The organism is Shewanella pealeana ATCC 700345 (assembly GCF_000018285.1).
Taxonomy (GTDB): domain Bacteria; phylum Pseudomonadota; class Gammaproteobacteria; order Enterobacterales; family Shewanellaceae; genus Shewanella; species Shewanella pealeana.
On sequence record NC_009901.1, the window covers coordinates 3,010,907 to 3,472,279 of the forward strand.

Genomic DNA, 461,373 nt, shown 5'->3' on the forward strand with positions numbered 1-461,373 from the left:
CTGCCATTTCGGCTTTGGTAAGTGCCATACTTTTAGTCCCTCAACGATGCGTTGAACTCGTCTTTCAGAGCAGAAACCACGACGTCTACCATCTCAGCGATTTCTTTTTCTTCCAGTGTACGAGCGTTGTCTTGTAATAAGAGTGCTATTGCAAGGCTCTTTTTGCCTTCCTCTACACCTTTACCTCGGTATACATCGAACAAGTTTATGCCAACCAACTGATTTTCGCCAACTTTTCTTATCATTTTTACAACATCATTCGCTGCAATAGCGTCATCAACTACGATGGCGATATCACGGCGGTTAGCTGGAAACTTAGATACAGTCTGGGCTAGCGGCAAATTAGCGTGCAATAAAGCGTCTAATTCTAGCTCGAAAATAATTGTTTTTCCGTTTAGGCCAAATGGCTTCTCTAGGCTTGGGTGAACCGTACCTATGATACCAATAACGCGATCATCTCTTAAGATTTCAGCACATTGCCCCGGATGTAACGCTGGATGAGTTGCTGGTCTGAAACTAAATTCAGCATCAGCAACAGTCAAACCGATGACTGCTTCTAAGTCACCTTTTAGGTCAAAGAAGTCAACGGTTTTTGACTCCATTGTCCAATGCTCGTCATTTTGGTTACCGGCAATAACAGCAGCAAGCATAGGTTGTTGTGACACACCAGACTCTGCTGTTTCATTTGGTACAAAACGTAGACCTGTTTCGAACAGTCTGACACGGTTTTGCTGACGGCTTTGGTTATAACCAACTGCAGTCAAAAGACCGGTGAACATAGACAGACGCATAGCAGACATTTCAACCGAAATTGGATTCGGTAGAATCATCGCCTCTGCACCTGGGTGAATCAACTCTTGCTGCTTCGGATCCACAAAGCTATAAGTCACAGCTTCTTGGAAACCTCGAGCAACCAGCATGCTACGAACACGCTTAATGTTGATGTTCGACTCTTTATGGTCAGACATGCTTAAATGAGCAATAGGCGCGATATTTGGAATGTTGTTGTAACCGTAAATACGGGCAACTTCTTCAATCAAGTCTTCTTCTATTGCCATATCGAAGCGGTAAGTTGCCGTGGTTACATTCCACAGCCCTTCACTCACTACGACGATGAAACCTAAACGCTCTAGAATTTCTTTAACTTCAGCATCATCAATATGATGACCCAAAGTCTTATCTAGCTTGCTACGGCGCAATACGATCTGTACAGGCTTAGGTAGATTCTCTTCAGACTTTGCTTCAACAACTGGGCCAGCTTCACCACCACAGATCTCTAGCACTAAACGACTAGCACGATCCATAACCTTCTGTTGTAGCTCTGGGTCAACACCACGTTCGAAACGGTGTGATGCATCAGTATGCAGACCAATCTTACGTGCCTTGCCTAAGATAGCTAGCGGTGCAAAGTAAGCGCACTCAAGTACGATATCAGTGGTTTCTGTGGTCACACCGCTGTGCTCACCACCAAATACACCCGCTAGAGCCAATGGCTTAGCGTGGTCAGCAATGATCAACATACCTTCAGGAATAGTGATTTCATTGCCATCAAGTAGAGTCAGTTTCTCTTCGCCGTTGGGCTTACGAACCACAATACCGCCATCTAACTTAGCTAAGTCAAATGCGTGCATTGGTTGACCAAACTCAATCAATACATAGTTAGTAATATCGACGATAGGATCGATAGAGCGGATACCGCTACGACGCAATTTCTCTTGCATCCATAGTGGTGATTCAGCCTTAACGTTAACATTCTTGATAACGCGGCCTAAGTAACGACCACACTCTTGAGGTTCTTGAATATCAACGGTAACTGCATCAGCAATTGTCGCTTCAACCGCATCCCAAGTCGGTTCAGTAACCGATTGACGGTTTAACACGCCTACTTCACGAGCAAGACCTGCCATACCTAGACAATCTGCACGGTTAGCCGTTAAATCGACATCAATAATGGCATCGTTTAGATCTAAGAATTCACGTACGTCTTGGCCAACAGGTGCGTCAAGTGGCAATTCAATAATGCCGTCACTTTCAATATCTACACCAAGCTCGCCAAATGAGCACAACATACCAAATGATGGCTGTCCACGTAGTTTGGCTTTTTTGATTTTGAAATCACCTGGTAGCACAGCGCCAACCATAGCGACTGCAACCTTAAGACCTAGACGACAGTTTGACGCACCACATACGATGTCGATTAGCTCTTCGCCGCCGACATTGATTTTAGTTACGCGTAATTTGTCTGCATCTGGATGCTGGCCACACTCAACGACTTCACCGACAACTACACCGCTAAACTCGGCAGCTACTGGCTCAATGCCGTCAACTTCAAGACCGGCCATAGTAATTTGGTGTGCTAACTCTTCACGATTAACGCTTGGGTTAACCCACTCACGAAGCCAAGATTCACTAAATTTCATGCTATTACAGCTCCGTTTATTTAAATTGCTTCAGGAAGCGTAGATCGTTTTCGAAGAATGAACGTAAGTCGTTAACGCCATAACGCAACATTGAAAGACGCTCAACGCCCATACCGAATGCAAAGCCAGAGTACTTCTCAGGATCGATGCCAACGCTACGCAGTACGTTTGGATGTACCATGCCGCAACCCAATACTTCTAACCACTTACCGTTTTTCCCCATTACGTCAACTTCGGCTGAAGGCTCAGTAAACGGAAAGTAAGATGGACGGAAACGCACTTCTAAATCTTCTTCAAAGAAATTAAGTAGGAAGTCGTGCAAGATGCCTTTAAGCTCAGCAAAGTTTACGTTTTCAGCAACCAGTAAACCTTCCACCTGATGGAACATTGGCGTATGAGTTTGGTCGTAATCGTTACGATATACACGGCCTGGAGAGATAATACGTAATGGTGGCTTCTCGTGCTCCATGGTACGGATCTGCACACCAGAGGTTTGCGTACGTAACATCACTTTAGGATTAAAGTAGAAAGTATCATGATCGGCACGAGCTGGATGATGCTCAGAGATGTTTAACGCGTCAAAGTTATGAAAATCATCTTCGATTTCAGGTCCGTCTTTAACGACAAAACCAAGCTCACCGAAGAAAGCTTCAATACGTTCAATAGTACGAGTAACTGGGTGTAAACCACCGTTCTCGATACGACGACCAGGAAGACTCACATCGATGCTTTCTGCTTTTAGCTGGGCTTCTAACTCAGCAGCTTTCAGACCTTCAATGCGAATAGAAAGCTGCTGCTGAACCGCTTGCTTAGCTTGGTTCACGGCTTGACCAAAAGCAGGTTTCTCTTCTGGAGGAAGTTTCCCCATCATTTTCATCATGTCGGTGATTTGACCTTTCTTACCAAGGTAATCGACACGGAGGTCATCGAGAGCTTTTAAATCTGCAGCTCCTTCGATGGCGGCTAAAGCCTGTTCTACGATCTCTGTTAACTGTGACATCATCTCTTCCAGTGCAAGTAAGTCCTAGACCTACGACTTTTGGGCTAACGTATTTTCTTTGTGAAAATAGAAAAAGACTAAAATTTTACGTTAGACAGGGGCGTTTGACTAGGGCTAATTCACTTTTTTCCGTGCTAACTGCCTATTTTGCTTAGTCCTTATACAAGCTTTCGCTAAATCAGCTTCGCATTATCCATTATGTGTACTTTTAACCTCTCACCCACAGAGCCCGCCTCAGCTAACTAAGACTTCAACCAAGCTCTCCCCGTCCAATGATTGCTGAAATCACTTGGTGAAAATCTTGACCACTCTTAATCAATAACTTACCCCTAACATCGAGTGAAAAGTCAACAAACTGGCCTTTATTGTAAAAAAATAATTAAGGAAACAGCCAAGCATTCCGATAAGTAACTAAGTCGTCGCGATTATAATAAAGAGAATATGATGAAAGAAGTTAAGTTCCGCTGGGTGGATAAATACCTTATCCACATGACACTTAAAACAAAGTTTGCATTATTAGCTATAATCCCCATCATCACCCTCTTAGGTTTATCAGCGTTGCTAAACAGCGAGTACAGACAAAACCTACTCGATAGCCAAGTCACTCAAACCCATGAATTCAACCAGACGTTCAATGAAGCACTCAACGTTGCCTATCAATATATTCCCGAAGAAAACAAGCAGGCATTCTTGGGTGCCATACAAGGCAAACTGTCTATCTATCAACAGCAAAATGCGCCCCATCAATTAACGGCTATCGCCGCTAAAGGCGGTGAAGCTAATATCACAGGGGATAAGATCGAAAGTGTCAGCTCTAGTGGCTCACAAGGCATCATTACCGTGTTAAGCACAGAGCAAAATACTAGCAGTCATAATGAATATCTGGCCTATGTTGCAACCAGCCTATTGATCTTGATTATCCTTATAGTCAGTTACTATATTTCAAGTTTTGTTGGCGGCGCACTTTACACCAATGTCATGGCACTAAAGAGAGCTGCTGAGGGTGATTTAACCGGTCGGCTTAACTTTTTTGAAGTAAAAGATGAATTCAGTATCCTTGCAATAAGCATAGATACCTTGGTCGAGCGTCAACATAAACTCGTTAGCGAAGTCACTAACGCCAGCTTACAAATTCGCAATGTAGTTCAAGCCTTTAGAAATACTGCAGAGGAAGGACAATCTTTAGCAATGAATCAGCGCCAGCATATCGACTCATTAGCAACGGCTATGGAACAGATGACAGCCGCGGTATCAGAAGTCGCTCGTAATGCTGAGTTGTCTTCCACTGAAACCCAAGAAGCCAATATCCAGGTCGATGCAGGCTCTCGAGATATCGCCATTACAGTTGAAGCGATTGGTGGATTAGCGATGGAAATTGGCGATGCCTCTGAAGCGGTAAACCAGCTCAATGAAAATGCCGCAAAAATTGATGAAGTGGTCTCCACAATTAATGCTATTTCTGAGCAGACTAACTTATTAGCCTTGAATGCAGCCATTGAGGCGGCGCGAGCGGGTGAACAAGGCCGTGGATTTGCAGTAGTCGCCGATGAGGTTAGAACCCTTGCAGGTCGAACTCAAGCTGCAACTGTTGAGATAAAAACCATGATTGAAGCACTACAATCCGGGGCCCGTAACCTCAAGCAAGTCATGCATCGCACCGTAGAAAAAGCCGAAGAAGGTAAGAAGCATGTACTCGATACGGGAAAAGACTTGGAAGGCATTGCTCACCATAGCGCCAAAGTCTTCGAAATGAGTGAGTTGATTGCCACATCAGCCGAAGAGCAGTCCTCTGTCGCAAACGAGATAGCCACCAATCTTATGGGTATTCGCAATCAATCTCACGATGTAGAACAATCTGCAAATCAGTCGGTATCAAGCTGTAATGAACTGCATGCAACTGCCGAACAGCTGGATAAACTGCTTATTGGCTTAAAGGTCTAGTTAATAGCAATATTAAAAGCAGCCACTTGGCTGCTTTTTTGATTCTAAATAAATTTCACGCACTAAAACACCTTGTTTATTTTACAAAAAAACAACAAGACTTATATAATTAGCTCTACAAGCCCCATATCTTATTTAGTACGGATGCCAATGGAGGGGGAAATTGATTATTTGAGCAGATAACTATACATGGCTAAACCCAATAGACAATATTCAAAATTAACCGACTGGCGCTCAAATTTACCGATGCAGTTTATGTTGGTTCAACTGCTCGTCGCCGCTGTTATCATCATCACCAGCGTATGGTTTCTCAAAACCATTGAAACAGAACGTTTAATTGATAACCAAGAGTTTTTGAGTATCAATCAGGGCAAAACCATCGTTGCTAAACTGCAGCAAAAAACCAATAAAATTGAAAACCTAGCCGTATCAATTGGTGCATTGGGCGAACTGTACCAACATAGCCCTCAAGAGTTAAAAACTGCAATACCAGCGCTATTAGATCAGCCTGGGCAACAAGAAGTCATACTCGGCGGTGGAGTATGGCCCGAGCCGTTTTTATTTGCTCCTAACAATCAAAAAGACAGTTTCTTTTGGGCACGAAATTTTGCCGATGAGCTGATTGCAGTCAACGACTATAACGCAGAAGGTATATCGCCCTACTACCAAGAAGATTGGTACGTTCCCGCAAAGTTCTACCCAACGGATACGACCTACTGGTCTAAGTCCTATATTGACCCTTTTACCCAAAAAGCAATGCTGACAGCATCAGTCCCTATGTGGCAGGAACATGAATTTATCGGAGTGTCCACGGTAGATGTCGCACTATCGAGTCTAGATAACTTTTTTAACACCGCAATATCGAGCCAAGGAGGCTATGTATTCGCGCTTGACCAACAAAACCGATTATTATCCTATCCAGATCTGGACAATAACGGCACTGTCGATAGGCAGGCGCTGTTTCAACCGTTTGCCACATTTGCCCAAAAGCATCCCTCTTTCAAGCCACTTCAACAAACCATCAAACAGGTTGATACCGATTTTATTCAACGGGCTAATCTCAATAAAGCCTATGAAGAGACACAACTCGCAAATGTTATTGAAAATGTCCCTGAGCATGAACGCGCTAAGCTTGTGGCATTGATAAATCAAAATGCTAATAACAAACTCCAACAGGTAGAGCTTGTAGCAAGCCTTAAACTTGATAGCGATCCAAGACTTAAGGAGCCCGTGATTGTCACCGTATTCTTAATGCCGGGAACCTACTGGAAGATTGTCTTAGTCACCCCCATCTCGAGTATCGCCTATAACAGCGAGTCATTAGCAAGCTCTGTTGGCATCTACTTAGTTAGCATACAAATATTTGCGCTTATACTCCTTTTCATCGTGCAAAATAAACTGTTTATCACGCCGATTAGTCGTATGGTTCGTGCTTTAAATGATTCAAACCCAGCCAAAATTGAACTTGAAGCGACAACACGCAATGACGAAATTGGTATGCTCGCCAAGGCCTTTAGTTCTCGGACTCGGCAGTTAGAAATAGCCCTAGCTAGCTTAGACGCCACTAACCTAGCATTAGAGCAACAATTAGATGTTCAACAGCAGTCTAAAACTGAATTAGAAGAGAAAAAAGAGCAGCTGAACTCAGTACTAAACTCAGCGCACAACTTGATATTTATCAAGAATAAAAAAGGCGAATTTACCTTAGTCAACGACCAGTTCTGCAGTGTGCTATCACTTAAGCGAGAGAAGATACTAGGAGCTAAAGACCACCTGATAATGCCTAAAGATATAGCCAAGGTAAATCAGGAAAAAGATCAGATTGTATTCAATGAAAAGCTTGAATTAAGTTACGAGCAAAGCTTCCCGCTCGATGGTAATCAACATATCTACCTTGTCACTAAGTTTCCTATTTTCAATGAGAAAAAAGAGCTAACCTCTGTTGGTACAATCGCATTTGATATCAGTGCTAGTAAAGAGGTTGAGCTTAAGAAGCGAGCACAGTTTGAGATCCTTAGGCAGGAAACCTCAGACAATATTCGTGTCATTGAAAAACTAGAGCTGACGAATAAACGACTACAGAGTGAGAGTCAACAAGCCAAGTTTGAGAATAACCGCCAAAACAACTTTGAGAGAGTAAAGCGTGAGAATCAAACACTTTACCCTTCTCTTGTCTCAGCTATTGTAAAACCCATATTCAGAAAACAAGACGATTTAGCAGCCAGTGCTTACAGGCTTGCAAATGACGAAATCAATGTGACTGACTTTAACACCAAACTTGCCGATCAAACTGAGCGACTAAGACATCTTGAGTACCTGTTCTCCGCACAGGATTATATAGCCAAACCTATCGACTTAGTCTCACTGCTTGAACATATTGTCGCGCTGTTACAACCCAAATTAGCCACAAGAAATATTGTTTTAGAAATAGATAGCGATAACAGGCTGATTGTCGAAGGAGTCCATTGGCATTTTCTACTCATTTTCTATCGAGCTATCAGTAATACCATTACCGATGCTTTTTATCAGCAAGGCAAGACTCAAAATATGAAGATCGGCTTAAGCAAAGCGAATCAGCAGATAGTGATGACAATATATGATAATGGAAGAGGCTTCGATGAGACTCAATTAGCAGAGCTTCAAATGACACTTGATAAAGCAGAGGTAAAAGGAACCCTATCGGCACTCTCTGTATGGTTAAAGAGTGAGTTTAACGGGCAACTGAGTATAACGCCCTTACCAGCAAAATCTGAATTTAATACTTTGGTAAGCTACAACTTATCTACGTAAGGAAACGGAAAAGACACCTTAAACATAAAGCTAAGTGTGCGGGTGTCTTTTCTAACAGTGCTATTTATTGACGTAATAAACGAACCTAAAGCGACACATCTACAATGTAGTGCCCCTGAAGCCAATTGCGACCAATCAATAATTTGTAAGACATCTTACTTCTGTCTCTTAGGTTCACCTTTACTTTATATTCTTGCCCTGGCTCACCAATATTAAGCTCGACCATATAACGGATTTCACTTCCTTGTGCGTTTCTGATCAATGAGGTTTCCACGATGCGAGACTTAACCACATGAGACTCTCCCTTTTCATTCTCAGTGGTAAAATGAATCACCTTACCGACATTTTTTTCCATGTCAGGATCTTCATTTTCAATTTTTAAGTCAAAGGCGTGTAATGAGTTCTCTACCGCCCCCGTATCAATACGGGTTTTAAAGATTAACCCAGATTCAACAATACTAATCGGTGCCGTCGGGCCAATTAACTTCTTCTCCGACACATCAACAACATAGCGATCTTTGAGCCAATTACGACCGATTAGCAGCTTATAGTCCATATGACGACGGTCTCTAAGGTTAACCCGAACCTTTCTCTCTTTGCCCTTAAAGCCAACATCTAAGTCGACCATATAGCGGGTCTCTGTACCTTGAGAGTTACTGACTCTCGAGGTCTTAACTATCTTGGCCTTTAAGCGCTTCTTTTCACCAGCATTGTTCTCAGTTGTAAAGGAGACCATCTTGCCAATGTTATCTTTCATCTTCTTAGCGCTACCACCTTCAACTTCAATATCATAGGCATGCAATGAAGTATTAACCGCTCCGGTGTCGATGCGCGCAGCATAAGAAAGGCCTGCATGGGCCACCGACATCTTGGCGGTAGAACCAATAACTGCTTTCTCACTCGCAGCTACCGACAAAGACGACGTCAGTAGTAATAAACACAATCCTACTTTTTTAAGCATCGTGATTCCTTAATATGATTAATGATTAACATAGACTTACTTGGCTTTATGATAGCAAGAAATAAAGTAGAATGAAGAGGTGGGTAGTATTACACAGCAAAGCTGTATGAATACTGGCACTTTAGCAAAAGAAACAATTACTTTTCGCTAACATTAAGCGCTAAACTGTTGCATTTAATAAATAAACTGAAATACAAACAAAGCAAATAGTGTTGAAGTGCAGGTACAGTGACATACATGCCATTTACGATGAAAGCTGGTATTAAACAGCCTTAAATGCCGATAAAACTGCACAGCTAGCCAGACTAAGACAAAGGGCACAAATGGCAAAGACACTACTAAAGGAAAAAAGCCCCAACCAAGATCAAGCGCATTTTCGCTAAACAATCTCAGAAAAAACCAAAATATCAGTAAACAAGCATATACAAACATATGCTGTTTATTCAGAGATGTTCTTATATTACTCAGCATAGTACTCTCCCACATCGATACTGCAACATTAGGCCTTTAGGTTAAGGGCAACAAGCAGATAGCGAGAGAGAACTGTAACTAAATATAAAACTTCAGACATCATTCAGCAGTTAATCTAGCAATTTCTTGGTCGAACAGATTCTTAATTAAACAGGAGAACTCACAAATAAACCGAGTTTGCTCGGCGGTAGCCTTATGACTAGCGACTCGAGCTAAGATCTCCTCAAGATCATACACAATGGCATCGACTTCTCGGATCACCAGATTTCTCTGAGAGAAAGTCAATGAAGGGTTTTGGCCACAAACCATGATAATTTGTGCGGCGAGTTGCTCTTCAAACAGCTCCATCACAGTCTCTTCAATGGCGCTGTGTTGCTGTGAGTTTTCAAATATCCCTAAATGCTCAGTCAAATACTGGATCAGGTGTACATATCCGTCTTTATCGGTAACCATACTCAACTCAAAATACACAAATCTATACACACGGAGAGTTCTCTCTATAGCGTAAGATGCGTAACAATTTTATTATTTATCTTCTAAGACAAGATACTATCTGAGTTTCTTGCTAATTGAAATCATCTCAATTTAAGCCGTGTCAATTTTGCAATTCAGCACGTAACACTTACCGCAAAATTAAGTCCCCTAACCACAAAACCAAATCCACCAAGCTTCAGTTGAGTGCTAAGTACTAATTGCTAAATACCAAGTACTTATATTGGCTGGACACAAAGCGTTAGGCAACAAGCACAAAAAAAGGCTGAATCACTCATTAAAATAACTATACAGCCCTCAATTTACTCAGCTTAGACGTGTTTTATTGCTATTGCTTTAGGTTCAGCATAAAAGAGACTGGTACCGCTTTACTGATTGCCGATAAACCAGCGACTTCACGCAGCTTCTCTACGCCTGCAGTCATACCGAAACTATCAGCATTCACTATGATAGGTGCCACGCTTGCAACAAGCATGTGAGAGTCAGATAGCTTTGCGATACTTACCGTAAAAGCCATTTTTTGCTTCTTGCCATGTAAGGCTACTTCGGCATCAACAGTTGCTACCGTCACCGAACCTATCGCTAAGTTTGCAAGTAACTTAGGGTCGACCTTAGCCTTTAGAGTCAGTTTCGGATACTTATCCACTTCAAATAGCAGAGAGTCCATACGCTCATCACGAATGTCGATATTTGTTGCCACACTTGCCAAGGCGATTGAAAAATCAAACTGCCCTTTATCATTCAAGGTTCCTGCAACAGAGTTAAAATGATGAACCTCAGCAATATCTCCCTTTTTAATGGATATAAAGCTTACATTGGAGCTGTCATTTTCTACAGTCCAGGTCCCTGCTGAAGCTACCAGCGACAAAGGCAGCAATAATAGGCCTATGATTATACTTTTCATTTTCACTTCCTCTCGAAATTTAGTTTTCCACCTTGATAGTTAAGCTTAATCTAATTCAACAATTTTCTATTCACAAGTGCTAATTTTTAAACCACTAGCTCCGTAATTGTTAGACCAATAACTCACAATACATTCATTTATATTAGAAGGGATCGCCAAAAACACAAAAGCCGCAAACAATGCGGCTTTTTAAATAACGGTAGTTATGGAGCTAAACGAGTGTGCTCCCAGCTCTCTTCTTTCTTGGTATAGATGAATCGGTCGTGTAAACGATGTTCCCCACCTTGCCAAAACTCAATACTTTTTGGCCTAACAAGATAACCGCCCCAAAATTTTGGCAGCGGTACATCACCTTGAGAGAACTTGGCTTTCATTTCGGCAAACTTACTCTCGAGTGCTTTTCTTGCGCTAATAGGGCTCGACTGTTTAGACACCCAAGAGGCTATTTGGCTCTCCTTAGGCCGGCTCATAAAGTACTTAAGCACCTCTGTTTTAGATAAGGGTTCAGCAATACCGGTAACGGCTACTTGCTTATCTAAACTGTGCCAAGGGAATAGAATGCTAACCTGCGCATTATTAGCGATGTGCTGAGCCTTACGGCTCTCAAGATTAGTAAAAAATACAAAACCATGGTTATCAAATCGCTTGAGCAATACAATTCTTTGGAAAGGTTGGCCATTCTCATCGACTGTCGCTACCGACATAGCCGTTGGATCTTTGATGTCAGAGTCACGAATGACTTCCAACCACGCGTTAAATAGGTCCATAGGATCACTAGGCACCTCTTCATTATGTAATTCACCTAATGTGTATTCGCGTCTGATACCACTGATCTCTGACATGTTAAAATCCTTTCAAAGCACATAAAAAAAGAAGCGCTCATTGAGCGCTTCTTTAATCATAACAATCTTAGCCGTTAGACGGGAGCCTTTTAATACACTCCCTAACTAGATATTTTCATCTAACATGCTAGCTATGATGACTTATTTGATCTTGCCGTTAGACTCAGCCCAAACGTGCAACATCTCTAGGCCCAAAGTAGCACCCGCTAAAGCAGTGATCTCTGCGCTGTCGTAGGCTGGTGCCACTTCAACCACGTCCATACCCACAATCTTCATGCCTTTTAAACCACGAATGATTTTCATCGCCTTGTCACTGGTCAAACCGCCACATACTGGCGTACCTGTGCCAGGAGCGAAAGCTGGGTCTAAACAGTCAATATCGAAAGTCACGTATAGCGGCATATCGCCAACACGTTCACGAATTTGTGCAACGATCTCATCAGCAGTCATTTCATTAGCTGCCGCCGCATCGATAACTTTGAAAAGATGATTGGAAGTATCGTATTCAGTACGGATACCGACTTGAATTGAGTTCTCTGCAGCAATGATCCCTTCGTTTGGCGCATGATAAAACATGGTGCCGTGATCATACTTACTACCTTGGCTATAAGTGTCGGTATGTGCATCAAAGTGCAATAGCGCCATCTTACCGTGCTTCTTATAGTGAGCACGTAGCAGGGGCAAAGTCACAAAGTGATCGCCACCAAAACTTAGCATAGCCTTATCAGCTTCTAAGATCTTAGTTGCGAAATCTTCAACACGCTGTGTGAAGTCTGCAGAATCACCACAGTTATAAACGAGATCGCCTGCATCGACGATTTTAACATGCTCGCTTAGTTTAAACTGATAAGGCCAGCGAGTTTCTTCCCAAGCCAGGTTTACTGAAGCATTACGAATTGCACCTGGGCCCATACGTCCACCAGAGCGACCCGTAGTAGCCATATCAAAAGGTAAGCCTAACACTACAACATCCGCATCGCCTTCTAATGGTTTGAAGTCTAGCGGCTGTCTTAAGTAACCAAATGCATTTGAATAAAGCGAATAATCAGGCTTATCTGCAATAGTGGTCATAAATACTCCATAAAGTGTCTAGAGTCACAATACTTCTGCACACAGGATTTCACTGTCCGCTTGAATATAGTGATTGTAATTAAATTCATTAAGTTGATTTAACTGTAGATTACAACTCGCTAGCCTTCGATGAGAAGGGAAGTCTTGATTGTTAATCTGCGTATTCATCCCAATGATGTCCCAACTGCTGGGGCTCAATATTTTCAACAACTCGGAGAAAATATTGAACGGATATTGCGAAAAATTCAAGTTTGTTTCAATACTCACGTAAGAGCTTCGCTCTTGAGGTGTGATATGTATGGTTATAAACCTATCTTCAAACATGCCATTGACTGAATAACCACATGGTTTAAATAGGTAATCATCAAACTGAAACTGAGGTAATAACCGCTCTAATTGCAATAAACAGCGGATCTGTTCGCTTGATTGTTTATCGCTGCGTAAATACTCAGCTACTTCACCTTTGATGTGATACATCAACAAACTCGCACCACTATTCCTATCTTGGGTCGGTTGACTACAAAATAGGTAATGGTGGTGGTTATCTAAATGCCCTACTCGATATGCAATGCCCGGTATGTGGCCCTTAAGTTGCTCTATATCATCCTCGAAGCGGCTTGCTTGGAGATAAGACAAAAATTCACTCTTACGTTGATAGCTTAAGCTTGAGATAAACTTTGTACCAAGCTGTGTAATCATATAAGTGGCAGCATCGACTAAGCGGGTGTTTCCACATGTGATTAATAGCAGTTTACGTTCCCAGACGAATAAACTCGATTCACTCAGCACATAGGCATCACAGTGTTGATTTGAAAGCACCGATAAGATCTCGGCTCCGGCCTCTGCAAGTGCTTGCTGCCAAAAGTCTTTAGGCAAAGATCGTAATGAAACAGCACTACGACTCATGTGTAGCTCTATTTTCTTCTCCGACCCTTCAAAAAACATCTTATCGTAATTCCTTCAAATATCAGCCAGCTAATGAAAGCTCTCATCTAACGTAAGTTGTTTGAACGCAAAACCACCATTAAAGTTCCTATACAAGCTTAGATGAAATCTAAGTCATAAGATCCTGATGATATTGTCTTGGCTATGTCAGGCTTAAAAACAAAACCAGCTTCAAGCGAGCTTAAAGCTGGTTATGTAGCTCGAGAGCAGTTGCTAGCCTTTATAAAAATACTTCGGCTGCTAACCCCACTCGACTATCCATACAATTACGAGAAGTCTTCTAGGTAAGTGTAACCTTTAAGACCTAACTGTAGTTCTTCAAGAATATTAGCACGCTCGTCTTCAGCAATATGCTTGTTCACTAACTCTTCATAGGTTCTCATAAATGAAACCGCATCCAAGTTCACATATCTAAGCACGTCGGCAACCGTATCACCGGCCAATACCGACTCAACGTTAGTGCGCGCATCGTCGTCCAAACGAACAACGGCTGAGTTAGTGTCACCAAACAAGTTATGCATATCACCTAAAATCTCTTGATATGCACCGACTAAGAAGAAACCGATTAAATATGGGCTCTCTTGTGTCCAAGCAGGTACTGGTAACGTTGTTTCAATACCTTGACCTTCTACGTACTGATCCACTGTACCGTCTGAGTCACAGGTGATGTCTAACATTACCGCCCTGCTCTCTGGCGCCTTATCAAGTCCTGATAGTGGCATTACAGGGAATACCTGATCGATACCCCAAGCGTCAGGAAGTGACTGGAACAATGAGAAGTTAACGAAGAACTTGTCTGCTAGTTTTTCGTTTAGCTCATCAATAACCGGTCTGTGGAAACGGTACTTAGCGCTCATGCTACCTTGTAGTTCGTAACATACGCGTAAGTTTACCTGCTCCGCCCATGCACGCTCAGCTAAACCTAACTGACCAACGGCAAACAGCGAGTGCACTTCAGTTAAGTCGCTCTGGCAATCATGATAAATCTCAATCAAGGCGCGCTGATCGGCTTTACCACTGACTTCGATCCAAGACTGCCACATGTTGTGCAGTAACTGAGGTGCGTCTTCTGCAGGAGGCTGAATATCTTCAGGCTTATACGCTTCAGTACCAATCACGTCAGTTAGTAATACCGCATGATGTGCAGTCAAGTAACGGCCCGATTCTGAGATAATTCTCGGCATCGGCTGCTCATACTCTTTACACATATCAGTGAGAACACTCACGATATTGTTAGCATACTCGGTTAAGCCATAGTTCATTGAATGGCTGCTTTGGCTACGCGTACCATCGTAATCAACAGCTAAGCCGCCACCCACGTCGAAACACTTAACACTGGCGCCAAGTTTCATCAACTCACAATAGAAACGGCCAGCCTCGCTAACACCTTGTCGAATATCGCGAATATTGGCGATTTGCGAACCTAAGTGGAAGTGCAACAACTCTAATGACTCAAGCATGTTTTCCTGCTTAAGTGAGTTGATCACTTGCAACACCTGAGCAGCACTCAATCCAAACTTTGACTTCTCGCCACCACTAGCCTGCCACTTACCTTTACCTTGGAATGCCAAACGGACACGTAAACCAAGACGCGGCGTAACGCCGAGCTCTTTAGCTTGCTCAAGCACGACTTTAAGCTCTGACATCTTCTCAAGGACGATATACACCTTGTGACCTAGCTTTTCACCGATTAAGGCAAGACGGATATATTCTTTATCTTTATAGCCGTTACAAATGATCACCGAACTGGCTTTTTGAGCCATCGCCAGTACTGCCATTAGCTCCGGCTTACTGCCCGCTTCTAAACCTAGCTGTGGTACTTCTTTTGCTACCTGGCTGGCAAGGATCTCTTCAACAACAGTTTGCTGTTGGTTCACTTTAATCGGGTAAACCAGTAAGTAATCATTTTCATATTGATACTTATTAATTGCCTGATTAAATGCCTGACAAACACTATTTACTCTATGATGTAAAATTTGTGGGAAACGCACCAAAACGGGTAAAGCCACACCTGACTTAACCATATCTTTTGCCATTTCATTCAAACCAATCTTACAATCTGGGCGGCTTGGATCTGGTGAAACAGTCACCTCTCCATCATCGCTAATGCCGTATAGTCCTTGGCTCCAGTGATTTACGTTATAACTTGCGCGTGCATCATCAATAGACCAATTGCTCATATTTGTCCTAACCTGTCTATTTAACTCAAATAAGTTGATCGATTCTTTGTCGTTTCAATCAACTTGCGATTATTTGAATCAGTAACATCCCGATTCATCTACAAAGTACAAATTGTCTGGATTAACACTCAGTAACATCGCAAGCGCTACCCTCAATAAGTATTAACTATACCCAGTAAAATCGCCTGTTTAAATCAGGGGATTCACTACTTTTACGGTTACTAATGAATGTATGCTCTTAAAGCTAGCATGTAAAACCTAATCCATAAAAAACTATTTGTGACTTTCAATATTACCTAACCGCGGTTCGGTATTTTTTATTCAAAAAATGAGAGCACGAACGACGCACTTTTCTCACAGAATTTTTGCGGCGCAATTAAACCTTGAGAACAGTGATAATGCAAGACTCATATGCGCATTTAGTGCTAATTTATTATCACCTTATAATAGCGCGATAACATAACGTACCATTTATGACCTTATTCGTGATAAATGCCCTATTTTAATTACAGAACGCCAGCTCTTTAGGGCATTAGTTTCAACAGGCTAAAGCATATTGGAACGTTTTCCACTATAATCCCAGCTGAATTTAATCGTTACTGTTTTTAAAGTAGAGAACATCATGATCCAGATAGGCAAAACCTGTAAGTTAGAAGTCGTCAAACAAGTTGATTTTGGTGTCTATTTAGACGCTAAAGAGATGGGCCAGGTACTTCTTCCTCGCAAAGCTGTACCAAAGGATTGCCATGTTGGAGATATGGTCAATGTGTTTCTCTATTTAGACTCAGAAGATATGATCATTGCAACGACTAAGCGTCCTTATGCACAAGTCGGTCAATTTGCTTATCTAGAAGCAAAAGAAAATGGCCCATATGGCGCCTTTTTGGATTGGGGCTTAGAAAAAGACCTGTTATTACCTTTTGGTGAGCAACACAGAGAAATCGAGGTGGGTAAGTCCTACTTGGTTTACATCTATACCAGCCATGTCGACGACCGTATCGTTGCATCTGCTAAAGTCGATAAATTCCTCGACTTATCTGAACCTAAATTCCGCAATGATGAAGAAGTTAATCTAATCATTGGTGGCTCAACCGATCTTGGTTATAAAGCCATCATAAACAATACCCACTGGGGCGTATTGTACAAAAATGAAGTTTATACGCGTTTAAGTTTTGGCCAAAAGCTGAAAGGCTTTATTAAGCGTATGAGAAGCGACGGTAAAATCGATCTGATTTTACAAAAAGGCGCGAAAGAGGAGCTTGATAAGCACTCTGTCACTATCATGATTAAACTAAATCAAGCTGGCGGTTTCCTACCACTCAATGATAAGACCGATGCTGATGTGATCTATTCACAACTGTCTATGAGTAAGAAAGCCTTTAAAAAGAGTATCGGTGGCCTTTATAAGAGTAAGCAGATCACTATTTCACCAGATGGGATCCGTCTAGCAGACTAATCTATAGGCAGAAGTTGCTTACAAACCCAGCAACTGAAGAGTTTAGATAGTTAAGCGCACTAAACCACCTTTGCATTAAAGCATGGCTCTGTTATAACAAAGCCATGCTTTTTTATTAAGAGGTTAATATGGAACTGACTCCACATGAAGCGCGTGTTATCGGGGTTTTACTCGAAAAAGAGATCACTACCCCAGAGCAATATCCCCTCTCCCTCAACAGCTTAACCTCAGGCTGCAATCAAAAAACCAGCAGAGAACCCGTGCTCAATCTTAGTGAGTCAGAGGTACAAAATACCTTAGATGCACTGACTAAGAAGCGATTGATCTCAGAGCAATCAGGCTTTGGCAGCCGAGTGGTGAAATACAAGCACCGTTTCTGCAATACCGAATTTAGCGATTTACAGCTGAAATCTTCCGAACTGGCCGTTATCTGTCTTCTACTCCTTCGCGGACCGCAAACACCTGGAGAACTCAGGACTCGCAGTAACCGCCTACATGATTTTCATGATGTAAGCGAAGTCGAGGCTACTTTAAACGAGCTACACAGACGAGAAGCGCCTCTTGTTATGCTTTTAGCTAAAGAACCGGGTAAACGTGAAGCACGCTATCGCCAACTATTTAGCGAAGTCGATGCAAATCTAGTGCAAGCATTATCATCTAGCTTAGGAGCTGAAACCGCAAGCCCACAAGAAAAGAGTGCCTTAGAAGCGAGAGTCTGCACGCTTGAGCAAGAAGTCACTGAGCTTAAAGCTCAATTGCAAAGCTTACTTAATAATTAAGCTGCAATAACATCCTCTTACAAGGTTAAGATTAACGCCTAGCAAAAATAGGTGTTAATCTGACTTTAATGACAACATCTAACAATTAAGGGATTAGTTTGCAAAACAGCTCCCAAAAAAATAGCATGCTTAAAAATACGCTATTACTCGCTCAGTTTGAGCTTAAAAAAATGCTTTTTAACCCAAGAGGCTTAATTGCACTCGTCGCATTTTCGCTCGTTTGGCTACTCATTTTGCTCTACCCTATTAGTGGTGCATCAAGCTTCTTACTCAACCCAGATTTTAGAGGCTTAATCGAAGGGATCTTCGGCCCACAAGCGGTAAACAAACTGTTTAAATGGCCAGTGGCGGAAATGGCTGTCTATTGGATTGCAGCGCTTTATATCTTCCCACTATTTAGCATCTTTGTATCCGCAGACCAATTCGCAACCGATAAGTCACGAGGCACCTTCCGCTTCTACACTCTGAGAACAGGGCGAGACAGCCTGTTTTTTGGTCGTTACCTAGGTCATATGGCATTACAGAGTCTGTTACTAGTATTGACCGTCATTGCCACAATTGTGCTTGCCGTTAGCCGAGATGCAACACTGTTAATGCCGGCTCTATTCTCAGGCCTTATCGTTACAGTTAACCTCATCATAGTATTATTACCTTATACCGCGTTGATGGCGCTATTATCGCTTTATGCCAATTCGGCTCGCCAAGCTACTATCTACGCAATCTTAGTTTGGGCCCTGATGTCGGTGAGCATCGCTATCATCAACAACTATTTACCCATTATCAGCGAATTGAAGTGGATCCTTCCAGGCTCTCAAATCTCCTTGATGATAAATACCCAAGGTTTAGGCAGCTTTATCTACGCTCCGGTACCATTATTACAAGCCATTGCGTTGCTGTTATTAGGCAAAATATATATCAATAGGAGCGCATTATGAGCTTAGTGAGTTGCAAGGGCTTATCTAAGTCCTACGGTGGTAAACAAGCCTTAAGTCAAGTGAGCATTACCCTAGAAGCTGGCAGCCCTATAGCATTAGTTGGGCCTAATGGCGCAGGTAAAACCACTTTATTTAGCCTGCTGTGCGGATTTATCACACCATCCTCAGGAGAAGTGTCTTTACTAGGAGAAAAACCTGGCAGCGCTGCATTGCTAGGTAGAGTCGCCTCTCTTCCTCAAGATGCTGCGCTCGATCCAAATCTTGATATCATCACTCAGCTAACGCTGTTTGCAAGTCTACAGGGGTTTTCGGCTAAGGCGGCTAAAGCCGAAGGACTAAGAGTTCTGACATTGGTCGACTTGGTCGACAGTGCACAGCAAAAGCCGAAATCATTAAGCCATGGTATGTCGAAGCGTGTTTCAATCGCTCAAGCTCTTATCGGCTCGCCTGAGTTAGTACTTCTCGATGAACCAACAGCAGGCTTAGATCCTGCAAATGCTAAGAAGATCAGAGAATTAGTTAAGAAACTTTCCAATACAACGACCTTCATCATCAGCTCACATAATTTGGACGAACTAGAAAAACTATGTGATCAAGTACTCTATCTTGAGCAAGGCCAACTAAGCCAATCGGTATCAATGAAAGAGTCACTACATGAAGATTACTTGACACTTACCATGCAACAATGTGATGCAAGTGCCTTGATCTCGGCGGTAATGGAGCTTGCCGACATTAGCTCTATCGATGAGCGTCAAGCCAACCAGTTTTTAATTAAGCATAATAGCGAAGAAACTTATGCTATCGAAATGGCTTTACTCAGCTTATTTAAACAACACAATTGGCAATATAAGGCTATCTTGAAAGGACGCACCCTAGAGGAAAAGCTGTTTTCTCAGCCTTGATTTTCAAGCATGTAGAATGAAATGGCGCCGCTCGGCGCCTTTTTTATTTTCCCAATCAGCCATATGACCGAGTAGATTTCAGGCCTGAATGCAAACTGAGAATGCGTAACAGTGAAATGTGGAAGCACTGAAGTATGTGTGTGAGAACTTGCAGGTCTAAACAAGCATTCGACTGCAATGATTCAAAACAGACTAGATTCAAACGTTAAAGATTGATATCGCCAAACGAGAGAAAAACGGCGCAAAAATCAATTAGAGCAAAGGAGGAGTGAAAAGACTTTTAAGGGAGATGATAAATTGTCTGTGACTATTGCTAGTGACTTGAAACGAAAAAAGAGCCGTGGTAAACCACGGCTCTTCAAAATTCTTTGTGATTAGCTAGTGCTAATCAAGCTGGTAACTTAAACTACAGTTACGTTCTCAGCTTGTGGGCCTTTTTGACCTTGAGTAACAGTAAACTGAACTTTTTGACCTTCGTCAAGAGTCTTGAAACCGTCAGAGTTGATAGCGCGGAAGTGAACGAATACGTCTGGACCAGACTCTTGCTCGATAAATCCGAAACCTTTATCAGAGTTGAACCACTTAACAACGCCAGTAACTTGAGACATAATATTGAATCCTGTAAATATAAATTAAAGCCTTAACGGCAGTAGAGCTGGAAAATGCCGGTTTACTTAATGTTAACAGGACGAACATGTCGTATTGAACACATAAAAATAAGCCTAACCTTCAAGCTGCAACCACTATAAACCATTCTCATCATAAGTCAACACTCATTCGTATCGTTATTTAAGGTGTTTTTACTTATATTTCTGCAGCTTGCTAAAAAGATCAAAAAATAATTTCTATCCGTTCAAACTTAAACCACAACAACCGCTTAAAAAACAACCACCAAGCTGCAACCTTTGATTTATAAGGCTCTAAAGACTTCCACTTTAAAATCTAACTCACAACTCAAGCCAGAATTAGCCAATGCTAATTTTTGTTCTTCTGTTAATTTCCAGTTATAAGGTGTCATTTTTAAGAAATGGCCGATGTCGTCAGAATCGCTAAGTGTTAACAACTGCTCAATCCGCTCCTGATGAACTAGCTCAAAGCCCTCTATGTGTGAAGCTTCTTGAGTGTGCTCTTTTGGGTTGTCATAAATTAACTCTTTAAGAGCAAAATGATGCCTAGGCCCAGCGCAAACCGTAATTAACATCCCGCCCGGTTTAATCACCCGTTTAAGCTCTACATCTAGAGACGGCGCATAAATACGCAACATAAAGTCGAAACTATTATCAGGGAATGGCATATCAAAGGCACTGGCGACACTAAAAGCGATCTTTGGATAACGCTTTGCTGCATACTTAAGAGCTGATTTACTGATATCGACACCATAAAGAACAAAATCTGGTGATAAGCTCTCAACCAAGCGATTTGAATAATAGCCTTCCCCGCAGCCAATATCTAAGCCAGAGCGCGCACCATCTAAATACTCGTTAGCTAAAAGATTGACCTTGTCACTAAGGACCTGGTAATAACCTTTATTGAGAAACTCGCGCCTAGCGAACATCATCTCTTTATTGTCACCGGGATCGCTCGATTTCTTCTTCTGTACAGGTAGTAGATTCACATACCCTTCTTTTGCACAATCAAATCTATGGTTTGCTGGGCAGCACCAGGTCTTATCTTGTTTTGATAAAGCCTGTTCACATAATGGGCAGCGGTAAATCATTTTTCAATCTCCAAAAAAGACCATGCTTTTAGAAGTAAAGCTTAGGCTCATACTTCTACCTCGCATGAAAAATGTAACACTTTAAATTCAGCCTTAAACTGGCTAACGATCGTCTCATACTCAGCTAGGAGAGTACTTTGATTGCTCCAGAGTATTAACGAGTAATAAGGCTATGATGACTTCAATCGTCGCTTTTTCTCGACCTTCATAAACAGGCACTACAAACCTTGATAAACCTATTATTAAAGCTTTAGCAACCATATTAGGTATGTGATTGGTTTAATCATTGGTGTGAATGATACTTGGCAGACGCAAACATCATCAAAGCATAAAAACGGAGCGCTATTCTACTTCGCTTACCTATTTCGATCCAGTCAGTAAACAGGCATAAACTCAAGCAAATAGCCTAATCAAAGCGAACGAACTAAGACATTCAAATCACTCAAGTGCTATGATAGGCGTAATTATTATTTGTGATAGCCACTCAATATATGTCTACCAATAACCAACCCACCCTCTTCTGGCACGATTATGAAACCTTCGGCGCCAATCCAGCGAAAGACAGGCCTTCTCAATTTGCTGGTGTGCGCACAGATATGGACCTTAATATCATTGGTGAGCCAGAAACCTTTTATTGTAAGCTCGCGAATGATTATTTACCGTCGCCTGAAGCTATTCTGATCACAGGTATTACTCCGCAACTTGCTAACTTAAAAGGTATGCCTGAAGCCGAGTTCATGGACAAGATTAATAGCCTCTTTAGTCAGCCTAAGACTTGTGTGGTTGGTTACAACTCATTGCGCTTTGATGATGAAGTGTCGCGCTACGGTTTTTATCGTAACTTTATCGACCCTTATGCCCGTGAGTGGCAAAACGGCAACAGCCGCTGGGATATTATCGATCTAGTGCGTGCCTGCTACGCCTTTAGACCTGAAGGCATAAACTGGCCAGAGAAAGAAGATGGCTCGCCAAGCTTTAAGCTTGAGCAGCTTACCGTGGCCAATGGCTTAAGCCATGAAAAAGCCCATGATGCGATGTCTGATGTATATGCCACTATTGATATGGCAAAGCTAATTAAATCAGTACAGCCAAAACTGTTTGATTATTACTTTAGCCTTAGACTAAAACAGCAAGTCTCTAAACTTATCGATGTGCTAGAGATGAAGCCACTCGTTCATGTCAGCTCTAAAATTAGTGCGCTTAATGGTTGCACTACAATCATTGCGCCTGTGGCCTATCACTCCACCAATAAAAATGCCGTTATTTGCGTTAATCTTGCCATGGATGTCACACCGCTGATTGAGTTAAGTGTCGAAGAGATCCGTGAGCGTATGTATACCCGTCGCAGTGATTTAGCGCCTGATGAGTTGCCTATTGGGTTAAAGCAAATCCATATCAATAAGAGTCCATTTATTGCAGCGGCTAATACGTTAACTGACGAAAATGCAGCAAGACTCGATTTTGATAAGGCCTTTGCCAGAGCACAGTACAAAAAGCTTAAGCAGCACCCTGAATTACGCGAAAAATTGGTTGCGGTATTTGATGTAGAGCATGAAGGCAAAACGGTTGACCCCGATCAGGCCCTATATAGTGGTGGCTTCTTTAGCAGTGCCGACAAGGCAAAGATTGAGATCATTCGTCATACACAACCCCGTAATCTCGCAGCGTTAGAACTTGATTTTGATGACCAGCGACTTTCTGAAATGTTATTTAGATATCGCGCACGTAATTATCCAGAAACGCTCGATGATAGTGAGCAGTATCGCTGGCGTGAGTTTTGTCAAACTAGACTTAATGACCCTGATTACATCATTCGTTTAGAAAACTTGCTTGAAGAGACCGAGCAAGACGAATCTAAGCAAAAATTATTACAGGCTTTATGTCATTATCTTAGAAACCTATAAGCTTTATAGGTGGCAACTGAGATCTTCGTCTCGTTCTAGGTGTAACAAGGTTACTAGAATGATACTTCATTAGTGTTAATAAAAGGAAATAGCATATGCAGGACCGGTTCTTAAAAAGCATAGCTAAGTTACCAGAGCCACTAGCAACCGCTATCGTACCATTGCTCGATAAAGACTTTGCTGGCCATATCGATGCTCAGCAGTTAGCAGAGCTACAAGCAGCAAGCAAGATGGAGCTAAACGAACTACTTTTAGCCCTGCTTCCCATTGCAGCCGCTTTAGCCAGACCGCCGATTAGTCAGTTTCATGTAGGGGCTATCGCTAAAGGTAAAAGCGGTGATATCTATATGGGCGCGAATATTGAATTGCCAGGTGAAGCGCTTTTTCATTCCGTACATGCTGAGCAGAGCGCCATTAGCCACGCATGGTTAAGCGGCGAAAGCATTATTGAAGACATCATAGTCAATGCCTCACCTTGCGGCCATTGTCGTCAATTTATCAATGAGCTCGTTGACGGTGGTAAAGTTAACATTCACTTACCTGACCAAGCCACTGCGCCGCTTTCTCACTACTTGCCTTATGCATTCGGCCCAAGCGATCTTGATGTCACTGAGCCTTTGCTTTCAAAACAGCAGCAGACGCTGACATTAGATTCTAACGACCCGATGATCATCGAAGGGTTAGATCATGCAGGACTAAGCTATGCGCCTTACACTAAAGCCTATGCTTCTGTCGTTTTAGAGACTAAAGATGGTGCGACATACTGTGGACGCTACGCCGAGAACGCTGCGTTTAACCCATCAATGCAACCCATGCAAATGGCGTTATCGACCATGGCGCGTCATAACCGCGATTTCAGCGAAATTAATCGCGCGGTGTTGATTGAGTCTTCTAAAGGGGTGATATCGTTGGTAGGCGCGGCTATGGACGCCCTGCACAGTGTTGCAGCTGTTGAGCTTGAACATATTGTGGTTGAGCCAGAGTAAAAGCTGACTATTTTTAGAAATAGTCTAGACGAAAAAGGACCACTAATGTGGTCCTTTTTGTTGGGTTAAACTAAAAGCCTAACCACGATTCTTTTCCAGTTTTGCTAAAAGACTCGATGTATCCCAACGAGAACCACCAAGACCCTGCACTTCTGAATAAAATTGATCGACTAAAGCCGTTAACGGCAAGTGAGAGCCGTTGCGGCGCGCTTCAGTGAGCGCAATTCCTAAGTCTTTACGCATCCAATCAACTGCAAAACCAAGGTTATACTCGCCCTGCCACATGGTTTGATAACGGTTTTCCATCTGCCAGGATTGTGCCGCTCCTTTACTGATCACTTCGACGACCTTTTCACCATCTAAGCCTGCGCTTCGAGCAAAATGCAGGCCTTCAGCTAGACCTTGGACCACACCAGCGATACAAATTTGGTTAACCATCTTAGTCAGTTGTCCAGCTCCAACCTCACCTAGCAACTCTACGCAGCGAGCATAACTGTCAATGACAGGCTTTGCCGTATCGAATGTTGATTGTTCGCCGCCAGCCATCACAGTCAAGACACCGTTTTCAGCGCCAGCTTGTCCGCCTGATACAGGAGCGTCCATAAAACCAATATCTAATGACAGCGCTACCGCGTTAATTTCTCGGGCAACATCGGCAGAAGCTGTAGTGTGATCAACTAAAATACTTTCAGAGTCCATACCAGCCAAAGCACCGGTATCGCCTAAGGTTACCTGACGTAAATCGTCATCATTTCCGACACATACAAAAACAATCTCTTGTCCTTCGGCCGCCGCTCTTGGAGTGAGTTGATATTCGCCGCCATGCTCTTTTGCCCAAGCTTGAGCTTTCGCCTCTGTGCGGTTATAAACCGTGACTTGATGCCCATGTTTAACAAGATGCCCGGCCATGGGGTAACCCATCACGCCCAAACCAATAAATGCAACTTTAGCCATTTTACTTCCTACTTGTAGAGTGAGGTAATTAGAATTTTTACTCATTCTAAAGGCTAGTCCATAAATAAAACAGAAAAAACAGGCAATAAAAAAGCCAGCCCAAAGGCTAGCTTTCATTAATGATTTTACAACTCACATTAGGAATCTTGCAAAGACGGTTGCAGATCCACATGCGCCTGCATCTCTGCGCCAATCTTTTTGCGCATATCCATCAGGCGAATAGCTGATTCTCTAAGCTCAATATCGGCTGGTAGTACAGGCTTCCAATCAGGGACTTCCGTGGGTTGACCATCATCATCAACAGCAACCATCACTAACACACAATGGGTAGTTAGATGCCGATCTTGAAACTTAGGGTCGCCCGCTTTCACATCAACACCTAAATGCATCGAAGTTCTGCCTGTGTAAATGACTTTAGCCGTAACCTCAACGATATTGCCTACATGAATTGGTTTAACAAAACGAATGCCGCCTGCATAAGCAGTAATACAATACTTGCCACTCCAGCCCGCAGCGCAAGCATAACCCGCAAGGTCAATCCATTTCATCACGGCGCCGCCGTGTACTTTACCGCCAAAGTTTACATCTGCAGGTTCTGCTAAGAACCTCAGTGTTAACTGTCTTTCTAAACCGGCCATATTGGACCTCAATGCATTTACTGACTATTGAGTATCTTACGCCAAATTCTTTACATCAGCACCTTTTAGCCAAACTGACCGACTAAAAAGCTACCACTTAGAACAACAGGTAAAGCTAATCGATAAACCCACAGTTGTGTTGTCGCGCCAAAGTACTTACCACCATTAAACAGGGTGTATGCTGCAATACCCGCTAAAAATAGTCCCATGACCTCAATACCTGCGATAACACTATTGGCATTGCTAACATCAATTGCTGTTATCAAGAGTGCAAACCAAACAATACTAAAAGCAGCTACCGCCATATTAAATGTTTTTACACCTAACTGCAGTTGAGGTAAACGTGCAGCTGATTCACCGCGAATAAGCTCATTAATATTAGCAGTAATGATGCCTAGAACAGGCATGATAGGAATAACAATTGGATTAAGCACTTTCGTGTCCCTTAGGTAAGATCTGTATTGAGCTCATCGCTTGAGCTAATGTCAGCAGTATCTGCCTAAAAACAAGTATATTCTAGTGCCTTATCAGCAGATTAACTAAGGTTAATCTTACCGATACCCACTGTTAATATAACCTCAAAATTATGTGAAACACTTCAAATATCGAGTCTTTGCTGCCACAAAAAAAGCGCCCTTAGGCGCTTTTAAATTAACTCGGCGTACTAACTAATTACACTTTCTTAAACAGTAGCGAACCGTTGGTGCCACCAAAGCCAAACGAATTACATAGACCGTAATCGAACTTATAATCGCGAGCAGTGTGAGCAACAAAATCTAAATCACAGCCTTCATCAGGATTATCCAAGTTAAGCGTAGGTGGAATAACCTGATCTTTTAGTGCCAATATCGTGATAATGGCTTCGACTGAACCTGCAGCGCCAAGCAAATGACCTGTCATTGATTTTGTTGAGCTCACAAGTAAGTCATAGGCATGGTCGCCAAATACTGACTTAACGGCAGCGGCTTCCGCCTTGTCACCAGCAGGAGTAGAAGTGCCATGAGCATTGATATAACCAATCTCTTCACGGCCAATTTTAGCATCGTTAATGGCATTAACCATAGCAGCAGCCGCGCCAGCACCATCACTAGGTGGTGATGTCATATGAAACGCATCGCCGCTCATGCCGAAACCGACTAACTCAGCATAGATCGTTGCGCCACGAGCTTTAGCGTGCTCGTACTCTTCAACAACCATCACACCTGCGCCGTCACCAATAACAAAACCATCACGGTCTTTATCCCAAGGGCGACTTGCCGCTTGTGGGTCATCGTTACGTGTTGAAAGTGCCTTTGCAGAACCAAAGCCTGCTACGGCTAATGGGCAAGTAACATCTTCTGCGCCGCCCGCAACCATTACGTCTGCATCGCCATAAGCAATGGTACGCGCCGCAAAACCGATATTGTGTACACCAGTAGTACAAGCGGTCGTCACAGCAAAGTTCGGGCCTGTCATGCCGTATTTAATTGAAAGGTGTCCAGCTATCATATTGATAATCGTGCTTGGAACAAAGAACGGCGATACCTTGCGAGGGCCACCCTTTAATAGAGCTGCATGATTTTGTTCGATAAGCGGCATACCGCCCATACCCGCACCAATGGCTGTTCCTACACGTGCAGGATCAAGCTTATCCATCTCAAGACCTGAGTCTTCGACAGCTTGGATACCGGCAGCCATGCCGTACTGAATAAACAGGTCCATCTTACGTGCGTCTTTACGAGACATGTACTGCTCGACATCAAAGTCTTTAACAGAACCACTAAAACGCGTTGTGAACTCACTTGCATCAAATTTGGTTATTGGTGCAATACCACTCTTACCTGAAACAAGTGCTTTCCAAGAAGAGTCAACTGTATTTCCCACAGGGCTAACTAAGCCTAAGCCCGTTATGACTACTCGACGTTTAGACACGCGGTCACCTTTTTACTTTAAAAATGAATAATGATGATAGCTACAAAGAGGTTGAACTACCAATACCTATACCCTGTTTTTGAAAATACGGTTTCAAAGGGCATGTGCCAGTTCTGGTTGGAATAATACTTATCTAGGTCAATAAGTATTTAGGGTAAATCGAATAATTCAAAAGCAAAAAATGTACTTCAACCAGCGGCAGCTAGAAACAAAAACAGGCGGCAAAAATGCCGCCTGTTTTCAAGAATTCTAGATTACTGATTCTTAGAAACGTAATCGATCGCTGCTTGAACAGTAGTGATCTTCTCAGCTTCTTCATCAGGGATCTCGGTGTCAAACTCTTCTTCTAGAGCCATAACCAACTCAACAGTGTCTAGAGAATCTGCACCTAAATCGTCAACGAAAGATGCTGCTGATTTAACGTCTTCTTCTTTAACACCTAGTTGCTCGATGATGATTTTCTTTACACGTTCTTCGATGTTGCTCATTAGTTTTCTTTCCTATTCAAATTACGCACTTGCGCAAGATTGCGAGTAGTTTATTGAATTTGGCAGACATTGCAAGCTCAAATTTCGTGGTCTAACCACAATCAAGCCTGCAGTTGATGCAGATCACCCTAGGGCGATAACAGTCTGCCGTTCCCTTTAAACCATGTACATGCCACCATTAACGTGGAGAGTTTCTCCCGTAATGTAAGCAGCAGAGTCCGACGCTAAAAAGAGGACTGCGTGAGCAATTTCCTGCGCCTGACCAAGTCTTTCCATTGGTACCTGAGACATAATAGCTTGTTGCTGGTCTTCCGTCAGCTCATCCGTCATATCTGTCTGGATAAATCCAGGGGCAATAGCATTAACTGTAATCTGACGAGATGCAACCTCTCTTGCAAGAGATTTTGTAAATCCAATCAGACCCGCTTTAGCTGCAGAGTAGTTTGTCTGCCCTGCATTACCCATTGTACCTACAACTGAGCCAATATTGATAATACGTCCATGACGCTTTTTCATCATTGGTCTCATCACCGCTTTTGAGGTGCGGAAGATAGATGTTAGGTTAGTATCTAGGATATCATTCCATTCGTCATCTTTCATTCGCATTAACAAATTATCACGTGTGATACCTGCGTTGTTGACTAAAATATCAACATCACCAGCTCTTTGTTTGATCGTTTCAAACAATGCTTTTACAGAGTCTGCGTCTGTTACGTTTAAAACTAGACCGTGGCCCTTATCACCTAAATAGGCTTGAATCGCTTCTGCCCCACGCTCACTGGTCGCGGTACCGATGACGACTGCGCCAGCTGAAACTAATGTTTCAGCAACTGCGCGTCCAATACCACGGCTAGCGCCTGTAACTAAGGCTACTTTACCAGTCAAATCAAAACTTATACTCATCAGATTTCCTTATTCGGTCAACGCCGTTAATGAAGCCACATCGTTTACAGCTTGTGCCGAAAGCGAGCGATTAATACGTTTTGTTAGACCCGTTAAAACTTTACCAGGTCCCATTTCAAACAGATTCGTGATCCCATCGATAGCCATCAACTCGACAGTCTCAGACCAACGAACCGGACAATATAGTTGACGAACCAAAGCATCTTTAATATCAGCAGCAGAATTAGGGCTAGCCACATCAACATTGTTGATAACGGTAACCGCTGGCTCATTAAATTCTATCGCTTCAAGTGCTACGGCAAGTTTATCGGCAGCAGGCTTCATCAATTGGCAATGCGACGGCACGCTTACAGGCAGTGAAACCGCCATTTTAGCACCGTTGGCTTTACAAAGTGCTGCAGCGCGTTCAACAGCCGCTTTTTCACCTGCAATAACCACTTGGCCAGGGCTGTTGTAGTTAACAGGGCTAACGACTGCGCCTTCTGACGCTTCTTCACAAGCTTTTGCGATAGCATCATTATCTAAACCGATAATTGCAAACATAGCACCAGTGCCTGCAGGCACGGCTTGTTGCATTAGTTGACCACGTAGCTCAACCAATTTAATTGCCGCTTCAAAATCAATAACGCCTGCGCAAACCAATGCTGAGTATTCACCTAAGCTATGACCTGCCATAAGCTTTGGCAAACCTTTACCCGATGCCAAATAAGCACGGTAAATAGCCACACTCGCAGCTAATAGTGCAGGCTGTGTCTTATCTGTTTCATTTAGAGTTTCAACAGGGCCTTGCTGAATCAAAGCCCATAAATCGTACCCAAGAACACTGGTTGCTTGAGCGAAAGTCTCACCGACTACGCTATGCGCTTCGGCCAACTCGGCTAGCATTCCTAATGCTTGAGAACCTTGTCCTGGGAATACAAAAGCAGTATTTTCCATATTATCCTACCCTTTAAATCGACGTCTTTTGACTGTTATCAATAAGACCTTATCTAAGACTATATCTAAGACAATAATTAAAAACGAACTAAAGCACTTCCCCAGGCAAACCCTGCACCGAAGGCTTCAAGCAATAATAATTGACCACGCTGAATACGACCGTCTCTAACCGCTTCATCTAGTGCGATAGGCACTGAGGCTGCTGACGTATTACCGTGTTTAGCCAGCGTTAAGACGACTTTATCTAGGCTCATATCGAGCTTCTTGGCGGTTGCTTTAATAATTCTAAAATTCGCCTGATGTGGCACAAGCCAGTCAATTTCAGACTTGTCTACATTATTATGTCGCAAGGTCTCTGTCACAACATGAGATAGCTGAGTCACGGCAACTTTAAATACATCATTGCCCTTCATCGTCATATAACCCACAGCTTCAGAGGTTTCCCCTTTACGCGGCGGAATAGAACACTTGAGCAGATCCCCTTGACGGCCATCTGCAAAGATATGAGTTGAAATAATACCTGGCTCGTCAGAACGACCGATGACAGCAGCACCTGCGCCGTCACCAAATAGAATAATCGTCGAGCGGTCTTCTGGCTCACACAAACGTGAAAGCACATCGGCACCAATTACGAGTACATTTTTAGCTGCACCAGTTTTCACAAACTGGTCCGCAACAGATAATGCATACACGAAACCAGAACAAGCCGCCGCGATATCAAATGCAGGAACAGTATGAATGCCTAACATGGCCTGAATTTCACATGCTGCTGCCGGAAATGCGTTGCTCGCACTAGTCGTACCGCAAATGATCATGTCGATTTCAGAAGCTTCGATACCAGCCATCTCAATGGCTTTTAACCCAGCTTGATACCCCATGGTCGCAACGGTCTCATCCGCTGCCGCGATTCTACGTTCTGAAATACCCGTGCGCTCCACAATCCATTGATCTGTGGTTTCGACCATTTTTTCTAGATCGAGATTACTGCGCACCTGCACCGGTAGATAACTACCAGTGCCAAGAATTTTTGTATGCATAAGGAATTTATCAGCTATTAATGTCTAAAAGAATCGACTCTAGACGATCTTCGATCATCTGTGGGAGTCGACGTTGCGCTTCGGTTACTGCCAAAGTAATTGCTTGTAAAAAAGCAGCTTCATCTGCGCACCCATGACTTTTTACTACAATTCCGCGCAATCCTATCAGACTTGCGCCATTATAGTGGTCGGGGTTCATCTGATTTAACAAAGAACGAATACGTGGAGCGATGATTTTAGCGAGGATCTTGACAAAAAAACCGTCACTTAGGCTCTTTTTAAGTTGATGGATCAACAAGCGTGCAATGCCCTCTGAGGTTTTCAGAGTGATATTACCCACAAAGCCATCACAAACAATCACGTCTACATTACCAGAGTAAATCTCATCACCCTCAATAAAACCGGTATAGTTTATTTGAGGAATTTGTTGCAGTAACTGACCAGCCTGTTGAACCTGATCATTACCTTTAATTTCTTCAATGCCCACATTGAGTAATGCAACTTTAGGTGACACCGTCTTATCGACTGTTTCACAGAGTACCGATCCCATCACCGCAAATTGAAATAACGTTTCAGAGTCACAGGAAATATTGGCACCTAAATCAAGCAAATAAACAGGCGTGTTGTTAACTGCGGGTAAACAGCTTACAAGTGCTGGGCGGTCGATCCCGGGCAAGGTCTTTAGTAGCACTTTAGACATCGCCATCAATGCACCAGTATTACCTGCGCTCAGGCATGCTTGTGCTTTACCGTCACGCACTAATTCAATCGCTAAACGCATCGAACTTTGCTTACGGTTTCTTAAGGCATGGACGGGCCGATCGGACATAGCGACCACTTCGGTCGTATGTTTAATCTCAATGCGACGTTTTATCGCTGGTTCGGCAGATGCTATATATTCGTCTATCTGGGTTTTGTCGCCCACTAGTACGATTTTTAGGAGGGGGTTTAAGCGAAGTGCCTGCAAAGATGCAGGCACTGTGATGCGGGGACCAAAGTCGCCCCCCATCGCATCTAACGCAAGCGTCAGATTTGTCATCAGGGTCTCAACAAATTACTTGTTGATAACCTTTTGACCACGGTAAAAACCGTCCGCAGTCACGTTGTGACGACGGTGAAGTTCACCACTCGTTGCGTCCACTGATAATTGAGCTGTGCTCAAAGCATCGTGTGAACGGCGCATACCGCGCTTAGAACGAGATTTTTTATTCTGTTGTACAGCCATTGGCCCTGTCTCCTAGATTACTTGCTCTTCAGTTTTTCTAACACTGCAAACGGATTTGGACGCTCCTCTTGAGCGGGTTCGATCTCGCCTACTACTATATCTTGCTTACCAAGATGACAATTTTCATTCTCATGCATGGCAATCAAAGGCATAGCGACTATCAATTCATCTTCGATCAATTGATGCAGACGAATTTCGCCAATTTCATTGCACTCAATAGGCTCATACGCATCCGGGAGCTCATCGATTTCAGCTTCAGTCTTACAAAGTCCAAAACTAAACTCGACCGTAACCTCAGTGGTAAATAGTGTCATACAACGTTGACAATCCAGAGTGAGCTCCGTCACAGCCTTCCCGTTAAGGTAGACTATCCCCTGTAAATCTACGCCGCATTCAAGCGACACTACCACGTCAGAACAGTCGCCGGCACATAATTCATTTAATCGCTTTAACTGCTTACCAGGCACCAAGCCTTCATAAGACATCTGGCTACTGGCAGCGCGAACGGGATCAATTGAAACCGGTATCTTTACTGTTTGCATAAGGCGCGCATTTTAGGTGAATTTTAGCAGAAGTCAATACTCTTGTACGTTCAAGATGCATAACCCCTGTTTGATTCAGCTAAGTGAGTTGTTAGGTAACCACATTGTACAAGAAACAAAGCCGCCAATACATTATATTTCGCCACTAAATGTGTTTAAGTGTTCGTAATTCCATCGGCCGATTCTATTTTTGTGATGCTGTTAATAAAGTGGCTCTATAAATTACGCTAGCTAGCTCTGCTTTAACTCTAAATAAGTCACTTTATTACAACACCAGCGTCTTTAACTTAAGCTGTTGAATATTTGAAATTTCACTTCAACTTATCTAATAAGATGGTAGTCACGCTAGATTTAAACCTGTCGGTGCTCGGCATGTGGCTAGAGAGTCAGCTTCACACTACAAACTATAAGGCTAATTTTCGCCCTTATTGACATGATTCGAGCCAGAGGCCCAGTGAACGACAACATGGTCAAGCCGCGCAATGCCCTCACGTGCGAGTGCTCCTAATACCATTGCAAATAGAATGGTCGGATAAAATGGACGGCTCACATCGCCACTTAAGTGAACGACTACAGACAACATAATTAAAATCGCAAGCCATAATTTAAACATAACCTTGTTCCTCATAGTCTAAGTTCCAACACAGAATACGGTTTAAGGCCTGTACGCAAGCTGAATGCAGTTGGCTCATATCAATCAAGCTACAAGTTTCTTGTAAGCTCAGGTATTCAATCACATGGCAAAGAGTTATTCCGATGCGAAAAGGGCTGAAATTATCTCGATAAGACTTGCTACACTGCGGGAACTTTAGTGACAATACACTATTTGTTACTAGCGAATTTAACTGGCGTTTTAGTAGTTCGCGCATATTACAAGGCCTCATTATGTCCGCACCTATCGTTTTAGCTTCAACTTCGACTTTTAGACAGCAACTCCTTAAAAAACTTGAATTGGAGTTTTGCTGCTGCTCACCAGATGTAGATGAGACACCAGTTGATAATGAGTCCCCTATCGAACTGGTTTTACGATTAGCGAAACTTAAGGCTGAGGCAGGAACAAAGCTCCACCCTAACGCGATTGTTATTGGTTCAGATCAAGTCGCTGTAATAAACAACCAGATCATTGGTAAACCACTCAACCGTGAAACAGCCATCGCACAGTTAACTGCGGCCAGTGGTCAAGCTATTACCTTTTACACAGGCCTTGCCGTTCATAATGCCAAGACAGGCTCTGTTGATGCTATTGTAGAGCCCTTTACCGTCCACTTTCGCTCATTAACTTCAAAGCAAATCAGTAATTATGTCGACATCGAGCAGCCTTTTTACTGCGCAGGCAGCTTTAAGAGCGAAGGCCTTGGTATCGCCTTATTTGAAAGGTTAGAAGGTAAAGATCCAAACACACTGATCGGCCTGCCGCTGATTTCTCTCATCGATCTGCTAGCAGATCAAGGCATCCATGTTCTGTAAAACCAACCACGTTGATTCAGAGTAAATAAAAAGCAAATTTAGCCCTGCTCTACTAAAATTAGTGCTAGTAAATTAATCTTGCTCGTTAGCAAGCTTAATTAAGTGAATAATAACATTAACATCAATTGAATTAGCTCTGATTTATGGATTAACTGACTGTATATGCATCTGGGACAGGGATATGACCAACATAGAACAAGCGCTCGCCCTACTCGCTGCACCTTATACAGATGAACACTTCTTTGCTCGCGCCCTAAAGGCGTTAACCTTAGTGACCGGTTGCCGCTGGGCAGGATTTGGCCGCCCTTCCGCTCAGGAGGGATACGGTGAAATAATTGCTTTTTTCGATGGTAATGAAAATTTACCTAGTTTTGAATTTGAACTAAAAGGTTCCCCTTGCGAGCAGGTTTACCAGAACAATCAATGCCACTTGATCTTTAACAGCGACCTTCAGAAGCTCTTTCCCAATTTTGATTTGATAAAAACACTTGGCGCAGACAGTTATCAAGCAGAGCAAATATTAAACGAAAAGGGAGGAATGATCGGCCATATCTTCGTACTTGATCCGAAACCGCAAAAAGAAGACTGTAAATCAAATGAGTTTTTCAGACTCGTTGCCCAGCGAATTGGGGTTGAATATCAGCGGCATATCATTACTCAAGAACTTGAGCAGCGACAGAAGATGATCGCTTTATCAGAGCAGTATATGTCATTTGTCGATACCGACTATATTTACCGTGTTGTATCGAAAGGCTATGAGTCACTATTTAACTTAACTCAAGAGCAGATCATCGGAAAGAGTGTTTTCGAACTACATGGCAGAAACGTATTTGAAAATCAAATAAAACCGCTACTCGATCGTTGCTTTCGAGGAGAACAGATAAAAACTCAAATTTGGGTCCACCCACCTAACCATAAAAGGCCGATTTTCTTAGATGTTCACCATAATCCTTACTTCGATGCCTACGGTCAAATACAGGGTTCTATCGTTTCGGCTCATAATATTACTGAGCTTGAACAAGCTAAGAGCAGAATAGAGTATATAGCAAATCACGATAGCCTAACGGGGCTAGCCAACAGGCGCTCGTTATTTTACCAATTCGAGAAGTTACTTAAAGTGGAAGAAAATGCTAGCCCAACTGTCGCCATCGCCTATTTAGATATTGACCATTTTAAATCAATTAACGACAACTATGGCCACCAAATTGGCGACCTAGTGCTCATCGAAGTGGCTGAAATATTAACTCGTGCGAGCTTACAAGGTGATACTGTTGCCCGAATTGGTGGGGACGAATTTATTTTAATCAAAACTTTTGAGCAACAGCTCGCCACATTAAATGGACAAGTCTTGCTCGATAATCTGCGAATACAACTGCAACATGCATTGTGTACTCAGGTTTCAATTGGTGGTCACAAGATAAAAATTAGCGCAAGTATCGGACTTCACTTAGTCGATGACACATCTGCGGAATTAGCTTCACTCATAAATCAGGCCGATAATGAAATGTTTAAATACAAACAAGGCGCACCCGGTCGCTAATAATACCAAGTTTTCTTATGCATTCGTTTGTAGCATCTCGCCATCAGATTTCGATATGCAGGGCACTTGACACTAACGCCTACATACCAATGCTTAACCGAATACTAAGCGCTAAAGGTGGTAAAGATTCTGTTACTCGCTCCAACGCACATCACATAGCCAGCTAACAATTAATGGTGTTTAAGCGATAAAACAGCGGTTCTAGGCTAATACGTTAAGTAACTCTAATGGTCTATGGATAATAGCCTTTGGCTTAGCTAACAATAGCTTTGACTCACTATGAGCCCCATAACTCACGCCAACTGAATCAACCCCTGCATTATTTGCCATATTGAGATCATGAAGAGAGTCTCCAACCATAAGCGCACGTTCAGGCTTAACCTTAAGCTCTTCTAATAAGTCATAGAGCATATCTGGATTTGGTTTACTCTTTGACTCATCGGCGCATCGACTCGATTCAAAATGCCTTGCTAATCCAGTTTCACTTAGCACGCGATTCAAACCGTTGCGCCCTTTACCCGTAGCAACAGCTAAACGATAATCACGTGTACTCAGCTCATTCAGTAGCATTTCACTACCGTCAAACAATGGGCTTGGTGTGGTATTAAGCGTCAAGTAATGCTCTTTATACGAATTAATCATGGGGTCGAAATCAATTGTAGGCAAAGCTGGATATAAGGTTTTTAACGCCTCTTCCATCGATAGTCCAATCACATCCCGTACCGCCAACTCTGATGGGCAAACAAGAGATAGCGAGTGAGCCATCTGCTGCATACAAGTAACAATTTTACTGATGGAATCCATTAAGGTTCCATCCCAATCAAAGATGACTAATTCGTAAGGCTTCATACTTTCTTTAACTTCTTTAAGGTTGATTCGAGTATTGTGTCTAATGGTGCTTTAACTTGCATCACCTCTTCCGTCTCAGGATGGGTGAATTTCAGCTGCGCTGCGTGCAAAAACAGGCGATTTAAACCCTGTGCTCGCATAGAGTCATCAAACTTTTGTTCGCTGTATTTTTCATCACACGCTATTGGGTGCCCAGCAAATTGACAATGAACACGAATTTGGTGAGTACGGCCTGTGACAGGGCTCGCCTGCACTAAGGTTGAATCCTCATAACGCTGTAGGATCTTAAAGCGAGTTTCAGACTCTTTACCCTCTTTATTAACGCGAACTATTCGCTCACCAGACTTCAGTGTTAACTTAAGCAACGGTGCTTTAATCACTTTGTCGTGACTCTGCCACTCGCCTCTTACCAGCGCGACATAGTCCTTTTGCATCTTCTTATATCTAAGTTGATCATGTAGATGTCTTAGTGCACTACGCTTCTTGGCGATAAGTAACACTCCCGATGTTTCTTTATCGAGCCTGTGAACTAACTCCAAAAACTTTTGCTGAGTGCGTAAAGAGCGCATAGCCTCAATCACGCCAAATTCAACACCACTGCCACCATGAACAGCAATTCCTGATGGCTTATTTAATACGATAAGATATTTATCTTCAAAAAGGATCCGCTCTTCAAGCTGAGACACTTTCGTCAACTTAGCAGAAGGACCTGGACGCCCTTCGCTTTCAGACACTCTAACAGGCGGAATTCGTACGATGTCCCCATCGGCTAGCTTATACTCAGGTTTAATGCGCTTTTTATTGACTCGAACTTCACCTTTACGCACGATCCGATAGATCATACTTTTAGGTACGCCCTTGAGTTTTGTCAGAAGAAAATTATCGATTCGTTGTCCAACGTGGTCTTCATCAATGGTGACCAATTGAACTTGTGCTTTTTGAGATGGAGTATTCATGCTGCGCCGTTATGTATTTCGTTGCCACGCATTGTACAACAACTCAAAAGAATTGTGCCTTTCCATTTGCTGATTTTATCTAATATTGCTATATTTCCCTCGCTAACGCCGATAGTAAGTGAATAAAGTGTTCACAAATCAGCGTTATATTACGTTCCAGAATGAGACTAAAAATGTTTTAGGTTTGATAGTAAATCATTGATTTACAGGTCGTTGTATCAATAAAAAAGCCAGTACATGCGCTTTCACGATTAAATCAAAACGAAAACCCAACTTACAACTGGTTTCTCTTCTGTAAACGCCCCAATTTCGAAGAATAATTTTAACTCGTCGTCAGACGCTACCATTTCGAATTGGCATTACTGGAAAGTATTTTAGAATTTATGGGGTTGGTTGACATTTAACAACGAATTCCTTGTTTTTTATAAACATAAAAAAATAAGCCATAAATAGGATGCGACACGCAGCGAATGCGTCTAACAGCAATGCGCACCTTGCCTAGAGACCGACCGAGAGGTCCCGTTTAGTGATCCTAGGCCCGTAATGCAGTGAAATTTGTATCGTTTGATGACCTTTATATAGAAGAATTAAGTCATCATGAAACGGATGTTAATCAATGCGACTCAATCTGAAGAGTTGCGCGTAGCCCTTGTTGATGGGCAACAACTTTATGATCTGGATATCGAAAGCCCAGGCCATGAACAAAAGAAAGCCAACATTTACAAAGGCACAATTACACGAGTAGAACCGTCTCTTGAAGCGGCTTTCGTTGATTATGGTGCTGAGCGTCACGGCTTCCTACCACTTAAAGAAATCGCTCGAGAATACTTCCCTAAAGGTTACTCTTTCCAAGGCCGTCCTAACATTAAGGAAGTGGTTAAAGAAGGCCAAGAAGTTATTATCCAGATTGATAAAGAGGAACGTGGCAACAAAGGTGCTGCACTAACTACTTTTATTAGTCTTGCAGGTTCTTACCTAGTTCTAATGCCAAATAACCCTCGTGCAGGTGGTATTTCACGTCGTATCGAAGGTGATGAGCGTACAGAGCTTAAAGCCGCTCTTGCCGAGCTTGAAGTGCCACAGGGTATGGGTCTAATTGTTCGCACCGCTGGTGTGGGTAAGGATCCAGCCGAATTGAAGTGGGACTTAAAGGTACTTCAACACCACTGGGCTGCAATTAAAGAAGCAGCAGAAGGTGCACCAGCTCCTTTCCTAATTCATCAAGAAAGTAACGTAATTGTTCGTGCTATTCGTGACTATTTACGTCGCGACGTTGGTGAGATATTAATTGACCACCCACGCATTTATGAACAAGCAAAAGAGCACGTTTCTCTTGTTCGTCCAGACTTTGTTGAACGTATTAAGCGCTATGACGCTGAAGTACCACTATTTACACATTACCAGATCGAAACACAAATCGAATCTGCGTTCCAACGTGAAGTGCGCCTTCCTTCTGGTGGTTCAATCGTAATCGACCCGACAGAAGCCCTAACCTCTATCGATATTAACTCTGCCCGTGCAACTAAAGGCGGCGATATCGAAGAGACAGCACTGAATACAAACCTTGAAGCGGCAGACGAAATTGCTCGTCAATTGCGTCTTCGTGACTTAGGCGGTTTGGTTGTTATCGACTTTATCGATATGACGCCTGTGCGCCATCAACGTGAAGTTGAAAAACGTATGCAAGACGCCGTTCATCATGACCGCGCTCGCGTACAATTAGGTCGTATTTCACGCTTTGGCTTGATGGAAATGTCGCGTCAGCGCCTACGTCCTTCGCTAGAAGAGTCTGCTGCGCACCTATGCCCTCGCTGTCATGGACAAGGTACTATTCGTGGTACAGAGTCTCTAGCACTATCTATTCTTCGTCTAATGGAAGAAGAAGCAATTAAAGAGAACACATCGCAAATTGAAGCGGTTGTTCCTGTTGATGTTGCCGCTTTCCTACTTAACGAAAAGCGTAAAGCGATTCGCATCACTGAAAAGCGTCATAACGTTGAAGTGTATGTCATTCCAGATCCAAATATGACAACACCAGATTACCGTGTTGTTCGTCATCGTAAAGATGATGAGATCAGTGAATCTAGCTACAAGTTACTTGAGAAAGAAGAGTCTAAGCTATACGAACCACGTAAGCTTGAAAGAGCTGCCGCTCCACAGCCAGCACTAAAAGGTTTCTCTACGCCAAAGAAAGCGCCAGTAGTTGAAACTAAACCTGCTGCACCAAAGAAAGAAGAGCCAGGTTTCTTCGCTAAAATTGCTGCAGCAATTAGCTCACTATTTGGCTCAAAAGAAGAACCAAAAGCTGAAACTAAGAAGCAAGATAAAGACAGTCGCGGTAATCAAGGCCGCACAAATAACCGTCGTAATAGCAATCGTCGCAATGACCCTCGCCGTAATCGCAACGAAAATCGCAGCGATAACCGAAACGATAGCCGCAATGACAGCGAACAAGCTAAAGACAAGCGTAGCAAGAACAGTCGCAGCGATAAAAGCGATGACCGTTCACAGGCTCAGGAAGACACGAGTAAGCGTCAACCGCGTGCCGATAAGCCACGCTCTCGTCAAGAGGCTAGCAACGAGAACGAGCAACCAAAGCAAGAAGCTGCACGTGAGCGTCGCCAGCGTCGTAACATGCGCCGTAAAGTGCGTGTGACTAACGAGACTGAAGAAACCAAAGCGGTAGCCGCTAAAGTTGATACTCCGGTACCAACTAGTGTGACTAACGAAGACAAACCTGCACGTCCAAAGCGTCAACCTCGTAAGCCTAAGGCTAAAGTTGAAGCGGTTGAAGCTGCAGAACAAACTGAAGTAGTGAGTCAGGTTGAAGCCATTGTAGAAACACCTGTTGAAGTGCCTACGCCAGTTGTTGAAACGCCGAAGCCTGTTGTTGAAACTACAGCAGATGCTGTGACAGAAGAAAATGTAGCTTCAACTGAAGAAACTACTTCCGAAGATAATACTCGTGAGCCACGTGAAGGCCAACGTAGAAGCCGTCGTAGTCCTCGCCACTTACGTGCAGCGGGCCAACGCCGTCGTCGTGATGGAGACGCTGCTCAGCAAAATGAAGATAACCAAGCATTTGTTGCGATAGATCCTGTCACAACTGTTGTTGAAAGCACTTCTGACGTTGTCGTTGTTGCACCAACTGAGGCTAATGTTGAAGTTAAAACTGATACAATAGCTGATGTTCAAGTCGTAGCTAAAGCCGAGTCGACCAGCGAAGCTCAGTCTCCTGTTGTTGCCCCGACTGAGGCGATTGCTGTTGAAGCCACACCTGTTAAAGCTGAGATCGCTGCAGAAGCCCCAGTAGCTAAGCCTGAAGTTGAAGCTAAACCTGTAGTTGAGCCGATAGTTGAAGCTAAGCCAGTGGTTGAGCCGATAGTTGAAGCTAAGCCAGTGGTTGAACCAACAGTTGAAGCTAAGCCTGCGGTTGAGCCGACAGTCGAAGCTAAGCCTGTGGTTGAGCCGACAGTTGAAGTCAAGGCTAAGCCGAGCGAACCTAAAGCACAAAAAGTTGAATCAGCGTCAAAAACAGCTTCTGCTCCAATGGCAAAACCTGCAGCAATCACGCCTAATGTCGAGAAATCGGTAGAAGTGCCAGCTCAAGTTGTTGAAGCGAAGGTTACAGAGCCTAAGCTTGCTGAAGTCGCTGTCGAAGCCAAGCCTGTTGCTGCCAAACCTGCTAGTCGCTTTGGCTCGATGGTAATGTCAGATACGACCAAGCCAACAGTTGAAAACAGAGAGAATATTGCTACACCTATGGGTCGCCAATATTCAGCCTCAGAGTCAGCTGAAGCAACTAAGCCTAGAACGGCAAACAGTGCTAATTCAGAAACAGTTCGTACTTAAATTAAGTTAACTGTTTTGTCTAAAAGCCATGCATTTATGCATGGCTTTTTTATGTTCAAACAGCCGTGATTTTGTTAGTATTCGCGGCAAATAATTATTACCACACAAACAAATATTTAACAGAGGCTAAATGTTCGATCTTATTCGTCACAAAACAGCCAGCCATAGAGCTGACTTACTTTCTGGTATTACCGTAGCCTTAGCTTTAGTTCCTGAAGCTGTTGCATTTGCATTCGTTGCGGGTGTTGAGCCTATGGTTGGCTTATACGCAGCATTCATTATGGGCCTTATTACGGCGCTGATTGGTGGCCGACCAGGCATGATCTCTGGTGCAACAGGTGCTATGGCCGTTGTTATGGTGGCCCTTGTTGCAGAGCATGGTGTGCAATACCTTTTTGCAGCTGTGGTGCTTGCGGGCCTAATTCAAGTCTCAGCAGGCGTCTTTAAACTGGGGAAATTTATCCGAATCGTTCCCTACCCTGTAATGATAGGTTTTGTGAATGGTTTGGCGATTGTTATTTTCCTTGCTCAGTTAGGTCAATTCCAAACCCCAGACGCTAATGGAGTGATGACTTGGTTACCTCAAAATCAACTAATCCTCATGTTAGGACTTGTTGCTTTAACAATGGCAATCATTCAGTTTTTACCAAAATTGACAACTGCAATCCCGTCATCACTAGCCGCAATTTTAACGGTTACATTGCTGGTTACTTTCTTTAATCTTGATACTCGTACCGTACTCGACTTCCTCAAGTCTATGAGTGGTAATGACAATGCAACGATTGCTGGTAGCTTACCGACCTTCTCTATCCCTGCTGTTGAATTCAGCTTAGATACGCTTTATATCATTCTTCCATACTCGCTAATCCTGGCAGCTGTTGGCTTGATTGAATCACTATTAACGCTAACAGTAATTGATGAGATGACAGGAACTCGTGGCCGTGGCAACAAAGAATGTATCGGTCAAGGCGTGGGTAACATCACCAGCGGTTTCTTTGGCGCCATGGGTGGTTGCGCTATGATTGGTCAATCGATGATCAACATCAACTCAGGTGGCCGCGGACGTTTATCGGGTATTACTGCAGCACTTGCTCTGCTCGCATTCATCTTGTTCGGTTCGACATTTATCGAAATGATCCCACTCGCAGCTCTTGTTGGTGTGATGTTTATGGTAGTACTGGGAACATTCGAGTGGGCCAGCTTTAAAGTGATGCGCAAAGTACCTAAGCACGATGCATTCGTTATCGTCCTAGTAACTATTGTGACCGTATTTACCGATCTTGCATTCGCTGTATTCGTTGGTGTTATCGTTTCTGCTTTGGTTTTCGCTTGGGAACATGCAAAACACATCAACGTAGAAATCAGCGAAGATCAAAACGGCTGGAAAGTGTACAAGCTAAACGGTCCACTCTTCTTTGGTTCAGTTGCTGAATTTTTAGAGCTATTTGATGCTAAGAGCGATCCGCAAGATGTGATTGTCGATTTTCAAAACTCGCGAGTGTGTGACCACTCGGCTCTTGATGCTATCGATACGCTAGCAGAACGTTATGTAGGCAGCGGAAAGCGCCTGCATTTACGTCACCTTAGCAACGACTGTAAAGAACTTCTCGCTAAAGCGGGTGACTTGGTTGAGGTTAACTTAATTGAAGATCCTCACTATAAAGTTGCTGACGATAAGCTAGACTCGTAAATAGCATTAAGCTTAACAATAAAAAAGACAGGCTATGCCTGTCTTTTTTATTATGTGTAAACTCGAGTCAGTCGCTCATTTCAATTTATCCGCAAACAGCGCCTTAACTTTGTCGACCTTAGGTTTCACTACCATCTGACAATAGGGTTGCTCACCGTTTAGCTCATAGTAATCATTATGATAATCTTCAGCAGCAAAGAAGCCATCATAAGCAATCACTTGAGTCACTATCGGGTCCGGCCATGCCGCTATTCTTGTTAAGTCATCTATCATATTATTCGCGATCAAGGCTTGTTGCTCATTATGAATAAAGATCACCGAGCGATACTGCGGGCCCACATCATTGCCTTGGCGGTTTAGTGTGGTTGGATTGTGGCTTTGCCAAAAGACCTCCAGCAAGCTTTCAAAGCTGACTTCTCTTGGATTAAATTCAATCTGCACCACTTCAGCATGGTTGGTATTGCCACTGCATACAGCTTTGTAATTCGCATCATGGCTATCTCCACCAGCATAACCGGAAGTCACTTTTGTTACGCCTTTAATCGCTGAAAAAATGGCTTCGATACACCAAAAACAGCCGCCACCAAAGGTTGCCAACTCGAGCTTAGTCTCATTTGTCTCTTGCTCTATAGGCCTAAAGGTCATAGATACTGAATTAACACAGTGTCTAAGGTTTTTGGGCGTTAAGAGCTCGCCCTCAAAAACATGGCCTAAATGACCGTCGCACTTAGCGCAGACAATTTCAACTCGCATGCCATCAGCATCAATATTTCGTTTCACAGCGCCTGCAATCTCATCATCAAATGCCGGCCAACCACAGTGGGCATTAAACTTACTCTCCGAGCGATATAAGGGGGCATCACACTTCTTGCAACAATATACACCTTGAGCATCGTGTTGATTATATTCGCCACTAAAAGGCCTTTCAGTGCCTTTATCTTCAATCACATGCTTCTCATATTCGGTTAGTTCTCGCATATCACCCTCTCTGAACTCGTTACAACTGTCTTCTTAAAATTAATCAATTCTGAAGCTGATCACCCGCTGCTTAGCAAGCCGTTCACGACTAGCACTGCACAATAGACCCGATACGTTAACAAAAGCTTTCTAGATTTGCTTAATCTTACTCTTTACCGACTCAATTAACCCGTGTGAGGCCACTCTAAATCAAAGCAAAAAGTAATAACTTAATAGTAGAGGTAATAAAAACCTTAGCCTACCGAGCAAAAAGAGACATTTTTAGATAAATTCTTTCAAACTAATGTTGCCTACTAAGTAGCTCATTATTAGTCAGTTATCCCCTTAAAAAGTAGGACTATTCATTTGTATAAACAATCAGAAGCGTGATCTAGCTCACTCACGTTTGATTCAGCAGTTTCAGCTCGTTAAACTTACCGCGGGTTTCATAATAAGAAGAATCAAGATGACATTAGAAACAATCGATTATCGAGCCACGGATGCCGCTGAGAAATTTGTAGCTTCACTGCGTGAAACAGGCTTTGGCGTATTAACTAACCATCCTATTGACCAGAAATTGGTTGAGACCATTTATCAAGAGTGGCACGCGTTTTTTAATACCGAAGAAAAACGTGCATTCCTGTTTAAGCCTGAAACACAAGATGGCTTCTTCCCTGCTGAAATCTCAGAAACAGCAAAAGGGCATAGCGTTAAAGACATCAAAGAATACTTTCACGTTTATCCTTGGGGACGTATTCCAGAATCTTTAAAAGACAATATTTTAAAGTATTACAATAATGCTAACTCATTAGCCTCTGAGTTATTGCAATGGGTTGAAGAGCATTCTCCAGCTGAAGTAAAACAGAAGTTTTCAATCGAACTACCAAAAATGATTCAAGATAGTCAGCGCACTTTGCTTCGTGTACTGCATTATCCACCAATGTCCGGCGATGAAGAGTTAGGCGCGATTCGAGCCGCAGCTCATGAAGATATCAACCTATTAACCGTACTTCCCGCTGCAAACGAGCCCGGACTTCAAGTACAGTTACAGGACGGAAACTGGATAGATGTCCCTAGCGACTTTGGCAATTTGATCATCAATATTGGTGATATGTTGCAAGAGGCCTCTGGCGGTTACTTTCCATCGACGAGTCACCGTGTCATTAACCCTAAAGGCATGGACAAGACAAAGTCTCGCCTGTCGTTACCACTTTTCTTACACCCAAACCCTGAAGTCAAATTGTCAGATAAATACACTGCCGACAGCTACCTGATGGAACGATTAAGAGAATTAGGGGTAATTTAGCCTCATTCACACTCAATAAGAGCTCAATAAGCGCCTTAGGGCGCTTTTTGTTTGTTAAACTTAAGCAGAACAAGGTAAAATCCCCTTAATTTAGTAATTTGATAGTAGAGCGCACACATGGCAATTCAGTGGTATCCAGGACACATGCACAAAGCACGAAAAGAGATCGAAGAGGTAATGCCTCAAGTCGATTTAGTGATCGAAGTGCTTGATGCAAGGATCCCTTACAGTAGTGAAAACCCTATGGTGCAAACACTACGTGGTGATAAACCATGTATTAAACTACTGAATAAATCAGACTTAGCCGATCCAGAAACAACGCAAAGATGGATTGAATACCTCGAGCGCGAGCAAGGCGTAAAGGCGATGGCAATTACTACATTACAAGCTGGACAGGTTAAAAAAATCCCTGATTTATGTCGTAAGTTCGTACCAAGCCGCGACAAGATCGAAAAAGATATTCGTACTATGATTATGGGGATCCCGAACGTGGGTAAATCTACCATTATCAATACTCTAGCCGGTAGAATGATTGCGAAAACGGGTAACGAGCCTGCGGTAACTAAAACCCAACAACGCATCAACTTACGTAACGGTATCGTACTTTCTGACACCCCAGGTATTTTGTGGCCAAAAGTCGATAATGAAAAGAGCAGCTACCGCCTAGCAGTCACTGGCGCGATTAAAGATACTGCGATGGAGTATGAAGATGTTGCCATGTTTGCAGCCGAGTATTTCCTTACGGCCTATCCAGAAGCGATTGCTGAGCGTTACAAAATCAAGCAGATGCCTGACACAGACATTGAGCTACTAGAAGCGATTGGCCGTAACCGCGGCGCCCTGCGCCCAGGTGGAAGAATCGATCTACATAAGGCATCAGAAGTGTTACTACATGATTTTCGCGCAGGAAGAATTGGCCAGTTGTCGCTTGAGACGCCTGAAATGGCTGAAATCGAAAAAGCTGAAGTGGCTAAACTATTAGCAGAGAAAGAAGCAAAAGAGGAAGCTAAACGTGAACAAGAGCGTTTAAAGCGTTCCGGTAAGCGTTTAAGCTAAACTCAGTTTCAATAACTAAAAGGCGCTATAACGGCGCCTTTTTAATATCTAATCCTCTTCCTTTTACTGAGTAAAGCTTAATAGCAACAAACACTGCTTATTTAGCTCCTCGCCTCTCTATACCCACTCACCAGTTACAAACGGCCTCTTTGGATGCGTCTTACAAGCTGATCACAGCTGTTTTCAAGTAAATCCAGAACTAACTCAAAACCGTCGCCTGCACCATAGAATGGATCAGGTACTTCAGTATAGGCTTTCTGGTGATAGTCAAAATCACAGAAATCTAAAATTAACGCCAATTTAGCTTGGTACTCTGTGGGACATATTCGCTTCAAGTCCTCAAGATTTTGTTTATCCGCAGCAAGAATCAAATCAAAATCGGCAAAGTCAGTTTGCTCAACCTGCCTAGCTCTCATGCCATCAAAATTTAAACCTCGCTTAATACCTGCTGCAATCGATCGTTTATCCGGAGAATTCCCTTGATGAAAAGCAATCGTTCCCGCTGAATCGATTTTAATATCTAAACTAGCTGCTAGAGATTTTGATCTGAACATGGCTTCTGCAGAGGGAGAGCGACATATGTTGCCCATACATACAAATAGAACCGAGGAAATTTGTTTCATACTAAAACCTTAATCATGGCTAAATATCAGCCGATATGAGCCATCTTCGCATACATCTGTGAAAGTAACATTTATCTTGTCCCTCCACTTCAGATAGCTATCAAAATAAACATAGCTACTGTCTAGTTTCATTATCAATAAAAACTTGATAATCATTCAACTAAAACACTGTATTTCGAAGATGCTGTTCGATGTAGGATAGCCACAACTTAATTTTGCTTCACCTTTGTTCACTAGGATACATATATGACTCACCCTATTATTGCTGATCTTCAAAGCCGTTATACAACAAAGCGCTATGATGCGTCTAAGCGTATTCCTCAAGCTGATCTTGATGTGATCTACCAAGCAATGAACCTTTCGGCCTCTTCTATCAATTCACAACCTTGGAAGTTCATTGTAATTGAGAGCGACGAAGCTAAGCAGCGCATGCATGATACCTTTGCCAACAAGTTTCAATTTAATCAGCCGCATATTAAATCTGCATCACATATCGTACTCTTCGCTCACAACCCTAAATACACGCGTGAAGATTACGCAAAAGTTATCGATAAAGGTATTGCCGATGGCCGTATGGGAGTTGAAGACAGAGAGCAAGCATTTGGCGCTTTTGCTTTCGTCGAGTTAAATACCGATGAATCGGGTAACAACGCTGCTTGGACTAAGTCTCAGGCCTATTTAGCCTTAGGCAATACACTGCATACCCTTGCTCGTTTAGGTATCGACTCCACGACAATGGAAGGAGTTGATAACGAGTTAATTGGTGAGATCTTTAAAGAAGAGCTTGGTGGTTACCAATGTGATGTCGCTTTAGCAATGGGCTACCATGATTCTGAGGAAGACTATAATGCACCTCTACCTAAGTCACGCCTTGCCATGAAGGATGTTGTTCGAGTCCTTTAGGTCTGTTGAGTAGATAACAACGGATAACTAAAGCACAATTAAAGTATAACTAGGCTGATATGTAGTAGCTTAGCAGATAAAGGTTCGAGGCTTTTTCCTCGAACCTGACTTCTCATTTCAATATTCACTATTTAGCATGTCTCACCCTTAAAAAGCTCGCAAATCTTGGTGTACCTTTTTGTGTCAGCCCGTAATACTTATATGTCACTAAGCTGCCAATCTGTGGTGGACTCTGCCTTTGTTCTTTACTGAACCCTGTTCCTAAGTTGAATGTGATCCCCTGCTGATTTTTAACCACCAAGGCTCCCATCATGCCACTAAAACGCCCCTTACCAGACGTATAACCTATGACTCTTGCTTCAGCATCATAAAAAGGTTTTAGTTTAACTATGTCTTTGCTACGACCTGATTTATAAAAAGCATGTTTCTTATGAAGCATGAGTCCTTCACCGTTTTTCGCAATGACCTTCTGTAACTCTGCCTCTAACGCCTGAAAACTATCGAACTGATTTTGACCAATCACCTTTAAGTATGGACTGATACCAGCCAATTCTTTTACAGCCTTTCGGTAGCGCAATTCAAAAACACTGGACTCGGCGGGTAAGTCAAAAATCATAAATTTAACTCTGGCCCACTCTTCATCACTCACCTTGGAGCTTCTAACCATTGCCGATACTTGCTCAAACATCCCTCGTTTAATCCATAACTCACCATCTAAAGGGTAGCTAGGAAAGCCCGCTACAAACCAATCGGGTAATGCAATTTGGCGGCCGGAACGGCTGTACATCACTTTGCCATCCCAGTAGCCCCTAACACCATCGAGTTTTTCGCTCACCAAGTATTGCGTTATATCCGAAATTGACTCGTCGAATGCAGATGCAAGTTGAATAGCAGGTTTATTTGGAGTTCGAATGTCTGTGTTATTGGCGTAGCTATAATTGACAGTGATGAGGCTGATTAAACAAAGCCTGAGAAATGAATTGATAAACCGAATTGATAACATAATGCCGCTCCTTGCGTTAATCTGCACATCCTGTGCTACACGTATTGTGCCTTACTTGATATAACTTAAGACTAGCCTGACTTATCTTATCTCGCCAAACTCTATATCCATATAACTTTTAATTTTGCTCGGTTTAACACTGCCCCTTTAATGAGCCTTTTTCGATTAACTCAAAAATGGAACATGCTATACTGCGTAAAAATTTTTAGTCATCAGCCACAAGAACAAGTATTCAAGAGGCTTTCCCACATGATGGAACACTATGAAACCTGCTAACAACCATGGCATCAAACGCGTGATCAGAGCAACGGGCTTTTCAATTCAAGGTCTTAAATTGGCTTGGCAACATGAGGCAGCGTTTAGGCAAGAGTTAATCTTAGCGGCCATCATGCTCCCTATTGCATTGTTAGTCGATATAACGACGGTTGAGCGAGTTTTACTTATTTTGGGGCTATTTGTGGTGCTGATTGTCGAGCTGCTTAATTCAGCGATTGAAGCCGTTGTCGATAGAATTAGCGATGAGCATCATCCCCTTAGTGGTCAAGCAAAAGATATCGCTTCTGCTGCGGTTTTCATGAGTCTTGCTTTTTGTGGCTTAACTTGGGCTCTCATTCTCCTGCCAAAGTTGCTTTAACAGATTACCCATCCTAATAAAACCAAAAGCGCTAATCTATTTTTAGCGCTTAGCCGTTCATTTAATCATTGCAAACAGCTACGTTAAAAATTCAAACGAGCACTGAATTGAACCTATCGTTCACTAGACCTATTTTCATTTAAAAAATGTCGACTGCATATCCGCCTTACACAAGTATTCAAACAAAACCTCCACTCGCGCTTACTCCCTCTAGTTTAATCGTCATCTGCTTGTAGGAATTTCCTACCGCCCAATTAATTACACCTATGTTGCATTGAATCAAAAAACATACACTTTTTGAAACAATTTATTCACATTTATAGGAATCCTGCTATGCTAGAAACCAAATAATAAAAGCACTATTCATTTAGTTCTAATAAGAATAAAAAAGCGGAGTCACTTTTAATGGTTAAAAGTTTCATCATTCGTTGCGCCACCATAATGGCCTTAGTCGCGAGTCCGGTCACTTTTGCGGATAACAGCACTGTTATCCGAGTCGGTGGTTTTTATGCCAACACTGACTCGACCATAGATGTTAACGATCCCATTTTAGGCAATGACTTCACTCTCGATTTTGAGGCAGATCTTAAGTTAGAAGAATCTCAGTTTTTACCTTTCTTCGAGTTTTCCCATCATTTTAACGACCGCCACATCTTATACGTCGATTGGAAACAACTACACCGCAATGCTCTAGTTCAGTCGGTTGAAAAGCCGTTTCAGTTCACTTGGGATGAAACAACATACGATATCAAGTCTGGGGTTTCGTTAGATACCACTCTCAATATCGATATCATGCGCATTGGCTATGGTTACGATATCTGGCAAGGCCATAACTATGACATTGGTGTTTCAGTCGGCTTACATGCCATGTTCATCAAGACATCTTTCAAAGGCAATATAGGGATCTGTGAGATAGATACGGAAACTCGCTGTCCTGACACAATTGAAATCCCGAAAGTTGTAGATGAAAAGCTCACCGCTCCCCTACCCGATATTGGTGTTTACGGCTCCTATGAGTTCTACCCAGGATTCAAACTCAATGCTCATGCGCAATATTTCTATATCAAGCTAGACGACCTCAAAGGTGGTTTAGTTGATGTGAGGATGGGCGTTGAAGCAGCGATTAGTGAAAACTGGCATATGACGGCAGCCTTCAATTACTACGAAGTTGACGTTGAATATGAATCGACTATTACTTCAGCGGATATCAAAATTGCCGATTACAACATCTATTACAGCTTCATCGGCCCTATGCTATCGGTAAGTTATCAGTTTTAAGAGGGTTTCTTTACACGCTTTGAAAACACTTTTTATTTTAGGCGGTGAGGTTTCTCAAGACTTATCTTTCAATTGCAAATTCAGTCTATAAATCATCTAGCTACAACATCACTTGGAGAGAGAATATCGATTCTCTCTGCCTTACCTACAGAATCGCCACTTAATACCAATCAGTATAAAGATTTGGTCGCTCAGCGAGAGTTTAGCGGCACTGAGACAAGGTCATTAAATGCTCCTGCATTAATGACATTCACCACATCCATGTGGTTTGCAACGAGTGAAGAGCATAGTGAAACTAGGTTTAAGCTCCCTTTTGTTCCTTAAGAGTCACAGTATCAGAGCCGCTAAAACTCGCCATTATGGAGCGTTTTTGGCTGCCTACTTCTGCGTTGAACAACTTCACAAGGGAGCAACCATTCTTTCAGTTATTCGCCTTGAATTAGTTTGCCAAAAACGCTCTGAGTAGATCAACTTCTTATACTGATTGGTATAACATCTAGCATAGCTCTGATTTCTATAACCTATTTTATTGTAGAATCTTAAATTTCCAAGTTCTGTCCCGAGCAAAAACATATTAGAATGGATAAAAAAGTGCACAATGATGCCCTAATGCATTGCATGCAAATAACAATATAAAAATTCTTAGGCGATAAGGCACCATCATGGCTAACCCACTGCTAAGGGAATCGGCAACAAAGTTAAAAAAAGCCATTCCTTTGATGCTAAAACATCAGATCCCGACAACGCCAACCAACTATGCGCTTTGGTATGCTTACGTCGGTGAAAAAAGCCCAAATCTTAACCAGCGCTTAGACGAAATTGTCAGCCAATATAGCACCTGTCCACCAAGCCATAGCGAGCGGCTATATCAAGAGTATCTAGCCGATCCAGCTGCGCTAAATGTGGTCGATATGCGACTTAATCTCGATGCTATGGTGACAGAGCTTTCGCAATCATTGAAAGATACCAACCTTGATGCCAGCCAGTTCCATAACAAGATAAGTAGCAACTACAACAAGCTTAACAAAATTGAGAATGACGGCTTTACCATTGAAGAAGTGCTAACTGTTGTCAAAAGTCTAGTTCAGGACTCCAATGACATTCGCATGAGCGCACAGCATTTCTCTGCTCAGCTGGCTAAAGCGCAATCAGAAATTGATGCCCTAAAGCAACAGTTAAAGCAGTCAGAGCATGAGATGCATTATGATGCACTAACCAGCTCGCTTAATCGCCGTGCATTCGATAATGATCTAAAAGGCATTTTGCAACAGCATCCACAAGGTCTCTGTCTGATAATTGCCGATATCGATCACTTTAAAGTCTTTAACGATACCTACGGCCACCAGCTCGGCGACCAAGTACTTAAAGCCGTGACTAAACGCCTTACGGAAGCCTGTAAAGACGGCACTAAACTATATCGCTTTGGCGGCGAAGAATTTGCTCTTATCGTGCCTAAGAGCGAATTACGACGCGCTCGCCAACTGGCAGAGTCAATGCGCCGTAGCTTGGAAAAGCTCACCTTAAAAGATAAACGTAAAGGCGAGACGATTAACAACATCAGCGCTTCTTTTGGGGTCGCCGAATATCAAACAGATGATACCAATATCGCATTAATTGATCGCGCCGACAGCCAGCTGTATCAGGCTAAGAACCTTGGCCGCAACCGAGTCATGCCGATAATACGTTAGCCTCGAAGCGGATTAACCTTAAAGCAAGTCATAGTCAAACCTTTAGGCCATGACACCATTACCTAGCTATCTCCTCACTGTTTTCACAAAAGTACCGAGCTGTTTTATATCAAAATAACTCGGTACTCTAAATTGGCTCAGCTTTAACCACAAACCGTAGTGGTCCACCTGCAAAGCTTGCACCAAATGGGTAGCAGGTCACTAAGGTTAACAGCTTATCATGGCTGTCTTGAGTCACACTCATATCAGACTCATGGGTCACTAGGGTTGCGAACACTCGATACAGACGGCGCTTACCTGAAGCACTTTGAACCTTTATCAACTGCCCCACTTTAACCCCATTTAATCGAGCAAAATGCGTGTCTCTATGACCTGCGATAACCGTATTACCTTGCTCATCAAATTCTGAACTCGATAGCATCAGTGCCGGCCCAAAGGCCAGATTTCGACCCGATGCCCCTGATAGCACGTAAAGGCTATCACCTTGGCCACTATCATGTGTATCTAGAGTATTTTGGCTTTCAATATGGTCTTGAACCTCTGCGCTTGGCAAAAACTCCAATTTGGCAACGGGATGAGTATCTGCCCATGACCAAGGTTTATGGGGTTTGCGATCTTCGAGTGTTCTTTGCCAAGCCTGCTGAATAAGAAACTGGGCAAAATGTGCTTTCACTTGCATATATCCACCTTGAATAATTAACGCTATCCCCGTAGCAACTAATAGCCATGGAAAATACCGATTAAAGTCTCTGCAGAGCTTTTTAGAACCCTCTGCATCTTTATTTGATTTAACGACCTGCTCTGTTTGATTTGCCATCACTCTAGTTCCCTGAAAGCACCTAGACTAATTCCCACTCGACTAATTCCCAGTCGACTAAAAGACAGACGGTAAAGAATCGCTAAGAGCAATAACACTGATCCAAAAACAATGAATACATAACTGTTCGTCCCCGTTTGCGGCAAGATGGACGACTGAGATGTAGACAGAGCTTGCCAACCACTCGGCAGATGCAGCATCACCTTGGCAGGTTTTACCTCAATACTTTCTGGCTTTGATGGCGTTAAGTCCACCGCCACTAAGCTGGTATAGGCACTCATAATATGAAAGTTCATTGCTATTGCTGTGATCTGCTTTTCGATTCGTTCTCGATTAGCTGCCTGCTTACTTAGCTCTAAAGCGGCTATCTGCTTGCGCGCCCAAACAAGATCTAACCCTTTGGCTTGCTCTGTAGCACTCACCGATAATCGGCGTTGCCAAAACTGACCCGCTAACAGGCCTTGAACTAACAGGTCGCTACTGGCATAGCTTGGCAGTTTCACCGCAACCAGTAACGGCTCATGAGCATAAAGGTCTGGAATGCGGACTGGCCAATAATCGGGTACGCTGCCATCGCTAAAACGAAGGTCGACATCTGTCACTTGAGGCTTTTCTATCTTCTTGAGTAAGCTCACCACCTTCTGATTTACTTCATCTAGCTTGCCGATATAGGTATAGGTGCCTCGCCCAAGCTGCGCAGCCCTTTGCATAAAGTGAGCATTGGGCGCCGAGCCAATTCCTATAGTAAATAAACGGCTATCGCCTAACTGTGCTTCTATCAGCTCAAACAACATAGACTCATTCGAGACTGCGCCATCGGTAATAAACAGCACCTGCCGCAATAAATTTGAACCTAGGTCGTTATTATCAAGTTCAGTCCCAGTCTCCTTATCTGTCACAGTCTCAATATTTAGCGCCGCATTAATCGCTATCGACATCTCAGTGCCACCATTGGCCTCTAGGCGATTGATATAGTTTTGTGCCTGAGCAAGATTGTATGGCGTTGCAGACATGGCCATTCCAGACCATTTATCGACATCTGAGTTAAACTGCACAATGTTGAACTTGTCTGTAGGTCTAAGCCCGGCTAAGGCATATTTAAGTGCTGTCTTAGCCTGAATGATGGCGTCTCCCGACATAGATCCTGAAGTATCTATGACTAAGATCAGCTCCCGATGAATAGACGAAGGTTGTTGTTCTGCGCCTTGAGGCGGCATTAACATCACCAATCCATATTTCTCACTCGCAGTTTGCGGCTCTGTTGACGCTTCTGATGAGCTAGCTTGTGAGGTATGAGTTTTGCCTATTTGTGAAAAGACCGCCGCCGTAGGCTCATTGCCTTGAATCGGTTTCCAGGTCAATACAAAGTCTTTATTGGCGATAGCATCACGATTTAAACTGACGATTGCCCCGCCACTCTCAGCCATATCCACATTAATTTGATGATAGGGGCTACGAATATGCTCAATTGGCATCTCACTATCAAATGCCACTTTTAATGCCACTCGGTTATTATGCTGCTCTGCCATTGGTGCCTCATCAAATATGCGTTCCGGAGCTGAAACTTGGTCGTGAATATCAAATGAACTTAGCTGTTTTTTGGCATAATACTGTGCATATTCAGCAGGCTTAACACTGCTATCAATCTCATCACTGAGGGCTTTTGCACTATCTTTTAAGTAGACGCTTTCTTTTAGATGGGCACTTTCTTTCTGGCGAGGATAGGCAGCCTGCCTAGGCGCATATCTTGGCGCGACAACCATAGGAAATCGCAAGCTAAATTCACCATCTCGATAATCTAAGGTTTCTTGATAGGTCAACTCCACCACCAGCATCTCATTAGGGGCTAGATTGGCAACCTTAGCGCTAAAGATGTTAGGCCTTTTCTGCTCCAGCAAACTGGCCCTCTTCCCCTGAGATTTAGCCTGTTCAAATATCGCCTTTGCCTTAGCCTTAGGCTGAATTTGTCCCTCTATAATCCTGTCACCGATATGAAGTCTGAGCTGATCAACGGCCGCCTCATTAGGTAGGGGAAATAGATACTGACCATTAACCCACTCTGTACTGGTATTTTTGAATTCATGGCGAACCGACACTCGGTTAATCCAGCCAGATACCTGCATACTGACGTCGGTTTTCATCGGTAGTGCCAACGCTATCTCACCTTGGGGATTTTCAAACACTAGGCTCCCCTGCTTAACTGCATCAATGCTAAAGGGTTCTGTCGTTTGCATTGCTATAGCGTTCATTGGCAACAGTAAGCAACACATCGACACCATTGCCAGTTTCAAATTAGTTTTAGCTGCCATTAAAGCCCCCAAACGGGGGCCTCCTTGGCGATGACTGAATCTAGAAAAATACCTAGTCATCTGTTACTCCTCTTTTGTCCTTACTTTTGTTCATACTCTCGGCGGGCTTAACCACTCGTCAGTTGGCTTAACTCGTTCGCTTTACGGGTTAGTCGCGTTAGCAGCCAGTGAACTGTTTTGGTTTTGCAGCTTCAGTGTCACTCGGCGATCAAAGAAGTCATTTTCAAAGTTTTGCTCCGCCATCAATGGCGAAGAGTCGCCAAAGGCTTGATTATGTAAACGCTCTTCTTCAACGCCCTGCTCTGTAAGGTAATTTTTAACTTCTGCAACACGCTGCTCAGACAAAGCTTGGTTGTAATCACTATCTCCTCGGCGATCGGCGTAGCCGGTGAGATCAAGCGTTAGCTCAGGCGATAACGACATGGCGTAGGCAATATCATTAAGCTGTTGTTGAAAGTGCGGCTCGATAACCGATGAACCCGTTTTAAATTGCACATTGAGCCCCAGTGCCAATTCAGTTAGTTTCTGCTCCTGCGCCATCTTTAGAGTCGTCAGTTGCTGCTGCGCCTGCTCATATTGATCTGAGAGTTCAACTAGCGAGGTATTTTCCTGATTTAACGCGACGACTTGCTGCTCTTGCTCGGATAACATGGTTTGCTGGGTGTGCAAGGCGTCATCGTCACCCACAGACTTACCCAGTAAGGTTCCAGTAAATGCACCAATAATCGCTCCGACCGGTCCGCCAACGACCGCGCCGATAACAATGCCCGAGCTCAGGCCGATTAATTCTTCGTTATGACTGCGCTCGGTCTCAGCGGTTTGCTCTGCAGAGGCCGGATTAGAAAGCATTAAGGCGCCGATAACTAGAGTAGAGATAAGTTGCTTTTTCATAGGTAGTTCCCTTTTATGTCGCTATTTCATTGGCGGGATTAATCGCCATAATTTGGTTTAAGAAGTTGTATCTATTCGATGAAGCTATTAAACCCGAGTGAAATGGCTTTTAAGGGGAGCAAAAGTGGCGATTTGAATATCAATTGTGGCAACAAAATGGCAATCGCTGCTTGGCGCTTTAAACGCGATTAAATTCCTGTATAGTCAAAATCAATTAGACAGTTACAGCCAATTACAAGAAGTCATGAAACGAATTGCCATAGTAGAAGATGAAGCTGCGATCAGAGAGAACTACAAAGAGGTTTTGCAGCAACAAGGTTATTGTGTACAGGCCTACGCCAACCGCCCCGAAGCCATGTTGGCGTTTAACACTCGCCTGCCAGATCTGGCGATTATTGATATCGGTCTTGAAAATGAAATCGATGGTGGCTTTACCCTATGCCAATCCCTAAGAGCCATGTCGAGCACTTTGCCGATTATTTTCTTAACTGCTCGCGATAGCGATTTCGACACAGTTTGTGGTCTACGCCTCGGTGCAGATGATTATTTGAGTAAAGATGTCAGTTTCCCTCACCTTATCGCAAGGCTTGCCGCGCTATTTAGACGCTCCGATCTTAAAAATGTCGACAGCGATAACAATCAGATTATTGAGCACGGACTACTCACCATAGATGTTAATCGTATGCGGGTGTGCTGGAACGCGGTACAAATTGAGCTAACCGTCACCGAGTTTTGGATGGTACACGCACTGGCTAAACGCCCTGGGCACGTACGCCAGCGCCAGGAGTTGATGCAAGAAGCTAAAATATTCGTCGATGATTCGACGATTACTTCCCATGTAAAACGTATTCGAAAGAAGTTTATCGCCCAAGATGCGAACTTTAACTGTATCGATACCGTCTATGGCATGGGTTATCGTTGGGATTCCCACAGTTAGTTCCCTGTTACTTAATTTGTCCATTTGATTTACGCAATTTTAATTACAGAGTTTTAGTCACTTCAATTAAGTTATTAGTTAGGTAAGCATTCATCCATGTTCAATTTGCCCATAGGTCTTCGCGCTAAAGTCGCGGTTTTATCATTGTTTTTGCTCTGCCTTCCTTGGCTGGGATATCAGTACGTGTGGGAGATGGAAAAATACCTGCGTCACGGCCAAGAAAAAACCTTGGAGGGCACAACACAAGCGTTAGCAACCGCCCTGCACGAGAGACCAAAACTATTCGACAGCCAAGCCAGCTTCTTAACTCAGGTCGAGAAAGGCCGCGATCTTTATGCATATCCGCTTTCGGGCCCCATTCAACTCGATGGCAAGCTGGCAGACTGGAGCAGCTATCGCCACCGCGCTCTAAACTACGGCAGCGACTATCAGATCTATAAACGCGATGAGAGCCAGCCACTGCAGCTCAGCTTTACTCATATGGTGGGCAAATACGCCGGTTACTTATATGCGTTTTTCGAGGTTAACGATCCCCAAGTGGTCTACCGTGGTAAAAATAGCCTTAGCATAGATAGAAACGATCATATCGCTATTGCCACACTCGCCCCCGATGGCATGTTCCGACGTTATATTATTGCAACGACCCAAGATGGCTGGATCAGTGCCTTTGAACTCCCTGAAGATCCAAGCCTAAGCAAACCTGTGACCCCCGAAGTCAAGATCCAAGGTAAATGGACCAAGAGTAAACAGGGCTACAATGTCGAGCTGCGGATCCCGCTCGACATGGTGGGCAGTAAACTTGGTTTTGTGGTTTATGACGTCAATGACAAGCATAGCCGCGCCCTCGATGCTGCCGTAGGCACATCCGCTATTGATGATGTCAGCAAGCTAGGAACGGTACTGGTGCCTTCACCTGAGATAGAGAGCATCATTAAAGGCATGAGCCATAATAGCTCACGTATTTGGGTGGTGGATAAACATGGTCGCGTACTGGCAAAGTCTGGCGATATTCGCTCTGACAACAGCGTGTGGTCACGATCTGCCATAGAAAAAGAGGGTAACTCCACCTGGGAGAAGTTTAAGCGTGACTACCTGCACCCGCTTTATTACAAAATTCTTACCACTCCGGCGAAAGACTTTATCGACTCTTTGCAAGACTCAACCGTACTGCAAGGCAGTCATATCTCTAAGGCGCTCAATGGCGAGCAAGGCTCAACCTGGCGATTAACTCCCGACAACAAAGCCGTGGTGCTCGCTGCTGCAAGCCCTATCTGGATCGATGACAAGGTGATGGGCGTCGTGATCGCCGAAGAGACCACTCATGGCATTCGCACTTTGAGAAATAAGGCCTTAGAAAAACTATTCAATGTGATTTTAACCATCATGAGTATGGGCACCTTGGCATTATTTTTCTTCGCCTCAAACATCTCTAGCCGAATTCGAAAACTGCGCGATGAAGCCGAACAAGCCATCGATAGTCAAGGCCGGATTAAAAATGAAATTCAAGGCTCTAAGGTGCGTGATGAAATTGGCGATCTGTCGCGCAGTTTCGCCAGTATTGTCAGCCGCTTGAGTCAATATACTCATTACTTAGAGAATATGTCATCGCGCTTATCTCACGAGCTGCGAACTCCTGTTGCCGTAGTACGTTCATCGTTAGAACACCTTGGCCTACAAGAGCTAAACCCCGATACTCGCAAATATGTTGACCGGGCACAGGAAGGGGTTAACCGCCTTAACATGATCCTCAATAATATGAGCGAAGCAACCCGCTTAGAAGAGAGCCTTTCCCATGCTGAGAAAACCGTTTTTCCATTAGAAAAAGTTGTCAGCGGTTGCATGCAGGGTTACCAGATGACCTATCCAGATCAAACCTTCAGCCTTGAGATCATTAACGAAGAAACTCCCATTCTTGGAGTGCCTGAATATATCGCCCAACTAATGGATAAACTTGTTGCCAATGCATTAGAGTTTAGCCATCCGCACACCCCGATTGACGTTTCACTCAAGCTTAAGAATAAGTTTGCCGAGCTTAGGATCAGTAACCAGGGTCCTGCTCTGCCTGAAAATATGGCTGAGCAAATTTTCGAGTCTATGGTCTCAGTGCGTATGCAAAAGGCACAAGACAAACCTCATCTGGGACTCGGTCTGTATATCGCACGGCTTATCAGTCAGTTCCACCAAGGTCAGATCAATGCCCGTAACTTACAAGATAAGTCGGGTGAGATCAGCGGTGTTGAGATAAAAATCAGACTACCTTTGAGTAAAGAAACTCTGCCATAAACCCAGCCTAATAAAATTCTAACAGTTTGATATTTAGTGCTAAATCAGCTCGTATAATAAGGATGGAAACGCCGATTACAAACAATTGAGATAGCAAATTCAGACAGTCAACTGAATTGATCTTGAAAAGATAAACACTTGTTGTGATAGACACTTCATTTTAGCCGTTTAGATGTTAAGATGGCTAAAAATTAAAACTGATGGAATTCGCCCTATGAAGAAAGAAACCCAAATAGTCAGTCTTGGCCGCGATAAGAAATGGACCCAAGGGGTGATTAACCCGCCCGTTTACCGAGCTTCCACCATGGTATTCGATACCATTGAAGATATGCGCTTTGCCGCAAAAAACAAGGCAAATGGCGAGATGTTCTATGGCCGCCGTGGCGGACCAACACACTTTGCCTTTCAAGCAGCCATCGCCGAATTAGAAGGCGGTGTGGGTACGGCACTATATCCATCGGGTAGCGCCGCTATCAGCAACAGTTTGCTCTCTTTCTTAAAATCAGGTGACCACCTATTAATGGTCGACAGTGCCTACGAACCAACTCGTGACTTATGCGATAAGTTACTGGCTGGCTACGGTATTGAGACGACCTATTACGACCCAATGATAGGTGATGACATCGAGGCGTTAATCCAACCTAACACTAAGGTGTTATTTTTGGAGTCTCCAGGCTCTATCACCATGGAAGTACAAGATGTACCTACCCTGAGTCGTATCGCCCACCAGCACGATATCGTGGTCATGCTCGACAATACTTGGGCGTCACCGATTAACTCTCGCCCATTTGAAATGGGCGTAGATATCTCTATCCAAGCGGCGACAAAGTATATTGTCGGCCACTCAGATGTGATGATGGGCACCGCCACCGCCAATGAAAAGCATTGGGAACAACTTAGAGAACATAGCTACCTGCTTGGCCAGTGCACCTCTCCCGATGATGTTTATCTTGCCAGTCGCGGCCTGAGAACCTTAGGTATTCGCTTAGCTCAGCATGAACAGAACGCACTTAAAATAGCCAATTGGCTAAATAGCCGCCCAGAAGTCGATCATCTGCGTCACCCCGCTTTTGAGTCTTGCCCCGGCCATGAATTCTTTAAACGCGACTTTAGTGCTTCAAACGGTTTGTTCTCATTTGTGTTAAAGCAAGGCGATGTTAGATCGGTTACCGCGTTCGTTGAAAATATGAAGCACTTTAAAATGGGCTTCTCATGGGGTGGATATGAGAGCCTTATCTTAGGCGTTTTTGGCATCGACAAGCTGCGCACTGCAACTCAGTGGGACAGCAGTAAGCCTCTCATACGATTGCATATTGGTCTTGAAAATGTGGATGACTTAATCGCCGATCTCGATGCAGCGTTTGAGCGTTATAATCAAGTCTTGAACCGTTAAGAACTATGCATTGTTAATGCTATAACAACCTGTAATGTTAAGCATGTTAATCCCAAAAGCCGGCTTCGTTGTCGGCTTGTTTTATTGATGCCGATAAGAATCTTTTATTTCAGCAATTAGTCTATATGCTCTATTATTGAAACGTCCCTTTATAATCTAGAGAATGTTTTCAATGCAACGCCCCACAGCCTCCAAAGGCTTTACCTTAATCGAACTCGTCATAGTGATCATTGTGCTTGGCATACTCGCCGTCATCGCCGCGGCTAAATATGTCGACTTAAAACGTGATGCCGAGATTGCACGAGTTAAAGGAGTTGCGGCGGCATTTGAGCAATCTTTGACATTTTCTCATACCAAATGGCAACTTGTCGCAGGCAGCGGCGCGCTTAACGATCTTCCCGATTTTGCTGGCGGCAAGCTCGACATGAATAGCCATGGCTACCCCTTAGGCATAGATAAAAACAATCCGATGGGGCAACCTAAGAATATCGGTAAAGGTGAGCAAGGCTGTGTTGATCTTTGGAACACACTGCAACAGGATCCTCCATCGGTATCTTTGTCGAAAGTCAATAACAATAGTGACTTTCAAGCCTACCGCCATCAGGCCGAGGTTAATCCTGATGGCCAGACGCAATGCAGTTATGTACTGCGTACTCTCGGCGATACTAAAGGCTATCAGCAAGCCGATATTAAAATTGTTTATGACTCAGTTGCAGGCAGTGCTACAGCAGTTATTCGTGAATAACGATTAGCGAAGCAGAAAAACACACAGCAAAAAGGGCGGATATAATCCGCCCTTTGGTTTTTAAACGTGCTGTCCTCCATTAAAAACTAGAGGTTAGCTAACAATAAGCTTAGTGGCTATTAACAGCGCCACCTTCTACCCATGCCTGTGTGCCATAGAGTGGCACAGTCGAGAGCGCATGTTTATGGCTACCATTGGTCTCTTTAGTCGAATAAGACAGATACAATAGCGTTTGATTATCGGCATCGTAAATTCGGCGCACCTTGAGAGACTTAAACAGAATACTTAAGGACTCCTTAAATACCACTTCACCATTTTTACTCTTATCGATGTTAGCAATTTCAGCCGCCGTAATAGGCCCGGTTTGACGACAAGAGATACTCATATCTGATGGGTCAGCAAGGCTTAGATCCGCTTCAATACGGCTAATATGACACGTCACGCCCGGGATCTTAGGATCGTGCTTAGCATCTATAATCACATCCTTTGTGGTAAATAAGCCTAAGCTCACCTTACCCACGTCATCGCCACAAGCACTAAGGCCTAGCGCGAGAAATATAGATAACCCAACGCCTGAAACCCACTTTTTAGCTAAGCTTGTCATATCCATTTCCTTAAGAGTTTGAGCCAATAATAAGATAAATTTATTAAATCGAAATTATTTAAATCACAATTACTTAAATTACAAAGCGTTAAGCAAACACTCTTTGCGCCCAACGAGTTAAGCCTGCGGTCACACTACCGAAGTGATCGCCGACAACGATTGGGATCTCAGGGAACAAACCAGAAATGCGTTTATAGATAGCCGGACTTCTCGCCGTACCACCCGTCACATAGATCCTGTCTGGCATCACACCCGCTTGCTCAAGGGCTTCTCGCATCAAGGCTTCGACTTTTGATAGCGGTATCGTGATAGCACTTTCGAAATCATCTTCGCTCACCCTAGCATGTAATCCCGCGTGAATATATTCCAGCGGTGTATCAACACATGCGTCGCTAGAAAGGGCAATCTTACTCTGCTCGGCGCTACGAACCAATTTATACCCTAGCTGTTCTTTTTGAACTTTAAGCAGACGCTGAACAAGCTCCGGCTTTTGGGCATCTTTGATTAAGTCTTCGATTAACTTCTTCGAGGCCAAGGCACTAAAGTCTCGCTGCGCACTGATATCGTTGACTGCAACCGCGTTCCAAAACGGCTTGCTTGGCACTGGCAATTGGTTAACCATCAAGCTACCAAGACCAAGATGTGGCATAAATGAAGCCATAGACAAGGCGATATCTAAGTCATTACCACCGATACGCTGACCACTGTGGCCTAAAAAATCGGCACTACGGTCGCGGTTATCGATATGATTTGGGCCCATTTTTACCATAGAGCAGTCTGTGGTACCGCCGCCAACATCCACCACCAGCACAGTAACGTTTTCATCTAGTGAGGCCTCATAGTCCATACCAGCCGCGAGAGGCTCAAATAAGAAATCGACTTCGGTAAAACCAGCACGACTAGCCGCAAGTGATAAAATGGCCTCGGCCTGCTGATTGCTCTGCTCACCACCTATGCCCTGAAAGTTTACTGGGCGGCCAATAACCGCATGGGTGATTTTCTGCGCCGGTGAAAAGTTGCTTTCAGCCTGTTGCTTAATATGCATCATCATTAAGGTGACGATATCTTCAAATAGCGCGATTTGGCTCTCTCTTAGCCCTGTAGCGCCAAGGAAAGATTTCGGCGAGCGTACATAAAACCCTTCGTCAGGCATATCTAAATAGGCTTCAATAGCTTGCTCGCCCACAAATACCGCCTGCTCATTAGGCAGCAAATCAAGATCGCGACGCGCTGCGTGCGCTCGACTTAACTGAGCGGCGCGCGCTCGGGCGTACTCCACTTTTTGCTCTTGGGGTAACTGATTTAATACCGCCTCGGCAATTAACTCTCTATCCATCGCATACAGCGTTGAACTTAAATAGTTAGAGTCACCAGATAAGGGTACCAAGCGTACATCACCGCCTTCCACCACACCAATAGCGCAGTTTGCACTACCGTAGTCAAAACCTACAAACATTCCCTTATCCTTTAAAGCGTAAAAAAGCCGTGCAAAATAGCACAGTCAGACGCGAGTAAAAAGTGCCTTTTACAAATAAAAAAAGCAGCCTTAGGCTGCTTTTAATGATGTTAATCGTCGGCTAGTTAAGCCATCGTCTGGGTTGGCTAATCCAAAATCTTATGCACTCTTGTCGTGCTGCGCCTTTTTAAGCCGGTCTTTCTTGGCTCGGCGTGTCTGTATCACTTGGCTCACATCACTACCGATATGTGCTTCCCCACGCAGCTTAGACAGCTGTACTTGACGCTCACGCTCTATAAAGCGTTGACGCTGTTTCTCGCTGATATTATCGATACAATGGAGGCAACTAACCCCTTGTACAAAGCTATCCAGCGCCATTTCATCAGCGGTGATCGGCATACGGCAAGCATTACACTGAGCGTACTGGCCCTTTTCCAAGTTATGGTCGACGGCGACACGGTTATCAAATACAAAACACTCACCCTGCCATAAACTTTCTTCAAGCTTGACCTCTTCTAGATACTTTAAGATCCCGCCTTCAAGGTGAAAAACCTCATCAAAGCCCTGCTCTTTTAAATAAGCGGTTGATTTTTCACAGCGAATGCCACCGGTGCAAAACATAGCGACTTTCTTATGTTTCGCAGGATCTAGGTTTTGCTTTACGTAGTCAGGAAACTCCCGAAATGTCTTTGTCTTTGGGTCTAGCGCATCTTTGAAGGTACCAATTTGCACTTCATAGTCGTTACGGGTATCAACAAGCAGTACTTCTGGATCGGAAATCAGTTGATTCCAATCTTTTGGTTTTACATAGGTACCAACCACCTTTTTAGGATCGATGCCTTCGACTCCCATGGTGACAATTTCTTTCTTCAGCTTGACCTTGGTGCGGTAAAAAGGCATCACATCATCAAACGAAAGTTTATAAACAATGTTATCGAGTCCAGGCTGAGTGGCCAACCAAGCCAATAAGTTATCGATAGCAGATTGTGAGCCCGCGACGGTACCGTTAATGCCCTCTTGCGCTAATAGTAGTGAGCCTTTTACACCCGAGGTTTCCATTACCTTTTGTAACGGACTTTGTAATTTTTCAAATTCGGCTAAAGTCACAAACTTATACATGGCGCAGACAACGACTTTTGACATATTCTTCCCTTTTTCGGCTAGCTGAAGCTCAATCTTCAGTGCGATTAATGCTGATAAACTTAACGCTGGCAGGCAAAACCTGCCCAAGCATACAAAATGCAGCGCAAAGTCTACATGGATCACACAAATACAAACAGGGACAAAAAGTAGGGTTACTCAAATGCCAGCGATTAGTTTGCTTATAAAAAAACGCAAACCGCCCTCAAATAATTAACATCAGCGATTGTTATTTAACGGTTAAACATTGAAAATAGCGACATAATACAGCGAGAAAAGATCACAACATGTCTCTGCCTACACTCTATTCTTTCAGACGTTGTCCCTATGCCATGCGCGCAAGACTCGGCATTTTATTATCTGGGCAAAGCGTTAACTTAAGAGAGATAGTCCTTAAACATAAGCCAGAGGCCATGCTCACTGCCTCACCAAAAGGCACAGTACCGGTGCTTATTTTACAAGATGGCAGTGTGATTGAAGAGAGCATAGAGATCATGTGTTGGGCGCTGATTAACGATGATCCTCACAATCTGTTACTTAGTGAAAATCCACGGCAACAAGAAAACGCTCAGGCACTTATTCACGCCAACGATAATCAATTCAAACCTTGGTTAGATAAGTATAAATACGCCGATAGACACCCAGACAATAGTGAGCAGTATTATCGTCAACAAGGAGAGATATTTATCGGCCAGATTGAGAGCTTATTGGCTAAGCAGACAGTAAAACTATCGCAAGCACAGACACCCGAGCTAATATCGGAACAAGCCTATTCAGCAACATCAAAGTCCCCACAACTGCTTGGCTTTGAGCCAAGTATTGCCGACTACGCCATCTATCCGTTTATTCGGCAATTTGCCTCTGTAGATAGAGCTTGGTTTGATAATAGTGGCTACACGAATGTGCAGCGCTGGCTAAAGGCTCATATCGAAAGTCATGAATTCGCCTCGATAATGAAAAAGTACCCAACGTGGCTTGAGAGCGGTGAAAGTTTTCAGCTTGGGCTGGATTAGCTAAATTAAAAAGTCATACTAGATTCGAAACAGCTGCAATTAAATGTTTGGACGCTTTAGTGAATTATCATTGGAATGGTGACTAACAATAGACCGCCCATACTCCAGTTAAAACCTTTACGCCGAGCAGGAGTATTGAGCTTATTACTAATTCTCGCGCCTAAAATCACCCAGGTAAATGATGCAGGGAAACCAACAATATTAAATACCAACACGCCCATCATTGCACTAAGCCAATAACTGTCACCCGAGACGGTAAAAGCGGTACAGAGCGTAATGGTAGCAAGCCATGATTTGGGATTGATCCACTGAAACAGTGCCGACTCTCTCATTGTCATCGGCTGCCCCTCAATGAGTGTTAGTCCGTCATCCACTGGCGTGGTAATGACTCGATAAGCGAGAAATAACAGATAGGCTATAGAGGTAACCCTCAATACCTGATGCATAGCAGGCCAAGCCTCAAACATGCTACCTAATCCAAGAAGTATTGCTATATGCAGCAGTGTCTGACCAACACGGATCCCGATAATATGAGGCAAGGTGCGCCTAACACCAAAGTTCGCGCCCGAGGTCGTCAGCAGTATATTGTTTGGCCCTGGAGTCATCGTCATGGTTGCGCAGAATATTGCCGCTGAGATCATCATTGCCCATATCCCATCCATTGTTTACCCCCACTTTACCTAAAACTGATACACACGTTTTTTACTTTTGTCTTTTAATATTGGGTCTTAACCCACACAGAATTGTATGAGTACAATACTTGACACAAAACAGCTGTAATCCGCATAATAATCGATACAAAGTCGAATACAATGGTTTTATTGTTATGGGTACAATTTGGAGTCCCAACTTAGACAGCTATACCGGGGCTAAGTATTCCCGTCTCGCGCAAGCGGTGGAAGATGGCATAAAAAACGGTGAGCTTATGCCAAACAGTAAGCTCCCACCTCAAAGGTTGCTTGCTGACAAATTGGGCGTCACTGTCGGTACAGTCACCCGAGCTTATGCTCTGCTCGAACAACGAGGATATGTGCAGGCTAAGGTCGGCGCAGGAACCTACGTAAAAGCCAGCGATTATCAAGCTGCTAATAAAGGGGCTGATTTTGCGACCTGCCAACAGCCATTTACCAATCAAGCTGCCATTTTAAGTGATGCGCTCAACCAACTGGCAAAAACGCCACTTCGTCTGAGCCAATTGATGCAATACCACGCCGAGCCACTACGTGAGCATCAGCTTACATTCAGCCAATGGCTACACAGACGTAATATCCCACAGTCTAGCGAGCAAATAGTATTTACCCATGGTGCACAACAAGGTATTTTTTCAATCCTCAACGGTTTGATGCAGGCAGGTGAAATGCTACTTTGTGAGTCCAGCTGCTATCCAGGCATTCATGTTGCGGCAGAGCAACTTGGGCTCAAGACGATGCCAGTATCATTGACAAATGAAGGTTTAGACTTAGCTGAGTTAGCTGACAAACTCACTCAGTACCAACCAAAAGTACTGTACTTGACACCAAACAATCAAAACCCAACCTGTATTCAATACAGCGATACACAGCGTAAGAGCATTATTGATTTAGCTAGAAAACATCGAGTAGTGATCATCGAAGATGATGTCAATTACAGCCTTCCCTCTGAATGGCACACACCTATGTGGTCGCTTGATCAGCAAAGCGCTGATAACGAGCAACAGCAGTGTGTCATCTACCTGTCTAGCTTATCTAAAATGTTCTGTGGGGGTTTAAGGCAAGGCTTCTTGCTTATCCCCAGCAGACTTATTGGCCCAGTGAAACAAGCCATATACAGCCAGTGCTGGATGGTCTCACCGTTAAATACCGAGCTTGCTTGCTCGATAATCGACAATAACGATTTTATGGGACAACGAGAGCAGCTTATAGCTGAAAGACAGAAGTTAGGTATTGCCATGGGGCTGCGACTCAAGCTTACACAGAACTGGCGAGGGCTAAATGGCTGGTTGCAGCTCAAAGCGCCACTAAAGTCTCACCATGTGGTTACAGCTTTAGCACAAAAAGGCATCCTTATCCGAAATGGCGATGACTTTAATAACCATGATAATTGCATCCGCATCAGTATCGGCGATACCCACGACGACAAACATTTTATAGAGCAACTGAGCATCATCGAGGCTAGCATACGAGAACTGAGTCAATCGGCCTACTCTGTTGTATAAAAAGAGTTTACAGCCACAAGCTGACATTTGTAATCGACTAAAACCAAGACACAAAAAAGCCGCTATTTTAGCGGCTTTAAGCAGTCTAAAAAAGCGTACCTACATCTGACGATCGACCCTGACAAACCCTTGTAAGTAGACAACCCTGACCTCATCGTTGACATTGAATATCATTCCGGGATCCAAATCTTGAATCACCATCACCTGCTCGCCAGTGTCTAAGGCTATCATCATCTCCACTAGCTTTAACTCTTGGTAATAGGAGCTGTCACCATAAGTGTTCCCGACTCTAGCCCCTAGTAAGGCCCCTAAAACCGTGGCCACATCTTGACCTGAACCGCCACCAAATTGATGACCAATAACGCCACCAATCAGTGCACCACCAAAAGTTTTCCAGCCTGTGTTGCGATCTTCGACAAGCTGCTTTTGGGTAATGTTACGCACCGAGACCACTTGACCGAACTCCACTTTCTCGACTGGCACGGCCTGATTACGATCATAAGGCGCTGCAAAAACGCTCTGCGTACCAAAAAATAAACAGATAACCGTGAAAACAATAAGATGATGTTTCAACATAAGACTTTTTCCGCTAACTTTAAGGATAAGTATATTTATTAATCTTACTCAATTGTGAACTCACTGTCCTATTTAAATCACGCGCAGCAAGCTTTTCCGCCTCCAGAGCAAGCCTTAATAGAGCCTAATGGCTTGTTGGCCGTTGGCGGAGATCTTCATCCTGAACGCCTACTAAATGCTTATTACAACGGTATTTTCCCTTGGTTTAACCTCGATGATCCTATCCTGTGGTGGTCGCCGGACCCCCGAGCCGTTTTTGTGCCCGGCAATATGAAAATCAGCCGCAGTTTAGTCAAGTATCTTAAGAAACAGAATTGGACTTATACCATTAACCATGCATTCGAAGCAGTCACAGCCGGCTGCGCAGAGCCTAGAGCTGGACAAGATGGCACTTGGATTTCAAGTGAAATCCAACAAGCCTATCTGTCTTTGCATCATCAAGGCCACGCTCACTCCCTTGAAGTTTGGCAAAATAATGAATTAATCGGTGGCCTTTACGGTTTAGCTATTGGGCAAGTTTTTTGCGGTGAATCTATGTTTCATCGCACAACGAACGCCTCTAAAGCTGCTATGATCGTATTACAGCAACATTTACAGCGCTGTGGTTTTAAGCTGATAGACGCTCAAGTGGTCAATCCCCACTTAGACAGTCTTGGTGCTAAATCCATTAAGCGTGATGATTTTCTCAGGCTATTAGCTCATCTCAGGGATGGTACAGTGAGTTTAGATAGCTGGCGCAAGTCCGAGGTAACCATTGAACTCTAAATCTAGACCCGTCACAGTAGGCAGAACCAAGACCTTTCCTTGTAGTTATTTAGAAGCTCAACAAGAACAATTGATGGTTCTACAAGAAGAGGTTATCGATATCGGCTTATTCGAGCAGCTACTGGCACTTGGGTTTCGTCGTAGCGGCAGTATGATCTACAAGCCACAATGCCCACAGTGTAATGCCTGCCTCCCTATCAGGCTGGATGTGGATGAATTTAAGCTCTCCAAAAGGCAGAAAAGAACATTAAAGAAGAATCAGGATCTAAGCTGGAAAATCGTTGACCATAAAACGCAGCAGCAATATGAGCTCTACGAGCGTTACGTCAACAACCGTCATCATGACGGTCCCATGTACCCTGCAACTCCAGAGCAATACGACAGCTTTGCCACGGCTAGCTGGTTGCAACCTCTGTTTATTGAGCTAAGACAGGGAGAAGAGCTAGTGGGCGTTGCCGTTACCGATGTGCTCCCTCATAGCCTATCGGCAATCTATAGTTATTTTGCACCAGAGCAAGAAAAGCGTTCGTTAGGCAGTTTACTTATTTTGCTGCAAACCCAGATCACTAAAATGATGAAGAAACGATATCTATACCTCGGTTATCAGATTGATGAATCGAGAAAAATGAACTATAAACGAGACTATCGTCCCCACCAAATTTTGACACAATCGGGTTGGGTTTCTCAAATTGCGATTAAAAACATAGCAAATTGAGTTACAACAGGGCTATAGCGAGGTTGATAAAGATAACTTTGCTTTACAGCAGCGTGATTTTGCGGCATGATACGCCCGTTTTTATTATTTGAAGGCTAACAGGATAACTGATTAATGGCGAAAGAAGACAACATTGAAATGCAAGGCACAATCCTTGAAACCTTGCCAAATACAATGTTTCGTGTAGAACTTGAAAATGGGCACGTTGTAACTGCACATATTTCAGGAAAAATGCGTAAAAACTACATCCGTATTTTAACGGGTGACAAGGTAACGGTTCAGCTGACACCTTACGATTTGAGCAAAGGACGCATCGTCTTCCGTTCACGCTAAGTTATTAGCCCATATAACGTATATAAAAAAGCCGGCTATGCCGGCTTTTTGTTGTCTGTAATTCTATCGACCAAATGATTATTTAGCAGGTATGGACCAACAAACACATGCTTGCTGATCCATACACTCAAGTTAATGAGTGACTTTTTCTAGCGATTCTGTGGTGATCACAATCTCATCGCCTTTAGCGTCGACTCGGGCGATACCGCCCTTCTCTAACTCGCCGAATAAGATCTCATCGGCTAGAGGTCGCTTGATAAGCTCGGTAACCACACGAGCCATCGGACGTGCCCCCATCGACTTATCGTAACCTTTCTCTGCAAGTAAGGTTCTCGCTTCGTCGCTGACATCGAGCGTCACAGACTTATCATCAAGCTGTGCTTGTAGTTCAACTAAGAACTTATCAACCACTTTCGCGATTACCGTCATATCCAGATGGTTGAACCAGATAATCGAGTCGAGTCGGTTACGGAACTCAGGCGAAAACACCTTATTGATTTCCGACAAGGCATCCTGAGTATGGTCTTGCTGCTTAAAGCCTATCGACTTTCGAATGGTTTCCTGTACACCGGCGTTAGTCGTCATCACGAGGGTGACATGCCTAAAGTCAGCTTTACGGCCATTATTATCGGTCAAAGTACCGTGATCCATCACCTGCAGTAGCAAGTTATACACATCAGGATGCGCCTTCTCAATCTCATCGAGCAGCACCACACAATGTGGATTCTTAATCACAGCGTCGGTTAATAGCCCACCTTGGTCATAGCCGACATAACCAGGAGGCGCGCCAATCAGACGTGACACGGTATGGCTTTCCATGTATTCCGACATATCGAATCGAACCAGCTTCAGACTTAAACATTTAGCAAGCTGACTGGTGACCTCTGTTTTACCGACACCGGTAGGACCAGCAAACAGGAAGCTACCTACAGGCTTGTGCTCACCACCTAGACCACTTCGAGACAAGCGAATTGCCGAACTAAGCCCCTCAATCGCCTGATCTTGGCCAAACACCACCATCTTAAGGTTACGCTCAAGGTTTTTAAGCATATCCTTGTCAGAGCTCGATACGGACTTCTCAGGAATACGCGCCATCTTAGCGATAATCGACTCGATCTCCGCTTGACCAATCGTCTTTTTACGTTTGCTCGCTGGCTGCATCGCCATGCGTGCACCCGCTTCGTCAATCACATCGATGGCTTTATCTGGCAGATGTCTATCGTTGATATGCTTATCTGATAACCTTGCTGCCACGCTCAATGCTGCCATGGTATAGCGCACATTGTGGTGCTCTTCGTACTTTGACTTAAGACCTTGTAAAATCTTTGTAGTCTCAGCAACCGATGGTTCGTTAATGTCCACCTTCTGGAAGCGACGGGCTAGCGCTCGGTCCTTCTCAAAAATACTTTGGTACTCTTGAAACGTGGTCGAGCCCATACAGCGTAGTTTACCACCCGATAACAGCGGTTTAAGCAAGTTAGAGGCATCCATGACACCACCTGAAGCCGAGCCTGCACCAATAATGGTATGGATCTCATCGATAAATAAGATCGCATGCTCGTCATTCGCTAACTCTTTGAGTAAGCCTTTAAAACGCTTCTCAAAATCACCACGGTACTTGGTACCGGCAAGCAATGCACCTAAGTCGAGGGAGTATACGGTCGCTTCACTCATCACCTCAGGCACTTCTTCTTTAACGATGCGATAAGCTAAGCCTTCAGCAATGGCGGTTTTACCCACCCCAGCCTCACCCACGAGCAGTGGGTTATTCTTACGGCGACGGCAAAGAATTTGAATCGAGCGCTCAATCTCATCGGTACGGCCAATCAGCGGGTCAATACTGCCGTTTTTAGCTAACTCATTCAGGTTAGCGGTAAACTGAGACAAGATACTGCGCTCTTCTTCGTTCTCGGTTTGATCTTCGATACGGCTTTGCTCTGGGCCGGTATCGATATCGTTTTTCGAAAAGCCATGGGAAATAAAATTGACCACATCTAAACGGGTCACATCGCCAGTTCGAAGCAGGTAAACCGCTTGAGACTCTTGTTCACTGAAAATAGCGACTAAGACGTTAGCACCGTTGACCTCATTGCGGCCTGATGACTGCACGTGAAATACGGCTCTTTGCAGAACGCGTTGAAAGCCCAGTGTCGGTTGAGTCTCTTTCTCGTCTTCGGGATCGGAGATAATTGGCGTGGTCTGTTGAATGAAACTAGAGACTTCATCTCTTAATTTCTCTAAATTTGCTCCGCAAGCAACTAACGCCTCTTGTGCGGCTGGGTTATCGATTAATGCCAACAATAGATGCTCAACAGTCATGTACTCATGACGGGCATCTCTGGCTTGTTGAAAAGCCAGATTTAAGGTGACTTCAAGATCTTTATTTAACATAAGCACCCCCTAAAAAAATACTACAGATTCGGCCAAATTTAGGCTTCCTCTAATGAACACAGTAACGGATGTTGGTTTTGTCTTGCAAATTGATTTACTTGGGCAACCTTAGTTTCTGCTATGCCAAACGGATAAATTCCGCAGATCCCTTTGCCCTTATGATGGATTGCCAGCATGATTTCCGTCGCTTGCTGCTCATCTTTCTTAAAAAACAATTGTAAAATCTCAATGACGAAGTCCATCGGTGTGTAATCATCATTGTTTAAAATCACTTTATACATGGAAGGCTGTTTAAGCTCTGATTCAACACTTTCTTCTACATGTTCAATATTTTCTGTTCTGCTCATATTTCAATATTAGCCTCTAGTTTTGGCTTGTACCAATCGATTATGTAACTCTGTCTGTTTATTCAACAAATCATATCAAATTACATTCAGGTACGACTTGTTACTATTTGTTGCTTTTTTGTTAATTTTACCTTGACAACCACTTATTCAGCTTTCATTCTGTTCATTAAGCGGGGAGTTTCCTCGCTGATAAGTTTTACTATCTTACTGGGAAGTAGACAACAGAAGGAAGTGGAAGTATGGCAAGCGGAACTGTTAAATGGTTCAACAACGCCAAAGGATTCGGGTTTATATGCCCTGATGCTGGCGGTGAAGACGTTTTTGCACACTATTCTACCATTGAAATGGAAGGCTATCGAACTCTAAAAGCAGGCCAACCAGTCAGTTTTGAAGTAGAAGCAGGTCCAAAAGGGATGCACGCGTCAGCAATATCGCCAACAAACTGATACCAATCTAGCTAAGTAAGTGTCTAGAAATAATTAAACAATACTTGTTTAGCTTGGTATAGGTTGCGATAAAAGATAAAAAAAGCAGAGTAGTTAATCTACTCTGCTTTTTTATTGCAGTTATTCCACAAGGCCTGCAATCTTGCAGGCCTTAATAACCGGCTAAATTAGCCTACAATACTATTTAATGTTGTGCTTGGACGCATTGCGCTAGAGGCTTTAGCTGCATCTAAACGGTAATAACCACCTAAATCAACAACAGGGCCTTGCACGCCATTCAGCTCGCCAATAATCTTCGCTTCGTTGCTAGTTAATGACTCTGCTAATGCGCTGAACTCTGCTTGTAACGCAGCATCTTTGGTTTGTGCAACAAGCGCTTGTGCCCAATACATTGCAAGGTAGAAGTGGCTGCCACGGTTATCAAGCTCACCTACACGACGCGAAGGCGACTTATTGCTATCGAGGAACTGGCCGATAGCAATATCGAGCGTATCGGCAAGTACCTGAGCCTTGGCGTTACCTGTGGTCTGGCTTAAATGCTCTAAAGATGCGCCTAGAGCAAGGAATTCACCTAGGGAATCCCAACGTAAATGTCCCTCTTTCTCTACTTGCTGAACATGCTTAGGTGCACTACCACCCGCGCCTGTTTCAAACAAGCCACCGCCATTCATTAGCGGTACAATCGACAACATTTTAGCACTGGTGCCAAGTTCAAGAATTGGGAAAAGATCCGTTAGATAGTCACGTAAAACGTTACCGGTTACCGAGATAGTATCTTTACCCGCTTTCACGCGGTCCAGAGTAAAACGTGTTGCATCAACTGGCGACATTATGTGAAGTTCAAGACCGTTTGTATCGTGATCTTTTAGGTAAAGCTCTACTTTGCTAATGATTTCAGTGTCATGTGCACGAGCCGAATCTAACCAGAATACCGCTGGTGTAGCTGAAAGACGTGAACGATTTACCGCAAGTTTAACCCAGTCACGGATAGGCGCATCTTTCACCTGACACATTCTGAAGATATCTCCCGCTTCCACATTGTGCGACATAAGCACCTTGCCAGCTTGGTCAACGACATTAACCGTGCCCGCAGCAGCGATTTCAAACGTCTTATCGTGGCTACCGTATTCTTCAGCTTTCTGAGCCATTAGGCCCACGTTTGGTACGCTGCCCATGGTACTTGGATCAAATGCACCATTGTTGATACAGAAATCGATAGTTTCTTGATAAACACCCGCATAACAACGATCTGGAATCATCGCCTTCATATCTTTTAATTGACCATCAGGGCCCCACATCTGACCAGATGTACGAATAGCTGCAGGCATTGATGCATCAATGATCACGTCACTTGGTACGTGTAAATTGGTAATGCCACGATCTGAATCAACCATTGCAAGCTCGGCGCGCTCGCTATAAACCGCTGCTAAATCAGCCTCGATTACGGCTTTTTGATCGCTTGGTAATGTCGCGATCTTAGCGTAGACATCACCCACACCGTTGTTTACATCAACACCTAGCTCTTCAAATAGCTGGCCATGTTTAGCGAAAACATCTTTGTAATAAACTTTAACTGCGTGACCGAATAAAATAGGGTCTGACACTTTCATCATGGTGGCTTTTAAGTGCAATGAAAGTAAAACATTCTGTTCTTTAGCCAGATTGGTTTCACGCTCATAAAACTCAACCAGTGCTTTTTTGCTCATCACAGCCGAGTCAATAACTTCACCCGCTTGCAAAGCAATCGCACTACGTAGAACTTGCTCTGAACCATCCGCCTTATTCAGGACAATTGATACACTACCGGCATCGGCAAGGGTTACTGATTTTTCACTCGCGTAAAAATCGCCTTCATTCATATGCGCTACGTGGGACTTTGAATCAGACGTCCACTTACCCATTGAATGAGGATTTTTCTGAGCAAACTTCTTCACCGAACCTGGCGCACGGCGATCTGAGTTACCTTCACGCAGTACTGGATTTACCGCACTACCTTTAATTTTATCGTAACGAGATTGGATCTCTTTCTCAGCTTCGTTCGCTGGCTCATCAGGATAGTTTGGAATGTCGTAACCTTTATTCTGCAGCTCTTGAATACAGGCTTTAAGCTGCGGGATTGATGCACTGATGTTAGGCAGCTTGATAATGTTAGCTTCAGGCTTCTTAGCAAGCTCACCCAGTTCTGCAAGTGCATCGTTAATGCGTTGCTCTGCAGTTAAGTTTTCAGGGAAGTTAGCAATGACACGGCCAGATAAAGAGATGTCACGAGTTTCAACGTCAACGCCTGCGGTTTGAGTAAACTTTTGGATAATAGGTAACAAAGAAAGTGTCGCTAATGCCGGCGCTTCGTCAGTTTCGGTATAGATGATCGTTGATGTTTTATCGTTCATTTTGTGTCCTACATTGATTTAAATTTAAGATTTTTATAATAATTATTTTCTATTTTTACGATTAAAAAACTGTAACGGTCTTAAGTTATCACCTTGAATTGCTAGTGATAATTTATGCGATCTTGTGTGCAATAAGCCAGCGACATTATTCGCCCACATCTCACAAATTGAAATAGTTAGCTGCAGATCACACTTTTAATTTTGCCGACATCATAAAACATTCCGCGCAAGATTCAAATTCCACTAAAAGCCAATGCACAGTACAATAGGTATAAATCACTCAAAGATTAAAAGTATTACAGCGTGACACAGCCATTTTCAAAAAACAGAACCAGCAACAAATCGCCCAGTAAAAGCAATAAGCCGGGCGGCTTCGGCAACGCTGCCAGCAAACAAGCTGGAAACGCTAAAGTCCAAGCAAGAAGCGGACAGCCTCATAATAGAGTCAATAGCAAGACTAAGCCGAAAGCAAAATCAGTTACCAACCCAATAATCGTGCTATTCAATAAACCTTTCGATGTACTATGTCAGTTCACCGATGAGCAAGGGCGGCAAACCCTTAAAGACTTTATCCCGATACCCGGCGTTTATGCCGCGGGTCGTTTAGATAGAGACAGTGAGGGCCTGCTTCTGTTGACCAACGACGGTAAATTACAATCACAAATTACCGAGCCTAAGAAGAAAACCTATAAAACCTATTGGGCTCAAGTTGAAGGCGCACCTAACGAGGATGACCTTGAAAAACTACGTCAAGGTGTTGAATTAAAAGATGGTATGAGTTTACCAGCCAAAATCAGCATTATGAATAACCCAGACATTTGGCCAAGAACGCCGCCTATTCGTGAGCGTGCGAACATTCCTACTACCTGGTTAGAAATTAAGATCTGTGAAGGCAGAAACCGTCAAGTGAGACGCATGACGGCGCATATCGGTTTCCCTACATTAAGATTGATCCGCTATAAAATAGGTCAATGGAGTCTAGATGACCTAAAAAATGGTGAATATCGTCAACTTGAAATGAATAATAAGTCGGTGTGAGTAACAAGCAATGACTGAGCGCTATAAACCCAACACCACTGTCGCCTGCATGATTGAGGCGCAAGGGAAGTATCTTTTAGTCGAAGAACTCATTGAAGGTGAGACTCAATACAATCAACCCGCTGGCCATATTGAAGCTAATGAATCGATTATTAATGCCTGTATACGTGAAGTAAAAGAGGAGACTGGGCTGAGCATCGAACCACAAGGTCTAGTGGGGATCTATCAGTTTAGTGCCAGTGAAACTCTCGCTTTTGTTCGTTACACTTTTTATCTCAAGCTAGATAAGCAATTAGCGTCTCAACCTGAGGACCCAGCGATACAGGCGCTAAAATGGCTCACATTAGATGACATTGTCGCCTTATCCCCTCAACTGAGAAGTCCTTTAGTGCTCAAGTCGATTGCTGATTATTTAGCAGGAAATCGTTACCCTTTAAGTATTCTCAATGATGAGTATTTGTAAACGTAAGCTGATTTAAAATATTCATTCTTAATATAAATTAGCCACTCTGATCATGCAGCATGTGTGAATATTCAACTCTGATGCTAATTCTGATGTGAATAAAGCCAAAAGATAAATACTCGCTAGATAGCCCAGCCCCATAATGCATGATAGAATATGCACCCGCAGAAAGCCGCGGCTTGAACTATGTATCTCGATTGTAAATCCCATTCGTCGAGATACCGATTCGCAGCAATATTCAGTAAACACAAGGTTTTTTTAGGATTTATGACGTCAATCGAACCCACTCATCTTGGTAAAAAAGTCATCGTCGGCATGTCCGGTGGTGTTGATTCATCAGTTTCAGCCTACCTGTTAATGAAACAGGGTTACCAGGTTGAAGGCCTGTTCATGAAGAACTGGGAAGAAGATGACACGGATGAATATTGCGCGGCAGCTGACGATCTTAAAGATGCGCAAGCTGTATGCGACAAGCTAGGCATTAAATTGCACACGGTTAACTTTGCTTCAGAATACTGGGACAACGTGTTCGAATATTTCCTAGCCGAATACAAAGCTGGCCGCACGCCAAACCCAGATATCATGTGTAATAAAGAGATTAAGTTTAAAGCTTTCCTCGAATTTGCAGATGAGATCTTAGATGCTGACTATATCGCCATGGGCCACTATGTACGCCGCCGTGATATCGATGGTACCAGTCAAATGCTACGTGGCGTCGACGGTAACAAAGATCAAAGCTACTTCTTATATACCTTAGGCTACGAGCAAGTCGCTCGCTCATTGTTCCCTGTTGGCGAACTAGACAAGAGCGAAGTGCGTGAAATAGCTAAAGAGATGGGACTAATCACCCACGATAAGAAAGACAGTACTGGTATTTGCTTTATTGGTGAGCGTAAGTTTACCGACTTCTTACAGACTTTCTTACCCGCTCAGCCAGGTAATATCGAAACTAGCGAAGGTGAAGTGATTGGTACTCACCAAGGCTTAATGTATCACACACTAGGGCAACGTAAGGGTCTTGGCATTGGCGGCTTGAAGAATAGCAACGATGACCCTTGGTATGTTGTTGAAAAAGACTTAGTCCGTAACGTCTTGATTGTTGGGCAAGGTGGTAACCACCCTCGCCTAATGTCAAATGGCTTAGTGGCTAATCAGCTTCATTGGGTTGACCGTAAAGGACCAGCAAACGGTTCAAAGATCACCGTTAAGACTCGTTACCGCCAACAAGATGTACCATGTAGCGTAACTTACGACAGCGATGATGTACTACGGGTTATTTTCGATGAGCCAGTGGCTGCTGTAACACCGGGACAATCGGCTGTTTTTTATGATGGTGAAATCTGCCTAGGTGGCGGCATTATTGACGCACTAATAAGAGATTAATTAATGAGTGATCAGCTGTTTGAACGCACTATGGCCTTTGCTGGTATTTTACAAGCAGTGGCCCAAGTTCAGTATATTGCAAGACACGGTGACTCAGATAAAGAAGCCCTAGCTGCAAGTTTACAATCTGTCTTAGTAACGAACCCTGAATCGACCAGCGATGTCTATGCTGATAAGTTCGCCTTAAGAAAAGGTTATGAACTAATTGTCAGCCAACTTGGCGACGCCAAACAAAAAGATGTTGAGGTAACTCGCTATTTAGTCGGCATCTTAGCATTAGAGCGCAAATTAACTCGCTCATCTAATGCCATGGGCATGCTAAGCGAACGCATCAACCAAATTCACCGTCAGCTCAGCCACTTTGAGATCACAGACGAGCAAGTGATTGCTAATTTTGCCGGTATTTATAGCGACATCATTAGTGAATTAGGTCCTAAATTACAGATCTCAGGTAATCCAGAATTCCTTAAGCGTACCCAAACACAACAAAAAATTCGCGCCTTATTACTGTCTGCCATGCGCAGCGCAGTGCTATGGCGCCAATTAGGGGGCAAGCGTAGGCACCTTGTCTTCTCAAGAAAAACAATAGTAGATACAGCTATGAAAAGCCTCACCCTATAATATTTAAGTCAAGTTCATCAAGGAGCTTCTAATGGAACTTTCCGCACTAACTGCTATCTCTCCGGTAGACGGTCGTTATGGTAGTAAAACCGCCTCATTAAGAGGGATTTTCAGCGAGTACGGCCTGACCAAATACCGTGTTCAAGTCGAAATTAACTGGCTAAAGCTACTTTCTAGCTGCCCAGAAATTGAAGAAGTTCCACCTTTTAGCGAAGCTGCATTGGCTTTGCTTGACCAAATTAAAGATAACTTTAGCGAAGCAGACGCACTACGCGTTAAAGATATTGAAGCCACCACCAACCATGATGTTAAAGCGGTTGAATACTTCATCAAAGAACGTATCGCTGATAATGCTGAGCTAGTGGCTATCGATGAGTTTGTACACTTTGCTTGTACCTCTGAAGACATTAATAACCTATCTCACGCATTAATGCTGACTGAAGCGCGCGACCAAGTACTTGTGCCGTATTGCCAGAAAGTTGTTGATGCAGTTAAAGCATTAGCACACGAGCATAAGTCTGTACCGTTAATGTCTCGTACACACGGTCAACCCGCTTCACCGTCTACATTAGGTAAAGAGATGGCAAACGTGGCTGTGCGTTTAGAGCGTCAGCTATCTCAAGTGTCTAAAGTTGAAATCATGGGCAAGATCAATGGTGCTGTTGGTAACTACAACGCTCACCTATCTGCTTATCCTGAAGTTGATTGGCACGCTCTGTCACAGCGTTTCGTGACAAGCCTTGGCATTAACTGGAACCCATACACGACTCAAATTGAGCCACACGATTACATCGCTGAATTGTTTGATGCGCTAGCGCGCTTCAACACAATCCTTATCGATTTCGACCGTGATATTTGGGGTTACATCGCGCTTGGTCACTTTAAGCAAAAGACCATTGCTGGTGAAATTGGCTCTTCAACCATGCCACATAAAGTCAACCCAATCGACTTCGAAAACTCTGAAGGTAACTTAGGTATTGCTAACGCGTTAATGCAGCACCTTGCAGCCAAGCTTCCTGTTTCACGCTGGCAGCGTGACCTTACAGACTCTACAGTGCTACGTAACTTAGGTGTGGGTATGGCTCACTCTCTAATCGCTTACCAATCAACATTGAAAGGGATCAGTAAGCTAGAAGTTAACGAAGAGCAGCTTCGTAAAGAGCTTGATGGTAACTGGGAAGTACTAGCTGAGCCAGTACAAACCGTAATGCGTCGTTATGGCATCGAGAAACCATATGAAAAGCTTAAAGAGTTGACTCGCGGTAAACGTATCGATGGTGCTCAACTTGCAACATTCATCGACGGTCTTGAGCTACCAGAAGACGTTAAAATCGAACTTAAGAAGATGACGCCTGCCAACTATATTGGCCGTGCAGAAGCGTTTGTTGACGAGCTAAACTAATAGCAGACTCAACACTTTAGATAGCTCTTCGGCTATTAAAGGTTCGAATAAGGCGTTAAGCTTAGGCTTAACGCCTTTATTTTATCCATTTTCCGTCGAGCGTTTTTATAGAACTTTTTTCATCAAAGTTTTTCTATCAAACTATTTCTATCAATAAAGAGCAGCTAACTCACTATGTTTAGTCTTAATTTCGATCCTACTGAATTTCTTAGCCAATACTGGCAAAAAAAGCCCATTTTAATTAAGAATGCTTTCCCGAATTTTGAAGATCTCATTAGCGCAGATGAACTTGCTGGCCTTGCCTGTGAAGACGCTGTCGCATCAAGAGTGGTAGTGACTAAACCTAATGACTGGCAGATAATCGAAGGACCTTTTGAAGACTACGATCAGTTTGGCGATCAAAACTGGCAATTATTGGTACAAGCCCTAAACCATTGGCATCCAGATTCAAGCGAACTCATTAATGCCTTTCGCTTTATTCCCGACTGGCGTTTCGATGACTTAATGGTGTCTTTTGCCACTCCCGGTGGCGGCGTTGGCGCACACATCGATAACTATGATGTATTTATCATTCAAGGTGAAGGACAGCGTCACTGGACTGTGGGCGATAAAGGCCAATATGCGCCAAAAAATAATGATCCTACCACCCCATTAATCGAGGGATTCGAGCCTATAATTGATGTGGTACTCGAAAAAGGTGATCTACTTTATATTCCACCTGGCTTTCCACACCAAGGCCAAACAATTACCAACGCAATGAGTTACTCGATGGGTTTTCGCGCGCCAAGCCAGCAAGAGCTTTTCAGCGAAATAGCCGATGCACTTATTGACAATAACACAGGGCTTAAACGTTTCACTTCGAGTAACGAGCCAGAGCAAGCCAGCCTAGTCAGTACAACGCATCAGCAAGAGATGATGGCGCTAATTGCCGAGCTTTCAAATGACCCAACTTCTTACCAAATTGTGCTTGGAAAAATGCTAAGCCAAAACCGCTTTGAATTAGATATTTGTGAACCTGATGAAGCCTACACCGCAGAAGATATCAGTGACTATATTGCACAGGGTGCGCAATTATACCGTATAGGTGGCTTGAAATTACTTAAGCTCGAAGGCGATAGCATATCTCGCATATTTGTTAATGGTGAACCGATAGAATACCCAGATGCTATTGAAGCTGATGTTCAGCAATTATGTGAGCGTTTCAGTTTTAACAATGAGCAGGCAGAGGCACTAATTCAGGCTCCAGGCACTCAAAACTTATTATTAGACTTACTAAACCGCGGGTATTTCTATTTCGGTGAGTAATAGCTATAAAATTATTGCTATTCATCTCAATCAAAAAAGGCATCCTAGTGATGCCTTTTTAGTACCGTAAATGCTTGCCGCTAAATGAACTTAAGCGCTTGGGCCCCAGATAGAATCATCCGCTTGCATCTTATAAAGGCTCTCGGCACGTGACACCAGAAGCTGAGCAAATTTTGCTTGAGCCGGATCTTTAGTTAAGCCTGAGCGCTGAATATTTTCAGCCTTCATCTGCCACATCATCGAAAAATGACGCACTGCATCACGCGCTGTTGCGGCTACACTAATATCAACATAATCTGATGGCAAATCACCAGACATAACCCAATAAGTCTTTTTAGTTGGCTTTTTAGAGTCAATTTTCCAAATAGCCACAAACGGTGCTAAATAGCGGCTTTCGTCAGGATGAACTTTATCGGGCATAACGCCTTTTTCAGCCAAAAACTTATTCGCCTTTTGGAACTGTGTTCTAATCCATTCTTGTCTAAGTTGTTCTTGGTCTACTGCTTGTTCAGCCATTTAAAATTCCTTTCTTATTGTTATTTTTGCTTCTGCCTCGATGCTCCACAAAACCATTCACAGCCAATTAGCTTAAATCAAACCATTACTTTACGTTAACGTAAAGTGGAAAGCAAAATTGCCAGACAAATCACAAATAATCCACATCTTTGCTTTGTTGAGAGTATCCCTAAATGCTATCGTTCTGCAATAAATATAACAAGCAGACCGCTCTGTATTCGTACAGTTGCGGTAATTCGATGCTCAAAGCGGAGATCAACAAGTGGCAGTTTTTAATCATATCTCTTTCGACGACCATGAACAGGTCGTTTTTTGTCATGATAAAGAAAGCGGCTTAAAAGCCATTATCGCTATCCACAACACTAATTTAGGCCCTGCAGTTGGCGGTTGTAGAATGTGGAACTATGAGTCTGATGATGAGGCCATTACCGATGTATTGCGTCTATCTCGTGGCATGACCTATAAAAACGCGCTAGCGGGTTTAGCTATGGGGGGGGGGAAGTCAGTAATTATCGCCGATCCAAAAGTACAAGATAGAGAAGCACTTTTTAGAGCATTCGGCCGTTGTATCCACACCTTAGGCGGCAAGTATTACTCAGCTGAAGATGTTGGAGTTTCGACTTCCGACATCATGATTGCCCATCAAGAAACCCCATATATGGCAGGTTTAGAGGGTAAAAGCGGCGATCCATCACCATTTACAGCACTAGGTACCTATCTAGGCATTAAAGCCGCTGTTAAGCATCAGCGTGGGCTCGATAGCCTCAAGGGACTAAAGATCTCAGTTCAAGGTGTTGGCCATGTAGGTTACTATCTATGTCGCCATCTTCATGCCGAAGGTGCAGAGCTAATTGTGACAGACATTCATCAAGCATCACTAGACAGAGTCGCAGAAGAATTTGGTGCAACAGTTGTCTCCCCTCAAGATATTTATCATCAGGATGTGGATGTCTACGCTCCTTGTGCGTTAGGCGCAACCATTAATGACATAACCATCCCACTGCTAAAAGCGACAATTGTGGCAGGCTGTGCGAACAACCAACTTGGCGAAGTTCGTCACGGTGAGATGCTAAAAGACTTGGGTATTTTGTACGCACCCGATTATGTTATTAACGCAGGCGGGATCATCAACGTATCTTTCGAGAAAGATTACGATGCAACAGCTGCTACTGCAAAAGTTGAAGAGATCTACAATACCTTACTGACGATTTTCGCCCAGTCTGATGAGCAAGACCGCACCACTGGTGATGTAGCGGATGAAATGGCACGAGCGATTATTCACGCTGCTAAATAAACAGACAATACATTAAAAATACCCAGCTTTTTTTAAGCTGGGTATTTTTTTGCTTGCAATGCCTAAGTTCAACAAATAGATAAGGGATTATCCCACCTCAATTGGCAGTTCACACTGGCGAAGATGCCTTTCCTCTGCTTAAGTTAAGGGCTCAATTATTAGAAATAGGTCACACTATGGTGACATTCAAGTACGATCTTAACCAAGATAACATCGAGCTACAGGCGAGTAACTGGTCTGGTTTAGAGCAGATGTACATCAATGGTACGCATGTCTCTAGCAAGCTTAATTTCGGCCAACACAGTGAGCATAACCTAGTACTGAATGATGGCAAGCAAGCAAAATTGCATCTGTTTTTCGACCCACTGACGGAGCAGCTTATCTGTCGTATTTACAAACAAAACAACTTGGTCGCCAGCCTAAAACAAGGTAAGGAGGAGCTATACCGTAGTCGAAAACTCACTCAACTGGGAATATTAGCAATGGGGATAATTATCGTGTTGCTACTCACTTTAAGTTAACGGTGAACGCTAACCTAAAGTACTTTAAACTTTATAACTGAAAGCTATAAAACCAAAACTGCAGCTAGCATAGTGAAATACTGTCACCTTGGATGCAAACCAACTGACTCGCCTGATAATTTCCACTCCCCGCCGTCACCATCGTTATCGACAACTTTTGCTTATCACTGCCATTTTCAATTAAGACTGCTTTTAAGATTGTGCCATCTCGCACAAAATTCACGGCACCGGCAAAGTCGCCAACATTCAAATCACGGTAGAGCTTAACTGTCACGCTACCAATCGAGCGAGGCTCCAAGCGCCCCTCTTCAATCACTAAGCTTGCGCCACTCGCTAACTCGATAGCTTCAATAAAGCCGGCACCATCAACTCGTTCCGTAGAGGCTGCAGACTGCAATTGAGGTTTTGGCTTATGAATATTCACCGAGCAGGCGCTCAATAACGGTATAACAAATAATGCGACCAGTAGAACTCTCATAGTGACTCCACTAAATTATCAAGATAACAAGAGCCTAACGGATTGAGCTATCTATGCCAAGAGCATAGCTTGATGACACAAATAATGAGGAGAAAACTAATAACGATTGATTTTATTCAACAAACTTAAGAAGCTTTTTCGCTCTTCAATCGCTAAATTATCTAAAAAGGCTTCATTCACCCGTTCGGCTTCACGAACGAGATCTTGCTCGAGTGCTTTTCCACTATCGGTAAGATATATCTGGAAGGCGCGGCGATTCTCCGCATCCTGATGACGAGCTATCAAGCCCTGTTGCTGTAACTGATCGAGCAATCGAGTCATGGTGTAGTTTGCGACATCACAACGCTTAGAGAGCGTGGTTTGAGTTACACCTTCCTCTTGCCAGAGTGAAAACAACACTGGCCAAAGTTTAATATCTAGTTGGTACCGCTTAAGACGTTGATCTAGCGCATTTTGTAGATCTACATTTAAATGAGACACCAAGTAACCAAGACTCTCAAATCGATTCAATCAACACCTCCAAGGCTCTTTCGGGCTTGAGTTAATCTTATCACTTACACCGAAAGAAACTAGCTTTAGGGCGTGTTTATTGCTCACATTCAATCAAACAGGTTATAAATCATAACCTTGAAAGTAAACTATCTAACTAGTTCACTCAGTCAGATTTTAAGCAATAAATTCATCTATAAAACGATAAAAACAGGCACGGTTTAATCTCGCCTCCACCTCTCTTTCTAGGGTCAAGGTGATGCTATCTTCAGCGATAATAAACTGCTCAAACGATGAAACTAAATGCTCAGTATTAATACTCGATTTAAGAGTGAAGTTACCACCCGCTTCACTATGATAATCAACAATCATTAGGGCCTGGTGTTCAACGCTAACCCGCAATTTTTCAACCGGAGTGATGAGGAAATACTCTTCACCAATTCGATTTAAAATACTGGCAAAAAGCTTACTGAATTTGAGTGGGAGTTTTCCGCCGAGATAAAACCAGTCACCGTTGGCGTTAATTTTAAATATCACCTCCTCGGTACATAAAGGTGTGTCGTGAGTTAACGAAGATATTGCATCTGTCACTTTGGTTAACTGCGCTTTTTTCGACGTCATCGATACCTCTTCAATTTCAGTATTTGAGTCATTTTGTTATAGCGTTATTACGTAAAAACTAGCCAGAGGCTAGTTTTTACGTAATTAGAATTAGAGCATGTCCAGTAAAGCTTCTAATGGGTGCTTAGGCTTAAATCCACTAAAGCGTTTAACCTGACTTCGACATGAATAGCCAGAGATCAATACTTGCGGCTTTGGTAACTTGGTAAGCGTTTGCTCCCATGACATAGTATAGAGCGCCTTAGAACGCTCAAGGTTTTCAGCCTCATGGCCATAGGTGCCCGCCATACCACAACAACCAAGATTAACAGTGTTTAGCTTGGCACCGAAGTGCTCAAAAATAGCTTGCCACTCATTCGCAGTGTTTGGCTTAGCCGTTGACTCGGTGCAGTGGCTAAACCAGGTAAATTCATGCTCACCAGGCTCGTGCTTAGGTTGATTTTCGAGTATTTCTAACAACCATTCATTTGCCAGCTTCACATGGAAGTTGCCACGAGCGCCACCAAGCACCTCAGTATACTCATCGCGATAACACAGCACCAATGCCGGATCGATGCCGACCATAGGCATATCAAGTTTGGCCACCTCATTAAGAAAGTCCGACGTAGATTTAGCCGTACGAGCAAATTTATCCAGAAATCCCTTGATATGAATGGGCTTACCATTGGGTTTAAATGGCAATAGAATCGGTTTCAGCCCTAGCTTTTCAATAAGCTGTACAAAGTGATAAACCGTGCCCGCCTCATAAAAGCTGTTAAAAGGATCTTGTACTACCAAAACATAGTCACTGCGATCGTTTTCAGGGATTTGCTGCAGCGCCGCTAAGTCATATCCGCGACTAGCATGCCCTTCTAAACGTTGTTTTAGGGTTGGCACAGATAACGCGGGCGAATCAACATAGCCCAGAGACTTCTTGATAACCCACTTACTCAAACTGTTTTGTGAAACGGTATTCACCAGCCTTGGCGCAGCAGCCATTAACGGCAGGGAGTCTTCGATACCCGCGACTAGGTAGTCTTTTGCTGGACGCAAATAACGGCGATAATAAAGATCAAAGAACTGCGCTCTAAACTTTGGCACATCGACTTTTACAGGACACTGACTCGAACATGCCTTACAGGCTAGACAGCCTTTTAATGACTCCATCACTTCATGTGAATAATCGTATTCTTTATCGATTTTTAATGAGTTTTGCGCTCTTTGCAGCCAACTGAGAGGCTTACTGCGACTGAGTTCATTTACATCGATTCCTTCCGCCTCGAGTAATCTCAGCCATTCACGCATCAGGCCTGCACGCCCCTTAGGTGATTGAACTCGATCGCCTGTTACCTTAAACGATGGACACATAGGTGAATAGACGCCGTAATTAAAGCACAAACCATTACCGTTACAGTTCATCACATCGGGAAACGCTTCACGAGTTTTAACTGGGATCTGCCTATCGAACGTACCACGCTTAACACTGTCGACGTTATACAGCATTGGGCCGCTGTTCTTAGGTGCCACCAGCTTTCCCGGATTAAGCTTGTTTTGAGGGTCAAATAACCCCTTAACCTCTTCTAACAAACCATAAAGATGATCACCAAATACTGCTGGGCCATATTCACCGCGCACGCCTTTACCGTGCTCGCCCCACATTAAGCCGCCATATTTAAGGGTTAACTCGGCAACTTGATCGGAAAGTGTTTTCAGCAGTTTCTCATCTTCTATATCGCACATATCAAGCGCAGGGCGCACATGCAGCACGCCAGCATCCACATGACCAAACATGCCGTATTGCAATTGATGAGTATCGAGTAGCGCTCTAAACTCTAAAATAAAGTCTGCCAGCTTTTCAGGTGGCACCGCCGTATCTTCAGCAAACGCAATTGGCTTACGCGAACCTTTGGCCGCGCCTAAAAGCCCAACGGCTTTTTTACGCATGGCATAAATAGTATTGATGCTGGCTTTATCAGAAGTGACTTGATAGCCAAGCAACCCTGCCTCACTTTGCTCAATTTGAGCTGTAAGCATCGACTCTAACTGAGCGACTCTCGCTTCAACATCTACTTGCTCACCCGCAAACTCCACCATATTAAGGCCATCGATCTCTTTACCCGGTACATCTTGGATAAGCGATGACACCGAATGCCAAATGATGTCTTCTTTAGCAAGATTAAGCACTTTAGAATCGACGGTTTCAACCACTGTGGCATTAGCTTTAACCAAGTCTGGAGCATGACGTAATGCGGACTCAAATGACTCATACTTGATATTGACCATCATCCGACACATCGGTAGCGGTGTGATATTAAGCTTTGCCTCGGTAATCACTGCTAGTGTGCCTTCAGAACCAGTTAAAATACGGGATAAGTCAAAACTTTCTAATTTGTCATCCCAAACATTTTTAAGATCGTAACCGGTCAAAAATCGATTCAATTTAGGAAAGCGCTGCTCAATATGTTCACGATTGCCCCTACACATATCCGCAATAGTGGTGATTAGCTGCTGCCCTAAAACGTTGTCGGTTATTGATTCAACATCGGTGAGTTGCGCTGCGGTTATCGGTTGAGTATCAAGCTCACTGCCATCAAATAAAATACTGGTTAAACCAAGCACATGATCGGAAGTTTTACCATAAACCAAGGAGCCAGCTCCTGAGGCGTCGGTATTTATCATGCCGCCTAAAGTCGCGCGATTTGACGTCGATAAATCTGGGCTAAAGAAAAAACCATGGGGACGTAACGCATCATTGAGGGCATCTTTAACCACGCCAGCCTGCACCTTAACCCAGCCTTCAGCAGCATTAACTTCAAGCACTCGATTCATATAACGCGACATATCGATGATGATGCCATGAGTTAGCGATTGGCCATTGGTACCAGTGCCGCCGCCTCTTGCGCTAAAGACCACCTTAGCAAACTCATCTTGGCTAGCTAACTTTAGTGCTATTTGGACATCTTCAGCCGATTTGGGATAGATAACAGCCTGAGGCAAAAACTGGTAAACTGAGTTATCCGTCGCTTGCGCTAGGCGAGCGCTGTAGCGAGTATCAATATCTCCGGAAAAAGCCTCCTCTTCTAGCGTCGACAAAAAAGAAAGATAAGTAGGTTCAAGCGTTTGTTGATGCGATAACTTGGGTAACATGATTGCTTCTGTCATTATAATTCTTAGGTTTATCTCAGCATTATAAACAAAAAAAAGCCGCTAAATAGCGGCTTTTTTCATGTTTTTAACAAAATGTTAAATCAAACAGAATTAACACTTCATCCTAACGGTTAACAATGACTGTTATCCGTGTGCTTCAGCTAGGTATAACCAAGTATCGATAACTGTATCAGGGTTTAGCGATACAGTGTCGATGCCTTGCTCAACCAACCAAGCTGCAAAGTCAGGGTGGTCTGATGGGCCTTGGCCACAAATACCAACGTAAGCACCTTTAGCTTTAGCGGCTTTAATTGCTAGAGCAAGTAACGCTTTAACCGCTTCATTACGCTCATCGAATAGATGACTGATGATGCCTGAATCTCGATCAAGACCAAGAGTCAACTGAGTTAAATCGTTAGAGCCGATAGAGAAACCATCGAAGTGCTCAAGGAACTGCTCAGCAAGTAGTGCATTTGAAGGCAGCTCACACATCATAATGACGCGTAGACCGTCTTTACCGCGCTCTAGACCTTGCTCTTTAAGAAGCTCAATCACTTGCGCCGCTTCGTCTAGGGTACGAACGAATGGGATCATGATTTCAACATTCTTCAGACCCATATCGTTACGAACACGCTTAATCGCTTCACACTCTAGCGCAAAACAATCACGGAACGATTCTGAGATGTAACGGCTTGCACCACGGAAGCCCAGCATTGGGTTTTCTTCTTCTGGCTCGTAACGCTCACCACCAACCAAGTTTGCATATTCGTTTGACTTAAAGTCAGACATACGCACAATCACTTTCTTTGGATGGAAAGCTGAACCAATCGTTGCAATACCTTCAACAAGACGTGCCACGTAGTATTCTACTGGTGACTCGTAACCCGCGATCATTTCGTGGATCTCTTGTTGTAACTCAGCAGTCTGGTCGTTGAACTCAAGCAATGCTTTAGGGTGAATACCGATCATGCGATTGATGATGAACTCAAGACGCGCAAGACCAACACCTTCGTTAGGAAGACGAGCAAAGTCAAATGCTCTGTCTGGGTTACCCACGTTCATAGTGATCTTCATTGGCAATTCAGGCATTGAATCTACACGTGATGAAATCACTTCAAAGTCTTGTAGACCATTGTAAATAAAGCCTGTGTCACCTTCGGCACAAGAAACTGTTACTTCTTGGCCATTTTGGATACGCTCGGTTACATCGCCACAACCAACAACTGCTGGTACACCAAGTTCACGTGCGATAATTGCAGCGTGACAAGTACGGCCACCACGGTTAGTAACGATAGCGCTTGCGCGCTTCATGATTGGCTCCCAATCAGGGTCAGTCATGTCAGTAACTAACACGTCACCTGGTTGGATTTGATCCATATCTTCGATTGACTTAAGTACCTTAGCGACACCTTTACCAATCTTATGACCAATTGCACGACCCTCACAAACAACATCACCTTGAGTCTTAAGGTGGTAACGTTCGATTAGCTGCACATCTTCACGAGAACGAACAGTTTCAGGACGAGCCTGTACGATATACAACTTACCGTCGTTACCGTCTTTAGCCCATTCGATGTCCATTGGACGACCGTAATGCTTCTCGATGGTCATAGCCTGCTTAGCAAGCTCTTGTACTTCAGCATCGTTAATTGAGAACTCGCGGCGCTTATCTGCTGCAATATCTTCAATCTTAACTTGCTTGCCGTGTGATTCATCGTCTGAATAAACCATTTGGATAAGCTTGCTACCGATGTTACGGCGTACAACCGCTTTATGACCTGCAACTAGTGTTGGCTTATGAACATAAAACTCGTCAGGGTTAACCGCGCCTTGAACAACCATTTCACCTAGACCAAATGAAGAAGTAATAAATACTACGTCATTGTTGCCAGACTCAGTGTCCATAGTGAACATAACACCAGAAGCAGCTTTGTCTGAACGCACCATGCGCTGAATACCAGCAGACAGTGCGACGCCTTTATGGTCATATCCTTGGTGAACACGGTATGAAATTGCACGGTCATTAAACAAAGAAGCAAATACATGCTTAGTTGCTTCTAAAACGGCATCATAACCCTTAACGTTAAGGAAAGTTTCTTGTTGGCCAGCAAATGATGCGTCAGGCATATCTTCTGCTGTCGCTGAAGAGCGAACCGCAAAAGAAGCATCAGTTGTTTCAGAGCTAAGCTTGTCGTAGGCTTCACGAACCGCTTGCTCAAATTCTGGGTGGAATGGGGTGTCGATAACCCACTGTCTAATCTGTGCACCGGCTGTAGCGAGTGCTTTCACGTCATCTACATCTAGCGTTTCTAGAATTTCGTATATCTTCTGGTTAAGTCCACTTTGTTCAAGAAATTCATTGAACGCAAAAGATGTTGTCGCAAATCCACCAGGTACTTGAACGCCTGCGTTTGATAGGTTGCTAATCATCTCACCAAGAGAAGCGTTTTTACCGCCTACCTTGTTAACATCGCCCATGCCTAATTCTTGATACCAGAGTACGTATTGCTGCACAGTTTTTATCTCCGCAAGTATATTTTAGTGTGGCTCTTCACACGAGAGCAGAGGCATCTTACACTCCATGACAACAAGCGTAAATGTATAATTTTATTTGTAATTTTATTACTACAAGAGGTCAAAATGTTACGTAAAGTATTCTATATCTCAGATGGGACAGCGATCACAGCAGAGGTATTCGGTCATGCAGTGCTTTCTCAGTTTCCACTTGAATTTGATGCACTTACAATTCCATTTGTAGAAACACAAGAAAAAGCAGAAGCAGTTAAGGCTCAAATAAATGATTGTTTTATTACAACAGGTGAGAGACCTCTAGTTTTCCATTCCATCGTAAAAGCTGAGATCAGAGACATCATCTATAGCAGTGAAGGCTTAGATTATGACTTTTTGAACACTTTTGTCGCGCCATTAGAGAAACAACTAGGTGTTGCTGCTGCCCCGGCACTACATCGTACTCACGGTAAAGCAAATGAAAGCTATGAGGCGCGTATCGATGCCATCAACTACGCCATGGAAAATGATGACGGCCAAACCATGAAGCATATGGATAAAGCTGACCTTATTTTATTGGGCGTATCCCGTTGTGGTAAAACGCCGTCGAGCCTCTACCTTTCTATGCAATTTGGTATAAAGGCTGCCAACTATCCTTTTACCGAAGATGATATGGATAACCTTAAGTTGCCAGAAGCCCTTAAGCGTAATAAACATAAGCTGTTTGGATTAACGATTGATCCTGAAAGGTTGCATGAAATTCGCCACAGTAGAATGTCTAACAGTCGTTACTCTTCACTGCGTCAATGCCGCGTGGAAGTGAAAGAAGTTGAAATGTTGTATAAGAAAGAGCGCATTCCGTATGTGAACACCACCAATCACTCTGTAGAAGAGATCGCCACCAAAATCTTAGAAGAAACTGGATTAAAGCGTCATATGTTCTAAATATCGATACTGATTTTATCTCCCCAAAATTAAAGGCTTTTATCAAAAAGCCTTTAATTCATATCAAGTAATTTTCAAGATAATGAAAATTAGCCTCACTTTTAAGGCAATTGCCACTGTGCACAGCCAAACTATTAGTTATAATCCGAGGTAATCAGGCGATAGCCCATACGAACGCTCGGTATTTTGAATGACCATTAAAACAGACGAACTCCGCACTTCCCTTTTATGTAAGGTAATTTCACCTGCACAACTCGCTTCTGAATATCCTTTAACGCAAGATGCCGCTGACTACCTAGTTCAGCAACGTCATGAGGTCGAAGCCATTATTAATGGTGAAGACCAACGTTTACTTGTGATTATTGGTCCTTGCTCAATCCATGACACAGAAGCGGCTCTAGATTACGCAAAACGCTTAGCTGAACTACACCAGCAATATAAAGATGATTTATGCATCTTAATGCGTGTCTATTTTGAGAAGCCTCGTACAACAGTCGGATGGAAAGGACTTATCTCAGATCCTGATCTAGACGGTAGCTTTAGCCCTAATAAAGGCCTACGTAAAGCACGTCATCTACTGCAGCAGATCACTGAGCTTAAGTTACCTATCGCGACAGAGTTTCTCGATATGGTAAACGGCCAGTACATCGCCGATCTGATTACTTGGGGCGCTATTGGTGCTCGTACGACTGAAAGTCAGATCCACCGTGAGATGGCTTCAGCGCTTTCTTGCCCTGTAGGCTTTAAAAACGGTACCGATGGTAATATCGATATCGCTGTTGATGCTGTTCGTGCCGCGCAAGCGCCGCACATCTTCTACTCTCCTGACAAAGATGGTGCAATGGCGGTTTACCGTACTCACGGTAACCCTTATGGCCACATCATCTTACGTGGTGGCAAACAGCCAAACTACCATAGCGACGATATCGCAAAAGCTGCGGCTCAGCTTGATAGCGTCGGTGTGACTCAGAGAATGGTTGTTGATTTCAGCCATGGCAATAGCCGTAAGATGCATAAAGAGCAGCTTAATGTCGCTGACTCAATCATGCAGCAAATGGCTAATGGCGAAACGGCTATCGCTGGCATTATGGCTGAAAGCTTTATCGAAGAAGGCAATCAAAAAGTGGTTGCAGGTGAAGAGCTCATCTACGGTAAGAGCATCACCGATGCTTGCATTGACTGGGAAGACTCAAAAGTCTTACTAAGTGATCTGGCTAAGGCTTCACGCGCAAGAATAGAATTGCTTAAGCAAAAATAATTCGCTAACGCATATCTTATGCTTCAGCTTAATCTAGAAACGTACCCACTCACCGAGTCGGTACGTTTTTTTATATCTTAAAATAGTTGTCTGTACATTCAATGCTGCGGATTAATCTTTGAGCTTAATATATGATCTTGCCAACAACCTGCAATCTTAATACCAATCAGTATAAAGATTTGGTCGCTCAGCGAGAGTTTAGCAGCACTGAGACAAGGCAACGAGTGAAGAGCATAGTTACTCTACGTTTAAGCTCGTTAACGCAGTATCAGAGCCGCTAAAACTCGCCATTCTGGAGCGTTTTTGGCTGCCTACTTCTGCGTTGAATAACTTCACAAGGGAGCAACCATTCTTTCAGTTATTCGCCTTGAATTAGTTTGCCAAAAACGCTCTGAGTAGATCAACTTCTTATACTGATTGGTATAAGGTATGATTTGGCTAACCCTTCATTCTCAAAGCCCAATCGTTTAAGCAACGCGCCACTGCGTTCATTACCTACAATATAATTTGCCATTATTCTGTGAGGGCCAACAACGGTGAACATGTAGTTTATTGCCGCCTCTAAGCTCTCCAACATATAGCCTTTGCCTTCATGCTTCTTCGCAATGGAAGAACCTAGATTACAGGCTTGAAATGTACCGTAGACAATATTTGTAAAGTTACAGACTCCAATAACTTCAGTTCTTTGCTTATTGATCACAGCAAATTTCACTTCATTACCCGATTCGAAAGCAACTCGGCTCTGCACCAAACTCAGTTTCCATCTCTCTTCCGTATAAAAATCAGCGGTTCTTTCGGGCTCCCAATGAGATAAGTGGACTTTATTTTCAATATAATAGCTCAGCATTAGCTTTGCTTGTCTTTCGCTTAAAACGACAAGTACCGCCTTTCCGTTTCAATTTCTAAAGTCTTTTCCATTATTATCATCCCTAAAATAACAGTTTGTGAGTCTCTGTCGATTTTTGCCAGTTAACCGGAATTCATAGCGGCACTAACGCGTATATTAGCCAATGCGAAAGTAATGTTAATCCATATTAATCAACAGGTAAAATATATGTCCAGATAACAAGCCTAAAAAACAGGTTCTCTCTCTTCCAACTCCCCCCTGTCAACCTGTTATAAAATTACAAAAACGGCTATAATCTCGGCTTCCAAAATGCATAACCCTAGGTTGCCGTATGCCTTTAACTCAAACTCCCACACAATTTCCCGATGATGTCTCGCTTCGAATCGAGCAATCTGAAGCCCGAGTCATCAAAGCTGTGTTCCCCTCTATTACTAATCATCACAATACCCTGTTTGGTGGTGAAGCATTGGCCTGGATGGATGAAACGGCCTTTATCGCAGCAACCCGCTTCTGCCGTAAAACCCTAGTAACCGTGAGTTCGGATAGAATCGACTTCAATAAGCCTATTCCAGCTGGAAGCCTAGCCGAAATCATTGCTCGCGTGATCCATGTGGGGAACACTTCTGTTAAAGTCGAAGTGAATATATTCGTAGAAGACATGTATCAAGACTTAAGGGAGCATGCTATTCGTGGTGTATTTACCTTTGTAGCGGTAGACGAGCAAAGAAAACCAACTGCAGTTTGGCCGCCCCATTGTTAACCTTATTCATAGCTTTATGAGTCAAGGGCTATTCTGTTAGCCCTTTGCTAGTTCAACTATTAGTCATCCTGTTTTAGTAATCACTGCAATAATTGCAACTAAGCCTAGCAGTCTCAGCTTTAGACTAAAGTCTAACTTCGTTAATTATTTTAACAAATAGTCACTTTTCCAGGCTAAAGCCATAGAATCCCTTGTCATTTATCTGTTACATTGAATCATCTTCACGCGCAACCAAAACAACCTTATAAAGCCATGAAGCCTGAAAATTTAAATATTATTATCGCCGACGACCATCCATTATTTCGAAATGCGCTTAGGCAAGCTTTATCGTCTGAGTTTAAAAATACACAATGGTTTGAAGCAGATAGCGCCGATGCGCTACAAGTTCTACTCGAAAATAGCGACATTGAATATGATGTAGTGTTATTAGATCTACAGATGCCTGGCTCCCATGGCTATTCGACGCTGATCCACCTAAGAACTCATTTTCAAGACTTACCTGTAGTCGTTATCTCTGCCCATGAAGATAGCCTCACTATCAGTCGTGCCATCCACTATGGTAGCTCAGGCTTCATTCCAAAGTCTTCTTCGATGGAAACCTTAGCCGAAGCTCTAGAAGCTGTGTTATTTGGCGACGTTTGGTTACCCCAAGGTGTTGAACTCCAAGAGATCGATGAAGATGATACCAACCAGATGGCCAGCAAACTTGCCGATCTCACCCCACAGCAATATAAAGTCTTGCAAATGTTTGCCGAAGGCCTGCTCAATAAGCAGATCGCTTATGATCTAGGGGTGTCTGAAGCAACCATTAAAGCTCACGCAACGGCAATATTTAGAAAGCTAGGAGTAAGAAACCGAACTCAAGCAGTGATTGCGTTGCAACAGCTAGAGATGGAAAAGGTCGATATCTAAATCATTCACTCTATCAAAAAGCACGACCAAAAAAATCCGCTATCGAAGCGGATTTTTTATAAGCTCAGTTTCCCAAACCTGTATTAGCGGAAGTTTTCCATCACCTTGTAATACATCATCCCCAGCGCTAAAGCTTGATTACCAAACCATTCATTAAGTGGGATCCGGTAATGGGACATCTGTGCAAACAAATCAAACTCTTGCAGCTCTCCGGCTACAGCATTAGCCATAATTTCCCCCATAATATGCGATGTCGCTACACCATGTCCTGAATAACCTTGGCAGTAATACACATTGGGTGACACTTTGCCTAACTGAGGGATACGATTAAGCACTATCCCCGCCATACCCGTCCAACCAAACTCAATATCCACGCCTTTAAGTTGTGGAAAGGTCCGCTCAATCGCGGGTCGTAACTCTCCAGCAACGTCTTTGGAATCTCGACCCGAATAATTAGTACCACCGCCAAACATCAAACGGTTATCGGCAGTTAAACGATAATAATCCAGCACGAAACGAGTGTCGTATACGGCAACATCTTTGGGAATTAAACTCATCGCCAGTTCTGGTGATAGCTGAGCCGTCGCACAATTACCCAAGGATGCAGGAAACAACATGCCGCGTAATTTTTTACGAGCAAGTTTATGATATGCATTACCAGCTAACACTACCCGATTAGCCACCACTTTACCTTTGGCTGTCGTCACCGTTGCTAATGTGCCATCATCGATATCTACAACTGCAGAATGCTCAAAAATTAATGACCCAAGGCTTTCTGCAGCCCTCGCCTCACCAATACAAAGGTTAACCGAGTGTAGATGCATATTGCGTTTGTTAAGTAGTCCGCCGTGATATAAAGGCGTATCAATATAATCGGCTAATTCCGGTTTGTTCAGCATAGCCAATTCACTTTCCATACCTCTAAGGCACGCTTCGGCATAGGTTTTTTCAAGCTCTTTTAAGTGGCTAGGCTTGTAGGCTGTATGCAGATGACCAAACTTTAAGTCACAGGCAATATCATACTTTTTGACTCGTTCTTTAATGATCTCATGCCCACGCCAGCGCATATTCCAAACATACTGCTCTGCATCACTACCGATCCGGCTTCTAAGCTGTTTTGTCATCGCCTCATCGCCAGAAAGGCTTCCCGTTACCTGACCACCATTGCGACCTGTCGCGCCCCAACCAATTTTATTCGCCTCGAGCAAGGCAACTTTATAGCCTTTCTCTGAGAGCTCTAACGCCGTCGCGACCCCAGTAAAGCCTCCACCAACTATTACTACATCGACTCTAAGCTCCCCCTCTAGCTCTGGATATTGGGTTTCCTCATTGATCGTAGCGTTATAATACGAGTTGCAGCGTGGCTCAGACATCTTCATTCCTTTTGAGTAATCTGTTACTTCTTGTTTTATATTTTTTACACTTCTCACCTTTTGTTCAGTATATCCATCTAACTAGGCAGGTCAAGGCTTGAAAAAAAGCAATATTTAAAATAAAAAATTAATAACTTTTTTGAAATCCATAGTCACTAAATGATTGCTGATGTTTTGCCCCTTCATGTTAAGTGCAGTCACTTGTCTATACAGATTTCAACGACTATCTTCAATAGTGAATGTCTTCGCTATCAAACACTCAATTTCGTGTTTTCGAAAGTAAGTCTCGGAGCGTCCAACGACTTCGACAGGTATAGCAATAACGATTGAATGACAAAGGAAAGTGATATGAAAAAACTTGGTATCGCACTCATCGCGTTAGTACTCAGTGCTTGCGCCTCTTCTCCTGCGACGTGGAAAGGTATGTCTGAAAGAGACATTGCAGCATGGAAAGATATTGGCTTTAATGCTGAGCAAGCTCAGGCTTGGAAAGGCGCAGGGTTTAATGCTGAGCAGTCGAGCGGATGGGCAAAAGCTGGCTTTAATTTGGAGAATGCCCAGAGCTGGAAAAACCAATCTTTTAATCCAGAAGAAGCGAAAAGTTGGAAGACTAGCGGTTTCGACGTAGAGACAGCCGTTGAGTCTCGGGATCAAGGGCTTACGCCCGTTAAGGTTGAATAAGCATCCCCGCATCATAAAGGCACATTGGTATACGTGCCTTTATGATTTTTAGACCTTTGAGTAAATTATTTTTTCCTTACTAGGCTTGAGATTAATGCCCTTAAAGCGGCAGGCTTGACCATCTTTGCCATATAATGATAACCACGGCGCTGCATATCGTCTATCAACTCCTTTTGGGTGTTGGCGGTGATCAAAATACCTGGTAGGTGCTCACCATACAGGTTTCTAATACCGTCCATGGCATCGACACCATTTTGATCGTTATCCAAATGATAGTCAGCAAGGATAATATCGGGGGCTACCCCTTTTAATCCGAGCTTGATGCGAGCATCAGCCAAATCACTTGCACATATCACTTCGCACTGCCAACGGCTTAATAAACTCTCAAGTCCGGCTAAAATTGCCTCCTCGTTATCGATACACAGCACCTTAACTCCCGCTAGAGGCTGTAACAATGAAGGCTCTTTTTTAAGTTTAGGTGCAGTATTTTCTTTACCTATTGGTACTCGAATAGAGAACATAGAGCCTTTACCCAGTTCAGATCTGACATTGATCTCATGGGATAGCACTCGGCTGATCCTATCTGCAATCGCTAAGCCTAACCCTAAGCCGCTCACACTCTTGCTCTCAGGGTTATCCAGCCGTTTAAACTCTTTAAAAATCTCGGTTGTTTCACTCTCATCGATACCACAACCTGTGTCTATAACTTGGATCTCCAGTTCATCACCACGGCGTCGACAACCTAATAAGACTCGATTGCCCTTAGCGTACCGATAAGCATTTGTTAGGAAATTTTGCAGTACACGTCGCAACAGACTCGCATCTGAATTGATGGTTGCCGAGCTTGGGACATAGTTAAATTTGATTAAACAATCCTTAGACATTGCATCAAACTCGACCGCTAAACCATCGATTAAATCAGCAATAGCAAAATCACGTCGATTAACTTCTACCATATCGGAGTCAAGCTTAGAGATATCCAATAGGTCGGTAAGCAGCTCTCCTGCAATCTTCAGTGAGCTGTTAACATGGTTGAGGGTCGTTTTCCCCTCTTGATCGAGATTTGGATATTGCGATAAAGAGGCGGTAAACAGCCGTGCTGCATTTAACGGCTGCATTAAATCATGACCTACTGCTGCTAAGAAGCGACTTTTAGACGCATTAGCCATCTCCTCTTGAGCCTTAGCCTCAAGCAGCTTGCTATTGAGCATAGATAGCTCATAGGTACGCTCTTGAACTCTGGCCTCTAAAGTTTCGTTTGCTTGCTGCAGTGCTTTGGCTTGCAGACGATATTGAGTAATATCGGTAAAGGTCATCACAAAACCACCACTGGGCATTGGGTTGCCTTGAATTTTAATAACCTTGCCATCTTTGCGTTGCCGCTCGGAAACGTGTGGCGTGCCATTGCGCATATGTTGTACTCGCTTTTCAACTTGCGCCTCTATGTCTCCTACACCACAAAATCCTCGGGCTGCATTAAAGCGCACCACGTCGCTAATTGGCATCCCAGCTTGGAGGAAATGCTCAGGATAATTATATAGCTCTGCGTATTTATAGTTCCAAGCCACCAAATTAAGATCTTTATCAACCACACTCATGCCTTCATAGGCGTGCTCTATAGCGCCACGTAGCATATCTTGGCTTAAAATTATCTTCGAGGAGGCTTCATCGACCAAGCTAAACACTTCATCTAGGGCTAAATCACGTCCTTGTAGCACAGAGTCAAGCACCAAGGAGGCGCTAGAAGCCCCTAATACTCCGGCTAACATATGCTCTGTATGGGCGATAAGTTCTGGCGGCGCCACTTTATGCCAGCTATCACTTTTTACCGCCTCTTCTGAGAATGCAGAAAAGCTCTCGTAGGCGCGAGTAGGGCTCACAAAGCGACTGGCTAAAATAAGTAAGTCTTGCTGTGAAACCGGGCTACTCTTTCTATTAATATCTTTCTTAAGTTGTCCAGGGGTTACAAATGCGCTCGCCTGCATTCGCTCTGCCACTCCAGCTCTAAACCAGATAGAGCCCAACATATAACAGGCACAGTTTGCTAATAACGCAATGAGAATGTCGCGCACATTAGGCGTAATCGATTCAAGCAGTACAAACTCAGAAGTGACAATCGTCGGCGAGTTCACCACACCTTGTAATAAGATGTAGCACCAACAACTAAAACCCACTGCAAGCCCTAAAAATACACCACTGCGATTTCCATGCTTCCAGTACATACCACCTATAAGCGCAGGTGCTAACTGAGCAAAAGCGCCAAAAGAGAGCATACCCAGTGATGAAAGCGAGTCACTATCCATAAATGATAGATAGCTAAAGTAACCAAGCCCCAAAATCAGAACGATTGCCAAACGTCTTGCGTTAAGTAGCAATTGGGAAAACTGGCTAAAATTTTTCTCTCTTATCTGACCAGTACGCAGCATCAATGGCACTAACCACTCATTACTCACCATCACACTAATGGTTACTACGGCGACAATCACCATGCCAGTTGCCGCAGAAAGCGTCCCTAAGAGCGCTACGACCGCAAGCCAGGGCTGATTAAGAGCTAAAGGAAGGTTTATTACATACGTATCGGCTGCAACTGCGTCACCCAGTAAAAGCTGCCCAGCCAATGCTAACGGCGCGACGAACATGCCAAACAACACTAAGTAGAGTGGAAATAACCAGCGCGCTTTAAGTATAGTGCTCTCATTTTCACACTCCACCATCATCACGTGAAACTGGCGTGGCATACAGAGAAAAGCCGCCATCCCAACCAGTAACTCAGGCGTAAGCGACTCTAAGCGAATATTGGGCTCATTAATTAAGTCTCGCTCTGTGGCTTGCTGCCAGATATCGCCAAAACCATCAAAGACACCGAAACTAATCACAATACCTACCAGCAAGAACGCTCCGAGCTTCACCAGAGACTCAAAGGCGATCGCCAACATCATGCCAGGGTTATGTTCAGTTGCGTCAAGTTTTCTCGTACCAAATAAAATGGCAAAAATGGCCAAGATGGCAGTGATAATTAGTGATACTTTAGCCCCATCGAATAACTCACCATAGGGCTGAAAAAGATTAAGACTAAACACCATAGCTTTAAGCTGCAGTGCGATATAAGGCATTATTCCAAACAGGGCTATGAAGGTAACAATCGCGGCGAGAAGCTGTGACTTGCCATAGCGTGCGGCAATAAAATCTGCAACAGAGGTGATATTCTGTGCCTTAGAAACAATCACCATCTTACGTAGTAAGCTAAAGCCAAAAGTAAATATTAAGATTGGACCGATAAAGATAGGCAGAAATGACCACAGATCCTGAGCAGATTGCCCTACCGTTCCAAGAAAACTCCATGATGAACAGTATACTGCGAGACTTAAACCATAGACCCAAGTTTGTATGCGTTTAGTGATGCCGCCAAACCAGCGCTCAGCGCCCCAAGCGATTAGAAACAGCAGCAGCACATAAACAATGGCAATGGTGCCAACTAACACGGTCAAGTTCATTAGTGTTCTCTTTTTTTAATTCTATTTTGCGGTAAATAACGAATGAAATCCAGCCGAATTAAAATTACAACCAATTAAAAAATAAGGATATTTAATTACTAGACCAAGGTCTAATAGAGAAATAACCCCTTCCCAATCCATACTCAGCTTACGCATTATTAGATAAGGGAAGCCAAATGAGCACGCAGTCTCTCTATAAAGTACCAAGTGAAATCGCTGCAAACGCACTTGTAAACGATGAACAATATAAAAAAATGTATCAGGAGTCGATTGTAAACCCTGAAGGTTTCTGGAGAGAACACGGTAACCGTATCGACTGGATCAAACCTTTTACTAAGGTAAAGAAAACCTCATTCGATGACCACAATCTATTTATCAAGTGGTTCTATGACGGCACGCTCAATGCCTCTGCTAACTGTTTAGACAGGCACCTTGAAAACAATGCCGATAAATTAGCAATTATCTGGGAAGGTGATGACGCTAAAGATCAGCGCACTCTAACTTACGGCCAGCTTCACGCCGAAGTTTGTAAATTCGCTAATGCACTTCGTAGCCAGGGTGTACGTCGAGGCGATGTTGTGACTGTTTACATGCCTATGGTGCCAGAGGCCGCAGTCGCCATGCTTGCATGTGCCCGAATTGGTGCAATTCATTCGGTTGTATTTGGTGGCTTCTCACCGGACTCTATTGCTTCTCGCGTTATCGATGGCAACTCAAAAGTCGTCATCACTGCCGATGAAGGCGTTCGTGCCGGCCGTATCATTCCTCTAAAAGCCAATATTGATGAAGCCCTTTCTCACCCTGATGTCAATTGCGTCGAAAAAGTGATCGTGATGAAACGCACAGGCGGTGATATTAACTGGGTAGAAGGTCGTGATATCTGGTGGGGATCTTTAATGGAGACCGCATCTGAGCATTGCATTCCTGAAGAGATGGGTGCCGAAGATCCGCTATTCTTACTCTATACCTCGGGCTCCACCGGTAATCCTAAAGGTGTGCTGCACACTACAGGTGGTTACATGGTTTATGCGGCCATGACTCACGAGTACGTATTCGACTATAAAGAAAATGAAGTCTATTGGTGTACGGCTGATGTTGGCTGGATCACAGGCCACTCTTATATGGTCTACGGACCACTCGCCAATGGCGCGACAGTGCTTATTCACGAAGGTGTACCAAACTATCCAACCCCTGCACGCTTAGGTGAGATGGTTGACCGTCATAAAGTAAACATTCTATATACGGCTCCAACCCTTATTCGCGCACTCATGGCTGAAGGCAAAGAACAATTCGAAGGGTTTGACGGTAGTTCGTTACGTATTATGGGATCTGTCGGTGAGCCGATTAACCCAGAGGCTTGGCGCTGGTATAACGATGTTATTGGCCATGAAAAATGCCCAATCGTAGATACTTGGTGGCAGACTGAAACTGGCGGCATCTTGATCAGCCCGCTACCAGGTGCCACAGATACCAAACCTGGATCCGCGACTCGCCCATTCTTTGGCGTACAGCCGGCTCTTGTCGATAATATAGGTAATATCGTCGAAGGAGCTAACGAAGGTAACTTAGTTATCTTAGACTCTTGGCCTGGACAGATGCGTACGGTATTCGGCGACCACGACAGATTCGTACTCACCTACTTTAAAACCTTCAGAGGCATGTACTTTACAGGTGATGGCGCTAGGCGTGATGAAGATGGTTACTACTGGATCACCGGCCGTGTGGATGATGTGATTAATGTGTCGGGGCACCGCTTAGGTACTGCAGAAGTAGAAAGCGCATTGGTCGCCCATGAACTCGTTGCCGAAGCCGCTGTAGTAGGTTACCCCCATGACATTAAGGGCCAAGGTATTTACGCCTATGTCACCTTAACTAAAGGCTCGGTTGAAACAGAGGAGCTTCGTCAAGAACTGAGACAGTGGGTTCGTAAAGAGATTGGCGCACTGGCAACGCCAGATCTTATCCAATGGGCTGGCGGCTTACCTAAGACACGTTCAGGTAAGATCATGCGTCGCTTCCTGCGTAAGATTGCCGCAAACGAGGTCACTAACCTAGGTGACTCATCGACTCTCGCAGATCCAGCGGTAATCGATACCTTGATTGAGACTCGCCTTAATCGCAGCGAATAGTTAATTTTCATCAAGTAAAATATCTATTGTTTGACCTCCCCTAGCCCCTCTATGAGGGGCTTTTTTTGTCCCATTTTTCCATCAATATATACAAAAACAATATTAGCCAATATTTTACTTATCCCATGCCAGCAAATATGGGATCATCCCAAGCATAAACTCGTATTCAATTAGGTTCGTTTAGTGCAACTGAGAGATTATCAGCAGCAATCCGTTGACGCCGCCATCAACCATTTCAAATCTAGTTCTGACTCAGCTTTACTAGTGCTGCCAACCGGAGCAGGTAAGAGCATTGTCATTGCCGAGTTAGCTCGAATAGCCAAGGGGCGAGTACTCATTCTCACCCACGTTAAGGAACTCGTTGCTCAAAATGCCGAGAAAGTCGGTTTACTGACCACTAAAGCAAAGATCTATTCGGCTGGATTAAAGCAAAAATCAACTGCCGGTAAGACCGTTGTCGCCAGTATCCAATCAGCAGTGAAACAACCAACTCAATTTGATGAGCCTTACAGCTTGGTCATTATCGATGAATGCCATCGCGTTAGCCCAGATAAAGACAGCCAATATCAGCAACTGTTAACTCATTTAAAGTCTAAAAATAGTCGCATTAGATTACTGGGGTTAACAGCGACCCCCTATCGTTTAGATTTGGGTTGGATTTATCGTCATCACTATCACGGCAAGATTGGCAATACTGAAAAACCCGTATTTGAAAAATGTATCTTCGAACTGCCTATGCGTCCACTCATCAAGAGAGGTTTCTTAAGCCAGCCAAAAATGTTTGATGGGCTCAGTGCGCAATACGACTTTAGTGAGTTAACGGCCTCGCCAACTGGTGAATACAATGAAAAAGAAGTGAACTCAATACTCAATCATTGTGGCCGAGCAACAACGGCTATCGTTAAACAATTAATTGCACTAGGAGCACACCGTCAGGGGATCATTATTTTCGCGGCAACGGTCAAACACGCCGAAGAAATTGTAGCTAAGCTTGAAGGTGAAACTGTTGCACTGATCACCGCGAAGACATCACGAGAAGATAGGGACTCGTTAATCGGCGCGTTCAAAGCAAAGAAGATCAAGTACCTCGTCAATGTTGCAGTATTAACAACAGGCTTTGATGCCCCCCACGTTGATCTTATTGCTATATTGCGCCCTACCGCCTCTGTTAGCCTTTTTCAACAAATGGTTGGCCGAGGGCTCAGAATCGATAAAAATAAAGATGAGTGCCTTGTCATTGATTATGCGGCCAATGGATACGACCTATTTTATCCTGAAGTCGGACAACCTAAACCCAATAGCAAATGCAAACCTGTACAGGTTCATTGTCCGGTATGCGATTTTGCCAATATCTTTTGGGGCTTAACCGATAATGATGGCGACATTATTGAACATTTTGGCCGCAGGTGTCAGGCGCTAATAGAAAGAGAGGGACGTAAACAGCAATGCGATTTTCGATTCCGCTCTAAGTCTTGTCCAAACTGCGGGGAAGAAAATGATATTGCAGCTAAAGTCTGCCAACATTGTCAGTTCGTTTTAGTCGATCCAGATAAAAGGCTTAAAGAAGTTCTGCAGCAAAAACATCACCACCTGTTTAAATGCCAAAGCATGGTTCTAGAACCGCAAGAAGAACGCTTAGTGGTCCGCTATATTGACCTCGATGGTAATGACTTCTGCCGTTACTTTAAAATGCAAACTCCGGCACAGATCCGAGCAGTATTTGCGTTGTTTATTTTCCCTCATAGCCGAACGCCAGGTATAAAACATAAAAAATACCAAACACCACAGCAACTAGCTGATGATGCAAACTTGTTTAGAAAGCCTGATCTGCTATTACTCAAAAAAGGCAAAAAAGGCTGGGAGCTGATGGAAACAATTTTTGATTACAAAGGCCGATATCAAACCGAGAAAACACATTTCGAGTAAAAATCAGTAAATCGATTAACACGAATTTAAATATCGATTAGAACAATTGCAATCGCTATGATATAAAGTGTTCAAGCTAAAACTGAGGAAGCTATCATGTTTGTTGTAATTTTCGGTCGTCCAGGTTGTCCTTATTGTGTTCGTGCTGTACAAGTTGCCGAGCAACTCACAGAAAAGCGCGATGATTTTAAATTTAAGTACGTAGACATTCATGCTGAAGGGATCAGTAAAGCTGATCTAGAAAAAACAGTAGGTAAGCCAGTTGAAACTGTGCCACAAATCTTTGTTGATCAAGTACACGTTGGTGGTTGTACTGAGTTTGTACAATACGTAAGTGACAACGAATTAATGCCAGCTGCATAAGTAAAATGTTCAGATCATCATAAAAAAGGAGGCCAAGGCCTCCTTTTTTGCGTTAGATAGACTAAAGCACGTACTTCATTGAAAATATCACTCGATTTAACTCACCATCCATACCGTTCTCTTTGGTGTTCTTCGCATACATATACTCTAAGCCTACCGTCAATGGCTTAACAGGCGAATAAAGTAAGTTAATGTAGCCAGAGTAAGAATCTTTATTCACATTATTGCCAATTAAGTCAATGTTGTTCTCAGCCTTGAAACCAGAACCAGTGATGCTCGTTCTCCATTTATCGCTCCACCAATGGCGATATGAGATATAGCCACCGTATGACTCAATCGTTTCAATGTCACCACTAGCATTCAATACACCAGCATTAACATAGTTAAGCGCCATATATCGCCCTAACCCTTCACCATAGGTCGCAGACATCTTAATATCATCTTGGCCCACTGGAATGACACCAGTAAAGCTCACACCATAACCAAACTCTGATGAATCGATAGGGTTAGCAGTATCTTTATCCTTTTCAACATTTAACTGACGCGCAATACCTGCAAACGTGAAGGCCATGCCGCCCTCAGTCTTCATGTTATAGCGTGCGACAAAATCAGGCACCATACCACTACCACTAGTAATACGACTACCCGAAATATCTCGATAACCATTCACTGTCGTTTCAGGATTCTCAGCTGAGAACTGGAAGCCACCGTTGGTGTATCGCACCATGGTTTGACGCACAAATGGTGTACCTTCAGCCGCACCAACAAAATCTAAGTTCTCAGGTAATGCACCAGGGTTTTGGAAAGTGGTCCACATTTGACCTGCGGCCCAATTATCAAAACTTACAAATGCTTGTCGAATACGTGGGGAGTAACTATTTGATACGCGCTCATTACCGTCGGTATGAGTCATAAAATCCAGTTCAATAAAACCAGTGAGCTTATGTCCATCTAGATCAGTGGAAGTTTTAAAGTTAAAGCGCGATTCTCTTGCGTGAAAATCGACAACCTGCTTACCGTTGCTTGGATCACCGTATATCGTACCAGGTACATAAAACTGTCGTGATAAACTGCCAGAATCTGGTGCACCGTTGCTATAGTCACTAAACATTACATCGGCCTTCACATAACCACCAAACTTAAACTCGGTATCAGCCTGAGCACTAAAACTCACCGCGGCAATTGTTGCTGCGGCTAAAACTGTTAACTTTGTATGTTTCATTCCCTTTCTCCCAGATATTTTTATTATCCATACAAAATATGACCGAAGTAACAATTCGACAACATTAGCAATAGGTCTATCAGACCAAGGTAGAACACCAAATGCTAATTAATCATATCCGTATTTAACGATTAAAATATTAGTAAAGAAATATGCAAAGTGTTAATTTTGTTTCAGTTTATCGCTGCTGACAATAATCTAATTGAACAATTACCAGCGCAAAAAAAGTCTAAAGCAAACAGTTAAATACATTTAAAAACAGTCGCTTGCGACACTGTGGACTCCAAAAAGCTTTCTTTTGAAACAGTACTGAAATCTTAGTGTCACACTAAAAAATATTTAAAATAGTGACCTAAAATCAACTTATAGTTAGACAGTTTCATTCCAATACAAGGGTCTACTGTTGAAATCCATCGACCTTGAGCCAATTACATTTAAGTCGAATCCATGCACGATGAATATCCCTATGCACTACTTTAATATGGCTCATATCATGACTATCCATGCTTAACTAAGCTATTTCACAGTACTACAAAGTGATAAATGAATTAAATTCATAAACCGCAGCACTCTGACAAAACCGATCGAGATAAAAAAAGTCAGTAAACTTGAAACTGTTTGAGTTGTTTGAGTTGTTTGAGAAAGTAAAACTGGGAATGAGCGAGAAGTGGTGGGTCGTGAAGGATTCGAACCTTCGACCAATGTGCTAATTAACAGCAAAGCCAACTGCATGATCTATAACAAACGCGACTGAACTTACTAACTAGTTTTGATTAGCTGGATAGTTTTTTGAGCTGTTTGAGGAAGTAAAACTGGGAATGAGCGAGAAGTGGTGGGCTGTGAAGGATTCGAACCTTCGACCAATTGGTTAAAAGCCAACTGCTCTACCGACTGAGCTAACAGCCCCTCTGGGTATTGCGTCTCTGAATTCATCTGCTTTGCAGCAAACCCACTTTCAGAAAAGTGGTGGGCTGTGAAGGATTCGAACCTTCGACCAATTGGTTAAAAGCCAACTGCTCTACCGACTGAGCTAACAGCCCTCTGGGTATTGCGTCTCTGAATTCATCTGCTTTGCAAGCAAATCCACTCTCAGAAAAGTGGTGGGCTGTGAAGGATTCGAACCTTCGACCAATTGGTTAAAAGCCAACTGCTCTACCGACTGAGCTAACAGCCCCTCTGGGTATTGCGTCTCTGAATTCATCTGCTTTGCAGCAAACCCACTTTCAGAAAAGTGGTGGGCTGTGAAGGATTCGAACCTTCGACCAATTGGTTAAAAGCCAACTGCTCTACCGACTGAGCTAACAGCCCCTCTGGGTATTGCGTCTCTGAATTCATCTGCTTTTCAAGCAAATCCACTTTCAGAAAAGTGGTGGGCTGTGAAGGATTCGAACCTTCGACCAATTGGTTAAAAGCCAACTGCTCTACCGACTGAGCTAACAGCCCTCTGGGTATTGCGTCTCTGAATTCATCTGCTTTGCAGCAAACCCACTTTCAGAAAAGTGGTGGGCTGTGAAGGATTCGAACCTTCGACCAATTGGTTAAAAGCCAACTGCTCTACCGACTGAGCTAACAGCCCTCTGGGTATTGCGTCTCTGAATTCATCTGCTTTGCAAGCAAATCCACTCTCAGAAAAGTGGTGGGCTGTGAAGGATTCGAACCTTCGACCAATTGGTTAAAAGCCAACTGCTCTACCGACTGAGCTAACAGCCCCTCTGGGTATTGCGTCTCTGAATTCATCTGCTTTGCAGCAAACCCACTTTCAGAAAAGTGGTGGGCTGTGAAGGATTCGAACCTTCGACCAATTGGTTAAAAGCCAACTGCTCTACCGACTGAGCTAACAGCCCCTCTGGGTATTGCGTCTCTGAATTCATCTGCTTTGCAAGCAAATCCACTCTCAGAAAAGTGGTGGGCTGTGAAGGATTCGAACCTTCGACCAATTGGTTAAAAGCCAACTGCTCTACCGACTGAGCTAACAGCCCCTCTGGGTATTGCGTCTCTGAATTCATCTGCTTTGCAGCAAACCCACTTTCAGAAAAGTGGTGGGCTGTGAAGGATTCGAACCTTCGACCAATTGGTTAAAAGCCAACTGCTCTACCGACTGAGCTAACAGCCCCTCTGGGTATTGCGTCTCTGAATTCATCTGCTTTTCAAGCATATCCACTTTCAGAAAAGTGGTGGGCTGTGAAGGATTCGAACCTTCGACCAATTGGTTAAAAGCCAACTGCTCTACCGACTGAGCTAACAGCCCCTCTGGGTATTGCGTCTCTGAATTCATCTGCTTTGCAAGCAAATCCACTCTCAGAAAAGTGGTGGGCTGTGAAGGATTCGAACCTTCGACCAATTGGTTAAAAGCCAACTGCTCTACCGACTGAGCTAACAGCCCATCTAGTATTACTGATATCTTTACTCACCAGTCAGAATTACTAACTTTATGATTTAAGATACCCCCGAGTGACTGTGTCTCTCTGAGGGCGCCTATAATACCTTTTTCATCTTCGCATGCAAGCGCAAATTTACCATTTCACCGCGTTTGTCTGAAAAACAATCTAAGAGATTGTTTTATGAATAAATCAGCATCAAAGTGATGAAAGTTGCTGCAACGCAATTCGGGCTGCAGCGCTGTTCGCATATTCCTGAGTGACTTTTTGATAATAAGCTTTAGCTTTAGCTTTATCTCCCGTCTTTTCTGCAATCATACCCAGTTTGACTAAGCTTTCGCCACGCTTGCTCGAATCGGTGTATTTTTCAACAACAGTAGTAAAAGCTTTAGAGGCTCCGTCAAACTCACTCTTATTATAAAGTAGCTGACCTAACCAATAATTAGCATTAGGTGCGTAGCTAGAATTTGGGTAACGCTGGATAAATTGTGCAAAAGCAGGAATAGCAGCTTCGTACTTTTTCTCTTTCAACACTAAATTGACCGCTTGCTCATAGCTTGCAGTTTCACCTAGGCTTGAAGATACAGAAGGTGTGCTACTAGTCGTATCAACTACGACTGCATTGGCAGGCTTTGAAGAGAGGTTAGCTATGTCTTCATATAATTGGCGCTGTCTTTGTAACATCTGCTCAATTTGATATGACTGCTGTTCACTTAGTCCGCGTAAATCTAGAACTTCTTGCTGCAATGTTTCTAAACGCTGCTGCATTTGAAATTCGCTTTGTTGCTTAGCTTTAATAACTCGCTCTAAACGAGCAACTCTATCGTCTGTAGAGCCACCAGCAATATCCTCAACAGGAGCAGGTGCTGCGTAAGCAGAACCTGCAACTAGGATAATTGCCGCTGATAAAACGGCGTGTTTCATAAGGTAAACCTTTTACCAGTGCTATTAATAAACGAGTACTGCACGACGGTTTTTAGCAAAACCATCATCTGAGCGAGAAAAATCCAGTGGTTTCTCTTCACCATAACTCACGATGCTCATTTGGCTTGGTTGAACACCCATGCCTTGTAGGTATTTTGCAACGGCTTTCGCGCGGCGCTCACCTAGTGCAATATTATATTCTGGTGTACCACGCTCATCAGCATGACCTTCAATCATCACTCGAACATTTGGGTGCTCAACAAGATAGTCACCATGAGCATCCAAAATCTCAGCGAACTGTTGAGAAACCGAGCTACGATCAAAATCAAAATAGATGATGTGTTCTTTTCTCAACTCTTGATACTTAAGGCGTTGCTGCTCCTGTGGAGTCAATACAGGTGCAACACCTCCTGTTTCAACGCCATTGTTAGCATATTCACTCGATGAAGACGACTCAGTAGAGCTCGTTGCATCCGTTTCAGACTCAGAAGTTGAGCTACAGGCGCTGATAGCCATAATAGGAAGTACGACTAACATGGCTTTAAATAGCTTATTCAGATCCATTTTTTAAATCCTTAATCTTTATAGTTAGAGAAATGGTGACCAAGATGGTGATTTAACTTCACCCTGCCCAGCTGGCAGTCTTGCTTTAAAACGTCCATCCATAGAAACCGCAGCTAATACCTGCTTCCCTTGGTATGTTGTTCCATAAATAACCATGGTGCCATTTGGCGCCACGCTTGGAGATTCATCTAATCGCGTACTGGTCAGGACTTGCATGAAACGAGTCTCAAGATCCATGCGAGCGATATTAAATTTACCATTGATGCGATTAACAAAAATAATACTGCGTCCATCAGGCGAAATTGAACCTCCTAGGTTCCATTCACCTTCAAACGTTAAACGAGAAATTTTTCCCGAATCCAGGAAGACGCGATATAACTGTGGCCGCCCACCACGCTCAGAGGTAATAAGCAGTGACTTTCCGTCAGGGAACCAAGACGGCTCAGTGTCGATAGCGTAATGATTCGTCACTCGCTTAATCGCCTTAGTCGCAATATCCACTACATATACTTCAGGCTGACCGTCCTTCGAAAGTGTTACCGCCAACTTCTTACCGTCCGGTGAAAATACCGGCGCACCATTAATACCATCGAAGCTGGTTATCTTAGTGCGTTGCTGAGTATAGATGTTCTGTACAAACACCTCCGCTTTACGGTTCTCAAAGCTAACATAAGCTAGGCTCTGTCCGTCTGGAGACCAAGATGGTGACATCAATGGCTCTGGGGAGCGTAACAACATCTGCTCGTTATAACCATCATAATCGGCAATCATCAGTTTATAAGGAGATTTTTCACCGTGATTAACCACAACGTAAGCAACGCGAGTCAAGAATGCCCCACGAATACCCGTCAGCTTCTCATACACTACATCACTGATCCGGTGACCGTACTGACGAAACTGCGCCGCACTGATCACTGTTTCACGACTATCAATCACTAAATCTTTAGTCGACATAGAATCAGATTGAAGCTGGGCTTTAACTAAGTCGATGAGCTCAAAACTCACTAAATACTTATCGCCACCATAAGGCTTAATCGAACCCATAACCACAGCCTCTGCTGGCTGCGCCATCCAAGCCGATGCATTAAACTGTGCCAAAGTGCTTATACCGCGTTGTGGCAGGCTTAACTCATCGGCTGGGCTAAACGTGCCACTTCGCGCTAAGTCTGACATCACCACATCGGAGATCTGCGATGGCATAGGACCAGTGCCTTGCCAAACAAATGGGATAACCGCGATGGGTCTCGCTGCATCAACCCCTTCGGTAATAATAATATCCAATGCGGCCTTTACTGGCATGCTGCAGATAAGCAGACTTGTCAGTAACCATTTTCCCAAATTTTTCATGAGACTCCTTTAATCAAACTCAGGTTGAACTGTTAAATTGATTTCTTTTAGCTTGTTATAAACGTCTGGTTCGCTCGATACCGGTAACCTGCCCGCTTTATTAATCGCAGCTTTAGTCGCACGGCAAACTACGCTATCACCATCGAGTGTTTGGCTCGCTGTCACAAATCCATCATTAGCTAAACGAATGAATACCCGGCAACTCTTACCGCGCATAGATTCATCAACCACTAAGTTACGCTGAATGGTTGCTCGGATCATAGAGGTATAACGCTGCACTTCAGTCATGACTTGCTTATTACGAGTCTGAGAAAGTGCCGCTTGCTCGGCAGCCAGTGCATCTTGCATCATCTGCTCTTGCTCACGCCGGGCTTGTTCTTCCGCTTTGCGCTTACGTTCGGCTTCAGCTTTACGTTTTCGTTCATCTTCGGCTTTTTTAGCTGCCGCTTCTTCAGCTTTACGTTTATCTGCCGCTTTTTTCGCCGCTTCCTCAGAGGCTTTACGCTCAGCTTCTTTTTGCTTACGCTCAGCTTCAGCCTTAGCCGCTTTCTCATTTTCCTGTTTCTGTTTTAGCTGTGCAGCTTTCGCCGCGTCGGCTGCATTTTTTGTTTCAATCTCTTTTTGCTTGCGCTCTTGTTCAAGTCGCTTAATTTGGGCCTGTTCTCGTTCTCGCTCTTTGCGAGCTTCACGAACTTTTCTATCCGCATCGTCTTGACGGGCCTTTTCTTTACGTTCAGCCTCTCGCTTTTCAGCTTTTAACTTTTCAACGTGCTCAGCAACCCGCTTTTGGTCTACAACCACAGCCTGAACCGCTGGCGCACTCGCCTGTGGCTGCGGTTTCGGCTTATCTGAAAAGTCGACACCTAAGGCAAGAATAACTATCACGCCAATATGAATCCCAGCTGAAATCACAACGGGTAAGGTTAAATCAGATTTAGCCGCCACTTATTTATCCTCCGGCGAATCTGTCATTAATCCCACCGAAGGTACCCCAGCACCTTGCAAGGTCACCATCAATTGAATCACCTTTTCATAGGGAATTGAGCGATCGGCTTTAACAACAACTGGACGTTCTGGCTCTAATAGAATAATCGCCCCCACACGCACAGCAACTTCATCTAAGTCTAAAACGTCTTTGCTGCTTGAGCTGCCCACATCTAAGTAATACTCCCCCATGGCATCGATTGATGCCACAACGGGAGGCTTGCTATCTGCAGGTAAAGACTCTGCTTTACCTTGAGGTAAATCGACCTTAACGCCTTGGGTCACAATAGGTGCTGTCACCATAAAAATAATCAGCAGTACCAACATCACATCGATATAGGGCACCACGTTTATTTCAGCAACCGGACGACGGCGCTTCCTTTGGTAGCCTTGATGCATTATGCCTGTTCCTTCTCGCTGTATGCTTGGCGATGCAAAATGCTAGAGAACTCTTCCATAAAGTTGGCATAAGACATTTCAACCTTTTCTACTTGAGTTGAGAAACGGTTATAAGCAATGACCGCTGGGATCGCTGCAAATAAGCCCATCGCCGTTGCGATCAAGGCTTCAGCAATACCTGGAGCGACCATAGCAAGTGTGGCGTTTTCAACCGCGCCCAGTGCGATAAAGGAGTTCATGATCCCCCATACCGTACCAAACAAACCAATATAAGGGCTGGTAGAACCAATAGTTGCCAATAAAGGCAGGTGAGTTTCAAGCTTTTCTAATTCACGAGATAGCGATACGCGCATTGCACGATAACTGCCATCCATCACAGCTTCTGGTACGCGGCCATTTAACTTACTTAAACGAGCATACTCTTTAAAGCCAGTAACAAATAAAGATGACAAGCCTGAGTTACTGTCTTGTCTTGCCGACAACTCCTGATAAAGCTTGTTCAAGTCGACACCTGACCAAAACTTATCTTCAAACTTTAGCGCTTCTTTCTTTGCTGCATTTAATAACCTTCGGCGCTGAATAATCACCGCCCAAGAGGCGATCGACAAGCCTAACAATGTAAGCATGACTAATTTAACTAGTAGGCTTGCCTGTAAAAATAATCCAATAAAAGAAATATCAGCTTCCACCTTTGAACTCCTGCGCAATATGTTGGGGAATGGCTTTGGGTCTCATACGTGACAGTGCAACACAGGCAACAACAATGTTAGCCTCACAATACACCACACCTTGCTCGTCAATTAGGCGTTGTTCAAACACCATTGATGCTTTCTTAAGTTGTATGACCTTCGTTTCTACAATAAGGTTCTGCTCAAAGCGTGCAGCCTTACAAAAATCTAATTCTGCACTTTTAACTACAAACGCAGTGTCCTCTGCTAATAAGGCTGTTTGACTGACCTGCATAGCGCGAAGCCACTCGGTCCGAGCCCGCTCAAAAAACTTAAGGTAATTTGAGTGGTAAACGACACCACCAGCATCCGTATCTTCATAGTAAACCGAAATAGGCCAACGAAACATAAACGATAATCGCCAATCGATGAGATAAAATAGAGGCCTACTATACCTAGCCAGTATGCAATTGTGAATCGACATATGTGATATGCCATGCGCTTCTTCATAAAATTTTGTTAATCAACTAAATCCTTGTTGCATAGGCGCCCTAGCAATGAGTACGCCGCGCTTAAAGCAAGCAGCACATTTTATTTCGCCCATAAAAAAGGAAGCCGAAGCTTCCTTTTCAAGAGATTTAAACTGCCTTATTTGGCTATTTTAGCTGGCACCTGAAGTCCAAAGTTATGCCAAAGGAAACTATAAATATCGGCAAACTCATCAATCTTCATTGAGGTCGGCTTACCTGCGCCATGGCCAGCCTTCGACTCAATACGCATAATTACCGGCGCATCACCTTGCTGTTTCTCTTGCATCAAGGCGCCAAACTTAAAGCTATGCAGTGGTACAACACGGTCGTCGTGGTCGGCTGTCATCACCATAGTCGCGGGGTAGGCTTGAGCTTTAAGGTTGTGGTATGGCGAATAAGCATAGAGTGCAGGGAATTGTTCGGCATTATCAGCACTGCCATATTCACTGGTCCAAGCCCATCCAATAGTGAACTTTTGGAAACGTAACATATCCAATACACCAACAGCAGGCAGTACCGCGGCAAATAGCTCTGGGCGCTGAGTCAATGTCGCGCCCATCAATAAGCCACCATTACTGCGACCATAGGCACCTAACTTAGAAGAGTTAGTATAATCTTGCTCTATTAAGTACTCTGCAGCAGCATAGTAATCATCAAATACGTTCTGCTTTTTATCGAACATACCCGCCTGATGCCAGCTTTCACCATATTCGGCTCCACCACGAAGATTAGGCACCGCATACACGCCGCCCATATCCATCCAAGCAATATTGGCAGGGCTAAAGCGTGGTGTCAGTGAAATAGCGAAACCACCATAGGCATACAGCAGCGTAGGGTTTTGGCCATCTTTTTTAATGCCTTTCTTATAAGAGATCATCATTGGCACTTTCGTGCCATCTTTGCTGCTATAAAAAACCTGCTCAGAAATATAATCACTTGGGTCGAAAGAGATGTCTGGTTTTGAATAAACGGTCGACTCACCAGTGTTAAAATCAAACTTGTAGGTCGTTTGAGGCTGAGTGTAGCTGTTGAAAACATAGTAGAAGTAATCTTTACTGCGCTTGCCGTAAGGGCCTGCAATCTTACCTTTACCTGGTAAAGTCACGTCTTGGCGCTTATCGCCATTCATATTGTAAACCGTTAGCTTGCCTAAAACGTCATGCAGATAACTCACCACAAAATGGTCGTTAATAATCTTTATGCTGCTGATCGGATCTTTTAGCTCTGGAATAATCGTTTTCCAATTATCTTTGGCGCTATTGTTTACATCGACCGCAATAACTTTACCGTTTGGCGCGTTATAGTCGGTTTTAAAGTAGAATATTGAATCATCGTTGCCGATAAACTGGTATTCAGCTTCAAGATCGGGGATCAACTCAACGACTTGAGCTTGTGGTTCAATAAGCGACTTATAAAAGAATCGGTTGCGACTATCGGTTCCTTGAGAGATATAAAGCAACAAGTAATCGCCCTTCTCTGACACCTCTATACCAAAACCCCAATCTTTATTCTGAGGTCTTTCATAGACTAAAGTATCTTCACTTTGACTTGTACCAATCTTGTGGAAGTAGACTTTTTGGTTAAAGTTAACGTCAGCAAGTGCGTTACCACCTTCTGGGGCATCATAACGGGCATAATAGACACCGTTGTTATCGCTGCTCCAAACTGCACTTGAAAACTTAATCCAATCCAGCTCATCGGTCAGCTTGTTACCCGTCGCGACATCAATAAAGTGCCATGCCTGCCAATCAGAACCCGATTTAGAGACACCATAAGCCAGTGTTTTACCGTCATCGCTTACAGATACACCAGATAAAGCAACGGTGCCGTCATCAGAAAAACGATTAGGATCTAGCGCAATTTTAGCCTGACCATCTGCAGCTGTTACATAAAGAACTGACTGCGCCTGTAATCCATCATTACGGTAATAAAATGTGTTATCACCCTTTTCAAACGGTGCAGAAATCTTCTCAAAATTCCAAAGCTCAGTAATACGATCAACAATCGCCTGCTTATTTTCGATATTAGCGAGATATTCGTGGCCCGCTTTCTGCTGTTCACTTACCCATTTTTTAGTTTTATCTGATTCAACTTCTAAATAGCGATAAGGGTCGGCAACCTGAACACCGTGTATCGTTTCAATAACACTGTCTTGACTTTTCGTAATGGTATTTGTTGTATTATCTTGTACTGGTTGTGACTGGCAACCCACTACAGCTATGCCTAAGCCTATAGCTAACAAGTGATTTTTAGTTAGTATCGAATGAATTCGCATTTTTTACCCCTGATAAACTGACTCTATTTAATGAGCCTTCTGTTCATGTAGTTAGGTTTTTGTAATTAGATAATCTTATTTTGTCCCTAACCCTTCTTCAATGCGCACTATACAAACTAAAAAAATACATCGCAAAGTTTGTTTTACTGTTGCTTTAAGCCTAACGCTCCAGCAACTGTTAATAATTTAGCAACATAGATGAATTAAATATCATGCGAAACTCCAGATGAAGTGTGACTAAACCCACACTATTCCTGGTATACGCAGCTTTTATCGACTAGTTCATCTTTATTCAATATTAGAAAAACTAATGATTAAGTCTAATAATTCTAGTTTGTCAGTTTGACTCGCTGACCCTATAATTCGTCTCGTTTTCAGGAAGTGTCTGCCTAGCAGATTCGGAAACAAAGAACTCTTAAACTTTGGTGGTTATCCACGGAAGTTATATCCCTGGTTCTTATGCTTGACTTCCTTCCTTCAATTTGTTGATTGCAATGATTTATTTTTGCGGCCCGCTTACTATGTAAGCGGGCTATTTTTTATCTGCAATCTGGCCATAGCCACAAATATCTTTAAGTTTTTCACATAAAAAAGCCCAGCAATTAAGCTAGGCTCTTTAAATATCTAAGTTCGGTTACAGCGGTTTACTTATCCTAATCACAACACGACGGTTTCGCGAACGCTCATCAATCGTTTGATTAGAAGCGACATGCCTTTTCTCGCCATGTCCCATGGTATGAATTCGATTTTGCCCAATGCCACTGGCTACAAAAAAATCCTTCACCGAATCGGCACGCTGCTCTGATACCTTTTGATTGATACTGCGACCACCATAACTATCTGTGTAAGCATCGATCAGCACCAAATCGACGTTCTGATCGTAGGCTAGATATTCTTGCACTCTTGCGATCTGCGACTTTGCATAACGTGTCAGTTCAGTTCCGCCAGATTCGTAGGTTAATACCGTGAACGCGATATCTTCAAACGAATAAGGTAATAACGAAGACAGGCACGACTTAAATTCAGAGTACTGACGCCTGAAATTCACCGCCGATAGTCCTACCGCGATTTTATTCGACTCGTTATACCAATCAGCATAGTAAAATGTCGGCTGCATACCACTTTCAAGCTCAGCCAGCATGGACCAAGCAGCATTACGCGGTACTTCTCCGCTAAAGTACTTTTGATAAGTCAGCTCAGTGATCTCTTTCGACAAAACTCCCGGACGCCAAGCGGGGGCCATACTCATCAATTTGGCTTGTGTCACCTGATCCGGTTTAACCCACATGTCTAGGCTAAAGTTCAGGTTATGGTCTTTGCCCGCGTAACTGGTAAATACCGCTTTGCCATAAGAGGGAATGTCGTGCTCAAGGCGACACATCACCGGATTATTCCCGCTCAGGCGCCACTGCGACTCTTCTAAAGAAGCGACATATTGCCTCAAATCTGCATTTACAGAAAAAGGTAGTAACAATAATGATGTTAAAATTAGCCCAAGCCGCATAAATTAAGTCTCTTAATTCGTATCACTACTCTCTATCGGCAAAGATTTATCTTTCTTTAGCCTATAAATCAATCAAACGCACATGACAGTGATTATCAGTTGCAGCATAATAGTCGCCTGCACACTTTTGGGAAATTTTAATGACTGACACTTTCGACCCTAATTTAATGAAAAACCGCTTTAGAGGGTATTTCCCAGTGGTCATTGATGTTGAAACCGCAGGTTTTAACGCTAAAACAGATGCGCTGCTAGAAATTGCAGTCAGCATGCTAAAGATGGACGATGAAGGTGTGCTTGCTCTAGATAAGACATTGCATTTCAATATTGAACCGTTTGAAGGTGCTAACCTTGAGCCAGAAGCATTAGCCTTTACGGGGATCGACCCCACCAGCCCTCTTCGCGGCGCTGTTAGCGAAAAAGAAGCTTTCTTAGAAATTTTTAAAGAAGTCAAAAAAGCGCAAAAAGCTGCGGGTTGTCACCGCAGTATTATTGTTGCTCACAACGCGGCATTCGATCACGGCTTTGTTACCCAAGCGATCGAACGTAATGCACTAAAGCGTACTCCTTTCCACCCCTTTGCCACATTTGACACCGCAGCGCTTGCGGGCTTAGCCATAGGTCATACTGTACTCGCAAAGGCCTGCGCGATGGCTGGGATCCCTTTCGATAACCGTGAAGCCCACTCAGCACTTTATGACACCGAGCGCACGGCTGAGCTATTTTGCTTAATCGTCAACCGCTGGAAGGCCCTAGGTGGTTGGCCTTTTATTGCTGATGAAACAGAAGAGGCTGACACCAACTCCTCTGAAGAAAAAGCTGAGGACTACACTAAAAATTAGTCACTCGAGAGTGAATCACAAGAACAAAAAAGCTGCGATAATCGCAGCTTTTTTCATGCTTAAACATGTCCCGTCCTGAGATAAGTTGACACATTGGAGACTTATCTATGAAACCTTCAGGTTCTATCAGCAATAAACGTACTCAGCGTGATTACACATTAGGCTTTAAATTAGCCGTCGTCAGCCAAGTAGAAAAAGGCGAGCTGACCTATAAGCAAGCTCAAGACCACTATGGTATCCAAGGAAGAAGTACCGTCCTTACATGGTTACGAAAGCATGGTAGATTAGACTGGTCCCAGCCTATTGAGCACTCTCCTATGTCTAAATCTAAAGAAACGCCAGCCCAGAAAATTAAGCGATTGGAGAAGCAAGTCTCTAATCTAGAAATGAAAAACATGATTTATGGCGATATGGTCGAGTTGCTTAAAAACGAATACGGCATCGATTTAGAAAAAAAGTACTTAGCCGAACGCTCTGGTTCGCCAAAGTAAAAGGCACCATAAAGTTAGCCACAGCGAGTCGGCAGTTCAACTTATCTAGACAAGCAATTTATCAATGGAAACAACGCAGAACGGCAAAAGCTGAAACGCTTAAACCTGTGATGAAGATGGTCATGTATTGGCGCCAGTTTATGCCTAGAGTGGGGACGCGCAAGCTCTACCAGCTCATCAAGCCACAACTGATAGAACAAGGGATAAAGCTCGGTAGAGATGGGTTATTTCAGTATTTGAAGCAACAAAATATGCTGGTAAAACCCAGAAAAAATTACACTAAAACGACCAATAGCCATCACTGGCTAAGAAAGTATCCCAACTTACTAAAAGACAGAGCGGTCAAGCGTGTTGAAGAGGTGCTCGTTAGCGATATCACCTACGTGAAATCAGATGAGGGGACGCACTATTTGTCTCTGGTAACAGATGCGTACTCAAGAAAGATAATGGGATATGAGTTAAGCCATGAAATGAAAGCTTGTGACGTGGTCAAAGCATTGAATATGATGATAAAGAATCGTCAGACAACAGGCGATGCCATTCACCACTCAGATAGAGGGATGCAGTACTGTTCAGCTGAGTACCAGGAGACGTTAGCGGCAAATGGTATTACTCCGTCCATGACAGATGGATATGACTGCTACCAAAATGCACTTGCAGAGCGGGTTAATGGGATTTTGAAGCACGAGTTTTTGCTTTATCGCTGCCGTACGATGAAGGAGCTCGATATGTTAATCAAAGAGTCGATAGAGACTTATAACCATTTAAGGCCGCATCTTAGTTTAGGGATGAAAACCCCTAATGAAGTACATAAAAAAGCCAGTCGGGAGTTCCAACTGGCTTAATAAAAACCGTCAACCTATTTTAGGACTAGACAACAACTTATAAATTCATTAGAAATTATAGTGAATCAGCATTGTCAGTTAGGTAAGAAGCAACACCTGCTGGGCTTGCGTCCATCCCTTTGTCACCCTTTTCCCAACCCGCTGGACATACGTCACCGTGCTCTTCGTGGAAGTGAAGTGCATCAACCATACGGATCATTTCATCAACGTTACGACCTAGTGGCAAGTCATTAACCACTTGGTGACGAACTTGACCTTCTTTGTCGATTAGGAAAGAACCACGGAATGCAACACCCGCTTCTGGATGCTCAACATCGTATGCTTTACAGATCTCATGCTTAACGTCAGCAACTAGCGTGTATTGAACTTGGCCAATACCGCCCTTGTCTACTGGCGTGTTACGCCATGCGTTGTGAGTGAACTGAGAATCGATTGAAACACCGATCACTTCAACGCCACGCTTCTTGAACTCATCCATGCGGTGATCAAAAGCAATCAGCTCTGATGGACACACGAAAGTGAAGTCAAGTGGGTAGAAGAATACTACGGCAGTCTTTCCTTTAATTGCTTCAGATAGGTTGAAGGTATCAACAATCTCACCATTACCTAGTACCGCAGCTGCAGTAAAATCAGGGGCCGGACGGCCGACTAATACGCTCATTTTATTTCTCCATCTATGGATTGCTAAAAACGCTGTTTCGTTTTAAATCTAAAGGCATTATAGGCAGTGTTTTTCTTTGCACAAGCAATTTGAAAACAATATCAGTTTTTTTAATAAACATTCGATTAACCGACCACCACCCTAACTACAACACCAAAGCTTCACATTGCCGTTCACACTTTGTTTTCATGTTTAGCCACAGCTAATTCACAAATCAAATTGAATTCAAGATATAGCCTTCCGGTGCTGGACATCTGGGGGCTTAACAGGCAAAAATGGCTGATACTTCAAATATAAGAAATAGATTAATCATATTATGAATGCTGTTGTCATCGCTGTATGCCTAATGTTAGGCCTCAGCTTAGCTAGAGTTAATATCGTCGTTGCACTCACAATCTCTGCATTAGTTGCAGGACTGGTAGGAGGCATGGATCTGCATCAAACCGTCGCAGCTTTTAATACAGGTCTTGGTGGCGGCGCACAAATAGCCTTAAGCTACGCGCTACTTGGTGCTTTTGCCGTTGCCTTGTCGCATTCAGGTCTTACTACGGTAATTTCGAATAAGGTTATTAGTTTATTAGGCAAAGAGCAGAATAGCACCAACAACAAACGAGTTCGTTGGGTGCTACTTTTAACGATTCTTGCTATGGCTATCTCCTCACAGAATATCTTACCGATCCACATAGCATTCATTCCGATTTTGATCCCACCGTTACTGCATGTCATGTCTAAACTAAAAATGGATCGTCGTTTAGTGGCCTGCGTGCTCACTTTCGGTTTAGTCACCACTTACATGGTATTACCTATCGGCTTTGGCGGAATTTTTCTTTACGATATTCTGTTATCCAACCTAACTAACAATGACCTGCAGGCCGTAAAGGCTCAAGTCGCTCCAGCCATGATAATCCCAGCTCTAGGCATGGTGTTTGGTTTATTAGTTGCTATCTTTATCAGCTACCGTAAGCCTCGTGAATATCAAGAAGAGCAAATTTTAGCCGCCGAACCCGAAGAGGGCATAAACCCACGCAACATTGGCATTGCAGCCATCGCCGTTGTTGCGACATTAGTTGTACAGCTATATACAGGTTCAATGATTTTCGGCGCTTTGATGGGCTTTATCGTTTTCAGTTTTTCAGGCGCACTTAAACATGTTGCCGATCAAGATATCTTCAACCAAGGCGTACGCATGATGGCCAATATTGGCTTTATCATGATCTCTGCCGCGGGTTTTGCTGCCGTTATTAAGGGAACGGGTGATGTTGCGAGCTTAGTTGAGATTATGAATACGGCGATTGGGGATAATAAAGCCTTAGCTGCGTTCTTGATGTTACTCGTTGGCTTACTTATCACCATGGGGATTGGTTCATCGTTTTCGACCATACCAATTATTGCCGCAATCTATGTGCCTTTAGCAATGAGCTTTGGCTTTTCAGTTGAAGCAACCATTGCCCTCGTCGGTACAGCTGCTGCGCTAGGAGATGCCGGTTCGCCAGCATCAGAGTCAACTTTAGGGCCTACAGCGGGTCTTAATGCCGATGGACAGCACGACCATATGAAAGACAGTGTTATCCCAACCTTCATTCACTACAATATTCCATTATTAGTGTTTGGCTGGATTGCCGCTATGGTGCTCTAGATTCTAGAAAAATGAAAACAAAAAAGGAGCCATTTGGCTCCTTTTTTACAATAGAATTTAGACTAATACCAATCAATAAAAAGGTTATTTAGTACCAAAAATCTTATCACCCGCATCACCAAGACCTGGCAGGATATAACCTTGCTCATTTAGGCAGTCATCGATTGACGCAGTATAAAGCTCGATATCTGGATGAGCTTTCTCTAGAGCAGCAACACCTTCTGGAGCCGCTACAAGCACAAGTGCTTTAATAGCAGTACAACCGCGCTCTTTTAGTAGGTCGATAGTTGAAATCATCGAGCCGCCAGTCGCAAGCATTGGATCTACAACCAAGGCAATACGTGAAGGCATGTCACTGGCTAGCTTTTCAAAGTAAGGCACTGGCTCAAGTGTCTCTTCGTCACGGTAAATACCCACAACAGAGATACGCGCACTTGGTACGTGCTCAAGAACGCCATCCATCATGCCAAGACCCGCACGTAAGATTGGTACTACTGTTACCTTCTTACCTTTGATCTGTTCAATTTCAACAGGACCATTCCAACCATCAATCGTTACCTTTTCAGTTTCAAAGTCAGCCGTCGCTTCATAAGTCAGTAAACTGCCCACTTCTGCCGCTAATTCGCGAAAACGTTTGGTACTGATGTTACCTTCGCGCATTAATCCAATTTTATGACGGACTAAAGGATGTTTAACTTCAACGACTTTCATCTTGTTCTCCTGATTTTCTAACGTATTTTTTACGGTAAATTTTAACGATTTTAGTAGATTTGTTCATTTAGGAAAACTTAAAGTTTCAAAAAGACGGTAAATCGTGACCTCTGTCGCTAAGTTTATTGAAAAACTTAGCTTTCGAGCCTACTCACAAGCTGTTAGAATGGCGCCGCGTAAAATCCAATAATAATCTATACCCGTACCCGAGAGGATCTCCGTGAGCACTCCTACTACCCCACTAAGCTATAAAGATGCAGGCGTTGATATCGATGCCGGAAATGCACTAGTTAACAACATCAAGTCAGCAGTAAAACGTACCCGCCGTCCAGAAGTAATGGGCAATCTAGGTGGTTTTGGTGCACTTTGTGAGCTACCAACTAAGTATAAGCATCCAGTACTGGTTTCTGGTACTGATGGTGTCGGCACAAAACTACGCCTTGCTATCGACTATAAAAAACACGATAACGTTGGTGTTGATTTAGTTGCCATGTGTTCAAACGATCTAATCGTTTCAGGTGCAGAGCCACTGTTCTTCCTAGACTACTACGCGACAGGCAAACTTGATGTTGAAGTTGCGACCGCCGTTGTTAAAGGAATTGCTGAAGGCTGTGTGCAATCAGGCTGTGCATTAATCGGCGGTGAGACTGCTGAAATGCCTGGCATGTATGAAGGCGACGACTACGACCTAGCAGGTTTCTGCGTTGGTGTTGTAGAGAAAGAAGAGATCATCGATGGCACTAAGGTGCAAGACGGTGATGCCCTTATCGCACTCGCCTCAAGCGGTCCTCACTCAAATGGTTTCTCACTTATCCGTAAGGTATTAGAAGTGAGCAAGGCAGATCCAGCCCAAGAACTTGCTGGAAAGCCACTAATTGATCATTTGTTAGAACCTACAAAAATTTATGTAAAGTCATTGCTTAAATTGCTTGAACAGCATGATGTTCATGCTATGTCGCACATTACAGGTGGTGGCTTCTGGGAAAATATCCCACGCGTATTACCTGAAGATTGCAAAGCAGTGGTAAAAAGCGACTCTTGGCAGTGGCCTGTCGTGTTTAATTGGTTGATGGAAAACGGCAACATTTCAGAATTTGAAATGTACCGCACCTTCAACTGTGGTGTTGGTATGGTTGTCGCCCTACCAGCTGATAAAGTCGATTCGGCCTTAGAACTGCTAACAGCAGAAGGCGAGAACGCTTGGTTAATCGGTAACATTGCCAAGCGTAACGGCGAAGAAGAGCAAGTGGAGATCCTGTAATGCCCCAGAGTTGTCGCGTTTTAGTATTAATTTCAGGTAACGGCAGTAACCTACAAGCCATTATCGATGGTTGTGACGATAACCTCCAAGCCGAAGTTGTTGGCGTGATCAGTAATAAGCCCGATGCCTATGGATTGGTTCGTGCACACCAAAATGAGATTGATACCAGCTGCGTGATAGCTCACACAGGCGAAACAAGACAAGAGTACGACGCTAGACTACTCAATGCGATAGAAAAGTATCAGCCAGATCTTGTGGTATTAGCTGGCTTTATGCGCATTCTAAGCGATGAGTTCGTACAGCGTTTTGAAGGTAAGATGCTCAACATCCACCCTTCTCTCTTGCCTAAATATACAGGTTTACACACCCATCAACGTGCCATTGACGCTAATGACACCGAGCACGGCGCTAGCGTACATTTTGTGACGCCAGAACTCGATGCAGGTCCGGTGATCTTACAGGCGAAAGTGCCAGTTTATGCAGATGATACTGCCGACACATTGGCAGAGCGCGTTCATGAACAGGAACATGCTATTTACCCACTCGTGGTTAAATGGTTCAGCCAACAACGTCTAGCAATGGTAGACGGTATTGCCATGCTTGATGGTCAAGCGCTTCCAGCTGACGGCTACGCTGCTGACTAAACAAATGTTTAGATAGCAAAAATACAAAGGCACCTGACGGTGCCTTTTTTATTCCATTTATAAAACCTTGCTAATACCAATCAGTATAAACATTTAGTCGCTCAGCGAGAATTTAGCGGTTCTGAGGCAAGGTCATTAAATGCTCCTGCATTAATGACATTCACCACATCCATGTGGTTTGTAACGAGTGAAGAGCATAGTTGTTCTACGTTTAAGCTCCCTCTTGTTCCTTAAGAGTCACAGCATCAGAACCGCTAAAACTCGCCATTCTGGAGCGTTTTTGGCTGCCTACTTCTACGTTGAATAGCTTTATAAGGGAATAACCATTATTGCAGCTATTCGCCTTGAATTAGTTTGCCAAAAACCGCTCTGAGTAGATCAAATTCTTTACTGATTGGTATATTCATCTATTTAACTTCAACAATGTCACCGGGTTGCCAGCTCTTATCGAACCAAGGCTCCAGTGGCCCATAGAGACGCAGTAAAATAAACCAACCTTTATTGGGTACGGTTTGGATCCAGTTACTCTCTTTACCTTTAGGAGCCTCTGGACCGAAGTATATATCCACAGAGCCGTCGGCATTTTGGGTTAAATCATCGCGCTGATTGTTACGACTTGGGAACTTCTGTCCTGTCTGTAATTCCGAGCGAGTTTGCGTATCGTAAGCGACCACCGACCAAAAGTTTTTTGCCGGAACATTAGCAGGAATGTTCAATTTATAGGTATTACTGCCATTCAAATACGCCGAGTCTTTTGATTTGTCCAACATGGCATATTGCGAGCCCTTTCCAATCAGCTTCAACGCCATCGCAGGGGTATTTACCGTCGCCATATAGAAGAAGTAGGTGCGGGCATCCAAGTTACGTCCGCCCTCACCATCATCGATTAACCAGCGATAATCTCCACCAATAAAAGCTGTTTTCCAAAGCCTACCGGGGTAGACATACGCCGTATCATCATGTGGTTGAAACATCAGCGATCTAGCTGTGGCATTACCTATCGCTACGCCATCACTGAGTAAGGTTTTCATATGTGCATCTGGCGCAAAAGGCTTGCCCTTTTGAATGCCTATACTCGCCATCAAGCCACGAAGCTCAGGATCGATAAATGACACAGGCTCCTTCTCCAGTACAGGCTGGATCTCCTTGAAGAAGTGAAAGTCATTGGCATGTACCGTATTAAACTCTACGCCACTCCCCGACTGAAACTCCATCTTAGGTGGTTGCTTCTTTTTGGCAAGCGGATAGATTTTAAGGTGTTGCTTAAATGCTTGAACGGCTGAATCTGTCTTGCCATCTTTTAAAAAACCGCGCGCAATAAACCAGTTGGTATAACTCGTTGAGCGTGAGACAAAGTAACCTTCTGGCACCTCACCTTTGTAACCTGGTGGCAAAATCAGGTACTTTCCCCCTTTACCTTTATCAGGTCCTACAATTCCCATATCCGTAACAAAACGGAAAAAGGCGTCATTAACCGTCGTTGGTCCCATTCCGGCTGGCACTTCGACAACTGTGGGGCCATCACGTTCAAGGTCTAAAAATGCAGAAGCATAAACTGTGTCAGTATTACCGGTTAAGAAAAGTGGATTTGAGTCCATCAATTTGTCAAACAGTAGTACTTGGTTCGATTGAGTGATGCCAAGGTTTTCGTGGCCAATCCGTAGCGCTTCCACCGAAGCCATAGGGATCGCATTTAAAAACGTTTCGGTTGCACGAAAAGTATTAAGGTTGTCATAAATTTTACGACTCGTTTCAACAGTAGGTGCACCGTCATGGAACTCCAATGTGCCAATACTCGTCTTAACCTTGTTGGGAGTCATAATGCTATTTGGGATCTTATTGTTATAGCCAGGAGTGGGAGGCTCTTCCGCCACAACCTGTGATGACAGCCCTAACAATAACGCGATGGACACTGCTGCTGACTTGAGATTAAGTTTAGTATTCATTATCTTCCTTATTTTTATTTCACAATCATTCCTTTTACCTTACAGACTAAGAGCTGAATAAAAGCTGGTCAATACCAACTCTGTCTGTAAGCAGCTTGAAGCACTATTACTTTATTGTTTACCTTCAACCACTTCCCTATAGCGGCGAGCCCTTCTTAGCAATCACCACACAATTTCGTCCTTGTCTCTTGGCTCGATAAAGCGCTTTGTCTGCGCCATCAAGTACATGATGCCATGATTCAATCAGATCCAGCGCACCTAGAGGTTGCGCCACTCCCATTGAGATAGTTACTTTCAATTTGTACTCACCAACAACAATAACTGTATTCTCAATAGCCTGACGAACACGTTCAAAATGTTCAAGCAAGTCAACTCCTGTCTGTGGATATGAAGATATTGGCCAACTCAAGAGCAGGACAAACTCCTCTCCACCCCATCGAATAATTAAATCACGCTCACGAATATTCTTATTTATCACATTACCGACCTGAATAAGCACCTCATCACCGACATCATGACCATAGCTGTCATTCACGCTCTTAAAATGGTCTATATCGATAATGGCTAAACTCATCATCAGGCTTTGACTCTGCGAAAGTTGATGCTGTTGCTCCAAAAAATCAGAGAAATAACGACGATTATATAAACCTGTTAGCGCGTCGATATGTGACTGTTTATACAACTCAAGGTTAGAGGATTGCAGATTCTTATTATCATTTTCTAAACCGAAGCGTTTCTTTATCAGCAGAAAGATCGAAATAACAGAAACAAGAATAAAAAAGAATAGGAACTTCTCCCGTAGCTGTTGCTCTGCGAATCGAGACTCTTGTAAATCATTTTCGGCTTTTAAAACGGCTAATTCTTGTTGACGGTACTTATCTTGATAACGTTGACCCAGGTCAAATGTCATCTTGGCTCGTCGATCAAACAAGAGTGCCTTATCTTCTTCATTAGCCTTTCGCTGATAGTCTAATGCGGCTTTATAATTCCCCTTTACCTCATAGGCTAGTGCATAAGTATTAAAGGTATCGGCTAACCCTGAGCGCTTTCTTATTCGTTTATACAATGATTCACTATGGGCTAAAAATTGCAGGGCTTCATCGACTTGCCCAAGCTTGATCATGGCTTTCGCTAATATTCGACTACAATCCCCTTCGAACAACGGGTATTGATTATCCAAAGCAATGTCCACACATTCCAGCCCCTCTTCAACGGCTAAACGATATTCACCTTGAGCGAGGTAATATTGAATCCATGAGGTCTGAGCATTTAATTTGACTCGCAAATTACCACTTAACAGTGCACTTTCTCGTGAGGAAATTAAGTAGGGCTTACTCTCACTCCAGCGTCCAAGTTTTCCTAAAATAAAGGAAGCATTATTATTGAATGCTGCTAACTGCTCGTGACTACCACCATATTTATCAACATGTGCCAGAGCATTATTATTTGCCTCTAGGGCCTTTTCCCAATCTTCTAAATCAACATAGATAATAGCAACATTAGACAATACCTTACTGACATAGGGGTCCTCTGGAGTTGCTGTAAAGATATCCAGAGCTCTCAAATAATATTCAAGCGCGATGTAGTACTGATCCTGGAAAAAATAAAGCGCAGCTTTGACATTATATGCTCGCCCAGTCAGATGGGAAAAATTAACTACTTTTGACAATCGAATAGCCTCATCGATCAATACTAACCCATCATCGAAGCGGCTCTGTTTAGCGGCAAAAGTGGCCTGCCACATCTTAGCTTCGGCGATCAACCAGCCTGAATTCAGTCTTTGCCCTAATAACAGCATTCTTGCTATAGCCAACTCTGCGGCCTCTGGCGCGGAAACAGACAACTCAATGTCATGCAAGAGCCGGTAGTAAGCAAATGCATAATAAGCAGACTGATTAACTTGAGCTTGTGAAATCAGCTGATTTAATTGCAGACGCTTCGACTCACCATCTAGTTCTTTATCAGTAAACAAGGCCATAATTTGCTGACCATTGTCAAATGTCTCGATGGTGTTGATTGGGGAGAATTCTGCGGCTCGAACTGAAAACGAGCACAGCATGATGCTCGATAAAATAACAAATACAATGATCTTTTCCATAAGAATATCGCTAATTGTGGTTTTATAAGCTGTTCACCCTGATTAAGTAAGTCCTAAGATAAGCTTATAAAACATAACCTTATATTCAACGTCTTTGTCATTAGTGAACTTGTTACACAGTATCTGAAATATTGATAAGGTCAACATAATTGTCACCTTCGCACGGTTTCATTCCCGGCTAACTACACATAAACCATATAAAGTAAAAACCTCACTACTTTTACAAAAAAACTTCAAAACTGATTTTCTATTCCAAATAAGCAAATAAAACTTTTTGTTCATTAAACTAATGGCAAAGCAATGCACGCTACGGCGATACTCCTTGATTTACGACTAAAAAGATTTAGCTAGTAAAGCAAAACAAGACGACATAGACGCAAATAACGTTGAGCTGTAATTTCCCAACTTATCTTCAGCGATTTTATTTACTGGCTCTTATTTTTTTATCTCACCAAGCGATAAAAGACATTGTTTTTCAACTCCAATTAGCATTAGATTAAGGTCACTTATTCGGCAAACTAATGTGAAGTAAGAGAATCTAATGAAAAATATTATTTGCGATATCGATGGAGTTTTACTGCACAACAATAAGCTAATACCTGGCAGCGACAAGTTTATTCACCGCATACTCGAGCAAGGCAATCCACTCGTAGTGCTGACCAACTATCCGGTACAAACAGGTAAAGATCTACAAAACCGCCTAGGTGCAGCAGGGCTCAATGTACCTGAAGAATGCTTTTACACCGCAGCGATGGCCACTGCGGATTTTCTCAAACATCAACAAGGCACCAAGGCCTTCGTGATTGGTGAAGGCGCATTAACTCATGAGCTATATAAAGCGGGCTTTACAATTACCGATATTAACCCTGACTTTGTTATCGTGGGGGAAACCCGCTCCTACAACTGGGACATGATCCATAAGGCCGCAAAATTTGTTAGTGAGGGCGCACGCTTTATTGCGACTAACCCTGATACTCACGGTCCTTCCTTTAGTCCGGCGTGTGGGGCGCTATGTGCTCCCATCGAGCGGATCAGTGGTAAGAAACCTTTCTATGTCGGTAAACCAAGCTCATGGATAATACGTTCGGCGTTAAACCACATTGGCGGGCACTCTGAAAATACGATTATCATTGGCGACAATATGCGTACCGATATTCTTGCAGGCTTTCAAGCTGGCCTTGAAACCATTTTGGTGACTAGCGGTGTTAGCTCACTTGCGGATATAGACAAAGAGCCCTTTAGGCCAAACCATATTTTTAACTGCGCCGGTGATATCGACGTCATATAACTGTTCGAGCTTTCAAATGTAGAAGGTTTCACTAGTCTGTATAGGCCTAACAGCTTATATAGCTTTGCTTCTACATTTGAATAAATATCAAATCTCACATCGCAAACTAACCACGCAATATTAAGTAACATTTTTGCAATTAGATTATTGCCTAGCTCTCTTGCCATTGCGGGCTAATTTCCTCCATCATGATACATCTACCGCTTAAAAGTCTAAAATAACAATAATAGGACCTATTCATGCGTTCAATTTTTCCCTTATGCGCGCTAGCCCTGCTCAGTGCTTGCAGCCAGCAAACAAGTAATCTTAACGACCCGAGTGACATAAACTTCGATGAGAGCCGTTTCCGTCAAGACATTAAAACCCTCGCTTCAGATGAGTTTGAAGGTCGCGCGCCGACAACAAAAGGTGAGCAGTTAACACTGGACTATCTAAGTGATGCCTTTGCCGAAATGGGTCTAGAAAAGCCTAACGGCAAAGATTATTTACAGGCTGTACCTATGGTAAGTTATACCGCATCAGAGCAGCAAACGGTTCGCTTAGGCGATCTCGAGCTTAAGCATCGACAAAATGTCGTACTCGGTAGCCGTCACGATGTAGCCAAAATCGATATCAATAATGCCCCGCTGGTGTTTGTTGGCTATGGTATTAATGCGCCCGAATACCAGTGGAACGATTATCAAGATTTGGATATGACAGGTAAAATCGCGATAATTTTAGTCAATGATCCAGGCTTTGCACGACCCGATTCAGGCAAGTTTAACGGCAAAGCCATGACCTACTATGGCCGCTGGAGTTATAAGTTTGAGGAGGCCAGTCGTCAAGGAGCCCTAGGCGCAATTATCATTCACGATACCAAACCGGCCTCTTATCCTTGGTCTGTAGTTGAAAACAGTTGGACTGGTGCTCAACAAGATCTGGTTCATAATAGCGATGAACAAAACCAGCGAGTCCAAGTCGAAGGTTGGATAAGCTACGACGCTGCAACGACACTATTTAATAAGACAGGTCTATCCTTAGCGACCGTGTCTGATCGCGCTGCAGCAAGTGCGGTAAATTTACCACTAAATCAAACAGCGACCATTGCCTTTAAGAATAAAGCTGAGTATGCCAATAGTTATAACGTGGTTGCCACCCTACCCGGTAATAGCCGCGCAGGTGAGCATATACTATTTACCGCTCACTGGGACCATATTGGTGTCGATGCTAACAAAGAGGGCGATCAGATCTACAATGGCGCCCTAGATAACGCCTCAGGCACCGCAGGCATTTTAGAAATTGCACGTCAGTTCGCGATACAAGCTAAAAATGGTCACCCACTCGCTCGCTCGTTAACCTTTATTGCCACCACAGGTGAAGAGCAAGGCCTGCTAGGGTCTCGTTATTACGCTGCAAACCCTATCTACCCACTGGATAAAAGCGTGGCGGTATTTAACTTAGACAGCACCAATGTCTATGGCCGCACCACAGATTACACCATAGTAGGCAAAGGTAAATCTGAGCTGGAGAATTACCTTGTTGATGCCCTTAAAACCCAAAACAGAACAGCTAAGCGCGAGAAACACCCTGAGTCAGGCGGATTTTTCCGTTCCGATCATTTCAGCTTCGCCAAAGAAGGTGTGCCAGCGGTATTTGCAGGCGGAGGCAGTGAACCGATAGATGAGGCGACTGCACAATATAAGGCGGCAATGAAATTGAAAATGAAAGGCTGTTACCACAATGTTTGCGACGAGTATCGTGAAGACTGGGATCTATCTGGCGCACTGGAAGACTTAGCCATCTTCTATCAAGCCGCTTCTGTACTGGGTAACAATCACCACTGGCCGGGGTATTTTAAAGGCACTGAGTTTAACGCTTTACGCCCTGCAAACGACAACATAGAGCAAGCGAGCAAATAGTATTATACCAATTAGTATAAGAAGTTGATCTACTCAGAGCGTTTTTTGGCAACTAATTCAAGGCGAATAGCTGAAAGAATAGTTATTCCATTGTGAAGCTGTTCAACGCAGAAGTAGGCAGCCAAAAACGCTCCAGAATGGCGAGTTTTAGCGGTTCTGATACTGTGACTCTTAAGGAACAAGAGGGAGCTTAACCCTAGAACAACTATGCTCTTCACTCGTTACAAACCACATGGATGTGGTGAATGTCATTAATGCAGGAGCATTTAATGACCTTGCCTCAGAACCGCTAAACTCTCGCTGAGCGACCAAATCTTTAAACTGATTGGTATTATATGGCAATAGCCATTAACCTTAAAATTCATAAGCGCTTCAATAGGACAATACAAAGTAAGACTTTACCAATTTGATGCTTTCAACCAGCCGACTTGCCACCCACTTGTCGGCTTTTTTTTGCCTATTTAGAAGCGTTTTCAATCGAACTCAATACAATCTTCTATCCACCCAATTCTCAAAATGAGCAAGCTTCGTGCAAAAAAGTAACTTTTATCAATTAATTTGCTCAATTAGCTTTAATTGAAACTGCATTACGATATATCTAATCAAGCTTAACAATAACGCCAACCAAATTATCGATAACCCAAAAATATAGCCAGCTTTATGTGGGTTTATCATTTTTATGATTTTAAAATCGATTTTTAAGTAGGTGATTTACCACTTTTAACAATGATTACTCAAAAGCCGGTTTGTATTCTTAAGTATTCGATGGCAGAGTAATACTCAATTGAGTTTAAGACAGAATTTTTTGGAGTGACCTATGTGTTCAATTTTTGCAATTTTAGATATTCAATCCGACGCGGCTCCACTGCGTCAAGTCGCTCTAGAGATGTCCAAGCTTCTGCGTCATCGCGGTCCAGATTGGTCTGGGATTTACAGCAGTGATAAAGCAATTTTAGCCCATGAACGTTTAGCTATTGTCGATATTGAACACGGCGCACAGCCACTGCTTAGCCAAGATGGCTCTATCGTATTGGCCGTAAACGGTGAGATCTACAACCACAAAGAGCTTAAGGCCGAGCTTGGTGATAAGTACAGTTACCAAACAAACTCAGACTGCGAAGTGATCTTGGCTCTTTATCAAGAGTATGGCACTGAATTCTTAGATAAACTCAACGGAATTTTCGCCTTTGTGCTTTACGACAAGTCAAAAGACACGTATCTGGTTGGCCGCGATCACATGGGTATTATTCCGCTCTACACCGGCCACGATGCGGAAGGTAACTTCTACGTTGCATCTGAGATGAAAGCACTGATGCCAGTATGTAAAACTGTCGAAACCTTTACTCCAGGCCATTACCTGTCAAGTGAGAAAGGCGAGCTTACCCAATACTATCAACGTGACTGGCGCGATTTTGCCGCAGTGCAAGATAACCCTGCCAGCGCGGAAGATGTGCGTGATGCATTAGAAGCTGCAGTAAAACGCCAGCTAATGTCTGATGTACCTTACGGTGTATTACTCTCTGGTGGATTGGATTCATCAGTGATTTCAGCCATCACTCAAACGTTCGCCAAACGTCGTATCGAAGATGACGGTGAAAGCAACGCATGGTGGCCACAGCTTCACTCATTTGCCGTCGGTCTTGAAGGTGCACCTGACTTAATTGCTGCAAAAAAGGTAGCCGATGCCATTGGTACCATTCACCATGAAATTACCTTTACCTTCCAAGATGGTATCGATGCGATTAAAGATGTGATTTACCACTTAGAAACTTACGATGTCACCACTATTCGAGCGGCTACTCCTATGTACTTGATGGCACGTAAGATCAAGGCTATGGGCATTAAGATGGTGTTATCGGGTGAAGGCGCCGATGAGTTGTTCGGCGGCTACCTCTACTTCCATAAAGCGCCAAACGCACAAGCCTTCCATGAAGAGCTTGTTCGTAAACTCGATAAACTACACCTATTCGACTGTTTGCGCGCTAACAAAGCGATGGCGGCATGGGGACTCGAAGCTCGCGTACCTTTCCTAGACAAAGAGTTTATGGATGTCGCGATGCGCACTAACCCTGATGCAAAAATGTCGAAGAACGGTAAAATTGAAAAGCATATCCTGCGTGAAGCCTTTGAGCACAAGTTACCTAAGGAAGTAGCATGGCGTCAAAAGGAGCAGTTCAGTGACGGTGTAGGTTACTCTTGGATCGATGGCCTTAAAGATCACGCAGCAGAGAGAGTGGACGATTTAAAATTGGCAAACGCTAAGTTTAGATTCCCATACAACACGCCAGAAACCAAAGAAGCTTATTTCTACCGTACCTTCTTTGAAGAGCTGTTCCCATTACCAAGCGCAGCAGAAACGGTACCAGGTGGTAAATCAGTAGCCTGCTCGACTCCAGAAGCCTTAGCGTGGGATGCAAGCCTGCAAGGCATAATCGACCCATCGGGCCGAGCGGTACAATCGGTACACGACAGCGCCTACTAAGATAAGTTCTGAACACAAAAAAGCCAGTCGGGAGTTCCAACTGGCTTAATAAAACCATCAACTTATTTTAGAATTTAGACAGGCTAGCCTTTTACCCTAACTCGGTTGTTGGTATCTCGGCTGCTGCGAATAAGCTCGTCACTGGCGATAGAAGCCGATTTAGCCAGTCTATCGTAAAGCAGCACATTCACAGAGGCTGCAAGATTCATACAACCTACCGTCGGCACATAGACTACGGCATCGGCGCCATTAATCACTTGCTGGCTGATGGTGCCATCTTCAGGGCCAAAGATGTAGATCGCTTTATCTGGGTGCTCAAATTCCGGTAGTGGAATAGCCCCTTCTACCAGATCGACACAGACCACTTTAACGTCAGGCTCTATCGCATCGAGCAGTGACTCGACTTTTTTCAGTGGGATAGAACTACTGGCGCGCTTAGTGTCGGTATTGTACTGCGCCGTACCATTGGTGGCGGCCAGCTCATACCGTTTACCGGTATAAAATACCGCATCGGCGCTATAGCAACCCACGGCGCGCATGATGCCGCCGACATTTGTTGGGCTTTTCGGGTTAACTAGACCGATTGCAACAAAACTAATCATACTCATAAAAGCTTAAACTCTCATCACACTATCTATAGCACTTAACACATAGCACTCATCACAGTGGCATTAAGCTGCTAGCTTCTCACTTAATTGTGTCCACGCATCATCGACCAATGCGTAATCGGTGTCACTTAGCTCATCTCTTGCCAGTGCCAAACACTCGCTCATTTTAGCATCTAACGCACTAAGTCCCTGCTCGCTCTCGACTTCAAGTTGCGAAAGAACAACGGCCACATGCCCCTGTAAATAACCACTTGCAAATAACGCGTCATCATCACCTTCGGCAACAATGGTTTCAATCCAGTCTTGTAGTGTTTGCTCGTACTGCTCTATCATTGAGGGCTCCACATGCTTATCGATTGGAGTGTTGGTCTATAACTGTTCGACCGTCACTCCAAACATCTCTTCAAATCGTAAATTAACATCACCAAGCGCAGTTTCAGCGTACTCAGTGATGAGTCATATTATGCTAAATCCGGATTAGCGACTTGGTACATCACGTAATCGTGATACCCAGTAATCACTTTATAGTAACCCGTAAGTGCTTTATCTAATTCAGGGTCGCCACTATCCACAATTAATGGCCTTCCATCAAGTGCTTTTAACTTTGTTTTGGTTGCAAGTATAACAATATTGTCTTTACCGACACGCCGTACTAGTTCTGGGCTTAGCTGCTGATTGCCTCTACCTAATACATGCCCTTGGCCACCAATCAGGGTGATAAATAGCTTTAGTGTTTTATTTTCAGTGAGCTGTAATAACTCATTGGCAGAAAGATCGCTGGCAACTAAGGCTTGGTCTTGAATAAGATCGACGCCTAACAAGGTGTTTTCAAGCCCTAGCTCACTCATTACAGCGCCAACCGTATTACCCGAGCCAATGATGCAAAGGTTATCTTCCATCTGCTCAATCGCTTCGGCGGCAATATCGGCAAGCACCAACTCATCACTCTCTTTACCGCCCATCTTCACTGCTTGTACATATCTTGGCTCTGCTGGCACTAACATCTCACCAAAGCGCTTAGCGCGTACCACACCGGTCCTAAATGCTGCCTCATCAATATCCATCACATCGGCGCTCATCAAGCTGACTAAGTCCCTCTCTAGCAACATTTTGACCACCATGCCGGAAGCATGAGGCGTTATACCGTACACGCCAGAGTGAATTTTAACACCTGCTGGCACGCCTAATACGGGAATATTATCATCGGCGATGGCGTATACATCACGGGCAGTGCCATCGCCACCAGCAAATAGCAGCAGATCTAAGGTCTCGTTTAACAGCTCTGCCACCACTTTTTGGGTGTCTTGCGCCTGGGTTTGCTGTGGTGCTTGATAAACAACCCGAGTCGTAAAGCCCATCTGCTTGGCGATTGTCTCTCCCATATCGCCCGAAGCCGTAATCACCTCTATACGGTCCTTATAGAGCTCAATCACTGCGAGTGCTTGCTGCATTCTTAGGTGTGCTTTAGGCACCGCACCTTTAGCAAGCGCTTCAGCTGCCACACCATCACTGCCTTTTAAGGCAACACTGCCACCAAGACCTGCTAGTGGATTAATGATTAAACCAAGACGAAACTTCCCCACAATGATGCTCCATTTTTTATGTTGTACTGGTTAAGCAACCGTCGCTTTGGGTTTAGGAATAAAAAATACGGCTAGCATAGATAAAAATGCACAGGCTGCAGCAAAAATCCAGGTAGACACTGCGCCAGAGCCATCTCCCCAGATGATGCCACAAAGCCAAGTGCCTATTGCGCCACCCACACCAAAACTTAAACTGGCATAGAGTGCTTGACCCTGACTGCGACGATTAATATCGAAATGTTTATGAATAAATTGAATCGATGCTGCATGGGTTAAGCCGAAGGTAAAGGCGTGCAGCAACTGACTGATACTAAGGTAGACAATATTTTCAACGCCGTATGCGAGTAATAACCAACGCACTGCGGTTAAGCCTATGCTCACGACTAACAGGAGGTTAACCCCAAATCGACCAAGCAACTTAGGCGCATACATAAACATGACAATCTCGGCCATCACGCCCAATGCAACGAAAATCCCCGCCGTAGCCTCTGTGTAACCAGCTTGCTTTAAATACAAAACGAAGAAGCCATAGAAAGGCCCTGCGCTCATCTGCAACAGCATGGCTGAAATCAAAAACCAGATGAGGGCTCTATCGAAGACTAAAGGCTTGCGCTTTTGGGTCTTATCGACAACGGCGCGATTTGACGGTAGTGGTAAGGCGCTGACTAGCATACCGATAAATAGCATCATGCCGATATAGGGCAAGATCTGCGGCCCAAAGTGATCGATGGCGAAGCCGCCGCTGATCACCAGTACGATATAACCTATACTGCCCCAACTACGAATAGCGCCATATCGATTAGTATCGTCACCTAAGGTTTCGAGGGTGATCACCTCAAGCTGCGCCAAAATGGCGTTCCAGAAGAAGGTATACACAGCTAGACTGATGGCCAGATAGGTTAAGCTGCCATCATAGAAAAATGTTAGATAGCTTATCGCCGCTGCGCCAGCACCGATTTTAATCAGCTCGGAGCGCATACCCGTTCTGTCGGCAACGATAGCCCATAGATTGGGCGCGATGATCCGCGTAGCCATTAAAATGGCGAGTAGCAAGCCTATTTCTTGAGCATCAAAACCACGGCTGTCGAAGAAGACTCCCAGATAAGGCACCATGATGCCCAAGATGGAAAAGAAAAAGAAATAACAGGCACAGAGCCAGCGAAGTTGCTGCTCTGTGCTTTTGGGTTGAAACATCAACGCATTCCGATAATAGGTGTACTGCTATTCACATCCATATTTTGTGCGCGGTGACGTAATAAGTGATCCATCAGCACGATAGCCAACATGGCTTCGGCAATTGGTACCGCTCTAATACCCACACAAGGATCGTGACGCCCTTTAGTGATAACCTCGGCGACTTCACCCTGAGCATTCATGCTCTCACCCGGCACGCTAATACTCGAAGTCGGCTTCATAGCAATATGGGCAATAATTGGCTGACCAGAAGAGATCCCGCCTAAAATGCCACCCGCATGATTGGAGGCAAAACCTGCTGGTGACATCAAGTCTCTATGTTCAGAGCCTTTTTGATTCACCACTTCAAAACCATCACCAATCTCAACGCCTTTAACAGCATTAATGCCCATTAGCGCATGAGCGATATCGGCATCCAAGCGATCAAATACTGGCTCACCAAGACCCACTGGCACACCCGTTGCGACTACAGACACTTTTGCGCCAATGGAGTCCCCACTCTTTTTAAGCTCACGCATGTACTCGTCTAGTGAATCCAGTTTTGTGGCATCAGGAAAGAAAAAGGCATTTTGCTCTATCTGATCAAAATCGACAGTCTCGGCTGCAATCGGCCCAAGCTGTGACAGATAAGCATGAATTTCAACGCCATGAACTTGTTTTAGGTATTTTTTAGCGACAGCGCCAGCTGCGACTCGCATTGCCGTTTCGCGAGCAGATGAACGACCGCCACCGCGATAGTCGCGTTGACCGTATTTTTGTTGGTAAGTGTAGTCGGCATGCCCTGGACGGAACAAATCTTTGATATTAGAATAATCTTTGCTGCGCTGGTCGGTGTTTTCAATCAGTAAACCAATTGAGGTACCTGTGGTTTCCCCCTCAAACACACCGGACAGAATACGCACTTCGTCAGGCTCTCTTCGAGCAGTTGTATATCGTGAAGTACCAGGGCGGCGGCGATCTAAGTCGTGCTGCATATCCGCCTCTGTCAACTCAACCCCTGGTGGGCATCCGTCGATAATACAGCCGATGGCGACACCGTGGCTTTCACCGAATGTTGTTACTACGAAATTTTGACCTATACTGTTTCCCGACATTCGCTTTTTAGCCCTCTTTCTCTTTTTCTAATTTTTATTTACCCGCGTTCTATCGGTAAATTCCTTCAATACCAACCTAAATGTAGGAGTACAGATTGCCGCAGACACGTCTGCGGCTAGAACCTATTATTCACTATCTTTATAGATGGCGAAAAGTGATTCATTTTCAACTAACTGGTCACGAGTCAGGATAAACACGCCGTCACCACCATTTTCGAAGTTCACCCAAGTGAAAGGTACATCAGGGAACTGCTCACTTAAATGCACCATAGAGTTGCCCACTTCGACAACCAGTAGTCCATCTTCTGTTAGATAATCGGCCGCATTAGCAAGAATACGCTTAGTCAAATCTAAACCGTCACGACCCGACGCTAAACCAATTTCTGGCTCATGGTGATATTCATCAGGCATATCACCGATATCTTCTGCATCCACATATGGTGGATTAGATACGATTAAGTCGTAATGTGCGCCTTTTGGAATCGCTGAGAACAAGTCAGACTCCATTGGGAACACTCTATCCATCACTTCAAGGGTTTCGATGTTGATTTGCGCAACGTCTAACGCATCGACACTGATATCTAGCGCATCAACTTCTGCATCTTCAAATTCATAAGCACAAGCAATAGCGATACAAGCGCTACCGGTACATAGGTCGAGTACACGGTTAACTGGCTTGTTATACAGCCAAGGGCTAAAGCGATTCGCAATTAACTCGGCGATTGGCGAGCGAGGAACAAGTACACGTTCGTCAACGTAGAACTCAAGCCCTGCAAAATTTGCTTTATTGGTCAAATATGGAACGGGCAAGCGCTCTCTTACGCGACGAATGATAAGCTCAACGATCTTATGCTTTTCACTGCTGGTTAAATTAGAGTGAATCACTTGCTGACCGATCTCTTCCGGCAGATGCAAAGCGTGGAATACTAACGCAATAGCTTCGTCCCATGCGTTATCTGTACCGTGGCCATAGTAAATGTTTGCATCATTAAAACGACTGACGCCCCAACGTAGCATATCGCCAATAGTACGTAATTCTGTTACCGCTTCATCAACAAAAATCTTATCCAAAATTCGCTCCAACTTTTTAATTCCGACTCATTGTAACTGAACTCTATTCATATGGCATCGGATTCAATAAAATAGAAGGATGAATAAAAGCAAAGATAACGACGATTTGGCCCTTTTTGCAGAGTTAACTAAAGGAATAAAACCTTTTCAGCAAAATAAGCGTCATTTTATAGCGGCTCCTAAGGACCGAAAAATCATTGAAGAGAAAGAGCAGCAACTGCATGCTGACAGCTATTTCTCCGATACCTATCAACCTCTATTGCCGGTTAATGGTCCGATGAAGTGGGCGCGAGACGATGTGGATAACCATGAGGTTAAGCGTCTACGTCGCGGTGACTATGTACCGGATCTATTGCTCGATATGCATGGCATGCGCCAAACCGAGGCTAAGCTCGAACTTGCTGCACTGATCCAAGCTTGCATCAAGCAGCAGAGTCACTGCTGTTGTGTGATGCATGGTCACGGAACCGGAATTTTAAAACAAAACATCCCAATGTGGTTGGCGCAGCATCCTCATGTCAAAGCCTTCCATCAAGCCACTAAAGAATGGGGGGGGGATGCGGCGCTTTTAGTATTGATAGACATTGGCGACCAGCCCTATCGTCGCTGATGCTCATACACTTAAACAGACATAGACGATCGTTATAGAAAACAAAAATAAATAATACAGCCCCCAGATTGTAGGCCTGAAAGTAAAAAAAGTGAGTCTTCTATATACTCTAGAATGACTCACCTTTTATTATTCTTTATACACCTTTAATAGGATTGCGCTCAAGTTAGCTAATCGAATGTGGTGCATGTTGCCAAACCAGATGATTTCTATCGTTCACTCTTTCAATCAAGGTCACTCCAGAGGTGGCAAACAGAGGTGGTTCAATACCGGGCACTAACTCACTTACGAGGTAACCTAACAACGGCATATGGGCAAGGACTAACACATTCTTAGCTTGATACTGCTCGGCGTAGGCAAGCACTAAGTCGGCGACACGACTTGGATCACCCGCTGGAACTAATTCATCTAACGTGATCCACTTACGCGGTTCAGGGAAGTGCTTACTCACTTCCTGCCAACTTTGCTGAGCTCTCAAGTAGGGACTCACCAATACCAAGTCAAATTCTTTGGTAGTAAGCCCTAACCAATTACTCATCAGCCCAGTGTGATGACGGCCGATATTGGTAAGGGTACGCTCCCTATCGGAGTGAGCATGATAACCCGCTTCGCCGTGACGCATTAAAAATAGCTGCATACTGCGTGGCTACTCCCAATTATTTATTGTTATTTTGTAATTGTAGTCCGATTCTAATCGCCAACATACCGTTATTGCATCAATAATTAGTCGAATAGATTGATAACGACTAAAATATTTCATAAAAGCGATGTAAACCTCAACTCAAACCTGCTGAAGATTCAACCAACTTGTAGTTTATTTCACTGATGCCATAGGTTGTGTTTGAAGATAAGTAAAAATGATGGCAAGTTAAGCTCTAAAGAGTAACTATCTTTTTACTCAATTAGTTACCTTAGAAAAAATGCCGTGTCAGGGCATAGGCGCAAATAATTCCCTTTATTTATTCGTGATATTGGAGCCACTCTTTGTCGAAAGCTAAACAGATTAAAACCAGTCCTAACGATCATCGACTTTACCGCCATATCAAACTCAAAAATGGCTTGTCGGTGTTGCTGGTTGAGGATCAACAGACAAGTCAAGCTGCTGCCTCGATGGCTGTAGCGGTCGGTCATTTTGACGATCCAGTTTCACGTCCCGGTATGGCCCACTTTCTTGAGCACATGTTGTTTCTCGGTACCGAAAAGTACCCCGAGTCTGGTGAGTATTCGGCCTTTATCAATCAACACGGCGGCACCAATAATGCTTGGACCGGTACCGAACATACCAACTTCTTTTACAGTATTAATGCCGAGCAATTCGAAGCTTCGTTAGATCGCTTTAGCCAATTCTTTATTGCTCCACTGTTTAATACTGATTTGGTTGACCGAGAGCGACAGGCTATTGAGTCCGAGTTTAGCATGAAGCTAAAGGACGATATTCGCCGTGTCTATCAAGTACAAAAAGAAACGGTGAATCCAGCGCACCCGTTTTCAAAGTTTTCCGTTGGTAACCTAAAAACCTTGGCAGGTGAAGAAAGTGGGTTAAGGGAAGAACTACTGCACTTTTATCAAGAGAAATACAGTGCAAGCATCATGACTCTGTGCCTAGTAGCCCCCCTAAACCTAAAGCAGTTAGAAGAACTCGCGAATGAGTACTTCAGTGATATTAGCGACCATATCCGTAAAGACGCTTATCCGGATATTGCTATTTACTTACCTGAGCAGCTGCAAACACAAATCAATATCGTGCCGCTCAAAGAGCAAAAACGCGTCGCTATTACCTTTGCCCTGCCCGCTCTCGAACATTTTTATCAGCATAAGCCACTGACTTTTATCAGCCACTTATTGGGTTATGAAGGTAAAGGAAGTCTACTGTGCTATTTAAAGGCGTTAGGGCTTGCCGATAACCTCTCTGCAGGAGGTGGCGTCAATGGCTATAATTTTAAAGATTATAATGTCAGTATTCAGCTGACAGACCGAGGTATTGAAGAGTTAAATACCGTTATAGAAGCAACATTTGAATACATAGAGTTAATCCGTCAACAGGGCTTGCAAGCTTGGCGTTATGATGAACGAGCAACATTGCTAAAGATTGCGTTTCAATATCAAGAGCAGGTCGACTCTTTAGATTTAGCCAGCCATCTAAGCATTAATATGCATCACTATGATATTGCAGATATTATTTACGGTGACTACCGTATGGATGGTCTAAATCTAGTAGAAACAGAGCAACTACTATCCCTGATGACTCCGCAAAACATGCGAATTCAGTTGATTGCACCTGAGCTTAATACCAACAAACAGGCCGATTGGTATCACTCGCCTTATCAAATGACCCCCATAGCAGCAGACAAAATCGCTAAATGGTCAAATATCACTGTACGTAATGCGCTGAGCCTACCATCAAAGAATCCTTTTATTAATAATGAATGTGTTGCTCGCCCAGATAAAAGTACCAATAAGGTACCTGTTGTTGTTGCACAAAAAACCGGATATCGGATCTGGCATCGAAAGGATGATGAATTTAACGTCCCAAAGGGACATTTATATTTATCGCTAGATTCAGCACAGGCTGCGGCTTCACCTAAGCACGCAGCGTTGACGCGTCTATACGTTGAAATGCTACTCGACTATCTGACTGAATATACATACCAAGCTGAAGTCGCAGGTCTAAGTTACAATATTTACCCGCATCAAGGCGGCATCACGCTACATTTAACTGGATTTACTGGCAAACAGGAAGCGCTGCTAGAACTGGTTATAGCAAAAGCGAGAGAGCGTAACTTCACTCAAAGCCGCTTCAATCTGATTAAGCGCCAAATACTACGGGCTTGGTATAACCACTCTCAAGCTAAACCCATTTCTCAGCTATTTACTAGCCTGACAGTAACCTTACAAAAACGCAGCTTCGAGCCGTCTAGAATGGCCGAGTTACTCGAAGAAATTACTCTCGATGACCTGCACGCCCATGTTAAAAACTTCTATGAAAAAATTCATTTAGAAGGCCTTGTCTATGGTGATTGGCTAGAAAGTGAAACAAAGGTGTTGGGTGAGCGCTTAGAAAAAGTGTTATCACTAGTGTCCACTCCCAGCCGAGAATCATCACGAGAATTGATTGATTTGTCAGATAAAGGAACCCTTTTACGGGAAATTCCTGCATCACATCCAGATAGTAGCATTATTGTCTACTATCAATCTGATGTGACAACTCCAGAAACTATGGCACTGTTTAGCCTTCTGAACCACACCATGTCCTCGACTTTCTTCCATGAGTTACGCACGCAGCGCCAACTAGGGTACATGGTCGGGACTGGCTATCTTCCTCTAAACCGTTATCCGGGGATTATTTTTTATATCCAGTCGCCAACATCCGGCCCAAAACAATTACTAGAAGCGATAGATGAGTTTATCGCTGACTTTACCTATGCCATATTACAAATCACCAACGCGCAGTGGGAATCAACTAAACACGGACTTATCAATCAATTACTTGTAAAAGACTCGAGCCTTAAAGCCCGCAGTCAACGTTACTGGTCAAGCATAGGCAACAAAGACTATAAGTTTAACCAAAGAGAGTCTGTCGCTGAACACATAAAATCTCTCACCCGCGCCGATCTTATTAAATTCATCATGCAGAAAATGCGCACCAAGCATTGTGATCGTTTAGTGTTATTTAGTACAGGTGACTCTCACTTAGAACAGGCACCTCTTGAGTCAGACAAAATGATCACCGATCTTCGCGCTTTCAAACAAGCTGCTCAGCAATTTGATTATTGAAATTTAACGACCAACAACGCATTAACAAGCAGCCCTCACTTTTGATATAGACTTTTACTTATAAGTAACTAAACACCATAAAAAAGTCTATATCACTAAACCGTCCACTGTTGTTAGCGCAATAATCCACACGCAACACAAATTCGAGCTTAAACCGCAGGGTAACAGAAAGGATAAGAATGATTATCTGCTACAATTACCTCTATAATTTTTGACAATACCCTCGCTTTCTGAAAAGGTGGTGATAACAAGTAGTTGCCTTTCAATGTTGGCTAATAATCAAACAGAAAATATGCCTAGAATTCTTATAAAAATCGCGACTTTTCTACTCTTTTGCATTTCTATGGCAAATTCTGCCTATGCATTAACCTTAAACTCTACTTCTTTAGGCGTTCAAGATGGTTTATCACAAAGCAATGTGACCTCCATTGTCGAAGATGCCGATGGTTATATCTGGATAGGAACAGTCAATGGCCTTAATCGATATGACGGTAAAGAGTTTCGCCATTACTTCCCATCCAAAGAGAATGAACTCCCAAGTGCATTCATTCGTAGTCTATTTATCAGCGATACGGGTGTAATGTACATAGGTACTGATAAAGGTCTAGCTGTTTATGATTCATTAACCGATAGAGTGATCTCAATAAAGTCAGGCGACTTTCTTAAAGAACAAGCTATTTGGTCAATATCTGATAATGGAAATGAAATTATTATTGGGGCAGAGAATGCAGTTTATATAACACAAGAAAATTCAAAAGAAGCTGTTCTTGAATTATTAAACTCCTACAGTGGCGATTATAATGGAGTAAAGCAAGCAATTCATTTCAAGAATGAAATATACATAAGGAATTATATAGGCGAAGTTAAATCAATACAAAACACCCATGAACTTTACTTCCAAAAAGCTACAGCAATAAAAGAAATCAACAATAAACTAGTCGTGTTCACAACCGACGGTATATATGAGATGGCAAACGCGTCATTCTCAAAAAAAAATAACGATTCATTTATAAGCGTTTCCTCTGGAGATGGGCATTTCGCATTAAAAGAAAGTGCCATCTATGATATATCGAAACTTACAAGCCCTTTATTAATCGGAACCCCATCTCTATCAGAAAGAGAACTAAACCTGTCAAGGATAAATATTTTTAGAGGGTTAAATAAAACCTTCATAGCACATCAAAATGAAGGGGTAATTATAATAGATGATAATTATAATCTCATCCAAAGTATTACTAACAACATTGGCAACGTATGGTCTATATCTGAAGACGACGAAAATAAAATTTTAGTAACTACTGAGGATAGTAAACTAAAACTGTATAACTTAGAATTTGAACTAATTAAAGAATATGAAACTGGACTATATGGAAACAAATCAGCTTTAACGGTTGATAACAATATATACATTGCCAGCGATCTAGGCCTTTTTTCTATCAATAAACAGACTGAAGTCTTATCCAGTGTGAACCAAGGTTCATACTTCCTGTTAGAGAAATTAAACGATGGTAAGACCATAGTTGCTGGTTCATCAAATGGATCCATATTAAAATATAACACTCTAGACAAATCATCTAAGAACATTAGAATTGACAGAGTAAACCCTATATTTGACATTCAAGAACTAAATAACTCTTTGTATGTTGGTACGCAAAGCGGCCTATATAAAGTTGAAAACAACAAAACAAAAATAATATATGACGAAAACTTTGTAACAAGCATTACAAAATCTGGTAGTTCACTATACTTCGGAACAAGCACTGGGATAAAAAAGTACTCAACAACGAGAAACAGCATTGAAGATGTTTACTCCAACAAAAAACCGATATTTTCTTTAGCCATAAATAATCAACAGTTATACGCATCATCGATAAATGAAGTGATCATTCATAACTTCAAAAACACTTCAACTTCAATACTAACTAATGAGTTAGGAGCGCAAGAAGAATACAATTTACAATCTATCCTAGACAATGATAGTGAAGTTTATATTGGTGGTATTTCCGGAGTCAGTAGAATAATCACTAAAGAATTGAATTCTTTTTTAGAACGCAACACTCCGCCTATAACCGAACTAACAGAACTTTCGATCTTTAATATTATCGAAGAACCAAATGGCTCCGTACTAAAAAATCAATTATCTCAGACAGATAAAATAAAGTTGAAATATTCTGACTACCCCTTCACTCTATCTTTTAGCAGCCCAGGCAGCTCTTTTAAACATATTAACTATGTATATCAAATGCAGGGACTTTCGGAATCTCAGATCCAATCAAAAGGCACAAATTCGGCAACCTATACCAATTTGTCTCCAGGGGATTATATTTTTTCCATCTATGCAATAGACCCTGTTACGGGTAAGAAAGGACAAATTCGTGAGTTAAATATTGAGATCACACCACCTTGGTGGTTATCAATCACGGCGAAGTTTATCTATCTACTCTGTTTCATATTCATCTCTATCTTAATTATCAAAACCATACTACGTCGGCGTGAAATTCAAAGACAGATAGCCAAGAGTGAGGAGCGCCTTAAGCTTTCTCTTTGGGGAAGTGGCGATGAAATGTGGGACTGGGACATTGAAACAGGCCAAATTTACCGCTCAAATATCTGGGGCTCCCTAGAGTTCCCTCAAGATGGACAGCGTTCAGGTAATAATGGGGAAGAGAGTAACATCCACCCAATGGATCAGGAGCGTGTCCGCGAAGCATTAAATAAACATTTTTACGGTGAAACCGATCACTTTGAAGCGGCCTATCGAGTCAAAGGCAAATCAAACGACTGGGTTTGGATCTTAGATAGAGCGAAAATTGTTGAACGTGATGAAAACGATAATGCGCTCAGAATGACAGGAACCATCAAAAACATCAGCAACTTTAAGCAAGCCGAAGAACAATTAAGATTGTTTGAACGGGCCATTCAGAATATTTCTGAAGGTATGTTTATTCTCGATAGAAACTTTAAGTTTGTAGAAGTGAATGAAGCATGCTGCGACTTATCTATGATGAGTAAGAATGAGCTCATTGGCACCCTATTTAATTTTGATCTCTATCCAGATAGCTATTCAGAGCAGATCCGTTCAATACTTAAGCAACAAGGCCGTTGGAACAATGAAGTCGAATCAATAAGAGGCAACGGCAGCAGCTTTTTAATGGAGCTCTCCGTCGATGCTATTTATGATGAGCAAGGCGAACTATCACATTTTGTAGGTGTATTCTCCGATGTCAGTCGCCGTAAACAACAAGAAGAAGAGCTTAGAAAACTCACAAACAACGATCTGCTAACTAACTTACCTAACCGTTCTAATTTGATGGTAACCCTTGGCAACCTAGTCAAGAGAGACTCTCACCATACTCTGATGGTTTTAGATTTAGATAATTTTAAGAAAATTAATGATTCATTAGGGCATCAAGCCGGAGATGAACTTTTAGTACAAGTGTCAGAACGTATTCAAGTCGCCGTACCTAGTCATACCAGTATCTATCGCTTAGGTGGAGATGAGTTTGCAATATTAGTTGATAAAAATCCTGATATCGGGACTAGCGCCATAATTGCCAAAAACGTTATTCACGCCTTCGAAGCCTCTTTTGAACTAAGCAGTGAAAAAGTCGTCGTTGGTTTAAGTATTGGTATTGTGTTGTATCCAGAAGATGATCAAAACGAGCAGGCGCTCCTAAGAAAGGCAGATATCGCTATGTATCATGCTAAATCAGCAGGTGGTAACCGTTATCAATTCTACTCTGAATCCTTGAACAAAAATGCCATTCGCCAGTTAGAAGTTGAAAACCTGATTAGAGATGGCCTTAAAGACGATCTATTTGAAGTCTATTATCAGCCTAAAGTCGATTTAAAAACTGGCCATATGGCGGGAATGGAAGCCTTAGTGCGCTTAAATCACCCAGAGCTAGGTTTAATCGCACCTAATGAATTTATCCCATTAGCAGAAGAGAATGGCTTGATTGTCGAAATTGGCGATGTAGTACTCAAGAAAGCCTGCTTCGCGGCGCAAAAGTGGCGCTCACAAGGCTTGTTCAACGGACGAGTCGCTGTCAATTTATCGTCGAAACAGTTCGCATTACCTGATTTACAGCAGCGAGTCGAGTCAATTTTACGTCTAACTCAATTACCCGCCGCTAATTTAGAGCTCGAAATAACCGAAGGTACGGTTATTAAAGAGCCTGAAAAAGCAATCAAAGTGATGCAGCAATTATCTAAAATGGGCGTTAGTTTAGCCCTCGACGATTTTGGTACCGGTTACTCATCACTTTCTTATTTAAAGCGCTTTCCTATCCACACTTTAAAAATTGACAAGGCTTTTGTTGATGATATTGACAAGTCTGATCGCGATCTAAAAATGGTCGACTCTATTATCACTATTGCCCACAATATGGGGCTCTCAGTGGTTGGTGAAGGTGTTGAAGATGCCTCTCAGCTCAGTATATTGCGCGCCTTAAAATGTGAAGAGATCCAAGGCTATATCTTCAGCAAGCCTGTGACTGAATCCAAATTTACCCTGCTACTTCAGCAAGACTCGAATAACCAACCAATGACAGCACTCCCCGCAAAAAGAGGTTAAAAGACGCAACGCAGGAAACATTGGCACAACAACTGCAACAACCTTCTCATAAGTCAAAAATATTATTTTATATTTAAAACTCTACGAGAAGGTACAAAATGAAAACAATAATTAAAGGTTTAGTTACTTCTGCAGTCATCGCTTGCTCTATGCCAGCATTCGCATCTCAAAATTCAGATGTAGCTCAATCCAATGTATTTGACCTAAATACAAATATTAGCTTAGCGGGCATTCCAAACATTAGATTCAAGCCTGTACAAACAGCGGGTATTCCAAACATTCGATTCAAGCCTGTACAAACTGCGGGTATCCCAAACATTCGATTCAAGCCTGTGCAAACAGCGGGTATTCCAAACATTCGATTCAAGCCTGTACAAACTGCTGGTATTCCAAACATTCGATTTGCAAACCAAGCAACTGCTTAATAAAGGACATAAAGATGTTTGATTCAATTAAGAAAGTCCTAGGTTTTGAAAAGCCCGCTCGTAAAAAAGTTCAGCTTCCTGAAGGTTTGAACCATTTACAAGTAATCCCAGCTAAAGTCTGGTGGAATTAAGTTCGCCAAAGATTAAGGAGTATGATTATGTTTAATTCATTAATGAAAGTACTTGGATTAGCTAAACCTGCTCGTAAGAAGGTGCAGTTGCCTGATGGCCTAGAGCATCTAGAAGTTATCCCAGCCAAAGGTTGGTGGAACTAACACCAGTATAAGTGAGAGCTTATGCTCGGATAACAAAAAAGGAGCCTAGGCTCCTTTTTTGTTATCTCTATGACCCGTTGTTAGAACAACTTATAGAATAATGGAGATCCCCTGCTTTCCCATAGCCTTACGATAAGCAAGCTGTTTATGGGAGTTAAACAATGGGTATGCAGCAGGGCCTACTAGCGCGCCAGCAATTACCCAACGCTTAACAGGCAAGCCTGCTTTAAATGCTGAATGACCTAAAGAGTAGCCTGAATACACTAATATCAACGCGATAGCGAACAACACTTATCTACACCCCACTTCAAATAAATTAGCCTTTTATAGGCCCTAGCGAAAAACGCTGGACATTATATAACCAAAACCAAACAAATGAGAGTATTTTTCAGGCGACTTATAGCCTAGTTCCCAAAAAAAAGCGGCATCATGTTGCCGCTTTGTTAATTAGTTTTATCCCCTGCCATCAAGATGAGAGAATAAACTATCGATTGTATGCTTTAACTAAAGAAGCTAGTCCCGTCGGCAGCCATTTGCTTTAGTGTATCTGCAGGCTCAAATCGATTACCGTAACGAGCTTGATAGCCCTCTAGAATTTTCACCAAGTGATCGGCTCCAAGCGTGTCAATATAATGAAAAGGTCCACCGAGGAACGGCGGGAAACCAATACCAAAAATTGCGCCAATATCCCCATCTCTAGGACAAGCAATTATCTTCTCCTCAAGACAACGTACCGCTTCGTTTAGCATCTGAACGACACAGCGTTGAGCCACTTCAGACGCTTCTGTATCGACACCGGGCTTAAGCCCTAAAACGCTATAGACAGTTTGATCGACCTCTTTGGTCTTTTTCTTACCGCCATACAGGTAGAAACCTTTACCGTTCTTACGCCCCTTTCTATCATCGGCTAAAAGCTTATCGAAGGCTGCAGGCGCCTTAAAACGCTCCCCTAACTCAGACTCTAAGATAGGTGAAATCTTGGCGCCTACGTCAATTCCCACTTCATCGAGTAACGTCATTGGGCCAACAGGGAAACCAAACTTAACTAACGCCTTATCAAGATGCTCAACGCTCTGCCCTTCAAGCAGTAACTGCGCGGCTTCGTTCATATACAACGCCAAGATTCGGTTAACATAAAACCCTGCACCATCTTGAACAACGATAGGTGTTTTTCCCTGCTTCTTAGCGAACGCCACTGTGGTCGCAATCGTTTCAGCCGATGTTTTAGCATGCGCAATCACTTCAACTAATGGCATTTTCTCGACTGGCGAGAAATAGTGCAGACCGATGACATTTTCTGGTCGGCTCGCCGCTTCTGCAATCTGTCCAATGGGTAAAGAAGAAGTGTTCGAAGCAAAAATAGTATTCTCGCCACACTCACGTTCAACATCTTTGACCATCTGATGTTTTAGAGCTAAATCTTCAAAGACAGCCTCTACCACCATATCGGCATCTTTAATGCCTTTATATTCAGTGGTTGTCGTCATCAACGCCATTAAGTTATCGCGTACTGCTGGGGTCATATGGCGACGTTTAACGCCTTTATCTAAGAGCTTATAAGCATAAGACAGTGCATTGCTTAAACCTGTTTCGTTGATATCTTTTACCCGTGCAGGAATTTTAGCTTTAGTCGTGGTTACAGAGGCAATTCCGCCCCCCATTAAACCACCGCCTAACACCATGACCTTTTTCACTGTACGCGGCTTCACATCACCAGCGCCCGTTTCTTTCTTCATCTCAGTGGTGGCAAAGAAGATACTGCGCAATGACTCAGACTCTTTTGACATTACCAGTTCAGCAAAATGACTTGCTTCCACCTCAAGCCCTTTTACCATGCCTTTAGTCATACCTTGGCATACACAGTCGATGATCTTCGCGGGTGCGGGAAAATTACCTTGGGTCTTTTTCGCTACTTGTTTGCCAGCCTGATCGAAAATAATGTTACGGCCCGCACTCGTGCCCTCAAGCAACTTGTTGATAAAAGGCTGTTTCTTTTTCTTAGCAGGACGCTTTCCCGCTAATGCCATCTCTACCGCTGTGCGCAGCAAAATTGACTCAGGCACAGCATCATCGACTAAGCCCATCTTAACTGCCTGCTTAGGACGAAGTTGTTTACCTGTCAGCATCATATCTAGCGCAGTAGTTACGCCAACTAAACGCGGCAGACGTTGAGTGCCACCGCCGCCAGGCAACAAACCTAGCTGCACTTCAGGCACACCCATCATGGTTTTTGGATTAAGGGAGCAAACTCGCTGATGACACGCCAGAGCCAGCTCCAAACCGCCACCTAAACAAGCACCATTAATTGCAGCAACCACTGGAATGGTTAAGCTTTCTAACTCGTTAAATACTACGTGCCCCTGCTGAGATAACAGCTTAGCATCGGCGGCTGTTTCACAGGCATCGAGCATTGAAATATCTGCGCCCGCAACAAAGGAGTCCTTCTTTCCAGAAACTAACACAAGACCTTTGATACTGGCATCGGCCTTAATTTCGGCAAGGACCTCACTGATCTCAGGGCCAAACTCGCTGCGAAGCGTGTTCATGGTTTCGCCTGGTACGTCCATAGTCAATATGGCAATACCATCATCACGACGAGCTAAATTAAATGTCTTTTCCATAAGAGTTACTCCACTTCCACAATCATTGCTGCACCTAACCCACCCGCAGCACATGCTGTTGCGAGACCCGTACCACCACCGCGGCGCTTGAGTTCATGACACACCTGAGTCACTAAGCGCGTGCCCGTCGCAGCAAATGGGTGACCGTAGGCCAAAGAGCCACCAAGCACATTAAACTTACTCATATCGATTTCACCTATAGCTCGATTACGACCAAGTTTCTCTTCGGCAAATTTTTTCGAGCCAAACATTTGCATGTTAGCCAAGGTTTGCGCAGCAAAGGCTTCATGCATCTCAATTAAGGTTAAGTCCTCAAGCTCCATCCCTGCACGCTTAAGCGCCAAAGGCGTGGCGTAAGATGGCCCCATCAACATGTCTTCCCAAACATCGATGGCGGTGAAAGCGTAACTCTTAATGTAACCAATAGGTGTGTAACCCAATGCTTTTGCACGACCTTCACTCATCAAGAGTACGGCCGATGCACCATCTGTTAATGGCGTACTGTTTGCAGCCGTTACCGAGCCGTGCTTACGATCAAAGGCGGGACGCAATTTTGCGTAAGACTCAAGCTTAGAGTTTTCACGAATGTTGTTATCGCGATCAATAAAGGCTTTATAAGGCGGCACATGGGCAACCATCACCTCTTCGGCCAGCTTGCCTGCATTCCAAGTTTCAGTCGCTAAGGTGTGTGAGCGATGCGCTAACGCATCTTGATCGGCGCGGCTAATGTTATAAGTCTTGGCCATCTGCTCAGCTGTTTGCCCCATAGATAAACCAGTTGAGTATTCGGCAACGGCAGGTGGAACAGGTAATAAGTCTTTAAGGCCTAAGCGACGAAAAATCGAAAGTCTCTGCCCAAGACTGCGGGCTTTATTAAGATCGACCAAGGCATGAGCTAGTTTTTTAGAAACACCGATTGGTAAGACTGACGATGAATCTGCACCGCCCGCGATACCGATATCGAGATTCCCCGTCATGATAGACTCAGCAACGTTGACCGTAGACTGAAAGCTGGTTGCACAAGCACGGGTTACGCTGTAAGCGTCGGTACTAACATTCATGCCCGTACCCAGTACGATTTCCCGAGCGATGTTTGGCGCAGCAGGCATCTGTACCACTTGCCCATAAACAAGTTGCTCAATCTCTTTAGGATCCAACTCTGAGCGAGCAAGCAGTTCATTTACAACCATCTTGCCCATATCTAATGCCGACACACCATGAAAAGCGGTGGCTTGTTTAGCAAATGGTGTACGTAATCCCGAAACAATGGCGATCCGCTCGCCCCTCGCATTCGTCACCTGTTGTCTATCACTCATTTTTCGCCCTCTTATTCTGCACGCCTGAAGTTGCACGCTTTCTTATATCCTTGGGAAACCTATTTATCTTTGAACCAGACAGGTCTGACCATTAAAGTGTGATCTGATTCTAACTTCTTAGTGAAAGGTTTTAAACACTTGTTTGTTTTTTTGTTGTTAAAATATAAAAAAACCATTCATAAACAAACATTAATGAAGCATATTTCTGTTTCAGTTGTCTATAAAGTTACTCACTAACCAATATCAGTAATCACAAGGTTAATTCTTATCTGCACTTTAATCCCTTCGTTAGACCGATTTATCGGCACAAAGAAAAATTGGCACTAGCCAAACCCTAAGGGAATTTTTTACTATGTCGCAGGTCTATATCTAACTAACTTTAAATAAACCGAGTAGCATCATGCCTTTGAGTCGATTTCACGCGTTACGCGAATACTTAAATACTGTCATTTTAGGGCAGCCTATTCTCACCGAGAATCTACTAATTGCATTAATTGCCGACGGGCATCTCTTGGTAGAAGGCCCGCCAGGCCTAGCTAAGACTCGCGCTGTAAAAGCATTGTGTGATGGCGTCGAGGGAGATTTTCACCGTATTCAATTTACGCCAGATCTACTACCAGCTGACTTAACCGGTACTGATATTTATCGCGCGCAAACTGCCACCTTCGAATTTGAAGCTGGCCCCATTTTTCATAATCTTATCTTGGCCGATGAGATTAACCGTGCCCCCGCCAAGGTCCAGTCGGCTTTGTTAGAGGCCATGGCCGAAGGTCAGGTCACTGTAGGTAAGCACAGCTATCAGTTGCCTGAACTGTTTTTGGTCATGGCGACACAAAACCCACTGGAGAACGAAGGTACCTACCCGTTACCCGAGGCGCAGTTAGACAGATTTTTGATGCACCTCAACCTTGATTATCCAAGTGCTGAAACCGAGTTTCAGATCATGAGAATGTCTCGAAATGAAGCGCTTAAGCAAGAACTTCCCCATGTTGAGCCTATTATTCAAGGGGATATTTTTGCAGCTCGTGAGCACGCACTACAAATTTATCTTGCCGAGCCTTTAGAGAAATACATCGTCGATATCATCATGGCAACCCGTAAACCTGAGGCCTATAGCCAAGAGTTAGCCAGTTGGCTTGAATACGGCGTCAGCCCTCGTGCCACCCTGTCGCTTGAACGTTGTGCTCGTGCGCGCGCCTACTTATATGAACGTGACTTTGTTTCTCCAGAAGATATTCAGGCTGTTGCTCCCAACGTGCTGCGTCATCGTTTGCTGTTGAGCTATCAGGCACAAGCCGATGGCATCAGTGCTGATGACGTGATCAACCATATTCTTTCTCAAGTTGCGGTCCCTTAATGGTCAACTCTGAACTGCCGTTGTTTAGCGACGGCATTAATATTACCGAAAAAGAGTTACTGGCCTGCCAGAGCCTTGCCAAAGCCTTACCCGAAAAACGGGCTAAAGCCAAAGCGAGCCTAGCGGGTCATAGAGCGAGCTTAATCAAAGGTCGAGGCATGGAGTTTGCCGAAGTTCGTCATTATCAAAGTGGTGATGACGTGCGTACCATCGACTGGCGAGTCACGGCAAGAACCGGTAAGGCTCACACTAAGCTGTTTGTCGAAGAGCGTGAACGCCCTGTGCTACTACTGCTCGACCTTAGCCATAGCCTCTATTTTGGTTCAAGCCTGATGTTACAGTCGGTACAGGCGGCCCATCTTGCTACCACTCTTGGCTGGAGTGCTATTTTACATGGCGACCGCCTTGGGGCGTTAATCGCTACCGAGCAAGAACATATTGAACTTAAGCCGCGAAGTCGCCAACAAGGCATATTGCAAGTGATCTCTGCAATTAAAAACTTGCATACCAGACAACTGCAGAATATCGCCGACCAGACTCCAGAGCCTGAGCATCTGCTAAAGGCCTGTCAACGCCTTCGCCGTTTAGCCAAGCCTGGCTCACTCATCTGGATAGTTTCCGATGGCAGTAACTTCACGCCAAGTTGCTTGGCAGCGCTGTCAGACTTGAAGCGTCACTGCGATTTAGGCGCCTTCTTGATCACCGACCCGCTTCGCCAAGGACTACTCGATCTACCTAAGCATTTTCAGCTTCCAGTAAGAGAAGGTAACAAAGAGCTGCTCCTCGACAGAAACAGTTACCAGCAGTGGCTAACTAGTCAGCAACATCAACAAGATCAATTTATTGAAATGATGCAAAAACTTAACGTTCAAACCCGCATTGTTGATGCAGGGCTCAGACTCAATCAACAGTTAGGGGCATTGCGATAGATGAGCAATCCAGTCAACCCAGCTCTTGCTTCAATGCAAGACATTCAGACACCCGCTGAAATAGGTTTGTGGCCACTCGCTTATGGCTATTGGCTCAGTCTGATTATCCTCATAGTCATTACCACCTTACTCATCGTCTGGTTTAGAAAACGTCGACAAGTCGGCGCAGCAAAGCGAATGGTACTGACAGAGCTTGCGACATTAGATCAAAACAGTCCGCAATTTGCCGTTGAGGTGAGTAGCCTGCTTAAACGTGCAGCCATGAGCTACACCAGCCGCGAGCAGGTCGCACAGCTCAGTGGCGATGACTGGTACCAATGGCTAAACGCACAGACTAATAAACCGCAAGTTGAGCTATGTAAGCTGTTAGCCCTGCGCTATCAAAAGGCTCAGCTTAGTGAAGATGAAAAACAAGCTCTAATGCTTCATGCTCAAGGCTGGTTAAAAGCAGCGCTGCCATTAAGAAAAATGTCCTCTATCAGCCCGAAAAGTAGTGAGGTAAGTCAATGTTAACCCTCGCCTGGCCATTTTTATTGCTGCTACTGCCTCTACCGCTGATATTTAGAAATAAACAGCAGAAACAACCTCAGGGCGGCCATCTACTGTTACCCGGAGCCAGCTTACCCGGCCAAGTGGCTATCACCGAAAAAAGCCGACAAACTAGAAAACGTTACTGGTTAGTATGGTGCTTGCTGGTATTAGCCTGTGCCCGTCCACTTTGGGTTGGAGAGGCTATCGAACTGCCGAGTAAAGGTCGTGACCTTATGTTATCGGTCGATCTCTCCGGCAGTATGCAAATTGAAGACATGGTGATAGACGGTAAGGTGGTTGATCGCTTTACTCTGATCCAACATGTCATTAGTGACTTTATTGAACGCAGAAAAGGCGATCGTATCGGTCTTATCCTTTTTGCCGACCATGCCTATCTGCAGTCACCATTGACCCAAGATAGACGCTCTGTAGCACAATATCTAAAAGAAGCCCAAATCGGCCTAGTCGGTAAACAAACTGCCATTGGTGAAGCGATTGCCCTGGGTGTTAAACGTTTCGATAAAGTCGAACAGAGTAATCGAGTGTTAATTTTACTCACAGATGGTTCTAACAACGCTGGCGCGATAACGCCAGAGCAAGCTAGCCAGATTGCCGCCCAAAGAGGGATCACCATCTATACCATAGGCGTTGGCGCCGATGTCATGGAACGCAGAACCCTATTTGGCAAAGAAAGGGTCAACCCATCTATGGATCTAGACGAGTCTCAATTGCAAGAGATTGCCAAAGTCACTGGCGGCCAGTATTTCAGAGCCCGCAATACCGAGGAGTTAGAGCAGATCTATCAGGTAATCGATACCTTGGAGCCAGTGAGTCGCGATCAACTCAGTTATCGACCGCAGTCAGAGCTGTTTTACTGGCCACTGGCCTTAGCTTTACTGGCATCAATCATTAATGCTTTAACTAATATTACAGCCTTTAGAGCAAGCTTTAGCGCTAAGTCTCACTTTGTAAAAGGAGGACGTTAACCATGCATTTCCTACGTCCCGAATGGTTTGTAGCCCTTATTCCATTGGCTATATTGCTATTAGTTTTATTTAAGAGCAAAGCCGCTAGCTCAAGTTGGAACCGCTATATCGCCCCGCACTTAGCTAAGGTGCTTGTTGGCGGCTCGATGAAAAAGAAGCACAACAACATTGCTTACCTAGCACTGGCTTGGTTTATTGCCGTATTCGCCCTATCTGGCCCAGCGCTTGAGAAAAGAGCCCTGCCAGTTTATGAGTCAGCGCAAGGGCGCGTCATCGTCATGGACATGTCTTTGTCTATGTATGCCAATGACTTAGTGCCAAACCGTTTAACTCAGGCAAAATTTAGGGCCACAGATCTTATCGATGCTCTATCGGAAGGTGAAACTGGGCTGATAGCCTATGCGGGTGATGCGTTTACTATTAGCCCACTCACTCGAGATAAAGCGACGCTATTAAACCTGCTGCCAACCCTAACGCCAAGTATCATGCCAGTAAGAGGCTCCAACCTTGAGACCGCAATCATTCAGGCAAAGTCGTTACTAAGCCAAGGTGGGCATGTACGCGGGGACATTATTTTGTTCACCGACGGCGTAAGCTCAACCCAATTTAAGCTTGCTAAATCAGCACTAAGCGGCAGTCAGTACCGACTGGCAATTATCGCCTTCGGTAGCCAACAAGGTTCGCCGATTAAGTTACCCGATGGTCAGTTACTACGTGATAACTCCAATCAGATTGTCGTCGCAAAAACCGATTACAACTTACTAAAGGAGCTCGCTTCTGAGGCAAATGGTATTCTAGTACTAAGCCGCGCGGACGGTGGCGATATCACTCAAATTAAGCAGTGGCTAGCCAATACTCAAGATACAAAAGCCAGCGATCTCGAAGGGGAAACGTGGCAAGATCTAGGCCCCTACTTTGCTCTACTCTTGCTGCTACCGGCACTGTTGAGTTTTAGAAACGGCATGATGGCAAGTGTTGCGCTTTTAGTCTTGTTTCAGCCTAGCGGCCAAGTCTACGCCAGCACTTGGGATGATCTTTGGCAGACCCAAGATCAACAAGCGATGCAGGCTTATCAGGCGCAAGACTATCAAGGCGCTGCAAGTCGATTCGAGAGTCCACAATGGCAAGCGAGTGCGCTTTATAAAGCAGGTAATTTTGAAGAGGCCCTCAAGGCTTTTGAGAAAGATGACTCCGCCAACGGCCTTTATAATCAAGGTAATAGTTTGATGCAATTAGGCAAGTATCCCGAGGCGCAAGAGCGTTATCAATCTGCGCTTGCCAAGGATCCTCAGCTTGATTCCGCTAAGAGTAACCTTGATCTAGCCAAACAACTACAACAGCAAGATCAGCAGCAACAGAATTCTGAACAAAGCTCTAATGACAGTTCTGATAACAGTTCTGATAACAGTTCAGAAAAAAATTCTGATAACGGTTCAGATAACAGTTCAGAGAATGAGTCGGAACAAAATCAAAGTGGAGAGTCTAAAGGCTCTGACTCACAAGCTAAAAGTAATCAGCAAGACGCTCAATCGGAGCAGCAAGACAATGCCAAATCTGATAAGAGCCAATCTCAAGAGCAAGAGGCTAGTGAGCAACAGCAGGCAAATAATGAAGCTGAAATGCAAGCAAACCCTGATGACGAAAAGGCTGATGAAAACAAGGCTGAACAAAATCAAACTAATAGTCAGTCTGCACAACAAGCTCAAAAGCAGGAAGAGCTAGCTAAACAGCAAGCGCAATCTGCAGCAAAGGCTGAGGCCGATGAGCCAAATAAAGCAGCCGAGCAAACAGAGCAAGTCGCCGCGAGTGCCATGCCAACAGATGAGCCGCTCCCTCCTGAAATGGAGCGAGCACTGCGGGCCGTTGCAGATGATCCACAGGTCTTACTGCGAAATAAAATGCAACTTGAATATCAGAAACGTCGCCAACAAGGCATCAATTCTAAGGAAAACGAACAGTGGTAATACGGCATATTTTTTTACTCGCGATTATCGCCCTCACAGCCGCCTTTCCAGCTAGCGCGATCACATCGCTTCAGGCCTCTGTCGACCGTAACCCAGTTATGGAAGGTGAGTCTTTAATCCTAACAGTTACCGCAGATGACGATCTAAACAGCGGAAAACTCGATACATCTAAGCTGTTGAAAGACTTTATCGTTGGCCGAACCAGTATCAGTCGAAGCAAGCAGATAATGAATTTCGATGCTAGCAACGAGACCCGCTGGCAAGTGCTACTATCGCCTAAAAATATAGGCACAGTCACTATTCCAGCTTTTACTATCGATGGCATAAGCTCTAATCCAATCTCTTTATCTGTTGTAAAAACCGGTTCACAGCCGCAACAGATGAAAGACATCTTTATGCGCGCCAACCTGTCGAGTAAGCAGGCTTATGTGGGCCAGATGCTCACTTACAAGGTTAAGCTCTATTTAGCGCTAGAGTTACAGCGCGGTGTATTAAATGCACCAAACTTAGAAGGTGCGCAGATAAAGCAGCTGGGTGAAGACAAAGACAGCACAGATGTCGTTAATGGTCGCCGATACCGAGTTATTGAACGAAACTATGCGATTGTCGCCGACCAGCCAGGAGAGCTCACCATTGACGGTGCCAGCTTTGCCGGTGATGTCATGGTGCAGTCAAGACGCAACGGCGCTATGTTCTCTTTCAATGAAAGTAGACCGACACAGACTCAAGCACCAAAAATGACGGTACTCATCAAGCCTATTCCTGCTGACTATCATGGGCAGTGGCTAGTATCTGACTTGGTTGTATTAAAAGAAGATTGGCCTGAAACACAGACCGAATTTAAAGTTGGCGACCCTATCACTCGCACCATCAACTTACTGGCATCCAACGCCGATGAAACCAGTCTGCCTGACATTGTCATTAAGTCACCGAGCGCACTAAAAGCCTACCCAGAAAAGCCACAACGTAACACATTTCTGCGCGATAACCAGATGGTGTCGCAACTGACTCAAACAACGGCAATTGTCGCCACCCAAGCTGGCACGTATACCTTGCCTGAAATCAAGGTCCCTTGGTGGAATCCACATCTGAATAAACAGCAATTTGCGACTTTACCTGCGCGCACTATCACGGTGACAGGTGGCGCTGCAATTGAGCCTATACAGCCGCAAATAACCACGCCATCAAGCAATACCCACGCTGGCTTTTGGCCTTGGATATCTTTAGTGCTCGGCTGTTTATGGGTCATCACTTTGCTACTTTGGCTAAAAGAGCGCAGAAACAAGCAAGTAGCGCCCAATATTGAGTCGAGTGCCAAGGCTCCCCTCGCTGTTTCAGGCCTCACGAATCTACAAACAGCTTGCCATACAAAAGATCCCACAGGGGTACTTAATGCGCTTACTCGCTATTATGGCGAGCTATATCAGAGGCCTATGACCCTTAGTCAAATTGCGGCAACAGATATCAACTTAAGCGATTGCATTAACCAATTACAGCAAGCAGCCTACGGTGCAAACCAGCAATCTAGCACGGTAGATTTTGGTCAGATCTTATCTATTGCGAAAATGGCCAAGGCTGAAACAAGCCCAGCTAAGGCTTCAGCACTGGCTAAGCTGAACCCTAGCTAGCAAAGTTGCATAGCTAGACGCGATAAGCCGTTATCGACAATTTATGTCGATAACGGCTTTAATTTTTAAGCACTGCATTTAATCAATAAGCGTCTGCTCACGCTTTAACGCCTCAACAACAAACATTTAAGCTACACACCAAGCTCAACCCAACAAGCCCAGAAAGCCCAGAAAGCCCAACAAATTCAGTGATTGGAATTAACAGTTCAACGAGAGTAAGCTGTGTTTTATTGATCCCGTTAGAAAAATTAAAAATGTTTGATAGTTGGCGCAATAAAAAGTCGAAGTCCACGGTCTCTTCAGACATGGTTAGCAAACAACGACGATACGATAGCCTTGTCAGGGCACTTCACGCTGATATTTACCGTTTCGCCTATTGGCTTTGCGGAGATAAACACGTCGCTGAAGACATCACTCAAGAAACGTTTTTACGTGCTTGGCGCTCGCTCGACTCATTGAAAGACGAGAAAGCTGCAAAAGCTTGGTTAATCACAATTTTACGCCGCGAAAATGCAAGACGCTTTGAGCGTAAACAGTTTAATTACTCAGATGTTGAGCAAGAGTTCATTGAAGATACACTTTCTGGCACAACCGAAGAGCTTGCTGAGCAATACTTAATACGCAGACAGATTTACAACTTAGAACTGGAGTACCGAGAACCCCTGTTATTGCAAGTCATTGGCGGATTTAGTGGTGATGAAATAGCAAAAATTCTCGATTTAAATCGCAATACCGTTATGACACGTTTATTTAGAGCAAGAAACCAACTTAAAGATCAACTCGAGCAACCACAGTTCAGGGGGCAGTCCAATGGATGAGCTTAAGTTTCGCCGTCAGGCATACAGCGAGCCCAACAGCCAAGAAGCTGACTTCCTCGATGCCGCTATGGAGTCAGCTGAAAGAGAAGCCTTCTTAAATGATCTAAAAGGCTTAGATGCTAAAATAGATCGAGCACTCAAAGTTGATGTACCAGACGACCTCGCCGCAAAATTATTGCTGCGTCAGCAACTACAACATCACCATACACAGCGCCGCAAAACAGGGTTTGCGTTTGCCCTCGTGGCTTCGATAGCATTTTTAGCGGGAATGACATTTACTCTACTAAGAATGGGACCTGTTGATCTGAGCCAGCATGCTCTAGCCCATGTTTACCATGAGACCGAAGCGCTCAACATTGAGCAAGATGTACCGTTTCAAACGGTAAACTTTCAACTTGCTTCCCTCGGTGGCAATAACAGTATGAAGTTCATCCAGCAGCCCGGCAGAGTCTTTTACAGTACTTACTGTGATTTTCAAGGGGTAAAAAGCTTGCACTTAGTGATGCAGGGCGAGCAAGAAAAAGTCACTCTGTTTATTGTCCCTCTAGAAGATCGCATGGTACTGGAAGAAGCCTTTGCCGATAACAAGTATCAAGGTATGGGCTTTGAAACCGATAACGCCTACATGTTATTAGTTGGTGAACAAAACCAAGACCTCGATTACGTTAAGAACGAAATTGAACAAACATTCATCTAACAACCTTTACAACCAATGATGCTTAACACGCATCATTGGTTAGATCTTCATCACATTCCCTCGCTTTATTGGGCCTCAGCTCATAGATCTGCTAGCATAGCGCCCACACAAATTGAAAATAAAAGAAGCGTGCATCACACATGACAATTGAATTACCTGTTTTAATTACTTTTATCGCCTATCTCTCTTTAATGATGGGCATAGGCTTATGGGCTTATAAAGCAACAGACTCTGTAGACGATTACATTCTAGGTGGCCGTGGTATGGGGCCTGCGGTTACTGCACTCAGTGTGGGTGCCTCAGATATGTCGGGCTGGTTACTTTTAGGTTTACCCGGAGCCGTATACCTAGGCGGGTTAGGCGAAGCTTGGATTGGCATAGGTCTTGTCTTTGGCGCTTGGCTTAACTGGCTATTTGTCGCTAAACGTTTACGTGTTTATACCCAATTTACTGATAATGCACTGACACTTCCCGACTTCTTCGAGAAACGTTTTGAAGATAATAAAGGCCTGCTAAAGTTAGTTTCAGCTGTGACCATCTTAGTCTTCTTCACCTTTTATGCCTCCTCTGGCATGGTAGGTGGTGCGATTTTATTTGAAAAAGTATTCGGTCTAGATTACACCTTGGCTTTGATCATTGGCTCTACCATTATCGTGGCCTATACCTTCGTTGGTGGTTTCTTTGCCGTTAGTTGGACCGACTTTTTCCAAGGCTGCCTGATGCTTATTGCACTGTTAATTGTCCCTGTGGCTATTTTTAGTCAGCCAGAGACACAAGCAGGCTTGGAAAACATCGACCCAGCAATGCTATCTATGTTCAATGAAAATACCACCTTTATTGGCTTCATATCGCTACTAGCATGGGGACTAGGCTATTTTGGTCAGCCGCATATTCTGTCTCGCTTTATGGCTATAGCCTCACCTGACGATATTCCGGTTTCACGCCGCATCGCCATGGGTTGGATGCTACTAGCCCTTGTCGGTGCGCTGGCAACAGGTATTGCCGGTAGCCTCTACTTTGCAGCTGAGCCACTATCAAACCCTGAAACCGTGTTCATTCACTTAGCCCATGCAGCATTTAATCCGTGGATTGGTGGTTTACTTATCGCAGCTATCTTGTCGGCAATTATGAGTACCATCGATTCGCAGCTTTTAGTCTGTTCGAGTGTGATCACCGAAGATTTCTATAAGAAGTGGTTACGTCCACAGGCGACAAGTAAAGAATTGATGCTTGTCGGCCGTATTGGTGTATTGGCGATTGCCATCATTGCGGGTGTTGTTGCCCTTAATCCAGAAAGCAGCGTACTAGGTTTAGTCAGCTATGCTTGGGCTGGCTTTGGTGCAGCTTTCGGTCCTGTCGTGTTGTTATCTCTATTTTGGCGTGGTTACAGCCGCAATGGTGCAGTCGCGACCATTATTGTTGGTGCACTGACAGTTGTGGTTTGGAAGCAACTTTCAGGTCATATTTTTGACATCTATGAAATCCTTCCAGGCTTCATTCTAGCCAGCCTAGCCGGTGTGGTTATCAGCAAGATGCAAAGCCCATCAGAGACAATTAAACAGCAGTTCGATAGCTTCGAAGCCAAGCTATAGCTGCAATAGAGAGCAGAACAGATAAAAAGCGTACACTTGTACGCTTTTTTTATTTTTACCCATCAGCGCCTAAACCATCAACGACTTACATCCCATTAACACACAACTAAACAAGCTTGCTGCCTCAAGCCTGTGCTGGCTATAGTTTCTAAGACCTAATTTAATTGCTCACTTAATTACCAGCAAAAAAAATGAACTATAATTAACTAATAATTAACAAAAAACCGTTTCTGGTCGGAGTTGTTAGCTTGCACACATCTCCCTACTATGCACTGGTCTAATAAGTGGATCTTGCCGCTAATCATGAAATTAGCCCCAAATAAGCAAGACCAAAAATATAATAGAGATGATAATAATGAAGATTTTCAACAAGACTCTTATTGCTGTATCAGTAGCTCTAGTAAGCACTCAAACAATGGCTGCTGGCTTCCAAATAAATAGCCAATCAGCAACAGGTGTTGGCCGTGCGTTTGCCGGTGATGCTGTAATCGCCGATAACGCATCAGTACTTTCTCGTAACCCAGCTGCTATGGCGTTGTTTGACGAAAAACAACTTTCAATGGGCTTAACTTATGCTGACGTACAAGTTGAAGTTCAGGATGTATTTGTTAACTCAAATCTAGGTGAACTACACTACGGCAATATCGACGATGGCGCCGAAGCAAAAGTTATCCCTAATTTTTACTATGTAAGCCCAGTAAACGACAAGTTCGCCTACGGTGTTGCTATGTTCAGTAACTTCGGTACAGGTACCGATACAAGCGAACTATCACAGCCAAAATCGATCCTTGGTGGCGCCGCGCAAATTCCAGCGCCAGCCGATCTACTAGGTAAAACTGAAGTCACTACTATCAACTTCAACCTAAGTGCCTCATACCGCATCAACGATAACTTGAGTGTGGGTGCTGGTCTTGATGTAATTTATGGCTCTGGCGTACTAACGCGTTCAGGTGAGCTTCCTGTAGCACCTGATGGATCTCTTGTACCTGTAGACCTAGTTGATGTAGATGCTGATGGCATCGCTTTTGGCGGTATTGTGGGTGCCGTATATGAAATCAATGCAGACCACCGTTTTGGTGTCAGCTACCGCTTCAGCCCAGAGTTTACCGCTGATGGTACAGTAAACTACGCAGGTGTTGATTTCGAAGAGATCAATATTCCTCTTCCTGATATTTTCCAAGTTGCTGGTTTCCACCAACTAACAGAAAAGTTTGCACTGCACTATACGGCGCAGATGACGACTTGGGGAGACTTCCACGAAATTACTGTTACTGATCCTTCAGAAGCGCAGCTAAAGAAATATGCGTGGGATGACTCATGGTTATTCAGTGTAGGTGGTACTTATACTCTGAATGACAGCTGGACACTACGTGCGGGTTACATGTTCGACCAAGGTGTTGTTGGTGAAGTGAGCTCTATCTCAATTCCTGATTCAGACCGTCAGTGGTACACTATGGGTGCAACTTACAACCTATCTAAGCACACTAGCCTAGATTTCGGTATTGCATTCGTTCGTGGCGAAGAAACTCAGCTAACAGAACATAGCTCAGTATTAGACGCAGTGGGCCAAGAGATGCCAATCCTTGGTGCTGATTTAGGCACGGTGCATGCGACAACAACATCAAATGCAACATACTACTCTATTCAGTACAACTACAAGTTCTAAGCTAACCGCTTAATTGTATCTCGATAACAAAAGCCGCATACCAATGCGGCTTTTTATTGTTTCATACCCTGCTCTCTAAGTTTGCCCATAAACGCTATAGCACAAACAGCCCCTTTCCCATTACAGCTTAATCTTTGCCGCTCTTGATAGTGACTATTTAATTCAAACACAGTCCATCGCTTTTCTCTAATAAATAATTATTGCACATAAAAACCACTTCCATTAGAATTATTGCATGGACTGGTTTTGATAAGACAATTAAATGAATAATTCCCAGAAAAACGCCCTGAAAAACACTGCCCTACTTGCCTATCTATTAATAAGCTCTCTACCATTTTTGAGCCTATCTGCGTCGGTATCGGCTGAGTCTAGAGCGGCTGCTGACAATAAGCATTTAGAATCAATAACAGTAAGCTTCAAACCCTATCCCAACTGGGTACAGCTAGATGCAGTCATTGAGCCCACCAAGTCCGCTACCGTATCGGCACAAACCTCCGGTCGCATTATCAAGCTCAATTACGATATCAATGATGTGGTTGCAACGGGTGCCCCACTACTTGAGATCACCAGTAAAGAACAAGGCGCCCAGCTCGCCGCAGCAGAAGCCGAATACGCCAAAGCCCGCGCCGTCAATGTCGAAGCCCAGCAGCAGTTTAAACGCTATCAAGCGCTATTTCCTAAGGGAGCCATTTCCAAGGGAGCGATGGATGAAGCCGAAGCTAACGCAAAGTCTGCTCAACAAGCAGTAAGCGCAGCTAAAGCTAGAATTACTCAAGCCAGCGAATCATTAAATTATACTCTTGTCAGTGCGCCATTTGCAGGCATAGTCACCCAAAGACATGTTGAAGAGGGCGAAACAGTAAGCCCTGGGCAAGCCTTATACTCAGGTTACTCCTTAAGCCAGATGCGCGCAGTCACTCAAATCCCCCAGCGTTATGTGGAAGCACTAAAACAACAGCCCAAATTCAAATTAACCTTAGCCAACGGCCAGCAGATAAACAGTGAGCAACTGACACTATTTACCTTTGTTGATCCAAAGTCTCATAGCTATAAAGTACGCATTAACTTACCTGAAAATACAGATGGCCTTATCCCTGGTAGCCTAATTAAAGCCCAATTTGTTAGCGGTAGCCGTAATACCATATTCATCCCCGAGTCGTCATTACTCACCATGAATGAACTCAGCGCCGTCTATATTCAGCAAAATGATGCATGGGTACTCAATCAGGTCAGAACTGGACTCAGCAATAATGGCAAAGTCGAGATCTTAGCAGGATTATCAGAGGGTGATGTAGTTGCTAAAGATGCCTACCACGCACTGTTACTGCTTAAGCAAAGCAATAAACCATGAAACCTAATCGAATCTAGTTTTAAGGAAGACCTGTCATGCAAACTCAAAACAAATTAGGTATTTCTGGACGTATTGCTAGCGCCTTTCAATCCAGTGCTATCACGCCATTATTGGCCCTCTTAGGCTTGTTGTTCGGGCTATTCGCGGTGATCGTGACGCCTAAAGAGGAAGAGCCACAAATCGATGTCACCTTTGCCGATGTGTATGTCCCCTTTCCTGGCGCTACCCCGCGAGAAGTAGAAAGCTTAGTTACCTTACCGACTGAGCAGATTATCTCGGAAATTAAAGGCATAGACACCCTCTATTCATTTTCTCAGTCTGACGGCGCCCTGTTTATCGTGGTGTTTGAGGTGGGTATTGCTCGTAATGAGGCCATAGTCAAACTCTACAACCAGCTTTACTCTAACCAGTATAAACTTCCGCTCGAAGCGGGTGTGGGAGAGCCGCAAATTAAACCTCGCGGCATCGATGATGTTCCTATTGTTAGCCTAACCCTATGGTCAAAAGACCAGTCTGTTTCCGCAGAGATGCTCACTCACGTTGCTAACGGCTTAGAGACCGAGATAAAAAGGATCCCCGGCACCAGAGAGATTAGCTCCTTTGGTGATCAACAACTTAGCCTCAACGTTAGAATCGATCCGGTTAAGATGAATTATTTCGGCGTCTCGTTCGATGAAATAAATCAAAGCCTGATGAGCAATAATCATATCTCAATGCCAAGCTCTCTAGTTCAAGGTAATCAAGAGATAAAAGTGCAAGCGGGTCAATTTCTGCAAAACATTGAAGATGTGAAGCAACTCGTGGTCGCGGTAAAACAAGACAGCGACGGGCATGCTGCCCCGGTTTATGTCGCTGACTTTGCCGATATCACGCTTAAAGCTGACTTGCCAACCAAAAGTGCATGGCATGGCGACAAGCAAAATATCTACCCAGCCGTTACTGTCGCCATAGGTAAGCAACCCGGTATGAATGCCGTCGATGTCGCGAACACTATCATGGACAGAGTCGCTAAAGTCCAAAATGTGTTGCTCCCTGATGGCATCGAAGTGAGCATTTCGCGAAACTACGGCGAGACTGCAGGAGATAAAGCCAATACCCTGATTTTTAAGCTAGTATTTGCCTCTGCGGCAGTGGTGATCTTAGTCTTAATGACAATGGGATTCAGAGAGGCCCTGGTCGTTGGCATTGCTATCGTCATTACCTTAGCCTTCACCCTTTTTGCCTCATGGGCTTGGGGCTTCACTCTAAACCGAATCTCGCTGTTTGCGTTGATTTTCTCTATCGGCATATTGGTTGATGACGCCATCGTGGTGGTTGAAAACATTCACCGACATATGGCTATGGGCAAGCGCTCATTCTCAGAGATCATTCCTATTGCGGTTGATGAAGTGGGCGGTCCTACTATTTTAGCGACCTTTACTGTTATCGCAGCCTTGCTACCTATGGCCTTTGTCTCAGGCTTGATGGGGCCTTATATGAGCCCAATTCCGATCAATGCCAGTATGGGAATGCTAATCTCCCTTGCCGTGGCGTTTGTTATCACCCCTTGGCTGAGCCGAAAACTCCTCAAACGCCCAGTATCACAGCATAACCAAGACAGCCCGCTTGATAGAGCTGATCCGGCTCTGGGAAAAGGCATGATGTTTCGCCTATTCAATCGCTTAATTAGCCCATTCGTTAAAGGAGAAAATGCCAGAAAAGCAAGATTAGGTTTAGCAGCGGCTATTTTCATTCTGATTGCAGGGGCTATAGCGCTGCCAATGGCAAAATTGGTCGTGCTGAAAATGCTGCCTTTCGATAATAAGTCTGAATTCCAAGTCATGGTCGACTTGCCAGAAGGCACGCCTGTTGAACAGACTCAAAAAGCATTAAAAGAGCTAGGCCGTTACCTAAACCAAGTAGAAGAGGTAGAAAGTTACCAGCTCTATGCCGGCACCAGCGCCCCAATCAACTTTAATGGATTAGTGCGTCATTACTTCCTGCGTCAGACTCAAGAGCTTGGAGATATCCAAGTGAACTTAGTCGATAAAAAGCATCGTGACCGAGATAGCCACAGCACCGCTCTGTCTGTTAGGGCGCCACTGCAAGCAATTGGTGCTAAATACCATGCCAATATTAAAGTCGTTGAAGTTCCACCCGGCCCACCCGTTTGGTCGCCCATCCTCGCTGAAGTTTATGGTCCCAGTGAAGCTATTCGTGAGCAGGCGGCGAACCAATTACTTGGGGTATTTAAACAGACCAAAGATGTGGTCGATATCGATATCTATCTGCCTGAATCGGCAGCCAAGTGGCAGGTAATCATCGACAGAACTAAGGCCAGCTTACTAGGAGTGCCTTATAGCCAGATAGTCGACTTAGTCGCAACCTCTGTCGGCGGCAAGAACATCAGCTATCTACATAAAGAGAATCAAAAGCATGCGATACCTATTAAGATCCAACTCCAAGAGGGAGCAAAAGTCGATTTAGAGCAAGTGTTAAATCTAACACTGCGTAGCAGTAGCGGCCAAGCCGTTGCCGTATCTGAATTAGTCAGGATCGACAAAGGTAATATTGATACGCCAATCATCCATAAAAACATGATCCCGATGATCATGGTGGTTGCCGATATGGCTGGCCCTCTAGACAGCCCGCTCTATGGCATGTTCGATATGGTCGGCCAGATAAATGATGCGCAAAGCTCTGGCTCTGGCTCTGGTTCTGGTTCTGGTTCTGGTTCTGGCTCTGATTTAGCTTCAAGCTCAACTTTAGCATTCGAGCAACATTTCATCAGTCAACCAAGTGGACTCGATAGCGTTGCAGTGCTTTGGGACGGTGAATGGAAAGTGACCTATGAGACCTTCAGAGACATGGGGATCGCCTACGGCGTTGGCATGCTCGCCATTTATCTATTGGTCGTTGCCCAATTTAGATCCTATCTGGTTCCACTGATTATCATGGCGCCTATTCCACTGACCATTATCGGAGTGATGCCTGGCCATGCACTACTGGGTGCGCAGTTTACCGCCACCTCCATGATAGGCATGATTGCGCTGGCGGGGATCATAGTGCGTAACTCGATTCTGTTAGTCGACTTCATTCATCAAGAAACGGCCGCAGGAGTGCCATTTCAGCAAGCGGTTATCCACTCTGGAGCCGTGCGAGCCAAGCCCATTATGCTAACGGCCTTAGCAGCCATGATAGGCGCGCTATTTATCATAGATGACCCGATTTTTAATGGTCTTGCCATCAGTTTAATCTTTGGCATATTGATCTCAACGCTGTTAACCCTAGTGGTGATCCCAGTGCTTTATTATGCAGCGATGAAAAAGCGTTATTTGTAATCAACCTCTATTTATGGCGGTAACCTCCGCCATAGTCACTTACATTTAAAAGGAGTTTTCATGTCAATTGAACGCGCCATCATGGCATTTGCCGGCTTTATGGTTTTACTATCAACAATCCTAACTGTATGGATTAATGATAATTTTATCTGGCTCACCATTTTTGTAGGAGCTAATTTACTCCAAAGCGCCTATACTGGATTTTGTCCGGCAGCCATAATTATGCGCAAGCTAGGTTTGAAGTCTGAAGCACAGTTAGCGACTGCCAATCAAAAATAAATAACGACAAATATAGGTATATTGATGAGTAACGCTTTTAATTTACAGCATAAACTACCAAAAAATATGATTTGGTTGTTAGGGCTAAGTGTTTTACTAATGATGCTTAGCACATTTGCTAGCGCCGCCGATCAAGACGCTAAAGTGGCTTGGCAAAAAATTGAAGCTGGTGCATTAGTTGTAGACGTGCGCACACCTGGTGAATTTGCTCAGGGCCACCTACCGAACGCTATCAATATTCCTTATGAGCAAATTAATAGTGCATTTAGCAAGCAGCAGATAGCAAAAGATCGCTCTGTAGTGGTCTATTGTCGTAGCGGAAACCGCAGCGGCATCGCCAATAAGATGCTTGTGAGCGAAGGTTACACTAACGTTTACAACGGTGGTGGATACCAAATGTTGATGAGTCAACAGCACTAAGCAGTAGAGCACATAGATTGAAAGGCCGCTTATTGTGGCCTTTTTATTTAGCGACAATTTAATGACCAAGATCTGTAATTAATAAGCTGATATAATTGGCTGATACAGGTAAGTACCAACAAGACGATTGCAACAATACTATGACTCAAGTAAACAACCCACTGCACGGCATTAAGCTCGAAGATTTATTAACAGATCTAGTCGACCATTATGGTTGGGAAGAGCTAGGTAGCCGAATTGATATCCGCTGCTTTAATCATGACCCAAGTATTAAGTCGAGTTTAAAGTTTTTGCGTAAGACGCAATGGGCGAGAGATAAAGTTGAATACCTTTATCTAAAAATGCATAAATTGCCTTTGCCAGCACCGAGAGATTATGACGCTGAAACTAAAGCGCCTAAACCACAGAGATCTAAAGAGCCATTACCTGAAGCGAATGCAAAAATCTGGGGCAAATAACCCTAGCTTGCTCTGAAATATGACATTGGTTTAATCTTATGGCATTAAACCAATGCGTCTTCAGTTTACTTAGATAGGGAACTCAAAAATTAATCGCCACACCTCAATGCCATCCCCCGCACGATAACTTAAACCAAAGCGCTCAATATTAACTAAGTCCCAGCCAACTGGTTTTGAAAAAGCGAAAGTCATCCCCACTTCATAGCTGTTTGACACCAACACATCTTCTTCAAAAGGCGTGGTAAACTTTAACCTGTCAAAGTACCAATAACCCGCGACAAAAAACCTCGGCTCAATCTCGACCCCTTTCACTTGAAAGTAAAAATTGGTGCCAATATCAACACCAGACTGAACCGCAGAGTAGGTTTCGCTGCTGTTATCATTTAGTGTGGTATAGCCAGCAAAGAAGACTCGATTGACCCAAACAGGCGAAGTATCGCCAAGCTCAAAATCAAGTAGACTCGACATTCCCGCCGAGTAGATAGCGACATCATTGCCATTAGTAAAGTTGGTACCAAAGCCAAGATCGGCGTAAGTTTGAAATTCATGGGTCTCGGAGGTTTTTACCCGGTATTCCACTCCAGGCGTCACAGTCAAGGTGCCAACACTCGAAGGAAACTCGCCTTCGGGTAGATCGCTCCAAGTAAAGTTAAAAAAGCCCAAAGAGACAGGTGTATTTAATACCAAAGACTCATCTTCAGAGCGCATGAGATCGAAACTAATAGGAATATTAGCAACCGTCGTGTTTTGGCCTGAAGTACGATAAATACCACTACCGAGGTAATTAGCAAATGCGTAGTGGCTATAGTCGACTTCAGTCTCAGCCATAACGTGTGGGGAAAACAACGGCAGCAATAAAGCGAGGTAACGCAAACGGCTCATAAATCGACTTTAAACTTAATTAAACTCTAATAGATAGCCCGAATATAGCGTTATAGCATGGGAAAAGCCAAAGAAATTAAGGCTTTTCCCTGAGTAGATTAGTCTTTATCAACTTCGGGATCGGTTTCAGTGAAGTGATGCTCAGACATCATGTGTCCAAGCTGGGTCGACTTAGTCTTGAGGTAACCTTCGTTATAGCGATTTTTGCCCACTTGCAGTGGCACACGTTCGACAACTTCCAATCCAAAGCTTTGCATCGCTTTAACCTTACGGGGATTATTGGTCATTAAACGCACTTTATCGACACCAATCTTCTCCATCATAGGGATGATCATATCGTATTTACGCATATCGGCTTCAAAACCTAAACGTTCGTTAGCTTCTACCGTATTAGCACCTTGATCTTGTAGCTCATAAGCACGGATCTTATTAAGCAGACCGATACCACGACCTTCTTGGCGCAAGTAGAGGATAAATCCTTGACCTTCTTCGGCAATATTCTGCATCGCGGTTTGCAGTTGAAAACCACAATCACAGCGCAAACTAAACAATGCATCGCCAGTTAAACATTCTGAATGGATACGTCCAAGGATTGGTGCATCTGGGGTAAATGTGCCAAAGGTAAGCGCTACATGCTCTTTACCCGTCTCACTATCTTCAAAACCATGCATTTCGAAAACACCCCAAGGGGTTGGTAATTTTGAAGACGCGATGTATTTAATCGACATGAAAAAACCTTAACGACAACTCTCACTCCTTGAGACTGCAAACATCCTGATAAAGAAAATAAATTGCTTGAGACGATACTCTTGCTAGCCCTATGACCCAATAAGTCTATGGCTTAAAGAAATCTTCAATCGCCATAAACGGTCATAGAGCCAGCATAAGCTTAGTACTTAGCGATAACCATGAAGCGGCTCACTAAATGAATAACTAAAAATACTTAAAACTCTTTTGGAGCGAAGCCAGTAACTTGCTTAATCCCCATTTCACGGCCTAATGCCGTCATTGGGTGCACAACTACCAGACCTTTAACTGACTTTTTCAACTTACCCATGTCAGCCTGTTCGGCTTTAGTCAGTACACGGTTAAACTTAAGGCCAACAACTGTACTGCCTTCTTTGCTTAGCTCACGAGTCTGTTGACCTTTAACACTGCTGATCCGCTTAGTGATCGCGGCAATTTCTTTCTTAAACTGCATCACGATTGTAGGATCGGCACGCTTTTCAGCTGCTGCTAGCTTACGACGAAATTTGTCTAACTTATCGTTGAGCGTTTGCAGCTCCTGCTTTAAATTCATTTACAGACCTTAAATTCAAATCTAATTAACACGTTTAGAAACAAAAACAGCATCAGTGAACTGATGCAGCTTTGTCATTATTGCCACATTATAACAGTATATAAGTCAATTTTACCTAGGTTTATAGCTAAACAAATTACAAGTTACTGCTAAATTTACCTAAGATAATGGATCTTTTGGTTACTACTGCCCTTAAAAACTAAGCTCGGGTCGGAAAGTGACTGCTCAAATTTACCATCAACCACAACATTGACTAAATCGACTATCTCTTGTTGCGCCGCGCTCAGATTGCCTAAGGTGTAGCCTGTCCACAACCAAATATCTTTACCAGGGCACTGCTCTTTGACTTGCTTAACTAGAGATAAAATAGCCTCTAAATTAGCCGGAAATAACGGATCACCGCCAGATAATGACAAGCCGCGACGCTTAATGCGTGTATCGTTCAAATCATCAATGATGCATTGTTGCATCTGCTCATCAAACAGGTGACCCGAACACGGGTTCCAAGTCGATTGGTTGTAGCAGCCACGGCATTGGTGCTCACATCCCGACACAAACAGAGTCGCTCGAGTACCCGGTCCATTTATCACATCGGTTTGATAGTATTGATGATAATTCATAATAAACTCGTTTCAGTTAGAATTTAGCTTTAACTAGAAAACAAAAAGGTGCTGAACACAGCACCTTTTATTTTATGTACACAAACCCAATATCTACAGGCTTAGCCATTTGCATGCTAAGCCCCTAGTATTTTTACTACAGGTGCTTAACGCGGCGCTTGACTTCTTCTTGCTTGCCGTAGTTAAACGGTCTCGCGTCAGGGCTACCTAAGTAACCACATACGCGGCGAGTGACCGATACACGGCTTGGTTCATGGTTGCCACATTTAGGACAAGTGAAACCTTTGCTGGTACAGCTAAACTCACCGGTATAGCCACAGTCATAACACTCATCGATTGGTGTATTCGTGCCGTAGTAAGGCACTCGACTGTAGCTGTAATCCCACACATCTTCTAACGCTTCAACGTTATTTTGCATGTTAGGGAACTCGCCGTAACAGATGAAGCCACCGTTAGCTAACTCTGGGTATGGCTGTTCAAAATCAATCTTGTCGTAAGGGTTAACTTGTTTCTCAACATCCAAGTGGAAGCTGTTGGTGTAGTAACCTTTAGCCGTTACGCCATCAACAACACCGAATACTTTAGTGTCTAGGGCGCAAAAACGGCTGCACAAGTTCTCACTTGGCGTGCTATACAAGCTAAATGCATAACCAGACTCTTTCTTCCAGTTTTCAGTTGCTCGCTTCATGTACTTAATCACTTCGATAGCTTTTTCACGCAGCATTTCGCTGTCGTAAACGTGCTCTTCGGTGCCATAGAGTGCATTGATAGTTTCATGAAGGCCAATATAACCCAGTGAAATTGACGCGCGGCCATTCTTAAAGATCTCAGAAATCTCATCATCGGCGCGCAGACGTACACCACAAGCCCCTTCCATATAAAGAATTGGCGCTACGCGAGCTTTAACCCCTTCTAGACGTGCGATACGTGTATCTAAGCCCTTACGAGCAATCAATAGACGTTGATCTAAGATGCGGTAGAACTCTGCCTCATCACCCTTAGCTTCTAGGGCAATACGTGGCAAGTTAAGACTGACAACACCTAGATTGTTACGGCCTTCGTGTACTAGCTCACCGTCTTGCTCGAAAGTACCTAAGAAGCTACGACAACCCATAGGCGTCTTAAATGAGCCTGTGACTCTTTCTACTTGTTCGTAGTTAAGAATATCAGGGTACATACGAGTCGTTGCACACTTAAGTGCTAACTGCTTGATGTCGTAGTTACAATCACCGGTTTTATGGTTAATACCATCACGGATAGCAAATACTAGCTTAGGGAATACCGCAGTCTTACGATTCTTACCAAGACCTGCGATACGTACTTTCATCATTGATTGTTGAATTAAGCGCGATTCCCAAGAGGTACCTAAACCAAATCCAAATGTCACAAATGGCGTTTGGCCATTCGCAGTATGCAGGGTGTTCACTTCATATTCGAGTGACTGGAATGCATCGTGACACTCTTTCTCGGTTTGCGCTGTCGCGAAAGCTTTGGCATCGGTAATGCCCCAAGTCAGTGCCACTTGGTAATGCTTGTCATAGCTCTTGGCAACAAACGGTGCTAGCACTTCGTCGATACGGTTGATGGTGGTACCGCCATAGATATGGCTCGCCACTTGAGCAATAATTTGCGCCGTTACGGCCGTCGCGGTAGAGATTGATTTTGGTGTTTCAATCTCGGCATTACCCATCTTAAAGCCTTGGGTCAACATGCCGCTTAAGTCGATAAGCATACAGTTAAACATTGGGAAGAATGGCGCGTAATCTAAGTCATGGTAATGGATCTCACCAGACTCGTGAGCAGCAACGACATCTTTTGGTAAGATGTGGCACTTAGCATAATGCTTAGCCACGATACCTGCTAACAGATCTCGCTGAGTCGGAATAACCTTAGAGTCCTTGTTGGCGTTCTCGTTTAACAAAGCTGCATTGCTTTGCTCAACCAGGCCACGGATCTCTTTGTTTAAGCGGCTGCTGACTTCGCGCTTAACGTCACGATCGTGACGGTATTCAATGTAGACACGTGCTAATGATTTATGTGGGCCTTCCATCAACAAGTTTTCAACTGAATCTTGTAGATCGTGAATGTTCACTTCCTCTAATTCAGCGACAGTTTGACTTACTTTTTCTGCAACTTGTTGGGCATATTCAGCGCACTCAATACCTACCGAGTTAGCAGCTGCTATCACGGCATCTTTAATCCTTGTTTCGTCAAAAGGCGTACGGTAACCATCCCGTTTAATAACCACTGGCATTGTTTAATTCCTCTTCAGCTCGCTCATCAAAGCAACACTATATATAGTGCTACTTTTTCAATAAATCACAATATGTGGCGCATTAAGCTATAAAACAGGAATAAGAACATTGATCCAGATCATGATTTTAAAAGAGGAAGACAATAAGAAAACAGTTCTGCCTACAAAGCCACTGATCTCAAATTATGGTCTTGACGGAGACTTAGAAGCGGGCTAGTGACAGGATAATTGAGGTATAAATTGTGGATAAATTTTGGCAATGAAAAGCCTTGTAAAATAACTGACGCCGCAACTTATTGGTTGCTTTGAAAAAGGGGCTGATAAATGCTCCATCTAAGCCGGTTTTTACAGAATATGTTGACCAAAGATTGAAATTTTTAAGGTGTAATAAAGAACAATAATTGCTAATGCTTGTTAGCGAGAGCGAGGTAGCTATTAAGCTGACCATTCTCCTGTTGATGCTCTCCCGTCATGGAAGTTAACTGCATCAATGCTTTAAGCCCTTTGTACTGGTCCACTTGCGTTTCGCTCAGCGATTTTTCCGAGTTTAACAGCTCAGTTATCTGGCTAGATACACGGTTAGCTTTTTGGGCAACCAAAGGGGACTGAGAAAAATCCATTGCCCCCATAACCCACTTAGCATCGTCAAGCATCTGTGCCAGCTTTTTATCGCCTTCACTATCACTCAAAGCCGAAGCTTGCTGGTCAATAAAGTCAGATAGAGATTGTTCATCGGCAGGAGGGAGCTCAAATCCACTATTCGATAAGCGATTGAGTTGCCCTTCGGAAAGAATGCCATCTTGGTACAGTCGTTGGATAAGTGAAGGCAGCTTGGCTGAGGTGAACTGGCCTCCTTTAAAGAAGTCATCAGCCATCGCTTCGATTTTCTGCGCTCTCTCGGCGCGGCCTGACAAGACTAAGGTATTGTCATTCTTAGTCAGCTCTGTCGCAGTTAGAGTCTGTTTGCCACTATTTGCTGTAATGTTTTCAGCATTGGCAACATTTGACTGTTCCCTATTAACGCCATAGGCGTCAGATAGCGTATTACTATTTACTGCATTGTTGATACTGCTAAGTAGGTTCATCGTCAAAAAGCCGGCGTTAACTGAATATAACCTTGTTAAAGCATTTAGTGTGCCGATTTATCAAGTTGAAAATCAACTGCCTATTTTTGCGTCAACTCATGGGTTAGCTCATAAGTTAAAGACAGGCACAAAGTTCTCAGTGACTCCACTTGCTCGTCGGTCATGTTGACCTTATCCAGCAAAGTTTGCTTTAGTGCCAAGGCTTCTAGCTTAAGCTTAAAACCGTCATCAGTCAGTACAATTACCTTTTTACGCTCATCGCTTTCATCGGCTAGACGCTGCAAAAAGCCTTTCGCTTCAAGCCGTTTAACAATGGGCGTTAAGGTGCCCATATCGAGCCGTGTGGATTTAGATATTTGTGTAAGGCTCACCCTGTCTTGCAACCATAAAGACTGCATTACTAAGTATTGCGGATACGTTAGCTCATAGCGTTCCAATAACGGCCTATAGGCTCTCATCAGTGCGTTTGCCGCTGTATAAAGCGCAAAACAGACATTATCAGAAAGGCATGCATCGACAGTATTGTTTGAGTTGTTGTTGGTCACAGCTACTAAGCTTAGGCTAGTCAGGAATGTCGCTAATATTAACCCACATCTAAGCTCAAAACTAGTTTGCGAGCAATTATTTTGCGCGCAAAGTAATTGCAAAATAAATTTTACCTGTCTATGATACTGACAATTACTTTGCGCACAAAACAATTTAAGGAATGACATGAATATCCAAGAAATTCAATTGAAGTCTCGTCCAGAAGGCATGCCTACCGCCGACAACTTTGTTCTGGCAAAAGGGTCAATCTCCCCAATAAAACAAGGCGAGTTCTTGGTCAAAAATTTATGGATGTCTGTGGACCCTTATATGCGCGGCCGTATGATTGACAGAAAAAGTTACATTGCTCCTTTCCAGATAGGTAAAGTATTAGAAGGCGGCGCTATTGGTGAAGTCATTGAGTCTCTCAACCCGGCCTTTTCTATCGGCAGTAAGGTCAGCAGTATGCTTGGCTGGCGTAGTCACTTTGTTAGTGACGGAGCCGAGATCACTATTTTGCCAAATACTCCGATTTCTGAGTCGCATTTCCTTGGGGTTCTCGGTATGCCTGGTATGACCGCTTGGACAGGACTCAATCGTATTGCACAATTAACAGCCGGTGAAACCTTGTTTGTCTCTGCTGCATCTGGTGCTGTTGGCAGCGTAGTGGCACAGATAGGAAAACTCATGGGTGCGCGCGTTGTAGCCTCCGTCGGCTCAGATGAAAAAGCTCAATACCTGACCTCGCTGGGTGTCGACGCCGTAATTAACTACAAAACTTGTGGCGATTTAGACGCCGCACTGGGTCACGCCGCCCCTGAAGGGATTGACGTCTACTTTGAAAATGTCGGTGGAGAGCATCTGAGCGCCGCACTAAATCATATGAAAGATCACGGCCGAATTGCCGTGTGCGGCATGATAGCTCAGTATAATGACACAGCCCCTACGCCGGGACCGAGTAACCTTGCCCAGATCATTATTAAAAAGTTAAAGATTGAAGGCTTTATCGTATTTGAACATTGGGATCACTACCCCCAATTTGCGGCGCAGATGGGGCAATGGCTAGCCGAAGGCAAGGTGCAAGCAGAGCAAACTATTTATGAAGGCTTAGAAAACGCACCCGATGCATTTATTGGGCTATTTGAGGGGAAGAACCGCGGCAAGATGGTGGTTAAACTTGCTTGAAGCAAGCTAGAAAGTCCACTGGTAACTCATTACTTAGAATTTATCTAGATTAGCTTACGTGTGAAGTTTGACGTGAAAAGCTTATCTGGAAAGCTATAGGCATAAAAAAGGCGCACAACGCGCCTTTTTTATGTCTAACTTTCCCTTGCCACATAGGCCTTTGCGCATTTTCGACTTGCTAGAGCTTACTTAAGACTTGGCTATTACTTACTGAACACTTACTAAGAATCTAGAGCTTAAGCTCTCTCAGCAGAATGCTGTGCCAGAGCCGCCTCAATAAGATGCGCGACTTGTTCAACCGCGGCTTCACCCGCTTGAATCGCTTCTTCTGCACGATGAAACTCCATGGTTCCGATATCGCCCAGATCAGGCACAATGCAGATATCCGGTGGATCGCCCATTAAACGCGCTCTCTTATGGCGCTGTTCTAGAATATCCATCGACTGTGACATCACTGCAAGCATGCCAGGATTTGGATTTTGCGCCGTGCCCGTTTTATGGCCTAAAGAGAATTTATCCGTTAAGCCTGTAATATAATCTCGGCCCCTAGCTAACAAATCGGTAAAGCCTTTATCTTGATGCTGCTCCGCTTCTTGGACTTCTTGCTTAGTTGGCTTATGGCTCTTCATACTGACTGGCAGTACTTGCATGCGACCACGACGCAGCCCATGTAGATCAACCGCGATGACTAAATCGACTCCCATAGAACGGCTAACTGAAACCGGAACAGGGTTAACTACCGCACCGTCGACCAACCAACGCTCTCCCACTTTAACCGGGGGTAAAATGCCAGGCATGGAGCAAGACGCGCGCACAGCATGACGTAAATCCCCTTCTCTGAACCAAATTTCCTGACCAGAATAAAGGTCAGTAGCAACGGCTGCGAATGGCTTTTTCAAATCTTCTATCTGCATATCGCCAATGCGCTTTTGCAGGACGTCGAACACTCGCTCGCCGCCAATTAATCCGCCACGCCCCCAGCTTAGATCCATCAGCCCAAGTACATCCCAGCTGCTAAAACTACGAACCCAATTCTCAAGTTCTTCTAGATGATCATTAGCGTAAGCCGCGCCAACTAATGCACCAATAGAGCAGCCTGCAATTTTATCGGGATAGATCCCCATTTTGGCAAGGCCGTTTAATACACCAATATGCGCCCAACCTTTTGCAGCTCCGCTACCTAACGCTAGGCCAATTCGTACCGAATGTTTCTTTGTAGACACGCTAAAATGACTCCATTGGTTGGCTTTAAAATAGACTCTTTATGATTTACAGCCAAAGAGCCTTATATCAATTGTTAAATAAAACCATTCGTATTAGTAAGGTAAGTGGATCTCTAATGACACTAAACGAAGGTTCCTCTGGGGAACGTGGCGCATTTTAGCAGATATATCGCCATTTGAAGAACAAAGTTGATGGGTATTCGTAGCGCGCAGGCAAATCTGTAGGTTATAATACGCGGTCATATCATTTATGGAGTACACCTTTGCAATTTACCGATTTCGCACTGGATCAACGTCTGTTACAGAGCCTTAAGCACATGGGCATTGACACCCCAACAGAGATCCAGGAGCAAGCCATTCCTGTTGCCCTAGCAGGCAAAGACCTAATGGCGTCTTCTAAAACAGGCTCAGGTAAAACATTAGCCTTTTTATTGCCTGCGATGCAAAGACTGATTTCGTGTAAAGCATTGAGTAAACGCGATCCGCGCGTGGTCATTCTATTACCGACCCGCGAATTGGCCACTCAAGTGTACAGCCAGCTACGACTTTTAGTTGCCAACACTCAATTCAAGGCAACCAAGATTCTAGGTGGTGAGAACTTTAATGATCAAGCCAAAGCCCTATCCCGAGATCCGCACTTTGTTGTGGCAACACCAGGCCGCTTAGCTGACCACCTAAAACAGCATCACCTGCACCTTAATGGTCTTGAACTGCTGATCTTAGATGAAGCAGACCGCATGCTAGATCTTGGCTTTGCCGAGCAGTTGAAAATGATTAACGCTGCAGCGGATCATAAGCGTCGTCAAACACTTATGTTCTCAGCGACTTTAGATCACGGCGATGTAAATGACATTGCCAATGAGCTATTGAAGTTCCCTGAGCACGTAGCCATTGGCGCGGGTAATCTAGAACATAAAGATATTACTCAACGTATCTTCTTATGTGACCATTTGGATCATAAAGAAGCCATTTTGACTCGCATTCTAAAAGAAGAGCAGCAAAAGCAGATCATCATCTTCACTGCTACAAGACAAGATACTGACCGCCTAGCGACAAAGTTAGCTGCAGAAGGTTTTAAAACCGCATCATTAAGCGGTGAGTTAAAGCAAAATGCCCGTAACCAAATCATGGATGAGTTTAGCCGTGGCTTGCAGCAAATTCTTGTGACTACTGACGTTGCCTCTCGTGGACTGGATCTATTAAACGTATCTTTAGTAATTAACTTTGATATGCCAAAGTTTGCCGAAGAGTATGTACACCGTATTGGCCGTACTGGCCGCGCAGGTGCAAAAGGTGATGCTATCTCTCTTGTGGGTCCTAAAGACTGGATTAACTTTACTCAAGTACAAACGTTCTTAAATAAGACGTTCAACTTTAGCGAGCTTGAAGGCCTAAAAGCAAAATTCAGTGGCGTTAAAGCCCAAGCGCAAACACCACGCAAAGTTAAGCCTGCTGTTGCAGCTAAAAAGAAAGCTGTTACCGCTAAGAAAAAAACCGCAGCAAAAGCGGCAGCCAATCGTGATAGACGTTTTGCTACCGGCGTTGATGTTGGCGATGCGCCAATGCTTAGAAAACCTAAAGCTAAGCTACAAGACACACCTGAAGATTAATCTCTAGGGTAACTACGAGCACTTAAGCATCCACTGCAAAGCCGCAATGAGTCATATCACTGCGGCTTTTTTGTGACTAAGCAAATAGTCTCTGCCCTACTCTTTTGTGCACGTAAACACGTAATACCAATCAGTATAAAAAGTTGATCTACTCAGAGCGTTTTTGGCAAACTAATTCAAGGCAAATAGCTGAAAGAATGGTTATTCCCTTGTGAAGCTATTCAACGCAGAACTAGGCAGCCAAAATGGAACATGATGTGACTGAAATTCTGATTAGTGATTCGTTAGCATACCCAGCTGAACAAAAGTTATTTGAATAACACTATAAAGCTCATTAAAACGCTGACCGTTTCGAGAAATAGCGCTACAATATCGGCAATATTGTTTTTTTAAGGTTTATCATGAGAATTTGTGGCGTAGAGTTAAAAGGTGGCGAAGCCATCATCAGTTTATTGAGTAGTGAAGGCGAAACTTATAACGTGCCGGATTGCCGTCAAAAGTCATTCGTGATCTCAAACTCAGAAAACGCCGAAACAATGCGTGATTTTCACTTTGCTTTTGGCAAGTTGATTGAAGACTACAGAATCGACGAAATCGTGATTATTGAACGTGAACAGAAAGGCAAAGGCGCTGGTAGCGTAACTAGCTTTAAATTAGAAGCGTTGATTCAAATCATACCTGTAAATGTATCTTTGGTATCGCCAGTGGCTATCAAAGAGCAATTGAAGCGTAACCCTCCTCAAGTTGATTTTGAAGGTCTTGAGCTTAAACGTTTCCAAAAGAATGCATTTGAAGCCGCTTATGCCTTCCATAACATGACTATCTACAAGACTGACGAAGCGTAAGCTTATAAACTAGCACTGTAGATACTAATGGGCGCACTAACAGCGCCCTTTTTTTATCTAAAAACCAATACCTTAAAACAAGCACAGTATGCAACCACTCAAATACCTCGCTGGGTACTCAAGCGATATCCAAGAGCAAATTCAAAGCCTGTTAGCTCACGACAAGCTCGGGCAGTTCCTGCTTAAGCGTCACCCACAGATCCACTCAGTTCGCACAGACAAAGCGCTGTTCGACTACACCATGGAGATTAAGAATCAATATTTACGTAAGTCTCAGCCATTATCAAAAGTAATATTTGATGACAAGATATCCCTCAGTCATCAAGCCCTAGGTTTACATTCTTATGTAGCCCGTAAGCAAGGTGCAAAGATTAAAGCAAAAAATGAAATCCGCATCTCATCACGGCTTAAAAAGGTGCCCGAAGGGTTATTGAGAATGGTGGTGGTGCATGAGCTCGCCCATTTAAAAGAGAAAGATCATAACAAAGCTTTTTATCAGCTCTGCTGCCATATGGACGGTGACTACCATCAGCTAGAGTTTGAGTTAAGACTATTGCTAACCTTAATTGATGCAGGTAAAAACCCTTATACTTAATGTGATTAGCCAAAACAGATCTTGGCTAATCACTTCACTCCCCTAAGATACACCTTCTTTAGCTGATTCTGGCAGCTCACGTGCAATGAAGTCATCTATATGTCAGCAGGAAGTTATCAGCTAGCTCCTCACACGCAAACCGTGAACGATAATGATTTTCATTTAGCCGAGTTTGGATTACACTCTAAGCCATTGAGGATATAGGCACTAGCTGATCTTTTGGGTAATCGATGAAGAGTGAATACTTATGAGCGAAGAGTTAACTAACAAGCAGCAGAAGTGTCGCCGTAAGTTGGCTAAATACCAGCAAAAGATCAGCCATTATTCGCAGCTAAAAGACAGCGAAATCTCTTTGAAGAAGCGTGCGGCTAAGCTGTGTAAATATCGATTAAAAATCATCAAGCGCCAACTCAAGCTTAAGCGTATCGATGCACAAATTGTCCAGTTTGCCGCTTACACTAAACTGATACCCGCCAACGATAGTGCCGCCAATGCATCCATACTAACGCAGCACAGTGTCAATTCTTCCCCCGCTCAAGCTGACTTGTATCGCCCCCATAAGGCTAAGCCCTGTAAAAGCTGCCCTGCCCTTCGTGGAAAAGCTTGTTTATGTGCAATGAAAAACGAGCAGCGTAAACAAGCATAGATTCAGCCTTTGAATGAAGGCTGGTTACATTCTTTTTAACTGAGACACCCAAAATTATTCACTGCACTGGCAGCTTGAACTCGACATTGAGGTTGGTACTTTCCACCTCATCTTAAATACCCAATGCAGTCGCATAAGCACGTTAGCACGAGCTGAATATAATTGACGAGTAAACTATCGGTAACTAACGTGAAATTCATACAGCAGAAACATCAAACATCTGTTTGATAATGAAAAATGAGGGAGGGTTAAAGTAGACTAACTACAATCAAGCCATCGATGACAATTGGCAGCACCCTGTCGTCGTTTACGTTCAAGGTGTTCACAATAAGCCGTTAACTCTTGTGTGTTGCCCACTGGGCCTTTGAAGATTTTAGTGAACTCTGCAGTCATTTTAAGCCAGTTTTCAGCCGGAATATTCAAACGATGCAGCAGTTGCTCAGAAGAGCGACTGATAGCCCCTCTTTTATCATGCCGTTGAATACGCCCCGTATCATCAACCAGTTGAAGGTAATCTTTAGCATTAAACATCAACCCTTTGGGCATGTCTTGATGTTCATTTCCTACAAAAGACAATAACGAATCTGGCTGCTTCCCCTTCAACGTTGCTTTGATACGTAATTGAATACTCGTAAAATCAGAGGTTTCAGGTGAATCAGCCATCTTTGCTCGAATAGGGTTCAAATCAACATAGGCCATACAAGCCAAGACTGCAGCCTCATCAAGCAGTGCTTGAGACTTAAACCTGCCTTCCCAGAAGCGACCTTTACACTTATCCTCCGCATTGGCCTTTCGGGCTATGGGCTCATTTAATGCCCTCATAAACCAGGAGATATCCATCAACCTTATACGATACTCTTTAACCCGTTTATTGATGATGGCTTGCTGATAGGATTCAAGTGGCTGACCTTTAACAAAACTATGATTCAGGCTGTCACCTTTGAACAGTTTTTGCCATTGCGCAACAACCTCAATATCTGACCAAGACTTCGCTAATTCTGCATCTATACGCAAGACAAGATGCAGATGATTGCTCATTACCGCAAACGCACAGATATCAATGGCAAACACTTTTGCAAGCTGCAACAATCGCAGCTCAACCCAGTCACGCCTATGCTCATAGGATTGACCTGTATGCTTATCAACACCACATAAAAAAGCCTTTCGAACACAGCGAGATATACAATGATAAAACGGCGTATCCTCTAAGCTAACTAATGCTTTTCTTGGGGTTGGCATAACAAACTCCTCTATTCAGCCATAACTAAAGCCTAGTAAAGGAAACGTGCATTCACAATTCTGGGTGTCGCATTTATTAGTGTATAAGAAGTTGATCTAGTCAGAGCGTTTTTTGGCAAACTAATTCAAGGCGAATAACTGAAAGAATGGTTACTCCCTTGTGAAGTTGTTCAACGAAGAAGTAGGCAGCCAAAAACGCTCAAGAATGGCGAGTTTTAGCGGCTCTGATACTGCGTTAACGAGCTTAAACGTAGAATAACTATGCTCTACACTCGCAGCCTTGTCTCAGTGCCGCTAAACTCTCGCTGAGCGACCAAATCTTTATACTGATTGGTATAATACCTGAGGGATCCGGCTAGGCGCTTTAGCGTAAGGGAAGTTAAGGCCATCAGTGTTAATTCCAAGTACATGTTTGAATGCAAAAACTAATGCGCACAGGGCTTGTTTTTGTGTACTGGCACTAACACCACGCTGATTACTTAGATAGCACAAGAAAAGTTCTATATGAGAAGGCATTAACTCACGTGCACGTTGAACTTGGCTATATCTGATGAGATAGCGCGCCCAGTAAAGATAGGACTTTTCAGTTTGCAAACTGTAGTGACGAACTCTAATTTGTTCTCGAATAGCTTCAATAAAAGATAGCTTTTTGATAGGTGCCTCCCTCGAACCAAAGCTGTATATACATACAGTTATAATTTATTTTTGAAAAATTGCGAGAAAAGTGAGCAAAAAAACACTCTCTTACGCTCGATAAAATTCAAAAACTTTGATAAGTTATTGAAATAAAGATATTTAGTAAAAGATTGTAGAGACCTCTACATCAAGACGCTCACTTTTGCGGGCTTGATATTAATAAAATTGGTCTTAAATTTTCGTTTTATCAATATCAAACAGTCGGTTGGCTTGGTATGGTTGCTGCTAAGTTGAATTTTAGCCGGAAGATTATCGAGCAGCTAGATAATAAGACGTTACGTATCAAGGAGTGATGAATGACCACATACCCGCAAAGAGTAGCTGCTAATATTTTGCCTCTATCCGTAGCAGGAACATTACCTGATGCTTTCGGGGAGTGGTATTTCACCGATAATATTGAAGACCATGAAATTGCTAACGAAGACTGTGAGCTATGTGATCAAGAGCAGCTCAGATATCATTTCGAGATCAAAAACAGACGCACTAATCATCATCTTTGGGTGGGCTCTAGCTGCATACTAAAATTTCAAGTTCAAGTCTTTGAAAATGGCATTTTGCTTGATGCAAAAGGTTCTAAGAAGAAGCTTAACGAGTTAAAGCAGAAAATGCGGCTAGATTCATGTGTAAAATCTTTAAGAAATCTAGCTGAGACCGAAGATAACGTCATATTAAATAATGCATTAGACTTCTACCTAAAGAATAAATATTTGACACCAAAGTTTGCTTTCGTTGTTTTCTGGCGCTTATCAAGTAACAACATTGACCATAGCCCGTCATTCTTCAAAGTAAGTTTAAAAAATGACAAGTACAAACAAGACTTAACTCAAATGGATGAGAGTCGTGTCCACCTTATCTGGCCAGCTCTCACTAGTAGCCAGAGAAAACTAGCGATTCAATATGGCCACAGTGAGCCTGACAATACGTAACAAGCGCCTCAAAAACGACACCGTTTGCAGTCATGGTTTTAGCAAACATCGCAAAACAACATGCCAGCACGGTACGTGTTAGGCGGGCGTTATGTGTTTGATGCTTCAAGCACACGTGTTAATTGATAAAACTACATAAGAGAAAGGCAGATATATATATGGAAAATAAGAGTAAACCTGATAGCGGCGAAAGCTTTGAAAAGCAAAATATAATTGTACGATTTCTGCCATTGCTTGCATTGTGTATCGGCGGAACAATCCTCGCTACCTTTGGCAGTTGGAGAGTGTTCTCTCCTGTGTCATCTATGGCTCTTTTAGGAATGGTTGTGGACTCTACTGATATATCATTACTTAATGAACTACGGGGGAATCATGCGTTAAATATGGGGTTCGGACTACTAGCATTACTGTCTATCTGGCTCAAAAAGCTTCGTTCTCAGGCTCTCATAGGATTAACATTTTGCTTTGGATTTTACTTGCTAGGACGTTTAATAGGCCTTGCTATGGATGGTGCACCTAATGCTGACATCCAGTCTGGAATGTTAACAGAAGCTTTTCTGGTAACGTTAAGTGGGCTTGCGTTTCTAGCGCATTCAAAACTCCCTTCAAGTCAATAAATTAGGCACACATAACGAATAAGGATAGGCCGCGCGTAGCCGCGTCCTTATCCCGAGTGTTGAACAAGCCCGGGTTTGTAGGAAGTGATACCTTTATATAGTAAATAGCGGCGTGAGAGCTCACGCTGGTTTAGCGTCGGGGAGCTTAATTTACACTTTTGGCTAGTCATAGCTATCCCTTAGCACCGACAGCCAATAAGTAAGTCTATAGTTTCAAAAGCTTAATCACCTCCTGCGTTTCACTTCTAGAGATCTAAAATTTCAAAATTATGCTATCTTACCGCTTAAACAGTGGCGTTAGATTGCTAAGTGCTCTGGCTATGAAAGCTTGTCAGTCGCACCTGCTTTTTTCTATGTACGCCCATAAATGTCATCGGCTGCTGGCAGCAAGGACAAGGCCGCATTGCTGCAATGCGTTTTGCCTCTTCGACTAGGGGAAATACCGCCCCTGCGACAACGATCATCAACTGTATTTGTTGCCTCAGTTTGCAGAAGTTCCCGCCAAGTAATCCATAATCTCGTACTGGGCGTAACCCTTTGGGCAAAACATGCTGCAGCACTAACCATAGGAACTCTATCTCGGGTAAGGTACGCACTTTATTGGTCTGAGTTTGGCTGTCTAGATACTCGAAGCTGACGTGCCCATCGATATTACTGATGATATTTTTATCAGGCAATACACCGCGATAGAGGTATCTTGATAAGTACTTCAGTGCAGGTAAGCCTTTGCCAACATGCTGGCAATCTACCACCCACTTCTTTGGGGTAGCTGCTGGCAGTGTGATATCTAGCTTATTTGTCAGGTATTCCAGCAACCTTGCTCGCCACACTGTGGCGAGATTAAAGGCGTTGAACAGATATTTACCTCTGCTTTTTTGCCACTGCTTTTTGTCTTTGTTGAAGCTTCCAGCGGGAATGATGAAGTGAAGATGCGGATGGTAGTCTCGGCGTCTATTGTGGGTGTGCAACACGCCAGTAAAGCCAATTTTTCCGCCGAGCGATTTTGAGTTGTGTGCAAAGTCTTTAAGTACACTGGCCGCCACCGTGAACATCGCTTGATAGACTTGCTCTGGGTGAGACTTCGCGACGGCACGAAGCTCGAACGGTAAAGTGAACGTCACCATAAAATACTCAACGGGCAATAACTTAGTCTGCTGCTTATTGAGCCAGTCTTGTGTGGTGTTGTGCTGGCATTGAGAGCAACTTCGATGACCACAAGACTAGTAAAAGATAAGTAAAAGATAGGACAGCCATAACTTCCAATGTCAAAAATTGTGCTTTCCTATTGTGGTGTAGATACGGCCGTGACCGTCCATGACATGGTGAGAGATAGCGAAGTTATCAAGCTTTCGAACGAGAGGCATGGATGCCGAACTGGCTGTTTAACAGGGAGGTTATTGGAAACCGCAGAGCGGCTAAGGACGGCTTTATAGCGTCCCACTGAAGTAACGACATCTGAGCTTACTGCGAACTGTAGCTTTTCTTCGTGTCCTCTGTGACCTTCGTGGTGAATAGATTTTGTCCAAAAATAAATTTACTCTTACTCACAAACAAAAAGCCATCATTTGATGGCTTTTATCTATTTCTGGGCAGGACTCGCTTTACTGGACTTTACAGGTCCAGTAATTGAGCATTAAGCAATGCCCATCATCATCTTTCTCACTTTCACAATCTGGCTAAACTCCGCCATCTCTTTTGAAGAAAGTTTACTCGCCATAGGTATTTTGGCTTTCATCGAATCTACTGGGCGACCATTGATATGGAACTCATAATGCAGGTGTGGGCCTGTAACACGACCTGTATTACCCGACAGTCCAATAACTTGGCCGCGCGAGACTCGCTGGCCTTTATGGACAAGGAACTTAGATAGATGCAAGTAACGAGTACGGTACTTGTTACCGTGCTCAATCACCACATACTTACCCGCAAAACGATGATTGGTAACCAAAGACACGATACCATCACCTGGCGCCACAATTTTAGTGCCGATAGGAATGGCAAAGTCAGTGCCGTTATGAGGTGAATTTCTGCCTGTCACAGGGTGATGACGATTCGGGTTGAATCGAGAGCTAATACGGTAGTTCTTCATCAATGGAATTCGCTGAAATGCGCGCGCTAAGCTCTGGCCTTTTTCGTCATAGAAATTACCATCGCTATGTTGATAGGCATTGATACTACTGGAACCTCTGTCGATAGTGACTCCGAGTACATGACTGTTTCCCGTCGCTTCACCATCGATAAACTGATCGTTCATCAAAACCGAAAACTTGTCGCCAGCGCGAAGATCGCGGGCGAAATTAAGCTTCTCTTTTAATAATGATTCTACACGCTGGATCTCTGCGGCATTAAGGCCCATTTTCTTTGCCGAAACATAGAAAGAGCCGTGAATTTGACCAGAGATAGCACGGTCTCGCCAAATACCGTCAATATTAATTTCATCAACATTGAATGAACCATCATCGAAGCGAGTAAAAATCACCTGCCTTGCGGCGTTAAAGTAGAGCGTTAGCTTTTGCAGTTCACCTGCATCATTAAGCCAGAACTGGATCTTGTTGCCCGGTCTTAGTGTATCTAATGCCAACACATTTAAGTCAGCTTCGAGTACGCGGTACATGGTCTGCTGATCGACGCCGCCTTGCTCGAATAAGCCACTTAAAGTATCGCCTTTGACGATCTCTTTTTGAAATGCGGGCTTTGGCTCTAGCAATTCTGTACTGGGAACGGACACGGTTTGAGAAAGAATAGAATCGATATCAAGTTGAACTGGGATCCGCTGCGGTAATAGTTCATGACGGCTTGGCATCAATACGGCCGCGCCAATGATCAATACTGAACCTAAAAGAACTTTGCGATGGAAAGAAGGGATCCCCGCGAAGCGATTTTTAGACACATTTGAAAAGGAAAATTTACTTGGGTGCAACCTATGCCTCGACTTTCATTATTATGATTATCTATTTGACGATAAACCCCCTGTAAAACGAGGTTTGATGCCAAGTTATATCAAAAATAATTCAATTTACAAACTGATCCACTGCACAAATTACTGACGAACCCAAGATAACTTGTAGACTAAAAAAATTATCCCATTGTATTTGTTTAATAAACAAACAGACACAATAGGATTAATTAGCTTTAACGCGAAAATGAATTAAGGCAGTACTATGCTCACCTCACTCCCCACTGCGGTCTTATTGATATCGATACGGGTTCCTATCTGCTCCTTCATCTCTGACACATGGGAGATCACCCCGATCATACGACCGGAAGATTGCAGATCCATCAAGGTCCGAATAGCGAGATCGAGTGAGTCTTGATCTAAACTGCCAAAACCCTCATCAATAAATAGCGTGTCGAGCTTAATACCACCAGCATAAGCCTGCACCACATCGGATAAACCTAGTGCCATAGACAGGGCCGCCATAAAGCTTTCACCACCACTGAGTGTCGCAACTGGGCGCACCTTAGAGGTGTAGGCATCTTCAACTTCTAACTCAAGCCCTGACGCCTTGTTACCCTTAGCTCGCTCTTCTTTACGTAACAAACGATAGCGGCCTTTACTCATCAATTGCAGACGATGACTCGCCTCAAGCAATACGTCATCAAGCAGCACACTAAGCACAAAACGCTGTAAGCTGATTTTATTGCCCGTTTGACCATTGGCGACCTCAGATAGGGTCCCTATCACGCCATACTCATCTTCGAGTTTCTTGGCTTTAGCATCGGCCTCTTTAAGCAGCTTTTGGGTTTGGCTTAATTGAGTGACTCGAGTCTGCAGAGTTTGCCATGTATTTTCAGCCGCTTGCTGCTGTGTTTGAAGAGCATTAAGCTCGGCTACGAGCGTATCTAGCTCAGGTTTCACTCGCTCTGCTAACTTTTCATGTAGTTCGGTCAATCTGGTGTCATTTGCAGTGCACGCTTGCTGATAGTGACTAATCTCTTCGCTTATCGCTTTAAGTTCGTCATTAGATAACAAGGCCTGAGCGAGGGCTTGCTGATCACTAAAGCCTGCACTTAACAGTTGAGTCGTTAATTCCGTTAACGCTTTTTCACTGCGCTCTTTCGCTTGCGTCAGACTCGACTGCGCAGCAGTTAAGGCCGAAGAGTTAGACGCGTCTAATTCGGCTGCCTGACTATGGTTTTGGCGGGTCGAATTAATCACTTGCTGCATAGCTGCAATTTGCCCATTAACTTGCTCAATTGCAGCATTTAAGGCATCAAGGCTACGATATTGCTCAGGAATGGCCGTTGATGCATGCTTAAACTGACCTTGCAGCTCCGCCAGCAAGCTTTGTTGTTCAGAAAAATGCTCTCGCTCACTATCGAGTTGAGTTTGTAGCGCTCTTTCTTTAGTTTGCCACTGTTGCAGTTGCCCTCTTAACTGAGTTAATTGCTCGGCAGCAGCATTCGCCTGCTTAAGCTGTTGTTGTCGTTGCAACAAGTCTGATTGAAGGTTTTCAAATGTTTGCTGACTGGCATCACCAATTTTTTGCAATAGCTCAGCCGCGCGCTTTAACTGCTCTTGATGCTTAGTATTAAGGCTTGAGTATTCCGCCCGCGCTTGGTTTAGCGACTCATTAGCCGACTCTTCAGCTTGCAGTGCTTGTTGCAGCTGCTCTTCTGTTGGTAATTGCTCAGCGCTTTGTGCAGGGTTTGGATGTTCACCGCTGCCGCATACCGGGCATGGCGAACCTGGGCTTAGCTGTAAGGCTAAACTGGCCGCTTGGCCCCGATGCCAAATAAGCTGTAACTGTCGATGCTGAGTTTGCGCCTCATTAAAGCGGGTGCGTAACTGGCCGCCCTTCTCTTTTGCCAGTGTTAAAGCCTGCTCGGTATGGCTCGCATCGATACTCGCTTGTTGCCAAAGCTGATAACGCTCTATCAAATCGGTTTGGGCGCTCAATGCTTGTTGGGCATTAACTTGCTCAGCTGCAAATTGCTCTAATTGTGGTAACTGCTGCTCGGCTTGTTGTTTTTGCACTTGCAGCGCATCTAACTGGCCTTTCTCGTTAATGCCTTTCTCTTTGGCTTGCTCTAGCTGCAAGCAAGCTTGATTAACGTTATTTTGAAGCGCGTCGAGCCCTTTTAGCTGAGGTTCTAATTTGCTTAATTGCTGTAGCTCACTTTGTGCATGTTGCAGCTTTTGCTCTTGCTCAGGTAGCGCTTCAAATTGAGCCTGGCTAAGCGATAACGCTTGTGAGCTATGCTCTTTCGCCGCTTGTGCATTAACGCATGCGCCTTGGGCCTGTGCCACTTCTGCGTCACGGGCAAGTGACACATCAAGCACAGGTTTAAGTTGCAGTGCTTTTTGGCCGCTCTCAAGTCTTACTTGCTGCTGGGTGATGGCTTTCTTTTTATCATCTAGTAATACAGCGGTTTGCTTAAGCTTATCTAACGCCTCAAAGTCATTAGTTAATGTCTTAGCCGACTCAAACTGCTTGTTGGCCTCAATCAGCGCCTGCTGGCTTTGCTGTTTTAATGCCGCTGCAGCGTTAAGCTCAGGCTCAAGCTCTGTGAGCTCTTGTGTCAGTTCATCATCCGATTCAAGACTAATGTTGGCTAACATGCCGTCACGCTTGTTACGGTGATCGCGCACTTCCGCCTTAATTGCAGATGCTTGGAACTTTAATTTGTCTTCAATTTTACGATAGATTTGCGTCTGAAATAGCTGACTAAAAATCTTCTCTCTGTCTTTTGAGTCCGCCATTAATAGTTCGCGGAACTTGCCCTGTGGCAGCACCATCACCTGACGAAACTGATCCGCATCAAGGCCTGTCAGGCTCTCTATTTCAGCTGTGGCCTCTGAAACTTTACTCGCCACCAGCAAGTGCTCGCTGCCATCGCTATCGATACGGTATAGCTGCGCTTCTGGTTTTTGCACCGTATAACCATCGCCACTCTTTTTAGCTCGCTGCTGCTCTGGTACCCGTCGAATACGGTACTGCTTATCGCCCAGTGCAAAACTGAAGGTCACTTCGGTGAGTAGGCTGTCAGCGGCTAAGTCACAGCGCATCTGGCTGCCTTCACGCTCATCGCCCGTGGTCTTGCCATATAGCGCAAAACAGATGCCATCTAATAGCGTGGTTTTACCCGCTCCGGTTGGGCCGTTGATCAAAAACAGCGGATTAGAGCCTAGCGCTGAAAAGTCGGTTATTTGCGTCGATGCAAATGGGCCGAACGCAGACATTTCTAGAGTAAGCGGTCTCATGATGTGCGCTCCGCTTTGTGTAATTCATCGATTGCAGTGATCATGGCTTGTTGCTGCGCCTCTGTCATAGGCTCGCCCGATACTTGCGCAAAGAAGTCAGTAAACATGTCTAATTCGCCCTTCTTAATATGATCTCGGCTTAGCTCAACCTTACTCTTGTCACTCATCAAGCCTGTCCGCTCTAGATGCAGTACATTCGGGTACACACTTCTCAGTTTACCCATGGCATCTAAGATGGCCGTTTTATCACTGAGTCTCACCATCAGGTAATCTTCACGGTTCAGATCCGTTTTGCCCTGTTCGAGTAATTGAGCCAACTCACCTTCGATAATGCGTACATCTCGCACGGCTTTCAAAGGCAATAACTCAAAGGTTGCTTTGCCGTCACAGTCTAATTCAACCAAGGTGACTGACTTGTTCTGATGCTGTTCACTGAAGGAGTATTTAAGCAGCGAACCCGAATATCTCACATGCTCAGCGCCTTTATATTGCGGGCCGTGCAAATGCCCTAACGCCGTATAGTTAAAAGGTGTGAACAATTTTGGTGAGATCTTATCTGCGCCGCCGATACTCAGCGGACGCTCAGACTCAGACTCACTGCCGCCATCGAGAAAACAGTGACTGACAACGACTTTTGGTAAGCCTTTACTGTCGTGCAGTTCAACCTGTTCAAGCAGTTTTGCCATCGCCTCTTCGTGAGTGCTAGCCTCACAATCAAACACCTGACGCACTGTGGCTGGATCGGCATAAGGTAGACCATAAAACATGGCACTCCCCTGTTTACCTTTAAGCTCAATAGCCCTCACCTCCTGTGTTAACGGCCCTACGATATGCAGGCCGCTGTCATTCATCTGTCTTGAGGCAAAACCGAGACGTTCGTGACCGTCATGATTACCGGCAATCATGATAAGCGGGATTTTTAACTCGTTTACCAGACGGTTAACCACGTCATCTAATAGGGCGACCGCATTCGCTGGCGGAACCGATCTGTCATAGATATCGCCAGCGACAACCACCGCATCGACGTTATGCTCTGTCGCGAGTTCGATTATTTGATTGAGAACAAAGCACTGATCATCGAGCAGACTCTGGTTATGAAGCTGTCTGCCAATATGCCAGTCAGATGTATGGATAAATTTCATGCTTTCTCGTTTAACAATGAGGGGACGGCTGCGCGTCAATTAAGACTATCTGCTAAGACTGAGCGCGGTAAGTTACCGTTTGATAAAGCAGATAGTAAGAAAACTAAGCCGATTTAACAATAGGTCACTTCAACGCTGCACACTAACTGCGGTTTTGCCCAGCTATCGCGGCTCATAAACGCTATGCTCGTTTGATTAAAACTGAGCAAGTGAACAAAAAACTTACGATTTCCACAATAAAACATGATGAATGCCAAATTAATCACTAAAAAATCAAAAAGGGGGTGCGTTTTTCACTGAGTATTGTTACTACAGGCGTACTTAAGTAATTGTGGTACTAGATAGCATGCAGTTTTCAAAGTTTGGTGAAAAATTTAATCGTTATTCCGGCATTACCCAGTTAATGGATGATCTCAATGAAGGATTGCGCACTCCAGGCGCAATTATGCTTGGCGGAGGCAACCCCGCTTCTATTCCAGCCATGCAAGATTACTTTCATCAGGCGACGGCAGATATGCTAGCCAATGGCGAACTCGTCGCGGCATTAAGCAATTATGACGGCCCTCAAGGAAAAGACGCCTTCTTAACGGCTCTAGCGACTTTACTACGTGATACTTATGGCTGGGAGATCAGCGAGAAAAACATCAGCCTAAGTAATGGCAGCCAGAGTGCGTTTTTCAACTTGTTTAATCTACTCGCGGGTGAACAAAGCGATGGCTGCATAAAGAAAATCTTACTGCCCCTTGCCCCCGAATACATTGGCTACAACGATGCGGGTCTAGATGATGACATTTTTGTCTCTTACCGCCCCGATATTGAGATGCTAGATAATCGCATGTTTAAGTACCATGTAGATTTCGAGCAGTTGCAAATCGATGACTCGATTGCCGCAATCTGTGTGTCTCGACCAACGAACCCCACTGGTAACGTGCTCACCGATGCAGAAATCAGTAAACTCGACGAGTTAGCACGTGCAAAGGGCGTCCCTCTCATCATAGACAATGCCTACGGCACGCCATTTCCCAATATCATTTTTGAGGAAGTGACACCATTTTGGAACAGCAACACCATCTTGTGTATGAGCCTATCTAAACTTGGCCTACCCGGTGTGCGCTGCGGCATAGTGATCGCGAGCGAAGAGATCACGGCAGCACTTTCTAACCTCAATGCTATCATCAGCCTAGCACCAGGGGGATTTGGCCCCGCCATAGCTAAACACATGATTGAGTCGGGCGACCTGCTGCATTTAAGCGAAAATGTTATCAAGCCTTTTTATCAGCAAAAGTCTGAGTTTGCCGTGTCATTACTGCAGCAATCTATTAGCGATAGCCGATTCAGAATTCACAAACCCGAAGGCGCGATGTTCCTCTGGCTTTGGTTTGATAAATTACCTATCACCACCATGGAGCTTTATAACAGGCTGAAAGCCCGTGGCGTATTAATTGTACCGGGCGAGTATTTTTTCTTTGGATTAGAGCAAGATTGGGAGCATGCGCATCAGTGCTTACGCATGAACTATGTGCAAGATGAAGCCAAAATGCGTGCTGGCATCGCGATTATCAGCGAAGAAGTCGCCAAGGCCTACACAGAACTTTAAAACCATAGAGCTTTAAAACCATACAGCTAACTTTGTAAACTTCCTCCCCATTAAATACCGATAAGCGATTGCTCAGGTTTCTAGTCAGAACTAGATCTGACTAGAAACCTGAGTCATCGCTTACTTGTCTAGCTAGATAAAATTCATACAAATATATCTTCTCCTATTAATTAGGCACTTAGCTTAATTAAAATTATGTTTTTTACATTTTTATTGAGATAATAATCGGCTTATTTTGTATAAATATCGGCTCCGCCCTTAACTCTTTAACTTTGCTGTCGCCTATATAGTTAATCGATGACGCTATCTCTTAACTTTCAAAACCTAGTGTTAACACCCGAGCAAATCGCAAACCATCTTCTCTAAGATCTAACTCCGGATAGATTTTAGAGAAAGCAACTTTGCTTTTTGTCATGAGATCATAAAATGAAAAAACTAATACTTGCTGTAGTCATCAGCAATTTATTGGCAGGCTGTGGCGATTACACAGATGCACCATCGACACCTGTAGAACCTAGCATACCGCCAACAGACCTTATCCCTGCTAAAAAAACTTATCAGGGCAGTTTATTGTTAAGTGGCAAAAAGTTATCTGGCCATATCAGTTGTAACGGCCAAGCCTTAGGCCATGGTGGAAGCTTTACCTTTAAAGATGGCGATAACGTCAGCTGTACTTACGGTTCTTTAGAGTTATTAAATAAAGATATTCCATTACCGGATGGCTGGACACGAGACAGCCATAATGCAATGGCCCTAGAGATCAAAGATGATTGGGCACATGCCATTAGCGTGACCGATGCTGCCAAAGTCATGAGTAAGGTCAGCACTTGCCCAGCACTTGCCGATGAGATCTGTCTTGATGAAATAGACAGCTTTGATGTATCACCGCTATTTTCAAACGGCAATGCTGCAGATATTAATGCATTTTTAAATCCACCCGCAGCGGAAGAAACTGATGAAATCGATAAAGCACCAAGCTCTCACGTTGATAGCAGCTTAACCCCAGAAGTCTCAGCTGGAACAAAGCCCGACATTAATGCTGACTTTGTGTCTGCCTCGGCAGAAGATGCTTACACCTATAAACCAAGTGAAGACGCGCGAGTAGAGTCAGAAAGTGTATTAACCGACAACCAAGGCAAGCCCATTGCAGGTGTGAATTACTACACTAAGTCTTCACGAGGAATTACAGACGCTAGCGGTATCGTGTCTTATGTATGGGGCGAAACCATTACTTTCGGACTCGATACCTTTACCTTCAGCTCAGTCAAAGGTAATCAAATCGAGTACAAACTGTCTGATGGTTCAGAAAATGAAATTGTAAAACAAAACATTTCGGCACTCATCGAACGTTACGCCACCCACACCACAGACAGCGTTTCTTTTGACGAAAATGTCCACAGAGTGTTTGGTCAATATCCAAACGTGATTAATGAGATCATCAATCTTAATCTACCAAATGGCGCAGAAATTGAGTCAAGTGGTTACTTTGTTCCTAACGAATTTAACGCGCAATTTAACACTGGTCTCGCGCTGATCATTGACGCTGAGTTGAACTTAAGTCCGACTAGGTTTAGCCAGCAAGCAACGCCACTTCTGCAAAAAGCGGGTTATGTAACTAATAGCTTGCAGCAGCTGTATAAAGACGTTGACCAATTCCACGTATTTCACGATAACTCATCTTTTTATGGCGAAGTGGGCTATGCACGTTTTATGCGTTCTATGAACACCTCTAACACCGCATTCCCGGTATTAATGCCACGCAATGACGTTAACTACTGGCTACCATTTGGATCAGAGCAAGCCTATCGTCGTGACGACGGCTTCCCTTATGTCACAGATGCAAAAACGATCGATGCCAGTTCTGATGTCATTCTTAAGCGTCCAGAGCGAGTTGGCACTGACACGGCAACTTATAATTTGCCTGTCATCACAGCGGGTGAGATAGGACTAGGGAAAGTGGTATTTATGGGTAACAGCATGTACCCAAATATTCTCAGCAAACCTGAAAACTACTGGGCCGGCGGCGAAGAGGCAGGTAAAGACAACGGCAGTATGCCGACCTTCTTTATGAATATGTTCACTTGGTTTACCCCTGGCTATGACAACGGTAAAACTACAATTAATGTGGGTTCAAACATAGATAAAGTGTGGCAGTCAAACGTCAATAACAATCAAACTTATGACTTTTTTGTCCATGGGTCTTATAAGCTCAACGTGGAGCCGCTTTCATCTGGCAGTTATGCTGGCCTAGATCCTAAAACAACGCCAGTGCTAATACTGCAGGCCTATGAAACAGGCTTATTTGGCGATGGTATGAGTGTAAAAGTACTTGCAGACATCGCTCAACCTAAACTCACAACGGCAGACGTAACAGCATTAATTAAGTATATCAATGCTGGCGGTAACGTTTTGTTTATGGACGGTATCGAGCAACTTAACCCTGAGCCTATCGCACGCCTTGCCGATACCGCCGGTATTGCTTTAGGTGGGGCTAACCTTGCTCGAACTCGCCAAGCATATTGTGGTGAAAGCTATTACTGCCAAGCACCCTATCCTAATGCCCGTGCTAGCTTTACCGACACACTTGTGACTTATGAAAAGTTCGATGATATGTCCAAGTTTGTGGTTAACCAAGACGGCACTGTGAACTTCCCGTCTCCAATCGATAAGCCAGAGTTTGGTATTGCTCAGTTCAAAACCACCGCTGAAGATGGTAGTGAGCAAGATAATTTTGCATTTTACAGCGTCAAAACAGAAGCGGAACGCCTAGAAGCCGTCGCCAAAATCAAAGCCGCCTTCCCGAAAGTTAAAGAGTGTACTGACGCAAGTTATGATTATGAGATTGGCTGTATTGAAACCCGTAAAGGCCATGGCTTAGCAACGGGAAGTCGATACTACAGACCGAGATTCACTCGTTACGAGATAAGTCCAGACGTGGTTAACACCATGGTCAAGGCTGCAAATCTTGGCGGTAATGTTGAAAAACTGTACCAGCATGAAATCTACTATCGCAGTCAAGGTAAAGAAGGCAGCCGTTTATCGTTAAATGAGCTAAACCAAACCTATGACAACCTCTCTATTTGGTTTTGGAATGATGAACAATACAGCTATAACTCTGAAGTTCAGGATGAGTTAGGCTTTAAAAAAGCCACTGAGTTCTTAAACTGTTATACCTCTGACGTGCATCAGCCAGACAATGCCTGCGCCGCTGATACGAGAGAAAAGTTATTAAAGTACGGCATGCTAACTTCAAGTGGTGAGCTTAACCCTAGCTATCCATTGAACTACCAAGAAAAGCCACTGACTCGCATCATGCTTGGCCGTTCATATTGGGATAACGACATCAGTGTCGACACCGAAATGTACCCAGGAAACACTGCCGCTGAAGGAAGCAATGCCAGCGTGCAAATTGAAACCTTCAACAATGCAGTGGTGGGGACTGCAAACAACATGCAATCAACTGGATTGTGGGCGGTTAAACGTAGTGTTGTCACCGTTAGCGGTAATCACGACGCCACCATTACTGTTGCCCTTGTTGATGATGTAACGGGTAAACATGAGCATGAGTTGTCGTTAAAGCGCCCTTCTCGTGTACAGAAGTCATGGAGTCATAAGGCGGGGTCTACCACTGAGATTATTGCGCCATATGGCGGCCTAATTTACATAAAGCCTGCAAGTACAGATACAGCCAATAGGGTTGAATTTAACTTTAGCGGCGTATTGGAAGCATCTCTATGGAAAAACGGCCAATGGCAAAATCCTGTTAACCAAGAGGTGCCTTTGGCTGAAGTGGTTACAGGTCAGTTTGTTTACACCACTCCGGTTAACAATGTTACCGATACAGATATTCAAGCGTTTGCCAGTGGCATGAATGACTTTGCAGAAAAGGCCAGTGATTTCCACGCAAGAGACAACAGCGACGGTAATATGCGCTTTACGGGCAAGTTATTGCCTGAGCACAGCCATCGCTTTGTTAACGACGTACAAATCTCTATTGGTGCAGCCCATTCTGGTTACCCTGTGATGAGCACGACCTATAACCGTGATGCTAATAGCATCCCAACTATCCCGGATAATGATTGGTTATTGTGGCATGAAATCGGTCATAACCTTGCCGCTGCGCCTTTCAATGTGAAGGGCGCGACTGAAGTCGCCAACAACCTGTTAGCCCTTTATATGCAAGATCTTCGCGATAATGGTGATGGCCAAATGGATCGGGTTAAAACCGATATCCAGAAAGCCCCTATGATGATAAGTCGTGATGAAGGCCATGTATGGAGCCACGGCAATGCAGGCTCTCGCTTGGTGATGTTCGCTCAATTAAAAGTTTGGGCACAAGAGCACTTCAAGATTGCAGACCACTTTAAAGGCCAAACTATCCCATCTTACTATGGTGAAGATGAAGGCTGGAACATGTTCAAACTGATGCATCATGAAGCGAGAAATAACAACAACTCATCTTGTTCGGCTCAAAATGCTAACGGTCTTAGTCAGGGTGATTTGCTTATGGCCTGTACTTCAGCGGTATCGGGATATGATCTAACCCCATTCTTTGAAGCTTGGAATCCAAGTGAAGTCTCAGTTATCACTGCAGATGGTAGCCGTGACTATCAAGGCGGCATCACAGCCGATGGTATTGGCTATGTGAAGTCTTTAGATCTTCCAGAGCCTAAGGTTAAGCCGGAAACTATCGATTACATTAATTAATCTAGACGGCTCTTAAGCCGAAACCACAGACTCAAGTTAAAGACAGCTTAAGTAAAAAAGCCCCTTAGTTAGCACTAAGGGGCTTTTAATTTTAAGGAGCTAGCCTAAGCAAAGAATCCGCCTTCTAAGTAGGTGGTTTAGGGCTGAAAAAAAGTGAGTTAGTAAAGGGATTACTGCCCAGCAGGTAGAGCATCGATTGATTGCAGCACTTCTCGTACGATAGCCTCTCGCTTATAGAGATCTTGCATTCTATTTGGCGTATCGATATTAAGTGCAAAAAACACCGGTCCTGTTGGCCACTCAACCCAACCGACCCACCAGCCATGTTGCCCCTGCCAGCCTGTTTTTGCCCGTAAAATCCAATCTCTTCCCGCTTCAACAATCATAATATCTTTGACTAAGAGCTGAGCTGCCAATTCAAATGGCAATTGATTTCGATACAGCTTTTGTAGGAATTCAACTTGCTCCGCGGCTGAAATCGCCAGCTTACCGTCAATCCAGTAACTGCTACCGTCAGTACTTGAATGCTCAAAGCTCGGATCCGCATTACCGTAATCGATGAGCGATAAATAATTCTGAGCCTTACTCTCACCTAACTGCTTAGCAAATTCATCATAAACCCAAACAGCAGAACTTCGCATGGCAGAGCGTAGGTTCTGATCTTGATTGTGCGGTGAGTAACTGCGTTCAATACCATCCCAGTTAAAGACTTGAAACTCGTCTTTTACTAAATTCGAGTCTAGGGCAAACAGACTATGGGGAATTTTGAATGTCGACGCCGGCGAATAACGTTTATGCGCTCGCTGGTTATCTAGGACCATAGCTTTAGCCGTTGCATCACGTTTATCAAGTACGACTATCGTCCCCTTGGCATGATACTTGTCAAAGTGTGCCTGCCAGTCAGACTGCTCTTCATAGGCTGCTGAGGCCATTATAGGCATAACAGCTACAGCTGATAACAGAAGATAAAACAATAGCCAAATACTCGAGTGATTTTTTAAAATAGTCATCCTTGAAGATCTCGATTAAAACCAAGCAAACAGGTCGTACTGGCTTGATAATAGCTTAACGCTCATGGCAATAGACATCACAACCACTAACGGTCTGATAATTTTAGTGCCCTTGGTTAACACTAATCTCGAGCCTAGCGTAGCGCCAATCGCCTGCCCTATCAACATCACCCCACCTAGCATCCAAAAGACTTTACCGCCAATGGCAAAGAAAATAAGCGAAGCGATATTGGTTGAAAAGTTTAAGATTTTGGCATGCGCAGTGGCTTTAGCAAGGCCATAACCGGCCAGTGACACAAAGGCCAATGCAAAGAAACTACCTGTGCCCGGCCCAAAGAAGCCATCATAAAAGCCCACGGCTAATGCTGCAGTAAAGGCAAACACGCCGGGAGTGAGTACTTGCAGTTTATCTTCTTCACTGATTTTTTTTGAAAATAGAAAATAGCCACCGATGGCGAGCATCAAGAAAGGTAAGAACACTTCTAAGAAAGCGGGATCTATCATCTGCACTGCTATGGTGCCCAATGCAGCACCAACAAAGGCACAAGCAATACTGAGCTTCATATCGCTGAGCTTCACCATGCCTTTACGCACAAAATAAAAGCTCGCAAAAAAGCTACCACCACAGGCTTGTAGCTTATTGGTCGCCAATGCCACCGTTGGTGGCAGCCCTGCCCACATCAGCGCTGGTATCGTCAGTAATCCGCCTCCACCTGCAATCGCGTCGATAAAACCTGCCAACATAGCAACAAAAAACAGCAGAGCGATAAGTTCAAAAGTCAGATCTAGAGTCATGATTCAATAACAAATAATTTAAGTGTCGCTATTAGACGTTGTTTGCAGTTAAAACTCAAAGGAGTTATTGTTCGCCATGAGTGAGCTTTTCTCACGTAAGAACAACTTAAGGTTAAACCAATGTACTCACACCTTCCGCCATTAAATGCACTTAGAGCCTTTGAAGCATCGGCTAGGCTGATGAGCTTTACCCTTGCTGGTAAAGAACTCTTTGTCACCCATGGAGCCATCAGCAAGCAGGTAAAGTTATTGGAAGAGTTCGTGGGTATGCCGCTGTTTATTAGGCAACATCGTAGCCTTAAACTCACCGATGAGGGCGAGCGCTACTTTATTAATATCAAAGCAGCGCTGCATACGATTAACAACGCCACTAGCGACTTGGTCACTCAACCTCTGAGGACTCAAACCTTGGCGATTAATGTATTACCCAGCTTAACGATTAGCTGGCTAATACCTAGAATGGAAGAGTTTAAGTCGCGCTATCCTCATCTGTATGTCGACTTATCCATTGGTGACTTTGAAGTTGACTTTAACAGTGTTAATTACGATATCGCCATTCGAAGCAGTACCACAGTGCCAAAAGCGGCCAATGTAATAACCTTAATGGATGAGGATCTCTGTCTGGTGTGCTCGCCTGATCTCGCCTGTAATCTTAAAAACCTTGAAGACGTAAACACCATGACCTTATTACAGCACACGACAAGGCCGGGGCTATGGCAGTTATGGGCCAAGAGTGTTGGGCTTGAGCTAACGACGGAAAAAAAGTTTGGTGTAGAGCATTTTTATATGCTCAGCCAGGCGGCTGTAAGTGGTATGGGCGTAGCACTGATCCCGCGCTTCTTTATTGAGGATGAGCTTAAAATGGGCAGACTGGTGATCCCATTCAATGCAGATTTCACCAGCCCTTATCGCTATTACTTATTGACACCAAAATCGAGTAACCTGCCGTTAAAAGTGCAATCTTTTATCGACTGGCTACTCGAACTATTTAGCCCATATAGGCAGCAATAGCGTTAGTGATGACTAACTCTCTGCTTAAGCCACATTAGATAACGTCGTTTTCGGCTAAATCGAACATCTCTAAGTAGTTCATACCTGCATGAACGCTTAAGTCAAAGTTAAGCACCTTATGACACACATCATAAAGCTTTTCACCAAACCACTCTCTATCAAAAGCTTCTAGAGCGTTGATAATGCCCGCTTGGCACAAATTGCCTTTTAAGCTCTCTGGCGCCATAGCATCGATAAAGCTGGCAACTAAACCATATAGATCACGCTCGGCTTCTCCCTCAACCTCCCAAAGGGTTGGATCGGCATATTGGCAAGCGTAATGACTGGCGGCAATATCTAGCCCAATGCCAAAGTTGACTAAAATGGCTTTATTGGGATTACAGATGATATTTTTAGGGCAAATAGCACCATGATAAATATCCATTTGATGCATGTATTGTAGGCCAGTGAGTAACTGAGTAAACCACATCAACGGTTGGCCAAGTTTGATCTCTTTGACTTCGTCAATTGATTCACCATATTCCCAAGCACGAGCAATAAACAGGTTATCACTTTGTGGTAGCTGACCAAATGCTAATACTTTTTCAATATGAGGGTGATAAACTTTTGCTAGCGTCCGATAAATACTACTCAGCATCGGCCAGTTAGCTTCAACTTTACTGTATATTGATACGCCACATTGATATTGGCCCTGTAGGTGAGTCGCGCGCCAGAACTGGCTGGTTTCTTTGGCTGCAATAAATTGCTCAAGCTTAAAGTGATGGTCAATGATTGCGCCGGCGCAGATTTCAATTTTTTCAGGGACGGTATCACATACACCGTGATCGATTAATGCAGATAAATCACTGCGCAATGCGTCTAAATCTGTAGTGCTGCCCGCAACAGCCTCACGATACCACTGATAAATACGCGGCTGTTGAGTTTGCTCGGCAATGGCGAGGAAACCTTGTGCATAAGCCTTAATATCATCACTGCTACTGACATTATCTTTGATATCAATAAACTCGACATCGCCCATATCGGAAACAAAGATACAGTTGCTCGTCCAGCCACCAACCGTAAAACCACGGCGATGGATCTGCTGCAATCCAGTGACGCTTCGGCGCAACACTTCAAGTAACTGATAAGTGGTCATCTGCTTCGAATCGAGTACATTCAAAGGTACTCCTCGAGGCATACGAATCGGGAGAACTAGCTGCTCACCGTCTTGGATAAGGGGCGCACAATAGGGAACACCGCAACAGCCTGACAAAGACTGCAGACGTAAGAATTCACTTCTCAGCTGTGCCTCATGAGCCTCGGATTGGTCGCTATCGGCAAATTGAGTGGGGATAAGCACTTTTAATAGCCAAGGTGCGGTCCACTCACCAGGGTTGTATTCAGCCTGCCAGACCTCTAGGCCACTTTGAATAAACAGGCACTTGAGTTTGGTGAAGTCTTGGATCTTATTGTTACGTTTCTCGACAATGGCAACCTGACCAATGGTTTCTAATACCAACTCTTTTTGAGTGTCGGTCACTTGGTGCTTTCTAGGCGCTGTGAGTCCCCACTCGGTAGTTAACGCCTCGACAATTTGCTTTGGTGTGTAGATACTCAGCGAGCCTTGCTGCTTTTCGAGTTCAATCTCCTCGCCTTTACGGCCAGTCACAAACACCATACCTTGGCACCAAGGTGCATAAACCCCAACAGGAATTTTATGCTTGACGTTACCCGCTAAAACACGAGCAACATAGTTTGCCTTAGCAAGGCTGTTATCCACTTCGCGGCCATCGAGGGACCAAGCATGCATGCCAGCATCAAGTCTGCCAATGTAGCCTTTAACATCGACAACATAGACGCCCCACTCGCCTATCACGAGCGCATCAACCTCCATGGCCTGACCCGATTTTGTAGGAATTTCAACATTTGTCAGTAGGATATAGTCTTCTGGAAGCTCGTCAGCTAACAGGGAGAATGCCCAACGTTCGGCATCGTTAACCGGTGTTCCAAAACTTATCATTCTTGCCATTCTTTTCTCCTTCGGTGGCAATTGATACATATAAGGACTATCCGTATTCTTAACTTTTGGGCACAAAAAAGCCACTAATATAAGTGGCTTATTTTGAAAAGATTTTTAGCTTATTTTAGTGCTTACAGTCGTCGCCACACTCATGTGCGTCGTCAGCGAAATCATCATCGCCTTCTTGATGCTGCATCACACCCCAACCGTCGGTAACACCACCGAACTCTTGGGCAAACTCATGCAAACTAATCTCTTGTTCAACAATAGTGTCGTATTCCGGCACCATATTTAAACAAACGATTAGTTCCCACTTACCAGACTCATCATTTAGAAGAAGTTCGATTTCTCCTTCAAGATCTGACTTACCTAGCTCTTCAAGTGCAGACTCTGCATCGCGCTGATCTTCAAAAACTAAGAAGAAATCAACATCGAGAGCTGCTGATAAGTCGATACCGGCATCAGCCATCGCTTCAAGCATTTTGCCATTGTCATCATCTGGAAACTGCATGTCTATCCTCTCTTCTTAGTTACTCAGCAATAATTTTAACGCTTTCGCCGTTAAAACTAACCACTTCACCAGCAATCACTTTCTTGCGCTTGCGTGTTTCAACTTCACCGTTAACGGTCACTTGCCCTTCAGAAATAACGTGCTTGGCTTCGCCACCTGCACTCATCATTCCTTGGACTTTCAATACTTTGTATAATTCGATGTATTCTTCGCCTGACTTTAGTGTCAGCGTTGGAGTATCTGCACTCACTGTATTTCGCCTTAAATAACTAGAACTGACGCCATTATAGCACTCAATTTATCATGCGAGTGCATGGTTTCTAACACCTTTGTGCAGCCAAAAGCCCATAAAGGCAGTCATCAAACCATTGTTCGCCTATTTTGCAGTTTTCTCGCAATAAACCTTCACGTACAAAGCCACACTTTTCCAGTACTTTGGTTGAAGCAATATTTTGCTCTATACAGTAGGCGATAAACTTATGTGGCTTAAAAGATAAACAAGCCCAATCAATAATAGCTTGCAGGCTTTCACTGGCAAAACCTTGCCCATGGGCCTTGGGATGGATCATATAGCCAACTTGCATCTGCCCCATTTCAGCATCGCTATTTTGCAAGCCAATAAAACCGATAAAGTCTTGTGTATGCACATCCTCGATAATAGTGAGTAACCACTCGCCTTCACTAAAATCGCGGTTTGCTAAAACACGCTCGAACTTTTGTCGTATAACCGATTCGGCCTGAGGTTTTCGTACAAACTCATTAAGCTGTTCACTTGAGTGAGTATATAAAAAATTATCCCAATCACTTGAAATAACACTTCTTAACCTGAGTCTATCGGTATACAGTTCGAGCATGTTGTTCCCCTCTTACACTTGAAATAACAGCAGATTAACCTCTGCTTGTTACTTCTAGAAGGTGATAACCGAACTGAGTTTTAACTGGCCCTTGAACTTCGTTCAATGGCGCACTGAAAACGACTTCGTCAAACTCTTTAACCATCATGCCAGGACCAAAAGAACCAAGGTCACCGCCTTGAGCTGAAGATGGGCAAGAAGAGTTAGCTTTTGCTACATCACCAAAGTCAGCACCATCTAAGATCTGTTGCTTAAGTTCTAGACATTGTGCTTCTGTATCTACGAGTAGGTGTCTTGCTGTCGCTTGTACCATGATTTAACTCCATAAATTAAATGATATTGCCAATTTTAGGCAAAATAAAACCCAGCCAGTATATACCATTATTTATAGTCAAACGACTTGCAAATACGGTACATCCCAGCTGGGTTATTACAGATTGGTTATCTTACTTTTGTGAAGCAATCCAATCGTTCACTTTTAGCTCCATCACTTCCATCGGCAGCGAACCCGAAGTTAGGATCTGATCGTGAAAGGCTTTTAAGTCAAACTTATCGCCAAGCTCCTGCTCCGACTTTGCTCGCAGCGCTAAGATCTGTAATTGGCCAACTTTATAGCTTAATGCTTGACCAGGAATAGCCATATAACGCTCAACTTCTGCGATGATGTCTGACTCCGCCATTGGCGAGTTATCTTTCATATACTGAATCGCTTGCTCACGCGTCCAACCTTTAGCATGCAGACCAGTATCCACCACTAAGCGCATTGCACGTAGCATCTCATCAGAAAGCTTACCAAAGTATTGATAGGGATCGTTAAACAGCCCCATCTCAATACCTAAGTACTCAGCATAGAGTCCCCAACCCTCTTCAAATGCCGTGTAGCCGCCAAAGCGTTGAAACTCTGGGACACCGGTTAACTCTTGTTTAATCGCAATTTGGAAGTGATGACCAGGAGCGGCTTCATGCAGGGATAAAGTGGTCATGCCCCATTTAGGCTGCGCTTTCAGGTTATAGGTATTAATATAGAATACACCAGGACGTGAACCATCTACTGCAGGTGCATCATAAGATGCGCCTGCCGCCGATTGCTCTCTAAAGCTCTCTACTGGCTTAACCACATAATCAGCTTTAGGCATGACGTTGAAGTACTTAGGCATCTGAACATTGATTTGCTCTTTGAGCTCCATATAGCCATCAATTAAGCCTTGACGCTCTGTAAAGAAGTACTGCGGCTCAGAAGATAATGATGCAAAAAATGCGTTCAAGTCTCCTTCAAAGTCAACTTGTACACGCACCTTATCCATTTCGGATAAAATTCGAGCAACTTCATCTAAACCGACCTTATGGATTTCATCTACTGGCATAGTCGTTGTCGTATGTGAGTTAGCCAGATGTTGATACCAAACTTTACCGTTTGGAAGGCCCCACCAACCGTCAGTCGCACGAGACGACTTGATATAAGTATTCTGGAAGTAATTACGTAATGAAGTCAGCTCAGGTATCAACTGCTCACCAATTAGCTTAGTGTATTCTGCAGTGATGGCCTGCTTGTCAGTATCTGAAAAAGACTCAGGCATTAGGGTGATCGGGGTATAGAATAAGCTATCGTCTACGTTATCGACTAACTGCGCACTCAGCTGAGGAATAATGCGTTCAACAAGCACACGCGGTAACACGACTTTGCTCTCGATGCCTTCATTCATTCGAACTTGGGCGAGCTTAAGCCAGTCAATAAATCCCAGCAAACGCTTTTCCCAGTTACGGTAGTCTTCCACGGTGTTAAACGGCTGAGCACTTTCACCGCTGCCAAGCTGTACCATGCTGATAACAGTGCTATAAAACTGGTTCATCGGCATAAAGTGATTAGGGAATGTCTCATCAGCCAAGGCAACATTGCGATCATAATTAAACATGTCGTAGCTAAGCTTTAACTCATTTGACAACTGGTCACGATCAATTTTTTTGACCTCTTTTAAGTATCGAGTATTAAGTTGATGACGCTCAGTTAAATAAGCATGTGATAAGCCATCACCAAATTGGTCGTTATAGTCATTAACACCAACAAAAGTGGCGTAGATAGGTTCTAGCTTCAATAAATCGTTAAAGTAGTTGTCCACTAATAACAGGTAAGCCTGCTCTGCTGACTGCTCTTGACCAGCCTCGTTAGCTGCTATTTGGCTCGTTTGCTCTTGTGCCTGTGTTTGCTTTGCATCATTTTCACCACAGCCAGCTAACCCTAAAATTGCGCCAATTGACAACGCAAGAACCGCCTTCCTCATTTTATTATTCCTTTTCTTTATTGTTAGTCTTCTATTTTTTCTATACTTAAACCAAATAAGGAGCCTTTAATGATCTATTCATTCAGCAACTCTGGCTTTAGGGATCCTGAAACAGGTGTCTATAACCAAACCTATTTTATGGAAGTCTTTAATCGTGAATGGCATCGCCATATACGTGACCACAAAAGTCTCGCCTTATTGTATCTATGCCCACACATTCATGAAACTATTTCTCAACCACAATTGTTAGAATTATTCATGAAGCAAGTACAACAAGCACTATTGCGATCTACAGATCTACTTGCAAGGCTCGATAATCAGGCATTCGCACTGGGTATATTTGAAGTTGATGAAGATGGTGCTCATGTGGTTATCGATAGATTAGAGCAAACTATCAACGAATTTAATCATAACCTTAAAAAGCAACATCACGGTGAAATAGCCTATGAACTTGGTGGCTGTATTTGTAGTCCAAATAGAGACCTTCACCTTGAAACACTATTTGAGGCAGTGGAGCAACACACAGATCAAATGCGTTTGCCGCAAACAGTTGAACATAGACTTATTCATCTCTGTCCCCTGTAACGACAAAGTATCGTTAGCTCAAATTCAAAGCATAAAAAAGCCCCTAAAAAGGGGCTTTTTTCAACTTACAAAATTATAGGGCTACGTTATGTACGCGAGCCTTTTCTTTAATGTAAGAGATATAACTCTTAGCTGAACGCGCTGTTTTCTTATCATTAGCAGCAAGTTTGGCATACTTATATGCTGACTTGTACTGCTTAAGATTAAGATAAGCTAATGCCAGTTCAAACTGAGCTTCGCCAGGGTTTTTTATACCTGCATCAAGAGACTTTTTCAGCACGGTAACAGCAGACTTATGCTGTCCATCCAACGCTAAAATACGGCCTTGTCTGAGGTACAATTTACCACTGTTGTTTATCGCAGCAGCTTTACCATATGTCTGAGCAGCTTGTTTCATCTCCTTAGCATTTTGGTAAAAACCAGCGAGTGAAGTCAGGGTTTTCTCGTCTTCTTTGATCAAGCCCGATTTCATATGCTTAGTCATAATTTTAGCAGCGTAGTACGGCGAGCCATCTGCCGCAAGAAGCTGTGACAATCGAGTAATATTACCCGCTGTCTCTAAAAAACCATTCTTATAAGCTAAGTCGTATGTAGCAAGCGACTTACTATTATCACCGGTCAAAAGATAGAACTGAGCTAACTGAACCCAAAGACGCTTATCTTCCGGAAATAATGGCACCATTATTTCTAGAACTTTAACAGAGTCTTTGTATTTCTTCTGGTTGTAGTACGCTGTTAGTTTCACCTGATATAAAGTCTTATCAGGCTTTTCAGAAATGGCTAGGCCTTTATCTGCAACTTTAAGGACCTTATCCCACTCTTTTTGCTCAGAATGTGCAATAGCTATACGCTTATAGACTTGTGCATCTTCTTTACAGGTAAACTCCATCCACTTGTAATACATCGGGATAGACTCTTTAAACTTCTTCTCTCCAATCAGGAGGTCAGCGTAGAGCCGTAGAGTTTGAGCGTGATCAACACCACCAAGAATATCAGCATCAATCGCAGACTTTAGGTACTTAACCGCGGTACCCATCTGTCCTTTTTCCGCATAAAAGTTACCTAACATACGGGCGATATAAGCTTTGTCGAAATCGCTCCTGGCATTAGCTTCTAACAGAATCGAAATAGCTTCGTCAAGATTGCCTTCAGTGTAAGCCTCGAAAGATCTTTGCACTTTTTTAGAAGCACTCTGACCAACAGCTTTCGATTTACGCTTTTCAATCGGGCATTTCTCTGCCGCATATGCGACAGGCGCGACTGCAACGCTTCCACCTAAACAAAGTATTAGAGCTGCAGCAATTGTATTGATTTTAGTCATAATTATCTGCCTCCTTTGTCTAGAGTGAAATCAAGCTGAACTGTCATGCCAGGTTGTTTAAGGGCTTTACCGTCAACAATCTTAGGCTTGTACTTCCACTTTTTCAGTGCGCGTCGAGCTTCTTTATCAAATAGACGCTTAGGTTCAGCCTTGATGACTTTAACGTCTTCAACACCACCTAACTCGTTAATCGTAAAGCTAAGTTGCACCCAACCTTCTTTACCATCGCGTGCCGCTTTAATTGGATACTGAGGTTCAATTCGAACGATAGGTGTTGCGTCACCGTCTCGTGTCATCATGTTACCTAGTTTAAATCCAGTGTTAGCACCACCGGCATCAACTCCACCCATGTTAAATGACATATTTGTATCAATGTCAGATGAACTATCTGGTGGCGTAGTATCCGGCTTTGGAGGCTGCTCTGGGGGTGTAGGCGGTTTAGGCTTAACCCTTGGCTTTTTCTGCGCTGTTGCATCATCTTTGTTCATGGATATTTCAATGACAGGTGTTTCTGTCGAGGAATCGTGGCGGGTTGGACCGCCACCTACCAAGAATGCCATGAAGACAAATAAGGCAAAAGTCACAGCAGCACCAATTATCAGTGATACTATTCCTCTCAGCATATTATTCGTTCCCCGCCGATACAGATATCTTATCGATACCCGCAGCTTTAACGTTATCAAGTACCTTAACCACTAAACCGTGTCTAGCTTCTTGGTCTGCTTGAATTAATACTGCCGCCTCAGGTGCTTCTGCAAGCATACGCTCTACGTTTGCAGTTACACGCTCGATATCAACTTGACGGTTTTCCATCATGATGACACCCGTCTTGCTCACACCAATAAAGATGTTCGCTGAAGGCTTCTTCGTCGCTTGTGACGCTTCAGGCTTGTTATAGTCAAGACCTGATGGCTTTACAAACGATGTTGTTACAATAAAGAAGATAAGCATGATGAACACGATGTCGAGCATCGGGGTCATATCAATCTCAGCTTCTTCGTCTACGCTTGAATGCTTTCTACGTGCCATGTTCAATCTCTCTCTAGTGGTGAGGCATGCTGTCTTTTAGCTTTGCTAAACTGATTTTCATTTTTGCATCAAGACGCGTACTAAAGAATACGCCTGATAATGCTGCAACCATTCCCGCCATTGTCGGCATGGTTGCCATCGAAATACCAGCTGCCATCATACGAGCATTACTCGTCCCATGAACTGCCATCACATCAAATACTGAAATCATACCGGTTACGGTACCCAGTAGGCCTATCATCGGACAGATAGCCACTAAGGTTTTGATAAGCAGCATTCGTGCCGTTAAATCTTGCTTCGCTTGGGATACCCAAGCTTCACGGATGCGGTGTGCATACCAAGAGGTTGAATCCTCTCGTGCTTCCCATGCGCTAATGATTGCTTTGTGCTCTTTTGGTGATATCCAATTTAGATACCAGTAGCGTTCAAGCATCAATACCCACATAACAAACAATACACCAGCCACTAACCAGAGGACACTTCCTCCGGAGGCCATGAAGCCCCTGACGGAATCCCAGATATCCATCAGGAATAACATTAGGCTTTCCTCTTCTCAGCGTGCGCAGCTACGATACCAGCACTTTGTTCTTCAAGTACTTGTACAATAGACTTACTGCGTGCGATAACAACAGCATGCATAAGCATTAGTGGTAGTGCAGCAACAAGACCTTGAACCGTAGTCATCAGTGCCATAGAGATACCGCCAGCCATAAGCTTAGGATCACCGGTACCGAACAACTGGATACTTTGGAAGGTTGCAATCATACCCGTTACCGTACCAAGTAGACCCATCATAGGTGCGATAGCCGCTAGAACCTTGATGATAGAGATACGCGTCTCTAGTGCTGGGGTTTCTTTCAGAATCGCTTCATCAAGTTTCAGCTCTAGGGTTTCAACGTCAACATCTTTGTTGTCTTGGTAAGCTTTAAGTACACGACCTAATGCGTTATTACCTGGGTTATCAAGGTTCTTACGCTGCGCCTTAACTTTAGCACCAACTACACCTAGAGTGACTAGACGCTCGATAGAGATTAGCGCACCAAGTGCCAATAGCGCCATGATGATGTAACCAATTGTACCACCCGCTTCGATACGCTCTTCAATCGTTGCTTTTTGGGTAAAGATGTTAAGCAGCACACCACGTACTGGGTCAATATAAAGTTGCGCAGTGCCAGACGTTGTATTTTCAAACGCTGCAGCAGTCTTTACTTGATAGCCATCAGGTTGCTGCGAAAGCTCCTGAATTAGGCCAAGATCTGCGTTGTACACAACATACTTGCCATCAGCAAGTAGGTTATAAGTACCAACACGAGTAATAGTGGTGTTATTCACGCTACCGTCAATACCGGTAACTGAACCTTCAAACTTAACAACCTTTCCAGATTCAGCCATTTCAAACAACTGCTCTTCCCAGAAACGCTCTAGTTCATCAATCTTTGGTAGTTGCTTACGTGCACCAAGGTCTGCGATGAATACGTCACGGTTAGGGTATTGTGCAGAGATGTTTGAACCCGCTAACTTACCAGCGAAGTCACCAGCATCACCTTTAACCACACCAAACATTTCACCCAAGTCACCTTGAGCAGTGTTTAAGTCTTCTTCTAACTGACCGATTTTACGCTCGTTATCCAAAAACGCTTGGTTTAAGTCTTTACCGCGTTGACGCTCAGCAGCTAAAGCATTTTTTTCACGCTTTAGTAGAGATGCTTTATCGCCACGCTCATTTTTAAACTCTTGCTCACGCTTTGCGTTAGTTTTTGATGCATTAGCACGATCAACTTTTACTTGATTAAGTAGTTGGTCGATTGTTTTTGGTGCATCTGCAGCATGAGCAATACCTGCTGTTAATGACAGGCTCGCAGCTACGATTGCTGTAGTGATAAACTTCTTCATTATTGTGCAGCCTCCGCAGCAGGAATTGGTAACGAGAATAGATCCGGTGCACCCTGTTTACGGGCCATGCGAATACCTTTAGTCAGCTCACGAAGAGAGCTAGCTTCTAGTTGATCCCAGCCTTTAGTCTCATCGTTATACATCCAAGCCGACTTTTGATCCAAGCTCATCGCATATAAAGCAACGCGACCAAGATTAAAGAAGTCAACTAACACTTCTTTACCATCAAGCTGAAGCTGACCTTGCTTAACATTAGAAGAGAAGCCGTACTCACGTTCTATTGAGTAAGCATCTAGGATTAGACGATACTTTTCAGCAAGAGTAACCTCTGCACTGTTTAGAAGGTTCTTAAGGTTCTCAACACGCTCGACGCGAACCTCAGTGTTGAATGGAAGATCAAGAGCAACAAATTGCTCTAGTGCATCAACCATCTTAAACATCAATGGCACTACGCCTTGACGTAATGCATCAACGCCGTTGATGTCATCTTGAATTGATTTCATGGTAGCTTCTTGATCTGCAACCAGACCTGCTACGTAGTCGTTATAAGATTTTAGTGATTCACGTTCATCAGCAACTGACCCATACTCGAACAACATATCCTGAGCTTGGTCAAAATACTTATCAACTTTCTTCTGAGACGTTGCAGCTTCAGCGTGAATTTTAGCGTCAGCTTTCTGAGCGTCAGAAAGAGGATCGGCAATCACTAAGTTGCTGCCTGCTAAGGCTAGTGCGCCAATGAGCGCTGTAGCGATTTTTGTTTTATTGCTTACCTTGGACATAGTTCCCAACCAATTTGAAGTGATTAAAAAAGCTTTAACTTATCGACAACAGGGTGCATGCGCTTATTTTGCTTTAGTTCCCTATTGCCTAAGCCTGTCTTTCTATTGTGATTGTTAATTATTATCTTCCTTTTCTACATCTTCGAGGATGTAGACCCGCTGGCATCATTTCACAAAATGTTGACCTGTGTCAACATTTGGAACGGCCAAAAACTAGTGGAAAACTAGCTTAAAGGATGGAAAACAGTCAAAAGCGACATTTCCGAACAAATCATGTTAACAATATTAGATTTAAGATAAAAAGAAACAAAGGATAACAAACTTAAGACACTGAAAATAAATGCAATGATACTCTACTAAAACCAAAGGTCAGATTTAACAACTCATTAACACAACCTGGTAAAACCAGTAGCTAATTTACTTAAAATCGCCACTTAATTAGCCTATCAGTAAGAATAAGCTGATAAAAACACTAAGCTGATAGCTCATAGACCCTGCAGCAGCTTTTAACTTAATTGAACTAGAATATATGGTTATTGTATATAATCTAGCGACAAATAAAGGTTCATTCACTTCAACTCACCTTCATTGAGTTAAGAGCAAGTTTTCTGACTTTTATGAACTTCCTTTCGTTAACCGGATATAATTCATACTGATGTCGTCCACTATTAATAACCCTATAATCCAAGCAAACTTTGCTTTGTTGCTGCAATAAAAAAGCCACCCAGAGGGTGGCTTTTAAACACTATTTTATTAACTTATTTTATAACTAACCTTAGAACTTAAGGTTAACACTTACGTGCATGAAACGACCAAGCGTGTCATAGAAACCAGCGATAGTGTTCGCATTAGTTGAAAGTGAGTTGCCAACCATTGGCGGCTCTTTATCAAATAGGTTGTTCATACCCGCAGTTACAGACATGTAGTCAGTAAATACGTAAGTACCGTTTAGATCGAAGTAGTTGTAAGCGTCGATACCACCTTGCTCTGCTAGACGTGTATCAGCGGTGCCATCATATGAGACCTCACCGTAATAACGCCATTTAGCTGCTAACACCCAATCAGCCGCAGTGTACTTAGCTGTAAAAGTATGTCTCCACTCAGGAGTCGCAAAACAATCTGAGCTGATGTTACCAGCACAATCATATGCTAGGGCATCGTTACCTTTGATTGGTTGGACTTCTTTCTTCATTGCGTATGAACCAATGATGTCGAAAGAAAGGTCACCGCTGCCTAGTTCGATGTTGTATTGAGCTGCAGCATCAATACCTTCCCAAGAACGACCACCAATGTTGTCACTAAGGTTTACAACGTAACCGCTTTGGCCTAACCATAGGCTACCAGAGGCACTACGTTGAACATTTTGACAGAATGCGCTATCACCTGTTTCAGCACAGATATTTAGAATTCGCTCAGCACCAACAGTACTGATCACGTTTTCCATCTCAATGTTGAAATAATCAAGTGAGAAACTGAAGTTATCTAATGGGTTAGCGACTAAGCCTAAAGTAATTGTTTCAGCTTCTTCAGGGTCTAGCTCTGGGTTACCACCAGCGAACTCATTGTACTGTCCCGCAGGAGATGAACCGATGTTGCCATACTGATCCATAGTTACGCCAGTATTAGCACACTGTGCTTCATTAAATGCGATATTACCATCTTCATCAGTGGCACAACCATCTGCACCCGACCATAGGCCAATACTTTGTGAGTCAAATAATTCAGCCACATTTGGTGCACGTACCGCACGGTTGAAACTTGCGCGGAACATATAAGCATCTGCCAAAGTGTAATCAGCGCCGACTTTATAAGTCCAGTTACCACCAGAAGTTGAATAATCAGAATAACGAGCACCTAAATCAAATGCTAAGTTGTCCAGTATAGGGATTTGGAATTCTGTATAAAGTTCGTTTACATCAATCTCACCAGTAAGACTAGTGTTTGGACCACCTTGACCTAGTAGTTGTCCTTCTTCATATACGGTATCTGAAATTCTTTCATAATCCTGCTCACGACGCTCAAAACCAAATACCATCGCAATTGGATCTGATGCAGAAGGAATTGTCACACCGATATCACCTGTCACATAACCACTGTAAATAGTTTGCGTTACTAGACCTGTTTGGATACCAACACCAGCTAGCTGTGCAGCTTGCTCTGCGGTTACTCCGCCTGGCTCAAAAACGTTATAATATAGGCAGCCATCGGCTTCTACACACTCAGTATCAACCGCACCAACTCTTGGTGCAATTTTTGGTGCAAGTAGGTCATTCTGATACACAGATGAAGATGATGTCGCTGAATAGTTGAAGTTTACATCGTAAGTCCAGTTATCATTGATGTCACCTTCCATACCAGTAAGGATACGGTATGAGTTGTGCTCTAGATTGTTAGCACGCGCACCACCTTCGACATTACGCTTACCGATATAGGCTACGAATTGATCATCGCCTGTTTGATTGAATTCAGCTTGTAACTGCTGCTTTTGAAGCTCAGTTAGCAATGGGTTGTTATAATCCATCAAATACTCTTCGTTGAAGAAAGTACCTGATTCAGCAATCTGACCAGCAGTGCGGTTCTGCATGAAAGACAGCTCTACATATGGACGCGCATGATCGTTAATTTCGTAGTTCATAAATGAACCTAGAGAAATACGCTCATTTGGACGCATAAAGTGGTTTACTGGTGCATAGTTATAACGGTAGCCATCATCTGGCTTAAAACCGTTACCATTTGGATCGGTGTAACCCCAAAAGTTTTGTTTGTAATCAACTTCACCATCAACTACTGGGTAGATATCGAAGTGAGCTAGCGGCGTGTTAGCAGAACCACCACAAGCAGACTGTGAACCATTTAGTGCACAAGAAGAATAATCTCGCTCACCTTGAAGTAGCTCATCGTTACGACGCCAAACAGCATATGCTACAGCGTGACCCTTACCGTCGGCAAAATCACTACCAATTGCTAAATCGATATTATAAGTCTTACCATCGATATCTGTATTGCCTGAAGGGTATTCGAAGCCTTTCTCATCCATAAGGCCTTGAATGTAGCCATTATCGTTATCATGCTGGTAACCAGAGGCTCCAACATTGATTGAGATGCCATCGAAATCGCTATCCATGATGAAGTTCACAACACCCGCTACTGCGTCAGCACCGTATACGGCTGCAGCACCACCTGTCATCACTTCGACACGCTTAATTAGCGAAGCTGGAATTTGGTTAATATCGGCACTTTGTGAGGTAATACTACCCGCTTGCATTCTGCGACCATTGATAAGTACTAGTGTACGGTTACTACCTAGACCACGTAAATCTAGTGAAGCGGTACCTGATGCGCCGTTAGCTTGGAAAGCGTTACTTGCAGTTTCTAGTTGTGGAAGTTGGTTTAGAATGTCTTCGACATTGGTAAAACCACTCATTTTTATCTGCTCAGCATCCATTACATGAATTGGAGAAGAGGTCTCCATATCTGTTCGCTTAATGCGAGAACCTGTAACTTCGATACGTTCTACTTCTTCATCGGCTGCATAAACTGCTGGTGCGGTAAAAGCAGCAGTCATAGCACCACTAACAAGCGCTAGACGCACTGAATTTGTTAGAAAGTTATTCTTATACATTGTAAATCTCCCTGGACTCTTTTTTATTTTTTTAGCAACACACTCATTAACAGAAAGTTACGTGAGCGTGAATTTGCACACAAATAAAAACACACCAGAAACATATTTACAACATTTGAAACACCTAGGGGCTTTATTGATACATATAGACACAAACAAACGCTGCTTATCGAGTAGCTAAATTAGCCTTTAACGAAGTTGATTGATTTTCTTTAGAGACGTATAACAAATATTTTAAAAGTGAAAATTAAATTCGACGATGGGCTCCACTTGGGGAGGAGCAACATAAGATCCTGAAAAAGCATATAATTTTAAACAATAAGATATTCAACATTTTTAAAGTTAAAGCTCTAGAACGTGAAGAGTGCTAACCCTAACCACCATAAATAACACTAAAGACTTACACCGAATGGCGAGTGAACTACGAAAGAATTTTCGGCTAATTTGTATCAATTATCACTTTAATTAATATGCATTAAAAATCAGCTGTAAATGATTCAGTCCATAAAACCCCTGTTTGAAAACACAAAAACAATCCCGCAACAGACTGATTCGAAAGAACTATTCAAAGATTAACCATTCAGAATCGAGAGGAGAGTAAAAAAAAATAAAAAAACTGACTGAATGCACAATTTTCAATCAAAATATATATCCATGCATGCACAAGTTACAATTTAGGCGCTCAAAGTTAGAAAAACTTAGCCTATACATCTTCTAGATTTACACGTGATAAATACATTCTCCCAATCAGTTATCACCAGATGAAAGAAGCCGTGAGAGTTAAAGCCAAAAAAAAGCGCCTTAATAGGCGCTTTAATCACTTTAAATTAGACAAATTAAAGTGTGTAACGGATACCAATTGCGATACCGTCATCTTCAGAAACTTCCATCGCAGCTTGCTGTACTTTATCTGCGCTAGTGAAATCACTAAAATCTTTACGACCTTCTAGATAAAGAACAGTGTTTGAGTCCCAAACATAGTGAACACCAGCAACTGCAAACTGACGCTTGAATACATCACCATTGTAAGCTGCTTCGTATTCGTCGCCTGCTTCTAGGATGTTATAAGAAACGAAAGTACGGATACCGTTATCGAACTTGTAAGAAGCAATTGATTCTAGACCCCATGCATCTTGGATCATACGGTTTAGGTTATCAGTATCGTGGAACTCTTGCTTGTTAACGTTGAATGCAGCGTAAACACCTTCACCGCCCCAGTTACCCCAGCTAGCACCTAGACCGTAGATAGAGTCAGTTTCAGTTAGACGCTTACCAGCAGAAGTAGTGGCTTCGAACTCGCCAAAGTTAAAACCTGCAGTTACCACTAAGTTTTCAGTTACGTTGTACGTAGCAGAACCGCCATAAGTGTTGTTATATTCAACTGTTGTTACTGCATTTGAATTATTAACACCAGCAACTTTAGCTGTTGATGGGAACAAAGTGCTTGCACCCGTGGCAGTTTCGTTTATATCAAAACTATCTTGCTTAAGCTGAGCCTGAACTGCGAAGCTGAAATCACCGAATACATTACGGTATTGAACCGTTTTGTCACCACGGCCAGTACCGTTTACAGCACCATCAGCCTTATTGTAAGTGTAAGTACCTGATGCGTTACCATCCCATACGAAGCCATAGTTAGTGTTATAAACTACGTCATACCATGCGCCCCATTGCTTACCAATAGTGATTGAACCATATGTGTCGTGTGCAAGACCTACATAGCCTAAACGGTTATTTAAGAAGTCACCGCTTTGAGATTCTAATGTACTGTCGCTGTTGTAAACGATGTCGGTATTACCGAATGGGTTTACGCCCCACTCTAGCTTAGTATAAGCTTTCCAGCCGTCGCTCATCTGGCGAGTAAAACCGAAATTAATACGTGAAGCGCCGTTAACCACTTCTGTAGCACCTTGAGTATTGATGATGCGAGCATCAACATAACCACCAATTTCTACTGCATTTTTATCATCTTTATAAATTTCAATTGCTGATGCTGTTGGTACAAATATCACTGCGGCTAAAGCCGATGCTACTAGAGTCTTTTTCATTTATTTGCCTAACCTTAATGTTGTTCAGTCTGCTTCATTCTATTTGTCTTCCATTCCGTTGTTTTCTTTCTTTCCTGATAGAATTTGAGATTAACAAAAGATTAGTAATCACTCAAAGACGAACATCACACTATTTGCTAGATTTTGCACCTAATTAACTAGCAAACACAGAACAGACAAAGGATTGAACCATTCCTTAACATTTAATTAGCAGTAAATTAATGACCCTCACCTTAAATTAACGACATCTGGTTTGTTGCAACCTCACTGAAACTGGTTTTCAGAATTGAAAGAATAGGCTCGGCAATAGGCTCTAACTGGCGAGAAAGGTAATAATCGTAGTCAATTAAATTCGACGTTTGCTCGGCAGGCTCTGCGCCATTTAACGTCATGACATATTCGATTCGTGCCCCACGCTTGGCAAAGCGTTGATCTTGGTTGATGTCACATAAAGCGCGGGCAACTTTTAAATGAGGTGCAGATTTAGCCGTATAGTCCTCTAGATTACGTCTCAAGTGCTTAGTAAAAATAAGCTCATCATCAAGCTCACCACTATGTAGGCTATCGATAATTTCTCTAAGGTATGTTGTTACATCCAAATGCTGGAATAAGCGCTCGTAAAGTTCATATTGAACTCGCCGTGCCAATGGCGACCAGTCACTACGTACTTGCTCCATCCCCTTAAACACTAACCCTAACTCCCCCGAAGTTTGACGCTTTGTCCCAACATAACGTTTCTTAGACCCCTCTACAGAACCTCTCAATGTTGGCATAAAGAACTGTTCAAAGTGGGTTTCAAACTCTAATTCTAAAAAGCTCTCTAACTTAAACTCTTGGGTCAGCTTATCGCGCCATAACTGGTTTACTTTCTCAGCTAATGATTTGCCGGTCTGTGCAACCTGCTCTTGCTCGAAGTCATTGCCAAGCCAGACGAAGGTGGAGTCAGTATCACCATAGATAACCTTATAGCCTTCAGCCTCGATCCAAAGCCGTGTTTGCTTCATGATTTCGTGACCACGCATGGTAATCGAACTGGCAAGCCTTGCATCATGAAACACACAGCCGCGGGAACCTAGCACACCATATAGGGAGTTCATGATAATTTTTATCGCTTGAGATAAGGGCGCATCATGATGTGCCTTGGCTAGTTCTCTCTGTTCAGACAAGTTTTTGATCAGCATGGGGAGAATCGGCTTTTCACGACTAAACTGAGCGCCAAGAAAACCGCTAACGGTTTGCTCTTCAACTTGAGTGAGCCCCTCTACCAAGCCTTTAGGGTCGATCAAGAAAGTGCGTATAATTGAAGGATACAAACTCTTAAAGTCTAACACTAAAATATGCTGATATAAGCCCGGAACCGAGTCCATCACATAGCCGCCTGGGCTTTCGATGCCATCGCTGGCGGGTTTACTCGGAGCAACATAACCCGCACGGTGCAAGTGAGGCAGATACAAGTTGTTAAAAGCAGCCACCGAGGCCCCTACCCTCCCCAACTCAAGGCCAGTCAACTTGGCTCGTTCAATCGCAAAATCAAAGAGGTGTGTTTTTTCGAAAATATCCCACACCAGTCGGCAATCAGTAAGGTTATAGTGCGCCAGTGCAGGCTTATTGTTTAAAAAGAGATCGTTGATTTCATCCATACGGTTATCAACATTGTGGATAGCCTTTCCTTCATCTAGCAGTGCTTGCGAGACAAACTCTAATGAATAGCGGTCGAATTGATAAAAAGCCGCCTTCAACCAATCAATACCGTCTAGTACCACACGCCCAGGCAACGATAGTGTTTCAGGGCGATACTTATCTTCAACCTTCCAACCTAGCGGGTGATTATCACGCCCTATCGTTAATGCAATACCATGATGTTTTGCGCGGCGATAAAGCAGTGCGAGATCGAATGTGACTACTGACCAACCTATAATAATGTCGGGATCATACTCAGCAAACCAACTAATCAACTGATTGATTAATTGCGCTTCGTTCTCCACCCATTCAATGTAGTTAGCATCAGTCTCTTCGGCCTCACCAACCATAATAACCTTTTGATACACGCAACCTTCAGTCGTTTGGCCATACAGCCCCACAGAATACAGCTCCCCAGCGAAGCTACACTCAAAATCTAAAGAGATTGCATTAAGCGCTATCGTCGACACAGCCTGACGAGCTCGACTTGCGATAAACAGTGGTTGCTGTTGAGATACTGCATTCGTGCCAGTTCTTGCAACAAAATGGCCGTAAAACTCTGCATCTAATGCGATAAAACGTTCGACGAGAAAACGATGTTCTACTTTAATATCTGACTCGAACAGTTCGATATCAAGATCTTTAGCAGCCCTGTTTAAATTTCGCTGCTGGCGGCCATCGACACAATATAGCGCCTCGACCGGCGTGTTAGCAAAACAGCTAAGAGCTACAGGGCTTCGACGGACGCCTCTCAGTTCTGAGCTCGCCAGTAATGCAGTCGCATCTGTCGCCTGAACAAAGCACACATGTTCTTGGTTAGGAATTTCAACAGTGACTGGCCCATTCTCGGTCTGAACAAAATACTGCAGGTGCAGGCCCCCCTGTCGGTTGACCGCATGGCGAGTCAGGACTCGACCTTTAATCACTTGCTGCTCGTTCAACCTAGAATTCATACTTTATACTCAATTAAATACACTAATAATCACTAAACGCTTCTTAGGCTAAGTAATCACTGTTATTATGTACAGCACTATTTATTAGCTTAGTGCATTCATGTTATCCGCAGACGTTAAAACTCAAATTCGTACTATATATAAAGGCATTTCTACATCTTTGCCTAACTTTCGCCCTCGTCGAGAGCAGAACTATATTGTTGCGGAAATATCAAAAACGCTTGCGGGTGAGTACGACAAGAATCGCCGAATTATTGTGGTTGAAGCGGGCACGGGTATCGGTAAGTCGCTGGCTTATATCCTCGGAACCATTCCACTAGCACTCGCGAATAAGAAAAAAGTCTGTATTGCCACGGCCACAGTCGCGCTACAAGAGCAGCTGTTGCATAAAGACCTGCCATTTTTCCTACAGCAATCTGGACTCGACTTTAGCTTTGGTTTAGTTAAAGGCCGCCAACGTTATGTCTGCTTATCTAAACTCGAGATGCTCGTTGGCCCAGATAACAGCACCCAAATGGCGATGTGGCAGAGCAAACCCGATCAAAGCCAAGTGGATATGCTCGAAGCTCTGCTTAAGGATTATCACTCAGGTGTATGGAATGGCGAGCGAGATACGCTAACCAAGCCGATCCCCGATCATCTGTGGCAACAGATCGCCTGCGATAAGCACAGTTGCCATCGCCAACTTGCCAGCCATCGTAACTGCCCTTTTCACAAGGCACGAGAAGATCTCGACACTTGGGATGTACTGATTGCCAACCATAGTTTGCTTTTTGCCGACCTAGAGCTGGGCGGCGGGGTTATTTTACCCGATCCCGAAGACCTATATTACGTCATTGATGAAGCACACCACTTACCAATAGTAGCAAGAGATTTTAGTAGCGCTCAATCTACCGTGCGTGGTGCAAACGATTGGCTTGAAAAGCTCAGCAAGACCACCAGCAAGTTACAAAACCAAATCAAGAGCAACTACATTATCGCCCCGGCGCAAGCCATGCTGGATCATATTGGCGATATCACAGGCCTTTTAAACCAAGTGGCTCAGTTTTGTGACTCCCAATCAGCCAAATTTGATAATCCAGAAAACCGCTTTAGATTCGAGCATGGCAAGTTACCGTCGGCATTATTAGTACAAGCCGAAAACCTTGCTACCGCCTCCAATGTGGCGCTAAAGCAGTTTAATAAGATGCTAACGTTGCTCAACGAAGCGATAAAAGATGGTGACATTCCAAAGCACCAATCGGAAGCCTTGCTATCTGAAACAGGTTTTATGCTGCAACGGTTAGAAAATCTTCAGAAACTTTGGAAGATGATGGCCAAAGAGGATAGCCCCAAGGGTGCACCTATGGCCCGCTGGATTGAACAGCTTACCGGTAAACAGGCCGACTATCTCTTTAACGCATCCCCCATCGAGGTCGGCTTTATGCTGGAAAACCTGTTATGGGACAAAGCCGCTGGCGTGGTGCTATGTAGTGCGACCTTAAGAGCGCTAAATAATTTTAACCACTTCACTCATCAAGTCGGCTTATCGATCAATGACGGTAGTCGTTACTTAGCGTTAGACTCGCCGTTCGATTTTGAGCAGAATGCGACACTATTCTTACCAAAGATGGACAGTGAGCCAACGGATGATAAATATACCGATGAGCTGGCTAAACATATTATCGCTCTGGTTGAAGATGAGATGGCAAGCTTAGTGTTATTCGCCTCGTACTGGCAGATGGAAAAAGTGGCCGATCTGGTCGAAAGTAAAATTAAGACAGGTCTACTTATTCAAGGCACGGCACCAAGACAAGAGATCTTAAAGCAGCATAAAGCCCGCTGTGATGAGGGTAAGCCGAGTATTATTTTTGGTACTGGCAGCTTCTCAGAAGGGCTCGACTTGCCAGGGGATTATCTGACTAACTTGATCATCACTAAGCTACCATTTGCGGTTCCAACCTCACCGGTTGAACAGGCGCACTCGGAATACATCAAAATAAAAGGCGGAAACCCGTTTTTACAGCTTACTATTCCCGATGCTTCACGCAAACTGGTGCAAAGCTGTGGTAGATTATTACGTAAAGAACAAGATTACGGCCGGATTTCCATTTTAGATAGACGTTTGGTGACTAAACGCTACGGCAAGTCTCTGCTAGATGCCCTACCACCTTTTCGCCGTGTGATTGAATAGGACAAGTTTTGGATTTACTTCTCGACCCTAGTAGTTGGGCCATACTCGCATTAGTGGGATTTATTGCTGGGTTTATCGATGCCGTATCAGGCGGCGGTGGACTACTTTCGATTCCCGCACTACTCACAATGGGCGTTCCTCCCCATCTGGCGCTAGGAACCAATAAGCTTGCTGCGAGTTTTGGCTCATCGATGGCGGCTTACACTTATTATAAACAGAGACTATTTTCTCCCTCTTTGTGGTACCACACCTTTATCGCCACTTTTATTGGCGCGGTAATCGGTACCTTCATCGTTTATCATATCGATAATCAATGGCTAGAAAAGTGGCTACCCATCATGATCATAGCCATTGCTCTCTATACCTTGTTTCAACCCAATGCCATGGGCGATAGCAACCATAAATCTCCGCAAAAGCCAAAAAACAAAATGAAACAGTGGTTACAGGGGTTACCACTGGGTTTTTACGACGGCTTTGCAGGGCCCGGCATCGGCGCATTCTGGACAGTATCGAGCACCGGGTTACACAAACTGCCTTTGCTATATAGTTGTGGACTCGCCAGAGCCATGACCTTTACCAGTAACTTAACCTCCTTGATTATTTTTATCGCGTTAGGAAAGGTGAATTTTGCCATAGGCTTATCCATGGGAGTTTGCATGATGGCAGGCTCTTATATAGGTGCACATTCGGCTATTAAGTTTGGCCTACCCTTTATTCGTCCGATTTTCATTACCGTTATACTATTAATAGCAGCGCAGTTAGTTTGGAGTGCTTGGTTATGACAACCAACGAATTAGTTCAAAAGCTCAAGTTACAACTTAAGCAATTAGAGCAAGAGGTATTACAGCACGATTCTCGCTTGCCACCGGGACAACGCAAGATGATGCTGGATGTCGAACGTTTCAATAATGAGCTATTTATTCAGGTTGGCGGCCAGCTCCAGCCGTGTATCGATCAACTATCTAAAAATATTGCCCAACTTGAGCAACTACTCAGGGCAAAGCGATCGCCTTACACCATAGTGTCGAGCTGCGAGAAAATACAAGATAGATTCAGCGCACTCAAGCGTGCCCTAGCAACCACAAGTATTAATGTTAAATCAATTGAACAGCAAAAACGTAGCCGCAGAGCTTATGCAATTAAGCGAGGAATTAAGTCTCATAATGAAAGTGGTTTTAATTGGATCGCCTCAAATGTGATGCAAAATAGCCATCAACTCTATGAAGAACTTAACAAACATTTGAACTGGGCTAAGATTATTGAACAAAAAATTGAAAATTTGCAATCTTCACTTGAAAACTGTCATAGTGCTGACAAAATCAAGCTGCAGAATGAGATCCTTACTCTGCATAGTCGACTAGGAAAGTGTCGGCAAGCTACCAGCTATATTGAAGATCGCATCCAACTATTCGAACGACCTTTTAAGAGTCAAAATCGTTAAGGAACAAAAATGAAACCACGTTTAACCATTACCGCACTTCTTGCTCTATGTGGTTCTTCAGCAGCCTTTGCCGCTGACTTCAACATCCCAATGGCTTTCGAATACATCGCAGTTGATGGTCAAGAGATAAAGACTAGCCTTTTCAATCATAAATCTGAGATTGAGCTTGATAAAGGCACTCATAAAATCGCCATCCGTTATAACGATCTTGTTGCAGATGACTTTAGCGACAGTGAAACAAATATCAAGTCGAATGCTTTCGTGGTGACAATTGATGTCGATGGTGATTATAGCTACCAGCTAAAACCCGCCGATGGTGAGTTTGTTAAAAACCCAAAAAGCTTTGCTAAGGCGCCGCAAGTCGTCATAACTCGTGAAGACAAAGGCAATGTTAGCTATAAAGTCACCCAGACGAACATTGGCGAAGAGTCATTCGTTTCTCGCTTATTCAGTGGCAATAATCCAACTGACGTTGATGCAGAATCTGCTGCAGTCACAAGTTCTGCTGCGACAGTAGCATCGATTCCAACGGCTCCTGTTAGCAAGCCATCACCCGCTGCCACAGCGACCATGCCAGCAGTTGCAGCAACAAGCCCAACGCCTCCAGTGACTTCTGCAGAAGAAGCTGCCAAAGCCGAGCAGATGCTACAATATTGGTGGTTGCAAGCCGACGAGCAAACGCGTAAAGAATTCATGAGCTGGGCAATTAAGCAGCTTTAAGTTAGCAGCAGTTCTTACTCAAGATTGTGTATGGTCCCTCTAATCTATGACGCCAGCTACTCCAAGCTGGCGTTACCTCCTCTTCATCGCTTTCCAATTAGTAAATACCGCGCCTTATATGAATACCTGCTCGAGCAAGGTATTGCTGAACAACCGCAATTTATCGCCCCCACAAAAGCGAGCATCGAATATCTCACAGCGTTGCACGACCAAAGCTATGTGAAAGACTTTATTTCAGGTGAACTAGACAGCAAATTAATGCGCCGAATTGGTTTCCCGTGGAGCAAAGCGTTAGTCGAACGAACCTTATATTCGGTAGCAGGCACCGCACTGACCTGTGAGCAAGCGATAACCCATGGCTGCGCCATTCATTTAAGCGGCGGTTACCATCATGCCCACCAGCAGTTTGGCAGTGGCTACTGTATTTTTAACGATCTCGTACTCGCGGCGGTGAATAGCCAACAAATTGATGATATTGAAACTGTGCTCATTTTCGACTGCGATGTTCATCAAGGTGACGGGACAGCAACGATTGCACAATCATTAAATCATGTCATCACTTGCTCTATTCATTGCCATCAAAACTTCCCAGCACGAAAACAGCAATCAGATTACGATATCGAGCTTGATAAGGGCACGTCAGATATTGAGTACGTAGAGACTGTAGAGCAGACACTTGCCTACCTTATTCGACTGCATAAGCCAGACCTGATTATTTACGATGCTGGTGTGGATATTCATAGTGATGACAACTTGGGGTATTTAAATATCAGCACAGATGGGATCTACGCCAGAGACTTAGAAGTCATCCATCAAGCTAAAACAGCACAAATACCCATTGCGTGTGTTATAGGAGGGGGATACAGTAGAGATTCGACACAGCTAAGTGTTCGACATAGCCAAGTGTTTATTGCGGCAAATAATTTTTGGCAGTCAACAAGTTAAACGTCATGTCGTGGCTTTATAGCCACCAAACAAGGAGCGTTATATGCAATTAGAGATAAGAAACTACTACGAAGTGCTACTACTCGAGCAACTTTCTGATGAAGGCTTACTTGATGAGCTGCCAGAAGACTATTTAGCCGATCTCTGTTGTGTCACCCTCAACCAACTGCCCGTGCGTTACATCCGCCATTTAGTCGATACCTACTTCTTCGAAGACTACAACGAACTGCAACAGATGAAAGCCGAAATTCAGCAAGCCCTAGAGAAGTCGCGGGCGTTTTTAAAAAGTGCTAATAAGCTGTAGCAACTTATTTATGGTTACAAGTTATCATTGCGGTGCGAGATAAGTCCCCATTAACTAGTTCAGAAATGCCCCAATGGGGTTAAGTCGTTAATTTCGCACTGTTTGCATCACTCATTTTGACGGTCTACAAGTAAATAATTCTGCAACCTAAGCAGGAACCAATTTTGCTGCTCTAACTTATTCGTTTAATAGCATAATTCAGCGTCACTATTGCTAGCCTAGACATATTACAGCCTTAACATTTTAGATATAATATCAAGTGGTTAAATTGCACCATCTGGTCTAACTGAAGGGGTTGCCTTTGAACATTAATTTTGAGACAAGCACACGTATAGAACAAGGGTACCTTTTAAAGCCTCTCATTGGTGAAGATTTAAAAGAGTTTCCAGCTTTCTATGATCGATTCAGTGCAGCTCTCTATATGGCCACAATGGCATATGATAACTCTGACTCATATCAAATTACTTCAGAACCAAGAAAGTCTGCTTATTTACGAGCGGCTTTAGCGGAGTTTACCGGCATTGTAGATGTACTCAGTGATTCGATGCCTCATATCCCTAAACACCTATACAGCGTCTACAAGAGCAATGATGCCCTTTACCACATGTTCAACCTACTAAGAAACTATAATATTCATATAGCTAAGAGCTCTCTAGATCAAAAGAGTATAAGAGTTCGATACCTTTTTGATATGGAAAATGAACATGATCACACAGTAGATTTCATATCAAATCTGTCAGTGATTGAACTAAAACGGTTGAAGTGTGCTAAAGACTATTCAGGAAACCTTTTAGAGCAACTTGTGGATTATTTTGAGCATCAGCAACACGAATTTGGAATTCAAGCCTTAATTCAGAAAGGCATAATCGACTACTCTGAACATATCTTGAGATTACTAAGAGAGTCATCTCCAAACTAGATATCCTCATGCGCTACGCAGCATCAATATTTAAATGCTATAGATAGCTCTCAGGTTCTCGTAAAAAAATATCACAAATTTGCTTGAGGTCTTTTAATAATAAGGCCTCAGCTAGTTCCCCCGCCTAGCTCGTCCAAATACAACACAAAGACGAATTTTAAGCATAAGTTCAGCCTCTAGCACCTTCGCTCATAAGCACTATAACGAGCAGGGCTCACACTTAGGTATCACTAGGTTCAAAAAACCAGCGTTAGATAACTGCATCATTAATGATTATATAAGGTACGGACAGTTTCAGCCCAATGAAGAGCGGCTTGATATTGAACGAGCAAGGATCTGCAGCATGGATGCTGTAGTTAAGCCCTCAGGGATGAGTTTATGGCGTCTTGCGGAGTCAATATCCAGCAGCAAAGACATTAGCCGTTATGACTTAAGAGTTTTTTGTACCGTCAGTAAAGCCGCGTATTGATAACATTAGCAATATGAGGTGGTACACACGAATTGTACAACTAGGCTGACTTATATGAAAAAAGCTTAATGGAACTGATAATGTTAGTTAAACTAGCATTAAAAAGAGTATGAAAACAAAGAGTTATTTTTGAGGTGTTACAAATAAGGGGGAGTTTTGGAGGCTCCCCTAGAGCCGCACTCCGGCACATGAGTCACTTGCTGCGGTTGCTCCCTTCCAGGCCTGGCCGAGTTCACAAGTTATCATTGCGGAGGGACCCTAGGGTCACCACTGATTTCTTTAGGAGTGTTACTCTAAAGAACGGCTGCATTATCTATCATGCATCCCCATCAATCAAGTGATTATCGTCTAAGTTTACCCAGATTAGGTCTAATCGATGATTCTATAAACAAAAGCCCTTAAAAAAGGGCTTTTATGGCTAATAACTAAGTTATTTTGTTAGAGGCTTAACTGACTGCGATTTTTATCAACCAGCTTTTCACCGATCCCCTTTACATTAGTTAGCTCTTCAACAGAACTGAAATTACCGTGGGCTTTGCGATATTCAACAATAGCCGTAGCCTTAGCCTCTCCTATGCCATTAAGCGACGATAACTCTGCAGCCGTTGCGCTATTGATCTTAACCAACTCTGACTTAGCTACTGATTGCTTAGCTTGCGATTGGGAGGCGGGCTTTTCGGTAACTTGGGTTTCCGCAGCTGCGGGGAATATTAATAAACTAGATAGGCATAAAACAGACAAAAACACTTTATACATAGTAAACTCCTTTTGTTTATCCTTTAAGGTATGGCCGCAATCCTTTTTCCTTGGCCACGAACCTAATGTAGATCACGACCTCGATTTTTGCCAATAATCGATAACCATCACACCAGAAGCCAACCTAAAGTGATCGCGATCACACCGAAAGCATAATCTCTAACTTTCAGTAACTTGCGCCGCTACCGTCTTGAGCGCTGCTTTGATGGAAAAATTTCGGAATAACAAAACAACCAATAGTGACAAACATCACATCACTGCAATAATCATGACGGGCAACACAACAAACCGAGGTCAAACTTGAAAGTTTTTGACCTAGTTTAAAATTTTGAACTTCAGTAAACCTAGACTAGAGTGGCGCAACTTAAAATAATAAGAGACATTCCAATGTCATTCGAATCAACCAAAGTACCTGATAATACCGATGGTAAAATGTCAAAACAGCAGAAGAATTTGATCATTCTAGCTGCTGATATTCTATTGTTATTTTTGATGTATAACTTTCTTCCCTTTGAGCAGGGCGTCAATACAGGTCTGGCGATGCTCGTATTTGCGGCGATATTGTGGCTAACCGAAGCAATCCATATCAGTGTCACCGCAATTTTAATACCTATTTTAGCGGTTCTACTTGGTGTATTCGAAACTCAAGCAGCCATGAGCAACTTTGCTAACCCTATTATTTACCTTTTCTTCGGTGGCTTCGTGTTAGCAGCCGCACTGAATCATCAAGGTATCGATAAGTTAATCGCCCAAAAAGTTCTGGGAGCCTCGAAAGGTCGATTATCTGTCGCTTGTGTGATGTTATTTGGGATCACGGCTGGTCTTTCCATGTGGATTAGCAACACAGCAACAACCGCGATGATGCTACCGCTGGCACTTGGGATCTTGCATCAAATCGACATCAAGCAGCATAAGAGCACCTACCTGTTTTTACTTCTGGGTATCGCCTATTCGGCAAACATTGGTGGCATTGGTACATTAGTCGGCAGTCCACCAAATGCTATTGCTGCGGCTCAGGTGGGTCTTTCATTTGCCGATTGGCTTGAATTCGGTCTAATAACTGTCGCCATCATGCTGCCTATGATGCTTATTGCACTCTACCTGTATCTTAAACCCGATCTATCCATGATCTGCGAAGTCAAAACAGAGAAGCAATCGCTCACTTTCCAAGGCAAACTTACGCTACTTATCTTTATCTCAACGGTCTGTTGCTGGATCTTTAGTAAACCCATAGCTCAGGCCTTAGGCGGAATAGCTAAATTCGATACCATTGTGGCACTCGGCGCAGTCGTCCTATTAGCAGGACTTGGCTTAGTAAAGTGGAAAAAAATTGAATCTACAACGGATTGGGGCGTACTCATTCTTTTCGGTGGCGGTTTAACCTTAAGTGCGGTGTTAAAAGCAACTGGCACTAGCGTCTTCTTGGCACACTGGATCACCGACATTTTCGGTAATACTCATATGGCTCTGTTCACCTTCGCCGTGATTGCCTTCGTCGTTATGTTAACGGAGTTTGCCAGTAACACCGCCAGTGCAGCATTGTTGGTCCCCGTGTTTGCCGCCATAGCAGAAGCATTAGGCCTCTCACCTGTGATGCTATCAGTATTGATTGGTATCGCCGCCTCTTGCGCCTTTATGTTGCCTGTTGCCACGCCACCTAACGCCATCGTTTATGGCTCTGGTTATATTAAGCAATCTGAGATGATGAAGGCAGGCGTAATCATCAACTTTATCAGTATGGTTGTGCTCTATATCATCGCTCATACTTTCTGGGAAATCTAAAAGCTAGGTTCAAACTATTAGCCCTGCTTATCTTTGGCAGGGCTAATTTCTGTTTCACTACTTGCGTACCAAGTGTTCAACTTTCTCCGCTACTCTACACTCGCTAGGCCATCTTCCAGAGCCTGAATAATATCTTCTACCGATTCTAAGCCCACAGAAATCCTCAGTAAGTTATCTTTAATACCTGCCTTAATACGTTCATCTTCACTGTATGGTGAATGTGTCATTGATGCTGGGTGCTGAATTAATGACTCCGCATCACCAAGACTGACGGCGATAGAAAACAGTGATAATCGATTAATGAATGCGATGGATTGTTCAAGACTTGCTTCTAGCTCGAAGGCTATTACGCCTCCGCCCCTACGCATCTGGGTGCCTATAAGCGAATGTCCAGGATGACTTTCAAGACCCGGGTAGTACACTTTGGACACTTTCGGGTGACCCTCAAGGTAACTTGCGACTTTCTCGGCATTATCACAGTGTCGGGTTAATCGGACGTCTAAGGTTTTTAATCCACGTAGAATTAACCAGGCATCGTGGGGCGAAATCACCGCGCCAACATCTTTCAGTATTTCAAACTTAATCACTTCCATCTGTTCAACGCTGGCACAAATAAGCCCAGCGATAACATCACCGTGACCATTGAGGTACTTTGTTGCACTGTGAATAACAATATCGATGCCATGCTTAATCGGTTGTTGCAGTAGTGGTGTCATAAAGGTGTTATCCACCACACTCACTAAATTGTGTTGCTTAGCTATGGCAGCTATCAGATCGAGGTTGTACACATCGAGATGAGGGTTTACCGGTGTCTCACAAAATATCACTTTGGTATTGGGCTTTATTGCCGCTTTAATCTCTGTTTCGTCGCTAAAGTTAACTAGCGTCACCTCGATACCAAACTTAACGAGTTGTGAGGTCATAAGGGAAAAGGTGCAGCCATAAACAGCATGGGATGCCACTAAATGATCGCCATGGCTTAAGTTTGCCAGCAAGGCTGCAGAAACCGCCGCCATTCCCGATGCAGTAGCAGCCGCAGCATCGCTTCCCTCGAGTGCGGCAATTTTACGCTCAAGCTCCGCCGTCGTCGGGTTACCCAAGCGGGTATAGATATAACCTTGCTCATCACCCGCAAACCTTGCTCCGCCCTGCTCTGCGGTCTCAAATACAAAGGTCGCACTCTGGCACAAAGGTGTCACGAGTGCGCCAGACTCATTAGCCTCACGCCCAGCATGGATCACTTTTGTGGCTAATTGCCATCTATCTTGCATATTGCTCTCCCGGATTGAGATGCACTGACCTTTTAATCGTTGTGAATGTCAGCTTTATCTCTTCAATCTCAAATCAATTTGCCAACCCATTCAGAAGAACAATTGAAACAACAAAGGTTGGTGTTAGTTCCACAATCAAGATGAACTAGTCTGGATAAAGATCATACTATTTAGATACAATTTGCCTTAACTAGATTGTAAAGTGATTGTTACGTTCGAAGGGTTGCAAGGGCAGGATATAGATTTACTAGGCCGCAGCTTGGCGGCCTATTATGAACAGAGCTTTCTGTGATTCGTCTAATCTTATTGAGCTTTCGCTGTAGTAAGTTGTAGCTTAAATACTCCAGTTTAGCTTTTAAAAAGAGTTAATCTTTATGGACTTTGGCCTTCTCCGCCTTAACGGTTTTAGACAGTACACTCGATGATAGCTCTTTTAAACTGAGTAGCAGCTCTTTATGGATCCCTGAAAGCTTAGGCTTTGATTGTTGATTAAACTCAAGCGGACGACATAATGCCATCGCTTGATAGCCGAGCCTTGCCGTTAGTAATCCACCACCTAGCCCTTGCCCAAGTCTAGCCGATAACTTACCAGACATTTCTACCGACAATAACTGAGTGCCTAAATCGGTAATAATCTCACTGGAACCTGCATAGATAATATTGCCAATAATGCTACGAATAAGCTTTATTCTGCTCCAGTAACCCAACTCTATCCCATAGCAATCGGCAATCTTATTGATCATGCTCTGGTTACGCCAAAGAATAATCGCCATGTCCAATACTGCTAGAGGGCTAGCAGCCAATAGCAACGCTGACTCCTGGGCAAATCGGCGTACGATTTTCTTAGCCACTAAATCTCGTTCGGTTAACACGATAGAGTCGAACAACATCAATTTCTCGGCATCGTTATGCTCTGGCGTGTTATTTTGTTGAAACTTTGTCAGTTCTGCAGTCTTTGGCAATTTTGCGACTATCTCATCGATAAAGGGATCGGCCTCCCCCATCTGCATACTGTGAACTAGACGCTTGCCGACAGTTTGTGTGTCTTCGATATGCTTAAGCGCCTTTAACTTACGCCATTCAACAAAAGTCACCTTGGCGGCCCAAAGTAATACGACCCCAGTCACACTGGCGTAAAGCCCAAATAACCAACTGCTTTGCACAAAAGCAGCCTGTAGACCAAGAAATGCTTCTACTGCGATAACGATAGCAACGCCCGTTAAACTGATCCTGGCAAGCCAGTTACGCTTGGTTTTGCCAGGTTTCTGTGGGGCTATTGATTCGAAATTGGATAAACGCTGCTCGACCAGCGAATCAAGCTCTGCATTTGCTTTAAGCTCTAGCTCAGGCTCCGCTTCAGCCTCAATAAAATCGACCTGCGCCTCGAAGCTAACAGAGTGAGCAAGTTTCGATTCAGGCTCATTGGCATCGCTGTCAAATCGCTGCTGCTTTCTTATGGAATTATCACCTTGTGACATAAAAACTCACTTACTAAAAATCACTTTAATTTATCGCCCAGCAAGTACTGCAACACATGATCTAATCGAATATGTTCAAAGTCGGCATTACTGCGCTGGGTATTTTGATTGGTTGCCGGAGCAAAATTAATAAACTCAAACCCCTGTTTATCCCAAAAGTCGGAAGTGGGCAGAGATTTTGGCACCTCACCGGGAAACAGGGTCACTGGCTGTCGCTTAGCGAGTTCAATACCGCGAACCACCTCAATCTCTTTGCCATCTTGCTTCACCATGCCATGACTGGTCGACTTAATGGCACTGATTGCCATTGTCTCGACTTCGCAGCCTGCGAACTTGGCATACTGTTGGCTTTGATGCACAAGCTGGCTCAGCAGTGACAATACATTGCCCTGCTGATCACGGGTTACATGATCAACTTTACTCGCAGCAAACAATAATTTATCAATCTTGGGTGCAAATAGTCGTTTTAATAAACTCGATTGCCCAAAGTGGAAGCTCTCCATCACAGCGTGAATAGCTGACTTCATATCATCAAACTGGGCACGTCCACGGTTTAGCGGACTAAAGCAATCGACCAATACCAGCTGCCTATCAAACTTTGCAAAGTAATCTTGATAAAAAGGTTTAACCACCCTTGCCACATATCCTTTATAGCGCTGCTTTAATGTGTGGTAAAAACTATTAGCGACAGACTGCTCAAGCGACTGAAACTCAGCGTCGCCTATATTAAGCAATGGAAATAAAGCGAGTACAGGCGTGCCATCTAGTTCACCAGGTAACAATAAACGCCCCGGTTGGGCATAATAGAACCCATGGTTACTGACGCAGTCTTGCAATACTTTCTGGTACAGTTCGGCAATCTGTTGCAGCTTAAGCTCATCGGCAGGACTGGCGAGTTCTACATCATTGAGTGCCTTGGAGAATGCGCTAAAATATTCAGAACGTTCGAATACTGCCTTTCTTTGCACTTGAGTATTTGACCACTGCTGGAAGGATAGCTTTAGCATAGGTAGATCCAGTAGCCACTCACCTGGATAATCGACAATATCAAGATACAAGGTGGCGCTATCGGTCAGTTTCGACAACAGGCCTTTGGCTGGGCGATACTTAATGGCGAGTCGTAGCTCACTAATATTTCGGGTAGAAACTGGCCAAGTTTGCGGTTCAGTAGTTAACGACTTAATCGCCGCGTCATAATTAAAGCTTGGAATGGTTAAGTCTGGCTGCATATCGCGTTTAACGCCATAAAGCCTACCGTCTCTAGCCACTTGCCATAAAGGTAATTGGGAGCCTGTCTCTGCAATGCCGGAATGTAATAACTGATTGACTAAGCCTGTAATAAAGGCTGTTTTACCCGCTCCAGCTAACCCTGTGACCGCTAATCGCAAATTTCTATCTGTGGTTCTTAGCGCAACGGCTTGAGTATTCTTGCCGAGCTTTTTGAGTGACTGTTTAAGACTCGCCATATAATGAAGTGAAACCTGTTTGAGGAAGTTCTAGGGCAGTATAGCCTGCCCCTTCATTGAACTATATATAGTTGAGCTATAGATTGTTGATTTGATCTTTAAGGTCATAGTTATCAGAAGTCACGTGACGCTCTAAGTTCTGTAATCGAACTTCTAGCGACCTAAACTGGCTATTCACATCCCTTAATGCCATTTTAGCGGGTTCACCTGACTGCCAAACCTTCTTCTTTAGTCCAATTTCTTTGCTTGACTCATTCTTGCCAGTTCCGGGCTTAATATCTAAGATCATCCAAAGTAACACATAGATAATCAATACAATCCCAGAGCCACCCAATAAGAAGATTGAGGCGGCAAGTACTCTGACTAGCCAAGTTTCAAAATTAAAGTAATCTGCAATTCCTGCGCAAACACCCGCAATTTTACCCGACTGAGGAATTCGATATAACGTTCTGTTGCCTTCGTTCATCTCTAACTTCCTCCTTGCTTAGTTAACTAAATAGTGACGTTTACCTATTGCAGTGAATCGATTCCGATTAATCATTTCGATTCCTCCACTGCGGCGCCTCACTATCTAAGATGGCTTCTAAGGTTTCGATGCGCTGTGACATCTTGTCAGCCTTAGCAATTAACTCATTTAACTGGCTAAACTCTTCTTCAGTAAGTCCCTGGCTAACTTGTCGCTTACTGCGGTAATGAAGAATTAGCCATATCGGAGCCACGATTATTAAAAAGATAATAATTGGGGCCATCAAAATATCCATGTTCATAACTCACCTCTGATCTTGTTTATTACTTAGCTTTAGTCTTACTTCCCTTCATTTTCGCCTTAAGCGCTTCGAGCTCTGCATTGACTGAGTCTTCAGCTTCTAGGGCTGCAAATTCATCATTAAGCGTCTTCTTATTACCCAAGTCATAAGAATCAACCTGCGACTCAAGGCTTTCTACGCGGCGCTCATATTGCTCAAACTTGCTCATTGCATTGTCAATCTTGCTAGAATCAAGCTGCTTTTTCACCTCTAAACGCGATGAAGCAGTCTGCTTGCGCATGATAATTGTCTTTTGGCGCGCTTTAGCGTCGGCAAGCTTCTCTTGCAGTAAGTTCACTTCGTCTTTAAGGCGTAGGATGTGCTCTTCAACTACAACCAACTCGGCGGCAAGGGTTTGTGCTAGGTCATTGGCTTTTTGCTTTTCAACTAACGCGGCCTTAGCAAGATCTTCACGGTCTTTAGACAAAGCTAATTCGGCTTTGCTTTCCCAATCTTGTACTTGCTCTTGTACTTTTGCTATACGACGAATGATCTCTTTTTTCTCGGCTAATACTTTTGCTGAGGTAGAGCGCACTTCAACTAACGTATCTTCCATCTCTTGGATGATCAGACGAACCATTTTCTCTGGATCTTCAGCCTTATCGAGTAATGCGCTGATATTCGAGTTAATGATGTCTGCAAAGCGTGAAAAGATTCCCATAATATTTTCCTCTAATTAACGTTGGATTCGATAATTACAATCCATATTCCGTGCCAACTTTAACTTTCCAATACTATACAGGCACTTAAACAATTTATTAACTTTTTCTTTCATTTATAATCTGAGCATCATATTATTATTTTCACCAATTATTAGCGTGAAAGACTAAAACTTACTGTGGGCAATCAATTTCAGCAAGATAATCTTATCGGACAGTCCAATGCCTTATTGGAAGTCCTTGAACATATTTCACAAGTGGCGCCACTGTCTAAACCGGTGTTAATTATTGGTGAGCGTGGCACAGGTAAAGAGCTTATCGCCGAGCGATTACACTACTTATCTAAACGCTGGGATCAGAGCTTTATCAAACTTAACTGCTCATCCTTAAGTGAAAACTTACTCGAAAGTGAACTCTTTGGCCATGACGCTGGTGCATTTACTGGAGCCAGTAAAAAGCATGAAGGTCGTTTTGAACGCGCCGACGGCGGTACGCTGTTTTTAGATGAGCTCGCTAACACCTCAGGACTCATTCAAGAGAAACTGTTACGGGTCATTGAATACGGCGAGTTTGAACGGGTCGGGGGGAGTAAAACGGTTCAGACCAACGTGCGTCTTGTATGCGCTGCCAACGAAGATCTTCCGTCTCTGGCTGAAGCGGGTGAATTTAGACCCGATCTGCTCGATAGACTGGCTTTCGATGTTATTACCCTACCGCCTCTGAGACACAGATCTGAGGATATCATGCCGCTCGCAGAGTATTTTGCTATCGGTATGGCAAGACAGCTAAAGCTTGAACTATTTGAAGGTTTTAGCTGCAATGCGATCGAGCAGCTTATGGAATACCAGTGGCCTGGTAATATCCGTGAGCTTAAAAACGTCGTCGAGCGTAGCGTCTATCGAAATGCCGAGACTAATACCGCAATAGATCAGATTATCATCGACCCATTCGCTTCGCCCTATCGCCCGACAAAGCGGGTTAAAACCAAAGAGCGTCAGCAAACGGTTTCACCCGAGGTGAATTCAGCCGCAACCAATAGCAGCGCTGAAGTGAGTGCTAACCCGAGTGCCGACATGAGCACAAACAATAGTGCAGCGGCTGACGCCAAAGTAAACTTCCCTATCGACTTTAAAACCCATTGCGAACAGGGTGAGGTGAGGATCTTAAAACAAGCATTGGAAGCAGGTCAGTTTAATCAAAAGAAAACCGCAGAACTGCTGGGATTAAGCTACCATCAACTGCGCGGGATCTTAAAGAAATACAACTTGCTGGATAAATAATTGCTGTTAGCTAGCAGGCACTGTTAAAATAGCTAATAATGTTCAGTTCAAAAATGACTGCTTAATGAAACAGCTGCTTAAGAGAATAAAGTTAATCGCTGGGATCTCTTTGATTAACTTGTTACTCACCGCCTGTGGTCCACAGCAAGTTCCGACAGGGTTAGTCTATTGTTCGGAAGGCAACCCTGAGACTTTTAATCCTCAATTGGTGACCTCTGGCACCACGATTGATGCCACCTCACAGCAGTTATACGACAGTTTAGTCGATTACGACCCGGTATCTGGTGAAATAGTGCCTGCGCTCGCCACTTCTTGGGAGACTTCTGCTGACGGTCTAAGCTACCGCTTTAAATTGCGCCATGGGGTACAGTTCCATCAAACATCGCTATTTAGCCCGACTCGCCTCTTTAACGCCGATGATGTCTTGTTCTCTTTCAATCGCGTCATAGATACCGACAACCCTTATCATCGAGTTTCAAAAACAGGTTACCCCTTCTTCCAGAGTATCGGCTTTAATCAAACGATTAATCAGATTGAAAGAGTCGCCGATGATGAGGTGGTATTTCATTTAAATCAAAGCGACGCTTCGTTCCTTTCCAACCTAGCAACGGGTTTTTCAGTCATTCTTTCTAAAGAATATGCCGATAACCTCTTGGCTCAGGGCACACCGGAACTACTGGATAGAAAGCCCGTGGGTACCGGCCCTTTTAAGCTAGTAAAGTATGTGAAAAACGAACTGATCCGCTACCATCGCAATGATAACTTTTGGCGCACACTACCGGAATTTGAACAGCTAGTGTTTAACATCACGCCACAAAGTAGTACCAGATTAACTAAGTTGATCACCGGTGATTGTAGCGTATCGGCATTGCCGAAGGCGGGCGAGTTGCCCGTCATTAAAGAGCATCCTAATCTTGAACTCGACACTCAACTCGGCTTCAATGTCGCTTTTTGGGCGTTCAATACCAAGAAAAAACCTTTCGATGATGTACGGGTACGCCAAGCGTTAGCCTACGCCGTCGATAAGCAGAATATCTTACGCGCGGTATACCAAGAAACGGCCATTAAGGCGACAGGCATGCTGCCGCCGCAATCTTGGGCTTATCACTACAATAAAAGTACTTATCAATATAACCCTGAAAAAGCACGGGCGTTATTAGATGATGCTGGCATCGAAAATTTAACTATCGATATCTGGGCAATGCCCGTCGCTCGAATTTACAATCCTAATGCATTAAAAACCGCCGAGTTAATTCAGGCCGATTTGGCCAACATTGGGGTGAAAGTGAATATCGTGACCTACGATTGGAGTGTGTTTAACCAAAAGCTCAGTCTTAACGATTATGACTCGGTACTGATTGGTTGGAATGCAGACAATAGCGACCCCGATAATTTCTTCTCGCCTATGATGAGTTGTGATGCACTTAAATCATCGAGTAACCGCGCTCAGTGGTGCAATCTTGAGTTGGATCGGATTCTAGCCAAGGCAAAAGCCACAACATCAGAATCAGAACGTAAAGTACTCTATCAGCAAGCTGAAGCCTTATTTACAGAGCATGTGCCGATGATGACATTTGCCCATGCCACGCAACTGACCTTTAAGAGCAAAGATATTAAACAAACTCAGCTTACTCCTTTTGGTGGGATCTCATTTGAACGAGCCAAGAAAATAACATCAGAGGAGGAGCTATAATGGGCCGCTATCTCCTACGCAGATTAAACCTGTTTATAGCAACCAGTTTTGTCCTAATTGCTGTCTTGTTCATAACAACGGGTTATTTTCCAACCAATAAAGCCGTTGCATTAACCGGGATCACTGCTCCAACACCAGAGCAACTACAAAATATCGAACAGACTTATCAGCTAAATGAGAGTCAACTAGAACAATTTTTTGCCTATACCAAAACTCGCTTAAGTGGCGACTTAGGCCTATCGGTCACTTCGCAGCGCCCCGTTATTGAAGAGCTGACTCAGGCACTTCCCGCGTCATTTGAGCTTGCTATCGTATCCGGCTTAATTGCAGTGCTACTTGGTGTACCACTTGGAGTGCTTGCTTCACTAAGTAAGAACAAGGTCACCCAGCACAGTATTATGGCAATTACTTTAACTGGTTACTCCATTCCTGTTTTTTGGCTTGGACTAACACTGTCGTTATGGTTTGGGGTTAAACTTGGTTGGCTTCCGGTTTCTGGACGGATCAATCTGTTATATGAGATAGAGCCAGTGACAGGCTTTATGCTAATCGATACCTTACTCTGGGATTCTGTCTATCGTTTTTCCGCTTTTAAGGATGCACTGTTCCATATTATCTTACCGTCGATAACCTTAGCGGTACTCCCGTTTACTGTGGTCGTCCGTATAACTCGTGCTGCCATGCTCAACATCATGGAGTTACCCTATATTAAAGCCGCTGAAGCCAGAGGCTTACATACCAGCACAATTGTGCTGCGTCATGCACTACCAAATGCATTGATCCCTGTATTAAAAAATATGGGCCTAATGCTAGGTACCTTTGCCACTTATTCCATGATTGTCGAGGTTATCTTCTCATGGCCCGGCGTGGGCAGTTGGTTGGTATCTGGAATTTATCAGCGAGATTACACCGTTATTCAAGGTGGTGTATTGGGCGTTTCACTGACCATTATATTCTTGAGTATCTTAATTGAAGTCATACATAACGCTTATAATCCGCTAAGCAGGAAAGAGATCTATGCCGCGAATTAGGATCTACCAAGAAGACCATATTCTTTCTCCAACCCAGAAAGTCTGGCAGGCATTTGCCGATAACCCATTTGCACTTGTTGGTCTCTGGGCTGTGTGTTGCATACTTACCTTAGCGGTTTTCGGCCCTTGGATTGCGCCCTTCTCACCAGAGCAGCAAGACTCACTCGCGTTACTGTTACCGCCATCTTGGGACGCTAGCGGCACAGTTGAGCACTTTCTCGGGACCGATGACTTAGGTCGAGATATTTTCAGTCGTCTACTTCACGGCGCTCACCTTACTTTTGGTATGGCGCTGGCAATCGTACTGGCTTCATTAGTCGTAGGTTTTATTATCGGCTCCATTTCTGGGATGATGAAAGGTCTAAAATCTTCGATATTGAGCCACCTATTGGATGCGCTCTTATCCATCCCTTCGCTACTATTAGCCATTTTGGTTGTCGCGATAATGGGTCCTGGGCTTGAAAATGTATTTTGGGCGGTTGGTATTGCTCTAACGCCGCAGTTTGTTAGGGCTATTCATCAGGCTGTACATGAAGAGTTGCAAAAAGACTACGTTACGGCAGCGAAGCTAGATGGGGCAAACTCAATTCAAGTTTTTTGGTACGTGATCATGCCTAACGTCTGGGAAACCGTAATTATTCAAACTACCTTGGCAATTTCTGCCGCAATTTTAGATATTGCCGCGCTGGGATTTTTAAACCTTGGCGCTCAGGCTCCAAGCCCAGAGTGGGGAGCGATGGTGTCACAAGGGCTTGATAATTTATTAACCGCCCCATGGACGGTAACCATCCCTGGTGTTGCCATTTTATGTAGCGTACTGGCTATCAACTTAGTTGGTGACGGTTTGAGATCGGCGTTATCGCCCATCAGAAATTAATACTATGCCATTACTCGATATTCGTAATCTCACCATTGAACTCGATACCCCCCATGGACGAGTCAAGGCGCTAGAACGTGTAAGCTTAACCATTAATCCTGGTGAACTGCATGGTCTAGTGGGTGAATCAGGTTCAGGCCGTACGCTATTAGCCCGTGCTATTTTAGGTGTGCCGGGTCATAACTGGACAATTACCGCCGATCGCATGATGTGGGACGGTCAAAATTTAATGGATATGTCGGCTAAGCAGCGACGTAACTTAATGGGCAGTGAAATAGCCGTTATTTTCCAAGATCCTACAGGCAGCTTAGATCCAGCTATCACAGTTGGCAGCCAGCTTATCGAAGCTATGCCTAAAGATAAAAAAATCTCATTTTGGAAACGTAACAAGGCTCGAAAAGCTGTGGCTCAAAAGTGGCTGCATAAGGTCGGTATCAAGAACACTGAAGAAGTAATGAGCAGTTACGCGTGGGAGCTCTCCGCTGGTGAATGCCAGAAAGTAATGATTGCCATGGCCATTGCCAATCAGCCACGCCTGTTGATTGCCGACGAGCCAACCGACTCGATGGAACTCAGTACTCAGGCACAGATCTTTAGGCTGCTGGGTAAACTTAACCAGCTACACAGCGTATCAATTTTGTTGATTAGCCATGAACTAGAAACCTTATCAGGTTGGTGCGACCAACTCACCGTTTTATATTGCGGCCAAGTCATGGAGTCCGGTCCAACGGCCGAAGTGCTTGAACAACCGTTTCACCCCTATACCAAAGCATTACTGGATAATATGCCTGACTACTCAGGCCGACTTACCCATAAATCGGTGATGCAAACCTTGCCAGGATCAGCACCAGCTCTGCAGCATCTCCCTATCGGCTGCCGCCTGGGTCCCCGCTGTCCACAGGCGCAAAAACAATGCGTCAGTAAACCAAGCCTATGCCATAAGAAAGGCCGCTATTTTGCTTGCCATTTCCCATACAACAGTGAGCCATGTAATGACGACTCCACTTCTTAAAGTTACAGATCTCAGCAAGAGTTATTATGCTGGCTACAAACGTTTTAAGCGTCAATATAACAAGGCGCTTTCACCGGTATCGTTTGAATTAAACCAAGGTGAAACATTAGCGATTGTTGGTGAAGCGGGTTCGGGCAAGAGCACCATTGCTCGAATATTGGTAGGTGCAGAGATCAGGAGTGGCGGCGAAATATTCTTTGAAGGTGAGCCGTTAGATAAGCATGATTTAAAACAGCGCTGCCGTCTGATCCGAATGATTTTTCAAGATCCTAATACTTCACTTAATCCAAGGCTCACCATTGGTGAGTTATTAGATGAGCCTTTAAAGTTCAGCACCAATTTAGACAGCAGCGAACGAAAGGCACAGGTTATCGATAAGCTGAGAAAAGTCGGCTTACTGCCTGAGCATGCTGAATTTTATCCTCATATGATTTCAGAAGGCCAAAAGCAGCGTGTCGCAGTGGCTCGCGCCTTAATGCTTGATCCAAAAATCATCATTGCTGATGAGGCTTTAACGGCTTTGGACCTTTCTGTGAGATCGCAAATTCTTAATTTACTGCTCGAGCTACAGCAAGAAATGGGGCTATCTTATATATTCGTATCGCATAATATGAATATCATACGCCACGTAAGTGATAAAATTATGGTGCTAAAAAAAGGGGTTATGGTTGAGAAGGCTACGACAGAGCAGCTATTTAACCAGCCTCAACATGAGTACACACAAAGGCTAATTCAAGATCAAACTCTGTTTGCGCGCAAAAAATAGCCTAATATTTGCTTGCTTTTTTATCGCGTATAAACCGTAGGATTAAGCCTCAAACGGCTACTTTAAAGCCTGCAAACTGCTCCAACCACTGATAAAAAGGCCGATTTTCAACAAAAACGAGTGCCATTTGATGTCGGTTTAATTATCCTAGAGACAATTTTTTAAGAGAATCAAAAAATATGATCATCAAACCTAGAATCCGTGGTTTTATTTGTACTACGACCCATCCTGTTGGCTGTGAAGCTAACGTCCTTGAGCAGATCAATTTTACCAAGGCAAAAGGTAAAATTGCTAATGGCCCTAAGAAAGTCTTAGTTGTCGGCTCTTCAAGTGGATACGGTCTGTCTTCACGCATCACAGCTGCCTTTGGTAGTGATGCCGCCACATTAGGTGTATTTTTTGAAAAGCCTAGTACAGAAACTAAGCCTGGTACTGCGGGCTGGTACAACTCGGCTGCATTTGACAAGTTTGCTAAAGCGGAAGGACTTTACTCTAAGAGCATCAACTGTGATGCCTTCAGCCACGAAGCTAAGCAAAAAGCCATTGAGCTTATCAAGCAAGACCTAGGTCAAGTAGATATGGTGGTTTACTCGCTAGCATCACCTGTTCGTAAAATGCCTGATAGCGGTGAACTTATTCGTTCATCACTCAAGCCTATCGGTGAGACTTACACAGCTACTGCAGTAGACACCAACAAAGATCTCATCATCGAAGCGAGCGTTGAGCCTGCTACCGAGCAAGAGATAGCCGATACAGTCACCGTAATGGGCGGCGAAGATTGGGAACTATGGATGCAGGCTTTATCTGAAGCTGGCGTATTAAGCGATAACTGCAAAACCGTTGCTTACAGCTACATTGGTACAGAGCTAACTTGGCCTATCTACTGGCACGGCGCACTTGGCAAGGCCAAGATGGATCTTGACCGCGCAGCTCACGCATTAAATACTAAACTTTCTGTAACTGGCGGCAGCGCAAACGTAGCGGTACTTAAGAGTGTTGTGACACAAGCAAGTTCTGCAATTCCTGTTATGCCGCTATACATAGCTATGGTATTTAAGAAGATGCGCGCAGAAGGCCTACATGAAGGCTGTATCGAGCAGATTAGCCGTATGTTCAACGAGCGTCTATTTAAGGCTGATGGCACGGCAGCAGATGTGGATGAGTCAAACCGCCTACGTTTGGACGACTGGGAGCTTCGTGAAGAGATCCAGCAGCATTGCCGTGATATGTGGCCACAAGTGACCACAGAAAACTTAGCTGAACTGACTGATTACCGTGAATACAAAGAAGAGTTTCTAAAACTGTTCGGTTTCGGTGTCGAAGGTATCGACTATGAAGCAGACGTAAACCCACACGTTGAGTTTGATGTAGTTTCAATCTAAATCACCTGGTGAATTAGCGAATACTATTCTGTATTAAAGTAAACGCCGCAATATTTTATTGCGGCGTTTTTTATTGCGCCTTCGCACCCCCCATCACCCACTGCATGCCTAGCTGACTTTGTCGTCAAGCCTAACAATGAGTACTGTAGAAATTTAATGCTGCTTCATCACGAAAAACAACGATGACAGCAAGAAATACATCGGCAGGATTAACGATAAGATAATAGCTTTGCTTTTATGCTCTCCTTCGTGATCTCCGTGAAAGCGAAGCGCTTCGTGGTTAATTTAGTGGTAAATGGCTTCTAAAGCAAAAACCAATGCGATACACCACGAAGGACACAGAGCGCTGCGCTACACGAAGAAATGCAACGGCAGGATTAACTATAAGATAATAGCTTTGCTTTTTTGCTCTTCTTCGTGATCTCCGTGAAAGCGGAGCGCTTCGTGGTGAGATTATCTTAAGAGCCGTCTATTAACCCGGCGAATATTAGCTTCACAAGTAGAAATGATTTAGGCACCTCTTTTTGCGCCCATAAAAAAACCGGCCTAAGCCGGTTTTTTATGCCTCATATAAGGCTCACTATTAGTGATTCAGTAAAGCTAGCTAAGTAGCAATTACTCAGCAGCTCTTACTCAATAGCGTTTACTCTGCAACAGGGTAAAGAACTTCACCCTTAGCTTTTAGTGACGCGATCACCGCACGGTAATCGTTTTCACTGTATTGTGAGCTTAAACGCTGCTTGAGTGAATCAAGAAGGTTTGCGTCAACGCCTTCAGCGGCATTAACTTGCTTCAATACCACTACCGCGTAACCATTTGCTAAAGCAACAGTATCAACTGAAGGCTTGTCGCTTGGTTGAGCCATCGCGAACGCCTTGTTCACAATCGCACCATCCACGTCTTGTGCAAAACGAGCAAGCTTATCTTTAACGATGAAGTCTGCTGTTACACCAGAGGCTTCAACAGCAGTCATAGCTTCTTGTGCTTGCTTACGTGCAGCTTCGTTCGCTTGCTCTTGCTTTAGACGATTAGCAATTGCATTGCGAACATCAGCTAGCTCCATAGTACCAGCAGCTTTATGTGTATTAACACGAATAACGACTACGTGGTTAGGCGCAACTTCTAATACATCACTGTTCATACGATCAAGTAGCACGTTCGAAGAGAATGCTTCGTTTAGTAGCTCTGGGTTAGTGAACAATTCTGGTGGGTTAGTACGAGTAAACTCTGGAGTTGTCTTAACCTCAACACCTAAGTCTCTAGCCGCTTCTGATAGCGTATCAGGTACTTCATAGCTGGTATCAGCCAAAACTTGCTGTAGCTCGTAGAACTTATCTACTGCTTGCTTGTCTTTAAGCTGAGCAAGGATCTTCTCTTTTACGTCAGCAAACGGAGCCTGAGCACCAGCCTGAATATCTAACGCCTTGATGATGTGATAACCAAAGTTCGTTTTAACAACACCTGAGTATTCGCCTTTGTTAAGCGCAAACAATGCAGTGTCAAATTCTGGCTCCATTACACCGGCTTCGAACCAATCTAGTTGACCACCTTGCTCACCGCTAAAGGTATCTTCAGATTCAGTTTTCGCAAGTTCAGCGAAATCAGCACCGTCTTGAAGTTGCTTGTAAATAGCTTCAGCCTTGGCTTTTGCAGCTGCGTCATCATCACCAGACTGCACAAGAATATGTGCCGCTAAACGCTTCTCAGCTTGAGTGTAGTTCGCTTTATGCTCATCGTAATAAGCTTGCGCTTCAGCATCTGTCACTGTGACATCTTTAGCTAGATCTTTTGCATCAAGCTCAATGTAATTAAGGCTCACCACTTCAGGACGAATAAACTGACCTAGGTTAGTATCGTAATAAGCTTTGATCTGTTCATCGGTAACACTGATATCAGCAAGGAACGGAGTTGCATCGATAACCTTGTAGTCAATGTCACGAGTTTGACCTTGAAGATCGGCTACATACTTAGCCTCACTAGGTAGAACAAATTCTGAACCGACTAAGGTTGCAACAAGCTGACGGCGAGTCATATCGATGCGCATCATGTCGCGGAAAGAGTTCGCTTGGTAGCCAAGCTGACGCAAGATAGCTTGATAACGGTCGTTATCAAAGGCGCCGTCAGTTTGGAATGCAGGCTCAGACATGATTGCAGCTTTAATCTGTTCATCAGATACGCGTAGACCTAGCTCTGCAGCATTTTGATCTAGTAGCTTCTCGGCTACTAAGCGCTCTAATACACTTTGCTTAACACTCTGCATATAGTTGTCATCTGCAGACAAAGTAGCAAACATATCACCTAACTGTTGCTCTAAGCGACTGCGCTCATTTTGATAGGCTTGTTCTAACGCTGAGTTGCTGATCTCTTCACCATTTACGGTAGCAGCTGCAACCTCAGTTGAAGAACCTAAATAACTACTCACACCGGTAAATGCAAATGAAAGTATCACTAGGATTAATATGCTTTTAGCAATAACACCTTGTGAGCCTTCGCGAATCTTTTCTAACATCAGACTTCTCGCTTGTTGCGATTAATAAAATAAAAAGGCGCATCACTGTTTGGATGCGCCTTTTTGTAATTTAAAGGAGGTGAAAATAATAATATTCTCTGACTCCTGCTGGCATAATTAAGATCTTCCTTAATTGCCACCCTCTCTATTTGTAAAAAGCACTGCTAGTACAGTGCTTTCCTACAATAGCCTTACAAAGGCTGCATTGCTAACTTTCTTAGTTAACAGCGTCTTTTAGAGCTTTACCAGCTTTAAATGCTGGAATGTTCGCTGCAGCGATTTTGATCTCTTTACCCGTTTGAGGGTTACGACCAGTGCGCTCTGCACGTTGACGCACTTCGAAAGTACCGAAACCAACAAGAGCAATCTTATCGCCTTCTTTTAGGCCTTCAGTTACTGCGCCAATGAAAGAGTCTAATGCACGGCCAGCAGCAGCTTTAGAAATGTCAGCACCAGAAGCGATTTTCTCGATTAGTTCAGATTTGTTCATGTCATCCCCTTGAATGTAATTTGTGCGCCGCACCCAAATTCTTGTCTAGAGCGGTCTGCGGAGGCTTTTTATAACAAGCTTAGAACCAAAGTTCAAGCCTTATAGGAAAACCAAATAAATAAATTAGGATACTACTCAAAACCAGTCACTCCAAGGGCTGGAGCGACTGACTCTCCACAGACTTAGGCTACCACAGCTTTATACTAAGGTAAGCCCTTTTTACTGTTTTTTTAAGGCAATCCTGCAATTTATTGCGTTAGTCCACGTTTTCTACTACTTCGAAGCCTTCAACTGGTCGCTCTAACGCCAACTTAAGCACTTCATCAACCCATTTAACTGGATAAATTTTCAGATCGGCAATGACGTTTTGCGGAATTTCTTCCAAGTCACGTTCATTTTCTTTTGGAATTAGAACAACTTTCGTACCACCACGATGGGCAGCCAACAGTTTTTCCTTCAATCCACCAATCGGTAACACTTCGCCTCGTAGGGTAATTTCACCTGTCATTGCCACATCGGCACGAACAGGGTTACCCGTTAAGCTAGATACAAGCGCTGTACACATTGCTGCACCAGCAGATGGACCATCTTTTGGAGTCGCCCCTTCTGGTACGTGAACGTGAATATCACGCTTCTCGTAAAAGTCTGGGTTAATACCAAGCTGCTCAGCACGCGCACGAACAACTGTCATCGCCGCTTGAATCGACTCTTGCATCACATCGCCAAGTGAGCCGGTGTAGGTTAGCTTACCTTTACCAGGAACTGATGTTGCTTCGATAGTCAGTAAGTCACCGCCGACTTCTGTCCACGCAAGACCGGTAACTTGACCAATCTGATTGTTCGATTCAGCCTTACCGTAATCACAACGCTGCACGCCAAGGAATGACTTAAGGTTGTCTTGGTTAACTTCAATATGCTTAATCGTCTTATCAAGCAAGATTTGTTTAACCACTTTACGGCAGATCTTCGACAATTCACGCTCAAGCGCACGCACGCCCGCTTCACGGGTGTAGTAACGAATAATACCGATAATGGCACTATCATCTACTGTCACTTCTTTCGCTTTTAGACCATTACGCTCAATCTGCTTCGGCAACAAGTGTTGCTTAGCAATATTAAGCTTTTCATCTTCGGTATAACCCGATAAGCGGATCACTTCCATACGGTCTAGTAAAGGACCTGGAATATTCATCGAGTTAGACGTTGCCACAAACATTACATCAGATAGGTCGTAATCGACTTCCATGTAGTGATCGCTAAATGCTGAGTTTTGTTCAGGATCTAACACCTCAAGCAAAGCTGAAGCCGGATCGCCACGCATATCACTGCTCATCTTGTCGATTTCATCAAGCAGGAATAACGGGTTTTTCACACCAACTTTCGACATCTTTTGGATGACTTTACCAGGCATAGAACCGATATAGGTACGACGGTGACCACGGATCTCCGCTTCATCACGTACACCACCTAATGCCACACGCACATACTTACGGCCCGTCGCCTTCGCGATTGACTGACCCAATGAAGTCTTACCCACACCTGGCGGGCCAACTAAACAAAGAATCGGACCTTTAAGCTGTTTAACTCGGCTTTGAACCGCTAGATATTCCAAGATTCGCTCTTTGACTTTCTCAAGACCAAAATGATCGGTATCGAGGACGTCTTGCGCCTTAGCTAAGTCACGTTTGATTTTAGAGCGCTTATGCCAAGGCACTGACACCATCCACTCAACGTAACTTCTCACCACAGTTGCCTCGGCAGACATTGGTGACATCATCTTTAACTTATTTAACTCAGCAGAGGCTTTTTCTTTTGCCTCAGCAGGCATTTGTGCCTCTTCAATCTTCTTCGCTAAGCTTTCAAATTCATCATGAGACTCATCAATATCGCCAAGTTCTTTTTGAATAGCCTTCATCTGCTCATTCAAATAGTACTCGCGCTGACTCTTCTCCATCTGCTTTTTAACACGGCCACGAATGCGCTTCTCGACCTGAAGTAGGTCAATTTCCGATTCCATCATCGCCATTAAATATTCGATGCGCTCGCTAACATTCACCATCTCAAGCACAGACTGTTTGTCTTCTAGCTTAAGTGGCATATGTGCGGCCATGGTGTCGGCAAGTCTTGCCGCTTCATCGATCCCTGACAGTGAAGTTAGTACCTCTGGTGGGATCTTCTTGTTCAGCTTGATGTAACCTTCAAACTGGCCAACGGCTGAGCGAACGAGGACTTCCTCTTCTTTCTCTGAAAGTGGCTCGGACTCAAGGTAGTGAGCTGTCGCCTGAAAGATATCTTCTTGCTCGATATAGTTATCGATGCAGACTCTCTGCCCACCTTCAACCAATACCTTTACAGTACCATCAGGAAGTTTTAATAACTGTAAAATTGACGCAACGGTACCTACATCAAAAATGTCATCGCTTGTAGGGTCGTCTAACTCAGCATCACGCTGGGCGACTAAAATGATTTGTTTACCTTGATCCATCGCTTTTTCTAAGCAACGAATAGATTTTTCTCGACCGACGAATAACGGAATTACCATGTGGGGATAAACCACCACATCTCTTAGTGGTAGTACGGGTAGTTCGATTCGCGCATCACGCTCTAGGGTCATAGCTCGATTCCGTTTTTTATGATTACTTATGAGTATATTGGGATGATTAAATAGGTTTCAATGGCGAAAATAAATAAATTGGAGAACTGCATAAAAAAGGAGCCATATTGGCTCCTTTTAAACTCACAGTCTGACTTTAGACGAGAAATTACTCCGCCGTGGCGGTTTGTGCTTCGTTATTAGCGTAGATCAAGATTGGGCTAGATTCGCCTTTAACCACTGACTCGTCGATAACAACCTTAGCCACATCATCAGTCGATGGTAGATCATACATGATATCGAGTAAGATCCCTTCAACGATAGAGCGAAGACCACGAGCACCCGTTTTACGGGTTTGTGCTTTAAGGGCTATCGCCTTTAACGCATCGTCTCTAAACTCAAGCTCTACATTTTCCATCTCAAACAATGCTGCAAACTGTTTAGTAATCGCATTCTTTGGTTCAGACAGGATCTGAATCAAGGCTTCATCGTCAAGTTCTGACAGTGTCGCAAGTACTGGTAGACGGCCAATAAACTCAGGGATCAAACCAAACTTAACTAAATCTTCTGGTTCCACTTCTAACAGTGTATCAGAGATAGTCTTCTTATCAGCTTCACCTTTGACTTGGGCGCCAAAACCAATACCAGTACCGACATGAGCGCGTTGCTCAATCACTTTTTCAAGACCTGCGAATGCACCACCACAAACGAACAAGATCTTAGAGGTATCGACCTGTAAGAACTCCTGTTGAGGGTGCTTACGACCACCTTGTGGTGGCACGGCAGCGATAGTACCTTCGATCAGTTTCAACAACGCTTGCTGAACACCCTCACCCGATACGTCACGTGTGATTGATGGATTATCAGACTTACGACTGATTTTATCAATTTCATCGATATACACGATACCGCGCTGCGCTTTTTCAACGTCGTAGTCACACTTTTGCAGTAGCTTTTGAATGATGTTCTCAACATCTTCACCAACGTAACCCGCTTCGGTAAGCGTGGTTGCATCAGCCATAGTAAATGGCACATCAAGAACACGTGCAAGCGTTTCTGCTAATAAGGTTTTACCACTACCCGTTGGGCCAATTAGCAAGATGTTACTCTTGCCAAGTTCTACGCCATCTTTAGGGCTAGCATTTCTAAGGCGCTTGTAGTGGTTATACACCGCAACAGCAAGAACCTTCTTAGCTTTATCTTGACCGATAACATAATCATCCAAGTGTGCTCTTAGCTCATGAGGCGTAGGCAACTTGTCTTGATCTTGCTTTGGCGAGATCTCTTTAATCTCTTCTCTAATGATGTCATTGCAGAGTTCAACACACTCATCACAAACATATACAGAAGGCCCAGCAATGAGTTTTCTTACCTCATGCTGGCTCTTGCCACAAAAAGAGCAGTACAGCAGCTTTCCGCCGTCACCGTTACCTTTGTCTTCACCCATTACTTTACCTCTGTTTGCAGCAATTCTACTGCCTAAATCTTATCGTTACTTCATATTTGAGCATAGCTCAGAGCGAAGTAAAAATCAGCCTCGTTTTGCTATCACTGAATCGACTAAACCATATTCAGCGGCTTCTGTCGCGCTCATGAAGTTATCACGGTCTGTATCACGTTCAATCACTTCAAGAGGCTGACCAGTATGCTCAGCTAACATGGTGTTTAGCTTATTCTTAATACCCAAGATCTCTTGAGCATGAATAGCAATATCCGACGCCTGTCCTTGGAAGCCGCCTAGTGGCTGATGGATCATCACTCTAGAGTTCGGTAAGCAATGACGTTTGCCTTCTGCACCGCCTGCTAACAAAAATGCGCCCATGCTCGCCGCTTGACCAATACACACAGTGCTCACGTTTGGCTTAATAAACTGCATTGTGTCATAAATCGCCATACCTGCAGTTACGCTGCCGCCTGGCGAGTTGATGTATAGGTAGATATCCTTATCTGGGCTCTCTGATTCCAAAAACAGTAACTGAGCAACGATAAGGTTAGCCATATGTTCTTCAACTTGGCCAACAAGAAAGATCACTCGCTCTTTCAAAAGGCGAGAATAAATATCATATGAACGTTCACCTTTAGCTGTTTGTTCAACAACCATAGGAACGAGTGCGTTAAGTACTGATTCTGGCGCTTTGTGCATGATTAACTTCCCTAAATAAAAATGGCCCGCATGAGGAACCTCATACGAGCCATTATAAATGGCTAATAGCCATTTAAGTCAAGCGATGGTTACGCGCGACCTGTAGCCTTGTTCATAAATTCTTCAAAGTTGACTGCTTTTTCAGTCAAAGTTGCAGTTTTTAACAAAGCTTCAACTGCTTGCTCTTCTAGAGCAACGTTGCGCATGTTTTGCATAAGTTCTTCGTTACCATTGTAGTAAGCTACAACTTCACTTGGATCTTCGTAAGCAGAAGCCATTGAAGCGATCAAACCTTGAACGCGTTCATCTTCAGCTTTTAGCTCGTTAGTCTTGATCACTTCGCCAAGTAGTAGACCTACTTTAACGCGACGTGCAGCTTGTTCAGTGAACAGGTCAGCTGGAAGCTCAGGCATGTTTGCAGCTTGGTCGCCGAAACGTTGCATAGCTTGCTTACGCAATACTTCTACTTCACCGTTGATAAGTGCTGTTGGCAATTCGATGTCGTTTTGCTCAACTAGACCATTAAGAACTTGCTCTTTAACGTTAGCTTTAAGCGCTTGCTCAAGTTCACGGCTCATGTTCTTGCTGATTTCAGCGCGAAGTGCGTCGATGCCACCTTCAGTAATACCGAATAGTGTAGCGAACTCGTCGTTAACTTCTGGAAGGTTAGCCGCTTGAACTTCGTTCAGAGTGATAGCGAAAGTCGCTACTTTACCCTTTAGGTTTTCAGCGTGGTAATCTTCTGGGAAAGTCACTTCGATGTTGAACTCTTCACCAGCTTTGTGACCTTCAACGCCAGACTCGAAGCCTGGGATCATACGGCCGCTGCCTAGTTGTAGTTCGAAATCGTCAGCTTTACCGCCTTCGAATTCTTCGCCATCGATTGAACCTACGAAGTTGATTTTAGCTTTGTCGCCTTCAGCCGCTGCGCGGTCTGCTACTTCGAAAGTAGCGTGTTGGTTACGTAGCGTTTCAATCATAGCGTCAACGTCAGCTTCTGTTACTTCAGCAGTAGGCTGTTCAACAGTGATTGACTCAAGACCTTTTAGCTCTACTTCTGGGTAGATTTCAAAAGTAGCAACAAACTCAAAGTTTTCGCCTTCAGTTGAACCAGGAGTTAATGTAGGTGCGCCAGCTGGGTTTAACTTCTCAGCAATGATTGCTTCAACGAAGTTACGCTGCATCACTTCACCCATGATATCTTGACGAATTGCACTACCATAACGCTTATTAATTACGCTTACAGGTACTTTTCCTGGACGGAAACCTGGGATACGGGCACGCTTAGCTTCGCTTTTTAATGCTTCTTTAACAGTGTTCTCGATCTGCTCAGCAGGTACAGAAATTGTTAGGCGACGCTCTAGGCCTTGTGTGGTTTCAACAGAAACTTGCATTTTTTTACCTCGAAATATGTCTATCGTCCTTTGCAATAGTCGAAAAATCAACTACTCAGGTATTCGTTTCTTGATCCGTAAATTTCACCAAAATGCCCATTAATACTGAAGATCGGCACAGGTATCTTTTAGTTGATAATTATCAAGACGCGACATTATAGCTATGGAATGCGCCAGAGTCGAGCCTCAAAGCGTGATTTACAGGCGTAAAAAAAGCGACCTAAGGTCGCTTTCTTAACTTCTTTGCAGAATGAGTGGGGTGACTGATGGGGTTCGAACCCACGACAACCGGAATCACAATCCGGGACTCTACCAACTGAGCTACAATCACCACAAAAATGGTACGCCCGGCAGGATTCGAACCTGCGGCCACCCGCTTAGAAGGCGGGTGCTCTATCCAACTGAGCTACGGGCGCTCGGTAATGAAATAAATTTCATTTCCTGAACTGGGCAACTAACGTTTTACGCTAGTTTAAATGTGGTCGGTGATAGAGGATTCGAACCTCTGACCCTCTGGTCCCAAACCAGATGCGCTACCGGGCTGCGCTAATCACCGAAATTTTGAAACCTATTGTAAAGTACGTTTTCACGTTGGGATAACCTTTACTGCTTCTGGCTCTCAAGGACAACTCGTTGCTGCTCGTTGAGAACGGAGCGCATAGTATCCCCTCTTCTAAAAATCGTCAACGCCTTTTTTCAAAAAAGATGTTCAGCTGGCTATTTAACAGGCCATTAGATTCAGATTTAACCTTATTGCAGAATTAACCAGCAAAGATAGCTATTTACTTGAAATAAACCGCTGACTCTATATCTATTTTCTTAATAGCCAACTTTAATAACCCACTTTCTAGACATCGGCTCTTTATATAGAGCATATAGTTTTCTTAGATAGAAAAGCAGTAAGTCATTATCCGTATATTAGAATTGTTTGTTAACAGTCTAAATCAATGACACCTTTAGCCTGTCCTGTTAAAATGTCGCCGTTTTCCATTATCGCGCCGTATAAAGGACACCACCCCCAATGACAGCCCAAAACATCGATGGTAAAGCTATTGCTCAATCCATTCGAACGCAACTCAAAGATAAAGTCACTGCCCGCAAAGAGGCAGGAAAAAGAGTCCCTGGTTTAGCCGTAATTCTTGTTGGAGCCGATCCAGCTTCACAAGTTTATGTCGGTAGCAAACGTAAGGCCTGTGAAGAAGTCGGTTTTATCTCTCGCTCTTATGATTTAGACAGCAGCACTTCTGAAGACGCACTCTTATCATTAATTGATGAATGTAACGAAGACCCCACGATTGATGGCATCTTGGTACAATTACCGCTTCCTGAACATATTGAAGAATCGAAAGTCATTGAGCGTATTCGTCCAGATAAAGATGTAGACGGTTTCCATCCTTATAATGTCGGTCGCTTAGCCCAGCGCATTCCGGTGTTGCGTTCGTGTACACCTATGGGGATCATGACACTGCTAAAATCGACTGGTGTCGATACCTTTGGCTTAGATGCCGTTGTTGTCGGCGCATCTAATATTGTCGGCCGCCCAATGTCGCTAGAGCTATTATTAGCAGGCTGTACAACCACAACGTGTCACCGCTTTACTCGAAATCTAGAAGATAAAGTTAGAAGTGCAGATTTAGTCGTTGTTGCAGTTGGTAAGCCGGGCTTTATTCCTGGTGATTGGATTAAACCTGGCGCAATCGTTATCGATGTGGGTATCAACCGCTTAGAGAGTGGTCAGCTTGTAGGTGATGTCGAATTTGATGTTGCTTCTCAGCACGCGAGTTTCATTACACCTGTTCCTGGTGGCGTCGGCCCAATGACTATCGCAAGCCTGTTAGAAAACACGCTATATGCCTGCGAGCAGTATCACGACTAATAGAAGGTTCTAGGTTCTAGGTTCTAGGTTCTAGGTTCTAGCAAAATATTTCAGACCTAGTTACTAAAAGAGATACCAGACCTTTCCATCCATGGGGTGTAGCATAAGTGTTCCAGACCTAGTTACTCAAAAAAGAAAAGCCTGCAATTAGCAGGCTTTTTTATGTTTTACATCCGAACAATCACTCGTTAAGAATTACTTCTTACGCCAAGTGGTGCCTTCTGGACCATCTTCTAAAATCACACCTAAAGCATTTAAGCCATCACGTGCAACATCAGCGGCAGGCCAGTCTTTTTCGGCTCGGGCGCGGTTACGCTCAACGATTAGCGCTTCAATTTCTGCGACTTCGTCGTCATTACCTTCACCTTTGAAGAAGGTATCGACGTCTTGACCTAAAATGCCTAACACATCTGCAAGTTGTTTTAGGGCAACACCTAAGGCTGAGGCTTTGGCCATATCGGTTGCTTTCAGGCGGTTGATCTCACGCACCATATCAAACAACACTGAGTATGCTTCAGGCGTATTAAAGTCGTCATCCATCGCTGACTTAAACTTAGCCACAAACTCTTCAGCTGGCGCAGCTTCAACGGTTAAATCTAGATCTTTAAGCGCTGTGTAAATACGTTCAAGTCCAGATTTAGCCTGCTTAAGATTATCTTCTGAGTAATTAAGCTGACTACGATAATGACCAGATAATAAGAAGTAACGCACAGTCGTCGCATCATAGTGACCTAACACGTCCCGGATAGTGAAGAAGTTATTCAAAGACTTTGACATCTTTTCTTTATCAACCATCACCATGCCTGTATGCATCCAGTAGTTAACATACGGCGTATCGTGAGCGCAGCATGACTGAGCGATTTCATTTTCATGATGTGGGAACTGTAGATCAGAGCCACCGCCATGAATATCGAAGTGATTACCTAAATGCTTGCTGTTCATTGCAGAACATTCGATGTGCCAACCAGGGCGACCCGGTCCCCATGGCGATTCCCATGTCGGCTCGCCAGGCTTTGACATCTTCCAAAGCACAAAGTCCATCGGATCGCGCTTTGCATCTTCAACTTCTACGCGTGCGCCCGCTTGCAGCTGCTCAAGGTTCTGGCCAGATAAACGGCCATACTCAGGGAATGACGATACGCTAAATAGCACATCGCCATTAGAAGCCACGTAGGCATGTTCACGTTCGATAAGTTTTTCAACCATCTCGATGATTTCAGGCATGTGCAGCGTCGCACGAGGTTCATTGTCTGGACGCGCCATATTCAGCGCATCAAAATCACGGTGCATCTCGGCGATCAAACGCTCTGTTAATGAATCACAACTTTCCTTGTTTTCATTTGCACGCTTAATGATTTTGTCATCGACGTCAGTAATATTGCGCTGAAAATTAACATCGTAACCGCTGTATCTTAGGTATCTAACAATCATGTCAAAAGATACAAATGTACGTCCGTGGCCAATATGACATAAATCATAGATGGTCACCCCACACACATACATGCCAACCTTTCCTGGTTGTAGTGGCACAAACTGCTCTTTTTGGCGGGTCAGACTATTGTAAAGCTTCAACATTGATTATTCTCTTCAACGGCTATCTGTAAAAATGTGTTTTCCAGTTTACCACTGCAAAAGTCGCTGTTCCAAGCTGTTTTCGCGTTCAAAGTTCGCAAAAATGGTTAGATACGGTGCATCTAAGTCAGTTTGCGATCTTATGCTAAGAGGCATTAGCGACATTATAGGACTTGCTGTTTAAATTCAGTGCAATCACGCGCTATAAATACAGGTTAATTCGACAAGCTAAACACACAATGCTTTATGGCATTGGGCAATTACGTTAGAATCCAGCCATAATCGACAACGTATTAAATAACGAGAGTTTTAAATATGATCACATTGCATACCAACCACGGCGAAATCAAACTAGCCCTAAATGCTGAAAAAGCACCAAACACTGCAGCTAACTTCATTAACTATGTTAAAGAAGGTTTCTACGATGGTACTGTTTTTCACCGTGTAATCGACGGTTTCATGATCCAAGGTGGTGGTTTCACTGAAGATATGGGTCAAAAGCGTCCTAACGAAACAATTGAAAACGAAGCCAATAACGGTTTATCGAACAAAATCGGTACTATCGCTATGGCGCGTACTTCTGATCCACATTCAGCGACAGCTCAGTTCTTCATCAACGTTGGCGACAACACTTTCCTAGACTTTAAGTCTGAGTCTGCGCAAGGCTGGGGTTACTGTGTATTCGGTGAAGTAGTTGAAGGTATGGACGTAGTTAACAAGATCAAAGCAGTTAGCACTGGTAACCGTGGCATGCATCAAGATGTTCCTCTTGAGACTGTTATCATCGAAAAAGTGACTATCGAAGAGTAATATCCCCTCGATGCGCACTCTATTTGTGGGCGATTTGCACTTAAGTGCAGATCGCCCCGATATTACCCAAGCTTTCCTTGAATTTCTCGACACTCAACTTCACGATACCGACGCTTTATATATTCTTGGTGATCTTTTTGAAGTATGGGTTGGCGACGATATTGCTGAGCCTTTTGTCAACCAACTAGTCGATGCCATTAAACACGCCTCTGAAAAGCTGCCTGTTTACTTTATTCACGGTAATAGAGACTTTCTCATTGGAGAGGCATTTGCAAAACGCTGCGGTATGACACTATTGCCCGAGGTCTATAGCCTAGACTTATATGGCGTTTCTACGGTGATCCTACACGGCGATAGCCTATGTACCCTCGATAAGTCTTATCAACGCTTTAGAGCGTTTCGCAATCAGGGCTGGGCGAAATGGCTGTATGCTCATTTACCGAAGTCTAAACGTCTCGGTATTGCAGCGAAGCTTCGTGCTAAAAGCCAAAGCAGTAATCAGCAAAAAAGCTATACCATTATGGATGTAGAGCCTGATGCAGTAATGGACCTGCTCGACGCAACCCAAACTCAGCAGATGATCCATGGTCACACTCACCGACCTGATATACATCAACTTGCTCACGGCAAACGTCGCATCGTTGTTGGTGACTGGTATGAGCAAGGCAGCATGCTAAGTGTCAGTCAAGACGGTGTCGAGCTAATCGAGCTTCCTTTCGGCAAGTAGTTAACTACTTGCCTCTTTATCGACATGCCTATTATTAGCAAGTTCAGCAACAGACCTAAATAGCTGCTAACTCAGTACAGGTGAGCCACTATGAAACTTAAAGTCTTCATCATCTGAAGAGATCAACTCTGCTTCGACTTGGGCAAAATGTGCGACGCGGTCACTGATATCAGTATCTGATATTGCTTGCGCAAGAGTTAAGTAGTCTTGGTAGTGACGGGCCTCTGAGCGCAAAAGTGATATGTAAAACTTCTTCAGCTCCTCATCTAAATGCGGCGCCAGTTTGGCAAAGCGCTCACAAGATCGAGCCTCAATGAAAGCCCCAACAATGAGCTTATCGATTAAAGTTACAGGATCATGAGTTCGGACTTGTTTCATCATGCCTTTTGCATAACGGCCGGCCCGCGCACTTTGGTACTCAATACCGCGGTTATGCATAATTTCAAGCACTTGCTCGAAATGATGAAACTCCTCTTTAATTAGGCGCACCATTTTAGCGATCAAGTCATCACTATGGGCAAAGTCACGACGCCCAACTAATTCAGCTGCTAATTCATTCTTTTTACCGTTGTTAGCTAAGAACGTCTCTACATCTCTATCTTGACTGTAGACAAAGTCAGCATATGGCTTAGCCCAATCTTGCAATACTTGGCCACTTTTCTCATCAACAGCATATTTTCGCACCACAAACATCGCTGTCTGAGCGGCTTTTAATTCACAGTTACAGTGATCAATTAATAGTCCTTTTAATCGTTCAGGCTTTTTAGCTTCATCAATCCAGCTATCCGGTGTTTCGCATTTCAAAAAGGTATAAATTGGCGCTAACAGTTGCTGCATAGCTAAATTCATTTTGGGTCCATCAGGGCGCTGTCAGTAGCTCGTTATTTTATCAGCTATTTTCAGCAGAGTCTTAGCTTAACACCTATGCTTAATTCGATAGGCTTGACTCTTAGCAGATTTTGTTCAATAAATAACCTTAGAGCTGTAACAAGTTCGTCTGCAGTTTGGCGAGCCTAATTTAATCTAAAAGTTAAATGCTAAACGAGGATAACTATAATGATACTGAATCACTTAATGGGGCTATACACTCATCCTAAAGAAGAGTGGCAAACAATTGAGAAAAACCACGAAGCGCTGCGCAGCAGTTTGAGTCACATCATCATCGTCGCGCTCATACCTGCTATCTGTTCCTTTATTGCCACATCTCAAATAGGCTGGGACTTAGGTGTTGGCGATCGTCAGTTCCTCACTATGCAAAGCGCGTTATTCATGTCTACAGGCATGTATTTCGGATTAATCGCCGGAGTCTTTGCCCTCGCCTATCTAGCTTTCTGGATGGCAAAAACATTCGATGCAACACCCAGCTACACTCAAGCGCTTGAGCTTGCAGCCTATACTGCAACGCCGCTGTTTATGGTTGGGTTATCAGCGTTATATCCAACCCTCTGGTTTATTATGGTCATTGGTCTTGCTGGCCTCGCCTATTCGGTTTACCTGCTTTACACTGGTGTTCCTATCATAATGAATATCCCCGAAGAGAAAGGCTTTATTTATGCCAGCTCTGTTGTGACAGCGGGCTTAGTGTTACTGGTCGGGCTCATGGCTTCAAGCGTGATCCTTTGGAGCATTGGTTTCGGACCTATGTATCAATAGATAACACTGAAGTTTAAGCAACAAAAAAGCCGACATGATGTCGGCTTTTTTAGCCTTAACGCTAAGCTCAAAAAGATTTACTCGAAAGTGTCTCTTAGTGGAACCGTTAGGTTAAACACTAAATTATCTTTGCTTGAATCCTTGCTATCGGCACAGAAGTAACCTTCACGCTCAAACTGATACGCTTTTTCAGCTTCAGCATTCACCAAGCTTGCTTCAACCAGACCATGCTTAATTGTCAATGAATGTGGGTTTAACACTTCATCAACAGATTCTGCTGCAGCAGGGTTAGGATCGTTGAACAATCTTTCGTACATACGCAGCTCAGCAGGCTTAGCCGTTGACGCTTCGACCCAATGAATAACGCCTTTAACTTTACGACCATCGCTTGGATTTTTACCCAAAGTCTCGTCATCATAAGTACAGAAGATAGTGGTGATGTTACCTTCAGCATCTTTCTCGCAGCGCTCAGCCTTAATCACGTAAGCATTACGCAGACGGACTTCTTTGCCTTGTACTAAACGTTTGTACTTCTTGTTCGCTTCCTCACGGAAGTCATCGGCATCGATAAACAGTTCACGAGCAAAAGATAGCTCACGCTTGCCCATCTCTTCCTTGCTCGGATGATTAGCCGCATTGATGATTTCAACTTGGCCTTCTGGGTAGTTCTCGATAACCACTTTAACAGGGTTAATCACAGCCATTGCACGCGGTGCAAAGTCATTTAGCTCTTCGCGGATACAGGCATCAAGCATGGCTACTTCAACCATGTTATCTTGCTTAGTCACGCCAATACGCTTACAGAACTCACGAATAGAAGCTGCTGTATAACCGCGACGGCGGTAGCCTGCGATAGTAGGCATACGCGCGTCATCCCAACCTGTTACCAAGTTGCGAACCACTAAGTCATTGAGCTTACGCTTTGACATCAATGTGTATTCAAGGTTTAGTCTTGAAAACTCATACTGACGTGTTCTATTAGGCGCTTGGAAATCATCTAAATGGTCTAGCACCCAGTCATACAGTCTACGGTTGTCTTGGAATTCAAGCGTACATAGAGAGTGAGTAATATTTTCAATCGCATCAGAAATACAGTGAGTAAAGTCGTACATTGGGTAAATGCACCACTTATCGGCAGTCTGATGATGATGAGCAAAACGAATACGGTAGATGATTGGATCACGCATACACATAAATGGTGATGCCATATCAATCTTAGCACGCAGTGAACACTCACCTTCTTTGAACTCACCTAAACGCATTTTTTCAAATAGCGCTAAGTTCTCTTCAGGTGTTGTGTCACGGTAAGGGCTGTTTTTACCAGGCTCTTTAAGGGTGCCACGGTATTCACGAGTTTCGTCACCGTTTAAGAAACATACATAAGCTAGGCCTTTGTTGATTAATTCAACGGCATACTGATGTAGTTGATCAAAGTAGTTTGATGAATAACGAATATCACCATCCCACTGAAAACCGAGCCACTGCACATCAGCCTGAATAGAATTAACGTAATCGATATCTTCTTTTTCAGGGTTGGTATCATCAAAACGTAAGTTACATTGACCTTTATAGTCTTGAGCAATGCCAAAATTCAGGCAGATAGACTTAGCGTGGCCGATATGAAGAAAGCCGTTTGGTTCTGGCGGAAAACGAGTTTGAACACTCGAATGCTTACCCGTGGCTAGATCTTCATCTATGATGTTACGTATGAAGTTACTAGGACGTACTTCAGTGTCCACATGACTCATGGAATTCCTCTTTGCGAACGATGATTAAAGACTAAAAACGCATAATCCTACAGATCTTGTAAAGGATCAACGACTACCGCTTAAAAACACTCGCTTATGTCTATCGCATAAGCATTTATAGAGCAAAAAGCAGCGAATCATCGCTGCTTTTATTACCTGATAACATTATACGCTATTCGCGTTATCCAGTAATCACTTTAATGCCTGGAATAATAGTTTGGGTTTTCTTACCCTTCTGCTTCAGCCAAATATAGAACACGACTAAAGCGATAGCGAAGAAGCCAATCCAAAGGCTTGATTGCAGTGGGTGCTGCGCAAACGTAGCCGCCTGGTAGAACACAGTAGCAACGCCATAAGCTAGAGCGAATGTCCACAGACCAGCAAAGGCTGCCCAGCGTCCACCAAACTCGTTAACTAGCGCTCCCATTGCCGCCACACATGGTGTGTATAATAGAACAAACAATAGGTAAGCAAATGCTGCTGTTACGCCAGCAAAACCAGCTTGCAGCGCACCAAATGTTGATGTATCAACTTCTAGCTCTTCCGATGCAGCTTCTACTGATGAAACATCCCCCACAGAGATAGATAGTGGATCATCAGGAGCAATACCAAATAAGTTTTCTGGAATCGTCCCTAGCGCTTCAGTCAATGTTTCGCTAAACGGTGCTAGCTCTTCATCACCGGCGCCACCATCTGAGTAAAGACTATTTAAGGTACCCACTACCGCTTCTTTAGCGAAGATACCTGTGATAATACCTACAGTTGCAGGCCAGTTATCTTGCTCAACACCCATAGGCGAAAACAAAGGTGTGACCTTTTGACTGGCAACACTTAGCACAGATTCAGAGCTGTCTTCGTGACCAAATGAACCATCAATACCAATCGCATTAACGAAGTTTAGAAGGGTCACTACAATAACAATGGTTTTACCCGCACCCATAATAAAGCTCTTGGTACGCTTACCTGTACGCGCCATTACCGTCTTGAACTTTGGCTTCTCGTAGCTAGGCAACTCCATAACAACAGCGCTGCTTGAGCCTGGTAGTAATGTTGAGCGTAACAACAGACCTGTACCGATAGCGGCGAAGATACCAATGATATACAGTAAGAATACTAGGTTTTGGCCAGATTCAGGGAAGAAAGCCGCAGCAAACAGCGCATATACAGGCAATCTAGCACCACATGACATAAACGGTGCCATCATACCGGTAACGATACGTTCGCGCTCACTGCCTAGAGTACGTGTTGCCATAATCGCAGGAACTGAACAACCAAAACCAACAATCATAGGTACAAAGGCACGGCCCGGTAGGCCTATACGGCGCATTAGACCATCGACCACAAACGCTGCACGCGCCATGTAGCCTGAACCTTCGAGCACCGAAAGAGCTAAGAATAACGCAGCAATCACAGGAATAAAGGTCGCAACAGTTTGAATTCCTTGACCTACGCCACCAGCAACAATGGTGACTAACCAAGTTGGCGAACCTAGGCTTGTCATGAATGCACCTAGGTGATCAACAAACAATGCACCAGCGGTTATATCGAAGAAATCGATAAATGAACTGCCCACGTTAATGCTGAACATGAACATTAAATACATAACAAATAGGAAAACAGGAATGCCCGCGACTGGATGCAGCACAATTTTATCGAGCTTATCAGTAAAGGTTTCACGATTATCGCTATCAACTGAGCCAGTGAATACACGCTCAACAAAATCAAAACGTGTCGTTGCAACCATTATCTCAATATCTTTGCCTTGGCTAGATAATGCTTGAGAGTATTGTTCAACTTCACCAATCATTTGGCTATTCTTACATTTACCACAACCTAAACCATTAGCTAGCATAGCGAGTGCGCGGCCGCGGCTTAATGAGTCATCTTTAGCTAATAAGCTAGTAACACCTGATTCGATTTCAGTGTCGTAATTAAGTACTAATGGCGCTTCAGAGACTTTGCCATCAAGCAGAGCAACAAATTGCTCCTTGACCTTTTCAATGTCTTTTTCTTCACGAGAACAGACTGCTACCACAGGGCAACCTAGCTCTTCGCTCATTTTAGCAACGTCAATCTTAATACCACGCTCTAGCGCCGCATCAATCTTGTTCAGCACAACCACTAACGGAATACCCAGTTCACGTAGCTGCACTGTTAGGTATAAATGGCGCTCAATGTTCGTCGCATCAACCAAGTTGATAATGCCGTCGATAGGCTGGTCCGCTAAATATTGCTGGGCAATTTGCTCATCTAAAGAACAATCACAGCTATTACCCGCAGGAAGTAGATCATAAATGCCAGGGAGATCGGTTAAGAAAACATCTGTCCCCTGTAGGGCAAATTGTCCTGTCTTTTTCTCAACGGTTACACCTGACCAGTTACCTACTTGCTGGTTAGAACCGGTAAGTGCATTGAATAGTGTAGATTTACCCGCGTTTGGGTTACCGACTGTGACACAGTTAAATTGTTTAGCCATTCGCTTTTTCAACCTCAATAATATCTGCTAAATCGCGACGCATACATAATTTACTGCCACGGATATCCAACTCAACACCAGATCCCATCGGTGCCCTGCGGATCAAGGAGAATCGAGTATTTGGGGTGATCCCCATTGAAAGAAGTTTACGCTTTACTACGGCTGGCAGGTCTATCTGACCCACTTGAGAAATTCTGGCTACATCGCCTGGATTCAATTCACTTAGCTTCATTCTGCATTCCACCTATTTACAGGCCTCGACTCTCTTTGAAATAGACCTTAATTCTAAAGGAGGCAAAAGAGTAATAACTTTACCTAGATCAACATTTAGAACTGTAAACGATAATAATTTTCAATTGTGTTCGCCATTATGTGACAAAACTCTCAACTAATAAATGCTTTAATTAAGAATGGTTACTATTTAGAAAAGTAAACAATTCTTCTTTGCCGCCCCCAAAAGTGTGATACGCATCACATAAGCATCGTAAAGCTTTTAATAATCACTCTACCCAGTAAATAAACCCTCATTTATGTTATGGGATTGTCACACACCTGTTCTATTATTCGATATTAGTAATTAACCGAACTACTAATATACGGTTGAGCGGTTATGCATAATTAAAATATCGCTTCTAAAAGCGAGTGGAGTGAATGATGAGCGAGAACATGGGATGGTTCGCGAACAAACTAGTGCAACTGATATTGCTTACCTTAATCGGCTGCTGCTTCAATGTTATGGCTGCCCCTTGGGATGACCAAGATCCTAAAGAGGTTGAAGCGATATTAGATAAGAAGTTCGCAGAAGGACAATACTCTTCTAAGGGAGCTGACTCCTGTTTAATGTGTCACCGAAAGAGCCCTAAAGTAATGCAACTGTTTGACGGGATCCATGGTAGTGATGTTCAAGGCTCACCTATGCAAGATCTTCAATGTGAAGCTTGTCATGGGCCTCTAGGCAAACACAACCGGGGCGGCAAGGAGCCCATGATCACATTCGGTTCTGATTCCCCCGTCCCCGCAGAGAAACAAAATAGTGTGTGTATGAGCTGTCATAACGATGACAAGCGCATAGCTTGGGAGGGCAACCATCATGACAATGCCGATGTGAGCTGCGCTAACTGCCACCAAGTTCATACAGGTCACGATCCCATCTCGGACAAAAGCACTGAGGTTGAGGTCTGTACAAGTTGCCACACACAGCAAAAGTCCGATATCAATAAACGCTCTTCTCATCCCTTAAAATGGCAACAAATGGTCTGTAGTGACTGCCACAATGCTCATGGAAGCTTGGCTGATGCCAACCTAAAACAGATGAGCGTTAACGAGAACTGTTATTCATGCCATGCAGAAAAACGTGGTCCAAAACTTTGGGAACACGCTCCTGTCACAGATAACTGTGCTACTTGCCACAATCCCCACGGTAGCGTTAATGAGGCCATGCTAAATAGTAAGCCCCCCATGCTTTGTCAGCAATGTCACTCATCGGTTGGTCACACCTCAAATGCAGTATTTGGCGGCAAGCCTAACGCTTTTAATGCCGGACAGAGTTGCATGAACTGCCATTCGCAGGTCCATGGTTCTAATCATCCATCAGGCAAGCTACTACAGCGCTAACAAGGAGTGGCCGTTATGTTTGGAATTAACAAAAATATCAACACGGGGCAGCAACTATCGATACTCGCTCTTGCGATTAGTGCCAGTATCTCGCCAGCTTTTGCCGATGGCTATGGCCTGCAAAGCGCTAACCGAGAAAAAGCGGATACCAGCAAGTGGGAGTGTAAACGCTGCATGGTTGAATCTGGTTTTAAAGGCGGCATAGGTATAGGAGCCGCCTATAATGATGCCACAGACATCAACTTTGGTAATGTCACCGGCACTGATACAGATGGTGCAGTTGGGCACTTAGAGGCAGATTTAGTTAATAAGTCCGAATCTGGCTACCAAACAAGCTTTACCGCTAATAAACTAGGTTACGATACTGGCAGCGCTAGGATTGAAACTGGCCGCCCAGGGAAATATCAGATTGCACTGGGATATAGAGGCTTAGCGAACTTCGATAGTAACTCCGCGCTCACACCTTATATGAATAGCGGTGACAATTTACTGCTACCAGCAAACTGGCAGTCAGGGCCTGTGACATCACAGATGCCAACGTTACTCGATGATGTCAGAGAAATTGAGCTAAAGACCCAAAGAGATCGCTTTTTAGTCGATGCCGTATATAAAGGCGCTTTTTACCAAGCCGATATCAACTTCCAGCACGAAGAGAGAGAAGGCAAACGCGCATTTTCTGGTAACTTCCTCACCAATAGTGCCATGCTCGCCCAACCAATCGACGACAGCACCGACGAACTCGGGGCCAAAATTTACTTTAACGGTAAAGGTTGGCTCGTTGGCATTGACTCAAGTTTTAGTCAGTATAAAAACGATCATAACTCGATTGTTTGGCAAAACGTATTTAGTCCGACATTTGGCGCCGCCTACACAGGGCAAAGTGCTGTATCGCCAGACAATAAGGCTTACCGCATCGGCGCTAACGCACAGCTCAGTGGTAATGGCCATCAAGTACTGATGCATCTAGGCGTTGCGAGCTTTACTCAAGATGATGCCTTCTTACCAGCGACTATCAACGGCCCTAGCCCCGCCCTGCCAACAACAAACCTCGATGGCAAGGTCGATACTACCGATATGAAACTCAAATACTCGAGCCGTCTAGCCAGAGGTCTGAGTATTAGAGCCAGTTATGATTACTCTGATAGAGATAACAAAACTACTCAACAACTCTACCCACAAGTCGTTACTGATAGCTATTTCTCGGGAACTGCGATTAACCCCGAGTATGACAGAACTAAACAACTTGCAAAGCTTGCGGCCAAGTACCGCTTTAATCGTGCCGTCTACCTTGATGCGGGCTATCAATATGATCACAACGAATATAGCGATTTAGACCGAGACTCTCTGAAGCAAAATGGGCTCTTCGCCAAGTTAAACTATAACATCTCACCGTCTTGGTCTGCCTGGTTCAAAGCTGAGTATGAAGATAGAAGCGGCAGTACTTATAAAACCGTAACTTCGACAGCAAGTCCAAGCAATCCTTATTTAAGAAAGTCGTACCTCGCAGACAGAGAACGCCAAGAATACCGCCTCAGCGTTAACTACAATCCGGCATCGGCGTTATCGGCCAGTGCTAATGTTCATGTCAGTAATGACGACTATGACGATACCTTAGTCGGCCTCACTCAAGTCGATACCCAAGGCTACGATATTTCGGCTAACTATCTATTCAGCGATGATTTCAGTGTCAATGCTTATCTCAATCAAGACTGGCGTGACAGTGATCAGGCTGGCAGCAACAATTTTAGCCTACCAAATTGGTATGCCAACACAGATGAAACCTCAACATTAGTTGGCATCGGTTTTGATTACTTACAGCTTTTAGATAAGAAACTCGATCTGGGATTGGATTATAGCTACTCCGATGGTCAGAGTGATACCGAGATCACCCAAGGGTTAACTTCGCCCTACGGCGACTATTTTGCCGAAAAGCACAACATCAATGCATTCGCCAAATATCAGCTTGGTGAAAAAATGGCATTACGTTTTGATTGGATATTTGAAAACTATAAAGATTCTGATTGGCTAAACCAAGGATTAACGGTCGACTCAATCCCTAACGTCTTAACGTTTGGCGATCTTAGCCACAATTATAGTGCTCACTATGTTGGCTTAACATTTAGCTATGAACTATAGCCTTGAGCGAGTCACAGCAGCCTTGAGCTAGCAACGATAGCTTTGAGCTACGAGCAACAGCCAAGTCAATAAAAAGGAATTCAAGGACATCAATATGAAACGAGTCACTCAATCACTAATAGCAAAAATAGCAAAAACGATTCCACTTGCGCTAATAGCTATGTTAGCAGGCTGTGGCGGAGACGATGCTCAACCCGGCAATCCTGGCGAACCTGGCGGCCCTCCTGCCAGCGAAATTAACAGCCTCAACATTTCGGTCAATGAAGTGCTATTCGACTCTGGTATTGCAACGGTGAATTATCGTATTACCAATGAAGCAGATGAACCCGTTGTTGGTATTCCATCTGCCACTTATCTTGCGGCGCAGCTTCTTCCTCAAGGTTATACTAATGCGGGTAATGCCAGTCAGTGGCAATACTTTACCTCTGAGTCTTGCTCGAGCAGCTGTGATGGCGAGTTTATCGATCATAAAAACGGTAAGTACAGCTACACATTTAGCGGTGCTTTCGATGGCATGAATGACGTTAGCTATATGCAAGGAGCCACTCAGCGTGTGGTGATAAAAGTTGGCGGAGATAGTCTTGCCGACGGTACCGCTCTGCCCGTCACCAATCAACATTTTGATTGGCAGGATAAAGGCAGTGAGCCAGCCTACACCCGCAACCTCATCGAAATGAGCAGCTGTAACACCTGTCATAATGACTTGGCTTTTCATGGCAGCAAGTACAATGAAGTAGAGACCTGTGTCACCTGCCACAATGTAGATAAAGTCAGCAATCCAGGTAATGTGTTCGCCCCCATGGTTCACACCAAACACCTTACAGGCTTTCCAGTATCGCTGGGCGATTGTCAAACTTGTCACGTCGCAGATGAAGCGCTTACCGAAAACATGAACTGGGCGCGCGTGCCGACTATGGAAGCCTGTGGCAGCTGCCATACCAATATCGACTTTCCTGCGGGTCAAGGACATCCAACTCAAGTGGATAACAGTAACTGCGTAGCTTGTCATAATTCAGATTGGACTAAGAGTGCTCACAGCCAAGCTGATAGCGATGCGGTACTTGGTCAGTTTAACGCTGAAGTGGTCAGTGCTGAGCTCGTTGGCGATGCGGTAAATTTCGCTGTCAGACTGTCAAATCCTGCGACCAATGAGGTCTATGTAGACAGTGCCGACAAACTTAACTTCATCGACGATCTTCGTGTATATGCCAACTTCGGCATTAGTGTGGATTACACCACTCGTAGTGCCAAATCGATAAAGCTACAGGACACAACGCCGCTCTCAGGCAGTAACGGTGTCTACCATTATCAAATTTCAGGGCTAACGCTAAGTGCAGATCCTGCAAATGATAAAGGCGCCCTCGCCCTTCAAGGTAAGCTTTGTAGCACTGAATCCATGCTAGCAGACTGTGCTGATACAGATTCCACAACGACGATAAAGTCCAGCCATCAATACTTTAGTGCCACAGCCATAACGGAGCTTGGTCGCAGAATTGTCGTCACCAATGAAACCTGTGGCAGTTGCCATGGCGATCAACAGCTGAATTATCATGGTTCACGCAACGATCTTGAAGGTCAATGTCAGCTCTGCCACAACCCTAATATGGTTGCGGATGCGACCGCAGCAAATCCTGCGGCATCAACCGCTGATTATAAGCATCTAGCCCATACCTTACATGCAGGCTCGAGAGAGAGTTACCCCGATATTAACTACCCAGGCAATATTGGTAACTGTGCACAGTGCCATACGACGGATGATGCCGACATATTAACGGCAGCATTACCCCTCGACGCAGCCGTGCAGCCTCTTGCCTTTGATGATGGCAGCTTCACCAGTCCCGCCTCGGCCATCTGCAGTGCATGTCACTTAGGTGACTCTGCAAACGCCCATATGACCCAACAAGGCGGCGTATTTAAGGGGACCGAGGCCGACGCCAGCGCAGGCACCGAAAGCTGCGCAACTTGTCATGGACAAGGCGCAGCGGTCGATGTGTTAAAGGTTCACCCAATAAAATAAAAAGTTATAGCCCTAAACATCAAACTTTAGGGCTGCACATTTTGTGATGAGAAACGATTTGTGACGCAAATAATTAGTGCCAGAAACAAGTGGCAAAACTAATTACAAAACTAATTACAAAGTAATGGAACGCAAAATTATGGATAAGAAAATTAAACACTTAAAACTGAGTTTAATTGCGATCACCGCTTCAGCCCTGCTTTTTGGTTGTAGCGATGGCAATGACGGCGCTGATGGTAAAGATGGTGTCGTTGGCGTTGATATTGATTCAACCTCCAGCATTCAGGCGCAGTTTACCGAAGCCAGCGTGACAGACGGTTTGGTCACGGTTAACTTTAACCTTGAAAACGCAAATGGCGTTGCTGTATTAGGCCTAGATAAAGACAATGACTTGCGCTTTGGCATCGCCCAACTCGCTAAAGTCAGCGAGACCATCGATGAAGTCGAATACGACCGAGGTTATCAATGGCAAGCCTACAATAATGCCCTTAAAGAGCCTGGCACCCCGCCGGATGACAGCAGCGACCTTAATCCTTCTCCACAATATCAAGCCGATGTTGAGGCTGCGAGCGCCTGTGAAGACTGCTTAGTAGATAATGGCGATGGTAGCTATTCTTATACTTTCCAGCAGAACATCGCTAATGTGACAGAGCCGCTGGCAATCACCTATGGCGAAGACAATACCCATAGGGTAACGATGGAATTGAAGTTGCCACAAGCCACGGCAAACGCCCACCATGATTGGCAGCCATCAACAGGTGCAATCACAGATATTCAAATCCGTAACGTGGTAAGCATAGAAACCTGTTACACCTGCCATCAACCAGAAAGCCTTGAGCTTCATGGCGGTCGGCGTATCGCGCTTGAGAACTGTGCTAGCTGTCATACCTCAACTTCTGGCGATCCTGAAAGTGGCAACAGCGTCGATTTTACTTACATGATCCACGCCATCCATAAAGGCCAAGACAGAGAAACCAGTACTGCCGATGGCATGGTGCCAGCACCGTACAAAATAGTTGGTTACGGCGGCAGCGTGCATGATTATGGCAAGGTGATGTTCCCTCAAAAGCCTGCTGCTAATTGCGCCTCTTGTCACGTTGAAGGTGAAGGCGCTCCCGCGAATGCCGATCTATTCAAAGCCGACCTCAGTAATACGGCTTGCGTAAGTTGCCACACAGAGAAGCCATCTCAAACTCACAGCAGTACTAACTGTGTATCTTGCCATAACTCAACCGATACCTATCGCGGCACAGGCAGCGCTGAGAAACGTCACGGCGACTTATTAAAAGCCTACACTGAAGCTGAAGCCATGGGGGTTATGTTTAGCAATATAGGCTTAGATACTAGCGGTAAACTGAAGTTTGATGTGCAAATCCAAGACAGCAGTGGCGAAGCTGTTGGCTCTGAGTTTATCGAAACGGGCACCCGCGTCATAGTGGCATGGGACACAGATAAAGACTTCCCAGCTTATGCTGACGCGTCGTACTCAAACCGCCGCTTCAAGCTTGAAGACGGCACATACGACAGCGCCGCTAAGACCTTCACTATTATTGCAAGCACATTCGATATGCCAAGCGATGCTGACGGCAAGACCTTTGAGCTTTGGTCTACGGTTGAAGTTTGCTTCAATAGCGGCGGATATTTAGTTGAATCGATCCAAATGACAGAGTGCTCAGACAAGACCCGCTCAGTTGCCGTAAAAGAAGCACCCTACCACTTTGTTTGGTCAGGCTCAGGTGTTGATGACACCATGCAAGCCGCGATGCGCCGCTCAATTATCGACGCAGCTAAGTGCCAGAGCTGTCACAATCAAGAGAACTATCATTACAACAATGGTTATAACTGTCAGACCTGCCACACTTCTGATAAAACAACCAAAACCGATGATAGTTACCCGGGCGGTAAAAAACCAACCAGCTATGCATTTAAAGCCCACGAAGCCGATGGTCACTACCTAAAATATGCTGGGGTTCAATCGGGGACGGTACTTAAAACTGATTGCTCAACCTGTCACACCACAGACGGCATTCAGTTAGGCCGAGCGAGTGATAGAGTGTGGCGCTATGGTGATACAACCACCGGGACCGATATTTGGGTCTCTTCCGATGCAGGCGCTTGTCTAAGTTGCCACCAAAAGTACTTAAGTGACTCAGGTGCAAACCATATTGTCGCCAACGGTGGTATTCTCGATGGCATGAGTGCAGCAGATGTGAATACTCGCTCCGCTGAAGCCTGCTCGACCTGTCATAATCCAGCGCAGTTAATGGAACTCCACGGCAACTAAATTATCCACTTGCCTGACGATGAAATAAAAGGAGGCTTTAGCCTCCTTTTTTATTGTGCCAAATTCAATGCAATGACTAGCCAACAGGTTTAGTTAACATTAAAACCAACTTTAACCAACACCCTACAAACACTGCGCAAGAAACGAGCAACACCCACCTCGTGTAGATGTAAACAAAATGATAATTTTGACAGTTGTTAGCCAGCCACATTTTTGATGTAAATCAAGTTATCATCCAAATCAAGTGCGAATTTTAAGCTTACATTAACTTTAAGTTGTTCAAAATTAATACAAACTTAAATCTAGCGACACGCCAAGGCTAAGTCATTGTTTTTAATGCAATTTAACATTTATCAACATTCAAAGCCTGCACTGAGGGTTCAGATCTCATTTACCCTGTTCATCTAAAAGAAGGCTACCTCTTTTGGGTAAGATCGTGTTGAGGAACCCCCTCATGCTAAAAGAGGTATAAACCTCATAGCAGCTAACCTATGCAGGGAAAAATGATGATGAATCAAAATAAAATTAAATATGCTGTCAAATCAGCCATTGGCCTAAGTATGCTCTCAGTAGCACTTGTGGGTTGTGGCAGTGACGGCAAAGATGGTGAAGACGGTGAGAATGGCAATATAGGTGTCGATATCCAACAAGCCACTAGCTTGCAAGCCAATATCCTCCATGCCACAGTGACCGACGGTATTGTTGCGGTTGACTTTAAACTGGAAAATGCCAACGGCGTAGTGGTATCTGGCTTAGAGTCATTCGATGACATTAACACTTTAGGTTTTGGTATCGCTAAGCTTGATGCACTGCAAAAGCGTGACATGCATGCTTTAGGGCAGCCTGTTACGCCTGAACAGTTTAAAGGAGTAAAACCCACTCAATGGACTAGCTATATTAACACGGTGAAGAGTGCCAACTTAGAGCACATTCCAGAGGGTTACAACCATCTTGCGGGCGACCAAATCCAAGCCAACATTGAGACCAGCTGTAAAACAGAATGTATTGAGGTGCTAGAGCATGGCACTTACCGCTATACCTTTTCAAAAGCACTTTCAGAATATGAGCAGATAGAAGCAGTCAATACAGAGTTTAATGCAGAGCTCACACACCGTGTCACATTAGAGCTTAAACCAACAAGTACATTTAGCGCTGCCACTTTGATTAACACTCATTATGATTTTGTGCCTGCACTCGATCGTGCTTCCGAAGCTGATGAAACTCGTAACCTTGTAGATCTACAAGAGTCATGTATCCGCTGCCATAGCGATGACTATGATTCTGCAGCATCAAAACTGATGATGCATGGCAGCAAACGCATTGAAATTGAGAACTGCGTAGTCTGTCATACCTCCTATTCTGGCGATCCTGAAACTGGCGCGACCATTGACTTTGGCTCAATGCTGCATCGCATCCATGACGGCACTTACCTCATGGCAGGATACGGCGGTAGTGTACATGATTACACTGGCACCACTTTCCCAACCGATATGGGTAATTGCCAGACCTGCCATATCAATGAGAACCACTCTCCAGCGCAAGCTGAAAACTTCCAGTTCCATCGCCAAGAAGCCTGTGCATCTTGTCATATGGCCGACTTCAATCCGGTCAATAATGCCGAGTGGCTCACTCCACCAGGAGAAAGCAAAGATCGCGGCTTTGTCGGTAACTACTTTCACTACTATGCAACACCAGAGCTCGATGGTGTAGAAGGTGCAGATGTTCGTGGCGTGTTTGAAAATCAGTCTTGCTCAAGCTGCCATGCCGACGATAGTAATCCGCAAGGCGCGGCTATATTCCATATGGCTAAAGCCAATGAGACTATAGATGTTCGTGAGCAATATGCTTACGAGTTGAGTAATGGTGTATTCGATGCTGAAGCAGGCACACTTGAGTTTACGCTAACTTGGGATCGCGAGCAGCCTCCACATGAAGACAGCGCTATCAATGCTTTCTGGATCAACATTCAGGCTTTCGATGGTATTGAACTTGTTATGGGTCCTAGACCTGACAACGGGCCTTTGGGACGTTCAGAGTCAAGAATATCAATGAATCTGACTGGATTAGAGAGCAATGAAAACTTAGCAGCAATTATTGAAGGAAGCTCTATAACCTACACGATCAGCGGGATTACTTCAGATAGTATACACACTCAAATATCTGATTTAGGTCAGGGATTCATTGATGGCAAGTTGATGGTCTGCGCACAAGGCAGCGAAAGAGTTCCAGCTCCTACAGCAACGATTGATTGCGAACGCTTAGAAAGCGATCCATACAATTTTGAACTTGCAGTAAAAGGTAACAAAGCTTCTTTCTCTGTAGATGGTAGCAGTATCAATATGCGCCCCATTGTTGCCTCAGAAGAAAAATGCGCAGCCTGTCATGGTGAGCAAGCTGACTTCTCTATTTCACATATTGCAAAATATGCTGATCGCGCACCAGACAATAGCTGTGGTACTTGTCACTCGGCAGAGCCTAACACTGCAGTTAACTTAGCTGATGGTAGCTGCGTAGCCTGTCACAACGGAACTGGCGCTCCAGGCCACAAATACTATGATTTCAGCCAAGGCTTTGACTTCAAGGTTATGATCCACGGTATTCATTCAGACAATCGTGCTAAATACACTTCAGGTAATGGACGAGATAAAACTCAAGGTGATATCACCTATCCTACAGATGCAGCAGACTGTGCAGCCTGTCATGATCAAGGGCAGTTAACATTAGCTAACCTAGCTGATACTCCTCCAACGCTTTCTAAGGATGGGACTTACTCTCCAACTGTAGCCGCTTGTGCTTCTTGTCACGCACCAACTGCTGAAGGAAATAGTGCAGTCATCAGCCACTTCGAATCAAATGGCGGTGTATATCAAGGTAGTGAAGGCAGTTACCAGTTAGGCAGTGAAAGCTGCGCAACTTGTCACGCTGAAGGGAAATCTTTCGGGGTAGACAAGGTGCACCCGACTAACTACAAATAACCTTAAGCATATGCCTTGAACAAGGGCTAATGTTAAAGAGTGTCCCCAAAAGCGAGAAGTTATCTTCTCGCTTTTTTTATGCCTTAAAAAAAGCAAGCTTACCAAGCACAAACCTGCTGATTATCTATTCGATTTAAAAAGAAAAAACAACCCAATAAAACGGCGAGAACTTAAACAGAAACTGTTTAACACCTGTACAACAAATGACTGTTTTTTGAAGAGTGATTCTTAATCGATAATTAAATTAGTCCTAAAATGGGCACTTTCTATATACCCCTAAAGAAATAGTCAGATCTCAATCACATAAAGGGGCTAAAACACCTGCTAAATATCTCCCTCTTAGATAGCCTTAGTGTTGGAAATAAAATTCCACACACTAATTGCGGTTAAATGAGAGTTGTTCTCATATAAAACCTGCAGTTAGTGATGATTAAAAACTATTGCAGGGACATAAAATGATGAACAAATTTAATCTAAGCGCTGCTTCAAAAGCATTGCTTACAGCCGGAGTGCTATCTTTAGCAGTCACAGGTTGTGGTAGCGATGGCAAAGATGGTAACGATGGTAACGATGGTGTTATCGGCGTAAGCATCGATAATGCGAAAAGTATCAACGCAATTATGACTGACGCGACAGTTGATGCGGGTACCGTAACTGTTGATTTCAAACTTGAGAATGACAATGGTGTAGCTATTATTGATTTAGATTTAGCTAAAGAAGGTCTTGAACTCAACTTTGGCATCGCCCAGTTATCTCAAATCACAGAATTGATGGGTGAAACTGAAGTTGATAGAGGTTTCCAGTGGCAAGCTTATATCAATTCAGAGAAGACTCCGAATCCTGACTACGCTCCAGAAGATGATTCAAACATCAAACCATCTAATCAATTTCAAGCGAATGTAGAAAGTGCTGCTTCAAGTTGTGAAACTTGCTTCGTTGATAACGGTGACGGCTCTTACAGCTACACGTTTAAGCAAAATATCGCCGATGTAACCACACCTGTAACTGTGGCTTTCAACGCCGAAAACACACAGCGTGCAACACTTGAGCTTGAGCTTGAACGTGGTAGCCAGAAAATTGCTGCAAATGCACACTTCGATTGGCAGCCATCTACAGGTATGACAGATGGCATTCAAACTCGTAACGTGGTTGCAATTGAAACCTGTTACACATGTCACCAACCAGAAAGCCTTGCTTTCCATGGTGGTAAGCGCATCGACCTAGAAAACTGTGCCTCTTGTCATACAGCGACTTCAGGTGATCCAGAGACGGGCAACAGCATCGACTTTACCTACATGATCCATGCGATTCATAAAGGTAGTGACAGAATGATCAGCACAGCTGAAGGCATGGTTCCAGCGCCTTACAAAGTCATTGGCTACAAAGGTGGTGTACACGATTACGGTGATGTTAAATACCCACAAAACCCTGCAGCTGATTGTGCAGCGTGTCACGTTGAAGGCGAAAGTGCACCTGCTGACGCAGACCTATTTACAGCTGACTTGAGCAACACAGCTTGTATCGGTTGTCACACCGAAAAACCTTCTCAAATGCACTCAAGCACAAACTGTATGTCTTGTCACGTTGAAGGCGGCTACGCTAGAAGTGGCGAAGAAGCTCATGGCGATGCAACCAAGCGTTACAAAGAAAGCCAAGGCTATTCAGCTAAATTTACCGATGTTAAAGTAACAGACGGTGTACTGACTTTCGATGTGCAAATTCTTAACGAAAAAGATGAGCCGGTAGCTAGAGAGTTTATCGCCAACCCAAGCTCACACACGAAATCTAGCGTCTACTTCTCTTGGGATATTGAAAAGGACTACCCTGCTTACACCGATAGTACTAAATACAGTTCAAGAAACTTTGCTCTAACCTATGTCAAAGATTATAACGCTGACACTAAAACGTTCAGCGTCAATAGTTCAGTTGACAATCCTAAGTTAGTTCTTCCTGAAGAGCTAAATGGTAAGAGTGTTGAACTATATGCAGCTGTAGCCACTTGCTTCAAAGATGGCGGTTACGGTCGTCCATTGGTTGAGCCTATCGCATGTAAATATGATGAAACGAACCCAGATAGCCCTAAGTTGTTAACATCTCACGCCTATATTCAAGATGAGCCATTACGCTTCACTTGGAATGGTACTGACACAACTAAAGCCGCTAAAGAACGTCGTGAAATCATCGATAGCGCTAAGTGTATGGGTTGCCACAATCAAGAGATCGTGCACTTTGACAACGGTGTAAATTGCCAGGCGTGCCATACTCCTGACAAAGGTTTAAATAAATGGGGTGGTAATGTACCAACAAGCTTTGCCTATAAAGCGCATAAAGCTGACGGTCACTACCTGAAAGGTTCTGGCACGATTCTGAAGTCTGACTGTTCTACATGTCATACGGCAGATGGCATCAAGTTAGGACGCGCAGCAGACCGCGTTTGGCAAGATGTTAACGCTGAAGGCGAAGCAGTTTGGGCTTCATCAGACGCTGGTGCATGTTTAACTTGTCACCGTCCAACCGATCCTTGGTTTAAAGAGTCTACTCGTGCTCACATCGAAAGCTTCGGTGGTGTACTAGATGCTGACAGCGCAGATAAAGCAAAACCTGCATCAGTAGACAATCTGGCTGGTCTTGCAAATGAAAGCTGCTCGACTTGTCACTCTCCAGAACAAGTAATGCAAGCACACGGTCACTAGAAATTAATCGATTAATTTTCATTACCGTTTAATCATAAAGGGAGGCTTAGCCTCCCTTTTTATTTGCAATTTGACAGTCTCGTTCTGAGAAACGATTGCCAACTAGAGCTGAAAACTTTTATTACACTTATCACCCGGATAAGGCCAAGTTTTTCAACTTTCATGGCATTTTGGCCCACCCTCTTATACCTCTTTAGAAATAGGCAGATCTAAGTCACATCTTAGCACCTGTTATGCAGATTTTAGCCCTACATTACGTTAGCCTTTCCTTGGGGAATCTTATTTCCAGCATTGACTTAAGCGGCAATTAAAAAATTACAGTCGGTCTCGCTAAATCGAACCACACGTTTAAGACAGTGCCAAACCTATGCAGGGAAAAAAATGATGAATACGAATAAATCTAAAATTGCGCTGCTTCTAGCAGCTGGTGCTGTCTCTATGGCCCTTACAGGCTGTGGTGGCGACGATGGTAACGACGGTAATTCTGGCAACCCTGGTGGCCCGGCTGCTGATTACATCAACACGCTTAACCTAAAAGTGACTGACGTTACTTATACCGATGGCGTTCCAACAATCAATGTGTTTGCGACAAACGAAGAAGACCTGCCTGTAGTTGGTCTAACTGCGCTTGAAGTGAAAAAAGTTGTACAGCTTATCCCACAAGGCGCTACGGGTGCGGGTAACAGTGCAGAATGGCAAGCCACTTATAGCTCACCTCGTAATGATGCTGAGAAGCTAAAGCCTGTAGATCTAAAGAATGGTAACTACAGCTTCACTATTCCAGTTGAAGGTTATAACTCTGAGCTAACTCAACGTTATAACGTCATCGCCAGCGCTTCAACACTCGCCGATGGCGAAACAAGTGTGCCACGCACTGAGCTGTCACAAGACTTCTCAGGTGAAGGCTATGAAGCAACATACACTAAAGATGTCGTAGCGACAGCAAGCTGTACCTCATGTCATGCTGAAGGCAAGAAGATTTACCACGGTTATACCTCTTCTGAAACTTGTGCTGCTTGTCATACACAAGAAATGGCCGATGAAAAAGGTAAGCCACACGTAGCTTATAACTTCCTTATTCACAATGTTCATAACAACATTGAAGAAGCACACCTACCTGATGATGAAAAGCAAAACGAATCTGCAGAAAAGGCATATGCTTTAATTCAAGATAACTGTACAACTTGTCACATAGCACCAACCGAAGACAGCAACGAGCTAACTGAATGGGGCAACTGGTCAAGCGTTCCAACCATGGAAACTTGTACAAGTTGTCATACAGGCATCGACTTTGTCGCTGGTAAGGGCCACTCTCAACAAGCTGACAACTCAAACTGTATCGCTTGTCATAGTGCGAGCTGGACTGAAGAGCTGCATAACGAAGGCTTTGCTCAAAAGAAAGCTTTCATCGAGCAGTATGGGATGGTAGCAAGCTTAACTGCAGTAAAAACTGACACCGGTAGCGATACCACATTAAGTGTGACAATTACTGATGCAGCGGGCTCTGCAATTGATGCAACAGCTATTGTGGACAAAATCGAACAACTAGAAACCATCACTAATGTTGGTCCTAATTACCCAATCATGGGTTACAAGCCTAATCCAATAAACGGTACCGAGAAAGTTGTTATTAACTTAACCGAGGCGGATATTGTTGATGGTAAATTCGTAACGGTAATTAAAGATTTACCTTACGGTGATGCTAAAACAGATACTGACACCGCGTTCACTTTAATCGGTCTATCTCTATGTAATGATGGTGAGACAGCTGTTAAGTGTGAAGAAGGTGTGTCACATACTAGTGTGAAGGCTGCTATGGCACATGGCACATTATCTGGAGAGGCACCAAGCGTACGTCATACTGATTCAGTTAACTTCAAAGCGTGTGAAAGCTGTCATGGCACAGAATGGGAACTTCATGAGAAGTACCATGCAGGCTTTGTGATGACAGAACAGCTTGGCCGTGAAAATGCTGATGGTGAAACAGTTGTTGGCGTTGATGCTTGTGCAACTTGTCACACGCCAGACGGAGTTGGTTATTCTGGTAACTCACTAGCACTTGAAATGAGACTTCATAAAACGCATAAACAAGGTGACTATGCAGTTATTGCTGGCATGAATTGTGATCAGTGCCATAGCGACTTCAATCGTGATGCATTCAAAAATAAAGGTGCTATAGAAACTTCTAGCGGTGCATACAGCACACCTATCGCTGCGACTTGTGTGTCTTGTCATAGTTACAACCTAGACAGCTTTAAAGCCCACGCAGAAGGCCAAGGCGCGATTGTTAATAACTCTGAAATGACAAAACAACAAATTAGCGATGCAGCTCAGCTAGAAACTTGTTTCTACTGCCATAAGCCAACTGCAGACGATCACACTTCTGTGAAGATGTAATTTGCGCAACTCAAATGGACTCAAGTGTTAACCACCTGAGTCCAAGAGTGTTGAAAAAAGGGGGAGGCCTCTCCCCCACTTTCTCTTCAAAATTGTGCAAGTTTAGGAAGCTATTATGAAGATCACAAAAAGATTAAAAACCTTACTACCGGCCTTAATGGCGTCGGCGGTACTGTCTCTTGGTTTTGCTCAAACCGCCACTGCTTCTAAGTGGGATGCCAAGATGACTCCTGATGAAGTCGAAGCTACGTTAGATCAGAAATTTGCTGAAGGTAAGTACTCACCAAAAGGTGCAGACTCTTGCCTTATGTGTCACCGCAAGTCTGAAAAAGTGATGGACCTGTTCAAAGGCGTTCACGGCGCTGTTGACTCAAGCAAGAGCCCAATGGCTGGCCTTCAATGTGAAGCGTGTCACGGCCCTATGGGTAAACATAACCGCGGCGGTAACGAGCCGATGATCGCTTTTGGTCCAGACTCAACTCTGGCTCCAGAGCTGCAAAACAGTGTTTGTATGAGCTGTCATAAAGACGACAAGCGTATGGATTGGAATGGTGGACACCATGACAATGCAGATGTGGCTTGTGCTTCTTGTCACTCTGTACACACAGCTAAAGATCCTGTGCTGTCTAAAAACACTGAAATGGAAGTTTGTACTAGCTGTCATACTCAGCAAAAAGCTGACATGAACAAGCGTTCAAGCCACCCAATGAAGTGGGCGCAAATGGTGTGTAGCGATTGTCATAATCCACACGGCACCATGAGCGACGCCGATCTTGTTAAGCCTAGCGTTAACGAAACTTGCTATTCATGCCATGCGGAGAAGCGCGGCCCAAAACTGTGGGAGCATGCACCCGTTACTGAAGACTGCGTGACATGCCACAACCCACACGGCAGCGTTAACGAAGGCATGCTAAAAACTCGTGCTCCACAGCTTTGTCAACAGTGTCACTCTTCTGCGCATAGCGGTCAGGCACTATTTGGCAACACTGAACAAGGTTCTTCTGTTGGCGGCAATGCCATGACTGGCGGCCGTAGCTGTTTGAACTGTCACAACCAGATCCATGGTTCTAACCATCCATCTGGCAAGCTACTTCAGCGCTAAGGAGACGAGAAGATGAAATTCAAACTAAATTTGGTCACGCTCGCTTTGCTAACTAACGCCGGAATGTTATCTGGCGCGGCTATCGCTGCTGACGGTTACGGTATTCAAAATGCGAATACTGAAAAAGTAAAATTCGAAAAGTGGGTTTGTAAGAACTGTAAAGTCGAAAAAGGCGTATCAGGCACAGTAGGTATTGGTGCAGGTTATAGCGACAGCGATGATATTCGCTCGGCTAATGCGTTTGCCACCGAAGATGGCTTTGCCGGTAAAGTTGACGCCGATGTAAAATACACTGGCGAACATGGCTACCAAGCGACTATCGAAGCTGACAATCTAGGCATGGAAAACAGCCGCGCCGAGATCAACGCAGGTAAAGCTGGCCAATACAACTTGAACCTAAACTACCGTCAAATCGCTACTTACAAGACCGATAAAGCGATGAGCCCTTATCAAGGTATTGGTGGCGATGACCTTACCCTACCGGGTGACTGGGTTCATGGCGGCAGCACGCAAGACATGACCAACTTGTACTCAAGTCTGAATCCACTTGAGCTTTCGCTTAAGCGTAAACGCGCAGGCTTAGGTTTCGAGTACCAAGGTGAGACACTGTGGAGCACTTACGTTAATTATCAACGTGAAGACAAAACAGGTCTTAAACAAGCATCGGGCAGCTTCTACAATCAGTCAATGATGCTTGCTGAACCTGTTGATTACACCACTGATACCGTTGAAGCGGGCGTTCGCTTTGCTGGTGACAACTGGTATACGGCAGTGAACTATAACGGCTCAATCTTTAAGAATGAGTACAGCGAACTGTCTTATGATAATGCGTTCAGCCCAACCTTTGGTGCACAAACCACAGGTTATATGTCACTGGATCCTGATAACGAAGCGCATACCGTTTCGGTTCTTGGCCAGTATGTAGTTGGTCGCACTATCATGAATGGTCGAGTCTATTTCGGTCAGATGACCCAAGATCAAGACTTCAGCACATCGGGTTATGGCTATCAAATGCCAACTGAGTCGCTAGATGGTCGAGTCGATACTCAAGGTGCAACCCTTAAGGTTGTGTCTCGTATCAATCGTCAGCTACGTTTAAACGCAAGCTATGATTATAGCGACCGTGATAACAAGACCAATGTTGAAGAGTGGACACAGATCAGCATCGACTCAACAACGGGTCAAGCGGCTTACAACACACCATACGACATCACCACTCATAGAGCTAAACTTGGTGCAGACTACCGTCTAGCGCGCGGTCATAAGCTTGAAGGTGGTTATGACTACCGTAAGGATGAGCGTAGCTATTCAGACCGTGAAACCACTGACGAAAGCACCTTATGGGCTAAGTACCAGCTAAGTGCTTTTGCTAACTGGAACATGTGGATCAAAGGTAGTTACGGTCAACGTGACGGTTCTACTTACCAAGCGTCTGAGTGGACATCGAGTGAGCAAAACGATCTGCTTCGCAAGTACAACCTTGCTGACAGACAGCGTACTCAAATTGAAGCTCGTGTAACTCACAGCCCAATCGATAGCTTAACGTTAGATTTTGGTGCTCGTTACGCACTTGATGACTATAACGAAACACAAATCGGCTTAACTGAATCGAAAGATATGAGTTATGACGCGAGTGTGAGTTACCTCATCAATGATGACGTGACAGTAACGGCATTTTACAACCGTCAGAACATAGATTCAGAGCAAGCAGGTAGCAGCAACTTTGGTGCACCAAACTGGTATGGCAGCGTTGAAGATCAAGTCGATGTTCTCGGTGCAGGCTTTAGCTACAACAACCTAATGGAGCAAAAGCTTCGCTTAGGTGTTGATTACACTTACTCAGACTCGAACAGTAACACCCAAGTCACTCAGGGCATTACTGGCGACTACGGTGATTACTACGCTAAAGTGCATAACGTTAATGTTTACGCCTTATACAAAGCCACAGAGAAGATGGATCTGCGCCTAGACTATAAGATGGAAAACTACAAAGACAACGATGCAGCAAATGACATCGCGCCTGATAGTATCTCGAATGTGTTGAGTTTTGGCAGCAACAGCCACGACTATAATGCCCATTTGATCATGCTTAGCGTGAGCTACCGTTTGTAGAACATAGTTTTAGTTAAAACAAAAAACCCGCTTCATGCGGGTTTTTTATTGCCTATAATCGCCGTGGTGCATCGTTTTGGCTTTTATTAAAGAGCGTATCGACCACGAAGCGCTACGCTTTCACGGAGTACTCGGAGGAAAAGATTAAAGATAAAACTCAACGAGCTTAGCTTTTGCCTTTCTTCGTGCCCTCCGTGTCCTTTGTGGTGAGCCGCTTTTGTCTTCGAGCCTTTTGTCTTCGAGCTTGGTCTCTCTGTGTGACATTAGTAAGAATTGAGAACAGCCATAACTCTTCCATAAGAGCTTACCGACCACGAAGCGCTTCGCTTTCACCGAGTTCACGGAGGAAAAGATTAAAGATAAAACTCAACGAGCTTAGCTTTTGCCTTTCTTCGTGCCCTCCGTGTCCTTTGTGGTGAGCCGCTTTTGTCTTCGAGCCTTTTGTCTTCGAGCTTGGTCTCTCTGTGTGACATTAGTAAGAATTGAGAACAGCCATAACTCTTCCATAAGAGCTTACCGACCACGAAGCGCTACGCTTTCACCGAGTTCACGGAGGAAAGATTAAAGATAATACTCAACGAGCTTAGCTTTTGCCTTTCTTCGTGCCCTCCGTGTCCTTTGTGGTGAGCCGCTTTTGTCTTCGAGCCTTTTATCTTCGAGCTTGCCTCTCTGCCTTCCATGGGGGGGATTACCAGCGAGTATAGAGTTACGACTCGACCTAAACATCCCAAACAATTAAGTGAGCTTGATCACCTCAAAGATAAAAAAGTCCTAAAAATAACGCTCAAACCTGTGATGTTCTTGAACTTAATCCTGCTTTAGGAGATCTTAATATCAATCATCTTCAGTTTAAGAACTTACATGACTCGTTCAACCACTGCTTATAAATCGTTATTAGTGTCAGCTTTAATCGCGCCGTTACCGGCTTTTGCTATGGCTTCTGACACCACCAATGTGTTACTGCTCGCTATAACCTTAGGTGGATTTAGTTTATTCAACTTGCTGCTTAATGGACTGTTTTTCTTCACCGGTAAGTATCACAGCCGAAACTTTGCCAAGATGCATTCTCTTATCGCGGTTATTCCGGCTATTATTGCGCTATTTATTGCACTGATTTACTTTGATACTGCGGGCGCTATTTCAATGAATATTGGCGTCATTATTGTCAGCATTGGTCTTAGCCTACTGCCGCTACAGTTAACGCTATCAGCGACGAAAGCCCCGGGGAAACACACGGCGCTGATTATCGCCCTTACCGCCATTTTGCTATTAATTGCAGCCTATTACGTCGCGCCTATCGCTATCTTTGCCATTGCTTGCGCCCATGTAGCGCTCGTCAGTCAGGCCGATATCAAGGTTAAATTCTTAAGCATCACGACCCTTGTAACTGCTTATGGCTACATAGGTTATTGGGCATACCAAATTCTGCAATACAGCTAACGCAATCGCGAGCAGACTGCCTATGCCCAGTGAAATTAAATTAGTTCAACTCCAAGCAGAGATTGCTCAATGCCAAATCTGCTCGGAGTTTCTGCCTCTTGGCGCTAAACCTATTGTTCAGCTAGGAGCAGGGGCTAAGATTTTGATTGCCGGCCAAGCACCAGGACAAAAGACCCACCATAAGGGTCGCCCCTTCGATGATGCTAGCGGCGAGCGCCTAAGAGCTTGGCTTGGGGTCAGTCGTGAGCAATTCTATGATCCTGAGCTGTTCGCCATCCTCCCGATGGGATTTTGTTACCCCGGTAGTTATAGCGCTAGCGACAAGCAAAGCGGTGATAAACCGCCCCGCCCTGAATGCGCTAAACAATGGCGCAAGCAAGTGCTCAAGCAACTGCCCAATGTTGAACTGACATTGCTAGTCGGCAAATACGCTATTGAATGGCACTTAAAACAAAAAATCAGCGTCACTGATTCTGTCGCTAACTGGCAAGCAATGTGGCCCCAAACCTTAGTGATGCCGCACCCAAGTCCTAGAAATAATATTTGGCTAAAACGAAACCCAGAGTTTGAGCAGAAGATCATTCCTCAGCTACAGCAGCGTATTACAAAGCTGACACAAGGCTAGAAGTTAGAAGTTAGAAGTTAGAAGTGAGAAGTGAGAAGTGAGAAGTTAATTAGCCATCGAGCTCACAATTAGCCGATAAAGTAATGACAGATGTCGACGCTTTGGGGCACTGTATCGCCACTCTAAGTAAAACAATCTGCAGATTTAAACGTTAGTGAGGCTCAACGTGTATTTTCTAGATGGCTCCTTGGCACGACAAATCGTTAATCGCACCATGAAGATTATTGGTCATAATATCAATGTGATGAATAATCATGGCGTCATTTTAGGCTCGGGAGAGTCTCACCGGATCGGCGCCATACACGAAGGTGCACTGCTGGCTATCAGTCAAAAACGCACCGTAGAGATTAGCACTCACAGCACTGGCACACTGCAAGGTGTTAAACCGGGAATTAACCTGCCACTACATTATAAAGGCAAGGTTATCGGCGTTATCGGCATCACTGGCGAGCCTGAAAAGCTTCGTAGTTATGGTGAGCTACTGAAGATGACCGCTGAAATCATCGTTGAGCAGGCTAACACGCTTGAACAAGCTCAGTGGCAGTACCGCCAAAAGGAAGAGTTGATCATCGAGTTAATTAAGTCTGAGGGCGCTTTTACTTCCCACCAGCGTAATTGGGCTTCTCAGCTTAATATCGATCTCGATGCACCGCGCGTTGTGGCTATAATTCAAGTTCAGGCCGACGAGGAAGAAACCACGGCTAACTCTATGTTGAAGCAGGTTATGCATCTATTAGAAAATCCATCGCGGGGCAACTTAGTCGCCATGGCCTCGATGACGGAGTTAGTTATTTTAAAACCTGCCTTTCTCGATGGAAAGACTTGGGATCCTAACCTTGAGAGTGAGCGTATCGATCAACTACTCATACGGCTTCCCAAAGAACTTAATAGCCGCTTAAAAATCTCATTAGGCCATTTTTTTTCAAACCCAGAAGAGATCAACCGCTCCTACCAAACCGCACTAGAAACCTTAGCTATCGGCCAGCAGCTCCACCCTGAGCAAAGTAAATACCTCTACGAGGATTACTCTCTACAGGTATTGCTGTCGGCGTTAAAAGATAGCTGGCGCGGTAAAGAGCTACTCTGCCCTTACCAAGCCCTCCTTAGCGCCGATAAAAATGGCCAGCTAGTGAAAACCCTGACTGCTTACCTGCAACACTTTGGTGACCTGCAGCAATGTGCTAATGTACTTTTTATTCATCGAAATACCTTGCGCTATCGACTCGATAAAATCCAACAGATCACTGGCGCCAATATCAATCAACTCGATGGGTTATTGCAGCTCTATATAGGCCAAGTGATGCTTAAGCAAACTTAACAACGGGAACAAAATGACATTCGCCTCTACACGCAGAACAGGCTTTACCTTAATTGAAATGGTTGTGGTAATCATTGTGCTTGGGATCATAGCTGTTATTGCCCTACCAAAGTTTGTTAATTTTCACTCCGATAGTAAAGTGGCGACCCTAGATGGTATAGCAGCCGCAATGAAGAGTGGTTTAGATTTAGTTCACAGCAAAGCCGTAATTGAAGGTGAAGCTAAAGGCGCTGGCAGTATTGAGCATGCAGACGTTACTATTCCACTCTATAACGGTTACCCCGCCGTCGATGGCACTGACAGCTTCGATGAGCTAAACCGGCAGGTACGCGCTTGGCTTGATATCGACTCTGTGTCACTGACCGCCATCAAGCTTGATAACAACGCAGCGCCGTTCTTTATCGACAAGTCCACCGCCAATAACCACATTTACATCTTTTTCTCTGAAGATCTAAACGATAAAAGCGTCAGCTTTAACTGCCATATTCGCTACGAAAATGCAGTCGATGCCCCTGAACCTGTGATTACCGTCAAACACAGTGACTGCTAACAAAGTAAACTATCTTCTGCAGAAGCTAGCTTAGCCTAATACAGCGCAGTTCCATCTGTACGTTAGTCTGTGTGAGCAGCGATCTCTATTTCTACTCTTCGATTTAACGCGCGCCCTTTTGCCGTCATGTTGCTGGACACAGGATTTTCCTCGCCTTTCCAGTCGATATGGATGCGACTTGGTGCTACACCATGGGTGATAAAATAGGCTTGAGTCGCTTCAGCACGGCGTTTTGCGAGAGCAAGATTATAACGCTCGGCGCCTAAACTATCGGTATAGGCTGTCACACTGATGCTTGCATTTTTGCTGGCTAATGCGCTTTTTATCACCTCATCTAGAGCTGAAGTGTCAGTTAGCTTACTACTATCAAACCCAAATACACTATTGCCTCGAATTGATACTGATTGTACGTTTATGGTCGGGGTTATGAGCACTTGCTGCTTATCGAGCGGCTTATGCATAGGATCTATCGCCGGCCGCACAGACGGATGCGAGACCACACCAAACTTATAGTTAAACCCAAGCGTAAACTCATAGAGGTCATCATCTGTACTTGGGGTATCTTTAATCCAGCGATAGCCTGTGTCTAGCTCCCAGCGCGGTGAAAATCGATACTTGATGCCTAATCCACTGCTAATCGATATGTCATCATTCACCCATGCTGGGCCTAGCTTAAAATACAGCGATGCTTCGTCACTGAGCCGGTATCGAGTCGATAAATAAGTCGCGATTGAGAATAAGTGTTTATCTGCTGATAGCGTGCTTTGCTGCTTATCTTGCCCCTTGCCTAGGTAGCTAAGATCAGATTCAAGGGCTAAATAACGGTTCAAGTTGTAACCGAATACTAGGCCAGAGCTCAGGTTAACCGCCTTATTTTCCTCAGGTTCTTGCTTAGCTTGGCTATCGAGTAACGCCCCGCCTAACTTAGCACCAAAGTAAAAATCGCCATCGCTGTAATAGCCTTCAGCGACAGCTGCGCTTGAGTAAACAAACATAGGACTGAGTAAACAGAAAAGTGTTTTGGTCATTGGCTTCATAACAGAACCTCAAACATCAGGGTAAAATTATCGCTATAACGCTGCTCTTCTACGTCATTAACCGACACGTTTTCATAGCCGACATTGAGCATAAAAGGGATCATGCTAGCCCCCGGCGCATCTATTTGTGCTTGCCCCTTTTCAACAACTTGACCATCTGCTACCAGCTCAGATTGTGAGCTACACCCTTGGCAACTAATACTGTATGGGATCTCGGTGGCGCCGCCTGAGTCAGGCTTTAAACTATAGTCATCAGCATCTTTATTGATTAGCCTGAACTTAAGCCCATTTTGAAACTGGCCTAACACTGAGACTTTAAAGCCGGTATGGCCACTCACCGTATGCTTGTAAGTGTCATATTTCGGCGTCATATGGCCATTACCCAATACGTTGATGCGACTGATCACACTGGGGTTATAGGCTATCTGCATCGAAAAGGTAATGGGGATATTACGATAGGTTTTTACCGCCTCTGAAATATTGGCCTTAAAGCCGTAACTTATCACCCCTGTTACTGTTCCCGAATAAATGCCTTTGCCCTTGCCTTTTAAACGCCTAATCAACTCGGTTTTGTCGAAACGAATGACTGGTTGATAGCGTTTAAAGGGCGTTGTAGGGCTATCAAATTGAATACTCTTATTGGCGATACAAAAACCATTGTGACTGGTGCTCATCACAGTACTGGTGGCCGCTATAGTCGATCGCTCACAAGCTGGATAGATATCGGCATAAGGGCTTTGTGAAAACTGGCCACCGAGCTGATATTTAACTCCGGTTAACTTAATTGGCATCGACACATGCTCTGCCCCGCTGGATAACTCAATATTCATCTGGGTTGGGCTAGTGTATGTCCCCGGCACCCACATAGTCGTTTCAGGCAATCGAGTTGGGGTAAACCAGTAGTTTGGCCTGATATACGCGCCATCGCTACTGGCATTGGCCCACTCTAGTTTATCGCCCGTTAAGGTGCCATTGATGGTAAATGCACTCACTGGTAGAGATGCACCAAGCAATAGGCATAGTGAAATCGATGAAAAATGTGCGAACGGCGTCAACACCGCCCCAAAACCTGCCTTGCAAGCCAGCTTGATTACTGCGAAGCACATCTTACTCTCCCCGGCTCAAACGGATCTGTTCACGGTATGACTCGTCATGGTTTAACACCATCACATCTAAATCATCGGCTTGCAGTGCCTTAGGCACATGAACATCTCGCGTTCTTCCCGCCAAAATGGTGAAGTTGGCTTTACATAATGCTCTGTCGTCCTTGTCGGAAGGAATATCTTTGTCGCATTGGTCAATAACGATATCTATCATGGTATTGCCGGAGTTTGTGGCAGTAATCGTCTCGAGCTTATAATCTAAAAGGTATTTAACCTTGCTGACTTTAGCGGGCACTATGTAGTAAGGCGAGAAGCCAAATAGCATATTAATTTTCGATTGCGCCTCACCCTCGGTGCTGTACGAGACAGGCTGGATATTGATCTGGTAAACCTGATCTTTGTCTGTATCACAGCGCTCACCACAGATACTTTCAACTTGAATCTCTTTGACCATGTTTGGCTCTATCACCAATTTAGAGGGCTTAGTCGCAATCCCCCAAGAATCTAAGTTGTCACGTGTATAGGGCGTCTTGATAATCTTGTTATCGATGATCTCAACCTTTGACACCGACGTCTTGAGAAAGTAAGTGATCTGATCGGTGTTATCTAAGGTAAAGACACCCGCTTTTGTTTCAGGGTTAGTAAGCATTAAACTGCTAATTGCCATTGCCGACGCATCGAACACAAATGCAGAGAGTGCAATCAATAATAGTGGTTTATTCATCTTCATAAGTTAGTTCCAGTTGTTAGCAAAGCTGTCATCTTTAATGAGACTCTTCGCATAAAGGCTTAATTCGTTTAGCAGCGATACTTGCATTGCGCTAAGGCTTGACCCATTAACGACATAGACATATTGGCGCGAACCCACGCTGCGAGTAATCACCGACAAGCCTGCCTGCTGCAGTTTAAGGCCGGTATTAAGTCGTTCTTCCTCATTGGTGAACATGCCAATAAAGTAATATTGCTCGCCATCTATCTTGATAGGCTGCAAGGCGTTATCTTGTGCCAGCATCAATGTTTCGTCGTTATCTAATCCCGGCAGGCAATAGTTATTACCGGTATTGACGATATAGGTCGAATCCCTATCCAAGCTCGGGGTCACACAAGTTTGATTATCTGATACCAATTGATAATCAGAGCCAGCAATAACGGAAATTTTAAATACCCCCTCCTCGACCTGCTCAACGTCGATACAGCCCTCGCCAGTGCACTGAACGTTTGCAATCACTCGATGATTAACGTCGTCAAATGACGAGATAAAGGTTTTGACTTTCACCAAGTCAATATCGAGAGCCATCACAGTCCCGGGTAGGCTATAACCGGAAATATCCCGTGTTTGATCGCTAATATAATTTGATGAGTCAGTGTCTAAGCGCGCATTAAATGCCTTGTATTTATCGACCGCAATGATCGTCTCTTCTCGGTCAATATTCTCGCTATAACTCAGCGTGTTATCATCATAGATAGAAAGCAAACCACGGTGAGCGTCATCTCCCCCCTGATTTTGGGCGTCGACGATGATGTAGGAGTCACTCTGCTCTGAGGTGAAGTAAGCTTCGCCTTTAGCCGATAACACCTGAGTGCTATTAAAGCTTGAACTGACAGAATGAGTGCCGTCTGAGCTAATATATGCATAGGTATCTGACGCCACGTAGCTGTTGTCATAACTAATATTACTGGACAGGTCGCTGCTCATATTACGGTCAACATCGGTGCCGTTATAGCTGATCCCAAGCTCATTATTCATTGATAAGTTGCGAGTCACCTGTCTGTCATTTGCCACGCTGTTTCTAAACTCATCGAGCCCTTGTCGACTCACCGATACCGACGAGCTCGCACTCCAGCCAGCCGATAGAGGGACCGACCAAAGCACGCCCGCATACCAATCATCTTCAACACCAAAACTGTCACCGCCTTGAAATGTCGCAGAAAAGTTAATGACAGAGTCCGCTATAAACGAGTGGGAAAACCCGGCACTCACAGACCAATAATCACTTTGGTCGACGAATAATGCTGGCGAATTGGTCGCATCTAGCTTGTTGTTCACATACAGCAGGTAGCCTTGACCGCCCCAAAGATCCGAGGAAAGATTGACATTAAGACGCTGATAACCGGTATTTGACAGCATAAAGTTATCTAAACCAAAGTCACTGTCGGCTGAATCGAACTTCTCGTAGCCCACCCCTATGCTGTAAAAACTCACATCGGCAGCCATAAACTGACTACCGTTTGAGAAAGATGCATATTTGAACTGTGCGGTCGACGCATCATTAAACGAGGTCTTAATGCCTAATTCAGACAAAGTGCTATCAGAGTTAGACAGCAGCCTTGCGCCAACCATGGTGCTATCGGTTAGCTGATAAGAAAACTTACCCTCGACAAAGTTATTGCTATCGAGTTGCAGTTTGGACTGTTCAGGCAACGCTTCTAGATAAGCATCTAACGCGATAGCTTGCGCTGATAAATTTACCGCATCAGCTTGCAAGCTATCAGAGTTAACTCGGTAACCTAACTTAGCTTGCAGCTTAATGAGCTGCCGCTGCCTATTTTGCTCTACAACGCCTTCATAACTGTCTTCATAGCGGTCGTTAAAGCGACCAGCAGAGAAGCTATAGTCGTATTCACCTTTATTGAGTGAAAAAGCACTGTTATTAACAATCTGCTGACGCTCTTTTAAGATCTCACGCCCCGCAGCAATCACCACCACAGTTGCCGTATAAGAGCCATAGGGCAGATCGCGAAAGGCGATGCTCTGCTGGCCTGAGTCCACATTCTTGCTGTAGATCAAATGACTATCGCGGTAGACCTCGATGCGCCCCTTGTTCGGCAAGATATAGAACAGGCGACGATTATTTTGCTTGCCCCCCTCAATCAAGTTCTGCGAAGAAGAATAGTTGACTATGTCTTGTGAATAGCTTCCCGATAAGTCCATAAACGCCGTCGTATTCTGCTCATAACCGTATTTGAAGTGGCCGAATTGAACGCGTCTGTTTTGCGCTTCATAGTCGTAAGATAGCTGCTCTGCATCAAACTTATTCGCAGCAGAATCGGCATAGAGGCTTGATTTAATCGAGCCATACTTTAAACCAATTAAGGTCTCATCACGGCCGATAACCGATGAGCCACCATCACTAAAATAGTGATAGTTCAAATTAACACTGTTGATGACACCATACTGCTCGTTAGTTGCATCATGAAAACGACGACTGGTGTTGCGGTTATCAATCAGATCCGCATTAATAAATAGGCTGAGTTTCTTATGCTCAAAATCATAGGTAAAGGCGTAACGCTCTGGCATCAAGCTGCACTCAGACACTTTCCCCTGGCACAAGCTTGATGTGCTAATGTGTTGCATCGCCGCGACAATGTCGCTAGCAGCTTGAGGCTTAACATTATGCGCCGTTAAGTATTGCTCAACCTTGGCCTTACTCGCCCTATTTAAAGATGCTGAGGTAGGCGTAGAGTTAAGCTTGATAACAAGCTGATCATTGCTACTGGCCAACTGAAAGCTAAACTGCTCAGTACTGCCTGAATACAGCTCTGCAAACTCATCTGGTATCGCAATGCCTTCCGTTTTTACCGATGCATAGCTAGGTAAAGACAGCTGAGGGTTAAGGGTACAAGACAGACCAAATAGGATTGAAAGGGCTAGTTTGTTGTATCTCATATGGCTAACTCTATGCTCATCTTGATCATACCCTCGCAGTAGTCATCTTTTACGCTGACTGGCGCAAACTTAAGTTCAACGTCAAAGTTGCTGTACTTTCCCACACGATTAACCCCGTCAAACTCCAAACTATCTAGCCCCTCTCCCTTATTAATCGATTCACCATCGACGCTGACAGACACTAAGTCTTTGCTGTCAGTCGCCACGCCATTGACGTCATAACAAGCGGAGCTGTTTTCAATCAAATTAAGGCTGTAGCTATTGAGCGGATCACTCTTACCAATCGAGGTTTCTAATTGCAGTACATCTGAAATATCATTAAATTTGTAATTACGGCCATCGAACTCTAGCTGCCAGTTCTTTTTGACAAACTCAAATTTAATGATCTCTCGGTCATAAAACTTATCCAGCTCTATCTGCGTGTCCACATGGAACTCTCGCTGATTGCCAGAAGCAGAGCTATCAAGAGCCAAGGCATCATTTGTCACACATAACAAAAATGCGAAAAAAACAACTTTTGTATAAGTCATAATTGGCTCTTGATAGTTCTGAGGAATAAGTGGGGCTTAGATAGCTTTAGCTGAATTGATTACGGTATGCACCTCAATATTTTGCCCAGGGTTTAGCTCTGTCCCCATCGAAGTTTCAACACTTTCAGCGTTCTCTGTGGTAAAGGTCACTGTGCCTGTTGTTGCAATAACAGGTTTAGATTTCTCCATTGGCGCGCCTTCCATCTTCACGACAGTCGCTACACCGGTCGTATCTAAGGTACCAATCACTGTCTCTAACGAGTTCATGGTCCAAGAAGCATCCGGAATAATGTCGCCAACTGCTTCTGCAACTTCGCCTTGTACAAAACCGCTCGCACACAAGCCTTCTGCTGGCGCGCTGCCATCAGTACATAAACGATAATGCAGCTCTAGTGAGATCTGATCTGAAGTAAACACACCTGTGGTGTCTTTGACATCGAGTCCAGCGGTATCAATATATGGCACGCGACCCGATGGGCCGGTAATGATCACGCCTTCACCCGGTACCACTGTCGGTACGATACCTTTCCAGTGCAGCGTCGTGGTGGCATCATCAGCCAAGGCCGAGCCAGATAAGGTTAATAGTGCGATAGGTAATAAAATCTTGGCATTCATAGCAACATCCTCGTTGAACATTTATTTGTCATACTTGCTCAGCAAAAATAAATGCCTAAACTGGCAATAAATCACTTTCTTTTGCAAATATGTCTGATAGGTAACTTTCAGGACATATGTTAACCAATGGATATATCCTCAACAGGTCAAAACTGATTTCTAAAAATCAAAAATGCCTACATAGGATGAAAAATAGCCTGGCAGCAGTGTTTTTTGATCAAAAAATAACGAAAAAATAATTCAAGTAGTCAATCGAATGAGGAAGGTCTTAGCATTGGAAAGAGGTGAAAAGTAAAGAATCCACCTACAGGAGTTGGTGATTTAGGGCTGAAAATAAAAAGGCAGCGTTCAACCTATACTCATTGGTATAAGCCAAACGCTGCCATTTCATTGAGATAGTGAATCTAACCGCAAAACATAAGCAGCTAATTATCGTATTTATCTAACTGGTTATTACTATTAATGTCTTTATTACCATCATAAGGACCAAAGCCATTATTTTTATAATCGCCAACAATATGGCTAAAGCGGCTTTGATAGTTCCCTTTGCCGGTATCTTGATAGCGATACTCAAAACTATCTAACACGTCGTCGCCATCACTGTCAGATAAAATGGGTTGTGAGCAGTATTCAATATCACCACGATGATACTCTGTGCGCTCAGCCAAACACGCTTCGATTTCACTTGCCGTAGACAGACCATCATTATCTAAATCCACCAAGTCTGGATAAACCTTGCCCGTGGCATCTTCATTAGCAAAGCGCACCTCAGGATAAACACTGACTCCCGAGTCGGTTAGGGGGATCACCGCACCATTCATTCTGAAATCGATATAGGTACAGCCCGTTAAAATATAGGGATAAGAGACTTCTCGGTGCTTAGGTTTTTCACAGGTTAAGCTTGGGTCTAGCTCTTCGAGTGGGCTGTAAAACTCCCAATGTTCTTCATGATCATTCTTATTACCCCGAGCAAAGAAGGTACTCAGTCCTTGCCCCGCAGTTTCTGTACGGACACCGTAAGAGTTGGCTGAATCGCCGACAATATTATAATGATGATCTTTACCACCGTACTCTTTAAGCCCTTTATTAGTCAGTATTTTTAATCTGTCACCTATGATTAAGGCAACCGCGTTAGCCGTGTTCTCATAAAACCTCACTTTTTTACGGTCACTATGACTTAACTTACTAAATTTAATGGTCATATCCAGCTTTTTGCCATTAGGTAGTGTCTCTTGGTGATACTGTGCATAACCGTTAAACTCTAAATAATAACTATCACGCGACTCGCTACTGCCTGCATCATTTTCACCCATTGCTGTTGCGCGGTAATCATCTTCAACCATGTGCATATAAGTGACATAGTTCGCCGCTTGCTGGTAATCGTTAACTTTGGTCGCGACTTTTTTAACTTTGTAAGACTCTCCATCTTTATTCTTGCCATCGAATAACACATACAGCTCACCAGTTGAAGTTAAAGCGGCGATGCCTTTAGTCACTTGGGTACTTTTTACTATCTTCTTACCTGTATTTTTAAAGAAGTTAGCGAACTTAAGATAAATATTGCCCTTCTCATCAACTTCATGCGAGCCAACCACGCGCACGAATGCCTGTTGAGTTTGATCTTTGTTCAAGCAATAGAACGAGCCATGTTGCTTGCCATTATCGGGCGCGTCCCAACATTGGGATACTTTGCCTATATGTTTAGTCCAATTTGAACTGATAAACTTACCAGTGCTACCGCAATCAAGGCTGTAATATTTCGCTGTTCCATCGCTGAAATAAACCACCGCAGATAAAGTGCCAAAACTCTCAATTTTCTCAACGTCATTTAGATTTAATGCATTAAATTTATCTGCAAAATCGCCATAACAAGTATTACTGGTACCGTATATTTGGTTGTGTGCGATGGCGTGACCAGATTGCATGACCTCATAGGCTATACCACCGTAGCCCATGATCCTATCGGCATAGGTTAACCCATAATAAACTTTGCTTGTGGCTGGCAACTCTATGAGTGTTTCGACGGGTTGTAGTGCATTTAACGCTGTAAATAGCACTATCTTGTCTTCGCCACCGCTTTCACTGCTCATATCGATACGGTAATTACCGAAGCCGATATTTTTAAGCGCTGTGGCATACAGGCCATTATTTTCCATGTAAGGCAGCAGTGTCTCTTTAAAAGGTTTTATCAGGGTATTACGTCCAACAGCCCCTAGGGCACCATCACCAAATAGTTTAATGAAGCCATTAAAGGAAAACTCCAAAATCCCCTCACGTACAAAGCCAGTTTCTATACTGATAACGCCACTGCTCACCCCATCGACCTCATGGTCGTAAACCGTGTACTTAACTTCATACAAGCCCTTTTCACTCGCTGAAAAGGTAAACTTGGTATTATTGACATCGCCCGGATTAACCAGACTGACATTGGCGTTATAGACCTGCACGCCAACAAGTTGCACCTTATCGCCTTCCCTGTCGTTAACGAGTGAGCCAACACCTGGAAAGTTTAAAATATCCAGAGTCAGAGAATCCTCAACAGGCGCTAATCGGCCATAGGTTTCATCTTTTGTTTCTGGCGCCGTATTACTGTTGCCGGATACATCGATATTGATGACGCCAGTAAACACCAGTTTATTGTCATCAATCACAGAATAGGTCACCGAAGTAAGACCTATCTCGATACCTTGGTAGCTAAAGTCCCCCGCTTGGGAGACGTCTGCTATGCCACTACCCACCACCACCGTTGATGCTTCAAAGCTTGGGTTTGTCATGGGTAAAAACTCTGTGGCGAGTTCGTCTTGAATATTAAAACTAAGCGTATCCCCCAGCGTAAGAGGTTTATTGAGATCAGGCAGTACGCCGCCTGCTGGCAGATCTAACTCTAGTTCTGCTGCAATTTGTTCTGCGCTTTGGCTGGTAAACAAAATAGAGGCTAATGCCGAAGCTTGGTCGGTGCCATCAGACACCGTATAGCGGTAATCACAGCTCAATGAGCGATTTGGCCTGACAGAGAAAGATAAGCCGGACTTGTCTAGCTTAGCAGGTTCACAATCAGCGACATCGCCAAGCGCTTCAACCTTCAGCAGCGTCAACTCAGTGCTCAAACTTGTAGCAATGTAGTTTGACAAATTTAGCGTCACAGACTGACTCACGCCATCGGCAATGATTACAGCTTGGCGAAAGTCCATCGCACTGATTGTCGATTTAACCACGGGGGGAGGCGGTGGTGTTATGCCACCATCTTCACCATCAGAACTTCCACCGCAGGCACTTAATACTACTAGGGATAACAATATGGCTAGTTTAGAAAGTAATCGCATCGCAAACCTTAATATCTGTTCGTGTAACACGCTGCACCTCAGACTCTTGATGTGATTGCTATGCCGAATGATTGCTATGCCGAGTCATAGCAAGGCAATGAGCGATTGCTAACAACTAGCTTGCCCACTAAAATATACGGCTATCGTCTAAGCGATGATATTTTGGATTAACACAATAAGAGAAAAGCAAGGTGCGGTAATTTTGAGCAGATGCTAACAGCAAGGTGGGAGCTTCTACAGGGCACTTTAGAAAAACAAAATTTAACTATGCCTATAAAAGCTCAACAACAGAGTGCGGTTCCAATGGATTATCAGTGTTCGAATCAAGCTTGAGCATTCATAAAGTGTGCATGTTCTTTTAACCAAGAGATCACGCCATGATGGGACAGATAATCGTCTCGACTAATACCGATAAGCTTACGCATCCCTGCTAGGGGATTTTTTTCCTCATATTCGGCTAAGACCTCAAAACCGAAGCTAACATAAGGCTGCTCAGCATTCTTGTCTCGAACGATCATGAAGATCTCTTGAATATCTGGGTTCTCTAACAAGATCTTGAGTAGATGAAAAACCCCAAACTCCCACCAGCGATAATTAAACTTCATGATTGAGTGAAAGAAGATGATTTTGTCGCCACTAATGTCAGGCTCTCTAGGGGTATTATAGAAATCGACAAACTCATTAATTAGCGACTCTCTGTCATCGGCTTTATGTACAGAGAGCATGGCATGGGCATAGAGGTTATCGGGGCTTCCTTCGCAGGTTAGCATATGCAAGGCGCCCTGCTGTTGTAACTTTATGGCCCGCTCGCACCTTTCTTGAACATCACGCTCGGTTAAATTAAAAAACTTGGCGCTACTCTCACAGATCAACGCCAATTTACGCAGATCCGTTAGCGGCGTAGATGCTGTGTATTTATAAAAGCATGTATCCGTGACAGGATAATAGGAGGTTTGAATCAAGTCTTGTTGATCAAAAGCCAGTGCTTCGATGCGCCTAAGCTGATTAACTTTGGTTTTCGATAACTTGAGATCCAGCTCAATTAAATGACTTAATACATCATATTCAGCGAAGGTGAGCAGCTGGATAATTCGCAATGTTGATGGCATTGAGACGCCTCGCTCCCAGCGGCTATAAGTGATCAGGTCAAGATTAGCAAAAACCTTATGAAATAATGATAATTTTTCCACCATTTCTGCTTGGGTCAAGCCATATTCATTGCGAATTTTTAATAGTAGCGTGAATAATTCCATAAGTACGTGTAAACCAATATAAACTAACCAAAATCATTAACTGGCATAGTAGCAAAAATGTGCCATTAAATGAAAATCCTTAACTGCAAAAAAGCAAACACCACCTTATTGTGCGCACGCACAAAACATCAGTTATAAGCACAATAAAATTAGTGAACTTATCCAAAGAATTTATCTAGCAAGCACAGCATAATATTTCGGCCTGAAATACCTTGGTGCGCTGTCAGTCTCAGCGCTCCCTACTCGGCATAAATAAAACAAACCTTACATATAAAAATACCCAAACAGGGATCCCTATGAGCCTAGTACTGATCTTATTGGCCGTGATTGCGTTTATCGTCATAGCCACAGCTAAATTTAAGCTTCACCCGTTTCTAACCCTTATTCTTGCATCGTTTCTTGCCGCCTTTGCCTACGGCCTACCGAGCGCTGATATCGCTAAAACCATCACCTCAGGTTTCGGCGGGATCTTGGGCTACATTGGTCTAGTTATCGTATTAGGTACCATCATAGGTACTATCTTAGAAAAGAGCGGCGCGGCAATTACCATGGCAGATGTGGTCATTAAAGTACTCGGTAAGCGCTTTCCAACACTGACCATGTCGATTATCGGTTATATCGTATCGATCCCAGTATTTTGTGACTCAGGCTTTGTGATCTTAAATTCGCTTAAGCAGTCTATGGCTAACCGCATGAAGGTGTCGAGCGTGTCTATGAGCGTTGCACTCGCAACGGGTCTATATGCCACTCACACCTTTGTGCCACCAACACCAGGTCCAATCGCCGCTGCCGGTAACTTAGGTCTTGAGTCAAACCTTGGCTTAGTGATTTTTGTCGGTATTTTCGTTGCTGCAGTTGCTGCATTAGCCGGTACGCTTTGGGCAAACCGTTTCGCAAATACTCAGCCTGATGGCGAAGGTGCTGAAGAACTCCTAAGTCAAAAAGAAGATTTTGATAACCTGAAGCAAGCCTATGGTGAGCTCCCTAGCCCAACTCGTGCATTTGCACCGATTTTCGTGCCAATTCTACTTATCTGTTTGGGCTCTGTTGCCAACTTCCCATCGGCCCCAATCGGCGATGGCATGCTTTTCGACATATTGGCCTTCTTAGGTCAGCCCGTTAATGCCTTGATGATTGGTCTATTCCTGTCACTATCGCTATTGAAGGGCAATGATAAAATTAAAGAGTTTAGTGACCGTATTAGCCAAGGCTTAGTGGTTGCAGCACCGATTCTATTGATCACAGGTGCAGGCGGGGCATTTGGCGCCGTACTAAAAGCAACCGATATCGGTACCTTCCTAGGTGAGTCACTGTCAGCTCTTGGCATTGGCATCTTTATGCCATTTATTGTTGCTGCAGCGCTTAAGTCGGCTCAAGGCTCGTCAACAGTAGCACTAGTGGCAACTTCTGCGCTCGTTGCGCCTATGCTAGGTGATATCGGTCTTGCCAGTGATATGGGCCGCGTACTGACGGTTATGGCCATTGGTGCGGGTGCGATGACAGTATCTCATGCAAACGACAGCTTCTTCTGGGTAGTGACTCAGTTTAGCCGCATGAGTGTTAAGCAAGCTTACAAAGCCCAAACCATGGCAACGCTAATTCAAGGCGTGACAGCAATGGCTTTAGTTTATCTACTCAGCTTAGTGTTGCTATAAACACAAGCAGCTCTGAAATAGGCGAGCATAAAACTGCTCGCCTATTATCAACTAGTGTAATCAACGAAAATACTTGGTTACGCGTCAAAATGACCCCATACATATTAAGATTAGTCTGATTCAACTCGTTGAATTTAGTCTTATAGGAATACTGCATGAAAATTGTGATAGCCCCAGACTCTTTCAAAGAAAGCCTAAGCGCAATGGAAGTGGCTAACGAGATTGAACGTGGATTTCGCAGCGTACTGCCCAGCGCTGAATATATCAAAGTACCTGTTGCCGATGGCGGCGAAGGCACTGTGCAGTCAATGGTTGATGCCACAGACGGCACCATCATCACCCTCGATGTCACGGGCCCGTTAGGCGATAAAGTTGAAGCCTTTTATGGCATTTTAGGCGCAGGCTTTAAGGGAAAGAAAAAAACCGCCGTGATCGAAATGGCAGCAGCATCGGGGCTACATTTAGTTACTGAAGACAAGCGAAATCCACTTATTACTACCAGTTACGGCACAGGTGAGTTGATTGTCGATGCCCTCAATCGCGGTATTAAACATATCATCATCGGCCTTGGCGGCAGCGCCACTAATGATGGTGGTGCAGGTATGGCGCAGGCCATAGGTGCCCATCTGCTCAATAGCGCTGGCAAGGCACTCTCTCCTGGAGGAGTTGCTTTGGCGGAACTAGCCAGTATTGATTTAACTGACTTACACCCGCTTATTACAAAGTGTACTTTTGAAGTGGCCTGTGATGTGAATAATCCACTTTGTGGAGAAAAAGGTGCCTCGGCTATTTTTGGTCCACAAAAAGGCGCGACTCCAGAAATGGTGCTGCAGCTCGATACTGCTCTAGGCCATTACGCAGATATCATTGAACGCTCAGGCATAGCAGATAATCGTAACACTCCCGGCGCAGGGGCTGCTGGCGGTATGGGTTTAGGCGTGATGAGCTTTTTAAATGCCGAGCTAAAACCTGGCATAGATATCGTAATGCAAACCGTTAACTTGGCAGGTTTAAGTCAAGGCGCCGACCTCGTAATTACTGGTGAAGGCCGCCTCGACAGCCAGACTCTGCATGGTAAAACGCCTATGGGCGTCGCCGGTGTCGCTAAAGCCCAAGGGATAAAAGTGATTGCCATCGCTGGCTGCGTGAGCGATGACGCCAACATCTTACTGGAACATGGCATTGACGCGCTGTTCTCTATAACGCCAAGAGCTCTGCCCCTTGCCGAGGTCCTTAGCAGCGCTAAACATAACCTGTACAGCACGGCTAAAAACATCGCTGCACTGTACGCGTTATCGGCAGCTAAATAACCAGCGCATAACCACTAATGCTACTCACTTAAGCAAATGACTTAAACAAGTGACTCAGAGTTTGATAACTTCGAAAGATAAGACTGGACCACAGAGGACACGAAGAGCACGAAGAAAAGCCACCCTGAGCTTTTTCTTTTCTTCGTGTCCTTTGTTTCGTATCTTTAGCTTCATGTCCTTTGTGTAACAAACAAAGAGTGTAACAAACAAAGAGCGTAGCAAACGAAGTGAGCGCTTCGTGGTGCATAACTTTTAAAGCAATGAACCCAGTAACGTGTATCCATCCTAAATCCACCATTTTTCAGTAATCAAGCCTGCCACTTTATTTTTCTACTTGATGCGCTATAAAGCATAAAGTAAAGTGACCGTCCGTTTTGAGCATCCGTTTTGACCATCTGTTTCGATAGGCAGTTCAGTTAAGAAAACAGCGTGATTAGTAGAGAATTTTAGCCCCATGACAGCAAGAAAAGCCACCGCATCAGAAGAGGCGTTACTGCGAATTTTTACGGTTCCAGAAGCCCCAGACTCTACCCTCAGTGTGATTGAGCAAAACATCTCGCAAAACCTAATGGGTTTCTTGCAAGAAAGCGTGGTGGCTGTCGAGAAACCGCTTTCTGAAGTTGAACTGGACTTTCAACAGTACCATATTCCTGCTGCGCCGCAGTTTGTGTCTGATTATGCCGATAATATGATGCAAACATTAGTAGCCCACTCAGTGCACACCTCTGCGCCCAGTTTTATCGGTCATATGACCTCGGCTCTACCTTACTTTGTATTACCTCTGTCTAAGATGATGGTCGGGCTTAATCAAAACTTAGTAAAAATAGAGACCTCTAAAGCCTTTACGCCGTTAGAGCGCCAAGTGCTGGGGATGATGCATCATCTTATTTATAACCAAGATGAAACCTTTTACCAAAGCTGGATGCACAGCGCCAATGTCTCTTTGGGCGCATTTTGCTCTGGCGGCACAGTCGCTAATATCACCGCCTTGTGGACGGCTCGTAACCAACTGCTTAAGGCCGACGGTGACTTTAAAGGTATCGCCAAGCAAGGCCTACTCAAAGGCCTGCGTCACTATGGTTACGATGACTTAGCTATCTTGGTCTCTGAGCGCGGTCACTATTCGCTTGCTAAAACTGCAGACTTACTAGGTATTGGCCGAGAAAACATCATTCAGGTACCTACATCGGACGATAACAAGGTCGATGTGGTTAAGATGCGTGAAATAGCTGAGCAACTTGATAAAGACAACATTAAAGTCATGGCGATTGTTGGCGTTGCTGGTACCACTGAAACTGGCAATATTGATCCGCTAAATGCGCTTGCCGATCTAGCCGCTGAGCTAAACTGTCACTTCCATGTCGACGCTGCATGGGGCGGCGCCAGTCTATTATCGAATAAATACCGTCACTTGTTAGCCGGGATTGAGCGCGCCGATTCGGTCACCATCGATGCCCATAAGCAGATGTATGTCCCCATGGGCGCAGGTATGGTGATCTTTAAAGACCCAACCTTTGCTAACGCCATTAAACATCATGCCGAGTATATCCTACGTCAAGGCTCGAAAGACTTAGGCAGTCAGACCTTAGAGGGCTCTCGCCCAGGTATGGCAATGCTAGTACATGCTTGCCTTAAGGTGATAGGCCGCGAAGGTTATGAAATTTTGATTAATAACAGCCTAGAGAAGGCGCGTTATTTTGCAGACTTGATCACCGCTGAAGCCGACTTTGAGCTGGTGTCTAAACCTGAACTTTGTCTACTTACCTACCGTTATGTGCCACAATCGGTACAAATTGCCATGGCTAAAGCTCGTGAAATAGGTGATACAGCAACGCTTGCACAGTTCAATGGTTTGCTCGATGGTCTAACTAAGTTTGTACAAAAAACTCAGCGCGAGCAAGGCACCTCGTTTGTATCACGAACCCGAATTAATCCTGAAAGCCACCAGCTCATGGATCTCAAAGCCGTGGTATTTAGGGTGGTATTAGCCAACCCACTCACTAGCCATGACATTTTACAGCAAGTGTTAGCCGAGCAAGCCCAAATAGCCAAGAGTGAAACTCACTTCCTACCTCAGTTGCTCACTCTGGCGCAGAGCTAACAAGTAAAGTCATTTCCGACTCATTAACCTAAGATTGAGTCACTGACGCTTTCTAAAACGAAAAAAGCCCCAAAAGGGGCTTTAATCCGATAACAAAATATTACTGGTGCATCTTCTTAATTAGCGCTGCACGTTCGTCATAATCTACTTTATGACAACCAGAACAACTGTCTTTTGAAGTATTCCAAGGCTGAACATACTTGCCATCTTTTGAGAAGTTTTCAGGGCTAGACGCTGGGTGTTCCAAATTAATCCTAAAGAAGTGCTTGTTGTTAGGCATATGGCAGCTTTCGCACTTAGCCATAAAACTATGCACCTCAAGCTCAGGTGTGAACGGCTTATCATAGTGACAATCAACACATTGCTTCACCATGGCATTTTCATGGCCCGGCTGGTCATCATTGATCTTAGACTGATGTGGGTTATGACAAGTATGACACGCCATATCATGTTTCTTACCCGTCACTACGCCCGTATCGGCATCCATTCCTAATAGCGCATCAGCCGCCACTCGACCACCGAGATCATAAGGGATCGTACGACCACCTATGCTATCGCCACCAAAGTCCTTGTTATGCTCACTGATAAAGGTTGGGAACTTGCGATTAGTTTTCTTACTGTGACATTCAGAACAGGTAATAGCCTTACCGAACGCCATATCAGCTTGCTGTAAGTCTGAGGTGTAACGCCCCTTAGCAATGCGGTCAATATCATCTGCAGACTGAGTCACAATATGCTTGTTACCCGCGCCATGGCATGCTTCACACTGAATACCTGTATATTCAAACGTACCTTCGATACCGACTAAACCGTCTTGATGATTCGGGTTTAAAGGTGAATTTGGTGTGTGATCTTTCCAACCGGTCGTATGGCAGTGACCGCAATCGAATGAGTGTCCGTCTACTGGAAAATGTGCATTATTAGGAACGATATTATTTATCGTAAAATCTTCACCATTTTCAGGTAATTCTACCCGAACACCGTCGCCAGCAAGAATGTAACCGTTATTGTCAATAAACATAGCCGTACGATAGTAACCACCGATAACATAGCTCACTTCATCCCAACTATTCGGTGTACCCGCACTATTTTTCGCACCATGAAGCAACTCTACAGAACCTTTTAATGAGGTAAATGGGAACTCTGGCGCCTTGCCGTTCTCAATCTTGCTCAGCTTAAAGTTATGGCCTGTTTCTAAGAAGGTCGCTTTGTCTGTATGACAGCTTAAGCAAGTTTGTGTTCCCACAAAGTGCCCTGTCTCAGTGACTGCAGAGACTGTAATTGTCACTGTTGCGCTATCTGTTGCCCCTTCAGGGTCGGCAACAGTATAGTTAAATACCACTGTCCCTGGTTTCTCTGGTGTAAACAGCAGCTGGTTGTCTTGAATAACCCCTTTACCTGTACCTTCAGTTAACTCCACTAGACTTAGCGTTAGCGCATCACCATCAGGATCCATATCGTTAGCAATGGCATCAATCATTACTGGTGTGCCCACGATTGCGGTAGCTAGTGTTGGTTGAGCAACTGGCGGATTATTATCGCTTGTAGGTGGTGTCACGACATCATCATTGTCAGATCCACAGCCCAGCAATACGCTTATCATACTTGCGAGTAACACTTTTTTATATAAAGCGTTTAAGTTGTTCATCATGATATTCCCTGCAAAACTATCATTGCACTTTTATTTAAATTTTTATGTTTTTCCGAAAAAAACTATCACACCTTCTCGAAAGAAGAGTTTCACCCTCTTATAAAAAAGAGAAAAAATCTAACCTTCGAGTCATTACACTTTATTCAGGCTAAAAAAAATCATCACATCGAACTGAGGATATGAATAAGGGGCATTCAAAGTGGGTTTCGTTTAATTCAATTTTACCAAGTGGAAAATAGTCAATTAGCGACTATGGCGTAATGGCTTTTTCATCCCAAAAATGGTGTTTTTCGTACCGAGTAGAAACTATGTGAGCTTGGCAGGTATTTTCTCTTAGAGATTTAAAGTTTACTTTTCATTCTAATCAAGTGATTGAAAGATTAAATTTAAGATAACTAGTTAACAGACTTCGCTCTGAATTGAGAAGGCGTAAGTTGGGTATGACGCTTAAAAAACTTAACGAAATAGGTCACATCATCGAAACCCAATTCATAAGCAATCTCTTGAATTTTGGCGCTACCGATAGTTAATCTTCGTTTTATTTCAAGAATGGCGTGAGCATCAATTAACTGCTTAGCGGTTTGGCCGCTGGCTTGCTTGCAAAGTTGATTTAGTGATTTATAAGAGATATGCAGCATATCCCCATAGCCTGAAGCATCTCGGGTATGGGCAGCATGACTTTCAATTAGTAATAAAAACTGCTGAAAACGTAATGCTTGAGCTTCACTTAGATGCTGTACGTCGGTTTTCCGTTCAGCAGCTAAAGCTACCAAAAGCGACGAAAATAACAGCTGAACCAATAGCTGACAATCCGTTTCGCTCTCCTGAGCTTTATTGATCTCCAACAGCAGGTTATCACACGTTTTAATCAGCGATGAACTTAGTGCTAACAGCGGCTGTTGAGAACTAACCAGATGAGTTGGCGTGAAAAAAGGAATTCTAATATTGGCTAAAATTTTATTTAAGAAGTCTTCGGTAATATTGATCATTTTACCTTTTGCGCGACTCTTCAGATCAAAAGCGTGCACTTGATGTTTATTGACAAAAATAAAGCTCCCCTTTTTAAATGGATGATATTTAAAATCGACAAAATGCCCACCTTCACCCTCTGTAATATAAATAAAACAGAAATAATTGATCCGGTGAGCATGTGATGGACAAACTTTATACTTAGGTAATCTGCTATAAAAAAGCTCCAAATCTAATATTTCGACACCCGACTTTTTAATACTCGGGGCTCTAAATTCTACATTAGGAACACTCTTCATCGACGTTACACTTACCGTTAAAAAATCCAAAATTGATACATTGCGTGCTTAAGATTAAACATCAACAACTACTTTAGCGGACTATCTAATAATGAATCCAAAGAGGCAATAAACATGAGAACAAATCAATACCCAGCTCTCAATATTTAGTATAACTTCGATTGAAAATGGCTAAATTTAACACGCATGATTAACTATATGCCAACAATCGCTAAAGGCGAACGCTAGAAAGATAAAATGGAGAAAGACGCAAGGATGACCAACCTAAACAATGGATTAAACAATGAGCTAATGCTTGAGTTAACAAGCCTTGGCTATCAGGTGGAAGAGCAAGGTAATAAGCTTAAAGTAAAGCTTGGAGGATTAGCCTATCCCATCTATATAGACTACGACTTGTGTAAAAATCAATTCATTGTAAACACACGCGATATCATTAACTCTACCTTTTCAATTGCGTGGTTGTTTTTTGCACTCAACAATACTGGCTGGAAACTAGCGCTATTACTCTGCATCATGGTCATTGGTTTGTTAAACATAGTCCTTACCGAAATCAAGTCACAGCCATTAAAGCAACGTGTCTGCTTATTTAATAGAGACTCCTGCTATCAAAACAAGCACTCTAACTGATTGATTAACGCTATGAAGAGCCAAGCGTTCTAGGGGATTACCAGTTTCAGTTATTGGCTATCGACTATCCAGCGCAGGAAAAACTGTGTAGAAAAATGAGCAGGTTCAAGTGATTAGACAAGACATAACTCATCTGAAAAAATAGGGGAAACTTGATTAATTTTGGCGTGATACATGGCCATATCAGCTTCATTCAATATGTGGTCAACTGATACTGTATCTTTCGCGTCATAACGGCTAATACCAATACTCGAAGAGATAGCGAATATCTTATCTTCATAATGAATTGGTGCCTCGATCAGCAGCATAATGGAATGAGCAATTAGCTGCAATTTATCTCGACTATAATCGTCTGTTATGCTCACAATGAACTCATCGCCGCCTAAACGATAAACGCGACCGTATGCCTGAATACAATTTGCGATTCGCAAGGCTATAGTCTGTAAAGCTACATCACCTACTCGGTGACCATAATTATCATTAATGGCCTTAAAGCCATCAAGATCCAACATCATAAAAGTAAACCTTTCGTGTTTATTCTTCTCTACTTGCTGAATAAATTGATTAAACCTTACACGATTGGGGATCCCAGTTAATGGATCTGTTTGTAACTGCAACTCTACCGACTCTCTCGCTTCAATTAGTTCACTAATATCTAATCCTGAACATTCAATCTCATCTTGTATACGCTCAGAATAATTAATTTGGAAATGCTTTACAGCCCCTTTCACATTAATTGTGTATTCGAAACTATGACCACCTTTACGCTGCAATAGCTGAGTAATAAAGCGCTTTAACCTTGCTGCATACACACAGTTAATCGTTTCTACATCGCTGACTAATTGAGTAAATGTTTGGTTTGCTCTTATGATTTTGCATGTTTTTACATCAATAACGAATAAACAAACTTGAGTCAAATTATATGTTCTAGAGTAGCGCTCTTCGCTCTGCTTCAACTGATTGACAGAGTTCAGTAATCTGACGCGCATCATATCTAAAGATAAGAAGATAGCATTGATCTCTATAAATTTATTGTGTACCGGAGGTGGAACCTCAAACTCACCACTGGCGACCAAGCGTGTGAATTGGTGCACATCTTTAAAGGGCCTCTTAAAGATCGACAGTATTTTATGGCTAAAGAGAAATGAGATAAAACTCACTAAAACCACAAAAAATAGTGTCTTAGGTAATACAGTAGAATAAACATGGGACCTTAAAGCATCATTATCTTTATAGATCACTAACTGTCCCAGACTACTGCCTCTCGAGTCGAAAATAGGATAAGTCAGCAAGGTCAGCTTTTCCTCTTCAACGTTAGAGTTAATCACCTCTGCGAAGGTCATGGCATACAGTTCAGACTCCAGCTTTACCGCTCGAATATAATCTAAACGCGAGAGGTCATTAACGACTATCTCAGCTAAATTAAGGTCAAATTCCACCAGCGATTTTTCAGCGTTTATCAATTGCTGCAGTAAAACCTTGTCATACAAGCTACGCCATTCATTTCGCTCGGTAAGTAAACTCTTTGTGACATTAAAGCCACCAATCACCAACATCGGAACTAAGGTAAGCAAGATGTATAGGATGATGATATGAGAAGAGAGCTTTTTCATCTTCCTATCTCACATTGAGTTATGATTTCACGTGAAATGGCGTTGTTCTTCCCCTTTAACTGAATGATAAGATCGCTAATTAACTCTTTATCCTTTTTGCTTAAGCTCGGATTATCTTGGTTTACAGCGACATTAATAATTCCTTGCTTAATACCAAAGTGTTTTTCGTTGCTATTCCATATCCCATTTTTCAAGAGCATTAAAGCGGCAAAAATAGCCTTATCAGAACGTTTTTCAAAAGACGCAAGTAAGGTATTTGGATAGTCATGATTAAGATTAAAATCGATACCAAAACTGAAGTGACCTGGGCCTAGGTTTTTCATGGTATCCATAACCGCTTTACTCGCAAAGCCCGCCACAGGGAAAATAATGTCGACCTGTTCACTCACCATCTGCAGTGCCAAAGCTCTAGCCTTTTCTAAATCATCCCAAGACAATACACCGTTATTAATATACTGAGTCGATAAACGCGCATTGCTATTAGCCTTCTTTAAACCAAGCTCATAACCACAACGGAAGTTCTCTAAAACTGGAATGTCTATGGCTCCAATAAAACCCACATGATTGGTTCTAGTCTTTAACCCCGCTATAAAGCCAATCACGTAAGCGCCTTCTGCATGATTAAAGGTGAGACCTAAGATATTAGGAACATCGTATGCCACATCTAACGAAATAAACTTGGTTGCGGGATTCGCTTTCGCAACATTGCCGAAGGTCTCTATTGAATTAGAGTCTTGCACAACGATTGGACTAAAGCCTGCCACTGCGCCTTTTTCAATCTCTTCAAGATAAAGACTGTTATCACGCTTCAATCGCTTTTTAACGACAGGAATAGAAGACACCGCCTCAAACTCATTGATCCCCTGCTCTACCATATGCAGAAATGTCCCTTCTGAAACCTCTCCTTGAAAGAGTACTAAAGGTTTTATCTCTTCAGGTGTTGCCATCAATTGGGGGGAGTACGCTGCAGCCAAAAGCAATAGCCATGCTTTAATCATGAATAGTGTCAACTCTTCTATTGGCCAGAGAAGACCAATAAATTCAATACTTAGTTTATAGGGTAATGTTATTGATTATAAGGATAAAAGAGAGTTTGAAACATGCTTACGAATAGGAATTTGTGAGCTCAAACTAAAAATAGATCATCGCTCAATAAAAACGTGATCTATTTCTATACTATTGGACATTTTGGTGTATAAAAAAACCACACCACATCCACAATTAGTCACCATTAAACGCTCTAATTCATATTTGCACGTCGTAACCCTACAGCAACGCCACCACACAAAACAACACCCCATTAACCATGCAAAAAAAAACACCAAGTAGCATGTTCATCTTTGATTTTAAGTTAACGTCAACCTTTAGAATTTATTTATATATAACTCCCTGGTCAGCCTAAATACTTCTTAGATTAATAATTTTGAATTAATACCTACAACATCATAAAAGCTAGGCCGTAATCAACATACGCCGAACATTACCATTTCAAACACATCAAGATTGTAGGTAAATAGAAACTTAATAGTTGAGTATTAAGTCCCAACACATTCAATTGGCACATATTCAATTACTACATATTCAATTACTACATATTCAATTACTACATATTCAATTACTACATATTCAATTGCTACATATTCAATTGCTACATATTCAATTACTACATATTCAGATTCAAGTTAAAACACTTCAAAAGCAACCATTAACACTCATTTTACCCAACCAAGATCACAGTTAGCAAATAACAAAAATATTAATATTAAAGAGTAAGGGGCAATATGATAACTTTAAACAAATGCTAAATGCATTCAATTGAAACAATAAGGTTTAATGCACCCCATACGATGACATTAACTTTCATTACAACTTGAACCTGGAACACGAAAAACATCAAGCATTAGCACTCCAGTTTAAAGCCTGCACCTTTATTGCAATACTTTAATATTGACTAAACAATTTAGTTGGTTGGTGTAATTAAAGACCTAACAACTTTTAAAACAGCTAAAACAGATATAACAACTAACTGAACCTAACACTTAATATGAACTCAACATACAAAATTCTTCTGTATATATTGCTGCCCTCCTTAATGCTTGGCTGCCAATCAACCAAGACTCCTGACTGGTATAACCTGCCGATAAGCAATAATTCAGATTATATCACTGCTGTAGGAGAAGGTCGAAGCCTCGAACAAGCGAAAAAGTCAGCACTTAGCAACATAAATGCGGCTCTTTGGACTCAAGTAAATTCTTCCTTCTCGATGAATGACACTCATAGAAGCATTAATGATAAAAACTATTCCAATGCCTATGTAAATAACGCCATCAACACCAAAACAGCAAATATTGCGTTTAGTGGCGTGGAATACATCAATATCGCCAACAACGACACTCACTTCTATGCTCAAGCACAGATCAATAAATCGAATATCATTAGCCAACTCACCTCTGATTTAAGAAATATCAATCAGAAAGCAGAAGCACAAGTTGATAAATTGGCTTATCAGGATGCACTGCAATGGTGGTTAGTCAACAAGGATAGTGCTATCTATAACGACTATACACACGTAAGACTCGCTATTCTCAGCTCACTCTCACCAGCTCATGGTATTAATACACAGTCATTGGATAAATTAAATAGCCTTTCTGCAAGAGTTAAGTCCAACATATTGATCCATATTCAGACATCTAAAAGTGATAAGAAGATGGCCCAAATTATAGCAGACAAGCTATCTAATGAAGGAATTAAAACAACTATGCATAGCACCTCAACTGTTACGCATAATCTAAAACTCATTTCAGATTTACGACAAAGCATTATGGCAGAAGCATATATCTCTACCAAAATAACCGCTCTACAACTCAAAGATAGAAATAACAATATCATCAGTAGCAGCGAAATAATCTCTACTGGGAACTCTCTTTCAAATTATCAAATATCTAAAGAAGGGGCAGAGCGTCATTTCTCAACCCTCGTCGATGAGCGCGGACTCTGGCCCGCTCTGGGTTTAACATTATAATAATATAAAACAATGGAGTTAAAGATGCTTAATAAAACAGTGGTCGCTCTCAGTGTGTCTTTGTTATTAGGAGCATGTGCTTCTAGCCCTGAGAACGTCTGCCACCCGAATACTATGGTGAATATTGAAACCTCTGATGTTCCAACAATAAAAAGCGGTGATAAGCAATATATTGTATTACCAATTGATATTAATTTTGAAGAGTCTGCAGCTGACAAGTTGAAAGCTACTCTGATAAATCAACTTGAAACACAACTTATAAATTCCGGTGTTAAGGTTGTTGATCGCAATTTAGCCCGCAAACTCCAAACCGAAATAAAGCTCGCTGAACAAAGTGGACGCTATAACACCAAGGGCGTGCCTATTGCTGACTTTGCTATTATCACAGAAGTTACTAAGAGTGAACTCAGTAAATCTCATAATGAAACCCGCTACTATGAGAATAAAGATGGTGAGACAAAAAAAATTCCGGCTAGCTGTGACTACCGAGTCGAATTTGCAGCAATAACAAAAGTCGTATCACTACCAAATATGGCATTGATCAAGCGTATTGAGCTAAGGGGGAATGACTCTTTTAGCACAGAAACCACCAACTCAAGATGCCCTATTTCTGAAGCGCAATATTCTGGGTTAGCATTAGCATCTGCAATTGAGTCTATTGAGCATGATGGTGAGTTGAAAGAGTTACTTGCCCCGAGCGCACCAGTATTAGAATTGCGCCATTGCGATAGTGGTCCAATGGTAAAGATCGGCATGGGCTCAAAGACGAACATTCAACCTGACACTGAAGTTTCATTTGCTAATGCTATTAAAAACTCAGAGGGTGAAATAGAAACCTTTGCCGTTGGTGAAGGAGATGTAGTCGATATCCCAATGCATGGCATTAAGCCTGAATACTCTTGGGTTATGATCAATGAAGAAACCGCTTTAAAAATCAAGAAAGGTGATGAGGCGAGAATTGTTCCTAAGCGTTGTAGTAGTTATCTCGACCTTGAATGCCAAGCACGGGCTATAGGATTATAATCGTGAGAAAAACTTTATTAATAAGTGCCTTAACACTGACTTTAACGGCCTGTTCTTCTACTCAGACTGTTGAACAAGCGCAGCAATTTGCTGACTGTACCTTCCCCGATGCCCCAACTGCTGAAGCACCATCATGGATCTGTGACGTAATGCCTACAGATTTGGCCGCTGGCGGCATGGGTTACGCGAAAAAGAGCGCTGCAGGCATGAACGTAATGCGCAAGATTGCCATTAACGATGCCAGAGTACAGCTAGCCTCTCAGTTTCAAATTGATGTCAACAATATGTTCAAACAAGCCATCAATAGCACTGTTAATACCACTACACAGGAAGGTGCCAACGAAAATGTTGTTGAAACATTTGAAAATGTCACTAAAAACGTCGTCACGCGCTCTCTTTCAAATAGCAAAGTGATCGTCAGTCAGGTTAGCCCTAGCGGTGGTTTATATGTGTTAGTGGGTATGGATAAAGAAAGCTACCAAGCTAACGTCAACACTGTGATTGACACCGCCAATCAAGATGCCAGCTTGTGGAATAAGTTCAATAACGAGAAAGCCGCCGAAGATTTATCCAAGGCGTTAGAATCGCTTAAAGCAATATAAAACAAACTATTAGAGGCTATTTTGATAGCCTCTTTTTATACTTGGCATAATAGAGAAAACAATGAACTACTATTACAAGTCCCTCATCGCCTTTTCAATTACCTCAATTGTATTTTCAGCTAACGCCAATACTGAGAGTTCGTTCGCCGAATTAGAGCAGGCTAAAACCCGTATTAACCAACCATTTGAAGAGAAAGTTGCTGATTTTCATCAATACGTTAACCAGTATTTGGATGAGTATGAGGCATGGAGATCCCAGTATAATGAAGCTCTCGACAAACAGCGAACCGAGCTCATAGGTCAATGGGGAAGTGGTGAAGTCTCTGACCAAACAAAAAGTGTCGAATACACTGACAATAACACCGTTAAAAAGGTCATCGACTATGAAAATAACACCGCTACCATATCGGTATTACTTGATGCTGATGCTGTTACAGAGTCCACACGTACTATTGTACAACAGGGGCTGACCGTCGATGGTCAGGTTTTAAACCTCACGCAGGCCAGCATATCGCTTGTGCAAGTCAATTATTCACTGCAGCAGGAGAAACAAGAAAAGTCGTTTATTATTAAACAAATAGAGCTGCAAATGAAGGAGCTGGATATTCAAGCAGACAGATTGATTCAGTCTGAAACAGGTATTCCAGAATCATTTATTTTTGAAAGAGCCCATAAGCAAAAACAGATCTTGCTTGCCGAGGGCAAAGTCCGCCTTAAGCATATAACTGATCTATATGACAGCAAACGAGAAGAACTAGGAATTGAAACTGTTGCATTAATGCCCATGGTTTCTGACAGTAAACCAACAACTGCACTGCAGACCGAACAAACACAAGTATCCGATAAGCAAACAACCAAACAAGCAGAGTTGCGGAATAACGCCACAGACAAGCCAACGGTAACACTCGCAACCGAACAAGCACCAGTTGTCAATAAGCAAACAACCTCACAGGTAGAGCGACATGATAAAGCTTCTTTCAAAGAAGCTCAGGCCTTCGCTGAAATTGTGGTCCCAGCCGCAGTGATTAAGCCTGCAGCCCAGAAAAAAATCGTTTCTTACACAGTAAAACTACCTAATAAGAGCCTAAATCTGCGCGCCAACCAGTATCACCCTTTGGCCACTGCAGAAAGCAAGAAGTGGGGAATTGATGAGGCTGTAATTATGGCAATTATGCACAGTGAATCGAGTTTCAGGCCGGATGCTAAATCTCATGTGCCAGCCTTTGGCTTGATGCAGGTCGTTCCTGTAAGCGCAGGTCATGATGTTAACAAGCACATTCGCAACATCGATGCACCAATGAAGGCAGAAGAGTTATATGTACCACCATTAAATGTTGAAACTGGTGTCGCTTACCTCCATATATTAAACGACAAGTACCTCAAAGCTATTATTGATCCCCAAAGCCGCCTTTATTGCATGATTGCCGCCTACAATACTGGGGCAGGCAATGTAGCTAGAGCCTTCAACGAAAACCGTACGACTAACATCCGCAAGGCCGCAGAAGTGATTAACAAGATGCCACCGGATCAGGTTTATCAGCACCTGCTAAAACAATTACCGTACGATGAAACCAAAAATTACCTCAAAAAGGTGAATCAGCGAATCGCGCTTTACCAATAATATAAACAGAGATAAAACATATGTTTAAAATTATCCCTATGATGTTGATAGCAATTGGGGTCTATATAGGTATGCAATACGATGACGAAATCATCGATCTTTTCGGTCAGAATACTATCGATCAGATAGAAGAAGCCGTTGAAGATAGTAAAGACGATATATTAGACAAGCTAAAAGATATTAACGAGTAAAAATGAATAATAACGACAATACTACTGAGACTCAGGGAAAACTAGCAAGAATTATTGCCCTTGTGTCTTTGGTTGCTATCGCCTTAGGTGGTTTTAATGACACTACCGATGCACTGAAGAAAATCTATGATTTCTCATTATCCAAATTTACTGATATCCCTTCGCAAAGTAAGCTGGACAAGATTTATATCCGGGCGTCATCTGACATCCTCGAAGAAAATTTTGGTGCCCCCGTGTATATCAAACACACTTACAAAGGGGATGTGATCAAATACTATCGAGATGACCGATTCGTCCTGTCAGCCATTAGTAAAGATGGCGCTATCTCAGCCTATCTAGTGTTTCCAAAAGCAGGTTTCAGTGCTGACACTAAGGCTTCTGCCGGAGGTAGCGATCTACTGACAACCTCTTTTAGTCACCAAGAATCGGTAAATGATGTTCGCGCAACACTTTCGAAAACAATAACTTACTATATAGAAGAAAACACCAATGGCGACTTCAGTAACCTATACTCATCAGTCAGTGGTTATAGCGAGTTCAATAACACATTGGACGCAGGAAAAAGAGCGACTTTAGCCAAATTGGTCGATGATATGCTATTAGGTGAAAATATCGCACCGTCGGCCATAGCAGTGAGGGAACAATTTACGCCCAACTTTTATGGCTATAGCACCTTGGGGCTAGGCGCTTTGGAGGAAGCTATTTTAACCCAATCAGAATTCCGCCTCATCAATCCATAACCCTGTTAAACCAAACTGTAAATTGGGTCTCATGACAGGTAAAGGTCCAATTTACAGTTTTCCCTCAGTTATATGCTCGAATGATCTCAGTTTAGCTAGTCCCAAAAATCATCTAAGAGATATTCATACCAAATAGATACTATTTAGGTAGCGCCGCCTGATGCGCCTCGATAAAGCGCGCCATTTCAACCTCAGCTCTTTGTTGTGCACTTGCTAAGCTGTCATCCTTGCTCATCGATTCGACCACTTCGTAGTAACACTTAATTTTCGGTTCCGTACCCGATGGTCTTACTATCACTCGAGCACCGTTTTTAAGACGATAGATCAGCACGTCACTGGCAGGGAGCGCGATATCCTCTTGTGTGCCATCGGCACTGCCCTCAAAAAAGAAGCGTTTACCTAAACTGATATCATCGGTCGATAGCACTTTATGCCCTGCGATTTCCGTCGGTGGATTCGCACGCAGATAAGCACCGATATTCGGTGTTGTTGGCTTTAATGCAATACTCACTTGAGCATTGATGTGAAAACCATGTTCACGATAGATAGCTTCGAGACGATCCCAAATGGTTTGACCTTGACTGGCAAGTTCTGCGGTTAACTGAGCAAACGCCACCAAGGCCGATAAGCCATCTTTATCCCACACCATAGAGCCAACGGTGTAACCCAACGCCTCCTCATAGGCGAACAGGAAACGATTACTATCAGTCTCTTCACTCATACCCACGTTGGTTAACCATTTAAAGCCGGTCAGCGTGGTTCTGCATGTCGCATTTAAGCTTTGAGCAACCTTAGATAATAAGCTTGATGACACTATGGTGGTGCAGGTTAACCGCTGATTTTCACTGGCATGAGTCAGCAGATAGTGGCCAAATAACACCCCGACCTGATCGCCGGTGAGCATCTGATAATCTCCGCTGTCAGTACGAACGGCAACGGCAAAACGGTCGGCATCGGGATCATTTGCACAAGCCAGCATGGCGCCATGTTTTTTCGCCTCAGCCATGACCATATCCATAGCGCCCTTCTCTTCCGGGTTGGGGAAATTGACCGTTGGAAAGTCACCATCAGGCTGCGCCTGCTCGGCAACCGAATACACTTTTGTAAACCCCGCATCCTTTAATACATCAAGTGCCATCTGATTTCCCACACCATGCATGGCGGTATAGGCTAAGCTCACAGCTTCTGGTTGAGTATGATTCTGCAGCACTGGAGCCAGCTTCACACCTTGACGATATGCATCATAAAAATCCTCTTCCAGCATCACTAACTGACCCGAGGCTTTTGCTTGTGGCATCTCCAGTAATGGGATCACTTGGGTAGCAGCTTTATCGATACAGGCGGCAATACCACTGTCGTGGGGAGGAATGATCTGCGCGCCATTGCCCCAATAGACTTTATAGCCGTTATATTGTGGCGGGTTGTGACTTGCGGTGACAACAATCCCTGCTGCGGTACCTAAATGCAGCACACCAAAAGCCACCAGCGGCGTTGCAGCAACATTTGCTGTAAGGTAAACCTTTATTCCCATTGCCGTTAATACACTGGCTGCGTCATGGGCAAACTGTTTCGAGTCATGGCGACCATCATAACCAATCACCACGCCGCGGGTAGCCACATCGCTAATTTGTGCTTTTAGATACGCACCTAAGCCTGCAGATGTTTGCTGCACAACTAATCGATTCATTCGAGTCGGACCAGCGCCAACCACACCACGTAACCCTGCGGTACCAAATGCGAGTCGCCCCGCAAAACGCCCTTCAAGTTCAGCGCTATCACCGGAATTCAGCAGAGTTTGTAGCTGCTGTCGCATTAAAGGGTCTGGGTCGCTAGCCATCCAATGTTTGACTCTCAATGCTAATTGGGTATCCATAACTCGCTCCATTTACTGTCGATGAGGTAATGCCCGCTAAAGAATAAACAACCGATCGCAGCACATTACTAAGATTGAACCTGACTAAACACTTAAATTAAACATTAAGCCTAGCAGTTAGCTTGAACAAGACAATTTGCATTAAATTTTCATCACATTTTAACGTCATTGATCTGCGCTGATAAACATCAATAGGCCTATTCTGAATTAAGTTATCCATAACCATGAGCCAAACGTTCGCTAATCGTGTAAAATTACCAACTTGCTTAACAACATCTTGCTACGAAAATATAATCATGACCCCGTTGAAAATTGAAACTCATATCAAAGTGCATTCTAGTGATACCGATGCAGCAAGTCTGCTCGCAGAAGAAACGGGCTTATCCAAACAAGCTATCAAGCAAGCGATGCAAAAAGGGGCTGTTTGGCATGGCCATGGTAAGCAAACCAACCGACTTCGCCGCGCAAAAAAAGCCTTAAAGGTTGGGGATGAACTACACCTTTACTACAACCAAGCCGTATTAGATGAAACGGTAACCGATGCAGAGCTGTTGTTCGATGAGGAGCAATATAGTGTCTGGTACAAGCCTTTTGGTATGCGTTGTCAGGGCTCGAAGTGGAGCGATCACACTACCATAAATCGCTTTATAGAAACTCAGCTAACCCCGCCACGTAATGCTTATATTATTCATCGACTCGACTTGGCGGCGACAGGCCTTATCGTACTGGGACACACTAAGAAGGTAACTGCTGCTATCGCCCAACTGTTTGAGACCCGTGCATTAGATAAGTTTTATCAGGTGATTGTTGAAGGTAAGTTTCCTGAAGGTCAGGTGACAATTAACACTGATGTCGATAATAAAAAAGCCTTATCCCATGCCCATATCCTGGAGTACAACAGCGAGCTTAACCAGTCGAAAGTACAAGTAAAAATTGAGTCTGGGCGCAAGCATCAAATTCGAATTCATATGGCTAGTCTTGGTCATCCGGTTATTGGTGATCGGCAACATGGCAATGGCAGCGATCTTACGCCTAATCTGCAGCTCACCTCCTGCCATTTAAGCTTTGTCTGCCCTGTTACCGGTGAAGATAAGGTGTTTGAACTACCGCAAAGCTACCGACCTGAGTTTCAAGTACGCTAATATCTACGAGTAAGCGATAAACAAAAGCCCACAAACGTGGGCTTCATATTATCCGTCTCAAGAGGCCACTGTTTTATACAAAAAAGATTTAATTATCTACTGGTTTGTCTTTAAGTCGTTTCTTACCAGAAAACATAGCAGAAACAATACCAGGCTGGTGCTTAAGCTCCGCAATAACCACACCAAGAATATGGATAAGAATCAGCAGCATTAATAGATAAGAACCATAGATATGCACCTTGCCCGCTAAACTCTTATAGGGCTTTAACTGGGCGACTTTTTCTTGGTTAACCCCTGTATCATCATAGGGTTTTAGCGTGACAGCTTCTACGCCATCGGCAGCAATATAGCTAGTGATTGTCGAGCCAAACGGCGGATAAAAGACATCGGTTCCTGCTCTGAATAATCCCGTTGCAGCTATCACAATTAGCAGCACAAATATCGCGCTAACAGCAAGCTTACCTAGTGGGTTATGTCCTAAATACTGTGGATTACCGCCAGACTTTAATGCTTGACTATAATCGCGAGCCGCACTAATACTGGGCAAAATATGAGAGAGTCTGGCAAAACCACTGCCTATAAAGCCCCATAACAAGCGCACAAACAGATTAATAACAAAAAGGTAGCCTATGACAATATGCACCTCTTTAAGTTTAATCTTAGCTGCTAAACCACTTATTCCAAGCTCAGCTTTAAACAGCATGATTAATCCAATAAACATTAACCCGGTGATCAAAATAACATTAACCCAGTGGAAAATACGCACAGGTTTATCCCACACTTGGTAAATGGTTACCGCTTCAGTATTACTTTGTTGCTTCTCACTCATCGACTCCCCCCCCCCCCGAAAATCTTGGTTTACCCACATATGCATAGCTTCAAACTAGTATTGTTATGATACGCCTTTAAACTGTTTTTTCAGTAAATTAAAGTTTATGCATATAAATGAAGAATAACAGACCCCATACATCATGACGCACTAATTTAGTAAATCGCCAGTAGCAATATTTTATCGTGATACTCTGTAACTAGCGCTTATTCAGCCTTAAAAATAACAGGGACATCATTAGCCGACCATAATGGAAATTTCGCCATCACCTTACTAAACATTAGGCTTTGCAAATAACCATTTAGCCAGTTTCTAACTTTTGGATATGGCGAGTTTAAATACCATTGACGCTCGACTCGAGCGAGTTGACGAATAAACGGGATAATAGCTAGATCCGCAAGACTTGGATTGTCAGAAAATAAATATCGATGTTGAAGCAACCTTTGTTCAAGCAGTTGCAAGTATTGCTCGCAGGCCTCACGGCACTCCTGCAGGCTTTCATCATGATAACGCTTTGCGCTGCGATAGATCTCTAGTGAACTTATAAACTCCTCGTCAAACAATTTTATAAGCCTCAACATCTGTTGCTGCTTATTGCTATTGTCGCTAATAAGGTAATTATCAGGATCGTGAGTGCCAAACGCCCAGCGCATTATCTCTAAGCTCTGCTCAAATACCTCACCATTAGGTAACACCAGAACTGGCACGGTCCCCTTCGGCGAAGCCGTTAAAAACTCGACAGGCTTGCTATCTAAGCACAACTCTCGTAACTGTACTGCTTGACCCGATTGGTAAATTGCCATTCTTGCCCGCATCGCATAGGGGCAATTTCGTAGAGAATAAAGCACGGGGTTGATTGATTCAGCACTCATGAAGACTATAGCCCTATCAACAAAGGTAAAAATTAAGTTTAAATCAATACCTACCGAGTAATCTGTCCAGTATTGGCTAACTTGTGTTTTACTGATGATAACCGTAGAGTGACTTCATAATAAGTATTAACGGCTAAATCACTTAGTTACGCTGATTTATTAGCCTACAGTGCAACATTTTAATAATAGTTAGAGAGAGGTATCGTGGATAAGCTCAATATCGCAGTGGAATTTTTGTTAGAGCATAAACTGTTATTAACGATATTAATCATTGTTCTTATTTCGATGATTAAGCGCTTAGTTATCTCTCAAATCCGCGGTGATGTGGCGTTTTTAACAGAAGTTCAGCGAAAATGGATGTCACGCACTAAGAACGGAACCTTTCTTTTAATCATAGTTATCCTGTTTATGCTATGGCAGACGGAGATCAGTAAATTTGCCCTATCCGTTACCGCTATCGCTATTGCGTTCGTTGTCGCATCGAAGGAGATTATTCTCTGCTTTACCGGCTCGATTCAACGAGCCAGCTCACGCTCATTTGTCATTGGCGACTGGATTGAAGTCGGCAAAATTTGTGGTGAAGTGATTGAACACAACTTAATGGCAACCGTTATTCAAGAGATTGATCTGCACCATGGTCAGTATCACTTCACCGGAAAAACCGCGACCCTACCTAACAGTATGTTCTTTAGCTATGCCGTTAAAAACCTTAACTTCATGAAGCGCTATGTCTACCATGACTTTCAAATTACTGTGGTTGAGTTTGTTAATCTATATCCACTGTTCCCTGAATTATATGAGAAGATTGAGGCTCACTGTGAAGAGTTCAGTGAAGTCGCCAAGCGCTATAACAGCGTGATAGAAAAACATGCTGGGGTGGATTTACCTGGAGCAGAACCGCATATCCACATTACCAGTGGCATCAACGGTGAGCAGTTTGTACACATCATGATTTTCTGCCCCACTGAACAGGCGATACACCTAGAGCAGCTTATTCGTGAAGACTTTATGATTGCCTACCATGAGGCGTTTGGTAAAGATAGATTGCTCTAAAAGCTATAATCCCTTGGAAAACGCAGCGGTGCTATGCTGCGTTTATTTCATATCAACAAATACTTATCAGCTTTATCAGTCCAACTTCACCCACAACTCTTGCTCTTTCAGTTCGCCATTTTCAGTGCGCTCTGTACGCCACTCTTTCCCGTCTATGACATAAGTAAAGGCGAAGGACTCTCCAGCTTTGACACCAAATGAGTTCAAATGCGGATATTCAATATAGTCGGCAGCGCTATATTGATAATAGCCCGTGGCAGCTGCCCAAAACTCAAGTTCAGGCTTTGCCTCTGAACCAATATTTTTCATTGTGGTGAAACTAAAATGATTAGCGGAGATCACCTTGATTGCGCTGAGCTTTAAGTCTGCGTATTCAACCCATTGGCCCTTACCATCTAGATACTTGCCGGAAATTAACTTCCAGCTACCAATGAATGGGTTCGCCTTCTCGGCAGCCTTCAAGGGAGTGCAAATCACAACAAACGCCACGAAAATCTGACTTAATAATACCAAAAATGACTTCATAACTCCTCCATGAACCTCAATGCTTTTTAATATCCACTCATATAGCAAATTAATCGTAAACTTCATCTATCCCATCAAGACTCACCCAGTCATAACACCGTGTTTGATAGACCGATACACGCATAGGTTCGCCCACAACCACTACAGAGAGTTGACCGCAGTTACAACTTGCTTTAGCCATAATATATCCTTATATCAGTCAGTTGATAAACAAATCTTATTTTTCCCATAAAAAAACAGCAAATATATTGCTGTTTTTTACGTCCATGAGTTGTGAGTATTAACCTAGTCAGCTTTATTGTAAAGACGCCTTAAGCTGCTCCATCCCTTCGTCAATACTGACTAAAGCCTGATACCCTAGATCCCGCTTAGCCGCGCTAATATCGAAATAATGGCTAGTGGAAAGCTGTCTGGCGACAAAGCGAGTCATGATAGGCTCATCTTTTTTACCCAGCAAAGCGTAAATAGACTCTAGTATACATCCGGCGGCGTAGGCAAGATTAGTCGGTACTCGCTTAGTCACTGGCGGCAAATTTTTACAAGCAAGAATGTTATTAAGCATGGTCGCCATCGTAATCGGTTCATCGTTACTCAAGTAATACGCCTTACCCGCGCAAGCAGCCTGATTAGCATTCTTATCTTCAACCTGTCCTTTACTCACTCCATTACTCAGTGTAAGTGCCGCCAAGATATGAGCATAGGCGGCATTACCCACATAGATGGTATCGACAAGCTTATCTTCACTTCCTACTAGCTTGAGCCTGCCCGCCTCGGCGCGCTCAAGCACTCGTGGCACAAGATGAGGATCATTTGGCCCCCAAATAAGATGTGGTCTTAACGCCGTGGTGCCCAACAGTTTGCCATTAGCTAGCATAGCGCCGTTAGCCGCTAGCATCATCTGCTCGGCAATCGCCTTTGACTCACCGTAATAATTAAGAAACTGCTCTGCATATGGCGCAGACTCGTCATTGCCCACTTCATCCACACCGGCAAAGGTGACGCTCGGTGTACTGGTATAAACTAGGCGCTCAATATTGCATGCCTTACAGGCCTCAATGATGTGACGAGCTCCATCGACATTGGGGGAGAAGTAACTCTTCTTGCTGCCCCAAACCCCGGCTTTCGATGCCACATGAAACACCAGATCACAGCCTTGCATAGCACCAAGCAACGCGCGTTCATCGGCAATATCCCCTTTAACCATTTCAACGCCCATGGCGCTCAATGCTGGGTAGTCACCGCGAGCAAAGCCTATGACCTCGATGCCAGCAGCGAGTAGTCGCTCACAGATAGCTTTACCTAAAAAGCCTCCTGCGCCGGTTACAAAGGCGCGAGTCACATCTTGCTTAAGTGCAAGCAGCGCGGCCTGCTCTTGGGGCAAGAAGTCGTCAAGCTTTGGTGTCTGCGTTGGTGGTTGACTCGTGTTAACCAATGACAAGATGCATTACTCCTTGATCTGCTTTTGTGCCCATACCGCTAACTTTTCACGGAAAATCTTCGCGTTGTGGCGGATATCGACAGGAAAATCTGGATGAATGAGGAAGCGCTCGATACCTTGAGTCTGCAGATGCTGCTCGGCAATCGCTCTTAGCTCACCGTAAAGTACAGCCGACAACGAACAGGCAACTGACTGCTTAAGCTCGATACAGATAAGTGGCGTGACTTTGCCCGCCACCATAACGCCCACCAAAGCACTACGCTTTACATCACTATGAGTATTAAAAATACGCTCACAAGGAATAGAGTAATAACGTTTAGCTGGGTTATTAGTTGCCGGCAAAACATCGGCGTCGACTCTATGAGCCTTGCGGCCGCACATCCACAGCAAACCGTCATTATCGAGATAACCTAAGTCGCCCATACGGTGGCGAATACTGTCACCATCTTGAATTTTTGCCACTTGGGTTGCGCTGTCTCGCTGATAATAGCTGCGGCTCACCATAGGACCTTTAACGACGATTTCACCGATTGAATCTACAGGCAAGCGCAAACAGTCATCCCAATGCTCAACAGGTTGTTCATCAATCTTAATGATGGCGATATCGACTCCATCGACTGCCTTACCGACACAAATTCCGCCGCCGTTATCTGTCGCAGCCGTGGTGTCAAACAGCGCCTGACTTCCTATTTTGCTAATAGGCAGAGATTCGGTCGCACCGTAGGAGTTAAGCACCTCTACGCCATGATTAAGCATCTGACTAAAGCGTTTAATCGATGAGATGGTCGCAGGCGCTCCGGCCGAGATCACCCGCCTGATGCTACTCAGCTTGTGTTGATTGGCTTCACCTGCCGCACCAAGACGCTCAATAAGCGCCGGATTGACGAACATATTACTGCACTGATATTTATCGATGGCGGCAAAGATAAAATCAGGATTGGCGGTAATGGGTTTACTGGCATCCATATCCGGCACGATAGATGCCATGCCTAGAGCTGGGCCAAACAGTGAAAACAGCGGGAAGGTTGCAAGGTCGCGCTCACCAGGCTCGATGGCGTAGTCATGTTTAAGCGCGGTAATTTGCGCCTCAAATATCTTATGGGAATAGACCACACCCTTTGGCGTACCAGTACTGCCGCTGGTAAACAAGATTGCCGCCATGGCATCATCATCGAGCCACTGCATCTTAAAAGGCTTAGTTGTTGCCGAAGGATTAGCTTTCAATAGGCTTTCTAAGCTTGCCGCGCCAGTCAATGCCTGAGCAAAACCGCTGCCCCCCACATTGATCAGATGTTTAACGCTAGACTTGCCCCAACCAAAAAGACGTCTGGCAATGTGCGCCTTGGGAATCCCGATAAAAGCGTCGGGTTTAGCCTCAATAAAACACTGTTTAAGGTTTTTTATCCCCATGCCTGGGTCAACCAAGATTGGAATGATACCAGCCTTAAACAGCGCGAAGGTTAGGCAGAAGAAATCAATGCTAGGCGTGACCATCAATACCGCCTTCATACCAGGCGTTAAGCCGTGGTTCACTAGCGCACTGGCAAGCTCGTCACTTTTGGCGTTAAGAGTTTGAAAGTCCATCTCTTGATAATGTAAGCCACCGACTGATTTGCCATTGGCTTGCTGCACGGCGACCGCCAGCGAGTGTGGAATCGTCTGGGCAGCACTAACTAAATGACGGCACAAATTTGCGCCGTCATTGTTTTGAATCAACTGACTTACCATGGAGTTTAGGCTACCGATTCAGTAGGAGTTTGTTTGTCGGTTTTTGCGATAAAGGCTTGAATATGGCCAATCACTTCATCACTGGCATCTTCCAAAATATAGTGACCACAATCGGCAAACTCGTGCACCTCGGCGTGGGGCATTCTCTGCTTCCACTCAGTTAAGAAGTGCTTATCGAAGACAAAATCTTGCAGACCCCAACAGATCACTGTCGGTACATCTTGGAATTTAGATAGGCTAGCGGCGATATCAGACACCAGCTCATAGTTGCGATCGCCAGGCTTTAACGGAATATCCTGTACAAAACGCAAAGTAGAAATTCGGTTCGCCCAAGAGTTAAATGGTGCAACGTAAGCTTCGCGAATATCTTTATGCATCGGCTTACGCTTAACACCGACATAAGATGCTGCCGATGAGAATGCATTAAAACCACGCACTAACAAGGTACCCAGCATGGTATTACGACAAATTGATAACGCCCATGGGAACGGTTTACTGACGGGTAGATGGAACGCGCCCGTATTAAGGATGACTAAGCGCTTTATGCGCTCAGGGTAACGCGCAGCATACCCCATACCTATCATGCCGCCCCAGTCGTGTACCACTAGGGTGATGTTTTCTTTCACATCTAAGTGCTCGAGTAAAGCTTCTAGATCATCGATACGGTTTTTAAGGGTATAGTCGTAGCCACTGTCATCGGGCTTATCTGATAAGCCACAACCAATGTGGTCAGGTACGATACACTGATGCTTGTCGCTTAAGGCACTAATAAGGTTACGGTAATAAAAAGACCAACTAGGGTTACCGTGAACCATGACCACAGGCTCACCTTGGCCTTCGTTCACATACTGTAGCTTGTTGCCATTTCTGTCTAAATAGTTGCGCTTAAATGGGTGCAGGGTGTCTAGCATGACGTTTCCTATCATTCTTATACTTTAAGGTGTAACTGAGTTAGCCGAGTCAATTAAAAAGCCTACGTGTTAAACGTAGGCTGGTTTCAATTACCACTTAAGGCCTAACATCATGCAGTTTAAACCACTGCCTATGCCTAAGAAGCTCACTTGGTCGCCACTCTTCAAGAAACCTTGATCGTGAGCCATTGCAGCGGTAACAGGCAAAGATACCGTGCCCATGTTGCCGAGTAGCTTATAGGTTGGGAATTCTTTCTCTTCAGGGATATTTAGCGCACTCAAGACATTACGACGGTTTGAAGCGCCAACCTGATGACAGATCACCTTATCGACTTGTTCAACCAGCCAATTACGCTGCTCAAGGAAGTGACTCCAAGTATGACGAGCAAGCTCAACGCCTTCTTTAAGTAATGCCACACCATTAGTGCGCATAAACTCGCGATAAAGCTGCGGCCCCGCCTCCTCTAAGCCCCACTGACACAAGTCGTAGTGCTCAGGTGCTGACAAGTGACTAGCCCCAAGAAGTTGATGATGACGGTTACCCTTGAGATCTAAACTGCCATCGGTAAGCAACACGGCTACAGCGCCTGAGCCACCAGTTAAGGTAGCCAGAGACTGGGCGTAATTTTGCATCGTTGGCTCAGCCAGCATCTTATCGATTGTGATGTCGACGATATGGCGAGCCGACTCACAAGAAACCACTAGGCCAGCTTTAATTTGACCAAGCTCGATACGATTCGCGATATCTAAAATGCCTGAAAGCACACCAAGACAAGCGTTGCTGATATCATAAATCGCAGTGTCTTTTGACACGCCAAGCTTGGCTGCAATACGACACGCCGTCGCGGGCTCGTGTTGATCACGACACACTCCGGTATAGACAACGGCGCCAAGATCGCTGATCTGTACGCCGGTTTCATCGATAGCCTTATGGGCTGCGGCTAAAGCGCCATCAGATAAGCGATGCCCTTTAGGCCACCAGCGTCTTTCATGGATCCCAGTTAAGGCTGCAAGCTGCCCCATCGGAATACGAAACTTTTGGTATAAAGGCGCTAACCGAGATTCTAGCTCCGAAGTCGACACAACTTCAGGCGCTAACTCGTAGGCCATACTATTAATAAAAACGCGGGAATATTTCATGAAACTGCTTTTAGTCGCTCACAAGATTGGCAAATTTACAGCCTATCGAGATAATTATTTATTATTAACCAGCCATTTGAGCAAGAAAAAGCGGATGATTCAATAAAAAACCTCATTACTGAGATGTTTTAATCCAATCGAACCTAGGCTTTACTCGTAAAATGGCGTCACTCTGGCGGCGGATTCAATCACAGCTAACTTAATTACAACTTAATAAACAATTTGTTACGACAAGATTAAATTAAGTATCGCTGTAAATTCTATTTAAATGCGTAAATTAACGCGTTTCGCGGCGTAATACTGTTTGAACAAAATTCACTCAAATTAACCTGGTAACCTTGCTCTTGAAGAAAGCAGACTCTGTCGAGTAATAACCACTGCTCAAGTAGCGCCCTGAAAAGATGGGCCACCAGATCGATTCGTCGAGTTAAGCGCTGACGCTGCTCGCCAGTAACTTGATAAGCTTGAAAATCGAGATCAGTTGCTAATCTTAACCCCTTCGACTCAGCCGCCCACAGGCAAAAGTCCTCAAACTCTCCATTTAACTGACTCTGCTTTACTGCTGGAACTGGCAGGTATTCATTGCATCCGCGTACCTTACGCTGCAACGCATCAAAACCTAAACGCCAAGCCATCTCCTGTAATCTATAGCCTTTGTGCTTATCATTGGCGATAACGCTTTGCTGCAAGGGAAGCTGCAAGTCGGCACGATTCAATGTAAGGGCACTGGCTTTGGCTATTTGTGATAACGGCTGGTACTGCTTAGCTTGAATTAAATGGTAACAACAAGGAGAGATCACCAATTGCTTAGTGCCCGCCTCGCTAGCATGTTGCAGCAACTTTACATGTAAGTCGCCACAAGCATGCAACGCAACCGCAAGCTGCTCAGTGTGTAACTGCTCACTTTGCCCAGCAAAAGCATCGGCGCAAATAAAGGTTTGCGGCAGCTGCCATTTAGCCGCAAACAGCTCGCCTGCTTCACATAGGCTTTGCTGCCACTCAAGACTCACCACCTCTCGATGATGCGCTTTGGCAATCAAGCGCCCCAAATGCCCTTTTCCAGCGCACCACTCCAGTACAGGAGTATTATCGCGAGGCAGTTTAGCAACAAAGGCATTAATCTGCTGCCATTTACGACCTTTAATGTGGGCGCAGAAATGGGGCTCATCCTCGGCACAGAGCAATGCTTTGGCATTATCAATTACCGATCCGCAAGACTTTACCCCAATGGCTGACTCCGCAAGCAACCCTAAAGGCCACTGAATACCCTTTGCATCTAAATCTGCTGTCAATGCTGGCAACAGTGCTTCATTGAGCTTCTGCTGACTGGCATCAATAGCGTCGAGAGAGTCATCACTTAGCAACCATACCGCCTCGGCCAAATTGGGAAAGCCCTCACTCCAAGGTAAGCATTCACACTCGAAGCTGCGACAACGCCATAGCGCTTGGCTTTGAGTTAGGAAGCTATCAATACGCTTAAGCTTTTTCGCGGGATCTTCTGCATTACAAGCGCTTATGCTTGGTTTCAGCCTAGATTTCTGCTTAAGTTTAGGATTAAGTTTCTGCATAGTTTGTTGAGTCAGTTCTTGTATTGGGGTTATTTTCATTGTCAATAATTGAAGCGTATACTGGCAGTAAGCACAGCCGTAAACAAAACGAGCACCATCATAGGTGCTCGTCATTTTAACATGTGAAGGCCAATATGCCTTTAGGCTTTTTGCTCTTGGCTAATATTAGTACTAGTACTGCTACTCGCTTGCTTCTTCAGCTGCATGCGCTTACCCAACCAAACACCAAGACCTAGCGGAGCAAAGAACACCACCACTAAGAAGAGTACAAAGTATAAAATCAGGCTCTTTAAGGTTTTAGTAATTTCTTGGAACACCACTTCAACCGTATGCTGAGATAACTGCTCTAAATCAACAGCAACAGCGGCACGCTCACGAGCGACCATAGTTTCAAGCGCCATACGCTCATTTTTTACCATCAGCTCTAGTGCCTGACGCTCAACCGACAACTGCTTTAGTTTATCATCAGTATCGACGCTAAGCTGCTCAAGTAGTGGGCTTAATTCACGGCGCATATCGACCGCTAAGGTCTGCATCATCTCAGGGCTTTGCGCCATTAGCTGCTGGAACTTAGCCGAGGTATCACTGATGCTCATTAAGGTGCGCTGAATTTCATCGGCGTTGATGTTTGAATGCAGGGCATACAGCTCGGCCTTCCAGCCTAAGATTTTAGGCATCTGCTCGGCTATCATCGCCATTCTATCAGAGATATCGCTCATCACTTCTGGCACTGTACCAAAAGTGGTAATGGCATCAAACTCACTGATTTGATGGAACTCTAGCCAATCGGTAAAGGCTGACTCACGGGCAAAAGCCATGTCTTTTATGGGGTGACTGGCAACATACTGCTTCACAAACTCTTGATTCTTCTTGAAGTTTTCAGCACCAAAATTCTTAATCGTGCGCTCAAATTGATCGCGCAATTTAATACTGGCATCCACGGCGACCTGTTGCTGTTCAGCGAATAGGTTCTTACCCGCTCCCGTCTCAAAGAACTGCGCCATCTGCTCGGTAAATACCCAAGTGTCTACCATCGCCGCCGTCGGTGAGGATTGGAAAATTGTATGTTGCAGGTTTTGCTCGGCATTAATTTTCCACATCAAGGTATTAGACTTAATCGGAATACTATCGGTATTGCGCTCAATAAGATCGGCAGAGCTCTCTACTTGACTATAAAAAACCGTACTGAAATCACGGCTAAATACCCGCATATTAAGCTGATCTTTTGGTAATGGCTCGATACCACTTTCCAACTTAATTTCTAACAGTGAACAGGCGCTTGTCAGTGTTGCCACAACAGCTAACAAACAAAAGCGAAACAGCGCTTTCATAATTCCTCCAGAAAACACACAATTCATTGAATATTTTGGTAAAACACACCTAATAAATAATTCTAACACTGCGAATCAACAATACCTATCGCTATGTCTACTATCCCCTATTAACAACTCTGATGAATGGAGCTTATAGGCTCTACCCATTTGTCGTTTAAATGAGTTTCACTTGTAAGCTAATTCTAGCTAACTTAAAATCTGCCGCAAATTCGAACAACAAATGTCATATCGAGCTTTATGAAGCAATCACCTTGTGTAGCCAAATGTGGCCTAAATGATGAAGATTATTGTATGGGCTGCTATCGCCATATCGATGAGATAGTCGGTTGGGGAAGTGCCAGCGATGAGCGAAAAGCGCAGATCTGGCAAAATCTGGCCGAACGAAAAGCATTGATGCAAGGCGGAGAAAACAGTGCCATTTTAAGTCGTGCTAAATGGTTAGAGGCTGAGAAAAGGTTGAAGCCTGCAGAGTCAGACGAAATCAGCTAGATAGTAAAAGAGCCGCTATATGCGGCTCTTTTACTATCTAGCGGTATTACTTTTTCAGCATACTCTTTAAATCCGCGAACGGATTATAAGTCGCTGCTTCCACTTTTGTTTCAGTGGTTGAACCGTATTGAATCAACTCTTCAAACTTTGAGTGTTCGTTGTCATGACAATAAAGACACAATAACTCCCAGTTAGAGCCATCTGATGGGTTATTATCGTGGTTATGATCACGATGATGTACCGTCAACTCTCTTAGGTTGGCATTGTTAAATTCACGAGTACAACGACCACAAACCCATGGATAGAGTTTAAGTGCCTGTTCGCGATAACCGACTTCACGCTTAGCCTTATATTCTCTAGCCTCAGCCAATACTCTATCTAACTTACTTTGCCCTTGATTGGTCGACATGCTCTTTCTCATTTAAAGTGTGTTACCTAGAGCCAATTGTACCACTGACTCTAGGAAAATTTCACCGCAATTTACTGACTAACATTTTGCCAATAATGACAGATTAACGTTTTCCCCATAACTTACTGACTAACATTTTACCAATAATGACAGATTAACGTTTTACCCATAACTTACTGACTAACATTTTGCCAATAATGACAGATTAACGTTTTACCCATAACTTACTGACTAACATTTTGCCAATAATGACAGATTAACGTTTTACCCATAACTTACTGACTAACATTTTGCCAATAATGACAGGTTAACGTTTTACCCATAACTTACTGACTAACATTTTACCAATAATGACAGATTAACGTTTTACCCATAACTTACTGACTAACATTTCGCCAATAATGACAAATTAACGTTTTACCAATACTTACTGACTAACGTTTTTGCCAGTCATGTCAGACTAAGCGTTAGTTTCACTGCTTAAATACTCTGAACTTGATAAATGCAGGTAATGTAAGTATTTCTCATACTGAGTCACTACATCTGCCAGGATCTGTTCTTGAGTAAAGCCCATCACGTCATAGTGTTGACCGCCGTGCTCAAGGAAGACTTCTACGCGGTAGTAGAAGTTATCACCATCATCATTGCTAACGTCACTGTCTAACGGATTAGAGATGGTATAGGCACGAATACGTAGGCCATACACGAAGTCATTATGCTCTTCACTATGGACCACAAAACGCACACGATTGTCGAAGTTTAAGATCTCCGCCGAAATCGAGCGACTTAGGAAGCTTTCACATACTTTTGATAATGCTGGCTGCGCCACCTTATCTAAGAAATCTTGGGCTTCTTGCTGGCTTGGGTGAGACAGCAATACGTCAATATGCGATTCCCAACTTACGTTGGTCTTAGTGAACTGCACGCTAGTATTGTGAGACTGAACACTGTTGATCTTCAACCAATCGTCTTTAAGCGCTTTGTATAGGCCAAAACACATCAATAGCATAACGATTAAGAAAGGTAGCGCACTGGCAATCGCCGCGGTTTGCAGGGCTTGTAAACCACCGGCTAGCAATAGAACCGATGCCACAACACCTTGCATTAAGGCCCAGAAAATACGCTGCCATACTGGTGCGTTATGATCGCCGCCCGATGTCAGGTTATCAATAACCAAAGAGCCTGAGTCGGATGATGTCACGAAGAAAGTAACAACTAAACAAAGTGCAATCGTCGACAGCAAGGTTGAGAACGGTAAATGCTCAAAAAACACGAACAGAGCAACCGAGACATCAGATGCTACAGCGTCAGACAGATAGGTTCCGCCATTTGAAATCACATCAATAGCGCTATTACCAAAGCCTGTCATCCACAGGAAGGTCAGCGCAGACGGTACAAACAAGACACCCACTAAGAATTCACGAATGGTACGACCACGAGAAACACGAGCAATAAAAGTACCGACAAATGGAGACCATGAGATCCACCAGCCCCAGTAAAGTAGCGTCCAACCACCAATCCAGTCATTCTTCTGCTCATAGGCATATAAGTTAAACGTCTTACCGACGATATCACTTAAATACGCACCGGTGTTTTGTACAAATGCTTGCAGTAGTTCAACCGTTGGACCAAATACAAGCACAAACAATAGCAATAATACCGCTAGCAGAAGGTTTAATTCACTTAAGCGCTTAACACCCTTGTCTAAGCCTGAGAACACTGACACAGTCGCAATTAGACAGACACCGATAATTAAGCAAACTTGTACCGTAGTGCTAACTGGCACACCTAACAGGTAGTTAAGGCCAGAGTTAAGCTGTAGTACACCAAAGCCGAGTGAAGTCGCTACACCGAACATGGTACCGAGTACCGCAAAAGTATCGACGGCATGACCAATTGGGCCGTAGATCTTATCGCCAATTAACGGGTATAAGGCACTTCTAGGCAGTAAAGGCAGTTTATGACGGTAGGAGAAGTACGCCAAACTTAATGCCACAACAGCATAGATAGCCCAAGCATGAACACCCCAATGGAAAAAGGTGATCTTCATGGCATCTTTTGCCGCTTGAATGGTCAATGGATCCGCATCTGGCGGAGACATGTAGTGCATCACAGGCTCTGCCACACCGAAGAACATCAAGCCGATACCCATACCGGCTGAAAACAGCATTGCGATCCAGCTTTTATAGGTGTAATCAGGCTCAGCATGATCAGGGCCTAACTTGATATCGCCAAAGCGGCTCACCATCACGAAGATGATAAAGATAAGAAATACCGCTACGCCCAAGATGTAGAGCCAGCCAGCTTTAAGCTCGAACCATGATTGAGCTGTTTTGAATACATCTTGTGACTGAGTGGGCCAAATGGCGCAAACTGCAACCATTAAGGTGATTAAAATGACTGAGGAGAAAAAAACAGGTGGATTAATACTCGATTTTATCGACATATAGTTACCGCGATTAATGAAGTACACGCACTAATTCTAGCTTTACGTGACAAGGCCGCCAGAGATAAAAGCGTATTAGCTAATATCAGAATACACTGGTGGGATTATTTTTTTGTTGTTAAACCCGTAAGTGATACTCACCTTAAGAATGTTTATAAAACCTAGAGGCTTATCTTGGATATAGATGAGGCTTTTGATTAATTAACATCTATTTACCAATTATGATAAATAAATACCTTATGTCGAGTAACCAAGGTCAACTAAAACATAAGCACTTACTTACCGTGAAAGGCACACAAATCACATTGAATAGCTAAACCCTAGAATGCCCTTTTAAAGGGTAGTTCAGCTATTAAATAGAATTTGATGTACGGGTTATAACAACACAATATTTACTTACACCATACATTATTTCCCGACTTAATGATTTCGTCTATAGCGCATAAACAGAAAAAGCAGCTTATCGCTGCTTTTTTGTATAAGTTAAGTCAACATTTAATGAGAAATGTGAACCTAATCCCACTGCTATTTTTTAACATTTAGCTTGGATTGAAAAACAAATGCTCAAAAACCTTAAAGATTGAGGTCTTTTTCCATCTCTTCATAAGAGATATGGCGCACATCTTTACCCTTAACATAATAGATAATGTACTCACAAATATTCTGACAACGGTCACCCACACGCTCTACGGCACGGGCAGCCCAAAGTACATCTAAGACTTCAGGAATTGAACGCGGATCCGCCATCATGTAGGTCATCAACTGACGAATTATGCCTTCATATTCTTTATCTAGTTTAGTGTCTTCTTTATGCAGCTCAAATGCCACATCGGCATCCATCCGTGCCAGTGCATCGAGGGTCAAGTGCAAAGTGCGGGTAGCATGACGTCCCATGTTTTCGATACTGACAAGCAGCGGTTGCTGATTCTTAGAGCGTTTATCCATTGCCGCTCTAGCAATCTTCACGCAGGCATCACCAATGCGTTCGAGATCGGTAATAGTTTTAGAAATGGCTAACACTAGACGCAAATCGCTAGCCGCTGGCTGGCGCTTAGCAATGATACGAGCACACTCTTCATCAATTGCCACTTCCATGCCATTTACCTTGTGATCGCCATCTATCACCTTTTGAGCAAGTTCGGCATCCAGAGCGCTTAACGCATCTAATGACTGCTCAAGTTGACGCTCAACCAAGCCACCCATTGCCAGCACACGATTGCGAATATCATCCAGCTCAGCGTTAAACTGACCCGAGATATGTTTGTTTAAATTCATGTTTTCCATTGCAGTCATTCCCTATCTCTATTAACCGTAACGGCCAGTAATGTAATCTTCGGTCTTCTTCTGCTTAGGCGTGGTAAATATGGTGTTAGTATCAGCATATTCAATGAGTTCGCCCATATACATAAATGCAGTTTGATCCGATACCCGCGCAGCCTGTTGCATGTTGTGCGTCACAATCACCACGGTATATTTAGATTTAAGATCGGTGATCAATTCTTCAATGGTCAAGGTTGAAATCGGATCCAGTGCCGATGTGGGCTCATCAAGCAGTAAGACCTCAGGCTCAATAGCAATGGCACGAGCAATCACTAGACGCTGCTGCTGACCACCCGACAAACCAAAGGCGTTGTCGTGTAACCTGTCTTTCACTTCATCCCAGATTGCAGCGCCGCGCAATGAGCGCTCAGCCGCATCATCGAGTTCACGGCGATTATTCACCCCTTGCAGACGCAACCCGTACACCACGTTCTCGTAGATTGATTTAGGGAATGGATTCGGGCGCTGGAATACCATGCCGACATTACGACGAAGCGCTGCAACATCGACCCTCTTATCGTAAATATTCTGTCCATGTAACATGATCTCACCACCAATATGGCAGTTGTCGACCAAGTCATTCATGCGGTTGATGCAGCGCAGTAGCGTCGATTTACCACAACCACTCGGGCCGATGAATGCGGTCACCTTTTTCTTAGGGATCTTCATCGACACATCAAACAGTGCCTGCTTGTCACCATATTTAAGATCTAGGTTACGGATCTCTAGGGCTGTTTGTTCTGGTGTTAAGTTTTCTAGGTCTAGCATATCTGTCTTCATTACCGATTGATCTATTGAAATCATGTTCTTTCCTACTGCTTAGGATAATCGTCAATTAGTGCTCAAGCGAACGATATTTTTCGCGTAAGTGGTTTCGTACACCGATGGCGGTTAAATTAAGTGCCACAATTACCGAGACCAAAAGGAATGAAGTAGCGTATACCAATGGACGCGCTGCTTCTACGTTAGGGCTTTGGAACCCAACATCATAGATGTGGAAACCTAAGTGCATAAACTTACGTTCTAGATGCACAAATGGGAAATTCATGTCGATTGGCAGTGTCGGCGCAAGCTTAACCACACCTACCAACATTAAGGGGGCAACCTCACCCGCTGCACGGGCAACAGCCAAAATCAAACCCGTCATAATAGCAGGGCTCGCCATAGGGATAATAATACGCCACAGCGTTTCAGCCTTAGTCGCGCCGAGTGCCAAGCTACCTTGGCGAACTGAGCTTGGAATACGGCTCAAACCTTCTTCCGTCGATACAATCACCACCGGCAAAGTTAAAATAGCCAGGGTCAGTGCTGACCAGATCACCCCAGGTGAGCCAAATGTCGGAGCGGGTAGCGCTTCAGGGTAGAACAACTGATCTAGCGTGCCACCAAACATATAGACAAAGAAACCTAAGCCAAATACGCCGTACACAATTGATGGTACACCAGCTAAGTTAATTACCGCGATGCGGATCATCTTAGTCACAGGGCCTTTTTTAGCGTATTCGTGTAAGTAGATAGCGGCGATAACACCAAATGGCGTCACGATAACCGCCATCAGCATCACCATAAATACGGTGCCGAAAATCGCAGGGAAGACACCACCCTCGGTGTTTGCTTCTCGCGGGTCATCACTGACAAATTTGCCCACACCAATAAACCAGTGGCCGATTCTCCCCATAAGGCCCAATCGGTTGGCGTAGGTCACATCTAAGATGGTATCTAGCTTAAGTGTCACTTCTTCGCCGCGCATATCGCGAATAACGACTGAATCTCTGCCCGCTTGTGTCTTAAGGGCGAAGAACTCTTTCTCTACAACAAGGTATTCGGCGTTGAGCTTGGCGCTGGCCGCTTCAATCTCTGCTTTGCGAGTCTCAGTTAACGCGTTATCCAGCTCATAACGACGTGACTTTAGGCGTAGATTCTCAAGCTCATAGTTAATCGAGCCAATCACTCCTTTTTGTATATCGAGCGCTTCATCGTTAAGCTCAACGGCGCGATTTATATGGGACTGAAAATCAGCCTCGATATCTTGTGAGGCTAAACGCTTGCCATCTTCGATAATCGCCACAGGGAAACCATAAAAATCACCATTTTTACTGCGCTCGATTACCGCAATGTTTTCAGGCTGTGAGCGAGATATGATATCTGTTGCCAAAATCCAGCGGAAATCTAGACCGACAAACTCACGGTTACCCGTCTTGATCAAATAACGTGTGATGTTCTCACCGACTTCTGTGTCGAACTTATGTCCAGCGGCAAGTAAACGCTCTGTTGGGACTTCTTCTTTATCGTAGATTTCACCAATAAGTGTGTAACGCTCGCCTTGCTGGTTCTTCATCTCCCACTGATAAATATCTGCAGGCCAGAAGTAACTCAGACCACGCCAGGCTATTAGTAGCAACAATCCAAGCACCGCGATCAAACACACGCTTACCGCGCCACTGGTCATCCAAATCCAAGGAGAACCAGACTTAAACCACTTACCCATTAGCTAAACCTCTTAAGGCTACTGCCGAAATAGCATTTAGTGAAATTGTATTAAACATCATTTTCTTATCATCCATAACAATGGGGTTAAAGTGAGCTGTAACGTTCACGTAGACGCTGTCTCACTACTTCCGCAATCGTGTTGAAGAAGAATGTAAAGATAAATAAAACAAAGGCCGCCAAGAACAACACCCGATAGTGGGAGCTACCAATGGCAGATTCTGGCATCTCTACCGCGATGTTTGCAGCAAGGGTTCTCATCCCCTCGAACACACTCCACTCCATAATCGCAGTGTTACCTGTCGCCATCAGCACAATCATGGTCTCACCGACAGCGCGCCCAAGCCCCATCATTACCGCAGAGAAAATACCTGGGCTTGCGGTAAGTAACACTACACGCGTCAGGGTCTGCCAGGTCGTTGCACCTAGTGCTAGACTACCGTTTGATAGGTGACGCGGTACAGAGAACACCGCATCTTCTGCGATAGAGAAAATCGTTGGGATAACCGCGAAGCCCATGGCAATCCCCACCACCAAGGCATTACGCTGATCAAAGGTGATCCCGAGCTCGTTAGTGATAAACATACGGGTATCACCATCGAATAGAGCCAGCTCAAGACTTGGGCTAATCGCAAATGAGAACCAACCGATAAAGATAATCACAGGCAAGAGTATCAGCTCTTGATAAGTCTCAGGCAGACGTTGCTTCCACTTGCCAGGCATCTTGTGCCAAGCAAACGCCGTACTTAAAATTGACACCGGAAGCAGTATCAATAAGGTGAGTATTCCAGGTAAATTATTTTCGATGAGAGGGGCTAACCAGAGGCCAGCTAAGAAGCCCAAGATAACCGTGGGTAAAGCCTCCATAATCTCAATGGTTGGCTTAACAATAGCGCGCACTTTCGGCGACATGAAGTAAGCGGTATACACGGCGCCAGCAATGGCTAACGGCGTAGCAAATAACATGGCGTACAAGGCGGCTTTCATTGTACCAAAAGCCAGCGGCATAAGGCTTAACTTAGCTTCGAAATCGTCAGAGCCCGAAGTAGACTGCCACACATACATAGGCTCAGGGTAACCTTCGTACCACACCTTCTCCCACATTGCGCTCCAAGATACTTCAGGGTGAGTATTGGATACGCTAAATAAGTTAAGCTTACCGTCGGCTTCAACGATTAGCGCATTTGAACGTGGACTAAAGCCAACTGTACCAGGGTTATTAAGATTGAAGTTCTCAGAGAATAGCTTTCTCTCACTGGTGGTATAAAGCAGGCTTAGGTCGCCATCTTCTGTAATGGTGACAAAGCTCTTACGATAAAACTCAGAGGCCACACTTTTAATGTCGCCCTTGCCTTTAAACTCTCGTATTTCTTGATATTGACGCCCTTGATCTCCATTCACCTGAAAATACTGCTGCACTAGGCCTGTGTCGTAACTCACCAGTAATGAGCTCGCCCCAGCCAATAGGGTCACATTCGATACTTTGGCGTTCGCGCGTCCTAATGACAGAACTTGACTCAGCTGCACCTCTTCTGCATCACGAATATCGTAGATGAACAGTTTATTATCAGAACTTAAAATCAACTGACGTTGATCTGGCGTCATTAACTGTTGTTGTACATTCACTGGTGAGTCAGGAATGGTACTGTTGTAAGACACCCACTCCACCTCTTCTGTCATCATATTCTCTTCACCTTCTTGGCGAGAGAGATGCCAGACTTTATCGTCGGTTTGATACACGAAACTCATTTTGTCGCTACTGTAATCAAACACTAAGTTGTTTAATGCCCGCCCTTGAGAGTCCACGGTTAACGGTTCATTACCGTTAGAGAAGCGAAGTCTTGGTGTGATCAAACGCTTATCGTCAGGATAAGTCACCCCAAATTCGACACCCGCAATAATCACCTGACCATTATTCAAGCCCAGAGCAAAACGTTGCTCACTCGGCACGGCTGTAGAGCTGCTTACCACATGAGTGCCCGCGGGCGTATTAATTTGCTCACTTCTTAATAGCTGAGAAGTATGCGTATCATAAAAATCAACCTTACCGAGTTGTGACACTCGATACATAATTTCATTTTGTTCGTCGCTACCGACCATTAATGCTGGTTTGTTGTCGTGATACTCAGCACTCACAACAGGCGAAACTTCTGCACTATCGAAGATTGGCTTTACCACATAAAGTAGATAAAAGAAGATCAGTAGCAGCGCGACAAATACCATGGTTCCACCTACGGTGACACCGATTTGGGCTGCTTTATCCTTGATTGCTCTGCGCGAAGTACCATTGTTTATCAATAGGTGTTTCGCAGCAGGTCCAGGCTGAGAGACCTGAGTTTCCATTAAGAACCTCGATTATTATAAAGCCAGTCAAATTTTAACTGGGATTGTATTAACGACTATGTTAACACTAGGGTTATAAACAACATCTACGCACGCGTATTTTAATGTTGAGCATTATATGACGCAAAAATGACACTAGTGTTACAGCGATGAACTAAAAGCAGAACGATTTAGCATCAAATTTTTACGGTAATAACTGGGACAAAACAGGTCTATCTATTTAAGATCTAGCAAGAATATACGCATTGGCATGATAAATAATGGAGTAATATCAAATGTTAAGATATCTAATTACCCTGCAAGCAAAGGATAGAGAAGGCTTAGTAGAACAAATAGCCCACGCAGTGAGTCGCCATGGGGGAAATTGGCTAGACTCTGAACTGCGCCATATTGATGGAATTTTTGCCGCGATATTACTGTTAGAGGTCCCCGCCGCTCACTGGGATGAACTTATTGAAAGTTTAGAGCTACTAGAGGGAATATCATTAACCTACGCCAAATCCACTAAACCTCAAGCTAAAAACAAACATGTTAGTTACTCATTAGTGGCATACGACAGACCCGGTCTAGTACATGAAATATCGAATAAAATTAGTGCACTTGGGATTAATATCGAACATATGAGCACCCGCTACGAAAGTGCCAGTCACACTGGTATTGCACTGTTTAGAGCCGATTTTAATGTCAGCATGAAAGACAGTCTCGATGAAGAAAGATTGACTCAGGCTCTTCACAGCATCGGGGATGATGTGGTGTTAGATAACCTGTCAGCTTAATTAGCATCGAGCCTGATTTATTGTTAAATCAGGCTCTCATATTGAGAGCTACCTCATCGGGAAAATAACGGCAGCTAATGAATGGTATTAGCTATCGAATACCACGGTACAGTTTCTGCCAGTTTCTTTTGCAAGATAGAGCGAACGATCGGCTTTATTGAGCAGAGCTTCAATGTTGTCAGTTTTTTGAGGCACCACTGATATAACACCAATACTTACTGTATAACGCATTGTTGAGTGACCGTACTGAATCGCTGTTAACCTAAGAGCCTGATGTAACCTTTCTGCAAGCGCATAAGCGGCCGAGGCAGACGTGTTTGGCAATAACAGAGCAAACTCCTCACCACCTAAACGACCCATTAAATCTGACGTTCGACAGTTAGCTCTTATCGTTGTAGAAAAGTGCCTTAGCACTGCATCACCAGCGCTATGTCCATAGCAATCATTTATCGCCTTAAATTTATCCAAATCCAATGCGATCACAGACAACATCCTCCCCTCTTGCTTAGCACGATGAATATATAATTCGGCATCACGGAAAAAAGCCCGCCGATTTAATAGTTCTGTCAAAGGATCTAGCGATGCCAACAGCCTCATCTCTTTTTCAAGAGAGTCAACTTTCATAAGCAAGCTTATTAGTGGCCAGGAAACTATAGGTGCAATAGTCAAGGGAATAAACGTGGCTAAAAAAAACGCAATGTTGTAAACGGCACCTGTCTGACGAAGAGAAAAAGCCAAAAAAGTGATGAAAACTGAGAAAGAAACCGACAGCGCGGTAATAAGGAGGACGACTTTTAGCCGTCCAAGGTTTTGAATTATATGTCTCATTCTTTGTACTAAATAACGCCTAGCTGATCGCAACGAAATCGGCATGGAGAAAGCCAAGGGGGCAGGATAATAACTCAGCTTGCGTTGCCGCGATATTTATATTTACATTTATTTCAATCACATATGATAACAACAAGCCTTAAACTTGACTCAGTAACACTTCATATCCCTTATTCTGATAACTCGCCGCACTTTTTCTCACTATAGTTTTTTACCACAAAGGGTTACCGCGCCTAAAAAAACTCTATCCCTAGTAGCCGAAACTCATACTAGATCTAGGCAACAAATTATATCGGCAGTGTTTTTAGCAAAGTCATATCCTGTTTACGGCAGCAATATCTGTTTAATTCTATTTCGCAACCAAATATGACTAGGATCTATCGAATTTGATTTATGCCACTGCATAATAACCGGCACAGGCTTGAGGCTAATTGGTGGTTCTATGATTTTAAGAGAGAGCTGCTCTTGGTAGTGTATAGCAAGCCTGAGTGGCACATGACAGAACAGCATTGTTTGGCTAACAATCAATATATTTGCCATAATAGAGCTAGCCTCATGGCTAATATTTCTTCGAACTTCAAGCTTATCTTCGAGAAACATCTCCAAAGCCAACTTACCGCTTCGACGTAAACTCAGCACGGATTGCGGCAACTCTTGATACTGCTCGAAGGTCAAGTTTTCATCGATTGTCGAGTTACTTTTTGCTGCAATCAAGACTATCCTATCTTCAAACAGTAGCTCACTTTCGATGCTACTATCTGCTAGCACGACACTATCGATAACCAAGTCTGTCATTCGGGTTCGTAAACTCGCAATAGCTTCTTCATCCGTGCTCGCCTGTTGCATCAAACTATAGGTCAAGCCATTGTTTTGCTCGCCTGCAAATGCAGACAGTAACTTAGCGTTATATTCTTCAGGGCCCATTAAGCTAAAGTGTGCCTTCGACACATGAGGATCAAACTGTCCAAAAGCGCTAATCACCGTCTCTATAGACAAAAGTTCAAACCGAACATTTTGGTATAAAGCCTTCGCAGCTGCAGTGGGTTGGATCTGCCCTCCTCCTCGAACAAAGAGCTCTTTCTCTAGCGATTTTTGTAAGCGTTTCATCGCAATACTCACCGCAGGCGGAGAGATACCCAGCGCTTCACTCGTCTTCACGTAGCTACCGGTTTCCATCACCTTAGAAAATACTTTAAGCAAATTGAGATCAAATTTATCGAATATCATTACAGCCCCGCAAGATAAACAGTGCTTATCTCTTAGATAAACTCTAGTCAATTTAGTTTATCTGACTACCAGTGTAAATTGGTGCTATGAATTTAATCTGTAAAAGGTTCTCTCTATGAAACTTAATCATATCTCCTTAGCAGTCATTTTATCTTTCGCTGTCTCAGCCTGTGGAAGTGACAGTAGAAGCGATAGCCCGCCGCAGATCGATAACTTACCGTCTCGCAGCGCCCCCGTCCCTGAAAAGCCACCAATTTTGCCCGACGATGGCTTGCCGATAGAGGACCCATGCACTAGCAACTGTGGCAGTGATACGCCACCACGCGATGAGGATACGCCAATAGTGCCAATTCCAGATGTGCCACTAATAGCAAACGTGAATATAGTGAGCCATGAGATCCATAAGCAAGTCGGCACCGTTGAAATGCACCACGTTGTGACGGGGAAAGCTGAGGATCAGTCACGGCTAGTCCCCTACCCAAGCGTTCGATACTACGTGACTCACAGTGAAGATGTAACGGTTCTGGATCTGCAACCGACTATCGGCTGGGTAAACATCTACACCATCTGGAACCACCCACAAGGGGAACGCAAATGCCGTTTAGATGTCTTCCCCGATAGCACGGTTAAATCCAGCTGTACCACAGATAACACCTGGTTTGGCAGTGTGGCTGCAGCAGTGAAGTATCACGATGGAGGCTTAACTTTGGATATGAACTTCTTCGATGGCAATCAAGGTGTCAATTACGCATGGCGTATTGCTGAGAACTCAAGCCAACAACCGCTGTATGAGCACAATACTTTCATGTACGTTGAACACAAGTAACACTTTAATTCAATGATGAGTGATGCTGTAAATAGCTAAAACTCGCTTTTGCGAGATTAGAAAAAGATCGTGATGTACTTTCACCAAGGTGAAAAGGGCTGAGGAGGCATAACTCCGCACCAGCAATACTGCTAGTGCGGATTAACTCAACAATAACAAATTGAGTCTTGATTGAACGAGTACTTCAACTATATCTCCAATAAATTAGAAGTTCAGTTAATCATTGATGTCTTGTATTTTACCAATTAGGCACCAAAGCACTCTTTCATTTTACGGTTGTGGACAGTCTGGACAGTCTGGGCAGAGCTTACAGCTAGCATCAGCCTCCATCGACTCTACATATTCTCCAAAAAATGTATCACCACTGGCTTTTACTGTATCGACAAAAGCTCTTACTAAACTACCTGAAACTCCGCCTTCAGGAAGCTCATCCAACCCAGGCATAGGCACATAACTTCCAGAGAAATCTTCACAGGCTCCTGGAGCAAGAGCGTCAACCGTATGGATAACCTCAGTCATATTATCGTGAGTTTCTTCAACGATAACATCCTTGATGAGCACTGAGGAGTCATTACAAACATCTCCTCCATAATTAACTTGGAGACCGTAATCACCATAACCATTTTGCACCACCACAGTCGAGCAGTCTTTTGTCACTTTCAGCTTGCCTGGGAATGTTTCGACGGGGCAATCAAAGTCTTTGATATCATTGGCAACGATACTCCCCCCTCCCTCAACTGCAGCTGTAGCCTCCGCGGTACCACTAATCCCATTGATGGTAGTTATAAAGTCATCATAGAATGTTTTTGACGCGCCAACAGCTAATGTATCCTCTAAGAATTCATCGCCTGCTGTCACATTTTTCGCGACTATATCAAATAATGCCAGCGAACCTGTGTTTTCCACCTTGAGCGAATACTCGTATTTAATTGCGTTACCCCCCGCTACTAGCTCACCTCCGTTACACATTAGGGTAACTTTCAATTCTGGTTTTCCTGGTATGTAGCAGAATGAAACATGACTGAGGCCATAATATTTATCACTGGCTCGCTCTGGCGCATGTAAATTAGCATCTGAGGTAGTAAACGAGCCATCATAGCTATAAAGGTTGCCCCCAGGGCCCCCTTTAACAAACACTCCCAGCATGATCACAGAGCTGTCTCCTTGATCCCACGAAAATGTCTTGGCACCTTGTTGAACATCGAGAGTCACTGACAATTCACCATCTCCATATATACCATCATAGACAGGCTCAACTTTTAGCTCTCTTAAATCTTCGTTATTAAAAAATTCGGAACAGGTTGGGTTTCCCACAAACTCTTGCGGTTGAAATCCTCCAGCAGAGGGTGATCCGGCATCTGAACGTACAACTTGAAGACTGATAACAGCACTGATAACCAGCAGTAAAGCCAATTGTTTAATAATTTTACTTCTTCCTACGTCAATGAGCATATTTTGGCAACATGACCTAGTAGAGTTGAAAAGTGTTAAGTTCATTAGGTTATCTCCTTGAAGTGATAATTAATGTCCTTACTCCGTAATAGCTAAAGGACATCATAGCTATCATGAAGCAACACTCAGGCCAACACGTAACCAGTTGTATATTTAGAACTTTCCACATAACCAATATTAAAAGGTGTTCAAGATAAACAGGCATCCTTTACACAGTGTCACTCTCTCTAAACAGTGCCCGACTCACTGTGACTACGACAGTGTTCAGGGGCACAACCTACTTCCGGCAGGGTAAACATCGGCGCCACCTTTTCCCCACAAAAGTTAATTGAAACTTGATTGGCTAACGTAAAGTCACTCTTATATAAAAATAATCTAATACAAGACGGTACATAAGAAAATCGACTCCTCGAAACTCACTTGCTTTTTGCCTATGCAAACTATAATTAGTCATCCAAAAAGTAGAAACACTGATGGAGACCGCATGCAATATCATTCAATGTTCAGCCCTAAACGCTCTATTCTTTGCATCAGCTGTATCTTACTCCTAAATTACCACAGTGCATTACAAGCAAAACCTAGCGATAAGTCAGATATAAAAATACGTGGTAAATCAATGAAATTATCCGAACAGCAAGTCTCAGCTCAACGAATGGCTAAAGAGGATTCTTTGCTCAAAGCCAGCTCAACGAACAAAAAAGAACCTAAAACAAGGACGGCTAAAAGTAACGGATTTATTGATGTGCTCACTCACTTTGATTACAACCATTGGTGGGCCAGTGATGGTTGGCACAATGGTTTTCCCTTTGTTAATCGTTGGCAGGCTGACGCCGTTAGCCACAGCGGTGACGGTGTGCAACTGACCTTAAGTAACCATGGTTCAGTAGAGGTGCCTGATTGGGTCTCAGGCGAGCTGCGCAGCCATGAATACCGAGGTTACGGCTGCTATGAAGTCAGCATGAAACCCGCCGCTCGATCGGGTGTTGTTAGCAGCTTCTTCCTGTTTGCCAGCCCTTATGATATCGCCCCAAATGGTAACGGCTTACACCATGAAATTGATATAGAATTTTTAGGTGACAACACTAACTTTATGCAAATTAACTTCTGGCGAAACGGTGAGCCAGATGAGGCACAAAATGCCCGACTCATCCCGCTACAGTTTGATGCCGCATTAGATTTTCACCGCTATGGGATCCGTTGGTCATCGAAAAAAATACAATGGTATGTCGATGGCTTATTAGTGCATGAAGTGAGCTCAAACGAGAGTGATTTCATTCCGAAAACCACCGAGTCAACATTAATGACCATAATGAATATCTGGGCCACAGATGAAGATATCGCCTCATGGGCGGGCGAGTTTGATCCCGAGTTAGGATCGAGTCAAAGCCATTATAAGGATTTTAGTTATCAACCATTAAAACAGTGCCAACTTTAAACTTTGCCAACAGTAAACAGTGATTGCGAGCAGTTTGCGCTCAAAATCACTGCCGGTAGTTAATACCAATCAGTATAAGTAGAGTTCTAATGGATTAGCTCAGTAATATTTATCATAACTTGATTATCAAAAGGATTTGAGATGTCTAAAAACGTTATCTTTCAACTAGGGACGAATAATTGGCAGCGTGAAGGAGTTTAGCCATCGGTAATCACATAATGAAGGTAAAAAATTTATTGAATATCGCATCTCCTATTGCTGTCAGCCTCTAGCCATATGCAATTCATAGCAATCGAAAAAACCATTCCTAAGCAGCTTTAACAATCTGTTAGACTAAGGCAAATTCTGATAGAAATAGAAATGTCATGCTTGGAACCTTAAGAAAAATGCGCAGCCACTTAGATGAGAATAATGTGGTTCAATACCAACTGCCTGTTGGCGAAGAGTTACTGGATCTTAATCCGCTAATTGGTAGTCAATTAACCCTTACCCATACTGGAAAAATACTCTGCTGTAACTGCGGCAAGAAAACCAAGAAGAGCTACTCACAGGGCCACTGCTACGTTTGTATGCAAAAATTGGCAAGCTGCGACATGTGTATTATGAAGCCAGAAACTTGCCATTACGCTGCGGGCACCTGCCGTGAGCCGTCTTGGGGAGAGGCTAATTGCTTCGTGCCACATTATGTCTACCTATCGAATACATCTGGCGTAAAGGTGGGTATTACGCGCCATACACAACTGCCGACACGCTGGATAGATCAGGGCGCGACTCAGGGCCTACCTATTTTTAAGGTAGAAACACGTTTAGTTTCAGGCTTGGTCGAAACAGCCCTGGCTAAAATGATCGCAGACAAGACGAATTGGCGCACTATGCTTAAAGGTAACGCCGATGAACTGGATCTTAAGCAGCAGGCTGAAACATTAATTCCGCATATTGCTGAACGCCTACAGGAGATCACCGCCGAACATGGCGAGTTTGCAGTATCTCAGCTTGATGAGCCGATTCAAGCCATCAACTACCCTGTGAGTGAGTTTCCGACCAAGATAAGCTCACATAACTTTGATAAAAACCCAGAAGTATCAGGCATTTTAAAAGGCATAAAAGGCCAATACTTGATCTTCGATACAGGGGTGATTAACGTGCGAAAATTTGGCTCTTACGAAGTAAGCGTTAACTACTAAACGATTTAATGATCTTAATGTATTAATTAAAAATGCCCTGCGGTTGCAGGGCATTTTTATTTGAACACTCTCGGCGACTTTAAGTGTCGATTTGAAGAACCTAAACCGCAGGAACTGACTGTAGCATAGTCGACAACAAACGCTCGAAACGTTGCTCCCTTTGCTCTAGAGTATTATCTGAATCCGTAAAACCTTGAGCTAATACTCGCCATACTGGTATAGGGTTATGGGGAGAAAACAGTGCCACTAATACCGATCCCTTTTCATATTCGTCATCGACACCTACGGTAGATAAGCCTGCAACTAAACCAGCTCTTTTTAAGATCTCTTTATCACTCATCTCAGACTCTAGTGCCAACCCAAAACCGACTAACACACTCGGCGCCTCGTGGGCACTGGCTAAATGATAGCCCTTTGCCTGCATCGCCTGAGTAATAGCGACTTGCATATGCTTGATCACCGCTTGATCGTCGACCTCATCACTAGCGTGAACAGCAAACATGGTCGGGTGCCAAGCAAAGGCTTTTGAGGATCGGCTCAGCATCGTAAGATCTCCAGTAGTCACCATAGTCGTTCGCGTCGCCGCCATCTCGGCTTCTGCACTATCTGTTGTACTGCAACCAGCCAACATTGATATCCCCACGACTATCATTGAGATACATTTCTTGATCATAGGCTTCCCCACCTCTTGTTATCGAATTGCAGCGTAACACTTTAAACATTAACCTAACCTGACTCATGAGCTGCTGTCGACAGTAAAAGCTAATTTAGTTAAGCTATTTTTTAACTCAAATAAAAAGCCGACTCATAAAGAGTCGGCTCATAAAGAGTCGGCTTTAGTCAGCTACTATTTTTTAATAGTCTTGTTACTTAATGTTAACCACCAAGCTTGCACCTTCGCTCGATGGCGCACCATCGGCACTGATGTAGTACCAACCTTCTGCTGGAGCTGAGATTGTTAGGCTTTCAACATTATCCGCATTTTCAGACTTAACTTCGAATGAGTCAGGACCAGCCCAAGTCTGGCTATTACCATATAGATTCACATTACCGCTACCATGACCACTTGCAACAGTAACCTCTTCAGTACCTGTAGGCACATAGAAGTAGTAGCTTGAGTGACCATCTTCGATACAGATAGCCTCGCCAAACTCAACGCCACCATAGCTATATGGAGATTGTGTTGCACATGCATCAGCAACTGCTACAGGAGTTGTGCCTGTATCGCCCTCCTCTGTTAGGCTAACCTTAAGGCTGACACCGTCAAAGTCTTGGTGTGCGAGTAGGCTCACATATACCCAACCACTATTAGCAATCACGCTTAGCGATTCTTCGTTACCATCGTTTTCAGATCTTGCATCAAAGTCCGATGGCTTAGCCCAGATATCTTGATTGAAGAACAGATCCACATCACCTTCACCGCCAGAGGTGCTGATATAAAGCGGCGTGTTATCTTCCTCTACATAGGTGTAGAAATAGTTAATATCTGTACCTTCAACACACTCAACTTTATCTTGAGTTAGCTTGCCATCTCTAATGGTTGCTACGCCGCAATGCTCGACAGGCTTATTTGGCTCATCAGTATCTGCATTATCACCGATGCCATCACCATCCGAATCTGCCCACTCAGTAGGATCTGTTGGGAATACATCACCGTTGTCACCCACGCCATCACCGTCGGTATCGACCGTTTCGCTAGCATCGGTTGGGAACGCATCTGCATTATCACCAACACCGTCACCATCAGTATCGCGGGTTTCACTCGGATCATGGGGGAAAGCGTCTTGGTCATCGGCTACGCCGTCACCATCTGAATCAATTGGATCAGTTATATCAATAGCAATTGACTCATCATTACTGGTCACTGAAGTCAACCAAGTGTTCCACTCGCTGTTATAGTTTTGACCAATAGTGTTATCGATATAAGCCAACCAACCATCGGCGTCACCACCACGTGCTAGCACTAATAATTCGTCAACATCACTTCTGTGGTTTTCAAATAGGAAACGCACCGCTAGATAACCCCAGCTATAAACGCGATCTGAACCACTGTTATAGGTATTCGCTAGGATTTCGCTGAGGCTATAGGCCTGAGAGCGCCCCATATCGACAGCACCGTCATTACGGTTCTGCTTAGATATGTACTCGGCTAGACCTTCTGACCACCAAACAGATTTACCCGTATCGATATCAAAGTAGTTAAACGCACCATATTGATTAAAGCGGCCATCTAGATAATGAACATATTCGTGCTTAAGGTTCCAAACTAAAATATCTTCAGTCCAGGTTGCTTCATGCGCAATAAAACGCGCCTGATTACCTTCTTGTGAAGGTGTCCCCTCTAGGTACATACCACCATTGTCAGTACTAATACCAAAAATCACACCGGCATACTGGGCATAGTCATCGTAGCTATCGAAAATATTAACTTCTAAGCTTTCATTCAAATCATCGGCAACTGGCTGGTAACCCGTTGCGAGTACATTATGGAACAGTGTTTCTTCTCCTCCCATAAGATCACAAGAGGCTTGTAGCTCATCATTAGTTAACTGCTGAGCACGAATATAGATGGTATCACTACAGTTGTAGTTGATAGGTAATGCCGTCTGTTCAAGCTCCTCTTCCCAGCCACATATCCCAAACTGTTCGCAATCACCTGGGTTATAATAATCTAGATAGCCTGCACCGTCAGCCCACTCAGCAGACATACGTTCAAACTTGCTCATGTAGAGCTCTACACCGTCATTTAGGCGTGTTTTTAAGCTTTGTGGTAGATCCCAATACGCTTGATACTCATAGAAGCGACCAAACTCATGAAAAGCATCTGTCGATTCATACTGGTAATCAGAGTTAATAATATAATCAGCAGTCGCAATATTCAGTAGCGCATCTATTAGCTCACCATGCTCCATGGCTAGCTTATTGTAATCCTCAGCCCAACTACCGTAATAAAGTGTAGTCAGTGCACTTGTCATCGCTGCGCGGTGGCGATTACTTGCTAAGAAGTCAGCATTAAACATCTGCAGGTAATCTGTAATTAAAGGCACGCTTTCAAGGATTCGATCGGCGCTCGACCATGAAGTGAAAAACTCCATTAAAGTGTCACCAGCAGAATGAGTGATCTCAAAAAGCTTAGGGTTCTTTGAATACTCAACTAACGCACCGTAAACGGCATCAGCGGCTAGGGTATCACTATAAGTTAGGTCGTCGTTATAGAACTCAATGTAAAATGCACCGCGTAAGAAGTAGAACAAGTTACGCATTTCATAACCTGTGCTGCTGTCGTAAGTCGCTGCCATAGAGGCCGCTTGATTAGCAACCGAAACCACATTTTCAGTCTGGTAAGCTGCAACAGATACTGCATCGTTACGTGAATAAAGCGCAGAGATACAAGAAATATCGGCTTCTCTCACATAATTAAATAACTCTTGGCCACTTAATGCTGCAAGCTCACTACTACATACCTCTGCTTCAGATTCAGCTGCAGGACCTACGGAACCAACAGCCCCCATTGGTCCTTCAACTTTCTGTTCTTTACTCTTATCGATATTCTGACGTTGAGTCTTTTCAGCATTTTTTTGCTTACCAGGCACATTAGCGCCCTTTTCAAAGCGACTTTTCAGATCTTTTCCGTGAGCGGCTTTAGATGAAGCCTTTTCAGTTGGTGCGACTTCAGATGTTGCTAACGCAGCGCTAGGAAACAGAATAGCTGAACAAGCCAAGGCTAAAGCATGAACTTTAAACTGACCCTTTTTAGCTTGTGATTTAGATGATTTGATTGACATGTTTGACTCCAATTATTCGCGGCTATGTCGTTAAACCACCTAATACAGGAAAGTGATAATCGGACTGATATCGGGTTTGCTTGCCGCGCTTGTTGTTGCGATATTTTTATATTTGTTAATCTTTCGTTAAAAAGATGATCCAATTTATAATTTATACAATATCCACATGCAAGCAAAAATAATCACTCAGACTTTGGTAAATATGCACATAGGCAGTGATTTAATGAATGAACATTCAAGTGTCAAAAATCTTACTCAAGTTAAACAGTTACAATCACGATTTTGATCGCTATAACAAGAATATAAGTAGGCGCCGAAGGGTTTATCAGGTAGTGCTAAACAAGCTAACGTCATTATGTTTCCCCGATTTACTCGGCATTTATAAATTAATTAAATTCACACCAGAACAAGGCATTGCTGCCAAAGCAGTCGTGTTCTCGGTTACAATTGCAGATAAAGAGCTAGCCCCCGACTAGTGGTGATTTTTATTGTTGTGGGACTAAGTTATTTCGTTATCGTCAAAAATTAATCTAATGCTACTCAAGTAAGAATGAAAGGCGCTAATAACTTATTAAAAGTGATTAAAAATTCAATATTAATTCCATATCAAACATGTATAACAAAAAGAAATAACATATTTAAAATCAGTTATGAGGAGAATCACAAAAAATAGACTTTTACGTCTGTAGCCCGATCACGCTACCATAGGCCCTTCTCATTATTTAGCCCTTTTCAACCAACTGGTTTAGGGCATGCTATAGACTGATTGGTATTGACCCGGGTTATGGAACTTATTCTAACAATTGCTCTTTTCGCATTTTCATCAGGGATCACTCCTGGCCCCAATAACATCATGTTGATGTCTTCTGGGGTTAACTTCGGTGTTAAGCGCAGCCTGCCTCATCTATTTGGGATCTGCATCGGATTTCCTGCAATGGTGTTAGCCATAGGTTTAGGGTTAAGTGCGGTATTTCAGAGCTTTCCTGTACTGCATAGCATCATCAAATATGTCGGGATCACCTATTTGCTGTATTTAGCATGGCTAATAGCTAATAGCAGCGCCAAGATGAATGGCAAAGACACCCCCTCGCCACTCACCTTTATACAGGCTGCAGCATTTCAATGGGTTAACCCAAAAGCATGGGTCATGGGGATAGGTGCAGTTGCGGCTTTTACTAGCATGAGCCATACATTAGCGCCTCAAGTAGCCACCATCTCATTAGTCTTTTTTGTTGTTGCTCTGCCTAGCGCCTTTATCTGGCTAGGGTTTGGAGTGGCATTAAAACGAATATTAAAGAATCAAAAACAGCAAAAAATCTTTAATGTCACTATGGCACTCTTGCTTGTACTATCGATCCTACCTATGATCCGGCCATAACTTATCAAAGGTAGCATCTGATGACTCAGGTAATCATTCCCGAATTACAAGCATACGCGACAGAAACCGAAAACTGGGTAAAACAGGTGATAATGAAATATAACATCTGCCCTTTCGCGAGACGTGAAGTCGAGCGGGCCAGTATCAGATATGCCGTCATCGATGAATCTCGCATGCAAGATGTGTTACAGGCACTTATCGATGAGTGTGTTTATCTCGATGAGCACACAGATATTGAAACCACCTTGTTTATTCTGCCTAGAGGGTTTGAGGGTTTTTACCTCTATCTAGATTTAGTCGATATCGCCAATGATCTATTAATCGAGCAAGGCTACGAAGGTGAATATCAGCTAGCGAGCTTTCACCCTGACTATTGCTTTGAAGATGAGGCGCAAGACTCGGCGGCAAACTATACCAACCGCTCCCCTTATCCAACGCTGCACATTATTCGTGAAGCCAGTATGGAGTTGGCATTAGCCACTTACAATGAGCCAGAGACAATCCCTGAGCGCAACATTGCCTTTGCCGAGCGTAAAGGCAGTGAGTTCTTTGTGAATTTGCTTGCTCAGTGCAAGAAAAGCCAATAACCATCTTCAAAGGCTACCTCATGTTAACCGTAGCCAAACAATGATTTATTAAGATTTAGGACATAAGCTACATGGCTAAAAAGTATTACGTGGTATGGGCTGGTCGTGAGACCGGCATTTTTACGAGCTGGGATTACACCAAAAAGCAGGTCGACAAATTTCCTCAGGCCAAATATAAGTCTTTCCCAACCGAAGCTGAAGCCAAGGCTGCCTTTGCTAAGTCGCCGAGTTACGGCAGCGCGACAAGAAAACCTACATCAGGGCCAGCCAAAGCCAAAACAGCCGCTAAAGCCAGCCTAGATATCGATGTTAGTCGCTGTGATGTATCTATTTTTACCGATGGCGGCTGTGAGCCTAACCCAGGTAAAGCAGGCTCTGGAGTGGCGGTTTATCATAATGCCGTGCTTTCAGAACTTTATTACGGCCTTTATAACGCTAACGGCACCAATAACTCAGCCGAGCTAAACGCCTTACACCAGGCGCTATTGATTGCCGATAAGGCACTAAAACAAGGGCAAAGCGTACAGATCTTAAGTGACTCACAGTACTCAATCAACTGCATTACTAATTGGGCTTACGGCTGGAAAACCAAAGGCTGGAAGCGCAAGGTTGCTGGTGATATCAAAAACTTAGATATTATTCAGCAGTCTCATGCCTTGTATGATTCTCTAAAGGATAAACTTAACATTCAACACGTTGCCGCTCACGTTGGTATAGAAGGTAACGAATTGGCCGACCGCATGTCGATTTATGCTATCGACCAAAAAGACCCGGCGTTTTGTCGTTATCCAGACCCTATTGTACTGACTGATATTCTTAGCCTACGTGCCGGTTAGTATGTAGACATTAGTCGGTGTTTTATATTTATTAAGGCTAATTAATAGGTTTAAAGCATCGACTATGCGACAATCGCCGCCATGAAAATCTACGTTCACCTACATAAAGCCCCTATTCGCGTTCTCCGTATTGGAAAGCGTCGATTCTGGCTGCGCCTAAAACGCGATATGTTGGTATTAAAAGATGCGCTTTCTCAAGAAAAACAGGAGACTAAAGATATGTTAGTCACCTACAAGCGCTATACACGTAGACAAGCTTCGAAAGAAGAGCTAACACAAGCCAATAAGCAGTTTGCCGATCTATTAAAAGGCCTCGGGTTAGGCATGTTTGCCGTATTACCCTTTGCCCCAATCACAATCCCTATCGTAGTCAAACTCGGAAAAGTTGTCGGCGTCGATGTTCTGCCTAGCTCGTTTAATAACATGTCTGAACGTAAGGCCAATATCAGACGACTCTCCAGCGAGGCACGCCTGCAATCAAGCTCTGAACAGATAGAGTAATCATATTTCAGCTATATCTTAAAAGCGATAGCTCACAAATAACCAAGCTAGATCCTTGCTAAATTTCCGCCCTTGCCTTTCTCCTGAACGGTTTGCCTGATACTCTAAGTCCTAAGCTATCCTCATCTTTTAATAACAAAAAAGAGTCCTTACATGAGCAACCTTATTATCTCTGGTGCTTCTGGCATCCCTTTATCCATTTTCAATAGCGGGTCTTTCAACATCTGGCGTGAGCAACAAGCGCCACGCATTCAAAACTGGCTCAATACCACCCAATTTAAAGGCAAAGGCGCAAGTTTAATTCCTGGCGCAGAGGGTGAATTAGAGCAGGTCATTTTTGTCAGCGATAGCGAAGATTCATACTGGCTTTGCGGTGACTTAGTCAATCAACTTCCAGCAGGCCAATATGAGCTTAAAGGCGATGACCAGCTAATAAGAACGGCAGCATTTAGCTGGGGCTTAGGAGCATATCAGTTCGACCGTTATAAAAAGAGCGAGAAACAACATCCAGTGTTAATCGTGCCAACTCAGGCGCAGGCCGATGAAGCCAATAAGTTTATCCGCTCAGTGTCTTTGGTGCGTGATTTGGTAAACACTCCTGCTGCAGATATGATGCCGCAACACTTAGGTGACATCATGCTGGCCATGGCGCAAGAGTTTGGCGCAAGCATAAACCAAATTGTAGGCGATGAACTACTGGAACAAAACTACCCAACCATTCATATGGTCGGCCGCGCCAGTGAAAACCTGCCACGCTTAATCGATCTCACCTGGGGTGATGAATCGGCGCCAAAACTAACCTTAGTCGGCAAAGGGGTATGCTTTGATTCAGGGGGACTGGATCTAAAACCCGGCTCAGGCATGCGCTTAATGAAGAAAGATATGGGCGGCGCGGCTCATGTTATCGGCCTAGCTCAACTCATCATGGCCCATAACTTACCAGTACGATTACGCGTACTGGTACCTGCCGTTGAAAACGCAGTTTCGGCCAATGCCTTCAGACCCGGTGACGTGATCACCACTCGTAAAGGCATAACTGTTGAAATTGACAATACCGATGCTGAGGGTCGTTTAGTCTTGTGTGATGCATTAGCTGAAGCCAACAATGATAAACCAGAACTGGTTATTGATTTTGCCACGCTCACAGGCGCTATGCGCATTGCATTAGGTACCGAGCTTCCAGGTTTTTTCAGTAATGACGAAGAAGTCGCAGCGGGCTTTACCGCATCAGGCCTAAAGGTTGATGACCCTGTTTGGCGCATGCCACTACACAAGCCCTATATGGCGCTCACAGGCAGCGATATTGCCGATATTGCCAACTGCGCAACCACACCATTTGGTGGCGCAATTACCGCGGCTCTTTATTTAGAGGAATTTGTCGATAAAGATATCAGCTGGAGCCATTTCGATGTCATGGCCTACAATGTGCGTAAATTACCCGGCCGCCCAGTCGGCGGTGAAGCCTTCGGCATTCGTGCAGTATTTGATTATCTGCAAAATCGCTTTCATGCCTAATTAGTACTCTTCCATGAATAAGGTCCGTTTATACAGGCCTTATTCATGCTTTTTATCACTAAATATTCATCTGACTCTTTTTCACAGATACCCCATAAGTGAATAGCTCCCTCCGCACTGAGCATTTTTTGGCCACCAAGTCGCTATAAATATTAAAGTAGTTCCCTAAAACATCTGCCTTACATCACATTCCTAATCTATTAAACACTGTAGCTGCTGTGATTGAGTATTCAGTCACAATATTCACCTAAAAAGTCGATATTATTCAGCTCCTAAATCCAATGTCGGATTATAAACGAGAATAAAAAGTGAAAAAGCTTAAATTATCTATATTAATTGGTGCGTTACTTGGCGCACCTACGGTTGTAATGGCGGATGAATTCACACCTTCTGTTGATTTAGGTGGTGCAGTTAAAGTTAAGTACTTCGTTGATGATGGCAATGAAGCATCTAAGTCAAACGGCGGTACATTCGCATTTGACGCATTAGAGCTAGATATCGATAGTCAGATTAGCGAAAACTGGTCAGCCAGTGCTAAATACATCTTCAAAAACTCTTCAAGCAACCATTTCGTTAAATACGCTTATGCTGCGTACAATGGTGTTGAAGATTGGCAGTTCCAAGGTGGTGTGATCAGCAAGCCATTTGGTAACAAGAGCTTCATCTCTCACAACTGGTGGGAAAGTATCAACTACTACATGGGCTTTGAAGACGACTACGATCTAGGTGCTAAGGCAATTTATAGCAAAGGTAACTGGACTTCTGAAGTCGCTTTCTTCAAGAACAGCGAATACTCGGCATCTGACAGCCGTGGTTACGCAGCTGATGCGTACACAGGTACTGTAAATGGTACAGACTATAACAACGAAGAAACCAACACCTTTAACATTCGTCAGTCTTACGTGTTAGACTTTGACAAGCTAACAGTACAACTAGGTGCATCGTTAGAATACGGTCAGTTATATGATTCACTTCATGACGACCACGGTACTTCTACAGCTTACGCCGTGCATTTAGATGCACAGTACAGCGGTTACCAGCTACAACTGCAAATGGTTGACTACGACTACGACCAGTACGATAGTGAAGGTAAAAACGGCTTGTACGCTATGAAGATGGGCGAAGGCTTCTATGAAGTTGCCGCTAAAGGTCAAATCTTCGCCGCTAACATCGCTAAAGCAATGGCCTATGACTGGGGTACTGTAACTCTGTACAACGACTACAGCCATCTAACACCTGATACTGATATTAATGCTAACCTAAATGACTCTGTTATCAACACAACAGGTATGAGCATTGGTGTATCAGACTTCTACATCTTCATCGACCACATCTACGGTAAGAACGCTGTATGGATCGGTGGCCAGCAAGGTCTAGGTATCGAAAACCAAGATGATGATTTCTACTCTCTATTTAACATCAGCGTTGCTTACTATTTCTAATATTAGTTGCTAAACGACTTTGTTAACTGAGTCGCCTTGCCCTTAACTATTTTGGGTAAGTGATATACAAAGGCCTGCTTATGCAGGCCTTTTTTATTAAATTTATATTCTAATTTGGGGCTAATCCGCTACCCTTATAATTACCCACTTCATCAAATACCAATCTGCATAAGGTCACAAATATGCTGAGCTGCAGCCAACATGATTACATAGAGCTGGTGTGTATTTTTAATTACCCTATCAAACTCACTATGAAAAATGGTGACTCGATTAGCGGTAAGGCGCTGGATACATGCAGAAATACACAAAAACAGCACTGCATAAAACTTGTCTGCAAACAACAGAACTGTATAAAAGGGAGCCACAGCCAAAGCAGCCCTGAAACTCAGCTCTCGGATGAAGCCGAGCACCGACTAATCGTACTCGATGATATAGCCAGTATGCAGGTCTGTGTCGATAACCCCCACCTAGATCGCATAGAACTTGGTTAACCTCCAATATATAAAACTTTTGCCTTTCCCTAAATTCCCTGCTGCTCTATGCTGTTAGCAAATAAAACTAATTAATTTGGTTAGTTAGCTGACTAACTTGTCACGATTAGCATCAATCACTTTTGGCACTTAGCCAATTTTGATATGAATATTAATAATGACCAAATTACCTAACAACTGGATGTTAACTATGAAATTCGCCGTCATTCCGTTACTCGCAATCATCACCTTTTCAACTCATGCCTTTGCAGAACAAAGTTCAGCCGAAACTGCCTCAGAAGAGAGTGTGAAACAACTGATGTACAAGACTGGCGCTGGCGAGCTAGGGATTCAAGCCATGAACCAGATGCTTCCAGCATTGAAAAATATCATCCCAGATGCACCAGAGGCCTTTTGGAATGATTATATGGCAAAGTTTAACCCCGAAGCGCTAGTTGAACTGACCGTACCCATCTATCAAAAATATCTGACCGAGGAAGAAGTTCAAGCGCTTAATGCCTTCTATGATACGCCAGCGGGTAAGAAGCTTATCAAGGTACAACCTTTTATCATGCAAGAGTCGATGATGGCTGGCCAGCAATGGGGACAAGCTGTAGCCCAAGATGTGATGACTAAATACCAAATGCAGAACCAATAAATCAATTGGCTCTGCCCCCGAAAAAGAACCAAACAAAAAGAGCAGCTAAGCTGCTCTTTTTGTTGCTGGACTCGAATAACGCTTTAATCAACTGACAATCACAGACAAATTATAGGCTAATGAAAATACCAGCTAACGCGGCGCTCATTAAGTTTGCAAGAGTCGCGGCAAGTACCGCTTTTAAACCAAGGTTTGCCACTTCGCTGCGACGCTCTGGTGCCATCACACCGATACTGCCTAGCTGAATCGCAATCGAGCCTATGTTAGCAAAGCCACATAATGCGAAGGTGATGATCACCTGAGAGTGCATCGATAGTTGCTCTTTAACTTCGGTGAAATCCATAAAGGCCACGAACTCGTTAAGGATCAGCTTTTGACCGATAAAGCTTCCCGCCTGCATCATCTCGTTGGCTGGCACACCAATTAAAAATGCCACTGGTGCAAAAATGTAACCCAGCAAGCTTTGCATGGTCACGCCTTCAAGGTTAAACCAAGTGCCCACTTGCTCAAGACCCGCATTAAACATGGCAATCACACTGATAAAGGCTAATAACATGGTACCGATAGCCACAGCCACGCGCATACCATTCATCGCACCGGAGGCAAGTGCATCAACCACATTACTGTGTTCACTCTGACTCATATCGACGCTTTGCTGCGACTCAGGATAGCCTGTTTCAGGCACCAATAGCTTTGCCATCATCAAGCTACCTGGCGCCGCCATAAAGCTTGCCGCAATCAAGTATTTAAGCTCGACCCCCAGACCCGCATAACCACCTAACACACTGCCAGCCACCGACGCCATACCGCCCGTCATCACCGCAAATAGCTCTGAGCGAGTCATCTTAGGTAAGAATGGCTTAACTAGTAAAGGCGATTCGCCTTGGCTTAAGAAGATATTGCCCGTGGTCACCAATGATTCTGCACGGCTGATCCCTAGTAACTTTTGCAGTGCGCCCCCCATCACTTTAATCACCCACTGCATAATACCGAAGTAATACAACATAGAGATTAAGGCACTAATAAAGATAACTAGAGGAAGCACACGAATAGCGAACACAAAGCTGTTGGTGGCAAGGTCGCCAAACAGGAAGTTAATTCCCTCATCGGCAAAACTTAATACAGAGGCAACGCCCTGACTCACAGAGCCTAGAATGTTTTGGCCCATAGGCACATACAAAACTAAGGCAGCTAACGCAGCTTGCAAGGCAAACGCCCCAAGTACCGTGCGCCACTTAATCGCATGGCGATTTTCAGAAAAAATCCACCCACAGAGAACGAGAAAAGAAATTCCGACTAAACTGATCAACAACTGCATAATTTATCTCATTTTTTAAATATAAAATGTTTATATAGAAAGAGTTAAGTAGCAGGCGGTCGTAAATGTATAGAAGATGGGGAATGCTTTAATAAAAGCGACATTTGACGTCGACTAATGAGCGAAGAATATTCCAGCCATTTAGCGTCGAGCGATTTGAGTGTCCGGCCATTGATACAAGAATGAAGCACCTAAAAACTTACAAAAGCTTTGCCGGTCCAACTCCGTGGGTTGATCACTTATCCATGTAGCGGCATTAAGGTGGCATGAACAAGAGGTTCTAGCCGGAACGGAATTATACAAATGCCCGCTTACATTAAAAGACGTTAATCTAATTTAGTTACGAAATGTGCTGACAAAGCGATCACTCACACCAATAAGCGTGATCATGATCACGTAACCTAGCAACAGCCCACACCTAAAAGGTGTCTAAAGAGAACAAGTATACTTTAGGGTTTATATGACTTTTGTAGACAAAGTGACATTATGATGCCGAAACAGATCCCTTGGGTGATCATCGCTGTGCCACCATAGCTAAAAAAGGGCAATGGGCTGCCCATTACTGGCAGTATACCGCTCACCATCCCCATATTAATAAAGGCATATAAGAAGAAACTAAGTGCAAAAGTGGCACTGACTAAACGATTGAATGACGACTTACATTGATAAGCTAGCCAAATGACTCGTCCTGTAATAAACAAATAAAGCCCTACCAAGAGTAAGCATCCGATAAAACCCCACTGCTCAGCATAGGTTGAGAAAATAAAGTCAGTGTGACTTTCCGGGATGAATCCAAGTTGCCCCTGCGTTGCATTCGTCCAACCTTTTCCATGCATTCCCCCTGAACCAATTGCAATCAATGATTGAATAATTTGGTAACCCGCACCAAGGGGATCGGATTCTGGATCCAAAAATTGAGTCACACGTTTTTTCTGATAGGCCTCCATGACAAAAAACCACAACATAGGGATAGTAATCGCGACCCCACCGATAAACGAACCAATAATTTTCCAACTCATTCCGGCAAAGTACAAAACAAACAGCGCGTAGATAACTGTAAATATTGCACCATCCAGATCTGGCTGAATAAATATCAATCCCGCCGGAACAGAAGTAACAAGTAGACAGATGGTGATTTTTTTAATATCAGGTCGCCCACCTTCGGCTGCTAAAATCCATGCAACCATCAAGGGGATAGCAACCTTGACTAACTCCGACGGCTGGAATCGTATAGGACCAATAACCAACCAGCGTTGAGAGCCGTTAGTGCTATCACCAGCAAAAATGACTCCGAGCAGGAGAATGACTGCAGATGCATATAGATAAGGGGTAGCTCGTTTATAACTTAACGGTGGGATGACTGACATGACAACAATGCAGCTTATCGCCATAACAGCTCGAACAAGGTGTCGCTCTAGAATAGATTCACTGAAACCGCTAGCACTCCATACCGTTAGGGAGCCAAGCAGAATCAACAACGAAATCGCGAGTAGTAAAGGGAAGTCAATTCGAGGTGTATATTTAAACATATCTATCTTCATTCAACATCAAGCTGAGTGGCAAGCAACCGGGGCTCATAATGGCGGAGAGTATAAACTGTTTTTTTATTATTAAAATCTGCTTGTTTAAGTTAATTTTCATCCAGATTTTACAGCTCTGCAGTTTAAGCTGCTATTTAGTGATCTAGTTGGTCTATTCAAGGTCCTGTTTAGTCTGCAAAGTCGCAGCGGGTTTAAGTATCAGAGGCGGGGCAGACTCCATTGAGTCGTATGATATTACCGGATGCAATGACATCCGGTAATTTTGTGAACATCAGTTATTTTTGAAGAGCCACTATTTTGAAGAGCCAGCAATAGCAACTATGTAACCCGTTAACTGATCGGTGACTCAAACCCTTCAGGCTTTAATGCCACTAACGAGCATTTGATCGACTGCAATATATTCTCTGCCGTGTTGCCAATAACAAAGCCAGGAATACCAGTCCTTGCCAAGGTTCCCATCACTAAAATATCGATCCCTTTCTCATTGACGAACTCTGGGATTTGAGCATCTGCAGCACCTTGCAGGTGGTGAATAATAATTTCACCGTCAACACCGGATTGTTCAATCAGACTATCTAATGCTTCGCGGTGGCGCATCCTTGAGGCTTCAAGTTCTGTTGTAAGCTCTTGCTGATCAATTTTAATCCACAGAGTATTTCTTAGGTAGCTTTCGAGTTGATACTCCCAGCAAGATAAAATATGTAAGCGATAGTCGCATCTGTTGGCAATATCACGTGCTAACTGCAACATTCTAAGTGAGAGTGCATTTTCTTCGAGGCTTGAACTAATAGGATCGATCGCGACTGCAACCTGTCGTTTGTCCAAGGGTTGATGAACTAAACGATTAAGCCAGACAGGACAAGGACATTTTCGTAGTAATGTCATATCGATTGCCTTGAACCCTTCACCAGTTTCGGCCAAAGGTTCGGCATCTTTGATCAACAAATCATGCTTATGCTTTAAGATGTTTTTAATGATATTTACCGCAGGTTTTTCACCGCTTAATACTTCCACAGGCAAGGGAACATCAACCTCCGCGATATGATTTTGCAGTCTGCTTTTATCTATTTGCTGATTGACTATTTGACGCAGGGCATTTTCATAGGTGTCTTGATATTGGGTGTTTATTTTGTGAGAGTTGATGACGTTAGCCGAGAGTGCTGGGCAAACAATCAAACCTTTCACCTGTGCATTATTGGCTTGAGACAGTCGCAGAGCCTGCCCGATTGAGTCACTGTCACTGGGTAATCCCTGACTCACCAATAATATATTCTTGAAACTTTTCATCTCTACCTCCGTAATAAGGAGTACGTTGAGGGCTGGCGTTAAGCTTTTAATTGAGTTTAACCTGTCACGCTTGTTTATTTCTTACCGACGAAAACACAGCTAAACGCAACAGATCCTTTCAAGTATCGTTCTACACCGGAAAATTTGCCAATAGGAGTGTGAAATGAGGCGTAGCTTGAGCGATATTGTCCAATCATTGGTTTGCACTCAGTGGTCGTCTAGCGTTCTACAGGATAATGTGAAGTTGTCAGCGTAGGCTTACCATATGAGCGACTTCGTCTGCGTGAAAGCTTGTTCTTACATCCAAAGTCCAAGGTACTAAGGCCTGAAAATAGTCTACAGTTCATAGAATTAAAGAGTTGATTTTTCATTTAACAAAAAAGGATTAGCAAGACTACTAACCCTTTTTGACTGTTCGTTGCGAGTTGTTCGCTACAAAATCAATTACTCGTAGTCAGACGCATAAGTTTCTTCGTAAGTATGCGAATAAAGCTCAAACAAGTTACCGAACGGATCTTCTAGATAAACCATTTTGGCCTGTTTATTATCATCTTCCGGATGATAACGCATAATATCCATACGCACTCTGCCGCCAAATTCCTTAGTACGTTTAATCACACCTTCAAAGTCGTCAGTTTGAAGACAGAAATGGAAAATACCAATACGAGAGAAATCGACTTCATGGCGTTCTTGACGATCAACCATTTCAAACAGTTCAACGCCAATCCCATCAGTTGTCACAAGGTGAGCAATATTGAAACCTTTAAAGCCTTCGCCGAAAACCGCAATACACATTCTCCCGATAGCCGTCTCACGCTCTTCAACAACTTGTGTGTTGCCCATCACCACTTTTAGGCCTAGAGCATTAGTATAAAACTCAACGGCTTTATGCATATCGCCGACCATGATACCTAGGTGATTCATCTTCATAATTTTTCTCCAACTTATAAGGTGTTATTGGTTACTCATTTCGATGGATTAAAGTATAGGGTCAGAAAATGAAAACATTAAATTATCATTAATTATACAAATGATAATCAAATTTTATAATTCGAGACTGTCGAGCCAACGCTATGGCTTAGTGCTGAACCGCCAACAATGAAAGAGTTTTGCGCATATATACTCCTACAGCACTCTATTAACTTTGTAGTCGCTGCTGACCTTTCAGGGCTAACTTGCGCTCAACTCTATGCTTACCACTTATTTGAACTGAGCAACCAGAAAAGATAATTGACAGATTTTCATCTTCAATTCAGTTATATACACTCACACACAAGGGGCTAAAATAGCTCACAGTTCACTGAGTCTTGAACATATTTGCTCATTCCATTACAATTATGACCCATTACACCAAACGACCTACGGGAAGATGCTATGAAGACCTACCTTTATACTCGGTACTCCCCCAAGAACAAATCCTATCAAGGCCAACTAACTGCGATGAGGTTGTTAGCCCCAGAGGCCGAGCACTTCCAAGACAAAGTACGTGGCGATACTCCTCCCATGGAACGAGCAGCGTTTAAGCAATTACTTAGCTCTGTTAAATCCAAAGATACGGTGATCATCTGGTGGTTGACTGATTTCGGTCATGATTTCAGCCAAACCTTACACACTATCACCCGCTTTTTGGATAAAGGAGTTAGATTGCAGACGTCCTGTGAACCACTGGTATTTGAAGCAGATTCGACTCAAAGCCATGGGTTACTGGCTCTCATATCGGGTTACGGAAAAGTACAAACCCAACATCGGCTATTGGCTGCAGAGCAAGGTAGAAATGCACTCAAACACGACTCTGAGCAATGGAAACAAAGATTCAGCGGTAGACCTGCAAATAAAGAGAAACATCAGCAAATCGCCACATTGTTACTTGAAGGGGAAACTCTACTAAGTGTTGCGGAGCAGTGTGGCGTCAGTATATCTACCGTAAAACGTGTCAAAGCCAAATTAGGTACATTTGACGATGAAGGCAGCTTGAGACGCAGAGGAAAAGCCGCCTCAACCTCGAATGATACTGAGTGAGCAGGATTGTGAGCAGAGTGATGAATTTTAAAGCCATCTTACTGGCCTGTTTAATTATCAGTGTCGGGCAATTGAGTATGGGATTAGTATTCCCATCACTGCCTTGGATAGCCAAAGATTTTTCGGTTTCCCATGAACAGGTTCAGATATTGGTCAGTATTTATTTACTAGGATTTGGTCCTTCACAGTTTTTCTACGGCCCTATTTCTGATGCGCTTGGACGCAAAAAAGTGTTGTTAATTGGCCTGATGATCGCCATGCTAGGTCTACTTATGATCATTTTTCTCAGCCATTCATTTACCGGTATGGTGCTAGGGCGCTTCCTTCAAGGATTAGGTACCGGATGTTGTGCTGTACTGGCTCGAGCCTCCACACGAGATAACTTCAGTGGTGCAGAACTGCCAGTTGCAATGTCCTACATAGCAATGGTCGCCTCGATAACACCTCTGTTCGCTCCAGTGCTTGGTGGCTTCATCAACTTCCACTTTGGTTGGACTATGGTGTTCATCTCTTTACTGGGTTACCTCACTCTCGTTTGGGCTGTTGCGGCATTACGATTCCAGGAAACTATCGACCATCCCTCTCCCCTTCCGTCTCCGAAGAAGGTGTTACTTCAGTATCGTGAGCTACTGAGTTCTCGTTACTTCATGAGCTTTGCCAGCATAGGTTGGCTAAATTTCAGTTTGATGATCACTACGATTTCGGTGATGCCATTTATCATGCAAAACCAAATTGGTATGACGTCTGATAAGTACGCGATGTGGGCGATAATCCCTGCATTAGGCATGTTAATCGGCGCCAGTATCTGTAATCGGATCCGTCCCTTAATCGGTAGTAAGAAACTCCTGCTATATACGCCAGTGTTGCACCTAGCCGCAGCGGTGTGGTTGTTCTTCTGCCCAGTCGAGCCTTTATACTTAATGTTGGGACAACTACTGATGATTCTAGGTAACAGTATCGCCTTACCTTGTGTTCAAGCCATGGTGATGCAGCCATACAAGAAACAAGCGGGAGCGGCGGCAGCGATGTCTGGAGGCGGACAGATGGTGGTTTCCTCAATAGTCAGTATGGTACTGATAAATTTAGGATTAAGCCAAGCCTGGCAGCTTTCTTTGATCATTGTCGTCTTTGCAATAATCACGCTCATTAATGTTATGCGTGGTTTTGCCACCCAAGAAGCCATGCAATCAATCACGACTAAACAATAATACTAAAGAGACCACCCAAGCTGAGGATGTGATGGCAAGAGTTGTCAATAAAGTGAGCCCCGTAAAGCCTGACTCAATGTAATGGTAGAAAAAAGAGAAAAGCCCTTAATATATCTAAAACATAAATGTTTAGGCTCGATAAGCAGGTTGAGGATCCACGGTGGCAGAATGTGATTGAAGAGAACAATACTATTAGCATTAACTATTTAGTCCTCCTCACGGCAATCACATCTGATCACGCAAGCTTAACTCATACCGTTAACTCACCTTGTATAAGTTAAATAGGCTTAAGGCGCACTCGACTCAAACAAGGTTACATAACGGCGTTGTAAGCCGACCGATAACACGATGGTGTTTGTCCATTAAGACGCTTGAAATATCGTACAAAATTTGTAATGTCATCAAAACCTAACTCAAAAGCGATAGATTGCACACAATCCCCCTGCATTCTTAGTTTTCGTAAAATCTCTAAATTCAAACGGAAGTCTATAATCTGCTTAGCCGTACGCCCACTACAGCATTTACATAATTGGTTTAAAGCCTTGTAGCTTAGATGCATTTGGTCGGCATAACTCTTAGCCTCACGCTCAAGGTGAAATTTCTGCTCCACCAAGCCGAGAAACTCGCTAAAACGTCGTCTATGCTCACCATCAGCATTATTTCTTTGTGAGCTAGAGCTACGCAACTGAGCCAACTTAAGCACCAAAGCAGAAAATAATAATTTGACTTCAATAGAGTCAGATCTCTGCTGAGCGATAGCATCTGATATAAGATTAATCATGCTATGGCAATTCTGACTCAAACAAGGGTCAAGCCGCAGTACCGAAGCGCATGACAGGCTTAAGTGAAACGGAATAAAGTAAGAGTAACGAATATTGGCCGAACACTCTGAAAAAAAAGTTGGGGTAATAATGACCATCTTTCCTTGGGGGGAATCTGCGGCATCGAATGCATGATGCTGTCCCTGATTGATAAAGATCACATCGCCACTCTGATAAGGGTGTAGTACCCCATCTACTAAGTGCTCCCCTTGCCCCTTCTCGATATAGATAAAACTAAAATAGTTGGCGAATTGAGGTTGAAATGGGTTATCGAAATATTGATTCTGATGAGTGTAAATCTGCTCCAGCTTCACCACATCAATTTTCGACTCAGAAGAGTCTGAATCATTATGCTCTGTAATCGAAATATTCTCTAAAGAAACCATTATATTTATCTCCATTTAAAATGGTAACGGATTCCACTTTCACGTACAAGGACACCGGCCTTGTCCGGTGCCCTAAAGTGAACAGTTTAACGGTGCATTAGCTCTACTCGTGAGGCTCTATCATCATAGTCATCAGCATGACACGCTTTACACGACTGTGACGGTCTCAACCAAGGCTGACGGAACTTACCATCCTTCGAGAAATGATAAGGGCTGTCAGAAGGTTCCGACAGATCAATTTTAAAGAGATGTGAGTTGATTGGCATATGACAATCTGTACAATCTGCAACTGCGGCATGAACTTTAGTCGCTCCATCTGCAAACTCCTTGACCCCATGACAATCTTGACACTCAGTGATCAATGCCTGTTCGTGTCCTGGTTTATCTTGGAAGTTAGTAGATTGATGTGGATTGTGGCAATCTGCACAGTGAAGATGGCGCTTCGACCCATTAGGTATACCTGTGTCAGGATCGATAGCCATTAAGGCGTCTCCTGCTGTCCGACCTTCTTCAAAGTATTCCTTATAGCGACCGCCAACTGTGTCTCCGCCAAAGTCAGCATTATAAGGTGTCTGATAGCTTGGGTAATACCGCTCCCCCTCTTTAGTATGACATTCACCACAAGCTACAGGCTCTCCATAGGCCATATTCAGTGCCGTCAAGTCCGCGGTTAGACGACCCTCTGCTTTACGAGTGATATTATCTTTACTTGGTTTCTTAACGTGATCGCTACCAGCACCGTGGCACGCCTCACATTGCACGCCTTGCAGAGCAAAGGTTCCTTCCATGCCGATTAAATCATCCTGACGATTACGATTACGGTGATCGCCTGGCTCAGAAGTGTAATCTCGCCAGCCAGTGTTATGACAAGTACCACATTTATAAGGCATAGCATCTGCACCAGCACCAGGCGCAAACGGTACCATTCTATCTGCGGTGATCACGCCCCCTGTCGGCACCACGTCTACCATAGCTTTAGTACCATTAACCATATAACCATTTTTATCCAGCAATATCCCTTGTCGCTGGTATCCACCGAGCACATAGCTAACATCAGCCCAGCTCATTGGTGCCCCTAAACTATTCTCAACCCCCTCTAGATGGTCAAATATCCCCTCCATGGTGGTGAAAGGAAACTCCGGCATCTGATCTTTTTCGACTTTAGTAAACTTAAAGTTATGACCGGTCTGCTGGAAGCTCGCTTTATTTGTATGGCAACTAAGGCAAGTATCAGTACCAACGTAATCGCGCAAACTGGCCTTCACTTCCACATCAACCTTCGCTCGCCCCTCATTGCTTTGATCGTCAAGAATGACATACTCAATTTGGGCTAAGCCATAAGTATCTGATTCAAACCAAAGTTGGTTATCTTGCATACGCACTTCGCCGACGCCATTTACCACTTTAGCCTCTGACAATGTTAGCTCACCGCCCTCCGGATCGCTGGACTCGGCCAGCACATCAATAGCGGTTTCCTCACCGATGACGGCAACAACAGATAAACTGCCTGCCACGGGAGGAAGATTAACACCTTCATTATTATCGTTATTATCATTGTTATCGCTACCACAACCAACCATAAGCGCTATCAGCGTACTGGCGATTAGTGTTCGGCGACCATGCTCTGTTACATGTCTTCTCATCATCATAACTCCATTTAATTTTATTTTGCTTTCGCAGTAAAAGAGTAATAAAGGGTAAAGAATCAATACAGGTCATTTATGGTCCCGGAATTGTCAATTCAGCACCATCAGAACGTTTTGTGAACTGGGTCTTCATTTACCCAATTATGAGTATTCAAGCTAAATGACCACTCCGAAAATGGCGACGCTACGGTGATATTTGTTTTCGAAAATAAGTGAGAGACAACAACGTCACCGCGCATTATGGAGGTGCGTTGGTCAAGTCCACATTGGTTGACTCTTAAAAAAGAAAGGGAAAAAACGCCACGACTTTTATCAAATGAAGTTTGATGGAGATCTATCGGTGAATAACCAAACCACACTGTGGTGTAGCAAACTTTCTGGCACAACGTCGACTCTTATCAGAAAGCTGCCATCCATGGACGCTCCTAAAACCAAGAGTGACATAAGTGTTCCAGACACAAAAAAGCCCGATTTCTCGGGCTTCTCTTTCATAAAGCTAAAAACAAGGTCAATAAAAATTAACCTTCGATACCTTTGCTCGTTAGGAACTCATCATAAGTTCCCTTGAAATCATTCACACCATTTGGTGTGATTTCAATAATACGGTTCGCCAATGATGATACGAATGCACGGTCATGACTGACGAACACTAGTGTACCTTCGTACATCTCTAATGCGTTGTTCAATGACTCGATTGATTCCATATCCATGTGGTTGGTTGGCTCGTCCAATAGCAGGATGTTTGGCTTTTGCATAATAAGCTTACCAAACAACATGCGGCCCTTTTCACCACCAGATAGTACTTTAACTGACTTCTTGATATCGTCAGAACCAAACAGCATACGGCCTAAGTAACCACGTACTGATTGATCGTCATCTTCAGGTTTGCGCCACTGGCTCATCCACTCAAACAAAGTCATGTCGTTAGCGAAATCTGACTCGTGATCCTGTGCGTAGTAACCAATAGCAGAGTTTTCAGACCACTGAATCGTACCCGAGTCTTGTGGGATATCGTGTACTAAGGTACGTAACAATGTAGTTTTACCCACACCGTTGTCACCCAAGATCGCGATACGCTCGCCCACTTCAGCAATGATGTTTAGATCTTTAAATAATGGCTTATCAAAGCCTTTGCTTAAGTCTTCAACAATCAAAGCATTACGGAATAGTTTCTTCTCTTGCTCGAAACGAATGAATGGATTAACACGGCTAGACGCTTTAATTTCATCAAGCTTAATTTTATCGATTAGCTTGGCACGTGATGTTGCTTGCTTAGCTTTAGAAGCGTTAGCAGAGAAACGTGCAACGAATCCTTGAAGCTCGGCAATTTGTGCCTTCTTCTTAGCGTTATCAGACATCAAACGCTCACGTGACTGCTGTGCAGCCATCATGTACTCGTCATAGTTACCTGGGAATACACGGATATCGCCGTAATCCAAGTCAGCCATATGCGTACAAACAGAGTTCAAGAAATATCTATCGTGCGAAATGATAATCATGGTGCTGTTACGCTGGTTAAGCATCTCTTGCAACCAACGAATAGTGTCGATGTCCAAGTTGTTGGTTGGTTCGTCAAGAAGCAGTACATCTGGATCGCTAAATAGCGCCTGAGCCAACAATACACGTAACTTAAAGCCTGGTGCGATTTCGCTCATTAGACCGAAATGTTGCTCAACACCAATACCCACGCCCATTAGTAACTCACCTGCGCGAGATTCAGCGGTATAACCGTCCATCTCAGCAAATTCCATTTCTAAATCAGCTACTTTAATACCATCTTCTTCAGACATTTCTGGCAAAGAATAAATACGGTCACGTTCTTGCTTCACTTTCCAAAGTTCAGCGTGGCCCATGATTACAGTGTCAACAACGTTGAACTCTTCGTAACCAAACTGGTTCTGACTCAACTTACCCAAACGCTCGTTCACGTCTAATGATACGTTACCGCCAGTTGGCTCTAAATCACCAGCAAGGATCTTCATGAAGGTTGATTTACCACAACCGTTCGCGCCGATCAGACCGTATCTGTTTCCGCCGCCAAACTTAATTGAGATGTTTTCAAACAGTGGCTTGGCGCCAAACTGCATGGTGATATTAGCTGTAGTGATCAAGGTATCAATTCCGCTCTTGGTTATATGATTAACGTCATCATAGATAAAACAAAAACCAGTAGAACGATACCGAGATTGTGCCCGATAAAGACCTACTGGCCGAAGACTGACGCCATTGAGCATCTAGCCTGTAAAATTTAGCGCGATATTATAGCATTTTAGGCTAATTTATCAACTACCAATGCGCTGTTGCTGTGGATATAAATGTATCTGGCTATTTAGTTTACATATCGAGCAAACCTAAGCCACACCAGCAAACAACGCAGTGGCTGATTAAGCTTAGTATCGCTTTGTTGGTCGTATCATTTTAGTCTCTGTGAGCGTAGACGGTTAGCGTTACTCACCACCGTTAGTGAAGACAGCGCCATTGCAGCTCCCGCAATTACAGGGCTGAGCAAGATGCCAGTAAAGGGGAATAATACCCCTGCCGCAATGGGGATCCCCAAGCTGTTATAAATAAAGGCACCAAACAAGTTCTGTTTGATATTGGTCATGCTTGCCCGCGCGAGTGCTAAGGTATCGTTAATCACTATGAGTCTTGCCGATAGCAGCGTAAAGTCGGCACTCTCAATGGCAACTTCGGTACCACTGCCCATGGCAATACCAACATCAGCACTCATTAGAGCGGGCGCATCATTGATGCCATCGCCCACCATGGCCACCACTTCCCCTGCTTGCTGTAATTCGAGCACCTTTTGCTGTTTTTGCTCGGGTAACACCTGAGCAAATACGCTATCAATACCCACTTTGTCTGCAACTGCTTGGGCCGTTAACGGGTTATCTCCTGTCAATAGCACCACCTTTAATCCCTGGTTTTTCATCGCCTGCACTGCCTCTGCAGCATCGGCTTTTATCGGGTCGGCAATTGATATTATGGCCACCAGCACTTTATCCACTGCCACAAACACAGGCGTTTGGCCCTTGCTCGCAAACTCTGCCACCTGCTGTTGATAGCCAGATATGCCATCTACATTTCCATCGATATCAGCATCAAGTTTGCCGCCTAAGCCTGCTTGTTGCATCAGGCCCATATTACCAACAGCGTAGTGACGCCCAGCAATAAACCCTGTAATCCCCTTGCCTTGCACATTGGCAAAACTATCAGGCTCCTTGAGCGTAATGGATTGTTGTTTAGCCTTAGTCATTATGGCGCTGGCGAGTGGGTGCTCAGAATGTTGCTCTAGACTTGCTACATCTTCGAGTAAGCTTAATTCACATATATTTTTATCTAACAGCAAAATCTCTGTCACCTCAGGCGACCCTTGGGTCACAGTGCCAGTTTTATCTAACACTACTGTGGTGATCTTGCTGGCGGTTTGCAGCGCTTCACCATTTCGAACTAAAACGCCCATCTGCGCAGCGCGGCCTACCGAGACCATTATCGACATAGGCGTTGCTAAACCGAGCGCACAAGGGCAGGCAATAATCAATACGCTGGTCAATACGACTAGGGCGTGAGACAGCGCAGGTGCTGGCCCGAACAGGTACCAAATTAGCGAGCTGAGCAGTGCAATAATGATAACAACAGGCACAAAGTAGGCCGAAATCTTATCGGTTAAGCGGCCTATGGGCATTTTTGAGGTTTGGGCCTGCTGAACTAATTCGATGATCTTCGACAGCTTAGTATCCTTCGCCGATGCAGTGACGCGATAGATAAGCGCCCCATTACCATTAACCGTACCAGCGCTAATATTATCGCCTACTGCTTTATGGACAGGAATGGGCTCGCCGGTCAACATCGACTCATTAATCAGTGTCTGCCCTATTAAGATCTCGCCATCGAGTGCCACCCTATCTCCGGGTCTGAGTCGCAATCTATCGCCCACTTGCAGCAGATTAATCTCCACCTCTTCATCACCATCGTCAGTTAGGCGTATCGCAGTGGTTACCTGTAAACCAAGAAGACGCTGCACCGCTTCACTGGTCTTGCCTCGAGCGCGCAGCTCTAATGCGTGACCAAGGTTAATTAAACCTAAAATCATCACACTGGCCTCAAAATACACATGTCGCGTATCGGCTGGGAACCACTCGGGGGCAATCACCACCATCATTGAATAGATCCACGCCGCACTGGTACCTAACGCGATAAGGGTGTCCATGTTGGCGCTTTTAGCCTTAATGGCGCGCCACATGCCCTGATAGAAGTGCCGGCCGGTAAATAGCATCACCAAAAAAGTGATTACACCCACTACGCCCCAAGCCTGTTGCTGCTGGGCATTGCTCACCATCATTTCGCCACCGAGCAGGCCCCAGAGCATTAAAGGCACACCCAGACCCAAGCCAATTGATGCCTGTATTAACCTAAGCCGATACTCTTTACGCTCATCGATGCCTTTTTGCTCTGCGGCTGTGCGTGCATCGATGATAGCTTCACTGTCATAGCCTACACTTGCGATTATCTGTATTGCATCTTCGGCTGAAATCGCTCCCGACACCTGTACCAGTTTATCGGCCAGATTCACCCTTGCGGCAATATCACCTTGGCCATTACGGCTGGCATTTGCAAAGGCTGTTTCAATCTTGGCTACGCAACTTGCGCAGCTCATCTTAGGTACATATAAACTTATGTTAGCCATCAGAACACTTCCTAATTTGTTTCTTTATAGAATGAAGCGTAATGTCTCCTACAGGGGGAGAGTCAAATATCTAATAGATTTAATTTTAGGAGAGAACGGATGAGAATTGGGGAAGTTGCAAAATTAACTGGGTTATCGGTCAAGAGTATTCGTTACTACCATGATATTGGACTGGTGCTTGGCCAACGAGGCGATAACGGTTACCGCGAGTACAGCCAAGGCTCGATTGAGGCGCTGCAGTTTATCCAACACTGCCGCGCTTTAGGCTTTGCCTTGGAAGATTGTAAGGCGCTGCTCGAGCTACAAAATAACCACAGCCGAAATGCTGCAGATGTGAAAGCCGTTGCGACTCACCACCTGCAAGATATTGAAAACCGAATAAGCCAACTCAGTATATTAAGAGATCAATTAGCCCAGCTCATTCACGACTGCCAAGGTGGTGAACAGCCTAACTGCGCCATACTCACAGGCTTAAAACAACCCTGTTCTGCGAAGTGAAAAAGCTACCTGCGGCGTAGGTTATCGATATTTTCAATCGCCAAAGCAGGAATACTACCCGCAGGGGTAAAGCCAAAGATCTGGCCGTAGAAAGAGAGCTCGGCTTCTAACGCCTGTTTCTTACTCTCAGGCGATACCCTATTTGCCGCGTCGTCATTAAACTCTAGGTATACCACTGGAATGCCTTTGCGCTTCACTGATTCATACATAATCAATGACTGCTTGGCAGGAATAAGTGAATCATTTACGCCTTGAATGAGCAATAAGGGTTCATTGACCCCTTTAAGGTTATACATGGCAGAGCGCTGCTTATAATTATCTAAATCACCCAATAAGCGCAGCAAGTAACGGGATTCAAACTTATGTGCGCTGCGTTTAAACTCCTCCATATCGCTGATCCCTGAGTAGCTTACACCCGCGCCAAAAGTGCTGTAATAAGCTATGGCCGACAATGCGGTAAAGCCACCAGCACGATTACCGCGTATGGCAAGTTTGCGTCCATCGACATCACCACGGTTAACCAAGAAGCCTGCGGCTCGAACGGCATCTTCCACATCTGACTTGCCCCAATTACCATAGAGGCTGTTACGATAGTCTCGTCCAAAGCCTGTACTGCCACGATAGTTGACATCAAAAACGGCAAAGCCTCGGCTAGTCCAATACTGGATATCACGCCTAAAGGCGCGGCTCGCCTTAGCTGTTGGTCCTGGATGCAACATCATCACTAGCGGGGGCTCTTGGTTTTTGGGCCCTACAAAATTGGGATTTTTAGGTAGGTAGAGATAACCGTGGGCGCTCTGGCCTCCACCGGTTTTAAAACTCAAACTCTGAGCTCTTGAGATAAGGTTGGGGTCCATCACCGGCAGCTCAGGAGCATACACGAGCTGCGCCGAACGCCCTTGGATCTTGTAGATCCCCTTCTCTGGTGTCTCTTTTTCGCCAACAAATAACACCTCACTGCCGTTCTGGATGACATAGGTGATTTCGGCAAAGTTAGCCGCGATAGCCTCAACGGCACCGCTAATAGTATCGATGCGGATCAACTCGGCTTCGCCGCCATGATTGTAGCTCGCCACTAGGCTATGTTCGTTTTCAAAGGCGTAGCTATACTTACCCACCTGCCAATCGGCCACGGCAAATTCAGCTTGTTTCTCTAACACGATTTCAGGCTCAAGTGCCTCATTTAACCGGTAGATATTCCACCAATTATTAAAATCTGCAACAAAGTAAAGCTGGCCTGTCGGACTAAATAAGGGTTGAGTGATAGAGCCTTGTTGTTCGGTCTTTATCTGCCTTGGATTTTGAATCGCTCCTTTAGAGTCAAGATCGGCAATCCACAGCTGAGTTTCATCCCAAGGCATATTCGGATGCTGCCACGACACCCAAGCTAGCTGAGTCTGATCGGGAGAAAGCGTAGGCGCTGAGTAAAAATCGGCGCCAGAAATTAAGGTTTCGCCCTCATCGGCATAACTTAAGTTAATACCAACTAGACTATTAACTGGCTCACCTTTAACACGGTGATCTTCACGGATGCAGATGAGTCGTGAGCCCTTAGGGTTAGAGATGCACCCTCCGTGGCGAGTGCCATTTGGCGTAAGTGGAAATGGCGCTTGATTGGGCGCAATGCGATATAAGATTTGGTCGGAAAATTTAGTAGCAAACAGGCTATTGCCGATTGCAACAAACGGAGAGCCACCATACTCATGGACACGACTACGAATATCGAAGTTTGATGATATCTGTTTAGTCACTGAACCTTCAATTTCTAAACGATAGACAGCTTTCTTACCACCATTGTTAGCGTTAGATTGAACGAAATAAATACCCTGAGATGTGGCGCGGACATCGCTAATATCGTCGGCAAGATCGTACACGTCCTCAGGAGTGACAGGCGAGGCCCAGCTGCCATATTGGGCAATATTAACCCCTTCAATAGCGGGTTTAGCCTCAACGACTTCGTTCCGCTTAGGATCACTATCACAACCTGCTAGCGTAAACAGACCCGCTAAGGCCAATAATGCTGTTTTAAGTGCTCTCATTTCATACCTAAAATTAGTGTCCTTGAAACGGTCTTATTTACTCGGTTAAAATTGAATACCAACACAAGTAAATACCAGTAAACTCAAACGAATACAGATTGTTAAGATTGCAGGCCGTTACTTTCGAGTCCACTTGTTAACAAACCATCGAATAACACCCAACTGCTTGCGCTGACTTAAGCCAAAGAAGATACATACCCAAGGCGACAGCAAGATATACCAAGGAATAGCCGCCGTACTTTTGCCAGTAAGAAGTAGATAAAAAAATCCAAAATAGATCACCAGCAGACCGACGCAACCCACAACTAACATCATCCATTTTGTCGCTCTTTCTAGCTTATCCATTTTGCAGCCATACTCCTTCTGTTATCTCATTATTATGACCCATAGCCTAGCTAATGTTCAAATCGGGTATTTTCTTGTTTTTAAAAATTAAAGCCTAAACATGAATGCATTAAAAGTGCTGACATAAAAAAACGGGCCTAGGCCCGTTTTTATCTTTTACTTTAAAGCAAACTTATAAGCGAATGCCACCGTCAATTTCAAATACACGGCCGTTTACCCAGCCGTTTATATAGTCATTTTCAATGATAAAGCGTACTGTAGAGGCGATCTCTTCTGCTTGACCTAATCGCCCACACAATTGACACCATTTTCTACGCGAATCGCAAACTTATAAGCGAATACCACCATCAATTTCAAATACGCGGCCGTTAACGTAGTCATTTTCAATGATAAAGCGTACTGTAGAGGCGATCTCTTCTGCTTGACCTAAACGTCCAACAGGCACCATTTTCTCCAAGCGCTCAAGTGCTTCAGGCTTCATAGCTGCCGTCATCTCGGTTTCAATCACGCCAGGTGCTACTGCAGCGCTACGAATGTTGTAACGCGCAAGCTCTTTGGCCCAACCCACGCTCATCGCTGCTACACCAGCTTTTGATGCTGCGTAGTTTGTCTGACCCACGTTACCCGCTTTTGCAAGGCTAGAGATATTAATAATCACGCCTTCTTGTCCAGTCTCAATCATCGCAGCTGCCGCTTCACGACCGCACAAGAATGAACCAGTTAGGTTGACATTAATCACCGACTGGAATTGATCAAATGACATACGCTCAAATACTTGGCCTTCTTTGGCTTTAAGCAACAGGCCGTCACGCAAAATACCGGCATTATTGATCAGTACATTGACCTGACCAAAATCCTCTTTAATGAACTGAAAAGTGGCGAACACATCTTCTTCGTCGGTGATATCTACTGCATAACCTTGAACTTCAGTGGATGCCCCTAAGTTCGCACAGGCTTTTTCCAACTTTTCTTGGTCAACGTCGATAAGTGCTAGCTTGGCACCTGCAGCCGCTAAATTCTCCGCCATGGCGTAACCTAGTCCACCTGCACCACCAGTAATAACAACAACCTTATCTTTTAAATCCATTGGTTCACCCTTTGTGTTTTATCTGTTCTGACTGAGCAAACAGCTCAAAAATACTCGAAAAATCTCGCTTACCGTTACCTTGTTTCGCATGATTCACATAGAGGCTACGTGCTAACGCGCCCATTGGCGTACTCGAATTCGATAACAAGGCCGCCTCTTGCGAAAGCCCTAAGTCCTTCACCATCAAGTCGACCATAAAGCCGCCTTGATATCCATTTGAAGAGGGCACCGAATCCATCACATCTGGACAAGGATTATATTTCTCTAACGTCCAATTACCACCACTGCTGACTTTCATAATATCGGAAAGCACTTTTGGGTCGAGCCCATGATCGACTCCCATCTGCAATGATTCTGATGTGGCAACCATCAGTACCGAAAGCAGCATATTATTACATATTTTAGCCACTTGCCCAGCACCAGGACCGCCAGCGTGGAAGATATTCCCCCCCATGGCATTTAATACACCCTGTGCCAGTTCAAAAGCCTTATCGCTGCCACCACAAATAAAGGTCAATGTACCAGCCGCCGCACCTGCCGTGCCGCCAGATACTGGCGCATCGATAAACTCCAAGCCCTTGTTAGCCGCATGCTCGGCAACAAAGCGCGCACTGTCTGCATCTATGGTTGAACAATCGATTAAGAGGGTCCCCGCAGCCACCACATCGATAAGCCCTTTTTTTGTATCATCGTTTGCATCACTTGATACATAAAGACTACGCACATGTTTGCCAGCAGGCAGCATGGTCACCACTATGTCCGCGCCCGCTGCGGCGCCGCAAGCGCTTGTTGCTGTAAGTGCCCCTTGCTCAGCTAATGCCTGCATCGCTTCAGGCACCAGATCGAACACTTTAACCGTAAAGCCCGCTTTAATCAGATTGGCCGCCATCGGGCCACCCATGTTTCCTAAACCAATAAATGCAACAGTACTCATTATTCGCTCCAACTCACCTTTGTGAGTGCTAGGTACTTAATCCATTTAGCGGCAATCTTTAAGTTTACCGCTAGCGTTTATCTTTTAATGTTAGTGCAAACCTTTTAGCGGATGACTGGCATCGTCCCATGGGGATCGCAGTAAACCTTCTGCGTAGCCCTGGGGGATCGCCGCCACATCGGCAAAGCGCCACTGCGGATTGCGATCTTTATCGATAAGCAGCGCCCTCACACCTTCGGCAAAATCTGCCTTGGCACAGCAATTAACACTTAGTCCAAGTTCAAGCTTAAAACAATCGGCTAGGCTCAAATCCTTACTCAGTTGTGATTGCAAATGCACAAGTTTCAGGCTGATTGGACTGCCCGCTAACATGGTCTTAATCGCTTTGACTAACCAAGGGTGCGCGATTGCCGTTTGCTCATCCTGATCTGTGACACGTGTACTGATACGAGCCCTAACACGAACAACGATCTCATCTAATGAGCCCGTCATTAGCTCATCGATAAGCTCACGGTTTTGCTCAAGCTGGCTCGCGCCGAGTGGCGTGCTGCATTTTTCTTGCATCTTATCGAGCAAGCTATGCAGGGCTTGATGATTCTCATTTTGGCTAGCACTCCAACTCACGCCAGTTAAGGCATCAAAGAATGCCGCTCTGTCATCAAAGTTCAGATAATGATTACCTATGCCAACATAATGGGCATCTGCGCCGCTCATGTTATAAGCCGTCATTCCTAAAAATAGCCCGGATTTTCCCGGCATCCGATTTAAGAAATAACTGCCGCCAACATCGGGGTATAAACCGATAGTGACCTCAGGCATGGCGATACGCGAGCGCTCGGTGACGATACGGTGACTTGCGCCTATCATCAGGCCTAGGCCGCCGCCCATGACTATGCCATCTCCCCAAACGGCGACAGGTTTACCAAAGGTGTGCAGTAGATAATCGAGCTCATACTCTTGTTTAAAGAACTGGGTTGCCGCATCAGTGACTTCACCTGGCGTTTTTACCGAAGCTTGATAAATGGCGCGTACATCGCCACCGGCGCAAAAGGCTTTTTCACCGGCTCCGTCGAGTACCACTGCAACAATATTGTCATCACTGCGCCATGCAGTCAGCTGAGCGGTCAACGCCTGCACCATGTTTAGGTTTAGGGCATTGAGCGCTTTTTCAATATTCAGTGTCGCAACGCCAACTTGCTTACCAGAGTCGGTGGTTAGCGTACTAAACAGCACTTGGTCGCTGTTTGCTTGCATATTCAACTCGCTCATTAACCATTCTTCCAATTCGCTTTGCGCTTATTTAAGAAGGCATTAACCCCTTCGGCCTGATCTTCGGTGTCAAACAGATTAGCAAACAGTTCACGCTCTAGTGGTAGCGCCTGTGCCCTTGGCATACTGCGACCAGCTTGTACCAATGTTTTACAAGCTTTAACACTGCTTGGGCTTTGATTCGCTACTTTTTCGGCCAGCGCCATTGCCGTATTAAAGGCATTACCTTGTACAACCACTTCTTCAACTAGGCCTATCTTCTCGGCTTTCTCGGCGTTAATTCGCTCACCACATAAGATCATACGCTTAGCCCAACCTTCGCCCACCAGCGCAGTTAAGTTCTGGGTGCCGCCCGCACAAGGCAGCAGACCAACGGTAGCCTCTGGCAGCGCCAGTTGCGCCTGCTCTTCACAAATACGCAAATCACAAGCGAGTGCCACTTCTAGACCGCCGCCCATGGCATAACCATTAATTGCTGCGATCGAGACACCGCGGAAGCTGCTTAAGGCTTCGAAGGCTTCACCAAAGTAACGCGCCATATCCGCCGCATTTTGCTTATCGCCATCGGCAAACAGTTTTAGATCGGCGCCAGCTGAGAAGAACTTATTCCCTTCGCCAGTAATCACCAAGGCATAAACCTCTTTGTTTTCATTGAGGCTTAATACCTTATGCTTAAGCTCTTGCAGGCTATCGGCAGTCCAAGTGTTAGCGGGGGGATTGTTGATGCTGATCACCGCTGTGTGACCAACAATTTGCTCTTTCAATAAGCTCTTTTCTGTTGTTAACGTCATGAAAACTCCTTTTACTAAACTGAAATCAATTAAACCGAATACCAAGGCTCTAGAGAATCGCGCCTGCGTTCTCATCCAATAAACGGCGAGAGATAATCAATCGCATGATTTCGTTGGTTCCCTCTAAAATTTGATGCACTCTAACATCGCGTACATAACGCTCTAACGGATACTCTCGAATGTAGCCATAGCCGCCATGAATTTGCAGCGCAGCGTCACACACCTGAAAACCGATATCGGTAGCAAAGCGTTTGGCCATGGCGCAATAAGCAGTGGCTTCAGGATCTTGCTGATCTAATTTAAAGGCTGCTAAACGCACTAACTGACGCGCAGCAACAAGTTCGGTCGCCATATCGGCAAGCTTAAATTGCAGCGCCTGAAATGCCGCCAAAGGTTTACCGAACTGCTTTCGCTCGTTCATATATTTGGTCGCTCGCTCAAGCGCGGCTTGCGCGGTACCGATTGAGCAAGTGGCGATGTTGATACGGCCGCCATCTAGCCCCTTCATGGCAAAAGTAAAGCCTTGTCCCTCTTCACCTAGTAAATATGACACGGGTACACGTACATTTTCGAAGGTGATTTCGCGGGTAGGTTGAGCATTCCAGCCCATCTTATCTTCGGCTTTACCGTAGATAACACCGGCGGCATCGGCTGGAACCACAATCGCTGAAATCCCTTTAGGACCCGCCTCACCAGTGCGGCACATCACCACTAATAGTTCGGTTGCCCCAGCGCCAGAGATAAACACTTTCGAACCTGAAATCACATACTCATCGCCTTCGCGAATAGCCTTGGTTTGCAGCGACGCCGCATCACTCCCCGCCCCAGGCTCAGTTAAGCAATATGACGCAAGCTTCTCACCTGTAGTCAACGATTCAGACCACTCTTGGCGCAGTGTTTCTGAGCCAAAGCTAGTGACCATCCAAGTGGCCATGTTATGAATGGTTAGCATTGCAGTAGTTGCTGTGCAGCCCATGGATAACTGCTCAAAAATAATCGATGAATCTAAACGAGACAGACCCATTCCACCTTCGGACTCTGGCGAGTACAGAGAGCAAAAACCTAGCTCTCCAGCTTTTTGAATCACATCTTTAGGGAAGTGATGCTCTTCATCCCATTTAGCCGCAAATGGCGCTAACTCCTCTGCTGCAAACTGCTGCGCGAGATCGCTAAATTGGCGTTGGTCTTCATTCAGGTTAAAATCCATCAGGCTACTCCTGTTGTTCTGTCAATTGCCTATGCTCTAGGTGCTAGGTGCTAGATACTAGGTTCTAGTCCAGTACCATCAAGCAAAAAGCTTTGGGTCTTTACTAACGGCGCTCCTTTCTATTAGCTACCGCTGCAGACCTCTATTCGTTATTTCTTATGTTCTTGTGTTCGCAGTTGTTTGTTTAGGGCTAACTCAATAAATATGTGTTAGCCCCAAACGAACATTGCCACCGCAAAAGGGTGGCAACAAGTTGTATTACTTAAGCTCAATCGTCATATTTGGCGCCGATGCCACCGCGATATCAGACTCAAACCAACGCGCTGTGATAGTCTTGGTTTCGGTATAGAATCGCACTGCTTGCTTTCCGTATGCATGCTGATCGCCATAGAAGCTGCCTTTCCAACCGGTGAATGAGAAGAAAGGTAATGGCACTGGAATCGGTACGTTAATGCCCACCTGACCTACTTCAATCTCGTGCTGGTATTTACGCGCCGCGGCGCCGCTTGCAGTAAAGATAGAGGTACCATTGCCGTATGGGCTGTCGTTCACAATGGCAATCGCCTCTTCAAGAGATTCGGCATTCATACAACAAAGCACAGGACCAAAAATCTCTTCCTTGTAAATGCTCATATCGGTTGTAACCTTGTCGAACATGGTTGGACCAACCCAGTTGCCCGACTCATAACCTTCGACAGTAAAATCTGTGCCGTCTAGCAGGCAATCTGCTCCCTCTTCGATACCTTGAGCAATGAGGCTAACCACGCGTTGCTTAGCCGCAGGGCTAATCACGGGGCCATAGGCGGCATCTTTATCATCCCAAAGCCCAGGCTTAACTTTAGCAATCGCCTCTTTAAGCTCTGGGATCCACTCTTTCGCTGCGCCGACAAATACCGCCACAGAAAGCGCCATGCAGCGTTGACCCGCGGCGCCAACAGAGGCGCCAACCAAGTTATTGATCACTTGCTGTTTATTGGCGTCAGGCATGATCACGCAGTGGTTTTTAGCGCCTGCAAAGGCTTGCACACGCTTTAAGTTATCGGTACCGGTTTTATAAATGTACTGACCCACATTGACCGAGCCTACAAATGAGATAGCCTTAATATCTGGATGCGTCAGTAAGATATCCACTGCGGTTTTATCACCATGCACTAGCTGTACCACGCCTTTTGGCGCGCCCGCCTCTTCAAATAACTCAATTAAGCGCTGCGGCGTCATAGGATCTTGCTCTGATGGCTTTAAGATAAAAGTGTTGCCGCAAGCAATCGCCAAGGGGAACATCCACAGTGGGATCATCGCCGGGAAGTTAAACGGGGTAATACCCGCACACACACCCAGTGGTTGAGTGTAGCTGTAAGTGTCGATTGAGCGCGCCACGTTTTCAACGGTTTCGCCCATCATCATAGAGGCAATATTACAAGCGTGCTCAGCCACTTCGATACCACGCCAGACATCACCTTTGGCATCATCGAATGTCTTACCGGTTTCTTGGGCTAGAATCGTCGCGATTTCATCGTGATGCTCTTTTAAAAGGTGCTGATATTTGAGCATGACACGAGCACGCTCTGAAACAGGCACCTCTTTCCAACTTTGAAAAGCGGTTTTCGCACTGGCAATAGCTGCTAATACTTCGGCATCGTTCGCTGCATTAACCACTGCTATCGTTTCGTTGTTCGCTGGGTTAGTTACCGCTATCTGCTTATCGCCTTGGCCCAATACCCATTCACCGTCAATGTAATGCTTAACTTGAGTCGTCATATCGCTTCCTACTTTGGCAACGCCACCTTTGAGTGACAATTGCAAAATGATGATCCAACTTGGCCAATTTTTATATTCATATTGATAGCAAAAACGTCGCTTTCAATATCTTGGTCCTAAGTTAAATCGAGTCTTGTTGATTAGTTTTAAGCTGCTATTTCAATGTAATTACAAGCTTTAAAGCTCAATAGCCATCGCTGTCGCTTCGCCGCCACCGATACACAGAGACGCTACACCGCGCTTAAGGCCGCGTGCTTTTAGAGCATAAATCAAGGTCACTAATAGGCGCGCACCAGAGCAGCCTATTGGGTGGCCTAACGCACAAGCACCGCCATTAACATTGACCTTGCTAGCATCGAGTCCAAGCTCTGAAATCGCCAGCATAGTTACCATGGCAAAGGCTTCGTTGATTTCAAAAAGGTCGACCTCTTCTTTAGTCCAGTTAACTTTGTCGAGCAGTTTGTTCATCGCACCGACTGGCGCGGTGGTGAACATTGAAGGCTCTTGTGCGTGGGTAGTGTGACCTTTAATTGTTGCCATTACTTCGAGGCCTAGCTCGGCAGCTTGGCCGCGTGTCATTAGCATCAGCGCCGCGGCGCCATCTGAGATGGAGCTTGAGTTAGCGGCGGTGATGGTGCCGTCTTTAGCAAAGGCTGGGCGAAGTGTTGGGATTTTGTCTGGACGGGCATTACCCGGCTGCTCATCGGTATCGACCACTATATCGCCGCGGCGATTCGCCACTGTTACTGGAGCGATTTCATCGCTAAAGGCACCCGAGTCGATAGCGGCGTTGGCTTTTTCTAAAGAGTTCAGCGCAAAGCTGTCCATCTGCTCTCGAGTCAACTTAAAGTCATCGGCGGTGTTTTGCGCGAACGTGCCCATGGCGCCACCCGTGTAAGCATCTTCAAGACCATCGAGGAACATATGGTCCATCACTTTGCCATGCCCCATACGCATGCCGCCACGAGCTTTATCTAGTAGATAAGGCGCTTGGCTCATACTTTCCATACCACCAGCTACCACCACATTGGCGCTGCCCGCTTTAATTAAGTCATGCGCTAGCATCACGGTTTTCATGCCTGAACCACACACCTTGTTAACGGTAGTCGCACCAACAGAAAGAGGTAACTCAGCGCCTAATGCCGCTTGGCGTGCCGGAGCTTGGCCTAGGCCTGCTGGCAATACACAACCCATCAAGACTTCATCGACAAGCTCACCTGCTAGACCGCTTTGTTGCATCAAGCCTTTAATCGCCGTTGCAGCAAGCTTTGGTGAGGCAACACTTGAAAGAGCGCCCTGAAACCCGCCCATTGGCGTGCGCTTTGCGGCAACAATAACAATATCTTGTTCTAACTGAACTGAACTCATAATTACTCCGGTAATACGCTAGTTAACCTTTATTAGAAGTCGTCTAAAGCCGCGCTAGTTGTAGGGTTGAGCGACTTAGTTTATTGACTGTTCTCAGGCTATCACCTAGCTAACATAAATGTGATCTTGCTCAATATTTAACACTCTGACGTTTACGCGAACGTAAAGCAAGCGGTTATTGCTCAAATATCTACCAAAGTATAGGGTCGAGTTGTCACATAGAATTTACACAAAGATAACGGCTAAGCTTGATTAGTTGTGCGGTACAGATGCTGCTGGAGACAAGGTAAAAACAAAAAAGCCGATACGCTGTAGCGGTATCGGCTTATTAGAGTGAAGTGAGGACGACTAGTCCTTCGACTCCCAAGGGGTAATTCCTGTCATATCATCTAAATTATAGGGCGTAAGCTGATAGACGTAATAGTTAAGCCAGTTGCTGACCAATAGGCTTCCATGACTATGCCAACGCGAGATCGGCTCCTGATCTGGATCGTCATTTTTAAAGTAGTTTTTCGGTAACTCAGGCGTCAAACCCTGAGCTATATCGCGATTATACTCATCTTTCAATGTCGATTTTTGATATTCAGGATGTCCCATCACAAACAGATTACGGTTATTTTTGCTCAGTACCATGTAGGCGCCCGCCTCGTCAGACTCGGTTAACACCTCTAGCTCTGGGTGGGCGCGTAACTTTTCAATATCCATTTCGGCAAAGCGGGAATGAGGAGCGAAAAACTCATCGTCAAAACCACGTAACAAAGGGTAATGCACACTTGTGCGCTTGTGGGAAAATACCCCGGCGCGCTTTATTTCTAACAGCGAACGGTTTAAACCAAAAAGGTGATACAGAGCAGCATGAGCCGCCCAGCATAAAAAAAGTACCGAGGTGACATGTTGCTGTGACCAATCGATGATCTCACGAATATGATCCCAATAAGAAACTTCGTCAAACTCAATCTTGCCCAGAGGCGCTCCGGTAATAATCAAGCCATCGTAGTTCTTCTGCCTGATCTGCTCAAAATCGCGATAGAAGTTATTCATGTGATCGATAGAAGTATGCTTAGAGGCTTTATCGTGAATTCTGAGCAGATCCACATCGACTTGCAGCGGGGTATTACCAAGAAGACGTAGCAGCTGGGTTTCGGTCTCAATCTTATTGGGCATTAAATTAAGAATTAATACCTTCATTGGACGAATATCTTGATTCGCAGCCCGAGTCTCCGACATTACGAAGATATTCTCAGACTCCAAGATCTCTGCCGCGGGCAGATCATCGGGGATTTTAACCGGCATAGCGCGCCTCTTTTTCCTAATTAAGTAACCTATCAGAAAGAGGCGCGCCGGCTAAACTAACTCACAGTTAATCTATTTAGCGTGCCACCTTCTGTACTAATACTGACATTGGCTCACTCGAGTCCAAATCGATTCGATAAGCTTGGGTATTAATAAACATCAACTTATCATTCAATGTGATACGCGCACCTACATTATAGGTGTGGCCATCTTCAAATTGATCTCTATTAATTAAAAACTGAAATGGTATAGGGGTACTGACATCATTGCGCTCAAACTCTGCTATCACCTCGGCAGGGGCATCCATTAAAGATACATCCTGAACCTGTACGGTTATTACCGCATCTTCAGGCAGTGCCATACGCTCCTTGTACCAAACCTCACCATGGATCTCCACCACAGCATTCGATGTTGCACAACCCGTCAACATGCTTGCTGCTACCGCTAGAGGTAATAAAGGCTTAAACCACTGTTTCATATTTATGCTCCTAATAATACATCAAGACTTCTGGAAGTCTATATGTCCGTACTTGAATTTTATATTAGTTAATTTTTCTCAGCTAGATTAGCTTATTAGAGTGAAGCTTGTTTTACGGATTTATCTAGCAGATAAAGCAAGAAAATGCATTCTCACTATCCGTATCACAGCAACAGACAATTAATCTTGTTCTAATACACTTATCTTTCTATGATAAGTTACCTATTCGAAGTCGAATACCCATATGACACAAGCAACTGCAATAATTGTGGGCGCTAGCTCATTACTTAGCCGTGAAATTGCAAAACAACTTGCAGATGAAGGCGTTGAACTGGCCCTATTAGCACAAGATCCACAATCTCTTATCGAGTTTAGCCAATCCTTGCCCACTAAGGTGCAGGTGTTTCCGCTGCAAATCGACGAGCCCGATGCCATCATCAGTACCATGAATGCCGTTTGGCTATCTCTTGGTGGCGCTCATCTGGTTTTGGTCAATACAGGTCTCACTCACTATGACCCTGAACTACCTTGGCAGCCAGAGCAAGATATCATCACAGTTAATGTGCAAGGCTTCTCGGCCATTTGCAATACAGCATTTAGACTATTTCGCGATCAAGGCTATGGTCAATTAGCTGCGATTAACTCGATTGCGGGATTAAGAGGCGGCCCTAGTGTGGCTTATCACGCCTCTAAAGCTTATGCACAAAACTATTTCGAAGGTTTAAGCATGCACGCCCAGCGCTTAAAGATGCCTATTACCATTACCGATATCCAATTAGGTATGCTAGATAAGGCAGCCATGCAGCAAAACAGGCTATGGTTATCACCACTGCCCGTAGTTGCCAGCCAAATAATTAAGGCGATGAAAACCGGTAAGCGCAAAGCCTATGTAACCAAACGCTGGCGTCTCGTCGCTTGGTTAACCAAAGGCTTACCAGAGTTTGTTTACAATACTCGCCACTGGAAAACCAAAGCGCAGAAGAAAGCTGAACGCGCGGCTAAGAAAGAATCGAAGTAATCACAGCAATTGTGTATGAAACATAAAAAAGGAGCCTATTGGCTCCTTTTTTATGGGTGGGACTTGTCCAGAATGTCTTCAGATTAGAAGGTGTAACCTACGCTCACCATGTAAACCCATGGGTCGATATCTGTTTCGACTTTTTGTGGTGCACCGCCTAAGTTGAACTTAACGTCGGTACTGATCTGTGCATACCAAACTGACGCATTTATTAGCCAGCTATCATTGATTTGATAATCAAGACCTACCTGAGCCGCTAAGCCCCATGAGTTGGACATGCTTAAATCAGTTAACGCGCCACCTAAGTCGTTGGTAAATTCGTTATCGAAGAAATTAGTAAAGTTAACACCTGCGCCGATATATGGACGTAACTTAGAGTTCGCATCGCCAAAATAATACTGAGCCACAAGGGTTGGTGGTAGCTGCTTAGTCTCGGCAATCTTTCCATGCTCACCTAATGAGATATCGTGAGTAAATGGCGTAGCGGCTAACAACTCAATACCTATGTTGTCAGTCAACATATAGCCGAAGTTCAAACCTAGCTGAGTATTATCACTCACTCCAAACTCGGCAATATTGGCAACAACTGGGCTAGATTCATTCGGGGCAACTACTGCTACACCTGCACGGACAATAATGTCGCCAGCTTGGTGAGCTAATGCTGAAGAGGTAAAACCTGTCGTTAGTAGGGCGGTGGCGATCAAGCTAGAAAGGATTTTATTATTCATCATACTACTCCATTAATACAACATATAGCGCTGCTTTTATTATCAAATTCCTTACATTTGCGTGCATCCTGCCAGATCAACATCGAGTGAGATTTGATCTAAATCAAAGTCGATACCGAATACCCACTTCGAGATACCTTTAAAAGGATCTAGATCACAATAATTAAACATACATTGAAGTCGCACCTTTGGTTTTAGTGATAAGTGCACACATTGTTCACTAATTGATCCGGAATTTGAATTACAAAAACAATCAGGCATTAACAGATTTAAAACCCTGGTATTACAGTTAAATATGAATCGATAATGCGTGTCAGCGCATCGAACGACAGAAAGGAGTAACAGATCGGAGTAGCATCTAGATGTGAAACAACATGTGGATTAACAAGTAAAAGGAGTTGGTGACAATTGATAAAGATTGAGTCTCAGACAAGTTTCTCTGCAAGGCTGAATTTTATTGATTGAACAATTGATCCAACCGCGCATTAACTTGAGTATTTGTGGGAGATGGGATCAGTAATAACAATCGTGTCGCCTCGGAGCATGTAGTTGCCGCCATGTAGGTCCATCACCCCATGGTCATCAACAAAACTCAGCACCTCAAACAAGGTTTTCAGTAGCTCTTCATGCTCATCGATAATTTCATCATTTATCACCACAGGCTTGCGCTCATCCGAACTCATATAGAAGTGCGTTCGTGGCTCTTGGATCTGCTCAACAAACTCATCGACGCTTTGAACCTCGTCGGTAAAGGGTTTCTCTGGATCGGCAAATGGTAAGGTCATGGTACGCAAAGTGCCCCAGAGTTTACCAAAATCATAATCGTGAAAATGGCTTGGGCGGGTTGGCTCTTTGCCGTCATCAGTGATGTCTTCAAGCCGCTCCATCACATAAAAGCGCACCACTCGGCCGCTACTCAGCTCAATAGTGTCTTCACGATGTATGGTGGGAACATGGGGATTGTCTTGATTTTCTGGGCGCATGCACCAGCGGGCAAACAGATAATAACCATCGATCTTACTGTTGCACAGCTTAACCACTTTATCGGGCTCTCCGGGCACTTCGTACACTTCGGCATAGATACCGGTGGCGATCAAATCAAGTTCAGTAAACCGCTCCAGATATATCGATACATCATCAACTCGATGGATCTCCTCTGCGGTTGCCAACTCTTTAATTTCTTTTATTGCATCAAGATAAGGATCCATCGATTAAACCACCATTTACAGCAAGAACAAATTGAGAAGTCCCTATGGCAAGCTATACAAAAAGCTTAAAAGGAAACCATTATAGTCTCCAAAATCATTGCTATTACATTAGCAATACTTGCTCATAAGTTCATCACTTAGCATTATCTCGCAGCTTAGGGTAAGTTTGCAACCATCCCTTTTGTGTCAGCCTCTGTTCAAACAACGCACGCTTTGATTTGGGGTTAGCTTGCAATGAAAAATCAAACAGGCATGCTAAATCAAACGGACTATGTAAGGCCAATTCCGCGGACTCTAATGAATGATCAGATGCTGATGCAGGTGAAAGTGTTAGCTGACAGCTCACCCCAACAGCGGTTTGCTTTTCGGGCCAATAACTCATGGCATCTATGCTTGATGCATACTGTTGATGCTGGTTACGCAGATGCATTCTCGCTTGATTCTTAACAGACCATGGGTACATAGGCGCTATTCGATTGAGCTCGGCTTCAATTTCGCCATCTCTGCCCGAGGATAAGTCACTCTGATCAAAATAGATGAAATCGATATCATTAAGTTCAGTTTGAATATTGTGCAGTTTATCCCAAACTAAGTTTCGGACAAAACCCGCCGCCAGCATCCAATCATTGAGCTTAATTTGCTCGGCGATACGCAGGGCATTGAGTCGATAATCATCTTCGAGTAACCAGAGCTTAATTTGCTTTTCAACGTCTATTTTAATGTTCAAAAGTTACTCACTTGAAAAGTGTAATAAAAAAGGAGCCGAAGCTCCATTAATACTGATTGATATTCCGATATTGATAACTTAAGGGGCGGCAACAGCCTTCATCAATACCTCTGTGGTGTATTTATCATTGTTGATCACCGGAAAGCGATCATAGGTCTGAAATATCACTCGCCCCTGATATTGGATCATCGCCACTACCCCGTAATTGATACTGTTATCTACGGTATCTGCGGGGAGAAGGAACTTAAACGGCACTGGCGCTCTAACAATATTAAAGTTCTTCTGCGCCACAATCACGCCCGGGGTATCTAGGTCGATAATTGCAATCGTAATGGCGCTACCTTGAGGAAGCGGTAGCTTTTCTAAGTAACCCGCTGCACCATTAACAATCACAGGCGGTTCCTCTTTGACGGTCACACACGCCGTCAATACCAAGACACATAAAAGTACGATGCTTTTCTTCATTAATGAGATCATGATTCTAATCCTGAGTATCTAATATAAACTTTACTAACATTGACTATGCTTTCTTTGTCATACGGATGAGGCCTTCCTGGGTTGCAGACGCCACCAGCTCACCTTGTTGATTAAAGAATTGCCCTCTTACAAAACCTCTACCACCACAGGCATTAGGGCTATCGATGCTATACAAAAGCCACTGACTGAAATCGAACGGACGGTGGAACCACATAGCGTGATCGATCGTCGCCATTCGCATACCTGGGGTCAAAAATGACACCCCATGAGGCTGCGCAGCCGTCACCAGAAAGTTAAAGTCTGACGCATAGGCGAGCAAATAGTCGTGCACAGAGAAATTATCTGGCAACTTGCCATTGGCCCGGATCCATACATAACGAATAGGCTCGCAGGCTTTAGGTGCGATGGGATCACTTGGATTGACTAGACGCATCTCAATCGGCGTGTCAGCCATAAACTTCTCAAGCACTTTAGACGGCACCTTGTCTCTCAGTGTCATCGCCAGTTCTTGTTGGTTAAGCAGACCTTCAGGCCCCGGCACATCAGGCATAGTCGCTTGATGCTCATAACCTTCCTCGCTCGTTTGAAAAGAGCAGGTCATATAGAATATAGGACGACCTTTCTGGATAGCTTTGACTCTTCTCGCACTAAAACTGCCGCCATCTCGCATGATTTCAACATCATAAACGATGGGTAGCTTCTCATCACCCGCACGTAAAAAATAGGAGTGTAAAGAGTGCACTTTGCGATCAGGACTCACAGTACGCTTAGCCGCGCTAAGCGCTTGCCCCATGACTTGACCGCCAAAGACATGCCCAAAACCAAGATCTTGGCTTTGGCCACGAAACAGCCCCTCTTCGATCTGTTCTAAAGAAAGTAACGCTAGAAGATCATCTAATACTTGGCTCATTACAACCTAAAAAATCAGCTAATTATGGCCATAAGCTTAACTCAAGATCCCCCAACCTCGCCAGTTTTACTCTATATTGATGTGACGCTGATTTGCCGACGCCTTTGCCCAAGCAAGTACCTGTGACTCACCGCTTCGATGGATGGTAACTGGTTTTGCATGGTAGATCTCATGCCAACGATCGCTGATCACCTCAGGCGTACACTCCTCGGCTTTAAACCGTCCAGGACTAAACTCGACTAAGGCCGCATGACTTATTCCACCAGCCGCGGCGAGGAGATGCTCCCCTGAAGGGCTTTTGGAGCTACAAAGGTATAACATGGTGGCGGTAACGGTTGTTTTTGAGAAGAGCGGTTTTACCGTAGACGCTAAATGCGATGCAGTCATAGATGTAACGGCATGTGGAATGATGCTGTTGACCTTGATACCGTGTTCTACGCCCTCATGATGTAAGCTGTTAACTAGCCCCATCACCGCCATCTTGCTAGCGCTAAAACTGGTTTCATACATGTCACCATAGACGGAACTGGCACTGCTCATCACGACTCGGCCATAGCCCTGTCGCTTCATCAGAGGCCAGACAGCCTGAGTCATATAGAAGGTGCCATTAAGATCGACATCTAGCTGATGTTTCCAGTTCGATGCACTCATCTGCTCGAATGCACAAGGGTTATGAACTCCTGCATTATTGATTAAGATATCGACTCGTCCCCAGCACTGCACCACGTCATCGATCATAGTCTTGATGTCATCAGTGTTGGTGACATCCAATGCAAAAGACTTAAACTCTCCTCCTAGAGCCGTTATCGCCTTACCACAAGATGTTAGTCCAGAATTAGGTTCTAAGTTTAACGTTGTGCTTGGGCTAACATCCTCTGTCTGAGTCGTTTCGTTATCCACCAAAACCACTCTTGCTCCTCGCTCAGCTAAGGCTATGGCATAGGCTCTTCCCAAGCCCGATGCAGCACCTGTTACTATGGCGACCTGTCCCTCAAAACGCATAGCTTCGACCCCTAAGCAAATCTGTTAATTACAAATGTAGTCCTTGGCTGCAAAGACAGCAGCCTCATTAATCTAAAGCAAGAATGACTGCTCACATTCTTTATGCCCACTTTAAAGATGTAATATTGCATACACTCCTGCCTATCAAGTGTGCGCTAGTTCAAAAATATGCAATGAACCAAACCGAAAAATGATAATGCTCGGCAAAGTGTTAAGCCGACCACTTTTGCAATTACAAAATCCACTTTTTAGAAGTTGTTAAATTTGCTATGCTTGCGCTAATTCATTTTAATCTTTATGTCATCCTTCTTTGATGTAAACCTCTGTAAGTAAATATAAACCATGAATCCTTGGATACTTGCCATCCGCCCTCGCACCTTGCCTGCGGCGATTGGACCACTGCTGGTTGGTAACGTGCTCGCACTACAACTTGAGCAATTCAGCTTATTCATTGCTGTAATCTCAATGCTTTGTGCCTTGTTACTGCAAATTGCCGTGAATTTAGCCAACGACTATTTCGACTTTAAGAGCGGTGTCGATACAGAAGAGCGTCTAGGCCCTGTTCGCGTTACCCAGAGCGGTATGTTGAGCCCTACAGCCGTGCGTAATGCCATGATCTTATGCCTAGTGTTAGCATTACTCGTTGGCTCTTTTCTTATCTACCATGGTGGTTTACCGATTGCCTTCTTAGCGGCGGCGGCCGTGCTTGGCGCTTTAGGTTATAGCGGCGGTCCTTACCCGCTAGCCTCCCATGGCTTAGGCGAAGTCGCAGCATTCGTGTTCTTTGGTCTTGTGGCTGTAGTAGGAAGTTACTTTCTACAAGCGGGTGAAACGGCAAGCAGTGCTTGGTTGCTCGGTAGTGCCATCGGCTTCTTAAACGCGGCAATTATGTTAGTAAATAACACCCGCGATATGGAAACCGACATTAAGGCGGGTAAAAAGACCTTAGCGGTTCGTATGGGACTCGAGCAATCACGGATCTTCTACCAGAGCTTTGTCTTCCTTCCATTTGCCATCATTATTGCTGGTTTCTTTATGGGTGCGCTGCCTGGCCTGCCTGTGCTTTTAGCAGGACTTGCATTTGTCATGGCAAGAAAGTTAAGCCGTGATTTTAATGAAGTTAAAGGTGCAGCGCTCAATCCGTTACTCGGTCGTACCGCTAAGCTAACCATGATTTTCAGTGCGCTGTTCAGTGCAGGTCTACTAGTCGATGTAGTGATGGCCTAATACCAATCAGTATAAAGATTTGATCGCTCAGCGAGAGTTTAGCGGTTCTGAGGCAAGGCAACGAGTGAAGAGCATAGTTGTTCTACGGTTAAGCTCGTTAACACAGCATCAGAACCGCTAAAACTCGCCATTCTGGAGCGTTTTTGGCTGCCTACTTCTGCGTTGAACGGCTTCACAAGGGAGCAACCATTCTTTCAGCTATTCGCCTTGAATTAGTTGCCAAAAAACGCTCTGAGTAGATCAACTTCTTATACTGACTGGTATAACTTCTAGCATTAACTAAACTCTGTACGAGACTCGATGACAAAAAAGCCTATCAATTTGATAGGCTTTTTTATTATCTATGTCTTGTCCTGAAATATGGTTACACCTTAATTAAGCTGAGATCGCCACTCCAGTTTAAGTGGAACTTCTCACCTGCAGGCTTATCGATACGTTCAAAAGTATGGGCACCAAAGAAGTCACGCTGCCCCTGAAGTAAGCTCGCGGGCAAAGTTTCGCAGCGATAGCTATCGTAATAAGCCAACGCCGAGCTGATACAAGGAGCCGGAATACCACTGAGTACCGCAGTCGATACCGCCACTCGCCAATCTTGCTGCTTTACAGACAAGGCCTTTGAGAAAGCTTCCGCCAGCAACAAGTTCTCAAGCGAGCTATCTTGCTGATAAGCCTCAGTAATCGACTGTAAGAATGTGGCGCGAATAATACAGCCTGCTCGCCAGATCTTAGCTATCTCGGCAAAATCTAACTGCCAGCCCTGCTCTTTAGCTTGCATAGCCATCAGCTGAAAACCTTGAGCGTAACAGGATACTTTAGCGCAATAGAGTGCACTTTCCAGCTGTTCGATAAACGCTTGTTTATCAATATTGCCTAGGGCTTTACTCGGCCCCGATAACTGCTGACTTAACTGCTGACGCTGAGTTTTTTGAGTGCTCAGCGCACGAGCATATACGGCTTCGGCAATGGTTGGCGCCGGGCAGCCTATTTGCAGGCTGCTTACCGCAGTCCAAAGGCCTGTGCCTTTTTGCCCCGCCTTATCTAAGATCATCTCCACCAGCGGCGCGCCCGTTAATGGGTCTGCTTGCTTAAGCACCTTTGCGCTGATCTGCATCAAGTAGCTATTTAAGCTACCTTGATCCCAGCGCTCAAACACATCAGCCACTTCACTCGGGGTTAACCCTAAGCCTTGATTTAGTAGCTGGTAAGCCTCACAGATCAGCTGCATATCGGCGTATTCGATGCCGTTATGTACCATTTTTACATAATGACCTGACCCAGCAGGACCGATATAAGTAGTGCAAGGTTCGCCCTCTTTAACAGGGTTTCCCGGCTCAAACCGTTCGATAGGTAAACCTGTTTTTGCATCGACCTTAGCGGCAATGGCTTGCCAAATCGGTTCAATTCTATTCCAGGCCTTTAAGCTACCGCTTGGCATCAATGAGGGGCCAAAACGGGCGCCGACTTCACCGCCAGAAACGGCGCAGCTAAAAAATAAGAAATCATCGGCGTAGCGCTGTTCTCGCTCGACAGTATCTGTCCACAGACTATTACCTGTATCGATAACGATATCATCGCTCTCAATTCCGGCATCAATCAGGGACTGACATGCACCACCTACAGGCGCACCCGCTGGAACCGATAGCAACAGCACTCGAGGTTTTTCTAATTTAGATAACATTTCAGAAAGATTGTTACAGCCGAGGATGCGTGGCTCTGTTATCTGTTTTAGGTATTGTTGACGTTCAAGTTTCTCTTGATTGACAGTGTCTTGCACTTTAATTTCATCAAGGTCAAATGCAGCGACGCGATATTGGTTATCAGCGATATTAAGCGCTAGATTCTTGCCCATTACGCCTAAGCCAATAACACCTATATCGAAAAGATTAGATTGGTTATTCATTTAAATTATATTCCGCAGGTCACAGAGAGTTCCCTATCTATTTTTTGTTCAGCTTACGTCATTGCGCTTGCTTGATTGATAGGGTTATTTGTTATGGATTATACAGACTTTGGTAACTTAATTACTATATAAAACTTAACAACTCAAGCTTAACTCATGTAAACGAAAACCCATTCGTTGATATGCAAGCGACCTAAACAAAAAAAATCAGGCTGCTATTAAAGCCCTGCTTTCAATAGGCCGGTATTTATGCCGACAAAGATTGAATATAAATCCTTTCATTGATGGGCTAAAGCCCAACCTACAAAGGAATAACACCACCAGTCTTAACCGTCTTAGTCTTAGCCGTCCCAGCCTTCCCTAGGACCTGCTCTTCCTAGGACCTTTTTTAAACCTGCGCATCTGCATAGCCCATACGGGTCAAAGTATTGCGCACTATGTCAATTGTGGCAGGATCTTCAATGGTCGCAGGCACCTTGTAGCTTTGGTTGTCAGCAATATTGCGCATGGTGCCACGTAAAATTTTACCGCTGCGAGTCTTGGGCAGCTTTTGCACCGCGCTCACGAGCCTAAATGAAGCCACCGGCCCTATCTCTTGACGCACTAGACTCCTGAGTTGCCGGTTAAGCTCATCTTCATCCAGCGTCACCCCTTTCTTCAATACTACCAGTCCTAACGGAACTTGGCCCTTAAGCACATCTTTAACCCCGATCACCGCTGCCTCGGCAACCGCTTCATGTTGACACAAGACCTCTTCAAAACGTCCGGTAGATAATCTATGACCGGCCACATTAATAATGTCATCGATACGACTCATGATGTACAAATAGCCATCTTCATCTTTATAACCCGCATCTCCCGTCAGGTAATAGCCTGGATACATAGACAAGTAACTATCCTGATAGCGCTGCTCGTTTTGCCATAGTGTGGTTAAGGTCCCTGGCGGTAGCGGCAGCTTTATCACCACATTACCGGATTCATTGGCGCTAACTTCATCCCCCATCACATCGACCACATCAACTTTATAACCTGGAACTGCCAACGCAGGAGAGCCCGGCTTGACCTCTACGGGTGCGTACCCCATCAAGTTGGCCGCTACAGGCCAGCCAGTTTCAGTCTGCCACCAGTGATCTATCACGGGTTTATTTAACCTATCTTCTGCCCAGTGCAAAGTGTCAGGATCGCAGCGCTCCCCAGCGAGGAACACGTTTTTCAGGCAAGTTAACTCGACATCCTTTAAAAAGTCGCCATAAGGATCATCGCGCTTAATCGCTCGAATAGCCGTAGGTGCGGTAAAGAAGCTCTTCACCTTATACTTAGCAATGGTGCGCCAAAATACACCTGGATCCGGTGTGCCGACGGGCTTACCTTCATACAGAATACTCGTTGCCCCAACCAATAAGGGGCCATAAACAATATAGGAATGACCTACTACCCAACCAACATCCGATGCAGCCCAAAATGTGTCTCCAGCGTTAATGTCGTAGATATTTTTCATCGACCAAGCCAGCGCCACGGCGTGGCCGCCATTATCGCGCACCACCCCTTTTGGCTGCCCCGTGGTACCTGAGGTATATAAAATATAGAGTGGATCTGTGGCATCTAGAGGCTGGCAATCGATATTCGGCGCAGTCGCAATCACGCTTTGCCAGTCGTTATCACGCTCAGGTTTCAACTTAGCCTCTAGCTGACTTCTATTTAATATCAAGCAAGACTCAACTTGATGGCAAGCCTCCTCTAACGCTGCATCAAGCAGAGGCTTATAGGCGATCACACCTGAGGGTTCAATGCCGCAGGAGGCCGACAGAATAAGCTTAGGTTTGGCATCATTAATACGGGTAGCGAGTTCATTGGCGGCAAAACCGCCAAATACCACAGAGTGAATAGCCCCAATACGTGCGCAGGCAAGCATGGCAAAGGCCGTCTCTGGCACCATGGGCATATAGATCACCACCCTGTCACCTTTCTTGACGCCAATGGAGTCCATGTAACCTGCGAGTCGACTCACCTGCGCCTGCAGTTCTCGATAAGAGATCCCATATTCACAGTCGGTAACTGGACTAACATACTGCAAGGCAATTTGCTCGCCCCGCCCAGCTTCTACGTGTCTGTCGACGGCGTTGTAACAGGTATTCATCTTGCCACCTTTAAACCAATGGTAAAAAGGTGCCTCAGTCTTATCTAAGACTTTATCCCATGATGAAAACCAATCAATTTTGCTTGCGGCCTCAGCCCAGAATGTTTCTGGGGTGGCGATGGATTTGGCATGTAGCTGCTTATTTTTATCTATCACGATACTGACTCCACTGGCTAACACTCAGCTAAATAAGGCCCTACAGCAATAGATAGCGAGCAATTTATGTCCATTTTATGCTTAATCGCATTATGCTCCTGCGTTCAAAAAATCCCCATTAGACCTTAGAATAGGTAGTAACAAGCCATGTATGCATTCAGGCAACTCTTGAATGCACCACGCTAAACCATTGTTTTTAAAGTGCTAACCATTATCTAACGTCATCTTATAGCTTAAGTTTTCTTGCAATGGCAAGCCTTGTGGCAAGCGCAATTGACATGAAAACCACTTTCATCGACCGGGGCAAACTTTACCTTTACGTAAACTTCATATATCGTGCAATTAATGTAAACAATTATGGTGTTTTTTTGATGGTAGATAATCAACTCTCACAAACGACATACTCAATTAGTGAACTATCCAAAGAGTTTGATATCACTACCCGTAGTATTCGTTTCTATGAAGATCAGGGGCTTTTAAAACCTAAGCGCCGTGGTCAAACACGGATCTATAGCCTTAAAGATAGGGTCAGACTCAAGCTTATTTTACGGGGTAAGCGCTTAGGCTTCTCGTTGGCCGAAACCAGACGTTTATTCGAGCTTTACGATGCAGATAAGAATAGCAGTAGCCAACTACACACCATGTTGGAGTTGGTCGAAGAAAAAAAAGTGTCGCTACAACAACAGATGGATGACATCAAAGTCGTGTTGATGGAGCTAAATTCGGCCGAGCAGCAATGCCTTGATGCATTAGCCAACAATGCCCAATAAAAGAGTAAGCACAACATCAAGTCATCATAAAAGCATAATTTAACAATCTAATAAATAGATGGATTTATCAAGTATCACGGCAAAGATCGGTGAACTTGTATTCAAATAAAATTGACAGGACACAAGCAAATGACTCAACTCTACACATCTCTAAACTTCGGACTCGGTGAAGATGTCGATATGTTACGCGATGCCGTGCAAAACTTTGCCGCCAATGAAATTGCGCCTATCGCCGCAAAAACAGATCTAGATAACGCCTTCCCTAATGAGCTTTGGCCTGTGCTGGGTGATATGGGATTACTCGGTGTCACCGTCTCTGAGGAGTATGGTGGGGCTGGCATGGGCTATCTCGCCCACGTTGTTGCTATGGAAGAGATCTCCCGCGCCTCTGCATCGATTGGCCTAAGTTACGGTGCGCACTCCAACCTCTGCGTTAACCAAATCAACCGTAACGGTAATAGTGAGCAAAAAGCCAAATACTTGCCAAAACTCATCACGGGTGAGCACATTGGAGCCCTCGCTATGAGCGAGCCCAATGCAGGTTCTGATGTGGTATCGATGAAACTCCACGCCCGTAAAGAGGGTGACAGATACATACTCAACGGCAACAAGATGTGGATCACCAATGGCCCAGACGCGCACACCTATGTGATCTATGCCAAGACAGATCTCGATAAGGGTGCCCACGGCATTACCGCATTTATCGTTGAGCGCGGCTATAAGGGTTTCAGTACCGCTCAGAAGCTAGACAAACTCGGTATGCGCGGCTCAAACACCTGTGAGTTGGTATTTGAAGATTGCGAAGTACCAGAAGAGAACATTCTTGGCGGGCTTAACAACGGCGTAAAAGTGTTGATGAGTGGTCTTGATTACGAGCGCGTAGTCTTGTCAGGTGGTCCACTTGGGATCATGACCGCCTGCATGGATATTGTGGTGCCATATATCCATGAGCGTGAACAGTTTGGTAAATCAATCGGCGAATTCCAGCTTGTACAAGGCAAACTTGCTGATATGTACACAGGCATGAACGCGGCTAAATCTTATATCTACAACGTGGCAAAATCTTGTGACCGTGGCGAGACTACTCGTAAAGATGCCGCTGGCGCGATTCTCTATTCTGCTGAACTGGCAACCAAGATGGCGCTCGATGCGATTCAGTTACTTGGCGGTAATGGCTACGTCAATGAATACGCAACGGGTCGCTTACTTCGTGATGCCAAGCTTTATGAAATCGGCGCTGGCACCTCAGAAATTCGCCGCATGCTGATTGGTCGCGAGTTATTTACCGAATCTAAGTAAAGATCTAGCACTTAGCACCTAAGGTGGACAATTGGGCGCTCGCATAGCGACGCCCTTATATCTCAGCTTCAAAAGGATTGAAATTGTGACGCAACTTAGCAGCCGTATTAATGCTCGCAGCGATGAATTCAAAGCTAAATTTGATGACATGACCGCTGTGGTTCAAGACCTAAAACTAAAACTCCATCAAATTGAACAGGGCGGCGGAGAAGTCGCTCGAAACCGTCATCTTTCAAGAGGTAAGCTCCTGCCTCGTCAGCGTGTTGAGAAGCTGCTGGATCCGGGATCGCCCTTCCTAGAGATTTCTCAATTTGCCGCCTACGAGTTGTATGAAGACATAGTGCCAGCAGCGGGAGTTATCGCCGGTATTGGCCGTGTGAGTGGCGTTGAGTGCATGATTATCGCCAACGATGCTACCGTAAAAGGCGGCACTTACTACCCTGTAACTGTTAAAAAACACCTGCGCGCACAAGAGATTGCTAGTCGTTGCCATCTGCCATGCATCTATTTGGTCGATTCAGGCGGCGCTAACCTACCCCGCCAAGATGAAGTGTTTCCCGATAGAGACCATTTCGGTCGCATCTTCTATAACCAAGCACAGATGTCAGCCAAAGGCATTCCGCAAATCGCGGTTGTTATGGGGCTTTGTACCGCCGGCGGCGCCTATGTGCCTGCGATGGCAGATGAATCGATTATCGTTAAAGAGCAAGGCACCATCTTCTTGGCTGGTCCACCACTCGTAAAAGCTGCGACTGGTGAAGAGGTCACAGCAGAAGAGCTTGGCGGCGCAGAGGTACACACTAAGATTTCAGGCGTGGCCGATCATATGGCGCAAAACGATGAACACGCGCTAGAACTTGCCCGCAAAGCGGTAACACGCCTCAATCATCAAAAACAAATTGCTGCTCAGCTTAGCCCTGTTAAACCACCAAAATTTGATATCAACGAGCTTTACGGCATCGTAGGGACGGATCTTAAAAAACCCTTCGATGTTAAAGAGGTAATTGCTCGCCTAGTCGATGATTCTGATTTCGATGAGTTTAAGGCTAATTACGGTAATACCTTAGTCTGTGGTTTTGCCCGTATTCATGGCTACCCAGTAGGCATTGTCGCTAACAACGGCATCTTGTTCTCAGAGTCGGCGCAAAAAGGCGCGCACTTTATCGAGCTATGTTGCCAGCGCAAGATCCCACTGCTGTTCCTGCAAAACATTACCGGCTTTATGGTGGGTAAGAAATACGAGCACGAAGGCATTGCTAAACACGGCGCCAAAATGGTGACCGCTGTATCTTGCGCCAATGTACCTAAGTTTACCGTGATTATTGGCGGCAGCTATGGTGCAGGGAACTACGGCATGTGTGGCCGCGCGTTTGAACCAACCATGATGTGGATGTGGCCCAACGCCCGCATATCTGTGATGGGTGGCGAGCAAGCCGCTGGCGTATTGGCCACAGTTAAGCGCGACGGCTTAGCTCGTAAAGGTGTCGAGTGGTCTGATAGTGAAGAACAAGACTTCCGTAAGCCGATTGTTGAGCAATATGATAAAGAGGGCCACCCCTATCATGCCAGCGCCCGTTTATGGGATGACGGCATTATCGATCCGGCGCAAACCCGTGATGTTGTTGGTTTAGCGCTATCAGCTGCGCTAAACGCACCGATTGAAGACACTAAGTTTGGTGTGTTCCGTATGTAGTGGCTTAACGCCATTGCAAATAGAACATCAACTTAGCTAACAGAGTGGATCGACAACAATGAATAATTCAGTCGCAACCCAGACAGAAATACTGGACCAACAATTACACTATCTGAGCTGCACGCTAAATGGCGGCGTGGCGCAGATGGTGCTGGATCGTAGTGATAAGCACAACGCCTTCGACGAGGTGATGATAAGCGAGATGATCCAGGTACTTGAGCACTTCAAACGCAATGAGCAGTGCCAAATATTACTGCTTAAGGCTAACGGCAAAAACTTCAGCGCGGGCGCCGATTTAAATTGGATGCGCAAACAAGCCAAGATGGATTTTGAGCAAAACTTAGCTGACGCCAATGAGCTAGCTAGGCTTATGTCCATGCTCGATAAATTTCCTAAGCCGACCATAACCTTAGTACAAGGTGCAGCCTTTGGCGGTGCGCTTGGGCTTATTTGCTGCAGTGATATCGCCATTGCCAATGAGCGCGCTAGTTTCTGCCTAAGCGAAGTCAAGCTTGGACTCATTCCTGCCGTTATTAGCCCCTATGTGACCCGCGCCATGGGGCAGCGCGCAGCGCGCCGCTATATGCTTACCGCCGAGCGTTTCGATGCTCAAAAAGCCCTTGAGCTACAAATTATCCATGACATCAATGATGACCTAGACGCAGCGGCTCAGCCGTTTATTGATGCGCTACTAAGCAATAGTCCACAGGGTATGGCTTGGGTTAAGTGCTTACTGTCATCACTTGAAGATGGCGTGATTGACCAAAACACACTGGACCATACCAGCGAGCGGATCGCCCGCATTCGTGTATCAGAGGAAGGTCAAGAAGGATTAAATGCCTTCTTCGAAAAGCGTAGCCCTCAATGGCCAACGACAACAGACTTTAGCATTGCGCCTGAAAATAATAATGATGCCAGCGGGCAAGGAGCCAAATAATATGTTCACTAAATTGCTAATTGCCAACCGCGGCGAAATTGCCTGCCGAATTATAGAAACCGCAAAAGCCATGGGTGTGCGCACGGTCGCCTTATATTCCGATGCCGATATCAATGCCCGCCATGTGGCCATGGCCGATGAGTCATTCTATTTAGGTGGCAGCGCCCCTGCTGACTCTTACCTTAAGGGTGATTTGATTATAGAGATCGCCAAAAAATCTGGCGCTCAGGCCATACACCCAGGTTACGGTTTTCTATCTGAAAACGCCGAGTTTGCATTGAAGTGCGAGCAGGCCAATATCGCCTTTGTTGGCCCAAGCGCGGCTGCGATTGATTCTATGGGCAGCAAGAGCGCAGCTAAAGAAATTATGGGCGCGGCCAATGTCCCACTAGTGCCGGGCTATCACGGTGACAGCCAGGACGATGAGCTACTTGTTGCAGAAGCTAACAAGATGGGCTTTCCTCTGCTGATAAAAGCAGCCTTTGGTGGCGGCGGTAAGGGAATGCGCATCGTAGAAAGCAGCGACGAAGTGCTTGAAGCGATTAACTCGGCAAGGCGTGAAGCCATCAACTCATTTGGTAACGACAAACTCTTGATGGAGCGCTACCTGCGCCAACCTCGTCATGTCGAGGTACAGGTCTTTGCCGACAGCCAAGGCAACTGCATCTACCTTTCTGATAGAGACTGCTCTATTCAGCGTCGTCACCAAAAGGTGGTCGAAGAAGCCCCTGCTCCCGGACTCAGCGATGCACTAAGAGTTAAGATGGGCGAAGCCGCCGTTGCCGCCGCCAAAGCCATTAATTATGAAGGCGCCGGTACGGTTGAGTTTCTACTCGATACCGATGACAGTTTCTACTTTATGGAGATGAATACCCGACTGCAGGTAGAGCATCCAGTCACAGAACTGGTTACTGGCCAAGACTTAGTCAAGTGGCAGTTGATGGTAGCTAGCGGTAGCCAGTTGCCACTGAAGCAGGACGAAGTCCGCATTCATGGTCACGCCTTTGAGGTGCGTATTTACGCCGAAGATCCACAAAATGACTTTTTACCCGCTAGCGGTAAACTCAACTTTTTGCGTGAACCCGAGCAGAGCAAGTTTGTGCGCATCGACTCAGGAGTGCGTGAAAACGATGTGATCAGTAACTTTTACGACCCGATGATCTCAAAGCTTATCACTTGGGATGAATCACGCCCTCGCGCGCTGCAGCGTTTAGTGCATGCATTAAATGATTATCAAATCAGCGGTCTGAAGCACAACATAGAATTTCTAGCCAATATCGCCGAGCATCAAGCCTTTATCGATGCAGACTTTAGCACCGACTTTATTGAGCGTTATGGTGACGCCTTAATTGGTCATGGCCTGAGTGATAGTCAATCCAATGAGTGTCAGACCGCTTTAGCATTAGCTGCTCTTTATCAGCTCTGCGCTCGAAAAGCCGAGGCTAAGAGCTGTGCAGTCAATAGTCACGACCCATACTCACCGTGGGGGGCTGTCAGTGGCTTTAGGCTTAATAGCGCCAGTCAGCACCAAGTGGCATTGCTAGATGATAACCATGAGATTAATCACCTTGAGTTAATTGAAACACAGGTGGGGGCTCAATCCTTCTATCAACTCAAGTTAAATGATAGCCAGCTCACCTTGTCGGGTGAACTGAAAGGCGAAACCCTACACGCTGAAATAGCCGTGAATAACGACGCTGGCCAAGCCGTTAAAAGCGCCGCTCACAAGATAAAAGTGCCCGTCAGCCAAGTGGGTGATGACTTTACTCTATTTATTAACTCCTCAAGCTACCACTATCGTGCACTGCTGTCTGAGGTGATTGAAGAGCAAGATAACCTCGAAGATAAGCTCAAGGCACCGATGAACGGCACTATCGTGACTCAGCTGGTCGCTGTTGGAGATAGCGTAAAAGCTGGCCAAGGCATTATGGTGATGGAAGCGATGAAGATGGAGTACACAATAGAAAGCCCATTTGACGGCGTTGTTACAGCATTCTTCTTTGAGCCAGGCGAACTCGTTAGTGACGGTATGCTACTTGCCGAGGTTGAGGCTAAAGCAGAAATTACTGCTGAAAAGGAAGAAGCCGGATGAAGATGACTCATGTAATAAACGCCATAGAATCCCCCTTTGATGGCGTCGTCAGTGCGTTCTTCTTCGAGGTCGGTGAACTGGTTAGTGACGGTATGTTGCTAGCAGAAGTTGAGGCGAAAGCTGAAATGCCGACAGAAAAGGAAGAAGCCGGATGAAAATGACTAATGTAATAAACGCCATAGAGTCGCCTTTTGACGGCATCGTCAGTGCGTTCTTCTTCGAGGCCGGTGAACTGGTTAGTGACGGTATGTTACTTGCCGAGGTCGTGGCTGAAGTTGAGGCGAAAGCTGAAATGCCGACAGAAAAGGAAGAAGCAGGATGAAAATGACAAGCCCTTATCCTAAAAAGGTTAGCATTTTTGAAGTCGGTGCCCGTGACGGCCTGCAGAACGAAAAGCCTGTCACCACCCAAGATAAAATTATCTTGATTGAAGACTTAGCAGCCGCAGGCATAAAACGTATCGAAGCCGCTAGCTTTGTGTCACCAAAATGGGTGCCGCAGATGGCAGATTCAGCCGATGTGCTTCACGGTATTACTCGTAAAACGGGTGTGACCTACAGCGCTTTAACGCCTAACTTAAAAGGCTTGGAACTTGCTCTTGACGCTGGCGCCGATGAAGTTGCTATCTTTGGCGCAGCTTCAGAGAGCTTTAGTCAGAAGAATATTAACTGCTCGATAGAAGAGTCCATTGAGCGCTTTATCCCAGTTATGGAGCAGGCTAAGGCCAGAAACATCCCTGTTCGTGGTTATGTTTCTTGCACTTTGGGTTGCCCTTACGAAGGAGACATCGCGGTCAGCGAAGTGGCTCGGGTGTCTGAATTACTTTACAAAATGGGCTGCTACGAGATCTCCCTTGGCGACACCATAGGCGTTGGCACACCGCTTAATGCCCGTAGAATGATTGAAGCGGTAGCAGAGCTTGTGCCCGTAGAAAAACTGGCACTGCATTTTCATGACACTTATGGCCAAGCGCTCGCTAATATTCTGGCTTGCCTAGAAACCGGTGTCAGCGTTATCGACTCGTCAGTTGCAGGTCTTGGAGGCTGCCCCTATGCCAAAGGCGCATCGGGTAATTTGGCCACAGAAGACTTAGTTTATATGCTGCATGGACTTGGTATCGAAACTGGTATCGACTTAACTAAACTGGTTAATGCTGGCAATAAGATCAGCCAAGCCCTAGGCCGTCCGTCGGGTTCAAAGGTGGCTAGAGCCCTCAGCGAATAAAGAGCCCTCAGCGAATAAAGAGCCCTCAGCGAATAAATAGCGCTAAGTTAATAAAGAGCGATTAGCAAATAAGAAATAGACTCTGAACCTAGGACCTAGGATCTAGGACCTAGGACCTAGCATTGACAGAATATGGAGATAACAAAAATGACAGGACTAAATAAGGTTGTTGCAAGTTACGATGAGGCACTCGCAGGCCTAAGCAACGATATGACAGTAATGGTCGGCGGCTTTGGCTTGTGTGGTATTCCTGAGGGCTTAATCGCGCAAATGGTCAAATCCGGTGTAACAGGATTAACCGCCATCTCAAATAATGCTGGCGTCGATGACTTTGGTTTAGGCCTGCTATTAAAGAGCCGCCAAATCGATACCATGATCGCTTCTTACGTAGGTGAAAATGCCACCTTCGAACAGCAGATGTTATCAGGTGAGCTTAACGTTATCTTGACACCTCAAGGCACCTTGGCAGAGAAAATTCGTGCCGGCGGTGCTGGTATTCCAGCATTCTTTACCGCTACAGGTTACGGCACGCCTGTCGCGGAAGGTAAAGAGACCCGTGAAATTGATGGCCGTCACTATGTGTTAGAGCCAGCGTTAAAAGCAGACTTTGCGCTAGTACGAGCTTGGAAAGCTGACACCATGGGCAACTTGGTGTTCCGTAAAACTGCGGCCAACTTTAACCCTATGATGGCCACAGCTGGTAAAATTACCGTGGTAGAGGCTGAACATATTGTTGAGCCGGGAGAGCTCGACCCTGACCATATCCATACACCTGGCATTTACGTTAATCGCGTGATCCAAGGTAAGTTCGAGAAACGTATCGAGCAACGTACTGTTAAACCGGTCTCTGATTCAAATACAAACTCAGATGCAAAAGCATAAGGAGGCAGCACCATGGCATTATCAAGAGAACAACTGGCACAGCGTGTAGCACAAGAACTCCAAGATGGCTTTTACGTCAACCTAGGCATTGGTATTCCAACACTCGTTGCTAACTATATCCCTCAAGGCATCGAGGTGATGCTGCAATCGGAAAATGGTTTACTGGGTATGGGCGAGTTCCCAACCGAAGACACCATCGATGCAGACTTAATTAACGCAGGTAAGCAAACCGTTACCGCTGTAGACGGTGCCTCATTTTTCTCATCCGCGGAAAGCTTTGCCATGATCCGTGGCGGCCATGTGGACTTAACCGTACTTGGCGCATTTGAAGTCGATGAACAGGGCTCAATCGCCTCGTGGATGATCCCTGGAAAATTAATTAAGGGCATGGGCGGCGCTATGGATTTAGTGGCAGGCGCAGACAATATTATTGTCACCATGATGCACGCCGACAAGAAAGGCAATTCTAAACTTTTGCCTAAGTGCGAACTGCCATTAACCGGCTTTGGCTGTATCAAGCGGGTATTAACCGACTTAGCCTTTCTGGAAATTAAAGATGGCGCGTTTCATCTATTAGAGCGTGCACCGGGTGTATCTGTTGAAGAAATTGTATCGAAAACAGCTGGCAAGCTAGTAGTGCCTGAACATGTTCCAGAGATGAGATTTTAACGCCCCATGCTCTAACCACCAGCGCTCAAAACACTATGATCTATAAACGCAGCTCAAGAGCTGCGTTTTTTTACTCAGTTAGCGTTCAGTAATGCCCATCTATAGAGAGTCCAGTATGAATCTGTCGTTCTTAACGTTATATCCTAGCGCACTGTGGCTACCTGAATCGCCTGAATACGACTTGGCCTGCGACATCATAGATCATCTTGATTTTAGCTTTTGGAGACCATTGACAGAAAAGTTAGCGCTAGAGCATCGACTCACCTATACCAAATGTACACGTGTTACAGAAGGGGCTAATCCGGTATTTATCTATGAGGGCGAACAAAAGTTCGTATTAAAGCTGGTGCCACCAAATTGGTCTCAGCAAGCAAAATCCGAGCTCACAGGCCTCAAGCTATTGGAACAAGTAAAACTGGCGCTAGATGTACCAAAACTTATCTGTCATGGCCACTTTCGCAACTGGGATTATATCTTCATGAGTTTTGTAGAGGGAGAGAATCTCGCTTCCCTCTTGCCCACTCTCACGCAGCAAGATAAAGAGATGATTGCATTTCAGCTTGGTGAATTCTGCCACCAGCTACACCAAATTCCAATTACGACTATCACAGAAACGACCACGAACGTTATCTTAGACTGGCCCATCCTTCTGCAAGAGCAACGCGGTAACATTTATCAGAAACGGCAGCAACAAGGTTTAATTGAGCCATTTTTATCTGACCTAGAACCTTACTTAAACAATATTAATATCCAATGTAAGCAGGGTAGCAACCACTTCATTCATACGGATTTGCACCCAGCAAACCTGCTAGTAAAACGCACTGCAAAAGGAGTTAGATTGACTGGAGTCATTGACTTTGGTGATGCAATTATTTGTCCCGATCCTGTATTTGAATTTACCTCACCCGGACTGTTACTCGCGCTGTCGGATAAAAAGATATTCACTCAATTTTTAGATGGTTACGGCTTTGATTATAAAGATAAGCAAAGCTTGGTAGAGCAGTGTATGGCGTTATCTTTACTGCGCCATACGGGCGAACTCAACTACATACTCAATACTGTTCCCCATGCCAATACGGCTAAGGGGTGGAAACAAGCGGAAAGGTATCTTTTCCCACTCTGCGAATAACAGAGTTAAATTGCCCGGTATGAACTTGCACAACCGACAAGTTCATACTTAATATAGCGATTACTGAGCTTCGTTAGCAGACATAATAACATCTGCAGCCTCGTTGATTTTCAACTGACTTGAGCTATTTGTTTCAAGAGGCGCAGTCTCACAATCATATGCATTGGCTATCATGGTCACCGAACCTGTAAACCCCAACGGCTTGTACAAGTAGATGGTGTCAGCCCCAAGCTTGGCAGCCTTAATACGCATTTCATTAAGTGTGCCCCACACCATATCCTTATCGGCATGCAGCCAATAATCATAAAAGTGGCCTTGTGAGCCAATGACAGTGCCTTTATGTTCGCAGCCAACCAGTGAATCGGTATCATCCCAGAGGACTTTAACAGTGTTGGATTCATCTGTGGGAAAGGTTATACAAGCGCTAAGGCTTGAGCACATCAGAGCGATGGCAGCCAGTTTTACAAATTTCATGGTTTACAGTCAAAATTAAAAGGGAGGCGATAATATAGTCTTTAAGCCGTTTTGTGAATCCTGCTATAAAATATTTGTAATGCCGCCGTCAACTCCACAAATTAACTGATATTTTTCAAACACCACTGTCCTTCTAAATGGCCCCAAGGCAATAATATTGCGCCTGAGGCCCACATCTATGCTTTAGCCTTTATCTGCTAGTTTTGATGAAAAGGGGTTACGCCTAACTCGCTCTAAAAACTGGCAAATAAACACAAAAAATACCGGCACAAATAACACGGCAAATACCGTGCCGGTAAACATGCCACCAAGCACACCAGTACCAATCGAATTTTGGATCTCTGAGCTGGGTCCACTGGCTAGATAGAGTGGAATGATGCCGCAACTAAAGGCCAAAGACGTCATCAAAATAGGCCTAAGTCTTTGCTTAGTCGCTAGCAATACCGAGTCGACGAGGCTACTTCCTTCAGCCAAAGCTTGCTTAGCAAATTCAACAATTAGAATGGCATTTTTTGCAGATAGGCCAATGATGGTCACTAAACCCACTTTAAAAAACACGTCATTGGCAGCGCCACTTAGCATCACAGAAGCAATTGCCCCAATAATCCCTAACGGCACTACCAAAATAACCGCTAAAGGGATAGACCAACTTTCATATAACGCTGCCAATACTAAGAAAATAACCAGCATAGAGAACAGCAATAACCACACTGTTTGAGACTCAGCTTGTTTCTCTTGCAGTGACAGCCCCGTCCACTCAACTCCCGCAGCCGTAGGCAAAGATGCAGCAATGCGTTCTACCTCTTGCATCCCCTCTCCAGTTGAAAATCCTGCTGCTGGCGACGCCGATACTGCCACGGCCAATAAACCATTAAATCGTGTCAATTGCTGCGGCGCCATTTGCCACACAGGGGTGACAAATTCAGAAAGATAAACCGTGCCGCCTTGCTCATTACGGATAGCCAGTTGCAATATATCCTCAAGTTGCATTCTTGACTCAGCTTGAACTTGAACAATCACCTGTTGCAAACGACCATTATTAGGAAAATCATTAACGTAATTTGAGCCCATTGCAGTAGAGATAGTTTCGCTAATCGCGTTAAAAGGCACCCCTAGCGCCCGTGCTTTGGCGCGGTCAATATTAAGATGTATGCCACTGGTTTCTGGCAGCGCCTCATAGAACACAGATGATAGCTTTTCACTGGCATATGCCTGCTCAAGGAATTCCTTTTGGATCAATTGGAAGCGCTCGTAACCTGCATTACCACTGTCTTGTAATTGGAAAGATAAATTGGATGAGCTCCCCAAGCCATCTATCGCAGCAGGTAACACACTAAATATTTCTCCTTCCGTTAAATCACTTAAATAATCACTTAACGCTGCCACTTCTTGTTGTGTAGAGCTACCACCACGTTGTTGCCAGTCTTTTAAGGTCGTAATTCCAAAGGCTGAACCAGAACCTGTACCACTAAAACTGAAACCAAGAATACTCATGCTCGCATCAACGGCCTCCCTACCTAAAGTAAACGCCTCCATTTTACTCACCACATCCATAGTCCGCTCTACCGTCGCATCAGGCGGCAGCTGGATAGACGTCATAAAGTAGCCTTGATCTTCTTCGGGTAAAAAGGTGCTCGGCACTAGAGTAAAGCTATAAATACATGCCACCACGAGTACGATGTAAACTGCCATCACTCTGCCCGTTCGTTTAACGAGATGGGCAACACCAGCCGTCACTTTTTGTGTAAAATTGTGGAAGTTACGATTAAACCAGCCAAAAAAACCAACGCTTTTATGGTCATGCTCTGTCAAAGGCTTTAATAGAGTTGCACACAAAGCTGGCGTCAATGTTAGGGCTAAGAAGGCCGAAAATAAAATCGACACCGCCATTGCAAGCGAGAACTGCTGGAAAATTGTGCCTACCGAACCCGATGCAAATGCCATAGGTATAAATACCGCAGACAACACAGCCGTGATCCCAATAACTGCGCTATAGATGCTTTTCATCGCCTGCTCTGTGGCCGCTTTGGGTGGCAAGCCTGTTTCAGCCATTACTCGTTCAACGTTTTCAACCACTACGATGGCATCGTCAACAATAATACCGATAGCCAACACCATACCAAACATAGTGAACACATTGATGGAAAAGCCCATTAGCCACATCACTGCAAATGTACCTAACAGTGCAATAGGTGCAACAATGGCAGGAATAAGGGTATAGCGAATTTTCTGTAAAAAGAGATACATGACTAAAAAAACCAACACCATTGCTTCGAGCAGTGTCACGATCACTTTTTGAATCGAGATCTTGGCAAAGATAGCGGCATCGGAGGTAATCGAATAGTCCATATTGCTGGGCATGGCAAGCTTAAGCTCAGCCAATCGGTCTCTGATCCCTTGCGAGGTCGCAATCGCATTCGCTCCAGGCGATAGCTGAATCGCAGCAGATGTCGACTGCTGACCATTTTCCCGATTACTAAACAGGTAATTTTGTGCCCCAAGCTCAACTTTAGCTACATCCCCTAATAGGACCATGCCAGCGTCAATATTGGAACGCAGCACAATGGCTCTAAATTGCTCAGGGGTTTCTAATTGCCCTTGGGCGGTTAGAGAGTGCACCGTCATTTGGCCGCCAGATGTCGGAGAGTCACCCACTTTGCCAGGAGAGATCTGCACATTTTGCTCTGCAATGGCTAATGTCACATCTTCCATCGTTAAGTTATAGCCTGTCAACGCCACCGGGTCGACCCAGATCCGCATCGCAAACTCAGCGCCATACATCTGTACTCGTCCCACACCGGGCACGCGCTTTATCTCCTCAACGATATTTCGCACCATGTAGTCACTCAGTTGCTGCTCTGAGTAATCACCACTCGGTGAGATAAGTCCTAAATACATCAGGTTATTTGAAGAAGTTGTTTCCACCGTGATGCCGATTTGACGAACCGCTAAAGGTAGTCTTGGCTCAATCGCCCTGATCTTGTTTTGGATCTCAACCTGAGCCATCTCAGGATCGGTACCATTTTCAAAGGTCACCGTGATTGAGGCGCTGCCGCTAGCATCTGACGAGGAGCTAAAATAAAGCAGACCATTAATCCCTGAGATCTCCCGCTCAATCAAGGTCACAACACTGTCATTAATGGTTTGTGGACTGGCACCAGGATAGGATAGATACAAACCAATACTCGGCGGCGCAACGCTAGGAAAACGCTCGACAGCCAACTTAGGAATGGCAATCACGCCTGCGATGCTAATTAAAATAGCAATAACCCATGCAAAAACAGGTCGAGAAATAAAAAAATGCGACACAATAAACTTCCTCTTACACTAGCCGTTGATACATTACTGTTGCCAATCTGACAGGACTAACTCAGCCCCTTCGCGCAGATTATCTTGGCCAGTCACAACCACAATATCGTTTGGATTAATACCTTTCGAAATGACATATCGTCGCTGTTGCAGCCCTTCTAGTTGTACTGGTCTTTGCTCAAACTTATCGTTAACAACAATGTAGACAAACGGCGAGCCCGCACTGTTACGGCGAACCGCGTGCTCCGGAACTGTGATTGCTTGTAACTTCTGACGGGGAATTTGAGTTCGTACATACATGCCTGGTAGCAGCTGTTGCTTAGCGTTATCAGCAATAATTCGAATAACCAGATCGCCGGTATTTTCATCAACGCTGATCCCTGAGAATAAAATTTGCCCTTCAATATCATCTGCACTCTCTGCAGACGACTGCACAATCACCTTGACCCCTTGCTCACTGTTTTTCTGTTCATTGGCTAATAAACGTCGCAATACCCCAAGTTTCGATGCGGGTTGACGAACATCGATATAGACCTTATCAATCTGCTGAATGATGGCTAATGGCTGTGGCTCGGTACGGCTCACTAAACTTCCCTCAGTCACTAATGCCTCACCGATAATCCCTGAGATAGGAGCTGTTACTTTCGCGTACTCAAGTTGTAACTCACTATGCTTAAGTTGAGCTCGATTTTGCTGCACAGTGGCGGCTGCAATTTGTAAGTTAAAACTGGCCTCTTCAAAAGCCTGCTTACTTACCGCCTTAGTACGATCTAATTGAGTAAAGCGATCAACTTGGCTTTGTATTAACGCTAAGTGAGCCATAGATTGCTCAAGCGCTGCTTGCTTTATCTCAACATCGATAATGAAAATGTCTTGGTCAATTTGAAACAGTGCATCGCCTTGCTCAAGCGTATCTCCTTGTTTAAATAATCTTTGGGTGATGATCCCTTCAACCTGAGGGCGAATTTCAGCGCTACGTAATGGGCGCACTCGCCCTTGTAACTCATCAAATAAGGTGACTTGAGTTAACTCGGCGGTTACGGTGGCAATATTGGCGGTGTTTGGATAATTAAACGCCTCGTCAGTGCCACTTTTCTCACAGGCTGTCGTCCAGAAACAGACCACTGCAAACAGCCCTAAACGGGTAATTTTTTTTAATTCACTAGCCATATATTATCTTCACTCATACCTGACAGGCACAGCCTATGTTGTATCTCAATGAAGACAAAACCTAGGCATTAAAATTGATTGCGACAGATTAAATGAGCAAAGGTAAAAATAGGGTAAACAGGCAGGAATAAACAAATGCTAGCCGAGCCATTTCTTGAATAACTTTACTCTATATTTACCCTTGAGCCACTAAGCTGTAATCTCCTAGCCCGAATGACTGAAAACAGCTAAAAATTTTGATTGGAGAACAGAGATGATCCGTGTTTTATTGATTGAAGATGATCGCGATCTCGCCGAGACGCTACTCCAATTAATGGAGATGTCACATATGCTTCCCGATCATGCCAGCAATGGTATTGCAGGGCTTAATTTAGCCAGCAACAATCACTACGATGTACTGGTTATCGATGTCGGCCTACCAAAACTTGATGGCTATAGTATCTGCAAGCAGTTGCGCGCAAATGGCGCTGATACGCCAATACTTTTTCTAACAGCCTTCTCCAGTATTGACAACAAGCTAGAAGGGTTTGCCTCAGGAGGAGATGACTACCTTGCTAAGCCCTTCGATAATCGAGAACTTATTGCTCGTATAACAGCCTTGTCAGGCAGAAAAAGTAGCCATGTAAAACGGCTTGATATCGCGGGCTTAATCATGAATTGTGAGCAACAGCAGGTGTCCTATCAAGGACAAACTATTGAGCTTACTCCTGCCTGCTATACCCTGTTAGAAATGTTGATGCGCGCAAGCCCTGAAGTAGTCAGTCGTCAATCATTAGAAAACAAGTTATGGGGCGACGAGCCGCCAAGCAGTAATGTGCTTAAAGCACATATCTATTATTTACGCCGGGCATTAACTCAGGTACAGCTTGCACAAATGCTGTATACCTCTACGGGAAGAGGTTGGGCACTGCGCCCAAGTAACACACTATGAAACTTCGGCAGAGCTTAACCGCCTTATTACTCGGGGGCGCTGGTTTTATTCTGTTGCTACTCGTGCTCAGCTACACCCTGTGGGCAAGAGAGAACTACTTTCGCGCCTTAGATACTTCTTTCAGTGTGAGTATGCATAAAGCTCAGGAGCTTATTAATCAACAAGGATTTGACAGCATTACGCCCGGATTAGCGATTATTGATGCTCAGCTATTTCGTCAATACAAAGCGCTACCAGAGAGTATTAGACTGACATTTTCAGAAAAACAACTACAGGTTGGCCAGCATTATTACGCCGATGGTATAACCCAAAATGATAAAGCCAAACACCGAGATTTCTTTATCTATACTGCACAGCATAACGAACAAGAGATCTACTATCTCGTGCAGCAATATGAAGAATCTGACAGTCCTAGCTATTGGGATATTGCAGACTCTCAGCTGCAACAGATCTGGGCGGTATCGGCTATCGTTACCCTGCTACTCGTCATATTAATTTTGGCTTGTTTTCGTTACTTAGCGAAACCGATTTACAGACTCAATGCTTGGTCCAAACAATTAAATAGTGCCGATCTCAGCAAGCCAATTCCTTCTTTTGAATACCAAGAGCTCGATCGCCTCGCCGAGCAGATTATGCATAGCTTGCGGGAAGTCGATAGTGTGTATCAACGCGAGTCACAGTTCCTCCAATACGCCAGTCACGAGCTAAGAACCCCAATTACTGTCGTAAAAAGCAATGCTGCACTACTAGAGCAACTAGTCCCACCAAGTAACATGCCGCCGTTACAACGTATAATAAGGGCGAGCAATACCATGCATCATCTCACCGAGACATTATTGTGGCTGACACGTAAAGATATGGCACAACCGATAGCCAGTCAGTTCCAATTCGATTCGTTGATCAATGAACTCATAGAAGAGCATGATTATTTACTCAAAGGAAAAAATGTTGAGTTGCAGGTCAAGATTGCCACACAAGCGGTTGTACTACCGCAAACCTTAGTTAGAATAGTTACTGCAAACCTCATCCGCAATGCGATGCAACATATAGATGAAGGCGTTATCAGCATTGTTCTGGACCAAGAAAAGCTCACCATAGAAAATAAGGGCGAAATGCTAAGCGATATTTCATCCAGAAGCGGCTCAGATGGGTTTGGCCTTGGGCTAAAGCTAATTCATCAAATTTGTGAACAACAAGACTGGCCATTCACAACAGCAAACAAACCGCAGCACTATACTGCTAGCATCAGCTTTCTGGCTCCGATGCAACTCTGACTAAACGACTAGATTAAACGGAAAATAATACAATGATAGAGCGTATTAGAAAGGCTTACGATGGCGAGATTTATGGGATCTCTTTTTTCAGCTATTTCGCTAGTAACTATCAATTAGCGCCATCTTCAAAAACACTTTGGAAGGCCTTAATTCAAGTTGAGACGCTAACGGCTGATCTTCTCGAAAATACGTTAAACAAGCATCAAGTACAGTACGATAGAAATAACCTTGTAATGATCAACAAGGGAAGTAAGGATGCCCAAGAATGGGTCCATTTACCATGGGGGGAGTTAATCGAGACCCTGCTCAGTTGGGTGGATCCTTACGAAAAAAAATATCGTTACTGGGAAGATGAAGCAAGAAATGAAACTGAAACGTTCCAATTAATCGCAGCTCATGAAACGGCCATCTATGAGTGTTGGCAAGCAGAGGAAATTGGAATGTCTGGGGTACCGATACTTTTAGAGTTTATAAAAAAGTATAATCAAAAATAAACAGTTTCATGGCTTAATTGAGCATGTTCAACTTCCTGAACTCACCGCCAAAAGGCTGCAACTAACTGTCGGTTAAAGTCTTTTTAGCCTGTAAAGAGCAATAGTGCGCATATCTATGTCATTCCAAAACATGGGGAGCGATATAGACCTAATTAATCCCATTACAGACTCTAAGCAGAAAACAAAAAATCCGGGAAGTTCACTTCCCGGATTATATTGAAGCGCAGCAATTAAAACCTATTCACCGCCATTGGCTGCCTTATAGTCAGCCTCCCATTTAGGCACGACTTTCTCGATAAAGATGGCTTTATCTGCATTCATCTTATCCATATCCATGCCTAAGACCGCTTGTGCTTTTGCTTTAGTTGAAATATCAGGAATGGTGACCGCAGCTTTAACGCCTTGAGTATCCAAGACTTTCGCCAATTTAGTCCGAGCTTCAGCGCTTTTAGTCAGTGAGGTTTCTAAAATGCGTAAGCCTTCTTCTGGGGCATGTGCCGCAATACCGTGGGACGCAATCGCAAAGTCCCAGCGCCACTGTGCGTGACGAATATCGGTTAATGCCGCCGCCATTTGCTGCTCTGTCGCTCCTGCTTTCCATGCTGCAGCCGCTTCAAAGTGAGCTTTAACGAGTTCTGCCTCAGCTTTAAGCTTAAGCGCATTGACCTTATCTTTATTCGCTTTAACTAAAGACTGCAATTGCTCTTTGGTCTGCTCATGACAATTTGCGCAGGTAAATTCAAACTTATCAAATGGGCTACCCACATTATGGTCGGTGTATTCCTTCCCCTCAGCATTGGTGACTCGCGGCATATGACAATCGGTACAAGATACGCCCATATCTCCGTGCATACCTAGCGCTGTGGTTTCATAGCCAGGATGCTGAGCTTTTAACATTGGTGCTTTTGACAGTTGATGAGTCCAATCTTTGAACTTCAACTTGTCATAATACGCTTCCATATTCTCTACCGTGGTGCCGTTATCCCAAGGGAACTTAACCCAGTTTGGGTGCTCAGCCGTTTTCTCAAAGTAATACTCTACATGACACTGTCCGCACACCATATTTTGCTTTTCGCTCTTTTCAGCCTTATCAAACGGTGTACCTATCGCTTCAAAGGCGCGTTCGGCAAAGGGTCGTGCAACTCTTAACTTTGATGTCCCAGGTTTATGACAATCTGCACAGCCAATCACATTGACGATTTCAGGGCCACCTTTAGCCCACTTACCACTGAAATACTCCCCTTCGCCTTGTCCCTCGATAACTCTCGGAACATCTGGGCTCTTACAACTCCAGCAGGCCATCGGCATAGGGCCTTCATCTTCTTTCATTGGGGCGCCGGTTCGTAACGTGGTTCTCACATCGGTAATAGCATATTGGTGCCCTCTAGGGGCATTATAATCCTTAGAGAAACCATAACCCGCCCACAGAATGACCAAGTTAGGGTCACCTGCTAATGCGTCATCCACCTCTTTACTCTCAGCTGTTTTTTGCCAGCTTTGGTATTGCTTAGGAAAGCGTTTTTCGTACTGGGCATTATCTGCAGGGTTCGTTTTTGCAATTGCTGCGCTACTAAACAAACCTATGCAAACTCCAGCAATCAAAGGGAGTTGGTATGCTCTCATAGGGTATCCATCCATTACATAAGGGTATTGTGATATATAAAATGTAGTCGCTGCTAATGCATTGTCAAAAAACGCATAAAATTAGTTATCAAACAAAAGAAAGCTGTAGATAGAGTTTATAAACGCTTAAATTCTGGTTCGCTTGTTATGTCTTTGTCTAGAGTTAAACTAGATAAATCAGTATAAGCTTGATTAAGGAGCTAGTTTTGAAAATAGAACTCTCTGGCGAGCACACCATTTCCGTGTTTCAACTGACTGCAGTGTTCAGTATGTTGTTTGCCTTAGTGGGATTTAGTTATAACGTCTGGCGCATGCAGATCACCGAGTACAATAGCAATGTACGTTCGGCAAGTTTTGAACTGCTACTGCAGCTATCTGAGCTTGAGTCAATCGTGTACGCCGCCCATTACGATCAAGATGTTATTCTAGGCAACCCGCGTAAAGGCTGGGTGAAGGTGAATTTGATTGCCGACTTGAGCATGATAACAGAGCCCGAAATCGGTTTTGCTGCAGAGGAGCTCAAACTGAGCTGGCAATCAAATTGGCAGCAATTGGCCGATGATGAAGCTAGCGCCCAAGCCGTTGTCATTAAAATAGATGAGACTCGTGCACAAGTGCGGATCCTGCTTAAGCAGTTAGATTGAGCCACAATCTAACTGAATCAACATCTGTTTACGCCAACATCTGATATCGGCAGCTAAACAGAGCGGTTTTACTTAACCGCTGCAACAAATGCGATTTCAACTAAATATTTAGGATCGGCAAGTTCAACTTTCAAGCATGCACGGCTTGGTGCACAACCCTCTGGTAACCATGCTTGCCACGCCTGATTAAATACCGCTACGTTAGCAAAGTCAGTCACATAGATAGTCACTGATAGAAGACGTGACTTATCGCTGCCCACACTGGCTAATGTCGCTTCTGCTTGAGCAAATAACTGCTCAGTTTGGCTAAGCATATTGCCTTCAGGATCGGCTGCAATCTCAACAAAATGCACCATGTTATTAAACACTGTTGCATCGGACCAATTGGCACATGGGTTAACACGTTGAATATCCATTTTAAACCTTAAAAAAACTCATCGAAATAGTGTGCAGATTTTAGCAGAAATACGCTATTTACCTAGATAAATTCCCTAGACCACACCAATATGCAATGCCGCGCACATAGCGCGATAGGCTTTGATGCTAAAATCACTGATTAGTGACTTTCATCCCTAGATTTAAGTAAACAACATGACTCTTAGACGCTCATTAGGCCAACAGTGGAGTAAGTCGATTCTTGCTCACAGACTAGCTTTAACCCTACACAGTAGTGACAAGGTACAGCAGCTATTTGGCGGTGCTACCTCTCTTACCACTGTGACCAACACAATTTCTGCATTGGTATTTGCTGAGGGCGACCCAGTTTGGCTTCCACCTATGGACAGCAGTGAGCAGACGCCACTCGGGCAAGAGTTTGCCCTGCACTGTTTATTTGCCGCCAGTCGTTTACTGTTTGTCAAAGAGATTGAGCAAGGCGAACTCAATCAAGCGGAGCATCTGGTGCTAACGATTGGTTACCAGTGGAGTCAGTCGCTTATTAAGTCCGAAGATGAGCATCCGCTCGCCAACAGTGAATCAACAAGCAGCGAACTCGGCGCCGATGCGTTGCAACTGTGTCTACTGCTGCAAACCATCAATACTCAGCTCGAAAAAGTGCGCAGTGACAAGCGCCAATCGAGCCGCAATATGGGTAGTCATGGTTAGCTTTTACTAGATTTTATAAATAAAAAGCCCGCAAACTTTCATTTGCGGGCTTTTTGTCGTGCTTTATTTGGCGCAATTAGCGAAACAGTCGCTTATCCAGTGCTAATACTTGAAAGTCTTGCTGTAACTGCAACAAGAAGTCTGTAGTTAACAGCGCTATTCCACGATAAAAATCTGTCTTGGCATGCTCATTGGCTAACTCACAGCAGCGCAATGCCCACGGCAATAGGTGTTGCTGCAATAGCACTTGAATAAAGCGGATCAAAGCTTGGTTATCAATTTCGCTCTGCAAGCGACCAAATGTTTGGTCGAGTACAGCGAAAAACAAACCTATATGGTCAATGGGCTGCTTGTAATCGAGTTGTAACTCAACCCCATGAGCGCGATAGTAATCCATCAACTCAACGGTAGTTCTATCGTTAATTAACTGCTCTTCACACAGGTAAACTGAGCCTTGCGGCACAGCTGTCGGTTCGCCTGGTCCAAAGAAAAGTTGGCCGTAATCCAGCTTTAAGGTGATTAATGCCTTCTCCGAATCCGCAGCATCAATATCAGAAGACCATTGCTGTAAAAAATCTCCCAGCAATTTGCGACCAGTGCTGTTTTGCTGACGCTGAGAAAATTCAGGCCAGCTGCCAGCCACATCACACTCTTTTAGCCCATCGATAAAATCGGCCTCTGGATAACGAATAAGGCAATGATGCAGTATTCGCGCTAGCCCTTGGTACTCGACAAAGTCAATATTGCTTATAGATGATTGAGTAAGCGCTGATTGTGTTAACGGCTGCGTGTTTGAAGACATAGTTGACCTTAAAGCTAAGCGGGCCATTAAGCCCGCTGATGTATTATTTAAAGACTTTTGTTATCCAAACAACTGAAATTAAACTTCAGTTGGGTTTAGGATATCGCCGCCTTGTCCACCATTCACGTTCGCCTTAATGATAAGGTTTGGTGAAGTGATTGACTCTGGTGGCAGCGGTGCAATGTGGCCATCGCCGTTACCATATTTAGCGCGTAGGTTATCCATGGTATCAAAGTCTAGTGCACGTAGTGGGCAAGACTCAACACATACAGGCTTACGGCCATCGGCAATACGCTCGAAACAACCATCACACTTGGTCATCACTTTACGTTCACGATCGATTTGTGGAGCATCATAAGGACATGCACGGGCGCAGCTTTCACAACCGATACATAAGTCTTGTGCAACGTGAACTAGACCATCTTCACGGCGCTTATGCATAGCGCCAGTTGGGCAAGCCTTAACGCACACTGGCTCAGAACAGTGGTTACAACCAATAGACATGTAGTAAGCAAATACACTTTGCTCAAAACAGCCGTTTTGGCCTTCAGTCCATTGTCCGCCGCCGTATTCGTACACGCGGCGCCAAGTCACGCCATTTAGCGCAGGAACGCCATTTTGTTCAGGATTGGTATTGTTACGGATCTCGTTACCTTGACGGTCTTTACAAGATACATGGCACGCTTTACAGCCAGTACACTTAGTGCTGTCGACGTAAAAACCGTATTGAGTTGCTTCAGTCATAATTAACTACTCTCTTAAATCTTTTTAATGGCAACACGAATAGTGTGCTGTGGGTTACCTTTAGCGACAGGGCTAGGCTGGTAGCGAGTTAACGAGTTAATTGCGCCGCCTTCGTCAACGATATGGCCAGTACTGCCTCGCTTGTTGCCAGGGTTGTACCAAGCACCTTGTCCTAGGGCAAATACACCTGGCGCAACACGTGGTGTGATACGTACAGTCACTTCAATTGAACCACGCTCGTTGTACATCTCAATCTTGTCGCCAGAGCTTAGGCCGTGCTTAGCACCGTCCATTGGGTTAACCCAAACAGCGTCTTCTACCGCTTCACGCAGCCATGGAACGTTGTGGTAGCTTGAGTGGGTACGGCCCTTAGTGTGGTAACCCGCTAGCTGAATTGGGTAATCTTCTTTAGTGCCTTCATCTTCATAACCGTCCCACGTTACTGTGTACTGTGGAATAGCTGTGATGGTGTCGCCCTTAACGTTTGTAGGATTTTGAGTACTGTTCTCTTGGTCCCAGTTAGCCGCACGCCATGCAAGTTCAGCAGAATAGATTTCAATCTTGCCACTTGGTGTTGATAGCGCTTTACCGTCTTTCACAAAGCTTTGCAGTGCAACGTGGTTATCGTTCATGTTCTTACGGAAGAAACCAATCTCTTGTGCTTCTTTGTAAGTTGCAGGGAACGCTGGAGAAACACCGATGTTGTTGCTGTTAGCTTTAGTGCTTTGATAAAGCTCTTCTAACCACTCATCTTCGTTTTTGCCGTCTCTAAAGCCAGCGCCAACGCCCATCTTGTCAGCGATCATCGCAGCCGCTTCGTACATAGACTTACAATCCCACATAGTCTCAACAGATGAAGACATGGCAGTTAGGTAACCTAGTGAGCCTGAAGCGTATGAGTCGTTAACTAAGTCGTTTGACTCTAACCAGCTAGTATCCGGTAAGATGATGTCAGCAAACTTAGCGCCAGGCGTCATCCAGCAATCACAAGATACGATGAATAGATCTTCAGCATTACGGAAGATATCAGCCGTATTGTTGATTTCAGCGTGCTGGTTCAGTAACGAACTATCTGATGCAGACAGAATGAACTTAATGTTTGCGCCAAGTGGCGTATCTAAACCGTCAGTACCACGAACGCCGTGACTACGAGCAGTCATATTAACGCCGTTATTAATCGCTTCAGACCAAGTGAAGAAAGAGATGCTTTCTGTAACTTTATTTGTACCTGTTGGAATTCCTGCACGAGACATGCTGCTCATGTACGGTAGTTCACCATTTGATGCACCGCGAGTACCTAGCTTACCGGTTAGCACTGATAGCATGTATAGAGAACGCATGCTTTGCTCGCCGTTTGCTTGGCGGTTAACGCCTGCGCCCACAACGATGTAAGGAGCTTTAGCTGTCATTAGCTTGCCAGCGATGTAGCGGATTTTCTCTGCAGAAATACCACAGATTTTTTCAGCCCATTCTGGTGTCTTAGCGTCAGTGTAAATACCTTGACCTAGAATGTAGTCTTGGTAGTTTTCATCTGAGTTCATTACCTTAGCGTATTCTTGGTCAGTCGCATCGCTGCTCGCTGCAAAAATCGCTTTTTGATCTTCAATTGACTGCTTGTTGAAACCAACTGAATGCTCAAGTACAAACGGTAGAGATTGACCAACAAAGTTAGCGTGGTTGATCATCACATAGGCAACCGCTTCAGCAAACGCAGCATCAGTACCTGGACGGATTGGTAACCAGCTTGATTCTTTACCTAGCATGGAGTCAGTGTAACGAGGGTCGATCATTACCACTTCTAGGCCATTATTTTTCTGCAATGCCTGTAGGTAATCGTAACCTTCGCCTGAACCCGATTGACGGATCTCGCTTGGGTTGTAAGCAACACCTAAGAAGAAGTCACTGTCTTCAATAGTGATGGTTGACGAACCGCTAGTACTGCCAGTACCGAAGGTGTGCTTAGCCGCTTCCATCTGCTGCGCCCAAGAGTAGTTACCATAAGCATTTAGGCAACCACCATTTAGGTTAAATAGACGGTTGAAACAGGCATTTGATGCAAAACCGTAGTAAGCACCAGAACCGTAGCTACGGAATACTGACTTAGCACCATTTTCTTGTGCGTAAACAGCAGCAAGCTTTTCAGCGATAATGCTGGTTGCTTCGTCCCAGCTAATGGGTACAAATTCAGCTTTACCACGCTCACCAACACGCTTCATTGGTGTTTTTAGGCGGTCAACAGCGTAGTTTCTTTGACGTAGTGAACGACCACGAGCACAAGCACGTACTTGGTGTAGACCGTAGTTGTCTTCAACTTCATGGTCAGTTTCAACACGGGTCACGATACCGTCTTTAGTAAAGACCTTAATTGGACAGTTAGAACCACAGTTAACTAGGCAAGATGACCAGTTTACCACTTCGTCAGTCACTGGCGGCTGTGGTGGAATAACATTGGCATCATCAGAGCTTGAATTACAGCCGGTAACTGTTGCAGCGCAGCCCAGCGCGGCACTCATTTTTAAGAAACTTCTACGTTCCATAATCTTGTTTTCCTCAAACTTATTAATATCTGACTCGACTTATTTCAGCTTGTAGCTGAAGGTCAACATCAGTTGATGGGCGTTGTAATTGTGGTTCAGGTCACCCAAGGTCACTAAACCTGGAATACTATCGGGAGTGACCGCAGCACTATCGGTATCAAAATAACGTTCAAACTGGTAAGCCAACTTGACAGCCATTTGCTCAGAGATCAGGTATTGCCCGTATAAACTCACGCTGTGGTTATACGAGTAATAACTGCCATAGCTGTTGATATTGGCACTGTCTGTGTTGTAACCATTCACACCGGTATTACTTGATGAGTTAGCAAATAGGTAGTCACTACCTAAAATCAATCTGCCATCCATTAGTCCTGTGTAAGTCGCACCCAAACCAAGATTAATGAATTCATCATTAACCTCTGTGTGCCAAACTGACGCTTGGTCACCGTTTTGGTCTGAATCAATCCACTGCTGACCCGCAAAGGCATATACAGATAATGGTTCGGTGATTTGTGCATGTACGTTGATGTCGTAACCGTAATCTTTAGCCTGAGTCAGGCCGATTTCAGTTGCGTCATAGTCGTCATTGGCGTAGTAAGTGCTAACATCGAAAGTTAACCACTCAAGCGGCACGTAGCTCGCTCTGGCGTTAACTTCGCTGCGCTTGCGATCGGCAAGGTTGTACTTACGCATTAACGATTCAGTTTCGTCGCTGGTTAGCTCATTAGCTTGGTAGTCACTGCCACCTCGCTCGCCATAGCTGACACCAAAATCTAGGGTTAGCTTGTCAATCGCACGGATGTTTAGCTTGCTCCAAAACTCATTGTCACGGGTTTCTTCGCGCTCACCATAACTACGTTCAACTTGCTTATAGTCGTAACCCGCTTGTAAGCGGTAACCACTGGCAATACGGTAACTTGCGTTGGTTTTAAAGGTTTGACGCTCAATATCCATTGGCACGTTTTGTTTAAACGCACCTGACATTGAATTGAACTCGTACTGAGCAAAGTCAAATACCGATGAGCGGTTATCACGCTTGCTGTAGTCATAGCTTGCGCCTAGACGTAAGCGATTGCTTACTCGCGTGCTTGCCGCTAGGTTTGAGCTTAAGGTATCAACCTGACCGTCCCAATTTTGAATTGGGTTTCCACTCATCTGGATAAGGTCTTGATCTTGGATCATACGACCGGTAACCACACGACCACTAAACACGCTAGAAGCTAAACGGTACTGACCAGATAGCGACACTTGGTGCGCTTGGTTATCAGGTGTTGCACTGTATACGTCATAGGCGTAAAGCAGACTTAAATCGCCCATGTTGTTGTCATAGCGTGAGCCGTTGTAGCTCAGCTCTGACAACCAGTTAGCGCCATCAAGCACCACACCGGCACTGAACTTATCTGTGGTTTCATCAACCGCTTCAGCAAAGTTAGTTGGGCGTGGGCTAGTGAGGCTTGCGCTGCGGTGACCGGTTTTATCTTCACGGTCGTAGCGTGCATAGCTGCTAAGGCCTAGACCTAATACTTCAGAGAAGTCATACTCAAATCCGATACCACTGCGCTGTCTTTGTAGCGCTAAATCCAATACGCGAGTCTGATCGCTTGGCGTTAGCATGCCATTGTTTTGCCAAAGATTAGTCGAGGCATTACTGCCTTGATTAGTGGTAATCGTCTGAAAATCAACATCTAGCTTATAATGACCGCTCTTACCCGCTTCCATGGTCACAAAGCCGTTATCCATACCCAACTGATGGGCTTGAACTTTCGCTTTATAGCCACTTTGCTGATAAGCAAGGTCGGCATTGACGCCTGCAATAGCACCGTCTTCGCCGGTGCCAAACTGGTTGATGGCATGATTATCATCGGCATCAATCGCGCCAACACTCACACCAACACTACCAGTGTAACCTTGAGTCTCAACACAACGCTTACATTGATAATTAGCGGTTTTACCGGCGGTAATATTGGCATTTTGCACACCAAAATCAGCCGCAAACGCGCTGGTTCCTGCACCTAGTAACGCTAAGGTGATCAGGTTTAATGAAAAAGGTTTAATTAAACGCATATTTGTCACTCCTAGACTTAACGGGCAAAGTTGCTGCCAGCAGGATGGTTAGAACCATGGATCTTGCTGTGGCAATTTAAACAACTCTTACCCGCACTGAATGCATCTAGACCTGCTTGGCTTGTCATGCGGCTTGCATGGCCATCATCTGCGTGACATTGCTGACACAACTGCGGCGTACGCGACTTAAGTAGGTTGTCGTTAACACTGCCATGGGGTGTATGACAGCTTGAGCAGTCTTCCATTACTGGCGCATGCTCCCATAGGAATGGTCCGCGCTTGTCGGCATGACACTCGGCGCAGGTCTCATTTAGGCTTGGCTTGATCAGTGCGCTTTCGGTCATAGAACCGTGTGGGTTGTGACAATCAATACAGGTCATCTGGTCCCACTTCATTGGGTGTGATGAGCGCTTATTCATGTCTGCCTTAGCGCGGGTATGACAAGAAGTACAGGTGTCGTTAACCGTTAAACGGTCAAGAGCAGGATCTTTTGCTGCATGAACATTGTGACAATCGCTACAAGCGACTTCTTCAAGATTGTGAGTACTGTTATGCCATGCCATCTGCTTAGGATCGTTATGACATCCTTGGCAAACACTGTTTTGGCTAGAAGCTGAAAGTTTGCTGTCAGGGCTAAAGCTAATCATTGGCTCTTTACCGCCACGATTATGCTTGCCTAATGGACCATGACAGGCTTCACATTGAATACCTGCCATAGGTGATTTACTGTTGCTCATGTCACCGTGAACGCCGTCAAAAATTTCCATGACTTTGGCATTTTTCTTATGACACATAAGGCAAGAATCCGCCCCTTTCGGAGAGTATTTACCTTCGCTAAACTTCTCTGTTAATTTTTGTTCGAGTTGCGTTGAGTCAAGCTTATCCCATGGGGTTGCTTGAGCAGGCACAACACTGATAAGAATCGTGAGTAAACTGCTAGCCATTAATTTGGCCATAAAATTCACTGACTTTATGGTTTTGATTGTGGACATTAACTACAGGCCGGTTATATATCGAAGTGAGTATCTTATTCCTTGCAGATATCTAAATTCAAGATTATGCATATCTGCCAACAACTTGAGGCTTGCAGCAAGTTTTCATAAAAAGCGTCTATCACCTCACAATATAAACACGCAAAACAAATGCACCTTTAATTAGAGGTAAAACCAATTAACCATTTAAATCACTAAGATACAGCTTCCATGAGAATGATTACTATCTTCACAAGTTGTTAATATGAGGCTGAAATGTAAACCAATTGATTTGGCGAGTCTGAATTATTGAAGCTAGATCACTAACTATTTCGATGCTATTCAGGCTTCACGTGCGAATACCCCATAATAAGTACCATTATCGAATAAAAATCAAACAAAGCTTGAATCATGAATAGTGAGTTCAACAAGAATTTTACCTAAAAAAAGTAATAACCAGACAAAACAGCAGACTAAACACCTGTATACATCCTGTTTTGAAATACTTTCCTCTCAATAAATTTTTACGCCAGCCTTCAGCATCATGATGATTAAAAAATCAAGGGTCGGTTTATTGATGGCCCGCATTAGCCTATTATTTTGTTAAGATTTTGAATCGACCCAGAGGATCAGCCTTGCACAAATTAGACAGAAGGTTAGAGAGCAAACTAGAAAATAAAATCCCGCCACCCATCGTCACGCTGATTTTCGCATTTTTCATGTGGGCAATTGCGTTATTAACCTCCAATGAAAAAGTTGCAACTAGCGAGCACACGCTCATAAACATTAAGTTTATTGCCATCTGCTTATTCTTAACTCTAGGTGTACTTTCCGCTATTGCTGGGGTAATCAGTTTTAATCGAGCGAAAACTACGGTCAACCCACTAAAGCCTGAAACAGCTTCAGCATTAGTGACCTCTGGTATGTTCAGACTAAGCCGTAACCCTATGTACTTAGGTATGGCGTTGGCTCTGTGCGCTTGGGCTTGCTACTTAGAATCTATTTGGAGTCTGCTGGGCATTATTGGCTATATGCTTTATATGCAACGCTTTCAAATCCGCCCTGAAGAGAAGGCACTTGAAGCGTTATTTGGGAAGGTATTTTTTGATTATAAAAGTAGAGTCAGGCCCTGGCTATAACCTGAGTAAACTCCGATAGCAGCGCGACTTACATTCAACTCATCGACTCAAAAACTATTACAGAGGGGCAGCAGCAAATCCCCCCCTCTGAAAACACAAGCATGATATAAAGCAAAATGATTTAGATTATGTTGCTGGTCTAAACTAATGCTCAATAATCACGGAAACTAAGCGACTCTTTCGTTAACTGAAGCTCCTTTAGACGCTTTTCCGTCAAATCAAGCTTGCAGCCTATCAAGACTGGGATCGCCATCGAACCTTGTTCATATGTCAGCATCTCAGCCCTACATGCATCATTACGATAGCTTAACCAAGAGGATTGCGCCTGACCATAAGCGGTGCTTAACTCGCTATTATTTGCCACGTGCTCAAGGGCACTAATAGATTTAATAACCTCGGTGAGTTTCCATTCGACATTCGCTAACTCTAGCTGACCACACTTAGTCATCCCCTCAGTGTTGTATGCTTGCTCAGATTGGCAATCGATTCCGGCTGCGGGATCATCACCTAAAATCACAGTACTGACTTGAGTCGGCAGATACCACGCGCCCCCCATGGCTATCTCACGACAATCCCCTGTTGAATAATCGTCTGCTAAAATAAAATCACTACCGTTCCAAATTAACCGCTTTGCCGAAACACAATCGGCGATACCGCGTCCTTTCATAAACTCATCAATAATACCGTTAGCGTAATTTGTCGAACTATCGGTAATGAACTTAGGCTCTATTGCTGGGTTATCATCGACAAGCCACACACCGTCACCATAGTTATAGGCTGCAGACCAGCAAGGTGCAGTAACCACAAGTTGAGTTTTTGTCAGCCTAGATACCTCAAGTTTCAAGTCATCACTATCTGAGGGGACAAAATCACATTGATTGATTGCATTTTTCATCCTCAGTTTAAACTCTGGATCGGTTGCCAATCGCCTGTCTTTATCTGTTGTCAGTGACCCTTGCTGCACTGATGCTGAAGTCAGAGGAATTGAAATCACAGGCGCTTGTTTAGGCTGCACGATATTGCCGATGCTCTGGCCTTTTTTTACAATGCCGAAAGGTGTATCCACCAAGCCTTGAAAATCGTCCATTTTGAGCAACACAGCTGTAGAGCCGCTGGTCGATAAATGCCACTCATTACCCGTACTATTGGTAAATTTTATCGAAACACGGCCTTTCATGGTAAGTGCATTGAGCAACTGACTAATTTGATCTTGGCTAAGTTCACGCTCACCACTAAACCGCATACCTTGCTCTTCATAAGCCGGCATTTCAGGCCCTAAATGGCTCATGTATGAGTCATTGATAACCAGTTTGAAAATTTCATTGCCGCCTTCACGGCCATCAATATCATATGAGCCTTCAGCAAATTTTACTTTGCCTTGGATCTGAGCATTAGCGCCTGCTTGTCTTTGCAATATGACTGAAACCGGAGCACTGTTATTGTCTTGCGGTTCTTGGATATAAGAGTGATAGCCTACTGCGCGACAGGTATTAGTATTGTCACAGACCACTTGCCAATCACCATGTGAGAAGCTCAGCCCTTCAAGCGCGAAGCCAGATGTTGAAATAAAAAATGAAAGCAGCCCCGCAATTCGAACATAACTCTGCATTATTAAAATGCTCCCAAAGTAACGACTTAATAAAATGGTCTACAACGAAAAATGATGACAACGCCAGATAGTGTCATTACTTACTGCAATTAAGTAGCAGTGTGATTCTATTTCATTGCTACTTTGTGCAATACATCCCAAAACGGTTCACAACCACACTAGGCGTTTTTAAGCAACATCGTTATAGTTACAAACCAAACTCAGGTAACCCAGTGTATTTATTATTAAAAGCATAAAAAACAACCTCTAACTCATCAATAACGTCTATTGATACTCCTACTATTAGCTCACGCAACTAACGCTCAAATAACAAAGGTCAAATAACAGCATGTCTAACGCAGTCTCATCATTAATGCAAACTCAGCTCGGCAAATATCTGTTTGTTTTAGCAATCCCATTACTGCAATTTATCGGTCCCAACTTTCTGATTGGCGTTGTACGTGTCGACCATGAAGGCGTAGGTACAGGTCTACTGTTTATCTTTAAATGCTTAATTTGGGTAGGCGGACTGGTGATTGGCAGCTTAGTGTTTTCCAAGCTTTATTATAAAAGCATCCGTTACGGTTTATGGGCAAACGCTCCGCTAGCTATTTGGATCCTTTACCTGTTATCACAAAACCTACCCTACATATTATCTTAAATCATAAAGTTAACGTTTATCGTCACCGAAAACGCTAAGGAACGGCATGACTAATATCTTCGCGCCAAAAACCACCAGAACGCAAAAAGTGCTGGGGTATTTTTTTATGTTGCTACTGGCGCTCATGATGATTGCCGTATTTAGCAACACTTTGGTTAACGACGAGATTTATGAACCACTCAGTCTATTTGCCGCAGTGCTGTCTGTAGTTTTGCTTGTTGCTATGTTTTGGGGGTTAAAGCAGAAGAATTCATGGCTGAGAGTCAATCTTGATAATCAGCCTCGTAGCCCTGTAAAGGTGATCTTATCTGTCACTATCGGCATTCCCATTCTATTGCACTTTTCATTAGCTAAAGGGTTACCTGTACTACTGCATATCCTGCTCGCCGATAAAGCCATCATGATTGCCACCATAGACGATAAACGCTTTGGCTATTACAGCCGCACCTGCGATGGTGGTCTATACCTTGGAGGTTATAGTTTCTGGGGCAACGACTACATCTGCGGCATTAAAAAAGAGGATTGGGATAGTTATCAATCGGGAGACAAACTCGCGCTATATGGTGATAAATCAATACTGGGGTTCACCTACCAAAAATACACCCTGCTCACCGATGAATTATTGCAACAGATGATTGCACAATCAGCCGCCTTAAAAGCAGAAGCTATCACAGGCAAAAAACCTATGAGCCTTGAACAGGCACGAAAATTTATTTCTCAAGGTCAATAAAAACAATCAACCCAACATGAGTGGTTGGGCTGACTCTAAACACACTTAGAAGCAGCCTTAAAGCTCCTTTTATAAAGTCTAATAGCTCTTAAGATATAATTTCATTTGCGATTGTTTATCTATCGGTTACTAAGAAACAGTTGCGCCAATTCCGGATCGGCCAATACCGCTTTAAGTGCGGAGTTATCCCCTCTCATCAAGTCTTGCATCATCCCAAGGCGCAGATCATTGGGCAGCAAGGGCATTTTTAAAAATGCTTGAATATTAACTAGCTGCTTCTTATTAGGTTTAAGCTTATTCACTTTAAGATAATGATATAAGCGTGTACACAGGGTCGCCAATATATCGATCCTGGGTATTGCTCCACCAGCGGTCTTCTCAATCTTAGGCGCGATAGTCTTAGCAAAATCATCGGCGTTCACTATGGCTTCTGGCGACACTAGCTTACTGAGGTTCTGCTCCACAAAGGCAATAAAGGCATTACAGGTAGTATCATCGAGGCAAGAGTGAGCCAAAATGTTTACTAGGGGCAACTCAGCCTTAAGATCGTTAATGTTAGCGATACTATTGAAAAACTGCACTAAAGAGCGCGGCGTGGTGCGCTCGCCATCGACTAACTCAGGGTAAGTCAGCACAAAATCGATGCCACGAGGGTCAATTCCCGCCCCTTCGGCCCACAAGGCCCAGACCTTTGCATCAAATTCCATGGTGATATGCATCATACGAGTCAGCATGGCATCATCCATCGGCGTCACCGAATAGTCGCCGCCATCAGGGTTTGCCGTCAGTACGATATGCCAATCAAGCGGTAGCTTCCAGCTCACAAGCTCATGGTTTTGTAGTAGCTGCATGATGCCGCATAAAATTCGCTCATCGGCGCGGTTAACATCATCGATAAGCAAGATCCCGGGGCCGGGCTCAGTCGGTACCCAGTGGGGCGGCGCAAAACGAGTGACATAATACCCCTCTTCATCTTGCGTAATCTTTGGCATCCCCAGCAGATCGCCCATCTCTTCAAACTGCGCCGGTGCAATGGCTCGCCACTGCATGCCTCGATCTTTGGCTATCTGCTCTACAAGCTGGGTTTTGCCAATGCCATGACGGCCCCAGATGCAAACAGGGGTAATATGCTGGGTATCATTGCTTAGTAGGTGTTCGATAAAGGGGCGCACTTCTTGTGCTTGGCAGCTTAGGCCGTAGTACTGATATTGAGCTGTATTCATAAGTTAACCTAATGCTTGCTTACCTTAGATGTAGATATGGACATGGGAATGACACGGCCAGATTGTTTTAGATGTTCAAAGGCCTGTTTGTCGCGATCACCTAAAAATGACTCACTGTGAATAAGCCAAAGTAACGGCTTACGGGGTAAGGTTGTCGGGGCTAGAGCCTCGCCATCGGTAAAATAAATGGTGCCATCAAATCTTTGCTGATTTGCCAATAAAATAGGCTCATCGAAACTGGTACCGCCACGGCCAGTTATCTTATCAGGCGCTATCCCGCGGTACTGATATTGGCGTTTTAACTCGGTATCACACTCAGCAATGGTGATCTCGCAGCCTGCGCGCCAGATATGGTGCACCTCTTCAAAAAATAGCTGCAACTGCTCATCATCGACGCTTGCTGATGTATCGATGGCTATCAACAGCCTTTGGTGTTGCTGGATTTTAATCCCAGGCGTAGTGCCATAACGTTTAGAGGGGCGTCTTAGGGTGTTTTTTACTGACGTGCGGCGGCTCGATGATGCGAACAATCTCAGTGCCCGCCGCCAATTAAGCACAGGGTTGCGAGCCTGGCGAACTTGCTCCAACATCGCCACTATCGCAGCCGGTAGATTACCGATGCCATTGCTCATCTCAGTGCGTTGGGCGGCAGTGTCTAACTTGCCTGCCAATTGTTGCTCAATCAATCCGTTCTGCGCCTGTGTTTGCTTGCCAAAATACCCCCACGATTGATGCCGACTCAGCTCTAGTTGATTCGATGACCCCCCTGAGTTATCCAATGGCAGAGCTGCTAAACTCTGATCCACTAAGCCTTGAGCCGCTAATCCTTGAGCCGCTATACCTTGTACCATTAGCGCCTGATAGTAATAATTCAGTTCACGCAGAGGCTCGAGCCTTGGCAGATTGTGCGCCTGACGATATTGATTGACGCCATCGAGGGTGATTGCGTTCGGTAACAGCTGCTGCGGAGACAGATATTGATTCACTACCAAGTCGGCCGCCAGATCAAATCTGCGTTTATCTACATAGCAATTACGCTGAAAAATATGCCCTAGCACTAAGTGAAGCGCCTCATGTTTAAGCGCCCCCACCTGCTGCTGTAGGCTTAAGGCCTGCCAACGTTGTGAATGGCAAACTAAAGCGACATCACTGGCGCCATGCAAGACGATTTCTAAGACTGGCTCAAGAACTGACGCATTTGTGTCGCCTTTACTCATCAACTGCTTTTGCAAACTGGCAAGATAGTGGCCGTAAAAAGGTTCGCTAAGCATCAGGGTAACGCCTGCTTTAGACAGTGACGACTTCAAAGTTTTGCCTTATAACCATATTATTTTCAAGGGATTATCCATATAATTTCCCGCCCGTCAATTGGCGAGAGTCAGCATTAACTTTGTATTAGCACTTGTATTAGAACTTGTATTAGCACTTGTATTAGTTCTTGTACTGGCACCTGTATTAGTTCTTGTACTGGCACTTGTATTAGTTCTTGTATTCGTTGTCGCAATAAGGAGCATCCATGGGCAGATCCCATCGCTTTCATTTTGTCACTGTAAACTCAGCAAAACTTATCCTAATACCGACGACTTCGAAATTGATCCCGATGAAGATTTTCAACCCCGAGCTAAATATAAGAGTAATAAATATAAGAGTAATAAGATGAGTTTCAACAGCACCCTGTACCTTAAAGATAACGACCTGCCGCTGGACAGCGTTATTAAGCCAAAGGTAACCAAGCTCCACTATCAACTGACTCGTAACCATCCCGAGTGGTCTGAATTGGCACGGGCGTTTCCTAATCTAATTGACTTAGAGATTTCTCATTCAGGCAATGTTCCCAGCCGAGTACCAGATGCTGCGTTATTTAGCAGCTTTGATAAACTGGAGTGCCTGCGTGGTTTGGGTCTGCAGCTGTTTCCTAAGAGCAGACACTCGGAACAAGCTGCAACATTAAGCCACTTAATCTTAATCAACTCAGACGGTGAAACGCTGCCACCTTGGTTAAAATCGATAAAAAACATCAGTGGATTAACCCTCGTTAGGCCCAGCATGGCGTCCCTTGACGAGCTTAGTGAATTGCCTTTTCTGTCTAACATAAAGCTCGAGCTGCATCATTACGACCATCCCAATGACTTGCCTATTCCAAGCTTCGCGTGTTTGCTTAAGGCCCCAGCCCTACGCCAACTTGAGATAGAACTTAGCCCACAAGCTCAAGATACGGCCTATCTGGCCCCTCTAGCCTGCTTAGTCGATTTACCTCAGCACATAGAGCTAAAACTTAATGTTTATAGTCGTGTCGCTCGCAGTGATGAACTGAACAAGCTACTGGGAATTTTGCAAAATGCAGAACTGACTGGCGAACAACGACGTCACTACTGGCTGCTATTGTTGGCAACGCCTAAACCCAAAAACTTACAATCTGAAAAACTGGATGCGCGCTTTCACCTGACCTTTATGGAAGCCAAGTTCAATCCAGTAAAAGTATTAGCACAAGCTTGGCTGCGCAGCCGTGCTCAAGTGGATGCCCAGCGCAGCCCATTGGGTCCTGATTGTGTGTTGTTCATCTGCGGAAAAAGCGGTTTTAAGGCGACAGAACTCAAAGAAAAAGCGGCCGAGCTTGGATTTAGCCTCAGTAAGACGCTCGATAGCAAGGTGACCCATATTGTTTTAGGCAGTAATCCAAAGCTGACCGCCGCCATCGATGTTGACCAGCACTTGATTATTGACGATACGGTGCTCAGCCAATGGTTCAGCGCCGATGCTCCTAAGTTTTTGCAACAGACAAGCGCCGCGCCGATGCTGGACAATGTGCTGGATATGCTGCGCTCACCGGATGAAACCAGTCACCTAGTCGCGATCACTATGCTTGAGCAAGGCGGCATTACATCTGAGATGCAGTTGCCGCTATTTTTAATTCTTAAAACCACCGATAACAAGGCTCTGCGTAAGCAAATTCAGACGTTACTTGCGGGTCTCGGCGACAATCTGTTCCAACTGGCGGTGCAAGATAGGGTGACATTTGATGGCAAGATGCGCGGATTGAATAAGCATGGTGACCCAATCGGTGAAGGCGCTGTCTACAAAAAACTCAAAGGCCTGAACAAGCGCTGGGGCAAAGCCCTATGTGACGAATTTTCATTGCTGTATTTCAACCGCTTCGGCGAAGGATTATTGTGGCTTTTAAACCAAAAAGAAGAGCTAGCCCTCCGTCAACAAGCAATTCAAGCTCTGGTTGAGGGAGAGCGCCTTAACTGGCACAAAGGCTGCGGCTTTGAACGTATGTTGACACTGGGCGATGACGATCGTCGAGTTAACTGTCATCTATATCCAGACATCTATCTACGTAGTGATGAGCTGCACAATATCAAAGCCCCATTGCCTGTTGAACTACCCAGTAAAACGCGCATTACAGAGCTGGATTTGCATAACTGCTTACTCGGTGAGTTACCTGCCAATATCATGCACTATGTAGACGTCACTGTGCTCAATTTGCACTTCAACCATCTAAGTTCGCTGCCAGCAACATTAGCCACTCTGAGTAACATTGAAGACTTGGATCTCTCCTATAACCATTTCGATGAGTTTCCGGCCGTGCTGTTTAAGCTAACGAATCTGAAACGGCTCGATCTGCGCCGCGCTCGCCAACCCACTGGGCGTATATTTAACCACCACTATGACACAAGCCAAGGTTATCAGCCCATTAGTGCACCAAAAGCTTTTCGCGATGCCTTGCCTGACTGTGAAATCCTTGAAGACCTTTAATAGCGATAGCGCAGCAATAGAATTTGAATATAAGAGCAATAACATGAACAAGCAAAAAACGTTTCGCTTAGAAGATAAACACCTGCCACTGGATAATAGCGTTCATGCTGAAGTGACCGATCTTTTTTATGATTTAAATTACAGCCATCCGGATTGGGCGGAATTAGCGCACAAATTCCCGAATTTAACGAGGCTCGACCTCAATTATTATGGCCGTAAAGAACCCAATCGTATTCCTGATGCGCAGCTATTTATCAACTTCCCAAAATTAAAATGCTTAGACGCTGTAGCGCAGCCGCTGGTGTTAACGCCAGAGCAAGCGCCTTTTCTGCAACATTTAGAAGAGGTGAATAATGTATTGATCACCGATGCCATCAGCTTTGCAGTGTTAACTGGTTTGCCTGCCATCAAATCTTTAGACGTGCGCTTGGGTGGCAGCGCCGTAGATCTGACAGCTGCGGGAAAGTCCTTACAAAAAATAAGAATGGTTCTGATGGTGGCTGACTGTGTACAGCTGGATATGAGCCAAAGCGATAAGCTAACGCACTTTAGCCTTATAATGTCTGACTGCTGCGCTGCTACCCGATTATCACTACCTGCTTCCGTCATTGTGTTGGATATAGTAGAAACCGCTGAGCTAAGCCTAGCGTCTGAGCTGCCAAATCTCGTCCATGCCAAGTTGAGCCCTTGCCTGCCTGAAGTGCTAAAGCATAGTAAGCAGCTTGAGTACCTTGAAGTGTGCCACTTTAGCGCAAGCTCACTACCTCAGTGGCTACAAGAGCTGCCCAAGCTGAGTCATCTGTCGCTGTTAAATCCAGAACTCACTGAACTGGGTGATATGGGCGGACTGAGCGCGTTAACAGAACTCAGTTTAAAACTACATCACTACTACTTCGATCAAGCGTACACATTTAACGCGCCTAAGCTAACCGGACTGCTAAACGCACCAGCGCTAAATAAATTAAATGTGACCCTAAGTAAGCAAACGAAAGAGATCAGTAGCCTAAAAGCGCTTATTAGCTTACCTAAACGTATCGAGCTAAAACTTGATGTTTATAATCATATCGCTCGCAGTGATGAACTGAACAAGCTACAGGGAATTTTGCAAAATGCAGAGCTGACTGCTGAGCAAAGAGGGCACTACTGGCTCCTGCTGCTTGGCATAGATAAACCTAAAAAACTCCCAGCTGAAAAACTTGATGCCCGCTTCCATCTGACCTTTATGGAGGCTAAATACAGTCCGCTAAAATCCTTGGCGCAAGCTTGGCTGCGCAGCCGTGCTCAAGTGGATGCCGAGCGCAGCCCATTGGGTACTGATAGTGTGTTGTTCATCTGCGGAAAAAGCGGTTTTAAGGCGGCAGAACTCAAAGAAAAAGCGGCCGAGCTTGGCTTTAGCCTCAGTAAGAAGCTCGATAGCAAGGTGACCCATATTCTACTAGGCAGTAATCCAAAGCAGACCGCCGCCATCGATGTTGACCAGCACTTGATTATTGACGATACGGTGCTCAGCCAATGGTTCAGCGCCGATGCTCCTAAGTTTTTGCAACAGACAAGCGCCGTGCCGATGCTGGACAATGTGCTGGATATGCTGCGCTCACCGGATGAAACTAGTCATCTAGTCGCGGTCACTATGCTTGAGCAAGGCGGCATTACATCCGAGATGCAGTTGCCGCTATTTTTAATTCTTAAAACCACCGATAACAAGGCACTGCGTAAGCAAATTCAGACGTTACTTGCAGGTCTCGGCGACAATCTGTTCCAACTGGCGGTGCAAGATAGGGTGACATTTGATGGCAAGATGCGCGGATTGAATAAGCATGGTGACCCAATCGGTGAAGGCGCTGTCTACAAAAAACTCAAAGGCCTGAACAAGCGCTGGGGCAAAGCCCTATGTGACGAATTTTCATTACTGTATTTCAACCACTTCGGCGAGGGTTTATTGTGGCTGTTGAGTCAAAAAGAAGAGCTAGCTCTCCGACAACAAGCCATTGGTGCGCTAGTTGAAGGCGAACGCCTTAACTGGCACAAAGGCTGCGGCTTTGAGCGCATGTTGACACTAGGCGATGATGATCGTCGAGTTAAATGTCATCTATATCCAAACATCTATCTACGTAGTGATGTGCTGCACAATATCAAAGCGCCATTGCCAATAAAACTACCCAGTAAAACACGCATTACAGAGCTGGATTTGCATAACTGCTTACTCGGTGAGTTACCCACGAGTTTTGTGCATTATGTCGATGTCACTAAGCTCAACTTACACTTCAATCATTTAAGTTCGCTGCCAGCAACATTAGCCACTCTGAGTAAAATAGAAGACTTAGATCTCTCCTATAACCATTTCGATGAATTTCCGGCCGTGCTGTTCAAGCTAACGAATCTGAAACGGCTCGATCTGCGCCGCGCTCGCCAACCCGCTAGAGGTGTATTTAACTGCCACTATGATGAAAACGAAGATTACCTGCCCATTCGCGCACCACAAGCATTTCGCGATGCCTTTCCAGAGTGCGAGATTTTAGAAGATGAATAAACGCAACGAATAGCAACTTAGGTTACAACAATAAACCGATATGGTGGTTCTTCAATGAGATCACCATACTGGAATTTTTTAATTCAAGAATAATGAAGATATTTTGTGGTTATTGTATGAAAATAATGTTTGTAACTTTATTGGCGATATTTATCAGCGGTTGCTCTACGGTTGTTTCTAAAATTCCATCTAATAGCGCCATGGGTATTCCATACTCCGGCACTAAATATGCGTTGGTTAATACGTTCAATTGTAATTTACTTGTTTTAAAAGAGTCTCCACCATTACTCATACTTTCAATCCCTCTGTCTGTGGTAGACCTAGGCTGCTCAATGGTGGCCGATACGGTATTATTACCGATAGATTTATTACCTCTTGATAGTAATGAAAATCATAAACAAAAAAATAGTGTGTGTACCTTTCATCTTGATTGGCGTTAACGACCGTTAACCATAATAACCAAGCCTAACTAATAAGAATAAATCATGATTACAAAAAGACTCACGACAACCCCGTTCCGATCGATAACATTAACTATTGCTGCGGGTGTACTGTCTGGTTGTAGCCTGTTACCAAGCAGCATTGAAAGACAAACTGAAATAGAAATCCTGATGCTCGACTTAGGCAGTTGTCAATTCGATAACAATGAGCGCAAAACTATGTATCAAGCTGCTAGTGCAGGTAATCGAATCCCCTTCCCTTTGCTGATTTGTGAAGGGCAACGTAGTGAGTCTTTTAATCAGCGCTGGTTGCAAAGCCGCCGCAGCGTTGATTACAACATTTTGGGTAGCTATTTTGAGGATGCAGGCTCTGGCGCCGCGCTAATCGAGATCAGCATGCCGGACTGGGGAGCAGCATGCACCGACTTAGGCTATGACGATACAACCTGTGATCACTTGGTTTACGGCATTAACGCGCCACACATAGAAAAAGTGTCGGATGCTCAAGTACAGAGCTTGCTGGATAAGCAAGACACACTGGCATTAGTCACCAACATCCCAATTATCAAAGACACGATATTAATGCCGCTCAAACACAATGCCACTGGCCAGTTAATCGCAAACTGGATTGAAGATAGTGGTGCATCAAGAGCCAATAAAGCGCTAGCGGATAAGCTTGGCGAAGCGGTTAATAATAACGGTAAGCCATTACCGGTCAGCAGTTATAACCTGCAATATGATCTGTTAGAGCAAGAGGATCTACCCGCTCAGTATCAAGGCGTGTTCTATTATGCCACACCGCAGTATATCGATTATAGCGGCAGGCCTTCGGCCGAATACTCAATCCCGCTTCGTAATGGCGTACAAGTTCGCGGCTATAAAACCGCTGTTTATCGCGCCCTCCCTAACTAATTAATTAATTAAATGGCTAAAACATACTGATGAAACTAATGATTAAACCATTGATAATATTTACAGCATTACAGTCAGTCATTGCTTTCAATGCCTATAGCTATGCTGAGGCTAGCCTTGAGCAAGAGAGCTATCAACAGAATAATCAACAACAAGATTGCAGCTTAAATCAGTTAAGCAGCGTACTCGATTTTGATGCCGCACTGGTAACCAGAAAGTATGGTCTTAGCTTAGCCACAGACAATACGGTTTGTAGAGTATTACCCCATAACAAAGAGCAAGCATTACTGTCTTATTTTCAATATTATCAATCTGACGAAGATGGCTTTTCAAGCAATCTATGGCGAGTACTCTTGGTCAATCGCTACAGTAACAAAGTTGAAGCTAGCTATACTGGCGTGATCCAAGAAAGCAGCGCAATTAAAAGTCACTCCGATAGTATTAGTATTGATAGCGCGAGTTATCGTCTCAATGACAATACGAGAGCACTTGGATTGGTATTAGATCTTGCTAATTACGACACATCGCCGCAAGAGCATGAGTACCGCGCCTTCAAAACCAATCGTTTTCTTAGCCTATTTGTTCAAGAGGGAGACAAGCTACGCCCAGTGCTTAAACACCTGCCGCTGGATTACGAGCTAGAAGGCACTGATACGGCAGGCAGTAATGGTGGGGGTTACCTGCATTATGGCGTACAGGGTAGAGTTGAAGTGTTATCCAGCACCAGCCATGGCTACCATGATTTAAAATTGGTGACTCAAGGGCAACAATACAGTACAGACGGTGAATATGATCAAACCGAAGAGATAAGCTTTAGCACTGAGCTTAACTATAGCGGCAGCCGCTACCCAGTGATCACCGAACAATTACCCGCAGCTGAATTTTGGCAAATAAACCAAACTGGGGTGAACTTTTTAACAGAGAGCAACAATAGCCATGAAGCCGCTTCGCAAACAGATCCAAACAGCAGTCAAGCGGAGAGCCAATATGCCAACTAACAACGGTTCTATTTACCCATTAGGCTTCAGATTACCCGCTCTATTTAGTAAAGCTGTTTTGACTTGCTGTATTTTATTCTCGCCCGCAAGCTACGCCAAGCAAGTGTGCAGCACTGATGCTATTGAAGCGATGGAAAATGACAGCGGTTATTTTCAAGGATTCACCGCCGCGGTATGTAAGCAATTGCCCCACCAAGAACAATTCATCATGGGGGCATATCTACAATGGACAGGCGGCAGCTTTGCAGGTGAAAGACATTACACCCTGCGCACCGTTATTATGGATACACAGGCTCATGAGGTTATCGCTCGTCATACAGGAAGTTTAACTGAGCGCTCAGGATTAACCATTACTCCGACCGCTCAAGCAGACAATGCAGATTCTGACACTAAAAACCAAAGCAAGCCTGTACAAGCGCCGCTTTGGATTGATACTGCCAACTACAAACTTAACAGCGATACACGCGCACTTGGTGTGCGTATGCTAGCCCAGCAGCACCCTGACGGGACGACGCATTATGAGTCAGACTACTTAAGTTTATTTGTCCACCAAGGACGTTTTCTTATTCCTGTAGTTGAGAACCTACCGCTTTATTATTGGAAAGCCTGGCAAGACGAAGATAGTGCCAACAATAATGTAAACAATAGCAATAAAGCTAGCGATGAGACCAGTATGGCACAGCGCTACATCGTGGAAACAGGTAAAGGCGCGTTGCATATTGAGCCGAAACAAAACAAAGGCTTTGCCGACTTAAAGCTACTAACCAAAACCAAGCTGTCTGGTGCCCTGCCCAAACTCACCGATAGCACTCAGAGCCGCACCACGATTACCCGTTTAAGGTTTAATGGTGAGCGTTATTACATTCTAGATTCATCATTTGGCGATCACCGAGATTGGCAGAGTACTGAGCGTTGGTGGAAGCGTTGGTAGGCCTCAGCGCGAGACAATTGCCTCAAGGCAACTGTCACAAGGCTATAAGGTTTGATTGTTTTCACTTGCTATAGCGGCGTATGTCGTCAGCAAAGACTATCTGGTTTGCTCTCACATCTGATCAAATGCGGCTCACCACTAAGAACACTGAGGCCACGAAGAAAGCCAATAGCTCAAGCCTTTTAAGAGCTAGACCTTTACCTTGGTGTTTTGTGAAATCCTAGCGCTTGGTGGCGATATTAGCGTTGGTGAGACTGAGTACAAAAATCTCTATTCATAGATATCAGAATAGGGATAAATGGGGGATGCGGCCGCTCCCAAATTAGAAGGAAATAAAATGCAGTTTTTTGTGGTGTTGCCAAAGTTTGAAGATGAAGAAGGGCTATATCAAGAGAGTGATGAAAAAACGAATTTAATGAATATTACCGACAGGCCATTACTTTTCTATAAGAAACCCTTATCTGAAGTTCAGGATGTTTATACTCAAAGACGTTTTTCTGATGTTTTAAAAGCAGGGTCTTTTATCAGTGTCAGTGATAAAGTTCAACGCATCTTCTTTGAACTCGGGTTTCAGGGAGTACAATTCATCCCTTTATTAGTGAATAACAATGGAATTCATGATGGCTATGCATTTATGCATAAAATTGCCACCTATGACCTTCTTGACCCTATTGCTTCTGGCGCTAAACGTTTTTATGACGGCAATTTTGCTCGTGTTCTTCATTTATACTTAGATAAAAGTAAATTTGAATCCGTCAATATAATTCACGATGTGTTTATGTGTAGTACCTACTCAAGTAAGTTTATTTGTAATGAACGAGTAAAAAAAGCACTCGAAGATGCAAATATAACCGGAATTGAATTCGAACCAGTGGAGTTTTCATCATGATAGCGCAATGTTATAAACAAGAGGGATTGTTACCTCATAAGCCAAACACATCTATCTTTCCAATGAAGTCAGATATTGTGTTGGTATTTTACCCTTCACCCGGTATTTTTGTACGTGATACCCATACACTACCTGAAAAGTATCAAGCCATTACTGCAACATTCTTCAATGAAAAAGGTCATGAGTATATCGATGAATACCAATACTTACCTGCGGTATTAGCATCCCAATACACTTCAGGACAAAACCATCACGGCATCATCTATGAAGAAAAGAAATTATCTTTTGACCCCGAACTAATTAATTTTTTATCTAGCCTATCGTTAAAAATAATAGAACATAGATACGGTTAAGAAAGAAACCAAAGACTGCCATGATAAGCCTTGATAAAAGTCATCGTCTTAAAGCATATATGACCAGTAATACCACCCTTGTCTGGCAATACGGGGACCAAATATGGCCCCGTTATTTTTACTCGTTGGACTTTGTTATTTGAACCTTCCTATCGAATGCTTTTTCATCTAATTGAGTAACCGATAACGGAATAGTTACGTTGGTAATTGCGTTTTTCTCAAATGCACCAGAAGCAATCGAAGTCACTGAATTAGGGATGGTTACTTTGGTAAGTGCGTTTTTTTCAAATGCACTTGAACCAATCGAAGCCACTGAGTTAGGGATGGTTAGCGTTGTTAAGGAATTCTTAAAAAACACAAACTCACCAATGGTAGAGATAGAGTTTGGTATGCTCACCGCTGTCAAGGCATTGGATGAAAAAGCACTATCACCTAATGAAGTAAGAGTCTTTGGCAAGTCAATAGATGTAATTAAATTAACTGCAAATGCACTTCTTCCAATTGAGGTGACCGAATCAGGGATTGTCACACTGTTTAATTTATTGCTATAAAATACCTCATTACCAATCGATGTGATGGAGTTTGGTATTATCACACTTGTCAACGAATTGGCGTAGAAGGCCCCATTACCGAGAAAAGTAACTGAACTTGGGATATCGACCTTTTTTATTGCATTATTAGTAAACGCACTACCACCTATGGAAGTGACAGAGTCAGAAAAAGTGAGTTCGGTTAACTTATTATGTGCAAACGATCCTCCACCAATTGAAACGACGCCATTTGGAATGTGCAATTTTATTAAATCATTATTCCTGAATGCCCAATTTTCAATATCAATTACCGAGTCAGGGATCCTAACGTTTGTTAACGCATTTTCTGAAAACGTCCACTTTCTGATGGTAGTTATGGAGTTAGAGATGGTCACATTCTCCAATCCATTTCTTGAAAAGGCTCCAGAACCTATATACATGACAGAGTCAGGAATGATTAGACTCACGATCTTATTTTGCGTAAACGCATTCATCCCAATAGAACCAATAGTTATAGGGAGCGACACGCTTGTTAAACCTGACTGGCTAAATGAGTTCGCCCCGATAGCGATAACCGGTATGCCGCCAAGACTTTTAGGAATTGCAATATTGGTATAGTGAGCAGTATAGCGCTCAATAGTGCCAGTTTCGCTATTAAAGATACCATCCTCTAAGGTGAAGGTATGAACTAAATCTAGTGATGTCGAGCTCTGTTCAATTTCGTGAGCAAGTACGCAACTAACAAACAAGTAATATAAAATTGTAAAGCCAAGGATAAGTTTCGACATAATTACCTGCTATAAATACAAAAGCTGTAAAATAATTGGATTGGAGGGATATATTAAGCCCTCTATTATAAATCAACAAGATAATGCTAGTTTTCACTTTTAGATTTCAACAGGTGGTAAATTATCGGATCACGCTTTTTGGGATCGCTAAAAGCGACAAAAAATCGTCAAAGACTTGTGTTGTAAGAGAGTGGATATGAGAGTTTTAATTTTATTCATAGTTTTCTTGTTGGGCGGGTGTGTAAGCTCTGATAGGAGTTCTGAGAGGAGCCCAGACTTTGCCATTGAGTTGCATCGCAAAGCGGCAGAGCAAGGCGTTGCAGACGCGCAATATACACTCGAGACCATATATGATTATGGAATTAACGTACCAGTGAACAGACAAGAAGCCATTAAATGGTATCGCAAAGCGGCAGAACAAGGCGTTGCAGACGCGCAATATACACTCGGGACCATATATGATTATGGAATGGGCATACCGGAGAACAGACAAGAAGCCATTAAATGGTATCGCAAAGCGGCAGAACAAGGCGTTGCAGACGCGCAATATACACTCGGGACCATATATGATTATGGGATTGACGTATCAGAGAACAGACAAGAAGCACTGGATTGGTATTACCTGGCCGCAGAGCAAAATCATGTCGATGCACTTTATGCTATCGGCATGATCTTTCATTCAACGAAGGAAGATTATCCAGAAGCAATCTATTGGATTAAAAAAGCCGCAGATAAGGGCCTTGATGAAGCACAGTATGATTTGGCTAGAATGCTTTATTTTGGGGTCGGAACTGAGGAAAACAAACAGCAAGCGTTTATTTGGTATCTGAAAGCCGCTGAGCAAGGCCATGTTGCAGCCCAATTTTATGTTGGTTCTGCTTATGATTTTGCGCAAGGAGTTGCAGAAAACAAAACAAACGCCTTTGTTTGGTATCAGAAGGCGGCTAATGAGGGGTATGCAAAAGCCCAGTTTCACTTAGGCTCAATGTACGAACTAGGGGAAGGTACAACAGTTAATAAAGCCAAAGCCATAAGGTGCTATTTGAAAGCGGCTGAACAAGGGCTACCCGATGCGCAGCATAACCTTGGGGTGATGTTTGAACTGGGCGATGGAGTGGTCAAAAACATGCCTGAGGCAATAACATGGTACACGGCCGCGGCCAAGCAAGGAAATGCTGAATCACAGTATGTATTGGGCACCATATATGAATCGGATAAGAGTGAACCACAGAATCTACATATTGCAGACATGTGGTATCAAGGAGCGGCAGCGCTGGGACATCAGAAAGCGCTAGAAGCGTTAAAGCAAAATCGCACGGAACCCCGCACAATGCATTAATGTCTGATGTTACGACTAGGTCTGACACTTCTATTTGAAAAGAAGAATGCCTACAGTTCAAGACTTTTAAGAACTCTATTTTTACCTTGGTGTTTTCATGAAAGTGTAGCGCTTGGTGATGATATTAGCGTTTCTGATAGTGAGTACAAAAAATCTCTATTCATCGATTTCATAGATATCAGAATAGGAATAAATGGGGTATTCGGCCGCTCCCTAATTAAAAGGAAAGTAAAATGCAGTATTTTGTGATGTTGCCCAAATTTGAAGATGAAGAAGGGCTATATCAAGAGAGTGATGAAAAAATGAATTTAATGAATATTACCGACAAGCCATTACTTTTCTATAAGAAACCCTTATTAGAAGTTCAAGATATTTATACTCAAAGACGTTTTTCTGATGTTTTAAAAGCAGGATCTTGTATCAGTGTCAGTGATAAAGTTCAACGCATTTTCTTTGAACACGGATTTCAGGGAGCCCAGTTCATTCCTTTATTAGTGAATAATAATGGAACTCATGATGGTTATGCATTTATGCATAAAATTGCCACCTATGACCTTCTTGACCCTATTACATCTGAAGCTGATGGTTTTTGTGTCGATGAAAATATATACACACACATCATCACTTTATATTTAGATAAAGCTAGATTCAAAACTACAAATATCGAACATGATATTTTTATGTGTAGTACTTATTGCAGTGAGTTCATTTGTAATGAACGAGTAAAAAAAGCACTCGAAGATGCGAATGTAACAGGAATAGAATTCGAACCAGTGGAGTTTTCATCATGAAAAGCAAATCATTTGCCACCCATTATAAATCAACAAGATAATACTAGCTTTCACTACTAGATTTCAAGAGGTGGTAAATTATCGGCTCACACTTTTTGCGGGGCGCTAAAGGTGACAAAAAATACAAATGAATAAAGGGTTGAGCTATAAAAGGGTGGGATTTATGCGAAGAAAATCAGCTTATAGAGTGACTCTATAAACTAAATGAACGGGTTGCTTGAATGGCTTAGCTTGCCTGAAGATACTCGCAGCAGTGCGCAAAGTGTCGTCGTCGCTTCTCTAAATGTTCACAATAGTGAGTTAACTCCTGCAGAGTACCTACTGGCCCATGAAACAGTTTTCCAAATTCAGAGGTGATTTTTATCCAGTTAGCACTCGGAATATTGAGCCTACTCAGTATCTTTTCTGCATTAGCAGAAATTGCCCCTCGCTTGTTATCCCGAATGATTCGACTCGTTTCTTCAACAAGCATTAAATAATCTTCAAGCGAGAAGTTGATGCCTTTTGGTTGGTGTTTTCTCTCATTACCAATAAAGGACAATAACTTAGTAGGTTGCTTGCATTTTAGAGCAGCCTTCACTCTTAGTTGCAAGCTGGTATAGTCTGATTTCTCAGGTGTCTTAGCCACCTTGGCTCTGATGGGATTAAGCTCAACATAAGCCATACAGGCAAGTACTGCGGCTTCATCGAGTAATGCTTGTGACTTAAAGCGTCCTTCCCAAAAATGCCCTGTGCAGTTGTCTTCATAATTAGCTTGCCTTGCAATAGGCTCATTTAAACAACGCATAAATCAGCTAATATCACTAAGGCGTGAGCGGTATGTTGCTATTGAATGCTTTAACAATGCAACCATGCACTCCTCAATCACATCACCTTTAGCGAATTTCTGCGTTAAATCAGTGCCGCGAAACAGCCTATGCCATTGTTCAACAACCTCCCTATCAGACCAGGCATTCACCATCTCTAAGTCGATATAAAGCACTACATGCAAATGATTGCTCATCACTGCATAAGCCGCGACATCAATCGCAAACACCTCTGTCAGTTTTAGAATTTGTGCTTCAACCCAACCTCGGCGATGGTCGTAATTCCTGCCTGTATATTTATCATCACCACACAAGTAGGCACGCCGAACTACACGGCTACAACAGTGATAATACGGCGTGTCTTCAAGGCTAATTAAGGTACTTCTTGCTCTCGGCATAACAACCTCCAACTTCAGCTTTCACTAAAGTTTAGTAGGAGGAGCAAAAACATACCATTTACAATGGGTGTCACTGTAAGGCTTTTTTTGGAAGAATAAAGTGCTTTATGTTTGACTGCATTTACTTCAACTTTGCAGTTGAGTTTGTTTAAGCTCACTATATCCTTCTTCAATTTATTAGTGTTGCCAGTAAATATGACGCAGTATTTCTATCAGATACTTAACGGGATCAACTAGCGATGTAATAAATCCCTTTTATCTCACTTTTTGGTTCTTGATAAGCAATAAACCGTGCACGTCACGTTTCAGGTAATTTAGTTTTCTCCAAGCTAAAGACGAGGCAGGCATATCAATGAGTTAATTATTATCTACAAATTCGTTGACGACCTTGTAGCGTATCTTTAGCTTCCGCAGGGGGTAATCAGTGCAGCTGTGCTCCTGATTTTTACCAGTTCCGAAAAGATCTCTTCAAACTATTGTAGGCCTTTAGCAAATATCAATACTGCTCGAGCTATGTCTGTAGGGGCTTCAGGCAGTAAGGCGTGGCCAGTATTTTCTATTATCTCAACACTTAGCTGATCACCAAGTTTTACCTTTAGCAAGTCTGCAGCATCTTTGATTGGGGCGATAGTGTCTCTTTCCGCTTGCAGAATCATCATAGGCAAGCCACCAGCCTGCTGCCAGAGTTTGTCAGCGGTATGCTCCACTGCAGAGACCTGAAGCAGAGCTGTTTGCAGATACCAGCCTCGCAACCAATAGTCCGGCACCTCATTGTCTTCAGCAAAGAATGCATAGCGAATAGCCTCTTCACGCTGGGATGCAGTCAGATACGGCGTGATTGAATTACGTAACGCCTGCTTGGCCTTTGGCTCTACCTCGCGCTGACCACCTGCAGCAATTAACACAACGCCTTTTGCAATATCGGGATACTTGCTTGCTGTCGCGCGCATTACCCTATTGCCAAAAGCATGACCGATTAATAAAACCGTCTCAGCATTTCCAGTTTCTGCGATGTCGTGATGGACAATCTGTGCGACGTCATCAGCTAGTCTATACAGGCTGATCGGCTTTTCAATCAGCTCGCTACCTCCAATACCTGGCGCTTCAACGGCAAGGGTACGATACCCCGCTTTGTTTAGGCTTAAAACCAGTTCATTAAAGTCACTTGCTTCACGCCCAAGACTTGCAACAAGCGTTATACGCGGCCCAGTACCAGATACGTGCCATGTCATACGATTGCCATTGGCCAAAATCATAGACTGGGTTTCACCTACGGGGGTTCTTGCTTCAAGCATGGCAAAGGGATACAGCAATCCTAGATAAACGAGCAAGCCAATAGAGAGTACGGACACGGTTAGCAGTAATTGTTTTTTCATTATTTAACCTTTACTAGAGGTGCGTTATTAACTGGTGAACCAGAAATGACCCGAAGCACTGTAACGGCTTCTGTTTTGGGATTGCTAATGGTTCGAAATATCAGGCAGGGATACAACGGGCATGGACTTTAGCCTGCTAGGCCCGCAATATCATTCAGGTTTGAAATTAAACCTGGATTTATCTATTAGTTCGCTCGGTTTATCTCTACCAAAGAACTTGAGTAGCCGATACCACCTTTATCATGGAAGTCTTCAACCTCAACATAGTAAGCTAGGTTTTTACCGTCAATTTTTTCAAGCTGTGACTGAAATTTACCATTGACCATTTTCATGGCTTTAAATTCCCATTTAGCTTCGCGCCAGTCTAATGAGCGGTTAACGGAGTAGTACAAGCGGACATGCTTCAAGGTATTTGAAGATGCAACATCTGCAATCACATTGACTTTCGACCCTTCGACTTGTGATTCAACTTCGACTGTAGGCAGTTTGCGGTCATAAAATACATGAGCTAGCCAAGTGCGCCATGAATGTAAGTGTTTCTTTGAAACCCATGAATGACGTAGGTTATCTACATATAAAAACGCTTTGTCGCCTTTAAGCTCACTCATCATACCGTTGGGTGCACCTAGTCCAAAGAACTCGTCATTGGTACCCAGAGCGACAAAATAAGGTGTGTTAATCTTTTTCTTCCAGAGATAAGGGTCAAAAGCCATGGTAGCCAAGTTCCCCGCAGGTCCATTCATTTTTGCTAAGAGCTTATCAGCTGGTTGAAATGCCGGCCCGTCTCTTTCAACAGCAGGACCACCAATATCAGTGCCAAACGATTCAAACTTTCTCATAATGTCGTAAAGCACATTACCGCCGTAATAACAGGTTGCCATAACACCGGCTAAGCGATCATCACCAGCCCCTAAGGCGATTGACGAGGCAAAACCACGTTTAGAGCAGCCCATAATGACGGCCTTTTTTGCTGCTATCCCTTCAATCGACTCAAGCAAGGTAATTGCTTTTAAATAACTTGTGGCAATAGGCACATAACCAATCCAGCTCAAATCAAATGTGTCTATCGCCATTTGTAAGCCATAACCCATCAAATTACTTTCGTCCTTATCAAAAATTAACGTGGCAGGGTTTGGAAATATCATGATCGGTGTATTCAAGTCTATCGCGGTTACTTCAGCGTATTCGGCCTCAGTATTTAATTCGGTACCCGGTATTTTTTGACGTTCAAAAAGGTGACGCAAGTGTTCAGGCACGACATTAGATTCTACAACCTGATTTTGATGACCCCCTGTTGTACTCTCTGTTTCATGTTGACCTTTGAAAGCACGATTGGTGGCAATGATGCCGACATTCCCCTCACCTTGGTAATTAGCAGGAACATAGATAGTTGCAGGGTGCCTCCAAGTAGAGCCGTGCCATTTCTGACTGGTAAAAGAGAGCTTAATGACTCTGACCTTCTCGCCGGGACGTGACTGACTATCAACTATTTTATCTTGCTTGATCTCCACATCTAACGTGGATTGGTCCTTGATTTCATCCAAGTCAAAATAACTGGCTGGGCCAATAAAGCGGTATGAAAGATAGTCCTTTATTGCTCCACGAGATAGAAAGAGAGTGAGCGTTACGCAGATAAGGAAAACTACAATGCTAAGAAGTGCTTTTTTCATTCTATGGCTCTTTTTTTAGTTGATACGAAATAGTCGTCATGTGATTAGTTAATCTCAATAAAGTGTCTGAGTCGACTTTAACAGCGGGTTTAGTTTTGCTCACAAACCCCCTAAAATGATAGAAAAATGGGGTACTAAGTACCCCTAACGCCCAAGTGATGAACGAAAAAACTTATTCAAAGTGGTAGCTAGCGCGAAGACCAAAGGTCCTTGGTGTTCCCATGACACATCGAATAAGTGTGCCACCATTGCTTACCGTACCAAACTGATCACCAAAAGGTTGGTTAAAGGTATTTTGACAATAAGATTCATTAGTCACATTTTCAGCATAAAGTTGCACACTCCAATCCTCATTGCTGCCTAAAAGCCCAAGTCTGATATTGGTTAAAGCAAAAGCTTCTTGAATATCCTGAGGATTATTATTTGTAGTTGAGCCAACATTAGAATCATCTTGCCAATTTGATTCAATACGTGCATACCAACCTAAATTCGCACTTGAAAACGTATCCGCATATTCAGCAAAGGCACTCAATTGATTTTTAGGGGAACGATTATTCGGTGTTCCTGTTAAATCTTGTGGACCGGGTATACCCGGGAGGTTGGTTGCGTCTTTGTAATCAAGAAATGCTGAGTCTAAATAAGCATATGAAGCTCTCAAGGTTAATTCATCGGTGGGATAAACGTTCATTTCGAGCTCTAACCCTTGCTGCCTTAATTTACCAACATTACTGGTAATAAAGTTTAAGCCTTTAAAAGAGCGGTCTTGAAAGTTATCTATTTCGGTTCGGTACAATGTAGCATTAGTTGTCATGACCCCTTCAAATAAGGTAGATCTTGCCCCAATTTCATAATTAATTACTTCTTCTGAGTCTATTGTTCGCTCATCGGCCGTCAGTCCGCCTTGTGTCATAACAGAATTAAAGCCACCCGATTTGAAACCAGTTGAAACTGTTGCAAACATCATTAAGTCTTGGTCAAACTGGTATTTACTGTTTAATAACCAAGTCACTTGTGAGTCATCAAAGCTAAGCTGATGATCTTCTGCTCCTGCTAAAAGAGCGCCAGCGACAAGGTTTGTTGGTGCGACCAGCATATCAGCACTTTTACTATCGTCGGTGTATCGAATACCTGCAGTAATATCTAGTTTATCATTCAAGTGCCAAGTACCTTGGTAGAAAGCCGCCAAGGATTCTGTTGTTTGTGAGAAAGCTGCAGGGGTTGCATTTTCTTGCGGCATTGCTAAACAAGCAGTGATTGTCGCTTGGATAAGAGCGGGTGGCATTCCAGCAAGCGATGCGCCAACGCCAACAGGACAGAAAGCCGCACCTAAATGAAAGGTTTGATCAATGCTATAACTCTCTTTGCTAAAATACACACCGGTAATGTAGTCGTATGTTTCACCAATTGGCGAAATAAACTGTAACTCTTGGCTAAATGAACGGCTAGAATAATCTGATTGTCTGGCGGCTAAATCAAGTGGTAGCCTTGTTATATCACCTTCGAGGGTATTGTTACTCCAATCTCTATATGAAGTTATTGATTTAATAGAATAATCTGTAAGCAGGTTGTTCCAATTCATTTCCAGCATGGTGCCCCACTGGGAACTTTCCATACTATCGTCATGGACTTGATTAACAACCCCATCTATCCCCGATAAATCAGGCACTGCTCCTAAGTAATTGAGCACTTGAAGCCTTTCTGGTGTTGCTGATTCAGGTAAAACTTCTATCGGTGACCCCGTACCGTTAAGCTTTTGATAATCAAATTTTACTAAGGCATTAAAATCATCTGACGCTTGATAAAGGAAAGATAATCTTGCTAGGCTACTGTCATTCTCACCTAACTTGTCGTTTCCATCGTATAAGTTTTCTCCGTAACCGTCATCAGCGCTATAGTTTAAGTTACCTCGCACCGCTAAGTTATTGGTTAAGCTAGCATTGGCCGTAATAGCGGTATCTAGTGCGCCAAAGTTACCTACGCCCATGGAGATATCAGTATAATTTTCACCAAGCTCTGGGGATTTACTTCGTATATTCACCACACCAATCGACGCATTACGACCGAACAATGTCCCTTGCGGGCCACGTAATACTTCAACCATTTCAATATCTGTAAATGATCCCAGTAAAGCACCAGGCCGAGGCATATATACCCCATCAATGTAGGTGGCAACACTTGGCTCTAAAGCGGCGTTAGAAGAGGTGCCTACACCACGAATACCTATAGTCTGACTAACTTGCATACTTGATTTTGATACATATAAATTAGGGGTAAATGCGCCAAGATCAGCCACCTCTTCTATGCCTGATTTAACCATGTCTTCACCACTGAAGGCGACCACAGAAATAGGCACTTCTTGAATAGATTGTGCACGTTTCGTTGCCATAACAGAAATTACTTCAATTTCTGAGTCATTGACGGTTTCATCTTCTGTTTTTTCTTGTGCTATAACTGGCGACAAAGAGCTAGCCATAGCGAATGAAATAGCCGTAACAATTGGTTTGATTTTATACATTATTATTAACCCCAATTTGAATAATTTTCGTTCTGTTTTGAACCTACCCTCTTTCACTCATGATTAATAATGAGTTATATTGAGCTACCCATGCAAAACATGAATAGATATGTTAATTCTATGCTAACAGTAAAACAGCTCCAACATGTTGTAGCGATCAAAAAAGCCGGATCAATTCAAGCTGCCACTGAGTTAGCATGTATTAGTCAATCAGCGTTAACTCGAAGCCTTATGAGTTTGGAAGAGAACTTAGGGGTGGTGTTATTTGAGCGGCACAAAACAGGGGTAATACCAACACCGTTTTGCAAAAAAATCATTGAACAATGCCAGCAAGTTCTGTACGGATTAGATGACATTAAGCATAATGCAGATATATACAGGAAGTTAGAAGAAGGCGAATTAAAGATTGGAATAGGTAGAGCGGTCAGTGGTCTAGTTTGTCAGAATATTCTACCAATATTTGTTGCTGCATATCCAAAGGTAAAGCTTTCAATTATCGAAGGAACCCCAGAAGAGCTTACCCTGCGACTACAACAACGTGAATTCGATTTTATCATTGCGGGTTTTGGTAGTTACGCTAATATTGAACAAATAAAAGTATCCCGACTAAAATCAATCCCTCTGTCTATCATTGTCAATAATAACCATCCTGTGAATAAGCTTGCAACCGTCACTTGGCAAGATTTACTGCCCTACTCACTCATCGGTGCCACTAAGCTTTCTCTCTCAAATCCCTTGTATCAGCTATTTGAAAAGTTCACTAAAACCTCCCCTTCCCTGCCATCGGTTATGTGCTCCGACTATCAAGCATTGAAAAATATAGTGTTAAGTTCGAACGCTTGGCTTATCGCGCCAGCACCAATCTTTGAGCGTGAAGTAGTAGATAAAGAATTAACTGAAATTAATTTATCAGTCAAAGAAATGGCAATCGATTTATCCGTAATTGAGCTGAGTAAGCGACAACGCTCGCCGATGGCGGAGAAATTTATCAGCTTATGTGAAGAATATTTTTTCAACGAAAGTCAAAATAAAATAAGCAAATGTACAATGTGAATGCCATCGTTCAAATTAAATTAATAACCACCCATATTAAATCAGTCATGGCCGCATTTACACTTAGTTAGAAAAGCGCAACCTTTGCGTTAAGAGCTGAAAGATAGTTTGTGATCACAGCGTTACAACTAAGGGGCTAGCTCATTTCTGGACAAAAGCTATTCACCGCGAATAAAGGCTGCAATTCGCAGTAAGCTCAGATGTCGCTACTTCTGTGGAACGCTATAAAGCCGTCCTTGGCCGCTCTGCGGTTTCATCCTTGAAACCGAAGCCCACAGCCGTACCGACATCTGAATCATCATCCTTCCGAATTAGTTATCTCAGATGTTTCAAACTCATTTCTGGACAGGAATTGCTTAGAGTTAAAACTCTTAAAGTGATGAATCTCATTAGGGAAAATATGGCAAGCGGATATAAGGTAACGCCGCATTAAGGTGTGAGCGGCGCTTGGCTATACTTGAGCGAAGCGAAAGCGCCAAGCGTTGCGAATCACTCTTAAATGCTTTGTTATAAGCCATTTTTGAAGTCACAATAATAGTTATCGCTGACTTCTATAAGTGTACTTGTTGCTATTTAGGTCTTTCTTAATACCTATATTTTGGATATTCCCGTCAGAGATAATCACTGCACTGCAATTTATAGAGTCACCTTGTTTATAGGTAAATATTACATGATGTAGGTCACCTAAGAGCTTTGATGCTAAGTCCTGGGCTGTAGATTTGCAAATTGGACCAAAGCGCTCCTTGTCTTGCTCCATCTGTTCGTCATGTTCTTTCATTGCCGCCAGTTCTTCTTGGGTAAACAATGGCTTTACAGGTTGATTAGCTTCTTTTTGTTTAGCCTCAGCAATAGCCTTACGCTTAGCTACCAACGACGGTGCTGGTATAGGAGCGTGATAAACTTTAACTTTGACCTTGTCAGTAGAAAAGTCTAGCTGAGTGTAGAGAGGACTACGACTCATAGTTATGCTGTCACCTTTCCATATTATAGCTTGGCAACCAAGCACAGCTCCCTCACGATAGAGAACCTTAACTTCTCTCGCCTGAGTAGGGTGATTCAAAGACTT

The 461,373-nt window shown here is 44.1% G+C and carries 374 protein-coding genes, 15 tRNA genes, 1 other RNA gene and 3 pseudogenes (2 of these 393 only partly in view); 174 read left to right on the forward strand and 219 right to left on the reverse strand.

Going from position 1 to position 461,373, the window contains the following annotated elements; translation table 11 throughout:
• The 3 genes in view from ihfA to pheS are tightly spaced (at most 16 nt apart) and all read right to left on the reverse strand, a layout consistent with a single transcriptional unit that may run on beyond the window.
• A protein-coding gene (gene ihfA, locus SPEA_RS13065; protein WP_012142935.1) for an integration host factor subunit alpha crosses the window boundary here: on the reverse strand, nt 1–28 show its beginning. The gene continues 269 nt to the left of window position 1, outside the view; only the first 28 of its 297 coding nucleotides appear in the window; the start codon lies at nt 26–28; its stop codon lies off the left edge, out of view.
• A gap of 4 nt (nt 29–32) precedes the next feature.
• Complete coding sequence (pheT, locus tag SPEA_RS13070) at nt 33–2,420, reverse strand: phenylalanine--tRNA ligase subunit beta (protein WP_012155698.1); 2,388 nt, start codon at nt 2,418–2,420, stop codon at nt 33–35.
• 16 nt (nt 2,421–2,436) lie between these two features.
• On the reverse strand, nt 2,437–3,420 hold the full coding sequence (gene pheS / locus SPEA_RS13075) for a phenylalanine--tRNA ligase subunit alpha (RefSeq protein WP_041410956.1): 984 nt from the start codon (nt 3,418–3,420) through the stop codon (nt 2,437–2,439).
• Between the two features lie 444 nt (nt 3,421–3,864).
• Here pheS and SPEA_RS13080 point away from each other — a divergent pair, with 444 nt between their 5' ends.
• Both SPEA_RS13080 and SPEA_RS13085 read left to right on the forward strand, forming a co-directional pair.
• Nucleotides 3,865–5,361: a methyl-accepting chemotaxis protein gene (locus tag SPEA_RS13080; protein WP_041410957.1), complete on the forward strand. Its 1,497-nt coding sequence runs from the start codon at nt 3,865–3,867 to the stop codon at nt 5,359–5,361.
• Nucleotides 5,362–5,550: 189 nt separating this feature from the next.
• Complete coding sequence (locus SPEA_RS13085) at nt 5,551–8,151, forward strand: PDC sensor domain-containing protein (RefSeq protein ID WP_012155701.1); 2,601 nt, start codon at nt 5,551–5,553, stop codon at nt 8,149–8,151.
• An 85-nt stretch (nt 8,152–8,236) separates the two neighbouring features.
• Here SPEA_RS13085 and SPEA_RS13090 read toward each other — a convergent pair whose 3' ends face one another.
• The 7 genes from SPEA_RS13090 to speA form a co-directional block, all read right to left on the reverse strand.
• Nucleotides 8,237–9,112: a putative ATP-dependent zinc protease gene (locus SPEA_RS13090; protein WP_012155702.1), complete on the reverse strand. Its 876-nt coding sequence runs from the start codon at nt 9,110–9,112 to the stop codon at nt 8,237–8,239.
• 570 nt (nt 9,113–9,682) lie between these two features.
• The gene (locus SPEA_RS13095; protein ID WP_012155704.1) at nt 9,683–10,036 is read right to left on the reverse strand and encodes a DUF3802 family protein; all 354 of its coding nucleotides are present in this window, start codon (nt 10,034–10,036) and stop codon (nt 9,683–9,685) included.
• Nucleotides 10,037–10,403: 367 nt separating this feature from the next.
• Nucleotides 10,404–10,979: a YceI family protein gene (locus SPEA_RS13100; protein ID WP_012155705.1), complete on the reverse strand. Its 576-nt coding sequence runs from the start codon at nt 10,977–10,979 to the stop codon at nt 10,404–10,406.
• Between the two features lie 203 nt (nt 10,980–11,182).
• Nucleotides 11,183–11,821: a pyridoxamine 5'-phosphate oxidase gene (gene pdxH / locus SPEA_RS13105; RefSeq protein WP_012155706.1), complete on the reverse strand. Its 639-nt coding sequence runs from the start codon at nt 11,819–11,821 to the stop codon at nt 11,183–11,185.
• Nucleotides 11,822–11,962: 141 nt separating this feature from the next.
• Nucleotides 11,963–12,892, reverse strand: coding sequence for an agmatinase (gene speB / locus SPEA_RS13110; protein WP_012155707.1), 930 nt, complete (start codon nt 12,890–12,892; stop codon nt 11,963–11,965).
• 24 nt (nt 12,893–12,916) lie between these two features.
• Nucleotides 12,917–13,837 carry an adenosylmethionine decarboxylase gene (locus tag SPEA_RS13115; protein WP_012155708.1) on the reverse strand — a complete coding sequence of 307 codons (921 nt, stop codon included), beginning with the start codon at nt 13,835–13,837 and terminating at the stop codon, nt 12,917–12,919.
• 266 nt (nt 13,838–14,103) lie between these two features.
• Entirely contained in the window at nt 14,104–16,017 is a 1,914-nt protein-coding gene (speA, locus tag SPEA_RS13120) for a biosynthetic arginine decarboxylase (RefSeq protein WP_012155709.1), read from the reverse strand.
• Between the two features lie 622 nt (nt 16,018–16,639).
• On the opposite strand from speA, the gene SPEA_RS13125 reads away from it, so the two are divergent.
• From SPEA_RS13125 to SPEA_RS13140, 4 genes are all read left to right on the forward strand, one after another.
• On the forward strand, nt 16,640–17,473 hold the full coding sequence (locus tag SPEA_RS13125) for a CvfB family protein (RefSeq protein ID WP_012155710.1): 834 nt from the start codon (nt 16,640–16,642) through the stop codon (nt 17,471–17,473).
• 128 nt (nt 17,474–17,601) lie between these two features.
• The gene (locus SPEA_RS13130) at nt 17,602–18,252 is read left to right on the forward strand and encodes a YceH family protein (RefSeq protein ID WP_012155711.1); all 651 of its coding nucleotides are present in this window, start codon (nt 17,602–17,604) and stop codon (nt 18,250–18,252) included.
• 125 nt (nt 18,253–18,377) lie between these two features.
• Nucleotides 18,378–19,187, forward strand: a complete 810-nt coding sequence (locus SPEA_RS13135; RefSeq protein WP_012155712.1) for an ABC transporter permease — start codon at nt 18,378–18,380, stop codon at nt 19,185–19,187.
• On the forward strand, nt 19,184–20,089 hold the full coding sequence (locus SPEA_RS13140; protein WP_012155713.1) for an ABC transporter ATP-binding protein: 906 nt from the start codon (nt 19,184–19,186) through the stop codon (nt 20,087–20,089). The genes SPEA_RS13135 and SPEA_RS13140 overlap by 4 nt, the downstream gene beginning before the upstream one ends.
• 401 nt (nt 20,090–20,490) lie before the next feature.
• Here SPEA_RS13140 and SPEA_RS13145 read toward each other — a convergent pair whose 3' ends face one another.
• Entirely contained in the window at nt 20,491–20,697 is a 207-nt protein-coding gene (locus SPEA_RS13145; protein ID WP_012155714.1) for a cold-shock protein, read from the reverse strand.
• Between the two features lie 302 nt (nt 20,698–20,999).
• Complete coding sequence (rlmA, locus tag SPEA_RS13150; protein ID WP_012155715.1) at nt 21,000–21,806, reverse strand: 23S rRNA (guanine(745)-N(1))-methyltransferase; 807 nt, start codon at nt 21,804–21,806, stop codon at nt 21,000–21,002.
• A 491-nt stretch (nt 21,807–22,297) separates the two neighbouring features.
• On the opposite strand from rlmA, the gene sbcB reads away from it, so the two are divergent.
• On the forward strand, nt 22,298–23,710 hold the full coding sequence (gene sbcB, locus SPEA_RS13155; RefSeq protein WP_012155716.1) for an exodeoxyribonuclease I: 1,413 nt from the start codon (nt 22,298–22,300) through the stop codon (nt 23,708–23,710).
• A 95-nt stretch (nt 23,711–23,805) separates the two neighbouring features.
• Nucleotides 23,806–24,696 carry a cytidine deaminase gene (gene cdd / locus SPEA_RS13160; RefSeq protein WP_012155717.1) on the forward strand — a complete coding sequence of 297 codons (891 nt, stop codon included), beginning with the start codon at nt 23,806–23,808 and terminating at the stop codon, nt 24,694–24,696.
• A gap of 78 nt (nt 24,697–24,774) precedes the next feature.
• On the opposite strand, the gene SPEA_RS13165 is transcribed toward cdd, so the two are convergent.
• From SPEA_RS13165 to SPEA_RS13220, 12 genes are all read right to left on the reverse strand, one after another.
• On the reverse strand, nt 24,775–25,650 hold the full coding sequence (locus tag SPEA_RS13165; RefSeq protein ID WP_012155718.1) for an NAD(P)-dependent oxidoreductase: 876 nt from the start codon (nt 25,648–25,650) through the stop codon (nt 24,775–24,777).
• Nucleotides 25,651–25,787: 137 nt separating this feature from the next.
• The gene (locus tag SPEA_RS13170) at nt 25,788–26,288 is read right to left on the reverse strand and encodes an acyl-CoA thioesterase (RefSeq protein WP_012155719.1); all 501 of its coding nucleotides are present in this window, start codon (nt 26,286–26,288) and stop codon (nt 25,788–25,790) included.
• Nucleotides 26,289–26,353: 65 nt separating this feature from the next.
• Nucleotides 26,354–26,722, reverse strand: coding sequence for a hypothetical protein (locus tag SPEA_RS13175; RefSeq protein ID WP_012155720.1), 369 nt, complete (start codon nt 26,720–26,722; stop codon nt 26,354–26,356).
• Between the two features lie 238 nt (nt 26,723–26,960).
• Complete coding sequence (gene fabF, locus SPEA_RS13180; RefSeq protein ID WP_012155721.1) at nt 26,961–28,199, reverse strand: beta-ketoacyl-ACP synthase II; 1,239 nt, start codon at nt 28,197–28,199, stop codon at nt 26,961–26,963.
• 254 nt (nt 28,200–28,453) lie between these two features.
• Entirely contained in the window at nt 28,454–28,687 is a 234-nt protein-coding gene (acpP, locus tag SPEA_RS13185) for an acyl carrier protein (protein ID WP_011496723.1), read from the reverse strand.
• Nucleotides 28,688–28,843: 156 nt separating this feature from the next.
• Nucleotides 28,844–29,590 (reverse strand): 3-oxoacyl-ACP reductase FabG, encoded by a 747-nt coding sequence (fabG, locus tag SPEA_RS13190; protein WP_012155722.1) that lies wholly within the window; start codon nt 29,588–29,590, stop codon nt 28,844–28,846.
• 9 nt (nt 29,591–29,599) lie between these two features.
• On the reverse strand, nt 29,600–30,526 hold the full coding sequence (gene fabD / locus SPEA_RS13195) for an ACP S-malonyltransferase (RefSeq protein ID WP_012155723.1): 927 nt from the start codon (nt 30,524–30,526) through the stop codon (nt 29,600–29,602).
• Between the two features lie 77 nt (nt 30,527–30,603).
• Nucleotides 30,604–31,563: a beta-ketoacyl-ACP synthase III gene (locus SPEA_RS13200; RefSeq protein ID WP_012155724.1), complete on the reverse strand. Its 960-nt coding sequence runs from the start codon at nt 31,561–31,563 to the stop codon at nt 30,604–30,606.
• A 10-nt stretch (nt 31,564–31,573) separates the two neighbouring features.
• The gene (gene plsX / locus SPEA_RS13205) at nt 31,574–32,602 is read right to left on the reverse strand and encodes a phosphate acyltransferase PlsX (RefSeq protein ID WP_012155725.1); all 1,029 of its coding nucleotides are present in this window, start codon (nt 32,600–32,602) and stop codon (nt 31,574–31,576) included.
• Between the two features lie 15 nt (nt 32,603–32,617).
• Complete coding sequence (rpmF, locus tag SPEA_RS13210; RefSeq protein ID WP_012155726.1) at nt 32,618–32,788, reverse strand: 50S ribosomal protein L32; 171 nt, start codon at nt 32,786–32,788, stop codon at nt 32,618–32,620.
• 17 nt (nt 32,789–32,805) lie between these two features.
• Entirely contained in the window at nt 32,806–33,330 is a 525-nt protein-coding gene (gene yceD, locus SPEA_RS13215; RefSeq protein ID WP_012155727.1) for a 23S rRNA accumulation protein YceD, read from the reverse strand.
• Between the two features lie 412 nt (nt 33,331–33,742).
• On the reverse strand, nt 33,743–33,943 hold the full coding sequence (locus SPEA_RS13220) for a hypothetical protein (RefSeq protein WP_041410960.1): 201 nt from the start codon (nt 33,941–33,943) through the stop codon (nt 33,743–33,745).
• Nucleotides 33,944–34,215: 272 nt separating this feature from the next.
• Here SPEA_RS13220 and SPEA_RS13230 point away from each other — a divergent pair, with 272 nt between their 5' ends.
• Nucleotides 34,216–34,797: a Maf family protein gene (locus SPEA_RS13230; RefSeq protein ID WP_012155728.1), complete on the forward strand. Its 582-nt coding sequence runs from the start codon at nt 34,216–34,218 to the stop codon at nt 34,795–34,797.
• Nucleotides 34,798–34,978: 181 nt separating this feature from the next.
• Complete coding sequence (locus SPEA_RS13235) at nt 34,979–36,337, forward strand: sensor domain-containing diguanylate cyclase (protein ID WP_012155729.1); 1,359 nt, start codon at nt 34,979–34,981, stop codon at nt 36,335–36,337.
• Between the two features lie 201 nt (nt 36,338–36,538).
• On the opposite strand, the gene SPEA_RS13240 is transcribed toward SPEA_RS13235, so the two are convergent.
• Nucleotides 36,539–37,186 carry an HAD-IA family hydrolase gene (locus tag SPEA_RS13240; protein WP_041410963.1) on the reverse strand — a complete coding sequence of 216 codons (648 nt, stop codon included), beginning with the start codon at nt 37,184–37,186 and terminating at the stop codon, nt 36,539–36,541.
• Complete coding sequence (gene rluC / locus SPEA_RS13245; RefSeq protein ID WP_012155731.1) at nt 37,183–38,142, reverse strand: 23S rRNA pseudouridine(955/2504/2580) synthase RluC; 960 nt, start codon at nt 38,140–38,142, stop codon at nt 37,183–37,185. Before rluC ends, SPEA_RS13240 begins: the two co-directional genes overlap by 4 nt.
• A gap of 597 nt (nt 38,143–38,739) precedes the next feature.
• Between rluC and rne the strand changes: the two genes are divergently transcribed.
• Both rne and SPEA_RS13255 read left to right on the forward strand, forming a co-directional pair.
• Complete coding sequence (gene rne / locus SPEA_RS13250; RefSeq protein ID WP_012155732.1) at nt 38,740–41,994, forward strand: ribonuclease E; 3,255 nt, start codon at nt 38,740–38,742, stop codon at nt 41,992–41,994.
• Nucleotides 41,995–42,124: 130 nt separating this feature from the next.
• A complete protein-coding gene (locus tag SPEA_RS13255; RefSeq protein WP_012155733.1) occupies nt 42,125–43,684 on the forward strand; it encodes a SulP family inorganic anion transporter in 1,560 nt (519 codons plus the stop codon).
• A gap of 75 nt (nt 43,685–43,759) precedes the next feature.
• Here SPEA_RS13255 and SPEA_RS13260 read toward each other — a convergent pair whose 3' ends face one another.
• Complete coding sequence (locus SPEA_RS13260) at nt 43,760–44,662, reverse strand: bifunctional methionine sulfoxide reductase B/A protein (RefSeq protein ID WP_012155734.1); 903 nt, start codon at nt 44,660–44,662, stop codon at nt 43,760–43,762.
• A 445-nt stretch (nt 44,663–45,107) separates the two neighbouring features.
• On the opposite strand from SPEA_RS13260, the gene SPEA_RS13265 reads away from it, so the two are divergent.
• Nucleotides 45,108–45,947: an isopenicillin N synthase family dioxygenase gene (locus SPEA_RS13265; RefSeq protein ID WP_012155735.1), complete on the forward strand. Its 840-nt coding sequence runs from the start codon at nt 45,108–45,110 to the stop codon at nt 45,945–45,947.
• A gap of 117 nt (nt 45,948–46,064) precedes the next feature.
• Nucleotides 46,065–47,003 carry a ribosome biogenesis GTPase YlqF gene (ylqF, locus tag SPEA_RS13270; protein ID WP_012155736.1) on the forward strand — a complete coding sequence of 313 codons (939 nt, stop codon included), beginning with the start codon at nt 46,065–46,067 and terminating at the stop codon, nt 47,001–47,003.
• Nucleotides 47,004–47,137: 134 nt separating this feature from the next.
• Here the strand turns inward: ylqF and SPEA_RS13275 are convergent, their stop codons facing one another.
• Nucleotides 47,138–47,626, reverse strand: coding sequence for a low molecular weight protein-tyrosine-phosphatase (locus tag SPEA_RS13275; RefSeq protein WP_012155737.1), 489 nt, complete (start codon nt 47,624–47,626; stop codon nt 47,138–47,140).
• Between the two features lie 246 nt (nt 47,627–47,872).
• Between SPEA_RS13275 and SPEA_RS13280 the strand changes: the two genes are divergently transcribed.
• Nucleotides 47,873–48,529 carry a nitroreductase family protein gene (locus SPEA_RS13280; RefSeq protein WP_012155738.1) on the forward strand — a complete coding sequence of 219 codons (657 nt, stop codon included), beginning with the start codon at nt 47,873–47,875 and terminating at the stop codon, nt 48,527–48,529.
• Between the two features lie 127 nt (nt 48,530–48,656).
• Here SPEA_RS13280 and SPEA_RS13285 read toward each other — a convergent pair whose 3' ends face one another.
• A complete protein-coding gene (locus SPEA_RS13285; RefSeq protein WP_012155739.1) occupies nt 48,657–49,532 on the reverse strand; it encodes a DNA ligase in 876 nt (291 codons plus the stop codon).
• Between the two features lie 262 nt (nt 49,533–49,794).
• On the opposite strand from SPEA_RS13285, the gene SPEA_RS13290 reads away from it, so the two are divergent.
• From SPEA_RS13290 to SPEA_RS13300, 3 genes are all read left to right on the forward strand, one after another.
• Nucleotides 49,795–50,166, forward strand: coding sequence for a diacylglycerol kinase (locus SPEA_RS13290; RefSeq protein ID WP_012155740.1), 372 nt, complete (start codon nt 49,795–49,797; stop codon nt 50,164–50,166).
• A gap of 405 nt (nt 50,167–50,571) precedes the next feature.
• Nucleotides 50,572–51,444 (forward strand): hypothetical protein, encoded by an 873-nt coding sequence (locus SPEA_RS13295; RefSeq protein ID WP_012155741.1) that lies wholly within the window; start codon nt 50,572–50,574, stop codon nt 51,442–51,444.
• A gap of 662 nt (nt 51,445–52,106) precedes the next feature.
• On the forward strand, nt 52,107–53,132 hold the full coding sequence (locus tag SPEA_RS13300) for a GGDEF domain-containing protein (RefSeq protein WP_012155742.1): 1,026 nt from the start codon (nt 52,107–52,109) through the stop codon (nt 53,130–53,132).
• A gap of 127 nt (nt 53,133–53,259) precedes the next feature.
• Here the strand turns inward: SPEA_RS13300 and SPEA_RS13305 are convergent, their stop codons facing one another.
• The 3 genes from SPEA_RS13305 to pdsO form a co-directional block, all read right to left on the reverse strand.
• Nucleotides 53,260–53,949, reverse strand: coding sequence for a class GN sortase (locus tag SPEA_RS13305; protein WP_012155743.1), 690 nt, complete (start codon nt 53,947–53,949; stop codon nt 53,260–53,262).
• Nucleotides 53,949–56,258 (reverse strand): marine proteobacterial sortase target protein, encoded by a 2,310-nt coding sequence (locus tag SPEA_RS13310; RefSeq protein WP_223296504.1) that lies wholly within the window; start codon nt 56,256–56,258, stop codon nt 53,949–53,951. The genes SPEA_RS13305 and SPEA_RS13310 overlap by 1 nt, the downstream gene beginning before the upstream one ends.
• A gap of 141 nt (nt 56,259–56,399) precedes the next feature.
• Entirely contained in the window at nt 56,400–57,149 is a 750-nt protein-coding gene (gene pdsO / locus SPEA_RS13315) for a sortase-associated OmpA-like protein PdsO (RefSeq protein WP_012155745.1), read from the reverse strand.
• A 244-nt stretch (nt 57,150–57,393) separates the two neighbouring features.
• Between pdsO and pdsR the strand changes: the two genes are divergently transcribed.
• The 4 genes from pdsR (at nt 57,394) to SPEA_RS13335 (ending at nt 62,507) form a co-directional block, all read left to right on the forward strand.
• Nucleotides 57,394–58,086 carry a proteobacterial dedicated sortase system response regulator gene (gene pdsR / locus SPEA_RS13320; RefSeq protein ID WP_012155746.1) on the forward strand — a complete coding sequence of 231 codons (693 nt, stop codon included), beginning with the start codon at nt 57,394–57,396 and terminating at the stop codon, nt 58,084–58,086.
• A 96-nt stretch (nt 58,087–58,182) separates the two neighbouring features.
• Nucleotides 58,183–60,369, forward strand: a complete 2,187-nt coding sequence (gene pdsS / locus SPEA_RS13325; protein ID WP_012155747.1) for a proteobacterial dedicated sortase system histidine kinase — start codon at nt 58,183–58,185, stop codon at nt 60,367–60,369.
• A 214-nt stretch (nt 60,370–60,583) separates the two neighbouring features.
• Nucleotides 60,584–61,762 carry a cystathionine beta-lyase gene (locus SPEA_RS13330; RefSeq protein ID WP_041410965.1) on the forward strand — a complete coding sequence of 393 codons (1,179 nt, stop codon included), beginning with the start codon at nt 60,584–60,586 and terminating at the stop codon, nt 61,760–61,762.
• A 172-nt stretch (nt 61,763–61,934) separates the two neighbouring features.
• Complete coding sequence (locus tag SPEA_RS13335) at nt 61,935–62,507, forward strand: type II secretion system protein (RefSeq protein WP_041410966.1); 573 nt, start codon at nt 61,935–61,937, stop codon at nt 62,505–62,507.
• Nucleotides 62,508–62,616: 109 nt separating this feature from the next.
• Here SPEA_RS13335 and SPEA_RS13340 read toward each other — a convergent pair whose 3' ends face one another.
• From SPEA_RS13340 to trhO, 3 genes are all read right to left on the reverse strand, one after another.
• Nucleotides 62,617–63,111 carry a CreA family protein gene (locus SPEA_RS13340; protein ID WP_012155750.1) on the reverse strand — a complete coding sequence of 165 codons (495 nt, stop codon included), beginning with the start codon at nt 63,109–63,111 and terminating at the stop codon, nt 62,617–62,619.
• A gap of 88 nt (nt 63,112–63,199) precedes the next feature.
• Complete coding sequence (yegD, locus tag SPEA_RS13345; protein ID WP_012155751.1) at nt 63,200–64,567, reverse strand: molecular chaperone; 1,368 nt, start codon at nt 64,565–64,567, stop codon at nt 63,200–63,202.
• Nucleotides 64,568–64,726: 159 nt separating this feature from the next.
• Nucleotides 64,727–65,710, reverse strand: coding sequence for an oxygen-dependent tRNA uridine(34) hydroxylase TrhO (gene trhO / locus SPEA_RS13350; protein ID WP_012155752.1), 984 nt, complete (start codon nt 65,708–65,710; stop codon nt 64,727–64,729).
• 284 nt (nt 65,711–65,994) lie between these two features.
• On the opposite strand from trhO, the gene SPEA_RS13355 reads away from it, so the two are divergent.
• The gene (locus SPEA_RS13355; RefSeq protein WP_012155753.1) at nt 65,995–66,720 is read left to right on the forward strand and encodes a glutathione S-transferase; all 726 of its coding nucleotides are present in this window, start codon (nt 65,995–65,997) and stop codon (nt 66,718–66,720) included.
• 56 nt (nt 66,721–66,776) lie between these two features.
• On the opposite strand, the gene SPEA_RS13360 is transcribed toward SPEA_RS13355, so the two are convergent.
• Entirely contained in the window at nt 66,777–67,382 is a 606-nt protein-coding gene (locus SPEA_RS13360) for a LysE family translocator (RefSeq protein ID WP_012155754.1), read from the reverse strand.
• 164 nt (nt 67,383–67,546) lie between these two features.
• Here SPEA_RS13360 and SPEA_RS13365 point away from each other — a divergent pair, with 164 nt between their 5' ends.
• A complete protein-coding gene (locus SPEA_RS13365; protein ID WP_012155755.1) occupies nt 67,547–68,914 on the forward strand; it encodes an aminotransferase-like domain-containing protein in 1,368 nt (455 codons plus the stop codon).
• Between the two features lie 99 nt (nt 68,915–69,013).
• Here the strand turns inward: SPEA_RS13365 and SPEA_RS13370 are convergent, their stop codons facing one another.
• A complete protein-coding gene (locus SPEA_RS13370; protein ID WP_012155756.1) occupies nt 69,014–69,490 on the reverse strand; it encodes an outer membrane lipoprotein in 477 nt (158 codons plus the stop codon).
• A 54-nt stretch (nt 69,491–69,544) separates the two neighbouring features.
• On the opposite strand from SPEA_RS13370, the gene aat reads away from it, so the two are divergent.
• From aat to infA, 3 genes are all read left to right on the forward strand, one after another.
• Nucleotides 69,545–70,255 (forward strand): leucyl/phenylalanyl-tRNA--protein transferase, encoded by a 711-nt coding sequence (gene aat / locus SPEA_RS13375; protein ID WP_012155757.1) that lies wholly within the window; start codon nt 69,545–69,547, stop codon nt 70,253–70,255.
• Nucleotides 70,245–70,970 (forward strand): arginyltransferase, encoded by a 726-nt coding sequence (locus SPEA_RS13380; RefSeq protein ID WP_012155758.1) that lies wholly within the window; start codon nt 70,245–70,247, stop codon nt 70,968–70,970. The genes aat and SPEA_RS13380 overlap by 11 nt, the downstream gene beginning before the upstream one ends.
• Before the next feature lie 114 nt (nt 70,971–71,084).
• Nucleotides 71,085–71,303 carry a translation initiation factor IF-1 gene (infA, locus tag SPEA_RS13385; RefSeq protein WP_005500725.1) on the forward strand — a complete coding sequence of 73 codons (219 nt, stop codon included), beginning with the start codon at nt 71,085–71,087 and terminating at the stop codon, nt 71,301–71,303.
• A 132-nt stretch (nt 71,304–71,435) separates the two neighbouring features.
• Here infA and clpA read toward each other — a convergent pair whose 3' ends face one another.
• Both clpA and clpS read right to left on the reverse strand, forming a co-directional pair.
• Nucleotides 71,436–73,694 (reverse strand): ATP-dependent Clp protease ATP-binding subunit ClpA, encoded by a 2,259-nt coding sequence (gene clpA, locus SPEA_RS13390; RefSeq protein ID WP_012155759.1) that lies wholly within the window; start codon nt 73,692–73,694, stop codon nt 71,436–71,438.
• Nucleotides 73,695–73,732: 38 nt separating this feature from the next.
• Nucleotides 73,733–74,041 (reverse strand): ATP-dependent Clp protease adapter ClpS, encoded by a 309-nt coding sequence (clpS, locus tag SPEA_RS13395; RefSeq protein WP_012155760.1) that lies wholly within the window; start codon nt 74,039–74,041, stop codon nt 73,733–73,735.
• Between the two features lie 239 nt (nt 74,042–74,280).
• On the opposite strand from clpS, the gene cspD reads away from it, so the two are divergent.
• Nucleotides 74,281–74,487 carry a cold shock domain-containing protein CspD gene (gene cspD / locus SPEA_RS13400; protein WP_012155761.1) on the forward strand — a complete coding sequence of 69 codons (207 nt, stop codon included), beginning with the start codon at nt 74,281–74,283 and terminating at the stop codon, nt 74,485–74,487.
• 167 nt (nt 74,488–74,654) lie between these two features.
• On the opposite strand, the gene SPEA_RS13405 is transcribed toward cspD, so the two are convergent.
• Nucleotides 74,655–76,877 (reverse strand): NADP-dependent isocitrate dehydrogenase, encoded by a 2,223-nt coding sequence (locus SPEA_RS13405; RefSeq protein WP_012155762.1) that lies wholly within the window; start codon nt 76,875–76,877, stop codon nt 74,655–74,657.
• Nucleotides 76,878–77,180: 303 nt separating this feature from the next.
• On the opposite strand from SPEA_RS13405, the gene SPEA_RS13410 reads away from it, so the two are divergent.
• From SPEA_RS13410 to SPEA_RS13435, 6 genes are all read left to right on the forward strand, one after another.
• A complete protein-coding gene (locus SPEA_RS13410) occupies nt 77,181–77,915 on the forward strand; it encodes an rRNA large subunit pseudouridine synthase E (RefSeq protein WP_012155763.1) in 735 nt (244 codons plus the stop codon).
• Between the two features lie 10 nt (nt 77,916–77,925).
• Nucleotides 77,926–78,378: an NUDIX hydrolase gene (locus tag SPEA_RS13415; RefSeq protein WP_012155764.1), complete on the forward strand. Its 453-nt coding sequence runs from the start codon at nt 77,926–77,928 to the stop codon at nt 78,376–78,378.
• A gap of 267 nt (nt 78,379–78,645) precedes the next feature.
• A complete protein-coding gene (gene mnmA, locus SPEA_RS13420; protein WP_041410967.1) occupies nt 78,646–79,761 on the forward strand; it encodes a tRNA 2-thiouridine(34) synthase MnmA in 1,116 nt (371 codons plus the stop codon).
• Between the two features lie 3 nt (nt 79,762–79,764).
• A complete protein-coding gene (gene hflD, locus SPEA_RS13425) occupies nt 79,765–80,382 on the forward strand; it encodes a high frequency lysogenization protein HflD (RefSeq protein WP_012155766.1) in 618 nt (205 codons plus the stop codon).
• Between the two features lie 31 nt (nt 80,383–80,413).
• Nucleotides 80,414–81,784 carry an adenylosuccinate lyase gene (gene purB / locus SPEA_RS13430; RefSeq protein ID WP_012155767.1) on the forward strand — a complete coding sequence of 457 codons (1,371 nt, stop codon included), beginning with the start codon at nt 80,414–80,416 and terminating at the stop codon, nt 81,782–81,784.
• A 174-nt stretch (nt 81,785–81,958) separates the two neighbouring features.
• The gene (locus tag SPEA_RS13435; protein WP_012155768.1) at nt 81,959–83,089 is read left to right on the forward strand and encodes a ribosomal protein uL16 3-hydroxylase; all 1,131 of its coding nucleotides are present in this window, start codon (nt 81,959–81,961) and stop codon (nt 83,087–83,089) included.
• Nucleotides 83,090–83,179: 90 nt separating this feature from the next.
• On the opposite strand, the gene SPEA_RS13440 is transcribed toward SPEA_RS13435, so the two are convergent.
• Complete coding sequence (locus SPEA_RS13440; protein ID WP_012155769.1) at nt 83,180–83,605, reverse strand: DUF4826 family protein; 426 nt, start codon at nt 83,603–83,605, stop codon at nt 83,180–83,182.
• Between the two features lie 262 nt (nt 83,606–83,867).
• Here SPEA_RS13440 and SPEA_RS13445 point away from each other — a divergent pair, with 262 nt between their 5' ends.
• Together SPEA_RS13445 and SPEA_RS13450 are read left to right on the forward strand one after the other, a co-directional pair.
• A complete protein-coding gene (locus SPEA_RS13445) occupies nt 83,868–84,899 on the forward strand; it encodes a Glu/Leu/Phe/Val dehydrogenase dimerization domain-containing protein (RefSeq protein WP_012155770.1) in 1,032 nt (343 codons plus the stop codon).
• Nucleotides 84,900–85,075: 176 nt separating this feature from the next.
• On the forward strand, nt 85,076–85,420 hold the full coding sequence (locus SPEA_RS13450) for a hypothetical protein (protein WP_012155771.1): 345 nt from the start codon (nt 85,076–85,078) through the stop codon (nt 85,418–85,420).
• A 64-nt stretch (nt 85,421–85,484) separates the two neighbouring features.
• Here SPEA_RS13450 and SPEA_RS13455 read toward each other — a convergent pair whose 3' ends face one another.
• The 5 genes from SPEA_RS13455 to ppsA form a co-directional block, all read right to left on the reverse strand.
• Nucleotides 85,485–85,898, reverse strand: coding sequence for a PliI family lysozyme inhibitor of I-type lysozyme (locus SPEA_RS13455; protein WP_012155772.1), 414 nt, complete (start codon nt 85,896–85,898; stop codon nt 85,485–85,487).
• 96 nt (nt 85,899–85,994) lie between these two features.
• Nucleotides 85,995–86,408 carry a MarR family winged helix-turn-helix transcriptional regulator gene (locus tag SPEA_RS13460; protein WP_012155773.1) on the reverse strand — a complete coding sequence of 138 codons (414 nt, stop codon included), beginning with the start codon at nt 86,406–86,408 and terminating at the stop codon, nt 85,995–85,997.
• 156 nt (nt 86,409–86,564) lie between these two features.
• Nucleotides 86,565–87,008 (reverse strand): DUF1285 domain-containing protein, encoded by a 444-nt coding sequence (locus tag SPEA_RS13465; RefSeq protein WP_012155774.1) that lies wholly within the window; start codon nt 87,006–87,008, stop codon nt 86,565–86,567.
• 90 nt (nt 87,009–87,098) lie between these two features.
• Nucleotides 87,099–90,134, reverse strand: a complete 3,036-nt coding sequence (gene ydiJ / locus SPEA_RS13470) for a D-2-hydroxyglutarate dehydrogenase YdiJ (protein ID WP_041411522.1) — start codon at nt 90,132–90,134, stop codon at nt 87,099–87,101.
• A 144-nt stretch (nt 90,135–90,278) separates the two neighbouring features.
• Nucleotides 90,279–92,648, reverse strand: a complete 2,370-nt coding sequence (ppsA, locus tag SPEA_RS13475; RefSeq protein ID WP_012155776.1) for a phosphoenolpyruvate synthase — start codon at nt 92,646–92,648, stop codon at nt 90,279–90,281.
• A gap of 126 nt (nt 92,649–92,774) precedes the next feature.
• On the opposite strand from ppsA, the gene ppsR reads away from it, so the two are divergent.
• The gene (ppsR, locus tag SPEA_RS13480; RefSeq protein WP_012155777.1) at nt 92,775–93,587 is read left to right on the forward strand and encodes a posphoenolpyruvate synthetase regulatory kinase/phosphorylase PpsR; all 813 of its coding nucleotides are present in this window, start codon (nt 92,775–92,777) and stop codon (nt 93,585–93,587) included.
• Between the two features lie 190 nt (nt 93,588–93,777).
• Complete coding sequence (locus SPEA_RS13485) at nt 93,778–94,845, forward strand: 3-deoxy-7-phosphoheptulonate synthase (RefSeq protein WP_012155778.1); 1,068 nt, start codon at nt 93,778–93,780, stop codon at nt 94,843–94,845.
• A 400-nt stretch (nt 94,846–95,245) separates the two neighbouring features.
• Here SPEA_RS13485 and SPEA_RS13490 read toward each other — a convergent pair whose 3' ends face one another.
• Nucleotides 95,246–95,692, reverse strand: a complete 447-nt coding sequence (locus SPEA_RS13490) for a GNAT family N-acetyltransferase (RefSeq protein WP_012155779.1) — start codon at nt 95,690–95,692, stop codon at nt 95,246–95,248.
• Between the two features lie 331 nt (nt 95,693–96,023).
• On the opposite strand from SPEA_RS13490, the gene SPEA_RS13495 reads away from it, so the two are divergent.
• Both SPEA_RS13495 and SPEA_RS13500 read left to right on the forward strand, forming a co-directional pair.
• A complete protein-coding gene (locus SPEA_RS13495) occupies nt 96,024–96,452 on the forward strand; it encodes an acyl-CoA thioesterase (RefSeq protein WP_012155780.1) in 429 nt (142 codons plus the stop codon).
• Between the two features lie 252 nt (nt 96,453–96,704).
• Nucleotides 96,705–97,364 (forward strand): response regulator transcription factor, encoded by a 660-nt coding sequence (locus SPEA_RS13500; protein ID WP_012155781.1) that lies wholly within the window; start codon nt 96,705–96,707, stop codon nt 97,362–97,364.
• A gap of 83 nt (nt 97,365–97,447) precedes the next feature.
• On the opposite strand, the gene SPEA_RS13505 is transcribed toward SPEA_RS13500, so the two are convergent.
• Nucleotides 97,448–98,737 carry an NAD(P)/FAD-dependent oxidoreductase gene (locus tag SPEA_RS13505; protein ID WP_012155782.1) on the reverse strand — a complete coding sequence of 430 codons (1,290 nt, stop codon included), beginning with the start codon at nt 98,735–98,737 and terminating at the stop codon, nt 97,448–97,450.
• 348 nt (nt 98,738–99,085) lie between these two features.
• On the opposite strand from SPEA_RS13505, the gene SPEA_RS13510 reads away from it, so the two are divergent.
• Nucleotides 99,086–99,418, forward strand: a complete 333-nt coding sequence (locus SPEA_RS13510; RefSeq protein ID WP_012155783.1) for a hypothetical protein — start codon at nt 99,086–99,088, stop codon at nt 99,416–99,418.
• Between the two features lie 65 nt (nt 99,419–99,483).
• Here SPEA_RS13510 and SPEA_RS13515 read toward each other — a convergent pair whose 3' ends face one another.
• Nucleotides 99,484–102,912, reverse strand: coding sequence for a hybrid sensor histidine kinase/response regulator (locus SPEA_RS13515; protein ID WP_012155784.1), 3,429 nt, complete (start codon nt 102,910–102,912; stop codon nt 99,484–99,486).
• 176 nt (nt 102,913–103,088) lie between these two features.
• On the opposite strand from SPEA_RS13515, the gene acs reads away from it, so the two are divergent.
• The 3 genes from acs (at nt 103,089) to SPEA_RS13530 (ending at nt 107,330) form a co-directional block, all read left to right on the forward strand.
• Nucleotides 103,089–105,041: an acetate--CoA ligase gene (gene acs, locus SPEA_RS13520; RefSeq protein ID WP_012155785.1), complete on the forward strand. Its 1,953-nt coding sequence runs from the start codon at nt 103,089–103,091 to the stop codon at nt 105,039–105,041.
• Between the two features lie 183 nt (nt 105,042–105,224).
• Complete coding sequence (radD, locus tag SPEA_RS13525; protein WP_012155786.1) at nt 105,225–106,967, forward strand: DNA repair helicase RadD; 1,743 nt, start codon at nt 105,225–105,227, stop codon at nt 106,965–106,967.
• Between the two features lie 96 nt (nt 106,968–107,063).
• Complete coding sequence (locus SPEA_RS13530; RefSeq protein WP_012155787.1) at nt 107,064–107,330, forward strand: GrxA family glutaredoxin; 267 nt, start codon at nt 107,064–107,066, stop codon at nt 107,328–107,330.
• 61 nt (nt 107,331–107,391) lie between these two features.
• On the opposite strand, the gene SPEA_RS13535 is transcribed toward SPEA_RS13530, so the two are convergent.
• The 22 genes from SPEA_RS13535 to SPEA_RS13640 all read right to left on the reverse strand — a co-directional run bounded on the left by SPEA_RS13535 (nt 107,392) and on the right by SPEA_RS13640 (nt 120,125).
• On the reverse strand, nt 107,392–108,552 hold the full coding sequence (locus SPEA_RS13535; protein ID WP_012155788.1) for a DcaP family trimeric outer membrane transporter: 1,161 nt from the start codon (nt 108,550–108,552) through the stop codon (nt 107,392–107,394).
• 830 nt (nt 108,553–109,382) lie between these two features.
• Nucleotides 109,383–109,458: transfer RNA gene (locus tag SPEA_RS13540), tRNA-Lys, on the reverse strand.
• Between the two features lie 58 nt (nt 109,459–109,516).
• Nucleotides 109,517–109,592, reverse strand: a tRNA-Lys gene (locus SPEA_RS13545).
• Nucleotides 109,593–109,650: 58 nt separating this feature from the next.
• Nucleotides 109,651–109,726, reverse strand: a tRNA-Lys gene (locus SPEA_RS13550).
• A gap of 58 nt (nt 109,727–109,784) precedes the next feature.
• Nucleotides 109,785–109,860, reverse strand: a tRNA-Lys gene (locus tag SPEA_RS13555).
• Nucleotides 109,861–109,919: 59 nt separating this feature from the next.
• A tRNA-Lys gene (locus SPEA_RS13560) sits at nt 109,920–109,995 on the reverse strand.
• A gap of 57 nt (nt 109,996–110,052) precedes the next feature.
• Nucleotides 110,053–110,128, reverse strand: a tRNA-Lys gene (locus tag SPEA_RS13565).
• 58 nt (nt 110,129–110,186) lie between these two features.
• Nucleotides 110,187–110,262: transfer RNA gene (locus SPEA_RS13570), tRNA-Lys, on the reverse strand.
• A gap of 58 nt (nt 110,263–110,320) precedes the next feature.
• A tRNA-Lys gene (locus SPEA_RS13575) sits at nt 110,321–110,396 on the reverse strand.
• A gap of 59 nt (nt 110,397–110,455) precedes the next feature.
• A tRNA-Lys gene (locus tag SPEA_RS13580) sits at nt 110,456–110,531 on the reverse strand.
• 58 nt (nt 110,532–110,589) lie between these two features.
• Nucleotides 110,590–110,665, reverse strand: a tRNA-Lys gene (locus SPEA_RS13585).
• A gap of 59 nt (nt 110,666–110,724) precedes the next feature.
• Nucleotides 110,725–110,800: transfer RNA gene (locus SPEA_RS13590), tRNA-Lys, on the reverse strand.
• A 59-nt stretch (nt 110,801–110,859) separates the two neighbouring features.
• Nucleotides 110,860–110,935, reverse strand: a tRNA-Lys gene (locus SPEA_RS13595).
• 193 nt (nt 110,936–111,128) lie between these two features.
• Nucleotides 111,129–111,854, reverse strand: a complete 726-nt coding sequence (ybgF, locus tag SPEA_RS13600) for a tol-pal system protein YbgF (RefSeq protein ID WP_012155789.1) — start codon at nt 111,852–111,854, stop codon at nt 111,129–111,131.
• A gap of 24 nt (nt 111,855–111,878) precedes the next feature.
• Nucleotides 111,879–112,418 carry a peptidoglycan-associated lipoprotein Pal gene (gene pal, locus SPEA_RS13605; protein ID WP_012155790.1) on the reverse strand — a complete coding sequence of 180 codons (540 nt, stop codon included), beginning with the start codon at nt 112,416–112,418 and terminating at the stop codon, nt 111,879–111,881.
• Between the two features lie 24 nt (nt 112,419–112,442).
• On the reverse strand, nt 112,443–113,765 hold the full coding sequence (gene tolB / locus SPEA_RS13610) for a Tol-Pal system beta propeller repeat protein TolB (protein WP_012155791.1): 1,323 nt from the start codon (nt 113,763–113,765) through the stop codon (nt 112,443–112,445).
• 9 nt (nt 113,766–113,774) lie between these two features.
• Complete coding sequence (gene tolA / locus SPEA_RS13615) at nt 113,775–114,710, reverse strand: cell envelope integrity protein TolA (RefSeq protein ID WP_012155792.1); 936 nt, start codon at nt 114,708–114,710, stop codon at nt 113,775–113,777.
• Nucleotides 114,711–115,148, reverse strand: a complete 438-nt coding sequence (tolR, locus tag SPEA_RS13620) for a protein TolR (protein WP_012155793.1) — start codon at nt 115,146–115,148, stop codon at nt 114,711–114,713.
• Entirely contained in the window at nt 115,148–115,837 is a 690-nt protein-coding gene (gene tolQ, locus SPEA_RS13625; RefSeq protein WP_012155794.1) for a protein TolQ, read from the reverse strand. Before tolQ ends, tolR begins: the two co-directional genes overlap by 1 nt.
• On the reverse strand, nt 115,827–116,225 hold the full coding sequence (gene ybgC, locus SPEA_RS13630) for a tol-pal system-associated acyl-CoA thioesterase (protein ID WP_041410968.1): 399 nt from the start codon (nt 116,223–116,225) through the stop codon (nt 115,827–115,829). The genes tolQ and ybgC overlap by 11 nt, the downstream gene beginning before the upstream one ends.
• 239 nt (nt 116,226–116,464) lie before the next feature.
• Nucleotides 116,465–118,621 carry a prolyl oligopeptidase family serine peptidase gene (locus tag SPEA_RS13635; RefSeq protein WP_012155796.1) on the reverse strand — a complete coding sequence of 719 codons (2,157 nt, stop codon included), beginning with the start codon at nt 118,619–118,621 and terminating at the stop codon, nt 116,465–116,467.
• Nucleotides 118,622–119,255: 634 nt separating this feature from the next.
• Nucleotides 119,256–120,125, reverse strand: a complete 870-nt coding sequence (locus tag SPEA_RS13640; RefSeq protein ID WP_012155797.1) for a flagellar protein MotY — start codon at nt 120,123–120,125, stop codon at nt 119,256–119,258.
• A gap of 140 nt (nt 120,126–120,265) precedes the next feature.
• Between SPEA_RS13640 and rnt the strand changes: the two genes are divergently transcribed.
• Both rnt and SPEA_RS13655 read left to right on the forward strand, forming a co-directional pair.
• Nucleotides 120,266–120,964: a ribonuclease T gene (gene rnt / locus SPEA_RS13645; protein WP_012155798.1), complete on the forward strand. Its 699-nt coding sequence runs from the start codon at nt 120,266–120,268 to the stop codon at nt 120,962–120,964.
• A gap of 107 nt (nt 120,965–121,071) precedes the next feature.
• Nucleotides 121,072–122,300, forward strand: a protein-coding gene (locus SPEA_RS13655) for an IS3-like element ISSpe3 family transposase (protein WP_086024313.1) whose coding sequence is annotated in 2 segments (ribosomal slippage) — nt 121,072–121,423 and nt 121,423–122,300 — 1,230 coding nt in all. Because the reading frame shifts where the segments join, the coding sequence is not laid out codon by codon here.
• Between the two features lie 55 nt (nt 122,301–122,355).
• On the opposite strand, the gene SPEA_RS13660 is transcribed toward SPEA_RS13655, so the two are convergent.
• Nucleotides 122,356–122,961: a peroxiredoxin gene (locus SPEA_RS13660; RefSeq protein ID WP_012155800.1), complete on the reverse strand. Its 606-nt coding sequence runs from the start codon at nt 122,959–122,961 to the stop codon at nt 122,356–122,358.
• Between the two features lie 316 nt (nt 122,962–123,277).
• Between SPEA_RS13660 and SPEA_RS13665 the strand changes: the two genes are divergently transcribed.
• On the forward strand, nt 123,278–124,597 hold the full coding sequence (locus SPEA_RS13665; protein WP_012155801.1) for a Na+/H+ antiporter family protein: 1,320 nt from the start codon (nt 123,278–123,280) through the stop codon (nt 124,595–124,597).
• 84 nt (nt 124,598–124,681) lie between these two features.
• On the opposite strand, the gene upp is transcribed toward SPEA_RS13665, so the two are convergent.
• Complete coding sequence (gene upp / locus SPEA_RS13670) at nt 124,682–125,308, reverse strand: uracil phosphoribosyltransferase (protein WP_012155802.1); 627 nt, start codon at nt 125,306–125,308, stop codon at nt 124,682–124,684.
• Between the two features lie 220 nt (nt 125,309–125,528).
• Between upp and purM the strand changes: the two genes are divergently transcribed.
• Together purM and purN are read left to right on the forward strand one after the other, a co-directional pair.
• A complete protein-coding gene (gene purM / locus SPEA_RS13675) occupies nt 125,529–126,569 on the forward strand; it encodes a phosphoribosylformylglycinamidine cyclo-ligase (protein WP_012155803.1) in 1,041 nt (346 codons plus the stop codon).
• Nucleotides 126,569–127,213, forward strand: a complete 645-nt coding sequence (purN, locus tag SPEA_RS13680) for a phosphoribosylglycinamide formyltransferase (RefSeq protein ID WP_012155804.1) — start codon at nt 126,569–126,571, stop codon at nt 127,211–127,213. The genes purM and purN overlap by 1 nt, the downstream gene beginning before the upstream one ends.
• A gap of 407 nt (nt 127,214–127,620) precedes the next feature.
• Here purN and SPEA_RS13685 read toward each other — a convergent pair whose 3' ends face one another.
• Both SPEA_RS13685 and SPEA_RS13690 read right to left on the reverse strand, forming a co-directional pair.
• Nucleotides 127,621–129,159 (reverse strand): DUF1254 domain-containing protein, encoded by a 1,539-nt coding sequence (locus SPEA_RS13685; protein ID WP_012155805.1) that lies wholly within the window; start codon nt 129,157–129,159, stop codon nt 127,621–127,623.
• Between the two features lie 136 nt (nt 129,160–129,295).
• Nucleotides 129,296–131,257 carry a tetratricopeptide repeat-containing diguanylate cyclase gene (locus tag SPEA_RS13690; RefSeq protein WP_012155806.1) on the reverse strand — a complete coding sequence of 654 codons (1,962 nt, stop codon included), beginning with the start codon at nt 131,255–131,257 and terminating at the stop codon, nt 129,296–129,298.
• A 541-nt stretch (nt 131,258–131,798) separates the two neighbouring features.
• Between SPEA_RS13690 and SPEA_RS13695 the strand changes: the two genes are divergently transcribed.
• The 3 genes from SPEA_RS13695 (at nt 131,799) to asnB (ending at nt 136,925) form a co-directional block, all read left to right on the forward strand.
• Nucleotides 131,799–132,545 carry an HAD-IIA family hydrolase gene (locus SPEA_RS13695; protein WP_012155807.1) on the forward strand — a complete coding sequence of 249 codons (747 nt, stop codon included), beginning with the start codon at nt 131,799–131,801 and terminating at the stop codon, nt 132,543–132,545.
• 239 nt (nt 132,546–132,784) lie between these two features.
• On the forward strand, nt 132,785–134,443 hold the full coding sequence (locus SPEA_RS13700; RefSeq protein WP_012155808.1) for a M28 family metallopeptidase: 1,659 nt from the start codon (nt 132,785–132,787) through the stop codon (nt 134,441–134,443).
• An 817-nt stretch (nt 134,444–135,260) separates the two neighbouring features.
• Nucleotides 135,261–136,925, forward strand: a complete 1,665-nt coding sequence (gene asnB, locus SPEA_RS13705; RefSeq protein ID WP_012155809.1) for an asparagine synthase B — start codon at nt 135,261–135,263, stop codon at nt 136,923–136,925.
• An 83-nt stretch (nt 136,926–137,008) separates the two neighbouring features.
• On the opposite strand, the gene SPEA_RS13710 is transcribed toward asnB, so the two are convergent.
• The 6 genes from SPEA_RS13710 to prmB all read right to left on the reverse strand — a co-directional run bounded on the left by SPEA_RS13710 (nt 137,009) and on the right by prmB (nt 142,475).
• A complete protein-coding gene (locus SPEA_RS13710) occupies nt 137,009–137,533 on the reverse strand; it encodes an RNA methyltransferase (protein ID WP_012155810.1) in 525 nt (174 codons plus the stop codon).
• 63 nt (nt 137,534–137,596) lie between these two features.
• Nucleotides 137,597–137,866, reverse strand: coding sequence for a YfcL family protein (locus tag SPEA_RS13715; RefSeq protein WP_012155811.1), 270 nt, complete (start codon nt 137,864–137,866; stop codon nt 137,597–137,599).
• Between the two features lie 128 nt (nt 137,867–137,994).
• Nucleotides 137,995–139,116 (reverse strand): ATP-NAD kinase family protein, encoded by a 1,122-nt coding sequence (locus SPEA_RS13720; protein WP_012155812.1) that lies wholly within the window; start codon nt 139,114–139,116, stop codon nt 137,995–137,997.
• A gap of 30 nt (nt 139,117–139,146) precedes the next feature.
• On the reverse strand, nt 139,147–140,310 hold the full coding sequence (locus SPEA_RS13725; RefSeq protein ID WP_012155813.1) for an MFS transporter: 1,164 nt from the start codon (nt 140,308–140,310) through the stop codon (nt 139,147–139,149).
• The gene (aroC, locus tag SPEA_RS13730) at nt 140,310–141,404 is read right to left on the reverse strand and encodes a chorismate synthase (RefSeq protein ID WP_012155814.1); all 1,095 of its coding nucleotides are present in this window, start codon (nt 141,402–141,404) and stop codon (nt 140,310–140,312) included. Before aroC ends, SPEA_RS13725 begins: the two co-directional genes overlap by 1 nt.
• A gap of 126 nt (nt 141,405–141,530) precedes the next feature.
• Entirely contained in the window at nt 141,531–142,475 is a 945-nt protein-coding gene (gene prmB / locus SPEA_RS13735; protein WP_012155815.1) for a 50S ribosomal protein L3 N(5)-glutamine methyltransferase, read from the reverse strand.
• A gap of 79 nt (nt 142,476–142,554) precedes the next feature.
• Here prmB and smrB point away from each other — a divergent pair, with 79 nt between their 5' ends.
• Nucleotides 142,555–143,085, forward strand: coding sequence for an endonuclease SmrB (gene smrB, locus SPEA_RS13740; RefSeq protein WP_012155816.1), 531 nt, complete (start codon nt 142,555–142,557; stop codon nt 143,083–143,085).
• A gap of 166 nt (nt 143,086–143,251) precedes the next feature.
• On the opposite strand, the gene sixA is transcribed toward smrB, so the two are convergent.
• Nucleotides 143,252–143,722 carry a phosphohistidine phosphatase SixA gene (sixA, locus tag SPEA_RS13745; RefSeq protein WP_012155817.1) on the reverse strand — a complete coding sequence of 157 codons (471 nt, stop codon included), beginning with the start codon at nt 143,720–143,722 and terminating at the stop codon, nt 143,252–143,254.
• Nucleotides 143,723–144,069: 347 nt separating this feature from the next.
• Here sixA and SPEA_RS13750 point away from each other — a divergent pair, with 347 nt between their 5' ends.
• From SPEA_RS13750 to SPEA_RS13760, 3 genes are all read left to right on the forward strand, one after another.
• Nucleotides 144,070–146,859: an insulinase family protein gene (locus tag SPEA_RS13750; protein ID WP_012155818.1), complete on the forward strand. Its 2,790-nt coding sequence runs from the start codon at nt 144,070–144,072 to the stop codon at nt 146,857–146,859.
• 265 nt (nt 146,860–147,124) lie between these two features.
• A complete protein-coding gene (locus SPEA_RS13755; RefSeq protein ID WP_012155819.1) occupies nt 147,125–151,435 on the forward strand; it encodes an EAL domain-containing protein in 4,311 nt (1,436 codons plus the stop codon).
• Between the two features lie 98 nt (nt 151,436–151,533).
• Entirely contained in the window at nt 151,534–151,860 is a 327-nt protein-coding gene (locus SPEA_RS13760) for a hypothetical protein (RefSeq protein WP_012155820.1), read from the forward strand.
• Between the two features lie 365 nt (nt 151,861–152,225).
• Here the strand turns inward: SPEA_RS13760 and SPEA_RS13765 are convergent, their stop codons facing one another.
• The 3 genes from SPEA_RS13765 to fadI all read right to left on the reverse strand — a co-directional run bounded on the left by SPEA_RS13765 (nt 152,226) and on the right by fadI (nt 156,072).
• Nucleotides 152,226–152,426: a hypothetical protein gene (locus tag SPEA_RS13765; RefSeq protein WP_041410972.1), complete on the reverse strand. Its 201-nt coding sequence runs from the start codon at nt 152,424–152,426 to the stop codon at nt 152,226–152,228.
• A 209-nt stretch (nt 152,427–152,635) separates the two neighbouring features.
• The gene (fadJ, locus tag SPEA_RS13770; RefSeq protein WP_012155824.1) at nt 152,636–154,756 is read right to left on the reverse strand and encodes a fatty acid oxidation complex subunit alpha FadJ; all 2,121 of its coding nucleotides are present in this window, start codon (nt 154,754–154,756) and stop codon (nt 152,636–152,638) included.
• A 5-nt stretch (nt 154,757–154,761) separates the two neighbouring features.
• Nucleotides 154,762–156,072, reverse strand: a complete 1,311-nt coding sequence (fadI, locus tag SPEA_RS13775; protein ID WP_012155825.1) for an acetyl-CoA C-acyltransferase FadI — start codon at nt 156,070–156,072, stop codon at nt 154,762–154,764.
• A gap of 400 nt (nt 156,073–156,472) precedes the next feature.
• On the opposite strand from fadI, the gene SPEA_RS13780 reads away from it, so the two are divergent.
• The 15 genes from SPEA_RS13780 to SPEA_RS13850 all read left to right on the forward strand — a co-directional run bounded on the left by SPEA_RS13780 (nt 156,473) and on the right by SPEA_RS13850 (nt 174,068).
• The gene (locus SPEA_RS13780; RefSeq protein WP_012155826.1) at nt 156,473–157,429 is read left to right on the forward strand and encodes an AAA family ATPase; all 957 of its coding nucleotides are present in this window, start codon (nt 156,473–156,475) and stop codon (nt 157,427–157,429) included.
• Complete coding sequence (locus SPEA_RS13785) at nt 157,429–158,358, forward strand: DUF58 domain-containing protein (protein ID WP_012155827.1); 930 nt, start codon at nt 157,429–157,431, stop codon at nt 158,356–158,358. Before SPEA_RS13780 ends, SPEA_RS13785 begins: the two co-directional genes overlap by 1 nt.
• On the forward strand, nt 158,359–158,871 hold the full coding sequence (locus SPEA_RS13790; RefSeq protein WP_012155828.1) for a DUF4381 domain-containing protein: 513 nt from the start codon (nt 158,359–158,361) through the stop codon (nt 158,869–158,871).
• Nucleotides 158,865–159,875, forward strand: coding sequence for a vWA domain-containing protein (locus tag SPEA_RS13795; RefSeq protein ID WP_012155829.1), 1,011 nt, complete (start codon nt 158,865–158,867; stop codon nt 159,873–159,875). Before SPEA_RS13790 ends, SPEA_RS13795 begins: the two co-directional genes overlap by 7 nt.
• A gap of 2 nt (nt 159,876–159,877) precedes the next feature.
• Nucleotides 159,878–161,839: a vWA domain-containing protein gene (locus SPEA_RS13800; protein WP_012155830.1), complete on the forward strand. Its 1,962-nt coding sequence runs from the start codon at nt 159,878–159,880 to the stop codon at nt 161,837–161,839.
• Nucleotides 161,833–163,467 carry a BatD family protein gene (locus tag SPEA_RS13805; protein ID WP_012155831.1) on the forward strand — a complete coding sequence of 545 codons (1,635 nt, stop codon included), beginning with the start codon at nt 161,833–161,835 and terminating at the stop codon, nt 163,465–163,467. Before SPEA_RS13800 ends, SPEA_RS13805 begins: the two co-directional genes overlap by 7 nt.
• A gap of 254 nt (nt 163,468–163,721) precedes the next feature.
• Nucleotides 163,722–164,285: a sigma-70 family RNA polymerase sigma factor gene (locus tag SPEA_RS13810; RefSeq protein ID WP_012155832.1), complete on the forward strand. Its 564-nt coding sequence runs from the start codon at nt 163,722–163,724 to the stop codon at nt 164,283–164,285.
• Nucleotides 164,278–164,982 carry a DUF3379 domain-containing protein gene (locus SPEA_RS13815; protein ID WP_012155833.1) on the forward strand — a complete coding sequence of 235 codons (705 nt, stop codon included), beginning with the start codon at nt 164,278–164,280 and terminating at the stop codon, nt 164,980–164,982. Before SPEA_RS13810 ends, SPEA_RS13815 begins: the two co-directional genes overlap by 8 nt.
• Nucleotides 164,983–165,122: 140 nt before the next feature.
• On the forward strand, nt 165,123–166,574 hold the full coding sequence (gene putP, locus SPEA_RS13820; protein ID WP_012155834.1) for a sodium/proline symporter PutP: 1,452 nt from the start codon (nt 165,123–165,125) through the stop codon (nt 166,572–166,574).
• Between the two features lie 355 nt (nt 166,575–166,929).
• Nucleotides 166,930–168,240 carry an OmpP1/FadL family transporter gene (locus SPEA_RS13825; protein WP_041410974.1) on the forward strand — a complete coding sequence of 437 codons (1,311 nt, stop codon included), beginning with the start codon at nt 166,930–166,932 and terminating at the stop codon, nt 168,238–168,240.
• A 262-nt stretch (nt 168,241–168,502) separates the two neighbouring features.
• Nucleotides 168,503–169,591 (forward strand): efflux RND transporter periplasmic adaptor subunit, encoded by a 1,089-nt coding sequence (locus SPEA_RS13830; RefSeq protein WP_012155836.1) that lies wholly within the window; start codon nt 168,503–168,505, stop codon nt 169,589–169,591.
• Between the two features lie 35 nt (nt 169,592–169,626).
• A complete protein-coding gene (locus SPEA_RS13835) occupies nt 169,627–172,911 on the forward strand; it encodes an efflux RND transporter permease subunit (RefSeq protein WP_012155837.1) in 3,285 nt (1,094 codons plus the stop codon).
• 60 nt (nt 172,912–172,971) lie between these two features.
• Entirely contained in the window at nt 172,972–173,190 is a 219-nt protein-coding gene (locus tag SPEA_RS13840) for a YgaP family membrane protein (RefSeq protein WP_012155838.1), read from the forward strand.
• Between the two features lie 24 nt (nt 173,191–173,214).
• Nucleotides 173,215–173,610: a rhodanese-like domain-containing protein gene (locus SPEA_RS13845; RefSeq protein ID WP_012155839.1), complete on the forward strand. Its 396-nt coding sequence runs from the start codon at nt 173,215–173,217 to the stop codon at nt 173,608–173,610.
• 140 nt (nt 173,611–173,750) lie between these two features.
• Nucleotides 173,751–174,068, forward strand: coding sequence for a VF530 family protein (locus SPEA_RS13850; protein WP_012155840.1), 318 nt, complete (start codon nt 173,751–173,753; stop codon nt 174,066–174,068).
• 69 nt (nt 174,069–174,137) lie between these two features.
• Here SPEA_RS13850 and SPEA_RS13855 read toward each other — a convergent pair whose 3' ends face one another.
• From SPEA_RS13855 to SPEA_RS13885, 7 genes are all read right to left on the reverse strand, one after another.
• The gene (locus SPEA_RS13855) at nt 174,138–174,950 is read right to left on the reverse strand and encodes a hypothetical protein (RefSeq protein WP_012155841.1); all 813 of its coding nucleotides are present in this window, start codon (nt 174,948–174,950) and stop codon (nt 174,138–174,140) included.
• Nucleotides 174,951–175,048: 98 nt separating this feature from the next.
• The gene (gene ribA / locus SPEA_RS13860; protein WP_012155842.1) at nt 175,049–175,678 is read right to left on the reverse strand and encodes a GTP cyclohydrolase II; all 630 of its coding nucleotides are present in this window, start codon (nt 175,676–175,678) and stop codon (nt 175,049–175,051) included.
• Nucleotides 175,679–175,893: 215 nt separating this feature from the next.
• Entirely contained in the window at nt 175,894–176,250 is a 357-nt protein-coding gene (locus tag SPEA_RS13865) for a YibL family ribosome-associated protein (protein ID WP_012155843.1), read from the reverse strand.
• 155 nt (nt 176,251–176,405) lie between these two features.
• A complete protein-coding gene (nrdG, locus tag SPEA_RS13870) occupies nt 176,406–176,870 on the reverse strand; it encodes an anaerobic ribonucleoside-triphosphate reductase-activating protein (RefSeq protein WP_012155844.1) in 465 nt (154 codons plus the stop codon).
• Between the two features lie 136 nt (nt 176,871–177,006).
• Nucleotides 177,007–179,124, reverse strand: coding sequence for an anaerobic ribonucleoside-triphosphate reductase (nrdD, locus tag SPEA_RS13875; RefSeq protein WP_012155845.1), 2,118 nt, complete (start codon nt 179,122–179,124; stop codon nt 177,007–177,009).
• A gap of 404 nt (nt 179,125–179,528) precedes the next feature.
• On the reverse strand, nt 179,529–180,209 hold the full coding sequence (locus SPEA_RS13880; RefSeq protein WP_012155846.1) for a hypothetical protein: 681 nt from the start codon (nt 180,207–180,209) through the stop codon (nt 179,529–179,531).
• An 80-nt stretch (nt 180,210–180,289) separates the two neighbouring features.
• A complete protein-coding gene (locus SPEA_RS13885; RefSeq protein ID WP_012155847.1) occupies nt 180,290–180,754 on the reverse strand; it encodes a MarR family winged helix-turn-helix transcriptional regulator in 465 nt (154 codons plus the stop codon).
• Nucleotides 180,755–180,920: 166 nt separating this feature from the next.
• Here SPEA_RS13885 and SPEA_RS13890 point away from each other — a divergent pair, with 166 nt between their 5' ends.
• A complete protein-coding gene (locus tag SPEA_RS13890; RefSeq protein WP_012155848.1) occupies nt 180,921–181,919 on the forward strand; it encodes an NADP-dependent oxidoreductase in 999 nt (332 codons plus the stop codon).
• 236 nt (nt 181,920–182,155) lie between these two features.
• On the opposite strand, the gene rssA is transcribed toward SPEA_RS13890, so the two are convergent.
• Nucleotides 182,156–183,142, reverse strand: a complete 987-nt coding sequence (gene rssA / locus SPEA_RS13895; RefSeq protein WP_012155849.1) for a patatin-like phospholipase RssA — start codon at nt 183,140–183,142, stop codon at nt 182,156–182,158.
• Nucleotides 183,143–183,405: 263 nt separating this feature from the next.
• On the opposite strand from rssA, the gene SPEA_RS13900 reads away from it, so the two are divergent.
• From SPEA_RS13900 to SPEA_RS13915, 4 genes are all read left to right on the forward strand, one after another.
• Nucleotides 183,406–184,752: a DEAD/DEAH box helicase gene (locus SPEA_RS13900; protein ID WP_012155850.1), complete on the forward strand. Its 1,347-nt coding sequence runs from the start codon at nt 183,406–183,408 to the stop codon at nt 184,750–184,752.
• A 401-nt stretch (nt 184,753–185,153) separates the two neighbouring features.
• Nucleotides 185,154–185,597 (forward strand): DUF3010 family protein, encoded by a 444-nt coding sequence (locus SPEA_RS13905; RefSeq protein WP_012155851.1) that lies wholly within the window; start codon nt 185,154–185,156, stop codon nt 185,595–185,597.
• An 88-nt stretch (nt 185,598–185,685) separates the two neighbouring features.
• A complete protein-coding gene (locus SPEA_RS13910) occupies nt 185,686–186,192 on the forward strand; it encodes a M48 metallopeptidase family protein (RefSeq protein WP_012155852.1) in 507 nt (168 codons plus the stop codon).
• Between the two features lie 247 nt (nt 186,193–186,439).
• Nucleotides 186,440–186,838 (forward strand): hypothetical protein, encoded by a 399-nt coding sequence (locus tag SPEA_RS13915; RefSeq protein WP_012155853.1) that lies wholly within the window; start codon nt 186,440–186,442, stop codon nt 186,836–186,838.
• Between the two features lie 258 nt (nt 186,839–187,096).
• On the opposite strand, the gene SPEA_RS13920 is transcribed toward SPEA_RS13915, so the two are convergent.
• Both SPEA_RS13920 and SPEA_RS13925 read right to left on the reverse strand, forming a co-directional pair.
• On the reverse strand, nt 187,097–188,077 hold the full coding sequence (locus tag SPEA_RS13920) for a hypothetical protein (RefSeq protein ID WP_012155854.1): 981 nt from the start codon (nt 188,075–188,077) through the stop codon (nt 187,097–187,099).
• Nucleotides 188,078–188,398: 321 nt separating this feature from the next.
• Nucleotides 188,399–188,776 (reverse strand): site-specific integrase, encoded by a 378-nt coding sequence (locus SPEA_RS13925; protein WP_317623677.1) that lies wholly within the window; start codon nt 188,774–188,776, stop codon nt 188,399–188,401.
• A gap of 293 nt (nt 188,777–189,069) precedes the next feature.
• Here SPEA_RS13925 and SPEA_RS13930 point away from each other — a divergent pair, with 293 nt between their 5' ends.
• The gene (locus SPEA_RS13930) at nt 189,070–189,699 is read left to right on the forward strand and encodes a hypothetical protein (RefSeq protein ID WP_012155856.1); all 630 of its coding nucleotides are present in this window, start codon (nt 189,070–189,072) and stop codon (nt 189,697–189,699) included.
• Nucleotides 189,700–189,857: 158 nt separating this feature from the next.
• Nucleotides 189,858–190,316 (forward strand): DUF4345 domain-containing protein, encoded by a 459-nt coding sequence (locus SPEA_RS13935; RefSeq protein WP_041410977.1) that lies wholly within the window; start codon nt 189,858–189,860, stop codon nt 190,314–190,316.
• Between the two features lie 305 nt (nt 190,317–190,621).
• On the opposite strand, the pseudogene SPEA_RS13940 reads toward SPEA_RS13935, so the two are convergent.
• From SPEA_RS13940 to SPEA_RS13955, 4 genes and pseudogenes are all read right to left on the reverse strand, one after another.
• Nucleotides 190,622–191,536: pseudogene (locus tag SPEA_RS13940) on the reverse strand (IS91 family transposase); the annotation flags it as partial.
• Nucleotides 191,537–191,949: 413 nt separating this feature from the next.
• Nucleotides 191,950–193,236 (reverse strand): peptidoglycan DD-metalloendopeptidase family protein, encoded by a 1,287-nt coding sequence (locus tag SPEA_RS13945; protein WP_190272072.1) that lies wholly within the window; start codon nt 193,234–193,236, stop codon nt 191,950–191,952.
• Nucleotides 193,237–193,464: 228 nt separating this feature from the next.
• Complete coding sequence (locus SPEA_RS13950; RefSeq protein ID WP_012155859.1) at nt 193,465–196,521, reverse strand: AAA family ATPase; 3,057 nt, start codon at nt 196,519–196,521, stop codon at nt 193,465–193,467.
• Complete coding sequence (locus tag SPEA_RS13955) at nt 196,518–197,663, reverse strand: exonuclease SbcCD subunit D (RefSeq protein ID WP_012155860.1); 1,146 nt, start codon at nt 197,661–197,663, stop codon at nt 196,518–196,520. The genes SPEA_RS13950 and SPEA_RS13955 overlap by 4 nt, the downstream gene beginning before the upstream one ends.
• 346 nt (nt 197,664–198,009) lie before the next feature.
• On the opposite strand from SPEA_RS13955, the gene SPEA_RS13960 reads away from it, so the two are divergent.
• Both SPEA_RS13960 and SPEA_RS13965 read left to right on the forward strand, forming a co-directional pair.
• Nucleotides 198,010–199,260, forward strand: a complete 1,251-nt coding sequence (locus SPEA_RS13960; protein WP_012155861.1) for a valine--pyruvate transaminase — start codon at nt 198,010–198,012, stop codon at nt 199,258–199,260.
• A 426-nt stretch (nt 199,261–199,686) separates the two neighbouring features.
• Entirely contained in the window at nt 199,687–203,967 is a 4,281-nt protein-coding gene (locus SPEA_RS13965) for an SslE/AcfD family lipoprotein zinc metalloprotease (RefSeq protein ID WP_012155862.1), read from the forward strand.
• Between the two features lie 170 nt (nt 203,968–204,137).
• Here SPEA_RS13965 and blaOXA read toward each other — a convergent pair whose 3' ends face one another.
• The gene (gene blaOXA, locus SPEA_RS13970; protein ID WP_150102233.1) at nt 204,138–204,908 is read right to left on the reverse strand and encodes a class D beta-lactamase; all 771 of its coding nucleotides are present in this window, start codon (nt 204,906–204,908) and stop codon (nt 204,138–204,140) included.
• 84 nt (nt 204,909–204,992) lie between these two features.
• The gene (locus SPEA_RS13975) at nt 204,993–205,772 is read right to left on the reverse strand and encodes a TSUP family transporter (protein ID WP_012155864.1); all 780 of its coding nucleotides are present in this window, start codon (nt 205,770–205,772) and stop codon (nt 204,993–204,995) included.
• 120 nt (nt 205,773–205,892) lie between these two features.
• On the opposite strand from SPEA_RS13975, the gene gcvA reads away from it, so the two are divergent.
• On the forward strand, nt 205,893–206,783 hold the full coding sequence (gcvA, locus tag SPEA_RS13980) for a transcriptional regulator GcvA (protein WP_012155865.1): 891 nt from the start codon (nt 205,893–205,895) through the stop codon (nt 206,781–206,783).
• Between the two features lie 34 nt (nt 206,784–206,817).
• On the opposite strand, the gene SPEA_RS13985 is transcribed toward gcvA, so the two are convergent.
• The 6 genes from SPEA_RS13985 to SPEA_RS14010 form a co-directional block, all read right to left on the reverse strand.
• Entirely contained in the window at nt 206,818–208,791 is a 1,974-nt protein-coding gene (locus SPEA_RS13985; protein WP_012155866.1) for an NERD domain-containing protein kinase family protein, read from the reverse strand.
• 115 nt (nt 208,792–208,906) lie between these two features.
• Entirely contained in the window at nt 208,907–209,293 is a 387-nt protein-coding gene (locus SPEA_RS13990) for a ribonuclease E inhibitor RraB (RefSeq protein ID WP_012155867.1), read from the reverse strand.
• A gap of 19 nt (nt 209,294–209,312) precedes the next feature.
• A complete protein-coding gene (locus SPEA_RS13995) occupies nt 209,313–209,543 on the reverse strand; it encodes an RNA-binding S4 domain-containing protein (protein WP_012155868.1) in 231 nt (76 codons plus the stop codon).
• Between the two features lie 70 nt (nt 209,544–209,613).
• Entirely contained in the window at nt 209,614–210,147 is a 534-nt protein-coding gene (locus tag SPEA_RS14000) for a GNAT family N-acetyltransferase (protein WP_012155869.1), read from the reverse strand.
• 34 nt (nt 210,148–210,181) lie between these two features.
• Complete coding sequence (locus SPEA_RS14005) at nt 210,182–210,460, reverse strand: peptidylprolyl isomerase (protein ID WP_012155870.1); 279 nt, start codon at nt 210,458–210,460, stop codon at nt 210,182–210,184.
• Between the two features lie 133 nt (nt 210,461–210,593).
• Entirely contained in the window at nt 210,594–212,426 is a 1,833-nt protein-coding gene (locus SPEA_RS14010) for a DUF885 domain-containing protein (RefSeq protein ID WP_012155871.1), read from the reverse strand.
• 69 nt (nt 212,427–212,495) lie between these two features.
• On the opposite strand from SPEA_RS14010, the gene SPEA_RS14015 reads away from it, so the two are divergent.
• Complete coding sequence (locus tag SPEA_RS14015; RefSeq protein WP_012155872.1) at nt 212,496–213,011, forward strand: diguanylate cyclase domain-containing protein; 516 nt, start codon at nt 212,496–212,498, stop codon at nt 213,009–213,011.
• A 73-nt stretch (nt 213,012–213,084) separates the two neighbouring features.
• Here the strand turns inward: SPEA_RS14015 and SPEA_RS14020 are convergent, their stop codons facing one another.
• From SPEA_RS14020 to SPEA_RS14060, 9 genes are all read right to left on the reverse strand, one after another.
• Entirely contained in the window at nt 213,085–214,332 is a 1,248-nt protein-coding gene (locus SPEA_RS14020; protein WP_012155873.1) for a tetratricopeptide repeat protein, read from the reverse strand.
• A 2-nt stretch (nt 214,333–214,334) separates the two neighbouring features.
• Nucleotides 214,335–214,955 carry an energy transducer TonB gene (locus SPEA_RS14025; RefSeq protein ID WP_012155874.1) on the reverse strand — a complete coding sequence of 207 codons (621 nt, stop codon included), beginning with the start codon at nt 214,953–214,955 and terminating at the stop codon, nt 214,335–214,337.
• Between the two features lies 1 nt (nt 214,956).
• Nucleotides 214,957–215,361: an ExbD/TolR family protein gene (locus SPEA_RS14030; protein ID WP_012155875.1), complete on the reverse strand. Its 405-nt coding sequence runs from the start codon at nt 215,359–215,361 to the stop codon at nt 214,957–214,959.
• 13 nt (nt 215,362–215,374) lie between these two features.
• Complete coding sequence (locus SPEA_RS14035; protein WP_012155876.1) at nt 215,375–215,899, reverse strand: MotA/TolQ/ExbB proton channel family protein; 525 nt, start codon at nt 215,897–215,899, stop codon at nt 215,375–215,377.
• Nucleotides 215,899–217,254 (reverse strand): MotA/TolQ/ExbB proton channel family protein, encoded by a 1,356-nt coding sequence (locus SPEA_RS14040; protein ID WP_012155877.1) that lies wholly within the window; start codon nt 217,252–217,254, stop codon nt 215,899–215,901. Before SPEA_RS14040 ends, SPEA_RS14035 begins: the two co-directional genes overlap by 1 nt.
• Nucleotides 217,254–218,036 (reverse strand): DUF3450 domain-containing protein, encoded by a 783-nt coding sequence (locus tag SPEA_RS14045; protein ID WP_012155878.1) that lies wholly within the window; start codon nt 218,034–218,036, stop codon nt 217,254–217,256. The genes SPEA_RS14040 and SPEA_RS14045 overlap by 1 nt, the downstream gene beginning before the upstream one ends.
• A 775-nt stretch (nt 218,037–218,811) precedes the next feature.
• Entirely contained in the window at nt 218,812–221,658 is a 2,847-nt protein-coding gene (locus SPEA_RS14050; protein ID WP_012155879.1) for a TonB-dependent receptor domain-containing protein, read from the reverse strand.
• 836 nt (nt 221,659–222,494) lie between these two features.
• On the reverse strand, nt 222,495–223,706 hold the full coding sequence (locus SPEA_RS14055; protein ID WP_012155880.1) for a porin: 1,212 nt from the start codon (nt 223,704–223,706) through the stop codon (nt 222,495–222,497).
• A 233-nt stretch (nt 223,707–223,939) separates the two neighbouring features.
• Complete coding sequence (locus SPEA_RS14060; RefSeq protein WP_012155881.1) at nt 223,940–226,339, reverse strand: DNA polymerase II; 2,400 nt, start codon at nt 226,337–226,339, stop codon at nt 223,940–223,942.
• A 100-nt stretch (nt 226,340–226,439) separates the two neighbouring features.
• Here SPEA_RS14060 and dinG point away from each other — a divergent pair, with 100 nt between their 5' ends.
• The 7 genes from dinG (at nt 226,440) to SPEA_RS14095 (ending at nt 232,841) form a co-directional block, all read left to right on the forward strand.
• Entirely contained in the window at nt 226,440–228,512 is a 2,073-nt protein-coding gene (gene dinG, locus SPEA_RS14065) for an ATP-dependent DNA helicase DinG (protein ID WP_012155882.1), read from the forward strand.
• Nucleotides 228,513–228,520: 8 nt separating this feature from the next.
• On the forward strand, nt 228,521–229,294 hold the full coding sequence (locus SPEA_RS14070; RefSeq protein WP_012155883.1) for a sulfite exporter TauE/SafE family protein: 774 nt from the start codon (nt 228,521–228,523) through the stop codon (nt 229,292–229,294).
• Nucleotides 229,291–229,953, forward strand: coding sequence for a primosomal replication protein (locus SPEA_RS14075; protein WP_012155884.1), 663 nt, complete (start codon nt 229,291–229,293; stop codon nt 229,951–229,953). The genes SPEA_RS14070 and SPEA_RS14075 overlap by 4 nt, the downstream gene beginning before the upstream one ends.
• 9 nt (nt 229,954–229,962) lie before the next feature.
• On the forward strand, nt 229,963–230,673 hold the full coding sequence (locus SPEA_RS14080) for a DUF2057 domain-containing protein (protein ID WP_012155885.1): 711 nt from the start codon (nt 229,963–229,965) through the stop codon (nt 230,671–230,673).
• A 30-nt stretch (nt 230,674–230,703) separates the two neighbouring features.
• Nucleotides 230,704–231,618 (forward strand): histone deacetylase family protein, encoded by a 915-nt coding sequence (locus tag SPEA_RS14085; RefSeq protein ID WP_012155886.1) that lies wholly within the window; start codon nt 230,704–230,706, stop codon nt 231,616–231,618.
• Between the two features lie 43 nt (nt 231,619–231,661).
• On the forward strand, nt 231,662–231,922 hold the full coding sequence (locus SPEA_RS14090) for a late competence development ComFB family protein (RefSeq protein WP_012155887.1): 261 nt from the start codon (nt 231,662–231,664) through the stop codon (nt 231,920–231,922).
• A gap of 301 nt (nt 231,923–232,223) precedes the next feature.
• Nucleotides 232,224–232,841: a hypothetical protein gene (locus SPEA_RS14095; protein WP_041410979.1), complete on the forward strand. Its 618-nt coding sequence runs from the start codon at nt 232,224–232,226 to the stop codon at nt 232,839–232,841.
• A 634-nt stretch (nt 232,842–233,475) separates the two neighbouring features.
• On the opposite strand, the gene ffs is transcribed toward SPEA_RS14095, so the two are convergent.
• Both ffs and SPEA_RS14100 read right to left on the reverse strand, forming a co-directional pair.
• Nucleotides 233,476–233,572: signal recognition particle sRNA small type (gene ffs / locus SPEA_RS22805), an RNA gene on the reverse strand.
• A 176-nt stretch (nt 233,573–233,748) separates the two neighbouring features.
• Nucleotides 233,749–234,066 carry a ComEA family DNA-binding protein gene (locus SPEA_RS14100; RefSeq protein ID WP_012155888.1) on the reverse strand — a complete coding sequence of 106 codons (318 nt, stop codon included), beginning with the start codon at nt 234,064–234,066 and terminating at the stop codon, nt 233,749–233,751.
• A gap of 432 nt (nt 234,067–234,498) precedes the next feature.
• Here SPEA_RS14100 and SPEA_RS14105 point away from each other — a divergent pair, with 432 nt between their 5' ends.
• Nucleotides 234,499–235,848: an SLC13 family permease gene (locus SPEA_RS14105; RefSeq protein WP_398353676.1), complete on the forward strand. Its 1,350-nt coding sequence runs from the start codon at nt 234,499–234,501 to the stop codon at nt 235,846–235,848.
• A gap of 89 nt (nt 235,849–235,937) precedes the next feature.
• On the opposite strand, the gene SPEA_RS14110 is transcribed toward SPEA_RS14105, so the two are convergent.
• The 6 genes from SPEA_RS14110 to pspA all read right to left on the reverse strand — a co-directional run bounded on the left by SPEA_RS14110 (nt 235,938) and on the right by pspA (nt 241,530).
• Nucleotides 235,938–237,119: a trans-sulfuration enzyme family protein gene (locus tag SPEA_RS14110; protein WP_012155890.1), complete on the reverse strand. Its 1,182-nt coding sequence runs from the start codon at nt 237,117–237,119 to the stop codon at nt 235,938–235,940.
• 365 nt (nt 237,120–237,484) lie between these two features.
• Entirely contained in the window at nt 237,485–238,597 is a 1,113-nt protein-coding gene (locus SPEA_RS14115) for a TIGR01620 family protein (protein ID WP_012155891.1), read from the reverse strand.
• Nucleotides 238,598–238,617: 20 nt separating this feature from the next.
• The gene (locus SPEA_RS14120; protein ID WP_012155892.1) at nt 238,618–240,063 is read right to left on the reverse strand and encodes a YcjX family GTP-binding protein; all 1,446 of its coding nucleotides are present in this window, start codon (nt 240,061–240,063) and stop codon (nt 238,618–238,620) included.
• Between the two features lie 76 nt (nt 240,064–240,139).
• Nucleotides 240,140–240,529, reverse strand: coding sequence for an envelope stress response membrane protein PspC (gene pspC, locus SPEA_RS14125; protein WP_012155893.1), 390 nt, complete (start codon nt 240,527–240,529; stop codon nt 240,140–240,142).
• 67 nt (nt 240,530–240,596) lie between these two features.
• Nucleotides 240,597–240,830: an envelope stress response membrane protein PspB gene (gene pspB / locus SPEA_RS14130; protein WP_086024315.1), complete on the reverse strand. Its 234-nt coding sequence runs from the start codon at nt 240,828–240,830 to the stop codon at nt 240,597–240,599.
• Nucleotides 240,831–240,852: 22 nt separating this feature from the next.
• Nucleotides 240,853–241,530, reverse strand: coding sequence for a phage shock protein PspA (gene pspA, locus SPEA_RS14135; protein WP_012155895.1), 678 nt, complete (start codon nt 241,528–241,530; stop codon nt 240,853–240,855).
• 177 nt (nt 241,531–241,707) lie between these two features.
• On the opposite strand from pspA, the gene pspF reads away from it, so the two are divergent.
• From pspF to fabV, 7 genes are all read left to right on the forward strand, one after another.
• Complete coding sequence (gene pspF, locus SPEA_RS14140; protein WP_012155896.1) at nt 241,708–242,808, forward strand: phage shock protein operon transcriptional activator; 1,101 nt, start codon at nt 241,708–241,710, stop codon at nt 242,806–242,808.
• Nucleotides 242,809–242,872: 64 nt separating this feature from the next.
• A complete protein-coding gene (locus SPEA_RS14145) occupies nt 242,873–244,501 on the forward strand; it encodes an ABC transporter substrate-binding protein (RefSeq protein ID WP_012155897.1) in 1,629 nt (542 codons plus the stop codon).
• Nucleotides 244,501–245,532 (forward strand): ABC transporter permease, encoded by a 1,032-nt coding sequence (locus SPEA_RS14150; RefSeq protein ID WP_012155898.1) that lies wholly within the window; start codon nt 244,501–244,503, stop codon nt 245,530–245,532. The genes SPEA_RS14145 and SPEA_RS14150 overlap by 1 nt, the downstream gene beginning before the upstream one ends.
• Nucleotides 245,519–246,409, forward strand: coding sequence for an ABC transporter permease subunit (locus SPEA_RS14155; RefSeq protein WP_012155899.1), 891 nt, complete (start codon nt 245,519–245,521; stop codon nt 246,407–246,409). The genes SPEA_RS14150 and SPEA_RS14155 overlap by 14 nt, the downstream gene beginning before the upstream one ends.
• 4 nt (nt 246,410–246,413) lie before the next feature.
• Nucleotides 246,414–247,421, forward strand: a complete 1,008-nt coding sequence (locus SPEA_RS14160) for a peptide ABC transporter ATP-binding protein (protein WP_012155900.1) — start codon at nt 246,414–246,416, stop codon at nt 247,419–247,421.
• Complete coding sequence (locus SPEA_RS14165) at nt 247,402–248,187, forward strand: ATP-binding cassette domain-containing protein (protein ID WP_012155901.1); 786 nt, start codon at nt 247,402–247,404, stop codon at nt 248,185–248,187. The genes SPEA_RS14160 and SPEA_RS14165 overlap by 20 nt, the downstream gene beginning before the upstream one ends.
• Nucleotides 248,188–248,366: 179 nt before the next feature.
• The gene (gene fabV, locus SPEA_RS14170) at nt 248,367–249,569 is read left to right on the forward strand and encodes an enoyl-ACP reductase FabV (RefSeq protein ID WP_012155902.1); all 1,203 of its coding nucleotides are present in this window, start codon (nt 248,367–248,369) and stop codon (nt 249,567–249,569) included.
• Nucleotides 249,570–250,212: 643 nt separating this feature from the next.
• Here the strand turns inward: fabV and SPEA_RS14175 are convergent.
• The 9 genes from SPEA_RS14175 to SPEA_RS14215 form a co-directional block, all read right to left on the reverse strand.
• Nucleotides 250,213–252,078 carry a SurA N-terminal domain-containing protein gene (locus SPEA_RS14175; protein ID WP_012155903.1) on the reverse strand — a complete coding sequence of 622 codons (1,866 nt, stop codon included), beginning with the start codon at nt 252,076–252,078 and terminating at the stop codon, nt 250,213–250,215.
• Nucleotides 252,079–252,295: 217 nt separating this feature from the next.
• Entirely contained in the window at nt 252,296–252,583 is a 288-nt protein-coding gene (hupB, locus tag SPEA_RS14180) for a nucleoid-associated protein HU-beta (protein WP_259649511.1), read from the reverse strand.
• A 241-nt stretch (nt 252,584–252,824) separates the two neighbouring features.
• Nucleotides 252,825–255,182, reverse strand: a complete 2,358-nt coding sequence (gene lon / locus SPEA_RS14185) for an endopeptidase La (protein ID WP_012155905.1) — start codon at nt 255,180–255,182, stop codon at nt 252,825–252,827.
• A gap of 148 nt (nt 255,183–255,330) precedes the next feature.
• Entirely contained in the window at nt 255,331–256,608 is a 1,278-nt protein-coding gene (clpX, locus tag SPEA_RS14190) for an ATP-dependent protease ATP-binding subunit ClpX (RefSeq protein ID WP_012155906.1), read from the reverse strand.
• Nucleotides 256,609–256,692: 84 nt separating this feature from the next.
• The gene (gene clpP, locus SPEA_RS14195) at nt 256,693–257,304 is read right to left on the reverse strand and encodes an ATP-dependent Clp endopeptidase proteolytic subunit ClpP (protein ID WP_012155907.1); all 612 of its coding nucleotides are present in this window, start codon (nt 257,302–257,304) and stop codon (nt 256,693–256,695) included.
• Between the two features lie 89 nt (nt 257,305–257,393).
• A complete protein-coding gene (gene tig / locus SPEA_RS14200; RefSeq protein WP_012155908.1) occupies nt 257,394–258,698 on the reverse strand; it encodes a trigger factor in 1,305 nt (434 codons plus the stop codon).
• 255 nt (nt 258,699–258,953) lie between these two features.
• A tRNA-His gene (locus SPEA_RS14205) sits at nt 258,954–259,029 on the reverse strand.
• 8 nt (nt 259,030–259,037) lie between these two features.
• Nucleotides 259,038–259,114, reverse strand: a tRNA-Arg gene (locus SPEA_RS14210).
• 63 nt (nt 259,115–259,177) lie between these two features.
• Nucleotides 259,178–259,254, reverse strand: a tRNA-Pro gene (locus tag SPEA_RS14215).
• A gap of 465 nt (nt 259,255–259,719) precedes the next feature.
• On the opposite strand from SPEA_RS14215, the gene folD reads away from it, so the two are divergent.
• A complete protein-coding gene (folD, locus tag SPEA_RS14220) occupies nt 259,720–260,574 on the forward strand; it encodes a bifunctional methylenetetrahydrofolate dehydrogenase/methenyltetrahydrofolate cyclohydrolase FolD (RefSeq protein ID WP_012155909.1) in 855 nt (284 codons plus the stop codon).
• Nucleotides 260,575–260,769: 195 nt separating this feature from the next.
• On the opposite strand, the gene cysS is transcribed toward folD, so the two are convergent.
• Nucleotides 260,770–262,149 (reverse strand): cysteine--tRNA ligase, encoded by a 1,380-nt coding sequence (gene cysS / locus SPEA_RS14225; protein ID WP_012155910.1) that lies wholly within the window; start codon nt 262,147–262,149, stop codon nt 260,770–260,772.
• A gap of 312 nt (nt 262,150–262,461) precedes the next feature.
• Here cysS and SPEA_RS14230 point away from each other — a divergent pair, with 312 nt between their 5' ends.
• Both SPEA_RS14230 and SPEA_RS14235 read left to right on the forward strand, forming a co-directional pair.
• Complete coding sequence (locus SPEA_RS14230; RefSeq protein ID WP_012155911.1) at nt 262,462–262,956, forward strand: peptidylprolyl isomerase; 495 nt, start codon at nt 262,462–262,464, stop codon at nt 262,954–262,956.
• A gap of 10 nt (nt 262,957–262,966) precedes the next feature.
• Entirely contained in the window at nt 262,967–263,683 is a 717-nt protein-coding gene (locus tag SPEA_RS14235; protein ID WP_012155912.1) for a UDP-2,3-diacylglucosamine diphosphatase, read from the forward strand.
• A gap of 66 nt (nt 263,684–263,749) precedes the next feature.
• Here SPEA_RS14235 and miaE read toward each other — a convergent pair whose 3' ends face one another.
• Nucleotides 263,750–264,520 carry a tRNA isopentenyl-2-thiomethyl-A-37 hydroxylase MiaE gene (miaE, locus tag SPEA_RS14240; protein ID WP_041411534.1) on the reverse strand — a complete coding sequence of 257 codons (771 nt, stop codon included), beginning with the start codon at nt 264,518–264,520 and terminating at the stop codon, nt 263,750–263,752.
• A 219-nt stretch (nt 264,521–264,739) separates the two neighbouring features.
• Between miaE and SPEA_RS14245 the strand changes: the two genes are divergently transcribed.
• Complete coding sequence (locus tag SPEA_RS14245; RefSeq protein ID WP_012155914.1) at nt 264,740–265,336, forward strand: Yip1 family protein; 597 nt, start codon at nt 264,740–264,742, stop codon at nt 265,334–265,336.
• Nucleotides 265,337–265,413: 77 nt separating this feature from the next.
• Here the strand turns inward: SPEA_RS14245 and glnS are convergent, their stop codons facing one another.
• The 3 genes from glnS to SPEA_RS14260 all read right to left on the reverse strand — a co-directional run bounded on the left by glnS (nt 265,414) and on the right by SPEA_RS14260 (nt 269,792).
• On the reverse strand, nt 265,414–267,084 hold the full coding sequence (glnS, locus tag SPEA_RS14250; protein ID WP_012155915.1) for a glutamine--tRNA ligase: 1,671 nt from the start codon (nt 267,082–267,084) through the stop codon (nt 265,414–265,416).
• Nucleotides 267,085–267,265: 181 nt separating this feature from the next.
• Nucleotides 267,266–269,560, reverse strand: coding sequence for a Fe(2+) transporter permease subunit FeoB (gene feoB, locus SPEA_RS14255; protein ID WP_012155916.1), 2,295 nt, complete (start codon nt 269,558–269,560; stop codon nt 267,266–267,268).
• The gene (locus tag SPEA_RS14260) at nt 269,553–269,792 is read right to left on the reverse strand and encodes a FeoA family protein (protein ID WP_012155917.1); all 240 of its coding nucleotides are present in this window, start codon (nt 269,790–269,792) and stop codon (nt 269,553–269,555) included. The genes feoB and SPEA_RS14260 overlap by 8 nt, the downstream gene beginning before the upstream one ends.
• A gap of 419 nt (nt 269,793–270,211) precedes the next feature.
• Here SPEA_RS14260 and SPEA_RS14265 point away from each other — a divergent pair, with 419 nt between their 5' ends.
• The 13 genes from SPEA_RS14265 (at nt 270,212) to SPEA_RS14325 (ending at nt 292,823) form a co-directional block, all read left to right on the forward strand.
• Nucleotides 270,212–271,174 (forward strand): DmsE family decaheme c-type cytochrome, encoded by a 963-nt coding sequence (locus SPEA_RS14265; protein WP_398352574.1) that lies wholly within the window; start codon nt 270,212–270,214, stop codon nt 271,172–271,174.
• A 15-nt stretch (nt 271,175–271,189) separates the two neighbouring features.
• Nucleotides 271,190–273,310 (forward strand): MtrB/PioB family decaheme-associated outer membrane protein, encoded by a 2,121-nt coding sequence (locus tag SPEA_RS14270; RefSeq protein ID WP_012155919.1) that lies wholly within the window; start codon nt 271,190–271,192, stop codon nt 273,308–273,310.
• Nucleotides 273,311–273,404: 94 nt separating this feature from the next.
• A complete protein-coding gene (locus tag SPEA_RS14275; RefSeq protein WP_012155920.1) occupies nt 273,405–275,327 on the forward strand; it encodes an OmcA/MtrC family decaheme c-type cytochrome in 1,923 nt (640 codons plus the stop codon).
• Nucleotides 275,328–275,451: 124 nt separating this feature from the next.
• Complete coding sequence (locus tag SPEA_RS14280) at nt 275,452–277,611, forward strand: OmcA/MtrC family decaheme c-type cytochrome (protein WP_012155921.1); 2,160 nt, start codon at nt 275,452–275,454, stop codon at nt 277,609–277,611.
• 503 nt (nt 277,612–278,114) lie between these two features.
• Nucleotides 278,115–280,586 (forward strand): OmcA/MtrC family decaheme c-type cytochrome, encoded by a 2,472-nt coding sequence (locus SPEA_RS14285; RefSeq protein ID WP_150102234.1) that lies wholly within the window; start codon nt 278,115–278,117, stop codon nt 280,584–280,586.
• Between the two features lie 455 nt (nt 280,587–281,041).
• A complete protein-coding gene (locus SPEA_RS14290) occupies nt 281,042–283,279 on the forward strand; it encodes an OmcA/MtrC family decaheme c-type cytochrome (RefSeq protein ID WP_012155923.1) in 2,238 nt (745 codons plus the stop codon).
• A gap of 381 nt (nt 283,280–283,660) precedes the next feature.
• Complete coding sequence (locus tag SPEA_RS14295) at nt 283,661–285,676, forward strand: OmcA/MtrC family decaheme c-type cytochrome (protein WP_012155924.1); 2,016 nt, start codon at nt 283,661–283,663, stop codon at nt 285,674–285,676.
• A 115-nt stretch (nt 285,677–285,791) separates the two neighbouring features.
• Nucleotides 285,792–286,778, forward strand: coding sequence for a DmsE family decaheme c-type cytochrome (locus SPEA_RS14300; protein ID WP_012155925.1), 987 nt, complete (start codon nt 285,792–285,794; stop codon nt 286,776–286,778).
• A gap of 12 nt (nt 286,779–286,790) precedes the next feature.
• Nucleotides 286,791–288,890: an MtrB/PioB family decaheme-associated outer membrane protein gene (locus tag SPEA_RS14305; protein WP_012155926.1), complete on the forward strand. Its 2,100-nt coding sequence runs from the start codon at nt 286,791–286,793 to the stop codon at nt 288,888–288,890.
• Nucleotides 288,891–289,751: 861 nt separating this feature from the next.
• Nucleotides 289,752–290,330: a hypothetical protein gene (locus tag SPEA_RS14310; protein ID WP_012155927.1), complete on the forward strand. Its 579-nt coding sequence runs from the start codon at nt 289,752–289,754 to the stop codon at nt 290,328–290,330.
• Between the two features lie 22 nt (nt 290,331–290,352).
• Nucleotides 290,353–290,955 carry a uracil-DNA glycosylase family protein gene (locus SPEA_RS14315; protein WP_012155928.1) on the forward strand — a complete coding sequence of 201 codons (603 nt, stop codon included), beginning with the start codon at nt 290,353–290,355 and terminating at the stop codon, nt 290,953–290,955.
• 166 nt (nt 290,956–291,121) lie between these two features.
• Nucleotides 291,122–292,273 carry a sugar diacid recognition domain-containing protein gene (locus tag SPEA_RS14320; RefSeq protein WP_012155929.1) on the forward strand — a complete coding sequence of 384 codons (1,152 nt, stop codon included), beginning with the start codon at nt 291,122–291,124 and terminating at the stop codon, nt 292,271–292,273.
• A 13-nt stretch (nt 292,274–292,286) separates the two neighbouring features.
• Nucleotides 292,287–292,823, forward strand: coding sequence for a prepilin-type N-terminal cleavage/methylation domain-containing protein (locus SPEA_RS14325; RefSeq protein WP_012155930.1), 537 nt, complete (start codon nt 292,287–292,289; stop codon nt 292,821–292,823).
• A gap of 62 nt (nt 292,824–292,885) precedes the next feature.
• On the opposite strand, the gene SPEA_RS14330 is transcribed toward SPEA_RS14325, so the two are convergent.
• From SPEA_RS14330 to SPEA_RS14365, 8 genes are all read right to left on the reverse strand, one after another.
• Complete coding sequence (locus SPEA_RS14330; protein WP_012155931.1) at nt 292,886–293,860, reverse strand: OmpA family protein; 975 nt, start codon at nt 293,858–293,860, stop codon at nt 292,886–292,888.
• Nucleotides 293,857–294,966 carry a hypothetical protein gene (locus tag SPEA_RS14335; RefSeq protein ID WP_012155932.1) on the reverse strand — a complete coding sequence of 370 codons (1,110 nt, stop codon included), beginning with the start codon at nt 294,964–294,966 and terminating at the stop codon, nt 293,857–293,859. Before SPEA_RS14335 ends, SPEA_RS14330 begins: the two co-directional genes overlap by 4 nt.
• Nucleotide 294,967: 1 nt before the next feature.
• A complete protein-coding gene (locus SPEA_RS14340; RefSeq protein ID WP_012155933.1) occupies nt 294,968–295,693 on the reverse strand; it encodes a fimbrial biogenesis chaperone in 726 nt (241 codons plus the stop codon).
• A gap of 3 nt (nt 295,694–295,696) precedes the next feature.
• Nucleotides 295,697–298,630, reverse strand: a complete 2,934-nt coding sequence (locus tag SPEA_RS14345; RefSeq protein WP_012155934.1) for a CS1-pili formation C-terminal domain-containing protein — start codon at nt 298,628–298,630, stop codon at nt 295,697–295,699.
• On the reverse strand, nt 298,627–299,160 hold the full coding sequence (locus SPEA_RS14350) for a hypothetical protein (RefSeq protein WP_012155935.1): 534 nt from the start codon (nt 299,158–299,160) through the stop codon (nt 298,627–298,629). The genes SPEA_RS14345 and SPEA_RS14350 overlap by 4 nt, the downstream gene beginning before the upstream one ends.
• A gap of 36 nt (nt 299,161–299,196) precedes the next feature.
• On the reverse strand, nt 299,197–299,775 hold the full coding sequence (locus tag SPEA_RS14355; protein WP_012155936.1) for a hypothetical protein: 579 nt from the start codon (nt 299,773–299,775) through the stop codon (nt 299,197–299,199).
• Nucleotides 299,776–300,200: 425 nt separating this feature from the next.
• Nucleotides 300,201–303,098 carry a hypothetical protein gene (locus SPEA_RS14360; protein WP_012155937.1) on the reverse strand — a complete coding sequence of 966 codons (2,898 nt, stop codon included), beginning with the start codon at nt 303,096–303,098 and terminating at the stop codon, nt 300,201–300,203.
• Nucleotides 303,099–303,421: 323 nt separating this feature from the next.
• Nucleotides 303,422–304,351 (reverse strand): helix-turn-helix domain-containing protein, encoded by a 930-nt coding sequence (locus SPEA_RS14365; protein WP_012155938.1) that lies wholly within the window; start codon nt 304,349–304,351, stop codon nt 303,422–303,424.
• Nucleotides 304,352–304,647: 296 nt separating this feature from the next.
• Between SPEA_RS14365 and SPEA_RS14370 the strand changes: the two genes are divergently transcribed.
• From SPEA_RS14370 to panP, 3 genes are all read left to right on the forward strand, one after another.
• Nucleotides 304,648–306,006, forward strand: a complete 1,359-nt coding sequence (locus tag SPEA_RS14370; RefSeq protein WP_012155939.1) for a GntP family permease — start codon at nt 304,648–304,650, stop codon at nt 306,004–306,006.
• Nucleotides 306,007–306,161: 155 nt separating this feature from the next.
• Nucleotides 306,162–307,316 carry a glycerate kinase gene (locus SPEA_RS14375; RefSeq protein WP_012155940.1) on the forward strand — a complete coding sequence of 385 codons (1,155 nt, stop codon included), beginning with the start codon at nt 306,162–306,164 and terminating at the stop codon, nt 307,314–307,316.
• A 454-nt stretch (nt 307,317–307,770) separates the two neighbouring features.
• Nucleotides 307,771–309,417, forward strand: coding sequence for a pyridoxal-dependent aspartate 1-decarboxylase PanP (panP, locus tag SPEA_RS14380; RefSeq protein WP_012155941.1), 1,647 nt, complete (start codon nt 307,771–307,773; stop codon nt 309,415–309,417).
• Nucleotides 309,418–309,517: 100 nt separating this feature from the next.
• On the opposite strand, the gene SPEA_RS14385 is transcribed toward panP, so the two are convergent.
• Both SPEA_RS14385 and SPEA_RS14390 read right to left on the reverse strand, forming a co-directional pair.
• Complete coding sequence (locus SPEA_RS14385; RefSeq protein WP_012155942.1) at nt 309,518–311,068, reverse strand: cadherin-like domain-containing protein; 1,551 nt, start codon at nt 311,066–311,068, stop codon at nt 309,518–309,520.
• A 395-nt stretch (nt 311,069–311,463) separates the two neighbouring features.
• Nucleotides 311,464–312,366 carry a helix-turn-helix domain-containing protein gene (locus SPEA_RS14390; RefSeq protein WP_223296505.1) on the reverse strand — a complete coding sequence of 301 codons (903 nt, stop codon included), beginning with the start codon at nt 312,364–312,366 and terminating at the stop codon, nt 311,464–311,466.
• Nucleotides 312,367–312,591: 225 nt separating this feature from the next.
• Here SPEA_RS14390 and SPEA_RS14395 point away from each other — a divergent pair, with 225 nt between their 5' ends.
• Nucleotides 312,592–312,963, forward strand: a complete 372-nt coding sequence (locus SPEA_RS14395) for a hypothetical protein (protein WP_012155944.1) — start codon at nt 312,592–312,594, stop codon at nt 312,961–312,963.
• A gap of 113 nt (nt 312,964–313,076) precedes the next feature.
• Here SPEA_RS14395 and SPEA_RS14400 read toward each other — a convergent pair whose 3' ends face one another.
• Nucleotides 313,077–314,576: a GGDEF domain-containing protein gene (locus SPEA_RS14400; RefSeq protein ID WP_012155945.1), complete on the reverse strand. Its 1,500-nt coding sequence runs from the start codon at nt 314,574–314,576 to the stop codon at nt 313,077–313,079.
• Entirely contained in the window at nt 314,573–315,574 is a 1,002-nt protein-coding gene (locus SPEA_RS14405; RefSeq protein WP_012155946.1) for a BMP family ABC transporter substrate-binding protein, read from the reverse strand. The genes SPEA_RS14400 and SPEA_RS14405 overlap by 4 nt, the downstream gene beginning before the upstream one ends.
• A gap of 1,046 nt (nt 315,575–316,620) precedes the next feature.
• Between SPEA_RS14405 and SPEA_RS14415 the strand changes: the two genes are divergently transcribed.
• The 6 genes from SPEA_RS14415 to SPEA_RS14435 all read left to right on the forward strand — a co-directional run bounded on the left by SPEA_RS14415 (nt 316,621) and on the right by SPEA_RS14435 (nt 321,775).
• The gene (locus tag SPEA_RS14415; protein ID WP_041410988.1) at nt 316,621–317,598 is read left to right on the forward strand and encodes an LPP20 family lipoprotein; all 978 of its coding nucleotides are present in this window, start codon (nt 316,621–316,623) and stop codon (nt 317,596–317,598) included.
• Nucleotides 317,599–317,712: 114 nt separating this feature from the next.
• Nucleotides 317,713–318,621, forward strand: a complete 909-nt coding sequence (locus tag SPEA_RS14420; RefSeq protein WP_223296506.1) for a hypothetical protein — start codon at nt 317,713–317,715, stop codon at nt 318,619–318,621.
• 2 nt (nt 318,622–318,623) lie between these two features.
• Nucleotides 318,624–319,223, forward strand: coding sequence for an LPP20 family lipoprotein (locus SPEA_RS14425; protein WP_223296507.1), 600 nt, complete (start codon nt 318,624–318,626; stop codon nt 319,221–319,223).
• A gap of 61 nt (nt 319,224–319,284) precedes the next feature.
• Nucleotides 319,285–320,844 carry a transglycosylase SLT domain-containing protein gene (locus SPEA_RS14430; protein WP_012155950.1) on the forward strand — a complete coding sequence of 520 codons (1,560 nt, stop codon included), beginning with the start codon at nt 319,285–319,287 and terminating at the stop codon, nt 320,842–320,844.
• 38 nt (nt 320,845–320,882) lie between these two features.
• On the forward strand, nt 320,883–321,035 hold the full coding sequence (locus SPEA_RS23280) for a hypothetical protein (protein WP_190272121.1): 153 nt from the start codon (nt 320,883–320,885) through the stop codon (nt 321,033–321,035).
• A gap of 2 nt (nt 321,036–321,037) precedes the next feature.
• Nucleotides 321,038–321,775, forward strand: coding sequence for an ETEC_3214 domain-containing protein (locus SPEA_RS14435; RefSeq protein ID WP_012155952.1), 738 nt, complete (start codon nt 321,038–321,040; stop codon nt 321,773–321,775).
• 139 nt (nt 321,776–321,914) lie between these two features.
• Here the strand turns inward: SPEA_RS14435 and SPEA_RS14440 are convergent, their stop codons facing one another.
• A complete protein-coding gene (locus SPEA_RS14440; RefSeq protein ID WP_012155953.1) occupies nt 321,915–323,648 on the reverse strand; it encodes a phospho-sugar mutase in 1,734 nt (577 codons plus the stop codon).
• Between the two features lie 296 nt (nt 323,649–323,944).
• Between SPEA_RS14440 and SPEA_RS14445 the strand changes: the two genes are divergently transcribed.
• Entirely contained in the window at nt 323,945–324,790 is an 846-nt protein-coding gene (locus SPEA_RS14445; RefSeq protein ID WP_041411537.1) for an RluA family pseudouridine synthase, read from the forward strand.
• 88 nt (nt 324,791–324,878) lie between these two features.
• On the opposite strand, the gene SPEA_RS14450 is transcribed toward SPEA_RS14445, so the two are convergent.
• Together SPEA_RS14450 and SPEA_RS14455 are read right to left on the reverse strand one after the other, a co-directional pair.
• The gene (locus SPEA_RS14450; RefSeq protein WP_012155955.1) at nt 324,879–325,619 is read right to left on the reverse strand and encodes a cytochrome b/b6 domain-containing protein; all 741 of its coding nucleotides are present in this window, start codon (nt 325,617–325,619) and stop codon (nt 324,879–324,881) included.
• 206 nt (nt 325,620–325,825) lie between these two features.
• The gene (locus SPEA_RS14455) at nt 325,826–326,491 is read right to left on the reverse strand and encodes a glutathione S-transferase N-terminal domain-containing protein (protein ID WP_012155956.1); all 666 of its coding nucleotides are present in this window, start codon (nt 326,489–326,491) and stop codon (nt 325,826–325,828) included.
• A 204-nt stretch (nt 326,492–326,695) separates the two neighbouring features.
• Here SPEA_RS14455 and SPEA_RS14460 point away from each other — a divergent pair, with 204 nt between their 5' ends.
• Nucleotides 326,696–327,544 (forward strand): mechanosensitive ion channel family protein, encoded by an 849-nt coding sequence (locus tag SPEA_RS14460; RefSeq protein ID WP_012155957.1) that lies wholly within the window; start codon nt 326,696–326,698, stop codon nt 327,542–327,544.
• A gap of 75 nt (nt 327,545–327,619) precedes the next feature.
• Here SPEA_RS14460 and SPEA_RS14465 read toward each other — a convergent pair whose 3' ends face one another.
• From SPEA_RS14465 to SPEA_RS14495, 8 genes are all read right to left on the reverse strand, one after another.
• On the reverse strand, nt 327,620–328,069 hold the full coding sequence (locus tag SPEA_RS14465) for a hypothetical protein (protein WP_012155958.1): 450 nt from the start codon (nt 328,067–328,069) through the stop codon (nt 327,620–327,622).
• A gap of 49 nt (nt 328,070–328,118) precedes the next feature.
• Nucleotides 328,119–328,250, reverse strand: a complete 132-nt coding sequence (locus tag SPEA_RS23450; RefSeq protein WP_263053335.1) for a hypothetical protein — start codon at nt 328,248–328,250, stop codon at nt 328,119–328,121.
• A gap of 114 nt (nt 328,251–328,364) precedes the next feature.
• Nucleotides 328,365–329,507, reverse strand: coding sequence for a 2-alkyl-3-oxoalkanoate reductase (gene oleD, locus SPEA_RS14470; RefSeq protein WP_012155959.1), 1,143 nt, complete (start codon nt 329,505–329,507; stop codon nt 328,365–328,367).
• Between the two features lie 6 nt (nt 329,508–329,513).
• Nucleotides 329,514–331,235 carry an olefin beta-lactone synthetase gene (gene oleC / locus SPEA_RS14475; protein ID WP_012155960.1) on the reverse strand — a complete coding sequence of 574 codons (1,722 nt, stop codon included), beginning with the start codon at nt 331,233–331,235 and terminating at the stop codon, nt 329,514–329,516.
• A gap of 5 nt (nt 331,236–331,240) precedes the next feature.
• Nucleotides 331,241–332,146 (reverse strand): alpha/beta fold hydrolase, encoded by a 906-nt coding sequence (locus SPEA_RS14480; RefSeq protein WP_012155961.1) that lies wholly within the window; start codon nt 332,144–332,146, stop codon nt 331,241–331,243.
• Between the two features lie 90 nt (nt 332,147–332,236).
• Entirely contained in the window at nt 332,237–333,286 is a 1,050-nt protein-coding gene (locus tag SPEA_RS14485) for a 3-oxoacyl-ACP synthase III (RefSeq protein ID WP_012155962.1), read from the reverse strand.
• Nucleotides 333,287–333,546: 260 nt separating this feature from the next.
• Complete coding sequence (locus tag SPEA_RS14490) at nt 333,547–334,968, reverse strand: methyltransferase (protein WP_012155963.1); 1,422 nt, start codon at nt 334,966–334,968, stop codon at nt 333,547–333,549.
• 26 nt (nt 334,969–334,994) lie between these two features.
• A complete protein-coding gene (locus SPEA_RS14495; RefSeq protein WP_012155964.1) occupies nt 334,995–336,185 on the reverse strand; it encodes a hypothetical protein in 1,191 nt (396 codons plus the stop codon).
• 240 nt (nt 336,186–336,425) lie between these two features.
• Between SPEA_RS14495 and SPEA_RS14500 the strand changes: the two genes are divergently transcribed.
• Nucleotides 336,426–336,677 (forward strand): DUF1289 domain-containing protein, encoded by a 252-nt coding sequence (locus SPEA_RS14500; RefSeq protein ID WP_012155965.1) that lies wholly within the window; start codon nt 336,426–336,428, stop codon nt 336,675–336,677.
• A 46-nt stretch (nt 336,678–336,723) separates the two neighbouring features.
• On the opposite strand, the gene SPEA_RS14505 is transcribed toward SPEA_RS14500, so the two are convergent.
• The 6 genes from SPEA_RS14505 to SPEA_RS14530 form a co-directional block, all read right to left on the reverse strand.
• The gene (locus SPEA_RS14505; protein WP_041410992.1) at nt 336,724–337,086 is read right to left on the reverse strand and encodes a YajD family HNH nuclease; all 363 of its coding nucleotides are present in this window, start codon (nt 337,084–337,086) and stop codon (nt 336,724–336,726) included.
• Between the two features lie 460 nt (nt 337,087–337,546).
• Nucleotides 337,547–339,532 carry a BCCT family transporter gene (locus tag SPEA_RS14510; protein ID WP_012155967.1) on the reverse strand — a complete coding sequence of 662 codons (1,986 nt, stop codon included), beginning with the start codon at nt 339,530–339,532 and terminating at the stop codon, nt 337,547–337,549.
• 573 nt (nt 339,533–340,105) lie between these two features.
• Nucleotides 340,106–340,816 carry a phosphate signaling complex protein PhoU gene (gene phoU, locus SPEA_RS14515; protein WP_012155968.1) on the reverse strand — a complete coding sequence of 237 codons (711 nt, stop codon included), beginning with the start codon at nt 340,814–340,816 and terminating at the stop codon, nt 340,106–340,108.
• 21 nt (nt 340,817–340,837) lie between these two features.
• On the reverse strand, nt 340,838–341,656 hold the full coding sequence (gene pstB / locus SPEA_RS14520; RefSeq protein WP_012155969.1) for a phosphate ABC transporter ATP-binding protein PstB: 819 nt from the start codon (nt 341,654–341,656) through the stop codon (nt 340,838–340,840).
• Between the two features lie 31 nt (nt 341,657–341,687).
• Nucleotides 341,688–343,340, reverse strand: a complete 1,653-nt coding sequence (gene pstA, locus SPEA_RS14525; RefSeq protein ID WP_012155970.1) for a phosphate ABC transporter permease PstA — start codon at nt 343,338–343,340, stop codon at nt 341,688–341,690.
• 86 nt (nt 343,341–343,426) lie between these two features.
• Nucleotides 343,427–345,682, reverse strand: a complete 2,256-nt coding sequence (locus SPEA_RS14530; RefSeq protein ID WP_012155971.1) for an ABC transporter permease subunit — start codon at nt 345,680–345,682, stop codon at nt 343,427–343,429.
• Nucleotides 345,683–345,957: 275 nt separating this feature from the next.
• On the opposite strand from SPEA_RS14530, the gene SPEA_RS14535 reads away from it, so the two are divergent.
• Complete coding sequence (locus tag SPEA_RS14535; RefSeq protein ID WP_012155972.1) at nt 345,958–346,458, forward strand: glycine cleavage system transcriptional repressor; 501 nt, start codon at nt 345,958–345,960, stop codon at nt 346,456–346,458.
• Nucleotides 346,459–346,545: 87 nt separating this feature from the next.
• Here the strand turns inward: SPEA_RS14535 and SPEA_RS14540 are convergent, their stop codons facing one another.
• Together SPEA_RS14540 and SPEA_RS14545 are read right to left on the reverse strand one after the other, a co-directional pair.
• Nucleotides 346,546–347,286 carry a GGDEF domain-containing protein gene (locus SPEA_RS14540; protein ID WP_150102235.1) on the reverse strand — a complete coding sequence of 247 codons (741 nt, stop codon included), beginning with the start codon at nt 347,284–347,286 and terminating at the stop codon, nt 346,546–346,548.
• A 324-nt stretch (nt 347,287–347,610) separates the two neighbouring features.
• A complete protein-coding gene (locus tag SPEA_RS14545) occupies nt 347,611–348,513 on the reverse strand; it encodes a LysR family transcriptional regulator (protein WP_012155974.1) in 903 nt (300 codons plus the stop codon).
• Between the two features lie 115 nt (nt 348,514–348,628).
• On the opposite strand from SPEA_RS14545, the gene SPEA_RS14550 reads away from it, so the two are divergent.
• Nucleotides 348,629–349,339, forward strand: a complete 711-nt coding sequence (locus SPEA_RS14550) for a hypothetical protein (protein WP_012155975.1) — start codon at nt 348,629–348,631, stop codon at nt 349,337–349,339.
• Between the two features lie 270 nt (nt 349,340–349,609).
• Here the strand turns inward: SPEA_RS14550 and SPEA_RS14555 are convergent, their stop codons facing one another.
• Entirely contained in the window at nt 349,610–350,836 is a 1,227-nt protein-coding gene (locus SPEA_RS14555; RefSeq protein WP_012155976.1) for a hypothetical protein, read from the reverse strand.
• A gap of 439 nt (nt 350,837–351,275) precedes the next feature.
• Here SPEA_RS14555 and SPEA_RS14560 point away from each other — a divergent pair, with 439 nt between their 5' ends.
• Nucleotides 351,276–352,226 (forward strand): glycoside hydrolase family 16 protein, encoded by a 951-nt coding sequence (locus SPEA_RS14560; protein ID WP_049767973.1) that lies wholly within the window; start codon nt 351,276–351,278, stop codon nt 352,224–352,226.
• A 365-nt stretch (nt 352,227–352,591) separates the two neighbouring features.
• The gene (locus tag SPEA_RS14565; protein ID WP_012155978.1) at nt 352,592–353,410 is read left to right on the forward strand and encodes a DUF2797 domain-containing protein; all 819 of its coding nucleotides are present in this window, start codon (nt 352,592–352,594) and stop codon (nt 353,408–353,410) included.
• A gap of 100 nt (nt 353,411–353,510) precedes the next feature.
• On the opposite strand, the gene SPEA_RS14570 is transcribed toward SPEA_RS14565, so the two are convergent.
• Together SPEA_RS14570 and SPEA_RS14575 are read right to left on the reverse strand one after the other, a co-directional pair.
• The gene (locus SPEA_RS14570; protein WP_041410996.1) at nt 353,511–354,083 is read right to left on the reverse strand and encodes a DUF4136 domain-containing protein; all 573 of its coding nucleotides are present in this window, start codon (nt 354,081–354,083) and stop codon (nt 353,511–353,513) included.
• Between the two features lie 193 nt (nt 354,084–354,276).
• Nucleotides 354,277–357,195, reverse strand: coding sequence for a M9 family metallopeptidase (locus tag SPEA_RS14575; protein ID WP_012155980.1), 2,919 nt, complete (start codon nt 357,193–357,195; stop codon nt 354,277–354,279).
• 784 nt (nt 357,196–357,979) lie between these two features.
• Here SPEA_RS14575 and SPEA_RS14585 point away from each other — a divergent pair.
• The 8 genes from SPEA_RS14585 (at nt 357,980) to SPEA_RS14620 (ending at nt 364,582) form a co-directional block, all read left to right on the forward strand.
• Complete coding sequence (locus SPEA_RS14585; protein WP_012155981.1) at nt 357,980–358,573, forward strand: LysE family translocator; 594 nt, start codon at nt 357,980–357,982, stop codon at nt 358,571–358,573.
• 20 nt (nt 358,574–358,593) lie between these two features.
• Nucleotides 358,594–359,160, forward strand: a complete 567-nt coding sequence (locus tag SPEA_RS14590) for a DUF1415 domain-containing protein (RefSeq protein WP_012155982.1) — start codon at nt 358,594–358,596, stop codon at nt 359,158–359,160.
• Between the two features lie 71 nt (nt 359,161–359,231).
• Nucleotides 359,232–359,996: a ribonuclease H family protein gene (locus tag SPEA_RS14595; protein ID WP_012155983.1), complete on the forward strand. Its 765-nt coding sequence runs from the start codon at nt 359,232–359,234 to the stop codon at nt 359,994–359,996.
• 81 nt (nt 359,997–360,077) lie between these two features.
• Nucleotides 360,078–360,497: a hypothetical protein gene (locus SPEA_RS14600; protein ID WP_012155984.1), complete on the forward strand. Its 420-nt coding sequence runs from the start codon at nt 360,078–360,080 to the stop codon at nt 360,495–360,497.
• Between the two features lie 153 nt (nt 360,498–360,650).
• Nucleotides 360,651–362,012, forward strand: coding sequence for a leucyl aminopeptidase family protein (locus tag SPEA_RS14605; RefSeq protein WP_012155985.1), 1,362 nt, complete (start codon nt 360,651–360,653; stop codon nt 362,010–362,012).
• 308 nt (nt 362,013–362,320) lie between these two features.
• Entirely contained in the window at nt 362,321–363,454 is a 1,134-nt protein-coding gene (locus SPEA_RS14610) for a hypothetical protein (RefSeq protein ID WP_223296509.1), read from the forward strand.
• 182 nt (nt 363,455–363,636) lie between these two features.
• Nucleotides 363,637–363,945: a Rho-binding antiterminator gene (locus tag SPEA_RS14615; RefSeq protein ID WP_012155987.1), complete on the forward strand. Its 309-nt coding sequence runs from the start codon at nt 363,637–363,639 to the stop codon at nt 363,943–363,945.
• Nucleotides 363,946–364,135: 190 nt separating this feature from the next.
• Complete coding sequence (locus SPEA_RS14620; RefSeq protein WP_041411543.1) at nt 364,136–364,582, forward strand: DUF2059 domain-containing protein; 447 nt, start codon at nt 364,136–364,138, stop codon at nt 364,580–364,582.
• Nucleotides 364,583–364,691: 109 nt separating this feature from the next.
• Here the strand turns inward: SPEA_RS14620 and SPEA_RS14625 are convergent, their stop codons facing one another.
• The 4 genes from SPEA_RS14625 to SPEA_RS14640 all read right to left on the reverse strand — a co-directional run bounded on the left by SPEA_RS14625 (nt 364,692) and on the right by SPEA_RS14640 (nt 369,658).
• Nucleotides 364,692–365,900 (reverse strand): NupC/NupG family nucleoside CNT transporter, encoded by a 1,209-nt coding sequence (locus SPEA_RS14625; protein WP_012155989.1) that lies wholly within the window; start codon nt 365,898–365,900, stop codon nt 364,692–364,694.
• A gap of 449 nt (nt 365,901–366,349) precedes the next feature.
• On the reverse strand, nt 366,350–367,429 hold the full coding sequence (rodA, locus tag SPEA_RS14630; protein ID WP_012155990.1) for a rod shape-determining protein RodA: 1,080 nt from the start codon (nt 367,427–367,429) through the stop codon (nt 366,350–366,352).
• A 342-nt stretch (nt 367,430–367,771) separates the two neighbouring features.
• Nucleotides 367,772–368,728, reverse strand: a complete 957-nt coding sequence (locus SPEA_RS14635; protein WP_012155991.1) for a universal stress protein — start codon at nt 368,726–368,728, stop codon at nt 367,772–367,774.
• A gap of 444 nt (nt 368,729–369,172) precedes the next feature.
• The gene (locus SPEA_RS14640; protein WP_012155992.1) at nt 369,173–369,658 is read right to left on the reverse strand and encodes a VOC family protein; all 486 of its coding nucleotides are present in this window, start codon (nt 369,656–369,658) and stop codon (nt 369,173–369,175) included.
• 444 nt (nt 369,659–370,102) lie between these two features.
• Here SPEA_RS14640 and SPEA_RS14645 point away from each other — a divergent pair, with 444 nt between their 5' ends.
• Both SPEA_RS14645 and SPEA_RS14650 read left to right on the forward strand, forming a co-directional pair.
• The gene (locus tag SPEA_RS14645; RefSeq protein ID WP_012155993.1) at nt 370,103–370,747 is read left to right on the forward strand and encodes a recombinase family protein; all 645 of its coding nucleotides are present in this window, start codon (nt 370,103–370,105) and stop codon (nt 370,745–370,747) included.
• 20 nt (nt 370,748–370,767) lie between these two features.
• Nucleotides 370,768–371,955: a multidrug effflux MFS transporter gene (locus SPEA_RS14650; protein WP_223296616.1), complete on the forward strand. Its 1,188-nt coding sequence runs from the start codon at nt 370,768–370,770 to the stop codon at nt 371,953–371,955.
• Nucleotides 371,956–372,268: 313 nt separating this feature from the next.
• Here the strand turns inward: SPEA_RS14650 and SPEA_RS14655 are convergent, their stop codons facing one another.
• The 4 genes from SPEA_RS14655 to SPEA_RS14670 form a co-directional block, all read right to left on the reverse strand.
• Nucleotides 372,269–373,162: an AraC family transcriptional regulator gene (locus SPEA_RS14655; protein ID WP_012155995.1), complete on the reverse strand. Its 894-nt coding sequence runs from the start codon at nt 373,160–373,162 to the stop codon at nt 372,269–372,271.
• An 86-nt stretch (nt 373,163–373,248) separates the two neighbouring features.
• The gene (locus SPEA_RS14660) at nt 373,249–374,811 is read right to left on the reverse strand and encodes an Ig-like domain-containing protein (protein ID WP_223296510.1); all 1,563 of its coding nucleotides are present in this window, start codon (nt 374,809–374,811) and stop codon (nt 373,249–373,251) included.
• A 515-nt stretch (nt 374,812–375,326) separates the two neighbouring features.
• Nucleotides 375,327–376,919 carry an ABC-F family ATPase gene (locus SPEA_RS14665; protein ID WP_041411545.1) on the reverse strand — a complete coding sequence of 531 codons (1,593 nt, stop codon included), beginning with the start codon at nt 376,917–376,919 and terminating at the stop codon, nt 375,327–375,329.
• Nucleotides 376,920–377,221: 302 nt separating this feature from the next.
• Nucleotides 377,222–379,495 (reverse strand): heavy metal translocating P-type ATPase, encoded by a 2,274-nt coding sequence (locus SPEA_RS14670; RefSeq protein WP_012155998.1) that lies wholly within the window; start codon nt 379,493–379,495, stop codon nt 377,222–377,224.
• 99 nt (nt 379,496–379,594) lie between these two features.
• Here SPEA_RS14670 and cueR point away from each other — a divergent pair, with 99 nt between their 5' ends.
• Nucleotides 379,595–379,993, forward strand: coding sequence for a Cu(I)-responsive transcriptional regulator (cueR, locus tag SPEA_RS14675; protein ID WP_012155999.1), 399 nt, complete (start codon nt 379,595–379,597; stop codon nt 379,991–379,993).
• 5 nt (nt 379,994–379,998) lie between these two features.
• Here the strand turns inward: cueR and SPEA_RS14680 are convergent, their stop codons facing one another.
• The 12 genes from SPEA_RS14680 to SPEA_RS14735 form a co-directional block, all read right to left on the reverse strand.
• The gene (locus tag SPEA_RS14680) at nt 379,999–382,032 is read right to left on the reverse strand and encodes a S9 family peptidase (RefSeq protein WP_012156000.1); all 2,034 of its coding nucleotides are present in this window, start codon (nt 382,030–382,032) and stop codon (nt 379,999–380,001) included.
• A gap of 117 nt (nt 382,033–382,149) precedes the next feature.
• Complete coding sequence (locus SPEA_RS14685) at nt 382,150–382,377, reverse strand: hypothetical protein (RefSeq protein WP_012156001.1); 228 nt, start codon at nt 382,375–382,377, stop codon at nt 382,150–382,152.
• Between the two features lie 172 nt (nt 382,378–382,549).
• The gene (locus tag SPEA_RS14690; protein WP_012156002.1) at nt 382,550–382,675 is read right to left on the reverse strand and encodes a short-chain dehydrogenase; all 126 of its coding nucleotides are present in this window, start codon (nt 382,673–382,675) and stop codon (nt 382,550–382,552) included.
• 30 nt (nt 382,676–382,705) lie between these two features.
• Nucleotides 382,706–383,464, reverse strand: a complete 759-nt coding sequence (locus SPEA_RS14695; RefSeq protein ID WP_012156003.1) for an SDR family oxidoreductase — start codon at nt 383,462–383,464, stop codon at nt 382,706–382,708.
• Between the two features lie 4 nt (nt 383,465–383,468).
• The gene (mmsB, locus tag SPEA_RS14700) at nt 383,469–384,398 is read right to left on the reverse strand and encodes a 3-hydroxyisobutyrate dehydrogenase (RefSeq protein ID WP_012156004.1); all 930 of its coding nucleotides are present in this window, start codon (nt 384,396–384,398) and stop codon (nt 383,469–383,471) included.
• A gap of 90 nt (nt 384,399–384,488) precedes the next feature.
• Nucleotides 384,489–385,667 carry an enoyl-CoA hydratase/isomerase family protein gene (locus SPEA_RS14705; protein ID WP_012156005.1) on the reverse strand — a complete coding sequence of 393 codons (1,179 nt, stop codon included), beginning with the start codon at nt 385,665–385,667 and terminating at the stop codon, nt 384,489–384,491.
• Nucleotides 385,667–386,458, reverse strand: coding sequence for an enoyl-CoA hydratase (locus tag SPEA_RS14710; RefSeq protein ID WP_012156006.1), 792 nt, complete (start codon nt 386,456–386,458; stop codon nt 385,667–385,669). The genes SPEA_RS14705 and SPEA_RS14710 overlap by 1 nt, the downstream gene beginning before the upstream one ends.
• Before the next feature lie 49 nt (nt 386,459–386,507).
• Entirely contained in the window at nt 386,508–387,665 is a 1,158-nt protein-coding gene (locus tag SPEA_RS14715) for an acyl-CoA dehydrogenase family protein (protein ID WP_012156007.1), read from the reverse strand.
• A gap of 258 nt (nt 387,666–387,923) precedes the next feature.
• Nucleotides 387,924–389,423: a CoA-acylating methylmalonate-semialdehyde dehydrogenase gene (locus SPEA_RS14720; RefSeq protein ID WP_012156008.1), complete on the reverse strand. Its 1,500-nt coding sequence runs from the start codon at nt 389,421–389,423 to the stop codon at nt 387,924–387,926.
• Nucleotides 389,424–389,600: 177 nt separating this feature from the next.
• Nucleotides 389,601–390,791, reverse strand: coding sequence for a thiolase family protein (locus SPEA_RS14725; protein WP_012156009.1), 1,191 nt, complete (start codon nt 390,789–390,791; stop codon nt 389,601–389,603).
• 348 nt (nt 390,792–391,139) lie between these two features.
• Entirely contained in the window at nt 391,140–392,084 is a 945-nt protein-coding gene (metA, locus tag SPEA_RS14730) for a homoserine O-acetyltransferase MetA (protein WP_012156010.1), read from the reverse strand.
• A gap of 76 nt (nt 392,085–392,160) precedes the next feature.
• Nucleotides 392,161–392,562: a YbaY family lipoprotein gene (locus SPEA_RS14735; protein WP_012156011.1), complete on the reverse strand. Its 402-nt coding sequence runs from the start codon at nt 392,560–392,562 to the stop codon at nt 392,161–392,163.
• Nucleotides 392,563–392,806: 244 nt separating this feature from the next.
• Here SPEA_RS14735 and SPEA_RS14740 point away from each other — a divergent pair, with 244 nt between their 5' ends.
• Entirely contained in the window at nt 392,807–393,580 is a 774-nt protein-coding gene (locus tag SPEA_RS14740; RefSeq protein WP_012156012.1) for an SDR family NAD(P)-dependent oxidoreductase, read from the forward strand.
• Nucleotides 393,581–393,663: 83 nt separating this feature from the next.
• Here SPEA_RS14740 and ompW read toward each other — a convergent pair whose 3' ends face one another.
• The 6 genes from ompW to SPEA_RS14770 form a co-directional block, all read right to left on the reverse strand.
• A complete protein-coding gene (gene ompW / locus SPEA_RS14745; protein ID WP_012156013.1) occupies nt 393,664–394,311 on the reverse strand; it encodes an outer membrane protein OmpW in 648 nt (215 codons plus the stop codon).
• A 482-nt stretch (nt 394,312–394,793) separates the two neighbouring features.
• Nucleotides 394,794–395,516 (reverse strand): hypothetical protein, encoded by a 723-nt coding sequence (locus SPEA_RS14750; RefSeq protein ID WP_012156014.1) that lies wholly within the window; start codon nt 395,514–395,516, stop codon nt 394,794–394,796.
• A gap of 133 nt (nt 395,517–395,649) precedes the next feature.
• Entirely contained in the window at nt 395,650–396,243 is a 594-nt protein-coding gene (locus SPEA_RS14755) for a nucleotidyltransferase family protein (RefSeq protein ID WP_012156015.1), read from the reverse strand.
• A gap of 78 nt (nt 396,244–396,321) precedes the next feature.
• Nucleotides 396,322–396,720 carry a YbaY family lipoprotein gene (locus SPEA_RS14760; protein ID WP_012156016.1) on the reverse strand — a complete coding sequence of 133 codons (399 nt, stop codon included), beginning with the start codon at nt 396,718–396,720 and terminating at the stop codon, nt 396,322–396,324.
• Nucleotides 396,721–396,763: 43 nt separating this feature from the next.
• Complete coding sequence (tesB, locus tag SPEA_RS14765) at nt 396,764–397,630, reverse strand: acyl-CoA thioesterase II (protein ID WP_012156017.1); 867 nt, start codon at nt 397,628–397,630, stop codon at nt 396,764–396,766.
• A 66-nt stretch (nt 397,631–397,696) separates the two neighbouring features.
• The gene (locus tag SPEA_RS14770) at nt 397,697–398,632 is read right to left on the reverse strand and encodes an SDR family NAD(P)-dependent oxidoreductase (protein WP_012156018.1); all 936 of its coding nucleotides are present in this window, start codon (nt 398,630–398,632) and stop codon (nt 397,697–397,699) included.
• A gap of 342 nt (nt 398,633–398,974) precedes the next feature.
• Here SPEA_RS14770 and SPEA_RS14775 point away from each other — a divergent pair, with 342 nt between their 5' ends.
• Nucleotides 398,975–399,859 (forward strand): 1,4-dihydroxy-2-naphthoate polyprenyltransferase, encoded by an 885-nt coding sequence (locus SPEA_RS14775; protein WP_012156019.1) that lies wholly within the window; start codon nt 398,975–398,977, stop codon nt 399,857–399,859.
• Between the two features lie 364 nt (nt 399,860–400,223).
• Here the strand turns inward: SPEA_RS14775 and gnd are convergent, their stop codons facing one another.
• Both gnd and SPEA_RS14785 read right to left on the reverse strand, forming a co-directional pair.
• Nucleotides 400,224–401,759: an NADP-dependent phosphogluconate dehydrogenase gene (gnd, locus tag SPEA_RS14780; protein WP_012156020.1), complete on the reverse strand. Its 1,536-nt coding sequence runs from the start codon at nt 401,757–401,759 to the stop codon at nt 400,224–400,226.
• 388 nt (nt 401,760–402,147) lie between these two features.
• Nucleotides 402,148–404,052 carry a propionyl-CoA synthetase gene (locus SPEA_RS14785; protein ID WP_012156021.1) on the reverse strand — a complete coding sequence of 635 codons (1,905 nt, stop codon included), beginning with the start codon at nt 404,050–404,052 and terminating at the stop codon, nt 402,148–402,150.
• A gap of 371 nt (nt 404,053–404,423) precedes the next feature.
• On the opposite strand from SPEA_RS14785, the gene SPEA_RS14790 reads away from it, so the two are divergent.
• The 11 genes from SPEA_RS14790 to SPEA_RS14840 all read left to right on the forward strand — a co-directional run bounded on the left by SPEA_RS14790 (nt 404,424) and on the right by SPEA_RS14840 (nt 414,747).
• Nucleotides 404,424–404,822, forward strand: coding sequence for a MerR family transcriptional regulator (locus SPEA_RS14790; RefSeq protein ID WP_012156022.1), 399 nt, complete (start codon nt 404,424–404,426; stop codon nt 404,820–404,822).
• A gap of 129 nt (nt 404,823–404,951) precedes the next feature.
• Nucleotides 404,952–406,121: an isovaleryl-CoA dehydrogenase gene (locus tag SPEA_RS14795; RefSeq protein WP_012156023.1), complete on the forward strand. Its 1,170-nt coding sequence runs from the start codon at nt 404,952–404,954 to the stop codon at nt 406,119–406,121.
• A gap of 85 nt (nt 406,122–406,206) precedes the next feature.
• Complete coding sequence (locus SPEA_RS14800) at nt 406,207–407,814, forward strand: carboxyl transferase domain-containing protein (protein WP_041411007.1); 1,608 nt, start codon at nt 406,207–406,209, stop codon at nt 407,812–407,814.
• A 58-nt stretch (nt 407,815–407,872) separates the two neighbouring features.
• Entirely contained in the window at nt 407,873–408,751 is an 879-nt protein-coding gene (locus SPEA_RS14805; RefSeq protein ID WP_012156025.1) for an enoyl-CoA hydratase-related protein, read from the forward strand.
• A 1-nt stretch (nt 408,752) separates the two neighbouring features.
• A complete protein-coding gene (locus SPEA_RS14810) occupies nt 408,753–410,843 on the forward strand; it encodes an acetyl/propionyl/methylcrotonyl-CoA carboxylase subunit alpha (RefSeq protein WP_012156026.1) in 2,091 nt (696 codons plus the stop codon).
• The gene (locus tag SPEA_RS14815; protein WP_223296511.1) at nt 410,840–410,998 is read left to right on the forward strand and encodes a 3-methylcrotonyl-CoA carboxylase; all 159 of its coding nucleotides are present in this window, start codon (nt 410,840–410,842) and stop codon (nt 410,996–410,998) included. The genes SPEA_RS14810 and SPEA_RS14815 overlap by 4 nt, the downstream gene beginning before the upstream one ends.
• Nucleotides 410,995–411,165, forward strand: coding sequence for a 3-methylcrotonyl-CoA carboxylase (locus tag SPEA_RS14820; protein WP_086024318.1), 171 nt, complete (start codon nt 410,995–410,997; stop codon nt 411,163–411,165). The genes SPEA_RS14815 and SPEA_RS14820 overlap by 4 nt, the downstream gene beginning before the upstream one ends.
• Nucleotides 411,162–412,067, forward strand: a complete 906-nt coding sequence (locus SPEA_RS14825; protein WP_012156027.1) for a hydroxymethylglutaryl-CoA lyase — start codon at nt 411,162–411,164, stop codon at nt 412,065–412,067. The genes SPEA_RS14820 and SPEA_RS14825 overlap by 4 nt, the downstream gene beginning before the upstream one ends.
• Nucleotides 412,068–412,214: 147 nt before the next feature.
• Nucleotides 412,215–412,949 carry a CoA transferase subunit A gene (locus tag SPEA_RS14830; protein ID WP_012156028.1) on the forward strand — a complete coding sequence of 245 codons (735 nt, stop codon included), beginning with the start codon at nt 412,215–412,217 and terminating at the stop codon, nt 412,947–412,949.
• 12 nt (nt 412,950–412,961) lie between these two features.
• Complete coding sequence (locus tag SPEA_RS14835) at nt 412,962–413,618, forward strand: 3-oxoacid CoA-transferase subunit B (RefSeq protein WP_012156029.1); 657 nt, start codon at nt 412,962–412,964, stop codon at nt 413,616–413,618.
• Nucleotides 413,619–413,733: 115 nt separating this feature from the next.
• Entirely contained in the window at nt 413,734–414,747 is a 1,014-nt protein-coding gene (locus SPEA_RS14840; protein ID WP_049767974.1) for an aminoglycoside phosphotransferase family protein, read from the forward strand.
• 60 nt (nt 414,748–414,807) lie between these two features.
• Here the strand turns inward: SPEA_RS14840 and SPEA_RS14845 are convergent, their stop codons facing one another.
• The 3 genes from SPEA_RS14845 to SPEA_RS14855 form a co-directional block, all read right to left on the reverse strand.
• A complete protein-coding gene (locus SPEA_RS14845; protein ID WP_012156031.1) occupies nt 414,808–415,221 on the reverse strand; it encodes a DUF4156 domain-containing protein in 414 nt (137 codons plus the stop codon).
• Nucleotides 415,222–415,404: 183 nt separating this feature from the next.
• The gene (locus tag SPEA_RS14850; RefSeq protein ID WP_012156032.1) at nt 415,405–418,530 is read right to left on the reverse strand and encodes a multidrug efflux RND transporter permease subunit; all 3,126 of its coding nucleotides are present in this window, start codon (nt 418,528–418,530) and stop codon (nt 415,405–415,407) included.
• Between the two features lie 33 nt (nt 418,531–418,563).
• On the reverse strand, nt 418,564–419,700 hold the full coding sequence (locus SPEA_RS14855) for an efflux RND transporter periplasmic adaptor subunit (protein WP_012156033.1): 1,137 nt from the start codon (nt 419,698–419,700) through the stop codon (nt 418,564–418,566).
• A gap of 253 nt (nt 419,701–419,953) precedes the next feature.
• Here SPEA_RS14855 and SPEA_RS14860 point away from each other — a divergent pair, with 253 nt between their 5' ends.
• Genes SPEA_RS14860 through SPEA_RS14870 form a run of 3 tightly spaced genes read left to right on the forward strand, consistent with a single transcriptional unit; the run spans nt 419,954 to nt 422,399 of the window.
• Nucleotides 419,954–420,631: a response regulator transcription factor gene (locus SPEA_RS14860; RefSeq protein WP_012156034.1), complete on the forward strand. Its 678-nt coding sequence runs from the start codon at nt 419,954–419,956 to the stop codon at nt 420,629–420,631.
• Nucleotides 420,628–421,905 (forward strand): sensor histidine kinase, encoded by a 1,278-nt coding sequence (locus tag SPEA_RS14865; RefSeq protein ID WP_012156035.1) that lies wholly within the window; start codon nt 420,628–420,630, stop codon nt 421,903–421,905. Before SPEA_RS14860 ends, SPEA_RS14865 begins: the two co-directional genes overlap by 4 nt.
• Nucleotides 421,906–421,937: 32 nt before the next feature.
• Nucleotides 421,938–422,399, forward strand: a complete 462-nt coding sequence (locus SPEA_RS14870) for a hypothetical protein (protein WP_012156036.1) — start codon at nt 421,938–421,940, stop codon at nt 422,397–422,399.
• A gap of 237 nt (nt 422,400–422,636) precedes the next feature.
• Here SPEA_RS14870 and nrfA read toward each other — a convergent pair whose 3' ends face one another.
• Nucleotides 422,637–424,022 carry an ammonia-forming cytochrome c nitrite reductase gene (nrfA, locus tag SPEA_RS14875; protein WP_049767975.1) on the reverse strand — a complete coding sequence of 462 codons (1,386 nt, stop codon included), beginning with the start codon at nt 424,020–424,022 and terminating at the stop codon, nt 422,637–422,639.
• Nucleotides 424,023–424,228: 206 nt separating this feature from the next.
• Here nrfA and SPEA_RS14880 point away from each other — a divergent pair, with 206 nt between their 5' ends.
• Nucleotides 424,229–424,666 carry a hypothetical protein gene (locus tag SPEA_RS14880; protein ID WP_012156038.1) on the forward strand — a complete coding sequence of 146 codons (438 nt, stop codon included), beginning with the start codon at nt 424,229–424,231 and terminating at the stop codon, nt 424,664–424,666.
• Between the two features lie 68 nt (nt 424,667–424,734).
• Here the strand turns inward: SPEA_RS14880 and SPEA_RS14885 are convergent, their stop codons facing one another.
• Nucleotides 424,735–425,082, reverse strand: coding sequence for a RidA family protein (locus SPEA_RS14885; RefSeq protein ID WP_012156039.1), 348 nt, complete (start codon nt 425,080–425,082; stop codon nt 424,735–424,737).
• Nucleotides 425,083–425,257: 175 nt separating this feature from the next.
• Between SPEA_RS14885 and SPEA_RS14890 the strand changes: the two genes are divergently transcribed.
• Complete coding sequence (locus SPEA_RS14890; protein WP_012156040.1) at nt 425,258–425,770, forward strand: hypothetical protein; 513 nt, start codon at nt 425,258–425,260, stop codon at nt 425,768–425,770.
• Nucleotides 425,771–425,846: 76 nt separating this feature from the next.
• Here the strand turns inward: SPEA_RS14890 and SPEA_RS14895 are convergent, their stop codons facing one another.
• The 5 genes from SPEA_RS14895 to SPEA_RS14915 all read right to left on the reverse strand — a co-directional run bounded on the left by SPEA_RS14895 (nt 425,847) and on the right by SPEA_RS14915 (nt 432,873).
• On the reverse strand, nt 425,847–426,572 hold the full coding sequence (locus tag SPEA_RS14895; RefSeq protein ID WP_012156041.1) for a TorD/DmsD family molecular chaperone: 726 nt from the start codon (nt 426,570–426,572) through the stop codon (nt 425,847–425,849).
• 78 nt (nt 426,573–426,650) lie between these two features.
• A complete protein-coding gene (locus SPEA_RS14900) occupies nt 426,651–427,316 on the reverse strand; it encodes a DMSO/selenate family reductase complex B subunit (RefSeq protein ID WP_012156042.1) in 666 nt (221 codons plus the stop codon).
• A gap of 14 nt (nt 427,317–427,330) precedes the next feature.
• Nucleotides 427,331–429,853: a DMSO/selenate family reductase complex A subunit gene (locus tag SPEA_RS14905; RefSeq protein ID WP_012156043.1), complete on the reverse strand. Its 2,523-nt coding sequence runs from the start codon at nt 429,851–429,853 to the stop codon at nt 427,331–427,333.
• 39 nt (nt 429,854–429,892) lie between these two features.
• Complete coding sequence (locus SPEA_RS14910; RefSeq protein ID WP_012156044.1) at nt 429,893–431,917, reverse strand: MtrB/PioB family decaheme-associated outer membrane protein; 2,025 nt, start codon at nt 431,915–431,917, stop codon at nt 429,893–429,895.
• A gap of 17 nt (nt 431,918–431,934) precedes the next feature.
• The gene (locus SPEA_RS14915; protein WP_012156045.1) at nt 431,935–432,873 is read right to left on the reverse strand and encodes a DmsE family decaheme c-type cytochrome; all 939 of its coding nucleotides are present in this window, start codon (nt 432,871–432,873) and stop codon (nt 431,935–431,937) included.
• A 620-nt stretch (nt 432,874–433,493) separates the two neighbouring features.
• On the opposite strand from SPEA_RS14915, the pseudogene SPEA_RS14920 reads away from it, so the two are divergent.
• Nucleotides 433,494–434,027: pseudogene (locus tag SPEA_RS14920) on the forward strand (methyltransferase family protein); the annotation flags it as partial.
• Between the two features lie 151 nt (nt 434,028–434,178).
• Here SPEA_RS14920 and SPEA_RS14925 read toward each other — a convergent pair.
• Nucleotides 434,179–435,636 carry a DUF1176 domain-containing protein gene (locus SPEA_RS14925; protein WP_012156047.1) on the reverse strand — a complete coding sequence of 486 codons (1,458 nt, stop codon included), beginning with the start codon at nt 435,634–435,636 and terminating at the stop codon, nt 434,179–434,181.
• Between the two features lie 328 nt (nt 435,637–435,964).
• On the opposite strand from SPEA_RS14925, the gene SPEA_RS14930 reads away from it, so the two are divergent.
• Nucleotides 435,965–436,276 (forward strand): hypothetical protein, encoded by a 312-nt coding sequence (locus SPEA_RS14930; RefSeq protein WP_150102237.1) that lies wholly within the window; start codon nt 435,965–435,967, stop codon nt 436,274–436,276.
• 46 nt (nt 436,277–436,322) lie between these two features.
• A complete protein-coding gene (locus SPEA_RS14935; RefSeq protein WP_012156049.1) occupies nt 436,323–437,006 on the forward strand; it encodes a hypothetical protein in 684 nt (227 codons plus the stop codon).
• Between the two features lie 119 nt (nt 437,007–437,125).
• On the opposite strand, the gene SPEA_RS14940 is transcribed toward SPEA_RS14935, so the two are convergent.
• Together SPEA_RS14940 and SPEA_RS14945 are read right to left on the reverse strand one after the other, a co-directional pair.
• Entirely contained in the window at nt 437,126–438,229 is a 1,104-nt protein-coding gene (locus SPEA_RS14940; protein ID WP_012156050.1) for an AAA family ATPase, read from the reverse strand.
• 8 nt (nt 438,230–438,237) lie between these two features.
• Complete coding sequence (locus SPEA_RS14945; RefSeq protein ID WP_223296512.1) at nt 438,238–439,536, reverse strand: vWA domain-containing protein; 1,299 nt, start codon at nt 439,534–439,536, stop codon at nt 438,238–438,240.
• 349 nt (nt 439,537–439,885) lie between these two features.
• Here SPEA_RS14945 and SPEA_RS14950 point away from each other — a divergent pair, with 349 nt between their 5' ends.
• The 8 genes from SPEA_RS14950 to SPEA_RS14985 all read left to right on the forward strand — a co-directional run bounded on the left by SPEA_RS14950 (nt 439,886) and on the right by SPEA_RS14985 (nt 449,041).
• The gene (locus SPEA_RS14950) at nt 439,886–441,988 is read left to right on the forward strand and encodes a BRCT domain-containing protein (RefSeq protein WP_150102238.1); all 2,103 of its coding nucleotides are present in this window, start codon (nt 439,886–439,888) and stop codon (nt 441,986–441,988) included.
• A 43-nt stretch (nt 441,989–442,031) separates the two neighbouring features.
• On the forward strand, nt 442,032–444,518 hold the full coding sequence (locus SPEA_RS14955; protein WP_041411012.1) for a BRCT domain-containing protein: 2,487 nt from the start codon (nt 442,032–442,034) through the stop codon (nt 444,516–444,518).
• 116 nt (nt 444,519–444,634) lie between these two features.
• Nucleotides 444,635–444,958: a YceK/YidQ family lipoprotein gene (locus SPEA_RS22815; RefSeq protein WP_190272073.1), complete on the forward strand. Its 324-nt coding sequence runs from the start codon at nt 444,635–444,637 to the stop codon at nt 444,956–444,958.
• 45 nt (nt 444,959–445,003) lie between these two features.
• Nucleotides 445,004–445,870, forward strand: coding sequence for a hypothetical protein (locus SPEA_RS14965; RefSeq protein WP_012156055.1), 867 nt, complete (start codon nt 445,004–445,006; stop codon nt 445,868–445,870).
• Nucleotides 445,871–445,908: 38 nt separating this feature from the next.
• Entirely contained in the window at nt 445,909–446,868 is a 960-nt protein-coding gene (locus tag SPEA_RS14970; RefSeq protein WP_223296513.1) for a PA3715 family protein, read from the forward strand.
• A complete protein-coding gene (locus SPEA_RS14975; RefSeq protein WP_012156057.1) occupies nt 446,858–447,799 on the forward strand; it encodes a PA3715 family protein in 942 nt (313 codons plus the stop codon). The genes SPEA_RS14970 and SPEA_RS14975 overlap by 11 nt, the downstream gene beginning before the upstream one ends.
• Nucleotides 447,800–448,136: 337 nt before the next feature.
• Nucleotides 448,137–448,688 carry an imm11 family protein gene (locus SPEA_RS14980; protein ID WP_041411555.1) on the forward strand — a complete coding sequence of 184 codons (552 nt, stop codon included), beginning with the start codon at nt 448,137–448,139 and terminating at the stop codon, nt 448,686–448,688.
• Nucleotides 448,685–449,041 (forward strand): hypothetical protein, encoded by a 357-nt coding sequence (locus SPEA_RS14985; RefSeq protein ID WP_012156059.1) that lies wholly within the window; start codon nt 448,685–448,687, stop codon nt 449,039–449,041. Before SPEA_RS14980 ends, SPEA_RS14985 begins: the two co-directional genes overlap by 4 nt.
• A 118-nt stretch (nt 449,042–449,159) precedes the next feature.
• Here the strand turns inward: SPEA_RS14985 and SPEA_RS14990 are convergent, their stop codons facing one another.
• Nucleotides 449,160–450,359, reverse strand: a complete 1,200-nt coding sequence (locus SPEA_RS14990; RefSeq protein ID WP_012156060.1) for a leucine-rich repeat domain-containing protein — start codon at nt 450,357–450,359, stop codon at nt 449,160–449,162.
• Nucleotides 450,360–450,555: 196 nt separating this feature from the next.
• On the opposite strand from SPEA_RS14990, the gene SPEA_RS14995 reads away from it, so the two are divergent.
• The gene (locus SPEA_RS14995) at nt 450,556–451,698 is read left to right on the forward strand and encodes a tetratricopeptide repeat protein (RefSeq protein WP_012156061.1); all 1,143 of its coding nucleotides are present in this window, start codon (nt 450,556–450,558) and stop codon (nt 451,696–451,698) included.
• Nucleotides 451,699–451,931: 233 nt separating this feature from the next.
• Entirely contained in the window at nt 451,932–452,489 is a 558-nt protein-coding gene (locus SPEA_RS15000) for an imm11 family protein (protein WP_012156062.1), read from the forward strand.
• A 226-nt stretch (nt 452,490–452,715) separates the two neighbouring features.
• Here SPEA_RS15000 and SPEA_RS15005 read toward each other — a convergent pair.
• The 4 genes and pseudogenes from SPEA_RS15005 to SPEA_RS15020 all read right to left on the reverse strand — a co-directional run bounded on the left by SPEA_RS15005 (nt 452,716) and on the right by SPEA_RS15020 (nt 459,254).
• Nucleotides 452,716–453,693: pseudogene (locus tag SPEA_RS15005) on the reverse strand (transposase).
• Nucleotides 453,694–454,166: 473 nt separating this feature from the next.
• Entirely contained in the window at nt 454,167–455,069 is a 903-nt protein-coding gene (locus SPEA_RS15010) for an alpha/beta fold hydrolase (protein ID WP_012156065.1), read from the reverse strand.
• A 185-nt stretch (nt 455,070–455,254) separates the two neighbouring features.
• Complete coding sequence (locus SPEA_RS15015; protein ID WP_012156066.1) at nt 455,255–456,739, reverse strand: PhoPQ-activated protein PqaA family protein; 1,485 nt, start codon at nt 456,737–456,739, stop codon at nt 455,255–455,257.
• A 172-nt stretch (nt 456,740–456,911) separates the two neighbouring features.
• Nucleotides 456,912–459,254 (reverse strand): TonB-dependent receptor, encoded by a 2,343-nt coding sequence (locus SPEA_RS15020; protein ID WP_012156067.1) that lies wholly within the window; start codon nt 459,252–459,254, stop codon nt 456,912–456,914.
• A 90-nt stretch (nt 459,255–459,344) separates the two neighbouring features.
• Here SPEA_RS15020 and SPEA_RS15025 point away from each other — a divergent pair, with 90 nt between their 5' ends.
• Complete coding sequence (locus SPEA_RS15025; protein WP_190272074.1) at nt 459,345–460,307, forward strand: LysR family transcriptional regulator; 963 nt, start codon at nt 459,345–459,347, stop codon at nt 460,305–460,307.
• Nucleotides 460,308–460,845: 538 nt separating this feature from the next.
• Here the strand turns inward: SPEA_RS15025 and SPEA_RS15030 are convergent.
• On the reverse strand, nt 460,846–461,373 hold the 3' portion of the coding sequence (locus SPEA_RS15030) for a hypothetical protein (protein ID WP_012156069.1). Its footprint extends 180 nt past the window's final position; only the last 528 of its 708 coding nucleotides appear in the window; its start codon lies beyond the right edge, outside the window; it ends in the stop codon at nt 460,846–460,848.

Excerpts from the sequence above, each read along its gene's own strand:
- gnd (WP_012156020.1), bottom strand. The coding sequence starts at position 401,759 with ATGAATAACCAATCTAATCTTTTCGATATAGGTGTTATTGGCTTAGGC.
- SPEA_RS14345 (WP_012155934.1), bottom strand. The coding sequence starts at position 298,630 with ATGAGATACAACAAACTAGCCCTTTCAATCCTATTTGGTCTGTCTTGT.
- fadI (WP_012155825.1), bottom strand. The coding sequence starts at position 156,072 with ATGAGTGATAGACAACAGGTGACGAATGCGAGGGGCGAGCGGATCGCC.
- SPEA_RS14265 (WP_398352574.1), top strand. The coding sequence starts at position 270,212 with ATGATGAGCGAGAACATGGGATGGTTCGCGAACAAACTAGTGCAACTG.
- SPEA_RS14230 (WP_012155911.1), top strand. The coding sequence starts at position 262,462 with ATGATCACATTGCATACCAACCACGGCGAAATCAAACTAGCCCTAAAT.
- SPEA_RS14975 (WP_012156057.1), top strand. The coding sequence starts at position 446,858 with ATGCCAACTAACAACGGTTCTATTTACCCATTAGGCTTCAGATTACCC.
- SPEA_RS13865 (WP_012155843.1), bottom strand. The coding sequence starts at position 176,250 with ATGAATTTAAAGCAGGAGCTGCAAACGCTCAACGATAAGTTAGACAAA.
- SPEA_RS15020 (WP_012156067.1), bottom strand. The coding sequence starts at position 459,254 with ATGTATAAAATCAAACCAATTGTTACGGCTATTTCATTCGCTATGGCT.
- nrdG (WP_012155844.1), bottom strand. The coding sequence starts at position 176,870 with ATGAATTATCATCAATACTATCAAACCGATGTGATAAATGGACCGGGT.
- speA (WP_012155709.1), bottom strand. The coding sequence starts at position 16,017 with ATGAGCAATTGGTCTATTGATGATGCACGCGCAAGTTATAACGTAAAT.
- SPEA_RS13300 (WP_012155742.1), top strand. The coding sequence starts at position 52,107 with ATGGCTAACCCACTGCTAAGGGAATCGGCAACAAAGTTAAAAAAAGCC.
- SPEA_RS13685 (WP_012155805.1), bottom strand. The coding sequence starts at position 129,159 with ATGAATACTAAACTTAATCTCAAGTCAGCAGCAGTGTCCATCGCGTTA.
- SPEA_RS14965 (WP_012156055.1), top strand. The coding sequence starts at position 445,004 with ATGATTACAAAAAGACTCACGACAACCCCGTTCCGATCGATAACATTA.
- SPEA_RS14110 (WP_012155890.1), bottom strand. The coding sequence starts at position 237,119 with ATGCAAGATAGATGGCAATTAGCCACAAAAGTGATCCATGCTGGGCGT.
- ybgF (WP_012155789.1), bottom strand. The coding sequence starts at position 111,854 with ATGAAACACGCCGTTTTATCAGCGGCAATTATCCTAGTTGCAGGTTCT.
- ydiJ (WP_041411522.1), bottom strand. The coding sequence starts at position 90,134 with ATGTTACCCAAGTTATCGCATCAACAAACGCTTGAACCTACTTATCTT.
- SPEA_RS13725 (WP_012155813.1), bottom strand. The coding sequence starts at position 140,310 with ATGTTTCAACCCAAAAGCACAGAGCAGCAACTTCGCTGGCTCTGTGCC.
- ribA (WP_012155842.1), bottom strand. The coding sequence starts at position 175,678 with ATGTCGATTAAATACATCGCGTCTTCAAAATTACCAACCCCTTGGGGT.
- SPEA_RS14485 (WP_012155962.1), bottom strand. The coding sequence starts at position 333,286 with ATGAAATATTCCCGCGTTTTTATTAATAGTATGGCCTACGAGTTAGCG.
- SPEA_RS14315 (WP_012155928.1), top strand. The coding sequence starts at position 290,353 with ATGCCCAGTGAAATTAAATTAGTTCAACTCCAAGCAGAGATTGCTCAA.
- SPEA_RS14325 (WP_012155930.1), top strand. The coding sequence starts at position 292,287 with ATGACATTCGCCTCTACACGCAGAACAGGCTTTACCTTAATTGAAATG.
- SPEA_RS14445 (WP_041411537.1), top strand. The coding sequence starts at position 323,945 with ATGACCCCGTTGAAAATTGAAACTCATATCAAAGTGCATTCTAGTGAT.
- SPEA_RS14080 (WP_012155885.1), top strand. The coding sequence starts at position 229,963 with ATGAAACCACGTTTAACCATTACCGCACTTCTTGCTCTATGTGGTTCT.
- nrfA (WP_049767975.1), bottom strand. The coding sequence starts at position 424,022 with ATGAGAGCATACCAACTCCCTTTGATTGCTGGAGTTTGCATAGGTTTG.
- SPEA_RS14685 (WP_012156001.1), bottom strand. The coding sequence starts at position 382,377 with ATGGATAAGCTAGAAAGAGCGACAAAATGGATGATGTTAGTTGTGGGT.
- sbcB (WP_012155716.1), top strand. The coding sequence starts at position 22,298 with ATGTCTACCAATAACCAACCCACCCTCTTCTGGCACGATTATGAAACC.
- SPEA_RS13955 (WP_012155860.1), bottom strand. The coding sequence starts at position 197,663 with ATGAAATTTATCCATACATCTGACTGGCATATTGGCAGACAGCTTCAT.
- SPEA_RS14370 (WP_012155939.1), top strand. The coding sequence starts at position 304,648 with ATGAGCCTAGTACTGATCTTATTGGCCGTGATTGCGTTTATCGTCATA.
- SPEA_RS13100 (WP_012155705.1), bottom strand. The coding sequence starts at position 10,979 with ATGAAAAGTATAATCATAGGCCTATTATTGCTGCCTTTGTCGCTGGTA.
- SPEA_RS14015 (WP_012155872.1), top strand. The coding sequence starts at position 212,496 with ATGATCTATTCATTCAGCAACTCTGGCTTTAGGGATCCTGAAACAGGT.
- SPEA_RS13370 (WP_012155756.1), bottom strand. The coding sequence starts at position 69,490 with ATGTTGAAACATCATCTTATTGTTTTCACGGTTATCTGTTTATTTTTT.
- SPEA_RS14605 (WP_012155985.1), top strand. The coding sequence starts at position 360,651 with ATGAGCAACCTTATTATCTCTGGTGCTTCTGGCATCCCTTTATCCATT.
- ppsR (WP_012155777.1), top strand. The coding sequence starts at position 92,775 with ATGTTACGTAAAGTATTCTATATCTCAGATGGGACAGCGATCACAGCA.
- SPEA_RS13125 (WP_012155710.1), top strand. The coding sequence starts at position 16,640 with ATGATCCAGATAGGCAAAACCTGTAAGTTAGAAGTCGTCAAACAAGTT.
- SPEA_RS14565 (WP_012155978.1), top strand. The coding sequence starts at position 352,592 with ATGCTTGGAACCTTAAGAAAAATGCGCAGCCACTTAGATGAGAATAAT.
- pstB (WP_012155969.1), bottom strand. The coding sequence starts at position 341,656 with ATGATTTCAATAGATCAATCGGTAATGAAGACAGATATGCTAGACCTA.
- SPEA_RS13880 (WP_012155846.1), bottom strand. The coding sequence starts at position 180,209 with ATGAACCTACTTAGCAGTATCAACAATGCAGTAAATAGTAATACGCTA.
- SPEA_RS14035 (WP_012155876.1), bottom strand. The coding sequence starts at position 215,899 with ATGTTATTCCTGATGGATATCTGGGATTCCGTCAGGGGCTTCATGGCC.
- SPEA_RS14020 (WP_012155873.1), bottom strand. The coding sequence starts at position 214,332 with ATGACTAAAATCAATACAATTGCTGCAGCTCTAATACTTTGTTTAGGT.
- pspB (WP_086024315.1), bottom strand. The coding sequence starts at position 240,830 with ATGAACATGGATATTTTGATGGCCCCAATTATTATCTTTTTAATAATC.
- SPEA_RS14045 (WP_012155878.1), bottom strand. The coding sequence starts at position 218,036 with ATGTCCAAGGTAAGCAATAAAACAAAAATCGCTACAGCGCTCATTGGC.
- tesB (WP_012156017.1), bottom strand. The coding sequence starts at position 397,630 with ATGAGCCAAGTATTAGATGATCTTCTAGCGTTACTTTCTTTAGAACAG.
- clpA (WP_012155759.1), bottom strand. The coding sequence starts at position 73,694 with ATGTTAAATAAAGATCTTGAAGTCACCTTAAATCTGGCTTTTCAACAA.
- SPEA_RS14915 (WP_012156045.1), bottom strand. The coding sequence starts at position 432,873 with ATGGCCAAATTAATGGCTAGCAGTTTACTCACGATTCTTATCAGTGTT.
- SPEA_RS13510 (WP_012155783.1), top strand. The coding sequence starts at position 99,086 with ATGAAAAAACTTGGTATCGCACTCATCGCGTTAGTACTCAGTGCTTGC.
- tig (WP_012155908.1), bottom strand. The coding sequence starts at position 258,698 with ATGCAAGTTTCTGTTGAAACCACACAAGGCCTAGAGCGTCGCCTAACA.
- SPEA_RS13145 (WP_012155714.1), bottom strand. The coding sequence starts at position 20,697 with ATGTCTCAAGTTACTGGCGTTGTTAAGTGGTTCAACTCTGATAAAGGT.
- SPEA_RS13415 (WP_012155764.1), top strand. The coding sequence starts at position 77,926 with ATGACTGAGCGCTATAAACCCAACACCACTGTCGCCTGCATGATTGAG.
- SPEA_RS14660 (WP_223296510.1), bottom strand. The coding sequence starts at position 374,811 with ATGATGATGAGAAGACATGTAACAGAGCATGGTCGCCGAACACTAATC.
- SPEA_RS13780 (WP_012155826.1), top strand. The coding sequence starts at position 156,473 with ATGCCTTTGAGTCGATTTCACGCGTTACGCGAATACTTAAATACTGTC.
- SPEA_RS14090 (WP_012155887.1), top strand. The coding sequence starts at position 231,662 with ATGCAATTAGAGATAAGAAACTACTACGAAGTGCTACTACTCGAGCAA.
- SPEA_RS14940 (WP_012156050.1), bottom strand. The coding sequence starts at position 438,229 with ATGAATACAGCTCAATATCAGTACTACGGCCTAAGCTGCCAAGCACAA.
- SPEA_RS14890 (WP_012156040.1), top strand. The coding sequence starts at position 425,258 with ATGACTCTTAGACGCTCATTAGGCCAACAGTGGAGTAAGTCGATTCTT.
- SPEA_RS13825 (WP_041410974.1), top strand. The coding sequence starts at position 166,930 with ATGAAGATTTTCAACAAGACTCTTATTGCTGTATCAGTAGCTCTAGTA.
- acs (WP_012155785.1), top strand. The coding sequence starts at position 103,089 with ATGAGCACGCAGTCTCTCTATAAAGTACCAAGTGAAATCGCTGCAAAC.
- ybgC (WP_041410968.1), bottom strand. The coding sequence starts at position 116,225 with ATGTTTCGTTGGCCTATTTCGGTTTACTATGAAGATACGGATGCTGGT.
- smrB (WP_012155816.1), top strand. The coding sequence starts at position 142,555 with ATGAATAAAAGCAAAGATAACGACGATTTGGCCCTTTTTGCAGAGTTA.
- SPEA_RS14710 (WP_012156006.1), bottom strand. The coding sequence starts at position 386,458 with ATGACGTTAACAACAGAAAAGAGCTTATTGAAAGAGCAAATTGTTGGT.
- SPEA_RS14635 (WP_012155991.1), bottom strand. The coding sequence starts at position 368,728 with ATGAAAAGTTTCAAGAATATATTATTGGTGAGTCAGGGATTACCCAGT.
- putP (WP_012155834.1), top strand. The coding sequence starts at position 165,123 with ATGACAATTGAATTACCTGTTTTAATTACTTTTATCGCCTATCTCTCT.
- SPEA_RS14585 (WP_012155981.1), top strand. The coding sequence starts at position 357,980 with ATGGAACTTATTCTAACAATTGCTCTTTTCGCATTTTCATCAGGGATC.
- SPEA_RS14060 (WP_012155881.1), bottom strand. The coding sequence starts at position 226,339 with ATGAATTCTAGGTTGAACGAGCAGCAAGTGATTAAAGGTCGAGTCCTG.
- SPEA_RS13800 (WP_012155830.1), top strand. The coding sequence starts at position 159,878 with ATGCATTTCCTACGTCCCGAATGGTTTGTAGCCCTTATTCCATTGGCT.
- SPEA_RS13495 (WP_012155780.1), top strand. The coding sequence starts at position 96,024 with ATGCCTTTAACTCAAACTCCCACACAATTTCCCGATGATGTCTCGCTT.
- SPEA_RS14405 (WP_012155946.1), bottom strand. The coding sequence starts at position 315,574 with ATGATTAAAGCATGGCTATTGCTTTTGGCTGCAGCGTACTCCCCCCAA.
- fabG (WP_012155722.1), bottom strand. The coding sequence starts at position 29,590 with ATGAGTATAAGTTTTGATTTGACTGGTAAAGTAGCCTTAGTTACAGGC.
- SPEA_RS14735 (WP_012156011.1), bottom strand. The coding sequence starts at position 392,562 with ATGAAACAGTGGTTTAAGCCTTTATTACCTCTAGCGGTAGCAGCAAGC.
- SPEA_RS14435 (WP_012155952.1), top strand. The coding sequence starts at position 321,038 with ATGAATAATAACGACAATACTACTGAGACTCAGGGAAAACTAGCAAGA.
- SPEA_RS14245 (WP_012155914.1), top strand. The coding sequence starts at position 264,740 with ATGATACTGAATCACTTAATGGGGCTATACACTCATCCTAAAGAAGAG.
- pheS (WP_041410956.1), bottom strand. The coding sequence starts at position 3,420 with ATGTCACAGTTAACAGAGATCGTAGAACAGGCTTTAGCCGCCATCGAA.
- pstA (WP_012155970.1), bottom strand. The coding sequence starts at position 343,340 with ATGGGTAAGTGGTTTAAGTCTGGTTCTCCTTGGATTTGGATGACCAGT.
- SPEA_RS14160 (WP_012155900.1), top strand. The coding sequence starts at position 246,414 with ATGCCATTACTCGATATTCGTAATCTCACCATTGAACTCGATACCCCC.
- SPEA_RS14895 (WP_012156041.1), bottom strand. The coding sequence starts at position 426,572 with ATGTCTTCAAACACGCAGCCGTTAACACAATCAGCGCTTACTCAATCA.
- rne (WP_012155732.1), top strand. The coding sequence starts at position 38,740 with ATGAAACGGATGTTAATCAATGCGACTCAATCTGAAGAGTTGCGCGTA.
- SPEA_RS14235 (WP_012155912.1), top strand. The coding sequence starts at position 262,967 with ATGCGCACTCTATTTGTGGGCGATTTGCACTTAAGTGCAGATCGCCCC.
- SPEA_RS13490 (WP_012155779.1), bottom strand. The coding sequence starts at position 95,692 with ATGCTGAGCTATTATATTGAAAATAAAGTCCACTTATCTCATTGGGAG.
- glnS (WP_012155915.1), bottom strand. The coding sequence starts at position 267,084 with ATGAGTCATGTGGACACTGAAGTACGTCCTAGTAACTTCATACGTAAC.
- SPEA_RS13115 (WP_012155708.1), bottom strand. The coding sequence starts at position 13,837 with ATGTTTTTTGAAGGGTCGGAGAAGAAAATAGAGCTACACATGAGTCGT.
- SPEA_RS14770 (WP_012156018.1), bottom strand. The coding sequence starts at position 398,632 with ATGCGTTTTGAGGGACAGGTCGCCATAGTAACAGGTGCTGCATCGGGC.
- SPEA_RS14375 (WP_012155940.1), top strand. The coding sequence starts at position 306,162 with ATGAAAATTGTGATAGCCCCAGACTCTTTCAAAGAAAGCCTAAGCGCA.
- SPEA_RS14655 (WP_012155995.1), bottom strand. The coding sequence starts at position 373,162 with ATGGTTTCTTTAGAGAATATTTCGATTACAGAGCATAATGATTCAGAC.
- SPEA_RS13990 (WP_012155867.1), bottom strand. The coding sequence starts at position 209,293 with ATGCAGTTTCCAGATGATGACAATGGCAAAATGCTTGAAGCGATGGCT.
- SPEA_RS14310 (WP_012155927.1), top strand. The coding sequence starts at position 289,752 with ATGACTCGTTCAACCACTGCTTATAAATCGTTATTAGTGTCAGCTTTA.
- SPEA_RS14725 (WP_012156009.1), bottom strand. The coding sequence starts at position 390,791 with ATGAGTTCAGTTCAGTTAGAACAAGATATTGTTATTGTTGCCGCAAAG.
- SPEA_RS13855 (WP_012155841.1), bottom strand. The coding sequence starts at position 174,950 with ATGAGCCGTTTGCGTTACCTCGCTTTATTGCTGCCGTTGTTTTCCCCA.
- SPEA_RS13340 (WP_012155750.1), bottom strand. The coding sequence starts at position 63,111 with ATGACAAGCTTAGCTAAAAAGTGGGTTTCAGGCGTTGGGTTATCTATA.
- SPEA_RS13435 (WP_012155768.1), top strand. The coding sequence starts at position 81,959 with ATGTTTAGTCTTAATTTCGATCCTACTGAATTTCTTAGCCAATACTGG.
- SPEA_RS14670 (WP_012155998.1), bottom strand. The coding sequence starts at position 379,495 with ATGGCTAACATAAGTTTATATGTACCTAAGATGAGCTGCGCAAGTTGC.
- purB (WP_012155767.1), top strand. The coding sequence starts at position 80,414 with ATGGAACTTTCCGCACTAACTGCTATCTCTCCGGTAGACGGTCGTTAT.
- SPEA_RS14365 (WP_012155938.1), bottom strand. The coding sequence starts at position 304,351 with ATGGAATTATTCACGCTACTATTAAAAATTCGCAATGAATATGGCTTG.
- SPEA_RS13845 (WP_012155839.1), top strand. The coding sequence starts at position 173,215 with ATGAGTAACGCTTTTAATTTACAGCATAAACTACCAAAAAATATGATT.
- SPEA_RS14995 (WP_012156061.1), top strand. The coding sequence starts at position 450,556 with ATGAGAGTTTTAATTTTATTCATAGTTTTCTTGTTGGGCGGGTGTGTA.
- SPEA_RS14495 (WP_012155964.1), bottom strand. The coding sequence starts at position 336,185 with ATGAAAGCGCTGTTTCGCTTTTGTTTGTTAGCTGTTGTGGCAACACTG.
- SPEA_RS13760 (WP_012155820.1), top strand. The coding sequence starts at position 151,534 with ATGAAAACAATAATTAAAGGTTTAGTTACTTCTGCAGTCATCGCTTGC.
- SPEA_RS14640 (WP_012155992.1), bottom strand. The coding sequence starts at position 369,658 with ATGAAGATGAATCACCTAGGTATCATGGTCGGCGATATGCATAAAGCC.
- SPEA_RS13255 (WP_012155733.1), top strand. The coding sequence starts at position 42,125 with ATGTTCGATCTTATTCGTCACAAAACAGCCAGCCATAGAGCTGACTTA.
- SPEA_RS13640 (WP_012155797.1), bottom strand. The coding sequence starts at position 120,125 with ATGCGGCTTGGGCTAATTTTAACATCATTATTGTTACTACCTTTTTCT.
- SPEA_RS14955 (WP_041411012.1), top strand. The coding sequence starts at position 442,032 with ATGAACAAGCAAAAAACGTTTCGCTTAGAAGATAAACACCTGCCACTG.
- SPEA_RS14560 (WP_049767973.1), top strand. The coding sequence starts at position 351,276 with ATGCAATATCATTCAATGTTCAGCCCTAAACGCTCTATTCTTTGCATC.
- SPEA_RS23280 (WP_190272121.1), top strand. The coding sequence starts at position 320,883 with ATGATGTTGATAGCAATTGGGGTCTATATAGGTATGCAATACGATGAC.
- yegD (WP_012155751.1), bottom strand. The coding sequence starts at position 64,567 with ATGTTTGTAGGTTTTGACTACGGTAGTGCAAACTGCGCTATTGGTGTG.
- SPEA_RS13515 (WP_012155784.1), bottom strand. The coding sequence starts at position 102,912 with ATGAACTTGACCGTGTTAGTTGGCACCATTGCCATTGTTTATGTGCTG.
- clpS (WP_012155760.1), bottom strand. The coding sequence starts at position 74,041 with ATGAGCAGAACAGAAAATATTGAACATGTAGAAGAAAGTGTTGAATCA.
- SPEA_RS14510 (WP_012155967.1), bottom strand. The coding sequence starts at position 339,532 with ATGTCGATAAAATCGAGTATTAATCCACCTGTTTTTTTCTCCTCAGTC.
- SPEA_RS14550 (WP_012155975.1), top strand. The coding sequence starts at position 348,629 with ATGAAACTTAATCATATCTCCTTAGCAGTCATTTTATCTTTCGCTGTC.
- SPEA_RS13905 (WP_012155851.1), top strand. The coding sequence starts at position 185,154 with ATGAGAATTTGTGGCGTAGAGTTAAAAGGTGGCGAAGCCATCATCAGT.
- panP (WP_012155941.1), top strand. The coding sequence starts at position 307,771 with ATGACAGCAAGAAAAGCCACCGCATCAGAAGAGGCGTTACTGCGAATT.
- SPEA_RS14040 (WP_012155877.1), bottom strand. The coding sequence starts at position 217,254 with ATGAAGAAGTTTATCACTACAGCAATCGTAGCTGCGAGCCTGTCATTA.
- SPEA_RS14450 (WP_012155955.1), bottom strand. The coding sequence starts at position 325,619 with ATGAGTGAGAAGCAACAAAGTAATACTGAAGCGGTAACCATTTACCAA.
- gcvA (WP_012155865.1), top strand. The coding sequence starts at position 205,893 with ATGTACTCACACCTTCCGCCATTAAATGCACTTAGAGCCTTTGAAGCA.
- SPEA_RS14455 (WP_012155956.1), bottom strand. The coding sequence starts at position 326,491 with ATGAGTGCTGAATCAATCAACCCCGTGCTTTATTCTCTACGAAATTGC.
- metA (WP_012156010.1), bottom strand. The coding sequence starts at position 392,084 with ATGCCGGTTAAAATCCCCGATGATCTGCCCGCGGCAGAGATCTTGGAG.
- SPEA_RS13140 (WP_012155713.1), top strand. The coding sequence starts at position 19,184 with ATGAGCTTAGTGAGTTGCAAGGGCTTATCTAAGTCCTACGGTGGTAAA.
- SPEA_RS13440 (WP_012155769.1), bottom strand. The coding sequence starts at position 83,605 with ATGGCTGAACAAGCAGTAGACCAAGAACAACTTAGACAAGAATGGATT.
- SPEA_RS13170 (WP_012155719.1), bottom strand. The coding sequence starts at position 26,288 with ATGGCCGGTTTAGAAAGACAGTTAACACTGAGGTTCTTAGCAGAACCT.
- SPEA_RS14625 (WP_012155989.1), bottom strand. The coding sequence starts at position 365,900 with ATGCAGTTGTTGATCAGTTTAGTCGGAATTTCTTTTCTCGTTCTCTGT.
- SPEA_RS13290 (WP_012155740.1), top strand. The coding sequence starts at position 49,795 with ATGAAACCTGCTAACAACCATGGCATCAAACGCGTGATCAGAGCAACG.
- SPEA_RS13815 (WP_012155833.1), top strand. The coding sequence starts at position 164,278 with ATGGATGAGCTTAAGTTTCGCCGTCAGGCATACAGCGAGCCCAACAGC.
- SPEA_RS14910 (WP_012156044.1), bottom strand. The coding sequence starts at position 431,917 with ATGCGTTTAATTAAACCTTTTTCATTAAACCTGATCACCTTAGCGTTA.
- SPEA_RS13935 (WP_041410977.1), top strand. The coding sequence starts at position 189,858 with ATGGAAAATAAGAGTAAACCTGATAGCGGCGAAAGCTTTGAAAAGCAA.
- SPEA_RS14815 (WP_223296511.1), top strand. The coding sequence starts at position 410,840 with ATGAAGATGACTCATGTAATAAACGCCATAGAATCCCCCTTTGATGGC.
- SPEA_RS14855 (WP_012156033.1), bottom strand. The coding sequence starts at position 419,700 with ATGGCTAGTGAATTAAAAAAAATTACCCGTTTAGGGCTGTTTGCAGTG.
- SPEA_RS13920 (WP_012155854.1), bottom strand. The coding sequence starts at position 188,077 with ATGCCAACCCCAAGAAAAGCATTAGTTAGCTTAGAGGATACGCCGTTT.
- SPEA_RS13950 (WP_012155859.1), bottom strand. The coding sequence starts at position 196,521 with ATGAGACCGCTTACTCTAGAAATGTCTGCGTTCGGCCCATTTGCATCG.
- SPEA_RS14845 (WP_012156031.1), bottom strand. The coding sequence starts at position 415,221 with ATGAAATTTGTAAAACTGGCTGCCATCGCTCTGATGTGCTCAAGCCTT.
- SPEA_RS15010 (WP_012156065.1), bottom strand. The coding sequence starts at position 455,069 with ATGAAAAAACAATTACTGCTAACCGTGTCCGTACTCTCTATTGGCTTG.
- SPEA_RS13280 (WP_012155738.1), top strand. The coding sequence starts at position 47,873 with ATGACTCACCCTATTATTGCTGATCTTCAAAGCCGTTATACAACAAAG.
- ylqF (WP_012155736.1), top strand. The coding sequence starts at position 46,065 with ATGGCAATTCAGTGGTATCCAGGACACATGCACAAAGCACGAAAAGAG.
- SPEA_RS13285 (WP_012155739.1), bottom strand. The coding sequence starts at position 49,532 with ATGTTATCAATTCGGTTTATCAATTCATTTCTCAGGCTTTGTTTAATC.
- SPEA_RS14575 (WP_012155980.1), bottom strand. The coding sequence starts at position 357,195 with ATGTCAATCAAATCATCTAAATCACAAGCTAAAAAGGGTCAGTTTAAA.
- SPEA_RS13405 (WP_012155762.1), bottom strand. The coding sequence starts at position 76,877 with ATGAACGATAAAACATCAACGATCATCTATACCGAAACTGACGAAGCG.
- SPEA_RS14840 (WP_049767974.1), top strand. The coding sequence starts at position 413,734 with ATGAATCTGTCGTTCTTAACGTTATATCCTAGCGCACTGTGGCTACCT.
- SPEA_RS13960 (WP_012155861.1), top strand. The coding sequence starts at position 198,010 with ATGCAGTTTTCAAAGTTTGGTGAAAAATTTAATCGTTATTCCGGCATT.
- SPEA_RS14285 (WP_150102234.1), top strand. The coding sequence starts at position 278,115 with ATGATGATGAATCAAAATAAAATTAAATATGCTGTCAAATCAGCCATT.
- SPEA_RS14280 (WP_012155921.1), top strand. The coding sequence starts at position 275,452 with ATGGAACGCAAAATTATGGATAAGAAAATTAAACACTTAAAACTGAGT.
- SPEA_RS13755 (WP_012155819.1), top strand. The coding sequence starts at position 147,125 with ATGTTGGCTAATAATCAAACAGAAAATATGCCTAGAATTCTTATAAAA.
- SPEA_RS14175 (WP_012155903.1), bottom strand. The coding sequence starts at position 252,078 with ATGTTAGAAAAGATTCGCGAAGGCTCACAAGGTGTTATTGCTAAAAGC.
- SPEA_RS14835 (WP_012156029.1), top strand. The coding sequence starts at position 412,962 with ATGGCATTATCAAGAGAACAACTGGCACAGCGTGTAGCACAAGAACTC.
- SPEA_RS14925 (WP_012156047.1), bottom strand. The coding sequence starts at position 435,636 with ATGCAGAGTTATGTTCGAATTGCGGGGCTGCTTTCATTTTTTATTTCA.
- lon (WP_012155905.1), bottom strand. The coding sequence starts at position 255,182 with ATGACCCTAGAGCGTGATGCGCGAATCGAACTACCCGTACTACCACTA.
- SPEA_RS13465 (WP_012155774.1), bottom strand. The coding sequence starts at position 87,008 with ATGACGTCGAAAAAAGCGCAGTTAACCAAAGTGACAGATGCAATATCT.
- hflD (WP_012155766.1), top strand. The coding sequence starts at position 79,765 with ATGAGTGATCAGCTGTTTGAACGCACTATGGCCTTTGCTGGTATTTTA.
- SPEA_RS14010 (WP_012155871.1), bottom strand. The coding sequence starts at position 212,426 with ATGAGGAAGGCGGTTCTTGCGTTGTCAATTGGCGCAATTTTAGGGTTA.
- SPEA_RS14005 (WP_012155870.1), bottom strand. The coding sequence starts at position 210,460 with ATGGTACAAGCGACAGCAAGACACCTACTCGTAGATACAGAAGCACAA.
- oleC (WP_012155960.1), bottom strand. The coding sequence starts at position 331,235 with ATGGTAAGTCAGTTGATTCAAAACAATGACGGCGCAAATTTGTGCCGT.
- SPEA_RS13695 (WP_012155807.1), top strand. The coding sequence starts at position 131,799 with ATGAAAAATATTATTTGCGATATCGATGGAGTTTTACTGCACAACAAT.
- SPEA_RS13890 (WP_012155848.1), top strand. The coding sequence starts at position 180,921 with ATGAATATCCAAGAAATTCAATTGAAGTCTCGTCCAGAAGGCATGCCT.
- SPEA_RS14535 (WP_012155972.1), top strand. The coding sequence starts at position 345,958 with ATGTTAAGATATCTAATTACCCTGCAAGCAAAGGATAGAGAAGGCTTA.
- pdsO (WP_012155745.1), bottom strand. The coding sequence starts at position 57,149 with ATGAAAAAGCAACTTATCTCTACTCTAGTTATCGGCGCCTTAATGCTT.
- rpmF (WP_012155726.1), bottom strand. The coding sequence starts at position 32,788 with ATGGCTGTACAACAGAATAAAAAATCTCGTTCTAAGCGCGGTATGCGC.
- pheT (WP_012155698.1), bottom strand. The coding sequence starts at position 2,420 with ATGAAATTTAGTGAATCTTGGCTTCGTGAGTGGGTTAACCCAAGCGTT.
- SPEA_RS14930 (WP_150102237.1), top strand. The coding sequence starts at position 435,965 with ATGTCTAACGCAGTCTCATCATTAATGCAAACTCAGCTCGGCAAATAT.
- SPEA_RS14860 (WP_012156034.1), top strand. The coding sequence starts at position 419,954 with ATGATCCGTGTTTTATTGATTGAAGATGATCGCGATCTCGCCGAGACG.
- blaOXA (WP_150102233.1), bottom strand. The coding sequence starts at position 204,908 with ATGCCTATAATGGCCTCAGCAGCCTATGAAGAGCAGTCTGACTGGCAG.
- SPEA_RS14705 (WP_012156005.1), bottom strand. The coding sequence starts at position 385,667 with ATGAGCGAGTTGAATATGCAAGCAAACAGCGACCAAGTGCTGTTTAGT.
- cspD (WP_012155761.1), top strand. The coding sequence starts at position 74,281 with ATGGCAAGCGGAACTGTTAAATGGTTCAACAACGCCAAAGGATTCGGG.
- SPEA_RS14900 (WP_012156042.1), bottom strand. The coding sequence starts at position 427,316 with ATGACTGAAGCAACTCAATACGGTTTTTACGTCGACAGCACTAAGTGT.
- SPEA_RS13230 (WP_012155728.1), top strand. The coding sequence starts at position 34,216 with ATGTCCGCACCTATCGTTTTAGCTTCAACTTCGACTTTTAGACAGCAA.
- SPEA_RS13790 (WP_012155828.1), top strand. The coding sequence starts at position 158,359 with ATGAGCAATCCAGTCAACCCAGCTCTTGCTTCAATGCAAGACATTCAG.
- SPEA_RS14990 (WP_012156060.1), bottom strand. The coding sequence starts at position 450,359 with ATGTCGAAACTTATCCTTGGCTTTACAATTTTATATTACTTGTTTGTT.
- feoB (WP_012155916.1), bottom strand. The coding sequence starts at position 269,560 with ATGGCTAAACAATTTAACTGTGTCACAGTCGGTAACCCAAACGCGGGT.
- SPEA_RS14480 (WP_012155961.1), bottom strand. The coding sequence starts at position 332,146 with ATGCTAGACACCCTGCACCCATTTAAGCGCAACTATTTAGACAGAAAT.
- sixA (WP_012155817.1), bottom strand. The coding sequence starts at position 143,722 with ATGCAGCTATTTTTAATGCGTCACGGCGAAGCGGGTTATCATGCTCAC.
- SPEA_RS13365 (WP_012155755.1), top strand. The coding sequence starts at position 67,547 with ATGGGTACAATTTGGAGTCCCAACTTAGACAGCTATACCGGGGCTAAG.
- SPEA_RS14465 (WP_012155958.1), bottom strand. The coding sequence starts at position 328,069 with ATGAAGTCATTTTTGGTATTATTAAGTCAGATTTTCGTGGCGTTTGTT.
- fabD (WP_012155723.1), bottom strand. The coding sequence starts at position 30,526 with ATGGAAAATACTGCTTTTGTATTCCCAGGACAAGGTTCTCAAGCATTA.
- SPEA_RS13450 (WP_012155771.1), top strand. The coding sequence starts at position 85,076 with ATGGTGACATTCAAGTACGATCTTAACCAAGATAACATCGAGCTACAG.
- tolR (WP_012155793.1), bottom strand. The coding sequence starts at position 115,148 with ATGCATCAAGGCTACCAAAGGAAGCGCCGTCGTCCGGTTGCTGAAATA.
- SPEA_RS15000 (WP_012156062.1), top strand. The coding sequence starts at position 451,932 with ATGCAGTATTTTGTGATGTTGCCCAAATTTGAAGATGAAGAAGGGCTA.
- SPEA_RS13840 (WP_012155838.1), top strand. The coding sequence starts at position 172,972 with ATGTCAATTGAACGCGCCATCATGGCATTTGCCGGCTTTATGGTTTTA.
- SPEA_RS14500 (WP_012155965.1), top strand. The coding sequence starts at position 336,426 with ATGAAGCAATCACCTTGTGTAGCCAAATGTGGCCTAAATGATGAAGAT.
- SPEA_RS14330 (WP_012155931.1), bottom strand. The coding sequence starts at position 293,860 with ATGAAGCCAATGACCAAAACACTTTTCTGTTTACTCAGTCCTATGTTT.
- fabV (WP_012155902.1), top strand. The coding sequence starts at position 248,367 with ATGATCATCAAACCTAGAATCCGTGGTTTTATTTGTACTACGACCCAT.
- SPEA_RS14350 (WP_012155935.1), bottom strand. The coding sequence starts at position 299,160 with ATGACTTATACAAAAGTTGTTTTTTTCGCATTTTTGTTATGTGTGACA.
- SPEA_RS14810 (WP_012156026.1), top strand. The coding sequence starts at position 408,753 with ATGTTCACTAAATTGCTAATTGCCAACCGCGGCGAAATTGCCTGCCGA.
- SPEA_RS14645 (WP_012155993.1), top strand. The coding sequence starts at position 370,103 with ATGAAGACCTACCTTTATACTCGGTACTCCCCCAAGAACAAATCCTAT.
- SPEA_RS14165 (WP_012155901.1), top strand. The coding sequence starts at position 247,402 with ATGACGACTCCACTTCTTAAAGTTACAGATCTCAGCAAGAGTTATTAT.
- SPEA_RS13200 (WP_012155724.1), bottom strand. The coding sequence starts at position 31,563 with ATGCATACAAAAATTCTTGGCACTGGTAGTTATCTACCGGTGCAGGTG.
- SPEA_RS13930 (WP_012155856.1), top strand. The coding sequence starts at position 189,070 with ATGACCACATACCCGCAAAGAGTAGCTGCTAATATTTTGCCTCTATCC.
- asnB (WP_012155809.1), top strand. The coding sequence starts at position 135,261 with ATGTGTTCAATTTTTGCAATTTTAGATATTCAATCCGACGCGGCTCCA.
- SPEA_RS14305 (WP_012155926.1), top strand. The coding sequence starts at position 286,791 with ATGAAATTCAAACTAAATTTGGTCACGCTCGCTTTGCTAACTAACGCC.
- SPEA_RS14935 (WP_012156049.1), top strand. The coding sequence starts at position 436,323 with ATGACTAATATCTTCGCGCCAAAAACCACCAGAACGCAAAAAGTGCTG.
- SPEA_RS14295 (WP_012155924.1), top strand. The coding sequence starts at position 283,661 with ATGATGAATACGAATAAATCTAAAATTGCGCTGCTTCTAGCAGCTGGT.
- SPEA_RS14970 (WP_223296513.1), top strand. The coding sequence starts at position 445,909 with ATGATTAAACCATTGATAATATTTACAGCATTACAGTCAGTCATTGCT.
- SPEA_RS14000 (WP_012155869.1), bottom strand. The coding sequence starts at position 210,147 with ATGCTCGAACTGTATACCGATAGACTCAGGTTAAGAAGTGTTATTTCA.
- purN (WP_012155804.1), top strand. The coding sequence starts at position 126,569 with ATGCCCCAGAGTTGTCGCGTTTTAGTATTAATTTCAGGTAACGGCAGT.
- cysS (WP_012155910.1), bottom strand. The coding sequence starts at position 262,149 with ATGTTGAAGCTTTACAATAGTCTGACCCGCCAAAAAGAGCAGTTTGTG.
- SPEA_RS13335 (WP_041410966.1), top strand. The coding sequence starts at position 61,935 with ATGCAACGCCCCACAGCCTCCAAAGGCTTTACCTTAATCGAACTCGTC.
- SPEA_RS14905 (WP_012156043.1), bottom strand. The coding sequence starts at position 429,853 with ATGGAACGTAGAAGTTTCTTAAAAATGAGTGCCGCGCTGGGCTGCGCT.
- pspA (WP_012155895.1), bottom strand. The coding sequence starts at position 241,530 with ATGGGAATCTTTTCACGCTTTGCAGACATCATTAACTCGAATATCAGC.
- SPEA_RS13485 (WP_012155778.1), top strand. The coding sequence starts at position 93,778 with ATGACCATTAAAACAGACGAACTCCGCACTTCCCTTTTATGTAAGGTA.
- yceD (WP_012155727.1), bottom strand. The coding sequence starts at position 33,330 with ATGCAAACAGTAAAGATACCGGTTTCAATTGATCCCGTTCGCGCTGCC.
- SPEA_RS14750 (WP_012156014.1), bottom strand. The coding sequence starts at position 395,516 with ATGGATCCTTATCTTGATGCAATAAAAGAAATTAAAGAGTTGGCAACC.
- SPEA_RS14760 (WP_012156016.1), bottom strand. The coding sequence starts at position 396,720 with ATGATCTCATTAATGAAGAAAAGCATCGTACTTTTATGTGTCTTGGTA.
- SPEA_RS14115 (WP_012155891.1), bottom strand. The coding sequence starts at position 238,597 with ATGTCACAAGGTGATAATTCCATAAGAAAGCAGCAGCGATTTGACAGC.
- plsX (WP_012155725.1), bottom strand. The coding sequence starts at position 32,602 with ATGACAAATCTGACGCTTGCGTTAGATGCGATGGGGGGCGACTTTGGT.
- SPEA_RS14505 (WP_041410992.1), bottom strand. The coding sequence starts at position 337,086 with ATGTCGACCAATCAAGGGCAAAGTAAGTTAGATAGAGTATTGGCTGAG.
- dinG (WP_012155882.1), top strand. The coding sequence starts at position 226,440 with ATGTTATCCGCAGACGTTAAAACTCAAATTCGTACTATATATAAAGGC.
- cueR (WP_012155999.1), top strand. The coding sequence starts at position 379,595 with ATGAGAATTGGGGAAGTTGCAAAATTAACTGGGTTATCGGTCAAGAGT.
- SPEA_RS13795 (WP_012155829.1), top strand. The coding sequence starts at position 158,865 with ATGTTAACCCTCGCCTGGCCATTTTTATTGCTGCTACTGCCTCTACCG.
- SPEA_RS13700 (WP_012155808.1), top strand. The coding sequence starts at position 132,785 with ATGCGTTCAATTTTTCCCTTATGCGCGCTAGCCCTGCTCAGTGCTTGC.
- SPEA_RS14570 (WP_041410996.1), bottom strand. The coding sequence starts at position 354,083 with ATGATCAAGAAATGTATCTCAATGATAGTCGTGGGGATATCAATGTTG.
- SPEA_RS13355 (WP_012155753.1), top strand. The coding sequence starts at position 65,995 with ATGTCTCTGCCTACACTCTATTCTTTCAGACGTTGTCCCTATGCCATG.
- SPEA_RS14600 (WP_012155984.1), top strand. The coding sequence starts at position 360,078 with ATGAAAATCTACGTTCACCTACATAAAGCCCCTATTCGCGTTCTCCGT.
- SPEA_RS14300 (WP_012155925.1), top strand. The coding sequence starts at position 285,792 with ATGAAGATCACAAAAAGATTAAAAACCTTACTACCGGCCTTAATGGCG.
- SPEA_RS14340 (WP_012155933.1), bottom strand. The coding sequence starts at position 295,693 with ATGAAGATGAATAAACCACTATTATTGATTGCACTCTCTGCATTTGTG.
- acpP (WP_011496723.1), bottom strand. The coding sequence starts at position 28,687 with ATGAGCAACATCGAAGAACGTGTAAAGAAAATCATCATCGAGCAACTA.
- SPEA_RS14545 (WP_012155974.1), bottom strand. The coding sequence starts at position 348,513 with ATGATATTCGATAAATTTGATCTCAATTTGCTTAAAGTATTTTCTAAG.
- SPEA_RS14030 (WP_012155875.1), bottom strand. The coding sequence starts at position 215,361 with ATGGCACGTAGAAAGCATTCAAGCGTAGACGAAGAAGCTGAGATTGAT.
- SPEA_RS13265 (WP_012155735.1), top strand. The coding sequence starts at position 45,108 with ATGACATTAGAAACAATCGATTATCGAGCCACGGATGCCGCTGAGAAA.
- SPEA_RS13975 (WP_012155864.1), bottom strand. The coding sequence starts at position 205,772 with ATGACTCTAGATCTGACTTTTGAACTTATCGCTCTGCTGTTTTTTGTT.
- SPEA_RS13985 (WP_012155866.1), bottom strand. The coding sequence starts at position 208,791 with ATGGCAAGAATGATAAGTTTTGGAACACCGGTTAACGATGCCGAACGT.
- SPEA_RS14680 (WP_012156000.1), bottom strand. The coding sequence starts at position 382,032 with ATGAGAGCACTTAAAACAGCATTATTGGCCTTAGCGGGTCTGTTTACG.
- SPEA_RS14620 (WP_041411543.1), top strand. The coding sequence starts at position 364,136 with ATGAAATTCGCCGTCATTCCGTTACTCGCAATCATCACCTTTTCAACT.
- SPEA_RS13330 (WP_041410965.1), top strand. The coding sequence starts at position 60,584 with ATGAAGAAAGAAACCCAAATAGTCAGTCTTGGCCGCGATAAGAAATGG.
- SPEA_RS14590 (WP_012155982.1), top strand. The coding sequence starts at position 358,594 with ATGACTCAGGTAATCATTCCCGAATTACAAGCATACGCGACAGAAACC.
- SPEA_RS14530 (WP_012155971.1), bottom strand. The coding sequence starts at position 345,682 with ATGGAAACTCAGGTCTCTCAGCCTGGACCTGCTGCGAAACACCTATTG.
- SPEA_RS14385 (WP_012155942.1), bottom strand. The coding sequence starts at position 311,068 with ATGATGAACAACTTAAACGCTTTATATAAAAAAGTGTTACTCGCAAGT.
- SPEA_RS14540 (WP_150102235.1), bottom strand. The coding sequence starts at position 347,286 with ATGAGACATATAATTCAAAACCTTGGACGGCTAAAAGTCGTCCTCCTT.
- rodA (WP_012155990.1), bottom strand. The coding sequence starts at position 367,429 with ATGTTTAAATATACACCTCGAATTGACTTCCCTTTACTACTCGCGATT.
- SPEA_RS13530 (WP_012155787.1), top strand. The coding sequence starts at position 107,064 with ATGTTTGTTGTAATTTTCGGTCGTCCAGGTTGTCCTTATTGTGTTCGT.
- SPEA_RS14150 (WP_012155898.1), top strand. The coding sequence starts at position 244,501 with ATGGGCCGCTATCTCCTACGCAGATTAAACCTGTTTATAGCAACCAGT.
- SPEA_RS13660 (WP_012155800.1), bottom strand. The coding sequence starts at position 122,961 with ATGAGCGTATTAGTCGGCCGTCCGGCCCCTGATTTTACTGCAGCTGCG.
- fadJ (WP_012155824.1), bottom strand. The coding sequence starts at position 154,756 with ATGGAAAAGACATTTAATTTAGCTCGTCGTGATGATGGTATTGCCATA.
- SPEA_RS14870 (WP_012156036.1), top strand. The coding sequence starts at position 421,938 with ATGATAGAGCGTATTAGAAAGGCTTACGATGGCGAGATTTATGGGATC.
- SPEA_RS14440 (WP_012155953.1), bottom strand. The coding sequence starts at position 323,648 with ATGGATACCCAATTAGCATTGAGAGTCAAACATTGGATGGCTAGCGAC.
- SPEA_RS15015 (WP_012156066.1), bottom strand. The coding sequence starts at position 456,739 with ATGAAAAAAGCACTTCTTAGCATTGTAGTTTTCCTTATCTGCGTAACG.
- SPEA_RS14865 (WP_012156035.1), top strand. The coding sequence starts at position 420,628 with ATGAAACTTCGGCAGAGCTTAACCGCCTTATTACTCGGGGGCGCTGGT.
- SPEA_RS13360 (WP_012155754.1), bottom strand. The coding sequence starts at position 67,382 with ATGGATGGGATATGGGCAATGATGATCTCAGCGGCAATATTCTGCGCA.
- SPEA_RS14695 (WP_012156003.1), bottom strand. The coding sequence starts at position 383,464 with ATGGATTTAAAAGATAAGGTTGTTGTTATTACTGGTGGTGCAGGTGGA.
- SPEA_RS13835 (WP_012155837.1), top strand. The coding sequence starts at position 169,627 with ATGCAAACTCAAAACAAATTAGGTATTTCTGGACGTATTGCTAGCGCC.
- pspC (WP_012155893.1), bottom strand. The coding sequence starts at position 240,529 with ATGAACGAAGGCAACAGAACGTTATATCGAATTCCTCAGTCGGGTAAA.
- SPEA_RS14985 (WP_012156059.1), top strand. The coding sequence starts at position 448,685 with ATGATAGCGCAATGTTATAAACAAGAGGGATTGTTACCTCATAAGCCA.
- SPEA_RS14595 (WP_012155983.1), top strand. The coding sequence starts at position 359,232 with ATGGCTAAAAAGTATTACGTGGTATGGGCTGGTCGTGAGACCGGCATT.
- SPEA_RS14715 (WP_012156007.1), bottom strand. The coding sequence starts at position 387,665 with ATGGATTTTAACCTGAATGAAGACCAACGCCAATTTAGCGATCTCGCG.
- SPEA_RS13665 (WP_012155801.1), top strand. The coding sequence starts at position 123,278 with ATGAATGCTGTTGTCATCGCTGTATGCCTAATGTTAGGCCTCAGCTTA.
- speB (WP_012155707.1), bottom strand. The coding sequence starts at position 12,892 with ATGACCACTATTGCAGATAAGCCTGATTATTCGCTTTATTCAAATGCA.
- mnmA (WP_041410967.1), top strand. The coding sequence starts at position 78,646 with ATGACGTCAATCGAACCCACTCATCTTGGTAAAAAAGTCATCGTCGGC.
- SPEA_RS14360 (WP_012155937.1), bottom strand. The coding sequence starts at position 303,098 with ATGCGATTACTTTCTAAACTAGCCATATTGTTATCCCTAGTAGTATTA.
- SPEA_RS13850 (WP_012155840.1), top strand. The coding sequence starts at position 173,751 with ATGACTCAAGTAAACAACCCACTGCACGGCATTAAGCTCGAAGATTTA.
- SPEA_RS13830 (WP_012155836.1), top strand. The coding sequence starts at position 168,503 with ATGAATAATTCCCAGAAAAACGCCCTGAAAAACACTGCCCTACTTGCC.
- SPEA_RS15025 (WP_190272074.1), top strand. The coding sequence starts at position 459,345 with ATGCAAAACATGAATAGATATGTTAATTCTATGCTAACAGTAAAACAG.
- SPEA_RS14740 (WP_012156012.1), top strand. The coding sequence starts at position 392,807 with ATGACACAAGCAACTGCAATAATTGTGGGCGCTAGCTCATTACTTAGC.
- clpX (WP_012155906.1), bottom strand. The coding sequence starts at position 256,608 with ATGGGTGAAGACAAAGGTAACGGTGACGGCGGAAAGCTGCTGTACTGC.
- rnt (WP_012155798.1), top strand. The coding sequence starts at position 120,266 with ATGACTGACACTTTCGACCCTAATTTAATGAAAAACCGCTTTAGAGGG.
- nrdD (WP_012155845.1), bottom strand. The coding sequence starts at position 179,124 with ATGCCAGTGGTTATTAAACGGGATGGTTACCGTACGCCTTTTGACGAA.
- SPEA_RS13785 (WP_012155827.1), top strand. The coding sequence starts at position 157,429 with ATGGTCAACTCTGAACTGCCGTTGTTTAGCGACGGCATTAATATTACC.
- SPEA_RS13710 (WP_012155810.1), bottom strand. The coding sequence starts at position 137,533 with ATGAGTATGATTAGTTTTGTTGCAATCGGTCTAGTTAACCCGAAAAGC.
- SPEA_RS14415 (WP_041410988.1), top strand. The coding sequence starts at position 316,621 with ATGAACTCAACATACAAAATTCTTCTGTATATATTGCTGCCCTCCTTA.
- SPEA_RS14100 (WP_012155888.1), bottom strand. The coding sequence starts at position 234,066 with ATGTATAAAGTGTTTTTGTCTGTTTTATGCCTATCTAGTTTATTAATA.
- SPEA_RS13715 (WP_012155811.1), bottom strand. The coding sequence starts at position 137,866 with ATGATAGAGCAGTACGAGCAAACACTACAAGACTGGATTGAAACCATT.
- SPEA_RS14400 (WP_012155945.1), bottom strand. The coding sequence starts at position 314,576 with ATGAAAAAGCTCTCTTCTCATATCATCATCCTATACATCTTGCTTACC.
- phoU (WP_012155968.1), bottom strand. The coding sequence starts at position 340,816 with ATGGAAAACATGAATTTAAACAAACATATCTCGGGTCAGTTTAACGCT.
- SPEA_RS14615 (WP_012155987.1), top strand. The coding sequence starts at position 363,637 with ATGCTGAGCTGCAGCCAACATGATTACATAGAGCTGGTGTGTATTTTT.
- SPEA_RS13310 (WP_223296504.1), bottom strand. The coding sequence starts at position 56,258 with ATGGCAGCTAAAACTAATTTGAAACTGGCAATGGTGTCGATGTGTTGC.
- SPEA_RS23450 (WP_263053335.1), bottom strand. The coding sequence starts at position 328,250 with ATGGCTAAAGCAAGTTGTAACTGCGGTCAACTCTCTGTAGTGGTTGTG.
- ompW (WP_012156013.1), bottom strand. The coding sequence starts at position 394,311 with ATGATGAATAATAAAATCCTTTCTAGCTTGATCGCCACCGCCCTACTA.
- pdsS (WP_012155747.1), top strand. The coding sequence starts at position 58,183 with ATGTTCAATTTGCCCATAGGTCTTCGCGCTAAAGTCGCGGTTTTATCA.
- SPEA_RS14980 (WP_041411555.1), top strand. The coding sequence starts at position 448,137 with ATGCAGTTTTTTGTGGTGTTGCCAAAGTTTGAAGATGAAGAAGGGCTA.
- SPEA_RS14885 (WP_012156039.1), bottom strand. The coding sequence starts at position 425,082 with ATGGATATTCAACGTGTTAACCCATGTGCCAATTGGTCCGATGCAACA.
- SPEA_RS14420 (WP_223296506.1), top strand. The coding sequence starts at position 317,713 with ATGGTGAATATTGAAACCTCTGATGTTCCAACAATAAAAAGCGGTGAT.
- SPEA_RS14155 (WP_012155899.1), top strand. The coding sequence starts at position 245,519 with ATGCCGCGAATTAGGATCTACCAAGAAGACCATATTCTTTCTCCAACC.
- tolB (WP_012155791.1), bottom strand. The coding sequence starts at position 113,765 with ATGAAAAATTTGGGAAAATGGTTACTGACAAGTCTGCTTATCTGCAGC.
- folD (WP_012155909.1), top strand. The coding sequence starts at position 259,720 with ATGACAGCCCAAAACATCGATGGTAAAGCTATTGCTCAATCCATTCGA.
- SPEA_RS14260 (WP_012155917.1), bottom strand. The coding sequence starts at position 269,792 with ATGAAGCTAAGTGAATTGAATCCAGGCGATGTAGCCAGAATTTCTCAA.
- miaE (WP_041411534.1), bottom strand. The coding sequence starts at position 264,520 with ATGCAGCAACTGTTAGCGCCAATTTATACCTTTTTGAAATGCGAAACA.
- SPEA_RS14795 (WP_012156023.1), top strand. The coding sequence starts at position 404,952 with ATGACTCAACTCTACACATCTCTAAACTTCGGACTCGGTGAAGATGTC.
- pdxH (WP_012155706.1), bottom strand. The coding sequence starts at position 11,821 with ATGTCAGAGATCAGTGGTATCAGACGCGAATACACATTAGGTGAATTA.
- SPEA_RS14555 (WP_012155976.1), bottom strand. The coding sequence starts at position 350,836 with ATGAACTTAACACTTTTCAACTCTACTAGGTCATGTTGCCAAAATATG.
- SPEA_RS13085 (WP_012155701.1), top strand. The coding sequence starts at position 5,551 with ATGGCTAAACCCAATAGACAATATTCAAAATTAACCGACTGGCGCTCA.
- SPEA_RS14335 (WP_012155932.1), bottom strand. The coding sequence starts at position 294,966 with ATGTGCTTCGCAGTAATCAAGCTGGCTTGCAAGGCAGGTTTTGGGGCG.
- SPEA_RS13295 (WP_012155741.1), top strand. The coding sequence starts at position 50,572 with ATGGTTAAAAGTTTCATCATTCGTTGCGCCACCATAATGGCCTTAGTC.
- SPEA_RS22815 (WP_190272073.1), top strand. The coding sequence starts at position 444,635 with ATGAAAATAATGTTTGTAACTTTATTGGCGATATTTATCAGCGGTTGC.
- SPEA_RS14145 (WP_012155897.1), top strand. The coding sequence starts at position 242,873 with ATGAAACAGCTGCTTAAGAGAATAAAGTTAATCGCTGGGATCTCTTTG.
- SPEA_RS14085 (WP_012155886.1), top strand. The coding sequence starts at position 230,704 with ATGGTCCCTCTAATCTATGACGCCAGCTACTCCAAGCTGGCGTTACCT.
- SPEA_RS13240 (WP_041410963.1), bottom strand. The coding sequence starts at position 37,186 with ATGAAGCCTTACGAATTAGTCATCTTTGATTGGGATGGAACCTTAATG.
- SPEA_RS13965 (WP_012155862.1), top strand. The coding sequence starts at position 199,687 with ATGAAAAAACTAATACTTGCTGTAGTCATCAGCAATTTATTGGCAGGC.
- mmsB (WP_012156004.1), bottom strand. The coding sequence starts at position 384,398 with ATGAGTACTGTTGCATTTATTGGTTTAGGAAACATGGGTGGCCCGATG.
- SPEA_RS13455 (WP_012155772.1), bottom strand. The coding sequence starts at position 85,898 with ATGAGAGTTCTACTGGTCGCATTATTTGTTATACCGTTATTGAGCGCC.
- SPEA_RS13220 (WP_041410960.1), bottom strand. The coding sequence starts at position 33,943 with ATGTTTAAATTATGGCTTGCGATTTTAATTATGTTGTCTGTAGTCGTT.
- SPEA_RS14025 (WP_012155874.1), bottom strand. The coding sequence starts at position 214,955 with ATGCTGAGAGGAATAGTATCACTGATAATTGGTGCTGCTGTGACTTTT.
- SPEA_RS14720 (WP_012156008.1), bottom strand. The coding sequence starts at position 389,423 with ATGACGACTCAAGTTAAGCATTACATTGACGGTGAATGGGTATTGGGC.
- SPEA_RS13305 (WP_012155743.1), bottom strand. The coding sequence starts at position 53,949 with ATGGCAAATCAAACAGAGCAGGTCGTTAAATCAAATAAAGATGCAGAG.
- SPEA_RS13275 (WP_012155737.1), bottom strand. The coding sequence starts at position 47,626 with ATGAAACAAATTTCCTCGGTTCTATTTGTATGTATGGGCAACATATGT.
- SPEA_RS13095 (WP_012155704.1), bottom strand. The coding sequence starts at position 10,036 with ATGGTTACCGATAAAGACGGATATGTACACCTGATCCAGTATTTGACT.
- SPEA_RS14775 (WP_012156019.1), top strand. The coding sequence starts at position 398,975 with ATGAATCCTTGGATACTTGCCATCCGCCCTCGCACCTTGCCTGCGGCG.
- SPEA_RS14105 (WP_398353676.1), top strand. The coding sequence starts at position 234,499 with ATGTCAAAACAGCAGAAGAATTTGATCATTCTAGCTGCTGATATTCTA.
- SPEA_RS14490 (WP_012155963.1), bottom strand. The coding sequence starts at position 334,968 with ATGACGAGCACCTATGATGGTGCTCGTTTTGTTTACGGCTGTGCTTAC.
- SPEA_RS14050 (WP_012155879.1), bottom strand. The coding sequence starts at position 221,658 with ATGTATAAGAATAACTTTCTAACAAATTCAGTGCGTCTAGCGCTTGTT.
- SPEA_RS13915 (WP_012155853.1), top strand. The coding sequence starts at position 186,440 with ATGAGCGAAGAGTTAACTAACAAGCAGCAGAAGTGTCGCCGTAAGTTG.
- SPEA_RS14270 (WP_012155919.1), top strand. The coding sequence starts at position 271,190 with ATGTTTGGAATTAACAAAAATATCAACACGGGGCAGCAACTATCGATA.
- cdd (WP_012155717.1), top strand. The coding sequence starts at position 23,806 with ATGCAGGACCGGTTCTTAAAAAGCATAGCTAAGTTACCAGAGCCACTA.
- SPEA_RS13235 (WP_012155729.1), top strand. The coding sequence starts at position 34,979 with ATGACCAACATAGAACAAGCGCTCGCCCTACTCGCTGCACCTTATACA.
- SPEA_RS14805 (WP_012156025.1), top strand. The coding sequence starts at position 407,873 with ATGAATAATTCAGTCGCAACCCAGACAGAAATACTGGACCAACAATTA.
- trhO (WP_012155752.1), bottom strand. The coding sequence starts at position 65,710 with ATGTCAAAAGTCGTTGTCTGCGCCATGTATAAGTTTGTGACTTTAGCC.
- SPEA_RS13090 (WP_012155702.1), bottom strand. The coding sequence starts at position 9,112 with ATGCTTAAAAAAGTAGGATTGTGTTTATTACTACTGACGTCGTCTTTG.
- SPEA_RS14395 (WP_012155944.1), top strand. The coding sequence starts at position 312,592 with ATGACCAACCTAAACAATGGATTAAACAATGAGCTAATGCTTGAGTTA.
- rlmA (WP_012155715.1), bottom strand. The coding sequence starts at position 21,806 with ATGATTTACCGCTGCCCATTATGTGAACAGGCTTTATCAAAACAAGAT.
- SPEA_RS14790 (WP_012156022.1), top strand. The coding sequence starts at position 404,424 with ATGGTAGATAATCAACTCTCACAAACGACATACTCAATTAGTGAACTA.
- SPEA_RS14275 (WP_012155920.1), top strand. The coding sequence starts at position 273,405 with ATGAAACGAGTCACTCAATCACTAATAGCAAAAATAGCAAAAACGATT.
- rluC (WP_012155731.1), bottom strand. The coding sequence starts at position 38,142 with ATGAATACTCCATCTCAAAAAGCACAAGTTCAATTGGTCACCATTGAT.
- SPEA_RS13535 (WP_012155788.1), bottom strand. The coding sequence starts at position 108,552 with ATGAAACATACAAAGTTAACAGTTTTAGCCGCAGCAACAATTGCCGCG.
- SPEA_RS13080 (WP_041410957.1), top strand. The coding sequence starts at position 3,865 with ATGAAAGAAGTTAAGTTCCGCTGGGTGGATAAATACCTTATCCACATG.
- clpP (WP_012155907.1), bottom strand. The coding sequence starts at position 257,304 with ATGCACAAAGCGCCAGAATCAGTACTTAACGCACTCGTTCCTATGGTT.
- SPEA_RS13505 (WP_012155782.1), bottom strand. The coding sequence starts at position 98,737 with ATGTCTGAGCCACGCTGCAACTCGTATTATAACGCTACGATCAATGAG.
- pdsR (WP_012155746.1), top strand. The coding sequence starts at position 57,394 with ATGAAACGAATTGCCATAGTAGAAGATGAAGCTGCGATCAGAGAGAAC.
- SPEA_RS14290 (WP_012155923.1), top strand. The coding sequence starts at position 281,042 with ATGATGAACAAATTTAATCTAAGCGCTGCTTCAAAAGCATTGCTTACA.
- SPEA_RS14355 (WP_012155936.1), bottom strand. The coding sequence starts at position 299,775 with ATGAATGCCAAGATTTTATTACCTATCGCACTATTAACCTTATCTGGC.
- SPEA_RS13500 (WP_012155781.1), top strand. The coding sequence starts at position 96,705 with ATGAAGCCTGAAAATTTAAATATTATTATCGCCGACGACCATCCATTA.
- SPEA_RS14830 (WP_012156028.1), top strand. The coding sequence starts at position 412,215 with ATGACAGGACTAAATAAGGTTGTTGCAAGTTACGATGAGGCACTCGCA.
- SPEA_RS13690 (WP_012155806.1), bottom strand. The coding sequence starts at position 131,257 with ATGGAAAAGATCATTGTATTTGTTATTTTATCGAGCATCATGCTGTGC.
- SPEA_RS14820 (WP_086024318.1), top strand. The coding sequence starts at position 410,995 with ATGAAAATGACTAATGTAATAAACGCCATAGAGTCGCCTTTTGACGGC.
- SPEA_RS14430 (WP_012155950.1), top strand. The coding sequence starts at position 319,285 with ATGAACTACTATTACAAGTCCCTCATCGCCTTTTCAATTACCTCAATT.
- SPEA_RS14055 (WP_012155880.1), bottom strand. The coding sequence starts at position 223,706 with ATGAAAAAGACTCTAGTAGCATCGGCTTTAGCCGCAGTGATATTTGTA.
- upp (WP_012155802.1), bottom strand. The coding sequence starts at position 125,308 with ATGAAAGTCGTTGAAGTTAAACATCCTTTAGTCCGTCATAAAATTGGA.
- aroC (WP_012155814.1), bottom strand. The coding sequence starts at position 141,404 with ATGTCGGGAAACAGTATAGGTCAAAATTTCGTAGTAACAACATTCGGT.
- SPEA_RS13135 (WP_012155712.1), top strand. The coding sequence starts at position 18,378 with ATGCTTAAAAATACGCTATTACTCGCTCAGTTTGAGCTTAAAAAAATG.
- SPEA_RS13810 (WP_012155832.1), top strand. The coding sequence starts at position 163,722 with ATGTTTGATAGTTGGCGCAATAAAAAGTCGAAGTCCACGGTCTCTTCA.
- pal (WP_012155790.1), bottom strand. The coding sequence starts at position 112,418 with ATGGATCTGAATAAGCTATTTAAAGCCATGTTAGTCGTACTTCCTATT.
- SPEA_RS14950 (WP_150102238.1), top strand. The coding sequence starts at position 439,886 with ATGAGTTTCAACAGCACCCTGTACCTTAAAGATAACGACCTGCCGCTG.
- SPEA_RS13910 (WP_012155852.1), top strand. The coding sequence starts at position 185,686 with ATGCAACCACTCAAATACCTCGCTGGGTACTCAAGCGATATCCAAGAG.
- SPEA_RS13165 (WP_012155718.1), bottom strand. The coding sequence starts at position 25,650 with ATGGCTAAAGTTGCATTTATTGGTTTGGGCGTGATGGGTTACCCCATG.
- SPEA_RS13635 (WP_012155796.1), bottom strand. The coding sequence starts at position 118,621 with ATGCGAATTCATTCGATACTAACTAAAAATCACTTGTTAGCTATAGGC.
- SPEA_RS14075 (WP_012155884.1), top strand. The coding sequence starts at position 229,291 with ATGACAACCAACGAATTAGTTCAAAAGCTCAAGTTACAACTTAAGCAA.
- SPEA_RS14825 (WP_012156027.1), top strand. The coding sequence starts at position 411,162 with ATGAAAATGACAAGCCCTTATCCTAAAAAGGTTAGCATTTTTGAAGTC.
- SPEA_RS14120 (WP_012155892.1), bottom strand. The coding sequence starts at position 240,063 with ATGGCGAGTCTTAAACAGTCACTCAAAAAGCTCGGCAAGAATACTCAA.
- SPEA_RS14650 (WP_223296616.1), top strand. The coding sequence starts at position 370,768 with ATGAATTTTAAAGCCATCTTACTGGCCTGTTTAATTATCAGTGTCGGG.
- SPEA_RS13260 (WP_012155734.1), bottom strand. The coding sequence starts at position 44,662 with ATGCGAGAACTAACCGAATATGAGAAGCATGTGATTGAAGATAAAGGC.
- SPEA_RS13130 (WP_012155711.1), top strand. The coding sequence starts at position 17,602 with ATGGAACTGACTCCACATGAAGCGCGTGTTATCGGGGTTTTACTCGAA.
- infA (WP_005500725.1), top strand. The coding sequence starts at position 71,085 with ATGGCGAAAGAAGACAACATTGAAATGCAAGGCACAATCCTTGAAACC.